416 protein-coding genes, 5 tRNA genes and 1 pseudogene (1 of these 422 only partly in view) are annotated in these 461,373 nt (G+C 32.9%); 203 read left to right on the top strand and 219 right to left on the bottom strand.

Annotation, left to right across the window (positions count from 1 at the left end; genetic code table 11):
- The 4 genes in view from FUA24_RS13220 to FUA24_RS13205 are tightly spaced (at most 10 nt apart) and all read left to right on the top strand, a layout consistent with a single transcriptional unit that may run on beyond the window.
- Positions 1 to 928, top strand: the 3' portion of a protein-coding gene (locus FUA24_RS13220) for an Ig-like domain-containing protein (RefSeq protein ID WP_148543073.1). 3,302 nt of this gene lie to the left of the window's left edge; the window shows 928 of its 4,230 coding nt (coding positions 3,303–4,230); its start codon lies beyond the left edge, outside the window; it ends in the stop codon at positions 926 to 928.
- A gap of 10 nt (positions 929 to 938) precedes the next feature.
- Entirely contained in the window at positions 939 to 1,394 is a 456-nt protein-coding gene (locus FUA24_RS13215; RefSeq protein ID WP_148543071.1) for a hypothetical protein, read from the top strand.
- Positions 1,394 to 2,113 (top strand): hypothetical protein, encoded by a 720-nt coding sequence (locus FUA24_RS13210; RefSeq protein ID WP_148543069.1) that lies wholly within the window; start codon positions 1,394 to 1,396, stop codon positions 2,111 to 2,113. Before FUA24_RS13215 ends, FUA24_RS13210 begins: the two co-directional genes overlap by 1 nt.
- Positions 2,114 to 2,116: 3 nt before the next feature.
- Positions 2,117 to 3,043, top strand: a complete 927-nt coding sequence (locus tag FUA24_RS13205) for an alpha/beta hydrolase family protein (protein WP_148543067.1) — start codon at positions 2,117 to 2,119, stop codon at positions 3,041 to 3,043.
- Positions 3,044 to 3,084: 41 nt separating this feature from the next.
- Here FUA24_RS13205 and eno read toward each other — a convergent pair whose 3' ends face one another.
- The 3 genes from eno to FUA24_RS13190 form a co-directional block, all read right to left on the bottom strand.
- Positions 3,085 to 4,389 (bottom strand): phosphopyruvate hydratase, encoded by a 1,305-nt coding sequence (eno, locus tag FUA24_RS13200; protein ID WP_148543065.1) that lies wholly within the window; start codon positions 4,387 to 4,389, stop codon positions 3,085 to 3,087.
- Positions 4,390 to 4,471: 82 nt separating this feature from the next.
- Positions 4,472 to 5,467, bottom strand: a complete 996-nt coding sequence (locus tag FUA24_RS13195; protein WP_148543063.1) for a phosphotransferase family protein — start codon at positions 5,465 to 5,467, stop codon at positions 4,472 to 4,474.
- Between the two features lie 18 nt (positions 5,468 to 5,485).
- Positions 5,486 to 6,979 (bottom strand): aldehyde dehydrogenase family protein, encoded by a 1,494-nt coding sequence (locus tag FUA24_RS13190; protein WP_148543060.1) that lies wholly within the window; start codon positions 6,977 to 6,979, stop codon positions 5,486 to 5,488.
- Between the two features lie 595 nt (positions 6,980 to 7,574).
- Here FUA24_RS13190 and FUA24_RS13185 point away from each other — a divergent pair.
- On the top strand, positions 7,575 to 9,176 hold the full coding sequence (locus FUA24_RS13185; RefSeq protein ID WP_148543058.1) for a phytoene desaturase family protein: 1,602 nt from the start codon (positions 7,575 to 7,577) through the stop codon (positions 9,174 to 9,176).
- Between the two features lie 103 nt (positions 9,177 to 9,279).
- Here the strand turns inward: FUA24_RS13185 and FUA24_RS13180 are convergent.
- A tRNA-Ala gene (locus FUA24_RS13180) sits at positions 9,280 to 9,353 on the bottom strand.
- 121 nt (positions 9,354 to 9,474) lie between these two features.
- Here FUA24_RS13180 and FUA24_RS13175 point away from each other — a divergent pair.
- The 4 genes from FUA24_RS13175 to FUA24_RS13160 all read left to right on the top strand — a co-directional run bounded on the left by FUA24_RS13175 (position 9,475) and on the right by FUA24_RS13160 (position 14,490).
- Positions 9,475 to 11,316, top strand: coding sequence for a sulfatase-like hydrolase/transferase (locus tag FUA24_RS13175; RefSeq protein WP_148543056.1), 1,842 nt, complete (start codon positions 9,475 to 9,477; stop codon positions 11,314 to 11,316).
- Positions 11,317 to 11,372: 56 nt separating this feature from the next.
- A complete protein-coding gene (locus tag FUA24_RS13170; protein WP_148543054.1) occupies positions 11,373 to 12,203 on the top strand; it encodes a hypothetical protein in 831 nt (276 codons plus the stop codon).
- A 147-nt stretch (positions 12,204 to 12,350) separates the two neighbouring features.
- Positions 12,351 to 14,006 carry a serine hydrolase gene (locus FUA24_RS13165; protein WP_148543052.1) on the top strand — a complete coding sequence of 552 codons (1,656 nt, stop codon included), beginning with the start codon at positions 12,351 to 12,353 and terminating at the stop codon, positions 14,004 to 14,006.
- A gap of 61 nt (positions 14,007 to 14,067) precedes the next feature.
- A complete protein-coding gene (locus FUA24_RS13160) occupies positions 14,068 to 14,490 on the top strand; it encodes a DUF2147 domain-containing protein (RefSeq protein ID WP_148543050.1) in 423 nt (140 codons plus the stop codon).
- Between the two features lie 295 nt (positions 14,491 to 14,785).
- Here FUA24_RS13160 and FUA24_RS13150 read toward each other — a convergent pair whose 3' ends face one another.
- On the bottom strand, positions 14,786 to 15,580 hold the full coding sequence (locus FUA24_RS13150) for a universal stress protein (RefSeq protein WP_148543048.1): 795 nt from the start codon (positions 15,578 to 15,580) through the stop codon (positions 14,786 to 14,788).
- A 73-nt stretch (positions 15,581 to 15,653) separates the two neighbouring features.
- Between FUA24_RS13150 and FUA24_RS13145 the strand changes: the two genes are divergently transcribed.
- The 5 genes from FUA24_RS13145 (at position 15,654) to FUA24_RS25465 (ending at position 19,502) form a co-directional block, all read left to right on the top strand.
- A complete protein-coding gene (locus FUA24_RS13145) occupies positions 15,654 to 16,988 on the top strand; it encodes an MATE family efflux transporter (protein ID WP_148543046.1) in 1,335 nt (444 codons plus the stop codon).
- 26 nt (positions 16,989 to 17,014) lie between these two features.
- Positions 17,015 to 17,191: a hypothetical protein gene (locus FUA24_RS25225; RefSeq protein WP_187388278.1), complete on the top strand. Its 177-nt coding sequence runs from the start codon at positions 17,015 to 17,017 to the stop codon at positions 17,189 to 17,191.
- 111 nt (positions 17,192 to 17,302) lie between these two features.
- Positions 17,303 to 17,758 carry a 6-pyruvoyl trahydropterin synthase family protein gene (locus tag FUA24_RS13140; RefSeq protein WP_148543044.1) on the top strand — a complete coding sequence of 152 codons (456 nt, stop codon included), beginning with the start codon at positions 17,303 to 17,305 and terminating at the stop codon, positions 17,756 to 17,758.
- A gap of 180 nt (positions 17,759 to 17,938) precedes the next feature.
- A complete protein-coding gene (locus tag FUA24_RS13135; RefSeq protein ID WP_148543042.1) occupies positions 17,939 to 18,697 on the top strand; it encodes a UDP-2,3-diacylglucosamine diphosphatase in 759 nt (252 codons plus the stop codon).
- A gap of 10 nt (positions 18,698 to 18,707) precedes the next feature.
- Positions 18,708 to 19,502: a TonB-dependent receptor plug domain-containing protein gene (locus FUA24_RS25465; RefSeq protein ID WP_222861360.1), complete on the top strand. Its 795-nt coding sequence runs from the start codon at positions 18,708 to 18,710 to the stop codon at positions 19,500 to 19,502.
- Here FUA24_RS25465 and FUA24_RS13125 read toward each other — a convergent pair.
- From FUA24_RS13125 to FUA24_RS13115, 3 genes are all read right to left on the bottom strand, one after another.
- Positions 19,499 to 20,776, bottom strand: coding sequence for an MFS transporter (locus FUA24_RS13125; RefSeq protein WP_148543040.1), 1,278 nt, complete (start codon positions 20,774 to 20,776; stop codon positions 19,499 to 19,501). The two genes, FUA24_RS25465 and FUA24_RS13125, sit on opposite strands and share 4 nt — an antisense overlap.
- Positions 20,777 to 21,059: 283 nt before the next feature.
- Positions 21,060 to 22,751, bottom strand: coding sequence for a single-stranded-DNA-specific exonuclease RecJ (gene recJ, locus FUA24_RS13120; RefSeq protein ID WP_148543037.1), 1,692 nt, complete (start codon positions 22,749 to 22,751; stop codon positions 21,060 to 21,062).
- Between the two features lie 113 nt (positions 22,752 to 22,864).
- A complete protein-coding gene (locus FUA24_RS13115; RefSeq protein WP_148543035.1) occupies positions 22,865 to 23,293 on the bottom strand; it encodes an OsmC family protein in 429 nt (142 codons plus the stop codon).
- Between the two features lie 56 nt (positions 23,294 to 23,349).
- Here FUA24_RS13115 and FUA24_RS13110 point away from each other — a divergent pair, with 56 nt between their 5' ends.
- Together FUA24_RS13110 and FUA24_RS13105 are read left to right on the top strand one after the other, a co-directional pair.
- A complete protein-coding gene (locus FUA24_RS13110; RefSeq protein WP_148543033.1) occupies positions 23,350 to 23,940 on the top strand; it encodes a carboxymuconolactone decarboxylase family protein in 591 nt (196 codons plus the stop codon).
- An 18-nt stretch (positions 23,941 to 23,958) separates the two neighbouring features.
- Complete coding sequence (locus FUA24_RS13105; protein WP_148543031.1) at positions 23,959 to 24,864, top strand: hypothetical protein; 906 nt, start codon at positions 23,959 to 23,961, stop codon at positions 24,862 to 24,864.
- On the opposite strand, the gene FUA24_RS13100 is transcribed toward FUA24_RS13105, so the two are convergent.
- The 4 genes from FUA24_RS13100 to FUA24_RS13085 all read right to left on the bottom strand — a co-directional run bounded on the left by FUA24_RS13100 (position 24,857) and on the right by FUA24_RS13085 (position 27,469).
- On the bottom strand, positions 24,857 to 25,426 hold the full coding sequence (locus FUA24_RS13100; protein ID WP_148543029.1) for a uracil-DNA glycosylase family protein: 570 nt from the start codon (positions 25,424 to 25,426) through the stop codon (positions 24,857 to 24,859). The genes FUA24_RS13105 and FUA24_RS13100 overlap by 8 nt on opposite strands.
- A gap of 89 nt (positions 25,427 to 25,515) precedes the next feature.
- Positions 25,516 to 25,860, bottom strand: coding sequence for a HopJ type III effector protein (locus FUA24_RS13095; protein ID WP_148543027.1), 345 nt, complete (start codon positions 25,858 to 25,860; stop codon positions 25,516 to 25,518).
- A gap of 77 nt (positions 25,861 to 25,937) precedes the next feature.
- Entirely contained in the window at positions 25,938 to 26,612 is a 675-nt protein-coding gene (gene rsmI, locus FUA24_RS13090) for a 16S rRNA (cytidine(1402)-2'-O)-methyltransferase (protein ID WP_148543025.1), read from the bottom strand.
- A gap of 113 nt (positions 26,613 to 26,725) precedes the next feature.
- A complete protein-coding gene (locus FUA24_RS13085) occupies positions 26,726 to 27,469 on the bottom strand; it encodes a hypothetical protein (protein ID WP_148543023.1) in 744 nt (247 codons plus the stop codon).
- Positions 27,470 to 27,739: 270 nt separating this feature from the next.
- On the opposite strand from FUA24_RS13085, the gene FUA24_RS13080 reads away from it, so the two are divergent.
- From FUA24_RS13080 to FUA24_RS13065, 4 genes are all read left to right on the top strand, one after another.
- A complete protein-coding gene (locus FUA24_RS13080) occupies positions 27,740 to 28,387 on the top strand; it encodes a thymidine kinase (RefSeq protein ID WP_148543021.1) in 648 nt (215 codons plus the stop codon).
- Positions 28,380 to 29,483: an alanine racemase gene (gene alr, locus FUA24_RS13075; RefSeq protein ID WP_148543019.1), complete on the top strand. Its 1,104-nt coding sequence runs from the start codon at positions 28,380 to 28,382 to the stop codon at positions 29,481 to 29,483. Before FUA24_RS13080 ends, alr begins: the two co-directional genes overlap by 8 nt.
- Before the next feature lie 81 nt (positions 29,484 to 29,564).
- Positions 29,565 to 29,972 (top strand): large-conductance mechanosensitive channel protein MscL, encoded by a 408-nt coding sequence (gene mscL / locus FUA24_RS13070; RefSeq protein ID WP_148543017.1) that lies wholly within the window; start codon positions 29,565 to 29,567, stop codon positions 29,970 to 29,972.
- A 142-nt stretch (positions 29,973 to 30,114) separates the two neighbouring features.
- Positions 30,115 to 31,104: an aspartate-semialdehyde dehydrogenase gene (locus tag FUA24_RS13065; protein ID WP_148543015.1), complete on the top strand. Its 990-nt coding sequence runs from the start codon at positions 30,115 to 30,117 to the stop codon at positions 31,102 to 31,104.
- Between the two features lie 107 nt (positions 31,105 to 31,211).
- Here the strand turns inward: FUA24_RS13065 and FUA24_RS13060 are convergent, their stop codons facing one another.
- A complete protein-coding gene (locus FUA24_RS13060) occupies positions 31,212 to 32,747 on the bottom strand; it encodes a sulfatase family protein (RefSeq protein WP_148543013.1) in 1,536 nt (511 codons plus the stop codon).
- Positions 32,748 to 33,032: 285 nt separating this feature from the next.
- Between FUA24_RS13060 and FUA24_RS13055 the strand changes: the two genes are divergently transcribed.
- Positions 33,033 to 35,186: a prolyl oligopeptidase family serine peptidase gene (locus FUA24_RS13055; protein WP_148543011.1), complete on the top strand. Its 2,154-nt coding sequence runs from the start codon at positions 33,033 to 33,035 to the stop codon at positions 35,184 to 35,186.
- A gap of 211 nt (positions 35,187 to 35,397) precedes the next feature.
- Positions 35,398 to 36,312, top strand: a complete 915-nt coding sequence (locus tag FUA24_RS13050; protein WP_148543009.1) for an ABC transporter ATP-binding protein — start codon at positions 35,398 to 35,400, stop codon at positions 36,310 to 36,312.
- Here FUA24_RS13050 and FUA24_RS13045 read toward each other — a convergent pair.
- From FUA24_RS13045 to pdxA, 9 genes are all read right to left on the bottom strand, one after another.
- Positions 36,305 to 36,808 (bottom strand): hypothetical protein, encoded by a 504-nt coding sequence (locus tag FUA24_RS13045; protein ID WP_148543006.1) that lies wholly within the window; start codon positions 36,806 to 36,808, stop codon positions 36,305 to 36,307. The genes FUA24_RS13050 and FUA24_RS13045 overlap by 8 nt on opposite strands.
- A 5-nt stretch (positions 36,809 to 36,813) precedes the next feature.
- Positions 36,814 to 37,263, bottom strand: a complete 450-nt coding sequence (locus FUA24_RS13040) for a 3-oxoacyl-ACP synthase (protein ID WP_148543004.1) — start codon at positions 37,261 to 37,263, stop codon at positions 36,814 to 36,816.
- On the bottom strand, positions 37,264 to 38,367 hold the full coding sequence (locus tag FUA24_RS13035; RefSeq protein WP_148543002.1) for an NAD(P)/FAD-dependent oxidoreductase: 1,104 nt from the start codon (positions 38,365 to 38,367) through the stop codon (positions 37,264 to 37,266).
- Between the two features lie 86 nt (positions 38,368 to 38,453).
- Positions 38,454 to 39,806, bottom strand: coding sequence for an acetyl-CoA carboxylase biotin carboxylase subunit (gene accC / locus FUA24_RS13030; protein WP_148543000.1), 1,353 nt, complete (start codon positions 39,804 to 39,806; stop codon positions 38,454 to 38,456).
- An 85-nt stretch (positions 39,807 to 39,891) separates the two neighbouring features.
- Positions 39,892 to 40,383: an acetyl-CoA carboxylase biotin carboxyl carrier protein gene (gene accB, locus FUA24_RS13025; RefSeq protein WP_148542998.1), complete on the bottom strand. Its 492-nt coding sequence runs from the start codon at positions 40,381 to 40,383 to the stop codon at positions 39,892 to 39,894.
- 22 nt (positions 40,384 to 40,405) lie between these two features.
- The gene (locus FUA24_RS13020; RefSeq protein ID WP_148542997.1) at positions 40,406 to 41,407 is read right to left on the bottom strand and encodes a beta-ketoacyl-ACP synthase III; all 1,002 of its coding nucleotides are present in this window, start codon (positions 41,405 to 41,407) and stop codon (positions 40,406 to 40,408) included.
- A gap of 180 nt (positions 41,408 to 41,587) precedes the next feature.
- Positions 41,588 to 41,788, bottom strand: coding sequence for a 50S ribosomal protein L32 (gene rpmF / locus FUA24_RS13015; protein WP_148542995.1), 201 nt, complete (start codon positions 41,786 to 41,788; stop codon positions 41,588 to 41,590).
- An 8-nt stretch (positions 41,789 to 41,796) separates the two neighbouring features.
- Positions 41,797 to 42,339: a YceD family protein gene (locus tag FUA24_RS13010; protein ID WP_148542993.1), complete on the bottom strand. Its 543-nt coding sequence runs from the start codon at positions 42,337 to 42,339 to the stop codon at positions 41,797 to 41,799.
- 80 nt (positions 42,340 to 42,419) lie between these two features.
- Complete coding sequence (gene pdxA, locus FUA24_RS13005; protein WP_148542991.1) at positions 42,420 to 43,460, bottom strand: 4-hydroxythreonine-4-phosphate dehydrogenase PdxA; 1,041 nt, start codon at positions 43,458 to 43,460, stop codon at positions 42,420 to 42,422.
- A 64-nt stretch (positions 43,461 to 43,524) separates the two neighbouring features.
- Between pdxA and FUA24_RS13000 the strand changes: the two genes are divergently transcribed.
- Positions 43,525 to 44,112: a riboflavin synthase gene (locus FUA24_RS13000; protein ID WP_148542989.1), complete on the top strand. Its 588-nt coding sequence runs from the start codon at positions 43,525 to 43,527 to the stop codon at positions 44,110 to 44,112.
- A gap of 21 nt (positions 44,113 to 44,133) precedes the next feature.
- Here FUA24_RS13000 and FUA24_RS12995 read toward each other — a convergent pair whose 3' ends face one another.
- The 3 genes from FUA24_RS12995 to FUA24_RS12985 all read right to left on the bottom strand — a co-directional run bounded on the left by FUA24_RS12995 (position 44,134) and on the right by FUA24_RS12985 (position 48,994).
- Entirely contained in the window at positions 44,134 to 44,358 is a 225-nt protein-coding gene (locus FUA24_RS12995; RefSeq protein WP_148542987.1) for a hypothetical protein, read from the bottom strand.
- Positions 44,359 to 44,638: 280 nt separating this feature from the next.
- Entirely contained in the window at positions 44,639 to 47,557 is a 2,919-nt protein-coding gene (locus FUA24_RS12990; RefSeq protein WP_148542984.1) for an FAD-binding and (Fe-S)-binding domain-containing protein, read from the bottom strand.
- 57 nt (positions 47,558 to 47,614) lie between these two features.
- Entirely contained in the window at positions 47,615 to 48,994 is a 1,380-nt protein-coding gene (locus FUA24_RS12985; RefSeq protein ID WP_148542983.1) for a tetratricopeptide repeat protein, read from the bottom strand.
- A 158-nt stretch (positions 48,995 to 49,152) separates the two neighbouring features.
- Between FUA24_RS12985 and FUA24_RS12980 the strand changes: the two genes are divergently transcribed.
- The 3 genes from FUA24_RS12980 (at position 49,153) to FUA24_RS12970 (ending at position 54,210) form a co-directional block, all read left to right on the top strand.
- Positions 49,153 to 50,235 carry a toxin-antitoxin system YwqK family antitoxin gene (locus FUA24_RS12980; protein WP_148542981.1) on the top strand — a complete coding sequence of 361 codons (1,083 nt, stop codon included), beginning with the start codon at positions 49,153 to 49,155 and terminating at the stop codon, positions 50,233 to 50,235.
- A 573-nt stretch (positions 50,236 to 50,808) separates the two neighbouring features.
- Complete coding sequence (locus tag FUA24_RS12975; protein ID WP_148542979.1) at positions 50,809 to 52,689, top strand: KAP family P-loop NTPase fold protein; 1,881 nt, start codon at positions 50,809 to 50,811, stop codon at positions 52,687 to 52,689.
- Positions 52,690 to 52,692: 3 nt separating this feature from the next.
- Positions 52,693 to 54,210 carry a hypothetical protein gene (locus FUA24_RS12970; protein ID WP_148542977.1) on the top strand — a complete coding sequence of 506 codons (1,518 nt, stop codon included), beginning with the start codon at positions 52,693 to 52,695 and terminating at the stop codon, positions 54,208 to 54,210.
- 333 nt (positions 54,211 to 54,543) lie between these two features.
- Here FUA24_RS12970 and FUA24_RS12965 read toward each other — a convergent pair whose 3' ends face one another.
- The 7 genes from FUA24_RS12965 to FUA24_RS12935 all read right to left on the bottom strand — a co-directional run bounded on the left by FUA24_RS12965 (position 54,544) and on the right by FUA24_RS12935 (position 60,404).
- Positions 54,544 to 55,212, bottom strand: coding sequence for an NUMOD1 domain-containing DNA-binding protein (locus FUA24_RS12965; protein ID WP_148542976.1), 669 nt, complete (start codon positions 55,210 to 55,212; stop codon positions 54,544 to 54,546).
- On the bottom strand, positions 55,209 to 56,585 hold the full coding sequence (locus FUA24_RS12960; protein WP_148542974.1) for a hypothetical protein: 1,377 nt from the start codon (positions 56,583 to 56,585) through the stop codon (positions 55,209 to 55,211). The genes FUA24_RS12965 and FUA24_RS12960 overlap by 4 nt, the downstream gene beginning before the upstream one ends.
- A gap of 151 nt (positions 56,586 to 56,736) precedes the next feature.
- Complete coding sequence (locus tag FUA24_RS12955) at positions 56,737 to 57,519, bottom strand: hypothetical protein (RefSeq protein ID WP_148542972.1); 783 nt, start codon at positions 57,517 to 57,519, stop codon at positions 56,737 to 56,739.
- Between the two features lie 172 nt (positions 57,520 to 57,691).
- On the bottom strand, positions 57,692 to 57,946 hold the full coding sequence (locus FUA24_RS12950) for a hypothetical protein (RefSeq protein WP_148542970.1): 255 nt from the start codon (positions 57,944 to 57,946) through the stop codon (positions 57,692 to 57,694).
- Positions 57,947 to 58,144: 198 nt separating this feature from the next.
- A complete protein-coding gene (locus tag FUA24_RS12945) occupies positions 58,145 to 59,041 on the bottom strand; it encodes an AAA family ATPase (protein ID WP_148542968.1) in 897 nt (298 codons plus the stop codon).
- Between the two features lie 99 nt (positions 59,042 to 59,140).
- A complete protein-coding gene (locus FUA24_RS12940) occupies positions 59,141 to 59,485 on the bottom strand; it encodes a hypothetical protein (RefSeq protein ID WP_148542966.1) in 345 nt (114 codons plus the stop codon).
- A 448-nt stretch (positions 59,486 to 59,933) separates the two neighbouring features.
- Positions 59,934 to 60,404, bottom strand: coding sequence for a hypothetical protein (locus tag FUA24_RS12935; RefSeq protein ID WP_148542964.1), 471 nt, complete (start codon positions 60,402 to 60,404; stop codon positions 59,934 to 59,936).
- Between the two features lie 83 nt (positions 60,405 to 60,487).
- Here FUA24_RS12935 and FUA24_RS12930 point away from each other — a divergent pair, with 83 nt between their 5' ends.
- Positions 60,488 to 60,724 (top strand): helix-turn-helix domain-containing protein, encoded by a 237-nt coding sequence (locus FUA24_RS12930; RefSeq protein ID WP_222861359.1) that lies wholly within the window; start codon positions 60,488 to 60,490, stop codon positions 60,722 to 60,724.
- Between the two features lie 404 nt (positions 60,725 to 61,128).
- Here FUA24_RS12930 and FUA24_RS12925 read toward each other — a convergent pair whose 3' ends face one another.
- From FUA24_RS12925 to FUA24_RS12905, 5 genes are all read right to left on the bottom strand, one after another.
- Positions 61,129 to 61,443 (bottom strand): Pepco domain-containing protein, encoded by a 315-nt coding sequence (locus FUA24_RS12925; RefSeq protein WP_148542962.1) that lies wholly within the window; start codon positions 61,441 to 61,443, stop codon positions 61,129 to 61,131.
- Positions 61,444 to 61,457: 14 nt separating this feature from the next.
- On the bottom strand, positions 61,458 to 62,636 hold the full coding sequence (locus tag FUA24_RS12920) for a CHAT domain-containing protein (RefSeq protein ID WP_148542960.1): 1,179 nt from the start codon (positions 62,634 to 62,636) through the stop codon (positions 61,458 to 61,460).
- On the bottom strand, positions 62,637 to 63,440 hold the full coding sequence (locus FUA24_RS12915) for a hypothetical protein (RefSeq protein ID WP_148542958.1): 804 nt from the start codon (positions 63,438 to 63,440) through the stop codon (positions 62,637 to 62,639).
- Positions 63,418 to 65,982 carry a GAF domain-containing protein gene (locus FUA24_RS12910; RefSeq protein WP_187388276.1) on the bottom strand — a complete coding sequence of 855 codons (2,565 nt, stop codon included), beginning with the start codon at positions 65,980 to 65,982 and terminating at the stop codon, positions 63,418 to 63,420. Before FUA24_RS12910 ends, FUA24_RS12915 begins: the two co-directional genes overlap by 23 nt.
- Before the next feature lie 983 nt (positions 65,983 to 66,965).
- Entirely contained in the window at positions 66,966 to 67,238 is a 273-nt protein-coding gene (locus tag FUA24_RS12905; RefSeq protein WP_148542949.1) for a hypothetical protein, read from the bottom strand.
- Between the two features lie 156 nt (positions 67,239 to 67,394).
- Here FUA24_RS12905 and FUA24_RS12900 point away from each other — a divergent pair, with 156 nt between their 5' ends.
- Both FUA24_RS12900 and FUA24_RS25220 read left to right on the top strand, forming a co-directional pair.
- Entirely contained in the window at positions 67,395 to 67,688 is a 294-nt protein-coding gene (locus FUA24_RS12900; RefSeq protein ID WP_148542947.1) for a hypothetical protein, read from the top strand.
- 75 nt (positions 67,689 to 67,763) lie between these two features.
- A complete protein-coding gene (locus FUA24_RS25220) occupies positions 67,764 to 67,937 on the top strand; it encodes a hypothetical protein (protein WP_187388275.1) in 174 nt (57 codons plus the stop codon).
- Here FUA24_RS25220 and FUA24_RS12895 read toward each other — a convergent pair.
- The 4 genes from FUA24_RS12895 to mce form a co-directional block, all read right to left on the bottom strand.
- A complete protein-coding gene (locus FUA24_RS12895; RefSeq protein WP_317131960.1) occupies positions 67,934 to 69,124 on the bottom strand; it encodes a site-specific integrase in 1,191 nt (396 codons plus the stop codon). The two genes, FUA24_RS25220 and FUA24_RS12895, sit on opposite strands and share 4 nt — an antisense overlap.
- 185 nt (positions 69,125 to 69,309) lie before the next feature.
- Positions 69,310 to 69,383: transfer RNA gene (locus FUA24_RS12890), tRNA-Ile, on the bottom strand.
- Complete coding sequence (locus FUA24_RS12885; protein ID WP_317131959.1) at positions 69,361 to 69,678, bottom strand: GIY-YIG nuclease family protein; 318 nt, start codon at positions 69,676 to 69,678, stop codon at positions 69,361 to 69,363. The genes FUA24_RS12890 and FUA24_RS12885 overlap by 23 nt, the downstream gene beginning before the upstream one ends.
- A 69-nt stretch (positions 69,679 to 69,747) precedes the next feature.
- Positions 69,748 to 70,149 carry a methylmalonyl-CoA epimerase gene (mce, locus tag FUA24_RS12880; RefSeq protein WP_148542945.1) on the bottom strand — a complete coding sequence of 134 codons (402 nt, stop codon included), beginning with the start codon at positions 70,147 to 70,149 and terminating at the stop codon, positions 69,748 to 69,750.
- Positions 70,150 to 70,267: 118 nt separating this feature from the next.
- Here mce and rbfA point away from each other — a divergent pair, with 118 nt between their 5' ends.
- Both rbfA and FUA24_RS12870 read left to right on the top strand, forming a co-directional pair.
- Positions 70,268 to 70,663 (top strand): 30S ribosome-binding factor RbfA, encoded by a 396-nt coding sequence (gene rbfA, locus FUA24_RS12875; protein ID WP_148542943.1) that lies wholly within the window; start codon positions 70,268 to 70,270, stop codon positions 70,661 to 70,663.
- Between the two features lie 59 nt (positions 70,664 to 70,722).
- A complete protein-coding gene (locus FUA24_RS12870; protein ID WP_148542930.1) occupies positions 70,723 to 71,937 on the top strand; it encodes an ABC transporter permease in 1,215 nt (404 codons plus the stop codon).
- Positions 71,938 to 71,956: 19 nt separating this feature from the next.
- Here the strand turns inward: FUA24_RS12870 and FUA24_RS12865 are convergent, their stop codons facing one another.
- From FUA24_RS12865 to FUA24_RS12855, 3 genes are all read right to left on the bottom strand, one after another.
- Entirely contained in the window at positions 71,957 to 73,081 is a 1,125-nt protein-coding gene (locus FUA24_RS12865) for a C1 family peptidase (RefSeq protein WP_148542928.1), read from the bottom strand.
- Between the two features lie 69 nt (positions 73,082 to 73,150).
- Positions 73,151 to 74,146, bottom strand: coding sequence for a tRNA dihydrouridine synthase DusB (dusB, locus tag FUA24_RS12860; RefSeq protein ID WP_148542926.1), 996 nt, complete (start codon positions 74,144 to 74,146; stop codon positions 73,151 to 73,153).
- 22 nt (positions 74,147 to 74,168) lie between these two features.
- A complete protein-coding gene (locus FUA24_RS12855; RefSeq protein WP_148542924.1) occupies positions 74,169 to 74,555 on the bottom strand; it encodes a DUF4345 domain-containing protein in 387 nt (128 codons plus the stop codon).
- Between the two features lie 78 nt (positions 74,556 to 74,633).
- On the opposite strand from FUA24_RS12855, the gene FUA24_RS12850 reads away from it, so the two are divergent.
- Complete coding sequence (locus FUA24_RS12850; RefSeq protein WP_148542922.1) at positions 74,634 to 75,416, top strand: class I SAM-dependent methyltransferase; 783 nt, start codon at positions 74,634 to 74,636, stop codon at positions 75,414 to 75,416.
- Positions 75,417 to 75,499: 83 nt separating this feature from the next.
- Positions 75,500 to 77,296, top strand: a complete 1,797-nt coding sequence (gene lepA, locus FUA24_RS12845; protein ID WP_148542920.1) for a translation elongation factor 4 — start codon at positions 75,500 to 75,502, stop codon at positions 77,294 to 77,296.
- Between the two features lie 12 nt (positions 77,297 to 77,308).
- On the opposite strand, the gene FUA24_RS12840 is transcribed toward lepA, so the two are convergent.
- Genes FUA24_RS12840 through FUA24_RS12825 form a run of 4 tightly spaced genes read right to left on the bottom strand, consistent with a single transcriptional unit; the run spans position 77,309 to position 81,770 of the window.
- Positions 77,309 to 77,584 carry a hypothetical protein gene (locus FUA24_RS12840; RefSeq protein WP_148542918.1) on the bottom strand — a complete coding sequence of 92 codons (276 nt, stop codon included), beginning with the start codon at positions 77,582 to 77,584 and terminating at the stop codon, positions 77,309 to 77,311.
- Between the two features lie 10 nt (positions 77,585 to 77,594).
- The gene (locus FUA24_RS12835; protein ID WP_148542916.1) at positions 77,595 to 78,359 is read right to left on the bottom strand and encodes a LytR/AlgR family response regulator transcription factor; all 765 of its coding nucleotides are present in this window, start codon (positions 78,357 to 78,359) and stop codon (positions 77,595 to 77,597) included.
- A 15-nt stretch (positions 78,360 to 78,374) separates the two neighbouring features.
- Positions 78,375 to 79,385 carry a sensor histidine kinase gene (locus tag FUA24_RS12830; RefSeq protein ID WP_148542913.1) on the bottom strand — a complete coding sequence of 337 codons (1,011 nt, stop codon included), beginning with the start codon at positions 79,383 to 79,385 and terminating at the stop codon, positions 78,375 to 78,377.
- A 15-nt stretch (positions 79,386 to 79,400) separates the two neighbouring features.
- Positions 79,401 to 81,770 (bottom strand): outer membrane beta-barrel protein, encoded by a 2,370-nt coding sequence (locus tag FUA24_RS12825; RefSeq protein WP_148542911.1) that lies wholly within the window; start codon positions 81,768 to 81,770, stop codon positions 79,401 to 79,403.
- A 404-nt stretch (positions 81,771 to 82,174) separates the two neighbouring features.
- Here FUA24_RS12825 and FUA24_RS12820 point away from each other — a divergent pair, with 404 nt between their 5' ends.
- The 7 genes from FUA24_RS12820 to FUA24_RS12790 all read left to right on the top strand — a co-directional run bounded on the left by FUA24_RS12820 (position 82,175) and on the right by FUA24_RS12790 (position 93,971).
- Positions 82,175 to 83,596 carry a glycogen synthase gene (locus FUA24_RS12820; RefSeq protein ID WP_148542909.1) on the top strand — a complete coding sequence of 474 codons (1,422 nt, stop codon included), beginning with the start codon at positions 82,175 to 82,177 and terminating at the stop codon, positions 83,594 to 83,596.
- Positions 83,589 to 84,854, top strand: a complete 1,266-nt coding sequence (locus FUA24_RS12815; RefSeq protein WP_148542907.1) for a glucose-1-phosphate adenylyltransferase — start codon at positions 83,589 to 83,591, stop codon at positions 84,852 to 84,854. Before FUA24_RS12820 ends, FUA24_RS12815 begins: the two co-directional genes overlap by 8 nt.
- Positions 84,855 to 84,857: 3 nt before the next feature.
- The gene (gene glgB / locus FUA24_RS12810; protein WP_148542905.1) at positions 84,858 to 86,765 is read left to right on the top strand and encodes a 1,4-alpha-glucan branching protein GlgB; all 1,908 of its coding nucleotides are present in this window, start codon (positions 84,858 to 84,860) and stop codon (positions 86,763 to 86,765) included.
- 143 nt (positions 86,766 to 86,908) lie between these two features.
- The gene (locus tag FUA24_RS12805) at positions 86,909 to 89,308 is read left to right on the top strand and encodes a glycoside hydrolase family 31 protein (protein WP_148542903.1); all 2,400 of its coding nucleotides are present in this window, start codon (positions 86,909 to 86,911) and stop codon (positions 89,306 to 89,308) included.
- A 145-nt stretch (positions 89,309 to 89,453) separates the two neighbouring features.
- Positions 89,454 to 91,334 carry a sensor histidine kinase gene (locus FUA24_RS12800; protein ID WP_148542901.1) on the top strand — a complete coding sequence of 627 codons (1,881 nt, stop codon included), beginning with the start codon at positions 89,454 to 89,456 and terminating at the stop codon, positions 91,332 to 91,334.
- An 8-nt stretch (positions 91,335 to 91,342) separates the two neighbouring features.
- Positions 91,343 to 92,104, top strand: a complete 762-nt coding sequence (locus tag FUA24_RS12795) for a LytR/AlgR family response regulator transcription factor (RefSeq protein ID WP_148542899.1) — start codon at positions 91,343 to 91,345, stop codon at positions 92,102 to 92,104.
- 4 nt (positions 92,105 to 92,108) lie between these two features.
- Positions 92,109 to 93,971 carry a hypothetical protein gene (locus tag FUA24_RS12790; RefSeq protein WP_148542897.1) on the top strand — a complete coding sequence of 621 codons (1,863 nt, stop codon included), beginning with the start codon at positions 92,109 to 92,111 and terminating at the stop codon, positions 93,969 to 93,971.
- A 42-nt stretch (positions 93,972 to 94,013) separates the two neighbouring features.
- Here FUA24_RS12790 and FUA24_RS12785 read toward each other — a convergent pair whose 3' ends face one another.
- The 4 genes from FUA24_RS12785 to FUA24_RS12770 form a co-directional block, all read right to left on the bottom strand.
- Complete coding sequence (locus FUA24_RS12785; protein WP_148542895.1) at positions 94,014 to 95,837, bottom strand: cation:proton antiporter; 1,824 nt, start codon at positions 95,835 to 95,837, stop codon at positions 94,014 to 94,016.
- A 331-nt stretch (positions 95,838 to 96,168) separates the two neighbouring features.
- The gene (locus tag FUA24_RS12780) at positions 96,169 to 97,416 is read right to left on the bottom strand and encodes a PepSY-associated TM helix domain-containing protein (protein ID WP_148542892.1); all 1,248 of its coding nucleotides are present in this window, start codon (positions 97,414 to 97,416) and stop codon (positions 96,169 to 96,171) included.
- A 2-nt stretch (positions 97,417 to 97,418) separates the two neighbouring features.
- Positions 97,419 to 99,758, bottom strand: a complete 2,340-nt coding sequence (locus tag FUA24_RS12775) for a TonB-dependent receptor (RefSeq protein WP_148542890.1) — start codon at positions 99,756 to 99,758, stop codon at positions 97,419 to 97,421.
- 136 nt (positions 99,759 to 99,894) lie between these two features.
- A complete protein-coding gene (locus FUA24_RS12770) occupies positions 99,895 to 100,272 on the bottom strand; it encodes a hypothetical protein (protein WP_148542888.1) in 378 nt (125 codons plus the stop codon).
- A gap of 138 nt (positions 100,273 to 100,410) precedes the next feature.
- On the opposite strand from FUA24_RS12770, the gene FUA24_RS12765 reads away from it, so the two are divergent.
- From FUA24_RS12765 to FUA24_RS12725, 9 genes are all read left to right on the top strand, one after another.
- Positions 100,411 to 101,271: an MBL fold metallo-hydrolase gene (locus FUA24_RS12765; RefSeq protein WP_148542886.1), complete on the top strand. Its 861-nt coding sequence runs from the start codon at positions 100,411 to 100,413 to the stop codon at positions 101,269 to 101,271.
- A gap of 11 nt (positions 101,272 to 101,282) precedes the next feature.
- Positions 101,283 to 102,890 (top strand): S8 family peptidase, encoded by a 1,608-nt coding sequence (locus FUA24_RS12760; RefSeq protein ID WP_148542884.1) that lies wholly within the window; start codon positions 101,283 to 101,285, stop codon positions 102,888 to 102,890.
- A gap of 70 nt (positions 102,891 to 102,960) precedes the next feature.
- Positions 102,961 to 104,781, top strand: a complete 1,821-nt coding sequence (locus tag FUA24_RS12755) for a M1 family metallopeptidase (protein ID WP_148542882.1) — start codon at positions 102,961 to 102,963, stop codon at positions 104,779 to 104,781.
- Positions 104,782 to 105,154: 373 nt separating this feature from the next.
- Positions 105,155 to 105,997: a metallophosphoesterase gene (locus FUA24_RS12750; protein WP_148542880.1), complete on the top strand. Its 843-nt coding sequence runs from the start codon at positions 105,155 to 105,157 to the stop codon at positions 105,995 to 105,997.
- Between the two features lie 6 nt (positions 105,998 to 106,003).
- Positions 106,004 to 106,372 carry a DUF2200 domain-containing protein gene (locus FUA24_RS12745; RefSeq protein ID WP_148542878.1) on the top strand — a complete coding sequence of 123 codons (369 nt, stop codon included), beginning with the start codon at positions 106,004 to 106,006 and terminating at the stop codon, positions 106,370 to 106,372.
- A gap of 133 nt (positions 106,373 to 106,505) precedes the next feature.
- A complete protein-coding gene (locus tag FUA24_RS12740; protein WP_148542876.1) occupies positions 106,506 to 108,041 on the top strand; it encodes a nucleoside hydrolase-like domain-containing protein in 1,536 nt (511 codons plus the stop codon).
- A gap of 28 nt (positions 108,042 to 108,069) precedes the next feature.
- Positions 108,070 to 108,642 carry an LOG family protein gene (locus FUA24_RS12735; protein WP_148542874.1) on the top strand — a complete coding sequence of 191 codons (573 nt, stop codon included), beginning with the start codon at positions 108,070 to 108,072 and terminating at the stop codon, positions 108,640 to 108,642.
- 82 nt (positions 108,643 to 108,724) lie between these two features.
- Positions 108,725 to 110,821 (top strand): MORN repeat-containing protein, encoded by a 2,097-nt coding sequence (locus tag FUA24_RS12730; protein WP_148542872.1) that lies wholly within the window; start codon positions 108,725 to 108,727, stop codon positions 110,819 to 110,821.
- Between the two features lie 25 nt (positions 110,822 to 110,846).
- The gene (locus FUA24_RS12725) at positions 110,847 to 111,458 is read left to right on the top strand and encodes a hypothetical protein (RefSeq protein ID WP_148542870.1); all 612 of its coding nucleotides are present in this window, start codon (positions 110,847 to 110,849) and stop codon (positions 111,456 to 111,458) included.
- A gap of 25 nt (positions 111,459 to 111,483) precedes the next feature.
- On the opposite strand, the gene FUA24_RS12720 is transcribed toward FUA24_RS12725, so the two are convergent.
- The 3 genes from FUA24_RS12720 to FUA24_RS12710 are packed head-to-tail and all read right to left on the bottom strand — an operon-like array spanning position 111,484 to position 115,313.
- Entirely contained in the window at positions 111,484 to 112,239 is a 756-nt protein-coding gene (locus FUA24_RS12720) for a GNAT family N-acetyltransferase (protein ID WP_148542868.1), read from the bottom strand.
- Between the two features lie 5 nt (positions 112,240 to 112,244).
- Positions 112,245 to 113,438, bottom strand: coding sequence for a succinylglutamate desuccinylase/aspartoacylase family protein (locus tag FUA24_RS12715; protein ID WP_148542866.1), 1,194 nt, complete (start codon positions 113,436 to 113,438; stop codon positions 112,245 to 112,247).
- A 3-nt stretch (positions 113,439 to 113,441) separates the two neighbouring features.
- The gene (locus FUA24_RS12710; protein WP_246147046.1) at positions 113,442 to 115,313 is read right to left on the bottom strand and encodes a CBS domain-containing protein; all 1,872 of its coding nucleotides are present in this window, start codon (positions 115,311 to 115,313) and stop codon (positions 113,442 to 113,444) included.
- 268 nt (positions 115,314 to 115,581) lie between these two features.
- Between FUA24_RS12710 and rnpA the strand changes: the two genes are divergently transcribed.
- The 4 genes from rnpA to FUA24_RS12690 all read left to right on the top strand — a co-directional run bounded on the left by rnpA (position 115,582) and on the right by FUA24_RS12690 (position 119,991).
- Positions 115,582 to 115,971, top strand: coding sequence for a ribonuclease P protein component (rnpA, locus tag FUA24_RS12705; protein WP_148542864.1), 390 nt, complete (start codon positions 115,582 to 115,584; stop codon positions 115,969 to 115,971).
- The gene (locus FUA24_RS12700; protein ID WP_148542862.1) at positions 115,955 to 117,589 is read left to right on the top strand and encodes a S41 family peptidase; all 1,635 of its coding nucleotides are present in this window, start codon (positions 115,955 to 115,957) and stop codon (positions 117,587 to 117,589) included. The genes rnpA and FUA24_RS12700 overlap by 17 nt, the downstream gene beginning before the upstream one ends.
- 114 nt (positions 117,590 to 117,703) lie before the next feature.
- Positions 117,704 to 118,555, top strand: coding sequence for an OmpA family protein (locus FUA24_RS12695; protein ID WP_148542860.1), 852 nt, complete (start codon positions 117,704 to 117,706; stop codon positions 118,553 to 118,555).
- Positions 118,555 to 119,991, top strand: coding sequence for a T9SS type B sorting domain-containing protein (locus FUA24_RS12690; protein ID WP_148542858.1), 1,437 nt, complete (start codon positions 118,555 to 118,557; stop codon positions 119,989 to 119,991). The genes FUA24_RS12695 and FUA24_RS12690 overlap by 1 nt, the downstream gene beginning before the upstream one ends.
- Here FUA24_RS12690 and FUA24_RS12685 read toward each other — a convergent pair.
- The 3 genes from FUA24_RS12685 to rpiB form a co-directional block, all read right to left on the bottom strand.
- Complete coding sequence (locus FUA24_RS12685) at positions 119,988 to 120,431, bottom strand: GNAT family N-acetyltransferase (RefSeq protein ID WP_148542855.1); 444 nt, start codon at positions 120,429 to 120,431, stop codon at positions 119,988 to 119,990. The genes FUA24_RS12690 and FUA24_RS12685 overlap by 4 nt on opposite strands.
- A 62-nt stretch (positions 120,432 to 120,493) precedes the next feature.
- The gene (locus FUA24_RS12680) at positions 120,494 to 121,411 is read right to left on the bottom strand and encodes a cation diffusion facilitator family transporter (protein ID WP_148542853.1); all 918 of its coding nucleotides are present in this window, start codon (positions 121,409 to 121,411) and stop codon (positions 120,494 to 120,496) included.
- The gene (gene rpiB, locus FUA24_RS12675; RefSeq protein WP_148542851.1) at positions 121,411 to 121,845 is read right to left on the bottom strand and encodes a ribose 5-phosphate isomerase B; all 435 of its coding nucleotides are present in this window, start codon (positions 121,843 to 121,845) and stop codon (positions 121,411 to 121,413) included. The genes FUA24_RS12680 and rpiB overlap by 1 nt, the downstream gene beginning before the upstream one ends.
- A gap of 672 nt (positions 121,846 to 122,517) precedes the next feature.
- Between rpiB and rnr the strand changes: the two genes are divergently transcribed.
- The 4 genes from rnr to FUA24_RS12655 all read left to right on the top strand — a co-directional run bounded on the left by rnr (position 122,518) and on the right by FUA24_RS12655 (position 126,612).
- Complete coding sequence (gene rnr, locus FUA24_RS12670; protein WP_148542849.1) at positions 122,518 to 124,707, top strand: ribonuclease R; 2,190 nt, start codon at positions 122,518 to 122,520, stop codon at positions 124,705 to 124,707.
- Between the two features lie 26 nt (positions 124,708 to 124,733).
- A complete protein-coding gene (locus FUA24_RS12665; RefSeq protein ID WP_148542847.1) occupies positions 124,734 to 125,036 on the top strand; it encodes a YbjQ family protein in 303 nt (100 codons plus the stop codon).
- 76 nt (positions 125,037 to 125,112) lie between these two features.
- Positions 125,113 to 125,784 carry a head GIN domain-containing protein gene (locus FUA24_RS12660; protein WP_148542845.1) on the top strand — a complete coding sequence of 224 codons (672 nt, stop codon included), beginning with the start codon at positions 125,113 to 125,115 and terminating at the stop codon, positions 125,782 to 125,784.
- Between the two features lie 129 nt (positions 125,785 to 125,913).
- Complete coding sequence (locus tag FUA24_RS12655) at positions 125,914 to 126,612, top strand: LysE family translocator (RefSeq protein ID WP_148542843.1); 699 nt, start codon at positions 125,914 to 125,916, stop codon at positions 126,610 to 126,612.
- 19 nt (positions 126,613 to 126,631) lie between these two features.
- Here FUA24_RS12655 and FUA24_RS12650 read toward each other — a convergent pair.
- From FUA24_RS12650 to folB, 3 genes are all read right to left on the bottom strand, one after another.
- A tRNA-Cys gene (locus FUA24_RS12650) sits at positions 126,632 to 126,701 on the bottom strand.
- Positions 126,702 to 126,769: 68 nt separating this feature from the next.
- Positions 126,770 to 126,841 (bottom strand) — tRNA-Cys (locus FUA24_RS12645).
- Positions 126,842 to 126,939: 98 nt separating this feature from the next.
- Complete coding sequence (folB, locus tag FUA24_RS12640) at positions 126,940 to 127,302, bottom strand: dihydroneopterin aldolase (protein ID WP_148542841.1); 363 nt, start codon at positions 127,300 to 127,302, stop codon at positions 126,940 to 126,942.
- Between the two features lie 90 nt (positions 127,303 to 127,392).
- Between folB and FUA24_RS12635 the strand changes: the two genes are divergently transcribed.
- From FUA24_RS12635 to FUA24_RS12620, 4 genes are all read left to right on the top strand, one after another.
- Positions 127,393 to 129,393: a glutamine--tRNA ligase/YqeY domain fusion protein gene (locus tag FUA24_RS12635; protein ID WP_148542839.1), complete on the top strand. Its 2,001-nt coding sequence runs from the start codon at positions 127,393 to 127,395 to the stop codon at positions 129,391 to 129,393.
- 90 nt (positions 129,394 to 129,483) lie between these two features.
- Positions 129,484 to 129,966: a DUF1761 domain-containing protein gene (locus tag FUA24_RS12630; protein WP_148542837.1), complete on the top strand. Its 483-nt coding sequence runs from the start codon at positions 129,484 to 129,486 to the stop codon at positions 129,964 to 129,966.
- A 66-nt stretch (positions 129,967 to 130,032) separates the two neighbouring features.
- Positions 130,033 to 131,190, top strand: coding sequence for a GNAT family N-acetyltransferase (locus tag FUA24_RS12625; RefSeq protein ID WP_148542835.1), 1,158 nt, complete (start codon positions 130,033 to 130,035; stop codon positions 131,188 to 131,190).
- A 12-nt stretch (positions 131,191 to 131,202) separates the two neighbouring features.
- Entirely contained in the window at positions 131,203 to 131,703 is a 501-nt protein-coding gene (locus tag FUA24_RS12620; protein ID WP_246147044.1) for a hypothetical protein, read from the top strand.
- 46 nt (positions 131,704 to 131,749) lie between these two features.
- Here FUA24_RS12620 and FUA24_RS12615 read toward each other — a convergent pair whose 3' ends face one another.
- Positions 131,750 to 132,685, bottom strand: coding sequence for an SPFH domain-containing protein (locus FUA24_RS12615; protein WP_148542833.1), 936 nt, complete (start codon positions 132,683 to 132,685; stop codon positions 131,750 to 131,752).
- A 71-nt stretch (positions 132,686 to 132,756) separates the two neighbouring features.
- Here FUA24_RS12615 and FUA24_RS12610 point away from each other — a divergent pair, with 71 nt between their 5' ends.
- The gene (locus FUA24_RS12610; RefSeq protein ID WP_148542831.1) at positions 132,757 to 133,440 is read left to right on the top strand and encodes a hypothetical protein; all 684 of its coding nucleotides are present in this window, start codon (positions 132,757 to 132,759) and stop codon (positions 133,438 to 133,440) included.
- A 29-nt stretch (positions 133,441 to 133,469) separates the two neighbouring features.
- On the opposite strand, the gene FUA24_RS12605 is transcribed toward FUA24_RS12610, so the two are convergent.
- From FUA24_RS12605 to gltX, 3 genes are read right to left on the bottom strand one after another with little or no spacing between them, the layout of a single operon-like run.
- Positions 133,470 to 134,420, bottom strand: coding sequence for an SGNH/GDSL hydrolase family protein (locus tag FUA24_RS12605; protein WP_148542829.1), 951 nt, complete (start codon positions 134,418 to 134,420; stop codon positions 133,470 to 133,472).
- Between the two features lies 1 nt (position 134,421).
- Positions 134,422 to 135,141, bottom strand: a complete 720-nt coding sequence (locus FUA24_RS12600; protein WP_148542827.1) for a phytanoyl-CoA dioxygenase family protein — start codon at positions 135,139 to 135,141, stop codon at positions 134,422 to 134,424.
- Positions 135,142 to 136,653, bottom strand: a complete 1,512-nt coding sequence (gltX, locus tag FUA24_RS12595; RefSeq protein ID WP_148542825.1) for a glutamate--tRNA ligase — start codon at positions 136,651 to 136,653, stop codon at positions 135,142 to 135,144.
- Between the two features lie 81 nt (positions 136,654 to 136,734).
- On the opposite strand from gltX, the gene FUA24_RS12590 reads away from it, so the two are divergent.
- The 14 genes from FUA24_RS12590 (at position 136,735) to FUA24_RS12525 (ending at position 153,108) form a co-directional block, all read left to right on the top strand.
- Positions 136,735 to 140,133 carry a DUF4175 family protein gene (locus FUA24_RS12590; protein WP_148542823.1) on the top strand — a complete coding sequence of 1,133 codons (3,399 nt, stop codon included), beginning with the start codon at positions 136,735 to 136,737 and terminating at the stop codon, positions 140,131 to 140,133.
- Positions 140,126 to 140,539 (top strand): rRNA maturation RNase YbeY, encoded by a 414-nt coding sequence (gene ybeY / locus FUA24_RS12585; RefSeq protein WP_148542821.1) that lies wholly within the window; start codon positions 140,126 to 140,128, stop codon positions 140,537 to 140,539. The genes FUA24_RS12590 and ybeY overlap by 8 nt, the downstream gene beginning before the upstream one ends.
- A 128-nt stretch (positions 140,540 to 140,667) precedes the next feature.
- Positions 140,668 to 142,539, top strand: a complete 1,872-nt coding sequence (gene mnmG / locus FUA24_RS12580; protein WP_148542819.1) for a tRNA uridine-5-carboxymethylaminomethyl(34) synthesis enzyme MnmG — start codon at positions 140,668 to 140,670, stop codon at positions 142,537 to 142,539.
- A gap of 89 nt (positions 142,540 to 142,628) precedes the next feature.
- Positions 142,629 to 143,189, top strand: coding sequence for a hypothetical protein (locus FUA24_RS12575; RefSeq protein WP_148542817.1), 561 nt, complete (start codon positions 142,629 to 142,631; stop codon positions 143,187 to 143,189).
- 49 nt (positions 143,190 to 143,238) lie between these two features.
- A complete protein-coding gene (locus FUA24_RS12570; protein ID WP_148542815.1) occupies positions 143,239 to 144,084 on the top strand; it encodes a class I SAM-dependent methyltransferase in 846 nt (281 codons plus the stop codon).
- Between the two features lie 231 nt (positions 144,085 to 144,315).
- Positions 144,316 to 144,831: an OmpH family outer membrane protein gene (locus tag FUA24_RS12565; RefSeq protein ID WP_148542813.1), complete on the top strand. Its 516-nt coding sequence runs from the start codon at positions 144,316 to 144,318 to the stop codon at positions 144,829 to 144,831.
- 120 nt (positions 144,832 to 144,951) lie between these two features.
- Positions 144,952 to 145,842, top strand: a complete 891-nt coding sequence (locus FUA24_RS12560; RefSeq protein WP_148542811.1) for a LytTR family DNA-binding domain-containing protein — start codon at positions 144,952 to 144,954, stop codon at positions 145,840 to 145,842.
- Positions 145,843 to 146,000: 158 nt separating this feature from the next.
- Positions 146,001 to 148,373, top strand: a complete 2,373-nt coding sequence (locus FUA24_RS12555) for a TonB-dependent receptor (protein ID WP_148542809.1) — start codon at positions 146,001 to 146,003, stop codon at positions 148,371 to 148,373.
- Between the two features lie 4 nt (positions 148,374 to 148,377).
- Positions 148,378 to 149,223, top strand: coding sequence for a DUF4249 domain-containing protein (locus tag FUA24_RS12550; protein WP_148542807.1), 846 nt, complete (start codon positions 148,378 to 148,380; stop codon positions 149,221 to 149,223).
- 244 nt (positions 149,224 to 149,467) lie between these two features.
- Complete coding sequence (locus FUA24_RS12545; RefSeq protein ID WP_148542805.1) at positions 149,468 to 150,121, top strand: head GIN domain-containing protein; 654 nt, start codon at positions 149,468 to 149,470, stop codon at positions 150,119 to 150,121.
- A gap of 141 nt (positions 150,122 to 150,262) precedes the next feature.
- Entirely contained in the window at positions 150,263 to 150,808 is a 546-nt protein-coding gene (locus tag FUA24_RS12540) for an RNA polymerase sigma factor (protein WP_246147043.1), read from the top strand.
- A complete protein-coding gene (locus FUA24_RS12535) occupies positions 150,805 to 151,353 on the top strand; it encodes a hypothetical protein (protein ID WP_148542803.1) in 549 nt (182 codons plus the stop codon). The genes FUA24_RS12540 and FUA24_RS12535 overlap by 4 nt, the downstream gene beginning before the upstream one ends.
- The gene (locus FUA24_RS12530) at positions 151,334 to 152,419 is read left to right on the top strand and encodes a DUF4097 domain-containing protein (protein WP_148542801.1); all 1,086 of its coding nucleotides are present in this window, start codon (positions 151,334 to 151,336) and stop codon (positions 152,417 to 152,419) included. Before FUA24_RS12535 ends, FUA24_RS12530 begins: the two co-directional genes overlap by 20 nt.
- 14 nt (positions 152,420 to 152,433) lie before the next feature.
- Positions 152,434 to 153,108 carry a hypothetical protein gene (locus FUA24_RS12525; RefSeq protein ID WP_148542799.1) on the top strand — a complete coding sequence of 225 codons (675 nt, stop codon included), beginning with the start codon at positions 152,434 to 152,436 and terminating at the stop codon, positions 153,106 to 153,108.
- Between the two features lie 28 nt (positions 153,109 to 153,136).
- On the opposite strand, the gene FUA24_RS12520 is transcribed toward FUA24_RS12525, so the two are convergent.
- The 4 genes from FUA24_RS12520 to FUA24_RS12505 form a co-directional block, all read right to left on the bottom strand.
- A complete protein-coding gene (locus FUA24_RS12520) occupies positions 153,137 to 153,928 on the bottom strand; it encodes a 3-keto-disaccharide hydrolase (RefSeq protein WP_187388274.1) in 792 nt (263 codons plus the stop codon).
- A gap of 67 nt (positions 153,929 to 153,995) precedes the next feature.
- Positions 153,996 to 155,276, bottom strand: coding sequence for a glycoside hydrolase family 117 protein (locus FUA24_RS12515; protein ID WP_148542795.1), 1,281 nt, complete (start codon positions 155,274 to 155,276; stop codon positions 153,996 to 153,998).
- A 14-nt stretch (positions 155,277 to 155,290) separates the two neighbouring features.
- Positions 155,291 to 157,558: a family 43 glycosylhydrolase gene (locus FUA24_RS12510; RefSeq protein ID WP_148542793.1), complete on the bottom strand. Its 2,268-nt coding sequence runs from the start codon at positions 157,556 to 157,558 to the stop codon at positions 155,291 to 155,293.
- Between the two features lie 5 nt (positions 157,559 to 157,563).
- A complete protein-coding gene (locus FUA24_RS12505; protein WP_148542792.1) occupies positions 157,564 to 159,345 on the bottom strand; it encodes an arylsulfatase in 1,782 nt (593 codons plus the stop codon).
- Between the two features lie 164 nt (positions 159,346 to 159,509).
- On the opposite strand from FUA24_RS12505, the gene FUA24_RS12500 reads away from it, so the two are divergent.
- Positions 159,510 to 161,132 (top strand): hypothetical protein, encoded by a 1,623-nt coding sequence (locus FUA24_RS12500; RefSeq protein ID WP_148542790.1) that lies wholly within the window; start codon positions 159,510 to 159,512, stop codon positions 161,130 to 161,132.
- A 171-nt stretch (positions 161,133 to 161,303) separates the two neighbouring features.
- On the opposite strand, the gene FUA24_RS12495 is transcribed toward FUA24_RS12500, so the two are convergent.
- Both FUA24_RS12495 and FUA24_RS12490 read right to left on the bottom strand, forming a co-directional pair.
- Positions 161,304 to 162,875, bottom strand: coding sequence for a RagB/SusD family nutrient uptake outer membrane protein (locus FUA24_RS12495; RefSeq protein ID WP_246147042.1), 1,572 nt, complete (start codon positions 162,873 to 162,875; stop codon positions 161,304 to 161,306).
- Positions 162,876 to 162,890: 15 nt separating this feature from the next.
- Positions 162,891 to 166,217 carry a SusC/RagA family TonB-linked outer membrane protein gene (locus FUA24_RS12490; RefSeq protein WP_246147041.1) on the bottom strand — a complete coding sequence of 1,109 codons (3,327 nt, stop codon included), beginning with the start codon at positions 166,215 to 166,217 and terminating at the stop codon, positions 162,891 to 162,893.
- Positions 166,218 to 166,768: 551 nt separating this feature from the next.
- On the opposite strand from FUA24_RS12490, the gene FUA24_RS12485 reads away from it, so the two are divergent.
- Entirely contained in the window at positions 166,769 to 168,397 is a 1,629-nt protein-coding gene (locus FUA24_RS12485; RefSeq protein WP_222861358.1) for a tol-pal system YbgF family protein, read from the top strand.
- Here the strand turns inward: FUA24_RS12485 and FUA24_RS12480 are convergent.
- Together FUA24_RS12480 and FUA24_RS12475 are read right to left on the bottom strand one after the other, a co-directional pair.
- The gene (locus tag FUA24_RS12480; protein ID WP_148542785.1) at positions 168,387 to 170,789 is read right to left on the bottom strand and encodes a hypothetical protein; all 2,403 of its coding nucleotides are present in this window, start codon (positions 170,787 to 170,789) and stop codon (positions 168,387 to 168,389) included. The genes FUA24_RS12485 and FUA24_RS12480 overlap by 11 nt on opposite strands.
- Positions 170,790 to 170,924: 135 nt before the next feature.
- Positions 170,925 to 172,079 (bottom strand): DNA polymerase III subunit, encoded by a 1,155-nt coding sequence (locus FUA24_RS12475; protein ID WP_148542783.1) that lies wholly within the window; start codon positions 172,077 to 172,079, stop codon positions 170,925 to 170,927.
- 134 nt (positions 172,080 to 172,213) lie between these two features.
- Between FUA24_RS12475 and FUA24_RS12470 the strand changes: the two genes are divergently transcribed.
- The 5 genes from FUA24_RS12470 to FUA24_RS12450 all read left to right on the top strand — a co-directional run bounded on the left by FUA24_RS12470 (position 172,214) and on the right by FUA24_RS12450 (position 178,143).
- On the top strand, positions 172,214 to 173,260 hold the full coding sequence (locus FUA24_RS12470; protein WP_148542781.1) for a DUF2652 domain-containing protein: 1,047 nt from the start codon (positions 172,214 to 172,216) through the stop codon (positions 173,258 to 173,260).
- Positions 173,261 to 173,438: 178 nt separating this feature from the next.
- Positions 173,439 to 174,128, top strand: a complete 690-nt coding sequence (locus tag FUA24_RS12465) for a hypothetical protein (RefSeq protein WP_187388273.1) — start codon at positions 173,439 to 173,441, stop codon at positions 174,126 to 174,128.
- 97 nt (positions 174,129 to 174,225) lie between these two features.
- Positions 174,226 to 175,413 (top strand): phosphoglycerate kinase, encoded by a 1,188-nt coding sequence (locus FUA24_RS12460; RefSeq protein ID WP_148542779.1) that lies wholly within the window; start codon positions 174,226 to 174,228, stop codon positions 175,411 to 175,413.
- A 134-nt stretch (positions 175,414 to 175,547) separates the two neighbouring features.
- A complete protein-coding gene (locus FUA24_RS12455; RefSeq protein ID WP_148542777.1) occupies positions 175,548 to 177,107 on the top strand; it encodes a LysM peptidoglycan-binding domain-containing protein in 1,560 nt (519 codons plus the stop codon).
- A 25-nt stretch (positions 177,108 to 177,132) separates the two neighbouring features.
- Positions 177,133 to 178,143 carry a DUF4837 family protein gene (locus FUA24_RS12450; RefSeq protein ID WP_148542775.1) on the top strand — a complete coding sequence of 337 codons (1,011 nt, stop codon included), beginning with the start codon at positions 177,133 to 177,135 and terminating at the stop codon, positions 178,141 to 178,143.
- Positions 178,144 to 178,210: 67 nt separating this feature from the next.
- Here the strand turns inward: FUA24_RS12450 and FUA24_RS12445 are convergent, their stop codons facing one another.
- Positions 178,211 to 178,402 carry a Sec-independent protein translocase subunit TatA/TatB gene (locus FUA24_RS12445; RefSeq protein ID WP_148542773.1) on the bottom strand — a complete coding sequence of 64 codons (192 nt, stop codon included), beginning with the start codon at positions 178,400 to 178,402 and terminating at the stop codon, positions 178,211 to 178,213.
- A gap of 114 nt (positions 178,403 to 178,516) precedes the next feature.
- On the opposite strand from FUA24_RS12445, the gene FUA24_RS12440 reads away from it, so the two are divergent.
- The 26 genes from FUA24_RS12440 to FUA24_RS12315 all read left to right on the top strand — a co-directional run bounded on the left by FUA24_RS12440 (position 178,517) and on the right by FUA24_RS12315 (position 205,510).
- Positions 178,517 to 179,383 (top strand): M23 family metallopeptidase, encoded by an 867-nt coding sequence (locus FUA24_RS12440; protein WP_148542771.1) that lies wholly within the window; start codon positions 178,517 to 178,519, stop codon positions 179,381 to 179,383.
- Complete coding sequence (locus FUA24_RS12435; RefSeq protein WP_148542769.1) at positions 179,383 to 180,876, top strand: GH3 auxin-responsive promoter family protein; 1,494 nt, start codon at positions 179,383 to 179,385, stop codon at positions 180,874 to 180,876. The genes FUA24_RS12440 and FUA24_RS12435 overlap by 1 nt, the downstream gene beginning before the upstream one ends.
- 38 nt (positions 180,877 to 180,914) lie before the next feature.
- Complete coding sequence (locus tag FUA24_RS12430) at positions 180,915 to 182,612, top strand: DUF6909 family protein (RefSeq protein ID WP_148542766.1); 1,698 nt, start codon at positions 180,915 to 180,917, stop codon at positions 182,610 to 182,612.
- Positions 182,613 to 182,619: 7 nt separating this feature from the next.
- Positions 182,620 to 183,693, top strand: a complete 1,074-nt coding sequence (locus FUA24_RS12425; RefSeq protein WP_148542765.1) for a hypothetical protein — start codon at positions 182,620 to 182,622, stop codon at positions 183,691 to 183,693.
- Positions 183,694 to 183,695: 2 nt separating this feature from the next.
- Positions 183,696 to 184,703 (top strand): dTDP-glucose 4,6-dehydratase, encoded by a 1,008-nt coding sequence (gene rfbB, locus FUA24_RS12420; protein WP_148542762.1) that lies wholly within the window; start codon positions 183,696 to 183,698, stop codon positions 184,701 to 184,703.
- A 45-nt stretch (positions 184,704 to 184,748) separates the two neighbouring features.
- On the top strand, positions 184,749 to 185,612 hold the full coding sequence (rfbA, locus tag FUA24_RS12415) for a glucose-1-phosphate thymidylyltransferase RfbA (RefSeq protein WP_148542760.1): 864 nt from the start codon (positions 184,749 to 184,751) through the stop codon (positions 185,610 to 185,612).
- A complete protein-coding gene (rfbC, locus tag FUA24_RS12410) occupies positions 185,612 to 186,160 on the top strand; it encodes a dTDP-4-dehydrorhamnose 3,5-epimerase (RefSeq protein WP_148542758.1) in 549 nt (182 codons plus the stop codon). The genes rfbA and rfbC overlap by 1 nt, the downstream gene beginning before the upstream one ends.
- A complete protein-coding gene (rfbD, locus tag FUA24_RS12405; protein ID WP_148542756.1) occupies positions 186,157 to 186,939 on the top strand; it encodes a dTDP-4-dehydrorhamnose reductase in 783 nt (260 codons plus the stop codon). Before rfbC ends, rfbD begins: the two co-directional genes overlap by 4 nt.
- Before the next feature lie 15 nt (positions 186,940 to 186,954).
- Positions 186,955 to 188,073, top strand: coding sequence for a GDP-mannose 4,6-dehydratase (gene gmd, locus FUA24_RS12400; RefSeq protein WP_148542753.1), 1,119 nt, complete (start codon positions 186,955 to 186,957; stop codon positions 188,071 to 188,073).
- 4 nt (positions 188,074 to 188,077) lie between these two features.
- Positions 188,078 to 189,130, top strand: coding sequence for a GDP-L-fucose synthase family protein (locus FUA24_RS12395; protein ID WP_148542751.1), 1,053 nt, complete (start codon positions 188,078 to 188,080; stop codon positions 189,128 to 189,130).
- Between the two features lie 19 nt (positions 189,131 to 189,149).
- On the top strand, positions 189,150 to 190,139 hold the full coding sequence (locus tag FUA24_RS12390) for a 2Fe-2S iron-sulfur cluster-binding protein (RefSeq protein WP_148542749.1): 990 nt from the start codon (positions 189,150 to 189,152) through the stop codon (positions 190,137 to 190,139).
- A gap of 6 nt (positions 190,140 to 190,145) precedes the next feature.
- Entirely contained in the window at positions 190,146 to 190,922 is a 777-nt protein-coding gene (rfbF, locus tag FUA24_RS12385; protein ID WP_148542748.1) for a glucose-1-phosphate cytidylyltransferase, read from the top strand.
- Entirely contained in the window at positions 190,901 to 191,983 is a 1,083-nt protein-coding gene (gene rfbG / locus FUA24_RS12380) for a CDP-glucose 4,6-dehydratase (RefSeq protein ID WP_246147040.1), read from the top strand. The genes rfbF and rfbG overlap by 22 nt, the downstream gene beginning before the upstream one ends.
- A gap of 2 nt (positions 191,984 to 191,985) precedes the next feature.
- Entirely contained in the window at positions 191,986 to 193,311 is a 1,326-nt protein-coding gene (gene rfbH, locus FUA24_RS12375) for a lipopolysaccharide biosynthesis protein RfbH (RefSeq protein ID WP_148542746.1), read from the top strand.
- A gap of 11 nt (positions 193,312 to 193,322) precedes the next feature.
- Entirely contained in the window at positions 193,323 to 193,865 is a 543-nt protein-coding gene (locus FUA24_RS12370) for a dTDP-4-dehydrorhamnose 3,5-epimerase family protein (protein WP_148542744.1), read from the top strand.
- A gap of 2 nt (positions 193,866 to 193,867) precedes the next feature.
- On the top strand, positions 193,868 to 194,767 hold the full coding sequence (locus tag FUA24_RS12365) for an NAD-dependent epimerase/dehydratase family protein (RefSeq protein WP_148542742.1): 900 nt from the start codon (positions 193,868 to 193,870) through the stop codon (positions 194,765 to 194,767).
- A gap of 179 nt (positions 194,768 to 194,946) precedes the next feature.
- A complete protein-coding gene (locus tag FUA24_RS12360) occupies positions 194,947 to 195,996 on the top strand; it encodes a glycosyltransferase family protein (RefSeq protein ID WP_148542739.1) in 1,050 nt (349 codons plus the stop codon).
- Positions 195,974 to 197,188, top strand: coding sequence for an MATE family efflux transporter (locus FUA24_RS12355; protein ID WP_148542737.1), 1,215 nt, complete (start codon positions 195,974 to 195,976; stop codon positions 197,186 to 197,188). Before FUA24_RS12360 ends, FUA24_RS12355 begins: the two co-directional genes overlap by 23 nt.
- Before the next feature lies 1 nt (position 197,189).
- A complete protein-coding gene (locus FUA24_RS12350; protein WP_148542735.1) occupies positions 197,190 to 198,107 on the top strand; it encodes a glycosyltransferase family 2 protein in 918 nt (305 codons plus the stop codon).
- Positions 198,108 to 198,110: 3 nt separating this feature from the next.
- Positions 198,111 to 199,382 carry an O-antigen polymerase gene (locus FUA24_RS12345; RefSeq protein ID WP_148542733.1) on the top strand — a complete coding sequence of 424 codons (1,272 nt, stop codon included), beginning with the start codon at positions 198,111 to 198,113 and terminating at the stop codon, positions 199,380 to 199,382.
- Positions 199,379 to 200,428: a glycosyltransferase family 4 protein gene (locus FUA24_RS12340; RefSeq protein ID WP_148542731.1), complete on the top strand. Its 1,050-nt coding sequence runs from the start codon at positions 199,379 to 199,381 to the stop codon at positions 200,426 to 200,428. Before FUA24_RS12345 ends, FUA24_RS12340 begins: the two co-directional genes overlap by 4 nt.
- Positions 200,425 to 200,964 (top strand): WcaF family extracellular polysaccharide biosynthesis acetyltransferase, encoded by a 540-nt coding sequence (locus FUA24_RS12335; protein WP_148542729.1) that lies wholly within the window; start codon positions 200,425 to 200,427, stop codon positions 200,962 to 200,964. The genes FUA24_RS12340 and FUA24_RS12335 overlap by 4 nt, the downstream gene beginning before the upstream one ends.
- A 5-nt stretch (positions 200,965 to 200,969) precedes the next feature.
- The gene (locus FUA24_RS12330; RefSeq protein WP_148542727.1) at positions 200,970 to 202,187 is read left to right on the top strand and encodes an O-antigen ligase family protein; all 1,218 of its coding nucleotides are present in this window, start codon (positions 200,970 to 200,972) and stop codon (positions 202,185 to 202,187) included.
- Positions 202,138 to 203,352 carry a WcaI family glycosyltransferase gene (locus FUA24_RS12325; RefSeq protein WP_148542725.1) on the top strand — a complete coding sequence of 405 codons (1,215 nt, stop codon included), beginning with the start codon at positions 202,138 to 202,140 and terminating at the stop codon, positions 203,350 to 203,352. The genes FUA24_RS12330 and FUA24_RS12325 overlap by 50 nt, the downstream gene beginning before the upstream one ends.
- Before the next feature lie 23 nt (positions 203,353 to 203,375).
- Positions 203,376 to 204,731 carry an undecaprenyl-phosphate glucose phosphotransferase gene (locus FUA24_RS12320; protein ID WP_148542723.1) on the top strand — a complete coding sequence of 452 codons (1,356 nt, stop codon included), beginning with the start codon at positions 203,376 to 203,378 and terminating at the stop codon, positions 204,729 to 204,731.
- Between the two features lie 2 nt (positions 204,732 to 204,733).
- Positions 204,734 to 205,510, top strand: coding sequence for a glycosyltransferase family 2 protein (locus FUA24_RS12315; protein WP_148542721.1), 777 nt, complete (start codon positions 204,734 to 204,736; stop codon positions 205,508 to 205,510).
- Here the strand turns inward: FUA24_RS12315 and FUA24_RS12310 are convergent.
- Positions 205,497 to 206,861 carry a phenylacetate--CoA ligase family protein gene (locus tag FUA24_RS12310; protein ID WP_246147039.1) on the bottom strand — a complete coding sequence of 455 codons (1,365 nt, stop codon included), beginning with the start codon at positions 206,859 to 206,861 and terminating at the stop codon, positions 205,497 to 205,499. The genes FUA24_RS12315 and FUA24_RS12310 overlap by 14 nt on opposite strands.
- A 70-nt stretch (positions 206,862 to 206,931) precedes the next feature.
- On the opposite strand from FUA24_RS12310, the gene purD reads away from it, so the two are divergent.
- Entirely contained in the window at positions 206,932 to 208,203 is a 1,272-nt protein-coding gene (purD, locus tag FUA24_RS12305; RefSeq protein WP_148542719.1) for a phosphoribosylamine--glycine ligase, read from the top strand.
- On the opposite strand, the gene FUA24_RS12300 is transcribed toward purD, so the two are convergent.
- Complete coding sequence (locus FUA24_RS12300; RefSeq protein ID WP_148542717.1) at positions 208,198 to 208,425, bottom strand: DUF6341 family protein; 228 nt, start codon at positions 208,423 to 208,425, stop codon at positions 208,198 to 208,200. The two genes, purD and FUA24_RS12300, sit on opposite strands and share 6 nt — an antisense overlap.
- 70 nt (positions 208,426 to 208,495) lie before the next feature.
- Here FUA24_RS12300 and FUA24_RS25460 point away from each other — a divergent pair, with 70 nt between their 5' ends.
- Positions 208,496 to 209,419, top strand: a complete 924-nt coding sequence (locus tag FUA24_RS25460; protein WP_222861357.1) for a DUF6427 family protein — start codon at positions 208,496 to 208,498, stop codon at positions 209,417 to 209,419.
- On the opposite strand, the gene upp is transcribed toward FUA24_RS25460, so the two are convergent.
- The gene (gene upp / locus FUA24_RS12290; RefSeq protein ID WP_148542713.1) at positions 209,408 to 210,067 is read right to left on the bottom strand and encodes a uracil phosphoribosyltransferase; all 660 of its coding nucleotides are present in this window, start codon (positions 210,065 to 210,067) and stop codon (positions 209,408 to 209,410) included. The genes FUA24_RS25460 and upp overlap by 12 nt on opposite strands.
- 69 nt (positions 210,068 to 210,136) lie before the next feature.
- Between upp and FUA24_RS12285 the strand changes: the two genes are divergently transcribed.
- From FUA24_RS12285 to FUA24_RS12275, 3 genes are all read left to right on the top strand, one after another.
- On the top strand, positions 210,137 to 210,742 hold the full coding sequence (locus tag FUA24_RS12285) for a DUF4254 domain-containing protein (RefSeq protein WP_148542711.1): 606 nt from the start codon (positions 210,137 to 210,139) through the stop codon (positions 210,740 to 210,742).
- Between the two features lie 78 nt (positions 210,743 to 210,820).
- Positions 210,821 to 211,837: a glycosyltransferase family 9 protein gene (locus tag FUA24_RS12280; protein ID WP_246147038.1), complete on the top strand. Its 1,017-nt coding sequence runs from the start codon at positions 210,821 to 210,823 to the stop codon at positions 211,835 to 211,837.
- Positions 211,838 to 211,847: 10 nt separating this feature from the next.
- Positions 211,848 to 212,432: a transglycosylase domain-containing protein gene (locus FUA24_RS12275; protein WP_148542709.1), complete on the top strand. Its 585-nt coding sequence runs from the start codon at positions 211,848 to 211,850 to the stop codon at positions 212,430 to 212,432.
- Positions 212,433 to 212,434: 2 nt separating this feature from the next.
- Here FUA24_RS12275 and FUA24_RS12270 read toward each other — a convergent pair whose 3' ends face one another.
- From FUA24_RS12270 to FUA24_RS12245, 7 genes are all read right to left on the bottom strand, one after another.
- On the bottom strand, positions 212,435 to 215,716 hold the full coding sequence (locus tag FUA24_RS12270; protein ID WP_246147037.1) for a VCBS repeat-containing protein: 3,282 nt from the start codon (positions 215,714 to 215,716) through the stop codon (positions 212,435 to 212,437).
- Between the two features lie 221 nt (positions 215,717 to 215,937).
- Entirely contained in the window at positions 215,938 to 217,539 is a 1,602-nt protein-coding gene (locus FUA24_RS12265; RefSeq protein WP_148542705.1) for a RagB/SusD family nutrient uptake outer membrane protein, read from the bottom strand.
- Positions 217,540 to 217,550: 11 nt separating this feature from the next.
- Positions 217,551 to 220,886, bottom strand: coding sequence for a SusC/RagA family TonB-linked outer membrane protein (locus tag FUA24_RS12260; RefSeq protein ID WP_148542703.1), 3,336 nt, complete (start codon positions 220,884 to 220,886; stop codon positions 217,551 to 217,553).
- Between the two features lie 148 nt (positions 220,887 to 221,034).
- Entirely contained in the window at positions 221,035 to 222,216 is a 1,182-nt protein-coding gene (locus FUA24_RS12255) for a FecR family protein (RefSeq protein ID WP_148542701.1), read from the bottom strand.
- A gap of 143 nt (positions 222,217 to 222,359) precedes the next feature.
- On the bottom strand, positions 222,360 to 222,908 hold the full coding sequence (locus tag FUA24_RS12250) for an RNA polymerase sigma-70 factor (protein WP_246147036.1): 549 nt from the start codon (positions 222,906 to 222,908) through the stop codon (positions 222,360 to 222,362).
- 501 nt (positions 222,909 to 223,409) lie between these two features.
- Positions 223,410 to 223,568, bottom strand: coding sequence for a hypothetical protein (locus tag FUA24_RS25215; RefSeq protein ID WP_187388272.1), 159 nt, complete (start codon positions 223,566 to 223,568; stop codon positions 223,410 to 223,412).
- Positions 223,558 to 224,613 (bottom strand): ferredoxin--NADP reductase, encoded by a 1,056-nt coding sequence (locus tag FUA24_RS12245; protein WP_148542699.1) that lies wholly within the window; start codon positions 224,611 to 224,613, stop codon positions 223,558 to 223,560. Before FUA24_RS12245 ends, FUA24_RS25215 begins: the two co-directional genes overlap by 11 nt.
- A 129-nt stretch (positions 224,614 to 224,742) precedes the next feature.
- Between FUA24_RS12245 and FUA24_RS12240 the strand changes: the two genes are divergently transcribed.
- From FUA24_RS12240 to FUA24_RS12125, 24 genes are all read left to right on the top strand, one after another.
- Entirely contained in the window at positions 224,743 to 226,215 is a 1,473-nt protein-coding gene (locus FUA24_RS12240; RefSeq protein ID WP_148542697.1) for a DUF5687 family protein, read from the top strand.
- A 5-nt stretch (positions 226,216 to 226,220) separates the two neighbouring features.
- Positions 226,221 to 226,916: an ABC transporter ATP-binding protein gene (locus FUA24_RS12235; RefSeq protein ID WP_148542695.1), complete on the top strand. Its 696-nt coding sequence runs from the start codon at positions 226,221 to 226,223 to the stop codon at positions 226,914 to 226,916.
- 95 nt (positions 226,917 to 227,011) lie between these two features.
- Positions 227,012 to 229,582 carry a type IX secretion system periplasmic lipoprotein PorW/SprE gene (gene porW, locus FUA24_RS12230; RefSeq protein WP_148542693.1) on the top strand — a complete coding sequence of 857 codons (2,571 nt, stop codon included), beginning with the start codon at positions 227,012 to 227,014 and terminating at the stop codon, positions 229,580 to 229,582.
- A gap of 24 nt (positions 229,583 to 229,606) precedes the next feature.
- Positions 229,607 to 230,020 carry a bactofilin family protein gene (locus tag FUA24_RS12225; protein WP_148542691.1) on the top strand — a complete coding sequence of 138 codons (414 nt, stop codon included), beginning with the start codon at positions 229,607 to 229,609 and terminating at the stop codon, positions 230,018 to 230,020.
- The gene (locus tag FUA24_RS12220) at positions 229,983 to 230,210 is read left to right on the top strand and encodes an AtpZ/AtpI family protein (protein ID WP_246147035.1); all 228 of its coding nucleotides are present in this window, start codon (positions 229,983 to 229,985) and stop codon (positions 230,208 to 230,210) included. Before FUA24_RS12225 ends, FUA24_RS12220 begins: the two co-directional genes overlap by 38 nt.
- Positions 230,207 to 230,605 (top strand): DUF6168 family protein, encoded by a 399-nt coding sequence (locus FUA24_RS12215; protein WP_148542689.1) that lies wholly within the window; start codon positions 230,207 to 230,209, stop codon positions 230,603 to 230,605. The genes FUA24_RS12220 and FUA24_RS12215 overlap by 4 nt, the downstream gene beginning before the upstream one ends.
- 158 nt (positions 230,606 to 230,763) lie before the next feature.
- A complete protein-coding gene (gene atpB, locus FUA24_RS12210) occupies positions 230,764 to 231,783 on the top strand; it encodes a F0F1 ATP synthase subunit A (protein ID WP_246147034.1) in 1,020 nt (339 codons plus the stop codon).
- A gap of 34 nt (positions 231,784 to 231,817) precedes the next feature.
- Entirely contained in the window at positions 231,818 to 232,009 is a 192-nt protein-coding gene (gene atpE, locus FUA24_RS12205) for an ATP synthase F0 subunit C (RefSeq protein ID WP_187388271.1), read from the top strand.
- Positions 232,010 to 232,087: 78 nt separating this feature from the next.
- Positions 232,088 to 232,588, top strand: a complete 501-nt coding sequence (locus FUA24_RS12200) for a F0F1 ATP synthase subunit B (RefSeq protein WP_148542683.1) — start codon at positions 232,088 to 232,090, stop codon at positions 232,586 to 232,588.
- Positions 232,589 to 232,594: 6 nt separating this feature from the next.
- Positions 232,595 to 233,125, top strand: a complete 531-nt coding sequence (gene atpH / locus FUA24_RS12195) for an ATP synthase F1 subunit delta (RefSeq protein WP_148542681.1) — start codon at positions 232,595 to 232,597, stop codon at positions 233,123 to 233,125.
- A gap of 28 nt (positions 233,126 to 233,153) precedes the next feature.
- The gene (gene atpA / locus FUA24_RS12190; RefSeq protein ID WP_148542679.1) at positions 233,154 to 234,734 is read left to right on the top strand and encodes a F0F1 ATP synthase subunit alpha; all 1,581 of its coding nucleotides are present in this window, start codon (positions 233,154 to 233,156) and stop codon (positions 234,732 to 234,734) included.
- Positions 234,735 to 234,834: 100 nt separating this feature from the next.
- Positions 234,835 to 235,695, top strand: coding sequence for an ATP synthase F1 subunit gamma (atpG, locus tag FUA24_RS12185; RefSeq protein ID WP_148542678.1), 861 nt, complete (start codon positions 234,835 to 234,837; stop codon positions 235,693 to 235,695).
- 140 nt (positions 235,696 to 235,835) lie between these two features.
- Complete coding sequence (locus tag FUA24_RS12180; RefSeq protein WP_148542676.1) at positions 235,836 to 236,678, top strand: alpha/beta fold hydrolase; 843 nt, start codon at positions 235,836 to 235,838, stop codon at positions 236,676 to 236,678.
- Between the two features lie 6 nt (positions 236,679 to 236,684).
- Positions 236,685 to 237,170 (top strand): RNA polymerase sigma factor, encoded by a 486-nt coding sequence (locus FUA24_RS12175; protein WP_148542673.1) that lies wholly within the window; start codon positions 236,685 to 236,687, stop codon positions 237,168 to 237,170.
- Positions 237,167 to 237,727, top strand: coding sequence for a hypothetical protein (locus FUA24_RS12170; RefSeq protein WP_148542671.1), 561 nt, complete (start codon positions 237,167 to 237,169; stop codon positions 237,725 to 237,727). The genes FUA24_RS12175 and FUA24_RS12170 overlap by 4 nt, the downstream gene beginning before the upstream one ends.
- A 56-nt stretch (positions 237,728 to 237,783) precedes the next feature.
- Positions 237,784 to 238,287 (top strand): hypothetical protein, encoded by a 504-nt coding sequence (locus tag FUA24_RS12165; RefSeq protein ID WP_148542670.1) that lies wholly within the window; start codon positions 237,784 to 237,786, stop codon positions 238,285 to 238,287.
- Between the two features lie 63 nt (positions 238,288 to 238,350).
- Positions 238,351 to 239,811 carry a lipopolysaccharide biosynthesis protein gene (locus FUA24_RS12160; RefSeq protein ID WP_148542667.1) on the top strand — a complete coding sequence of 487 codons (1,461 nt, stop codon included), beginning with the start codon at positions 238,351 to 238,353 and terminating at the stop codon, positions 239,809 to 239,811.
- 1 nt (position 239,812) lies between these two features.
- Complete coding sequence (dut, locus tag FUA24_RS12155) at positions 239,813 to 240,247, top strand: dUTP diphosphatase (RefSeq protein WP_148542665.1); 435 nt, start codon at positions 239,813 to 239,815, stop codon at positions 240,245 to 240,247.
- A gap of 35 nt (positions 240,248 to 240,282) precedes the next feature.
- Positions 240,283 to 240,597, top strand: a complete 315-nt coding sequence (locus FUA24_RS12150) for a GIY-YIG nuclease family protein (protein WP_148542663.1) — start codon at positions 240,283 to 240,285, stop codon at positions 240,595 to 240,597.
- 42 nt (positions 240,598 to 240,639) lie between these two features.
- Complete coding sequence (locus FUA24_RS12145) at positions 240,640 to 241,659, top strand: sugar nucleotidyltransferase (RefSeq protein ID WP_148542661.1); 1,020 nt, start codon at positions 240,640 to 240,642, stop codon at positions 241,657 to 241,659.
- A gap of 10 nt (positions 241,660 to 241,669) precedes the next feature.
- Positions 241,670 to 241,984 (top strand): antibiotic biosynthesis monooxygenase family protein, encoded by a 315-nt coding sequence (locus FUA24_RS12140; protein WP_148542659.1) that lies wholly within the window; start codon positions 241,670 to 241,672, stop codon positions 241,982 to 241,984.
- Positions 241,977 to 243,341: a tetratricopeptide repeat protein gene (locus tag FUA24_RS12135; RefSeq protein WP_187388270.1), complete on the top strand. Its 1,365-nt coding sequence runs from the start codon at positions 241,977 to 241,979 to the stop codon at positions 243,339 to 243,341. Before FUA24_RS12140 ends, FUA24_RS12135 begins: the two co-directional genes overlap by 8 nt.
- A complete protein-coding gene (locus FUA24_RS12130; RefSeq protein ID WP_148542657.1) occupies positions 243,341 to 244,108 on the top strand; it encodes a DUF4292 domain-containing protein in 768 nt (255 codons plus the stop codon). Before FUA24_RS12135 ends, FUA24_RS12130 begins: the two co-directional genes overlap by 1 nt.
- Complete coding sequence (locus FUA24_RS12125) at positions 244,108 to 245,343, top strand: murein hydrolase activator EnvC family protein (protein WP_148542655.1); 1,236 nt, start codon at positions 244,108 to 244,110, stop codon at positions 245,341 to 245,343. Before FUA24_RS12130 ends, FUA24_RS12125 begins: the two co-directional genes overlap by 1 nt.
- 2 nt (positions 245,344 to 245,345) lie before the next feature.
- On the opposite strand, the gene FUA24_RS12120 is transcribed toward FUA24_RS12125, so the two are convergent.
- From FUA24_RS12120 to FUA24_RS12110, 3 genes are all read right to left on the bottom strand, one after another.
- Entirely contained in the window at positions 245,346 to 245,564 is a 219-nt protein-coding gene (locus tag FUA24_RS12120) for a hypothetical protein (RefSeq protein ID WP_148542653.1), read from the bottom strand.
- Positions 245,565 to 245,772: 208 nt separating this feature from the next.
- Entirely contained in the window at positions 245,773 to 246,285 is a 513-nt protein-coding gene (locus FUA24_RS12115) for an acyl-CoA thioesterase (protein WP_148542651.1), read from the bottom strand.
- A gap of 98 nt (positions 246,286 to 246,383) precedes the next feature.
- A complete protein-coding gene (locus FUA24_RS12110; protein WP_148542648.1) occupies positions 246,384 to 247,706 on the bottom strand; it encodes an HU domain-containing protein in 1,323 nt (440 codons plus the stop codon).
- Positions 247,707 to 247,809: 103 nt separating this feature from the next.
- Between FUA24_RS12110 and dprA the strand changes: the two genes are divergently transcribed.
- Positions 247,810 to 248,916: a DNA-processing protein DprA gene (gene dprA, locus FUA24_RS12105; protein ID WP_148542646.1), complete on the top strand. Its 1,107-nt coding sequence runs from the start codon at positions 247,810 to 247,812 to the stop codon at positions 248,914 to 248,916.
- Here the strand turns inward: dprA and trpS are convergent.
- Positions 248,913 to 249,922: pseudogene (trpS, locus tag FUA24_RS12100) on the bottom strand (tryptophan--tRNA ligase). The gene dprA and the pseudogene trpS overlap by 4 nt on opposite strands.
- 75 nt (positions 249,923 to 249,997) lie before the next feature.
- On the opposite strand from trpS, the gene FUA24_RS12095 reads away from it, so the two are divergent.
- Positions 249,998 to 250,735, top strand: a complete 738-nt coding sequence (locus FUA24_RS12095; protein WP_148542643.1) for a lysophospholipid acyltransferase family protein — start codon at positions 249,998 to 250,000, stop codon at positions 250,733 to 250,735.
- Positions 250,736 to 250,814: 79 nt separating this feature from the next.
- On the opposite strand, the gene FUA24_RS12090 is transcribed toward FUA24_RS12095, so the two are convergent.
- The 4 genes from FUA24_RS12090 to recA form a co-directional block, all read right to left on the bottom strand.
- Positions 250,815 to 252,323: a porin family protein gene (locus FUA24_RS12090; protein WP_148542641.1), complete on the bottom strand. Its 1,509-nt coding sequence runs from the start codon at positions 252,321 to 252,323 to the stop codon at positions 250,815 to 250,817.
- Positions 252,324 to 252,866: an RNA polymerase sigma factor gene (locus FUA24_RS12085; RefSeq protein WP_148542638.1), complete on the bottom strand. Its 543-nt coding sequence runs from the start codon at positions 252,864 to 252,866 to the stop codon at positions 252,324 to 252,326.
- A gap of 33 nt (positions 252,867 to 252,899) precedes the next feature.
- A complete protein-coding gene (locus tag FUA24_RS12080) occupies positions 252,900 to 253,310 on the bottom strand; it encodes a hypothetical protein (RefSeq protein ID WP_148542635.1) in 411 nt (136 codons plus the stop codon).
- A gap of 113 nt (positions 253,311 to 253,423) precedes the next feature.
- On the bottom strand, positions 253,424 to 254,422 hold the full coding sequence (recA, locus tag FUA24_RS12075) for a recombinase RecA (protein ID WP_148542633.1): 999 nt from the start codon (positions 254,420 to 254,422) through the stop codon (positions 253,424 to 253,426).
- 115 nt (positions 254,423 to 254,537) lie between these two features.
- On the opposite strand from recA, the gene FUA24_RS12070 reads away from it, so the two are divergent.
- The 7 genes from FUA24_RS12070 to FUA24_RS12040 all read left to right on the top strand — a co-directional run bounded on the left by FUA24_RS12070 (position 254,538) and on the right by FUA24_RS12040 (position 261,879).
- A complete protein-coding gene (locus FUA24_RS12070) occupies positions 254,538 to 254,864 on the top strand; it encodes a hypothetical protein (RefSeq protein ID WP_148542630.1) in 327 nt (108 codons plus the stop codon).
- A 267-nt stretch (positions 254,865 to 255,131) separates the two neighbouring features.
- Positions 255,132 to 256,205, top strand: a complete 1,074-nt coding sequence (gene trhO / locus FUA24_RS12065; RefSeq protein ID WP_148542628.1) for an oxygen-dependent tRNA uridine(34) hydroxylase TrhO — start codon at positions 255,132 to 255,134, stop codon at positions 256,203 to 256,205.
- Between the two features lie 4 nt (positions 256,206 to 256,209).
- A complete protein-coding gene (locus FUA24_RS12060) occupies positions 256,210 to 257,454 on the top strand; it encodes a peptidase U32 family protein (protein ID WP_148542626.1) in 1,245 nt (414 codons plus the stop codon).
- Complete coding sequence (locus tag FUA24_RS12055; RefSeq protein WP_148542624.1) at positions 257,454 to 257,684, top strand: ferredoxin; 231 nt, start codon at positions 257,454 to 257,456, stop codon at positions 257,682 to 257,684. Before FUA24_RS12060 ends, FUA24_RS12055 begins: the two co-directional genes overlap by 1 nt.
- A gap of 120 nt (positions 257,685 to 257,804) precedes the next feature.
- Positions 257,805 to 258,995, top strand: coding sequence for a PSP1 domain-containing protein (locus FUA24_RS12050; RefSeq protein WP_148542622.1), 1,191 nt, complete (start codon positions 257,805 to 257,807; stop codon positions 258,993 to 258,995).
- Positions 258,979 to 259,473 (top strand): gliding motility lipoprotein GldH, encoded by a 495-nt coding sequence (locus FUA24_RS12045; protein WP_148542620.1) that lies wholly within the window; start codon positions 258,979 to 258,981, stop codon positions 259,471 to 259,473. The genes FUA24_RS12050 and FUA24_RS12045 overlap by 17 nt, the downstream gene beginning before the upstream one ends.
- 48 nt (positions 259,474 to 259,521) lie before the next feature.
- Positions 259,522 to 261,879, top strand: coding sequence for a penicillin-binding protein 1A (locus FUA24_RS12040; RefSeq protein ID WP_148542617.1), 2,358 nt, complete (start codon positions 259,522 to 259,524; stop codon positions 261,877 to 261,879).
- Between the two features lie 42 nt (positions 261,880 to 261,921).
- Here FUA24_RS12040 and FUA24_RS12035 read toward each other — a convergent pair whose 3' ends face one another.
- Positions 261,922 to 263,880 carry an acetoacetate--CoA ligase gene (locus tag FUA24_RS12035; RefSeq protein WP_148542614.1) on the bottom strand — a complete coding sequence of 653 codons (1,959 nt, stop codon included), beginning with the start codon at positions 263,878 to 263,880 and terminating at the stop codon, positions 261,922 to 261,924.
- A gap of 149 nt (positions 263,881 to 264,029) precedes the next feature.
- Here FUA24_RS12035 and FUA24_RS25455 point away from each other — a divergent pair, with 149 nt between their 5' ends.
- Entirely contained in the window at positions 264,030 to 264,293 is a 264-nt protein-coding gene (locus FUA24_RS25455; RefSeq protein WP_148542612.1) for a hypothetical protein, read from the top strand.
- Here the strand turns inward: FUA24_RS25455 and FUA24_RS12025 are convergent.
- The 6 genes from FUA24_RS12025 to FUA24_RS12000 form a co-directional block, all read right to left on the bottom strand.
- The gene (locus tag FUA24_RS12025) at positions 264,288 to 265,967 is read right to left on the bottom strand and encodes an ABC transporter ATP-binding protein (RefSeq protein ID WP_148542609.1); all 1,680 of its coding nucleotides are present in this window, start codon (positions 265,965 to 265,967) and stop codon (positions 264,288 to 264,290) included. The two genes, FUA24_RS25455 and FUA24_RS12025, sit on opposite strands and share 6 nt — an antisense overlap.
- On the bottom strand, positions 265,967 to 266,680 hold the full coding sequence (locus FUA24_RS12020; RefSeq protein WP_148542607.1) for a 3'-5' exonuclease: 714 nt from the start codon (positions 266,678 to 266,680) through the stop codon (positions 265,967 to 265,969). Before FUA24_RS12020 ends, FUA24_RS12025 begins: the two co-directional genes overlap by 1 nt.
- The gene (locus tag FUA24_RS12015; protein WP_148542605.1) at positions 266,677 to 267,828 is read right to left on the bottom strand and encodes a serine hydrolase domain-containing protein; all 1,152 of its coding nucleotides are present in this window, start codon (positions 267,826 to 267,828) and stop codon (positions 266,677 to 266,679) included. The genes FUA24_RS12020 and FUA24_RS12015 overlap by 4 nt, the downstream gene beginning before the upstream one ends.
- Before the next feature lie 65 nt (positions 267,829 to 267,893).
- The gene (locus tag FUA24_RS12010; protein WP_148542603.1) at positions 267,894 to 268,415 is read right to left on the bottom strand and encodes a DUF4442 domain-containing protein; all 522 of its coding nucleotides are present in this window, start codon (positions 268,413 to 268,415) and stop codon (positions 267,894 to 267,896) included.
- Positions 268,416 to 268,889, bottom strand: a complete 474-nt coding sequence (locus tag FUA24_RS12005) for a methylated-DNA--[protein]-cysteine S-methyltransferase (protein WP_148542600.1) — start codon at positions 268,887 to 268,889, stop codon at positions 268,416 to 268,418. It abuts the gene before it with no gap.
- Positions 268,889 to 270,001 carry a CNNM domain-containing protein gene (locus FUA24_RS12000; RefSeq protein ID WP_148542598.1) on the bottom strand — a complete coding sequence of 371 codons (1,113 nt, stop codon included), beginning with the start codon at positions 269,999 to 270,001 and terminating at the stop codon, positions 268,889 to 268,891. The genes FUA24_RS12005 and FUA24_RS12000 overlap by 1 nt, the downstream gene beginning before the upstream one ends.
- 129 nt (positions 270,002 to 270,130) lie before the next feature.
- On the opposite strand from FUA24_RS12000, the gene FUA24_RS11995 reads away from it, so the two are divergent.
- Complete coding sequence (locus FUA24_RS11995) at positions 270,131 to 272,914, top strand: hypothetical protein (RefSeq protein WP_148542595.1); 2,784 nt, start codon at positions 270,131 to 270,133, stop codon at positions 272,912 to 272,914.
- Positions 272,915 to 272,978: 64 nt separating this feature from the next.
- Positions 272,979 to 275,708 (top strand): hypothetical protein, encoded by a 2,730-nt coding sequence (locus FUA24_RS11990; RefSeq protein ID WP_187388268.1) that lies wholly within the window; start codon positions 272,979 to 272,981, stop codon positions 275,706 to 275,708.
- Between the two features lie 13 nt (positions 275,709 to 275,721).
- Here the strand turns inward: FUA24_RS11990 and FUA24_RS11985 are convergent, their stop codons facing one another.
- Complete coding sequence (locus FUA24_RS11985; protein WP_148542590.1) at positions 275,722 to 276,120, bottom strand: c-type cytochrome; 399 nt, start codon at positions 276,118 to 276,120, stop codon at positions 275,722 to 275,724.
- A gap of 6 nt (positions 276,121 to 276,126) precedes the next feature.
- Positions 276,127 to 277,113: a porphobilinogen synthase gene (hemB, locus tag FUA24_RS11980; protein ID WP_148542587.1), complete on the bottom strand. Its 987-nt coding sequence runs from the start codon at positions 277,111 to 277,113 to the stop codon at positions 276,127 to 276,129.
- A 52-nt stretch (positions 277,114 to 277,165) separates the two neighbouring features.
- Here hemB and FUA24_RS11975 point away from each other — a divergent pair, with 52 nt between their 5' ends.
- Positions 277,166 to 279,790, top strand: coding sequence for a DEAD/DEAH box helicase family protein (locus FUA24_RS11975; RefSeq protein WP_148542585.1), 2,625 nt, complete (start codon positions 277,166 to 277,168; stop codon positions 279,788 to 279,790).
- 42 nt (positions 279,791 to 279,832) lie between these two features.
- Here FUA24_RS11975 and FUA24_RS11970 read toward each other — a convergent pair whose 3' ends face one another.
- The 10 genes from FUA24_RS11970 to hemA all read right to left on the bottom strand — a co-directional run bounded on the left by FUA24_RS11970 (position 279,833) and on the right by hemA (position 287,807).
- A complete protein-coding gene (locus tag FUA24_RS11970; RefSeq protein WP_246147033.1) occupies positions 279,833 to 280,168 on the bottom strand; it encodes a YchJ family protein in 336 nt (111 codons plus the stop codon).
- A 68-nt stretch (positions 280,169 to 280,236) separates the two neighbouring features.
- Positions 280,237 to 281,139 (bottom strand): oxygen-dependent coproporphyrinogen oxidase, encoded by a 903-nt coding sequence (gene hemF / locus FUA24_RS11965; RefSeq protein ID WP_148544266.1) that lies wholly within the window; start codon positions 281,137 to 281,139, stop codon positions 280,237 to 280,239.
- A 40-nt stretch (positions 281,140 to 281,179) separates the two neighbouring features.
- Positions 281,180 to 281,752, bottom strand: coding sequence for a transposase (locus FUA24_RS11960; RefSeq protein ID WP_148542581.1), 573 nt, complete (start codon positions 281,750 to 281,752; stop codon positions 281,180 to 281,182).
- 62 nt (positions 281,753 to 281,814) lie between these two features.
- Positions 281,815 to 282,354, bottom strand: coding sequence for a GNAT family N-acetyltransferase (locus FUA24_RS11955; RefSeq protein ID WP_148542578.1), 540 nt, complete (start codon positions 282,352 to 282,354; stop codon positions 281,815 to 281,817).
- Positions 282,344 to 283,102 (bottom strand): EI24 domain-containing protein, encoded by a 759-nt coding sequence (locus tag FUA24_RS11950; RefSeq protein ID WP_148542576.1) that lies wholly within the window; start codon positions 283,100 to 283,102, stop codon positions 282,344 to 282,346. Before FUA24_RS11950 ends, FUA24_RS11955 begins: the two co-directional genes overlap by 11 nt.
- A complete protein-coding gene (locus FUA24_RS11945; protein WP_148542574.1) occupies positions 283,095 to 283,649 on the bottom strand; it encodes a GNAT family N-acetyltransferase in 555 nt (184 codons plus the stop codon). The genes FUA24_RS11950 and FUA24_RS11945 overlap by 8 nt, the downstream gene beginning before the upstream one ends.
- A gap of 3 nt (positions 283,650 to 283,652) precedes the next feature.
- Complete coding sequence (gene hemE / locus FUA24_RS11940) at positions 283,653 to 284,678, bottom strand: uroporphyrinogen decarboxylase (RefSeq protein ID WP_148542572.1); 1,026 nt, start codon at positions 284,676 to 284,678, stop codon at positions 283,653 to 283,655.
- On the bottom strand, positions 284,675 to 284,977 hold the full coding sequence (locus FUA24_RS11935) for a DUF1330 domain-containing protein (RefSeq protein ID WP_148542570.1): 303 nt from the start codon (positions 284,975 to 284,977) through the stop codon (positions 284,675 to 284,677). Before FUA24_RS11935 ends, hemE begins: the two co-directional genes overlap by 4 nt.
- A gap of 3 nt (positions 284,978 to 284,980) precedes the next feature.
- Positions 284,981 to 286,555: a hydroxymethylbilane synthase gene (hemC, locus tag FUA24_RS11930; RefSeq protein ID WP_148542567.1), complete on the bottom strand. Its 1,575-nt coding sequence runs from the start codon at positions 286,553 to 286,555 to the stop codon at positions 284,981 to 284,983.
- On the bottom strand, positions 286,548 to 287,807 hold the full coding sequence (gene hemA / locus FUA24_RS11925) for a glutamyl-tRNA reductase (protein WP_148542565.1): 1,260 nt from the start codon (positions 287,805 to 287,807) through the stop codon (positions 286,548 to 286,550). Before hemA ends, hemC begins: the two co-directional genes overlap by 8 nt.
- Before the next feature lie 189 nt (positions 287,808 to 287,996).
- Here hemA and FUA24_RS11920 point away from each other — a divergent pair, with 189 nt between their 5' ends.
- The 6 genes from FUA24_RS11920 to FUA24_RS11900 all read left to right on the top strand — a co-directional run bounded on the left by FUA24_RS11920 (position 287,997) and on the right by FUA24_RS11900 (position 293,223).
- Positions 287,997 to 288,893, top strand: coding sequence for an AraC family transcriptional regulator (locus tag FUA24_RS11920; protein WP_148542563.1), 897 nt, complete (start codon positions 287,997 to 287,999; stop codon positions 288,891 to 288,893).
- Between the two features lie 94 nt (positions 288,894 to 288,987).
- Complete coding sequence (locus FUA24_RS25205; RefSeq protein WP_187388267.1) at positions 288,988 to 289,143, top strand: hypothetical protein; 156 nt, start codon at positions 288,988 to 288,990, stop codon at positions 289,141 to 289,143.
- Between the two features lie 64 nt (positions 289,144 to 289,207).
- Complete coding sequence (gene hemH / locus FUA24_RS11915; RefSeq protein ID WP_148542561.1) at positions 289,208 to 290,227, top strand: ferrochelatase; 1,020 nt, start codon at positions 289,208 to 289,210, stop codon at positions 290,225 to 290,227.
- 5 nt (positions 290,228 to 290,232) lie between these two features.
- Positions 290,233 to 290,781: a CopD family protein gene (locus FUA24_RS11910; protein WP_148542559.1), complete on the top strand. Its 549-nt coding sequence runs from the start codon at positions 290,233 to 290,235 to the stop codon at positions 290,779 to 290,781.
- A 208-nt stretch (positions 290,782 to 290,989) separates the two neighbouring features.
- On the top strand, positions 290,990 to 292,402 hold the full coding sequence (locus FUA24_RS11905; protein ID WP_246147032.1) for a sensor histidine kinase: 1,413 nt from the start codon (positions 290,990 to 290,992) through the stop codon (positions 292,400 to 292,402).
- Positions 292,403 to 292,440: 38 nt separating this feature from the next.
- The gene (locus tag FUA24_RS11900; protein WP_148542555.1) at positions 292,441 to 293,223 is read left to right on the top strand and encodes an enoyl-CoA hydratase/isomerase family protein; all 783 of its coding nucleotides are present in this window, start codon (positions 292,441 to 292,443) and stop codon (positions 293,221 to 293,223) included.
- Here FUA24_RS11900 and FUA24_RS11895 read toward each other — a convergent pair.
- The 5 genes from FUA24_RS11895 to FUA24_RS11875 all read right to left on the bottom strand — a co-directional run bounded on the left by FUA24_RS11895 (position 293,220) and on the right by FUA24_RS11875 (position 301,315).
- The gene (locus FUA24_RS11895) at positions 293,220 to 294,893 is read right to left on the bottom strand and encodes a GDSL-type esterase/lipase family protein (RefSeq protein WP_148542553.1); all 1,674 of its coding nucleotides are present in this window, start codon (positions 294,891 to 294,893) and stop codon (positions 293,220 to 293,222) included. The genes FUA24_RS11900 and FUA24_RS11895 overlap by 4 nt on opposite strands.
- A gap of 72 nt (positions 294,894 to 294,965) precedes the next feature.
- Complete coding sequence (locus tag FUA24_RS11890; RefSeq protein WP_148542551.1) at positions 294,966 to 296,312, bottom strand: sulfatase family protein; 1,347 nt, start codon at positions 296,310 to 296,312, stop codon at positions 294,966 to 294,968.
- A gap of 12 nt (positions 296,313 to 296,324) precedes the next feature.
- On the bottom strand, positions 296,325 to 298,247 hold the full coding sequence (locus tag FUA24_RS11885) for an alpha-amylase family glycosyl hydrolase (RefSeq protein WP_148542549.1): 1,923 nt from the start codon (positions 298,245 to 298,247) through the stop codon (positions 296,325 to 296,327).
- Positions 298,248 to 298,388: 141 nt separating this feature from the next.
- Entirely contained in the window at positions 298,389 to 299,276 is an 888-nt protein-coding gene (locus FUA24_RS11880) for a LytR/AlgR family response regulator transcription factor (protein WP_148542547.1), read from the bottom strand.
- Positions 299,273 to 301,315, bottom strand: coding sequence for a beta-L-arabinofuranosidase domain-containing protein (locus FUA24_RS11875; RefSeq protein ID WP_187388266.1), 2,043 nt, complete (start codon positions 301,313 to 301,315; stop codon positions 299,273 to 299,275). Before FUA24_RS11875 ends, FUA24_RS11880 begins: the two co-directional genes overlap by 4 nt.
- 206 nt (positions 301,316 to 301,521) lie before the next feature.
- On the opposite strand from FUA24_RS11875, the gene FUA24_RS11870 reads away from it, so the two are divergent.
- A complete protein-coding gene (locus tag FUA24_RS11870; RefSeq protein WP_148542543.1) occupies positions 301,522 to 302,364 on the top strand; it encodes an AraC family transcriptional regulator in 843 nt (280 codons plus the stop codon).
- Between the two features lie 58 nt (positions 302,365 to 302,422).
- Here the strand turns inward: FUA24_RS11870 and FUA24_RS11865 are convergent, their stop codons facing one another.
- A complete protein-coding gene (locus tag FUA24_RS11865) occupies positions 302,423 to 302,782 on the bottom strand; it encodes a winged helix-turn-helix transcriptional regulator (protein ID WP_148542541.1) in 360 nt (119 codons plus the stop codon).
- A gap of 108 nt (positions 302,783 to 302,890) precedes the next feature.
- Between FUA24_RS11865 and FUA24_RS11860 the strand changes: the two genes are divergently transcribed.
- Genes FUA24_RS11860 through FUA24_RS11850 form a run of 3 tightly spaced genes read left to right on the top strand, consistent with a single transcriptional unit; the run spans position 302,891 to position 305,219 of the window.
- Positions 302,891 to 303,490: an NAD(P)H-dependent oxidoreductase gene (locus tag FUA24_RS11860; RefSeq protein WP_148542539.1), complete on the top strand. Its 600-nt coding sequence runs from the start codon at positions 302,891 to 302,893 to the stop codon at positions 303,488 to 303,490.
- A complete protein-coding gene (locus FUA24_RS11855) occupies positions 303,487 to 304,134 on the top strand; it encodes a peroxiredoxin-like family protein (protein WP_148542537.1) in 648 nt (215 codons plus the stop codon). The genes FUA24_RS11860 and FUA24_RS11855 overlap by 4 nt, the downstream gene beginning before the upstream one ends.
- Positions 304,135 to 304,136: 2 nt before the next feature.
- Positions 304,137 to 305,219, top strand: coding sequence for a bestrophin family protein (locus FUA24_RS11850; RefSeq protein WP_148542535.1), 1,083 nt, complete (start codon positions 304,137 to 304,139; stop codon positions 305,217 to 305,219).
- A gap of 25 nt (positions 305,220 to 305,244) precedes the next feature.
- On the opposite strand, the gene FUA24_RS11845 is transcribed toward FUA24_RS11850, so the two are convergent.
- The 9 genes from FUA24_RS11845 to FUA24_RS11805 form a co-directional block, all read right to left on the bottom strand.
- Positions 305,245 to 305,685 (bottom strand): SMI1/KNR4 family protein, encoded by a 441-nt coding sequence (locus FUA24_RS11845; protein ID WP_148542532.1) that lies wholly within the window; start codon positions 305,683 to 305,685, stop codon positions 305,245 to 305,247.
- 11 nt (positions 305,686 to 305,696) lie between these two features.
- Positions 305,697 to 306,089 (bottom strand): hypothetical protein, encoded by a 393-nt coding sequence (locus FUA24_RS11840; RefSeq protein WP_148542530.1) that lies wholly within the window; start codon positions 306,087 to 306,089, stop codon positions 305,697 to 305,699.
- A gap of 199 nt (positions 306,090 to 306,288) precedes the next feature.
- Positions 306,289 to 306,912: a JAB domain-containing protein gene (locus FUA24_RS11835; RefSeq protein ID WP_148542528.1), complete on the bottom strand. Its 624-nt coding sequence runs from the start codon at positions 306,910 to 306,912 to the stop codon at positions 306,289 to 306,291.
- A gap of 194 nt (positions 306,913 to 307,106) precedes the next feature.
- Positions 307,107 to 307,523 carry a hypothetical protein gene (locus FUA24_RS11830; protein WP_148542526.1) on the bottom strand — a complete coding sequence of 139 codons (417 nt, stop codon included), beginning with the start codon at positions 307,521 to 307,523 and terminating at the stop codon, positions 307,107 to 307,109.
- Positions 307,524 to 307,685: 162 nt separating this feature from the next.
- Entirely contained in the window at positions 307,686 to 308,132 is a 447-nt protein-coding gene (locus FUA24_RS11825; RefSeq protein WP_148542524.1) for a hypothetical protein, read from the bottom strand.
- A gap of 152 nt (positions 308,133 to 308,284) precedes the next feature.
- Complete coding sequence (locus tag FUA24_RS11820) at positions 308,285 to 308,998, bottom strand: hypothetical protein (RefSeq protein ID WP_148542522.1); 714 nt, start codon at positions 308,996 to 308,998, stop codon at positions 308,285 to 308,287.
- 150 nt (positions 308,999 to 309,148) lie between these two features.
- Entirely contained in the window at positions 309,149 to 310,417 is a 1,269-nt protein-coding gene (locus FUA24_RS11815; protein ID WP_148542520.1) for a hypothetical protein, read from the bottom strand.
- A 148-nt stretch (positions 310,418 to 310,565) separates the two neighbouring features.
- Entirely contained in the window at positions 310,566 to 311,111 is a 546-nt protein-coding gene (locus tag FUA24_RS11810) for a hypothetical protein (RefSeq protein ID WP_148542518.1), read from the bottom strand.
- A 139-nt stretch (positions 311,112 to 311,250) separates the two neighbouring features.
- The gene (locus FUA24_RS11805; protein WP_148542516.1) at positions 311,251 to 311,655 is read right to left on the bottom strand and encodes an SRPBCC family protein; all 405 of its coding nucleotides are present in this window, start codon (positions 311,653 to 311,655) and stop codon (positions 311,251 to 311,253) included.
- A 490-nt stretch (positions 311,656 to 312,145) separates the two neighbouring features.
- On the opposite strand from FUA24_RS11805, the gene FUA24_RS11800 reads away from it, so the two are divergent.
- Entirely contained in the window at positions 312,146 to 313,219 is a 1,074-nt protein-coding gene (locus FUA24_RS11800; protein ID WP_148542514.1) for a PA0069 family radical SAM protein, read from the top strand.
- 77 nt (positions 313,220 to 313,296) lie between these two features.
- Here the strand turns inward: FUA24_RS11800 and FUA24_RS11795 are convergent, their stop codons facing one another.
- Both FUA24_RS11795 and FUA24_RS11790 read right to left on the bottom strand, forming a co-directional pair.
- The gene (locus FUA24_RS11795) at positions 313,297 to 313,893 is read right to left on the bottom strand and encodes a hypothetical protein (RefSeq protein WP_148542512.1); all 597 of its coding nucleotides are present in this window, start codon (positions 313,891 to 313,893) and stop codon (positions 313,297 to 313,299) included.
- A gap of 594 nt (positions 313,894 to 314,487) precedes the next feature.
- Entirely contained in the window at positions 314,488 to 315,081 is a 594-nt protein-coding gene (locus FUA24_RS11790; RefSeq protein ID WP_148542510.1) for a hypothetical protein, read from the bottom strand.
- 520 nt (positions 315,082 to 315,601) lie between these two features.
- Between FUA24_RS11790 and FUA24_RS11785 the strand changes: the two genes are divergently transcribed.
- On the top strand, positions 315,602 to 316,477 hold the full coding sequence (locus FUA24_RS11785) for an AraC family transcriptional regulator (RefSeq protein WP_148542508.1): 876 nt from the start codon (positions 315,602 to 315,604) through the stop codon (positions 316,475 to 316,477).
- Here FUA24_RS11785 and FUA24_RS11780 read toward each other — a convergent pair.
- From FUA24_RS11780 to FUA24_RS11755, 6 genes are all read right to left on the bottom strand, one after another.
- Positions 316,474 to 317,127, bottom strand: a complete 654-nt coding sequence (locus FUA24_RS11780; RefSeq protein WP_148542506.1) for an HD domain-containing protein — start codon at positions 317,125 to 317,127, stop codon at positions 316,474 to 316,476. The two genes, FUA24_RS11785 and FUA24_RS11780, sit on opposite strands and share 4 nt — an antisense overlap.
- Before the next feature lie 3 nt (positions 317,128 to 317,130).
- A complete protein-coding gene (locus tag FUA24_RS11775; protein ID WP_148542503.1) occupies positions 317,131 to 317,469 on the bottom strand; it encodes a n-acetylglutamate synthase in 339 nt (112 codons plus the stop codon).
- Between the two features lie 10 nt (positions 317,470 to 317,479).
- Positions 317,480 to 318,472 carry an acyl-ACP desaturase gene (locus FUA24_RS11770; RefSeq protein ID WP_148542501.1) on the bottom strand — a complete coding sequence of 331 codons (993 nt, stop codon included), beginning with the start codon at positions 318,470 to 318,472 and terminating at the stop codon, positions 317,480 to 317,482.
- A gap of 10 nt (positions 318,473 to 318,482) precedes the next feature.
- Complete coding sequence (locus FUA24_RS11765; protein ID WP_148544265.1) at positions 318,483 to 319,220, bottom strand: lysophospholipid acyltransferase family protein; 738 nt, start codon at positions 319,218 to 319,220, stop codon at positions 318,483 to 318,485.
- 153 nt (positions 319,221 to 319,373) lie between these two features.
- Positions 319,374 to 319,775, bottom strand: coding sequence for a hypothetical protein (locus tag FUA24_RS11760; RefSeq protein WP_148542498.1), 402 nt, complete (start codon positions 319,773 to 319,775; stop codon positions 319,374 to 319,376).
- Between the two features lie 106 nt (positions 319,776 to 319,881).
- Positions 319,882 to 320,292 (bottom strand): BrxA/BrxB family bacilliredoxin, encoded by a 411-nt coding sequence (locus tag FUA24_RS11755; RefSeq protein WP_148542496.1) that lies wholly within the window; start codon positions 320,290 to 320,292, stop codon positions 319,882 to 319,884.
- Positions 320,293 to 320,504: 212 nt separating this feature from the next.
- Here FUA24_RS11755 and FUA24_RS11750 point away from each other — a divergent pair, with 212 nt between their 5' ends.
- A complete protein-coding gene (locus FUA24_RS11750; RefSeq protein ID WP_148542494.1) occupies positions 320,505 to 321,272 on the top strand; it encodes a molecular chaperone DjiA in 768 nt (255 codons plus the stop codon).
- Here FUA24_RS11750 and FUA24_RS11745 read toward each other — a convergent pair.
- A complete protein-coding gene (locus FUA24_RS11745; protein WP_148542491.1) occupies positions 321,269 to 322,126 on the bottom strand; it encodes a winged helix-turn-helix domain-containing protein in 858 nt (285 codons plus the stop codon). The two genes, FUA24_RS11750 and FUA24_RS11745, sit on opposite strands and share 4 nt — an antisense overlap.
- Positions 322,127 to 322,251: 125 nt before the next feature.
- On the opposite strand from FUA24_RS11745, the gene FUA24_RS11740 reads away from it, so the two are divergent.
- Positions 322,252 to 322,839 (top strand): YceI family protein, encoded by a 588-nt coding sequence (locus FUA24_RS11740; protein WP_148542490.1) that lies wholly within the window; start codon positions 322,252 to 322,254, stop codon positions 322,837 to 322,839.
- Positions 322,840 to 322,982: 143 nt separating this feature from the next.
- On the opposite strand, the gene FUA24_RS11735 is transcribed toward FUA24_RS11740, so the two are convergent.
- Positions 322,983 to 324,011, bottom strand: a complete 1,029-nt coding sequence (locus FUA24_RS11735; protein ID WP_246147031.1) for a S66 peptidase family protein — start codon at positions 324,009 to 324,011, stop codon at positions 322,983 to 322,985.
- Between the two features lie 202 nt (positions 324,012 to 324,213).
- Between FUA24_RS11735 and metG the strand changes: the two genes are divergently transcribed.
- The gene (metG, locus tag FUA24_RS11730) at positions 324,214 to 326,298 is read left to right on the top strand and encodes a methionine--tRNA ligase (RefSeq protein WP_148542488.1); all 2,085 of its coding nucleotides are present in this window, start codon (positions 324,214 to 324,216) and stop codon (positions 326,296 to 326,298) included.
- A 3-nt stretch (positions 326,299 to 326,301) separates the two neighbouring features.
- Here metG and FUA24_RS11725 read toward each other — a convergent pair whose 3' ends face one another.
- On the bottom strand, positions 326,302 to 326,625 hold the full coding sequence (locus FUA24_RS11725) for a T9SS type A sorting domain-containing protein (protein ID WP_148542486.1): 324 nt from the start codon (positions 326,623 to 326,625) through the stop codon (positions 326,302 to 326,304).
- Positions 326,626 to 326,773: 148 nt separating this feature from the next.
- Between FUA24_RS11725 and FUA24_RS11720 the strand changes: the two genes are divergently transcribed.
- On the top strand, positions 326,774 to 327,292 hold the full coding sequence (locus tag FUA24_RS11720; RefSeq protein ID WP_148542485.1) for a ferritin: 519 nt from the start codon (positions 326,774 to 326,776) through the stop codon (positions 327,290 to 327,292).
- 84 nt (positions 327,293 to 327,376) lie between these two features.
- Here FUA24_RS11720 and FUA24_RS11715 read toward each other — a convergent pair whose 3' ends face one another.
- The 3 genes from FUA24_RS11715 to FUA24_RS11705 all read right to left on the bottom strand — a co-directional run bounded on the left by FUA24_RS11715 (position 327,377) and on the right by FUA24_RS11705 (position 331,544).
- Positions 327,377 to 329,095 (bottom strand): GH35 family beta-galactosidase, encoded by a 1,719-nt coding sequence (locus FUA24_RS11715; protein WP_148542483.1) that lies wholly within the window; start codon positions 329,093 to 329,095, stop codon positions 327,377 to 327,379.
- A gap of 379 nt (positions 329,096 to 329,474) precedes the next feature.
- Positions 329,475 to 329,945, bottom strand: a complete 471-nt coding sequence (locus FUA24_RS11710) for a nuclear transport factor 2 family protein (protein WP_148542481.1) — start codon at positions 329,943 to 329,945, stop codon at positions 329,475 to 329,477.
- 78 nt (positions 329,946 to 330,023) lie between these two features.
- Positions 330,024 to 331,544 carry an alpha-L-fucosidase gene (locus FUA24_RS11705; protein ID WP_148542479.1) on the bottom strand — a complete coding sequence of 507 codons (1,521 nt, stop codon included), beginning with the start codon at positions 331,542 to 331,544 and terminating at the stop codon, positions 330,024 to 330,026.
- 273 nt (positions 331,545 to 331,817) lie between these two features.
- Here FUA24_RS11705 and FUA24_RS11700 point away from each other — a divergent pair, with 273 nt between their 5' ends.
- The 15 genes from FUA24_RS11700 to FUA24_RS11635 all read left to right on the top strand — a co-directional run bounded on the left by FUA24_RS11700 (position 331,818) and on the right by FUA24_RS11635 (position 349,620).
- Positions 331,818 to 333,947, top strand: coding sequence for a Tex family protein (locus FUA24_RS11700; RefSeq protein WP_148542477.1), 2,130 nt, complete (start codon positions 331,818 to 331,820; stop codon positions 333,945 to 333,947).
- Between the two features lie 30 nt (positions 333,948 to 333,977).
- Complete coding sequence (locus FUA24_RS11695; protein ID WP_148542475.1) at positions 333,978 to 334,820, top strand: helix-turn-helix domain-containing protein; 843 nt, start codon at positions 333,978 to 333,980, stop codon at positions 334,818 to 334,820.
- A 91-nt stretch (positions 334,821 to 334,911) separates the two neighbouring features.
- Entirely contained in the window at positions 334,912 to 335,079 is a 168-nt protein-coding gene (locus FUA24_RS25200; RefSeq protein WP_187388265.1) for a hypothetical protein, read from the top strand.
- 111 nt (positions 335,080 to 335,190) lie between these two features.
- On the top strand, positions 335,191 to 335,739 hold the full coding sequence (locus FUA24_RS11690; RefSeq protein WP_148542474.1) for a carboxymuconolactone decarboxylase family protein: 549 nt from the start codon (positions 335,191 to 335,193) through the stop codon (positions 335,737 to 335,739).
- Between the two features lie 33 nt (positions 335,740 to 335,772).
- Entirely contained in the window at positions 335,773 to 336,141 is a 369-nt protein-coding gene (locus tag FUA24_RS11685) for a cupredoxin domain-containing protein (RefSeq protein WP_148542472.1), read from the top strand.
- Positions 336,142 to 336,259: 118 nt separating this feature from the next.
- Positions 336,260 to 336,973, top strand: a complete 714-nt coding sequence (locus FUA24_RS11680; RefSeq protein ID WP_187388264.1) for a carboxypeptidase-like regulatory domain-containing protein — start codon at positions 336,260 to 336,262, stop codon at positions 336,971 to 336,973.
- A 127-nt stretch (positions 336,974 to 337,100) separates the two neighbouring features.
- Positions 337,101 to 337,697 carry a TetR/AcrR family transcriptional regulator gene (locus tag FUA24_RS11675; protein ID WP_148542468.1) on the top strand — a complete coding sequence of 199 codons (597 nt, stop codon included), beginning with the start codon at positions 337,101 to 337,103 and terminating at the stop codon, positions 337,695 to 337,697.
- 151 nt (positions 337,698 to 337,848) lie between these two features.
- Positions 337,849 to 340,221 carry an efflux RND transporter permease subunit gene (locus FUA24_RS11670; protein ID WP_148542466.1) on the top strand — a complete coding sequence of 791 codons (2,373 nt, stop codon included), beginning with the start codon at positions 337,849 to 337,851 and terminating at the stop codon, positions 340,219 to 340,221.
- A 28-nt stretch (positions 340,222 to 340,249) separates the two neighbouring features.
- Positions 340,250 to 341,023, top strand: coding sequence for an outer membrane lipoprotein-sorting protein (locus tag FUA24_RS11665; protein ID WP_148542464.1), 774 nt, complete (start codon positions 340,250 to 340,252; stop codon positions 341,021 to 341,023).
- 86 nt (positions 341,024 to 341,109) lie between these two features.
- Positions 341,110 to 342,309, top strand: a complete 1,200-nt coding sequence (locus FUA24_RS11660; RefSeq protein WP_148542462.1) for a hypothetical protein — start codon at positions 341,110 to 341,112, stop codon at positions 342,307 to 342,309.
- Between the two features lie 10 nt (positions 342,310 to 342,319).
- Positions 342,320 to 342,553, top strand: a complete 234-nt coding sequence (locus tag FUA24_RS11655; protein ID WP_148542460.1) for a TetR family transcriptional regulator C-terminal domain-containing protein — start codon at positions 342,320 to 342,322, stop codon at positions 342,551 to 342,553.
- Between the two features lie 172 nt (positions 342,554 to 342,725).
- Positions 342,726 to 343,292, top strand: coding sequence for an RNA polymerase sigma factor (locus FUA24_RS11650; RefSeq protein WP_148542458.1), 567 nt, complete (start codon positions 342,726 to 342,728; stop codon positions 343,290 to 343,292).
- A gap of 136 nt (positions 343,293 to 343,428) precedes the next feature.
- Positions 343,429 to 344,538, top strand: a complete 1,110-nt coding sequence (locus FUA24_RS11645; protein WP_148542456.1) for a FecR family protein — start codon at positions 343,429 to 343,431, stop codon at positions 344,536 to 344,538.
- Between the two features lie 215 nt (positions 344,539 to 344,753).
- The gene (locus tag FUA24_RS11640; protein WP_187388263.1) at positions 344,754 to 348,104 is read left to right on the top strand and encodes a SusC/RagA family TonB-linked outer membrane protein; all 3,351 of its coding nucleotides are present in this window, start codon (positions 344,754 to 344,756) and stop codon (positions 348,102 to 348,104) included.
- A gap of 19 nt (positions 348,105 to 348,123) precedes the next feature.
- Positions 348,124 to 349,620: a RagB/SusD family nutrient uptake outer membrane protein gene (locus FUA24_RS11635; protein WP_148542451.1), complete on the top strand. Its 1,497-nt coding sequence runs from the start codon at positions 348,124 to 348,126 to the stop codon at positions 349,618 to 349,620.
- A gap of 137 nt (positions 349,621 to 349,757) precedes the next feature.
- On the opposite strand, the gene FUA24_RS26070 is transcribed toward FUA24_RS11635, so the two are convergent.
- From FUA24_RS26070 to FUA24_RS11615, 4 genes are all read right to left on the bottom strand, one after another.
- Positions 349,758 to 350,264, bottom strand: coding sequence for a LytR/AlgR family response regulator transcription factor (locus FUA24_RS26070; RefSeq protein ID WP_148542449.1), 507 nt, complete (start codon positions 350,262 to 350,264; stop codon positions 349,758 to 349,760).
- A 935-nt stretch (positions 350,265 to 351,199) separates the two neighbouring features.
- A complete protein-coding gene (locus FUA24_RS11625) occupies positions 351,200 to 352,300 on the bottom strand; it encodes a slipin family protein (protein WP_148542447.1) in 1,101 nt (366 codons plus the stop codon).
- 1,173 nt (positions 352,301 to 353,473) lie between these two features.
- Entirely contained in the window at positions 353,474 to 354,016 is a 543-nt protein-coding gene (locus tag FUA24_RS11620; protein WP_148542445.1) for a hypothetical protein, read from the bottom strand.
- A 619-nt stretch (positions 354,017 to 354,635) separates the two neighbouring features.
- On the bottom strand, positions 354,636 to 355,067 hold the full coding sequence (locus tag FUA24_RS11615) for a tellurite resistance TerB family protein (RefSeq protein ID WP_148542443.1): 432 nt from the start codon (positions 355,065 to 355,067) through the stop codon (positions 354,636 to 354,638).
- A gap of 144 nt (positions 355,068 to 355,211) precedes the next feature.
- Here FUA24_RS11615 and mfd point away from each other — a divergent pair, with 144 nt between their 5' ends.
- Together mfd and FUA24_RS11605 are read left to right on the top strand one after the other, a co-directional pair.
- Entirely contained in the window at positions 355,212 to 358,646 is a 3,435-nt protein-coding gene (gene mfd, locus FUA24_RS11610; protein WP_148542441.1) for a transcription-repair coupling factor, read from the top strand.
- Positions 358,647 to 358,666: 20 nt separating this feature from the next.
- On the top strand, positions 358,667 to 359,992 hold the full coding sequence (locus FUA24_RS11605; protein WP_148542439.1) for a TlpA family protein disulfide reductase: 1,326 nt from the start codon (positions 358,667 to 358,669) through the stop codon (positions 359,990 to 359,992).
- A gap of 103 nt (positions 359,993 to 360,095) precedes the next feature.
- On the opposite strand, the gene FUA24_RS11600 is transcribed toward FUA24_RS11605, so the two are convergent.
- The 7 genes from FUA24_RS11600 to FUA24_RS11570 form a co-directional block, all read right to left on the bottom strand.
- A complete protein-coding gene (locus tag FUA24_RS11600) occupies positions 360,096 to 360,455 on the bottom strand; it encodes a YraN family protein (RefSeq protein ID WP_148542437.1) in 360 nt (119 codons plus the stop codon).
- A 301-nt stretch (positions 360,456 to 360,756) separates the two neighbouring features.
- Positions 360,757 to 361,917 (bottom strand): metal ABC transporter permease, encoded by a 1,161-nt coding sequence (locus tag FUA24_RS11595; RefSeq protein WP_148542435.1) that lies wholly within the window; start codon positions 361,915 to 361,917, stop codon positions 360,757 to 360,759.
- Positions 361,910 to 363,034, bottom strand: a complete 1,125-nt coding sequence (locus tag FUA24_RS11590; RefSeq protein ID WP_148542434.1) for a metal ABC transporter permease — start codon at positions 363,032 to 363,034, stop codon at positions 361,910 to 361,912. Before FUA24_RS11590 ends, FUA24_RS11595 begins: the two co-directional genes overlap by 8 nt.
- Positions 363,035 to 363,143: 109 nt before the next feature.
- Positions 363,144 to 363,881, bottom strand: coding sequence for a metal ABC transporter ATP-binding protein (locus FUA24_RS11585; protein ID WP_148542432.1), 738 nt, complete (start codon positions 363,879 to 363,881; stop codon positions 363,144 to 363,146).
- Between the two features lie 297 nt (positions 363,882 to 364,178).
- Complete coding sequence (locus FUA24_RS11580) at positions 364,179 to 365,105, bottom strand: metal ABC transporter solute-binding protein, Zn/Mn family (protein WP_148542430.1); 927 nt, start codon at positions 365,103 to 365,105, stop codon at positions 364,179 to 364,181.
- A gap of 5 nt (positions 365,106 to 365,110) precedes the next feature.
- The gene (locus FUA24_RS11575) at positions 365,111 to 365,548 is read right to left on the bottom strand and encodes a thioredoxin family protein (protein WP_246147030.1); all 438 of its coding nucleotides are present in this window, start codon (positions 365,546 to 365,548) and stop codon (positions 365,111 to 365,113) included.
- Between the two features lie 32 nt (positions 365,549 to 365,580).
- Positions 365,581 to 367,938, bottom strand: coding sequence for a TonB-dependent receptor (locus FUA24_RS11570; protein ID WP_148542426.1), 2,358 nt, complete (start codon positions 367,936 to 367,938; stop codon positions 365,581 to 365,583).
- 100 nt (positions 367,939 to 368,038) lie between these two features.
- On the opposite strand from FUA24_RS11570, the gene FUA24_RS11565 reads away from it, so the two are divergent.
- On the top strand, positions 368,039 to 368,695 hold the full coding sequence (locus FUA24_RS11565; protein ID WP_148542424.1) for a metal-dependent transcriptional regulator: 657 nt from the start codon (positions 368,039 to 368,041) through the stop codon (positions 368,693 to 368,695).
- Positions 368,696 to 368,706: 11 nt separating this feature from the next.
- On the opposite strand, the gene FUA24_RS11560 is transcribed toward FUA24_RS11565, so the two are convergent.
- The 6 genes from FUA24_RS11560 to FUA24_RS11535 form a co-directional block, all read right to left on the bottom strand.
- Positions 368,707 to 369,009, bottom strand: a complete 303-nt coding sequence (locus FUA24_RS11560; RefSeq protein WP_148542422.1) for a carboxypeptidase-like regulatory domain-containing protein — start codon at positions 369,007 to 369,009, stop codon at positions 368,707 to 368,709.
- A gap of 319 nt (positions 369,010 to 369,328) precedes the next feature.
- Entirely contained in the window at positions 369,329 to 370,201 is an 873-nt protein-coding gene (locus tag FUA24_RS11555) for a 3-keto-disaccharide hydrolase (protein ID WP_222861356.1), read from the bottom strand.
- Positions 370,202 to 370,272: 71 nt separating this feature from the next.
- Complete coding sequence (locus FUA24_RS11550; protein WP_148542421.1) at positions 370,273 to 370,410, bottom strand: FeoB-associated Cys-rich membrane protein; 138 nt, start codon at positions 370,408 to 370,410, stop codon at positions 370,273 to 370,275.
- Positions 370,411 to 370,437: 27 nt separating this feature from the next.
- Positions 370,438 to 372,540: a ferrous iron transport protein B gene (feoB, locus tag FUA24_RS11545; protein WP_148542418.1), complete on the bottom strand. Its 2,103-nt coding sequence runs from the start codon at positions 372,538 to 372,540 to the stop codon at positions 370,438 to 370,440.
- Positions 372,533 to 372,766 (bottom strand): FeoA family protein, encoded by a 234-nt coding sequence (locus tag FUA24_RS11540; protein ID WP_148542416.1) that lies wholly within the window; start codon positions 372,764 to 372,766, stop codon positions 372,533 to 372,535. Before FUA24_RS11540 ends, feoB begins: the two co-directional genes overlap by 8 nt.
- Before the next feature lie 94 nt (positions 372,767 to 372,860).
- A complete protein-coding gene (locus FUA24_RS11535; protein ID WP_148542414.1) occupies positions 372,861 to 373,535 on the bottom strand; it encodes an SCO family protein in 675 nt (224 codons plus the stop codon).
- Positions 373,536 to 373,704: 169 nt separating this feature from the next.
- On the opposite strand from FUA24_RS11535, the gene rseP reads away from it, so the two are divergent.
- Both rseP and FUA24_RS11525 read left to right on the top strand, forming a co-directional pair.
- The gene (gene rseP, locus FUA24_RS11530) at positions 373,705 to 375,051 is read left to right on the top strand and encodes an RIP metalloprotease RseP (RefSeq protein WP_148542412.1); all 1,347 of its coding nucleotides are present in this window, start codon (positions 373,705 to 373,707) and stop codon (positions 375,049 to 375,051) included.
- Between the two features lie 74 nt (positions 375,052 to 375,125).
- Positions 375,126 to 375,199 (top strand) — tRNA-Asn (locus FUA24_RS11525).
- A 289-nt stretch (positions 375,200 to 375,488) separates the two neighbouring features.
- Here FUA24_RS11525 and FUA24_RS11520 read toward each other — a convergent pair.
- Positions 375,489 to 376,862, bottom strand: coding sequence for an MFS transporter (locus tag FUA24_RS11520; RefSeq protein ID WP_148542410.1), 1,374 nt, complete (start codon positions 376,860 to 376,862; stop codon positions 375,489 to 375,491).
- A 402-nt stretch (positions 376,863 to 377,264) separates the two neighbouring features.
- Here FUA24_RS11520 and FUA24_RS11515 point away from each other — a divergent pair, with 402 nt between their 5' ends.
- Positions 377,265 to 379,871: a glycoside hydrolase family 3 C-terminal domain-containing protein gene (locus FUA24_RS11515; protein WP_148542408.1), complete on the top strand. Its 2,607-nt coding sequence runs from the start codon at positions 377,265 to 377,267 to the stop codon at positions 379,869 to 379,871.
- A 156-nt stretch (positions 379,872 to 380,027) separates the two neighbouring features.
- Here the strand turns inward: FUA24_RS11515 and FUA24_RS11510 are convergent, their stop codons facing one another.
- Genes FUA24_RS11510 through FUA24_RS11345 form a run of 34 tightly spaced genes read right to left on the bottom strand, consistent with a single transcriptional unit; the run spans position 380,028 to position 412,750 of the window.
- Positions 380,028 to 381,509, bottom strand: a complete 1,482-nt coding sequence (locus FUA24_RS11510; RefSeq protein ID WP_148542406.1) for a tetratricopeptide repeat protein — start codon at positions 381,507 to 381,509, stop codon at positions 380,028 to 380,030.
- A 37-nt stretch (positions 381,510 to 381,546) separates the two neighbouring features.
- Positions 381,547 to 382,833: a phenylacetate--CoA ligase family protein gene (locus FUA24_RS11505; RefSeq protein WP_148542404.1), complete on the bottom strand. Its 1,287-nt coding sequence runs from the start codon at positions 382,831 to 382,833 to the stop codon at positions 381,547 to 381,549.
- The gene (locus tag FUA24_RS11500) at positions 382,833 to 384,506 is read right to left on the bottom strand and encodes a C45 family autoproteolytic acyltransferase/hydolase (protein WP_148542402.1); all 1,674 of its coding nucleotides are present in this window, start codon (positions 384,504 to 384,506) and stop codon (positions 382,833 to 382,835) included. Before FUA24_RS11500 ends, FUA24_RS11505 begins: the two co-directional genes overlap by 1 nt.
- A complete protein-coding gene (locus FUA24_RS11495) occupies positions 384,503 to 385,378 on the bottom strand; it encodes a cupin-like domain-containing protein (RefSeq protein ID WP_148542400.1) in 876 nt (291 codons plus the stop codon). Before FUA24_RS11495 ends, FUA24_RS11500 begins: the two co-directional genes overlap by 4 nt.
- A gap of 6 nt (positions 385,379 to 385,384) precedes the next feature.
- Positions 385,385 to 386,917, bottom strand: coding sequence for a phytoene desaturase family protein (locus FUA24_RS11490; protein WP_394344205.1), 1,533 nt, complete (start codon positions 386,915 to 386,917; stop codon positions 385,385 to 385,387).
- A complete protein-coding gene (locus FUA24_RS11485) occupies positions 386,907 to 390,536 on the bottom strand; it encodes a 1-acyl-sn-glycerol-3-phosphate acyltransferase (protein ID WP_246147029.1) in 3,630 nt (1,209 codons plus the stop codon). Before FUA24_RS11485 ends, FUA24_RS11490 begins: the two co-directional genes overlap by 11 nt.
- A 52-nt stretch (positions 390,537 to 390,588) precedes the next feature.
- Positions 390,589 to 391,791, bottom strand: a complete 1,203-nt coding sequence (locus FUA24_RS11480) for a DUF2062 domain-containing protein (RefSeq protein WP_148542396.1) — start codon at positions 391,789 to 391,791, stop codon at positions 390,589 to 390,591.
- A gap of 21 nt (positions 391,792 to 391,812) precedes the next feature.
- On the bottom strand, positions 391,813 to 392,316 hold the full coding sequence (locus tag FUA24_RS11475) for a hypothetical protein (RefSeq protein WP_246147028.1): 504 nt from the start codon (positions 392,314 to 392,316) through the stop codon (positions 391,813 to 391,815).
- Complete coding sequence (locus tag FUA24_RS11470; protein WP_148542394.1) at positions 392,316 to 392,681, bottom strand: hotdog family protein; 366 nt, start codon at positions 392,679 to 392,681, stop codon at positions 392,316 to 392,318. Before FUA24_RS11470 ends, FUA24_RS11475 begins: the two co-directional genes overlap by 1 nt.
- Before the next feature lie 5 nt (positions 392,682 to 392,686).
- Positions 392,687 to 393,289 (bottom strand): porin family protein, encoded by a 603-nt coding sequence (locus FUA24_RS11465; RefSeq protein ID WP_148542392.1) that lies wholly within the window; start codon positions 393,287 to 393,289, stop codon positions 392,687 to 392,689.
- 18 nt (positions 393,290 to 393,307) lie between these two features.
- The gene (locus FUA24_RS11460; RefSeq protein ID WP_148542390.1) at positions 393,308 to 393,883 is read right to left on the bottom strand and encodes a porin family protein; all 576 of its coding nucleotides are present in this window, start codon (positions 393,881 to 393,883) and stop codon (positions 393,308 to 393,310) included.
- A gap of 1 nt (position 393,884) precedes the next feature.
- Positions 393,885 to 394,493 carry a hypothetical protein gene (locus FUA24_RS11455; RefSeq protein WP_148542388.1) on the bottom strand — a complete coding sequence of 203 codons (609 nt, stop codon included), beginning with the start codon at positions 394,491 to 394,493 and terminating at the stop codon, positions 393,885 to 393,887.
- Entirely contained in the window at positions 394,474 to 395,091 is a 618-nt protein-coding gene (locus FUA24_RS11450) for a LolA family protein (RefSeq protein ID WP_148542386.1), read from the bottom strand. Before FUA24_RS11450 ends, FUA24_RS11455 begins: the two co-directional genes overlap by 20 nt.
- A complete protein-coding gene (locus FUA24_RS11445) occupies positions 395,084 to 395,860 on the bottom strand; it encodes a polysaccharide deacetylase family protein (RefSeq protein WP_148542384.1) in 777 nt (258 codons plus the stop codon). The genes FUA24_RS11450 and FUA24_RS11445 overlap by 8 nt, the downstream gene beginning before the upstream one ends.
- Complete coding sequence (locus FUA24_RS11440; RefSeq protein WP_148542382.1) at positions 395,854 to 396,918, bottom strand: beta-ketoacyl synthase N-terminal-like domain-containing protein; 1,065 nt, start codon at positions 396,916 to 396,918, stop codon at positions 395,854 to 395,856. The genes FUA24_RS11445 and FUA24_RS11440 overlap by 7 nt, the downstream gene beginning before the upstream one ends.
- The gene (locus FUA24_RS11435) at positions 396,918 to 398,114 is read right to left on the bottom strand and encodes a beta-ketoacyl-[acyl-carrier-protein] synthase family protein (RefSeq protein WP_148542380.1); all 1,197 of its coding nucleotides are present in this window, start codon (positions 398,112 to 398,114) and stop codon (positions 396,918 to 396,920) included. The genes FUA24_RS11440 and FUA24_RS11435 overlap by 1 nt, the downstream gene beginning before the upstream one ends.
- A 16-nt stretch (positions 398,115 to 398,130) precedes the next feature.
- Positions 398,131 to 398,388: a phosphopantetheine-binding protein gene (locus tag FUA24_RS11430; protein ID WP_148542378.1), complete on the bottom strand. Its 258-nt coding sequence runs from the start codon at positions 398,386 to 398,388 to the stop codon at positions 398,131 to 398,133.
- Complete coding sequence (locus FUA24_RS11425; protein WP_148542376.1) at positions 398,363 to 399,004, bottom strand: beta-ketoacyl-[acyl-carrier-protein] synthase family protein; 642 nt, start codon at positions 399,002 to 399,004, stop codon at positions 398,363 to 398,365. Before FUA24_RS11425 ends, FUA24_RS11430 begins: the two co-directional genes overlap by 26 nt.
- A 3-nt stretch (positions 399,005 to 399,007) precedes the next feature.
- Positions 399,008 to 400,156 (bottom strand): beta-ketoacyl-[acyl-carrier-protein] synthase family protein, encoded by a 1,149-nt coding sequence (locus tag FUA24_RS11420; RefSeq protein ID WP_148542374.1) that lies wholly within the window; start codon positions 400,154 to 400,156, stop codon positions 399,008 to 399,010.
- Entirely contained in the window at positions 400,149 to 400,601 is a 453-nt protein-coding gene (locus tag FUA24_RS11415; RefSeq protein ID WP_148542372.1) for an acyl-CoA thioesterase, read from the bottom strand. Before FUA24_RS11415 ends, FUA24_RS11420 begins: the two co-directional genes overlap by 8 nt.
- A complete protein-coding gene (locus FUA24_RS11410) occupies positions 400,579 to 401,853 on the bottom strand; it encodes an ABC transporter permease (RefSeq protein WP_148542370.1) in 1,275 nt (424 codons plus the stop codon). The genes FUA24_RS11415 and FUA24_RS11410 overlap by 23 nt, the downstream gene beginning before the upstream one ends.
- Positions 401,846 to 402,589, bottom strand: a complete 744-nt coding sequence (locus tag FUA24_RS11405; protein WP_148542368.1) for an ABC transporter ATP-binding protein — start codon at positions 402,587 to 402,589, stop codon at positions 401,846 to 401,848. Before FUA24_RS11405 ends, FUA24_RS11410 begins: the two co-directional genes overlap by 8 nt.
- Before the next feature lie 3 nt (positions 402,590 to 402,592).
- On the bottom strand, positions 402,593 to 403,588 hold the full coding sequence (locus FUA24_RS11400) for a BtrH N-terminal domain-containing protein (RefSeq protein WP_148542366.1): 996 nt from the start codon (positions 403,586 to 403,588) through the stop codon (positions 402,593 to 402,595).
- Entirely contained in the window at positions 403,578 to 403,985 is a 408-nt protein-coding gene (locus FUA24_RS11395) for a hypothetical protein (RefSeq protein ID WP_148542364.1), read from the bottom strand. Before FUA24_RS11395 ends, FUA24_RS11400 begins: the two co-directional genes overlap by 11 nt.
- Positions 403,982 to 404,443, bottom strand: coding sequence for an ABC transporter permease (locus FUA24_RS11390; protein WP_148542362.1), 462 nt, complete (start codon positions 404,441 to 404,443; stop codon positions 403,982 to 403,984). The genes FUA24_RS11395 and FUA24_RS11390 overlap by 4 nt, the downstream gene beginning before the upstream one ends.
- 1 nt (position 404,444) lies before the next feature.
- The gene (locus tag FUA24_RS11385; protein WP_148542360.1) at positions 404,445 to 404,873 is read right to left on the bottom strand and encodes a hypothetical protein; all 429 of its coding nucleotides are present in this window, start codon (positions 404,871 to 404,873) and stop codon (positions 404,445 to 404,447) included.
- Positions 404,873 to 406,006, bottom strand: a complete 1,134-nt coding sequence (locus FUA24_RS11380) for a beta-ketoacyl-ACP synthase III (protein ID WP_148542357.1) — start codon at positions 406,004 to 406,006, stop codon at positions 404,873 to 404,875. Before FUA24_RS11380 ends, FUA24_RS11385 begins: the two co-directional genes overlap by 1 nt.
- A 17-nt stretch (positions 406,007 to 406,023) precedes the next feature.
- Complete coding sequence (locus FUA24_RS11375; protein WP_148542355.1) at positions 406,024 to 406,929, bottom strand: dialkylrecorsinol condensing enzyme DarA; 906 nt, start codon at positions 406,927 to 406,929, stop codon at positions 406,024 to 406,026.
- Positions 406,930 to 406,952: 23 nt separating this feature from the next.
- Positions 406,953 to 407,834 carry an LpxL/LpxP family acyltransferase gene (locus FUA24_RS11370; protein WP_148542353.1) on the bottom strand — a complete coding sequence of 294 codons (882 nt, stop codon included), beginning with the start codon at positions 407,832 to 407,834 and terminating at the stop codon, positions 406,953 to 406,955.
- A gap of 6 nt (positions 407,835 to 407,840) precedes the next feature.
- The gene (locus FUA24_RS11365; protein WP_148542351.1) at positions 407,841 to 408,092 is read right to left on the bottom strand and encodes an acyl carrier protein; all 252 of its coding nucleotides are present in this window, start codon (positions 408,090 to 408,092) and stop codon (positions 407,841 to 407,843) included.
- Positions 408,092 to 409,315: a beta-ketoacyl-[acyl-carrier-protein] synthase family protein gene (locus FUA24_RS11360; RefSeq protein WP_148542349.1), complete on the bottom strand. Its 1,224-nt coding sequence runs from the start codon at positions 409,313 to 409,315 to the stop codon at positions 408,092 to 408,094. Before FUA24_RS11360 ends, FUA24_RS11365 begins: the two co-directional genes overlap by 1 nt.
- A gap of 13 nt (positions 409,316 to 409,328) precedes the next feature.
- Positions 409,329 to 410,060, bottom strand: a complete 732-nt coding sequence (gene fabG, locus FUA24_RS11355) for a 3-oxoacyl-ACP reductase FabG (RefSeq protein ID WP_148542347.1) — start codon at positions 410,058 to 410,060, stop codon at positions 409,329 to 409,331.
- 9 nt (positions 410,061 to 410,069) lie between these two features.
- On the bottom strand, positions 410,070 to 411,218 hold the full coding sequence (locus FUA24_RS11350; protein ID WP_148542345.1) for a WG repeat-containing protein: 1,149 nt from the start codon (positions 411,216 to 411,218) through the stop codon (positions 410,070 to 410,072).
- A gap of 11 nt (positions 411,219 to 411,229) precedes the next feature.
- The gene (locus FUA24_RS11345; protein WP_148542343.1) at positions 411,230 to 412,750 is read right to left on the bottom strand and encodes an HAL/PAL/TAL family ammonia-lyase; all 1,521 of its coding nucleotides are present in this window, start codon (positions 412,748 to 412,750) and stop codon (positions 411,230 to 411,232) included.
- Between the two features lie 104 nt (positions 412,751 to 412,854).
- Between FUA24_RS11345 and FUA24_RS11340 the strand changes: the two genes are divergently transcribed.
- A complete protein-coding gene (locus tag FUA24_RS11340; protein WP_148542341.1) occupies positions 412,855 to 414,102 on the top strand; it encodes an NAD(P)/FAD-dependent oxidoreductase in 1,248 nt (415 codons plus the stop codon).
- 34 nt (positions 414,103 to 414,136) lie between these two features.
- Here FUA24_RS11340 and FUA24_RS11335 read toward each other — a convergent pair whose 3' ends face one another.
- The 8 genes from FUA24_RS11335 to FUA24_RS11300 form a co-directional block, all read right to left on the bottom strand.
- Complete coding sequence (locus FUA24_RS11335; RefSeq protein WP_148542339.1) at positions 414,137 to 414,739, bottom strand: hypothetical protein; 603 nt, start codon at positions 414,737 to 414,739, stop codon at positions 414,137 to 414,139.
- A gap of 194 nt (positions 414,740 to 414,933) precedes the next feature.
- Positions 414,934 to 415,380: a LexA family protein gene (locus FUA24_RS11330; protein ID WP_148542337.1), complete on the bottom strand. Its 447-nt coding sequence runs from the start codon at positions 415,378 to 415,380 to the stop codon at positions 414,934 to 414,936.
- Between the two features lie 38 nt (positions 415,381 to 415,418).
- Positions 415,419 to 415,955: a GNAT family N-acetyltransferase gene (locus FUA24_RS11325; RefSeq protein ID WP_148542335.1), complete on the bottom strand. Its 537-nt coding sequence runs from the start codon at positions 415,953 to 415,955 to the stop codon at positions 415,419 to 415,421.
- 15 nt (positions 415,956 to 415,970) lie between these two features.
- Positions 415,971 to 416,414: a DUF3157 family protein gene (locus FUA24_RS11320; RefSeq protein WP_148542333.1), complete on the bottom strand. Its 444-nt coding sequence runs from the start codon at positions 416,412 to 416,414 to the stop codon at positions 415,971 to 415,973.
- A gap of 36 nt (positions 416,415 to 416,450) precedes the next feature.
- Positions 416,451 to 416,657 carry a helix-turn-helix domain-containing protein gene (locus FUA24_RS11315; RefSeq protein ID WP_148542331.1) on the bottom strand — a complete coding sequence of 69 codons (207 nt, stop codon included), beginning with the start codon at positions 416,655 to 416,657 and terminating at the stop codon, positions 416,451 to 416,453.
- A 5-nt stretch (positions 416,658 to 416,662) separates the two neighbouring features.
- Entirely contained in the window at positions 416,663 to 417,133 is a 471-nt protein-coding gene (locus FUA24_RS11310) for a hypothetical protein (protein ID WP_148542329.1), read from the bottom strand.
- A gap of 39 nt (positions 417,134 to 417,172) precedes the next feature.
- Positions 417,173 to 417,991 carry a CPBP family intramembrane glutamic endopeptidase gene (locus FUA24_RS11305; protein ID WP_148542327.1) on the bottom strand — a complete coding sequence of 273 codons (819 nt, stop codon included), beginning with the start codon at positions 417,989 to 417,991 and terminating at the stop codon, positions 417,173 to 417,175.
- A 12-nt stretch (positions 417,992 to 418,003) separates the two neighbouring features.
- Entirely contained in the window at positions 418,004 to 418,717 is a 714-nt protein-coding gene (locus FUA24_RS11300; protein ID WP_148542325.1) for a CPBP family intramembrane glutamic endopeptidase, read from the bottom strand.
- A 134-nt stretch (positions 418,718 to 418,851) separates the two neighbouring features.
- Here FUA24_RS11300 and FUA24_RS11295 point away from each other — a divergent pair, with 134 nt between their 5' ends.
- The 3 genes from FUA24_RS11295 to bioA are packed head-to-tail and all read left to right on the top strand — an operon-like array spanning position 418,852 to position 421,877.
- Positions 418,852 to 419,988: an aminotransferase class I/II-fold pyridoxal phosphate-dependent enzyme gene (locus tag FUA24_RS11295; protein WP_148542323.1), complete on the top strand. Its 1,137-nt coding sequence runs from the start codon at positions 418,852 to 418,854 to the stop codon at positions 419,986 to 419,988.
- A gap of 9 nt (positions 419,989 to 419,997) precedes the next feature.
- A complete protein-coding gene (gene bioD / locus FUA24_RS11290) occupies positions 419,998 to 420,615 on the top strand; it encodes a dethiobiotin synthase (protein ID WP_148542321.1) in 618 nt (205 codons plus the stop codon).
- A complete protein-coding gene (gene bioA / locus FUA24_RS11285) occupies positions 420,612 to 421,877 on the top strand; it encodes an adenosylmethionine--8-amino-7-oxononanoate transaminase (protein ID WP_148542319.1) in 1,266 nt (421 codons plus the stop codon). The genes bioD and bioA overlap by 4 nt, the downstream gene beginning before the upstream one ends.
- Here bioA and FUA24_RS11280 read toward each other — a convergent pair.
- Positions 421,863 to 422,294 carry a cytochrome c oxidase assembly factor Coa1 family protein gene (locus FUA24_RS11280; protein WP_148542317.1) on the bottom strand — a complete coding sequence of 144 codons (432 nt, stop codon included), beginning with the start codon at positions 422,292 to 422,294 and terminating at the stop codon, positions 421,863 to 421,865. The two genes, bioA and FUA24_RS11280, sit on opposite strands and share 15 nt — an antisense overlap.
- A 143-nt stretch (positions 422,295 to 422,437) precedes the next feature.
- Between FUA24_RS11280 and FUA24_RS11275 the strand changes: the two genes are divergently transcribed.
- The 4 genes from FUA24_RS11275 (at position 422,438) to FUA24_RS11260 (ending at position 426,250) form a co-directional block, all read left to right on the top strand.
- Positions 422,438 to 423,595: a beta-ketoacyl synthase N-terminal-like domain-containing protein gene (locus FUA24_RS11275; RefSeq protein ID WP_148542315.1), complete on the top strand. Its 1,158-nt coding sequence runs from the start codon at positions 422,438 to 422,440 to the stop codon at positions 423,593 to 423,595.
- Between the two features lie 50 nt (positions 423,596 to 423,645).
- Complete coding sequence (bioB, locus tag FUA24_RS11270) at positions 423,646 to 424,740, top strand: biotin synthase BioB (RefSeq protein ID WP_148542313.1); 1,095 nt, start codon at positions 423,646 to 423,648, stop codon at positions 424,738 to 424,740.
- Between the two features lie 61 nt (positions 424,741 to 424,801).
- Positions 424,802 to 425,665: a cupin-like domain-containing protein gene (locus tag FUA24_RS11265; protein ID WP_148542311.1), complete on the top strand. Its 864-nt coding sequence runs from the start codon at positions 424,802 to 424,804 to the stop codon at positions 425,663 to 425,665.
- A 66-nt stretch (positions 425,666 to 425,731) separates the two neighbouring features.
- Positions 425,732 to 426,250 (top strand): DUF6646 family protein, encoded by a 519-nt coding sequence (locus tag FUA24_RS11260; protein ID WP_148542309.1) that lies wholly within the window; start codon positions 425,732 to 425,734, stop codon positions 426,248 to 426,250.
- A gap of 58 nt (positions 426,251 to 426,308) precedes the next feature.
- Here the strand turns inward: FUA24_RS11260 and FUA24_RS11255 are convergent, their stop codons facing one another.
- The gene (locus FUA24_RS11255) at positions 426,309 to 426,806 is read right to left on the bottom strand and encodes a regulatory protein RecX (RefSeq protein ID WP_246147027.1); all 498 of its coding nucleotides are present in this window, start codon (positions 426,804 to 426,806) and stop codon (positions 426,309 to 426,311) included.
- Positions 426,807 to 426,863: 57 nt separating this feature from the next.
- On the opposite strand from FUA24_RS11255, the gene FUA24_RS11250 reads away from it, so the two are divergent.
- The gene (locus tag FUA24_RS11250; RefSeq protein ID WP_148542305.1) at positions 426,864 to 429,248 is read left to right on the top strand and encodes a hypothetical protein; all 2,385 of its coding nucleotides are present in this window, start codon (positions 426,864 to 426,866) and stop codon (positions 429,246 to 429,248) included.
- 18 nt (positions 429,249 to 429,266) lie between these two features.
- Here the strand turns inward: FUA24_RS11250 and FUA24_RS11245 are convergent, their stop codons facing one another.
- The 5 genes from FUA24_RS11245 to gdhA form a co-directional block, all read right to left on the bottom strand.
- Positions 429,267 to 431,678: a TonB-dependent receptor gene (locus FUA24_RS11245; protein ID WP_148542303.1), complete on the bottom strand. Its 2,412-nt coding sequence runs from the start codon at positions 431,676 to 431,678 to the stop codon at positions 429,267 to 429,269.
- Positions 431,679 to 431,681: 3 nt separating this feature from the next.
- Positions 431,682 to 432,401, bottom strand: coding sequence for a DNA repair protein RecO (recO, locus tag FUA24_RS11240; protein WP_187388262.1), 720 nt, complete (start codon positions 432,399 to 432,401; stop codon positions 431,682 to 431,684).
- Positions 432,401 to 434,737: a type IX secretion system anionic LPS delivery protein PorZ gene (gene porZ, locus FUA24_RS11235; RefSeq protein WP_148542299.1), complete on the bottom strand. Its 2,337-nt coding sequence runs from the start codon at positions 434,735 to 434,737 to the stop codon at positions 432,401 to 432,403. The genes recO and porZ overlap by 1 nt, the downstream gene beginning before the upstream one ends.
- 80 nt (positions 434,738 to 434,817) lie before the next feature.
- On the bottom strand, positions 434,818 to 435,855 hold the full coding sequence (locus FUA24_RS11230; protein WP_187388261.1) for an acyltransferase family protein: 1,038 nt from the start codon (positions 435,853 to 435,855) through the stop codon (positions 434,818 to 434,820).
- Between the two features lie 126 nt (positions 435,856 to 435,981).
- Positions 435,982 to 437,325 (bottom strand): NADP-specific glutamate dehydrogenase, encoded by a 1,344-nt coding sequence (gene gdhA / locus FUA24_RS11225; protein ID WP_148542294.1) that lies wholly within the window; start codon positions 437,323 to 437,325, stop codon positions 435,982 to 435,984.
- Positions 437,326 to 437,524: 199 nt separating this feature from the next.
- Between gdhA and FUA24_RS11220 the strand changes: the two genes are divergently transcribed.
- Positions 437,525 to 438,358: a THC0290_0291 family protein gene (locus FUA24_RS11220; RefSeq protein ID WP_148542292.1), complete on the top strand. Its 834-nt coding sequence runs from the start codon at positions 437,525 to 437,527 to the stop codon at positions 438,356 to 438,358.
- Here FUA24_RS11220 and FUA24_RS11215 read toward each other — a convergent pair.
- On the bottom strand, positions 438,355 to 438,813 hold the full coding sequence (locus tag FUA24_RS11215) for a DinB family protein (protein WP_148542290.1): 459 nt from the start codon (positions 438,811 to 438,813) through the stop codon (positions 438,355 to 438,357). The genes FUA24_RS11220 and FUA24_RS11215 overlap by 4 nt on opposite strands.
- A gap of 73 nt (positions 438,814 to 438,886) precedes the next feature.
- Here FUA24_RS11215 and FUA24_RS11210 point away from each other — a divergent pair, with 73 nt between their 5' ends.
- Positions 438,887 to 439,237, top strand: coding sequence for an arsenate reductase family protein (locus FUA24_RS11210; RefSeq protein WP_148542288.1), 351 nt, complete (start codon positions 438,887 to 438,889; stop codon positions 439,235 to 439,237).
- Between the two features lie 2 nt (positions 439,238 to 439,239).
- Here the strand turns inward: FUA24_RS11210 and FUA24_RS11205 are convergent, their stop codons facing one another.
- From FUA24_RS11205 to FUA24_RS11180, 6 genes are all read right to left on the bottom strand, one after another.
- Complete coding sequence (locus FUA24_RS11205; RefSeq protein WP_148542286.1) at positions 439,240 to 440,040, bottom strand: alpha/beta hydrolase; 801 nt, start codon at positions 440,038 to 440,040, stop codon at positions 439,240 to 439,242.
- A gap of 4 nt (positions 440,041 to 440,044) precedes the next feature.
- Positions 440,045 to 442,543 carry a glycoside hydrolase family 2 TIM barrel-domain containing protein gene (locus FUA24_RS11200; protein WP_148542284.1) on the bottom strand — a complete coding sequence of 833 codons (2,499 nt, stop codon included), beginning with the start codon at positions 442,541 to 442,543 and terminating at the stop codon, positions 440,045 to 440,047.
- 110 nt (positions 442,544 to 442,653) lie between these two features.
- Positions 442,654 to 443,778 (bottom strand): zinc-binding dehydrogenase, encoded by a 1,125-nt coding sequence (locus FUA24_RS11195; RefSeq protein WP_148542282.1) that lies wholly within the window; start codon positions 443,776 to 443,778, stop codon positions 442,654 to 442,656.
- A gap of 7 nt (positions 443,779 to 443,785) precedes the next feature.
- Positions 443,786 to 445,033 carry an NAD(P)/FAD-dependent oxidoreductase gene (locus FUA24_RS11190; protein WP_148542280.1) on the bottom strand — a complete coding sequence of 416 codons (1,248 nt, stop codon included), beginning with the start codon at positions 445,031 to 445,033 and terminating at the stop codon, positions 443,786 to 443,788.
- Positions 445,034 to 445,039: 6 nt separating this feature from the next.
- On the bottom strand, positions 445,040 to 445,348 hold the full coding sequence (locus FUA24_RS11185) for a 2Fe-2S iron-sulfur cluster-binding protein (protein ID WP_148542278.1): 309 nt from the start codon (positions 445,346 to 445,348) through the stop codon (positions 445,040 to 445,042).
- Between the two features lie 23 nt (positions 445,349 to 445,371).
- A complete protein-coding gene (locus FUA24_RS11180; protein WP_148542276.1) occupies positions 445,372 to 446,532 on the bottom strand; it encodes a cytochrome P450 in 1,161 nt (386 codons plus the stop codon).
- 192 nt (positions 446,533 to 446,724) lie between these two features.
- Between FUA24_RS11180 and FUA24_RS11175 the strand changes: the two genes are divergently transcribed.
- Both FUA24_RS11175 and FUA24_RS11170 read left to right on the top strand, forming a co-directional pair.
- Positions 446,725 to 447,561: an AraC family transcriptional regulator gene (locus FUA24_RS11175; protein ID WP_148542274.1), complete on the top strand. Its 837-nt coding sequence runs from the start codon at positions 446,725 to 446,727 to the stop codon at positions 447,559 to 447,561.
- 186 nt (positions 447,562 to 447,747) lie between these two features.
- Entirely contained in the window at positions 447,748 to 450,423 is a 2,676-nt protein-coding gene (locus FUA24_RS11170) for a T9SS type A sorting domain-containing protein (RefSeq protein ID WP_148542272.1), read from the top strand.
- Between the two features lie 83 nt (positions 450,424 to 450,506).
- On the opposite strand, the gene FUA24_RS11165 is transcribed toward FUA24_RS11170, so the two are convergent.
- Genes FUA24_RS11165 through FUA24_RS11155 form a run of 3 tightly spaced genes read right to left on the bottom strand, consistent with a single transcriptional unit; the run spans position 450,507 to position 456,934 of the window.
- Positions 450,507 to 452,093 carry a hypothetical protein gene (locus tag FUA24_RS11165; RefSeq protein WP_148542270.1) on the bottom strand — a complete coding sequence of 529 codons (1,587 nt, stop codon included), beginning with the start codon at positions 452,091 to 452,093 and terminating at the stop codon, positions 450,507 to 450,509.
- Positions 452,094 to 452,108: 15 nt separating this feature from the next.
- Positions 452,109 to 453,845 carry a RagB/SusD family nutrient uptake outer membrane protein gene (locus FUA24_RS11160; RefSeq protein ID WP_148542268.1) on the bottom strand — a complete coding sequence of 579 codons (1,737 nt, stop codon included), beginning with the start codon at positions 453,843 to 453,845 and terminating at the stop codon, positions 452,109 to 452,111.
- 17 nt (positions 453,846 to 453,862) lie between these two features.
- Positions 453,863 to 456,934, bottom strand: coding sequence for a SusC/RagA family TonB-linked outer membrane protein (locus tag FUA24_RS11155; protein ID WP_246147026.1), 3,072 nt, complete (start codon positions 456,932 to 456,934; stop codon positions 453,863 to 453,865).
- Positions 456,935 to 457,429: 495 nt separating this feature from the next.
- On the opposite strand from FUA24_RS11155, the gene FUA24_RS11150 reads away from it, so the two are divergent.
- Positions 457,430 to 459,097, top strand: coding sequence for a tetratricopeptide repeat protein (locus FUA24_RS11150; protein WP_148542264.1), 1,668 nt, complete (start codon positions 457,430 to 457,432; stop codon positions 459,095 to 459,097).
- Positions 459,098 to 459,100: 3 nt separating this feature from the next.
- Positions 459,101 to 460,279 (top strand): DUF6786 family protein, encoded by a 1,179-nt coding sequence (locus FUA24_RS11145; protein ID WP_148542262.1) that lies wholly within the window; start codon positions 459,101 to 459,103, stop codon positions 460,277 to 460,279.
- A 191-nt stretch (positions 460,280 to 460,470) separates the two neighbouring features.
- Here the strand turns inward: FUA24_RS11145 and FUA24_RS11140 are convergent, their stop codons facing one another.
- Both FUA24_RS11140 and FUA24_RS11135 read right to left on the bottom strand, forming a co-directional pair.
- Entirely contained in the window at positions 460,471 to 460,746 is a 276-nt protein-coding gene (locus FUA24_RS11140) for a F0F1 ATP synthase subunit epsilon (protein ID WP_148542260.1), read from the bottom strand.
- Positions 460,747 to 460,839: 93 nt separating this feature from the next.
- Positions 460,840 to 461,373, bottom strand: a 534-nt coding sequence (locus FUA24_RS11135) for an ATP synthase beta subunit C-terminal domain-containing protein (protein ID WP_449441431.1), incomplete at its 5' end; no start/stop codon positions are given.

Genomic DNA, 461,373 nt, shown 5'->3' with positions numbered 1-461,373 from the left:
ATTGTCTGAGTATCCTAAAAGTCCTTTTAAAAACAAAAATGGCACCTATTCAAAATCCGCACAAAAGGGACGCCAACATTTTATTGATTTACAATGTTATTCCTGCCATTCCGGATCCACTTTTACCGATAGTGGCTTTAACACCATACACAATATGGGAACACTTAAAGAAACTAGTGGCAAAAGACTAGGCAAAACTATAAAAGGTATAGATACCCCTACCCTTATTGGCCTGTGGCAAAGTGCACCATATTTACATGATGGATCGGCTCAAACACTTAAAGAGGTTTTCACTCAAGGTAACGGATTTGAGTCTCACGAACATAAAAAAGTAACCCAAATGAGTGCTAAGGCACAAAAAGAAATTTTGGCGTTTTTAATGGAATTAGATACAGAAGATGGTATCGCTCCCCAAGAATTAAATTCAAAAAACAGTAAGCCTAAATTTAACAAAAACCAATACAATTTTGAGTTTGTTTATGACCTTCATAAAATGAATTACCCACTTGTAAAAGTTGAAGCTACCGATGTCGATAAAAAACAACAATTAAAATACAAGATCATTCCATCAACACATTCAAATTTGTTTTCAATAGATTCCATCTCAGGACAAATGCATTATGTTTTTGAGGAAATCTATCTTAAAAATATGGCTAACAAAGCTCTAGATTCAGAAAAGAAATTCAAATTAAAAGTCTTGGTAGAAGATAATGGTACCATTGTGAGAAGAGATACCACCTTAGTATCTGTTACCATTAAGTTTCCATATATGGCCATGACTAACAAAGAATTTAAAAGGTTTACCACCTATTTAATAAACATGAATGCAGGAAAAAGCCTTAAAAACGAGCAATTAGAAGATTACGAAGCCCTTAAAAAGAAATCTTTAGGGTATCTAACCAATGAAGAGCGTTGGCAACGCTATTAAAACTTTAATTATGAAACGTAGTAGTATTATCATCCTAATTTGTGCTTTTAGCTCGCAAATGATCCAAGCACAGCAAAAAAGGAAAATTATATTTTCGGCAACTTTTGTAGAGAAAAATTTGAAAGAAGTGGGACTATCTGAAGAACAATGGAAAACGTTTTACAAGCTTACTTATAAACTTACAGATGATATTGTCAAATTGAGAAAGGAAACTGGTATCACAAAAGAACTAATAGAAAAGCGCGACGAGGTATATAAAGACATGAAAAAAGACCCTGATATTAAACCAGAAGAATATATGGCTGAAATGGGTAGACGTTTAGGCTTAACTAAAAAAGAACTTAGAGGGTTTTCTGATCCCGAATTATGGAAAAAACAATTTAACAAAGACATAAATAATCTCTTAACTCAAGAACAAAAAGAGAAATACCAAGCGGTAAAAAAGGCCAAAAAGAAGAAGAAATAATGCATACTCAATTAACTAAATACATAGTGCTAATTGCTATTATTATTCAATCAGCAAGCTTCAAAGCACAAACAAAAAAAATTGAACCAATAAACGCCGAAAAAGGTAAACTTATATTCTCCGATGATTTTGAAAGAACACAACTTGGTAAGGATTGGAAGGTTAGAGATCGTTTTAAAAATGGCGCTTATACCCTAGAAAATGGGGTGCTTAAAGGTAAACAATTAAAAGGTATAAATCATGGCTCTGTTATGAGGGTAAAGTTTGATTACTCCAATATTATTGCAGAATTTGATGTGAAATTTAATGGTGGAGAACGTTTCAATATTGTAATGGATGATAGCACGAATACCACGTCATATTGGGGGCATATTCAAAGAATCTCATTTTCTAAAAACGGATTTAAAATAAAAGATGATAAAACTGGAGCTATGGACTTAAAGATTCAGAAGCAACTAAAAAACAATCCGAAACGCGCCAAGGAACTAAAACCTTTTTTAGATTCGAAAATATCAACTACCAAATTCAATTTTAAAGAAAACACTTGGTATCATGTAATTATCACAAAAAAAGGGGATATATTACAATGCCAAGTTGGAGATACCATAGGTCAATTAAAATCTGAAGGAATTGCTCATCCTATTCTGAACAAATTTGGCCCAACTGTAAACGGGGATCACTTCCTTTTTGATAATTTTAAAATATGGGCCATTAAATAAGTCATGAAAAAAACAGTCCTATTAGGCATTTATTGCTTACTATTCATCCATTTTATCTATGGACAAAATACGCCTGTAACCTCTAAAGATAACCTCCCAAAAGTAAGTGATGAAGTTTATAATGCCATTGCTCAGTTTTATGAATACGACAAAAATGTTCCTCTTAATGCGGTAATTGCCCATAAAAAAAAGAATAAAACAAGCGTAATTGAAAAGATAGTCTTTACCGGACCTTATAATTCAAGAGTACCTTCGTACTTAATAATTCCTAAAAAAAGCCTAGACAAATATCCAATTGTTTTAATTGCAGATGGCATTTATGGTTCTAAGGATCGCTGGTTTGAAGAAAAGAGCTGGCCAAAGGGAAAACAACTTATAGATGCATTACTTAATGAAGGCATTGCTGTAATGCTATTAGACGCTGTATACCATGGAGAAAGAGCTGCGGATTATGATTACAAAAAACCACCATGGTTACTTTCGCAGCCCTATGAAGGCATTAAAATGGTATCTCAAACAGCTATAGAATATAGACGAGCCATGGATTATTTAAGTACACGGCCAGAAATAAACATTTCAAAAATAGGGATGTTAGGTTTAAGCATGGGAGGTATTATTGCATACCAGGTTATGGCTTTAGACGAGCGTATTGAAACCGTTGTAATTGGAGTAGCGCCTTCATTAAAGGACTACCCTAAATTGCAGCCCATTGCACCTACCACATTTGCAAGTCGTTCAAAAGTAAGATCTTTTATGAATTTTATGGGAACTAAAGATGGACTTTATACAATTCCAGAAGCCAAAATGTTATTTAACAGGGTTCCAACTACCAATAAAACCTTCATTGAATTTAACGCCGGACACGAGCCTCCAATAGACTATATAGAAATGGCTAAGAATTGGTTTGTTAAAACTCTAAATGAAGAATAAAAACTGACTAACCCTAAATAAATAAGGGTTAGTCAGAACTCTTATTTAGCCTCGGCTAATTCTTTCGTTAATATTTGGTCATAAATCTTCCCGCCTATAAAGGTTGCTTTTTCTCCCAAGCTTCTTTGAATACGAATGTTTTCATTCCATTTTACCATGCGCTCACTTCTAGCAAAGGAACCAACTTTTAATTGCCCAGCATTAGTAGCAACCGCTAAATGAGAAATAAAGGCGTCTTCAGTCTCTCCAGATCGGGCAGAAACAACTGGTAGCCATCCAGCACTTTGTGTGAGCTTTATGGCCTGAATTGTTTCAGTTACCGAACCTATTTGATTCAATTTAATCAATACTGAGTTTGCCAAGTTATTAGCAATCCCCTCTTTGATACGCTCAATATTAGTTGTAAATAAATCGTCTCCAATAACTTGAACTTTATCACCACAAACATCCATAAAACGTTTCCAACTATCAAAATCGGTATCAGCAAATGGGTCTTCAATTGATATGATAGGATACTTTTCACACCACGCAATCATAAGATCACAAAATTCCTCTGGTGTGAATTCTTTATTATCTAATCTGAACTTATACTTTTCACCATCAAACAAATCACTAGCTGCAATATCTAATGAAATAGCCACATCTTTTCCCGCTTCATATCCCGCTTTTTCAACAGCTTCAAGAAAAACATCAAAAGGTTCTTCATTAGTTTCATAATCTGGCCACCAACCACCTTCATCGGCAATACCAACGCATTTTCCTCTAGCTTTCATCACCTCTCCAGCAGCATGGTAAATATTATGCGTCATTTCAAGGGTTTCTTCATAGGTTTTTGCCCCAATTGCAATTACCAAATAATCCTGAATATCTGTAGCCCAAGCAGCATGAGCCCCACCTCCTAAAATCTGAATTTCATTAAGTGGAATTACATGACCTTCGCCTTTACCCAAATATTCATAAAGTGGAATACCCATGGCATTTGCTGCTGCATTTGCTACTGCCATAGACACACCAAGCACGGCATTTGCGCCTAAATTGGATTTGTTTTTTGTACCGTCTAAGGCAATCATAGTACTGTCAATTTTTTCCTGCTCAAAAACAGAAACACCCTTTAACGTATTGGCTATTTTTGTCTTCACATTATCAATGGCTTTAAAAACCGATTTTCCGCGGAAAACCTCTTTATCACCATCTCTTAATTCTAAAGCCTCAAACTGTCCAGTTGATGCTCCAGATGGCACCAAACCATACCCTTTTACTCCATTTTCTAAGGTAACCTCAACTTCCAATGTTGGAAACCCTCTTGAATCATAAATTTGATACGCATCTATATCTTGTATTTTCATCTGTAAATTTTTATTGTTTTTCATAGGTCAGATGTAATTCGCCATTAAACAATGTAACACACGTTGGCTATATTGCTTTGGCTCATTTCATAGTTATTTTATTTAACCAATTCGTTTTAAATTCTTCCAAGTTTTTAGAGCCCTCTGGAATTTCTTCGTAAGCAAAAGCTCTTATAATTTGTTGTTGTTTATAGTTTAAATACTCTACTGGAGATTTTCCATCTACCCTTGCCAACATTAACATAGCAAGCAAATGAGTTAATCGTTGTTCAAATTCAGAATCAATTAATTTGTTTGCTTCATTTTTATAAGCATTCCAAATCTTCATGAATAAATCGAGAACCTTTTCAGCCTCCTCAGCATGCAATATTGCTTTTAAAGCAAAATGATTTAGGAAAAAAGCAAGATCGAAAATTGGGTCACCATACCAAGCCACTTCACAATCTAAAATGACTAATCTATCTGAATTTACCAGAATGTTTTTCGGGCTAAAATCACCATGTACTAAACACCGTTTTACCGATGCTAATCTCAGAGCTTCCGCATTAAAATACGCTTGTAATTCTGGGTGACGTTCTCCTGTTTTTAATAAATAGGGTTCAATTCTTAGTTGTTTAAAGCTTTCAAGTGTATTAAAGAGCTTTTCTGCCCCAGAATCTCCTGTAGATGTAGCGTGGATTTTACCCAATAAGCTACCTGCCTCCTTTGCATATGCTTTGTCAAATTGCTTATTTAATAATAATGTTTTCCAGTTTTCTAAACCGTTTTCCAACATTTCCATACAGAAAAAATGCTGCTCGGTATCCTTATATAAGATCTTTGGCACCGATTCGGGGAGAAACGCACCAACATAGCTTAAAAAGCGCTGTTCTGTGGTATTACGTTCAATATCGGCAAACCAATCGTCTTTTACTTTTAGCTTTTCTAAAGCTCGTTTTAAAACAAATCGGTTCTCTCCATCATCAACTAATACAATCTCACAAGACACACCTCCTTTTAAGGGTGTTATGCTCGCTTCGGTTGAAACGAGCATTCCTCCTTTATCATTCAAATATGCTATTAATTCATTAACGCTCATAAGAGGTTTATCATCATATTAAACTAATTCCTCTACTACTACTGGTTGCGCTATTGAAAGCCCTCTAGTATAATCAAAAAGTGTTTCAATACTATTAACACCTCCACCATTACCACTTCCGTTTACTCCACCATAAGGCAGTCCATAAGCAAATACATTATGTGCGTTTATCCAACTATTACCTGCTACCATTTCTTTTGCTACTCGTTCTGCTCTAACGGCATCTTCTGTCCAAACACTATTAGCCAACCCATAGTCTAAACTATTTACTTGACGGATAGCATCTTCTTCATCGGTAAACGTGGTGATATAAGCTACAGGTCCAAAAATTTCTTCTTTAAAACAGATGTTATCTTCCGTTCCTTTTAGCAAGGTTGGAGCCATGTAATAGCCCGAAACACCATCAACCTCAACTCGGTTACCACCAAAAATAACTTCAGCTCCCTCTTCTTTTCCTTTTTTAATGTACTCGAAAATACTATTCAGTTGTTTTTCACTTACCACTGGCCCCATTTCACTAGCCTCATCCATTCCTGGGGCAATATGAGTTTTTGCAAGTTCGGTTTTAACCTTTTCAACAAAAGTTTCCAATGCGTTTTCTTGTATAATCCAGCGTGTTGCTGTACAACAAACTTGCCCGGTATTTAATGTGATTGCTCCTGCTAAACCGGTAGCTGCATTATTTAAATCTGCATCATCAAAAACTACAGCAGCACCTTTTCCTCCTAGTTCCAATTTCACTGGCTTTAAATTGAATCCGCAATTTTGGCCAATTGTTTTTCCTACTTGAGACGAACCAGTAAACGATAGGCATTTTACTTTCGGATGCTTGGTTAAGACTTCTCCAGCCTCAGCTCCACTAGCTGGCACAACATTAAATACGCCATCTGGAAAACCAGCTTCTTGTGCTAAGGCAGCTAAATATAAAGTACTTAATGGAGTTTGTGCTGCAGGTTTAACAACAACCGTGTTTCCTGCTGCCAAAGCTGGTCCAATACCCCACATACATAATGTTAGTGGGAAGTTCCAAGGAAATATAAATGCAACAACTCCAAATGGTAAACGCACAGACTTTCCAGCTACCCCATCTAAGTTTAAAACCTGTTCAAAGTCCTTATTTTCTATTAGATTGGCGTAGTAGCGTAACGATTCTATTCCAAAAGGCACATCAAAACCTCTTGCGTTATTTACTGATTTCCCAACATCGAGAGCTTCTAATTGAGCTAATTCTTCTGCGTCTCTTTCACATAAATCTGCTAATTTATGAAGTAATCTAGCACGTTCTTTTGCACTTGTTTTTCGCCATGACTTAAAAGCTTCATCTGCTTGTTCAACAGCTTTTTCGGTATCACTACCAGATGCTTTACTTACTTTACCTAATAGGTTTTTTGTTGAAGGATCTTCTACGTCAAAAACTTGGTTATTAGAACTCTGTAACCAAGAACCTCCAATTAAAAAAGGAATTGGGTCTTGATTTAAAAACGACTTTACTTTAGTTGAATACGTAATCATGTTTAAATTTAGTTTGGTTTATAATTTAAAAGGTTTGCCTTTATGGTTCATATAGTACATAATTTGAACGAACTTCAAATGAATACATTCTCTGTAAAAAGAGCCTAAAATCAATCAAAAACCACCTAAATCGGAAGTTTTTCATTAACAAAAAGTCTCTAAGAATCTATACTACAATACTTTGTGTATCAAAATTATCAAAAGAAAATGCTAGGATTAAATCCTATTTTTTTCAATTTGTATACTATTTTGATTTTTAAATAAGTTTCGATCTAAGATTAGAATAACATAGTACATCACCCTAATTTTTTACGAGAAGAAATTTAGATTAAAGCCCAGATAAAGACGAGTACAAAATGCCCAAAAACCAGTTAATCAATGTCATAAATCTTAAACCAGCCTAATTTAGTTGCTTTGAAAAGCGAAATAAAGTCATAAATAAGGGTTAAAGGTGAATCAATCTCTTAATGGTACTTCCTTTAAAACCTATTAAATATTTCTTTTATTCGGTTTTACATTTCTTCAACCAATATTTCCGTACTACCTTTACTCAGTAAGCTTATATGAATATTTAAAATAGTTACCCTTACTTTACATGACCAAAAAAAATTATACCCAATTTTCTTCAGACATTGATTTTTCTGGTTATGACCATATTGTTATTGGTTCTGGAATTGGAGGGTTAACAGCCGCTACTTGGCTTGCTAAAGCCGGAAAAAAAATTGCGATTCTAGAACGTCATTATGTCCCTGGCGGATTTACACATTCTTTTAAAAGAAAACAAGGTTTTCAATGGGATGTAGGTGTGCACTACATGGGTAATTTGAATAAAAAGGGAGCACTACTTGGTATGTTCAACTTTATCACAAATCGAAAATTGAAGTGGGAATTTATGGGCGAAGTGTATGATGTTGTACATATTGGAAACAAAAAATACGAATTTAGAGCTGGGAGGGACAACTTTAAAAAGCAATTAATTCAATATTTTCCTGAGGAAAGACAAGCAATTAACAGTTATTTAGAATTAATCGATAAGGCAAACAAACGCGGCGCCTTATTTTTTTTAGAAAAGGTATTTGAACCATGGTTAAGTAAATCTTTAGGACGGATTATACGAAAGCGATACTCAAAGTATTGCCATAGAACAACATGGGACGTGCTCAATGAAATTACGGATAACAAATTGTTAATAGCTGTACTTTGCGGTCAATGTGGTAACTATGGTTTATCTCCAAAACATAGTAGTTTTGGAGCTCATGCAATGGTTGTTTCTCACTTTATGGATGGAGGCTATTATCCTATTGGCGGTGCTAGTCAAATTAGTAATACGGTAATAGATGTATTAAATGACTTGGGTAGCAAGGTGTTCATTAATGCGGACGTTCAGGAAATAATAACTAAAAACAACAGAGTAGTTGGTATAAAGGTTCAAAACAACATAATACCATGTAAAAATGTTATTAGCAATGTTGGTGTACATAATACATTTAACCATTTACTATCTAATAAAGCAAAACAACATTGTAAATTTCATATAAGAGGTGTAAAGCCTTCAACTGGGCATATTTGTTTATACATTGGGCTTAATAAATCTAGTTCTACCTTAGATCTACCCAAACATAATGTTTGGTATTATGCCAATGAAAACACAGATGAAATAATTGAAAAATCCAGTCTTTCTGAGGCTCCAAAGAACTTCGCATATATTTCATTTCCATCTGCAAAAGACCCAGATTGGGATAATAAAAACAGTAATAAAGCTACTATTCAGGCTATTTCAGTGGGACACTATAATTGGTTTTCTGATTTTGAAAATCAACCATGGATGAAACGCGAAGCAGCATATAAAAAGTTAAAAAGCGACTTTGAAAAAAGTATGCTAGAAAGGCTATACTCCTTGTTTCCTCAACTTAAAGGTTGCGTGATTGAAACTGAAGTCTCAACACCCCTTTCTACTAAACATTTCTCTAACTACAAGCATGGAGAAATTTATGGTTTAGAGCACACTCCCAATAGGTTTAAACTTCCTTTTTTAAGGCCAAAAACAAAAATTAAAGGATTAAAATTAGTAGGGCAGGATATTACTTTGGTAGGGGTTTCTGGAGCAATGATTTCAGGAATATTATGCGCAACAACGATATTAAAAATGCAATCCAGACATTTATTTAAAGATTTGAAGAACTTTCAAAATCACTAGAAAAGAATATCTAAAATCTATTAAACCTAAACCTGAAATTCTTTTCTAGTTTGAAAGTAACCCTTAACACAAATAACTTACAATAAGTTTTTTTGTGATTTTGTGGAGAAGACGGGATTCGAACCCGTGACCTCTTGACTGCCAGTCAAGCACTCTAGCCAACTGAGCTACATCCCCATGATGTCAAAACTACGCAAAAGTATACAATTTCTATACATTACAACAATACTATTTATTAGTACTGCCAATAAAAGGTAAAAAACACTAATTTAGGAAGCTGTCAAACACTTATGAAATCATGAAAAAAACCCTTCTTTCTGTTTTATTTCTTTTTATTGCTGCATGCTACGCCTCTGCCCAGAATAAACCTAATATCCTTTGGATAATTACAGATGATCATAGAGCAGATGCTTTAGAATGTTACAATCAAGCAACCACTGGTAAAAATGAAAGTGCGCTCGGATTTGTATCATCGCCCAATATTAACAAATTGGCTAAAGAAGGCGTTTTGTTTGTAAATGCGTTTACAAATTCTCCTGTTTGCGGTCCTTCAAGAGGATCTATGTTAAGTGGTCGTTATCCGTTTAGAAATGGCCATTATCAGTTTGAACAAACACATCAAGAACCAGATTTTGTAAAACCATCTATACCACAAACTTTAAGAAAAAATGGTTATACAACCACCTCTTTTGGAAAAGAAGGTGCTTACATTTTTGATTGGGAAGGAAAACAAACATTTAAAGATCCTGGACATTACGATTATAAAGTTAGTTTTAAACACGATTTACAAAAAAACGATATTGGTGATTACTGGAACCAACCAGCATATGCTGAAGGAACAGCATGGAAGAATATTGGAACTGAGGAAAAAGTAAGAACTCCAGATGGAAAAGTTGTAAGATACTTGTTTAAAGCCAAGAAAGGTCAGTCAGAGGTAACCAAAGAAGATCTTAGGCTAAGAAAAGAAATGGAACAGAAATACGAAATCTTACGTTCCTATACGCGCGCTGGTAATAAAGATTTAATTATTGGCGGGGAAAATCCAATGCCTGCCGGACAAACTATTGATGGTAAGATTGTAGAAGAATTTAAACTATTTTTAGAACATCAAAATTCTACTTTTACGAACACTTATGGTAAAACTAAAAAAGGCGTAAATAGCAACAAGCCATTAATGACGTATTTAGGATTTCATTTACCGCATACTCCTGTTTTACCTCCTAAATCATTTAGAGACAAGTTTAAAACCAAAACATATAAAATACCCGCGTTTAATGAAGCTGAAAAAGCAACATTTACACCACAGCTTGCCAAACTGCATAAGATTTTGAACTTTACAAATATGACTCCAAAAGAAAAGCAGCAAGCCATTCAGGACTACTATGCGTTCTGCGCCTATGGTGATGCTTTAATTGGTGAATCTGTTGAAGCGTTTAAGCGTTACTGCAAGAAAAACAACCAAGAGTATTTAATTGTTTTTGTGGTTGGCGACCACGGATGGCATTTAGGAGAGCAAGGTATTGAAGCAAAATTTACAGGATGGAAACAATCCACTCATGGGGCTATGATTGTAGTCTCTTCTGATAAAACCGAAATTCCAGAGGGTAAGGTAAATACAGACTTGGTAGAATATGTTGATGCCTCAGCAACAATTTTAGAGTCTGCAGGAGTTCCTACTAACAACAAAGAATATCATTATATTGATGGAACTGATTTACATAAATTTATTAATGGAAAAGCTAATAAACGCGATTATATAGTTGGAGAAACTAATGTTATTGTTGGCCATAGAGCATATTTAAGATCTAAAGATTTTGCCTTTTCAATGAAAACCAGACCATCTAACTGGAAAAACTTAGTTCCAAATAAGAACGTAAAATGGGCCTTAAATTGCCCTGTTGAAGACGCAGAATTGGCATTATATGATTTACGAAACGATCCTTTAGAAAGAAAAAACGTAGCCGATAATAAGAAGTATAAAAAATTGGCAAATTGGTTTAGAACTAAACTAGGAAATATAGTATTGGGAGATGGACGTGTTGAATGCGACTGGTCTAAAGAGAACATTTACAACATTAGTAATTTTGCTAAAGGCGCGCATAATGGAAAACTAGAAATCCCTGAACATATAATTCCGTAACTCAAAAAATACTGAAAAACAGCCATTTAACGTAAATATTTTTTTACTTTTAAAGCATGGCTACTACCTTAAACATTAAACTAATAACCAAAAGATTAGTATTAGTCTTTATTTTTACGAGTATTTGGTGTTGCAATAATGAACCAGTAGATTTTTTTGGAAAAACTCAAAAAGACGAGCCCATTAAACTACTAAAGAAAATCACTTTGCCTGATGGCAAAAGTATCATTTTCACTTACAATCCTAATGGCACGCTTAAGTCATATTCTTATTTCTTGCCCAACGATAACCAATCTATTTTTAGTACTAATATTACTTATGAAAATGGTTTGCCAAAATTTACACAATCCTTCAACCAAAATAACCAACTTGAGTTTGAAGAAGAATATCTTTATTCTAATGACAAGCTTGTTCAAATTAATGGGATTAATTATGTACCAGATATAAACCTTAAGAATGACCCAATTATAATAAAACTAGACTACATAAATGATCAGATAACTAAAGTTAATTATGACGGTGCGGGAGTTATATATGAAGAGACCTATAGCTATGATGAAAAAGGAAACATTCAAACGTCTGTGCGCTCATGGTTTTCAGAGAATAACACCTTACTAGCGTCTGAACAAACAGACTTCACATATGACACTAAACACAGTTATTCAAAAAGCATTAACCCGGTGGTAATTCATTCAAAATTTGCAGATTTTAAAATCGAAACAAACATCAATAATGTTTCAAATTCCATAAAAAAACATTTAAATGGTGGTCTTTCCGATATAGAAATAATGGCAAATTACATATACAATGAGGATAACTATCCTATAGAAAAAAATGAAATTACACCATGGGGAAACAGGCAATACAAATATGAGTATGCAGACTAAATGAACGCAACACCAATATCTTCATAGCCTTAGTTTATTGATTCCAACCCATACGTTTGAAAATCTTAGCCTCTTTTCTGTAACCAAAATATTTAAATAGCGTCATACTTATAATTTTCAACACATTTAATTATAAGCAACTACACCATGCATTTATCATCATTATCAAAAAACTTAGTTCTTTCCTTAGTATCCATTTTATTTACTGGACTATTATTTTCTCAAAGTCTAGAATCTAAAATAGACGCCTTAATATCTAAACAGTTTAAATCTAATACAACAGGACTTTCTGTTCTTGTTGCTAAAGATGGTCAACCTATTTATCAAAAAGCATTTGGTTTGGCTAATGTGGAAGAAGACAAACCAATGACCACTAATCATGTTTTTGAAATAGGGTCTATTACCAAACAGTTTACCGCTGTTGCTATTTTAATGTTAGAAGAACGCGGTAAACTTAAAGTTACAGATACCATTACAAAGTACATACCAGATTACCCCATGGGATCTCAGCCCATTACAATACATCATTTATTAAACCACACCTCTGGTATAAAAAGCTATACTTCTATTCCAACACTTAGGCATATTATTAAAAATGAGACTTCAACGACAGACCTAATAGATTTCTTTAAAAATCAACCAACCGATTTTTTACCAGGCGAAAAATATAAATACAACAACTCTGGGTATATCTTATTAGGGTATATCATAGAAGTAGTAAGTAAACAATCTTATGAAGATTTTATAGAAAAAGAGATTTTCGAGAAGTTAAATATGACGTCTTCCTATTACGGACATAGATCTGAAAACATTACCCTAAGAGCGAAAGCATACAAACAAAGAAATGGGGAATACCAAGACGCCGATTTTATTCATATGAGTATTCCTTATGCAGCGGGCGCCTTAATGTCTACCACTTCAGATATGCTAATTTGGAATGAAGCTCTTATCAACAATAAATTAATATCTAAAAGCAGTTATGACAAAGCTACCAACGGTTCTTACTTAAATGATGGCAAGCACATTGGCTATGGTTATGGGTTGCAAAAAAAGACTCTAAACGGTTCTCCCAGTATTGAACATGGCGGTAGTATTCCTGGTTATAAATCTATGGGTGTTTATCTTCCAGAGGAAAACGTTTATGCTATTGCTTTAAGTAATTGCGGATGTAAAAGTCCGACGTTATTAACTAGAAAAATAGCTGCTATTGCTATTGATAAACCATTTCTGGAAGTAGAAGACGCTATTTCCTTAAACAATGAACAATTACAAAAATGGACAGGAGCCTATGAGTTTGATAAGAAGGTAGTACGCCACGTTATAGCTGAAGGAAATAAAATATTTATTCAAAAAGAAGGCAAAGGTAAAATGAGAATATTCCCTTTAACAGAAAATACATTCTTTTATAAAGCTGGCTTTCCTAAATGTGAGTTTTCAACAAATGAAAAAGGAGAAAAAACGATCAATATTATTAACGAAGGGAAAAACAATATTGGAACAGAAATAGACAAAGCGCCGCCTACTGAGAAAAAGGAAGTAACCGTAGATACCGCAATTCTAAAACAATATGTTGGTGTTTACCAGTTAGCTCCAAATTTTACAATAACCATAACTTTAGAAGATGCTAAACTATTTGCTCAGGCAACAAATCAGTCAAAATTTAGACTATTTGCAAAAAATAAAAACACCTTTTTCTTAAAAGTTGTTGAAGCAAACGTCGTTTTTAACTCTAACGAAAACAATGAGGTAGAAAGCCTTACTTTAAATCAAAATGGGGCTCATTTGGGTAAGAAAATAAAATAGACGTACAACTATTTTTTATTGATTTAGTAAGACTTATCTTTAACTAAAATACCTAAAAACTATGAAAAAAATTATCCTACTACTTATCGCAGGCCTAACATTAGTATCATTTACTTCAACTAAAACAACAGACTTTAGTATAGTAGGTAAGTGGAAAGGTGAGGACCAGAAAGAAGTAGGATACTTTATTTTTCAAGAAGACGGATATGCCTTTATGGAAGTTCGTGGAATGAAATTAGGAGGTAAAGATTTTGAAGTTAAGGGTAAAAAGGGATCAATGTCTTATACCATTGATTATAACACAACTCCTATACCCTTAGATTTAATTATTACACTTACGGAAGAAAACGAAAGCCGAAGCCAAAAGTTTATTATTGAATTTATTGACAATAACACTATTAAAATGGCAATGGGTACACCAGATACACGGCCAACTTCTTTTGAAGACGTAGATAGTTTAGTCTTTCATAGGGTAGAAGATTAAACTAATAACCAGCATAGTTAATCTCAAAAGTTCAAACGGACAATTAAACCGATTCTACTACGGATTTCAACCTAAATAACCTGAGTTCGATATATTACAAATTGGCAATTAATAATTTACACACAATAATCACATTAACAGTGTCATTCCGAACGAGGTACGAGGAGGAATCTCATTCTTATGAGATATCTCGTCGCTCAAACTTCGCTCTGTCGACATGACAAAGCATTATTTTTCAGTATTATAGGGGTAATTTGTATTATATCGAACTCACGTTAAATAGAAAGATTCCATCTTACTTCAGCCCACTTAACACCAATACAGGTATAGAACTATGAAAATCCTTCTTAAGAATGGTATTCTTTTCCCATTTCTTTGCAAAGAAACCACGTTTACGTCTAACAACACATAACATATCTGGGTTATGAGATTGAAAATGTTCTAAAACACCTTGAAACGTAGTAGCGTTTTCTGTAGTCGTTGTATTAGAGATAATAGCTCCTAACTCTTCCTTAAGATCAAAATCTCCATCTTTATGATACGGTGTTTTTACTAATAACAAATTTACAGTTGCGTTAAACGTACTCTTTACAGCCTGTAAAGGATTCAATACATTCTTTTTCTTAATAACAGCAGACTTAATAGCCATTAAAATATTGGTAACCGGCTTAAACGTATAACCCTCTGGCACTATTAAAGCAGGGATATCCGTTTGCTTTATTATTTTCCCCGAAGTCTTTCCAAGGTAAACAGATTCCTTTATAGAAGTTGTTCTTGGTTCAACCAATATTAAGTCAATATCGGCGGCTTTACATGCCAATTCTAAAGTATCAACTAAGTTTCCTTTTATACTTTTAATCGTTACATCTACGGTTTTAGTATCAACTTTAGATACTAATTCTTTTAGATACTCTAAACTCTCCTTTTCAATAATCTTCTCTACGTTCATCATGGTTCCCGCCTTGGTATACACGTTATAAATCTGCACCACAAACAATTTAGCACCAAAGGCTTGTGCAAAATCTACGGCGTATTGTAAATGGCTTTGAGCGTGTTCGGTTGAACCAATAGGAACTAGAATATTCTTCATTTTATGAAAGTTTGGTAGTTAAATTTACAATAAATTTGCTGCAAAATTACATATAAAACCTAATTAACCAACTTTGAAAAATGCTATTAACCTTAAATTAATAAATAAGCTGGCCATACCTGCTTTAATTTCAGGTATATCTGAGCCTATTTTATCTATAACAGATACAGCTATAATTGGTAATGTTCAAGTTAATGCGGTTGAATCTTTAGGAGCAGTAGGTATTGTTGGCGCATTTATGTCTATGCTTATTTGGGTTTTTGGTCAGACAAGAAGTGCTATTTCATCTATTGTATCGCAATATGTTGGTGCTAATAATTTAGAAGCTGTAAAAAACTTACCTTCTCAAGCCATATTTATAGTTACCAGTATTAGTTTACTCATTATTCTAACAACCTATCCACTAGCCTCAGAAATATTTAAACTTTATAATGCATCAGACTTAATTCTAGATTACAGTGTAATGTATTATAAAATTCGTGTTTTCGGATTTCCTTTCACCTTATTTACAATTGCAGTATTTGGAACATTTAGAGGCTTGCAAAACACATTTTATCCAATGATTATTGCAATTATAGGAGCTCTAGCTAATATAATCTTAGATTATATTTTAGTTTATGGTATTCAAGATTACATTGAACCCATGCATATTAAAGGTGCCGCATACGCAAGTGTTATTGCACAAATTATAATGGCAATCTTATCTGCTATTTATCTGCTAACCAAAACCTCTATTCCTTTAATGGTTAGCTTTCCGTTTAATAAAGAAATAAAACGTTTTGGTATAATGGTAGCCAACCTTTTTGTAAGAACAGTTGCCTTAAATGTTACCTTGTATTTTGCCACAAGATTTGCTACGGGATACGGTAAAAATTTCATTGCCGCTTATACTATAGCCATAAATTTATGGTTTTTAGGTGCTTTTATAATTGATGGTTATTCTAGCGCAGGAAATATTTTATCAGGCAAATTTTATGGCGCAAAAGATTATAAATCCTTGGTAACTTTAAATCAAAAACTCATTAAAATTGGAATTATAGTTGGCGTTGTTTTAGCTCTTATAGGCTTTATTATTTACAAACCCACCGGGCTACTTTTCACCAAGGAAGCCCCGGTCTTAGAAAAGTTTTATAACGTTTTCTGGATTGTACTCTTAATGCAGCCTATATGTTCCATTGCTTTTATTTTCGACGGTGTGTTTAAAGGACTAGGTAAAACCGAGGTTCTTAGAAACCTACTCCTGGTTTCTACCTTTATAGTATTTGTTCCGTTGGTTTATACATTAGACTATTTTGGCTTTAAACTCAATGGTATTTTTATTGCCTTAACTTTTTGGATGATTGCCCGAAGTGTGCCTCTATTAATTTATTTCAGGAAACAATTCCTTCAACTTGCCAAAAACACTTAAATTTGCATCTAATTTAAAATGCGACCATGCTATTTTTAAGTGCTCTTTTTCAGCAAGTAAATATTGAAGAGAAAATAAAGAACGCTCCTGATAAAGGTTATGAAATTGGGGTGTTTATTGGCGCTATGTTACCTATGGTGGTGCTTGCTTTAATAGCATATGCCATTTACAAGTACAATAAAAAAAGAATGAACAAAGAATAATGACGACATGGATATATTAAGTTTTTTAACTGGTAACGGTTTGTTTCTAATACTAGCCGTAGTTTTAGTAGTAGTTTATATAGTAAATAGAAATAGAGGAAGACGAAGATAATGGGAAACAAAATTCGCATAACGAAACAATTTTCTTTTGAGGCAGGACATGCTTTATATGGATACGACGGAAAATGTAAAAATCTACACGGACATAGTTATCACCTAAATGTGACTGTGATAGGTGAACCAATTTCTGATAATTCTAATGTTAAATACGGAATGGTTTTGGACTTTGGTGATCTTAAAAAAATTGTGAACGAAGAAATTGTTGATGTTTTTGATCACTCTATGGTATTTAACAAAAATACACCTCATCTAGACCTTGCTGAAGACTTAAAGGAACGCGGCCACTATGTTATAATGGTAGATTATCAACCAACCACAGAGATGATGATTCTTGATTTTGCAGAGAAAATTAAAAACAGGTTACCAAAACATATAAAATTACATTCTCTTAGACTTCAAGAAACTGCCACAAGTTTTGCTGAGTGGTTTGCAAGTGACCAAGGTTAATATTTTGGGCATTAAGAGTCGCGTTTAGGACAAAAGTTTTTCTGAGCAAAGTCGAAGGGCTCCCTCCTTTCGTCATGGAGCTTCATCAAATGCCTCAATCACTAACGCATTCTAGTTAACGGTCACAGTTTTCAGCTAACTACAAGAGAACTTCTGACTTAAAAAAACTATATTTATAGCATGCAAATTCCCAAAGGAAAAAAAATATATTTTGCTTCAGATAATCACCTGGGTGCTCCAACTAAAGAAGCTTCTCTTCCTAGAGAAAAAAAGTTCGTAGCTTGGTTAGATGAGATAAAAGAAGACGCCGCAGTGATTTTTCTTTTAGGAGATTTGTTTGACTTCTGGATGGATTACAAATATGTTGTTCCTAAAGGTTTTACAAGAACTCTTGGTAAGCTAGCAGAAATTAGTGATTCTGGTATTCCTATTCATTATTTTGTGGGTAATCACGATTTATGGATGAACGGCTATTTTGAAGAAGAACTCAATATTCCTGTATACCACAAACCGAAGGAATTCACGTTTAACAATACAACTTTTTTCTTGGGTCATGGCGACGGATTGGGTCCAGGAGACAAAGGTTATAAACGCATGAAAAAGGTGTTTACCAACCCAGTATGCAAATGGTTATTTCGTTGGTTACATCCAGATTTAGGGGTAAGATTAGCCCAACATTTATCTGTTAAAAACAAACTTATTTCTGGTGATGAAGATGCCAAGTTTTTAGGAGAAGATAATGAGTGGTTAGTACAATATTGCAAGCGTAAATTAGAACAAGAACATAGAGATTACTTTATTTTTGGTCATAGACATTTACCAATGGAAATTGAACTTAACAGCAACTCAAAATATGTTAATCTTGGTGACTGGATTCAGTATTACACCTATGGTGTTTTTGATGGAGAACGCTTAGAATTGAAGAACTATAAAAAATAAAAAGTTTTAAATGATAAATCTTTTTAATACGAATTACCTAAGACATTTAAGTATTGTAATTCTATTCGTTTTTGTTTCTAATTATCAAAGTTACGCTCAAGATATAGAACAGTGTGTTATAAAACCTTCCAAAGAAAAATTAAACCTTATTGGAACAAAAGAAGGGAAAAAGCCATTATATTTTATTAATGGTAATGAAGTTGTAGAAAAATATGTCTTAGGTTTAGACTGCGTAGCAATAGACTCGGTTGAAGTTATACGTTCTAAAGAAGCCGAAATTAAGTACGGTAAAAAAGGCAGATATGGTGCAATCCTAATCAAGACTTATAAAAATTGGAAAGCAAGTAAAGTTTTTAAAGCAAATTCTAAGACCTCGATTTACGCTTTTCTAAAAACGCATAAAAATAGACCAGGAATGGCCATAAATATTGATAAAGCGCTGATGGTAGTAGATGACAAAATTGCTAACAAAAAAACCATTGATTCTATACCCTTCAAACAGCTTGTAGGATTAAAATTTTTAAAAGCAGATGATGAAAAGGCTTTAAAATATGGAAATGCCGCAAAAAACGGAGTTGTCCTTATCCAAACGAATAAGCCCTTTTTAGATTTCTTAAAAAAGAACAAATCTCTTTTATTTGTGCTAGATGGGAGACCTGTAAGTTCTCAGGTCATTGCTAATATTCACCCTTCGAAAATTAAATCAGTTGATATTTTAAAAGAAAAGGCTTCCACCGCTATATATGGCAGTCGTGGTGCCAATGGAGCAGTTTTAATAACATTGAAGAAAACTAAAAAGAATTAAGCTTCTTCTTCTTTCACTTCATGCCCCACAATATCCTCTGTTAAATCTAAATTTCTAAGCGCAGGGTTTTTAAATCCCATTGTTATTACTGTAATAAGTGTAGCGCATCCACCCAACATAACTGCTAACGGAGCACCAAATATTTTAGCAGCTATTCCGCTTTCTAGAGCTCCTAATTCGTTTGAAGAACCTACAAACATTGAATTTACTGCACCAACTCTTCCGCGCATCTCATCTGGTGTTTTTAATTGAAGAATTGTTTGTCTTATCACCATAGAAACACCATCAAATATTCCAGCAATAAATAGTGCCGTTATACTTAACCAAAACAATTTAGAACCACCAAAAACTATCATGGCTAGACCAAATCCGAAGACTGCAACAAGCAGTTTCTTTCCTGTATTTTTAGTAATTGGCAAATACGTTGTAGCCAACATTGTTAGAATACTTCCTAAAGAAAGGGAAGCATTTAATATGCCTAAGCCTTTTGAACCAGCATCTAAAACATCTGTAGCAAAAACTGCAAAAATAGCAACCGCACCACCAAATAATACGGCAATCATATCTAAAGTTAAAGCTCCTAATATTACTTTATCACTAAACACAAAGAGAAGTCCTACTTTTAAACTCTCTTTTACAGATTCGTTTGTTTTGGTATTTAAGACTGGTTTCTTTTTAATTAAAAACACCAACAACAACGCAAGAATTACAAGTAAAAATATGATACCTAAGGTCTGATGCACACCAATCCAGGCAATTAAAAACCCTCCTACTAAGGCTCCTGTTACAGAAGCACCTTTCCAAGTGCTACTGCTCCAAGTTGCGGCATTTGGATAAATACTTTTAGGAACCAATAAAGCTATTAAAGAAAATATTGTTGGTCCGAAAAAAGCTCTTAAGATACCTCCAAAGAAAACAAGACAATAAATACCTATTACAATACTATCTGTACTCCAGGAGGATTCTATGGCTTCAGAGGTTAGCCAAAATATTCCAAAACTAATCAAGGAAAACAAAGCAATGATTAAAGCAAAGAGATTCCTCTTTTCTTTTTTGTCTACAATGTGTCCCGCAAATGGCGCCATAAAAAAAGCTGGAATAAACTCGCAAGCTCCAATAATACCTAAACTTAATTCGTCATTTGTAAGTGCATAGACATGCCATTCAATAACCACAAACTGCATTGACCATCCAAAAACAAGAGCAAATCTTAGTAATAAGAAAATATTAAATTCTTTTATCCGGAGTGCAGCATATGGGTCATTATTAGTCATAATCAACTTCCTGTGAAAACAGGTATCTTATTGGTTAGTTTATTTCCTAGTTAAACATAAATCTTGAATATGTCACTTCGAGTGAAATTCTGGAAGAATTTTGTATCGAGAAGCTCTTTAAAGCCTAAAATTTATTTGTTTTCGATACAATTTTTTGCAAAAATCACTCAAACTGACATAAATTTTCTTATCCGAGATTCATGTTGTTTTAAAATTCTCTTCAAATTTAAAATAAGCAAGCACACTATTTTAGTTTTTTGATAAAATCTAAAATAAGCCTGTTTTATGCCTTTATATCTCTTAACCTCAACTGTAGCGAGACGTTTCCTTGCCATTCATTTTCATCTATAGAATAGACGGCCTTAAATGGCTTATTATCTTTAATGAGTTCGTATTTATCGCCCATACTAAAACCAATACAAACAATTGGATTTGCATCTGTTTGCGAAGCCGTTAACCTTAAATGCGTTTTATCTTCACCCACACATTTTCCAAATCCAGTATCAACTAAATTTTCAGTCATGAAAACTGGTGTCATATTACTAGGGCCAAAAGGCGCTAATTGTTTCAAAATTCTGTAAAATTTAGGAGTTACTTCACTTAAAGCAATAGTGGAATCTACAAGCACTTCAGGCGTTAACAAATTTTTATCAATAGTTTTAGCAACCACATCTTCAAAAGCTTGTTTAAACGCCTCATAATTCTCAGGCTTTAAAGTTAAACCCGCTGCATATTTATGTCCTCCAAACTGCTCAAGATGTTCTTTACATGCTTCCAGTGCATTATATACATCAAATCCCTTTACAGATCTTGCCGAAGCAGCCAATTTATCGCCGCTTTTAGTGAAGACTAAAGTAGGCCTATAATAGGTTTCTGTTAGTCTAGAAGCCACAATACCAATAACACCTTTATGCCAAGTTTCATGGTAAACAACAGTAGTAAAGCGTTCCTGTTCTTTTTGTTCTTCAATTTGTTGTAAAGCTTCTGCTGTAACTTGTTTATCTGTTTCTTTTCTATCATGATTATAAGCTTCAATATCTTTAGCTCTTTCTATTGCCATGTCGTAGTCATCTTCAGCAAGAAGACCCACTGCATAATTACCATGTTTCATTCTTCCTGCGGCATTAATTCTTGGCGCTATGGTAAATACAACATCTGTAATTGTTAACTCTGATTTTTTTAACTGATCTAAAATAGCCTTAAATCCAGGTCTGGGGTTTGCATTTATGACTTGCAAACCGTAATAAGCTAGCACTCTGTTCTCTTCGGTAATGGGTACAATATCGGCTCCAATGGCTGTGGCTACCAAATCTAAATAGGGTAGTAAATCTTCTGTGGTTAATCCGTCTTTTTCAGCAAGTGCCTGAATTAATTTAAAACCAACACCGCAACCACATAATTCTTTATAAGGATACTCACAGTCTGAACGCTTAGGATCTAAAACCGCAACCGCATCGGGAATTTCACTTCCAGGCCTGTGGTGATCACAAATAATAAAATCGATACCTTGTTCTTTTGCATATGCCACTTTTTCAATGGCTTTTATACCACAGTCTAAAGCAATAATTAAAGTAAAATCATTTTCTAAAGCAAAGTTGATGCCTTTATAAGACACGCCATAACCTTCGTCATATCTATTGGGTACATAGGTATAAACTAACTCGTGCTTGGTTTTTAAATAGGTAGACATTAAAGCCACTGCTGTAGTACCATCTACATCATAATCGCCATAAACCAAAATGTTTTCATTATTTGCAATAGCAAGTTCTATTCTTGCAACTGCTTTATCCATATCTTTCATGAGATATGGGTTATGCAAATGGCTTAAACTTGGTCTAAAAAAATCTTTAGCGTCCTCATAGGTCTCAATACCGCGTTGTACCAACAAGGCAGCAATGGGCTCACTTACTTGTAAAGACTCTTGTAAGTGTTTAACTTTTGATAATTCTGGTTTAGGCTTAAGCGTCCAACGCATTTAATAAGTTTTAAATTAGTAGATAAGTGCACTAAAATTAAAAAGTACTTAAAATGCCTTAAGTTAAAACTTCAAATACTTTAGGCACTTACAACTTTAGACACTATCTGGCATTAGGCACTTTTCTTATGGAAGACGGTCTCAACGTTTACTTCTGCAAACTGACGAAACATTTCCATAACACCACAATATTTTTCTATAGAAAGGTCTACAGCGCGTTGTAATTTTTTTTCATTTAAATCGCTGCCATAAAAGTTAAACGTCATAGTTACCTTATCATAATATTTTGGGTGTTCTTCTGTAAGATTTGCATCAATATCAATAGAAAAATCGTCAACATCTAGCTTCATCTTTTTTATCAAAGCAGCTACATCTAACCCAGAACAACCTGCTAGACCTGACAACATTAACGCTTTTGGACGGTATCCTTCGCTGTTACCTCCGTTCTCTGGTCCTGCATCAATAAACAAGTTATGTCCTGAGGGATTAGTACTTTCAAACTTCATATTACCTAACCACTTTGTTGTGATATGATTTGCCATATTCTATAAAATTTTTGTTACTTGTAGTAGTCAAAAATACTATATAAAAATTACATATGCCTTTAGTAACACCTTTATCTGCCGATCATGATTTGGAAACCAAAGAATTAGCAGAATTCTTTAATGAAACACTAGGGTTTTGCCCTAATTCTGTATTAACAATGCAACGTAGGCCTGCTATTAGTAAAGCCTTTATTAATTTAAATAAAGCGGTAATGGCTAATGAGGGTAGAGTAACTTCTGCTTTAAAACGTATGATTGCCTGGGTTAGCAGTAACTCTACCGGATGCCGATATTGTCAGGCACATGCTATTAGAGCCGCAGAACGTTACGGTGCAGAGCAGGAGCAACTAGATAATATTTGGGAATACAGAACGCACCCTGCTTTTAGTGATGCTGAACGTGCCGCATTAGATTTTAGTTTGGCAGCTTCACAAGTACCAAATGCCGTAGACGAAGACATTAAAAAACGTTTATACGAACATTGGGATGAAGGCGAAATTGTTGAAATGCTAGGTGTTATTTCTTTATTTGGATACCTAAACCGTTGGAACGATTCCATGGGAACTAGTATTGAAGATGGTGCGGTTGAAAGTGGCGAGCAATATTTAGGGAAACATGGTTGGGAGAAAGGGAAGCATGTTTAATAAATCTCTTCTCTTTGTATGTACCCAAATATCGAGCTAATAATTCAAAGAGCTAATTCTTTTTTAAAGTCGTTAAAACCCTTTAGTGATAGTGATGATAAAGAATATGTTGTTGACCCAAAAACTATTATAGAACACAAATATTGTTATGCATTTGACTGGTGTGATAAGAATTTATTATGGATGTCTCAAAAACAGAGACCAGGAAGATTGGGAGTAGGCTATTTGTTAGCTGATAAAAATGGAATACTTTTTGATTTAATTGGGCATTGCTGGTCTATGCAAGAGTTTGAAGTACTAATTCATGGACATGAATTATCATCAATAAATATTAATTGTAATAATGAGATTACTTTCAATGAGATTTTAGAAGTTGTTAATAGCATATACTTAAATAACATTACCAAAACTGAACTTTCATCTAGATGGAAACAAAATAAAATAGTTTTTGATAAAACTGATATCCTCAACTATTTCTCAACCACTCCCTTTAATCTTATAGAAGAAATTCAAGAGAATGAATTTTTAAATGTAGGGTTAATTTACAGAGAAATATCAAGCCCTAATTATCCATTGTTTGCGGTAGATAATAACCGTTCTGTTTATATTTTAAAAAGTGACGCAGAAAACTATAAATTATTAGATGTTGTTATACCTCAAAAAGTTTCTGGTCATGTAGTTGGCTGGAATAAAGATGGGTTATATCACAACAAAAGTTATTTAAATGATGGAGAATTAGTGTCTCATTGGTTGTTAAGGCGCAAAGGAGAAGATTTAGATCATATTAAATCTTTATTGAGATCCAAAAGTCCATATGCTTCAAAAGAAAAAAATGAGAGTTACAGAACTTCAATTACATCTTTTGAAAGCATTAATGAAATTGTCGATTTTTTAACTCAAAACGATTTAGAATTTCTTAAATAACTATACTTATCCGCCTCCTCAACTCGGGCAACACCTCAACCTCAAACCAAGGATTCTTAGTCAACCAAAATCTATTACGTGGCGAAGGATGTGGTAATGGCAAAAACTTAGGTAAATAGTCTTGAAAATTATCTACAGTTTCCGTTAAAGTTTTTTTTGCAGCTTTTCCTAAATAATACTTCTGAGCGTACATGCCTATTAAAATAACGAGCTCTACGTTTTTTAACTCATCAAATAATGGTTTATGCCATTGGGGTGCACACTCTGGCCTTGGTGGTAAATCGCCTGTTTTTCCTTTTCCTGGATAACAAAACCCCATAGGAATGATGGCAAATTTGGTCTCATCATAAAACGTTTCATTAGAAACTCCCAACCATTTTCTAAGTTGTTTGCCACTGGCATCATCCCAGGGTATACCAGAGGTATGTACTTTAGTTCCTGGTGCTTGACCTATAATTACAATTTTAGAATCTGGATGTGCAGAAACAACAGGTCTTGGTCCTAACACTAAATGTTCTTTGCAGATAGTGCATTGTGCTATGTCGTGCAGGAGTTGTTTCATATTTTTTTTGTCATTCTGAACGCAGTGAAGAATCTCCTTCCATTTAGATTCTTCCGTCTCGACTCTTGTCTCAACGTCTTAATAACAATCTATTTCTTTTTTAAAGGCTCCCCATCAAAAGACAGCCCTTCAAAACCAGTATTCATAAAGTTTCTAATGTTTTGGTGCCCCGTTCCGTTTGGGTCTTTTAAAACGTCATCGAAATAATACTGTCCGAAACAAGCTAAAGTTTCTTCTTGGTTTAACTCTATAGCTTTTGCAAAGGCAAAGAGTTTACAAGAGCCAGAATTTTGTCCTTCAGCATTTTCTAAACTACCATTTTTAAATGCAGTGGGCGTAAATTCGTAATTTGATTCTACCACTGCCATAGTTTCAGAAAAGTCTATATTCTCTGGATTATTCTTAAGCTTGTTTTTAAATTCTTGTATGTTCATTTAATATAATTGTATATTACTAGAAACTGAATTAATGAAATAAATTCAGAACTAGCCAGTTCAGTTTTTCAAAATTATTATTTACTTTTCCCACCAACAACAATAACTATCTCTCCTTTTGGAGGTTTAATAGTGTAATGTTCTAAAACCTCTTTAGCAGTTCCGCGCACCGTTTCTTCAAATAGTTTAGTGAGCTCACGAGAAACAGATACCTGCCTATCTTCCCCAAAATACTCGCAAAAATGCCCTAAGGTTTTTACTAGTTTATGCGGACTTTCGTAAAATATCATAGTTCGGGTTTCTTCAGCTAGTAATAAAAGTCGGGTTTGGCGACCTTTCTTTACGGGTAAAAATCCCTCGAATACAAATTTGTCATTTGGTAAGCCAGAATTTACCAAGGCAGGAACAAAAGCGGTTGCTCCAGGCAAGCAGTCTACTTCTATATGATGCTCAATGCATGCTCTAGACAATAGAAACCCTGGATCTGAAATTGCAGGAGTTCCGGCATCACTTACTAAGGCAATGGTGGTTCCTGCTTTTAACTTCTGAATAATGCCATCAACCGTTTTATGCTCATTATGCATATGATGCGATTGCATTGGTGTACTAATTTCAAAATGCTTAAGTAGTTTACCTGAAGTTCGAGTGTCTTCGGCTAAAATTAAATCGGCTTCTTTTAGAACCTCAATAGCTCTTAAGGTTATGTCTTTTAAATTCCCAATAGGTGTTGGGACTATGTAGAGTTTACTCATCTGATATTGATTACAATCCCTTAAAGAGATGCTGAAACCAGTTCAGCATGACAAAGATATTACATTAAACTCCTTGAAATGTTATTAAAGTTAACAAATACAAACTCAAAATATTATTGAAATTTAGCCTCTATAATTTCTAAGAAACGTTCTTCAAATTCTTCCTTGCCAACCCAATCTTGGTAATCTGGCTTTACAATATCATTTATAAAACGCTTAGCATCTGCTAAAGAAACAGCGGTATTTATTTGCGAGATTACACGATCGTAATCTTCAGGCTTGCCATCAAACAAATGTTTAATAAATGCTAGTTTGTCGTTAAGTCCTATTTTAAGTCCGCCACTTTTTAATTTATCATTTAAAGATTTTTTCTCATTGCCAACACCATTTTGCGATGCCGGAGCAGGCTCAAAAACTGGCATATCCTTAAAACCTTCGGTTATCTTCTCAAAATCATCCCTTTCAGCAATCTCTTCTGGAATTGCTTCTTCAAAAACGGCTTCTACCCTAGGTGTTTCCTCAGGCATGTGCGCCACCATATCTTTTATTGTAGAAATACCACGCTCCATAATTGCCTCGTCTTCCACATCATCTAGATTAATATAAATCTTATCTTCTACTTCTATATTATCACTCACTTTATTATTAAAAGCCGTATCTAGCATTCCAAAAAAAGACGAGTTATTTCCTATTACAGGAATGTCATCTTCAAAATTTTCATGGGCAAATTTTAAAACTGATAAAGCCTCATATAGTGCAGAAACCTCAGCATGCATTTTTATAACATCTTCTTTCCCTTTTAGTTTTAAAATTCTGTGGGCTATACTTACTAACTCAGATTCTAACTTCTTCTTCATCAATTTTAAATTTTTATGGTTTAATCTACCTCAGGTTTTTGTTATTTAAAAAATTTACGCCACCTTTATACAAACGAAAAACTCATTCGTTTAATGAACTAATTTAAACTTTAATTATTGGCTAAAAATTGCCCTTTTGCATCATTTTTTTGTCTTTTTTTCGTTCCTTAGCACTGCTATGAAACTCAAAAAAGCCTTTAACTAACTACAAAATGGCTAATTTTTGCTTCAAGATAAAAGTTAAAACAAGTTCAATGTTAAAATTACAAAATGTTTCTTGAAAATACTGTAAATCATAAAGAACAATTTGGTTGGATTGAAGTTATATGCGGATCTATGTTTTCTGGTAAAACCGAAGAACTGATTCGTAGGTTAAAACGCGCCCAATTTGCCAGACAAAAAGTTGAAATTTTTAAACCAGCTATTGATGTAAGGTATGATGAAGATATGGTAGTATCTCATGATGCTAATGAGATTAGATCTACGCCTGTTCCCGCTGCTGCAAATATTCCAATTTTAGCCGATGGTTGCGATGTTGTTGGTATAGATGAAGCTCAGTTCTTTGACGATGAAATAGTACGTGTTTGCAATGATCTTGCTAACAAAGGCATTAGAGTAATTGTAGCTGGATTAGATATGGATTTTAAAGGTAATCCGTTTGGACCAATGCCTAATCTAATGGCTACCGCAGAATATGTTACCAAAGTGCATGCTGTATGTACGCGTACAGGAAACTTGGCGCAATACAGTTACAGAAAAGCGAAAGATGAAAGTCTAGTGCTTTTGGGTGAAGTTGATGAATATGAGCCTTTAAGTAGAGCCGCATTTTATAAAGCCATGCTGCGTGAAAAGGTAAAGAAGATGAATGTTAATGATGCTCAAGAAGTCTCTCCAAAATCTAAAGATAAGAATGCCTAAAGCGGAAGAAACCGTACTACAAATAGATTTAAAAGCGCTAAAACACAATTACACGCATTTAAGATCAAAACTTAAGGACAACACCAAATTTATGGCTGTTGTTAAGGCCTTTGGTTATGGCAGTGATGCCGTAGAAATTGCAAAATACTTGCAAGATTTAAATACCGATTACTTTGCAGTAGCTTATGCGAGTGAAGGCGTAGAATTGCGCAAAGCAGGAATTACTGCTCCAATTCTGGTATTGCACCCTATTCCATCGAATTTTAAAACTATTATTGAAAATTGCTTAGAGCCAAATTTATATAATGCCAAGGTTTTAAATGAGTTTATTGAAATGGCTTCTGCCGAAAATCAAAAAGACTATCCGGTACATGTAAAATTCAATACAGGTTTAAACCGATTAGGGTTCTGGGAAAATGATGTAGACTATGTTGTCTCCAAATTGAAAGCTACAAATGCTGTAAAAGTAGTCTCTTTGTTTTCGCATTTAGCAGCAAGTGAAGATTTAAACGAAAAAGAATTTACCGATAGTCAAATTAAATCTTTTAAAACCATAGCCGAAAATTTTATTAATGCCATTGGCTATAAACCCATGTTACATATTTGTAACACCTCTGGTATTTTAAATTACCCCGAAGCTCACTTTAATATGGTAAGAAGCGGCATAGGTTTGTATGGTTTTGGTAATTCAGATAAAGAGAACAAACATCTAAAACCAATTGCAGTGCTAAAAACCATTATTTCACAGATTCATAAGATTGAAAAAGGCGAATCTGTTGGCTATAACAGAGCTTTTATAAGTGATGGGTTCTATAAAACTGCAACTTTGCCAATAGGTCATGCCGATGGAATTGGAAGACAATATGGCAACGGAAAAGGCTATGTTATCATTAACGGAAAAGAGGCACCTATTATTGGCAATGTTTGCATGGACATGATTATGGTAAACATTACCGATATTGATTGTAAAGAGGGTGATGAAGTTATAATTTTTAATGACAACACCACTGCCGAAGCATTAGCCTCAAAAGCAAATACTATTTCTTATGAGCTTATAACCTCTGTTTCTCAGAGAGTTAAGAGAGAATTCATATAGTATTTTAAGGTTTTACTTTTTTAAAATGTGACTTTTTTACCTATATTGGTCATAATAATACTAACCTTATAATTTCATATTATGCTTAAAGAATTTAAAGAATTTGCAATGAAGGGTAACCTTGTAGACATTGCAGTTGGTTTTGTAATGGGTGCTGCTTTTAAACAAGTGGTTACGTCTTTTACAGGAGGCATTGTTTCGCCTTTAATTGGTTTAATATTTAATGCTGATTTCAAATCTTTAAAAATTGAATTAAAAGAAGCTGTGACTAATGCAGCTGGAGAAGTTACAACAGAAGCTGTTTATTTAGAGTATGGTACGTTTTTAACTCATGTAATAGACTTTATTATTGTTGCTTTTGTAATGTTTATGATGGTAAAAGGTATTAATAAAATGAAGAAGAAAGAAGAAGAGCCAGCTCCAGAAGAACCAGCAGGACCAAGTCAAGAAGAATTACTTGCTGAAATTAGAGATTTACTCAAAAAATAACTAAATGTTAAATAAATAACACTCTGTTATTTGTTGTTAAAAAGACCTCATTTTCAAAAATTTGAGGTCTTTTTTTTAGTTTAAACCTATAATTAATGCCTAATTTTGTTCGCTCAAAGTTGAAATGTAAAAAATTTATAAAATGAAAGTAGCTGTAGTTGGAGCCACTGGAATGGTAGGCGAAGTGATGTTAAAAGTTCTTGCAGAACGTAATTTTCCAATAACTGAATTGATTCCTGTAGCGTCAGAACGCTCAGTAGGTAAAAAATTGCCTTACAAAGGAAATGATTACACCGTTGTTGGTTTAGAAACCGCTGTGTCTATGAAACCAGACATTGCCTTATTTTCTGCAGGTGGTGGCACCTCTTTAGAATGGGCTCCTAAATTTGCTGAAGTTGGCACAACTGTGGTTGATAACTCTTCTGCTTGGAGAATGGATCCGACTAAAAAATTAGTTGTTCCAGAAATTAACGCTAATGAGTTAACGGCTGAGGATAAAATTATCGCTAACCCTAACTGTTCAACTATTCAGCTAGTAATGGCTTTAAACCCGTTACACGATAAATATAAAATGAAACGTGTTGTTGTTTCTACATACCAATCTGTTTCTGGAACTGGTGTTAAAGCTGTACAACAATTAGAAAACGAAATTGCTGGTATAGAAGGTGAAATGGCATATCCTTATCCTATTGGTAGAAACGCATTACCACATTGTGATGTGTTTTTAGAAAATGGATACACTAAAGAGGAAATGAAATTAGCTAGAGAACCGCAAAAAATCATGAACGATAAGACATTTTCTGTATCGGCTACAGCTGTTAGAATTCCAACTGCTGGCGGGCATAGTGAATCTGTAAACGTTGAATTTGAAAATGATTTTGACTTGGCTGAAGTACGTCAAATACTTAGCGAAACTCCAGGGGTTGTGGTTCAAGACGATTTAGAAAACAACTCTTATCCAATGCCAATTTATGCACATGATAAAGATGAAGTTTTTGTTGGTCGTATTCGTAGAGACGAAACTCAACCAAACACATTAAATATGTGGATTGTTGCCGATAACTTACGTAAAGGTGCTGCTACGAACACCATTCAAATAGCAGAGTATCTTGTTGAAAACAATTTAGTGTAATTACAATACAATATTATATAAATTGGAAAAGGCTTTGATTAAAAAATCAAAGCCTTTTTTAGTACCAATTTAGATCCTACTGGTCCAATAACTTTATCTATTAAAATTTAATAATTCATCCAGCTCAACTCATCCCAATATTCTGGCCCAGTATTTTTTTGCGAAACTCCAGGCGTACTTCTCCCATTTAACACATAAGTCTTTAACAGTGCTTTCAAGTCATTAACTTTATCTGGGTATTTCGAGTAGAGATTGGTTTGTTCTCCCGGGTCCTCCTTCAAATTATATAATTGAAACTTTGGTAACCCTTTAAGTTCTTTTTCGGTTTTTGGATAACTCCATCCTCCGGAACCTCCCCATAAAATCAACTTCCAATCCCCTTGTCTTATGGCAAACCTCCCATCACTAGAATGAAAAACAGTTGCTTCTCTTAAAGGGGTTTTATAGTCTTCTCCTAAAATTACTGGTAGCATACTATAGCTATCCTCACCTGAGTTATCCAGAAGTTTATCGTTTAATATGTTCGCCACCGTTGCCATAATATCAACAGTTGAAACAGTTTCTTCTGAAACACTTCCTTTTTTAACCTTTTTTGGCCAACTCATAATAAATGGCACACGATGCCCACCTTCAAATATATCAAACTTCATTCCTCTATAAATGTAACTTCCATTATGACCAGCTTTAGATAATTCCTTACCATCAAAATCTGCTCTTGGAGATTGGCCATTATCACTAATAAAAATAACAAGCGTATTTTCATAAGCTTCACTTCTCTTTATAGAATTCATAATTTGCCCAACTACGTGGTCTACCATTAATACAAAATCACCGTAAGCATTAGTATTACTTTTACCAATAAATTCTGTTGTTGGAATTATAGGCGCATGAGGTGCAGTCAACGCACAATATAAAAAGAATGGATCTTCTTTTTTAGATGCCTTATTAATATAATCTACAGAACGTTGCATTAAGTTCTCTAAAACTTCAGCATGTTTAAAATCAGGTCCTACAGGCCCTTTTCTCCAAAAAGCTTTTTCATCATAGTTTACAGATGTTTTCTGAGGTACAGACGTAGGAAGATTATTTTCTACGTAAACAAAAGGTGGTGAAGACAACGATGCTCCAAGCCCGAAGAAATAATCAAAACCACAATCTAACGGACCATTTTTAATAGGCCTACTAAAATCAATCTCCACAGTATTCTTAAAATGCCAATCCCAGCCCAAATGCCATTTTCCTATCATAGCGGTTTGGTAACCGTTATTTTTGAAAAGATTAGCAAGAGTCGTTCTATTTTTTTCTATTAGAGGTTTAGAATCTCCTTTAAAACCATGTCTTTTGAGTCTAGACCTCCAATTATACCTACCGGTTAGAAGCCCATATCGAGTAGGTGTGCAAATAGACGCGCTAGTATGTCCATCTACAAACAGCATTCCTTCTTGAGCTAAATTATCAATATTTCTAGTAGAGAAAGCGGCGTTTTTATTGTATGCCGACACATCACCATATCCTAAATCATCCGCAAGTATTACTACAACGTTTGGGCGGTCTTTTGGCTGTTGCGCCCAACTCAATTTCACAACAGCGCACGAAACTAAAATGAAAAAGAAAAAATATGTAGTGTTTATTTTTAATATCATGAGGCACGCATTAAGAAAATGAAAAATTATCTATTCTATTATTTCAAACAATGTTTAGTCTGGTCTGTAACAAAAAACGTTGTTTTTTTTGAATTCAACAAACACTATTAGGGAAGCTAAAATTTTCCTATCACATGTACAAATCCCTTACATTTAAACTTACAAAAAGTGCTATTTATATTATTTTTAATTACAATTTTTATGATTAAAACTTAAAACATTAACATAATATAAATAGGATTACATGTTTTTAGCAATTATTTTTGTGAAATCAATTTTTTAAACATGAAAAATATAACTCTTCTATTATTACTTTTTATTACTATTGTAAGTTGTAAAAAAAGCCAAGAAAAAACTATTATTGAAGTGAATTACCCTAAAACTAAGACCGTAGATACCGTAGACACGTATTTTGGTGTTGATGTAAAAGATCCTTACCGCTGGTTAGAGGACGATATGAGTGAGGAGACCGCTGCTTGGGTAAAGTCGCAAAACGAAGTTACTTTTGGTTACCTAGATAGCATTCCGTTTAGAAAAGATCTAAAAGATCGTCTTGAAAAACTATGGAATTATGAGAAGGTTGGCGCTCCATTTAAAGAGGGCAAGTCTACTTACTTCTATAAAAACGACGGCTTACAGAATCAAAGTGTCCTTTATAAAACAAAAGAAGATGGTTCTGAAGATGTTTTTTTAGACCCTAATACATTTTCTAAAGATGGTACCGTTTCTCTTGGAGGTGTAAGCTTCTCTAAAGATGGAAGTATCGTAGCGTATTCTATTTCAGAAGGCGGAAGTGATTGGAGAAAGATAATCATCATGAACGCCGAAACTAGAGAAATCATAGAAGACACTTTGGTAGACATAAAGTTTTCTCAAATCTCTTGGTATAAAAATGAAGGTTTCTACTATTCTAGTTATGATAAACCAAAAGGTAGTGAGTTATCTGCTAAAACAGATCAACATAAAATATACTATCACAAATTAGGTACACCTCAAAAAAGTGATGTACTGGTATATGGTGGAACTCCAGAAGAAAAGCATCGCTATATCTATGGTCTTGTTACTGAAGATGACAAATATCTCGTAATATCACCTCGCATTTCTACAACTGGAAATAAACTTTATGTAAAAGATTTATCTATTGAAAATAGTCCCTTAGTCACAGTTCTAGATGATACTAAGACTACTACATACGTTATAGACAATGTTGGTAGTACCTTGTATTTAGTTACTAATCTTAATGCTCCTAATAAACGTATTGTAAAAGTTGATGTTTCTAATCCTACCCCAGAAAACTGGGTAGATGTTATTCCAGAAACAGATAATGTTCTTTTACCTTCTACCTCTGGGAAATACTTCATAGCCGAATATATGGTCGATGCTATTTCTAAGGTAAAACAATTTGATTATGATGGTAATTTAATTAGAGATATTAAACTTCCTGGGGTTGGTAATGCAGGTGGTTTTGGTAGTAAAAAAGATGAAAACATAGATTATTTCTCTTTCACAAATTACAGTACACCCTCTAGCGTTTACACTTTAAATTTAGAAACAGGTGAAACAAAACTGCATTGGAAACCATCTACAGAATTTGATAGTGATAGTTATGAAAGTAATCAAGTATTCTACACTTCTAAAGATGGTACAAAAGTGCCAATGATTATCACTCATAAAAAAGGGCTTGAGCTTAACGGAAAAAATCCAACCATTCTTTACGGTTATGGTGGTTTCAATATAAGCTTAAATCCGTCGTTTAGCATTGGTATGGCAGTCTGGATGGAGCAAGGTGGTATTTACGCTGTTCCTAATCTAAGAGGTGGTGGTGAATATGGTAAAAAATGGCATGATGCTGGTACCAAATTGCAAAAGCAAAATGTGTTTGACGATTTTATTGCCGCTGGAGAGTACTTAATTGAAAACAACTATACCTCTTCAGACTACCTAGCAATTCGTGGAGGCTCTAATGGAGGTCTTTTGGTTGGAGCAACGATGACTCAAAGACCCGATTTAGCAAAAGTAGCCTTGCCTGCTGTTGGTGTTTTAGATATGTTACGATACCATACGTTCACTGCTGGTGCAGGGTGGGCATACGACTATGGTACTGCAGAAGATAATAAAGAAATGTTTGAATACTTAAAAGCTTATTCTCCTGTACATAATGTTAAAATAGGCACTGAGTATCCTGCAACTATGGTAACTACCGGAGACCATGATGATCGCGTTGTGCCGGCCCATAGTTTTAAATTTGCTGCGGAATTGCAGCGTAAACAAATGGGTTCTAACCCTACTTTAATTAGAATTGAAACAGATGCCGGACATGGTGCCGGAACACCTGTTAGTAAGGTAATTGAACAATATGCTGATATTTTCGGGTTTACACTTTATAACATGGGATATGAAGTTCTGCCTAGTAAAACACAGGAAGACATAAAAGGGTAAATTAAATTCATAATTTCTTCAGACCAGCAAGGTTTTAAAACCTTGCTGGTCTTTTTTTTGCCATTTAGAGCGTAGCGAAGAAATCTATAAATATAAAAGATGCTTCAGTGGTTACTCCTTCTGAATGACAACACAATGTCATGCAGAACGATAGTGAAGCATCTACAAATAACACTTAAATTATTGCTACTTTTACAACTTTACAAAAAAGATGCTACAGGTAAAAGACATATCGTTTGGCTACGGCAAGGACATTGTTGTAAAAGACATCAGCTTTTCTGTAAAAGCTGGTGAACATCTATCTATCATTGGAGAAAGCGGATCGGGTAAAAGCACACTCCTAAAAGTGCTTTATGGGGAGTATGATTTAAATAAAGGGAGCATCTTCTGGAAGGACACCCAAATTTTAGGACCTGCTTTTAATCTTGTTGTGGGCTATGACTTTATGAAGTATGTAGCACAAGAATTTGATCTAATGCCATATACCACTGTAGCAGAAAATATTGGTGAATTTCTATCAAATTTTTATCCCGAAGAAAAACAAGAGCGCGTTAATGAACTCCTAAAAGTTGTAGAATTAACGCATTTGGCAAAGACCAAAGTAAAACTGTTAAGTGGCGGGCAAAAACAACGTGTTGCCCTTGCAAGAGCTATTGCAAAACAACCAGAAATTATCTTATTAGACGAACCATTTAGTCATATTGATAATTTTAAAAAGCAGTCTTTAAGGCGGAATCTTTTTAAATACCTTAAAGAAAAAAACATTGCATGTATTGTGGCTACTCATGATAAAAATGATGTACTCTCATTTGCTGATAAAATGATCGTTTTAGATCATAACAAAATTATAGCAAGTGATACGCCCAAAAGTCTCTATAACAATCCTCAAACGCCTCTTATAGCTTCATTTTTTGGAGAGTTTAACATTATTAAGGACTATGGTTATGTATACGCGCATCAAATTAAAATAGTTGATCAGTCTGATTTAAAAGCAACCATAAAACGTTCTTATTATAACGGAAACCATTATTTAATTGAAGCTGATTTGGATGGAGAAGTTGTGTTGTTTGAGCACCAGTCGGAATTGACTAATGATACCGAAGTTTATTTAAAGGTGACTAAATAGCTAAGGCATAACCCACCTTAAAAAAAAAGTTATCCACTTTTGGTCTCTTTTCATATTTAAAAGTATGCTCCATTGCTTCAGATAATATGGCTTGTACTTCCTTTTCTGAAAGTTCAATTAAATTCTTTGGAAATTTCAAAGCAACAGAATAAGTTTTATCTCCCGTATGATCAATAACATAATAGATATAAAACAGAGTTTTTCTACTTCTATTTTTCTTTAAGTAGTCGTAATTTTCTTTGGATAAAACAGATTTATAAAATGCTGTGTTAAAACCGTTCTCAGATCGCCAAACTGCCTTTGTATAAGATTCACTAATCTTTCTTTTATCCCAATAATCCATGTCTTTTATCTTCTGTATCATTTCGTCATACCCCGACGCTTTGTATAGAATATACCTTTCTTGGGTTTCTATTTTAATGGGAATAACACTGCTTTGAGCTACTAGTAAATTCAGATTCAAAACAAAGAGGAATAAAAAATAGCTAGGCTTCATTGCTTCTACAAAATTTTCTCGACAACGAATTTTTGGTTTCTAAATACTATTTCGTCATCAATAACCTTACCAATTAACAATTGCCCAATGGGGGTACCAACGGAAACAGCATAAAAAGTCTCATTTCCTACCTTTAATTCTCCAGCACTTATAGCTATAAAATAGTTAAGATTAGAGGTATAAACAATGCTTCCAAGACTTACAGTATTTGTAGATTTTCCAACATCAATCTTAGATAAAACTGTTTTAATAGTTTGAATTTCGGCCAATTGACTACCCGTCTTTTCGCGTTCTAATTGCAACATGGCTCTACCCGTTTCATGCTTATCTCCAGCTGTACTTTTTGTTTCTGTAGTTAGAGATTCCTGGATTTCCTCAATAGTCTTTTGAATAGTCTCAAATCTGTTTGATATAAAGACGTCACACTGTTTGTATAATTCTTCTTTTAAATTCATTTAAACTAAATTAGCCAACTCCTTACCAATTAAACTTCCAATAGCAACACCCATACCACCAAGTCTTACACCACAAAACACATTATTACCTAATTGCTTCACAATAGCTTCCTTTTTGTTACCTACGCCCATTATGCCACTCCAACGATGGTCTATTTCATAATCCTTATTTGGTAAAATAACAGTTTTTAGCAATTCTTCTAGCCTGTTTTGAATATCTTGGGTCTGACCAAATTTAGTAGTTGTTTCTCCTTTAATATCCATATTTCTGCCACCACCTAACAAAATCCTATTGTCTATATTCCTAAAATAATAGTATCCCCTATCTAAATGAAACGTTCCTTTAATTTTTAAATTCTTTATTGGCTTTGTAACTAGAACTTGTGCTCTTGCTGGACTAACTTTTTCATTTATTAATTCTGATGCAAAACCGTTGGTAGTTATTAATAATTTAGAAGTTACAAAGTCAAGTTTATTGGTCTTTATCATAACTGAATTGAAATCTTCAGAAAAGGAGTCCACAGAAATATTATTCAAGATTTTAACACCCTTTTTTTGGGCCAATTGCAACAATGAAACCATCATTTTACCCGTATCAATCTGTCCCTCAAATGGGTTAAAAAAACATTGCTTATTGATATTTTTAAATTCATTATACTTTAAATTAAAAACATCTGAATTAAAAACAGGTCTTAAAAGATTGTTTATACGATCTCTTTCAGCAATACATTGCTCCAATAAATCGTCACTTTCAAAGAATAATTCGTAACCACCGTTTTGTTGAAAATCTATATTTGAATCTCCTAAAGTATGTCTTAATAGCTTTAAACCATCCACTCGCTTCTTAACAAGATTAATGACTTCTTGTTCGGTGTGGGTTGATAAATCGTCAACTAATTCACTTAAGCTCCCAAAGCATGCAAAACCTGCATTTTTAGTACTCGCGCCTTGAGGTAGCATACCCTTTTCAAGCACTAAAACATTAGACTTTGGGAAACGTTCTTTTAACTGAATAGCACAATTGAGTCCAACAATACCGCTACCAATAATAGTGAAATCAATATTCGATAGCCAGGTTTTTATTTCCCAATAAGAAAAGTTCATGCTACTAATTTAGCACTTTTGTTCTAAGCCAAAATAAAACTAAATCATAAAAAAACTCCGAAATTGCTTTCGGAGTTTTTTTATATTTAATCTTCTGATATTTGCTTTATCTTAAAGTCTTCCATGAATTTAGTAGTGTAATTACCTTCTAAATAATCTGGATGCTCCATAAGTTGTCTGTGGAAAGGTATAGTCGTTTTTATCCCTTCTATAACGAACTCATCTAAAGCGCGCTTCATCTTGTTAATTGCTTCTTCTCTAGTTTGCGCCGTAGTAATCAACTTAGCAATCATAGAATCATAGTTTGGTGGAATAGAATAACCAGCATATACATGCGTGTCTAATCTTACGCCATGGCCTCCTGGTGCATGAAGCACGGTAATTTTACCTGGAGAAGGTCTAAAATCGTTAAATGGATCTTCAGCGTTAATTCTACATTCTATAGAGTGTAATTTTGGCTCGTAATGTTTACCTGAAATTGGCACTCCAGCAGCAACTAATATTTGCTCACGTATTAAATCGAAATCAATTACTTGCTCCGTAATTGGGTGTTCTACTTGAATACGCGTATTCATTTCCATGAAGTAGAAGTTTCTGTGTTTATCAACTAAAAACTCAACTGTTCCAGCGCCTTCATACTTTATATATTCTGCAGCTCTCACAGCAGCTTCTCCCATTTTTTGACGCAGTTCATCTGTCATGAATGGCGAAGGTACTTCTTCTGTTAATTTCTGGTGACGACGTTGCACAGAACAATCTCTTTCTGATAAATGACATGCCTTACCAGTAGAATCGCCTACAACTTGTATTTCAATATGTCTTGGCTCTTCAATAAGCTTTTCCATGTACATATCATCATTTCCAAAAGCTGCTTTACTTTCTTGTCTAGCAGAGTCCCAAGCATCTTTAAGATCTTCTTTCTTGAAAACCCCTCGCATACCTTTACCTCCACCTCCGGCAGAAGCCTTTAGCATTACAGGATAACCTACTTCTTCCGCCAGTTTTTCACACTCTTCATAAGACGCAATAACACCTTCACTTCCTGGAACACAAGGTACACCAGCAGCTTTCATGGTCGCTTTGGCATTTGCCTTGTCTCCCATTTTATCAATCATTTCGGCAGAGGCTCCAATGAATTTAATACCGTGTTCTGTACATATTTTTGAAAACTTTGCGTTTTCTGAAAGGAATCCATATCCTGGATGAATAGCATCTGCATTTGTAATTTCTGCAGCGGCTATGATATTAGACATTTTTAAATAAGACTCACTACTTGGAGCAGGTCCTATACAAACAGCTTCATCGGCAAACTTTACATGTAAACTCTCTTCATCTGCTTTTGAGTATACCGCAACTGTTTTAATGCCCATTTCTTTACAGGTTCTAATAACACGTAGTGCTATCTCACCTCTATTGGCTACTAATATTTTTTTAAACATAACGTTTTATTTAAAAATTCAATTTCCAAGCACCAAATTCCAAATAATTGGGGTTTTGGATTTGTAGATTGGAATTTTTAATTGGTTATGAAGGATCTACTAAAAATAAAGGTTGATCAAATTCTACTGGAGAAGAATCATCAACTAAAATCTTAACTACTTTACCTGAAACTTCAGATTCAATTTCATTGAAAAGCTTCATAGCTTCAATGATACAAAGTACATCTCCTTCTGCTATTGTTTGACCTACCTCTACAAATAATGGCTTGTCTGGAGAAGGTTTTCTATAGAAAGTTCCAATGATTGGAGATTTTATTGTGATGTATTTTGATTCATCATTAGCTGGTGCTGCAGGTTCTTTAGGAGCTTCTGCAGGTGCTGGCGCAGCAGCAACAGGAGCAGGCGCAGCAACTTGAGTTATCTGTGGAACAGCAGCTGGTACTTGGTGTACAATAGTTGCTTCTTGATCTGATCCAGTTTTGATGGTGATTTTGATATCATCCATCTCCAATTTAACCTCACTTGCCCCAGATTTGGCAACAAACTTGATTAAGTTTTGAATCTCTTTAATATCCATAATTTTACTAATTAGTTTTTGGTTAGTTATCTGAATTATATGCCCATTTTAAGTAAATGGACCCCCAATTGAATCCGCCACCAAAAGCAGCGAAAATTATATTATCTCCCTTTTTAAGTTGGGATTCGTAATCATGTAATAATAACGGTAAAGTAGCAGAGGTCGTATTACCATATTTTTGAATGTTCATCATAACCTTCTCTGGTTCTAAATCCATTCGTTCTGCAGTAGCATCAATAATTCGTTTATTAGCTTGATGTGCTGCTAACCACGCAACATTTTCTTTAGTTAAATTATTACGCTCTAGAATTTTCATGGTTGCATCTGCCATATTAAAAACTGCATTTTTAAATACGGTTCTTCCTTCTTGGAATGCGTACTGTAAACCTTTGTCTAAAGCTTCATGTGTTAAAGGACTAACAGAACCACCTGCTGGGGCTTGTAAAAACTCCCTTCCGCTTCCGTCACTTCTTAAGTACTCATCTTGAAGACCAAGACCTTCTTCATTTGGTTCAAACAAAACGGCACCTGCACCATCTCCAAAAATGATACATGTAGCTCTATCTTTGTAATTAATTATAGAAGACATTTTATCTGCTCCAATTAAAAGAACTTTGCTGTATCTACCAGATTCTATATAACCAGCAGCTACAGACATACCATATAAAAAGCTTGAACAAGCAGCATCCATATCAAAAGTAAAAGCATTAACTGCTCCTATTTCTGAAGCGGTATAAGAGGCTGTAGAAGCTGCTTTCATGTCTGGTGTTGCCGTTGCAACAATAACCAAATCTATGTCTTTAGGGTCTAAACCCTTTTTGCTTATTAAATCTTGAGCGGCTTTAATTGCTAAAAAAGACGTGCCTTTGCCTTCTTCTTTTAAAATTCTTCGCTCTTTAATTCCTGTACGAGTAGTTATCCACTCGTCATTTGTATCAACCATAGTCTCAAGAATTTGATTGGTTAATACGTATTCTGGCACATAGGCGCCAACAGCTGTAATAGCCGCAGAAATTTTACTCATAACTTGATAGTTGAATTGACTAAAAATTCATTAAACTTTAACAAAAACACTCAAAATTTGGTGAAAACTACTAAATTTTGAATTAAAAACACATAAAATGCGCGTTTTTGTATTTAGAAAAAGGGTCACATAAAAAAAAACGCTCACTAGTGAGCGTTTTATATTATGCGCGCATATAAGTTATGCTAAGTTTTCTTCTTCAGAATTGTCAATTAATACTTGACCTCTGTAATATAATTTACCTTCGTGCCAATGTGCTCTATGATATAAATGAGCCTCACCTGTTGTAGGACAAGTAGCTATCTGTGGCACAGATGCTTTATAATGTGTTCTTCTCTTATCTCTTCTGGTTTTAGAGATTTTTCTCTTAGGATGTGCCATTTTTTATATTATTTATTATCCGTTAATAGTTTTTTTAATGTATTCCAACGAGGATCTATGTCCTCTTCTTCCTCTTTTTCATCATTAAGCTTTGGGCTTAATTGTTCTAATTTATCAAGTATCTCTGAACCTAATGTACCATCTTCAACACCTGGGTGCACTCTTTTAATTGGAACTGCCAATACAATTAATTCATATATATATTGTGCAATTTCAATTTCATAAGTACCGTGAGGAATTATTAAAATATCAATGTGTTCATCATTAAATTCATCTCCAAATTTAACTACCAACTCAAACTCATTTTCAATAGTCTGATCGTAAGGTTCATTGGTTAAATCACAATTAACATTTACAAATCCTGATGCTTTAAAATGTAGTTCTAGTAAAGTTGATTTCTTTTCTAGCTCTACTTCTACATCTACCCTTGCATTATTAAATTCATTATACTCAAAATGATCAAAGAACGCCTGCTCAATTTTATACTCAAAAAGATGCTTTCCTACTTTTAAACCTACAAACTGAATTATGAATTCTTTCAATGGCTTCATTCTCACATCTATTTTGAGCCTGCAAATATATGAATTTTTATATTATGCAACATTACTTATAAACATTTTTTTGTTTATATCTATTGTTGCTTTTTTTTCAAAGCATTGGCCGTAAGTTGTTCGTAATCAAATCGGTTCTTGTAAATTTGAATTGCTGCATAAAGCGCTTCTTTGAAAGAACCTGCATCTGCTTGTCCTTTTCCAGCTATTTCATATGCAGTACCATGATCTGGAGAAGTTCTAACCTTACTTAAACCTGCAGTATAATTAACTCCTTGACCAAATGATAATGTTTTAAATGGAATTAAACCTTGATCGTGATACGTAGCAATGATAGCATCAAAATTGGTATAATTGCTAGACCCAAAAAAACTATCTGCTGCATACGGTCCAAAAACTAGCTTTCCATTTTCTTTTAGTTTTTTTAGTGTTGGCCTTAGCACCTCATCATCTTCTTTTCCAATAACACCATTATCTCCCGTATGCGGATTAATACCTAAAACGGCTATTTTTGGTTTAGATATTCTAAAATCCTTTTTAAGAGATTCATAAATTGTATTTACCTTTTTAACTATAAGCTCTTCAGTAACATGATTCACAATGTCCTTTACAGGAACATGGTCTGTAAAGAGTCCAACCCTAAGTGTTTCAGTAATCATGAACATTAAACTTTCTCCATCTAATTCTTGGGCTAAAAAGTCTGTATGCCCGGGAAATTTAAAATCTTTAGATTGAATATTAGATTTATTTATAGGTGCTGTTACAAGGGCATTTATCTCTCCTTTCTTCAAAGCATTTGTAGCTGCTCTTAAAGATTTTATTGCAAATTCACCTATTTTCTGGTCTTCTTTTCCAAACTCAATTTTAACTGGCTCATTCCAGCAATTAAAAACATTAACCTTACCATGAGCTAATTGCCCAAAATTATTAAGGTTATGAAAGTTTATTTTAGATTTAAAATGGTTTTTTAAAAAGCTCATGGTTTTAGCTGAAGCAAAAACAACTGGTGTACAAAACTCTAAAACTCTATTATCTTCAAATGTTTTTAGTATGATTTCTCCCCCAATTCCATTTAAATCACCAATGGATATTCCTACTACTATATTTTCTTCATTCTTCATTAAAATGACGCGTTTTGTTCGTAATTTTGATTCTGCAAATTTAACCAATTAAACAGATAATAATATGTTTACAGGAATTATTGAAGATTTAGGTATAATAACTGATTTAAAACAAGAAAATACTAACCTTCACATTACAGTAAAAAGCAATATTACTTCCGAGTTAAAAATAGATCAAAGTGTAGCGCATAATGGGGTTTGTTTAACTGTGGTTAACATTGATAATGATTATTATACAGTAACAGCTATTAAGGAAACACTTGACAAAACTAATTTAAACAGCTTGGAAATTAACGATAAAGTTAACTTAGAACGGGCAATGAAATTAGGCGATAGATTAGATGGACACATTGTTCAAGGACATGTAGACCAAACTGGAATATGCACAAATGTTAAAGAAGAAAATGGTAGCTGGGTATTTTCATTTGAGTACGATGCTTCTTTAAACAACTTAACCATTGAAAAAGGGTCCATTACGGTTAACGGCACGAGTTTAACCGTGGTAAATTCTGGAAAAAACACGTTTAACGTTGCTATAATACCATACACTTACCAGCATACTAATTTCAATACGTTTAAAAAGGGAACTGTTGTTAACTTGGAGTTTGATGTATTGGGAAAATACGTTACAAAACTTACCAATCTTAATTAACTGTAAGGTTCAATAAAAAAATTACTTATTAGGATTTTGGAAAAGAAGCTTTTTAGCTCCATAGCATAGTGCAAAAATAACACCTAGAATAACACCACCATCTATTGGGAAACCCGGAGGGCCTACAGGACCACCTGGCGTACCAGGTACCGGTGGTAATTTTTCCCCACCCGTTTGGGAAAAACATACAAAACTTATTAATACAAATAAGATTGAGGCAAATATTCTTCTATTTTGTACTGTCATTTGATAGCAAATGTATAAAAAAAACTAAGCTGTAAAAACAATTTTTAGCTTTTTTACTTAAAAAATCATCTACAAAATACACTAATCACCGATTAAATGCATTTTTATGTGTTGAACATTAAAGATTGTCTAAGCAAAAAAATATCCCTACTCAAAAATTGACAACTCAACTTTTATTTCGGCTACAAATATATACATTATTTGTTTTGAAAAAACACATAACTTTTTAATTTGATTATCAGGGTATTAAATTTTAATGAAAACAAAAAAATACTACTAATTACTTTATTGCTCTTCTTAAAATACTAATAGGGTGTAATGATATCTTTTCTGTACCATCTAAAATTTGATGCCTACAACTTGTTCCCGAAGCGGCGATTACTACTGAAGCCTCACTATGTCGTATTTTAGGAAACAACGTGTCTTCTCCAACCTGCATACTAACTTTATAATGTTCTTTTTCGTAACCAAAAGATCCTGCCATACCGCAACAACCAGTACTTAAAACACTTACCTTATAATTCTTTGGTAAATTAAGCATGCTAAATGTGGCTTCTATAGTACTTAAGGCTTTTTGATGGCAATGACCATGAATTTTAATTACCTTTTCTTCTTCAGAAAATTGTTTTTCAGAAATATTCCCTTTTAGTATTTCATTTTTAATAAACTCTTCAATTGTAAACGTAGATTGCGATAATCTTATTGCAGCTGCTTTGTTTTCTGCTAAACGCAAATACTCATCTCTAAAGGTCAAAACAGCTGATGGTTCAATACCTACTAAAGGAGATGCTTTAGAAATCACTTTAGAAAATATTTCGATGTTTTTATTGGCTACTTTTTTCGCTTCATCTAAAAAACCTTTAGAAATAAAGCTTCTGCCGCTTTCTTCATGCGCTATAATATTAACTTTGTAGCCAAGTTTTAAAAGTAATTCAAAAGCATCTTTTCCAATTTCAACATCATAGTAATTGGTAAACTCATCAACGAACAAATAAAGTTCACCTTTATCATCAGTTTTTGAAATAGTTACTTTTTGTTTTTTATACCAATTTCTAAACGTAGCTTTCGCCAATTTAGGTACACTTCTTTCTTGAGCAATACCTAAGATTCTTTTTGAAGTTGCTGTATTTAATATGGCATTCGTTAACCTTGGTAATTTGCTTCCAAGTTTACTGTACTTTACATTATTAGCCATCATTTTTGCTCCGAATGATGGGGGATTTTCTTTTTGATACTGGTATAAAAACTCGGCTTTAAAACTTGCGACATCTACATTACTTGGACACTCACTTGCACAAGCCTTACAACTTAAACATAAATCGAAAACTTTTTTTAATTCCTTGTTATTAAAGCGATTTGACTTCTCTGAATTTGTTAAAAACTCACGCAACGCATTAGCACGTGCTCTTGTGGTATCTTTTTCGTTTTTAGTTGCTCTGTAACTAGGACACATTGTTCCACCAGCGGAAACCGATTTTCGACAATCACCCGAACCATTGCATTTTTCGGCAGCTTTTAAAAGTCCCTCAGAATCCGAAAAATCTAATAAAGTTTCTATGTTTGGTTCTTTTCTGTCAACTTGATAACGTAGCGATTTATCCATAGGAAATGCATCAACAATTTTTCCTTTGTTAAACACATTATTAGGATCAAAACTCTTTTTAATACGTCTTAATAATTCATAGTTTTTATCACCAATCATTAATGGTAAAAATTCGGCTCTAACAATACCATCACCATGTTCCCCACTAAAAGAACCTTTATATTTTTTTACCAGTTTTGCAGTATTGGTAGTGATGTCTCTAAAAAGTTGCACATCTTCAGAGTCTTTTAGGTTAAGAATAGGCCTTAAATGAATTTCTCCGGCACCAGCGTGCGCGTAGTACACCGATTTTTGGTTGTATCCATCCATCATTTTGGTAAATTCTGCAATATAATTTGGCAAATCCTGTAAATCTACAGCCGTATCTTCAATACATGCTACTGCTTTAGCATCTCCAACCATATTTCCCAGTAAACCTAAACCTGCCTTTCTAAGCTCTAAAGCTTTTTTAATATTTTCATTATATAGTTCGGGAAAAGCATATCCAAAACCAGCGTCTTTTAGATCCTTAATCAAGCTAGAAGTTTGTTTCTTAACTTCTTCTTTAGAATCTCCTCGTACTTCTAACATTAAAACGGCCTCTGGATCACCTTCTATAAAGAATCTGTTTTTAAGCTGTTCTCTGTTGTTTTTTGTGCAATCTAAAATAGTTTTATCAAGCAATTCACATGCAAACAAATTATGTTTCATGGCAATTACAGTGGCTTCTAAACTTTCTTGAACACTGTTAAAATGCGGAACAATTAAGGCTTCTTCAGTGGGGGGTAAATCGTCTAATTGTAAAGTAATTGCTGTTGTAAACGCTAATGTGCCTTCGCTACCACAAAGTAGTTTTGACAGGTTAAAGTTCTCAACTAAGCCATCTTTAGTATTACTGTCTAACAAGGCATCAACGGCATATCCTGTATTTCTTCTATGAATAGTCTTGCTAGGGAATTCTTTATGAATATGTTCTTGATTATCCGTGTTAGAAAGTTCTTGAACTAAGGTCTTATAAATTCTATTCTCTAAAGTTTCTCCACTTAGTTTTTCTTTTAAGGTGTTTTTATTTTGAGTATTAAACGTAGCTTCAGAACCATCGGATAGAATAGTTTCCAGTGCTAATACCTTATCTCTAGTAACACCATATTTAATTGAGGTTGAACCAGATGAATTGTTGCCAACCATTCCACCGATCATGCATCTATTACTGGTTGACGTATTTGGTGAAAAGAACAAACCATGCGGTTTTAAAAACCTATTAAGATCATCTCTAATAATACCTGGTTGAACAACAATAGTCTTTTTGATTTCGTTTAGCTCTATAATCTTAGTAAAGTGCTTTGATACATCTACCACAACACCATCTCCAACACATTGTCCTGCCAAGGAAGTTCCAGCAGTTCTGGGAATTAAAGTGGTTTGATGTTCTAATGCAAAAGCAATTAATTTTTTTAAATCGCTTTTATCTTTTGGAAAAGCAACTGCTATTGGAATTTTTCTGTATACCGAGGCATCTGTAGCGTAAATGCTTTTATGCAAATCATCAAAAAACAACTCACCTTGTAACGTACTGGACAGGTGTTCTAATTGAGTTTTAAGATGTTCTTTTGGCATGTGACTATTTTAAGCGAATATAATTCATTCGCAAAAAAAAGCCTAAGACTAAACATCTTAAATAGCTGGTACAATAATGGAATCCGCTATCCAACAAGAAAAATCAATTTTAGTCCCAGAACAACTACAAATAAAAACCATTTGCTTGCTTGGAGCTAAAGCCTCATAACGGGTAACAAATTTTTCAGAATCTCTTCTTAGAGTTGGATCTACTCTAGAGGCTTTTTTAGCCTCCTTTGCTGCCAACCAATACACAGCTCTTTTATTAAATTCAGTATCACCACAATTATTGGCGCTTTTAGCATACATATCTGCAATAGCCAAATGAGGTTTTCCATTTGAAGGATTTAATTTTAGTGCTCTCCTAAAATAAACTCTTGCTTTAGAGTAGCTTTTGCGTTTTTTTAAAATTTGACCAATTTTATAAGCTAATTTTGATTTCTTAAAGGCATCTGTTTCTAAATCATAAGCTTCCGATAAGTACTTTTCTGCCTCATTTATTTTTCCTTTCTTCATTAAAAGATAAGCTATGTAGAATTTAGTGTCTGCAGATGGCGCCACCTCATCATAGGCTATTACTAAAGTTTCATACAACGGATCTTCAGAACACTCTTTCTGGTGCATTTTACTAACGGCTCTTTTTAACCAAACGGCATCAGATTTATGGTTTTCAAAGTCTTTGGTGTAAAACGGAATTAAATTTACACAATCGGCTCTATCATCTAGCTTTTTTGAAATGCTAGACTTTATAACATCATAGTTTTTTAAGTAGCTTTCATATGAGGTTTTACGAGATTTTTCGTTTCTAGTTAGCTCCTTGTTTTCGTCAACTTTGGCGATTAACTCATTAAGTTTAGTAGAATAATTGGCAACCTCTTCTTCTATTTTCTCATTGACATCATCATATTTATTAAAGACTTCTTTTAAGGTCTTTTTTCCTTCGTCTTGTAAATCGACTACCAAAGAAAAGTAGGTATACAAACTCTTTGGGTGGGTAAAATTCTTCTTATCTGTTTGAAAAGCCATGTCAAAACCTTCATATAACTCACTATTAGAATTTTGTAATAGCTTTTTATTATCATACTTAAGTTGATACGTCTTTGCAATGTAAACTCCCTTGGGTGTTTTATTAGGATAGTAAACAGCCCTTTTTTTCCAAACCTCTAGCAATTCGTTTAAATATTCTTTTTTCACACCGCCTTGAGACGTTTTGATTTTATGCCTCAAAATCTTTTCGCCATCTGCATATATTGCAATGCTTAATGCTGGACAACTATCTTTAACAAATTTCCAGTTATCGTAAGCTTTGTCAAAGTTTTTCACATTTACTTCTTGATGAAAAAGGGATAGTTTAGTTTTACACTCTAAATCGTTTTGTGCATAGCTGAAGGTGATAGTAAAGAGGAAAACAATGAAAATTCTAATCTTGAGCTTCATAAGGCATTAGGTTTTGTTAGTGCTTAATTTTCAAGTCATAAGCCACAAAATATGTGCCGAAGATTTGCGAAAAATTCGTATAGAGCTGTATTTGATCAAATTATCATTTGAACTTTTTTTAATTTATCTTTGTAAGACATTTAAACCAAAGCTATTTCTTGAAATCAATTTGCTTTTTACTTCTTACGGTTTTACTATTCTCTTGTAAAGACGATATCTCAAACAAAAGATATAGGAATGAAAACTATGTTTTTTATCAAGAAAATGGAAAGGAAGGAGAATGGCTGAAAATAAATCCAGATTTAAAAATTCAGCTTCCAAAATCTTTCTCAACATACTTCTTCCCAAATGGAAATAAATATGCAGAAGTTGAAGTAATAGATAGTTTTCCCAATAGAATAGTTAAATGTTATGATTTGTCAAATAGGTTAACTCATATCAATATTTATGAACTTGACTCACTCATAAAATCAACGCATGAAGATGGTTACTTTTATAGTTATCACTCTAACCACGGTTTACTCAAATCTGAAGGTCAATATGAAAACAATATGCAGCAAGGGAAATGGATGTTTTACAGAGAAGATGGTATAACCATTAAACAAATTGTTGAATATATTGATGATACTTTGCATGGTGTTAGAGAGGACTATTGGGAAAATGGAAACATAAAAAGTAAGACCTTCAACATAAAGGGAAAACAGAATGGTACAACCTATCATTATCATCAAAATGGGGGGCTTCAGGAAACCCTTTTTTTAAAAGATAACCTTGCTCATGGTAAATCAACAAGGTTTTATGAGAATGGTAACTTACAAGCTGAATGCCAATATTGGAATGATATACCAAAAGACACATGCAAGTTTTACTTTGATGATAAAACTCTAAAAGGAATTCAAATTACTAACTTAGATACTGCAACATCTAAATATTCCCAAACTATTTATAATTATCATAAAAATGGGCAATTAAAACAATCTTTCAAAAAAGTAAACGAGCATTATGATGGCTCTATTAAAGTTTATTATGAAAACGGAAACCTATCTCATGACATTACTTTTATAAATGGCAAAAGAGAGGGATACGGTTATGAGTATTTTGAAAATGGTAATATTAAATTCAAAGCTTTTTATGTGAATGATTTAATTGAAGGAGAGATGCAGGAATTTGATGAAAAAGGTAAATTAATTAAGACTCATATAGCTGAAAATGGCGAGGAAGTTGACATTATAATCCATTAAAATAAACTGCAACCTTTTTATTTTCAATTGCAACCTTATGTGCAACCTTTTTCTATCAAATAACTTGGTAACTTGCCATTTAAACTGAAAATGCAATCAATGCATACAATGCAGTCATACCAAAGAGTAAGACACAAAAAAAGCCCAAACTACATTTGTAATTTAGGCTTCTAAGGTGGTCCCACCTGGGCTCGAACCAGGGAAGCTAACCATCTAATATTCTTTGATTTGAAAACTTTACAACTTTTAAACAACCTTTTTATGTATTAATGTTATGATATTCATTAAAAAACAATTCCAATAATCTTGAACCCAAGATGGAATTTTACTTACTCTCCAAAAACAATATAATTATCTTAGATTCACCTCATCAGGCGACGGCTATACGTCATCCAATGCCATAAAATTATGTAAGATATGCCTTCGTTTTACTTACAAAATTGATGTATATTTACAGCTCTCCCAAGAAATAATTTTAGTATTAGTTATATTATTAAGCATTGCATTACAAAATAGGCTGTTTAGTAGATTGAAATGGAGTTAAAAGATAAATTTAAAAAGTGTTTATAAAAATTGAAAAACAAAAAAGAAAATCTTCAAGAATTTCAATTCATATCAGAAAGCCCTCTAACAGGACATGATGAGAATCCATTACAATTTGGGCATGACGAAATAGTTAGGACATTAAAAAAAATAGTAAAGAAAAGTCCAGAATCTTTTACGATTGGACTTTATGGAGATTGGGGGTCTGGTAAAAGCACAATTGCATTAACCTTAAGGGATGAATTGGAAAAAGATTCTATTCCACTTGTATTGTTTGATGTATGGAAGCATGAAGGGGATGCTTTAAGACGGACATTTTTATGTGAAACTCATTACTTTTTTAAGGAAAGCAAAGCTTGGAAAAATAAGTACAAGGGAGAAGATTCTATATTAGATGAGTTAACTAAATCGAAAAAAAGCACCAGAAGAATTCCTCTAACAATTTGGCAGATAATCAAAGCTTCTATTGTATTACCTCTATCTTTTTTGGCTCTGTTCTTTTTTGTATGGCTAATTTTTGATTTGGGATTTGGCGTTATTGATTTCAAGAAAACAGATATACCTAACTCCATTGCTGTTTTTCTTGGACTTTTCCCAATAAGTTTCTTGTTCAAGTTTGTCCAAAAATTAATTGAAAATATAAAAGGAGAAAAAGAAGAATATTATCAAGGAAAGATAGAAGACCCTACTGAGTTTGAAAGTAAGTTTAAAGAAATTATAAACAAGCTTAATAGCGACATTAAGAAAGTAGTATTTGTTTTTGATAACCTAGACCGAGTGAGTGGTGAAAAAGCAGTTCAAATAATGGCTACTATTAAAACCTTTCTCGACCCAATAGATAGATTAATTAAAGATAAAAACATTGTTTTTCTAATTCCTTGTGATGAATCTGCAATTAAGAGACATTTAAAGAAAACCTTGAATTATTCAGATGAATTTAATGGGTATGATTATTATCAATATGCTGGAGAATATCTAAGAAAATTTTTTAATACAATATTATGGATTCCTGAATTTTACACTAATGAATTAGAGGAATTAGCGAAGGAAAAATTAAAAGAAACAAAAATTAAAGATTTCAATAATGAAGAGTTATCTGCTCTAATAGTATTAGTTTTTGATAAAAACCCAAGACAAATAATTCAGTTCATTAATATACTTATATCCAACTATTTATTAATAAAAGAAAGACCTATTGAGGGCTTTTCATTAAAAAATGATATTGCTAAACTAGCTAAGTTTTTACTATTAATTCAAAAGTTTCCAGAAATAATGGATGTTTATAAAGAAACATTGAATTATGACCTAAATGAGCTACCTGGAATACTTAAAGACAAAGGAGGGGATTCAAATTATAGAATTTTTGATTTTCAGAACTTTTTGAGATTAACTGAGCATGTTAAAATTGAATCATTGGATTTATTTTTTAAGTTACGAAGAAGTAAGTTCGAAAGTAAGATAGACAATAGTGTTAAATTAATCAAGTTAATTGAAACCGACAGAATAAGTGATGTAGTTAATTATAAAAACGAAAATGCAACAGATAAATCATTGGAAGATGATTTCAATTATATCGACAACTTAAACCTTAAAAATAAACTAAAAATATTTAGCCAAATTATAGACGAGAAATTATTAACCATAAATAATTCTGTTCTCTTGGCGAAATTTATTGATGGACTATTAACTTTTACTAAATTCAAGGAGATTACTTTGGAAAGTAAAACATATAGAACCATATATCATAAGTTAAATGTATATAACAATCATTTAAGCACTATTAATCCTATTAATTTGATAAAAGAATTATATGATAAAATGCCTAATAATCGAGAAAAGCCTAAATTAAAGAAGCTAATAGTTAAAAAGCAAAGCGATGATTTTGCTGAAAGTTATAATAAAAAAGAATAGAATATGGCTGATTTAGATGAAAAACAAAGAAGCAGGCTATTAGATAATTTTTTATCAAATGTTGATTTTTATGAAAAAGGTGAATTCGATAGAGTCAAAAGAGTTATTGCTTCAAAGTATTATAATGATTTTAATATTATTGAAAGAATAAGTGAGACCGAAAAGAGCAGAACGCTTTTTAGTTCAAAAGAGCTTCTATATAAAATAATTGTAGAAATCCAATCAGAAAGGTTTAAGTTTAGAAATACTAATGACAAATTAGAAGACTTCTTTCTTGTATTTAGATTTTTAAATAAACATGAAAGCAAATATATTAATAATACTATCTTAATTTCCTCATTAGACTTTTTAATTAATACTTTGGATTTATTAAATAATGATATTGTTAAAGAAAATAAAACAGAAGAAAAAGAGCAAGAAATAAATATTGTATTTGATTTTTTTAAGAGAGTAATTGAGAAGGTATCTATTCCGAATCAATACCACACGAATTATCTTAATTTGTTTAATGAAGTGAAGTCTTTATTTCAAGCGGATAGTTATAAATATGCGGACACTTGGTTAAGATTCTTCATGTTTTATGAAGGAAAGAATAAGTTTGCTAACGCTATTGAAAATGAAATAGTAAGCATCCCCAGAAATTACATTAGAAGTAATCAGGATGCAAAAGGTTTATTAAAAGCCTTATCTAGTTTTTCAGATGTCAAAAAGTTTATGAATACCCATTCTAATTTTCTGAATGAAGTTTTTTCAAAAAGTTCAAGTGATTCAAAATTTGCATATGAATTTTATGAGTATTTTCCAGATAACAAGAAGCAACAATTATTAGAAAGCTGGGTTCCAGTAAATGGTAATAAATTAATGTCTCACTTAAAGCAGATACTTGTAAAAGCCAAAGACAACATTCCGAATAAATTGAATCTAGGAAATAAAGTATTAGGTTCTACTCGAAATAGACATTACGCACAAGAGAAAAGGGAATCATTTGATTTATTTACATCGCTAAATTTAACCGAGGAAGAAGTTTCTACAACAGATTATTCAAGCCAAGTAATAGATTTAATATGTAATACTTCTATAGATATGCACCGAGTTGGAATATCAGAATTAAAGGCTAATAAAAAGTACATCAAAAGCCCTGATTTAAAATTAGCTGTAGAGAACTTTTTGAGTACATGTTTTCAAAATGTCCAAGCTTACCACCCACATGTAGAATCAATATTTACTAATAAAACAGGAGTAGATAGAAGGTTTGTAGATAAATTGATTAACAATAATATAAATTATCAAAATCAAATATATAGTTTCTTAATCAGTAGAGGAGATTCAAATTTTTACCGAATACTTTCCACTAAAATTAGTGATTCAACCAATAAATCAATTTGTGAAAAATTTATTAATGAAATAAACTATCAAGCCAAATATAAATCTTTAATTGAATCAATTTATAAAAGAAGACTTGAACTAAGTTTAGAAGAAAATGTTATTTCTAAATTAGATGAATTTTCAAAAAATTTTTAAATAAACTAGAAAAAAGGTGTGTATCTCCTTCTTAATATTTTGATATGGAGTGACTACTTTTTGATTAATCAAGAACAGAAACTGCAAATTAATTTTACCTTTACTTTAATGAAAATACGTTCTTTAAAATAACATCATTGATTAAATAGTTAGGTGAAAACAAAAAAGTAAGGTAAAGCACTTTTTTGGTCACAGGGTTCTACTCATTTGGAATTAAATATAAAGTAAAATTGAAAGGCTTAAATATTTGATTGTAGTGAATTCTTTAATTCTTTAACTCCTTACTAAAGAGGCTGCCTTGGCCTTTTAGACAACCTCTTTTTGATCAGTTTACTATTTATATCTCCATATAAAGCCACCTGAATGTTCTCGTTCATTTCTACAAACTCGGCTTATGCAGGTTTTTGAAATTCCTGTTTCTCTACTAGCTTCCGCTACGGATTTATAAACAGTTATTAAATTTCCAGAAAGGGAAAATTGCTCAACCACTTTCTTCCTTAAATCCTTTAATGGATTAAATTTTTCTGGTAATTCATAACTCCAATAGTAACCTTTACAGGTTTTAGTTTGCCCTAAACAAGCATTACTTATAGAAGTTTTAGATGCTCCAACAGCAAATGCGGCTTCCTTTAAACTATTATAATGATTAATCATTGCACCTGTATTAGCATCATACTGAAATACAGTTTTCTTAATTCCTCCTCCTTTATTAGCATTGAACCCTCCATTATTGGCATTGAGTTTTTCAATATACTCTACTTCCTTTCTGGCAAGTTCATCTAAACTTTCTGCTGTATCAACTTGCTTCCAATGGAAAGCATCTGAACCATAAGTAGCTATAGCCTGAGCGAAAAAGTGTGTCTCTCCTCGATTTGCTCTTTCTTCATGGTCTAATTTACGCTGGTGTAATGAATCAGTCGTAGCTCCTACATAATACTGCCCGGTAATCTTGCATTCCACGGTGTATATTATACCTGCTTTTTGGTTATTGTCCTTCTTCATTTCGAACCCCCCTTTCCTGATTTTAAAATAAAAGAGTAAACGCCTCCTGATGATTTATCAGAATACTTGAGACTATTTTGTCTACTATATTCTTTAATCCATTTAGTAAACAAATGTGAAGACGTGTCTTTCAAATGAGGGTACTCTACAATAAAAAGCCCTAATATCTTACGCTTATCCATCCATTCATTTACTTTGAATATCTTCTGTGAAAATTCTTCAAACTCAATACAAGTAGCATTAATAAGTCTATGTTGTTTTAAGTTAATTGGTTGCGCCTCAATTAATCCCCGAGTTAAAAAAGTCTGTAAACAATGATGCATAAAATTATCGAACCTCTCCCACTCTGTTGAATCCCATTCATCAAACAGTAAATTTCCGTAAACATTTTTAGGTGAATTAAACACAAAATAATCGGACAACTCAAATTCATATCGTCTTCTTTCATCTGAAGACCCACCAGGTCCCTTAACAATATAATTAGATGAAATCAAATACTTTGGGGCATCCTTTGCGCTAATATGTATCTCATCTTTTCTCTTCCTTTCTACTACAATTCCAGATGTTAACTCGGAAAAAATTGTTTCAATAGAAAAATCCTTACCTACATCATCATAAGCTATTAAATCGGTCGTCATCTCAATTCTTTGATTTTTAAACCAAGAGCCTGTTTTTAAATTTTTACCTTCTATAAAAAGTACATTTTGCATGTATGATAAAGCCTTAGATATCAAACTTTTTCCAGTACCCCCATTAGCCTGTCCGCTAAAACTAATTTTTTCATCTACAAGTATAACTACTTTACAAAGGCTTGGGTTATTATATCTATGAAGAAGATAACCAAGTGCTGATTTCAAAGCTAAAAATCTGTTCAAATCCGATTTTGACAACTTAAAGCAAAAATCTTCAAACTGTCCCTTTTTACTAAGGTTATATTTAAAGTTTCGATCAACAATTCTTTCATTCCAAATTTTATGTGGTAGTTGCCCATAAGGTATTATTTCTATTTTTTTGGAACACACTCTAACAGCTACATTTTGATAATAAAAATATCCTTGACCCTTGCTGTCTTTATCCGAAAACCCATTTAATTCAGGTAACAAATCATACTTTCTTCCGTTAACATAACCACTAAGTCCTTTTGTAAATTTTTCAAGTACATTGCTCAGTTTTAATTTAACCAAATAGTCCTGAATGCACTTTACAATATCAGATTCAACAACCTCATGAATAATGTTGTTTTCTACTTTAACTAATATTTTTCCCTTTCCGGGAAAACCCATAATAGCAAAACCATTATTTGCTAAAAACTCAATAAGTTTATAATGCAATATTGTTACATTTCCCTTATTATCAATTTCAAAAAAATTCATTTTAATTACTCTTAAAAAATTAAACTAAACCCACTAATGAGCACAATGCAGTGGTTCGTTGACATTATGCACATTCACATTACAAAGGTTTGGGTTTTGAGTTTTTTTAAAGAATAAATTAGGTGCAGAAAGTTGCACCTAATTAAACAATTCAATTATTAAAGAGTTTATTAAAGCGTATTGATAGTTTTGCTTTTTTAGTTTCTGATATTTTATCCACTTTTGCATACCTATTAATCAAATTTCTTAAACTTCTTGTTACTTTTTGATTTTTTGTATGAAGAAAATATTTGCTCATTAATTCAGCCAATTCAGGAGGGTTTAGTCCAGTTATGATTCCATTAGATAGCATTCTGCCAAATACAACAGCCATTTCATCTCTAGATAAAGTAAAAGGTATTTTTTTAAATTCAATAGAACTAAAGTTGTTTATTTTTTCATTAAGAACGTCTAGTATATCTTGAATTCCCTCAATAGCCAGCTGTCTTTCATTAGCACCTAGATATTTGGCTTTTTTTATAGAATCAAAACTAGCTAAGCACTCTTCTTTCACCTGTTCATAATATCCAACCTTATCATTCTTGGAATACTTTAATTCCTTTAACCTCCTTAATTCAATATTCCCAATATACTGTTGCTTCAAATTCTTAAGTGCAGGCAATAAATAATCCTTTTCAAATTCAAGAACCACAATATTCGTTTCAAATATCATTTCATTTGATGGAACTCCATATAGCTTAATAGAGTTTAGTACTGGTTTTGAACTAATATATTTTAGGTTTTCATATTCAATTTTGAAGTCCAAAAAAGTAGGCTTTTCTCCTCTTTTAACTCTATGGTCTTCCATTAAAAAACCACGTTTAAATTGATAGTATGCATTTGCATCTTTTAGAATATCTAATGTTAGGGAAGGAATTTTTATAGAAATAATCATTTTAGTCTACTTTACAAATTTGGTCTATTGATAAAAACAATTCTTTTTCAGTGGTTTTCTTTAAGGACTAAACCGTCTCAAAAGAATGGTAATTTCTGTTTTATTTTTAGAAATTTCAAACAAAATACAGCATAAAGTCCAATCTATAGATTTTATGATATAGCCATGATTATTATAAATGTGTTAAAATGTCAAAATAATGGTAATGGTAAGCTTGATTTTCAATCATGAATACTGATTTTCCAGAAGTGGAAAGTAGTATCTCATCTACCTTGACATAGTCTCCAATTGACAACTTGCCAACTTTTACTTTAACTATTACTGTAATAGGGCAATGAAGAATTTTTAGTTTTCCATACCATGTTACTACAAAAATAGATTTAGGTGAACAATATTTGAATAATTCGGCATACTTGTCATTCTTCATATATTAAAAAAATAATGTCCAAGTTATTAACTCGGACATGTTATAGCTATTATATTTAATTCAGATACCAATAAAGGTTGATTGTTTTCAACCAAAGTGGATGCAATCGTATATGTTCAAATACACTTAAACTCTCTAGTAAAAAAGTTATTTCAACACTAATAATAAATAAACTTCTCCACTTCTGGCATTATATTACTATTCCCTTGTTGGAATATCATTGTTTTCTGAATTTTGATTGTTAACGATTTCTGAACTTGGTACAATTTTGAGCTTTGCACTTTCAATAAGAGTTTTTCTATTTATAACATCAGCCTTTAAATCATTTTGATAATTTGGATACTTATCATAAATATGCTTTAATCCTTCAATAGTTTCACAGACTTGAATCTCTTCTTTTGCTTGCTCAAGACCTTTATCATTGTTACTCCAATTCACAAGTCTTTTACCAATTGCAGCATTGATTTTGAATTCAGGTTTGTTCATAAATAGTCCTGTTCTATCTTTTGAAGCTTTACATAAATGGTTCTCACCCAAAAGTTGAAAATTTACAGTTAACTCATATTCAAAACCTTCTCGAGTAATCTCTTTTGTGCCAAGTTTGACAACTTTTACACGTCCATTCTGCATGGTGTTTAATGAATATCCAACCTTCCTTCTTGCAGTTGTAATGATATGGCAATTAGATCGCAGAATTTTATCAATAAATGACTGATGCCTTGGAGTTACTTTTGCCCAATCCTGAAACCTTCCTCCAAGTTTATGATGTATCTCAAGACATCCACCAGTACCTATCCACTCATGAGAAATTGAATCTATTATTACTACCTCCATATTTGCCTTTTCGCAAGTCTCAATAGCTTTGATATATTTTTCAGGCGTATATGGTGCATCTAAATTTAAGGCTTTATAATTTCCCAAATGTGAATATAAGCTTGCCGAATTATTTTCAGTGTCTACTATTGCTATTTTAGAGTAATCATTGGCTATTCCATATGCCAATAATATCGCAGAATAAGTCTTCCCGGAGCCTGACGCTCCACTGAGACCAATACGAAGTTTAACCTTTTCTCTTTTGGCTTGTTTTAATTCCATAATTATGTTTTTATTTTTTGTATAACAGGTAGATTGTTAAGGATATAACCATAAAAAAAGAGCCTCTACAGGCTCTTTAATAACTGCTAGTTATGTGATTTACATCACTTCCGCATCCTCAATAATGTTTTCAGTAGCTGTTTGTAAAGTTTCATCTTGATACTCCCAACGATGTTCTAATCTAATGACTTCACCTGATTCGGGAAGAGTATATTCATATGGTTCTGTATTGACCTTTACAATTTCCCCTGGAAAGGATTGTCCTATGATTTGTTTACAAGTTTCTTCATCAAAGGTGCTTGCAACAGTACAAGTCTTAGTCGTGAAATAAGTACGGTTTGTTTCTTTACTTTTAACAGGTACAACAGACCCTTGAAGTACCAAAACAAAGAACTCATCACCTGATTTTGTTTCTCTTTTTTTAAAATCTTTAATCGTTACCATGATATTATATTATTTAATTAAACAAAGGGGGGGGGTATTGCCCCATCTCAAATTAAGGGAGGGGTGATGCTTAAATTATATATCAATCATGAGCACAGAAAACTTTCTGAAAAAATTAAATTTTTTTTTTGGTAAGAAGATTGTAACCAAAAATTGGATACTAATTCCAGAAGGAAGAGAGAGAGTTACTATATAGCTTCATTCATGGTAACCCACCATAAAGTAATGCCCTTCTTCCTCCTTTCTGGAATGAAAAGCTCTTTTGATTGTTCACAATTATCATTTACCATAATTTCTAACCCAAACTATTATAGCCAAAACAATAAGCACGGGTACCCATAATGGAACAAATATTAAACACCTTACAACTAGAAAGATTAAAAACAGAATTATTTTGTAATAAGCTTGTATGAATTCATTATTTCTAAAAAATTAATATGATTTAGATTTAAAAAGTTTCCTTCATTTTACCACCATATAGTTTAACGAGATGTCTAAAAGCCTTTCTAATTCTGTATGTTAAATCTTCACCTACGAAGTTTTTATGCAAAAAAATATCTGTATCATCTCTATATTTAGGCATACCAACCTCAGAACCTGTTTTGTTTATTAATACTCTTGAAATTGAGTTTTCTTTACCAACCAAAACGAGAACAACTTCTTCTTTTCCTGAATAAATGTGCATATTAATCACTGCATTTATAGGTACTCTTGTAATATTTGGAATCATAAAACTGTCCTCTATCACAAAACTCACCTCACCTTTTTTATTCTCTACAAACTTTAATTCATATCTATTTGAATCAACATTGCCGTATTGGGTTAATTTAGATATAATCCAATCTTGGGTTTCTTGTTTCGATTGGGAAGTAACGGTAATTGATAATAATACTAGAACAGCGAATAGTAGATTTTTCATGTTTTATTAGTTTGAATTCAATAATTTCAAATATAGGCATATTTGCCTACCTTATAATAATTATACTGCACGAATTTTATTGCGTGGAGTATTTAAAAAATTCTGAGTTTTTACTTGAATTTGGGAGAAACCTTAAAAAGATTAGAAAATCTAAAGGGTTTACTCAGGCTGAATTGGCCAATGATATTGGAATAGAAATTTCTCAAATTAGTAGAATTGAAAGAGGTATTATAAATACTTCAATCAGTACTTCTTATGAAATTTCTAAAGCCTTAAAAATTGATATTGGAGAACTATTCAATTTTCAACAAAAAAGTTGACGAGTTGACTACCGAACGGGTTATATTAGGTCAATATTATAGGGTTTTTACCAAAATGAATTCCTGATCTAAAGCTTCTTATTTCAATTACTTCATTTACCTCCCCCTATTATAAAACCAATTCTACGTAGAACTTATTTACAATAGACTCATCTTGTGTCACCAGTTCCTTAATTATATAAGAAAAGAGGTTAGGACACGTGACAATTGTAGAGGTAATGAATCTTAGGTATCTGTAACTAATAATTAAAGCGGAATAATGTTTGGAAAATTATACTTTCTTTTTTTCATAGAAAGCATTCTCCTCTATAATTTACTCCAAAGCTAAAAACACTCAACCCAATTAAAAGTGGCAAAAAAAGCAACTCATTAATGATTACTTTAACCCTTAATAGTAAGAAATATTAGGGGTTATTTCTTTTAAATTTAAATTTGATTCCGGCATCGCCTTTCAATTCAACACCATTTCCAATAATTACAATGGAACCTGTTGCCGAAAAACTAGCATTCATTTCAATTTCCTCCAAAGTGAATGCCTCAGATTTAGCTTCCAAATTATTTAGTACGGTAGTAATTGTTTCTGCAAACTTCTTGACATTATCTTCTACTGTTGTTAAAGGAACTGCCGCTAAATTCTTTGTTTTTTTAAACCATCCTCTATATTCATCATCCTTGTCATTTTCATCATCAATTGGCCCAAAAATTAGTAAGTCTTCCATAGTTATAAATATTATTAATTAACTGATTCTAGAACTAATGATTCTCTTCCAAAAAGAGAATAGAATATCACCTGAACATCTGCAATCTCATTCAACTGATTAATCATTTGGGTCTTAGTAACATTTAAGGCTTTTCCTAAACTTAAATCTTGTGTGATGAAATTTTCATAAAAATTTATCGCAAAATTGACCGCCACACTCGATTTAACTGAAGAATCAAGACATACAAAACTACTATTTGTAGCAACTTTCCTAAATGATTTGATATAACCAAACGTCTGATTTGGTTCCCTATAACCAGTGGAACAGGCATTTAGGAAAACAATCTTAGATTTTATTTTTACCATTGGGTCTGAAAACAAATAGGATATATTATACAAAAAGTCTCCTAACCTAATGTTGTACTTATAATAATCTAGATAACCAACAGATGTTTCCTCAATTTTATCTCCTTCAATCTCCGTGTGACAAGCTAAATGAAGAATATCAAAATCCTTATTCAAAAAAATATTCATTTCTTTAATCTTTTCAACCTCTCTACTTGCACTAATCCGAAAAACATATAAATCAATCAATCCCTCATTCTCTTTTTCTCTAAACCAAGACAATTCTTGTTTAGCGAAATGCAGAGCTTCATCATAAATAAATCCAATGCTTATTTTGCCCTTAATCTTTGCGCACCTTCCTCCTGCTAAAGCTCTTGATTGATCATTTACAAACAATACCTTATTCATTGACCAAAAATTACTTAAAATATCAGGAAGAGAACATCCATTATCTGGTATTTCAGAATCATATAATAGACCCCAAGGAATCTCTATTGGTTCCCCACCTACCTCAACTATTGGTTTTTCATTTAAGCATGATAATCTATTATTGATATTTTTTCCTAAATCTGAGCCATTAAACAAAAAATTATACAAAAGTCTCCCTTGAAACACCAATCCTTCAGGTTTAGATAAAAAGCTCTTTAATTCAGGTAGTAGAATCCCATCCCTAAGTTTAAGAATTAACTTTTCGGAAGACGAATGAATTTGATTACCTATTGGGGAATCTGGTTCAATAGGAATATCGAATATCTCACCATCAAAAAGTATAACAAAACGTTCAGGGTTCTGCTTTCTTACAACATATAAATGAATATCACTAGAACTCTCGAGTTCTTTTGAATAAATTACCGAACTACTACTCATCTAAACACTCAAACGCACATTAAATATTGATTCCCTCAATAAATGATTATTATGATAAAACAATACTCTAATATCACTTGAGGAAGCTAATACTTTTTTATTCAATTCACTAATTAAAACTTTAAGCTTATTTGACCTTCGTTTTAACCTAATAATTCCTTTTGGTTTATCAACTTTCCCGACATCCGTAAATATGTAATACATAAATGGAGTATTAATGATATTCTCATCATCACTAATACTTTTTAAATTAAGTTCCAACTCAATTGTATCAGAATCACTGTAGCTATAATAATCCGTTTCCACTTTCTTAGTTCTATTCAGCTTTACATCCAATTCACATAGCTCCCTATTTTCATTCTTAACTGTTAAATATCTGTCCTTGATTTCATCAAATACATCTCTTAATCTTTTTTCATAGCTCCCTCCTAATTTTGATATAACATATTTTATTCCACACTCTTTAAGGAATTTATGGTCTTGATTATTCATAAAACCACTCAAAACTATTATCTCAATATTATTTTGAATTAGGAGTGGGGCTTGCTGTTTTAAAAAGGAAAGTGTATCATCCTTTGACCTTAAAGGATACTTAAGTCTAAGGTCAAAACAAAGAATTAATTCTTTAGATTCGTAACTAAGTAACCTTTCTACCGAAGTATTGTCCAAGGAAGTAAAATACTGGTACCCTAAATTCTTCTCTTCGCATATATCAGATACTATTTCCCTCCAATCATCTTCATTTTCATAATGCAAAATCCTTTGTTGGGTACTATCGTTATTAATAAGATTCTTTACTTCCAATATTGTTAATTCTATTATTTAAATCTTCACTAAAAGTTGACGGAATATTTATAGTAAACACTGTATTTTGACCTTCTTCGGATACAAATTTTATAGAACCGCCATAAGACTCTAAAAAATAAAATGTCCAACCTAGCCCCAAACCAAAACTTTTTTTACTCATATTTGGGGTTTTCATTTCAAATAAACCCGCCTGTTTTTCCCTAGGGATTCCGTAGCCATTATCTTCAATATCTACGCTAATATAAGAATTTGATTTAATATTTGTTTTTTTTATCTTAATCCAAATAGTACCATCTCCTTCCAAAGCCTTTATAGCATTATGAATTACAACTCGAAATACCTGTATTATCTGCCTTCTGTACCCATTCACGATAAAATTATCATCTTTGTGCGGATTTTTGATTATAACTCCCTTCGTTTTAGCCATTCCCGAAATTACTTGATCAAGCACCTTTGCAATATTAAATATTACTGGCACAGGAGGTTTAATGTTACTAATATTTGCCTCAAGAATATCCAAAAAACCTTTAATATTTGTGGATATTCTATTTATCCTATCCAATTGTTTTTTGTCAAAATTTTCTGAGGTTTTTATTAAGTAATCCGAAAAAGTTTTTGCAGCGCTTAATTTGTTTGCTGAATAATGTATATCTTCACCGTATAGTAGTCCTCGAATAGCTAACGCTTCCGCTTCCTCCAAATCTTCTATATGCCCCTTTCTTTCCTTCAACAATCGGTTATTCTCCATTACTTGAGATAAAAAGGTACCATAAGAGGTTAATACACCCAAAATAAAATCATTATGACGAAATTGTTCGAAAAAATCCAATGTAATTAATCCGATAGGGGTGTTCCTCGCTATTATAGGAATACATATCCATGATTTGACCTTACTAGTAAAATTAGTTGAAACCCAGTCATGATCTTTCAGAACATCCTCTATAAAATACGTTTTTTGCCCATTAAAAACTTTTTGAAGCAAATGATCATCTTCAATTTGTCTCAATAAATAATCCGAATATTCATCTTTCTTGCAACCATGCGTGTCAACCAAAACCCTATTCCTATTTCGTTCAATTAATTGAAGGCTTCCTCTATCAAAATCAATAATATTTTTTAAATTCTCAAGAACGTCTTGATCAAATCCCTCAAAATCAATTTGTGTATTTAACTTTATGAACGTTTCAGATAAAGCCGTCATGGTGACAGACCTAGTAGTTAATTTATCTTTTAACTTCAATTCATACAAAGAGCGAGCCAATGAAAAGGAATATAAGGAAAGATACTTCTTTTCATTTTTTGTAAACCGATGTTTAGTCCTAAAACTTAGAAAGAATACCCCCTGTATTTGTTGATTAAAAATTAATCTCGTTGCAAAAGCTGACTCAACTTTCTCCCTCCTGTTAAAGGAACTTTTAAATATAGGAGAGTTTAGCACATCTTCAGAAAATATTGGTTTCTTAGCCTTCAAAACCCTGTAAGGTACAGATGATTTTGTCATTGGTTCTTCCTCCCTAATTCTTTTTACATCATTAACGCCGGTCATGGAAAATGGAAATACAAATTCATTATTATAAATATGAATTGTAACAATATCACACCCAAATGCCTCACAAATAATATTTAAAATTTCAGCTTCAACCTCCCTATAACTTACCGCTTTAGTGATAGTTTCATTAATATTGACTAAACCTTCACTCAAACGAATAAACCTACGATTGGAAAGCTTTTTGTTGACAGCAACTTCAGCAAAATGTCCAATTGTTTTTACATTTTGCACATCCGAATTATTAAAGTAATTTCCTTCGGGATGAGAAATACTTAAAACACCAATTATTTCATCTCGTGATTTTAATGGTACGGCTATCATCGATCTTGCATCCAAACCTTCAATGCTAATGCAGTCCTCACAATCATAAGTATTACTCACAACCTGTATTTCTCCAGTTTTCGCAGCCTTACCAATAACCCCAATTTTGGAGTCTCCCGTAATATTTACTTCTTTTATCTGGTTCAAAACTGCCCTTTTCGCCTCATCAGGAAAAATTGTATGTAGTTTTAGAAGGTTTTTTTCTAAAATAGCTATACAACAAAACACGTTTTCCATTGAATAATCATTTGCAAAAATCTCAACAACTTGTTTGGCAATTTCAAACAATAAATTGTCATTGTTATCTGAGTGCTGACCAAAAATTATTTTCCATGCCTCAATTAATTTTTCATTCTTAGAAACGTTTTGGTTATAAAAAAATCCAACTGAATCACCTAAATCATTAAGCATTAATGCATCCAAATTAATCGATTTTAATTTTCCCTGTTTTGTTTTAAGTTTTGTTCTATAGTTATCAATAGGGCCTTCAATTTTCAACTTTTCCTTTACCTTCTTTGCTTCCTCATAATTTTGATAAATTTCCGTAATTTTTTTAGTTGCCAATTCTTCAATTGAAAACCCCAAAAACTTAGCCGCTATTTCATTTATTGAAGTTATGTTACCATAGTTATCAACTGCAATAATTGCTTTCTTAGATTTATTTAACAATGTATTCTTTAATTTAATATTTATCCTATTCTTAAAATTGAACAGAATAAATGCTAGGGCTATAAACGAAATAAAAAACATTCTAACAATAATATTCCTGGCTATGTATAAATAATGGAAATTCTTATAATCAAACTTATAAAGCATAAGTAACGACAACCCGAGGTATATTGTTAAAATACAACTTAAAACTAAAATTGATTCTCTTATCCTAGAGTTATCAAGAAAAACTATCACGGGTAAATAAAGAAAAAGATAAATATCTGAATTAATATCATGGGTTAAATATATTGCAACATATAGCACTATAATATCAAGAAAGAGAGAATACTTATGAGCAAACCATTTTATTCCGAACAATGTAATAGCTGTTAAAAGAAAAATAGTAAATATTATTATACCCCATATACCCTGATTATCGATCATATAGATGTTAGTCTTATCAACGAAAAACCTAATTACTAATGCTATGGTTATAATAACTCGGCTTGTTACGAGAAAAAAGGAATTTCGATTAATGTTCTTTTTTAAGTTTCGGAGCATAATCAGTTAAGAAAAAGTTGACACTATAAAGATAACTATTATTTCAATACTTAAATTTCACTGCTCATTTAAATAATAATTTATCTAAATGTTTCTGTTTTTCTAAAATGAATACTAATTATTGATTTACAGGTAATTCCGTGTTACCTAATACTAGAGAGTCTTAATAATTCACTTACAGTTTCAATTGGCACATCGTTGAATAACAGTACAGCTGAAGCTAAAGTTCTCCTAGCAATGTGAGTCGTAAACTTTTTATCAATTCCAGTTATGACCATTGTTGATTTACAGAATAAAACACCTAGAGAACAAAAGATTTATTTAGTTGATATTTATAAAGTCTTTACCTTTAATAAAAAGGGAGGCTTATGCCGAATGGACAGATAATGGATTCATTTTGTTGAGAACAGATTATTTAATAATGAATATATCCAAAGTTACTACGATGAATAGGAGTCTGAAACTAATTTTTGTAACAACTCATTAGGCTCAAGTCCTTTTATTAAATCATTTAATTTCTCTCCGTATTTGGCTATCTCTACATCATATTTATAAAAATCACTAGTATCCTTTGCTTTAATTTTAAAGTTGTTTAGACCATTTATACTTCCTTCCAAATGCACAATATTCATGAATATGGTAAAACAATCATTGCTTAAAGAAGGAACTCCTTGATTCCTAATTACTCCACCAAAATGCCTCGTGTACTTCATTTACATCAGAACAATTAATATGTTTATCAAAGTTTAAATATAGAAAGTAAATCTAAACACCTAGTGATTCTTAAATAATATTTGTTGCTTAAACATTATCCACCATCTGAAAAAATTTTTCCTACATTTGAAAATGAACCTTAACTAATCAAATAAATGGACACACAAACTATTACTTTTGTAGAATTTGAAAACTTCCCTAACCATCCCAATTGTGAAAATGGATGGAGTGAAGATTATGCAAAATTATTAATAAATAAAGCTTTAGAAGAAATTGAGCATCATAGTGATATAACTAACGTGGTCATTACTAAATATGTTTGCAGAGCAATTGATGAAACAAACTTATCTACTGAAGTATGTTATGTAGAAACAGAACAACCTGGTTTTTTTTATATTATGCGGGATATGGTGGCAAGTGTTAATGTTGTATATAATAGATGGGATTAAATGATTAAAAAAATTTGGGCTTATTTCATACGCTTACTGGGATTTTTTTTCATTCTAAGTATAATTGGCAATGTTATGGGATTACTTAGTGGAAAATTAATTGGAACAAGTAGAGTTGAAAAGTTTGAATATTTAACAGCACTATTATTAGCATGCCTTCTTACCTATTTATGTTTTAGATATTCTAATAGATTACTTAGAAAAAAACCTAAAGATGAAATTGATAATATAGGAAAAGAGGGAAGCTAAGCTCTTCCCTTTAATTTATTTATTTCCAAACTAATCCTTTTTTCCACTACTTTTCCGTAACTGTCCTGTGTTATCTTCAAACTTGAATGTCCCAATAGCTCGCTTACTATCTCCATTGGTACATTATTAAACAACAACACGGTTGAAGCAAAAGTTCTCCTTGCCATATGAGTTGTCAATTTTTTATCGATTCCAACTATTGCTCCAACTTCCTTTAGGTATGAATTATACTTTTGATTTGTAATTCTAGGAAATATAAAGCCATCTTTATTATACCCTTCTATAATTTTTAAAGCTTTTGGCAACAATGGAATTGACAGTGGTTTAGCTGTTTTCTGTCTGTCTATCTTTATCCATCTATTTCCATCAAATCCATTAATAATATGCTTAGATTCAAGTAGCATTAACTCATTATATGGCAACCCTGTATAACAACAGAAAATAAACAGGTCCTGTACAAACTTTAATCTAGACTGTGAGAAGTTATGCTTTTCAAGTTTTTCCAACTCTTCTGGAGAAAGAAACACTATACTATTTTTAGTCCTTTTTGCCTTATACAACATAAAGGGGTCTTTATCCAAATAACCTTCAGCTACAGCAATCCTAACAGGCTTTCTAAAACGTTGTATCATTTTATTTATGGTAGCTTGACCCAAAACTTTCTCCGTTTTTAAATAGTACTCAAAATCAACTATAAACTGTTGTTTCAATTTATTTAATGGATAATCGTTGCGTTTATATTTATGCTTGATAAAATCTTTTACATGCTTATATGAGTAATCAAATTTTATCCATGTCGCTCTTTTTATATCAATGCCTATAAGCTTTTTTAAAGATTCCAAATAACGTTTGAAAGCTTCAAGTGTTCCTTGCTCTTTTTGAGTTTTTTCTCCTTTATATTGAAGATAAATGTCTTCTACGGCAAAGCTTTCTTGCTTAACTTGAAGCATTAAAAAAGCCTGACTAAGTTTTGTCTTAATCAGGCTTAATTGTGTGTTAATGAGTTTAGCATCAGGTTCAAGTGGTTTGACCAGTTGTTGTTTGCTATTCCAGTTATCTGGATTTATAAATTGTCCACTAGAGAATTGATGTCTTTGTTTATCATATGTTATCCTACATCTTATAGGACACAAACCTTTTTTGTTAAGCTTAGTTTTCCTAACTAAGAACAGTATATTTAATTTCATAATCTTAATATTTAAAATGGGGTACCTGAAAATCCTTTTGGGGCACCTAGTGGGGTGCTTTTTTACTAAAAAACTTGGCAAGTTGACCTCTAGAAGGGAAATGCAATTAATGCACGCAATGCAGCTATACCAAGGAATAAGACACAAAAAAACCCAAACTAAAAATTAGCTTGGGTTTTAAGAGGTGGTCCCACCTGGGCTCGAACCAGGGACTTTCTGATTATGAGTCAGATACTCTAACCAACTGAGTTATAGGACCTGTTATATTTTTCTTTTATCCATTGTTTTCCGTATCCAGATTTTAAATACTTCTCTCGCTTCCTAGCTTCTAATCTAGTATCAAATCTTTCAAAGAAAAACAATTTCCACGGACGGTATCCTTTTGTACTTTTTGTTCTTCCTTTATTATGTTCTTCTAGCCTTCTTTCTATATTAGAAGTCATTCCAACATAAAAACGTCCATCTTTTTCACTTCTAAGAACGTAAACCAACATCATTATAAGCCTTTCTTCAGATACTCCCTGCCTGCTAACCGCAGGTAGGCAGGTAACCAACTGAGTTATAGGACCTGAAATTGGAGTGCAATATTACTACTATTTTTAATATACTGCAAGCTTTTTTGCTTACTTTATTTCTTGGCACAACTCTATTAACACGCCATTAGAACTTTTTGGATGCAAAAAGGCCACTAGCTTATTATCTGCCCCTCTTTTAGGTATTTCATTTAATACTATAAAACCTTCATTTGTAAGCCTTTTTATTTCCGCTCTTATGTCATCAACATCAAAAGCTATGTGGTGAATACCTTCTCCTTTTTTTTCAATAAACTTTGCAATTGGGCTATCATCTGTAGTAGCCTCTAACAATTCTATTTTATTGGTTCCTACATTAAAAAACGAGGTCTTTACGCCTTCGCCTTCAACATCTTCAATTTTATAATGAGGTTGTCCAAACAATTTTGAAAATAGTTCGTTAGAAGCTTCAATATTCTTAACGGCTATTCCAATATGCTCAATTTTATTCATTTACATTACTTTTAAGGAAAAATACAAAATTTGCTTATCAAAAAGTAATAATCTTTAAATATCCTTTACTTTTGCAAAACCATTGTCTCATAATGAGGTATTTAAAAGTTAAATAAACGTGGAAGAGAGTCAAAGACAAAAAAAAATAGCATCTGTACTGCAAAAAGATTTAGTTGATGTTTTACAAAGAGCAGCAACGGAGGGCGGATTAAAAGGTGTTTTAATATCGGTTACCAAAGTTTCGGTTACTGTAGATTTATCTATAGCTAAGGTTTACTTAAGCATTTTTCCAAATGATAAAGCCAAAGAATTAGTAGAAGGCATAAAAGAAAACACCCCTTTTATACGCCATGAATTGGCACAACGCACAAAGAATCAATTACGAAGAATGCCAGAATTAGCTTTTTTTATTGATGATTCTTTAGAATATATTGACGGTATAGAGCGTTCTTTAAAAGGGTTAGACAACCCTATAGAAGATCCAGATTTACTTGATAAAAGAAAAAAATCATAGTCGGGTTTTAAAAAATCTTCATTAATTTGTTATTGCATGAAGCTTATTTCTTTTAATTTTTGAATTTCCCGCTTTACATAGCAAAACGTTACCTGCGCTCTAAGAGCTCAAACAACGCTATTAATTTTATTACCAATATTGCACTTATTGGTATTATTCTAGGGTCTGCTTCTTTGTTTGTTGTATTATCAGGATTTGCAGGTCTTAAAGATTTTACCTTAGAATTTACTAATGAGATTGACCCTGACTTAAAAGCACTACCGGCTAATGGAAAGTCTTTTATTCTATCCGAAGATGAGATTGCTAACCTTAATGCATTAGATGAAATAGCTTCTTTCTCCAAAATTATTGAAGAACGCACTATAGTGTCTTCTCAAGACAAAAAAGGGTTGGCTATTATTAAGGGTGTTGATGGAAATTTTCACAATGTAGTTAATATTGGACCTCAAATTGACCATGGCAGTTGGCTAGAGCAAAACTCAAATCAAATTGTTACTGGGTTAGGAATTGCTAGCAATTTATCCTTAGGAATTTTGGATTTCACTACTCCTGTTAATCTCTATGTGCCTAAACCCGGAAAAAAACAAATAAGTAGTATTAAAGGTGCTTTCAATACTGTAAAAGCCGCTAATGTTGGCGTATTTTTTATTAATGAAAAACTAAGTGATAATTACATTTATGCCCCTATTTCCTTAGTAAGGCAGCTATTAAACTACGAGCAAAACCAAGTATCTGCTGTAGAATTTAAGCTGCAGCCCAATACCGATGAAAGCATTGCTTTACAGCGTATTCAATCTGTTTTAGGAGATAAAATTATTATTAAAAACAGAGTACAATTAAATGATGCGCTTTATAAAATGTTAAATAGTGAATACCTAGCTGTATATCTCATTTTTACTCTAATTTTAATTATTGCCTTTTTTAATGTTATTGGGTCACTTATTATGATGATGTTAGACAAAAAACAAAGTCTAAACACCTTATTTAACATGGGCGTTTCTATAAAAGATATAAGGAAAGTATTCTTTTACCAGGGCAGTTTAATGAGTATTGTAGGTGGTTTTATTGGCGTTACAATTGGATTGATACTTATTCTTAATCAACTTTACGGTCCAGATTTTTTAAAAATTTATATTACTCCAGACTTGGTCTATCCTACTAAAATAAAACTAACTAACATTGTTTTAATATTTGTTACCATTTCTGCTTTGGGCATTCTAGCTTCCAAAATTGCTTCGGCAAGAATTACTAAAAAGTTGGTGAAGAATATCTAGTCCCCTTCTAATTAGGTACTTATTCTATAAACAATTCTGTAGCTATCTTTTTGGGAATAGCTTGTTTATGAAGTGTTACGCTAATAGCCTTTAATCTCATGTAACTCTCACTAAAATATACATAGCCTCCGTTAGCATTTCTATTTGGGTCTGTTCCCCAACTATTCTTAACCTTATAATAGGTTGTTCCATTCTGATCCTTTAAAACTCCTGTAATATGCATTAAATGGTCATCTGTAGTCGTGAAATTCTCAAATTCGTCTTGGCGATACTTTTGAGTTATCTGTTTTTCTGGATAAATACCTTCTAAAGCCTTTTTATTGTTTTCTGAAAATGTAGGAACAACTGCTAAACCCGCTTTTGAAGAGAATGTAGATTCACTAACATCACAATCTAATTCTACAGTAAAACCTTTTTCTAAGGCATAATTTATAGTTGCAATCATGTCATTAAGAGGAACATTATAAAAACTACCATTACTCCAATTATCAGGAATATTCAATACAAATTTTGAATAAAATGGTTCATGTGTAAACGATGTAATACTCACATAATCCTTTGGATTTAGAGTTGTCATTTCAAGAAAAGATGCCGACGTATATTGCTTTCCATCATATTCAAAGGTTGTTGGGTTACCTCCAATATAAGCTGTTAATACACCATCTATTGCTGCTCTCCATTTTTTGCTTAATTTTCCATTAGGGTTTTTCACGTACGTTTCCACCATACTTCTTAAAATGGCTACTAATTCAGAAAGATTGTGTCTATTTTCATCTTGCAACAATCCATTAAACGCAGAATTAGGAACTATACCATATTTTTCTACGGCATTTAAAACATCGTGAGCTAAACCACCTTCACTAAACTGGGCTTTACCTTGGCGCATAATATAATTTTCAGCCTTCATTGGATAGGTATTACGAACCGTAAACATTTCCGAAAGATCTATTTGCTTTCCTGTTAATCTTATAATTTCAGATTCTAAAAAAGAAGTACTGGAAAAACTCCAACAAGTACCAGTATTACCCTGACTTATAACAGGAGTTGCTTCGAGATTAATAACTTCATTGAATTTATAAGGCTCTTGAGCGTTTGCCAATACAGCAAAAACAACCACAAATATTGAAAGAATTACTTTTTTCATTTTAAAACAATTAATGTTTTAAAAATACTGAAATAGTCTGATTAAAAAGAAGTTCGAATAAACGAAATTTTAAGATATAAACTGAAAGTCTCCAAACTTCTCCAGCACCTCATCAAACGTAGCGAATACATCTTCTGGTTTATCACTTGTTACCATTTTGGTGCGGTAATCTTTAAAATGAGGAATACCTTTAAAGTAGTTGGTATAATGTCTACGTGTCTCAAACACCCCTAAAATAGGTCCTTTCCAGTCTATAGACATTTGAAGGTGACGTCTGGCTGCTTCAACACGTTCTACCATAGAAATTGGAGGTAAGTGTTCTCCTGTTTCAAAAAAGTGTTTTACTTGTTTAAAAAACCAAGGATTTCCAATACTTGCACGACCAATCATTGCACCGTCTAGTCCGTAACTATCGCGCATTTCAGCAGCTCTTTCTGGCGAGTCTACATCACCATTTCCAAATACTGGAATATGCATTCTTGGGTTATTTTTTACAGCTGCAATAGGTTTCCAATCGGCATTACCCTTATACATTTGCGCTCTTGTACGCCCATGAATAGAAATGGCTTTACAACCTACATCTTGTAATCTTTCAGCAACCTCAACAATTTTAATAGACTCATGATCCCAACCTAAACGGGTTTTAACCGTAATAGGTAAGCTAGAACGCTTCACCATTTCTTCCGTAAGCTTCACCATTAAATCAATGTCTTTCAAAATACCGGCACCAGCGCCTTTACTTACTACCTTTTTTACTGGGCAGCCAAAGTTAATATCTATGATGTCTGGTTTAGACCTTTCAACAATATCAATGGTTTGCAACATGCTATCAAGGTTAGCTCCAAAAATTTGAATACCTACAGGTCTTTCTTTCTCATAGATATCTAACTTCATAACACTTTTAGCAGCGTTTCTAATCAACCCTTCACTAGATACAAATTCGGTATATACAACATCTGCTCCCTGTTCTTTACACAATGCACGAAAAGGAGGGTCGCTAACATCTTCCATTGGTGCTAAAAGCAACGGAAAATCAGGAAGTTCTATGTTGTCTATTTTTACCATTGTATTATTTTGGTTTGCAAAATTAATGCTTTTTTCCGGTTAATACCCAAATACCGTAAAATCCTAAAACTAATTCGCCCGCAGTACCATAAATATAGGCCAGGGAAGGAAGACCATCAACAAGTAAACTAATTACCCTTCCAAAACCCAAACCTAGCATAAAAATCATATTACTCCATAAGGCAAGTTTTAAAAACTCGGGCTTAAAAACACCTAAAATCCACAGAATAGAAAACCCGATATAAATACCCATAACGGCTTTAAAAAAATTAAATTCATCTATGGTGTTGGGTTCTATTTTTATTTGAGATTCAATATTAAAGCCATAGATAATAGAAACAACCAGTACCACCACACTAGAAATTACTAAGTGTATTTTAGTTATGACTTCCTGGTTATTAATTTTCATTAGCTCCTTTTAAGAACTAAATTTACTTGTTTTTTATTGAAACACTTACTTTTATGTAAAAATCTAATTTCCAAAAGAATGAGCACTAAGTACAACACCATTGGCAAAGGTTATAACAATACCAGAAAACCAGATCCTTATTTGGTTGAGCGTATGCTGTTTCATTTACAACCACAAACGGCACTTAGGTATTTAGATATTGGCTGTGGTACTGGAAACTACACCAACGAATTCCAAAAAAAAGGGTATCACTTTATTGGTATTGATCCTTCTGAAAAAATGCTCAATAAAGCTAAAAGCAAAAATACGCAAGTGGACTATCACCTCGGAACTGCAGAAAATACCAATCTAAATTCTGAGTCTGTTAACGGAATCATAGGCAGTTTAACCATTCATCATTGGTTCAGTTTAACCAAAGCTTTTACAGAGCTTTATAGGGTTTTGAAACCTAAAGGGCGCTTGGTAATATTTACCTCAACACCCAAACAAATGCAAGGGTATTGGTTAAATCATTATTTTCCAAAAATGTTGCAGGATTCTATCGTACAAATGCCTTCTTTTGAAGTTGTAAAGGAAGCAATGGAACAAGCTAATTTTACTATTAAAAAAACCGACCCGTATTTTATTCAACCCGATTTACAAGATAAGTTTTTATACTGCGGAAAGGAAAACCCAGAATTGTACTTTGATGAAAACATACGAAACGGCATTTCTTCTTTTTCCCATTTAGCAAACATGGCAGAGGTTGAAAAGGGTCTTCTTGCTCTTAGAACCGATATTGATAATGGAACCGTTAAAAAAGTTATGGAATCTTATGAAAATAACTTGGGAGATTATCTGTATATTGTTGCTGAGAAATAAGAGCAACTAAGGATAATAAAAACTCCCTTTTATCTTTAATTAAATAGAGTATCTTTGCGCCTCTATTGACGTAAGAAACAGAAATGAAGAATATTAGAAACTTTTGTATTATAGCACATATAGACCATGGTAAAAGTACCTTGGCAGACCGTTTATTAGATTATACTGGTTCTGTTACAGCAAGGGAAAAACAAGACCAGTTACTTGATAATATGGATCTAGAGCGTGAACGTGGTATTACCATTAAATCTCACGCTATTCAAATGGATTATGAATACAAAGGTGAAAAGTTTGTATTAAACCTAATTGACACGCCTGGTCACGTAGATTTTAGTTATGAAGTATCTAGATCTATTGCCGCCTGTGAAGGTGCACTTTTAATTGTTGACGCTGCACAAAGCATTCAAGCTCAAACTATTTCTAATCTTTATTTAGCTTTAGAAAACGATTTAGAAATTATTCCTGTTCTTAATAAAGTAGATTTACCCAGTGCCAACCCTGAAGAAGTTACCGATGATATTGTTGACTTATTAGGTTGTGACCCAGAAGAAGTCATTCATGCAAGTGGTAAAACAGGTTTTGGAGTAGATAATATTTTAGCTGCTATTATAGATAGGATTCCAGCACCAGAAGGTGACCCAGATGCTCCGTTACAAGCTTTAATTTTTGATTCGGTTTACAATACGTTTAGAGGTATTGAAACCTATTTTAGAGTTTTTAATGGTGAAATTAAAAAAGGCCAACATATTAAGTTTGTTGCAACAGATAAAGACTATTATGCAGATGAAGTTGGTACTTTAATGCTTAATCAAGTTGCAAAACAAAGCGTAAAAACTGGTGATGTAGGTTACCTAATTACTGGAATAAAAACGGCTAAAGAAGTAAAGGTTGGAGATACTATTACAGATTTTGCTAAACCTACTACCAATATAGTTGAAGGATTTGAAGACGTAAAACCAATGGTTTTTGCTGGTATTTACCCTGTAGATACCGAAGATTATGAAGAGCTTAGAGCTTCTATGGAGAAACTTCAACTTAATGACGCTTCTTTGGTATTTCAACCAGAGAGTTCTGCCGCTTTAGGTTTTGGTTTCCGTTGTGGGTTCTTGGGTATGCTTCATATGGAAATTATTCAAGAGCGATTAGAGCGAGAGTTTGATATGACTGTTATTACTACGGTTCCTAACGTATCTTACCACGCCTATACCAATAAAGAACCAGACGAAGTTATTATTGTAAATAACCCATCAGACTTACCTGAACCTTCTACTATAAATCGTGTTGAAGAGCCATTTATTAAAGCTACTATAATTACAAAAGCTGATTTTGTAGGTAATGTAATGAGCTTGTGTATAGAGAAAAGAGGTTTAATAACAAATCAAACATACTTAACCACAGAGCGCGTTGAGCTAACTTTTGAAATGCCTCTAGCAGAAATAGTCTTTGATTTTTATGATAGATTAAAAACAGTCTCAAAAGGTTATGCTTCTTTTGATTACCATCCAATAGGAATGAAAGTTTCTAAATTGGTAAGACTAGACATTCTTTTAAATTCACAATCTGTTGATGCACTTTCTGCCTTAATTCATGCAGATAATGCACAATCAATAGGACGTAAAATGTGTGAAAAGTTAAGAGAATTAATTCCGCGTCAGCAATTTGATATTCCTATTCAGGCTGCTATTGGAGCTAAAATCGTTTCTAGAGAAACTATTAAAGCCTTACGTAAAGATGTAACTGCTAAATGTTATGGTGGAGATATTTCACGTAAACGTAAACTTTTAGAAAAGCAGAAAAAAGGTAAAAAACGTATGCGACAAGTAGGTAATGTAGAAATACCGCAGCAAGCGTTTATGGCAGTTTTAAAGTTAAATGATTAGATTGTTATCCAACTAAAAAGGGTTTCTATCAAATTTTAAATTCTCTGGAAGACTCAAATCTTCCAGTTCATCCTTGTTAACATATGGGATATCTTCAGTAATTTTCATTCGTGAGATATGAACTGCATTTAGGGTATTAACATTCCAAACTATCATATACCCCATCATCTCTTCCGTTACTTTAACAACATAGAAATCATATCTGTTTTCATTTATATCTATAGGCTTAAATTTTCCTTTAGTAGTGCGAATTTCATTTAAAACTGTTATCCAATTGTCTTTTCCCATCTCTATTAATTTAACCCTCTAACCATTTTCTGAATTCTGAAGTTATAGCAGTACTTGTCATAACCTTATCTTTAACCCCGCTTAAGGAAATAAGAAGTCTGTTTTTAAAATGATTTTCTATGTTTTCTATATGATCTATACTAACTATTTGACTCCTATTAATTTTAAAGAACTTAATTGGGTTTAATTGCTTATAAATTGCTCCAAGGGTATCAGATATAATATGTTTCTTTCCTTTAGGATCAAAAGCCAAACAGAAGTCTCCGGAGGCTTCTACCATAACAATATCTTCTGTATTTAAAAGTTGAATTCCCTTGTTCTTTTTTATCACAAACCGTTTTTTAAACACCATGGTTTCTTCTGTTAAAGCGCTTTTAAGGTTTGATAATATATTATGATTCAATTGGCCGTATTTACCTTGTTGAAATAGGTTTTCATACTTTTTTATAGCATCATCAAAAGCATTTTTAGAATACGGTTTTAAAATATATGCAATACCGTTAGTACTAAATGCTTTAAATAAATAATCGTCATGCGCTGAACAAAAAATAATAGGACAATCCACCTGTATACTATCAAACAAATCGAAAGAGATACCATCTAACAACTGTATATCGGATAAAATATAATTATACTTAGTATTAGAAAGCAAAGCTCTTGCATCTGCATTAGACCGAGACCAATTATGCTCTATTTCATAACCATAATAGCTATTTAATGAATCTAATAACTTTTTGTAAGCTGGTATTTCATCTTCAATAATTAGAACCTTCATCTGTCAACTACTTTATTATTCTTCAGTTAATTTAATTATAGGAATGGTAACTTTAAAACTATCTTGTTTATTAATTACCATTACTTCATCATCGGTTAACAATTGGTATCTACTTTTCAAATTGTTTAATCCTGTGCCTAAACTTTTGTTAGACTGTAAAAACTCTTGTTTAGAGTTTTCAACTTTAAGAAAATGTTCTTCTATAGTAATATCAGCCTTAACAGTGCCTTTATTTAAAGGTTTGTTGTGCTTAACTACATTTTCCAACAATGCTTGTAATGCGCCTGTGGGTATGAATTTGTCTTCAATAGTTGTATTTAAAACAATATTAAAACTATAGTCATCTTCAAACCTTGTTTTCATTAAGAAAATATAATTTTCTGCAAACTGTAGCTCTTTAGATAACTCCATGACCTCGGCATCTTTGGTCTGAATTAGATATCTATAAATTAAAGACAATCTGTTAATGTACTCCTTTGCTTTGTCTGAATCTCTATCTATTAAACTATCTAAAGTGTTCAAATTATTAAATAAAAAATGAGGATCAATTTGAGATCTTAATAGCTTTAGTTCATTTTCTTTTTGCTGCTCTTTTATTTTAGAAATTTGAGATTGAGATTCATAGAATTTCTTAGTGAGCAAAATGCCCAAAGGAAAACCTACGGCATCGGCACCGTTAAATATAGAATATAATATTAGGTTGTATGCATTTGGAAATTCTTCCCAATCTGAGCCGTTAGTTAAAAAACCTGTGACGCGCTCTGTAACACCAATTAAAAGAACTACTAAAACAGCATATAAAGTAAACTTTACATAGTTTTTCCTTTCAATTAGAAACCTTGGTATTATATAATACATAAACACTAACAACCCAATAAAAGAGGCTATTGAAAACATCGGGATGTCTATTAAATATTCAATTAAGGTTTCGTCTTGATCATAGTAATCAAAAACATTTAAAATTGAACTTATTACATAGAAAATACCAAGTATTAATAAGTCTGATTTATTGAGTTTTGTTGTCATTTTTAAGTCCTCAAATTAGTTAGTATCTCTAATTCTATCTTCTTCGGCATTATTAGAATTTCTACTAGATTTTTTCTTTCCGAATTTAGATCCAAAACTATAGGTTAACCTTAATTGAACATTCTGTCTAGAACCATTACTTTCTACATCTGCAATACCATTACCATAATCTATGTTACCAACAAAACCTCTATTAAGCATTTTATTAAAACCTAAATTTACTCGTAATTTTTCATCCATGAATTTTTTTCCGAACGAAAAATCCAATTCTGCCAACCAATCTACATCTATTTGCCCTTCTAAAGCACCTGTACCATAATTACCGCTTAACTCAAAGTCAATACCCCAAGGTAATTCATAAGAGGCCTGCACAAACCAATATAAATTCCACTTGTTTAAGTCTAAGTTATAGGTTGACGATTGAAAATCTGTATTGGTAACAATCACACCCGTATAACCTTCTAAGCCATCTACAAAACTTAATGGAGCAAAGAGTCTAAAATTCCAGTTAGCATTATTTTCTACATTTACCTCTTGCTGTCTAATCTGTGCCGTTTCATTATTCTGTCTAATTAATTGAAATATGACATCTTCGGTTTTACTATAACCAATTGTAAAAAACGGCTGCCCTTCATAAGTTAAGTTAAACTGGTAGTTATTAGTATATGCAGGTGTTAAATTAGGGTTTCCTTCACCAGCTGAAAACGGATCTAAAAATGTAGCAAAAGAGTTTAAACTATTATACGATGGCCTTTGAATTCTATAACTATAAGATAAACTAGCGCCTAAAACATCATTTATTTTTCGACTAATAGAAGCACTCGGAAACAGTTTTTTAATTGGTCTTTCTTGAATTTGAGTTACAAGGTTTCCGTTTTCCATGAATATAGATGTACCATCTGTATTACTATCTTCATACCGCAAACCTGCCGAAAGCGACCATTTTCCAAAATTGGCATTAACCTTAGAATATGCTGCAAAAATAGTTTCGTTTATTAGAAATCTACTACTTTCTTCTTCAACACTATCAAAACCACCATTGTTTTCTATAAGAGATTGTAAATCATTATCTGTATCTACATCAGCATAACGAGACCCTACACTTAGCTTTAAATTATCGGTAAAATTTTTGGTATAATCTAATCTGTATGTTTTTATTGTATATGCACCATCTTGAATATACCTTCTATCTGTAAAAGGCACTGTACTCCCCGCTATGTCTCTTAAAGAGTTTACATTATCATTTACAAAATCAACATAATTAAAATCTAAAATTAACTTATCTGTCTCTGTCTTAAACTCGTAATATGGATTGATGTTAAAATTGGTTCTTTGTCTGTTATAATCATTCTCAGAAAAGAGGGTATTAGAGCTATTTTCATCACTAATAATGGTTGTACTAGATACAATTCTCTTGGAATCTCTGCTGCTAAATCGACTTCCTATACCTATAGAATGTTTATCATTAATATAGTAATCTACATTTCCTCTTATAGAATAATTCACAGGATCATAAGGTTCTCTAGTAACTTGATCATAGGTTTCATCTCCAACAGTTCTAACTAAAAAGAGATCTTCTCGCCACGTTGGTTGCGAATGATTTACACCTGCTTGCCAGTTTAACTTGTTCTTATAACTGGCAATAGAAAATCCTGTACCATACTCAAAGCCTTCATCTTCACCTACCCATACATTGGCGCTTCCATGTGTTCCTAGTTTTACGTTTTTCTTTAATAGAATATTAATTATAGCTCCAGAACCAGAGGCTTCGTACTCCGCTCCTGGTTGTTCTACGACTTCTATTTTGGCAATATTATCTGCTGGAAAATCTCTAAGCAGTGTTTGGATGTCCATGTACTCTGTAGTTTTTCCATTTATTAAGATTCTCACCCCTCTATTTCCTGCAATTGAAATACCATTATTGGTTACTAAAACTCCAGGAACTTTGCGCATAACATCTTGCAAACTGGTGTTAATCATTTCAGATTTTTCTAAATCTACTACCAGCTTTTCTGCGGTTTGTTTTATTACCGGTCTTTTGCTTTTAACTACAACGGCATCTAAGCTCTCAGCTTCAACTTTTAACTGAATAGTTAGTTCCTTATTTGCTTCTAAGGCAAACTCAACTTTTTCATTTTTGTAACCTAAACTTATAACTTCAATAATATAATTTCCTTTTTGGATGTCTTCGAATAGATAGGTTCCCTCGTCATTAGAAATAACACCTTGAGGGCTTTCCTTAGTTTCTTCTGTATACAACAATACGTTAGCATATGGCAAAGGTTCCTTATTCTCATCAAGAATTTTTCCTGAAATAGAATTTTGCGATTGCCCAGTTGCAAATACTAATAATAAAACATAAAATAATAATGATTGAAACTTCATAACTGCGTTTTTTGATTGATGGCGCTAAATTGCAGTTATTCTTCTTTATTTAAAAAGAGAAACTGATGAATTGGGATAAAAAAGGGTTTATTTGGGATATAATCCGGAGTTAAAAAATTGAGATTTAAAATAATTGTATTGCTTAATGCTACATAAGCGCCACTTGGATTTTGCAATACTTCGCTTTTTTTTATATGTTTTTTGCCCTTAAAACCCTAACAGTCCCTACTAGAAGACCTCATTGTTTTTTATTGAAAATTAGAATTAAAAAAAGGGTTTTAGTATTTTTTTTTAGCGATAATTTTGATTATTCGTAATAATGCTATTTTTTCTTTAAAAATTGTCCTACAACACTTTTATATACAATATTTTTGTATGTTTATAACAAACACACAGAATGTAGTATGACAATAATACATATAAGTGCAGAATGTTATCCTGTAGCCAAAGTAGGTGGTTTAGCAGATGTTGTAGGAGCCTTACCGAAGTACCAAAGTACCGATGAAATTTCTTCAAAAGTTATCATGCCTTTTTATGATAACAAATTTACCAAGACTCATAGTTTTCACAAGTTCTACTCTTCAAATATTAAGCTTGGAAGTGACATAATAGAATTTAATGTGTTAACTCTAAATGATAATAATTTAGGTTTTGACATTTTCTTTGTTGATGTACCATCATTACTATTTAAAGACTATGTGTATTCTAGTGAAGATACAGAGCGTTTTCTAGCATTTCAAATTGCAACCTTAGATTGGCTATCTACTTGGAATGATATACCAGATATTGTTCATTGTCATGATCATCATACAGGTTTAACGCCATTTATGATGAGAGAATGTTTAAAGTATGAAAGATTTAGAGAGATTCCTTCAATATTTACCATTCATAATGCGCAATATCAAGGTTGGTTTTCGCATGATAAGGTAGGCCTTATCCCTGAGTTTAATTTTGATAATGTTGGGCTTTTAGATTGGGGTGGAACTATTAACCCTCTTGCTGCAGCAATAAAATGTGCTTGGAGAGTTACAACCGTATCTCCAAGTTATATGGAAGAGCTTAAAACTGCCGCCAATGGATTGGAAGGCCTGTTAAGCAGTGAAGCAGACAAATGTGTAGGCGTACTTAACGGAATAGACACTGCTGTTTGGAATACAGAAACTGACCCGTTTATTGATACAAACTACAGTTTAAAAAACCTTGTTAAGGGTAAAACTGCAAACAAAGCATATTTATGTAAAAGATTTAATCTAGATCCCAAAAAACCACTATTTGCTTTTATAGGTAGGTTGGTTTTAGAAAAAGGGGCAGATTTGTTTCCAGAAGCGTTTAAAACTATTATTAAAGATAAAAAAGCTTCTATCTTATTACTCGGTTCTGGTAACCCTGAAATACAAAATCCTTTAGAAGAATTACTTGAAGGAAACGAAGGTATTTATAATGCCTTTATTGGTTACGATGAGGCACTTTCTCATAACATTTATGCCGGTGCAGATTTCTTGTTAATGCCTTCTAGAGTAGAACCTTGTGGTTTAAATCAGATGTACTCATTACGATATGGTACTGTTCCTATTGTTAGAAGTATTGGAGGTTTAAAAGATACTGTTACCGATATTTCAGATGCAAATGGGTTTGGTATTTGTCACCAAGAAATAACAGCAGCCAGTATGGTTAACGCTGTAAATAGAGCCATAGAACTGTACAATGATAAAGCCAGATATCGGAAAATACAAAGACGAATAATGGCAATAGACCATTCTTGGAATAAATCAGCAGAAACTTACATAAACTTATACGAATTAATAAAACATCCAATCAATGATTAACGACAAAGCACTAGCCATAATTCTAGGTGGCGGCCAAGGATCAAGACTTTACCCCCTAACAAAAGACAGATCTAAGCCAGCAGTACCAATTGCAGGGAAATATAGATTAGTTGATATCCCAATTTCAAACTGTATAAACTCAGACCTTAAACGTATCTTCGTTTTAACACAGTTTAATTCGGCTTCACTAAACAAGCATATTAAAAACACCTATCACTTTAGTTTTTTCAGTAGTGCTTTTGTAGATGTTTTAGCAGCTGAACAAACACCTGAAAATAAAACTTGGTTTCAAGGTACGGCAGATGCGGTAAGGCAAAGCATGCATCATTTTTTACAACATGATTGCGAGTATTTCTTAATCCTTTCTGGAGATCAATTATATCAAATGGATTATGATGAAATGATTAGAGCTCACGAAGCAAGTGGAGCTGAAATATCTATTGCCACTATACCTGTGAATGCTAAGGATGCCCCAGGATTTGGTATAATGAAAGCTAATGATGAAAATGTTGTTACCTCATTTATTGAGAAACCAGATCCTGATTTACTTCCTGATTGGACATCAGATGTAAGTGATGAGATGAAAAGTCAAGGTAGAAATTACTTGGCATCAATGGGTATTTATATTTTTAACAGAGACCTTATGGTTGAGTTAATGAAAAACCCGGATACCATTGATTTTGGAAAAGAAATTATTCCACAAAGTATTGAAAAGCATAAAACGGTAAGCTATCAATATGAAGGTTACTGGACCGATATAGGAACTATAGAATCGTTCTTTGAGGCTAATATAGGTTTAACCGATGATATTCCTGCCTTTGATTTATATGACAAAAGCAGACGTATTTACACAAGAGCGCGTATGCTCCCTACAACAAAATTAGCTGGAACAACACTTGAAAAAGCTGTTATAGCAGAAGGATGTATTATTAGTGCAGCAAAAATTGAACGCTCTGTAGTTGGTATTCGTTCTAGAATTGGTAAAGATTCTACTATTATTAATACCTATATGATGGGATCTGATTATTATGAAACTCTTGAAAAAATAGAAGAAGAACACATAGACGTACTTCTTGGAATAGGAGAACGATGCTACATAAAGAATGCTATTATTGATATTAACTGCCGTATTGGAGATGACGTGAGAATTAATGGTGGACCTCATTTAAAAGATGTTGAAACCGATACTTATGTTGTAAGAGATGGTATAGTAGTTATTAAAAAGGGAGTAACAATCCCTAAAGGATTTACACTTTAATTTATGGCACATGTAAAAGCTTATAGTCTATTTACAGATTTTGATATTGATTTATTTAAATCCGGAAAGCACTACAGACTTTATGAAAAATTTGGTTCTCATTTAGCTACTGTTGATGGTATTGAAGGTACCTATTTTGCAGTTTGGGCACCTAGTGCAAAAGAAGTTTCTGTAATTGGCGATTTTAATTTTTGGAACGGAGAAGAGCACAAACTTAATGTAAGATGGGATTCTAGTGGTATCTGGGAAGGTTTTATACCTTTTGTTGGCAAAGGTAATTTATACAAGTATAAAATTCATAGCCATCATAATGGTGTAGTAACAGAAAAAGCAGACCCTTATGCAAGACGATGTGAGCATCCTCCAAAAACGGCATCCGTAATTTGGGAAGATGATTATAAATGGAAAGATAGTTCTTGGTTAAAAAAACGAAAGCATCACAATGCCTTAGATGCCCCGTATTCCGTTTATGAAGTTCATATTGGATCTTGGAGAAAAAATGCCGAAGAAAATCGTTCGCTATCTTATTTCGAGCTAGCTGATGAGCTAGTAAATTATGTGAAAGATATGGGCTTTACTCATGTAGAGTTTATGCCTATCATGGAATACCCTTTTGACCCTTCTTGGGGATATCAGTTAACGGGTTACTTTGCGCCTACTTCTAGATATGGCTATCCCGAAGAATTTAAATATTTAGTAGATAAGCTACATCAAAATGATATTGGTATTATTTTAGACTGGGTGCCATCTCATTTTCCAGAAGATGCACATGGTCTTGGTTTCTTTGATGGATCACATCTTTATGAACACCCAGATAGAAGAAAAGGGTATCATCCAGATTGGAAAAGTTTAATCTTTAATTACGAAAGAAACGAAGTAAGATCGTTTCTAATTAGTAATGCTATATTCTGGCTAGACCAATACCATGCTGATGGCTTAAGAGTTGATGCCGTAGCTTCAATGTTGTTCTTAGATTATTCACGTGAAGATGGCGAATGGGAGCCTAACATTTTTGGTGGTAGAGAAAACCTTGCCGTAATAGATTTCCTAAAAGAGCTCAATCTGGAGGTATATAAATCATTCCCAGATGTTCAAACTATTGCAGAAGAGTCTACAGCCTTTCCAATGGTTTCTAAACCAGTATTTACAGGCGGCTTAGGCTTTGGTATGAAATGGATGATGGGCTGGATGCATGACACCTTAGAGTACTTTGGTAAAGACCCAGTTTACAGAAAATATCATCATAACGAAATTACATTTAGTTTAGCCTATGCGTTTACCGAAAACTTTATGCTACCACTATCTCATGATGAAGTAGTATACGGAAAGAACTCTATTTTAGGAAGAATGCCAGGTGATGAGTGGCAACGTTTTGCTAACTTAAGATTACTTTATGGTTATATGTTTACCCACCCAGGAACTAAGTTATTATTTATGGGTGGTGAATTTGGACAATATAACGAATGGAATTTCCAAGAAAGTTTAGACTGGAACTTGTTAGACTTTAAACCTCATCAAGAAACACAGGCCTATTTTAAAGCCTTAAATCATTTCTATAGAGATACACCAGCATTGTTTGAAAAAGCCTTTGATCATGAAGGTTTTGAATGGATTAGCTATGACGATCATGAAAATTCTGTGATATCCTATATGAGAAAAGGGAAGAATGAAGCTGATAATGTTATTGTGGTTTGTAACCTAACGCCTACCGTTAGAAAAAAACATAGAATAGGTATTCCTGTAAAAGGAAAACTTGTTGAAGCCTTTAATTCTGATGCTCCTGAGTTTGGAGGTGGTGGTGTTGGAAATAAAAGAGGTATTAATGCCAAAGAAAAAGAATGGAATGGTAAAAACTATTCCGCAGAAATAACTATTCCTCCTCTTGGAATGGTTGTATTTAAAATCCAATAAAATATTAACTTATATAATATTTAATTTACCCATTAAATATTTAATGTTTACTTAATAAAAGCGTGGTTTTTTTAAAGAATTACCACGCTTTGAATTATACGATTTTTTTACCTTAGCCCATTCATAACTAACTGATTTTATTTATGATACTTAATACAGAATTAGAATACAAAGGAGATTTGTTTCCGTCTACAATTGTAGATTACAATAAAGATGTTGATGTATTAAATTTTACAACTGCCAATAATGTTCTTTTACAACTTACTGTTTTAAGAGACAGTGTTTTAAGATTTAGATATTCTACTGTTGGAAAATTTAATAACGATTTCTCTTATGCCATTGATAGTAATGCCAGTAGAGGTTTTAACCACCTTGAAATTACTGATGATGAAGAAAAATATATTATCACAACGGCAAAATTAATTTGCCATATATATAAAGTTGATTTAAGAACTTCTATTCTCGATGCAAAAGATGGAAAAGTTGTTTGTCAAGACGAATTAGGATTCCATTGGGAAGAAAGCTACGAATTAGGTGGCGATATCGTGAAAATGAGTAAGGTTGCTCAGAATGGAGAAAGTTACTATGGTTTAGGAGATAAACCAGAACACATTAACCTAAAAGGACGCAGATTCGAAAATTGGGCAACAGACTCGTATGCTTTCGGAAAGTACACAGATCCTATCTATAAAGCTATACCGTTTTACACTGGTTTACATAACGGTAAATCCTATGGTATCTTCTTTGACAACTCTTTTAGGTCTTATTTCGATTTTTGTCAAGAAAGACGTAACGTAACGAGCTTTTGGGCTTCAGGTGGAGAAATGAATTATTATTTCTTTTACGGTCCAGACATGCAAGACGTAGTTGTAAGTTATACAGACTTAACTGGAACTCCAGAATTACCGCCTTTATGGGCATTAGGGTATCACCAATGTAAATGGAGTTACTATCCAGAGTCTAACGTTAAAGAAATCACTAAAAAGTTTAGAGATTTAAAAATACCATGTGATGCTATCTATTTAGATATCGACTATATGGAAGGCTTCCGCTGTTTTACATGGAGTAAGGAATATTTCCCTGAACCCAAACGAATGGTTAAGGAATTAGCCGATGATGGGTTTAAAACTGTGGTTATCATTGACCCAGGAATTAAAATTGATATGGAATATGATGTGTTCCGTGAAGGTTTAGAAAAAGATTACTTCTGTAAACGTGCAGATGGTCCTTATATGAAAGGTAAAGTATGGCCAGGAGAATGTTACTTCCCAGACTATACAAGACCAGAAGTTCGTGAGTGGTGGGCAGGTTTGTTTAAAGAATTGGTGTCCGAAATAGGTGTTAAAGGTGTTTGGAATGATATGAACGAACCAGCTGTAATGGACGTTCCGGGTAAATCATTCCCTCCAGATGTTAGACATGATTATGATGGTAATCCTTGTTCGCACCAAAAGGCTCACAATATTTATGGTATGCAAATGGCAAGAGCCACTTACCATGGTTTAAAACGTTTTAATTATCCTAAACGTCCGTTTGTAATTACACGTTCTGCGTATTCCGGAACACAGCGTTATACGTCTACTTGGATGGGTGATAATGTTGCTACTTGGGAACACTTACAAATAGCCAATATTCAAGCCCAACGTTTAGCGCATTCAGGATTCTCATTTGCGGGATCTGACATAGGAGGTTTCGCAGAACAACCTAACGGTGAGTTATATGCGAGATGGATTCAATTAGGTGTATTCCATGCCTTTTGTAGAACCCACTCTTCTGGAGATCATGGAGACCAAGAACCTTGGACTTTTGATGAAGAGATTACAGATGTGGTAAGAAAGTTTATTGAACTAAGATATCAGTTATTACCATACTTATACACCACTTTCTATCAATACCACCAAAATAACATTCCAATGTTAAAATCATTGGTGTTATTCGATCAGGAAGATACACAAACACATTATAGAACTGATGAGTTTATCTTTGGAAATCAGATTTTAGTATGTCCAATAAATGAACCTAACTCCAAAGGAAGACGTATGTATATTCCAAGAGGAGAATGGTATAACTACTGGACTAATGATATGGTTACTGGAGGTAAAGAGACTTGGGTAGATGCAGATTTAGATTCTATGCCGTTATTTGTTAAAGCAGGAGCCATTATTCCTAAATACCCTGTGCAACAATATGTTGGCGAGATAGACATTGATCAAGTAACTTTAGATGTTTATTTTAAGGATGGAAAAGAAGACTCTAGGTTATACGAAGACGCTGATGATGGTTACGATTATACCAAAGGACGTTACAGCTGGAAAAAGTTTAATTTAGAAGGTAAGGACGATAGACTTACAATAAGAATCCATAAAACTGGTCAGTACATAACGTCTTATGATACTTATAAAATTAACGTTATTGGGCTGCCTTTCGAAGTAAAAGCTATAAAGGTAGATAACGAATACGTAGATTTTGCCGATGTACAGTTTGAAAACAATACGTTAGTTGTAGATAAAGGCTTTACTAATTTACAGTTAAGAGCAAAATAGTTTAACTATTATTACTTTTAAAAGGCTATCTGATATCAGGTAGCCTTTTTTATTTTATTTAAAAATACTACTCAAAATGACGTTCGTCGGAAAAACGTTTTAAGAATACATGTAATACAGTTTCTTTGTTACCTTAATAAGCTTTATGAAGAAAATAGCATTAATCTTAATCTTATTACTTCCTCTTCTACCTTTAATTAGAGTTACCTCAAAAAATTCGCTATTGGTTGAAATTGAAGAGAACGGGTATTCCAAAAAAGAAAAGGATCAACGCTGGGAGTACATAAAAGATAAACTGTTTGAGGGTAAAATAGATAGAAATTTTACATCGCCTCAAAAAATTAATGGCCCAATACTATTTGCTCTTAATAACGCAAGCCGTCAAGATAGTTTAGCTGTAAATGAGATAATACAAGGCTTAAAAAAAATAATACCTACAAAACCCATTGCTTTTTTTTCGCATTTTACTTGTTCTAAGCTATCAGAGTTTAATGAGAAAAGTAACCATGTCATTGAATGGAAGGGTTACTCAAAACAAGATATTGTATCATCTACACTTAAGATCTATTTTGAAAAGGAAGAATACAAAAATAAAAGAGGTGCCAATCAAAACAAGAAAGCGCTTTATTTTAGCTTTAAAAAAGAAACCTCTTTAAATGAACGCACAAAAACAATTCAATTTGAAGTTTTAAAAACCATCTGTTTTCTCAACAAAACGAACCACGAAAACTGGTTTTTAGACCTGTCTTACCCACCAGAGGCTATCTTTAATGAACCAACCTATAACATACTAGATAAAGAGTTTACAGAGATAGACCAATTTTTAGTAAAAAAGCTATATGAAGACAGTTTTAATAAGCAGTTCTCAAATTACATGTATGACACCTACCCTTGGCGCTACGCAAGTCTTTTTTTAAACAAAAACAAAACAATACTAAAAGTAAATAGTCTTATTGGGTTTTTGGCCTTACTAATTTTTGTGCTTTCTTTTAGTCTATTCAATAATAGAAAAACATCCTACCTACAATACGCCTTTCCTATGTTTATTACCCTGTTCGGGTTAACTAATTTACACTATCTACATAGTCATCTTATTGAAATAGGAACCCCTAATATTTCCCTAAAGTCAGCCGCCTATATTTTCGCTTACGTAGTCTGTTCTACAGTGAGCATTTCCGGTATACTTTGGTTATTAGAGCAAAAAATTGTTACCCATTTCAACTTTACTTATAAGTATATAATGAAATTGGTGCTAACATTTAGCGCCCTGAGCGTATCGGTCTTATTAGCTGTGTTTGTATCTAATGACTTAGAAATATATACCAAGATATACTATCAACTCTTTATTGTATTTGCTATACTAACATTAGGAAGAGGGTTGTTAATTTACCTAAATCATTTTACAGATTCTGAAATCAAAAAGAAAGAGCTAGAATTAATTAAATTAAGAGAAGTAAATGCCAAAAACGAACTTAAATCTCTCCATGCACATATTAATCCTCACTTCTTATACAATGCCTTAAACTCAATAGTTAGTTTAATGCATGAGAGCACAAATAAAGCGGAAGAAATGATTATATCTCTATCCGATTTGTTCCGTTATTCAATAAATAGAAGAGAGAAAAAAATGAGTACAATTGAAGATGAAGTAGAAATGGTAAAAAACTATCTAAAAATTGAAAAAATACGGTTTGGGGAACGTTTAGAGTTTAGTATTGATGTTGATAAAACCACCTTAAGCAAAGAAATACCAATGTATATACTGCAACCTTTAATAGAAAACGCCGTAAAACATGGTGTCTCTAAACTAGAAAGCAAAGGGTTTATTTCATTACGTATAACTGAAAAAGAATCTAATTTAATAATTAATGTAAGTGATAATGGTCCGCATTTTCAAAAACAGGTTTATAGCGGTTATGGATTACAATCTATTTATGACCTTTTAAGACTATGTTACGGTGATAAAGCAAGCTTAACTTGGACAAACACACCCAAAAAGGAAACCACAATTACAATTCCTTCTTAAGTTCAATTATGAAAAAACCTTATTCAGTTTTAATTATAGATGACGAGCGGTTAGCAAGAATACGCCTTAAAAATTTGCTTGAAACGTTTTCGGAATCGTTTGAAGTTTCTGGAGAAGCAGAAAATGGTTATGAAGCGTTAAGTATGATTAAGAAATTAAAGCCCGAAATCATTTTTTTAGATATAGAAATGCCAGGAATGTCTGGTTTTGAAGTATTAAAAAGACTTAATACTATGCCTTTGGTTATTTTCTGTACTGCCTTTGAAGATTACTCATTAAAAGCTTTTGAAACAAATAGTTTAGACTATTTAATTAAACCTGTAAAGAAAGAAAGGTTGCAACAAACCGTTCAAAAGATTGAACAATTAAAAGCAAATTTTTCTAAGGATCTGGTTGTTAATGCTATAAATTCAATTAGTGAAATCAAGGAAAAAAAGCGAATAACATCTATAACGGTTAAGAAAGGCGATAAAATAGTTTTTGTTAAGCTTAATAACATTAGCCATTTTGAAGCAACCGAAAAATACGTAACACTCTACACTAATAGTTCAAGTGAAATTATAGAACAATCTTTAACTCAACTTGAGAAAAAATTACCAGATAACTTTTTAAGGGTACATAGAAGTTTCTTAGTGAATACTGACTACGTAACGGAGTTTCAAAAATATTTTAACAATAGATACATCATAAATCTAAACAATTCGAATAGAACAGTTATTACCTCAGGAAGAACCTATAAGGAAGCTATAAAAACCTATTTAAACCAATAAACAAATGAAACACCTTTTATCAATCGCCTTTATTGCAATCACATCATTCATGTGTAACGCAAATAATTACTATGAACATTGTAATACTCCAGAAAAAAAGGATATCAATGAAATTCCAAAACATGTAGAAAAATGGTTAAAATCAGAATTAGCCAATACAAGTACTACAGTTTTAAATAGCTTTGAAACTCCTGCATTTTTCACAAAAAGGAATGCTAAAATAATTGGGTATATTAAGGGGTATGACCAAAATTTAGGAGCAAAAACTGGTATTTTTTATTATAGGAATCAGTTAACGCGAGAAAACAAGCCTAAAGTCTTAGAAATTCATAAAGATGGGCGTTTTGAGTTAGAACTCCCATTAGCATATCCTACACAAAACTACATTGTAATAGAAAACCAAGGCATAAACTTTTATTTAGAACCAGGTCAAAACTTGTCCGTTATTCTCAATTGGGAAGATCTAAAAGCAAAACGAACAACCCGTGTTTTAAAAAACGTTACCTATCAAGGTCCCTTAAAACAAATAAACTCAGATTTGCTTCATTACCAACTGGACTATCCATCTGGAGGTTTCCAAAAAAAAGAGGCAACAATGCAACCTAAAGCTTTCAAAGCGTATATGCTTAATTTTAAAACTAACGCTCTTAATAAGATTAAGGCTTACGAAGAAAGCAAAGCAATTGATAAAAAGACAAGCGAACTATTAAAAAATGAAATAATACTTGAGACGTATCACTTTTTATTCGATTATTATTTTCATCGGCATTGGGGAGCACGTCAAAGAAAGAAAAACAATATAGACGACACACTTCCAGAAGATTATTACGACTTTATAAAAGACCTGCCATTACATAAGCAGTCTATATTAGTAAATCACAACTTTGCAAGTTTTATAAATAGATTGGAATATGCTGAACCGCTACAAGCACCATCAAAAAACCAAAGAATAGAAACTGGAATTGCCACAGACGATTTCTTAAAGTATTTGGAAAGTAAAAATGTAACGGTAAGCTTAAAAGAAAAAGAGTTATATACTAAGTATCAAAAAGAATTATCTAATTGGACCGCACAAAATGGACTTAAGAACCCAGAACTACCAAAAGATTTAATGAACGGTATAAGTGCTTTTATCAAAAAACATGAATCTTTTAGAAAAGACTACCTTGAAATGCGTAAAGAGCGTATGGAAAATCTAAAAAAAGAAAAATTCATCAAAGAATTGAAACAACAGGATTCCATTGCTGCTGGTTTAGGAATTAAAAATAACTTGATTTACGAAATTATTAAATCGAGAAAACTATATTTCTATTTGGAATATTCTAAAACTCCAAAAGAAAAAGAATGGTACTGGACAGCACTAAAAAAAGGCATTACCAGTCCGCATGTAATCAAAGTTGGAGATGTATTATTCAATGAAAAAGTATCTGAACCAGAAACCTACATTTTACCTAAAAATGAGCACGGAACCACTATTTTTAAAAACCTTATTGCACCGTATAAAGGAAAGCTTATTGTGGTTCAGTTTTGGCACCCGCATTCCTACTATAGAGGAAAGAATTTAGAGGATATTAAAAAAAGAAGAAATAAATTTAAAAACAATAAGGACATTGTGTTCTTAAACATTACCAATAGCGCTAGGTCTTCTTTAGAAATGTACGAGTCTAGCGTTAAAAACAATGGCTTTACTAACTCTGTAAGAATACCTCAAGACGACTACAATTACTTAAGACAATTGTTTAAGTTTAACGCTTCGGTACATGACGTTTTGGTAAAACAAGATGGAGAAACTGTATATAATAAATTTAAAGCGTGGGATTTAGAATATTTCTTATATAATAAATTCAATATTTTGCCCGCTGAATAAGATAGAACTAAGAAGAGCTTCGTTTTGAAGCTCTTCTTAGTTCTATTCCATTTCTTTTCCTAAATATATCAAACGAAAGCCTTTTTCTATTTTATTAATAGACTTACTGTAAGACGAAATAATTTCAAAAATTCCCTTGTGGTCTTTTACCAATAAAGGCACCATATTTTCATCTTTAGTAGTTTTTTCAATTAACGCATCAAAATGATCTCTATCATCTATTTCAATTTCGTTTATTTCAGGGTATCTAAGCGCTATTTCGGTTAAGGAATTGTAATCATCTGTATTAGAAAATAAGCCTTCTTTAGGAATGGTATCTGGATCATTCATTTCTTCAGCAGAAATTAGTCTAAAGGTTCCGTTTTCTCCAAATTGTTCGCTAAACTTATTAATAGCAAAATCATTTATAGCCGCACTTCCGGTAAGTGCCATAAGAAAACCAACATCGTTCAACTCTATGTTATCTTCTAGAGTAACAGAATATATATCTGTATTTATAGCCTCTAGCCCCATTGCCTTAGCTTGCTCAACATTTTTTTGGTTACTATCAATAAACACCACATGCCTATTGTTATCTACTAAATACTTTCCTATTAACCTTGATACTGGAGATGCTCCTACAATTAAAATACCATAAGAATTCTTTAAAAATACCCCAATAACTTTGGCAAATAACCGTGCTGTAGTTGCATTTAATAAAACCGTACCCAGCACAACCATAAACACTAATGGTGTAATATATTCGGCACCCTCAACACCTTCTTTTACAAGTTTACCCCCAAATAACGACGCAATACCCGCAGCAACAATACCCCTAGGGCCTACCCAACTTATAAATAGCTTTTCGTTAAATCTTAATTTAGAGCCATACGTACTTGCAAAAACAGCTATTGGTCTCACAAGAAAAACAACACAAGCAAATAGAATTGCAGTTTTCCAAGTGTAAAGTAATCTCATGTCTTCTATACTAATATTTGCTGCCAGTAGAATAAATAATATAGAAATAAGCAATACACTTAAAGACTCCTTAAAATAAAGCAGTTCTTTAATATTGTTAAGCTTTCCGTTACCTAGCACCATACCCATAACAACTACCGCCAGTAACCCAGATTCATGTGCAAAAACTTCAGACTCTACAAAAACTAAAAGTACAGTAGATAAAGACACTACATTTAATAAGTAATGCGGTACAAATTTCTTATTAATTGCGAAGGCCAAGGCGTGAGCAAAAGTAAAACCAAAGGTAGTACCAAAGAGCAAAATTTTCCCAAACTCAATAAGCGCCGTTTTAGTAAAACCACTATCGCCACCAACACTAATAAACTCAAAAACTAATACGGCAACCAGAGCACCAATTGGGTCTATTAAAATACCCTCCCATTTTAATACCGTAGAAATATCTTTTTTAAGTGGTATGTTTCTTAATATTGGCGTAATTACGGTAGGTCCTGTTACAATAATTAAACCCGAAAACAATAGAGACATTTCCCAGCTTAAATCAAAAATAAAATAGGCTAAAGCTCCTGCGCCAAAAAAGGTAATGGCAGAACCTAGGGTAATAAGTTTAGTAATTACAGGCCCTACATTTTTTATCTCGGATCGTTTAAGAGTTAATCCGCCTTCAAATAAAATAATACTAATGGCTAAAGACACAAAATAATAAAGTCCTTCTCCTGGAAACAACCCCTTTTTCCCGTTCCAAATTGGTTCTATCCATTTTGATCCATCGTCACTTAGATATTCGGCAGCAACCGGACCAACAAACAAACCAATTAAGATTAAAGGTAAGATAGCAGGAATCTTAAATTTCCAAGCAGACCATTGTGCTAAGATTCCTAGAATAATAATTCCTGCAAGTTCTAACATAGAAAGCTAATTTTTTCGAAAATACTAATATAAATAAAACCATCGATTATATGTTTTAAAACTTAATATATAATCGATGGTTTCGTTTAACGCTAGTTCAATATTTGGATATCTAACAATATCTGCGCTTGTCATTCAGACACTATCAAAAACAAAATACAATTTGTTTGAAGATATAAACTAAAGATTTTGAGTAAGGATCTCCAAATCACGAGATTTCTCGTCACTCGTGCCTCGTTTTGTCGAAATGACAACAAAATTGTTTTAACTTTTGAACCTAATTCAAAACTAGGCTTTTTGAAAATTAAGAGGTCTATAAAACTGCTAATTCTCAGGTTATTAATAAACGTTGTTTTTTCCTAAAGAATTCTATAATAAGAATTAGTATTACACTTATTCCAAATAAGGGAAACAAAACTCCAAGAATGCCAATTAAAACCAGTATGCCATAACCAGCCTTAAAACTTTTAGGCACCTTTGGTACACCCCATTTTCCTGAAGGTTTCCGCTTAAAATAGGATATTAAAGCCGCTAAAGAAATAAACGTTAATAATATGGCAACACCAATCATAAGTAGCCAATTCCAAGTGCCAAATTGCCCTTGATGAAAGGCCATAAACCACATACGCCCTCTCATTAAGATACCTACATCTTCCCAATTATGGTTTACAAGTTGCTTTCCTGTAAACTGATCAAAATGAAATCGCTTTTGAGCGCCTAAGTCAAACGTAGTATTGTAAATGCTATAAACCCCTTTTTTACCTACAGGTAAGCCAATATTAACTTCGCCTTTTAAATTCATGGATTGCGCTTGTTTTACCATATCGTCCAGAGCTATTGCTACACCAGAATTATTTGATTTTAACCCTCTAGCAGTCCATGTTTTTGGGTAACCCGTATTGGTTACTTTTTGGACCCATTTAAAACTATCGCCAAAAACATCTGTCCAAGGCATCCCTCCTGCCAAAGTCATAAGTAACAAAATAGAAATCCAAAACCCTAAAACCGAATGTAAATCCCTAAAAAGAGTGCGCTTACCTTGTTTAAACCTAATGGTAAAAAAGCCTTTCAGCCCTTGTTTTTTAGATGGCCAAAAAACGTAAATACCAGTTATAATCAAAACAAACATCCAACTTGCAATAAGCTCTACTATTTTGGTTCCAAACGTCCCTAAAAGTAACTCGCCATGCAGTTTTCTAACTTTATACATGTCGGAGTCCTTAGGACTAATTTTGCCCGCAACTTTACCTTCATAAGGGTCTATATAAACGCTATTTTTATGACTAAACATACCCGAAGTAAATTGTGTGGCCTGATTAGGTTTTGTTGGCACAACCATAGTAAAAGGTGGTTTATGCAATAGTGGTTTTGCTAAATCCCACTGTTCTTGGTAGGATTTAGCATTTCCATTTACCTCAACAACCTTAATATGTTCTTGTCTTGGTGCATCATAGGCATCTTTAAATAAATAGATGCCGCCTGTAATGGCTAAAAGGATAACAAATGGTAAGGAAATAAGCCCCGCAATAAAGTGCCATTTCCATAACCATTGGTTAAGTTTTTGATTCTTTTTTAACATAACTAGAACTTGTATTTTATCCCAACATGCAAGGCTCTTGGGTTACCAATAGTATAGCTGTTTTCTCCCCTAAACCTGTTGTAACTTGCTCTAGCAGCATATAAATCATCAAAAATATTTAAGCCATGTGCCCAAAACTCAAATTCTTTGGTACTATATGAAAGCAATACATTAAATACATTATGCCCATCATAAGTAGACGTGCCAAAAGTACCATTGCCATTATCTACTTGTCCTTCAAAACTCGTATTGTACTTTCCAACCAATTCGTGCGTAACATTTAATAAAAGACCGTTAATAGCTTTAGGTTTAAAGGTTATTTTTGAAGTACCTAAAAGCTTAGGTGCCGTTTCTCTATCAGTGTCTGAGTAATCTACTCCCCTATCAAAGAAACTAACATATCTATGCTTTGCATAACTACCATTATGGCTAATTGATAGGGTTTCAAAAGGCTTATACGTTATGCCATATTCTATACCATAAGAACGTGTTTTACCAGCATTTGCATTAAAAAACTCATCGTTTTCATCTCTTAGCGTTATTAGCGTGTTTTTTCCTTCTAATAAATACAGTGCTACATCGGCTTTTAAAGCATTATTTACTTTAAAATAGGTTCCTAATTCAAAGTTATCGTAGGTACTTGGTTTTAAATCAAAAACGTCTCCTCCTACACCAACAAAACTATTTCTATACAAAGTTGATGTCTGTGGTGGCGTAAACCCATTAGAGTAATTTGTGTAGATTCCAGCATTTGACGAAACATTATAATTCAGTCCTACTTTTGGCGAAACATTGTTGTAACTATTTTTAGAATCTTTAGGTCCTGCAATACCATCTACCATGTTATCATAATCATATTCAAAACCATCATAACGTAATGCAGCTGTTAACTTTACATTTTCAATCGGGTCTATTTCAAATTGAAAATAACCTGCATAATTAAAAATACTAGCATCATAATTAAGAATATAATCTCCAGAATTTAGCGTATAAGCCACATTCTGTCCTGTATTTGTATTAACAGAAACACTAATTCTTTCTGCTTCATAATCCTGAGGAGAATAATCTAAAGAGGTTCCAACAATTAATGACGCATTGTTAAAATTAAAATCTACTTTATGCTGAATTAACCCAACAAAACTGCTAAAAGCATTTTCGTTTATTTCACCACTTCCAAAACCAGTTAGTTGACCACTGTTTCTAAACTGCCTAACTCTATACGAAGGTATCTGCCCCATCACATTGTTTCTGTAAATAAAATTGGCCGTTGTTTTATTCCTATCATTCCAGATTTTATCTAATGTACTTCTAAATCTGAATGCAAAAGCATCCCTTTCTGTAAAGGTTTGATCGCTCTCGTAGTTTCCACCAGAATAATCAGATTCACTTAAAGATCCCGCCATATCAGAGCGAAAATCTATAATATCAAAAACGTTAGTCCATTTTAAATTAGGAGATAAGTGGTTAACGTTTTTAAAGGTTAAAGCAAACTTTTCATAATCACTATGTTGAACAGGTCCGTCTTTACGCTGTATATATTGCGCTCCAATATAAAAACCAACGTTATCTCCTGCATATTTAGAAAACTCTAAATCGTATCGGGTTAGCCCCATATCATTAATTTGAAAACCAACACCTCCGGAAAGTTCTCTTGTTGGGTCTTTTGTAATAAAGTTAAAACTCCCCCCTATGGCTTCACTACCATAAATACTTGATGCTGGTCCTTTGAGTACCTCTACTCTACTAAAAGCCACATCATTCATTTCTAATAAAGCGTTATGATTAAAAACTGCCGTAGGTCTTATTGGTAAACCATCTTCTACATACAAAAACAATGATTTTGTACTTATAGGAGATCTAACAGCCATAAAATGCTGTTCATTACTAGCCACTCTTGAAGTAGACATTAGAACTCCAGGAACATCATTTACTAATTGATCTATCCCTAAAGCTTTTGTTTCTGCTATCTCACTTGCAGATATAACAGAGATAGAAGCAGGAACGTGTTTTCTCTGCTGTGTTTCTCGACTTGCGGAAATTACCACCTCATCTAAAATAGCTTCTGACTCTTTTAAGATGATACTATTCTCTCCTTTTTTTAGTGTTTTTACAATTGTAGTATAGCCTATGTATTTAACGATAACCTTGGTACTTCTTTTAAGTGTAATAGAAAATTTTCCTTCTCTATTCGTAACTACCGCGTTTTGTAAATCGTCTTCTGCCTGAATTGTTGCTTGTTCTAAAGGTTTATTGTGAACATCTACAACTTTTCCTTTATATGTGTTTTGTGCGTATACGCCTATACCTGCTAATAGCATAGCAAGTGTTAATATATGTTTCATTTCTAAATTTCGTATGAAATAATATGCGCACCCAGTTACAAACTAGGGCGTAATTTGTTTTTATTTGATTATTTTAAATAGAAGTTTGTTCCAGAAACTATCTGGAAAACATCATTATGGTAACTGAAATAGCAATTTATACCCTTGGAGGAGGCGTAATTTTATCGAAGTTTAGAGAAGTAAATAGCTTGGTATACCCCCAATTATTTTCAGTAAAGAAATCTGATAATTTTAAACATTTATGCAGCTCATACTCATGATAGTATACAGGCACAAAGGCCTCAAAAATAGAAGTAAGTGCAGAAGGTTCTTCTTTATTTGTGTTTAAACTACCACTTAACTTACTAGCTAAGTGACACTTACCATTACATTTTAATTCTGGCTCTTCTTTATTAACACAATACGTCTCAATGATATAATCAATATTTAACTCATAATAAGCTAAATAACCGACGTTATACATTGGTCTAAACGCAAAAGCCAAGAATAATATGAAGGTAAAAAAACCTTTCAATTAGAATATCTTTTTTTATTGAATGGCAAAATTAAGAACTAAAACTCATAGAATTAAGAATAATTAATAATTATTTTAATCTTAATAAATTCTTAACAAAACACGGTTTTTGTTACGATTTTTTTAATTTTACAAACTATGACATTATACCCTATAAACGCTGGAAATTTTAAGTTAGACGGCGGTGCTATGTTTGGTGTGGTTCCAAGAACTTTATGGCAAAGGACTAATCCTGCAGATGCTAATAACATGATTGATTTAACTGCAAGGTGCCTGCTTATTGAAGATGGCAACAGACTTATTCTCATAGATAATGGCATGGGTAACAAACAATCTGAGAAATTCTTTGGGTATTATCATTTATGGGGAGACGCCTCTTTAGAGTCTTCTTTAAAAAAATATGGTTTTCATAAAGATGATATTACCGATGTATTTTTAACACACCTTCATTTTGACCATTGTGGTGGTGGTATTGAATGGAATAAAGATAAAACTGGGTATCAACCTGCATTTAAAAATGCAACATTTTGGAGCAATAAAGAGCATTGGCAATGGGCTACACAACCTAACAGACGTGAACGTGCTTCTTTTTTGAAAGAAAATATTCTTCCTATGGAGGAAAGTGGGCAATTAAAATTTACGGCTATTCCCAATAATGCTATTTTAAAGAATTCAGAATTAGGATTCGATATCTTTTTTGCAGATGGTCATACAGACAAGCAAATGATTCCTATGATTAATTACAAAGGAAAAACTATTTGTTTTATGGCAGACCTCTTACCTACTGCAGGTCATCTACCATTGCCTTACGTAATGGGTTATGATACTAGGCCGCTATTAACATTAGATGAGAAAGAAAAGTTTCTAAATTTAGCTGCCGAGAATGCGTATTATTTATTCTTAGAACACGATGCGCACAACGAAATAATTACAGTAAAAAAGACCGAAAAAGGAGTACGGTTAAAAGACATTCACTCCGCACAGGATATATTTAATTAAATAAAACACAAATGAGAACATTAAAAGTTTTAACTATTACAGCATTTTCAGCTGCGTTAATGACAGGCTGTGGTTCTACAGCTCCTATTATCTCTACGCCAGTTGAAAATATTGACAACACACCTTTAAAGATTTCAGAATTAACTAAAGCAGAAAAAGAAAACTGGGGACACTTAGATTTAGTTAAGGATACAATACCAGGTATGAGTGTTGATAAAGCTTATGCAGAAATCATAAAAAATAAAAAGGGTAAAAAAGTTATTGTTGCTGTAATTGACTCGGGAATTGACATAGATCATGAAGATTTAGATGATGTTATTTGGGTAAACAAAGGAGAAAAGCCAAATAACGGTAAAGACGATGATAAAAATGGTTATGTAGATGATGTTAACGGATGGAACTTTTTAGGAGATGGTTATAATGAACAATTAGAATTTGTTAGAATTCTGGCAAGCGGCGATAAATCTAATCCAGATTACGAAAGAGCTCAGGCAGAATATGATGCCGAATATCCTAAATGGGTAGAGCGCAAAACACGTTATGAGCAAATATTAACACAAGTTAAAGGTGCTCATGAAACGTTTAAAGCTCATTTTGGAAAAGAGGACTATACAAAGGCAGAAGTTAATGCTGTTAAGACCGAAGACCAAGCTTTACAACAAGCTGTTCAATTAGCAAAATTTATGTATAGTAATGATTTAGAATCTTTGCCAGAAGCTATTAAAGAACTTACTGATGGTTTAGAGAGCATTACAGAACGTTTAAATTACAACTTAAACAAAGATTTTAATGGTCGTGTTAACGGCGATGATCCAAACAATTTTTCAACTAAAGGTTATGGTAACGGTAATGTAAAACCAGTAAAGAAAAGTGAAAGCCACGGTACACACGTAGCTGGAATTATAGCAGCCGAAAGAAATAATGGTAAAGGTGCTAATGGTGTGGCTAATAATGTTGAAATTATGAGTATTAGAGCTGTTCCAAATGGTGATGAATACGATAAAGACGTGGCATTAGCCATTAGATATGCGGTAGATAATGGCGCTAAAGTAATTAACGGAAGCTTTGGTAAAAGCTTTTCTCCGCACAGTGCTTATGTAAGAGAAGCTATTGCATATGCAAGTGAAAAAGATGTTGTTTTTGTACATGCTGCAGGAAATGATAGTAAAGATGTTGATACAGAACCTAACTTTCCTGATGATAACGTAGACTATAACGAAATTTCAAATACCTACATTAGAGTTGGTGCACTAGCTCCAAAATATGGTTCTAACTTATTAGCAGGTTTTTCAAACTATGGTAAGAAAAACGTAGATGTATTTGCACCTGGTGCAAAAGTATACTCTACTACTCCAGAAAACGAATACGATACTAAAGGAGGTACGTCTATGGCAGCTCCTGCAGTTGCTGGTGTAGCCGCTTTAATTCGTTCTTATTACCCAAGTTTAAGCGCTGCTCAAGTAAAACAAATAATTATGGATTCTGGCTTACCTATTCATACCAAAGTAATAGTTGGTGGTAATAGCGAAGATGTAAGACCTTATGAAGATATTGTAAAATCAGGAAAAATAGTTAATGCCTATAATGCCTTAATTATGGCGTCTAAAATGGCTAAGTAATAAACTACCTCAATGCCTCCAAACAAGGAGGCATTTGTTAAAAATAAATTTTAAACTAAAGTGTAAATCAATGAACAGATTAATTATAGCTTTTTTAAGTGTAATTACTTTTAGTGCTTGCGGAACGACTAAAACTGTAGTGCCTGCATCACCAAAGACGCCTGCACCTCCTTATGTATTAAACGGAAAGAGCACTTCTTCCTCCTACTGGCAACAGCATGTAGATTATAAAATGGAGATTGATATGGATGTTAACACCTATCAATATAAAGGAAAGCAAACATTGGTTTACACTAATAACTCTCCGGATGTTTTAAATAAAGTATTTTATCATTTGTACTTTAATGCATTTCAACCAGGAAGTGAAATGGATGTTCGTTCAAGAACGATTTCAGATCCGGATCCAAGAGTAGGCAATCGTATAAGCGAATTAAAACCTAATGAAATTGGCTATATTAAAGTGCATTCCTTGAAGCAAAATGGAGCTGTTTTAAAACATGAAACCGTTGGTACTGTTTTAGAGGTTGATTTAGCTAAACCTATTCAACCAGGCGAAAAAGTTACTTTCGATATGATTTTTGATGCTCAAGTACCTGCTCAGATTAGACGTTCAGGACGCAATAACAAAGAAGGCGTTGCTTTATCTATGACACAATGGTACCCTAAACTTGCGGAATATGACATAGAAGGTTGGCATGCAGACCCATACATTGGACGAGAATTTCATGGTGTTTGGGGTGATTTTGATATTAAGCTAACCATAGATGAGAAGTATATAGTAGGTGGTTCTGGTTATCTTCAAAGTGAATCTAAAGCTAAAAATGGTAAAAAAACGCTTCACTATATAGCACCTAAAGTACACGACTTTTCTTGGGCAGCAGATCCAGACTATATTCATGATGTATATGAAATACCAAATGGACCAACACTTAATTTCTATTACAAAAAAGACCTTTCTAAAGACTATTTAGATAATTGGAAAAAACTTCAGCCAAAAACAGCAGCGCTTATGAAGTTTTTTAACGAACATATTGGACCATATCCATATAAACAATACACCGTTATTCAAGGTGGCGATGGTGGTATGGAATATGCCATGTGTACACTAATTACTGGTCAGCGTAAATTTGGTAGTTTAGTTGGGGTTACCGCTCATGAACTAGCACATTCTTGGTTCCAGTTTGTATTAGCTTTTAACGAAGCAAAACATGCTTGGATGGATGAAGGGTTTACCACCTATATTTCAACACTTGCCGAGAATGAGTTGTCCAATAATCCTAAAGATAATCCATTGTCAAGGCTTTATTCAAGTTATATTGGTTTTGCTTCAACAGAGCTTGAACAACCCATGACAACCCATTCAGATAGGTATGCCTATAACAGTGCATACAGTGTAGCAACCTATGTAAAAGGAGCAGTGTTTATAGCACAATTGGGCTATGTAATTGGTGAAGACAATTTAGACCTAACTATTAAGAAATTTTTTGATGATTATAAATTCACACACCCAAAACCTCTAGATATCATTAGAACAGCTGAATTAGTTTCTGGTTTAGAACTAGACTGGTATTTAACAGATTTTACGCAAACCATAAATACCATAGATTACGGTGTGAAATCTATTGAAGGCAATACCATTACTTTAGAACGTGTCGGTTTAATGCCAATGCCCATAGATTTACAGGTAACTTATAAAGATGGCTCTAAGGAAGATTTCTATATTCCTTTACAAATGATGCGTGGTGAAAAACCAACCTCAGCTACAATTATTAAAGATTGGGCTTGGGCATATCCTGAGTATACATTTAAAACATCAAAAGAGGTTCAAAGTGTTCAAATTGATCCTACAAATATGATGGCCGATGTAAACAAAAGGAATAATAAAAAATAAGGTTTCCTTAAAATATATATTAAAAGCACTTCTAGATTTAGAAGTGCTTTTCTTTTTTAAATACCTCTAAAATAGTACATAGCCATTGTCTTAAAAGTAGAAAAAGGGGGGATGATATTAGGGGGTTCAAACCGTTATATGATACATAGAAAATGGGCATGGCCATACTCTAAAAGAAGCAAGAGAAAAATGAGATCATTTAAATTCTAAATGGTCTAGTCTAAAAGCCTTTAGTATGACTGACATTTACAACAGTGATGATACTTACCAAAATAAGATTAACTAGTTCTTAATAATCTATTTAGCAAAATTATTAAATTTGTATTTCCTAAATTTAGGATTACAAATCTTACACTCAAAAAAGAGCAACTAAATGAAAAGAAGAAAGTTCTTAAAAAAAGGACTATGGGGTTTATTAGGTACCAGTATTTTAACTGGGCTTTATACTTGGCAAATTGAACCATTTTGGTTAGAGTTTGTTAAGCGTAAAATGCCTATTACCAATCTTCCAGATCATTTAGTTGGTAAAACACTCATGCAAATTAGTGATATGCATGTTGGTAATAGGTTTGATTATAATTTCATTATTGAATCTTTTCAAAAGGCTCAAGAGTTTAATCCCGATTATGTTGTTTATACAGGAGATTTTATCAATTACGAAGACAACATTCAATACGGCCAATTAAATGAAGTTTTACAACATGCCGTAAAGGGTAACATTGCAACTGTTGGGGTTTTAGGTAATCATGATTACGGAAAAGATTGGTCTGAAAAACATGTAGCTGCTCAAATCACCGAACAATTAGAAGACAACGGTATTTCTATTTTAAAAAATACTCAAGAAACTTTTGATGGCCTAAACATTATTGGATTTGATGATTATTGGTCGCCAAATTTTTCTCCAGAAGATGTTATGGTGTATTACGATGCTTCAATTGCTAATATTCTTTTATGCCATAATCCAGATGTATGCGATTTAGATGTTTGGAATGGCTACCAAGGCTGGATTCTTTCTGGTCATACTCATGGCGGTCAGTGTAAACCTCCTTTTTTAAGAGCTCCTATACTTCCTATTAGAAATAAAAATTACGCTCAGGGAGAAGTTGATTTAAAAGATGGCAGAATGCTTTATGTAAATAGAGCTCTTGGCCATTTATTTCAAGTAAGATTTAATGTGAGGCCAGAAATTACTGTTTTTGAGCTTCAAAAAGCCTAAAAAACTATGAAAACTACTCCAGAACATAATGAACGCATAGCAAATATGAAATTCTTCTCTGTTTTTCCGCATTATGTTACTAAAATAGAAAAGAAGGGTAGAACTAAAGAAGAGCTATTCACTGTTATAGAGTGGCTTACAGGCTTTAATGAAGAAAAACTTAATGAACTTATAGAAGAAAAGGTAACCTTTAAAACCTTTTTTGAACGTGCAGATTTAAACCCCAATGCCCATTTGATAAAAGGGGTTATCTGTGGTTATAGAATTGAAGAAATAGATAACGAACTAACCAAAAAAGCACGTTATTTAGATAAAGTCATAGATGAGTTGGCTAAAGGAAGAAAGTTAGAGAAGATAATGCGAGAGCCTAAATAAATTCTATTTAATTTACTTAGCAACCAACTTTACATAAGTGTAAAAATAACATAATAAACCATTGAAATTCAATGGTTTTTTTATTAATAATTACCTTAGTAGTTCCTTACAACTAAACATTTAAATGCATTTTATGATGAAAAAAATATTCCTGCTAACTTTTCTAGTTTTAAGTATTACTAATAGTTATACTCAGACAGATGAAAGAGTTCGTTTAATAATTCTTGCCGATATGGGAAATGAACCCGATGAAGTACAACAAATGGTTCATATGATGCTTTGTTCTAATGAGTTTTATCCAGAAGGACTTATAGCAGTTACTGGAAAATATTTACGTCCTGAATCTAATGAAGTATATCGCAGAGTAACTCACCCTGAACTATTTCACAATATTATTGATGCTTATGAGAAGGTATTAGACAACTTAAAAAAACACGATACGGGTTGGCATTCTGCAGCGTATTTGCATTCAATTGTTTGTAGTGGGCAAACTGGATATGGGATTGAAGATGTTGGTGAAGGAAAACAATCTAAAGGATCAGAATTGATAATTAAATCTTTAGAAAAAGAAGACGATACCCCCATTTGGGTAGTTGTTAACGCAGGTTCTAATACACTCGCTCAAGCACTTTTAGATTTTGAAAATAAACATAATACATCTGCACTGAAACAAGCCATTTCAAAATTACGTGTTTTTGAAAATGGAGCCCAGGATAATGCTGGTGCTTGGATTTGTAGCCGTTATCCAAACATCCACTGGATTAGAAGTAACTATCAAACCTATGCCTATGGTGGACCTGGAGGAAAAGATGGTGATTTAACGGTTAATTTAGGCCCTCATTTTTGGGGAAATTATGCCTATAATGTTAGTGGGCAAAATGAATGGCTAAAAGAACATGCTATGAATAATCATGGCCCTCTTGGTAAAGTATATCCCGAGAGACGCTATCATGGATTTAGAGATGGTGGTTTAGGCTTTATGGAAGGCGGTGGTACAATTCCTTGGATAGGATTAGTAAATCATGGCTTATTTGATATTAACCATCCGTCTTGGGGTGGTTGGGGCGGAAGATTTTCTATTGAAAAGGCTCCCGATTTTTGGTCCCGACATCTTGATATTTATAAAGACGAAAAAAGTAATTCGCCATTTTATACCTATAGAGAAGTTAGCGATGTTTGGTATAATGAAAAAGATAAAAAATTCTATCATGGAAACTATGTTCCGGTATGGCGGTGGCGAGAGGCCATGTATAACAACTTTAAATGTAGAATGGATTGGTGTGTAAAACCATATAATGAAGCCAACCACCAGCCCATTGCTGCATTTGGTGATGATACAAGTAATTCAATTATAGAAATGAACGTAATGCCAGAAGATATTTTAGATTTAGACGCTTCAAATTCATCAGATCCAGATAAAGATTCGCTTAAATATAAGTGGTGGATATACAATGAAGCTGGAACCTACCCTGGAGCCGTTTTTATCGAAAATCCTAATGACATCAAAACAAAATTGCATGTTCCATCTGGTGCTGCTGGAAAACAACTTCATGTAATTTTAGAAGTAAAAGACACGAATTCTATAGGAAGTTTGTTCGACTATAGAAGAATTGTCTTAAATGTTTCAAACTTATATAATCACGTTAATATATCTCAGCAAAAAGATTAAATTAGAATAAATTTTTTAATCTATTTAAATGCATAATATTACTGTTTTCTGTGGTTCGAGTTTTGGTAATGATCCTGAATTTGAATTACATGCCAAAATGTTAGGAGAAACATTGGCGGAACAAAATATTACTCTAGTATACGGAGGTGCAAATGTTGGCTTAATGGGTGCAATAGCCAACGGAGCGCTATCAAAAAAAGGAAAAGTAATAGGTGTTTTGCCAAAGTTCTTAGCCTCAAAAGAATTGGCTCATAAAGGCATTTCAGAATTAATACTTGTTGAAACTATGCACGAACGTAAAACTAAAATGAATGAGTTATGCGATGGTGTTATTGCTTTACCTGGTGGCTTTGGGACTTTAGAAGAGTTATTCGAAATGCTTACTTGGGGACAATTAGGCTTACATAAAAAACCTATTGGTATTTTAAACGTTAATGGCTATTATGATGATCTTGTTAACCTGTTAAATACTATGGTTGAAAAAGGACTATTAAAAAGCATTAATAGGCAAATGCTATTGGTTAGCGATAATGTAAATGAGTTAATTGATAAAATGAAGAATTATCAAGCTCCAGAAGTGGGTAAATGGATTAATAAATAAGAAATTAATCTATTAAAAATACGCAATTCTTCGTATAGCCTATTTTGGTAACGTGGGTTAGTTTTAGGGTTAAAATTAACTCATGAAAGTTTACAGTTTTATCATATGTGTTTTCTTGGCTGTTGTTGTTCACGGACAAAAATCTCAAAACGAAATTTTAGGATATCCAGAAATTAGCCTTACTAAGGATTATGGTTTCTTTATACTTGGAGGTGTAGCGCCAGTAGAAGTTCTTATAAATCAATATGATCAGCGTCAAAGTTCGTCTTCAAAAGAAATTAATACTTCCCTACAAAGAACTATAAACCTAAAATTCAATACGTCAAGAAATATTAAAACTAAGACTGTTCTTTATCAAAATAAACGTTCAGAATACACTTATACATACAATTCTAAGAGAGAACTAATTGAACACAAGAATCCATATAATCTCTTAAAAATAGCCATTAACAAAGATGTCTTTGTGATTAAAACAATTTACCCCAATTCTACCTTAGAAAACTCAAAAACATATACAAAATATAAAGATGGTTACTTAATAGACAATGGTTTTAACAAAGATTATTACCAACTAAATAGCCGACTTGTAACCAAATCGTATTTAAAATATAAAGACGAAAACACCAAACCCAGCTATTTATACACTTATGATAATAACCGCCGTTTAATTAGCTATAAAAGTACAGATGGTTCCATAAAATCTAAATACAGTTATAACAAAAATGGGGACGTGGCTACAGCTGTAGAAGAAACCAATTATTCAAGACAAAAAATACGAACAAATAACTACGCCTATCATTACGACACATATGGTAATTGGATTGTAAAAGTAGATTTACTAAACCTAAGTTATGCTATGGGCATCCCAAGCTTTCCAAACCCAACTATTAGAAAAATAACCTATAGCAATGGCGATATTACCGGATATAAAGACATTACAAGTGAGGTAGAAAACATTTTAAAAACACTACGTTTAAAGGTAAAAACACAAGAACAAAGCAATGCTTCAACATCAAAATATACTTGGAAAAAGATTAACGGAGGTAAGTCCTTTTGGCTATATGAAGATGGTAAAAGTATTGCTAATGAGTGTATAAACTTTTATATAAAAGACCACTTAATTTGCTTTAATACAAAAACAAAAGCGCTATACGAACTTACAAACTTTGTAACCAAAGAAGAAAATAAGAACCATATTGCAAAACTTCGCTATAGCAATTGCAAAAATGGGTTTTGGTACAAAACCGAGAAGAACACGTTTTATGCCTACAACGATAACGGCAAATTAATAACTAAATTAAAATTTAGTAAGTGGTCTAAAGATGGTAAAGATTTTATAATTCAAGGTGAAAATCAGAAATATAGTGTGTCCCTCAATGGCTTTAAAACAGCAATACCTTTTAAAATTTATAAAGCCGAACACAGCAGTGAGTATGTAAAAAGGCTTTTAAGCTCAGTAAAAGAAAGTAAAAAGCGCCTAGATGAATCTATGGCCAAAGTGTTAAAGGGAGAACTTATAAAAGGTAATAATACCAATGGCTACGGCGAGGTTAAACTAATTCATAATCAGATATATGAAGGCTTTTTTAAAGATGGAAAACCTCAAGGAGCTGGTTTACTCTACAATACATCTAAACAAGTATATACCTTAAGAGATTTTAACGGATTATATAATGACAAAAACTATAGGTTCTTGTATCAAAGAGACAATAATGGAGAAATGTTAATTGATGCTTATCGAAAAGAAGGCTATTATTTTAACAGTAAGGAAAACATCATATATCGCTTAGTAGTAGACAGCAACATGAAAATTACTAAGAAAACCCAAATGACGAGTACAGGAAAATCAACTGGCTGTATTTTGGGTAATTGTTATAATGGCTTAGGGGTTTATATTTATAACGATAAAAGTTCCTATACTGGTTTCTTTTCAAACAATAAAAGACATAGTTGTGGTAAACTTAGTTTTTCTAACGGCGATCTCTATTTAGGTGAATTTCAAAATGGGAAAAAAACTGGAACGGGCGAGTACGACTGGAAAGATGGAAAATATTACAGGGGAGAATGGAAAAATGATCTTTACCATGGCGAAGGAGTTATGTTCTTTTCTAACGATAAATACCAGTCTGGTATATGGGAAAACGGTAAATTTACAGGATCCTATAAATCATCTTATTGATAACTAACAATCAAAAAAAACCAGCATGAAAAAACCAATTTTAGTTTTGCTCCTGTTCATTTCAGCTTTATCATTTTCACAAGAAGTTAAAACCATTGAAATTACCTCAGAATTAACTCAAAAAACCAAGGCATTCTTTACATCATACTTTGCCGAAATTAAAGCAGGTAATTGGTCTGCAATAATTGATCATATGCCAGAAGGTTTTACAAATTTAATGAGTAAAGATATGTTAGTAGGGCAAATGAAAAAAGCGTTTAACAACGAAGCTTTTACAACAACATTTAATAAAATGACTTATAAAGATATTCCTATGGCATTTTCATATGAAGATGTTACTTACGCCAATGTAAATTACGAAAGCTCTTTTACCTTTCATTTTATACAAAATGAAACTCAAAAAGATGATGAGTTTAACGTTTATGTGGATTTTATGACCAGTACATTTAAAAACCAATTTAAAGGTCAGAATGTAGAACGTAAGGGTAAAGATATCACCATTAGTGGAGATAAAGTTATTTTAATAATAGATGATCCAAAAGCTGGTGCCTTAAAAATGCTTGAGTTTGATAAAAATATGGCAGAATTTTATAAAACATTTATCCCAGAAGCGGTTATTAATACCTTGTTGAAATAAGAAGCGGTATGCATAACTGCCAAGCTTACAAAGCAAGTTCTTTTTTTAAAATATTCTTAAATCGTGTAGCGCTTATGTAGTGATCTTCTAATAGTTTTCCATCGCGTAAAAGATTAAAAACTCCAAATCCAGAAGGTGCCGCTTTAGCCTCTTTAACAGAGCTAATTTTTGTTACGGTTATATGTATACCGTAATCCATAGCAACATTTAATATAGCCGCTACAGATTTTTCATTCCACGGACATTGATCTGCATATAATAAATGCCAACCTTGATACTTTTTTTGTTGCTTACTCCAGTCATAAAACTTTGGCGTCTTAGCGTCTACGCCCCATGTTTTTGATAATAGGTCGAACCTATCCTTGGTTTCAATATGCCGGAATCCGTTGTTTTCAAAAATAGTTTTATCCGCCAACCAAGCCCCCTTGCTAGTCATAACACATAATCCATCCATTCCATTGGCTTTAGCCTCTGTTTCTGCATCTTCAATTAGCATAGAACCGTATCCTTTACTTCTATCTTTTTTAGAGTAAATGTAAGTGCAATGAATAAACATAAAATTGTCTGCATCAATTGGTCTCCAAGCATAATTAGCAGGGGTATACTCCATAAAACCAATCATTTTTTTGGCTTCATCTTTAAGTATTTTTATTCTTAAACCTTCTTTATAGCGCTTCTCAAACCACTTCAATTTATCTTTAAAGCCATGCCTCTTTTTATCTTTAATACAAAAGAATGTTTCCTTTAAAACGTTATCTGGTGTTACCTCAACAATCGTCATAATACCTAATTATACCAAGCTTGGTTTTTATACATATAGGTTTTTGCAACCCGTTCTCTATTGTTTAATCTTAAATGTGTTTTGTCTGTAAATCTACTTCGGTATCCAAGCAAATGAAAAAGAGATTTTGCAAAATACTTAGCCACATTTAAATTGACTTTTAAGGTGCCTTCAAGCTTGTTAAACCATGAAATACCTGGAAGCGCCACCAATAATCTATCAAATTTAATTCGTCTTAAAAACGTTGATAATCTAAGATAAAATGGTTCAATAACTCTGGCTATAAAAAACCCTTCAGAACCTTGTTTTTGATACAAAGGCATAAATATGAGTCCGTTATATTTTGAAAACACATTTAAACCGTTGCTTACAGCCAAAGGCACATCTTTTTTTATAGCCTGAAAACTTTTAAAACCGTTTAACATTTTAAATCGTTCTCCGGCTTTAATTTTATGCAAATGAATAATCTCTAAAAAGTACTGAATATTATTTGCCCTTGCCCTTAATGAATTATAATAATGTTCAAAATTAGGTACTGAAGTTTCTTCTAATACTCCAGAATATACTAAAGCCAGGTTTAAAAAAGACACATTGTTAATGATAGTATTTATATCGTCATGTTGGCCAGATTCAAAACCCAAAGACACATAACCTAATTGATTAATATAACTCAACAATGGCCCAGATAAATACTCTTCTATACCCAACACAATTGGTACAGGAAATTGTTTTGAGAACTTTCGGTTTATAAGCGCATCATTAATGGTAATAAATGGCAAAGTTCTACTAGAAGTAGAGTGCAAGTCTATAAAGTAAAATGGAGGCTCATTAATTGTTAAAAGATCATTTAACAAATCTAAAAGAAGTATAAGCTCCTTCTCGTCGGTATTTGTGTTTGTTTTCTTTTGAATAGCGGCAATATTTTCTGGAGTCCAAAGCCGATTAAGGTCTTGGTCTACATACCTTTGGTGTGCATTTAAAGCCTCTAAATTGCCTGCAATAGCAAAGACATTACCGTTTACATTTTCAGGATTTAAAGTGTTTAAAACCTCGGTTAAGGCAAAGATGCCAGAGGTTTCGTTACCGTGAATACCTGCAAAAACAACAAAGGTAGGTCCTGGGTTATTACCAGTAACCTTGCCTATAATTCTTTCTACATGAACGGTTTTATTTAAAGCCTTGTTGTAAACGGCCGCCATATGCTAAACATCATTTGAGGTGATTAAGCCAATTAATTTATCTTGGCTAACCACGGGTAAACTATTAATTTTATGTTCTTTCATTAGGGTTTTGGCTTCGGTAATTGGTGTGTATTCATCAACAGTGATAATCTCGGTTTTCATGATGCTTTTAACACTTTCATCTAACTTTTCAGGATGATCTAAATACGCTTTTACATCATTCCAACTTAACAAACCAATAAGTTCAACATCCTGATTAATCACAGGCATATGATGAATGTTTTTCCAAAGCATCATATTTAATACTAATGCTACACTATCATTTTTTCTAACCGAAAAAATATCTGAATTCATAATATGTTTAACTACGCGCTTGTCTTTAAAAGCATCACCCAAATTAGTATTTATAAGCCCCCAAGTAGAAACCTGATAGCCCTTTTCTTGCTTCTCATACATATTTGCGGTAAGAATTTGCATAGCCTCATAAGGCTTGTAGTCTTTAAGCAAACTACGGTAGTTACTTGTTAACCATTCTGACCCGCTGGTAGTGTGCACTCTATTTTTAATAATTTTTAAGTAATGCTCTGCATCATGTGGAGAAATACCAAATTTATACAAGCCTTTATAAGCCATTGGTAAAAGCTCATTTACAATTAAATCATGACTAGAAATGTCCTTCCCATTCCATTTAAACAACGTAGCTTTACCATATCTAGCCGCGTTAAAGAAGTTGCGTTTAACATCTTTAAAACTCCATTTTTCATTTACATTCTCGTATTCCTTAGGCTTGCCTAACATTACGCCTACCCAAAACATAAAGTTGGCAATTTCATCTTTAGTTGAAGGGCCAGAAGGTATGTACCTATTTTCTATTCTTAGGTTGGGTTTACCATCTAAAACACCATAACAAACGCGATTCCAAGGATAAATTGTACCGTTGTGTAAGCCTAATGCTCTTAATCGTGGTGTTTCACCATCATTAAGCATATCTACACTATTTTTTGTGAAATTTGTGGTTAAAAAACTTCTAAATCTAGAAATATTGTCTTTGAAAATATCGGTAATAGTGCCACGTTGCCAATCGTTACCAAAACTTACTCTAGATTGTTTTTCGTTTAGTAAATAAGAATTGGCACGGGTATCGACACTTTGTGTAAACAGGGCTATTCTGGTTTCGCTCCACAATTCTTTACCAAACAATAATGGTGAATTTGTACAAGCACTTAAAATAGGGCCCGCAATGGCTTGTGCCCAGTTGTAATTATCTACAAAGTCTTTTGTGCCTAATTGTAAATGCATTTGAAAACTGGTATTACAACCCTCTAGCATAACAGAATCATGCATTAAGTTAAGCTCATCTACGCCTTTTATGTGAATATCGAAATTTTGACGTCTTGAGCTTTTTATAGCGTCGTTAATAAGCGCGTAACGCTCCACTTCGGTCATGTTTTGTTCATCGGAATTCTTAACCGTTAGCGATGGTAAAATACCGGTTAAAACAATTTTAATACCTTTTTTAGCAGCTGCTTTTCTTGCTTTATCTAGTAGGGCTTCTAATTGTTCATATAATTTAGAAAAGCAAGTATTACCTAATTGAAAGGTATCAAGGTTTATCTCTAAGTTATAGTTACTAATTTCGGTGGTAAAATGGTCATCGTTAATGTCCTTAAGAAGTTCCAGAGATTTATTTTCTGGTAAAAAGTCTTGGTTTACTAAGCAAAATTCTTGTTCTGCTCCAATTCTAAGTGGGCCTTCATCTATCATGCCCTTTTCTATCATAAGTTCTAGGGCTTTTATATCATTTAGTAAATGATGAATGTAATTGGCTCTATCTTTTTTGGTTTTTAACTGTGTAACTTCTAGTTCTCCCATAACACTGTGATTTTTTTGCATTAACAGTGCTAAATTAGAGGTGTTTAAAGGCTTAAACAATGATTTATATCATGGTACAAATATTGGTTCTTTAAACAAAACATTATTGATTTTGTAAAAAATTTCAGCTAACTTCGTTTAAAAACTGACAATGTTCACATGCGCTAAACTTGTTTCAGTATTGAAACAGAACTTTATCTTTGCATTATAACGAACCATCCTCAAAATATATATCCTAACCCAACCATCCTTTTATTTTCCTACCTTTGACTATTCTAAAATATCCTACTTGAATTTCACTTACGGTAAAAAAGAAAAATTAAAAAGCAAAAAGCTAATAGAACAATTGTTTTCAGAAGGGCAATCGATATCTGCTTTTCCATTGCGTTTGGTCTTTCTAGAAACCAATTTAGAAGACGATTCTATAGTAGCCAAAACAGGTGTTTCTGTGAGTAAACGCCATTTTAAGACTGCTGTAGATAGAAATAGAATAAAACGCTTAATGCGTGAGGCTTACAGACTTAATAAAGCCACATATTTTAACAACATTACAACACAATATGCGTTTATGATTTTGTACATTGGTAAAGAAAAACCAACGTTTATAGAGGTTGAAAAACGCATGCATAAACTTTTCACAAAGTTTTTAAATAAAATAGAAGATGAAAAAATTGGTTAAAAATAAATTTGTACTCTTAACTTTAGCTACTACCATTTTTTTAAGCACCACGGCTTTTAAAAACGACTTCTTTGAAATTGCTAAACAAATTGAAATTTTCACTACGCTTTTTAAAGAACTCAACATGAATTATGTTGATGAAACCAACCCAGGTGATTTAATGGATACTGCCATTAAAAGCATGTTGGCCGATTTAGATCCGTACACAAACTTCTTAAATGAGCAAGATGTAGAAGCGGCAAGAATTAACAATACTGGTGATTATACAGGTATTGGGGCTAGAGTAAAAACCTTTAAAGACAAGCTAGTTATTTTAGAACCTTATAAAGATTATCCAGCGGATAAAGCAGGCCTAAAAGCCGGTGATGAAATTATAAAAGTGGGTAATACCTTAGTAGAAAATTATGATGATACCAGCGGCGATTTATTAAAAGGTACAGCTGGTTCATCTGTAGAAGTAACTTATAAACGTCAAGGTAAAACAGCTACCGCTACAATAGAACGTGCCGAGGTAGAAATTAAAGCGGTACCGCATTTTTCTATGATTGGAGATAACACTGGTTATATTGTTTTGAGTAGATTTAATAGAAAAGCCCATGCAGAAACTAATTACGCCTTACGTGATTTAAAAGCCCAAGGTGCTAAACGCATTATTTTAGATTTACGCGGTAACCCTGGTGGTTTATTGAACGAAGCCATTAAAATTGTGAATTTATTTGTTCCAAAAGGGCAGTTGGTAGTTACCACAAAATCTAAGGTTAAAAAATATAATAAAACCTATTATACACCAGCAGAACCAATTGATACAGAAATACCTCTTGTGGTATTAATAGATGGTAATAGTGCTTCTGCTAGTGAGATTGTTTCAGGTTCTTTACAAGATTTAGATAGAGCCGTTATTGTAGGCTCTAGAAGTTTTGGTAAAGGTTTAGTACAACGCCCTAAACCACTTACTTACGGAACTCAAGTAAAAATTACCATATCTAGATATTACACACCTTCAGGTAGATGTATTCAATCTTTAGACTATTGGAATAGAAACGAAAAAGGTGAAGCTGTTCGTGTAAAACAAGAAAATTATAACGAGTTTAAAACTCGTAACGGCCGTAAAGTTTTTGATGGTGGTGGTGTATTCCCTGATGTTGTTTTTAACGCCTCCAAGAATGCCACAATTACTAATGCTATTTTAAAAGATGATTTGGTATTCAATTTTGCAACGGAATATTACTATAACAACAAACTTAACGATGTTAATACCTTAAAATTAAATGATTCTGACTTTTCAGATTTTAAAAAGTATTTAAAGACCAATAACTTTTCATTTAAAACTGAAACTGAAAAAGCACTTTTTAAAGCCTTTGAAACAGCAACTAAAGAAGAGTTAAATGATAACATAGAAAACGACTTTAATACCTTAATGGCCAACTTAAATGCTTCTAAAAATGATGTTATAAATGAAAATAAATCGTATTTATTGGAGTTATTAACAGAAGAGATCGTAAAACGTTATGCATACCGAGAAGGTTTGTATGAGTATTATAAAATTCACGATCCAAAAATTAAAAAAGCTACAGAGATTCTTGGTAGTACATCTACATATTCAGGGTATTTAAAATAGTGGGATATTGTTTTTTAACCTTTAGTATTTGTAATTTATCATAAAAACCGCTGTATTTAAGGGCTAATTCCCTAAAAATATTATATTTATATCCCAGATGATTTTGAACCTACAATGAATAAGCTTCAAATTTTAATAGTATCCCTAATAATTTCATTCAAGGTTAGTTACTCTCAAAAACTAACGCATGAAGTCTATTTTGATACAGATAAATATGTAGTTCCTTCAACAGAAACTAGTAGATTATTATTATTTATTTCATCATTATCTGATTTAGATATTGAATCTATTTCTATCTACGGATTCTGTGATGATAGGGGAGCAGATACCTATAATTTAAAGCTATCGCAACAGCGTGCAGATGCTATTAAAACCTTATTTTCTGAAAACGAAATAAGCGAAGATCTAATAACCAATGTAGATGGTAAAGGAGAAATTCTACTTAAAATTGTAGATGAAACCAACATTATAAAAATAAGAGGTTTAAACAGAAAAGTTGAAATAATTGTTAAACCTAAGCCACCAAAACCAAAAGAAGTTGTAAAGGAAGTTGTAGTGAAAAAAGAAACTACATCCGATAAAATTAAAGGTGATATTAAGGTTGGCGATAAAATAATTTTTGAAAATATTCTATTTAAAACTGGATATGCTAGAGTTAATCCAGAATCTAAAAAAACTTTAGAATCTATAGCCAAAGCTTTGGTTGAACGTAATAATGTTTACTTCACTATTCAAGGCCACGTATGCTGTACTAAATACACTAGAGATGCAGTTGATAGAAAGACTAAAAAACGTAATTTATCTGAAGCAAGGGCAAAATATGTTTATGAATATTTTGCTAAAAAAGGTGTAGATAAAAGGCGTATGCGATACATGGGTATGCGACGCAAATTTCCGCTTGGTGGCGATCCAAAATTTGACAGACGTGTAGAAATACTTATTACTTACGTTGGAAAAAACCAGTAATGTTTTATAAAACTTCTTTATTATTTGTTCTTATAAGCTTTTTTAGTTTCTCTCAAAACACTTCTGTTCCAGACGATAATTTTGAGATGTATTTAGAAACTCATGATGCAAACCTAGCTCTTGTTACTATTGGAGACCCTAATAGTTTAGGAGATGGTCTAATGAATGATATTGTGCCTACTTCTAAAATAAATACTTTACAAAATTTAGACATTGAAAATCTTAATATTTCTGACTTAAGCGGAATAGAAGATTTTATTGAACTTCAAATATTTAATTGTAAAGAGAATCAATTAACAAATGTAGATTTATCGAATAACGTTAAACTTATTCACCTTTACATAGAAGGTAATCAGCTCTTAGATTTAGATATAAGTAATAGTCCAGATTTGTTAATACTTTGGTGTTTTAATAACCAATTAACAAATTTAGATCTTACGCAAAACATAAGCCTTTTATCATTAAGATGTGATAATAATAACCTAACTAACTTAGACGTTTCGTTCAATGTAAATTTGAACGACTTTACATGTAGATTTAATCAAATTAGTACTTTAAACATTGGAAATAACACAAATTTAGGAGAGTTTCATTGCGGTAATAATTTATTAACTGCTTTAGATTTGAGCCTAAACTCTAATTTAACTGCAGTTCATTGTGAGTCTAACCAAATAACAAGTTTAGATCTTTCACAAAACTCAGAACTCAGAAAATTAATTTGTTATGACAACCAACTCACAGAATTAGATTTAAGTAATAATGGATTACTAATAAATTTAGACTGTAGTAATAATAACTTATGTTCCTTAAACATAAGAAATGGTAATAATACTGGTATACAGAACATAAATTTTTCTTCTAATCCAGATTTAACTTGTGTTATTGTTGATAATCCAAGTGGAAATCATTCTACTTGGTTGCCTTTATCTTTTACCAACTATGTGAATTCTCCAAACGATTGTAGCAGTCAAGTTTTAGTTGATGATTTAGATGATTTTATTGGTACTTCATATACATTACCAACACTTGTTAATGGAAATTATTACACAGAATCTAATGGCAATGGTATCCTACTTTTTCCAGGTGAAATCATAATTTCATCTCAAACAATTTACATTTATAATAGTACACAGTGTTATTCTAATGAATCTAGTTTTAATGTTATTGTATCTAACACCGAATATAGGATTCCTAGCTTTTTTACGCCTAACAATGATGGTACAAATGATACATGGAGAGTAATTGATAATACAAATACTTTTACCTCTATTTATATTTATGATAGGTACGGAAAATTATTAAAATCGCTTTTACCTAATAACTTTGAATGGAATGGAACATTTAATGGTAACTTAATGAATACAGATGATTATTGGTTTGTTATTAACACCAATTCTGGTATACCAATAAAAGGACATTTTACATTAAAACGTTAGTTTTTTATCATGGCAATATGAGGAATGTTATCTTCCAAATAGTCCTCTCCAATAGCCTTAAAACCTAAGTCTGAATAGAATTTTTTTAAATAAAGCTGAGCCGAAATTTTTATTTTACTCAAGTTAAATTCGTCTTCAACACCTTTAATAGAAGCTTGCATAATTAACTTTCCATAAGCTTTATCTCGTTTATTTTTAGCAACAACAACTCTGCCAATACTGGCATCTTCAAAATAATCCCCTGGTTTGAAAATTCGTGTATATGCAACTAAAGAATTATCCTCAAAACCTAAAACATGTATGGCTTTTTGGTCCTTTCCATCTATATCTTGATAAACACAATCTTGTTCTACCACAAAAACTTCACTTCGTAATTGAAGTACATCATACAATTCTTGTGTTGTTAATTCTTTAAAATACTTTAATTGTATATCTAACATTATAATTCCTGTAAGTTCTCTAAATTAACTTGATTTATATTTTAATTTCAACATTAAATGTATCAATCTTGCACAATAATATCTTTGGCATCCTCTTTACCAAATTCTGGTTGAATGTTCACATGATTTATATGGTATTTCTCAAAAACCATTGCTTCAATTTTATGTAAAATCTCATCGAACTCAGAAAGCGTGATGTCCTTATAAAAATCAATGTGTGCTTCTAAATGCGTTTCTTCTTCATTTAATTGCCATATATGAACATGATGTATATTTTTTATAGAAGGAAGGGTATTTATTTCTTCAACAATTTTACTAACAGGGATATCATCTGGTGTAAATAGCATTAATACTTTTGTTGATTGTTTTAGTAAATCCCAACCCATCCATATGAGATACAAGGCTATCATAAATGTTAATAAACTATCAACCCAAAAAACTTTATAAAATTGCATTAATAAACCGCCTATTAACACCGCAACGCTTGCCATCATGTCTGTTAATAAATGTAGATAGGCACTCTTCATGTTCATATTGGTTTCAGAGTCTTTGCGTAAAAGTAAAACACTAAAACCATTGCCTAAGATTGCTACAACAGATAGCCAAATAACGAGGTTAGATTCAATTTCCTTAGGATTGTTAAATCTGTTAATAGCTTCAATAATTAATAATATAGCAATAACAATAAGAGAAGCTGCGTTAATGAAAGCAGCTAAAATTTCGGCACGTTTATATCCAAAAGTTTTATGTAACGAAGCCTTTTTTCTAACTAACTTATTTGCAATATAACTTACTATAAGCGAAACTACATCGCTAAAATTATGAAGCGCATCACTTAAGAGCGATAAGCTTCCAGAAAGTAAACCTCCAATAACTTGAGCAGCAGTTATTAAAATATTTAGAAAAATTGAAACAACAAGATTTCTACCTTTTAAATCGGTATGTGTATGTGAATGTTTATGGTCATGAGAATGACCCATTAGCAAGAAATAGGTATCTTATCTATTCTATTTTGATGACGCCCACCTTCAAATTCAGTATTTAAAAATGTTTCTACCATTTTAATTGCTTGAGCAATTGCAGTAAACCTCGCAGGAATACATAATATATTAGCGTTATTATGCTGACGAATAAGCTCTACTATTTCCTTATTCCAACATAAACCAGCACGTATTTTTTGATGTTTATTCGCTGTCATAGCAACACCATTTGCACTTCCACAAATAAGAATACCGTACTTAGATTTTTCATTTTCAACATCTTCTGCAACAGGATGAACAAAATCTGCATAATCTACACTGTCATTTTTATCTGTGCCATGATTAATAACTGTTATACCTTGAGATTCTAAAAACTCTATAATTGCGAATTTATAATCTGTACCTGCGTGATCGTTTCCTATAGAAATAGTCATATTAAGATTTTGAGTAATTATTTTTGCTGTAAAGTTACTAAATCAAAAACTGTTAACTACACTTTTAATGAGTTGTTAATATCTATTAATTGTTTTGGAAAAAATAAACTTGGAAAAATGAGATTTTTTTACAATCCGTAACATTTAGATAACATGCAAAAGAGTTTATGTAAATTTCTTGTTAAGTTATTAGCACTAAAAAGTAGATTACTAACCAATGTTAAGGCAAAGTTTTATCAAAAATTACATGTTGAATAAGGTTATAAACAATTGTTAATATAAATAACAATACGCTTCTTTTTTAAATAGTTAGCATTGTCATAAGGTGTTAATTTCATATCAACAAAATTAAATAAGATACTTTTCAAAGTAAATGTTATGAAAGTTATACCAGTTATTAACAGACTATAATAACCATCATTTATTTTTTAAAATTTAAAAGAAGAAATATGAATATTATATAAAGTGTTCATAACATTAATTTCTACTTTTCGTTTTATATTACAGAAAAGTCAATAATTCTATTAATTGAGTAAAATATTATTATATAAAGAAACCTTTTCTTATTTATTTTAAAGTGTTTTTATATGTTTGTTAATTAAAACAGTAGTTTTGAACTTAACATATGTTATAACTTAATACCTTTAGCAAAATATATTGCTATGAAAATCTATGGCTAAGAAAAAAAAGAGGAAATCTAGAAAAGGAATTCCTAACTTAACTAATGCTATTTTAAGTATTCTAAAAAAGAATCGTAATAGTTCTTTTAATTATAAGCAAATAGCTGCAAAGTTAGGAGTAAATGATGCCAGCAGTCGAAACCAAATTATAAAAACACTTGCTAAACTAGCTGCTAAGCAAGAAATAGAACAAGTAGATAGAGGAAAATTTAAAGCCATTATTAATACAGAATACCATTCTGGTGTTGTTGATATGTCTGCTAAAGGTTCAGGTTATATAATTTGTGATGCCTTTGACGAAGACGTATTTGTAGCCTCCAATAATATGAACAAAGCACTTCATGGAGATGAAGTGGAATTCTATTTATACAAAAGACGTAAAAGAGGTAAGTTAGAAGGTGAAATTACTAACATATTAAAAAGAGAGAAAAATGAATATGTTGGCGTTATTCAAATTCATGAGAGATATGCATTTGTAGTTCCCGATAATGCCAAAATGTATAAAGATATTTTTATTCCTATTAACAAAACTTTTAAAGCTGAAGAAGGCGATAAAGTTTTAGTTAGAATTGAAGATTGGCCTGATAATGCAGACTCACCTTTTGGAAAAGTTATCAAAGTTTTAGGTAAACCTGGGGAACATAATACAGAAATTCATGCTATTTTATCCGATTACGGATTACCTTATGAATTTCCATATGAAGTAGAAGATTACGCGAATACCTTAGATACATCTATTACAGACAGTGAAATTGCTAAACGAAGAGATATGCGTAAAGATTTAACCTTTACCATAGACCCTAAAGATGCTAAAGATTTTGACGATGCATTGTCTTTTACTGTTTTAGAAAATGGACTTTATGAAATTGGTATTCACATTGCAGATGTGTCTCATTATGTAAAAGAAGGCACTGTTTTAGATGATGAAGCCTTCAGCAGAGCAACCTCTGTATATTTGGTAGATAGAGTAGTACCAATGCTGCCAGAAGTACTGTCTAACAATGCTTGTTCTTTAAGACCTCATGAAGAAAAGTATACTTTTTCCGCAGTATTTAAATTAAACGATAAAGCAGAGGTAAAAGATAAATGGTTTGGTAGAACAGTTACTTATAGTGATGCTAGATTTGCTTATGAGGAAGCTCAAGCAATTATAGAATCTAAAACAAATACTATTCCTCAAGAAGTTTCTTTAACGGGAGAAGCATATAAAACAGATCAGGCTCTTGCCGATGCTGTTTTAAAACTAGATGAACTAGCTAAAATTATGCGTAAAAAACGCATGAGTAGCGGTGCTATTTCTTTTGATAAAGTTGAAGTTAAATTCAATTTAGACGAAGATAACAATCCGGAAGGTGTATATTTTAAAACCAGCAAAGATGCCAATAAGTTAATAGAAGAATTTATGCTATTAGCTAATAGAAAAGTTGCTGAATTTATTGGTAAACAAAATCCAAAGAAAACATTTGTTTATAGGGTTCATGATGAACCAGATGATAGTAAATTGGCAGCTTTACAGAATGTAGTGGGGAGATTTGGTTACAAGTTAAATTTTCAGGATAGAAAAAGTGTAACTGCTTCTTTAAACAATTTATTAAAAGAAGTTGTTGGAAAAAAAGAACAGAATTTGGTAGATACACTTGCTATTAGGAGTATGAGTAAAGCAGAATATACAACTCATAATATTGGTCATTATGGTTTGGCTTTTGACTATTATTCGCATTTTACTTCACCTATTAGAAGGTATCCAGATGTGATGGCACATAGATTGTTACAACATTATTTAGATGGTGGGAAATCTGCAAGCGAAGAAGATTTTGAAGAGAAGTGCCAGCATTCTAGCAACATGGAAAATCTTGCCACAAAAGCGGAACGAGATTCTATAAAATATATGCAAATACGTTTTATGGAAGACCATAAGGATCAGGAATTTTTGGGTGTAATCTCAGGAGTTACAGATTGGGGTATTTATGTAGAAATTATTTCTAATAAATGTGAAGGTATGGTAAGTATTAGAGATATTAAAGACGATCAATATGCTTTTGATGAAAGTCAATATGCCTTAGTTGGAAGAGAGACTAAAAACATATATCAATTAGGAGAAGAAGTTATTGTAAAGGTTAAGAACACAGATTTAATTAAAAAACATCTGGACTTTTACTTAGTTGGAAAAAATGAAGATTAATTAAATTAATAATTAAAGATAGTTTAATGGTTTTATCAACAACAGATACTATTGAAGGACATAAGATTGAAAATTATTTAGGTATCGTAACTGGGGTAAGCGTTAATATTCCTAAAGTTTCCCTAAGTTTTAATATGAAGAAATATTATCAATCCTTCGAAAAGCGTATAAATGAAATAAAAGAAGAAGCATTTCAGAATTTAAAAACGAATGCTCAAAAATTAAATGCTAATGCGGTTGTTGGTATTAGTATAGATATTGAAACTTCAGATGCTTCTGGTGTAATTTTTGTTTCTATAACTGGAACTGCGGTTAAGGTGACGATTTAATCAAAAAATTTTCTTAAAGTTAATTTACTTCGGAATAATTCTTGATAATTTTGCGTTAATAATAAAAATATTAAAGATGAAACATTTATCAATACTACTTCTATTATTCACTTCATCGTTGGTGTTTGCTCAAAATACAATTGAAAAGGAAATAGGAGAATTCAATAAATTAAAGGTTTATGATTTAATTGATGTTGAATTAATAGAAGCTGAGCACAACAAAGTTGTTATATCTGGATTTAACGCACAAAATGTACTTGTTAATAACAAGAATGGCACATTAAAGATTAAAATGAAATTAAAGGAAATCTTTGATGGTAACACAGTTAAAGTTAAGTTATACTATTCCAAGGTGGATGTAATAGATGTAAATGAAGGTGCAAGAGTGCATTCTAAAGATAAAATAAAACAATTTGAAATTGATTTAAGAGCACAAGAAGGAGGAAAAATTGATGTAGATTTAGATGTTTCCTATGCTAACATTAAGTCAGTATCAGGTGGAACTGTTATAGCTATAGGGAATGCTAAAAATCAAGATATTTCCTTATTAACTGGTGGTATTTACGAAGGAAAAGAATTGGTTACTGCCAAAACTAAAGTAGCGGTTAAAGCTGCAGGAGAAGCTCATGTTAATGCCAAAGATGTTGTAGACGTAAGTATTAGAGCAGGAGGGAATGTCTATATTTACGGAGATCCAAAAACTGTTAATGAAAGTAAATTTGCTGGTGGAAAGATAAAACGTATGTAACTTAAGTTTAAATTCATTATAATAAATAAAGCCACTAATTATTAGTGGCTTTTCTTTTTAAATAACAGGACAAAACAATCAGAAAAATCATAAAATATTTAGTTACTTTGTAGTAAGCTTTTTATGGTTATGTTTGATGATATTTTAACAGCTATTCCTTTTGGTATTGTACTTGCCTTTACAATTGGTCCTGTGTTTTTTGTTCTATTAGAAACAGGAGCTACTAAGGGTTTTAAAAGTGCGTTAATATTTGATTTAGGAGTTATTTTAGCTGATATCATTTTTATTTTAGTAGCCTTTTTTAGTACTAAAAAATTATTGGTAAGGGTAAAAGACGATCCTAACTTTTTAATTTTTGGAGGTGTTTTGTTAGTAGTATACGGTATAATTTCATTTGTAAAAACATCCAAATCTTTTAGAGAAATAGTTAGAGAATACCATACTGTTGAGTTAAAGAAAGGTTATGGTAAATTGTTTTTAAAAGGATTCCTTTTAAACTTTATTAATATTGGAGTGTTGTTAGGTTGGGTTGTTTTTATTGCTTTAGCTAATACTCTAACCACATCTAAACATGGTGTAATTATATTTTTAAGTACTATTCTCTTAACCTATTTGTTAGTTGATTTATTAAAAATTATAGTAGCAAAAAGATTAAAAAGCAGACTTACACCAAGGCTAATTTTTAAAACAAAAAAGATAGTAGCTTTAGTTATTTTAGGTTTTGGTGTGTTATTATTGATTCAAGGATTATTTCCAGAAACAATCCAAAAAAATAAAGATAGGATAGAAGAACATATTAAACCTATAAAAGAAAAGCTTCCAGTTTAATTCTGGAAGCTTTTTTTAGAGGCGCCGAATGGATTCGAACCATTGTACCAAGTTTTGCGAACTTGGGCCTACCACTCGGCCACAACGCCTTATAAATGCTTACTAATTAAAGTCCTTGTTTTAGGGAGATAAGAACAAATAGCAAATTAAAATTTTGAGGCGTCAAGCGGATTCGAACCGCTGTAGCAGGTTTTGCAGACCTGTGCCTAAGCCACTCGGCCATGACGCCTTATTCTATTTATTGTTTTTTGCTATTTAAAGTTCTTGTAAGGGAATCAAGAATATGCTGCAAATGTAAAAAAAAATATTACTTTTCATTACTTAATTTTACTTTTTACGTCTATCAGTCATTTTTATCGTTACGTACTCAACATCTCCACCAATAGGAGGGTTAATTTTGCTAACCCAAACCGTTGCTTTTTTTACTAAATTATCTTCATTAAAAATTCTATCTAGTATACGTTTAGCTACTGTTTCTAAAAGCTTGGACGGAATTGCCATTTCTTCTTTTATTATTTTATTTAAAAGAACATAATCTACAGTATCACTAAGTTCATCTGTTTTTGCAGAAGTTTTTAAATCTGCTTTTACTTCTAAATCAACTCTGTATTCACTACCTATTTGCGTTTCTTCTTTTAAGCACCCATGGTAGGCATAAACTCTAATATTTTCAACTTTAATTATACCCATTTTTGTTTTAAATAAACTGAATAGTTATTGGGCTAAAATAGGTTGATTTTCCGTAATTTTACCCCTTATTTGATAGAAATACGATTTAAAATGTCTGAGGAAAGAAAACCACTCAATTTTATCGAGCAAATTATAGAAGAAGATTTAGCTAATGGAATGTCTAGAGATAGTCTGCGTTTTAGGTTTCCACCAGAACCAAACGGCTACTTACATATAGGGCATACAAAGGCTATTGGTATTAGTTTTGGTTTGGGTGAAAAGTATAATGCACCTGTAAATTTAAGATTTGATGATACTAACCCGGCTAAAGAAGAACAAGAATATGTAGATGCTATAAAACGTGATGTAGCGTGGTTAGGTTATCAATGGGATAAAGAACTATATTCTTCAGATTATTTTCAGCAATTATACGACTGGACTATTCAGCTTATAAAGGATGGTAAAGCCTATGTAGATTCACAAACAAGTGAAGCTATGGCAGAACAAAAGGGTACACCAACACAACCGGGAGTTGATAGCCCATTTAGAAATAGAACAGTAGAAGAGAATCTAGACTTGTTCGATAGAATGAAAAAGGGCGAATTTGATGAAGGAGAACATATTCTTAGAGCTAAAATAGATATGAAACATACCAATATGTTGATGCGTGACCCTATTATGTATAGGGTATTAAAAAAGCATCATCATAGAACAGCTAATGATTGGTGTATTTATCCAATGTATGATTGGACTCATGGTGAAAGTGATTATATTGAACAGATTTCTCATTCGTTATGTTCTTTAGAATTTAAACCGCATAGAGAACTATATGATTGGTTCTTAGACCAAGTTGTAGATGCTAATAAACTTAGACCAAAACAACGTGAGTTCGCCCGCCTAAACTTAAGCTACACGATTATGAGTAAGCGTAAGTTATTGCGATTGGTTAACGAAGGGGTTGTTACTGGTTGGGATGATCCGCGTATGCCCACAATTTCTGGATTACGCAGAAGAGGTTATACACCAAATGCTTTAAGAAAATTTGTTGAAACCGCGGGGGTTGCCAAACGAGATAATGTAATAGACGTATCACTACTGGAGTTTTGTATTCGCGAAGATTTAAATAAAACAGCCCCAAGAGTAATGGCTGTTTTAAATCCCGTTAAGTTAGTTATTACCAATTATCCCGAAGATAAAGTGGAATGGTTAGAGGCTGAAAACAATCAAGAAGATGCTTCTGCTGGTTTTAGAAAAGTACCTTTTTCAAGAGAATTATATATTGAAAAAGAGGATTTTAAAGAAGAGGCTAGTAATAAGTTTTTTAGATTAAAACTAGGTGGTGAAGTTAGGCTAAAGAATGCTTACATCATTAAAGCTAACGATGTTGTTAAAGATACTCAAGGGAATATTACTGAAATTCATTGTACCTATTCTGAAGATACATCAAAAAAGGTGAAAGGAACATTACATTGGGTATCTATAGAACACGCTATAAAAGCTCAGGTTAGAGAATATGATAGGTTGTTTATGGATGAAGCACCAGATGGTCATCAGGATAAAGACTTTATGGAATTCATTAACCCTAATTCTTTAAAATTAATTGAAGCTTTTGTAGAACCTAGTTTAAAAGATGCAAAGATTGGTGAAAGATTTCAATTTCAACGTTTAGGTTATTTTAATGTTGATGATGATTCCAGTTTAGATAATATAATCTTTAATAAAACTGTTGGTTTAAGAGACACTTGGGCAAAAAAGAAACCGCAGGTTCAAGCAAATAATCAACATAAACCAAAACCGCAACAACAGCAATCGCAACGCAAACCTATAGATGTAATTAAGCAACTTGGAAAAAAATATACCAATCTTCCAGAGGCTAAACAAGAAAAGTCTAAAGCTGAAATTTTAAAGTTAGCAGAAGAGGTGCGTTATGAAGATTTAGAACCTTTATTTGCAACTGCTGCCAAAAAAGTTGGAACACGTATTGCAACAGCTATTACTTTAGGTGTTTTACTTAAGAATGGTTTAGATAAAAATGAAGTTATAGATGCTTTTATTGCTAAAGCCTTGGAAGATAAAAACGAGTTATTGGTTGCAGAAGCACAAATGCTATAAGATGTTTTAAAGTGGTTATTAAGCTTTAAATCAATTATCTGTAATATTTTTTTGATTATATTTAAGTTCTAACTATAAACTAAAATTATTATGGAATTTAATTTTTTAGCAATTGCGGCGGCAGCTGTATCAGCATTAGTTGTTGGTTTTATTTGGTATAATCCTAAAGTTTTTGGTACTGCCTGGATGAAGGCAGCAGACATGACAGAAGATAAAATGAAAGGGGCTAATATGGGTAAAATTTTTGCCATGGCTTTCATTTTTGCCATTTTACTTGCCTTAGGCATGCATACTTTAACTATTCACCAAATAGGTGCAATGGGTATGGTAGGTGGAGATCTTGAAAATGCATTACCTTCTTATGCTGCGTTTATGTCTGATTATGGAACAGCTCATAGAAGTTTTGGGCATGGAGCATTACATGGTTTTTTTGCTGGAATTTTTGTTGGACTCCCAATTTTAGGAACTAATGCCCTGTTTGAAAGAAAGGGTGCAAAATATATACTTATAAATGCAGGTTATTGGGCAGTAACAATGGCAGTTATGGGAGCAATTATTTGTGGTTGGCATTAAAGATTTTGTAATTTTATAACATAAATAAAGACTGAAGTGTTTTAACTTCGGTCTTTTTATTTTTAGTTGATTAGTTTTAAAATATATAATTCTGTATCCAGTATCCCCGAAGCTTGGGATAACTTACCTGTTAAGGATATTTTTCTTAAAACATCATTTTTAAAAGGCTTGGAGGAATCCACACCAAGTAATATTTCCTCTTATTTTGTTGGGGTATTTAAAGGGGAGTCTTTGGCTGGTATAGCTATTATTCAGCGTGTGGAAATGTATTTAGATGATGTTTTTAGAGACGCTTCAAATTCTTTTGTAAAACAAATAGGGAGGCAGTTGGTTTCTAAATTTGTTAGAGGTAATGGATTAGTTGTTGGCAATTTAATGCATACGGGTCAGCATGGAATTTGGTATAATTCTGAAGTAATTTCTCAAATAGTATTTTTAAATACGGTTAAGAATGCTATTAACGAGCTTTCAGTTTATATTAAAAAAACTTTCAATAAGAAAGTTAGAATCATTGTCTTTAAAGATTATTTTGAAGATGAGGAAATTCACAATGATGCAAGTTTTTTTAAAAAAGAAAATTTATACAAAGTACAAGTACAACCCAATATGTTGTTTAATGTAAATGGTTCTTGGACCTGTTCTGAAGATTATGTTAAAGCATTTAATAAGAAGTATAAAAGACGGTATAAAACTGCCAAAAAGAAATGTACCGATTTAATATGTAAGGAATTGGATTTAGACTTCATTAAAACGCATTCTAATGAACTTTTTGAACTTTACGCAACAGTATCAGATAATGCTAGAGTAAACTCCTTTAAACTAGCTAAAAATCATTTTGTGAGCTTAAAAGAACATTTAAAGGATAACTTTAAAGTTTTTGGTTATTTCTTAAATACAGAATTGGTTGGTTTTTATTCTTTAATTAAAAATTACGATACGTTAGAGACTTACTTTCTTGGTTATAATAAAACGTTGCAACGTAAACATCAAATGTATTTAAACATGCTTTTTAACATGGCATGTTTTGGTATAGAGAATAATTTTAAAACCATTGTATATGCAAGAACAGCTATGGAAATAAAGAGTTCCATTGGTGCCAAACCTTATGCTATGAGTGTTTACTTAAAACATACCAATCATGTTATTGCTAATACTGTATTAAAATGCGTTGTAAAATATATGAATCCTATTAGAACGTGGGAAGAGAGGCATCCGTTTAAATAATAAAATAAGGCTATGAAAAAATTTGTTTTAATCTTTTGTTTGTTACCTGGTTTTATGCTTTCGCAGAACATGACCAATGAGAAGCTTCAAGAAATTTATACTGAGGTAAGTGATTCTATTGTTGGTAACTTAGGAAGCTGGCAGTTTTATATTAAAAAGGTTCCTATTGTTTGCATTACAGATAGCACGCATAATAGAATGCGCATTATTTCTCCAATTGCCGATTCAGAAACTTTAAATAATGAGTTAATTAGAGCATGTTTAGTAGCTAATTTTCATACGGCTTTAGATGTTAAGTACGCTGTATCTGAAGGTGTTTTGTGGTCTGTCTTCATTCACCCATTAAAAGAACTTTCAGAACATCAGGTAAAAGATGCGGTAAGTCAAGTGTATCAGGCCAATTTAAATTTTGGAACTACATTTTCTAGTACGAGCTTAACATTTCCAGGAAGAAAGAATGATAAAAGAGAAGTGGAGAAAGAGAAGAAAAAACCTAAACTAAGAAAGTTATAATTAAAAAGCCCTCTAATTCTAGAGGGCTTTTGTTTTAGGAGTTTAATTATTCTTCTTCTTTTTTCTTGTTCTTTTCTGCTTTTTTCATGGCTTCACCAATTTGATTACTAGCAGTAAAACTTGCTACCATATTGTTAAGCATATCGCTTCCTGCTTGTGGTGAATTAGGTAATAAAATTAAATTACTATTAGTTTCTTCACCTATAGACTGAAGCGTATCATAGTGCTGCGTTACTACAATAAGTGCCGAAGCTTCTTGACTGTTAATACCAACACGGTTAAGAACTTCCACAGACTCTTCTAAACCACGAGCAATCTCTCTACGTTGGTCTGCAATACCTTGACCTTGTAAACGTTTACTTTCTGCTTCAGCTTTTGCTTTTTCAACAATTAAAATACGTTGTGCATCACCTTCATACTGTGCAGCAATTTTTTCACGTTCTGAAGCATTAATTCTATTCATTGCAGCTTTTACTTGAGCGTCTGGATCAATATCAGTTACAAGTGTTTTAATAATGTCATAACCATATTCCATCATTGCATCGTTTAATTCAGATTTTACAGCAATTGCAATATCATCTTTTTTAACAAAGACATCGTCTAATTTCATTTTTGGTACTTCTGCACGCACCACATCAAATACATAAGATGTAATTTGATCATGTGGATAATCTAGTTTATAGAATGCCTCGTATACTTTCTCTCTTATTACTTTGTATTGAACAGATACTTTTAAACGTACAAATACATCATCTAAAGTTTTAGTTTCAACAATTACATCTAACTGTTGAATTTTTAAACTTAATTTACCTGCAATTCTATCTACAATTGGAATTTTTAGTTGAAGACCAGAATGACGAATGCTTTGAAACTTACCAAAACGTTCAATTATAGCTGCTGTTTGTTGCTTAACAATAAAGAACGCAGAGATAAAAATAATAAGCCCGAAAAAAATAATTGGATAAATAAGATAGGATCCCATAACGATAAATTAAATGGTTAAAATAATGTGTTACTAATTTAAGTTATATTTACGCTTTAACCCAAAAGACTATGAAAAAAATACAACTTTTCTTATTAGTAGCAATTTCTATAAGTTTTGTTACAAAAAGTTTTTCTCAACGCGGTAGATATAGGATTTCTAATGGTATTGCAATTACCGGAGGAATAACTCAGTTTAATATTTCTACAGACAATTTTGTGACAGAGCAAGGTAGTGGTTTTTCAGGAGGCTTTTTTTCAACAGTAGATATACCTCATCAATGGTATAATATTTCTTTTGGTTTTCAGTTTGCCGAAAATAATTTTGGAATTTCTGCCAGACCAACTATGACTGATACTACTAACGAATTCCTAGATTATAAAATAATGATGGCACAAGCGGCTTTGTTAATGAACATAAAGGTTATAGATGATTATTTTACAATTGATGTTGGACCAATGCTGCAGTATGGAGGAAAGTTAGAACTTAAAGAGGAATCTAAAGCTAATTACTACATTAATAATTATTCTAATATAACAGCCGATGCTATATCTAATATTTCCAGATTTAATATTAATGGGGCAGTGGGGGCTTCGGTAGGAATTAGAAACTTTAAACTTAGAGCACAATACGTTTATGGTTTCACCAATATTTTGAAAAAACTCGAAGATGAAAGTTTAGATACCTCTGGAGGAAATGATAGATTTAAAGGAAATCAAAATATGCTATTTTTAGGAGCAATGATTTCGTTTTAATTTAGGTAACATCTGGAATTTCTAGGATCTTAGTTTTTATTTAATAGCGCACTAATTCGCACATCAAAGTCAGTAACATGTTTTTGTGTAGGAGCTATATCATCTAATGTAACGGTGTCTTTTTTTACATAACCAATATAGCGCAACCAACCATTAGATCGTATTGCTCTTCGTTTACTTACCAAATTAAAAAGTGTATCATTTTTTAAATCACCCAGTTCGGTTTTAGCATCTTTAATAGTTATCTCTGGGTATAGGTCGTTTAATATCTGCTTTGCCATATAAAAATGACCAATTTTGTTAGGATGAATACCATCAGGAATAAAGGTAGAATCAGGATAATTAGATTTTAGCTTTTCTAGTTCGGTACCCATGAATTTATGAAGGTTAATAGTTTGGACACCCTTAATAGTAGTTAACCAATTGGCGTAAGTTTTAAGTACATTATTATAATGTGCATAAGGTTGTTTATAAGAGTAATTCGTACTGTTTTCAGTGACTTTTTTTCTACTAGCATCAAATGGCGTAGGTGTGATTAATACGAACTCGGAACCTGTTGCTTCTACCTTCTTTTTTAATTTAAGAATACCGTTTTTATAATTATGGAATCTTATACTGTCTAGTTCAGAATATATACCATCGTTCATACCGTAGCAAGCTAAAACTAAATCTGGTTTAGTTGTTTCTAATGCTTTATCTAATCGAGTATGAATGCATGGTCTTGGAAAAGCATGGTCAACTTCAGAATCTCCAGAAGCGGTCTCACTAGATAAACCAATACTAATTATATTTAAGGTATCCTTTGGATAACTTTTTCTAAGATAGTATTCTAAAAAATCTACATAAGTTCCGTTTTGTGTTATACTGTTTCCTAAGATTAAAACCTTTTTATTGTGAAGGGTTAGATTTAATTCACTTGGTTTAGATTGGTTACAAGAAAGGATTAGTACTATTGAAATTAATAATATAAAGTGTTTCATATTAAATTATTTTTAATTTTTCTGACCAATTTAATGGTTTACTTAATTCTTGATGGTTAAACTCCAAATGAATTACACGCCTTTGTTCTTTGTTAGTAGTTTTATTGGAGGCATGTAAAATTAAAGGTTTCATTAGCATAACACCACCTTTTTTAACTGAACATATTTGGGGTTGTTGTGTATGCCAATGTTTGGAATCTTTTCTAATTACTCCATTTAGGTGCGATTTTGGAATTACATTTAAAGCACCATTATGAGCATTGGTATGATCTAAATGTATGCGCAATGTTATAGTATCTTCTAGAATTTTAGTTGGAGGTTGTACACCATATTGCTCTTTTTTGAAAGTCCAGTTAATGTAGTTTTCTACTTCAGCTTTCTTATCAACAGAGATACTTAAATCTTGATGATAGGGAACAAACCAATTTGAATTTTCAGGTTTGTCGAAATAAATAGCTTTGGTTAGAAAATAAGTTGAGTCGAATAAATAGTTTAATAAGCCTAAAAGGTTGTTATTAAACAGGAGAGGATACAACTGCGGAATAGTTCTAAGGAGTTGCCTTATAGCGTATACATCTTGGTTGTGTTGTACTGAATGCGAATTAAGAGAAACGTTATCTATACAATTGGAAATGGAATTTAACTCATGTTCTGAATATACATTAGCCAAAATAGAATAGCCTATTTCATTGACTTCTATTTTGGCTTTTTCTAAATTCATTTATAAGGATGCTATAACAGCATTAATACGTTTAACAGTTTCATTTTTGCCAATCATGTAAATAATATCAAAAACATCTGGTCCTTGTAACGCACCTACTAAGGCTAGTCTAAGCGGCATCATAACTTTACCAAATCCAATGTCGTTATTGGTTATCCAACCCTTAATGGTGTTTTGAAGATTTTCTACTGTAAAGTCTTCAGTATTGTTTACAAGTTCAGCAACTGTTGTTAAAATGTCTTTTGTACCTTCTTTGAATGCCTTTTTAGAGGCTTTTTCATCATAACTTGCTGGAGCTTCAAAAAAGAAACTACTCAATTCCCAAAGGTCACTTACAAAAGAAGCACGTTCTTTTATTAAACTAACCACCATTTCGATATAGTTTACATCTATATCTTTTAACTCAGGTTGAGATTGCTTATAACGTTCCGCAATTAACGCATCGTTTTGCTGTTGCATATAATGATGGTTAAACCATTTAATCTTATCTGGATCAAATCTGGCACCTGCCTTATTTACTTTCTCTAAATCGAATGCCTGTGTTAGTTCTTCTAAGCTAAATAGTTCTTGTTCTGTACCAGGATTCCATCCTAGGAATGCTAAGAAATTTACTACTGATTCAGAAAAGTAGCCATCTTCTTTATAACCCCTTGATACTTCATTAGATTTTGGATCGGTCCACTCTAAAGGAAACACAGGGAACCCTAATTTATCACCATCACGTTTGCTTAATTTCCCTTTTCCTGTTGGTTTTAATATTAGTGGTAAATGTGCAAATTGTGGAGCTTCCCATCCTAAAGCATCGTACAATTGGTAATGTAATGCTAATGAAGGTAACCATTCTTCTCCACGGATTACATGAGTGATTTCCATTAAATGATCATCAACAATATTAGCTAGGTGATAGGTAGGCATACCATCGGCCTTAAACAAAACTTTATCATCAAGAATGTTTGTATCAATTTTTATGTCACCTCTAACAATGTCTTTTAAATGCAAGGTTTCATCTTGTGGCGATTTAAAACGAATAACATAATCTTCGCCGGAGTCAATTTTAGCTTTTACCTCATCCGAAGAAAGAGCTAAAGAGTTACTTAGTTTTTGTCTATTATGCCAGTTGTAAATAAATGTTTTTCCATTAGCTTCATGATCTTTTCTATGAGCATCTAATTCTTCAGCTGTATCAAAAGCATAATAAGCGTTGCCACTTTCAATAAGTTGTAGAGCATATTGTTTGTACAGCGCTTTGCGTTCACTTTGTCTATATGGACCAAATTTTTCGTTTTTATTAGGGCCTTCATCAAACGGCATTCCACACCAATTTAGGGCATCAATTATATATTGTTCGGCGCCTTCAACATATCTGTTTTGATCTGTATCTTCAATACGTAAAATAAAATCACCACCATGTTTTTTGGCAAATAAATAGTTGAATAAAGCAGTTCTAACACCGCCAATATGTAAAGGTCCAGTAGGGCTTGGTGCGAAACGCACGCGAACGTTTTTGGTCATACTAAGTTTTAAATTTACCGCAAAGATACAATTAACACATTATTATAAACACTGTTATAAATAAAATTGTAGTTTAGTGTTATGCAAAGTTTTAAAGCCATACAAGGTAAGTTAGAAGCGTTTATAAGACGCTATTATATTAACGAATTACTTAAGGGAAGCATTTTATTTTTCGCCATAGGATTGCTATATTTTTTATTCACACTTTTTATTGAATATGTGCTATGGTTAGGAACAGGATCTAGAACCATTTTGTTTTGGCTTTTTGTTGTTGTAGAACTGTTTCTATTGGGTAAGTTTATTGTGTTACCAATTGCTAAGTTGTTAAAGCTTAAACAAGGTATTAATTACTTAGATGCGTCTAGAATTATTGGAAATCATTTTCCAGAGGTAAAAGATAAGTTACTTAATATCCTACAACTAAATAGCAGTGATGAACAATCTGAATTGTTACTTGCAAGTATAGAGCAAAAGTCTGTAGAATTAAAACCAATTCCTTTTAGGTTGGCAGTTAATTTCAAAGAAAATGTTAAGTACTTAAAATATGCCGCAATACCTATTCTAATTTTACTGGTTACTTTTTTGACTGATAATCTAAATTGGTTTAGTAAAAGTTATGATAGAGTAGTGCATTATAAAACCTTTTATGAGCAACCAGCGCCTTTCCAATTTTTAGTGGTTAATGAGGTTTTACAAACTGTAGAAAATAAGGATTATAAATTGCTCGTAAAGACTACAGGTGATGTTTATCCAGAAAACGTTCAAGTAAAGTATGATGGGGAAACTTATTTTTTAAAACAAACAGAATTAGGTGGATTTGAGTATGATTTTATCCAACCTAAATCATCTTTAGAGTTCCAACTGGTGGCCAATGAGGTTACTTCTAAGTTCTATAATTTGGAGGTTATTAAGGCACCTTCAATTCTTAATTTCGAAATGGTTTTGGATTATCCTGGTTATACGAATAAAAGAGACGAAGTTTTAAAAGGAACGGGAAACACTATTGTTCCTGAAGGCACAAAAGTTACATGGAATTTAAATACCAATGCAACAGATTATGTAAACTTATTTGCCAAAGATACAGTTAGATTTGATAAACATGAAAATGGACGTTATACTACGTTCAAGAATGTAAAAAATGCGCTGGATTATAAAATTAGTACAAACAATAAAGATTTAACGAACTATGAAAATCTTTCGTTTAGAATAGATGTTGTAAAGGATAGATATCCTGAGATAGATGTCGAAGTAAAAGTAGATAGTTTAGATAATCAGACACTTTACTTTTTTGGTCAAGCTAATGATGATTATGGTTTTAGTAAGTTACAATTGGTGTATTATCCAGTAGAAGATGAAGCCAATAAAAGCATTAAAGAAATAACGTTTAATAATTCTAATGTAACAGAGTTCTTAAGTGCATTTCCAGATGATATAAATGTGCTAGAAGGGGTTGCTTATAATCTTTATTTTCAAGTTAGAGATAATGACTATTTAAACGGTTATAAGAGTGCAAAAAGTAAAGTATTTAGTTATAGAAAAAGGACTAAGGCAGAAGAGGAAAGGAAACAACTAAATGATCAAAGTAATACCATAAATCAACTTAATAAATCTTTAGATAAGTTTAAATCTCAGGAGAAGACCTTAAAGGAAATTACACAGACACAAAAGGAAAAACCTAATTTAAATTTTAATGATAAAAAGAAGTTTGAATCTTTTTTACGTAGGCAGCAGGAACAGGATGAAATGATGAAAAACTTCAATAAGAAACTGAAGGATAATTTAAAGGAATTTCAAAAGGATAGGGAAGATGATGCATTTAAGAAGGATTTACAAAAACGGCTTGAAGAGAATGAAAAACAACTGACAAAAGACGAAAAACTTTTAAAGGAACTTGAGAAGATTCAAGACAAAATTAACAAGGAGCAGCTTGTAAAAAAATTAGAAGAATTAGCTAAGCAAAATAAAAACAAAAAAAGAAGTCTGCAGCAACTTTTGGAATTAACTAAGAGGTATTACGTTGAGAAGAAGCTGGAAAAATTAAAAGACGATTTGCAAAAAATGGCCTCAGATCAAGAGAAGTTGTCGAATGAAGAGGAAGAGAATACTTCTGAAAAGCAGGATGAACTTAACAAAGCATTTGAAGATTTTAAAAATGATTTAGAGGAGTTAAAGAAAGAGAATAAAGATCTTAAAAAACCTTTTGAAATACCACAGGATAAACTGGAGGAAAATGAAATTCAAAAGGAACAGAATAAGGCATCAGAGGAGTTGAAGAATTCAGAACGAGAAACATTACCAGAGGGTGCTCCAGAAGATGCAAAAGAAAAGCAAAAACAACATAAGAAAAGTGCTCAGAAAAGTCAAAAGAATGCTGCCAAGAAAATGAAACAAATGAGCCAACAAATGCAGTCTAGTATGCAATCTAATTCTGGTGAGCAAATGCAAGAGGATATGGATATGTTAAGACAGATTTTGGATAACCTTGTTTTATTTTCTTTTGATGAAGAAGCGCTTATGAATAGTTTCAAATCTATAGATGTTAATCATAGTAAGTTCGCCTCGCACTTAAGAAAGCAACATAATTTAAAAGAGCATTTTGAACATATTGATGATAGCTTATTTGCATTGTCTTTACGCCAACCTAAGTTATCCGAGAAGGTGAATAAGGAGATTACAGAGGTGTATTTTAATATAGATAAGGCTATAGATTTGTTAGCAGAGAACCAATTATATCAAGGTGTAGCAAACCAACAATTTGCGGTTACAGCTACAAATAATCTTGCTGATTTTCTAAGTGATATTTTGGATAATATGCAAGAGAATATGAATATGTCGGCTGGTAAGGGTAAGGGAGATGAACAATTGCCAGACATCATTATGAGTCAAGAACAGTTGAATCAAATGATGAAAGATGCAGCAAATAAATCAAAACAAAAGGGAAAGAAAAAAGAAGGGGAAAGTGAAGGAGAGTCTAAAGAAGGAAACAAGAAGGATGGAACGGATGGAGAAAAGAAACCTGGTGAAAAGGGGAGTGAAGGCGAAGGTGAATCCGATCAATTTAACGAAGACTTAAATGGTGAACTTTTTGAAATTTATCAAAGGCAACAGGAGTTACGAGAGTCGTTGCAAAAGGAAATAGAAAAGCAAGGTTTGGGTTCAAAAGGAAATAGATTAATTAAGCAAATGGAGGATGTAGAGTTAGATCTTTTAAATAAAGGATTTACGAATCAAACCTTACAAAAAATGCTTAATCTTAAACATGAATTAATGAAATTAGAAAATGCGGTTTTAGAACAAGGAAAGGATGATAAAAGAGAATCTAAAACTAATAAGGACACCTATAATTCTAATTCAAAAAATGCTATTCCAAAGGCTAAGGAATATTTCAAGACTATTGAAATATTAGATAAACAAGCTGTACCTTTGCGGGGAATTTACAAAAAGAAAGTACAGGAGTATTTTAATAAAACAAATGATTAATTTTAATTACGAAACAGAGTTTAAACTTCAGGAAGAGGACAATTTAAGGATTTGGATAGCGGGGTTAATTAAGGCTGAAGGTTTCAAATTAGAAGAAATTAATTATGTGTTTTGTGATGATATTTACCTGCACAAACTTAACGTTGAGTTTCTTAACCACGACACCCTTACTGATATTATTAGCTTCGACTATACTGTTGGAAAACTCATACAGGGTGATATATTTATTTCTGTTGAACGGGTAAGGGATAACGCTAATGATTTTAACACGGACTTTATGAATGAGCTACACAGGGTTATGGCGCATGGGGTATTGCATTATTGCGGTTATAAGGACAAAACAAAAGATGAGAAGTCTACTATGAGAGCTAAAGAAAACGAATACTTAGCTGCTCTTAAATCTTAATTATTTTCACAGTATATTTGCACTGATTTTATGAGGTGTGTTCCACGTGGAACATAAGGAGTCTATTCAATTGAATTTATGTAATATGTAATATGTTCCACGTGGAACGTATGATAATGTATTGAGTTATGTTTAACGAAGTTTACGATGTAATAGTAGTTGGAGGTGGGCACGCAGGAAGTGAAGCTGCTGCGGCAGCGGCTAATATGGGAAGTAAGACATTGTTGGTTACAATGAACTTACAGAACATTGCACAAATGTCTTGTAATCCAGCCATGGGTGGAATAGCAAAAGGTCAAATTGTTAGAGAGATTGATGCCCTTGGTGGTTATAGCGGAATTGTTTCTGATACCTCAGCTATTCAATTTAAAATGCTGAACAAGTCTAAAGGTCCAGCTATGTGGAGTCCTAGAGTGCAGAGTGATAGAATGCGTTTTGCAGAAGATTGGCGAATGCTTTTAGAGCAAACAGAAAACCTAGATTTTTATCAAGAGATGGTGTCTGGATTGCTTATTGAAGGCGATAGGGTTGTAGGTGTAAAAACATCACTTGGTGTAGAGGTAAAAGCTAAATCTGTAGTGCTTACTAATGGTACTTTTTTAAATGGCTTAATACATATAGGTGATAAGAATTTTGGTGGTGGTAGAGCAGGTGAAAAAGCTGCTACAGGAATTACAGAACAGCTTGTTGATTTAGGTTTTGATTCGGGCAGAATGAAAACGGGAACACCTCCAAGAGTTGATGGTAGGTCATTAGATTTTTCTAAAATGATAGAACAACCGGGAGATGATAATCCTGAGAAATTCTCTTATTTAGATATTACAAAATCTTTAGACAAGCAACGATCTTGTCACATGTCTTACACAAGTCCTTTGGTGCACGATTTACTTCGTGAAGGTTTTGATAGATCACCTATGTTCAACGGAAGAATTAAAAGTTTAGGACCAAGATACTGTCCGTCTATAGAAGATAAAATAAATCGTTTTGCAGATAAAGATAGACATCAATTGTTTGTTGAACCGGAGGGATGGAATACCGTTGAATATTATATTAACGGGTTTTCTACATCGCTACCCGAGGATGTTCAATTTAAAGCATTACGTTCGGTGGCAGGATTTGAAAACGTAAAGTTCTTTAGACCTGGATACGCAATTGAGTATGATTATTTCCCTCCAACACAATTAAAGCATACTTTAGAAACAAAGTTGGTTAATGGGTTGTATTTCGCTGGACAAATTAATGGAACTACAGGTTACGAGGAAGCCGCTTCTCAAGGTTTAATGGCCGGTATCAATGCAAGTTTAAAAGTTCAAGAAAAAGAAGCGTTTACTTTAAAAAGAGACGAGGCTTATATTGGTGTTTTAATAGATGATTTAATTACTAAAGGAACTGAAGAACCATATAGAATGTTTACATCAAGGGCTGAGTATAGAACATTGCTTAGACAAGATAATGCCGATTTAAGATTAACACCAAAGGGTTATGAATTAGGTTTGGCTTCTGAAAAGCGTTTAAAACGTATGGAAGAAAAGCATGAAGCTGCAAAACAATTTGTGTCATTTTTTGAAACCACTAGTGTAAAGCCAGAAGAGATTAATCCAATTTTAGAAAGTAAAAATTCTTCGCCTGTTAAACAGTCCGGGAAATTGTTTAAGGTATTTGCTAGACCTAATATTGAAATGGAGGATATTAGAAAAGTAAATAGTGTTGAGCGTTATATTGAGGAATACAATTTGGATAGGGAAGTGATAGAGCAAACAGAAATTCAGGTTAAATATTCTGGATATATAGCTAAGGAAAAGAATAATGCTGATAAGTTAAATAGGTTGGAGTATGTAAAAATCCCAGCTAATTTTGATTATTCTCAGATTAAATCTATGAGTTTTGAGGCTCGTGAAAAATTAAAGAAGATTCAACCTACAACCGTTTCTCAAGCTTCACGAATTAGTGGGGTATCTCCAAATGATATTTCTGTGTTACTGGTTTATATGGGGAGATAAATTCGCGAAAAGTTTTGAACTTTTTGAAATTATTTAAAAAACATCACCTAATGTTCCACGTGGAACAATAAAAAATAATTTAGTATTTAATGAAAAACTTAACCTTAGTTTTGTGCTTTTGCTTTGCAATCTTAATCTCCTGTAAAGCAGAAAAGGATAGCCTTAACTTAGCTAAAGTGTATTATGATGTTTTAAATACTAAAACCTTTTCTAAAATACCAAGCCTTATTGGAGACAGTATAGTAACAAAAGAACTAAGCTATACAAAAGTGTTTTCTCAAGAAGATTATATAGAATTATTAAAATGGGATTCTGTATTTAATTCAGAATATGAAATTCTAAAAATCGAAAAAGAACAAGACTATATTAAAGCTCAAGTTTCACAAAAGGATAGAAGAATACTTTTTTTAAATGAAACGCCAATTGTAACCAATCAGATTTTAAGATTTAAAAACAGTAAAATTTCTAATGTTGAAATCGTAGAATATATAGTTTTTAATGATTCCATTTTTAGTAACAATAGAACTAAACTTTTAAATTGGGTTGAAAGCAATCATCCAGAACTTAATGGGTTTATATTTGATCAAACAAAACTAGGTGCTATAAAATATGTAAAGGCAATTGATCTTTATTTGCAATCAAACAAATAGGAAGTTATATGTCGTTTTTATTAAATAAAAAATAGAGACTAAATAAGATATGTACTTAAAAGTAAAAGACCATTCCGTTTCTGGAGAAGTATTCGAATTAATAGAAAACCCAGAATACGGTTTCTTAGAAACACGTCCGCAACCTTCAAAAGAAAAACTTCCAGAATATTACGAGAGCGAAGATTACATTTCTCATACAGACACTAAACGCAATCTTTTTGAGAATGTTTACCATTTGGTAAGAAGCTTTACCTTAAACAAGAAAGTAAAACTTATTAATTCATTTATTGAAAAACCTTCAAGTGAAAAAAGATTATTGGACATTGGTTGTGGTACAGGAGACTTTTTACATGCAGCTCAAAAAAATGGGTGGATAGTTTCCGGAATTGAACCAAATGATGATGCAAGAGCTATAGCCAATAAAAAAACAAATAACTCAGTTTTTAATATTGAACAGCTTTTGGAATTTCATGAGCATTCTTATGATGTAATTACACTTTGGCATGTTTTAGAACATTTACCAAACCTTGAAGAGCAAGTAAACCTTTTAAAGAAATTATTAAAACCTGGTGGACGACTTATAATTGCGGTACCAAATTATAAAAGTTATGACGCCCAACTTTACAAAGAATTTTGGGCGGCCTATGATGTTCCAAGACATCTTTGGCATTTTAATAAAACATCAATTTCAGGTTTGTTTTCTAAAATTTCTATGAATGTTGAAAAAATAAAACCAATGTGGTTTGATGCGTTTTATGTTTGTCTGTTATCAGAAAAATACAAAACCGGAAAAATGAATTTTATAAAAGCCTTTTTTAACGGATTCGTTTCAAATTTTAAAGCTTTGTCCACAAAAGAGGTCTCTTCTCTCATTTATATTATAAAAAACAGCTAATTTTTATTTTAATATGCTCCTTTTGTGTTTTTATACTGTGCAAAAGGTATTTGTGTTGTCAATTTTTAAAAGTGCCTTAAATCGCTTTATTTGGGTTTGTTTTTTATAAGTATTTCCAATGTTTTAAATTTATAATGATAAATTTTGCTTATAGTTAGAAATTTTTACTTTTTACAGTTTCTAAACTTTAGTTTTTTACATTTGTCTGGATCTAAAAAAAATCAAATCATCATGAAAAAAATAGTTTACCTTCTTTTAGTAGCTTTAGTTTTTACATCTTGTCAAAAACAAAAAAAAATTGGGTTTGTAGATAATGGAACTTTAATTAATGATTACCAAGAGAAAAAAGACTTAGAAGAAAAATTTAAAGGGTTAGAGGATACCTTTAAGAAAAAAACGGATAGTATGAGTCAAGCATTCCAATTGGAAGTACAACAGACACAATTAAAGGCTCAGAAATCTTCTAGGAAAAAAGCTCAGGAATTAATGGGTGGATTACAGCAAAAACAATCTTTATTACAACAACAAATTCAATTTGAGCAAAATCAAATAGCGCAATCTTTTCAAACGGAGATAGACTCTTTAATTATAAAAGTAAAAGACTTTGTTAAAGATTATGGTAAAGCTAATCAATATGACTTTATTTTAGGAACTAGTGAAGGCGCTGCATCTGTTCTTTATGGTAAAGATGAAACAGATTTAACACAAAGCATTTTGGATGCTTTAAATGCTGAGTACAAAAAATAAACTCAGTTAAATATCTGATAATCAATATTTTAAACCCTGTTGAACTAAAATTTAACAGGGTTTTTTATTTACAATAAGTACTTTGTTTTGTCGTTTACAAAATGTAACTAACCAAAAGAAATGAAGATTAGAACTTTTTTAGACCAGCCTTTTTCATTTTTTAATACAAACAAAAGGAAGTGGTTGTATATTTTAAGTTCTACAATTTTTGCCCTAGTATTCTTAGTATTATTTCAACCCTACGGACTCTCTGAGGAAATTGCCAATCCGGTAAATTCCAAATCTAGTATCCTTCTTTTTTTTCTATCTATTTCGGTTACAACATTTATTGGATTATCATTCTCTCAGTTTTTTGGAAGAAAATGGTTGGGTTATGAGTATGTAAGTATTAGAAAATACATTGGATGGTTCTTTATAGAAGCACTAGGAATGACTTTCTTAAGTTTCCTTTTTTCCTTTGTTATACCAGATTTAGGTAATGATTTTGAAAAAGAACTGAACATCATTTTTCAAATTAAAGTCTATTTCAAGGCCTTTTTCATCTTACTTTTTCCTTTTTTTGGATGCATTCTTTATATAATTATAAAGGATTTGAATTATGAAATAAATGAACTAGAGGAACAACTAAACCGATTCAAAAATAGCTACAATGAACACCAAAAGGATGAGTTGGTAATATTTAAAGACGAAAACAATAACGTTGATTTTTCGGTTGATTTAAGAAACTTTCTTTTTGTTGAATCTAGTAATCAGTACATACTTGCTTATTATGTGTTAGATGGTATGGTAAAAAAACATATCATAAGAAATAGAATGAAAACCTTCTTATCTCAAGTAGAAAAATTACCTATCATTCAATGCCATAGATCGTATTCTGTAAACCTTTTAAATGTTAAACATAAGGTTAGAAGAGAGGGAAAACAATTCCTTTCCATCAATGTTTCTGAACCATTATTAGTACCTATTTCTAAATCTTATACGGAGGTCATCAATAAAGCCTTGTCTAAATAGACATCATTTCACTCCAAAAAAAATAATTTCACTCCAAAACCCTTCTGTTTACAGTGTTTTTGAAAATATTCGCAAAAAATTTGTGTTGAACATGCAACCATTAAAGTAATGGGTTGTCTTTAAAAATGTCAATCAATTGTAATCAAAAAACGAACAGAATGAAACAATCGCTTTTAGGCTTTTGCCTATTATTTACATGTTTATTAACCGCTCAAAACTTCACAGTAAGAGGTAAGGTTAAAGATGCTAAAAACGGAGAAACCCTTATGGGAGCCACCGTATTTTTAAAAGGAACAACTAACGGTGCAATTACCAATAATTATGGCTTTTATTCGCTTACTGCGGCAAACGGTAATTACACCTTGGTTGTATCCTATATGGGCTATCAAGAGATTAAGAAGGATATTAACCTTAATGAAAACTTAGAATTAAATTTTGAATTAAATGAGCTGTCAGAGACGCTAGACGAAGTTGTAATTACAGCAGATGAGCCAGAGCGCATTAGTATTAAAAAACCTCAGATGAGTGTCTCTAAACTTAAAGCATCTACTATAAAACAAATGCCCGCTGTTTTAGGAGAAGTAGATGTCATTAAATCTATTCAAATGTTGCCTGGTGTAACTAACAATGGCGAAGGCTCCCCCGGGTTTAACGTTAGAGGTGGAGCGGTAGATCAAAACTTAGTACTGCTAGATGAAGCCATTATCTATAACACATCTCACTTTTTCGGGTTTTTCTCCGTGTTTAATAACGATGCTATTAAAGATGTTAAGCTTTATAAAGGCGATATTCCAGCCAATTTTGGTGGTAGAATTTCTTCTGTATTAGACATACATCAAAAGGATGGTAATAGTAAGAATTTTGAACTTAATGGAGGCATTGGTTTAATATCTAGTAGGTTAACTGCAGAAGCCCCATTATTTAAAGATAAAGGGTCTTTTTTAATAGCTGGTCGCTCTTCTTACGCGCACCTCTTTATGAAAGCCTCTGAGGAGTTAAAAAACGATAAAATTTCGTTCTATGACTTAAATCTAAAAACCAATTATAGTATAAACAAAAACAACAAACTATACCTATCTGGGTATTTTGGAAGAGACGTTTTTGCCATAGATAAGATTATGGAAAACAATTATGGAAATGCCTCAGGTAACCTACGTTGGAACCATATTTTTAATGATAAGTTATTTTCTAATCTATCTTTAATTTACAGTAAATATGATTATCAAATAGTATTAGACTTTGTGGAGTTGGATTGGATTGCAGATATAGTTAACTACAATCTTAAGTACGATTTCAAATACTATTTAAACAACAAAATAAAGCTAGATTTTGGACTAAGCAGTATTTACTATAATCTAAATCCTGGTGAAGTAAAACCAACCTCGCCAACCTCTCCTATTAACTATTTAAAACTAGATCAAAAAAGAGCTTTAGAAAGTGGTGCTTATATAAGTGCTGAACATAAAATTTCTGATAAGTTAACAGCCCAATATGGACTTAGATTAAGTAGATTTAGTCGTTTAGGAGGGCAACCGATGACTAATTATGTAAACGGAACACCTGTAGTTTACAACAGTACTTTTGGGATTTACGAAGAAGGACAAGCTATTGATGAAACAGATTTTAAGAAAAGCGAAAGCATTAAAACATACAATAACTTAGAGCCAAGGTTTGGATTATCATATCAACTAAACCCAGAATCCTCTATAAAAGCTAGTTATACTAGGTCTGCACAATATTTACATTTATTATCTAACACGTCTTCTGTAACACCTGTTGATGTGTGGACGCCAAGTGGAAAGTTTATTAAACCTCAATTATCAAATCAGTATGCCGCAGGGTATTACAAAAATTTTAAAGACAAAAAATATTCTTTAGAATTAGAGGCGTATTACAAAAATGTTGATAACAGAATTGATTATATAGATGGTTCTAACCTTATAGGAAATAATAATATTGAAACCGAAATTTTAAACGGAGAGGCTAGATCTTACGGTTTGGAGTTTTTATTAAGAAAGAACACAGGGAAATTAACGGGGTGGTTAGCCTATACTTTATCTAAATCTGAACAAAGAACATTGGGAGGAAAGGCTGGTGGTCCCGGTATAAATGAAGGTAACTGGTACAACACCCCTTATGATAGAACACATGATGTGTCTCTAACAGGTGTTTATAAATTTAACGACAGATGGAGTTTTAGCGCTAACGCAGTATTTCAAACAGGAAGACCTGTTACCTATCCAAGTGCACAGTATGAGTATGAAGGTCTATCCATAGCAAGTTTTAGCGATAGAAACGAGAGTAGGTTACCGGCTTATCATAGACTAGATTTATCGGCAACGTATAAGCCAAAGAAAAATTTAAATAGAAGACTACAAGGTGAATGGGTATTTGGTATTTATAATGCTTATAACCGTAGAAATGCGGCTTCTATTTCCTTCCTTCAAAATCAAGATACAGGCGTTAATGAAGCCTCAAGATTATCGATTTTCGGAATCATACCATCAATAACGTATAACTTTAAATTTTAATTAAATGAAAACCTATATAAAATCACTAGTTGTATTACTTTTTATAACTATTACTGCCTGTGAAGATGTTGTAGATGTAACTGTCCCAACAGCAACACCAAGATTAGTAATAGAAGCTTCTTTAGATTGGCAAAAAGGCACAACAGGAAACGAACAGATCGTAAAATTAAGCACGTCTACACCTTACTTTGATAGTAATAGAAATAACCCCGTTACCAATGCTACGGTTACTGTTACCAATGTAAATAGCGGTGTTATGTACAACTTCGTAAATCAGAATAATGGAACTTACAGTATAAATAATTTCGAGCCAGTTTTAGGCAATACCTATAATCTAGAAATAGTATATAATAATGAAACATATACAGCTTCAGAAACACTTGTTTCGGTGTCACCTATAAAAAGAGTAGAACAATCTATAGACGGTGGTTTTGATGATGAGGTATTAGACGTTTCTATTTTTTGGGATGACCCAGTAGATGAAGAGAATTATTATTTATTGAGGTTTTATGAGCAAGGCGATATTGTTCCTGTGCTAGAGACACAACAGGATGAATTTGTAAACGGAAATGAATTAGATGAATTCTTTGAAAAAGAAAGTGACGATTCAGATGAATTTGAGGAGTTTAATCCGGGTGATGTTGTTGAAATGAGTTTATACGGCATTTCCAAGCAATATGATCATTATATAAACATACTTATAGAACAATATGATGCCGCTGGAGATCCTTTTAGTACTATTCCTGGTAAATTAAAGGGTAATTGTATTAATCAAACCAATCCAGAAAATTTCGCTTTTGGGTATTTCAGGCTTTCAGAATTTGATACTGTAACGTATACATTTCAATAAATTGGGTAATTAGGTAAAGATACACTGGTTTATATTTTTTGAGCTTTTTGATACGTACTGGTTGGTTGAGAAACCAGTGTATCGGTTACCCGTAATACGCCAATTTTATAAGGAATAAGTGTTATTCTGAATACATACAGTAAACAAATATTCCCGCTTAATAATAAACTTAAACTATTAAACATATGTAGAAATTCAAGCACTTCATAATCAAACTAAATCATCAATCAAAAACATCACAATCATGAAAACAATTCACATTTTTTATTTACTTGGCGCATTAGTATTATTACTATCATCATGCTCCATAGACCTTATTAAAGCTTCTTCAGACATTACTTCAGAAGAACGTGTGGTAACCAGCTTCAATGCTGTAAAAGCCTCAAATGACATCGAAGTCGTTATTAAAAAAGGGAACACACATACTGTAGAAGTTACAACCAGTCATAATCTTCAAGAACACGTAAAAACCTCTGTAAAAAATGGAGTTTTATACCTAGAATTAGACAAAATAGTTAGAAAGCTTAAAGAACTACGTGTTGATATAACGATGCCTGAGATTTCAAAAATAACCTTATCCTCAGATGCATTCGGAAACGTTACAGGCTTTGAAAACATGGATTCTTTTAATGTAACTGTATCAAGTGATGCCTTTCTACTGCTTTCTGGATCTTCAAATAATATGAACATAAAAGCAAGTAGTGATGCTAGAATAGAGGCGTTCGATTTTAAAACGCAAAATTGCAACGTTGCATGTTCCTCAGACGCTAGTGTATCAATTACATGTTTAAATGCCTTAAACGGCTCTGTAAGCAGCGATGGGTCATTGTACTATAAAGGTACTCCTAGCATAAATGTTCAAACCAATAGCGATGGGGTTTTAATTAATGCCAATTAAAATTTATTTTTCTTTCTCGTGCAACCCTTTTAATTTTAGCTTGTCTATATAAATGAATCAAGACTAGAAGTATTGAATTTATCCTGGTAAAACAGGGAATAACCACATCTCGATTATCGAGTTAGCCATTACAACTTTATAGTGAGTAACGCCATATTATTTACACATAAAGATCTCATTGAACGCAGTAAGCAAGGAGATGCCAAAACACAATATAAGCTCTATGCATTATACGTAGATGCTATGTTTAATGTGTGTATGCGTATGGTTAAAATTCGAGAAGATGCAGAAGATGTGCTTCAAGAAAGTTTTATTGAGGCCTTTAAAAAACTAGAAAGTTTTAGATATGAGAGCACTTTTGGTTCCTGGCTAAAACGTATTGTAATTAATAGAAGTATTAATCATCTTAAGTCAAAAAAAATGCCACTAATTGCTATTGAAGATAATGATTATTGGATTCAAAATAATGACGAGGAAAACAAAGAGAATATAGATTTAGATATCAGTAAAATTAAGCGAGGTATTGAGTCTTTACCCCAAGGCTACCAAACCATAATTAATTTATATCTAATAGAAGGTTATGATCATGTAGAGATAGGTGAAATTTTGGGTATTAATGTATCCACATCTAAATCGCAGTATCACAGAGCAAAAAAGAAGTTAACAGAAATTATGCAGGACATATGAGAGATGAATTTGAAAAATATGTTGAAAGTCAAAAGTCAGAATTTGATGTTCACAGTATAGATGAGAGCGATAAGTTAAGGCTTTGGAGCAATATAGTTACAGAAGTTGCCAAGCCAGAGCCAAAGGTTATTCCGCTTTGGAAAAAGCCAGCATTTAAAGTGGCCGCTAGTATTATATTGCTATTAGGTATAACCTTATTTTTTGCTAACCCTATAGACTCTGCAAATGAAAGTAGTTTTGCCAACCAAGAACTAAATGATATTGATAATCATTATAAGCTTTTAGTGAACAACCAGATAGAATTAATTAAAAATAACAATTACCTATCTGAAAAAGATAGAGCCGATTTTTTAACACTTATAGACGATTTAGATAGCGAATACGAAACCCTTAAAAAAGAGCTTAAACTTGGTATTAACAACCAAAAAATTATTGAAGCTATTATCAATAACTATAGAAAGAAAATTAAACTCATGGAAGACTTGTTGAACAGATCATATCCTCCTACTAATAATACCCTAGACGATGAAGCAATTATTCTATAAAACAACTATTAATACCCTTTTGGTATTAATGACCTGTGTTGCTTTTGGGCAAAACAAGGTCAGTAAAGAAATTAAAGAAACAGCAAGACTTTCCAACAATGGTCAATTGTTCATTGAAAACAAATATGGCGATGTCTTTATTGATGGGTGGACTAGAGAAACTATTGAAATAACCGTTGAGATTGAGGCTAAAGGAAGAAACCTGGAAAAAGCCAAAGAGCTTCTTAATAGAATTAATCCCGAGATTGAAACTTCTGGAAATGTTGTTATGGTAAAATCTCATATTTCAGAAAGAGAACAAGGCTTTTTTAGTCGCTATATCAAAAAGGTAGATGCTTTTAATGCAGAAAAAACAAACACCAATATTAACTATAGAATTTATTTGCCAAAACGAGCAGAGATTGAAGTCATAAATAAATATGGCGATGTGGTTATTACAAATTGGGAAGGTACTTTAAAAGCCGATGTAGAACATGGCGATTTAAGAATAACAGATGCCATTTCTAACGCAAATATTTCTATAAAATATGGGCACTTAAAAGCAAGTAGTTTAAGTAATGTGTCAATAAATGCTAAATCTGGTACTTTAACAATTGATGCTTCAGATAGAATGAAATTAGAATCCGACGGTTCCGAAATTCGCTTTGAAGATATTAAGAACCTAGAGTTGTATTCAAATAAAGACAATATTGATGTAACTAAGGTGGGTAAAATCTCTGGAGATATTAAATATTCAACCGTGGCATTAGATAGTTTGGTATCTAAAGCAAATTTAGAATTACATTTGGCAGAATTAAGAGTACGCCAGTGTAGTGAAGTGCCAACACTTAATATTAACCAGAATACATCCGAAGTGTATGTTAATATTGCCAATTCTAATTTCGACTTTACAGCAAAGTTAGAGCAGGGGGTACTTAGAATCCCTAAAACTATGAAGAATATAGTGAGCAAGGTTATTGATGAAAAGAATAAGGTAAGGAATGTTAAAGCCAATTATGGTACTGCTAATCAAGGTATTATTGATGTTGTTGGGTACAAAGGCTTAATTATTTTAAAAGAACTATAAAATCAATCAACAAAATGAATAGAATAATTACTTTTTTAATTTTAGTACTGGTTATTTCACCGGCGTTTAGTCAAAGAAAGAAAGACAAGGACTATGTAGAATTTGATGACAGAAAAAATGTAGTTCATGGGGTGTATTTCGGATTTAATTTTCATTATGGTCAAATAGACAATAGAGATACAGCTTTTGGAAATATAAAACTGGCCTATGTTGCAAATAGAAAGATGGAAGTTGGACTTGGTGGAACGGTCTTTTTTAATGAACGAGACAATGACAGACCCGATTTATTTAACGGTGATAAAATAGCCATGATAGGGGGTTATGGTGGTTTACACTTAGAGCCCATTCTTTTTGGAAGAAAATTTATAAGTGTGTCTTTTCCAGTCTTAGTTGGAGGGGGCGCTATAGGGTATTTTGGAAATAACTTCTCTGATGATTACGAAGGTGTAGACGAAGATATAGATGACGAAGACTTTGATACCTTTTTTATTGTAGAACCTGGTATTAATATTCTTTACAATTTCTCTAGATATACACAATTAGAAACTGGTATAAGATATAGAATAACCAGTGATTACGAACAACCACTTTATAAAAAAGGAAATATTAACGGGTTTTCGGTAGGAGTAGGTTTAAAAGTAGGTATTTTTAATATGGGAAGGAAAAAGAAGATTAAAGATAATTTTTAACCTTCTTTTAAACTTTACTGATCTAAAATTAGTTAAGGAAATGGTCCATTGGAATATTTTCCTCAAACACCTTTATTTTTATATTTCTATAAAGTATTTCTGCAGTTTCGGCCTGAAATCCAATTAAACCTTCTTTATTCGGCAGGTTAGTGGCCATATTTACAATGTCACCATTAAGTTTATGAATTACATAAGTATTGCCCATTACAATAATTTCGCATTGGTTCCACTCATTATTAAGAGCTTGGTAATTCTCAAAGTTTTTTAGGCCTAAGTGTTCTCCTGGTTTTACAAGTAGTTTTCCGCCTTTTTCCTTAGGTGTATATGTTTTTCCGTCTAATGAGTACCAATCTATTTTTGGCGCCCAAAAATCGCCTGTATGATTGCGATTGGTAATATGATTGTACCTTACTTGATACTCAATTCCTTTAGGCCAAATTTTGTCATCAACAACATGATAGTAAACGCCAGCATCATATTGATATTTATCAAAATTATTGGCTATACCCTTGCCCCATTTGTACTCAAATTTTAATATAAACTTGCTATACTTGTCTTTAGTATACAGCATACCATGAGTGTTATTTTCACCGGTATTTAATTCATATGCTTCAGGAAAATCTTTATAAACATGAATAGCCTCATTGTGTACGGAAAATACTTTGTTGGCTAGAGCTGCATCGTTACTTCTAATTTTAGCATACCAACCATCTAAATTAGTACCGTTAAATAAACTAACATAATCATCATTAGTTTTGGAACAGTCCGTAATTAAGAATAGTACAACAACACATAGTGATGGAAAAAGTACTTTTTTCATTCGAGTTAAATGACAATAAAGGTTGAATCTCATATTTAATTTCTATTGTTAGTTTAAAGCGTATATCTTATTGTTTAGTTAAGGCCTCATTCTGTTTTGCTATGCGTTCCTTTTGTGCTTTACTTAAACCTTGGCGGTAATACACATCTGGTTTGTGCTTAACACGATGTTCTTTCATTTCAGGATCATGTACATCTCTACTCAAGTCACAGTCAAAACGAACAAGTTTAGAGCAGAATTTACTCCAGTCTCCAGTGGCATTTATAAAGTGCGCTGTTCCCCAAGTAATTCCCCTTCCGTCAGTTGTATTGGTAAATGCATCTGGAACATATGGAGCAGCAGCGTAAGGCATTAACTCTGTTATAGAAGCTATCTCAAAGTTTACCCAATCTTTAGCATATTGAATGGTATTATGTTCGGGTCCGTCTTTGTAAACTAAAGCCGCTACACCTTCTTTAAATGGAAATAAAGAAGTTTCATGGCCAGAGGTAATCAATGGGTTTAATGGATGCTTTTTAAACGGCCCTAGAGGGTTGTCTGCAATTGCTAAACCCTGCATTCTAACTAAATCTGGTCTTTCACCAAAGTCTGATTTGTAATAAATATAAACTTTCCCATCATGAACAAGAGGATAGGGGTCATGAATAGAATATTGATCCCATTCGCCTTCGGCGCCATTTGGTATAACGATTTTGTTATATGGCGTCCAAGGGCCTTCAGGAGAATCTGCGTAAGAGACAGCAACAGGACAATCATCACCACGTTTTCCACTAGCTTCCATAAATCCTTGATAGTACAAATAGAATTTACCTTCCCATTCTAGAATATCTGTTGTTGTAACCGAACGCCAACCTACTGTTGGTTTTTCTGGACGTTTTACAGCTACACCTTGCTCTTCCCAATTAAAACCATCTGTTGAGGTAGCATACCAAATATCAGCTAAATCCCAATCTGATGAAGGAATGGTATCATTACATTTTTTAGCACCTTGAGGTGGTGTAGGCGTATTTCTGTAGGTATACCAAATATAGTATTTCCCGTTGTGGAGCAACACTTTTGAAGGGTCTCTTCGTGATATCGTACCGTCATAATCATTATAGTCAAAGCCTTTCATTTCTGTGTATTTGAACTGACTAAAAAGCTCATTGTTTTGTGGTTGAGGTGCTGCATAATCCGTGTAGATACGCTCCATTGCAGCACTCATTTGTCGGTTTGGTTTTTCATCTGGAAGTACAAAAGGAAAGCCTCCTTGGTTTTCTGGTTGCTCAATGATTGCTGTTTCTTTTGCGCTTTGTTGACAAGCAACTAGCATTAATGCTCCAACAATAGCTAAAAGTTTTAGTTTCATATTTTATTGTTTAGTTATTCGATAATTATTTCGTCTATTTCCCAAGTACCGTTGTACGTGTTCACGGCCGGCTGAATTGCTAATTGCATCAACTTCTCGTTAACTTCTTTAAATTTTGATAATGGGATGGTGTAGGTTTTAAATTCGTTGTCATTTGAAGAAATAGGTAGGGTTACCCAATCTTGGGTGTTCCAGTCTACAACTGTAGCAGCATCTCTCCAAAAGTTTTTATTATTGGTTTTGTTTATTGAGAACAAAGCAATTCTTAATAAACTGGCATGGCTATTATTCTTTATTTTGATGGTAACCTTAGAGGCACCTTTTGTATTTGTAAATAGAGAAGGAGAACTTTGAACTATAGCCTTTGGCTCATTTATGTTTCCGCCCAAAGAACCATTACTCATGTAAATGTTTGTACCATTTATTGCCTTCCAACCCATGGTGCTATTTTCAAATTTGAATGGACGTCCTGGACCTGGATACCAGCGATCACTTTTTGGAATTTTAACAGTACCATCTTCATTAAAAAACACGGGTTTTAAACTTGCACCTCTGTAAAAGGCACTAATGTCGTGGTTTTCTTGAAGCACATATTTTTGACCATGCCAATCAAAAAAGCTGGTGTGTCCACCATCTAAGAATTTGCCTTTAAAATGGTATGGCCCATAAAGGTCATCTGACATGGCATAGCGCGACCCGAAAACCAGATAATACTGTCCGTTTCGTTTAAACAATGTGGGTTTGTCTTCGGCGTGAAACGACTTCCCGTTTTCATCTAAAAGTTGCAATACTTTTGGTTCCGTTTTAAGGGATTTCATGTCCTCGGCAAGAGTAGCTATATAATAAATACCAGCCCCAAAAATGATATGGTAATCGCCGTCTTCAGCTTCAAAAATTTCCGGATCGTAAGGGTGTCCTGGAATGATGTCTTTGGGTAATAACGGTTTGCCTAAAAGGTCTTTGTAATTGCCATTAATTTTATCTGCAACCGCTACACCTGTGTTTATGTTTCTATTAGAAAAGAACCAATAATACGTTCCGTTTCGTTTTGTAATATCTCCTGCCCAGCAGTTTGGTTTATCTCCGATATAAAGGTCTTTTGGATAAATGCTATTATGGTATTTAAATGTTCTAAGATCTGTTGAGGACCAAATTTCCCAACGATCCATTGGGAAGGAACCTTCGGGCTCCCAACTTTTGTCATGACCAGCTATGAACCATAGGGTATCATTTTCTACCCAAGCATGTGGATCTGCCATACCATGCTCTGGAACCATTATATCTACTTTTATGGCATTAGGATTATACCCAGCAGCTGCATTAGAACGCCTTAGCAGTTCATTACGCATATCTTTAGCACGAAGCGCAAATGCTTTTTCGTTTTTTTCTTCGGTTTCTGGAAAGTTAAGTCCGTTGTCTGCTAAATCAGTTAAGGCCACACCATAATTTCCCAATAAAGCCCAATAGCAGGCACTATCTGAATCGTCAACGCGGTTTTTATTGAATTTACCCTCTCTGAAAATTGTACCTAAATTACTTTCATAAAATTGGTTGAAATAGGCCTTTCCTTTTTGGCCGCCTTCAACAATACCATATTGCCCTATTCCCCCACATTCATAGAATTTGAAATCGCCATTAAGAGCCATTTTCTTTATATAATCACAGGCAATAGGATCTCCAAAACAATTGTGAGTGTGTTCTGGGTTTTTAAGGGTTCCAACATGGAAGTTAGAACTTGTCCAGTGACTAATAAACCTTATTTTACGCAATAGATCTATTCGCCCTAAACGTTTGCAATAACTCACTAAAATAGCTTGTTCTGTTAATGGCCCATAACACAAGATGTTTAAGGTGCCCTTGGTTTTTTCTAATTCTTTATAGAGCGCAAGAATACTTGGGTAGTCTTTTAGATTGTAGTTTTTCTGCCACTGAAAATTTTCACCCATTCCCTTAACAGAAGATTCCATAAATCGGAAGCTGTTTTGATAACCACCAATATATTTGTTAAGGTTTGGAAGGTCTTTAGCATAGGCCTTTCCATAAGTTTCCTGTGCCCATTTACCTTGATTTGGTGTGTTTTTGTTCCATGGGTGAACCATACTAGCCATAACAATTGCACGGGTATCAAAATGATTAGACATTAAGATATAACTTGCTACTGCAGAAATGTCATCTGGATCGTTTATGTTATTACCTCCATCACTTATGAGCCATACTTTTGGTTTTTGTGAAAAAGCAAGTGTTATACTGAAGATGAAAAGAAATGTTGTTAATTGTTTCATCTGCCTTAGTTTTTTGAAATTGGAGTTATGTACGTGTAATAAACACCATACTTCTTTTTACCTTCTATAAAATCATTCACTAATAGAGTTTTTCCTTTAGGAAGATTTACTGTAAAAACAACAGCTTCGTCTTGGGTTGTAACTGCTTTTTCGTGAATTTGATTTGCAATACTGATGCGCACTTTTTGTGGCTTTATAGTTTCATAAGTGTAGAAGTTCTTAGGATTTTTTTCTGGTACGCCCCAAATGGTTCCTGGACACTCTTTAGGCCATCTTCTGCATTCAATTTTGTACACGCCTTCTTTATCAATTTCAAGGGCATGCGTATTGTTTAAGCTTTTCTTGCCTGCTGCTACATGTTCTGCTTTCCAAATACCTGCGCTTTCTCCAATGGCATGTTGGATAGTTAGTGTTGTTTCTTTTTGATCCTTATTTCCAGCAATGCTCACGGGAAACTCGGAATATTCAGGGTTAGTTTTGGATACTTTTAAGAATTGAGAATTATGTTCTAGCAGTTCTTTTACAACTTCAGGATACTTTGCAGACAAATCATTTTGTTGCATACGGTCTTTTTCAATATTGTAAAGTTCTTTGCCATCAATTAAACGCCAATCATCTTTAATGATACAGGTTTTATCTACATCTGTTGGTGGTCGCCAATCCTGACGGTTGTGAACAAAAATAGTTCGCTCTTCTAGTCTTTTCTTCTTTTTTGTTAGTAATTCAGAAAAGTCAATACCATCTAATTTCTTTTCTTCTGGAATAGTAATTCTGCAAAGGGAAGCTAGCGTTGGAATAAGATCTACATGGGCCGTTTCAGCATGAATATCTTTTCCTCCAGAAATTTTACCATCTTTCCATCTAATAAAAAATGGTACTCGGTGACTGCCTTCTTGTTTACCACCTTTTCTACCTCTAAAACCATGATTATAACCTAGTTTTCCATCGGCACTATAGCCATGATGAGTACCATTATCGGTCATAAAAATTAAGATAGTATTGTTGGCTAACTTTGATGTTTTAAGGAATTTTTCCAGTTTTCCGAAATTTTCATCAATATTGGTTATCATACCGTAGAATTCTGCATTCATGATTTCCGTTCCAACTAAAGGTTTATATGGGTCGGCATATTTCTCTTCTACATAGTGTGGTCCATGTGGTGCATTAGTGGGTAGGTATACAAAGAATGGTTTGTCCTTATTGTTTTGTATGAATTTAATAGTTTCTTCGAACCAAACGTCAGTACAATACCCTTTGAATTGTTGAGGTTTGTTGTTAACGTAATATATATCATCAAAATACGTGTTTCCCCAGTGGTCCGAAAGTTCTCCAACACCACCGGCTTTATGATGAATGGCAACATCAAAACCACAATCTGTAGGCCTCACAGGATAGTTATCGCCTAAATGCCATTTACCAAATAAACCGGTTACATAACCATTGGCTTTAAAGATATCGGCCATAGTTGTGGCATTACCAGATAGGGCATCTCTTCCCTTGTAAGTTGCCCATGCACCATTATTTATGGGATACCTACCAGTCATGATGGCTCCACGTGTTGGTGTGCATACAGAGCTTACATGAAAATCGGTCATTCTAACCGAACCTTTGTAGAACTTATCTAAATTTGGCGTTTGAATCCATGGATTGCCGTGGCACCCAATATCGCCTATACCTTGGTCATCAGTTAAAATTAATATAACATTAGGCCTATCTTGTTTTTGAGCTGCTACAGAACCAATAAAAAAATAGGATATCGAAAAAATCAATAAAAGGCTTTTACGCATTTTAGCTTAGTTTGGTTTTTCCAAAAATAGATAAAGTCCTAATGCTCATCAAACAAGAAAACTACACAAAAATTATATAGTGTCTATTTTTTGTTTCTATTTTTTGTTGAATACTATGTATTTTAGATATTTTAGCAAACTATCACCAAAAACTAAACAATTCATTGAAAACCAGATTATTAATTACAGCTATACTTTTCTTTTCGGTTGTATTCTATTCAAATGCATTAATACAAAATGTTATACCAGATTCAACAACCTATTATACAAACCAGGTTAATAAGGCGCTTTGGCAACATAAAACATTTCCTTATAAATCGTATCAGGTTTTAAAAAAAAGTCGTTCTTATTTCCAAAGAAGTAAGGATACCACTATGGTTATTAAATGTCTTATGCATATGTCTGAAATGCGCATGCAAAGAGGCAAATATAGTTTAGCTTTTGATCATGCTTGGGAAGGGTTGTATTTGGCCAATAAATCTCAGAAAGGGGAGGAAATGGCCAGGACACATATTCAACTTGCTCGCTTGTATGATATGTTTAGTATGGATGATGAGGTTTATTCTCATTTAAGGGAAGCTTTAAAGATTGCAAAAGAGCTTTATTTTCAAGATAATGAAAAAGTGGGCCCTTTAATTTCAAGCTATATGAATCTAGCAGTAAAGGAGCGAAAGTCTGGCAACTTTAAGGTGGCATTAAAGCATTTAGATTCCTGTCTTGTAAATGAAAAGGTCATTGAACGTAAGCAAGTTGAAATGCCTTTTATGGATGCAGAACGAGGTTACATTATGTTGAAACTTGGCAATTATGAGGAATCCAGTAAATATTTACATTCATCCAATAAACATACACTAAATAAGGCGGTAGATTATAAAACTAATATCGCAATGTATTTGGGCGAGCTAAAAGACGCTTTAAATCAATCGGATAGTGCGTTGTTCTATTACAAGAGAAGTCTAAACTATATTAATAGGAAAAATTACAGAGCCGATTTAAAACCTGAGGTACTATACAAACTTTCCGAAATTTATTATAAGAAGAAACAAAGTATTAAAGCTTATAACTATTTGGAGCAATCTCATAAGGCTGCTGATAGCATGCAGCAATTAAGAAATAAAACCAATGGAGAGCTTTTTGAAATAAAAGACAGTTACTTGCAGTCTATTTATGAAAAGAATGAACAGCTGGCTAAACGAGATTTGGTAATTGCACAGAATGAACAAGTTCAATTTAGGCTAAAAGCCATTTTGGCATTTGTTGTGTTGCTCATTGCCGTTATTCTTGTTATTTACAGAATGCGCATTAAGTTAAAACGCACCCTAATGGATAAGCGTGAGTCTGAACTTCAATCTAAACTTAAAGAGGAGCAAATTAATGCTAAAATTGAATCTAAAAGCAAAGAATTAACGTCTTATGCTTTACAGTTAATAGATAAGGAAAAAGATATTGAAGAGTTATTGGATGTTTTGAAGAAGGAATCTCCGCAGTCTTATAAAGCGTTGAGCTATAAATACACCAAGGGCTCAAAAGATTTGTGGGATACCTTTAATTTGCGTTTTACGGAAGTAAATTCTAAGTTTTATGAAAAACTTAAAACCAAACATCCAGATTTAAGCGTTACAGAACGTAAACATTGTGCTCTTATTAAGTTGAATTTTGGCACTAAAGAGATGGCTAGAATTTTAAATATTGAGCCACATAGTGTTCATATTTCCAGATCAAGAATTAGGAAAAAAATAGGTTTGGAACGTGCCGAGAAGTTAGAAAATTACATCTCTGGTTTCTAAAAAAAACCTGCTCTTAGAAAGAGCAGGCATTCAAAACTAACTACTAAAGTACGACTAAACTAATGTACTTTCTTTTCAATGTTTTGTGCTACGCGATTTAATGCACCTAGCTTAAATTATAATTGTGAAAAAAGGAGCGTGCTTTAAGACACTCCTTTTTTGAATTGTTTTTTAATATCCAGGATTTTGATTTAGAAGTGGATTTAAATCAAGTTCTCTTTGAGGAATTGGCCAACGAATTTCATGATCTTCAAAATCATCTTGAGGATTTCCTGGATTTACACCTCTTTGATCCACAAAAATGGCATTTCTGTAAAATTCTACACCACGCCTTGTTAAATCTGTACGTCTCCATCCTTCCCAACCTAATTCTAGGGCTCTTTCATGTAAAATTTCGGCATCATTGGCTTCTTGTGTGCCTAAAACCATATCTGGTAACGCGTCTGGAGTTCTTCTAGCTCTAGCTCTAATGGCATTTACAGTCATGTCTAAGTCTGCCTGTGTTAATTCACCAAGATTATTTAGTGCTTCGGCATATAGTAATAGAACATCTGCATAGCGTATGTATGGATAGTCAAAAGGGGTATCACCTGTATAAGCATTTGGGCTTTCTGCATGCCATTTCCAAGGTCTCCAAGAAAGAGGATTACCTAACTGACCAGGAGTAGTTTCCTGTTCAAAAGCTTCTTCTGGAGTGGCTCTGTTTGCTCTATGTCTTGCAACGTTGTTTTTAAAACGCCAATCGCCATCTTGATCATAGGTGGTAATAAAGTTTAGATTAAAGAAACTTGTAGGGAAACCTCCTCCTAAGTTACGAGGCCCTATAGGCCCAAATTGACTTCCCATATTTCCTCCATTAAGAAGACCAGGTCCATCAAAACTAATGGCAAACACCATTTCATTTGATTGCTCATTGTCTAATTGGAATATCTCATGATAATCTGGAAATAATTCGTAGATACCACTATCAATAACTTCTTTAAGTACGTTTTTTGCATCAGTTAATCTAGAGGTTTGATTAAGAGGAAAACCAGACATTTGCAGATAAACTTTTCCTAGTAAGGCTTGGGCAGATCCTTTTGTTGCTCTACCACCGCCTTGACTTGGTTCAAGAGTGGAAATGGCATATTGTAAATCTTCTATGATGAAGTCATAAACTTCTTCTGGTGATGATGCTGCAATTTCTAGGTTGTTTAAATCTGCCGTTTCGTTCTTCTTTAAAGGAATATTTTCCCAAGCTACAACTAAGCCAAAATACAACATAGCTCTTAGGTATCTAGCTTCTGCAACAAAGGTATTTTTAACGTCAGTATCTATTTGATCTTCTGTCATTGCTCCTATACGATCTATGGCACTGTTAACTCTATTGACAGCTCGATACATGTCTCTCCATAAAAATTCTATATTTGGTGTTGATGGAGATGCTTGATGTAAGTAGATGAATCTTCTAGAATCCCAACGAGGCGAAACAGAAAGGTCATTAGCTAAAATCCCCCAAAGAAACTGCATACCTTGTTGGCCTCTACCACCAAAAGACATAACATGTTGTATGGCGTCATATGCGCCAAATAAATAAATTTGTGCGCCATCTTGATCTACTAATAAGGCATTTGGATCTAAAAAGGCGTTAGGTTTTTCTTTTAAAAAAGAACTATTTTCAACTTCGCAAGATGTTCCCAACAATGCGATAGCAAATAGTATTATTGTTTTTAAAAACTTATAATTTTTCATAATTAATTTCATTTCTTGTTTTTTATTCTAGAAACCAACATTTAGACCAACTCTAAATGTTCTTGCTCTTGGATAAGAATCTACATCTAATCCTGGTGTTAACTGATTTCTGGCAACACTTACCTCTGGATCATATCCAGAATAATTAGTCCAAACAAATACGTTATCTACTGCCCCGTATAGTCTAAAAGTTTTTACGCCTAAATTGTCTTTTAACCTTTTAGGTAGTTCATAACCTAAAGTGATGTTACTAATTCTTAAAAATGAACCATCTTCAACGTAATCTGAGTACAAAGAACCAGGAATAGCACCGTTTTGATATCCTAAAATTGAAGCTACTTTAGTGTTTGGAGATTCAGGTTCCCAACGGTTTCTTATGATGCCGTATTTGTTAGAAAAAGGAACAGTTTGGCTATAACCTTTATGTAGGTTTTTATTGTTTATTTCATTACCATAAGACCATTGGGTAACAACTGATAAATCAACATTTTTGAACTTGAAGTTATTGGTAAACCCTCCAAAATGATCTGGAAGCGCATTACCTAAAATAGTTCTATCGTCTGCATTAACAATACCATCACCAGCATCAGGAATACCATCGCCATCGGTGTCAATTGTGTGTTGATCTACGAATTTTGGCATACCAGGACGGTAGCGTGTTCTATCAGATTGTCCAGATGTATGAATACCATCTTTTAGTTCATATTCTAGTTCGTACCATTGAATACCTTGGTCTTCAGCATCTTGTCGTAATTGAGCAGCTGCCTCAGCATCAGATAAACCATCAAAGGCGTCAAAATCGCTATAGTTGTACACACCTTCTACCTCAATACCATAGAACGACCCTAAGGCTTCACCAACTCTTACGATATAATCATTTGTAACTTGATTTCCAGCACCAATTGCTGTTACAATGAATTCGTTAGCATCTCCTAAATCTAAAACCTTATTTCTGTTAAAGCTGATATTAAAGTTAGTAGTCCATTCAAAGTTCTTTGTGTCAACATTAATTGTGTTTAGAGCAAGCTCAAATCCTTTATTCTCTACAGCTCCTAAGTTTTTAAAGACACTATTAAAACCACTTGATGCCGCTAAAGGCACTTCTAAAAGCAAATCTTCAGTTTCCTTCTCGTAATAATCGGCTTCAATACTAATTCTGTTATTGAATAAACCTATTGACACACCAGCATCTAATTGCTTGGTGGTTTCCCAGGTAAGGTCTGGATTAGCTAACTGACTAACAGCGGCACCAGCAAATTGTTGATTCCCGTTAAGAATTATACTTGCAAATTGCGCTTGAGCAAACGACCTATAAGAACCAATAGATGTGTTGCCTGTTTCACCATAACTTGCTTTAAGCTTCAGGTTATTTATGGTCCTACTTCCTTTTAAGAAGTTTTCGTTAGCTACATTCCAAGCAAGACCAGCAGATGGGAAGAAACCCCATTTTGCGCCTTCTGCAAAACGAGAGGAACCGTCGTATCTTGCACTGGCATTTAAGATATACTTTCCTTTATAATTGTATTGTAAACGCCCTAAGTAAGATTGGAGTGAAGTTCTCACAAAATTGGAACTATTTTGCAATGTCTCCCCAGCCACTCCTAAATTACCTAAGTTAACACCAGGTAAATTAAAGTCTAAAGCTTCAGATCTAATAAATTCGTTAGTATCTTCTTGTCTTTCAAAAACAGCCGTTATATTTAAGTTATGTCCGCCGTTAAAACGTTTCTTATAATTTAAATTTTGCTCTGTAATAATACTTGAAGTTAATCTACTATTAACTATTGCTCTACCATTAGTTAATCTACCATAACCCAATTCTTCACTAAAATATTGTTCAGATTTGTTGTTGGCAACAGACCCCCTTAAGGACGACTTAAAGGTAAGGTTGTCTGTTATTTCATATTGCACAAAAACACTACCTAAAACTCTAGAATTTCGCCTATTGTTATAATCCGTTTCTAACCTTAGAACAGGGTTAACAAACTCTCCATTTCTTAAGCTCACTAAGTTGCCTTCATCGTCAAAAATAGCATCCCCATTATCTAACCTTCTTCCAATAAGTGGTCTAAACAATGTTGAATTGGTTAAAAGACCACTTCGTCCTTGTAAACCAGCATTTGCAGCGGCAATAATTCCTGAGTTTTTAGTAATACCTAAATTAATGTTTATACCAGAAGATAATTTATCGGTAATATTCTGTCTTATGTTAATATTCCCATTGTAACGTTCATAATTATTCGTTTTTACAATACCTTCTTGGTTTAAATATGAAAAAGAAGCAGAATAGGAGTTTTTGTCACTACCACCCCTCATGGAAAGTCTATAATTATGAGTTACTGCGTTACGCGTAACTTCTTCTTGCCAATCGTAAGTACGCATTAATGGATCGGAAAATGGAATAGGCGTTCCGTCATCTTCTTTAAAAATAAATGCGTTTCTATCATTAGGGTCTGTAGGGTCTGCTCCTTCAGTTGGGAAATATTCATTCCACCATTCCACGTATTCTTCACCACTTAACAAATCAATTGGTCTAACCATTGAAGAAAATCCTGTAAAGGTTTCAAAGTTTAAAGAAGTACGTCCTTTTTTTCCTTTTTTAGTGGTAATTATAATTACACCATTGGCACCTCTTGATCCATAAATAGCTGTAGCTGAAGCGTCTTTCAACACCTCAATAGACTCTATAGAACTTGGATCAAGTGATTCTAATGGACTTGTTGAAGAGTTGCCTAAGCCACTGCCTCCAGTTCCTGATGCTTCAGATGATCCACTAAGAGCAAATCCGTCTATAACGTAAAGAGGGTCGTTACTAGCATTAATAGAAGAACCACCTCTTACACGAATTTGAAAACCAGATCCAGGCTCACCACTAGATTGAACCACTTGAACCCCAGCCGCTCTAGCCGCTAGGCCGCCTTCAAATGTAACTGGCTTTACTTGGTCTATTTGCTCACTTTTAACAGAAACAATAGAACCCGTTAAGTCTTTTTTGCTTGCCGTTCCGTATCCAATGACAACAACTTCATCTAATTTGGAAACATCTTCTGTAAGCTGCACATTAATTTGGTTGCTATCTTTTACGGTAATTTCTTTCGTTTGATATCCTATAAAACTGAACACTAAGACATCATTTGGTTTAGCCTTAATAGTGTAATTTCCATCAAAGTCTGATGCTGTTCCAGTATTTGTTCCTTTTAGAATAACACTTACCCCAGGTAAAGGCAAACCGTTAGAACTTATTTGACCAGTTATGGTTTTTGTCTGGGCACTTATGTTCATGCTTATGGCCAGAACAAATGCTGTTAGAAACGTCTTAAATAGCCGTTTTTCTTTTTTTAGATTGTTTTTCATATGTAATTATTTAGTTAATTTTTAGATAGTTGTTTTAAGTTGGTTGTGTATTTAAGTAAGCTCCAAATACTATGGGTTTAAGCTATATTCGTTTGGTCACATTGGAATTCCATCTTGAGTTTCTGGAAATCAAAAGTTTTAGAAATATGGATTTAGGAGTGCCTTAGTTTTAGTTGATGCAGGCAATTTTAATAGCTTGGATAAAAATGCTTGAAGCAATTGTTGCGAGAGATTAAAAAAATACATTTCCATTATTAGTTTAGTTCTTTTGTTGAGCGTTAATCAACGGATGTTTATCTAGTTTTTGGCAGATTTTTCTTGTATAGAAATTATTTAGAACTTTGAGTTGGTTTAAGCTTATCTAAATTGAGTAACTGCCAGTTTAATTGGGGATTAGCCCATTTTAAAAGAGGAGACAAACTTATGTTTTAGGTGCTCTGCAGTCAAAAAACTGAACTACATAAACTATACATAAGGGCTTTTTTGAGCTTACATAAATGCTACGTAATTGAATAATTTTATACTTTGGTAGAAATTGAAATATGCCAGTTATGAAGCTGTTTTATAGGTTTTTATGTTTTTTAACATTTATACTGTTTTCAAACTTTAGTCTTAGTGCTCAAGTAGAAGAGAGTATACTAGACTCAGTATCATATTATACAAAGAGGATGCAAAGGGCTAGGGGAGTATCAAAAAAAAACCCACAAAGGTCACTTAAAATTGCAAGAACGTGTTTAGAGTATTTTGAAGCTAAGAATGACACGGCTATGATATCTAAATGCTTAATGGATATGTCTGAAACCCAAAAAGTAATAGGTAAATATAGTTTGGCTTTCGACAATTTATGGGAAGCACAATACTTATCTAATTTTACCAATTACGATAATACAAAACAGGAAGTTCATATAAGACTTGCTAAGCTCTACGCCTTATTTAATATGGATAAAGAATCTATGGAGCATTTTCAGGCGTCATTAGCAATTTCAAAAGATTTATATTTTGAAGACGAAAGTAATACGAGACCTTTGGTGTCATCTTATATGAATCTTGCGTTAAGAGAGCGACTTCAGGGTAATTATTTTGAAGCTTTAAAATATTTAGATTCTTGTTTAATTAATGACGAAATAGTTGAAAACAAACATGTAGACATGCCTTTTTTAGATGCCGAAAGAGGTTATGTTATGTTGAAACTTGATAGATTGAATGAAGCATCAAAGTACTTACATTCTTCTTTTAAACATACAAAAGACGTTGATGTACCCTACAGAACAAATATTAATATGTTTTTAGGGGAGTTATATGAACGGAAAGGTGAGTTAGATAGTGCTGTTTTTTATTTTAATAAGAGCTTAAACTTAATTGAACTAAGAAATTATAGAAGCGATTTAAAAGCTGATGTACTATTTAAGTTATCAAATGTTTTTTTTAAGAAGAATTTAGATACCAAGGCCTATTTATACTCTGTTAAATCTCAGGTTGTTTCGGATAGTTTAATGGATATAAAGAATCAAACGAATAGTGAACTTTTTGAAATAAAAAATACTTACCTAAAATCAATTTCTGAGAAGAATGCGCAATTAGCAAAACAACAGAATGAAATAGCCGAAAATAAAGAAATACAATGGCGACTTAAGATGATTTCAGCTTTTGCTATTTTACTCGTTATTGTACTTTCTATTATTTATAGAATGCGTATGAAATTAAAACGCACTTTAATGGCTAAAAGAGAAGCTGAAATTACATCTGAACTTAAAGAAGAACAAAATAGAACTGAAATTGCTGCCAAAAGTAAAGAGCTTACTTCCTATGCATTGCAGCTTATAGATAAAGAGAAGGATATTGATGAACTGTTAGATGTCTTAAAGAAAGAATCACCTTCTAATTATAAATCTATGAGTTATAGATATAAAAAGGGAGCCAAAGATTTATGGGACTCGTTTAACTTAAGATTTACAGAAGTGAATGACGAGTTCTATACTAAACTGAAGGAAAAACACCCAGATTTAAGCATTACAGAGCGTAAACATTGTGCTTTAATCAAGCTGAAATTTGGGACAAAAGAGATGGCAAGAATTTTAAATATTGTACCACACAGTATACACATATCTAGATCTAGAATTAGAAAAAAAATTGGATTGCAGCGTAATGATAGTTTAGAGGATTATATTGCTAATCTTTAATTTCTCTTTTAGGCAATAAAGCAAATCCAATTAAAAGTTTTCCTTGTTTAGTGCTACCAAGAAGTTTTCCTGTAAAGTTAGATTCAGAAATTCTGTTTTGACTTCCATCGAACATTAAAATAAGCTTGTCACCTTTTTTCTTGGTTTTTAATAATTTACAACCATTACCATAATCTACCTCTTCTGGAGCTCCAAACCTTACTGTTTCGAAGTCTATATCGGTAAGTGGATTGAAGTTTACTTCAGGGTTTATTAGAACCTTAATGATTTTTGTTTCAGAATTAATAGGTTTAGAATTAAGAATTTCTAAGCGTTTGTGAACGGTTAATGGTATAATGATATTTTTAGAGTTATGCTTGTCTTTTGCTAAGTCATCCCTTTTCGGAACATCTATAACGGCCACCGATAAATGTGTTGCTCTTCCAAATGTATCGGTTAATACGTGGGGTCTTTCCAGTTTATACCAATGTGTTTGAGTTCCGTCTTCATAACTTGTGTTATTAGGTGTATAGGCAGTTCCCGGATTAAATTTCCAGTGAATTCCATCTAGCGATCTTAAATAAATAGCCCGATAATCTAAAAAGGCATTTATCATCATGTGATATTGTACGTCATCTTTCCAAAGTACGGGGTCTTCGAAATTGGAGGTTCTGTATTTTTCTGGTATAATAGGATTGCCTTGTAACGGTCCTGTTAATATTTTATATGGTCCCAATGGGTTTGTATCTTCACTCATCATCATTCCTCCCCCTTTAGTAACAAATAAGAACTTGCCATTATTCATATGAACTCCAGACAAGTTTCTTTTAAACCTGTAAAACAGTTTAGGTTTTTCTAGAGTTGTGTTTTCATCAATTTGCATGATACCAATATGTTTCCAGGGGCCATTCATTGATTTCGAAGTGAATAAATGAGGCTCCCAGTTAATTAAGGAGTATAACATAAATGTACCATCATTTAGGAGAATGATATCTGGATTATGTCCCAATCCGTTAGCGAAATTATAAGCAAGATCTTTTTGCACTTTATACGGCCCCGTAGGTTTAGCTGCAACCACATGGGCCACAGTAGATCTCGGCCATTCCCAATGCCCTTTGGTGGCGTTTGCTGGCCATCTAGTAACTAACATATGGTATTTACCATCGGTTTTATCGTAAACAGGTCTTCCTCCCCAATAGCTCCATTCTGGATCTTCAATTCCATTGTCTATATCTCTTGGTAAAACACCTGCTGCTCCCCAAGTGTTTGTAGAAAGTTTATTGTGGATAGGCATGGGCAGGATTAAATCACTAAAGGATGCGCCTTTTACCATTTTAACTTTTGCTTTTATAGGTTTTGACTTTTCACTTGTATTACCGCTAAAGTCATGAGCAACGACAACATAGGTATTTTGAATAGCTTTGGTAGGCGTAAAATCTAAGAAAGTAGTTTTTGTTAATTTGTGTGCTATTTCTTTGAAGTTTTCACCGTTTGCGTTACCTCTAAAAACAGAATAATATTTTATATCATTACTAGTGCTTTTAGTCCAATGTAACCGTATTTCTGAATCAAAAATATCTGCTTTAAGTTCTGTTGGAGGCTTAGGAGCTATTTTATCAATTTTTGCAATTGTAACCTTATTTGAAGCGCCAGATTCTATACCATTAAACCGTGTAACAACATAAGTGTAGTTTACACCATTTATTAGATTATTATCAATAAAGTTTAATGCTGAGGTCTCACCTATTTTTATATAATCGTCTTTTTCACTGAACTGGCGGTATATTTTAAATGTGCTGTTAGCATCGGCTCTATAGTCTTCCCAAATTAATTTTAGACCGTCTTTAGTAACTTCTGCCTTCAAATCTGGACCCCTAGTTTTTGCATTCACTACACTTAAATTAACATAATGTAGAAAGACCTTAATTTCATCTTCAGAATAGAATGTAGCCCTTACAAAAGGGGGTCCTTCTTTAGCATCTTCTTCAGTTAAGGTATAAGTACCTTTAAAGTGTTCAATTATTTTATCAGACCCCTTTAGTTTAACTTTATTGGCAACAATGCGCTCGTGTTTACCAAATACTAAGCTTAATGAAATACTACCTTTACTTATGTATTCTAAATCCGCGCCAAAACTCCATTTAAGTATATCTCCAGCTTTTGGCTTTTTATAATTAGGATTGGTATTTAAAACTACAGATTCAGCTATGCCAACATTGTTTATGCTAAACATGCTTCCGTGGTGTATACCCATTTTATACTCTCCCAAACCACTTACATTATGAGTTTTCCAAAAAGGCGACTGTTTTGATTGCCGCCAATAGCCTTTTACCATTTCAAAATCGCCATCATTCACGTTTTTGTAAGGTGCATTATCACCTAGTAAAACTATTTGAGCATTTAGAATACTCACTGAGAAAAAAAGAAAATAAAAATTGAAAAGTGCCTCACAGTTTAATTGTTAAGTTGGACACTAAAATTAAAAATAAGAGTGGTTGATTTTAAAAAGAAACCATTAAAAATGAGAGTGATATGGTTTCAATAGGTTTTATTCGGCCTTTTTGTGTAACAATCTGGTCAGTTTAATTGATAGATCGGTTAAAATAATTTTAGAGTTACCGTTGCGTTCTATATGATAAATGGCATTTTGAAGTTCATCGCTTATTTCTAAAATATTACCACCATGAATAAAAGGCGCAAAGTTTTCAAGTCTAAATTTTTCGGTTTTTGGTTCCAAAAAAACTAACTCTGTGGCATTATAGTTAAGTAGAAGTGCTTGTCTAAAAAAGTCAATACAAAAATTAAGAAATTGTTTTTGGGTTTCACGCCCTGTTTTGGCAATGTTTTCGCTCCATGAAATTAAATCATGAATTGCAGCTTTGTTACCTTTGGCTTTAAAGGCACTACGTACCCAAAATATAAACCATTCCTCAAATTGAATGTCTTCTGAATCATGATAGACTAAATCACAAGCTTTGTTATAGTTGCCATTAGACTGATGGGCAATTTTAGTAGCCACAGCTTCATCTAATTGGTAATTTTTAAGAAGGGCTTCTTTTATGACATCTTCAGCTAAAGGAGGAAAATGCAATATTTGACAACGCGAACGAATGGTATTTATAATTTGTTCTTCGTCTTCCGCAATTAAAAGGAAAATTGTTTTATTTGGTGGCTCTTCAATAAGCTTAAGAAGTTTATTTGCACAGGCAATGTTCATTTTTTCAGCCATCCAAATAAGCATAACCTTGTAACCGCCTTCATAAGATTTTAAAGAAAGCGCCTTTACAATATCTTGAGCCTCGTCTACACCTATTTGCCCTTGTTTATTATCTACTCCAAGTAGTTTATACCAATCAAAAAGATTACCATAGGGCTGTTCTTTTATTAATTGGCGCCATTCTTCTAAATAATGACTAGACACGGGATGACTTTTGGCTTTATCTGTTGTAGTTACAGGAAAAGCAAAGTGCAAATCTGGATGTGAAATATTGCTGAATTTTAGATTACAAGCTTCATTTCCAGAGGTGTTTTCTCCATCACTATTTTTACATAAGAGATACTGTGCATATGCTATAGCCATTGGTAAGGTGCCCGAACCTTCAGGCCCAACAAATAGTTGTGCATGTGGAATCCTTCCGTTATCAGCACTTTTGGTAAGGTGACTTTTAATATGTTCTTGCCCTAAAATATCTGAGAATAGCATCAAACAAAAGTAAACGAATTTTTTTATGATTAGAAGTTTAAAGTAACATATGTAGCTTTAACAAATCTTTGTAATAAACTAAACAGAAAGAGTTTTATTTTTATACTTCTGAAAATCAATTAACCAGTTTTTCAATGCAGAAAGCATTACTTTTTATTCCAGACATTTCGGGCTTTACTGAGTTTGTGCACCACACCTCAATAACACACAGTAGACATATTATTGCTGAGTTGTTGGAGTTGCTCATTGACACAAATCCTATGCATTTAGAATTGGCTGAAATTGAAGGAGACGCATTGTTCTTATATAAACTTCAGGATAAGGTAGATATTAAGCTGATAGAAAAGCAAGTAGAAGAAATGTACTTAGCCTTTCACACGCATTTAAAACGCTACGAATACCAACGTATTTGTCAATGTGGCGCCTGTACCTCTGCCTATAACCTTCAGCTCAAATTTGTAATTCATTACGGCGAAATTGAGTTCATCAAGATAAAAGATTCTGAAAAGCCTTATGGAAGCAATGTAATTCAAATTCATAGGTTGCTTAAAAATGAGGTGCCCGTGAATGAATATGCATTATTTACGGAAAGTGTTAATTCTACCCAAGGAAAGGATGAAATAACCGCGCATTATGATTTTGGAAGTATAAATTATACCTATACTGCACTAAATTATCTAAAAGAAAGGCTTCCTGAAATAAAGCTTATTCCCGATAATGTTCCAAAGCATAAACTATTTCATGAAACCGAAATTATTAAGATTCCTATGAATGATTTATACGAGGTGATTAGTAATTTTGACTATAGATTGCTTTGGACGAAGGGCATTGATAAACTGGAATATGAAAAGAACAAAATAAACCGTGTTGGAGAAAAACACAGGTGCTTAGTTAACAATAAAGAAGTAGAACAGGTTACGGTTACCAAACAAGTTGAAAATAATCAGCTGGTTTACGGTGAGTCTACTAACTTAGTGCCTTTTACAAAAAAATTTAACAACTATTTTGTTTTAGAAGAAGTGAAAGATGGGCATACCAAATTAACCGTCGAAATATTTGTTGATTTCAAACCCTTTGGGATTATTATGAAACCTTTAATGAAAAAGAACCTCAAGAAAATTATTTCGGAAAACATTAAAGAGTTGGTAGTGCTTATAGATTCTGGATTTACACTAAACTAAGGACAAACTTTCTTTGGTGTGAATTTATAATATTTACATGTATTTATCTTGAAGTTTAGTTTGTTTCCAATGTTAAGTTTTTAGTAAAATGTAAGATTTAACATTGGAAAATAGGATTTTTATGTAGTTTTGTTAACATTAAATTTACATTGAGTTAACAATAAACAAACTTTAAGTTATGGCAAAAGCAGCAGTTGAAAAGAAAAAACTGAGTAAAAAGGACAAGAAAAAAGCGGAAAAGCTTGCGAAAGAACTAAAATTAGCGGCTAAGAAAAAAGCCAAAGCAGACAAGGCCAAAGCAAAGAAGAAAGCGAAAGCAAAAGCTAAAAAAGAAAAGGAGCTTAAAAAGGCCAAAGCTAAGGCAGCTAAATTAGCAGCAAAAAAGAAAGCTGCAGAGAAGAAGGCCAAAGCAAAAGCAAAGAAGAAAGCTAAAGAGGCCAAAGCAAAGGCTAAGAAAAAGGCGATGGCGAAGGCTAAAAAATTAGCTGCTAAGAAAAAAGCAGCGGCTAAAGCCAGAGCAAAAGCCATTAAGAAAGCAAAATTGGCTAAAGCTAAGGCTAAAAAGAAGGCAAAAGCAAAAGCTAAAAAGATTGCTGCTAAGAAAAAAGCACAATTAAAAAAGGCAAAATTAGCTGCTAAGAAGAAGGCAAAGTCTGCAAAAGCAAAAGCAAAGAAAAAAGTAAGTAAGCCTATTGCCAAGAAAAAGGTAGATAAGAAACCTGCCGAATTAAAAAAGAAAAAAAATAAGGTGGTCGCTTCTAAGAAGAAGACAAAACCTACTAAAAAAGACCCAAAACTAGAACTTGTTAAGTCAAAGAAGAAGACTTCAAAATCAAAATCTAAACCTAAGCTAAAGAAAGCTTCGTAAAATAATTGCTGCCTACATCGTTTTCGTTAAAAAACACATTTTTTAGTGCTAATTAATTGGTTACTTTTGTAAACATTAATTAGTAAACACTATAAAAATGAAGACTCTTAACGACTTTAATTTTGAGAATAAAAAAGCATTAATTCGTGTAGATTTTAATGTACCTTTAAATGAAAATTTTGAGGTAACAGATGCTACTAGAATTATATCCGCTAAACCAACAATCATTAAAATATTAGAAGATGGTGGAAGCTGTATTCTAATGTCGCACTTAGGGCGTCCAAAAGGATTTCAAGATGAGTTTTCATTAAAGCATATTGTAGAAAAAGTTCAAGATGTTTTAGGTGTTGAGGTAAAGTTTGTTTCAGATTGTATAGGAGAAGATGTTGAAGCTGCTGCTGCAAGTTTAGAACCTGGTCAAATTTTATTACTAGAAAACCTTCGTTATTATAAAGAAGAGACTGCTGGAGATAAAGCATTTGCTGAAAAATTAGCTAAGTTAGGAGATGTATATGTTAATGACGCCTTTGGAACTGCTCACAGAGCTCATGCATCAACAACCATTGTTGCTGAATTTTTCCCAGAAGATAAATGTTTTGGTAGCCTATTAGCTCAAGAAATTGAGAGTATTAAAAAAGTAATGGAAACTGGGGAAAAACCTGTGCTTGCTATTCTTGGTGGAGCAAAAGTGTCTTCAAAAATTACAATTATAGAAAACATTCTTGATAAAGTAGATCACTTAATTATTGGTGGTGGTATGGCGTTTACGTTTGTTAAAGCTCAAGGAGGAAAGATTGGTAACTCTATCTGTGAAGATGATAAAATGGAATTAGCTTTAGATATATTAAAGCAGGCAAAAGAAAAGAATGTACAAGTGCACATTCCTGTAGATACCATTGCTGCAGATGATTTTAGTAATGACGCCAACACTCAAATTTGCGATATCAATGAAATTCCTGATGGTTGGGAAGGTGTAGATGCTGGTCCAAAATCCAGAGAAGCATTCCACAATGTTGTTATGGAGTCTAAAACTATTCTTTGGAATGGGCCATTAGGTGTTTTTGAAATGGAAAGTTTTGCTGGTGGTACTATTGCTTTAGGAGATTCTATTGCAGAGGCAACTAAAAACGGAGCGTTTTCATTAGTAGGTGGTGGAGATTCTGTTGCCGCAGTTAAGCAATTTGGTTTCCAAGATAAAGTAAGCTATGTAAGTACTGGTGGTGGTGCAATGTTAGAAAGCTTAGAAGGTAAAACACTTCCTGGAATTGCCGCTATATTAGATTAATTGATATTTCCAGCTTAAGCTGTGGAATCATTAAATATAAAAGACCTGTAGAATAAAACTCTACAGGTCTTATTTTTTATTTAACATAAAAAACACGAATTTAGCCGTATTATCGTTCAAGGTAGAGAGAGATTATGACTTTTCGTTTTTATATATTATTATTTGTTTTTGCTTCATCATTTGGTTTTTCACAAACTCAAGATAGTACATCTCCTGTTAAGGTTAAGGACTCGGTAATTGATGGCAATGCTCCTCAAATAAAACCTATTGAAGCTGTGCAAGATTCGGCTTCTGTAAAAAAGCTTGAGGATAATGCGCTGGCTTCAAGTATTGATGAAAAATGGCAAGAAGAGTTATACAGCAATAGTTTATTTGACACCATCTATAAATCTGTAACAGAGTTAACTTTTGATGAGGTTGAGTATCCAGAACTTCCAACAGATACGTTAAAAGCAAGATTAGAATTGCTTAATGCCAGAACACCGTTTAATGTAGAGTACAACCCAGCATTAGAAAGTGTTATAAAAATGTATTTAAAACACAGACGGAAGTCGTTACAAAAACTGATGTCTTTAAGTCATTTTTACTTTCCTTTATTTGAAGAGGAATTAGATAAACATAACATTCCATTAGAAATAAAATATCTTTCTATAGTAGAATCTGCTTTGAGACCTAGAGCAAAATCACCTGTAGGAGCTACAGGGTTGTGGCAGTTTATGTTTAGTACAGGTAAAATGTATGGTTTAGATGTAAGTAGTTATGTAGATGAACGTAGTGACCCTGTAAAGTCTACTGAGGCTGCATCTAAATACTTGGCTAAGCTTTATGAAATATTTGGCGATTGGGATTTAGCTCTTGCGGCATACAATTCTGGTCCAGGAAATGTTACAAAGGCCATTAGAAGGTCCGGAGGTTATAAAAATTATTGGAACATTAGGCATAATTTACCTAGAGAAACCGCTGGGTACTTACCCGCTTTTTTGGCTAATATGTACATTTTTGAGTATGCCGAAGAACATGGTTTTAAAACTGTAAAACCAGAATTTGTGCTTAAAGAAACTGATACGGTTTTAGTTAAAAACATGATTACTTTAGATCAGGTTGCAGAAGTTACAGGAACACCTGTTGAAGAGCTTCAGTTTTTAAACCCTTCCTATAAATTAGACATTATTCCAGTAATAAAAAACGAGAATTATTACTTGCGTTTACCTAGAGAAGTGGTAGGTACTTTTGTGAATAATGAAGAAAAAATATATGCTTTTGTAAAAGAGGAGTTTGCCAAAAGAGAAAAACCTTTGCCTCAGTTTTTTAATGCAACCGATAGGGTAAGATATAAAGTAAGATCTGGTGACTATTTAGGTAAAATTGCAAGGCGTTATGGTGTTAGAGTTAGTCAAATAAAACGATGGAATGGGTTACGTTCTAACAATTTAAGTATTGGTCAGCGTTTAACTATTTACCCTAGAAAGCCTTATACACCTTCAACTACTAAAACCGCTTCTACCACTAAAAAGAAAGTTATTCCGAAACCAATTTCAGGTGATGTAATTATATATACAGTTAAAGATGGAGACTCATTATGGAGTATTTCTCAAAAATTTTCTGGAGTTTCTATCCAAAATATTCGAGATTGGAACGGTATTAGTGGGAGTAATTTAAAGCCAGGTATGAAGCTTAAAATTTCAAAAGGGTGATGCCTTTAATTAAAACATATATCAGATGAAAAAAATTCTTTTATCAACTTTAGTATTACTTCTTGTGTTTTCCTGTAAAGATAACAAGGGAAAAGCTCCCGCAAAGTTTCTTCAGGATTCTTCTGGTAATATAAATCATGTATCTGTTATTTTAGAGAATGATTTATGGAACGGACGTATTGGAGACGCCATTAGAGATGTTTTAACAAAACCTATCTATGGGCTGCCTCAAGATGAACCCATGTTTACTTTAAGTCAGATTCCGCCACAAGTGTTTTCGGGTTTTGTCACTAAAAACAGAACAATCCTTAAAATTGAAATGGGCAAAGATGCTAATATAGAGTTTAAGGAAGATCAATATGCAAAACCACAAAAGGTAGTTGTGTTATCTGGAAAATCAAGAGAGGATATTATTGGTTTAATTAAAGAGAATGCAGATAAAATAACAGAGATTTTTAGAAATACTGAAATAGCTGAAAGACAACGCCAAATGGCTAAATCGCCTCATAAATTTGAACAGATCAAAGAGAAGCTAGGACTTACAATGGCATTTTCTTCAATTTACGAAATTGCAAAAGAACGTGATAACTTCTTTTGGTTTAGAAAAAATATAACCACTGGTCATTCTCATTTTATGATATACGATTTGCCTTATGATGCAATTAAGAGAAATGATAGTACTATTGTTCAAATCATTAAAATAAGAGATTCGCTTGGTAAACAATATTTTAAAGGCCGATTAGATGGTAATGTTAATGCAGATGGCACTAAAATTAGTTCCTATATGATTACGGAAGACGCTTATACCCCGTTTCATGGAGAGACTATTATAGACAATAAACCTGCATTTGAAACGAAAGGTATTTGGGAATTAACAAACGACTTTATGGGAGGTGCCTTTGTTAATTACACCATAGAAGATAAGGTAAACAAACGTTGGGTAGGTGTAGAAGGTTTTGTGTTTGCACCTTCGGTAGAAAAGAGAAATTACATGTTAGAACTAGAAGCTATTATTAAGTCCATTAAAATTGACTAAAGACATAAGTTAGAACAAAAAAAGACCAACTGAAAAGTTGGTCTTTTTTTATGTATTTAAAAGGGTCTTATTCTTTTTTGTCAGCTTCAGTAGCATTTCCTTCTTCGTCTTTGCTCGCATCTTTAAACTCTTTAATACCGCTTCCCAAACCTCTCATTAATTCAGGTATTTTCTTTCCTCCAAATAGTAATAAAACAACTACTATAATTAAAGTAATTTGTAAAGGTCCAATAGCTAATGGTAACATAAGTAAGCTCATAATTATTAATTTAAAAAACAAAGTTAATAATTAAAGTTTAATAATGTCGTTTTAAGCTTAACTTTAGCACTCACAAAACCGCTTGTGACATAATTTTATTTAATTTTGCGTCCGATGAAAAGAAAAAAGGAGCCAAAGAAAATCAAAAAAAAGCTGCTCGATAAGTATAGATTAGTAATACTTAACGAGAATACCTTTGAAGAGCGTTTGTCTTTTAAGTTAACTAGACTAAACGTTTTTGTGGTTTGTTCGGTTTCTGCAATTCTTCTCATAGCCATTACATTTATTTTCATTGCGTTTACACCTCTTAGAGAATATATTCCAGGATACTCCTCGACAAAATTAAAAAAGAGAGCTACAGAACTTAATTTTAAAACAGATTCTTTACAACGTGTAATAACCATGAATGAGATTTATTACAGCTCTATTAAAAAGGTGTTAAAAGGAGATGTAAGCAGTGCAGATCTAAATAAAGATTCTATTGTTGCAGCTGTTAAACTAGAGGCCAGTGAAGTAGATTTTACGCCAATTGCTGAGGATTCTATTCTTAGGGAAAAAGTAGATAAAGAGGATAAGTATAATTTATTTGAATCTGCTACTACAGCTACAAATTTTGTGTTGTTTCCTCCTGTTAATGGTACTATTAGTGAAGACTATAATGTAGAAGAAAAGCATTATGCAGTTGATATTGTGGTTCCTAAAGATACACCAGTTAAAGCAACAGCAGACGGGATTGTTATTTTTGCAGAATGGACTGCTAGTACGGGTTATGTTATTATTTTGGAACATAGTTACGGACTAATCTCTGTTTATAAGCATAACGCCCAATTAAATAAATCTCAAGGAGAGCTGGTTAAAGCAGGAGAAGTTATTGCAACCGCTGGAAACACTGGAGAACTCTCTACCGGACCTCATTTACATTTTGAACTTTGGAACGATGGTTACCCAATCAATCCAACAAATTTTATAGATTTTAAATAATGCTATCACTAAAATCTGCCCTAGCAAGACCCTTTGCTAAACGTGTTTACAAGAAAATCAAGAAATGGTCCAATAATCCAGAAAAAACACAACAAAAGGTATTTGAAGCGTTAATATCAAATGGTGCCAGCACTGCATTTGGTAAAGATCATGACTTTGTTAGTATTAACTCCCACCAAGATTTTGTAAAGCGTGTACCTGTTAGGGACTATGAAGCACTAAGGCCTTATGTTGATAGAATGGTTGCTGGAGAAGAAAATATCCTCTGGAAAGGAAAGCCTCTTTACTATGCAAAGACATCTGGAACAACCTCTGGAGCTAAATATATTCCTATTACGAAGGAAAGCATGCCAAGTCATGTAGAGGCAGCAAGAAATGCCATTCTTATGTATATACATGAGACGGGCAACACTAAATTTGTGGATGGTAAAATGATTTTCCTTCAAGGTAGCCCAATACTAAATGACAAAAACGGTGTTAAATTGGGAAGGTTATCTGGTATTGTGGCTCATTATGTGCCAAAATACCTCCAGAAAAACAGATTGCCCTCTTGGGAAACCAATTGTATTGATGACTGGGAAACAAAAGTTGATGCTATAGTTGAAGAAACTTTACCAGAGAACATGACTATTATTTCAGGAATTCCGTCTTGGGTACAAATGTATTTTGAAAAGCTGATTCAAAAAACTGGGAAACCCGTAGGTGAGATTTTTAAGAATTTTAATTTATTCATTTTTGGGGGTGTTAATTATGAGCCTTACAAAACAAAATTTGAAAACTTAATAGGAAGGTCTGTAGATAGTATTGAATTGTATCCCGCTAGCGAAGGTTTTTTTGCATTTCAAGATAGACAGAATGAAAAGGGCATGCTACTTCAATTAAACTCAGGCATTTTTTATGAGTTTATAAAAGCAGATGAATTTTTTACTGAAAACCCAGAACGTATAACCATTAAAGATGTTGAGGTTGGTATTAATTATGTAATGATAATTTCAACTAATGCTGGTTTGTGGGCATATAACATTGGAGATACGGTACAGTTTACGTCAACAAAACCTTACCGGGTTATAGTTTCTGGTAGAATAAAGCACTTTATTTCTGCTTTTGGTGAGCATGTTATTGGTAAAGAAGTAGAGCAGGCTCTACAAGATGCTGTAGAAGGAACAGATATAACCGTAACAGAATTTACTGTGGCGCCTCAGATTAACCCAAAGGAAGGATTGCCATATCATGAATGGTATATAGAGTTTGAAAATGAGCCTGAAGATTTAAAGGCCTTTGCCGAAAGAATAGATGAATCTCTTCAAAAACAAAATGTATATTATTTCGATTTAATTGAAGGCAATGTGCTTCAAACTTTAAAAATAACCAAGGTTGAAAAAGAAGGATTTAAAAACTACATGAAATCTATTGGTAAATTAGGAGGGCAGAATAAGTTACCAAGACTTTCGAATGACAGAAAAATAGTTGATAATTTTCCTTACATCATTTAAACTAAATAGTATTATCTTTGAAACGTAAAAAAAGCCCCATGAGTAATATTAAACATCACGAAAGAACTAGAGCTCAAGAGAGCTCTAATGCTATAGAAAGGATGTATATTACTATGCGTCACTTATTCATAAGAGGGTTCTACAAACCAATGGGTGTTTCTGGAGAAATGCTTAGAAACTCCTTACTACTTTTACGTCCAGAAATCTATGGTTCTATTGGCGAAGAAAAAGCTGAATTAGAAGGGTTACTTTATGTAATCGACAGGCTACCTGAAGGGATAGAAGAATGCACATTTATTAATCTTACTAGTGACGAAGGTTATTCCAATTCACATTTTAAAACCATAATTCCTGAAAAAAGAAGAAGAAACTGCTATCGAATAGATGATGAGCAAATGAATATCGAAATAACACGTGGACGTTCGGAGATTTATGATATTCTAACGCATCTTACGTTTCTTTTTGTAGAGTCTCATAAAATCAGTAACAGAGTTTTAGTAGACGAGGAAGAAGGGTTAACAACTAGAGATTGGGAGAAGCTTGAGAAATCTGTTCTTTCAAAAAAGGAGTTGACTAATGAAGAACGAGAAGTAGCAATTACCCATACCGCCAATATTTTAGGAAGAACATTTGATGAGTTAAGAGCTGTTTATAATGATTTTGCAACACCTAAGCAACCTGAACGATTACTTCATATTGTATACTGGTTGGGTAAATTAGCTTTAGAAGAGCAGGTTAATAACAATAAGAGAACCATTACATTTACTCCAGTTTTAAGAGAACGTATTGGGCATCATATTCATGGTGAAATATGGGCTAATAACATAAAGGAAATTCTATATAAAAATAGTTTATTAAATCGTCCTATCCATGTTATTAGTGCTAATATGCATAGTGTTATGAATACACTTTTTGCCCCTGCTGCTTTGAAAACTTTGGCTTCGAAAAAGGATGTTTTTGAAGTTTATGAAGCATTAAGCAATAATGATAATAAGGCACTAAGAGACAAAGTTAATGCAGAAGCCTTACGAAAAGGAATGCTTTACATAAAAGATACATCTGGTGCAAACATAGATGTTCAGTTGTTCGATACCAGTAAAATAGACATTTCAAAAATTGATATAAAGGCTAAGGAGGAAATTTTACATGAGAAGAAGCCTGTTATATTAGTAATGGATTATGCATTTGGAGAGCAAGCATATGAAACCATTGATGAGCTTTTAAAACCGTATCAAAAAAATGGTGAAAAGATTCATTTAAATGTTGAGTCTTTATCAATAATGGGTAAGGCTGGTATTTTGGAAGGAGGAAAAGGTGATATTATGATACCTTCTGCGCATATCTTTGAAGGAACTGCTGATAATTACCCGTTTAAAAACGAATTAAAAAAAGAAGATTTAGAAGGTCAAGGAGTTGAAGTGTATGAAGGATCAATGATAACTGTGTTAGGAACTTCGCTTCAGAACAAAGATATTCTTAAGTTCTTCCATGACTCTACTTGGCAAGTTATTGGCTTAGAAATGGAGGGAGCGCATTACCAGAAAGCAATTCAAGCAGCGTCAAAAGTTAGAGGAAGTATTGGCAATGATGTAAAGGTAAGATATGCCTATTATGCCAGTGACAACCCCTTAGAAACTGGAGCTACATTAGCCTCAGGAGGATTGGGAACAACTGGTGTAAGACCTACGTATTTAATTACAAGAACAATTTTAGAACAAATATTTAATTCAATTTAATATAGTTATGAGCAAAGAGTTGCCGCAACCACAACAATCTGAAGAAGTAGATTTAGGGCAGTTATTTAAACTTATTGGAAATATGTTTGATAGACTTTTTAAGTTTATTGGTGGTATTTTTAATAAAATATTTTTGGCATTTGTTTGGTTCGTTTTTTTTGTAAAGAAACATTTTTTAAAACTGGTTATTTCTGGTGTTATTGGAATTGTACTTGGATATGCACTTCAAAAATCTTCAGACCCAGTTTACAAGTCTTATATTACCATAAAACAAAATTATAATACAGGTGAAAATATGTATAACTCTATATCTTATTATAATGATTTGGTAAAACAAAAAGATTTTGGCACGCTTAGTTCTATATTGGGGCTGGAAGAAGACCAAGCAAAATCCATATTAGGATTTGAAATAGAATCTGTAATAACGGAAAATCAAAAGATTAAGGAATTTGATAGGTATTTAAAAACCCTAGATACTACAGTTGCAAAAACAATTACGTATGAAGGGTATAGTGAAAATTTAAAAGATTATAATCATCAATACCAACAGATTGATATAAAGTCTAAAGAGAGGAATAATTTTAAGACTGTTTTTACGAAACTAATTCAAGGGGTTAACAATAACCCTTATTTTAAGAGGGAACAGGAAAAGGATTTGAAAGAACTGTCTAATAGAGAATTGGCTTTAAAAGAAGCTTTAATGAGGTCAGATTCTTTACAGAAAACTTATAGAAAAGTTTTAGAAAGTGGGTTGAAATCTAAGAACGGTTCTGAAATAGGGATTACTTTTGAAGGGTCTAATGTTACAGATAAAACAAAAGAATATGATTTATACAAAAACGACTTACAGTTAAGGGATGAATTGGTTTTAATAAATCGTAGAAAAGCTGATATTGAAAATATAATTGAAGTTTTATCAAGTAAACAGGATTCTGGATCTATTGATGATAAAAAAGAAGTTTTTGGTTTTAAAATTGGACAGAAATTGTTTTATGGATTGTTATTTAGCATAGCTACCTTTATGGTATTATTAGGGTTGCAATTTGTTAAGTTTTTAGAACAGCATAAGAATAAGATTTAAAAATGAATATCTTAATTACCGGAGGAGCAGGTTTTATAGGTTCTAATTTTATAGTTTATTTTTTGCAAATGCACCCAAAAATTAATGTAGTTAATTTAGATAAATTAACTTATGCAGGTAGCTTAAATAATCTAATTGAGATAGAGGATAATGATAGGTATACTTTTGTTGAAGGAGATATTTACAATAGAGATTTAATTCAAGATTTATTTGATAAGTATAATTTTCAAGGGGTTATCCATTTCGCTGCAGAATCCCATGTAGATAATTCAATAAAAAACCCATCTGCATTCATTGATACCAATATAACGGGAACATTTAATCTTTTAGATGTAGCTAAAAATCATTGGATGGAAGCTCCTTTTGAAGTTAAGAAAGAATATGAAAACTCTAGATTTCATCATATTTCCACTGATGAGGTATATGGTACTTTAGGAGAAACCGGATTATTTACCGAAAAAACTGCATATGCACCCAATAGTCCTTATAGTGCTTCAAAAGCTTCTTCAGACTTTATTATAAGAAGTTATTATCATACTTATGGGATGAATGTGGTAACAACCAATTGCTCTAATAATTATGGGCCGAAACAGCATGATGAAAAACTGATTCCAACAATAATAAGGAAGGCATTAAAAGGAGAAAAGATTCCTATTTACGGAGATGGTAAAAATATTAGAGATTGGTTATACGTTAAGGATCACTGTTTAGGAATTGAATTGGTCTATAAGAATGGTAAATCTGGAGAGACATATAATATTGGGGGAAAAAATGAAAGAGATAATCTATATATTGCTAACTATATTTGTGAAGTTTTAGATAAAATCAAGCCAAAGGAAAATTCGTATAAAGAACAGATTTCTTTTGTCAATGATAGGCCAGGACACGATTTTAGATATGCTATTGATGCTTCAAAAATTGAAAAAAAATTAGGTTGGAATGCTGTTGAGAACTTTGAGTCTGGTATACTAAAAACAGTTGAATGGTACGTTAAAAAATATAGTATTTAATTTAAAAGATTTTCACTTTCGTGGAAATGAAAAATAGAATCTTTAATGAAAGGAATAATTTTGGCAGGAGGATCTGGTACAAGGCTTCACCCACTAACAAAAGTAGTGAGTAAGCAACTTATGCCAGTTTATGATAAGCCTATGATTTACTATCCTTTAACTACTCTTATGTCTGCTGGAATTAATGAAATTTTAATTATTACAACACCTACGGATAATCAAAAATTCAAAGAGCTTTTAGGAAATGGAAAAGATTATGGCTGTAGTTTTGAATATGCTGTACAAGATGAGCCTAAAGGCTTAGCAGAAGCTTTTATTATTGGTGAAAGTTTTATTGGAAATGATAACGTAGCACTCGTTTTAGGTGATAATATATTTTATGGGTCAGGTTTAAGTAAAACTTTAAAAAATGCTATAAAACCAAAAGGAGGAACAATTTTTGCATATCATGTACAAGACCCTCAAAGATATGGTGTTGTAGAGTTTAGTGAAAATGGAAAGGTAATATCTATAGAGGAAAAACCAACTAAACCTAAATCAAATTACGCCGTCCCTGGTATTTATTTTTATGATAATTTGGTTATTGAGATAGCAAAAAATATTAAGCCTAGTAAGAGAGGTGAGTTAGAGATAACTGATGTTAATAAGGCGTATTTAGAAAATGGAAGCCTTAATGTGGAAGTTTTAGATAAAGGAACGGCATGGTTAGATACGGGTACATTTTCTTCATTAATGCAGGCTTCTCAGTTTGTTCAAGTTATAGAAGAAAGGCAAGGACAAAAAATTGGATGTATAGAAGAAGAAGCTTATAAAATGGGTTATATAGATAAAAACCAACTAAATAGATTAGCTGAACCATTACTTAAAAGTGGTTATGGCAAATACCTTCAACATTTAATAAAAGACTAATGAAAGTTGAGGAAACTAATTTAGAAGGGTGTTTTGTAATTACACCAAGTGTTTTTGAAGATAGTAGAGGATTTTTTTATGAAAGTTTTAATCATAAGAAATTCAACGAATTTACGGGTGCTGATGTTCATTTTGTTCAAGATAATGTGTCAAAATCAACTAAAGGAGTACTAAGAGGTTTACATTTTCAAATAGACGAACATGCACAGGCAAAACTTGTAAAAGTGTTGAGTGGAAAAGTTCTTGATGTGGCAGTTGATCTAAGACCCAATTCCAAAACTTTTGGCAAACATTTTTCTATAATTTTAGATGCTTATAAGCACCAGCATCTTTTTATTCCAAGGGGATTTGCTCATGGTTTTCATGTCTTGGAGGATAATACTATTTTCTCCTATAAATGTGATAATTATTATTGTAAACCTGCTGAACGTGGGGTTTTTTATAATGATGAACAGCTAAAAATTGACTGGAAAATACAAGAGAATATTATTTTATCTAGTAAAGATAAGGAGCTTCCAACTTTGAAAAAATTTCTTCTGGAAATATGAAAAAGAAGGTATTAGTTACAGGGGCTAATGGACAGTTGGGAAAAACCATTGCAGAATTATATTCTGAAAATGAGGTCGAATTGGATTTTATTTTTGCTTCAAAAGAAATACTTGATATAACAGATAAAGGAATACTTGATGTTTTTTTTAAGGATAATAAATTAGACTATTGCATTAATTGTGCAGCCTATACAAATGTTGAAGAAGCTGAAAAAACTCCAGAAATAGCATATAAAATTAATGCAGAAGGTGTTAAAAATTTGGCAGAAGCTTGTAAAATATATGACGTTGGTTTGGTTCATATTTCCACAGATTATGTTTTTGACGGTAAAAAAGAAGAGCCTTATACAATTTTAGATAAACCAAATCCGATTAATGAATATGGAAAATCTAAACTTCTAGGAGAAAAATACGTTCAAGAAATTTTAAAAAATTACTTCATAGTTAGAACCTCTTGGTTATATAGTAAAAAATACGGACATAATTTTTACAAAAGTGTAGTTAAGTGGGCTAAGGAAGGAAAAGATTTAAAAATAACTACTGAGCAAATAGGGTGCCCAACAGATACGGTTAATTTAAGTAGTTTTATTGTTAATTTGATTAGAAAAAGAGATGACAACTTTGGTATATATCACTATTCTTGCAAAGATGTTATGACATGGTATGATTTTGCTCGAAAGGTGTTGATAGAAAAAGAACTTTTAGGTAAGACAAAGCTTGAAAAGGTTAAGAAATATAATACTTTTGCACTAAGACCTAAAAACTCTGTTTTAAAATAAAAAAATATAAAATAAATGGCTAAAAAAATAGCATTGATAACAGGTGTAACAGGACAGGATGGAGCATATTTAAGTGAATTCTTACTTAAAAAGGGGTATGAGGTTCATGGAATAAAAAGAAGATCTTCATTATTTAATACAGATAGAATAGATCATTTATATCAAGATCCTCATATTGAAAATAGAAACTTCTTTTTGCACTATGGGGATTTAACGGATAGTACGAATCTAACACGAATTATTCAAGAGGTTCAACCTGATGAAATATACAATCTAGCGGCAATGAGTCATGTACATGTGTCTTTTGAAATGCCGGAATATACAGCGAATGCCGATGGAATTGGCACTTTAAGACTTTTGGAGGCTATTAGATTCTTAGGTCTGGAAAAAAAGACACGAATATATCAAGCTTCTACATCAGAATTATATGGCAAAGTACAAGAAGTACCGCAAACCGAAACAACTCCGTTTTATCCAAGAAGTCCTTATGCTGTTGCTAAAATGTATGCCTACTGGATTACTGTAAATTATAGGGAAGCTTATGGAATGTATGCTTGCAACGGCATATTATTTAATCATGAGTCACCTATTAGAGGAGAAACGTTCGTTACAAGAAAGATAACCAGAGCCGCATCCAGAATTTCATTAGGACTTCAAGATAAAATGTACCTAGGTAATTTAGATGCAAAAAGAGATTGGGGGCATGCTAAGGATTATGTGAGAATGATGTGGTTAATACTTCAAGCAGATGATGCTGAAGATTGGGTGATTGCAACCAATAAAACGACTACTGTTAGAGATTTTGTAAAAATGAGTTTTGCTCATGTTGGTATTGAATTAGAGTTTAAAGGAACTGCTGAAGAAGAAAAAGGATATATTAAGTCGTGTTCTAACCCAGATTACCAATTAGAAATAGGTAGAGAAATAATTGCTGTAGATCCGAAATACTATAGACCAACAGAAGTCGATTTATTAATAGGAGATGCTACAAAGGCAAAAGAAAAATTAGGTTGGGTACCAAAGTATGATCTAGAGGCCTTAGTAGAAGATATGATGGTTAGTGATTTAAAACTAATGAAGAAAGATCAATATCTTAAAGAAGGTGGTTATAGAATTAATAACTACTTTGAATAAAGTTATGAATAAAAACTCTAAAATTTATATAGCAGGACATAGAGGTTTAGTTGGTAGCGCTATATTAGATAATTTAAAAAATAAAGGTTATAATAATATTTTAACCAAAACACATAAAGAATTAGATTTAACAAATCAATTGAATGTTGCTAATTTTTTTGAAATTGAAAAACCTGAGTATGTTTTTTTAGCTGCAGCTAAAGTTGGGGGAATAGTTGCCAATAATACTTATAGAGCTGATTTTATTTATGATAATATGATGATTCAAAATAATGTAATTCATCAAAGTTATCTTCATAATGTAAAAAAACTATTGTTTTTGGGTAGCACATGTATTTATCCTAAAAAAGCCACTCAGCCAATGAAAGAAGAGTATCTTTTAACAGATGTTTTAGAATATACGAATGAACCTTATGCTATAGCTAAAATATCAGGTATTAAGATGTGCGAAAGTTATAATATACAATATGGTACAAACTTTATTTCGGTAATGCCAACAAATTTATATGGCCCTAATGATAATTTTGATTTAGAAAAATCTCATGTTTTACCAGCTTTAATTCGTAAAATACATTTGGCTAAGCTACTTTCAGAAGAAGATGAGGGTGCTGTGGTTGCTGATTTAAAGGTAGATTCCTTTGAAAAAGCTAAAGCATATTTAAAAGAATTTGGAGTAACATCAAATAGTGTTGAAATTTGGGGAACTGGAGAACCCAAAAGAGAATTTTTATGGAGCCAAGACATGGCCGACGCTTGCGTATTCATAATGGAGAGTAGAAACTTTTCAGATATGTTTAAAGATGGGAATACTGAAATTAGAAATACACATATTAATATTGGCACAGGAGAGGATATTTCTATAAAAGAATTGGCTGAGTTAATAAAGAAAATAGTAGGTTTTAAAGGGGATTTAGTGTTTAATGAAACTAAACCCGATGGAACCATGAGAAAGTTAACAGATGTTACCAAACTTAATGATTTAGGATGGAAACATAAAGTTGAATTAGAAGTGGGAGTAAACAGAATCTATAACTGGTATTTAAACAATTCGCATTAATTAAAAATTACTAATTGCCATGTATGAGATTAGTTTAAAAAATAATAAAAAGTTCAGCTGTGATGATCAAACAACAATTTTACAAGCAGCAAAAAATAATGGCGTTTATTTAGAACATAGTTGCCTTTCTGCAAGATGTAGAAGTTGTGTTGTTAAGGTTTTACAAGGAAAAACGGTAAATATGCAAGACGAGTTGGTGTTAAGCGAGGCCGAAATAAGAGAAAATTATACACTATCTTGTAATGCTAAACCTGTTTCGGATTTAGTTTTAGATATTGAAGGTTTAGAGGGAATAACTTTATATGAAAAAAGAATTTTTCCAAGTAAAATAGATCAAATAACTAAGTTAACAAATGATATTATAAAGTTAACATTAAGATTTCCTCCTTCAGCAAATTTTAAGTTTAATTCGGGGCAATACGTTAATTTAATTAAGGGTAACATAAAAAGAAGCTATTCAATTGCTAACAGAGCGGTTCATAATTCTAAACTAAGTTTTTTCATTAAAAATTATGAAAATGGAGAAATGAGTAAGTTCTGGTTCGAAGATGCAAAGGAAAATGATTTGATTAGGGTAGAAGGTCCTTTAGGAGGTTTTTTTTACAGGGAATCTGAACATAAGAATATTGTTTTTTTAGCTACTGGTACAGGTGTTGCTCCTGTAAAAGCAATTATAGAAGAAATTAATTGTTCGCCAGAGGATTTTTCGACCAAAACCCTTTTTGTTATTGTTGGAGCTCGATATGAAAAAGATTTGTTTTGGGAACCGGAGATAAGGAGTAATATAAGATTAAAATATGTACCTGTTTTATCAAGACCAGATGAAAATTGGAATGGTGCTAAGGGGTATGTACAAGATGTCTTGTTAGAGCAAAACATAGATTTATCTAAAACTCAGGTATACGCCTGTGGATCAAATGACATGATTGAATCTGCAAGGAGACTTTTAATAGAAAAAAAATTACCAGAAAATCAATTTTATTCGGATGCATTCGTTTGCTCAAATTAATAAACTATGAAAGCAGTAATATTAGCAGGAGGTTTAGGCACTCGCTTAAGTGAAGAGACCGTGACAAAACCAAAACCAATGGTTCAAATTGGAGGCAAACCCATTTTATGGCACATAATGAAAACATACTCATTGCACGGAATAAACGATTTTATAATTTGTTGTGGTTATAAAGGGTATGTAATAAAAGAATATTTTGCCAATTATTTCAAGCATCAGTCGGATATAACTTTTAATATGAAAGATAATGAAATGATTGTGCATGAAAAAAGAGCTGAACCATGGACTGTTACTTTAGTTGATACAGGAGATGATTCTATGACAGGAGGAAGATTAAAGAGAGTCTACCCGTATTTAAAAGGTGAACGAGCATTTTGTTTTACATACGGAGATGGTGTTGCAGATATCAATATTCAAGATTTAGTAAATTTTCATTATTCTCATGGAAAAGAAGCTACTTTAACAGCTACATATCCTCCTGGTAGATTTGGAGCTTTAAATATAGAAGGTAATCAAGTAAGAAGATTTGAGGAGAAACCAAAAGGTGACGGAGCCTTAATTAATGGAGGTTATTTTGTTTTATCCCCAAAAGTTATAGAGCGAATTGAAGGAGATGAAACTATTTGGGAACAAGAACCACTAAAAGGTTTGGCTGAAGATAATCAATTAATGGCTTTTAAACATGAAGGTTTTTGGCAACCAATGGACACCCTAAGAGATAAAATGTATTTGGAAAAACTATTAACAACTAATAAAGCCCCATGGAGATTATGGGAGAAATGAAGGGAAAAGTGAATCCAAGTTTTTGGAATGGTAAAAGAGTATATTTAACTGGTCATACAGGCTTTAAAGGGAGCTGGCTTTCTTTATGGCTTAATTCTATGGGAGCAATTGTAAAAGGGTTTGCGTTAGAACCTAGTACTACTCCGTCCTTGTTTAATGAAGCTAAAATATTTGATGTTATAGAGTCTGAAATTGGAGATATAAGAAATCTAACCCAATTATCCTCAAGTATTAAATTGTTTAATCCTGATATCTTAATTCACATGGCCGCTCAACCTTTAGTAAGGTTGTCTTATTCAGAACCAGTTGATACATATGCTGTAAATGTCATGGGAACCGTTAATGTACTTGAATCAGCAAGAGCATGTACAAACCTAAAGGCTATTGTATCCGTTACAACAGATAAGTGTTATGAAAACAATGAATGGGAATGGGGTTATAGAGAAAATGAGCCAATGGGAGGGCATGACCCTTATAGTAGTAGTAAAGGTTGTGCAGAATTGGTAACGTCTGCATACAGACGTTCTTTTTTTAGTACTTCTAATACGGCAGCTCTAGCTTCAGCAAGAGCAGGAAATGTTATAGGTGGAGGTGATTGGGCTGAAGATAGATTAATTCCAGACATTTTAAGGGCTTTTGAAAAAGGAAAACCAGTTGTTGTTAGAAATCCACTTTCAACAAGGCCTTGGCAACATGTCTTAGAGCCTTTATCTGGGTATTTAGTTCTTGCTCAGGAGCTTTATGAAAATGGTGACATATTTGCGGAGGGTTGGAATTTTGGACCTAAGGATGAAGGTTGTAAACCTGTAGAATGGATTTTGAGTAGAATGGTTAATAGTTGGGGAGAAGGAGCAAGTTGGGAATTGGATGAGAAAAGTAATCCTCATGAAGCAGGCTTTTTAAAACTAGACTGTTCTAAAGCTGCAAATAGGTTGCAATGGCAACCAAAATGGAATTTAGAAGAAACCCTTGAATTAATAATAAACTGGCATCAAAATTTTATTAAAGGAAATGATGTAAAGAGAGAGTGTTTAAAAGAAATAAAAAAATATTCGTTATAAAAATGGAGTCACAAGAGAAGTTAGATGGCTTAAGAAATGAGATTATAAATCTTGTTGAGCAATATGCAAAGGTCAAATATGAGTCAAAAGAATTTATACCAGGAGAAACAGTTATACCTCCTTCTGGAAAACTACTAGGGGCAGAAGAATTACAAAACATGGTAGAAGCTTCTATAGATGGTTGGTTAACTACGGGAAGATTTAATAAACAATTTGAGGAGAAATTAGCTGCTTTTTTAGGGGTAAATTATTGTCTGTCTGTTAATTCTGGTTCATCAGCTAATTTGGTAGCTTTTAGTGCCCTAACGTCTCCTAAACTAGGAGAAAGAGCTATAAAGAAAGGAGATGAAGTAATTGGCGTTGCCGCAGGCTTTCCTACAACTGTTAATCCAATAGCTCAGTTTGGAGCCATTCCTGTTTTTGTGGATGTTGATATTAAAACTCATAACGTAAATGCTGATTTAATTGAGGCTGCAATTACTCCAAAGACAAAAGCAATTATGCTGGCACATGCTTTAGGAAATCCGTTTAATTTAGGAAAGGTTGTAGAACTTTGTAAAAAATATAATCTTTGGTTAATTGAAGATACTTGTGATGCACTTGGAGCTGAATACAATGGTCAAAAAGTAGGTACATTTGGTGATATTGGAACGTTAAGTTTTTATCCAGCCCATCATATGACAATGGGTGAAGGAGGTGCTGTTTTTATGAACAGTCCAGAGCTGAAAGCAATTGCGGAATCCTATAGAGATTGGGGTAGAGATTGTTACTGCCCTCCTGGATGTGATAATACATGTGGTTGCAGATTTGAGCAGCAACATGGAGATTTACCTTTTGGTTATGATCATAAATATGTTTATTCTCACATGGGGTATAATCTTAAAATTTCTGACATGCAAGCAGCATGTGGTTTGGCTCAATTAGATAAGTTAGATTACTTTATTGAAAAAAGAAGAAGCAATTTTCAATATTTACATGATAGATTGCAAAGTTTAACGGATTTTTTACAATTACCAGAAGCAACACCAAATAGTAACCCTTCTTGGTTTGGTTTTCCTATCACATTAAAAGAAGAGGCAGGGGTATTACGAGTAGATGTAACTAAATTTTTAGACTCTCATAAAATCGGATCAAGGTTATTGTTTGCTGGCAATTTACTAAAGCAGCCATATTTTAAAGATGTCGAATACAGAGTTGTAGGTGATTTAGTTAACACAGACAAAACTATGAATGATACTTTTTGGATTGGAGTTCAGCCTTCTTTATCTGAAGAACATTTAGATTTTGTTTGCGATAAGTTAGAAGAATTTTTTGGTTTGAATTTTTAAATTTTTTTGGTTTGGAAATAGTAAAAACAAGTTTGTCCGGAGTTTATATAATCAATAACTTTAATGCTCAAGATAGTAGGGGAACTTTTGTGAAAATGTTCAATAAAGAAAGCTTTTTACAAGAGAATCTGGACTTTGATATTAGAGAATCGTATTATTCTATTTCAAAAAAAAATGTAATTAGAGGAATGCACTTCCAAACTCCACCCCACGATCATGAAAAACTTGTATACGTACCTCAAGGAAAAATTTTAGATCTTATTGTTGACTTAAGACCTAATTCTAAAACCTATAAAAATTATATATCTGTTGAGATATCTGGAGAAAATAAAAAATCTGTAATTATTCCAAAAGGATTAGCACATGGATTTAGATCATTGGAAAACGATACAATAACAGTTTATAATGTTTCTACAGAATATAATCCTAATTTTGATTATGGAATTAGTTATAATTCGTTTGGGTTTAATTGGGAAATTGAACAGCCTATTCTTTCGAAGAGAGATGCTCAGTTTATTAGTTTAGAAGATTTTTGTGTCAAAAACCCTTTTTAGTAATGTGTCAAAGAATTTTAATTACAGGTTCAACAGGTTTTGTGGGAAGAAGTCTTATTCCTAGATTAATATCCCAAAATAATAAAGTTTTAGAGTTAACCCGAGACAAAAAGAAGAGTGAAAGTTATTTTGGGAATTCTACAAATAAATTTGAGTTGAATAGTAACCAAAATGATTTAATTGAGGCTGTTTTCAAGTTTCAACCAGATATATGTATTCACTTAGCTTCTTATCTTACATCAAGTGATCAATATGAAGACGCTGAAAAATTGATAGAATCTAATATAAAATATTTAATATCAATTTTAGACTGTTTAAAAAAATCGCCTCCTAAATTATTTATTAATACAGGTACTTTTGCAGAGTATTTCAAGCCAAATTCACTTTCTCCAGCATATTTGTATGCAGCAACTAAAACAGCTAGTAGATATTTTTTAGAATATTATAGTGAAACCTATAATTTTAATCAAATAACCATAGTTCCTTATACTATTTATGGCAAAAAAGATAACAACAAAAAAATAATTGATATTATATATGATTCTTTAGAAAGTGAAAAAAAATTAGATTTGACTCTTGGGAATCAGATATTAGATTTTATTCATATAGATGATGTAGTTAATTTTTATATAGAAATTGTAAAAAAAGTAGAAATTATTCCTAATAAGAAAATTTATCATTTAGGAACTGGAAGGGGCACAACCTTAAAAGAGCTATCAAATATAATTGAAAAAAAATCAGGAAAAAAAGCAAAAATTAATTGGGGAGCAAAGTCTTATAGAATTAGAGATATCATGTATGCTGTAGCTAACATCAATGATGTAAATGAAATTCTGCCAACAAAAATGATAGAACTAGAGGAAGGTGTAGAAAGATATTTAAATCTTAAAATTTCCAAGTAAAAAACATTAAATAAATGCTTAAACCTAGAAAATTAAACTATTATTAGAATAGTTAAGTACTCAAATGATTTTACCAATTTATTGAAAATTGGTAAAACTTCTATCAAGGAAGTCTACCCATTTGATTTACTGTTTTTATGAATTTTATAATTTAGGTGTGTTTTTAAATAAAAATTGAAATGAAATACAAAAAAATAGCTTTTTCAAGCCATATGGTTTCTAATGCTATAATTTATAAAAGAAGAATTAAGCCATTATTAGATGAGGCTAGAAAGTATAATATTGAAATTGTAAATTTCCATGAGGATAAAGAAAAAATAGATGTATTAATAATTCAAAAATTACCAGAAAGTGTTAAAGAGTTAAAAGAAATATTAAGAAATAATTCTTTTTTGATATATGATAATCCTAATTACTTGGGGAAGATCCTTAATAAAAATTTCCCCCAAAAAACTTATAATTTTTTTAAGCGAATATTACTTACTATAATTAGAAGAAAATGGCATCCATATATTCTTTTAGAAAAGCTAGTAGAAAAAGCAGATTTAATTACTACTGGGAGTAAAAAGCAAGCAGAATTTTTTGAAAAAGGTTTTAGTAAAAAAACATTTAATATTGTTGATCCTATAAATAATATAGAGTTTTCTGGAAAAAAAAAGGAGCATAAAGATACAGAAGAAATAAAAATTCTATGGGAGGGAACAGAATCGAGTTTTTTACAACTAGAAGATATATTACCTCCTCTTATTAATTTAAGTAAAAAGTATCAATTTGAGTTAATTCTTTTTACTGATATAATTGAAGAAAAATCGATTGAACTATTTTCAAAATTCAAAAATAATCTAAATGTAAAACACATTATATGGGATAAAAACAAGATTGATGAAGTCATTTTATCCGTGGATATAGCAATTGCGCCTATAGACGTTAAAGATGTATTTAACTATTCTAAACCGTTTAATAAATTACTTATTTATTGGGGTTATGGACTTCCAATAGTTTGTTCTGATATTCCCTCTTACAGTTTCGCTACACAAGCCGGAGATAAAGGTTTTTCGTGTAATTCAAGCCTAGAATGGGAAAAAAGTTTAACAAAACTTATAAAAAGTACAGAATTAAGAAAAAAACTTGGTGAAAATGGTTATAATTTTTCATGGAATGAATACTCCCAAGAGAGATATGCAGAAAGGTTTTTTAATAAAATAAATGAATTTTATAAAGATAAATAATTATAAGCCATTAATTTTTCAATCAATAGGAAGACTTTCTGCTCAAGGTTTAGGCTTTTTGCTAGGTGTTGTTATCGTTAGAGTTTCGGGATTGGAAATAATGGGGCAGTTTGCGAAATACAATGCATTAATCAATATTAGTTTTGGAGTTTTTGCTTCTGGATTGTATACAAATTATTTAAGAAGTAATGATTTAAAATTACTTGGTCAAACTGTATCGGCTATCACTATCTTTTTTCTTTTTTTTCTTTCTTTTTTTTCTCCTTTATATATTTTTTTTACTGGTGATAAAATAACCAATGTTATTTTAATTTTATTAAGTATTTATTTCATGAAATTGAGTGAAGTATACGTTGTTACTTCAAGGTTTTTAAATTCTGATCACAATTCTGTTTTACCTAGAGTCATTCCTTATTTAATTGTTATTGGCTTATGCTTAATATTTAAACCAGATAATGTGTTTTTCTTACTATGTTTACTTTCTTTTAGTTGGCTATCTATTATATTTTTTTATTTCAAAATAAGAGAAAAAATAAAACTAAAAAGGTCAGAGTTGAAACAGGTTTTTTGTTCATCATTTTTATTGTCATTAACTACTTTAGCAACTCAGATTTATGCCAATTTTGATCAATTAATGATTGTAGAAATATTAAAAGATTATAATAAACTAGGCTCATACAAAATAGGGGTTTCATTTTCTAATCTTGCTATGCCTTTAATAGGAGTTTTTTCATTCATGTATATATCTGAAATAAAACAACTTATAAAAAATTCTACAATTGCAATCCTAAAAAAGAAGTTTTACAATCAATTAAAAATTAATTTATTGGTTAGTTTTTCTTTTTTAGTTTTTTGTATTTGTTTACTTAGATTAATTATTAGTATTATTTATAATATTGATGATGCATCTGCCTCAAATGCGGGAATAATTTTATCTATTGGTGTAATTTTTAATGTTTTATCTATGGTTTTTTCATATTCATTATTAGCTATTAATAAGGATAAGGAAATTTTAGTAATTACTCTTTTTGGAGCTCTTATAAACATAGTTTTAAATTATATATTTATTTTAAAATTTGGCATTTTAGGAGCAGCATTTACAAGCGCTCTAACTCAATTAATTGTGCTCCTCATCTATATTTACGTATTTTATAAAAAGGTTGAATTTTTTAATGTTTTAAATATTAAGTAGTATGGTTTCGGTTATAATGAGTATTTATAATGAGCCAGAAAATTGGTTAAGAGAAGCAATTGATTCAATTTTAAATCAATCTTTTAAAGATTTTGAGTTTATAATAATCAACGATAACCCAAATAGAATGATAAATGATGAAATTTTAGAATTCTATAAGGGCAAAGATTCTAGAATTCTTTCTATAAAGAATGAAAATAATATAGGACTTACTAAATCATTGAATAAAGCATTGAAAATGGCGAAAGGGAAATATGTAGCAAGAATGGATGCCGATGACATTTCTTTAAGACATAGATTTAAAGAGCAAGTAGAGTTTTTAGAAAAAAATAAACACCTATTAGCTTGTGGAACAGATATTATTCTTATTAATGAAAATAATAAGGAATTAAACAAGAAACTGAAAACACATTTTACTTTTGACGCCATAAAGAATGTTTTTCCTTTATTTAATCCTATTTATCACCCAACTTTATTTATACGGAATAAATTTATAACGGAAAATGGTATTAGATATAATGAAAACTTTAAATACGCACAGGATTATGAGTTAGTAAAAGAAATAATACTAAAAGGAGAAATAGTAAACTTAGAAAGTAAGTTATTAAAGTATAGGATAAGTAGTTCGCAAATTTCTAACTCAAAAATAAAGGAACAAAATGAATATGCACGTTCAACAAAACTGAGTTTTTTAAAAAACACTTATAACCTTAACGAAAATGACTTTTATAAAATATATTTTATTTTAAAAAGACTAAGAGAAAAGAATAGCAGAAATGATGTTGCATTAGATAATTCTATAATATCTTTGCTTTTGAGTTTTCCATTTACTAGAAAAACAATACTTAATGAATTAATTAGAACGAGAATCTCTTTAAAACTTAGAGTCAAGTTGTTTTTGAAAATATTAAATATTTAATAGGTGTTTTTATCTTTTTTATTTGTTTTTATCTTTTATTTCATTCTTTCAAAAAATGTAAAGTTTTATCTTTTAAGTCCTGTTCACCTTTATTCCCTTTTTACCATTACATCACTGTGCCTTTCTTGTTGGTATTTCTATAATTATAGTAATAAATTTAATTTATATTATTTAGATTCGGTTAAGGAAAGAGAGTTTTTAACGATTATAAATTTTTATGCATTTTCACTCATATTTTTCTTTTTTGGCGTTCTTTTGTATAAGTGTTTTTCAAGCAAAAAGAAGAGGCTTTTATTAAAGGAATCATTTTCCAAGGTGCTTTTTTTCAAATTAAACTATCCTCCATTTTTAATTCCTCTTTCTAAATTTATCTTTTCTTTCGTTATTGCTTTATATCTGTTTACATATGGCTTGGGAATATTTGAAAGAGATTCTTACTTACCTGATCACTCCAAGGCACTACAATTATTGATTAAAATTTTTACATTAATGTTAGTAATTGCATTAGGCTTAATTTATAAAGAACGAAAAGTTCAAAGCTATATAATGTTTGCAATAGCTATGGTTCTATCTTTAGGAACTGGTTCGCGTATTACAGTTATTTATTTATTAATTTTTTACGTTTTATTATTTCAAAGTAGAGGGAATATTCTACTAAATAAAATTAGACTCTTTTCCAATTTAATAATAATTCTAGTAGTTTTTTCATTTTTGATAAGTTTTAGACGTTTTGATACTCATGGTGTTTTTCCTTATTTTTCTGGGGTGTTTCAGAATGAAGATAATGTTTTAAACGAATTTTCTAAGAACTTTATGTTTAACATATATTACTCTTTTATTTTTGGGGTTTTTGTGACTATAAGAACAATTAAAGAATCTATTCCTGATTGGAATGTAATTTTAGTAAGTTTAAATCCATTACCTGGATCAATAGCTGGTTTTTACAAATACGTGCCTGATTTTATGATAAATCCATACGCCCCGTTTTCATCTCATGGACAAGTTTTTGTGATGGGTAAATTTTTTACAGCTTTTTTTTATTTGACGATTGGATGGTTGTTTACGGATTTAGAATATCGAATAAGAGTGCTATTTAACAAGAACAAAAAAGTAATAGCACTTATTCTGATTTTTTTCTCCTTACTTTATATTATGTATTCATTTGAGTATTTATTAAGATCATCAACAAGATACTTGTATTATTCCTATGGTTTTATATTTGCTATTTGGTTTTTCAAAAAAATATATAATCTTCTACCAAAAAAAACTAAATGAAAGTATTAATAATTGGTCCCTTGAAAGAACCTATTACTGGGGTATCGGTATCAAATGATTTGATTCAGAAAAAATTAAATACAGATTTTATAAATACTTCCCTGCCTTTTTTTGAAGAAAATGTAGGGAGATTTTCTTTAAATAAAATATTTTTAAATATTTCTTTTTATTTAAGATCGCATAAAATTCTTAGAACAGATATCCTATATGTAACTCCAGGTCAGAGTTTTTTTGGAGTGGTTAAATATTTGCCATATATTTTATTGGGTAAAATATTGAAAAAACAAATAGTGCTTCATCTTCACGGAAATGCTTTGTTAAAAACGTATTCTTTATTAAGAGGTTTTAAAAAAAACATCTTTGAGTATACATTAAAAAAATGTTCTAAGGGAATTGTTTTGTCTAAGTCATTAAAGAAGAATTTAATACCGTTTCTTCTTCCTGAGAATATTTTTTCAATATCAAATTTTGTGGAGTCCAAATTTGTTTTATCCCATGAAGAATTAGAAGATAAGCCTAAAAATGAATTAAATATTCTTTATCTAAGTAATTTAATGACTGAAAAAGGTATTTTTGTGTTTTTAAAAGCAATTTCTAACCTTAGGAGCAAAGGTGTTGATTATAAATGCAAACTAGGAGGAGACATTGATGATAGTATAAGGGACAAAGTTTTAAAAGAAATTGAAAAAGATGAAAGTATGGAGTACATGGGTGTGGTAAGAAATAAAGAGAAAAGAGCTTTATTGAAATGGGGAAAAGTATTCGTATTTCCCTCAATACAAACAGAAGGACTTCCAATTTCAATTTTGGAAGCTATGGGTGCTGGAAACCATGTTATTAGTACGAGACAAGATGCCTTGTTAGACTTATTTAGCGAGCACCAAATTAGCTATGTTAATAAACAATCTCCAGAAGAGATTTCTAATCTTATTATATCAAATAGTTTTGATGATTGTAGGGTCTTTGAAAATCATAGTTTAATTTCTGAAAAGTTTACCGAGACGGAATTTGTAAACCAAATTTTAAATGTTTTTAAAAAGAATTGAAACAAGATCTTAGTTTATATAAAACGCCAAAAGCCTTTAGAGGTAGATCAAAACTTATTGTACAAGTTTGGTGGCTTGTTCAAAATTCTTTGTTTAAAATGTCTCCACAAGTTTGTTATGGTTGGAGGCGCTTTTTATTAAGAACCTTTGGAGCACAAATTGGTAAGAAGGTGATTATAAGGCCTAATGTAAGGATAACATACCCATGGAAAGTCAAAATTGGTGATAATAGTTGGATTGGTGACGATGTTGTTCTTTATTCATTAGGAGAAATAGAAATCGGGTGTAATACAGTAATTTCTCAGAAGAGTTATATCTGTACAGGAACGCATGACTATACAAAAAAAGACTTCCCCATAAAAAATAACAAGATTATTGTAAAAGATGAATGTTGGATAGCAACAGATGTTTTTGTTGGGCCTGGAGTTGTTATTGAAAGTAAAACTGTAGTAGGTGCAAGGAGTAGTGTTTTTGATAATCTTAATGCCGAATCTGTATACATAGGATCTCCGGCAAAGTTTGTTAAGAAAAGGTAATACCATTGAAGAATATTTTTAAAACTCAAGAAGGAGTAGTTGCTTTTACTGGATTACTTATAGTAGTGCCAAATAAACTTCAATGGCTTTTAATATTAGTTCTGGGTATTAACTTTTTCTATCATGTTTTTTTTAGAAACCATCGCATCTCTATTAGAACTCTAGCCGTCTTTTCCATACCATTCCTGATTTTTGCGATTGGATTAACTCATTTAAATCCTAATGATTTAAAATTCTTGCAAAGAGCACTTCCTTTTTTTATATATTCTTTATTCCTAACCCCTTTTATTAATTATAAAGCTAGTCATAAAAGTATTCTAAGGGAAAAATTCTTTATGTTTTTTGTTTTTTCTAGCCTTGCTTTTATCGTAATCGCATATTTAAATTTTCTTTTTAATAAAAAAGAATGGTGGGGAGATTTTTATGATTCGGAAACATTAAGGAATTCAATTAGATACATCCCAGATATTGAATTAGATCCTATATATGTATCTTTTTATTTTAGTGTGGCATTAATTTTCACTTTAGAGCTTTATTTTACGAAACGAAAAGTAATTTATCTTTTTTCAGCATTCTTGTTTACTGTTTTTATTTTAATTCTGTCTAACAAAATGGCGATTTTTTCTCTACTAATTATTTCTATTTTGGTTTTGTTAAAAAGAATTAGACTTAAGAAACGATTTTATATACTAATTCTTATTCCTTTTCTACTTTTTACTTTAAATAATAGAAGATTTAAAGAATTAATTACCAATGATACTTATTCGGGAATTCTTAATAGCAATAATTCTACAAGTATAAGATTGGCTCTTTTGAAGTCTAGTTTAGCCACGGTTCCTGAGAATTACTTATTTGGGTGCGGATTTGCCGCTACCAAGCAGAAGGTGTCCTATGTATTTATTCATAGATTTAATGGAGACCGAGAATATAACACTCATAATCAGTTTATGGGTATTTTAATAGCAACAGGTGTTTTAGGACTTCTTTTATTTATCTATTACTTTTGGTTTGTTTTAAAAATAGCTAATTCATCAAAAGACCATGTTTTTATGTATGTTGTGATTATTATAATTATGAATTTGATAACAGAAAACATGTTAGAAAGACAATTTGGAGTATATTTAATTTCTCATTTAGTAACTTTTTTGGGATACTTAAACTTGGCAAAAATTAATGAAAAAGAAAATATTGATAATAGGAATAAATTACTATCCCGAGGATAGTGCTATTGGTCTTTATTCCACGCAAAAGGCTGAGTACCTTGTGTCTAAAGGGTTTGATGTAAGTGTTATAACAGGTTTTCCATATTACCCTCAGTGGAAAATAAGTGAGGGTTATATGCAAAAGCCTTACTTTTTTAAGGAAAAGATTAACGGGGTTAAAGTTTACAGAAGTAAACAATATGTTCCTAATAATCCAACTTTTGTTAAACGAATACTGCATTTAACTAGTTTTACTTTTGGTAATTTTTTCAACCTATTTAGAATTAAAAAACCTGATATTGTAGTTTCGATAGTTCCGTTTACAACTTCTGGATTATTAGGTTGGTTTTTAAAATTAATATACGGAAGCAAAAATTGGATTCATATTCAGGATTTTGAGTTTGATGCCGCCATTGACTCAGGATTATTAAGTGGTAAAAAGAAAAAGCTAATCGGGGTTTTACAAAAAATTGAAGAATTTGTTTTGGATAGAGCAGACATAGTTTCTACAATTAGCTATGGGATGATGTCTAAATTGAAAACAAAAACAAAAACGGAATCTTTTTATTTAACGAATTGGATTGATTGTAGAAATTTTAATGAAAGAGACTTAAGTACTCATGAATATTTACAGTCAGATAAATTTAAAATTTTATATTCTGGTAATATAGGAGCCAAACAAGACTGGGATTTCTTTTTCGAGTTTTTAGAATACCTAAAAGCCTTAATGGATATAGAAGTCATTGTTGTCGGTGAAGGCGCAGAAAAAGATAAAGTTTTAAAAGGAATATGTAAATATGATTTCGTAAAACATTTTAATTTAGTTCCTTATAACGAACTATCCTCTCTTTTGTCAAGTGCGGATATACATATTTTGTTTCAAAAACCGGAGGTTATAGATACGGTTATGCCTTCAAAAATTTTAGGCATGATGGCAAGTGGTAAACCCTCCGTGGTAACAGGGAACGTAAAGAGTGAAGTTTTGCAAGTCTTTAAAGATTCTAATGGAGGTTTTTATTTTGATGGAAAATCAATAGTTGAAATAATTGATTGTATAAAACAACTTATGGCAAATAGAGGGCTTTGTTATCAGTTGGGGTTGAATGCTAATAAATATGTTACTGAAAAATTTTCGAAGGAAAAAATTCTTGATAATTTTATTGGTGCTTTAAAAAATCTTAATTAAGGATTTAAATTGTAAAGAAGATTTTGAATAAGTTTAAAAAAGGACGATTTTCTGGTTTAATTAGGCCGCTATCTTATTTAGTTGATTTGTCTATAATAAACGGTGTTATTTACTTGTTTGAAGTAAACCTAGTTAGTACGCTTTTATTTCATTCATACATTACCATACTGTGGTTGGTTTTATCATTTTACAATAAGTTTTATAATGTTTATAGGTATACAAGAATAATTCAGGTTATAACGCTAATAATTAAACAAATAATTGTCTTTACGGTAATAGTTTATGCCTTCATTGGTTTTTTTAAGAAGCCAATTATCAGTCGCTTAAACTTGGGTAATTATTTATTGTTAACTTTTGTTTTATTGAGCTTTTTCAAATTTTTGATTTTTTTCTTGCTCAGTAAATACCGCAGTATCTTAGGGGGTAATTTTCGTAATTTTATTGTAATTGGAAATAACGAAAAAACTAGACAACTTATTCAGACATTCAATTCTCGTTTGGATTTTGGGTATAAGTTTAAATATCAGTTCGATGTTAAAGATGATAGCTTCTCATTAGGAAAGTGCTTCAATTATATTATTGATAATGATATTCATGAAATCTATTTTTCTGTAGCAGAATTATCCAACAAACAAATAAATAAAATCATTGATTTTGCCGATAATAACCTAAGAGAATTAAAGTTCATTCCGGATAATAAGGAAATTTTTTCTAAGAAGCTGAAGTATGAATATTATGATTATATTCCAGTTTTATCTTTAAGAAATATACCTTTACAAGAACCAATTAATAAATTTGCTAAGCGTTTGTTTGATATTTTATTGGCTTCATTTGTAATTGTTTTTATCCTGTCTTGGCTTACGCCTTTGTTAGCTATTATAATTAAGCTAGAATCAAAAGGCCCCGTATTTTTCAAACAAACAAGAAACGGTTTTAATTATCAAGAATTTGATTGTTATAAATTCAGATCAATGACCCCTAACAAAAGTGCACATTTACATCAAGCTACAAAAGGAGATCATAGAATAACAAAAGTTGGAGCTTTTATTAGAAAAACTAGTATTGATGAACTCCCTCAGTTTTTTAATGTTCTTTTTGGAGATATGTCTGTAGTTGGTCCAAGACCTCATATGGTTAGTCACACTAATAAATATGCTAGAAGTGTAGATAAATTTATGGTAAGGCATTTTGTAAAACCAGGAATAACCGGTTTGGCTCAGGTAAGCGGATATCGAGGAGAGATTGAAAAGGATAAAGATATTATCAACAGAGTTAAATACGATATTTTTTATGTCGAGAACTGGTCTATTCTTCTAGATTTAAAGGTTATTTTTCAAACGTTTTTTAATGCACTAAAAGGGGAGGAAAAAGCATACTAGTTATGATTATTCCCAAAGTTTCAATAATTACACCCACCTTCAATTCAAAAGATTTTATTGAACATACCATAAGAAGTGTAATCGATCAGACCTATCAAAATTGGGAGTTAATTATTGTAGATGACGCTTCAAAGGATAATACAATCGAAATTATTAATGAGTTTGTTTCAGTTTATCCGAATATTAGGTTACTTCAAAACAAAGAGAATAATGGGGCAGCTATTTCTAGAAACAAAGCTATAGAAGCGGCAAAAGGTGACTATATTGCGTTTTTGGATGCAGACGATTTGTGGAAACCAGAAAAGCTTGAAAAACAAATTGCATTTATGGAGGAAAATAAATGTGATGTCTGTTTTTCTAGTTATGAGTTAATGAATGAAAAAGGAGAATTGTTACATCAAGAGATAAGAGCTTTGACTTCGCTGAGCTATAAAAAACTTGTAAAAAGTAATTACGTTGGAAATTTGACTGGTATTTTTAATGCAAGAACATTAGGTAAGATAACTTCGGTTAACCTTAGAAAAAGACAAGATTGGTTAATTTGGTTAGAAGCTATTAAAAAATCAGGAAAACCTGCATTAGGAATACAGGAGCCTTTAGCTATTTACAGGGTAAGAGAAAGTTCTATTTCTTCTAACAAATTAAACTTAGTAAAATATAATTATTGGGTTTACAAAAAGGGGTTAGGTTTTTCAACTTTGAAATCTATGTATAGTTTAGTTATCTTTCTATTTGAACACTTTTTTGTGAAGTCTAAGCAAAAGGTTAATTTAAACTAGAAGTAAACTGTTTTAACTTACCTGCTTTAGTCCTTTTAAGAGTTTCTCTTCGCTCAAAAAGAATTTTTAATCCGGATTCTAGATATTTTTCAATGGCATCATTAATAGCTCTTATTTTGCTTTGAGAAAGCTTCTCTGTACTTGTATAGATAATTTTAAAAGTATCGGTCTGTATTTGTTCAATTATAAACTCTTTTACATTACCATTATCCTCAATAACCGTTTTAGTTACATAGTAAAAGGTTAGACCAGCAGCCTTTTTTCCACTAGGTAAAATAGCAAAATCATTAGTTCGCCCTAATAAATTTTTAAGAATAGGTTTTTTTAAAGAACTGTTTTCAGATAAAGATCCATAATCACCTATTTCGTAACGTATAAATGGATGTGCTTTATTGTAAAGAGATGTTACAACTATTTTTCCTCGTTTTCCGTAAGGTAATGGTTGGTTATTTTCATCTAAAATTTCAACAAATAAATCTTCAGTGTTTAATATCCACTTCCCATTTGGTGCATTGAATGCTATAAGGCCTAATTCAGCAGAGCCATATTCATTTACTATAGGAATTCCTAACTGCATTTTCAATAATTCTTTATCGCTTTCAAAAAGCATTTCAGCAGTAACAATGCATACATTTAGAGAGTGGCATACATCTTTCAGAACGATGTTTTTCTTCTCAAGAAATTTCGCAAACTGTACAATGGCACTCGTATAGCCGTTAATATAATTGAATTTAGTACTACGAAATTTTTTCAAGACGATTTCAAGGGCTTCATCACTCATATCAAATACTGAGAATCGAAATCTATTTCCTAAAAAATCTTTGAATCGTTCTTTATAATACCCCGTTTTATTCAATGGAATTCCATAAAAACGTGCTTGTTTAGACGTATTTAAATCAACATTAAACCAATTGTATCGGTCAATAAAAGTTGCCCAAGTTAGGGCGTGACAAAACTTATCTTTAGCAAAAATAAAAGGTGTCCCTGATGATCCAGATGTTTTATGAATATGAATATTTTTCATATTAAAATTTCCAGAAAGTCTATTCATTAAAGGCTGCTGTAAATCCCTCTTAGTAATAATGGGGACAGAATTCCAATCGTCTATATCTATATTTTTTCCGAATTCTTTGTAAAAGGAATTGTTTTCCAAATGGTAAGAGACAATCTCCTTTTTGCGGTTTTCTATATATTCAGAATAAGCAGATTCATCAATATTTTGAATATCAGTTAAATGTTCTTTTGCTTTTTCTAATGGAAAGCCTTTAAATTTTAAGGAAAAACTAAATAAGTTCACTTCTTGCGTAAATAATGGTAAAGTAACTAAAAAATATTCGTGTATTAGAGTCATTAATTCTATTTTTGCCCATTGAAACAATAATAGTGTCATTCCCATTAAGGTGGGAGCAAAATTTAATACAATGAATATCTTAGTTTTAGGATCTGGAGGAAGAGAACATACATTTGCTTGGAAAATAGCTCAAAGTTCTTTGTGTAATGAATTATATGTAGCACCAGGTAATTCAGGTACTGCTGAAGTTGCAACCAATGTAAATATTGGTGTCACAGATTTTGAAGCTATTAAAGATCTTGCTATAGATAAGCAAATAGATATGGTAGTTGTGGGTCCGGAAGATCCTTTGGTAAAGGGTGTTCATGATTTTTTCTTAAATGATGAAGCAATTAAGCATATTCCAGTTATTGGTCCTCAAAAGGAAGCAGCCGAGTTAGAAGGTAGTAAGGAGTTTGCAAAGGAATTCATGTCTCGTCATAATATTCCAACTGCAGCTTACGAAAGTTTTACAAAAGAAACTGTTGAGAAAGGATATGCATTTCTTGAAACTTTGAATCCGCCTTATGTATTAAAAGCAGATGGTTTAGCAGCTGGTAAAGGTGTTGTTATTTTAAATGATTTGGAAGAAGCTAAGGCTGAGTTAAAAAGCATGTTAGTTGATGCAAAATTTGGAGAAGCTAGTACCAAAGTGGTTATTGAAGAATTTCTTGACGGTATTGAATTAAGTTGTTTTGTGTTAACCGATGGAAAGAATTACAAAATTCTTCCTACAGCGAAGGATTATAAGCGTATAGGAGAAGGAGACACTGGTTTAAATACTGGAGGAATGGGAGCAGTGTCTCCTGTGCCTTTTGCAACAGAAGAGTTTTTAAATAAAATTGAAGAACGTATAGTAAAACCAACTATTGACGGGTTTAAGAAAGATAATTTGCCTTATGTTGGTTTCGTCTTTATAGGATTAATTAAAGTAGGGGATGATCCTAAAGTAATTGAATATAATGTAAGAATGGGGGACCCAGAGACTGAGGTTGTGTTCCCGAGACTTAAAAATGATTTGGTTGAGGTGCTTAACGCCATGGGTAATGGTTCCTTAGATACAATTGATATAGAAATTGATGAAAGAGCTGCTACCACCATTATGGTTGTATCTGGTGGATATCCAGAAGCTTATGAAAAAGGTAAAGAAATTACGGGAATTGATACAATTGAGGAATCTATACCATTTCATGCAGGTGCGCAATTAAATGATGGTAAAGTAGTAACCTCTGGAGGAAGAGTAATTTCTATAACGTCTTATGGAGACACTTACCAAGAGGCCATAAAAAAATCTTACCAAAGTATAGATAAACTAAACTTTGATAAGATGTATTTTAGAAAGGATATAGGTTTCGACTTATAAAAATGAGTGCGAAGAAATGCTTTTATCCTCTTCGTTATTATCGTTAAATATTTTAAGTTGCTTAATCCAGTAAACTATAGCAACCATACAGATTATCATAAAAATCCAAGATATAGTATTGGCAGCCCACCAGTTTTCTAATTCTAAATCCTTTAATGCATCATAAGGAGCAAAAAGAACATTAACAAATAAATCTTGAATTGCGTAAAAGAAATCTTTCATAGCTTTTATAATTGTTTTCTAACGGTATTATAGTTAGTATATTTACGGGGCAAAAATACAAAAACAGTTAATGATTACAAGTATTTTTAGTAAATCTAAATCAATAAATTTTATTGTTGTTTTTCTGGTTACACTTTTAGCCTTTTTAAAAGCAAGGTTTAATGAAAGTATGCAACCGATTACGGTAATTTTTATTGCCCAACAGTTGCTTTTTTTAGTATTGTGTTATGCTACTATCTTTCTTTTAAATTTTATAGTTTCAAAAAATAGTTTGACTAAGTTAAATAGCTATGAGATTTTGTTATTCAGCTTATTTCTGCTTCTAATACCATCCTCTACCTTAAGTCCAAATATTTTATTATCTAATTTTTTTGTGCTTTTAGGTTTAAGACGAATAATGAGTCTGAGAACAGAAAGAAATGAAAAAAAGAAACTGTTTGATGCCGCCTTTTGGATAGCAATAGCTTCGTTATTTTTCTTTTGGTCTATTCTCTTTTTTACACTTATTCTTTTGGCGCTAGCCTTGTATGCTAATAAGAATATTAGATTTTGGATTATTCCCTTTGTTGGAGTGGCAACTGTATATGTAATTTCATTTGGTGTTTCTGTAATTATGTATGATAACTTTAATCATTTTGTAAACTTTGCTCCACCATTTAGCTATGATTTTAGCAGTTATAATTCAGTTCGTTTTGTTACTGCTATTACAGTTTTATTATCCTTTGGAACGTGGTCAGCCATTTTTTATTTACAGAACATAAAAAAGCAAAAAATGGCGTACAGAACATCATTTAAGATTGTTATTCTTGCTTGGGTTATTGCCTTCTTTGTGGTTTTTCAAGCGCCAAACAAAAACGGCAGTGAGTTTCTCTTTTTATTTGCCCCTTTAGCGATTATTATAACCAATTACATAGAAACGATCAAAGAGACTTGGTTTAAAGAAATATTTTTATCAGTCTTATTAGTCGTGCCTTTAGTTTTACTATTGTTGTAGTTTTTGCCCAAAGGCTAAATCTCCGGCATCACCAAGGCCTGGGATGATATAACCCTTTTCATTTAGTTTTTCATCAATAGTTGCTATCCACAAATGGGTGTCTTTATCAAAGTTATTGTTTACGAAATCCACACCTTCTTGAGCGCCAATAACACTTACTAAATGAATCTCTTTTGGTGTTCCAAAAGGTTTTAAAGCTTCGTAAGTGGCTAACATAGATTGTCCCGTGGCTAACATAGGGTCTGCTAAGATTAGCGTTTTACCCTCTAAGTTAGGACATGCCAAATATTCTACTATTATTTCAAAACTCTCTGGGTTATGTTTATGGTGTCGGTAGGCTGAAATGAAGGCATTTTCAGCTTTGTCAAAATAGTTCAATAATCCATTGTGTAATGGTACTCCTGCTCTTAAAATTGAACATAAAACAATTTCATTAGTTGGCAAATTAACATTGCAATTATCTAAAGGCGTTTTAATTATTTGGGAACTGTAGTTTAGAGATTTACTCAACTCGTAGCCTAAAATTTCGCCAATACGTTCAATGTTTCTTCTAAATCGCATTGGGTCTTTTTGAATGGTTATATCTCTTATTTCAGAAAGGAATGAATTCAGTATAGAATCTTGGTTAGAAATGTTATGAATAAGCATAAAACAAGGGTTTATTTCATAAGTAAAGTTATTAAATTAAAGTATATTTGTTCATTAAATTATTACACTATGTTTACAAGTAGAGCCAATAAGATTTTTCAAGATGTTATTGAGGAATATCATAAAATAGATACGGTAGATCAACCATTTAGTAACCCTTATTCTAAGGACGATTTATTAGAGCATTTACTATATAGAAAATGTTGGATTGATACCGTTCAATGGCATTACGAAGACATTATTCGAGATCCTCAAATAGAACCAGTTGCAGCTCTAAAGCTTAAAAGACAGATTGATGCCTCAAATCAGGATAGAACTGATATGGTAGAGTATATAGATAGTTATTTTTTAGAGAAATACAAAGACGTTTCTGCTAAGGATGATGCAACAATTAATACAGAAAGTCCTGCATGGGGTGTAGACAGATTGTCTATTTTGGCCTTAAAAATTTATCATATGAATGAAGAAGCTACTAGAGAAGATGCTTCTGATACTCATAGAGAAGCTTGCCAAAAGAAGCTTGATGTTTTACTAGAACAAAGAGTAGATTTATCTACTGCTATTGATACACTTTTAAGTGATATTGAAAAGGGTGACAAATACATGAAAGTGTACAAACAAATGAAGATGTACAATGACGATGAATTAAACCCAGTATTACGTTCTCAAAAATAATAGTGTCATTCAAAGCTAAGCGAAGAATCTTATTTATTAAAGATAGTTTGATTACGTTAAATATGACATAAAATATTGATGCCTAATCTACCCAAACATATTCTTGTTATACGTCTTTCGGCTATGGGAGATGTGGCAATGACCATTCCTGTTATAAGAGCATTTACCCAGCAGTATCCGGAAATCAAAGTCACGGTACTAACTAGAGCTTTTTTTGTACCCTTTTTTAGAGATTTAAATAATGTTGAGGTATTTCCCGTGGAAGTAAAGGGAAAACATAAAGGTTTTTTGGGGCTTTACAAACTTTCAAAAGAGTTAAGAAAAATAGATGTTCAGGCTGTTGCTGACTTACATAATGTATTAAGAAGTAATATTCTAAAACTATTTTTGTTTGGAAAACCTTTTATCCAAATTGATAAGGGAAGAAAAGAAAAAAAAGCCCTTGTTTCGGGTGAACGATTTGAACAACTTAGGACAACGCATCAGAGATATGCAGAAGTTTTTAACGAACTCGGTTTTAAATTAGATTTGAGTAGTCCTACTTTCCCAAAAAAGGTTGCTTTGAAAAAGCATTTAAACGTGCTTTTAAGCGATTCTAGAAAAAACATTGGTATTGCACCTTTTGCAGCTCATAAAAGTAAAATGTACCCTTTAGACTTAATGCTAAAGGTAATAGATCAACTTTCAGAGAATTATAAAGTTATTTTATTTGGAGGAGGTAGAAAAGAGATTGAAATTTTAAATGGAGTGGAAAGTAAGTTTGATAATGTAATTAATGCCGCTGGAAAATTGTCTTTAAATGAGGAGTTAGATGTAATTTCTAATTTAGATGTTATGTTATCAATGGATTCAGGGAATGCACATATAGCAGCTATGTTGGGTGTTAAAGTGGTTACCATTTGGGGAGTCACGCATCCTTTTGCTGGTTTCACACCATTTAATCAACCAAAAGATTACACATTAATGGCAGATAGAAGTCAATATCCTAAAATCCCAACCTCTGTTTACGGCAACAAATACCCAGAGGGTTATGAAAAAGCAGCGTCTTCTATTGAGCCAAAAACTATAGTGGATAGAATTAAAAGTATTATTTAAACTAGTTACAATGAAGGTATTTAAGAAGTTATTAAAAGTTGTAGTTTGGATTTTGATAATTGGAGTGTTTTGCTCTGTTGTAAGTTATTTTTATTTAAAGAGTACTTGGAAGGAAGTCATTTCTGAGGAGGAATTAACAGAGTTGGTAGATAGAATTGAATTTGCAGATGAACTTCCCGATAGATTTTATGATTTATATAATGAAGCTTATCCTGAGGTTCTTGAGACTAATTTAAATAAGCAGGTTGTTAAAAGTTTCTTTTCTAAAGATTTTGTAAAAAGCCCAAGTGTTTTAGCCTCAATGATTTCTAAACACTCTAGGGTAGATGGAGATAGCACTAAAATTTCAGACAAGAAAGCCTATGTTTTAGCTTGGAAATTAGAAGATGCGACTACCCAAAAACAATGTTTAAATTGGGTATTAGATAACTACCAATTTTCGGTACAGTTTAAAGGCATAAAAGATATTGCTAGATATTATTTTGTTAAAGAGGTACACGCCTTAACCGATGAAGAAATTAAGGCTGTTATTAAATTAATGAAAACACCTAGTTTGGTTAGCATACCTAAAACAAAAGGGTTAGGCACATATTAGGTTTATTTATTTAATATAAACAAGTTATGTGCATCATTGTTGTTAACCACTAATAAGTATGTTTTATCCTTTCCTTTTACCAGGGTTGTCCCTCTAACGTCCTTATCTGCAAAAAAGCCAGATGTGGTGTGATCAATTCTTTTAAACGCTCCTTCACCATTTCCAAGCAGTATATTACCCGTTCCTGCATCGGCTTTTGTAGTTTCAACCTCAGATTGGTAGTTGTTTCCTGCTAAAATTAAATCTTTATTACCATCACCATTTATGTCTTCGAAAAGCATACTATTAATAGGTGCTGATTGCACATAATTCGTAAAAGGGCTAAAGGTAAAGCCTTTGGAGTCGTTTATAAAAATTCCAGATCTAAATTCAGTAGCTTTATAATGAAGAGAAGATTTTAATCTATTACCCAAAATCCCTTCCAAATTTCTACTTGCAAAATCATTATAATCGGGTATTTTTTTTGCTAGGTGTGGCATTTGCTGAGTCATACAGGTCTTACCTCTAATTGGGACCTCTTGCCCATTGTAATTCTTGGCAAGCACAATGTCTTGTACATTATCAAAGTCAAAATCGTTTGTGTAAATAAGAAAAGGTTTTTCTTTTGAAGCATGAAACTTATAATTTAAACCTAAATTTCCCGCTACAATATCATTATCACCGTCATTATCAATATCGGCTATAAGTAACTTATTCCACCAACCTTTGGCATTGTTTAGAGCTTGGTATGTTTCACTACGAGTAAAAGTATTATCGTCATTAATAAATACTTCTATCCCCATCCATTCGCCTGTGATTATCAAATCAGGTTTATTGTCACCGTTTATATCATTCCAAACAGCATCTGTAACCATTCCAATATGTTCTAGTTCTGGCGCAATGGATTTAGTAATATTTGTAAATTTTCCCGAGTTGTTCTCTAGAATATAACTTTCTGGTGCAAAAGGATATTTACCAGGTATTAACCTTCCACCAACAAATAAGTCAATATCTCCATCGTTATCATAATCAAAAGGTGTAACAGTGGCTGTAGATGAATTTATTTTAGGGAGAGCATTTTTAGCTAGGCTAAATATGCCTTTTCCATCATTAAGATATAGCATGTCTTGAAGCGCACTTGGATACCCTAAGAATTCATAACTTCCATGAGCAACATATAAATCTTGATCACCATCATTATCTGCATCAAAGAAGGCAGCACCAATGTCTTCATATTTTTTATCATCTATTAGAGCTGTATTATTTAAGATTTTAAAGCCACCAGATTGTTGTCCAACTAGAAGTTGACCTGGTGAACCGTTGGCCCCTCCTATGAATACATCTTCAATACCATCATTATTAATATCGGCTTTTGCCAACGCAGGACCAAGCTGTGATAGTTTATGAGGAAGCAAAATTTGAAGATTATAGTCGTTAAAATACGGATCTATATGCTTGAATTCAGAATTAACTTTTGTGAAAAATTGGTCTTCAGTAGTTTGAAGCTTTCTTAAAGGAATATTATCTTCTTCATTGTATACAACCTCAATAGTTTTATTAACGTTAATATCATTTATTTCCTGTTTTCTACCATCTGGCCATGTAACGGTAATTTTATCTATTGAATCATTTTCAGATAAACCAAAGTGAATTAAATTAGGAACAGAGGAAAGAAAGCCTCTTGTATTGATTAACTGGCGACTAATAACGGTATTGTCTTTAAGCTTTAGTTCTGCGGTAGCACCTATTCCCATAATATTGGTTTTTGGTCCTTTAAACTTAACTTTTAAGTAATTGCCTATGCCTTCTTCTATTGCGTTGTTTTTAAGAAGCGTAACATTATCATTAATATTATTAGTAATAATGTCCAGATCACCATCATTGTCTAAATCTGCGTAGGTAGCACCATTGGAAAAGGTTGGTATTGAATCTGCCCATTTGTAGGAGGTGTTTTCAAAAGTTAAATCACCATTATTCTTGAAAAAATAGTTATTTAACTTCTGTTGAGGCATCATTTTAGAAAAAGTGAGAAAATCTTCTTTTGTTGGTTTTCTGTTGTTTTCTTGTAGTGTTTTTATCGTTTTATTGTGAACGTCTCTATCTAGAACATCTCTAAAAACACCATTTGTAATATAGAAATCGTTAAACCCATCAAGATCAAAGTCCGCTGATAAGACAGACCAACTCCAATCTGTATTAGCAATTCCAGACATCTTTGAAATTTCACTGTAAGTTCCATTACCATTATTAAGCTGAAGCATATTATGCATGTACTGATAGTGGTAATCATTTTCCACCATTTCCTCAAATTCTTTAACAGAGGTCATGGACATGGTGGTTTTGGATCTTACGTAATCTTCAGGATTCATGTCTAGCGTTACTAGGTCTAATAAACCATCATTGTTTATATCTGCGAAATCGCTACCCATACTATTATAGGAAATGTGTTTAAACATAGAATTTCTTGATTCCGTAAATGTGCCATTTTTATTATTGATATAGACAAGATCTGGATAGTCAAAATCGTTACAAACATAAATATCCATCCATCCATCATTATTTAAGTCGGCAACCTGAGGATTTAACCCGAATCCTAAATCTAACTGAAGATTAGCTTTTTCAGAAACATCTTTAAAATGACCAGTGCCATCATTTTCATATAACTTATCGCATCCCTTTAATGCTTCGTTTTGCGCATTAGAATATGTTAATCGTAAATCTTGAATTTTACTTTTGCCTTGAATATCTGGAGTATTAGATATGTATACATCAAGGTCATTATCATTATCGTAATCAAAAAAAGTAGCTTGTATTGTTCTATTAGAATCGTTTAACCCTAATTCTTTTGCCTTTTCTGTAAATGTATTATCGCCATTATTTACGTAAAGCAGGTTCGCAAATTTGTTATTGTCATCTAACCAGCCTCCTCTTGAGACATAAATATCTAAAAAGCCATCGTTATTAATATCTACCATAGTAACACCTGTATTAAAACCTTCCAGTTGTTTAATACCTGCTTTTAATGTGATATCTTCAAATTTAAAATCCCCTTTATTTAGATATAGTTTATCTTCCGCTTGATTTGAAGTAAAATACAAATCAATTAAGCCATCATTGTTTATATCTCCAGCAGAAACCCCACCGCCTATATAAGTATACAAATATTGGTAGTAGTTAGACTCAAGTGTTTCCTCTAGTTGGTTAACAAAATGAATTCCTGAGCTATCAGCTGATATTTTAGAGAATAACTTTATGTTTTTTGATGTATTATTTTCCAATGTAGTACTGTCCTCCTTGCAAGACAATGTTATAAGTAAAAAAATAGTAAGGAATGAAGCTGTAAATGGTTTTAGCCTAGTGAAGTGCATGAGTTTTAATAGGGTATAAATAATGGAAAATGAACTGTAGCTAATTTACAAAATTGAGTAGTGATTTTATAATATATACTAGCTAAAAAGAGGTTTGCATATTAAGAAAAACGGCAAGGTGTAACCCTTGCCGTTTAAAAGTTTATGCTAGTAAAATATTAATTTCCTAAACCAGGAAGTAAATCTATTTCAGCAATTGGAATTGGAGCAAAATAGTTATCTGTTCCAGTGGATCCTATTACGTCATTTTGAACAGCAATAATACCACCATTAACTACATCTGGAGTAACTTGAGGATCTCTGTTTGCAAATGCGTCTGCAACAAGCTCTAAACGAACTAAGTCATTCCATCTAATCCACTCTCCAGCAAGTTCCCATTTACGTTCTTGAACTGCTAAATCGGCTAAATCGCCACTAGACACATCTTGGTACATTAAAGATGGGTGATCTTCCCAAGCAGATTCATCTGCATTTCTAACACGTTGTGAAACAGCAGAACCATAGGCTGTCATATAATCTAAACCAGCAGCTCTTCTTCTTACCATGTTAAGCGCTTCCCAAGCATCTGCAGAAGAACTACCAGAACGTGCTGAAGCCTCAGCATATATTAATAATACTTCTGGATATCTCATGTAGTAATCACTTCTATCTGTAAAGTGGAAACCAACAGCAACGTTATCTTCGTTTGCTGGACCTACAATTTTTCTAAATACAGGAGTTACTTGATCACTAAAGTTAACCCAATCTGCATCCATTCTGTAAGTAGCATTTTTTCTTGCTCCTTCTGGGAAATCCTCAAAATATCTAATTTCAGCAAAGGTTTCTCCCCAACCTCTATTATCAGATGGCCAACCTAATCTTGCAAATTTACCATTTCTAGTACCACAAGACACGCAATAAGGAATTGTCCAAACAGATTCTTTAGTAAATCTTCCGGCTAAACTCCAAATTTTACCAGGATCTTCTTCTAATTCAAAACCGTGTGCTGCGGCATTGTCAATAACCTCTTTAGCAGTACTGGCTGCTAAAGCATATTTAGAGTTGTCTTTAACAGGGAAACCTGCCCAATCCATATATAATCTTGCAAGCATAGCTTTTGCAGAACCAGAGTTTGGTCTAGGAGCACCATCTTGAACACCTGGATAAAGGTCTGGTAATAACTCTGCAGCTTTTAAGAAATCTGCTTCAATTTGCTGAAGTACTTCTAACTCTGAGCTTAAAGTAATTTCAAAATCAATGTCTGGAGTTGTTAGTAAAGCTATTCTACCATGTACACGATATAAATGGAAGAACATAGCACCTCTTAAGAAATAAGTTTCCCCTAAAAGTGCGTTTTGTTCATCTTCCTGACCAACGAATACAGTTTCACCTATGTTTTTTAGTACTGTGTTGGCATTAAAAATCATACCATATATATTTCTCCAGTTACTAACAGTTCTGTTATTCTCGTTAGTAATGGCTCTTTGGTCATGTTCCCTAAAGTCAGCTTTATTACTCGCCTTGTGTGTAGTAATGTCATCTCCAGACCAACCGTTTACATAAAAAGTAGACCACTGAGATGCATTCCTTAAACTTGCATAAATACCTGTAACACCTAAGCTTAACTCAGAAATATCTGTGTAAGCTCCTGGAGCTAATTGAACTTCTCCTGGATTTTCATCTAATGGCACACAGCCTTGAAATCCTATTGATAAAACCAATCCAGTTACTATTAAAGAAAATAGACCTTTAAGGTTTTTTAAATTTGTGTGTTTTTTCATAATCTATTTTTTTAATTTTTTAATCTAAACTTTACTCCAACAGTATAAACACGTGGGTTAGGATATGCTCCCGTATCAATACTTGGAGCATCATCTACTGTACCTCCATTATTTGCAGCTCTAGAAGTAATTTCAGGGTCATAACCTTCGTAATCAGAAATTACGAACAGATTCTGTCCACCAGCATAAACTTTAATAGATTCAAAACCTTTAACATCTGTAAATGTATATCCTAAATTAAGGTTAGCTAATCTTACGAAACCACCATTTTCAATGTATCGTGTAGAACCAAAGTCATTAGCTCCCCCTGCAGGAATTTCAGTTTCATTTTGAGGAGTCCATTGGTTTAGCTGCATTGGATGGTTAAAACTTCTTTGGTTACCAGTAGCACCAACTATTTGACCTTTAAGTGCATTTAATATTTCATTACCATGAGATCCTTGGAAGAAGAAGTTTAAGTCCCAATTTTTGTATGTTAAAGTGTTATTAAGACCCCAAACTGCTGTTGGTGTACCATTACCAATAACTCTAACAACACGATCTCCGTTAGAATCTCTTAAATATTTTGCATCACCAGGAACACGTCCATAAGTTGCTGCCTCAGCAGCCTCTGAAGTTTTCCAAGTTCCTAAGAAAACAGTTCCTTGAATTTGCCCTAAAGGTTCATTTAAGTTAAAAACGTTCCATGTTCTACCTTGTCCGTCTATACTATTAAACGTTCCCTCTAATGATTCAATTGTGTTACCGTTAGTATCGGTACCTAAATCAACAATTTTGTTTTTTATGAAAGAGATACTGAAGTTAGAATCCCAACTAAAATCGTCTGTATTCACTAAAGAAGCACCTATAGTTAAATCGATACCTGTATTTTCTGTTTCACCAACATTTTGAATTTGAGATTGACCTGGTCCTACTAAAGTTGCAGGAATTGGTACAGCTAGTAATAAATCTGTAGTATTCTTTTTGTACCAGTCTACACTAACGTTAAACTTACCATCAAATAATCCAAAATCAACACCTACGTTTGTTTGTGTAGTGGTTTCCCAAGTAGTATCAGCGTTACCAATTGTTCCAACAGTAGAACCAACTTCTCTGGTAACACCATCAAAAGCAAATACTCTATTTAAACTAACAGAATCAAATGTACTGTAAATACCAATGTTTTGGTTACCTACTTGTCCCCAACCAGCTCTAAGTTTTAATGCACTAAAGAAATTGCTGTCTTGAATAAAATCCAAATTAGAGAAGTTATAAGAACCAGCAAAAGAGTAGAAAGTACCCCATTTGTTATCTCCTTGGAATCTTGAAGAACCATCACGACGAACTGTACCTGTTAAGAATAATTCTTCGTTTAGGTTATATTCTAAACGTGCCATAACAGACTCAATAGAACTTTCTGTTTTATTATTGTTAAAGTTGAATCCAGCATTAAGTTCAGCTAAATAATAGCTTAAAGGACCTTGTAAGTTATCTACATTAACGTTAATTGCTTTTCCAATTCCTTCTTGGAACTCATATAAACCTGTTAATTTGAAATTGTGTTTTCCAAAAGATTTATTGTAAGTTAAAATGTTACTTACCTGATGGTTTCTAGATTGGTTTCCATTATAAGCAGCATCAGTTTCACCATAATCTCTTAGCGTTCTTTCTTGACTTCTGTTAAATGTGCTAGCACCTGCTACTAATGTGTAATTTAAGCTTTCAGAGATGTCATAACTTACATTAGCTGTAGCGTTTAATCTGTCTTGAGTATCTTGAATATTACTTTGGTTTAATCTAGCAATTGGGTTATAGTTTAACGAAGCTAAAGATCTAGTAGAACCTTCATTCCAGTTACCATCTGCGTCTCTTAATGGCGTTAAAGGATCCCAGTTTACTGCATGAGCAACTAAACTTCCTTGAAAACGGCTAAAGTTATTGATGTCGTTAGTAGATGTTCCTCTACTAGCAAAAACATTAACTCCAATTTTAAGTTTATCAGTAATGTTAGAATTTACATTAGCTCTTATGGAGTATCTTTCGTATTCAGTTGTAATAACTGTACCTTCTTGATTAACATAGTTACCAGAGATAAAGTAATTTACATCATCAGTACCACCACTATATGATAATTGTAGATTACTTGTTAAACCAGTTTGAAAAATTTCGTCTTGGTAATCAACCCCTCCAGTAATAGCTAAAGCGTCAATTTCACTTTGAGGAATAAACTCGTTACCTCTTCTTATGTTTTCAATTCTTGCAAAGTCTGCAGCTCTACTTCCTTGTAAGGTTGGGAGCCTTTTTGGAACTTCAGAGAAAGATGTAAACATGTCTACATCTAGTTTTCCTTTACCAGAACCTTTTTTAGTCGTAATTAAGATTACACCATTTGCACCTCGAGAACCGTAAATAGCAGTTGCCGAAGCATCCTTTAAGACATCCATTGTTGCAATGTCATTAGGGTTTAATGTTCTTAAGTCTCCACCAATAATTCCGTCAATAACCACTAAAGGATCGTTGTTACCAGTAATAGAGTTTGTACCACGAATACGAATTTTTACAGGAGCACCAGGAGCACCAGAGTTTCTTGCAACAGTTACACCAGCAGCTCTACCTTGTAATGCATCTTCAACCCTTGACATTGGTTGATCTTCAAAAGATTTTGAAGATACACGAGATACAGAACCAGTTAAATCACTCTTTTTTGCAGTACCATATCCAATTACTACAACCTCATCAAGTTGGGCTGCATCTTCAACTAGTGTAATGGTAATAGAAGAATCGTCTCCTACAGTTACACTTTGTGTAATAAAACCTAAGTAGGATACCTCTAAAACATCTCCAGAAGAGGCAGATAAGCTAAAGTTTCCGTCAAAATCTGTAACGGTACCTTTTGTTGTTCCTTTAACAATTACGTTGGCTCCTGCAACAGGAACTCCAGCTTCATCTACTACGGTTCCGGAGATAGTTTGTTGGAGAGTAGCGTCATTAACTGACGTTTGGTGCTTACTTCTGTCTAACACCAATATTATTTGCTTGTTTAATACTTCAAAATTTATTTTAGTATCACTAAAAATGTGATTTAGTATTTTGTTGATTTTAGTTTTTTTGAAGTTTACTGTAACACGTTTTTTATAATCAACTTCTTTGTCGTTATATAAAAACTTGAACTCAGATTTACTTTCAATTGTGCGCAACACGTTTTCTATGCTAACATCATTTAATTCGATAGAAATCTTAGTATTCTGCGAATATGAATTAGCATGAATCTGAAAAAGTGATATCAAAAATAGATAAACGGTAAGTTTCATTTTCAAATCAAACTTAAAATTGGGAATAGACTTCCCAAGCATAAATAGAATTTTCATACTTTTGTTAATAGTTTAGTGGTTTAATAAAATGTTTTAAATTACTAGTAGTCAATCGGGGAATGTTGCAGCATTTCCCGATTTTTTTGTTTAAGCGGAGTTGTTTTTCATGTCATAGTTTAGTCTCATTTTTAGTTATTGTTTAGTTTTAGTTAATGGTTATTTGATCTTGCTTTATCTCATAAGTAAATTCATAGTTTTTACTAAATGATAATAAAACCTGATCAATAGATTCTATATCAAAACTTGCGGTAAATGTTTCATTTGCAAGTTCTGTATTGGTGTTTGTAATAGAAACGTTATAGTGTCTTTCCAGTTTTTTAAGTATGTTTTTAAAAACCATATGTTCAAAAACAACTTTGCCGTCAATCCAGGCGGTATATATTCGCGTGTCTACGTTGTTAACAACAACATTACCGTTTTCCTTTTTCCAATCTGCTTTATGACCTGGTTTAAGTAGGGTTTTGTTTTCGTTTTCAGTAGAGTTTATAGTAACGGCACCTTCAACAAGAACAGTGTTAACAGAAGGGTCTTCTGGGTAAGAAGAAACATTAAATTTGGTTCCAAGAACTTCAACATTCATATTGTTTGTATGAACAATAAAAGGTTGTTCTTTATTCTCGGTAACATCAAAAAAGGCTTCCCCTTCTAAAAAGACATCTCTATTTTCTCCTTTTATGAATTTTACGGGATATCTTATGGAACTTCCTGCGTTTAGGTGCACAATTGTGTTATCCGATAAAGTAATCTGAAAAACTTTGCCGTAAGGAATGGTTAGCTTATTATAAACAAGTTTTTCAGGTTCTTTTTCTAAAGCATTTTCTTTATAGTTAAGATTCGCTCCTTTCTGAACACCTACAACTTTGCCACTTTCATCAACAATATTTCTCGTGCCATCTGCAGTAATAATCTCTTTTTTTCCATTTCCCAACTCTAATACTATATGATCTTGAGCTTTGGTATCGGTTGTAGAAATACTAGAACTAGGGTTAGTTATTAATTTAGAATTATCGGTAATTGAGAAATAGTATGCTAAACCAAAACATAACACTATAGCCGCAGCTATTCTTGTAAAAAACGTAGTAAAACTTTTAGATTCCTTTTGATAAGGGCTTACTTTGTTCCAGTCTTGATTCTTAGTCTTATTAATGGATTTTATTTGAAGATCGCGTTCTTTTCTATAATCATCATTGGTAAGTTTTTCGAGAATTTCTGAGGTATCAGTATCCGAAAAGTTGTTGCTAATATCAGAAGAATCAATTGGCTCCTCATGTATAATATTTAAAGCAACACTTTTAGATATTTTAATAATTCTCTTAATGATATTCATTAAAAAGAGGCGTTTTAGTTTAGTTAGGCTATAACTATAACGATATAGTTTTGAATAGGGGTGAAAAAAAAATCACTTTTTTTTAAAAAATGATAAAATTGCACTCCTAAAAATGCTTAAATGACAAAAAATTAACTATTTACTTAGAAAAATAAATTTATAAGCAATAGGTAGGCTCCTTTTAGTAATGGACGTAATTTTTGATAAGCAATACGTTTTTGAGTTTTAACGGTATTCAGAGAAATACTAAGTTCTTCTGATATTTGCTTATTTTCAAGTCCTTTTAAGCTTAAATTGATGATTCTTTTACATTTGTAAGGCAATGTACTGATGGCCTCATTTACCAGTCTTGAGGTTTCTTCAATTAAAACTTGTTTTTCAAAATAACTTTGCGAAGTAAGTTCATTTAGGGTTTCTGGTTGTAGGCTAGTTTTTGCTTTAAATTCCTTGGTTTTAATAAAATCTAAAGATTTATTTTTAACAGCTGTATAAAGAAAGGCTTTAACATTGTCATCATCGTTTAACAGTAGTTTATCATTCCAGATTTTGATAAAAATCTCTTGTACAATGTCTTTAGATGATTCCAGATTGTTTGTGTATTTACTTGAGAATACACATAGAGAGGGATAAAAAGTATCAAATAACTTTTTATAAACGTCTAGCCTTGTATTATTTTTTTCAATTAATTTCAAAATTCAACTATCAAAAAATATAGTAGGTTGTTTAACAACAATGGGTTAAATATGGCGGAAACTAATAATAAAAACTAAATCAATCTGGCCAAAAATAACAATTTAATACAACTAACAAAGATTTATTTAGATAAAAATAAAATTTCACTTGTTTTTTTACATAATTAACAGTGTTAAATTATATTTTTTGAATTATCTAAATAGTTTCAAATTGGGAACAAATTCCAATAATAAATTAGGTTAGTTCAAATTAAATTAAGAGCTCTTTTAAAATATACTCTATTTTATCATAGAGATAAACTATTTTAACATTATTTAGTTTGAATTTAAGATTTTTTCTTGAAAACAAAAATTTTTGGATTCAGTTTAAAAAATTGAAGTAAAAAGAAAGGTTATAAAATGTGTTCTAAATAGGCTTAAAAAAAGAAAGTATTTGGTGCGTTATAAAAAACCCAGAACGAAATGCTCTGGGTTTTAATTTTATAAGAACTGTTTTACAAATTAGTCTGTTCCGTTTAAGTTCGGATTTAAAACAGTATTACCTGCAGGAATTGTTGTCCACCAAAGTGACTTATCTGCAAGGTTTCTATTAGCATTAACCTGGACAACCGATATCTGATTTAAATTAAGACATCTGTTCCAGAATTCATTAAATATCATCAAAATCAACAACTATTTTAGGAGTTGTTGGGTGTGCTTGACAAGTAAGAATTAATCCTTCAGCTACTTCATTATCGGTTAGAATATTATTTTGTCTCATAGTAGCTTCACCTTCTTTTATTCTGGCTAAACAACTACTACAAATGCCTCCTTGGCATGAATAAGGAGCGTCTAAATCTTCGTCTAATGCTGCTTCTAAAACTGTTTGTTTTTGAGACATTTCAAAAGTAGATGTTTCATCATCAACTATTACTGTGATTTTAGTAGAACCCGTGGAAACAGTTTCTTCGGGTATTTCCGCTGGTTTTGCTGCTTTAAATAATTCGAAGTGAATTCGGCTTTCATCAATCCCGTTTTCAGTTAACACATCTTTTACCGTGTGAATCATGGCCTCTGGCCCACATAAATAAAAAGCATCCACGGTAATGTCTTTATGCTTATTTTTCATAACATAGTTTACCGTGCTTTTTTCTATTCTACCAAAAAGAGCGTTGTCTTCATCTTTTTGACTAAAAACAAACTGAATTGAAAATCGATCTTTATACTCATGTTGAAGTTCCAACAATTCTTTTAAGAACATTGTGTCTTGTGTAGTTTTATTACCATATACAAGGATAACTTTGCTATAAATTTCTTCTTCTAGAGCGCATTTTATAATACTTAGAATAGGTGTAATACCACTTCCTGCTGCAAAAAGAGCAATGTTTTTAGTTTTGCTATCGTTGGGCTCAAATGTAAATCTACCGTTTGGAGCAGCTACCTCCAACGTGTCACCGGCTTGTAGTTTATTGTTGGCATAAGCAGAAAAAGTGCCATCAACCACTTCTTTAATAGCTACCTTTAATTCATCACTTTTAGGAGAAACACATAAGGAATAGTCTCTTCTTACCTCATTACCATTTATGGTAGTTTTTAAAGTGATGTATTGTCCTGCTTTAAAAGAAAAGGTGTCTTTTAAATTTTCAGGAACATTAAAACTAATACTAACAGCTTTATCGGTTTCTCTATTTATATGTTTTATACTAAGTGTATGAAATGAAGACATGCTAATTATTTTTCTGCAAAAATAACTAAGTATACTTGTTATTTCTATTTATAGTTGTAACATTTACTAAAAATTAATTACTAACGTATTGTGTTTTAAAAACAATAACCCTTTTTTAAAGAAAAAACTATGGTTAAACGTTTTATAAGTTTGGAATGGAAGGCCTTTTTTAGATCGCCTTCTTTTAAGATGAATTTATTCTTAAAAATCCTATTAGGATTTAGTGCACTTTGTATGATAGTGTCCTTCTTAAGTATGGGTGTTGGGATCTTTTTTGTATTGAAGAAAAAATTAAATGTAGATCCATTAGTTTTTATAAATCAGTATCTCATATTCTATGTGATAATGGATTTAGTTATGAGGTACTTTCTTCAAAACATGCCTATTATAAATATTAGACCACTGTTGTATTTGCCCATAAAAAAGGGGAAGGTTGTGCATTTTGCTTTAAACAAAACGGTGTGGTCCTTTTTTAATATTGTACATGCCTTCTTTTTTATTCCTTTTTCTGTTGTTTTAGTTGCTCAGGGTTATCCGCTATTAAATGTAATGGGGTGGCATTTAGCTATAATGGCACTTATTTTTTCCAACAATTTTATTAATGTTTTTGTAAATAGTAAAGACTCTGTTTTTTATTCCGTTCTTGGAGTTATAATTGTTTTTGCATTGCTTAAATATTACGAAGTGTTTGATGTAACATCATTTACAGCTCCGGTTTTTCAAGCATTTTATGATATGCCGTATCTGGCAGTTATACCTATAATCTTATTGGTTGTGCTTTATAAAATGGCCTATAATTATTTTAAGAAGAACTTTTTCTTAGATGCAGGTTTGGCAAAAAAGGTTGAAATAGTTAAAAGTGAAGATTTTGCATGGTTAAACAGATTTGGAAGTGTGTCTACCTTTTTAAAGAATGATATTAGATTATTAAAGCGAAACAAACGTTCAAAAACAACATTGTTAATGAGTGGTATGTTCTTGTTTTACGGGTTGTTATTTTTCACGGGAGCAGTTGAAGCATACAAAGGCCCTTTCTGGAGAATTTTTGCTGGAATATTTGTTTCTGGTGGTTTCCTGTTTAGTTTTGGGCAATTTGTGCCTAGTTGGGACAGCGCTTACTACCCTTTAATGATGAGTCAAAACATTACCTATAAGGAGTATATTTCTTCAAAATGGTACTTAATGGTAATGGCAACGGTAGTTTCTACTATTTTATCTGTATTCTATTTGTATTTTGGGTGGCAAGCATATGCAGCTGTTGTTGTTGGTGCTATTTATAATATAGGTGTTAATTCTCATATGGTGCTTTGGGGTGGTGCTTACGTTAAAACACCAATAGATCTAACCTCTAATCAAAAGGCTTTCGGAGATAAAAAGTCTTTTAATGCAAAAACTTTATTGCTTACTATTCCTAAGTTGGTATTACCAATGGTTATTTATGCTGTTGGCCATTTTACCTTAGGAGAAACTTTTGGTTTTACTATAGTTGCTTTATCTGGAGTAGCTGGACTTCTATTTAAAAATAAAGTATTCGATATCATAGAAAAAGTATATAAATCTGAAAAGTACAAGACGCTTGCAGCTTACAAACAAAACGATTAAACATTATGATTACTACATCAAACCTTTCAAAAACATATAATACCAATCAAGTTTTAAATATTGAAGCATTAGAAATTCCTAAAGGCCAAAGTTTTGGCTTAGTTGGAAATAATGGTGCAGGTAAGACTACTTATTTTAGTTTGTTGCTAGATTTAATTCAACCTACAACGGGTCACATAATCAATAATAATGTACAAGTAGATAAGAGTGAGGATTGGAAACCTTTTACTTCGGCATTTATAGATGAAAGCTTTTTAATTGGGTATTTAACACCAGAAGAGTACTTCTATTTTATTGGGGAATTACGTGGGCAAAATAAAGCCGATGTTGATGCCCTTGTTGCTGAATACGAAGACTTTTTTCATGGTGAAATTTTAGGCCAGAAAAAGTATTTAAGAGATTTAAGTAAGGGAAATCAGAAGAAAGCAGGTATCGTTGCTGCATTAATTGGAAATCCCGAAGTAATTATTTTAGATGAACCTTTTGCAAATTTAGATCCAACTACCCAAATTCGTTTAAAAGGTATTGTTAAAGATTTAGCAGAAAAACAAGGTGTAACAGTTCTAATTTCCAGTCATGATTTATTGCATGTTACAGATGTCTGTGAACGTATTGTGGTGCTAGAAAAAGGAGAAATTATTAAAGACTTGGTTACCAGTGCAGCTACTTTAAAAGAGCTTGAAAACCACTTTGCTGGCTAGAACGTATTGTATTTTAGAAAAGATGTTTATTTTTACGTCTAGATATAATAATAACTATACTTTAGTAGTTATGTATTAGACTAAAAAAACCAACGGTGAACACATCTTTTAAAGCAATACTTACCTTAGTTTTTTCTACTTTATTAATAGCAGGTTGTTCTAGAAAAAAGGATAATTTTCTTAGTAGAAATTACCATGCCGTAACAGCAGAATTTAATGCCCTTTATAATGGTTATAATGCTTTAGAGCTAGGTAGAGAAAATTTAAATCAAAGCTATTTTGATGATTATTGGAATGTCTTGCCAATAGAACGTATGCAGATTTCTGATGAGGTGGTACTTCCTGGACAGTCCAAAAACGAAGATTTTACAAGAGCAGAAGAAAAAGCAGTAAAGGCTATTCAAAAGCATAGTATGAACATTGAGGAGAAAGAAAAAAATCCTCAAATGGATGAAGCCTATTTGCTTTTAGGTAAGGCTAGATATTTTGATCAACGTTTTATTCCGGCTGTAGAAGCTTTCAATTATATTCTTTATAAATACCCTGCAAGCGATAAGATAAATCAAGCAAAAGTTTGGCGAGAGAAGACTAACATTCGTCTAGATAACAATGAGCTTGCCATAACAAATCTAAAACGTTTGCTATATCAAGAAGATTTAGAGGGACAGGATCTCGCTGATGCCACATCAATGTTGGCTCAAGCATACATAAACATAAAATCTTTAGATAGTGCTATAACGCAGTTAGAAATTGCTTCTAATGCCACTAAAAGTAATGATGAAAGAGGACGTTACCGCTTTATTCAAGGTCAGCTTTACAATGAATTAGGTTATAAAGATAGTGCTAACATGTCTTTTGATAGAGTTATTGAGCTTAACCGAAGGACACCAAGAATCTATATGATTTCTGCGCATTTGGAAAAGGTTAAAAACTTCGATTTTGAAAATGGCAATAAATTAGAGACTTCTGAATTATTAGCAGATTTAGAAGAAAACAGAGAAAACCGCCCATTTTTGGATAAAATATACCATCAAATTGCTGTTTTTAATTTAAAAAATGGTTCAGACTCTATAGCAACAGCCTATTTCAATAAATCTTTAAAAGAAAGGTCTCCAGATAAAACGTTAACAGCAAAGAATTATGAAATTCTTGGTGATATGAATTTCGATAAATCTTTATATCGTGATGCTGGTTTGTATTATGACAGTACAATGGGTAGTTTGGTAAAAGATTCTAAACCTTTTAGGATAATAAAGCGAAAACGAGATAATCTAGAGGATGTTATTTATTATGAAGGTATTGCTCAGGTTAACGATAGCGTTTTACATTTAGTGAATTTATCTGAAGCTGATAGAGTTGCACATTTTGAAGCTTTTGTTCAAAAACTTAAGGAAAAAGCAGAGGCAGAGAAAGAAGAAAAGGAAAGACAGGAGGCTCTAAAACGAAACAACGGATTAGTAACTGTAAATAACAAGACTGGTAACCCAAATATTCCTGGAGGTTTGCCTAGGCAAGGAGCAACATTTTATTTTTACAATCCTACTACAGTAGCTTTTGGTAAAAATGAATTCATTAAAATTTGGGGAGACAGAGCCTTAGAAGACAACTGGCGTTGGTCTAGTAGAAGTTCTGGAGGTGTTTCAAACACTGGTGCAGAAACAGTCGATTTAGTTGCTACGGCCTCAGAAGAAGAGAAATTCAACCCCGAATTTTATATTTCCAAAATTCCTTCAGATAAAAAAGTGGTGGATAGTATTTATAAAGAAAGAAATTATGCTTACTACCAATTAGGACTCATTTATAAGGAAAAGTTTAAAGAGTTTGAGTTGGCAAAAGACAAGTTTCAAGAGCTGTTAAAAAGTAACCCTGAAGAACGCTTAATATTACCAACAAAATACAATCTTTACAAGATTTACGAAGCTTTAGGAGAGAATGATGAGGCTTCTATTGCTAAAGATGAGATTATAAAGAATTATCCCGAATCTAGATATGCCACTATTTTAAGTAATCCAGAATTGCTCTCTGGTAAAGATGAAAATAGTCCAGAAAGTTTGTATGAAGCCCTTTACGAGCAGCATGAAAATCAAAATTATGCTGAGGTTATTTCTAAATGCGAAGAATATATTAATCTTTATGATGGTGAAGCTATAGTACCTAAATTTGAACTCTTAAAAGCAACAGCCTTAGGAAGGTTAAATGGCTATGAGTCTTATCAAAATGCCATAAATTATGTGGCTGTAACTTATGCTAACACCCCCGAAGGTTTGCACGCACAAGATATGGCTAATAAAGTATTACCAAAATTGGCTAATAAGGAGTTTATTGATGAAAGTACAAATCTAACAGGTCATTATAAAGTGATTTTTTCTTTTGATAATAATGAGAAAGACAAAATGTTAGAGTTTAAAAAGAAGTTAGATGAAGTGCTTAAAGAAATAAAATATTATGACTTAACATCTTCTATAGATTTATACAATAAAGATACTACCTTTGTTGTTGTACATGGTTTAAAAAGCGGTCAGGTAGCAAAAACCTTTAATCAGCTTTTAAATGACGAGCAACAAAAAACAATTCAAGAACCCTATTTTGCAGTAGCGTCTTCGAATTATCAAATTATTCAAATTCATAAGAACTTGGAAGCCTTTTTAAACGTATATAATAATTAATAGCCCAAATAATAATTTAATAACATGTTTTCCGAAAATAAAAAACACAAAATGGTAGAGAACTCATCAAGTCAGAACATTATCGCTCAAGGAACTAAAATTGTTGGAGATTTAAATAGTGAAGGAGATTTTAGAATAGATGGAACAATAGAAGGTAATGTTATAACTAAAGGTAAAGTAGTTGTAGGTAAAGCAGGCTTTATTAAAGGTACTTTACAAGGGACTGATGCTTATTTTGAAGGAAAGTTTTCTGGAAACTTATCGCTTTCAGGAACCTTAACTTTAAAATCTTCTGCAGAAATAGAAGGAGAAGTTGTTGCAGGAAAACTTGCTGTAGAACCAGGAGCTACCTTTAATGTTACTTGTGTAATGAAAGGAGGTTCGCAACACTTAAACAAAGTTGGAAAACAAAGACAAGGAGCCGAAAAAACAGCTTAAACAAATAGCTGCCTTATCTGGAATTGCTATTCAGATGGGATTAACCATTTACCTATTTGTTATGTTAGGGAAATGGTTGGATGCTACCTATAACAATTCCGGAAAAGCTTTTCTAATTATATGCACATTAGTTGGTGTTGCAATAGCTCTTTATGCAGTGCTTAAACAAATTAATAGGTTAAATCCGTGACACTCAAACAGGTTGTTTTAAAGTCTCTAGTTCTTTTTTTTATTGCCGCCGTTATTTTCTTAATACACTTTGGATTAAATAGTGTTTTTGGTAGTCCAGTTGATTTTTACGAACTGGTTTATGCTTATTGCATGAATCTTTTAATGGCCTATATTGTTATTTACTTACTTTTCTTTTTAAAAAATAAACTTAAAGACCAATTAGGATTTATATTTATGGTAGCCAGTTTACTTAAGTTTGGTGCCTTTTTTATTCTTTTTTATCCCACATATAATTCTGATGGTGATTTAAGCAGATTAGAGTTTTTAACTTTCTTTATTCCTTATGCGGTTTGCCTTGTTGTTGAATGCGTTATACTATCTAAGATTCTGGCTAGTTTAGATGCTTATAAATAGTTAAACTACAGTAAAGTAAATAATATTAAAATTTGTTTTTTGCTTTTGATATAAAAGCATACCTTTGCACCGATTTTTAAGCCACTATTTAAACGAGTGATATGCGAAATAGTTTTTCTTTGAAAACAATTTGTTTGTTTTTTTTGTTTGTTACCACAATGTCTTTTGCAAAAGAAGAGACTAAAAAAGGAGGAGAAGGTGACATTAAAACTGAAATAAAGGAATATATAAATCACCACTTATTAGACTCATATGATTTTAGTTTAACATCATATACTACTGAGTCTGGAGAACATAAATACATTGGTTTTCCTTTACCAGTTATTTTATGGGACAATGGTTTAAAAGTGTTCTCATCATCTAAATTGCATCATGGAGAATCTGTAGCAGAAGTAGATGGGAATTACTACAAGTCTTTTCACGGTAAAATTTATAAAACAGATGCCTCTGGGACTATAAATTATGATGACCACCATCATGCAACAAACGAGAAGCCTTTAGATTTTTCAATTACTAAAAATGTATTTACAATATTCTTGGTTGCATTGCTTATGTTCTTTATGTTTAGCAGAATGGCTAAGAAGTATAAAAAGGGAGCGCTTCCTAAAGGAATGGGTAGGTTCTTAGAGCCAATTATTCTTTACATTAGAGATGATATTGCTATCCCGAATATTGGAAAGAAGAAATACAAAAGATACATGCCGTATCTATTAACTGTATTCTTCTTTATATGGATTATAAACTTATTAGGTTTAACACCGCTTGGTGTAAACGTTACAAATAACATAGCTGTAACTTTAGCATTAGCTTTAATAACTTACTTTTTAACCACATTTACAGCTAATAAAAATTACTGGGGTCACATTTTCTGGATGCCAGGTGTTCCTACTCCAATGAAAATAATTTTAGCACCTATAGAATTGTTAGGTACTATTATTAAACCTTTCTCATTAATGATTCGTTTGTATGCAAACATTACGGCTGGTCATATTGTATTAATGAGCATTATAGGTTTAATGTTTATTTTCAAAAACTGGATAGGTAGTTCTTTGTCATTTGGTTTGGCTTTCGCTTTATCATTATTAGAACTTTTAGTAGCAGCATTACAAGCGTATATTTTTACAATGTTATCTGCTTTATATTTTGGGTCGGCTGTAGAAGAACACCACGACCACTAAAAATTTGAATGTTTAATTTTAATATATATACATTATGACAATTCCAAACATTATCGGAGCTGGTTTAATCGTTATCGGAGCTGGTTTAGGTATCGGTAAAATTGGTGGATCTGCAATGGATGCTATTGCACGTCAACCAGAAGCTTCTGGAAAAATCCAAACTGCAATGCTTATCGCAGCTGCACTTATTGAAGGTATTGGATTTGCTGCTTTATTTGCAGCTTAAGAAATGTAAAAACAGCTTTAACGGTTGGTTAAAGCTGTTTTTTAAAAATTAATATTTATTAAAAACATAGATATATAAATGGAAAAGTTAATTAATGAGTTTTCAATTGGTTTATTCTTTTGGCAATTAGTTTTATTTGTTGGTTTAGTACTTTTATTAAGAAAGTTTGCTTGGAAACCAATACTTGAGGCTGTTGAAAAAAGAGAGGAAGGTATCCAAAATGCATTAGATTCTGCTGAGAATGCTAAAAAGGAAATGGAAAATCTTCAAGCTGATAATCAAAGGTTATTAAACGAAGCAAGAGCTGAAAGAGATGAGATGCTTAAAGAAGCTCGTGAGATGAAGAACAAAATGATTGAGGATGCTAAGGAAGAAGCAAATTCAGCTGCTGCAAAACTAATGGAGCAAGCTCAAGCTGCTATTGAAACTGAAAAGAAAGCTGCGATATCAGAATTAAAATCTCAAGTTGCTAACTTATCTATTGAGATTGCAGAAAAAGTAGTAAGAGAAGAATTATCTAATAAAGACAAACAAGTAAAATTAGTAGAGTCTATGTTAGGTGAAGCAACTTTAAATTAATAAAGAATGGCTAGAGCAGCAATACGTTACGCAAAAGCAGCGCTTAGTTTAGCAAGTGATCAAAAGGCAGCAGAAGCTGTAAATAATGATATGATTGCTATAGCTAAAACTATTGCTGAAAATGACGAGTTAGATCAAGTACTAAAGAGTTCTGTTATTAAGGCAGAAGTTAAAAGTGCAGCGCTTTCTCAAATTTTTCCAAAGATTAATAAAATAAGTTCTGAATTATTCAATCTATTAATAGCTAATAAAAGAATAGATGTTTTAGGTGATGTAGCTCAAAAATACTCTGTATTATTTGATGAGCTTAACGGTAAAGAAGTAGCTAAAGTTACAACTGCTGTGCCAATGACTAAAGATCTTGAAATAAAAGTATTAGCTAAGATTAAAGAACTTACAAATAAAGCTGTAGAAGTAGAGAATATTGTAGACGAGAATATTATAGGAGGCTTTATTTTACGTATAGGAGACAAGCAGTTTAATGCTAGTGTTCTAAACAAATTAAACAATTTAAAAAGAGAATTTTCATTAAACTAGGGATAGTTTTATCTAAACAAATAAAAAGATGGCAGAAGTAAAACCAGCTGAAGTATCAGCAATCTTAAAGCAACAACTGGCAGGATTTGAAGCATCCGCTTCGTTAGAAGAAGTGGGAACTGTGTTAACTGTTGGTGATGGTATTGCACGTGTTTATGGATTATCTAATGCGCAGTATGGCGAGTTAGTTGAGTTTGAAAACGGTCTTGAAGGTATTGTATTAAACCTTGAAGAAGATAACGTTGGTGTAGTATTATTAGGTCCTTCTAAAGAGATTAAAGAAGGTGCAACAGTTAAGCGTACAGAAAGAATTGCTTCTATTAAAGTAGGAGAAGAGATGGTTGGACGTGTTGTTGATACACTTGGTAACCCGATTGATGGTAAAGGACCTATTGGTGGAGACCTTTACGAAATGCCATTAGAGCGTAAAGCTCCTGGTGTTATTTACCGTCAACCAGTTGATGAGCCAATGCAAACAGGAATTAAGTCTATTGACGCTATGATTCCAGTAGGTAGAGGGCAACGTGAGTTGGTAATTGGAGATAGACAAACTGGTAAAACTACAGTTTGTATTGATACCATCTTAAATCAAAAAGAATTTTATGATGCAGGTGAGCCTGTATTCTGTGTATATGTTGCCGTAGGTCAAAAAGCATCTACAGTAGCAGGTATTGCAAAAACATTAGAAGAAAAAGGAGCTTTAGCGTATACAGTAATTGTTGCGGCTAATGCATCAGATCCTGCTCCAATGCAGGTATACGCTCCATTTGCAGGTGCTGCAATTGGTGAGTATTTTAGAGATACTGGTAGACCAGCTTTAATTGTTTATGATGATTTATCTAAACAAGCTGTTGCTTACCGTGAGGTATCTTTATTATTACGTCGTCCACCGGGACGTGAGGCGTATCCTGGAGACGTTTTCTACTTACACTCAAGATTATTAGAGCGTGCGGCAAAAGTGATTGCAGATGATGATATTGCTAAGAATATGAACGATCTTCCTGAGTCTTTAAAACCAATCGTAAAAGGTGGAGGTTCTTTAACAGCCTTACCAATTATTGAGACTCAAGCTGGTGACGTATCTGCTTATATCCCAACAAACGTAATCTCTATTACAGATGGTCAGATTTTCTTAGAATCGGATTTATTTAACTCAGGTGTTCGTCCTGCAATTAACGTAGGTATCTCGGTATCTCGTGTAGGTGGTTCGGCTCAGATTAAATCAATGAAGAAAGTTGCAGGTACATTAAAGTTAGATCAAGCTCAATTCCGTGAGTTAGAGGCTTTTGCTAAGTTTGGTTCAGACTTAGATGCTGCTACACTTAATGTAATTGAGAAAGGTAAACGTAACGTAGAAATCTTAAAGCAAGCTCAGAACGATCCGTTTACTGTAGAAGATCAGGTAGCAATTATTTATGCTGGATCTAAGAATTTATTAAAAGATGTTCCTGTAGAGAAAGTAAAAGAATTTGAAACTGAATTTATCGAATTCTTAAATGCTAAACACAGAGATGTTTTAGATACACTTAAATCAGGAAAATTAACTGATGAAGTTACAGATACTTTAACTAGCGTTTGTAAAGACTTATCAGCAAAATATAGTGCATAATCCCCTCTTAATCTCCCCACGGGGGAGAAATTTAAAAGAGGTTAATTTTATATTTTAACTAATCAATCCCTCTCCTTTGGAGAGGTTAGGAGAGGAAAATATGGCGAATCTAAAAGAAATACGTAACAGAATATCATCGGTGTCTTCTACAATGCAGATAACCAGTGCCATGAAAATGGTATCGGCTGCAAAGTTAAAGAAGGCTCAAGATGCTATTACAGCAATGCGTCCTTACTCAGATAAGTTAACTGAACTTTTACAAAGTTTAAGTGCAACTTTAGACGGAGATTCTGGAAGCAAATTTGCTGCACAACGTGATGTTAAAAAGGTACTAATCGTAGCCATTACTTCTAATAGAGGTTTATGTGGTGCTTTTAACTCTAACATTATTAAAGAAGTTACTAGATTAACTAATGAAACATATGCTAACCAAGAGGTGGCGTATGTAACCATTGGTAAAAAAGCTAATGACGGATTTAAAAAATCAAATCAAATCATTGCCAATCATAGTGATGTTTTTGATGATTTAACTTTTGATAATGTTGCAGCAATTGCTCAAGCATTAATGGATAAGTTTGTTGCTGGTGAGTTCGATAAAATTGAGCTTGTTTATAACAGATTCAAAAATGCAGCGACTCAAATAGTCACTACAGAACAATTTTTACCTATAGTACCTGTTGAAGGTGAAGGTAACAGTAATGCTGATTATATTTTTGAGCCTTCAAAAGTTGAAATCGTTGAGCAACTAATTCCTAAATCTTTAAAAACACAATTGTTTAAGGGTATTAGAGATTCTTTTGCCAGTGAACATGGTGCACGTATGACTGCAATGCATAAAGCTACAGACAACGCTACAGAGTTAAGAGATCAATTAAAATTAACTTATAACAAAGCACGTCAAGCTGCTATTACCAATGAAATTTTAGAAATTGTTGGTGGTGCAGAAGCTTTAAATAATTAGGTATAGCGCTAACTCGTTTTTAGCACATTAATATATACTAGCCTTACTTGAAAAAGTAAGGCTTTTTTATTTTTTTAAATTTTTCATGTAACATTTTTTCCGATTTGTATCTAAAGGGAAATTAGTTAAAAATAAATAACATGAAAACAATTAGAAGAACACTTGTAGTAGCTATTATTTTATTAAATACAACATTATATGCTCAAACAACAAAAGCGTTTGAAGTAAAAGTAGTTGGAAAAGGAGAACCTGTATTATTATTTCCTGGGTTTACGTGTACGGGAGATGTTTGGAATGCATTGGTAGAAGAGTTGTCAAAAACGAAAGAATGCCACATTTTTACATTGGCCGGTTTTGGAGGTGTGCCCGCAATTGAAAAACCTTGGTTGCCAAAAGTTAAAGAAGGGATAAGTAATTATATTTCTGAAAATAAATTAGAAAGTAGTACGCTAATTGGCCATAGTTTGGGAGGATCAATAGCGCTATGGTTAGCCACCGAGAATAATACTTTTAAGAAGATAATTGTGGTGGATGCTTTACCATCTGTTGGAGCCTTAATGATGCCCAATTTTAATAAAGATCATATTGTTTATGATAATCCATACAATAAACAATTACTGGAAATGAATGAAACACAATTTGATGCAATGGCCAATCAATTTGCAACAGCTATGAGTTTAAATAAACAAAAACAGCCGCAGATAAAACAATGGATATTAGACGCAGATAGAGAAACATATGTTTATGGTTATACAGACTTACTTAAATTAGATTTAAGAGAGGCTATTTCAAAAATAGAGGTACCCGTGTTAGTGTTAGCTGCAACACATCCTTACGGAGAAAATACGGTGAAAAACACATATGGAGCGCAATATAAAAACCTAAAAAACTACAAAATTACATTTGCTAAGGATGCCGCACATTTTATTATGTTTGATCAACCAGAATGGTTTTTAAATACAATTAAAACAGAAATGCTATAGGTCTATATGAAAAACATAGAATCTAAATTTGAAGACCTTTACAATGCTAACTACAACAAAGTTTTGCGACTTTGTTTAGGTTATTCGAACGGAGACAGCATGTTGGCAAAAGATTTGGCTCAAGATGTCTTTATTAAAGTTTGGGAGAACTTAAAATCCTTTAGAAGTGAGTCTAACATCTCTACATGGATTTATAGAATAGCTGTAAATACATGTTTGCTTAATCTAAGAAAGAAAAAAACGTTAAAGGTTTTAGGAGAGGTTAAAGACTTAGAAATTGATAATGATTCTAGTGCGGAAAAGGAATTTAAATTAAAGCAATTGTATGAATGCATTAGTTTCTTAAACAAAGAGAGTAAGAGTATAATTTTATTAGAACTTGAAGGAATACCTCAAAAAGAAATAGCTGAAATAATGGGTATAAGTCACCAAGCTATTAGAGTAAGGATACACAGAATTAAAAATGAATTAACTAAATGCGTAAAAAAATGATAAATTTTGAAGATTTAAAATCGCAATGGAGCGAACAACCACAAGGTACTATACCACATAATGGAGCTTCAGAAATTATAAAAACTGCTACTCTTTTGAAGAAAAAAAGGCAGATTACCATCCTGATTTTAACTATTACTGCGGTAATACTTATGGGTTTCTTTTTTTACATAGCAGCCTACAGGAATAATACAGTAATTACAGCACTAATATTAATGGTAGGTGCTTTATTGAGTAGAGTTTTTATAGAAACATTAAGTGTTTTTAAATTGAATAAGATAAAAGCAACCATTAATTCTAAAACTTTCAAAGAGAACGTTGTTACCCATTATAGAAATAGAATAAAAACGCATTACATAGCAACACCTGTTATATTTGTTCTGTACACTTTTGGGTTTTTTATGCTACTGCCGCTTTTTAAACAAGAACTTTCTTATGGTTTTTACTTGTATGTAGTAGTATCAGGAATTATTGTTCTGGTTGTTTTGGCATTTTTCATAGGAAAACAAATTCTTAAAGAACTTAGCATTATAAAAGAGTTAAGTAAAGTTGATTAATTTAAAATATGGCATCCATTTTGTATTTACTATCTTTAAACAACACAATTTAAATTATGCTAAAAGTAAAACAACTACTATTTTTCGCTTTAATGTTATTAGTTATGATGAGTTTTTCGCAATGTGGAAGTGTAAAAAAGGGGCTTGAAAGTGAAGCACCAGTTGATATTAAAGAAGCTTATTATAAAGAATGGTCTAACCCTGCAAGGGGAATGGGTTCTGGACTTAATTTGTTTTTGGTATTAAATTCTAAAACTAATGCTATAGTTCTTGATAGCGTTTATTTTAGAGGTAAGCAGGCTAAACTAACATTAAAGGACGGTAATACTTTCTTTGGGAAGTTTAAAACGGATAAAAATACAATGCAAAAAGATATTGTTATGAGTTCTGACTCTACACAAGAGTACAATAACACTATGCCCAAAATAACTAGAATACCGTTTGAGCTGGAAAGGAATGAATGTGTAGTAAGTTATAAAGATGGAAATAAGACAAAATACTTCAAAATTTCTAACATTTCTAAAAGAGCATCGAATAATTCATTAGATGTTCCTATGTAGCAAGAGCTTATCTTTGTTTAATATGATGTAAAAGAGTTATTTTAGCGAGATAAAAAGAACTAGTTGGGCGGACTAAAAACATTATTTAAACAGACTTTTATCTATGGATTAGCAACTGTGCTTCCTAGAATGTTAAGTTTTCTTTTAGTGAGATTGCACACTGGCAAAGGTGTCTTAAAATCTGTTGCAGATTATGGTGATGTTTCTTTAATTTATTCCTATTTCGTTTTATTTAATGTAATTCTTGCTTATGGTATGGAAACCGCTTTTTTTAGGTTTTTCAATAAGGAAGAAGATAAATCTGAGGTTGTTGGAACATCAGCGATATCATTAATCATAACGTCCATTTTATTTTTCTTTTTGGCTATTGTTTTTCAGGAACAAATTGCTGATTTGGTAGCTGTTAAAGCTGAATATATTAATCTGGTTATTTGGATTTTGTTATTGGATGCTCTTGTAATCATCCCTTTTGCTTGGTTAAGAGCTAATGCTAAACCTATCAGATATGCAGTCATTAAAATTTTAAATGTTGTAATTAATCTTGGCCTAAACCTGTTTTTACTACTTTGGTTAAAAGAATTAGCTTTAGGGAATTCAATCTTTGATAGCATTTATAGACCAAACTTTGAAGTAAATTATATATTCATAGCTAATTTAATTGCTAGTGCGGTTACATTAGTTTTCATGTTGCCTTTCTATTTTAAAATTAGGTATACTTTCAATATATCTCTTTGGAAACAAATGATTAGATACGCATTACCTGTTTTGATTGCTGGTGTTGCTTTTTCAATTAATGAAACATTTGATCGTATTTTATTAAATAAGTTACTGCCAGTAGGAGTTGCTAAAACTCAAATAGGAATGTATTCTGCATGTTATAAACTAGCGTTGTTTATGACACTATTTGCAACTGCATATAGATTAGGGATTGAACCGTTCTTTTTTAGTCATGCTAAAGCAGAAAATCCACAAAAAAATTATGCAAAGATTTTAGAGTTTTTTGTTGCTTTGGGATCTTTAATTTTATTAGGCGTTGTGGTTTTTGCAGATATTTTAAAAATAATATTTATTGGAGATTCAGCTTACTGGGAAGCTATGTGGATAGTACCAATTCTTCTTGTAGCTAGTTTTTGCTTGGGCATTTATCACAACTTATCAGTTTGGTATAAAATAACCGATAGAACTAAATTTGGAGCGTATATTTCAATTATTGGAGCTATAATAACTCTTGTATTAAATGTTGTTTTTATTCCAAAGTACGGTTATAAGGCTTCGGCGGTAGCTACTTTAGCTGCTTACGCTATTATGATGCTACTCTCATTTTACTTCGGAAGAAAATATTATCCGATACCATACAACCTAAAAAAAATCGGATTGTATCTTATGCTATCCACTATATTTTCAGCAATATCCTTCTATCAATTTAGAGCCAATTATATAGTGGGAATTTCGCTGTTAATTGTATTTTTGGGTGTTCTTTGGTTTTCAGAAAAAAATCAGATAAAACAATTATTAAAAAGATAACATGCAGATAAAAATTATTAATAAATCAAGTCATAATTTGCCGCATTATGAGACTATTGCTTCAGCAGGAATGGATCTTAGAGCAAATATTGATGAAGCCTTTACATTAAAACCTTTAGAAAGAACAATTATAAAAACAGGATTGTTTATTGAGTTACCCATTGGATTTGAGGCTCAGGTACGCCCTAGAAGCGGTTTAGCAGCTAAAAAAGGTATTACAGTACTAAATGCTCCAGGAACCGTAGATGCCGATTATAGAGGCGAAATAGGCGTTATTTTAGTGAATCTTTCTAATGAAGATTTTACAATTGAAAATGGAGAGCGTATTGCGCAATTGGTAATAGCCAAACATGAACGTGCTGAATGGTTAGAAGTGGAAGAATTATCTTCTACAGATAGAGGATCAGGAGGTTTTGGAAGCACGGGTGTTAAATAAATTCCTGTGAAAACAGGAATCTCTTAGCAGAAAGCATGAAACACTGGTATGTATATATCATGACAAATAGACCTAACGGCGTTTTATATATTGGAGTTACAGATAGTATTGATGAAAGAGTTAAAGAACATAAGTTAAAAGTTTATCCAAAGGCTTTTACAGCAAGATATAATTGTGATAAACTTGTTTATTTTGAAGAATTTGAAAATGGAAGTGAAGCTGAAATTAGAGAAAGACAGTTTAAAAAATGGAAAAGAGATTGGAAAATTGATCTAATAGAAGACATGAACCCCAATTGGATAGACTTAACTGAAAATTGGAATCTGAATTTTAATAAATTAAGAATATAAATATTAACCTAAAAAAGATACCTGCTTTCGCAGGCATATATCATGAAAATTATAGTCCCAATGGCGGGTCGTGGCTCCCGATTAAGACCACATAGTTTAACTGTTCCAAAACCATTAATACCGGTTGCTGGTCAGCCTATTGTTCACCGTTTAGTAAAAGATATTGCTAAAGTTTTAAAACAACCTATTGAGGAGGTAGCCTTTGTTTTAGGTGATCCTGCTTGGTTTGGAGATGATGTTGTTAAAAGCTTAGAAGCGCTAGCAGAAGGTTTAGGAGCTAAAGCCTCAATTTATAGGCAAGATAAACCTCTTGGTACAGGGCATGCAATTATGTGCGCTAAACCATCATTATCTGGACCAGCTGTAATAGCCTATGCAGATACTTTAATTCGTGCGGAATTTGACTTAGACGCAGAAGCGGATAGTGTAATCTGGACAAAGCAAGTAGAAAACCCTGAGGCTTATGGTGTAGTAAAGCTTAATGATAATAATGAAATTGTTGAGTTAGTTGAAAAACCAGAAACTTTTGTAAGCGACCAAGCTGTCATAGGCATTTATTACTTCAAAGATGTTGCCGTTTTAAAAGACAAACTTCAAGAAGTTTTAGATGAAAATGTTATGAACGGTGGTGAATATCAAATAAATGATGGTATTAAACGTATGATGGCAGAAGGTAAAATATTTAAAACTGGAACAGTTGATGAATGGATGGATTGTGGAAATAAAGCTATTACAGTTGAAACCAATGGTAAGATGCTTAATTTTTTAAAGGCAGATGGTGAAGAACAATTGGTTGCCTCTTCCGTAAAACTAGAGAATTCTAATATCATAGAACCTTGTTTTATTGGTGAAAACGTAGTAATATCAAATAGTGAAATAGGTCCTAATGTATCAATTGGGAATGGCACTGTTATTGAGGACTCTAGTGTTAAAAACAGCTTAATTCAAACTAATACCTCAATTAAAAATGCTAATTTAGATAATGCTATGATTGGCAATAATGTAAAGTACAACGGCAACTTTACTAGTATTAGTATTGGAGATTATTCCGTTTTAGAATAGAATTTTTTATATGTATGTAGTTATGTACGCTTTTAAAGTAAAGTCTAATGAAGAGTCGTCTTTTTTAGAATCTTGGCGTGCATTAACTAAATTAATATATCAGTATGAAGGAAGTTTAGGCTCTAGATTGCATAAAAAAGAGCCTTTACTTTTCATTGCTTATGCGCAATGGCCTAGTAAGAAAACCTTTGAAAACGCAGGAAAAAATCTTCCCTTAGAAGCTAATACGTATAGGGACGCTATGAGAAATGCATGTGAAAGTATCGAAGTTCTAGAAAAATTTGAAGTAACTGCAGACCTGTTAATGAAAAAAGTTTATGATTAGTAGATTTAAACATATTGTCATCATTCTTTTTGGAGTCTTTGTTATCCCGAATTTTTCAATGGCTCAGGTTGACTTCAATAAAAAACCAGATGACGATTTGGGTAACTTTGAAGATGAGTTTCAGGAGAATTTCTACGAAGGTATGAAGCAGAAGGGTATTGAAAATTTTGATAGAGCGGTAGAATCATTTCGTAAATGTATTGAGTTAGACGGAGCTGTGCCTGTGTTGTATTTTGAATTGGGTAAGTGCTATTTTAAACTTAAAAATTTTGGAGAAGCAGAAGATGCTTTTAAAAAGGCAATAGATAAAGACCCTGAAAATGAATGGTTTTTAGATGAGCTTTATGGCTTTTACGTATCTCAAAATGATTATGACAATGCTCTAAAAACAGTTAAGCAATTAGTGCAGTATCATCCAGATTATAAAGAGGATTTAGCCTCACTTTATGTTAGGATGAAAAAATACAATGATGCTTTAAAGATATTAGACGAGCTAGATGATAAACATGGTATCTCTATGTCTAGAGATAGATTGAGAAATAGAGTATACGCGCTAACCGGACGGAAAAAGGATCAAATCAAAAATTTAGAAGATCGGTTAGATACCAATCCAGATAAAGAGTCTAATTACCTTGCTCTCATTTACAGGTATAGCGAAAACAATCAAAAAAAGAAAGCTTTTGAAACTGCCAAGGAGTTATTGAGGGTAAATCCTAAATCGGAGTTGGTTCATTTAGCCTTATACAAGTTTTATTTAGACGATAATGATGCTGAAAAGGCCATATCATCTATGAAAACTGTTATTAAGAGTACAAAAATAAAACCTGATGCAAAATTAAAGGTATTGGCAGATTTTATCAGTTTTGTAGGCAAGAATCCAAAGTATGAAGAAGATTTAATGGAAGCTACAGCCTTAGTTGAAAGTGTAAATAATAGCAAAACTTTAATAGAGTTAGGACAATATTACTTAGCCAAGCAAAACAAAGCAAAGGCCTTAGAAAACTTTGAGGCAGCATTGAATTTAGAGCCAAATAACTTTGGCGTTTTAAAAAATGTATTGCTTTTGCATATTGATTTAGAGAATTTTGAATTAGCTAATTCTAAAAGTAGTAAAGCTTTAGAAAATTACCCATCACAGCCTCTATTGTATTTAATAAATGGTGTGTCTTATAATAAGTTAAACCAGCCACAAAGTGCCATAGATACTTTAGAAATTGGGTTAGATTATATTATTGATGATTCCAAAATGGAATCGGATTTTTACTTTCAATTAAGCACGGCATATACCCTATTAAACAATACAAATAAAGCAAAAACGTTTAGTGATAAGGCTAAGCAATTACAAAATACAAATTAATGCAATTACGTACCCCAATCTTTCTTTTACTATTTTCAATACTATTGTTTAGTTGTAAGTCTGCAAAAACAGTTACTGCTGGAGATGCAAATTACAATTTGTCATCTAGACAATTAATTAAAGAAAATTCAAAGCAAAGCCCAGAGTTTAAGACGCTAAAATCTACATTAAAAATAAATTATAGTGCAGATGGTAAATCTCAAAGCCATTCAGTAAGTTTTAGAGCTAAAAAAGATGAGGCCCTTTGGATAAGCGCTCCTTTTTCAATTGTAAAAGCACTTGTAACTCCAGATAAGGTTAGTTTTTATAATAAATTAGATAAAACGTATTTTGAAGGAGACTATGCTTATTTAAGTGGTTTGTTAGGTACAGAATTAGACTTTTATAAAGTTCAAAATCTACTAATGGGCGATGCTATATTTAATTTAAAAGATGATAATTACAAGGTGTCTTTAGAGGACAGTTTATATATACTTCAACCAAAAAAGCAACGTGAATTATTCGAGATTTTCTTTTTATTAGACCCAGCACTTTTTAAGGTGAAATCTCAACAGATATCGCAGCCAAAAGAGTTTAGGCATTTACAAATAGATTACGAAGCACATCAAAAGGTAGAAGATCAAATTTTGCCGCAAAAAGTAAAAGTTATTGCAGTAGAAAAAAATGAAGAACTAATTGTGGGCTTAGAGTTTAAAAATGTTACTTTAAATGAAGAATTAAGATTCCCTTTTAAAATTCCTTCAGGCTATAAAGAGATTAAACTTTAATGATTAAACACATAAATTCACATAAATCTTTAATTTTAATAATTGCGTTGTTATGCAGTTCAATGGTTTTTGCTCAAAATGGTAATAAGCGAAAGGAGTTAGAAACTAGGCGCAAGGAGATCCTAAGAGAAATACAAGAAATAAACAAGCTTAGATCTGAAAACAAGTCTAAGGAAAAGTCAGAGTTATCTCAAATTGAAGAATATAGTTATAAGATTAGTGTTCTAGATAATTTAATAAAAATCACTAATCAGCAAGCTAATTTGATTAATAGAGAAATTAATAACAACCAAAAGAAGATAACGGGGCTTAGAGATGAATTAAGGCAACTTAAAGAGGATTATGCGGCAATGGTGGTTAAATCTTATAAAAGTAAAAACCAGCATAGTAGAATCATGTTTTTGCTATCATCTAACGACTTTAAACAGGCGTATAAGAGATTGCAATACATAAAGCAGTATGCAAATCATCAAAAGGAACAAGGCGAGGCTATAAAAAATAAGACCTTAGAACTACAAGCTCTAAATAAAGATTTACTTAAGCAGCAAGAAGAGAAAAAAGTGCTGGTAGCAGAGAATAGAAGCAATCAAAAATCGTTACAAGCAGAGCGAAAGTTACATGAAGAATTAATGATTTCTATTAGGAAAGATTTTTCTAAATACACAGCCCAAATTCGAAAAAAACAGCGTGAGGCAGAACGTATAGATCGGGAAATAGACAAAATTATTAGCGCAGCTATTGCAAATTCTAATAAAGGAAAGGCATCTTCAACATCTTCAAAGAGTTTTTCTTTAACTCCAGAGGACAAGGCTCTTGCTTCGAATTTTTTATCGAACAAAGGAAAACTTCCCTGGCCAGTAGACAAAAAAATGTATATAAAAACACGATTTGGAACTCAACCATCATCTATTGATAGAAATGTTACCATAAAAAGTAGTGGTGTGCGTATTGCTGTGCCTAAAGGAGCAAAGGCAAGATCTGTTTTTGATGGAGAGGTAATCGCAGTTTTTAAAACCAAGAACTCATCTCCCGGAGTAATTGTTCGCCATGGTAGTTACGTTACCACATATAAGAATTTATCTAAAATTTATGTGAAACAGGGAGATAAAGTAAAAACAAAACAAGCCTTAGGAGAAGTGTTTACCAATACTTCAAATGGAGAAACACTTCTTTGGTTTAGAATATCAAAAGGTGTTGCCAAGGAAAATCCTGCCAACTGGATATATAAAATGTAAATCTAAACTCTAGTAATTACATAACCTTTTCTTGTTTTTCTATAGTGGTTACCATTCCAGAAGTAATAGCGCTTACCTCTTACCTTAACAATTTTGTAATGTCTTGGTGGTGTTTTTATAATAGTAACTTTAGTAGCAGCAGGTCTTGCCTTTACATGCGTTGCGCAAGATGTTAAATTGAATACTAAAAATGCCGAAATTAAAATAACAAAAGTTTTCATCTGTTTAAGTTTATTGTTCTTGAATTGCCAGATGTAATTCGCCATGAAACATGTTGAGGTATATCTCAATTAGTTGTTAGGGCTCATTTCATAGCAATATGCGTTGGGGTTTATAATGCTATTAAGACTTGCGCAATGAGAAAAGGTTTAATTCTAGCTGTCAATACTTAGAAAGGCTTACCTATAATATGGAATAAAATGGCAACGTTTAATCAACGAATAAAGCCTTCAATTCGGTAGCTTCATTTGGTTTCATTTTACCAGCTAACAATAGACTTAATTGCTTTCTTCTAAGTGCCGCATCAAAGCGTTCTTTTTCAAGTTTTGTTTCTGGTGTAAGTTCTGGAATGGCCACAGGCCTTCCTGTTTCATCTACAGCAACAAAAGTGTAAATGGCTTCGTTAGCCTTTGTTTTCTCACCAGACTCTCTATCTTCGGTCCATACGTCAATATAGATTTCCATAGAAGATCTAAACGCTCTAGAAACTTTAGCTTCAACAGTAACTACACTTCCTAAAGGAATTGCTCTATTAAATGCCACATGATTAACAGAAGCTGTAACCACAATACGTCTACTATGACGTCTTGCTGCAATACTAGCAGCTCTATCCATTCGGGCTAATAATTCACCACCAAAAAGATTATTTAATGGGTTAGTTTCACTTGGTAAAACCAAATCTGTAAGTACCGTTTTTGACTGTTCTGGTGTTTTTGATTCCATAGAAAAAATTTGTGCAAAGGTACTATTAAAGATAAAGAAATGGCATAAAAATATAGACAAGCTATATTCTACTTATAAATTAATTGAAAAAGGAGAAATTAATTTTCAACCTTAACAATAGCAACCTTTAGGTCTTTATAAAGTGCTTTGTTTAATTCTATAGACGCTTTGGCAGCTAAAATATCATCGAAATCTTTATGGTAGATAAAATACTTGCCAGTATTAGAATCTAAGAAGAAATTGGCATTAATACCTTTAGATGCTAGAAAGGATATAAACTCATCTCTCTTTTCTATAGTCGGATAAGATGCCAAGACATTATAAAAGCCATCTTCTACGGTAGTAACACCTTTAAGAATTTGAATAATATTAGGGCTTTCATTATATGTGAATTCATTCTCATTCAATAGCTCACGAACTTCAAGAGTCTCTGTATTCACTTTAGAGCTATTGCCAGCATTATATTTTGGTTTGTTGGCATTAGAATTGCTATGATAATCAACTTTTAACCACGCATCCTTATTGTGTGATTTTTTTATTGAAGCCAAGGCTCTATTTGCTTCCAATCTTGTCTCATAGCTGCCGTAAGCAACTTCATGTAAGCCATATTTGTTTACACCAATTTTTCTGGCTTTAAACCCGCTCTCTTTAAGTTGTTTAATTTTTTTATTACAATTATCCTCAACTCTAAATGCCCCAGCAATAATGTGATAATTACCAGTTTGTTTACTTACATTTAAGGTAATAGCTGGTAAGGGATTTAAATTAAAAGTAGCTTGTTGAATTTTATTTTCTAAAATATCATCTGCTTGCTCTTGAGCTAGTTTATTATGGTTTTCAATACTGTCTATATAGTACTTAGATCCACCTAATCCACCAACCGTAAGAGCAATTAAAGCTATTGCCGCATATTTTAAATAAGGCCTTGATTTACGCTTTTCTGCAGTTACAGTAATAGGCACTACCTTTTCAATAGCTTCAACGTCTTTTTTATACACCTCTCTAGTTATAACTGGTGAAGCAAACTGAGATAACCCAAATGAATCTGTTAGATAATTTAACTGATAGGTAGGTTCAAAAACTATCTTACCTTCATTATTTAAAGTAATATCACCAATGTTTTTGAAAGTAAGCGTTTCGCCTTGTATTAAATAAGATTTTAAAAGCTTTACGCGTTTATCTATCTTTTTATTAGCAACCTCAAAAGGAATTTTCTCTACATCTGCGATATAGTGAGCCAACAACCCGTCATTTTTCTGTATTTGCTCATTAAAAGAAATACTCTTACTTGGGGCTTTAAATGTATTAGTAGAATTATCTATTGTGGCAGACGCACGTTGTGTTAAAAAAGCTCCAAATTCTGGAATTGTAACACACTCGTATCTGTAAAGTAAATCGCTTATGTAGGTCTCTAGTTGCATAAAGCAAATTTAAAAAAAAATGATACCGAGAAACATTAGTTATTAACTATTTATTAACATTGCAGAAATTCTTTTATTTCAAATTCATAATCAATAAGATAGAATGACCGAAAAAGACCTACTTTATCGTTTAGCCCTACAACATGTACCTAATATTGGAGATATAACCGCTAAAAAATTGATTGCAGTTTGCGGTTCTGCAGAAGCGGTCTTAAAAGAAAAAAAGCAAAATTTACTTAAAATTGATGGTGTTGGTGAAGTTACAATTACTGGAATTCACGATTCTAATCATTTAAAATTAGCCGAAGAAGAAATTAAGTTCATTAAAGAAAATAACATTAAAGTTTCGTTTTTTAGAGATGATAACTACCCCGAAAAACTAAAACACTGTATAGATGCGCCTATTTTGTTATTTGAAACAGGGACCATTGATTTAAGAAACAAGCATATTATAAGTATTGTAGGAACCAGGAAAATCACAACAAGTGGTATTGCATTTTGTGAAAGTTTGGTGGAGCAGTTGGCGCACTACAATCCAGTTATTGTTTCTGGTTTTGCCTATGGCACCGATATTACTGCGCATAAAGCAGCAATTAAACATAATTTACAAACCATAGGGTGCTTAGCTCATGGACTAAATCAAATCTACCCTAAAACACATAAAAAGTACATGGTAGATGTTGAGGGAAATGGAGGTTTCTTCTCGGACTTTTGGAGTTCTGATGCTTTTGACAGAAATAACTTTTTAAAACGAAATAGAGTTATTGCCGGTGTTAGTGAAGCCACAATTGTAATAGAATCTGCAGAAAAAGGAGGTAGTTTAGTAACAGCAGATATTGCTAATTCTTATAATAGGGATGTTTTTGCAGTACCAGGAAGAGTAACCGATTCTCAAAGTATAGGTTGTAATAATTTAATTAAGCATCAAAATGCACACATGCTTACGAACCCATTAGATATTCCTTATCTGTTAAATTGGCAATTGGAAGAAGAAAAACAAATGCCGTCTATACAGAAGCAATTGTTTGTTGAATTAGATGATACCGAAAAATTAATCTATAACTTTTTAAAAGGAAACAACAAAGAGCTACTGGATAGTATAGCTTTAAACTGTAATCTCCCTATTTTTAAAGTATCAAGTACCTTATTGAATATGGAATTAAAAGGTGTAGTTCGTCCTTTACCAGGAAAATTGTTTGAGATAGTTTAATACCCTACTTTTTCCCTAACTCTATTTAAAACATCATTAGCCACTAGCTTAGCCTTTTCTGCGCCAACAGAAAGCGCTTTATCAAGCTCATCGAGATTACTCATGTAGTGATTGTATTTTTCGTAAGCTCATCGAGATTACTCATGTAGTGATTGTATTTTTCGCGTTGCGTAGCAAATTTTTCAATAATTAATTCAAATAAAGCTTGTTTCGCATGTCCATATCCAAAACCGCCTTTTTCGTAGTTGGCTTTCATGTCCTCAATTTGTGCTTCTGAAGCCAACAAACTATAAATAGCAAAGCAGTTACAAGTACTCCAATCTTTAGGTTCTTCTAAAGGTGTGCTATCAGTTTGAATAGACATTATTTGCTTGCGTAGTTTTTTATCAGTTAAAAATATATTAATGGTATTGTTTCTACTTTTACTCATTTTTTCACCATCGATACCAGGAATAAGTTTGGTTTGCTCCTGTATTTTTCCTTCGGGTAAAACAAATACATCACCTACTTTAGAATGAAATCTAGAGGCTACGTCTCTAGTCATTTCAATATGCTGTAACTGGTCTTTACCAACTGGAATAATTTCGGCATCATATAATAAAATATCGGCGGCCATTAGCATTGGGTACGTAAACAGTCCGGTGTTTACATCTTCCAATCGGTCTGCTTTATCTTTAAAACTGTGCGCTAATGTTAAACGTTGGTAAGGAAAAAAGCAACTTAAATACCATGATAATTCCGTTACTTGTGGTATATCGCTTTGTCTGTAAAATACTGTTTTTTCAATATCTAAACCAAAAGCTAACCAAGTGGCGGCAACAGAGTAGGTGTTGGTACGTAGTTCCTCTGCATCCTTAATTTGTGTTAAAGTATGCAGGTTTGCAATAAACAAATAAGAATCATTTTCTGGCTTAGATGCCATTTCTATTGCAGGCATTATTGCGCCTAAAATGTTTCCTAAATGTGGTGTTCCTGTACTTTGTATTCCGGTAAGTATTCTTGCCATAATTTGCTTTTGTGAAGCGACAAAGGTAATTTTTTTAATAGAATTGCTCAATACAATTATGTACTTTTGAAAGCAATGAAAGTTTTTAAATACATTTTCTGGATTCTATATCGTATTTGGTTTTATATTTTGGTGGCCTTTCCCATTCTCTTAATGTTTCCGGTGCTATTAATATCTATTTCCAAAGAATCATGGTACCCCTTCTTTTTTAAATTGGCAAGATTTTGGGCAAAATTTATTTTGGTAGGAATGGGGTTCAGGACATCTTTTAAAAGAGAACAGATTCCAGAAAAAGGAAAGAGTTATATGTTTATTGCAAATCATACCTCTATGGCCGATATAATGTTAATGTTAGTCTCGGTTAAAAATCCTTTTGTGTTTGTTGGAAAGAAAGAGCTAGCCAAAATACCTTTATTCGGATTTTTCTATAAACGAACTTGTATTTTGGTTGATAGAAGTTCTGCAAAAAGTAGGAAAGCGGTTTTTTTAAGAGCACAAAGGCGTTTAAAATCAGGTTTAAGCATTTGTATTTTTCCTGAAGGAGGTGTGCCAGAAGAACATATTGAACTAGATGATTTTAAAGACGGCGCTTTTAGATTGGCTATTAACCATGAAATTCCAATTGTGCCTTTAACTTTTGCCGATAATAAAAAGCGTTTTTCCTATACCTTTTTTAGCGGCGGGCCTGGTAAAATGCGTGTAAAAGTCCATAAGTTTTTAGAAACAAAAGGATTAACAATAGACGATACAAGGGCATTAAATACTAAAGCAAGAGCAATCATTTTAAACCAATTAGAGGTATTTAACTCATAAAAAAACTGCTTCATTTAAGAAGCAGCTTTTTGGTAATAGTTTGAGCTTATAAAACCATTACCCAGATCTAACCAAAAACCTAGAATTTAATGGCGAATCCAGTATAAACACCAATGATAAACGGTGTAAAATTACCGGAAGTATTGTTGAATGTGTTTATTTGATATTTAAACATGGGCTCTAAGTTTAAATCAATTTTTTCCGTAAACTTATAGTTAAAACCTAAACCAAAGTTTGCACTGTAACTTATTTTATTAAGGTTGCTAGCTTCTCCTAAAAAGGTTCTTGTACCAGTTTCAGATTCTGAAAAGATAGAATTGTTATTCAAGAAGAAGGAACTAAAACCTCCAATTACATTTACTCCAAATTTACGGGTAGATATGGCATACTGTAGTTCAACAGGTACTTCAATATAACCAAAAGCTTGATTAAGAGTTGTGCTCGTAGAATTTAATGATTCTGGTACATTGCTCAAGTTAGCACCACTTACAATGGAGACATTACCATCTGATGCTATATTGTCATTATTAGATTCAACAGATACCCCATCTAAGTTACTAAAGGAACTTCTATTTGCACTAAAACCAGCTGTTCTTAATTCAATTACGTTATTAGTATTATAACCTAAATTTACTCTGTTAACACCAGATCTAATTTTTAGTTTATGGCTTAAAGCATAAGTTGCCGCTAAACCATAACTCATATTTACTTCACCGCTTTTCGAGTTATTCACAAATCCAGGTCCTAATGAAGAGCCTTGATCTAAGGTGTTAAAATATACTGGAGCTGCATTGGCAGCTAAAGTCCATCGTTTAAGTTTCTTTGTATTTTCAATTAGTTCTTTGTTATTCTCTAAAGCTTCTTCAATAGTTAAATCTTTGTTCTCTTCTGTTTTTGTCTTAGCAACCTCTTCAACTTTATTTTCTAAAAATGTATTGTTTTGAGGCTTACCATTATTATTCGCTAAAGTATTTGAAGAATCTTCATTCTGCTTTTGTTTAGTTACATTATTTGCAACAAGACCCTTACTGGGTTCATTAGGAGTCTTATCAAATTCTTTAGAAGTCTTATTAACTATAGCAGCATTATTTTTATTAAGGTTTGCATCTTCATGAGTCTTGCTTTCATTTTTAGTTGTTGAAGTTGAAGACGATGAATTAGTAGTAACCAAAGTTGAACCATTGGACTTAGCATAGGTTGGCTTTTCTTCAGGTTCTATTTCGTTAGTCTCATTTATATGGTCTTGTTCTTCCTGAGCGTTTGAGACAACATTTTTTGTGCTGGTATTTAATTTATCAGGCGTTTCAGAAGCTGCATTATTGGTACTATTAGAAGGTTGATTTTCAGTATCTACAACCTCAATAGGCTTTTGGCCGTCATTACCATTAAAAACACCTCCAACTGTTAGTAAAAGCAATAATAAAGCAGCTACTCCCGCATAGCGCCACCAAATTGGGATAACGCGTCTTTTCTTTTTCTTATTATTTAGGTTAGCTTCAATATTCTTCCAAACAGCATCACTTGGTGCAGCTTCAAAGTCTTTAAAGCGTTCCTGAAACAATCTATCTATATGTTTCTTATCACTCATTTATAATGATTGTAAACTTTGGGACAATTTATAATCTTCTATATTTTTTTTTAAAATCTGTCTAGCTCTGGCTAAATTAGATTTTGATGTGCCTACATTTATATCTAACATGTCGGCAATATCTTTATGTGAGTAGCCATCCAAGACATATAGGTTGAACACCAATCTATACCTATCTGGTAACTCTTGTATGATTTGTAAAAGATAATCTATGGAGAAGTTGTCCTCTTCAATATCAACTTCAACCTCTTCAATAGAATTTTCATTTACAATATCAAATACTTTTTCATTTCTGTAACGCTGCAAAACAGTGTTTACAGTAATTCGTTTCATCCAACCCTCAAAAGAACCTTTGTGTTTATATTGTTCTACTTTGTTGAAAATTGTAAGGAATGCATCTTGCAAGTTGTCTTCGGCTTCTGCATAGTTGCGCGAATACTTTAAGCAAATTGAGAAAAGTTTACTTGAAAAAAGCTTATATAATTCTCCCTGAGCTTTAGTATCATTAATTTTACAATTTTCTATGAGTTGGTTTAAACTCAAACTTAAAACATGTATTAATTAATACTTAGTTGCTTATTCTACAACAGGAACTTCAATTGTTAAAAACTGACTTTCGCCATCGTTGTCTTCACCTTGCCAAAATTTAAAAGTATAAGAACCATTACTGGTAACTATAAAATTAAATGTCTGTTCTACAAGTACATTGTCTAATGTCTCACAGTCATCACGATCAAAAACATAATTTATTGGAGCTACGGTGCGTTCATTAAGTTCTTTTAAATAATAGAAATCGTTAAATGCGTAGCAAGTTGAAGGTCTAAAATAAGAAATAGTAATAGGATATACTTCACCAAGCGTAAATTCGGTTGGTATATCTACACTTTCAACGGGTAAAATTTCGTAACTAAAATTTACATTATCATCATCAACACTACATGAAGCAAAACAAACAAATGCCAAACATAGCATAATAACTCTTTTCATAGCAATATTTTTTTAGGGTTAAATACATGTTTACACCCTCTAGATGTTATAAGAGTAGAAAGGTTGCGTGAAGAAACAAAAAATCCCGAATTAATCGGGATTTTATAAAATTTTTAAGGAGCTACAATTTCTCTAACTTTAGCTTCTAATTCATCCATAAGTTCTGGATTGTCTTTTATTAAGGCTTTTACGGCATCTCTACCTTGTCCTAATTTAGTGTCTTGATAACTAAACCAAGACCCACTTTTCTTTATAATTTCGTTGTCAACGGCTATATCTAAAATTTCGCCTACTTTACTAACACCTTCACCATACATAATATCAAATTCAGCCATTTTAAAAGGTGGGGCAACTTTATTTTTAACAACTTTTACTCTGGTTTTGTTACCAGAAACATCTCCACTACTATTTTTAATTTGAGTAGAACGTCTAATATCTAAGCGTACAGACGCGTAGAATTTTAAAGCGTTACCACCAGTAGTTGTTTCTGGGTTGCCAAACATCACTCCAATTTTTTCACGTAATTGGTTAATGAAAATAACGGTACAGTTGGTTTTACTAATGGAAGCAGTTAACTTTCTAAGAGCTTGAGACATTAATCTTGCATGAAGTCCCATTTTAGAGTCTCCCATTTCGCCTTCAATTTCGCTCTTTGGTGTTAAGGCGGCTACCGAGTCTATAACCACAATGTCAATAGCGCCAGAACGAATTAAATTATCCGCAATTTCTAATGCTTGCTCTCCATTGTCTGGTTGAGAAATGATTAAGTTATCTATATCTACATTTAACTTTTCAGCATAAAATCTATCAAAAGCATGTTCCGCATCTATAAAAGCTGCAATCCCACCACTTTTTTGAGCTTCTGCAATGGCATGCAGAGTTAAGGTTGTTTTACCAGAAGATTCCGGTCCATAAATCTCAATAATACGTCCTCTTGGATAACCACCTACGCCTAAGGCAATATCCAATCCTAAAGAACCAGATGAAATGGCATCTACATCTTGTACTGCGGCATCGCTCATTTTCATTACGGTACCTTTTCCGTAAGCTTTATCTAATTTATCTAGTGTAAGTTTTAATGCTTTTAATTTAGCTTCTTTTTCGCTGCTCATCTATCTATTTTTTGTGAAGTTTGCTTGCTAAAATACTACATCTTTTTGCACAATACAATATTATTACGCAACCTTTTAAAAAAAACAGCATCCTATTAATAGGATCAATAAAAATATGAAACTTCTTACTAAAACCTATAGCTTATTAATACTTTTAATTGTTCTCTTATTAGCTTGTGAATCTGATGATAATGGGGAGCAAGATATAACTGGAATTGTTCAGAACACAACATCTTGTGGTGGTGCTCCGGAACCTGTTTTCATAATAAAAGTAAGTGAAACAGATTTGATAATGACTGGCACGCTTCCCAAAGAATTTCAAGAAACTAATAAGAAAATTAGATTTAAAACAAAGGATCCAGAAGTTTTTGTTTATTGCACTCACGATAAGATTTATCCGCAACAATTTGATGTTTTCGATGTTGTTTTAATTGAGGATTAAAAGGGTTTTATGGTTGCATTTATTTTTACCACGCAACCTTTTTATCCTTTTTGTATCTATAAATTAAAGTGGGAAAAAATATGCTATGAAAAAGGGCCTGCTTTAAAACAATAAAACTAACTCAATTCTAACTAAAAGCACTTTATGCCCCTAAAGTGCTTTTTTATGGCATAAGTAATTGATTTTCCTTAAAAAACGTACCTTTGCACCTTATTTAAAATCTTTATACCGCAACGTGCGGCTTTAACCTTAAAAAATTAGTATAGCATGCAACTGTACAATAAATTAAGTGCTAAAGAAAGAGCTGCGTTAATTGAAGAAGCTGGCAAAGACCGCTTAACGCTTTCTTTCTATCAATATGCCAAAATTGAGAATCCTCAAGAATTTAGAGATCAACTTTTTATAGTTTGGGATAAACTAGATGTTTTAGGTAGAATTTATATTGCAAACGAAGGTATTAATGGACAATTATCTCTACCTGCAGATAGATTCAATGCGTTTAAAACGCATCTGGACACAATAGACTTTTTAAAAGACATTAGATTGAACATCGCAGTAGAGCAAGACAACATGTCTTTTTTAAAGCTAAAGGTTAAAGTTCGTAAAAAGATTGTTGCCGATGGATTAAACGACGAAACCTTTGATGTTACAAACAAAGGGGTTCACGTTGGTGCTGAGAAATTCAATGAACTTATTGAAGACGACAATACGGTTTTAGTTGATATGCGTAATCATTATGAAAGTGAGATCGGTCATTTTAAGAATGCTGTAACTCCCGATGTAGATACTTTTAGAGAATCTTTAGATATTATTGAAGACGATCTAAAGGAACACAAAGAAGATAAAAACTTAGTGATGTATTGTACTGGAGGTATTCGTTGTGAAAAAGCCAGTGCCTATTTTAAACATAAAGGATTTAAAAATGTCTTTCAATTAGAAGGTGGAATTATTGAATATACACGTCAAGTAAAAGAGCAGGACTTAGAAAATAAATTCATAGGAAAGAATTTTGTATTTGATGAGCGTAGGGCTGAAAAAATAAGTGATGATGTTATTGCCCAATGCCATCAATGTGGAGCACCTTGCGATGTGCATACTAACTGTGCCAATGATGCCTGTCATTTATTATTTATTCAATGTGATAAATGTAAAGCAGAAATGGACAACTGTTGTTCCTCAACTTGTAAAGAAATAATAGCGCTGCCTTATGAAGAGCAAAAAGCTTTGCGAAAAGGACAAGGTAATAGCAATGATATTTTTAAGAAAGGACGTTCAGAAAACTTACCCTTTAAAAAAGATTTAAGAAACATTAGCGATAATTTTAAATCTAATAAAGCTTAGCATAATGCAAAAGATTGAATTAATGGCGCCTGCTGGAAATTTTGAATCACTTCAGGCGGCTTTAGATAATGGAGCAGATTCAGTATATTTTGGTGTAGAACAATTAAACATGCGTGCAAGAGCATCTATTAACTTTACTTTAGATGATCTTGAAGAAATTTCAAGACGATGTAAAGAGAAAAATGTGCGTTCTTACCTTACGCTTAATACAATTGTTTATGATCATGATTTGTCTATTGTAAAGACCTTAATAAAAAGAGCAAAAGAAGCAGATATTACAGCTGTTATTGCTATGGATCAGGCGGTTATTGGTATGGCAAGACAGGAAGGTATGGAAGTACATATTTCTACTCAAATTAATATTACTAATATTGAAACCGTAAGATTTTATGCCATGTTTGCTGATACCATGGTATTGAGTAGAGAATTGAGTTTACGCCAGGTTAAAAAAATAACCGAGCAAATCGAAAAAGAAGAAATCAAAGGACCTTCAGGTAACTTGGTAGAAATAGAAATTTTTGGTCATGGTGCGCTTTGTATGGCGGTTTCTGGTAAATGTTATATGAGCTTACATTCTCATAATTCTTCTGCTAATAGAGGTGCCTGTAAGCAAAACTGTAGAAAAAAATACACGGTTATAGATCAAGAAACTGGTTTTGAAATGGAACTAGACAATGAGTACATTATGTCTCCAAAAGATTTGTGTACTATCGATTTTTTAGATCAAGTGGTAGATGCAGGTATTAAAGTCTTAAAGATTGAGGGAAGGGGAAGAGCTCCAGAATATGTTGCCAAAGTCATTAAATGTTATCGAGAAGCTATTGATGCTATTCAAGAAGGAACTTATAGTAAAGAAGAGGTTGTTTCTTGGATGCAAACCTTAGAGACTGTTTATAATAGAGGTTTTTGGAGTGGCTACTATTTAGGTCAGAAATTAGGAGAGTGGAGCAAAGGTTCTGGTTCTCATGCCACACAAAAGAAAGTGTATATTGGTAAAGGCATGCATTATTTCTCTAAACCAAAGATTGGAGAGTTTAAGATTGAAGCTTTTGATTTAACTGTAGGTGATACCATTTTAGTAACGGGGCCAACAACGGGCGTAGAGGAATTAAAAGTAGAGGAAATGTTGGTAAATGATGAAAAGCTGTCCTCTGCAAAAAAAGGAGATTCTGTAACTATTCCGTTAGGTTTTAGAATTAGACCTTCGGATAAATTGTATAAAATTGTTGAAAATAAAGTAGAGGCTTAATGGTAGTAATTACGTTGCAACGCGATAAATGTATTGGCTGTAATTATTGTGTTGAATTGGCACCGAATCAGTTTCAAATGTCAAAAAAAGATGGAAAAAGTGTATTGCTCCATTCTAAAGAAAAGAAAGGATTTTACACATACAAGTCTCAAGATGAATTTATTTTTGAAGCATCCGATAATGCAGCAAAAGCATGTCCGGTTAAAATAATAAGCGTGAAAAACGTATAATAAGCTAAATTATTAAGGCAATTTTTAAGTAAGTATAATAATCTTATCTTTACAAATCGAATAATTATTAATCTATCATTCGTAATAATTTAATTATTAGCGAATTCAATATATAAATCTATGGCTTGTGCAAGCTGTTCTACTAAAGACGGCCAACCTAAAGGCTGCAAAAATAATGGTACTTGTGGTACAGATAGTTGTAACAAACTAACTGTTTTTGATTGGTTATCAAACATGTCGCTTCCTAGTGGAGAAAAACCCTTTAATTGGGTTGAGGTACGATATAAAAACGGACGAAAAGAGTACTATTACAATCCAGATAACCTTACTTTAAGCATTGGAGATATTGTGGCAACACAGGCTAAAGCCGGTCATGATATTGGTATGGTTACCCTTGCAGGAGAATTGGTACGTGTGCAAATGAAGCGCAAAAACATTGCTCAAGACACCAAAGAAGGTCTTAAGATTTATAGAAAAGCTACCCAGAAAGATATAGACATTTGGCAAAAAGCTCGAGATAGAGAAGAGCCAATGAAGGTTAAAGCGCGTCAATTTGCGATAGACTTAAATCTTTCTATGAAAATTTCTGATATTGAATTTCAAGGAGATGCTAGTAAAGCCACATTTTATTATACTGCTGAAGAACGTGTGGACTTTAGAGAGCTTATAAAAGTGTTTGCCAGAGAGTTTAGAACGCGTATTGAAATGAAACAAGTTGGTTTCCGCCAAGAAGCATCTAGATTAGGAGGAATTGGTTCTTGCGGACGTGAGCTTTGTTGCTCTACTTGGTTAACAGATTTTAGGTCTGTAAGCACATCTGCTGCCAGATATCAGCAGTTGTCTTTAAACCCTCAAAAATTAGCGGGACAATGTGGGAAATTAAAATGTTGTCTAAATTATGAACTAGACACGTATTTAGATGCATTAAAGGACTTTCCTAAATCCGATACAAAATTGTATACCGAAAAAGGAACAGCTGTTTGTCAAAAGACAGATATCTTTAAAAGACATATGTGGTTTGCTTATGAAGGTGAGTGGGCCACTTGGCATAAGTTAACAACAGATCAAGTTCTTGAAATTATTGATATTAATAAGAATAAAGAAAAGATTGCAAGTCTTGAAGATTATGCTTCTGAGTTAGCTGAAGATACTAAAGCAGAGTTTGAGAACGTTGTAGGACAAGACAGTTTAACTCGTTTTGATAGTCCAAAACCTAAAAGAAAACGTAAAAATAATAGGAACAAAAAGAATAACAATCGAAACAGGAATAAAAGAAAACCTCAAAACAATAAAAATGCAGCAAAAAAATAATTGGCTACTTTTTTTAATAATTGCTTTGGTAATAGTTTCTTGCGATTCAAATCGCGTTTTCGATACTTACAAATCTGTTCCCGATGCATGGCATAAAGATTCCATAGTGTCTTTTCAGGTTAACCCACCAGATTCAATACATGCCTATAACTTATTTGTTAATCTAAGAAATACTAACCAATACAAATACAATAATTTACATCTAATTGTAGAAATGGTTTTTCCACATGGCAAAACAATAAAAGATACATTAGAATACAGAATGGCAGATCCAAGTGGTAAATTACTTGGAACTGGATATACAGATGTTAAAGAAAATAAACTTTGGTATAAGGAAAAAGTTGTTTTCAAAGAAACAGGAACCTATACTGTAAATATTCAACAAGCAATGCGCGAAAATGGAAAAGTAAATGGTGTTGCAGAACTTACAGGCATAACAGATGTTGGTTTTAGAATTGAAAAACCTGAGACAAAGTAGATAATTTTTTAAAAGCTTAAGCCCCTAACCTTAAGAAACTTGAACTATATGGCAGCAAAAAAAGAAAAACAGACTACAGATCAAGATTATTCAAAATATGTGCGTTGGTTTTGGATATTGTTTTCTGGTGGAATTTTATCAGTGGTTTTGGTATTTTTATTAGCCTCTTGGGGGATTTTTGGAGATATGCCAGATCATACCCAATTAGAAAACCCTAGAACAAATTTAGCTTCTGAAATTATTTCATCTGATGGTAAGACATTAGGAAAATTTTATTTTGATGCCAATAGAACGCCGATAAGTTATAATGACCTTCCTAAGCATTTAGTAGATGCTTTGATAGCTACCGAAGATCAGCGATACCAAAGTCATTCGGGAATTGATGCTATGAGTTTGCTAAGAGCTATTGCAAAGCTTGGTAAAGGAGGAGGAGCAAGTACTATTTCTCAACAATTGGCTAAACAGTTGTTTCATGGAGAAGGATCTAAGAATACTATTGGAAGGCTCTTTCAGAAAGCTAAGGAGTGGATCATAGCTATTCGCCTCGAAAAACAGTATACAAAGGAAGAAATTATTGCACAGTATTTTAATATCTATGATTTTGGAAATTATGCCGATGGTATTAGAAGTGCTGCCGCTATCTACTTTGATAAAGAACCAAAAGATTTATCATTAAAAGAGTCTGCAATGTTAGTGGGTATGTTTAAAAACTCATCGCTTTATAATCCAAGATCTCATAGAAATCCTGTTGGGACTAAGAATAGACGAAATGTTGTTTTAGCTCAAATGTATAAGTATGACTATATAGAAAAAAGTGTTAAAGATTCGCTTCAAAGTACGGAGTTAGATTTAAAATATTCACCGCAATCGCATAGGCATGGCATTGCAACTTATTTTAGAGAGTATTTGAAAGGTTTCATGAAAGAATGGGCTAAAAAGGAGGGAAACAGAAAACCAGATGGCACTAAATACAATATAAATAGTGATGGTTTAAAGATTTATACCACCATAGACTCTAGAATGCAAAGGTATGCTGAAAATGCAGTTCAGCAGCATATGCCACGGTTACAAGCGGAGTTCTTTCATCAAAATACACCGAAAAGAAATCCTACTGCGCCATTTTTGGAATTAGATAAAGATGAGATTAAAAGTTTGATGAGGCGAAGAATGCGTCAAGGGGAGCGTTGGAGAATATTGAAGCAAAAAGGTAAAACGGATAAAGAAATTGAAGCTTCTTTTCATAAGCCAACAAAAATGACGGTTTTTAAATGGCAAGATGGTAAACCCTCTGAGGTGGATACCATAATGAAGCCATGGGACTCTATGCGTTATTACAAATCGTTTTTAAAACCTGGTATGATGTCTATGAATCCTCAAACTGGTCATGTTAAGGCATGGGTAGGAGGTATGGATTATAGACATTTTCAATATGACATGGTAAAACAAGGTAAGCGTCAAATAGGATCAACCTTTAAGCCTTTAGTGTATACCGCTGCCATAGATCAATTACATTATTCGCCTTGTGACGAATTTCCAGATACACCCTATTGTATAGAAGCCAATAAACATGGAAACCCAGAAGAGTGGTGCCCTAGGAATTCTGGTGGTGAAAATGATTATGGTGGTACTAGAACCTTACAAAATGCCTTGGCTAATTCTGTAAATACAATTACTGCCAGATTAATAGATCAAGTAGGGCCACAACCTGTAGTAGATTTAGCTAGAAAATTGGGGATAGAATCAGATATACTTCCTACTCCTGCAATAGCTTTAGGAACACCAGATATTAGTGTTTATGAGATGGTAGGAGCATATTCTGCTTTTGCCAATAAAGGTGTTTATACCAAACCGGTTATGGTAACTACTATAGAAGATAAAAATGGAACCATTTTATATCAATTTAAGCCAGAGACAAGAGATGTATTAAGCGAAGAAACAGCTTATGTTGCCATTAAACTAATGGAAGGTGTAACGCAACATGGTTCTGGAGCTAGGTTAAGACATACTGGAGCTACCAGTTCAGAATATAAAGAAATAATTACTGGGTATCCTTATGGGTTTAAAAACCCAATTGCAGGAAAAACAGGAACTACACAAAATCAAAGTGATGGTTGGTTTATGGGCATGGTACCAAATTTAGTAACAGGTGTTTGGGTAGGTGCAGAAGATAGAGCTGCTCATTTTGCTAGTATAAAATATGGACAAGGAGCTGCTGTAGCATTGCCTATTTGGGGTATATATATGAAAAGTTGTTATGAAGATGAAACATTAAACATATCTAAAGAGGCCTTTGAGGAACCTAAAGAATTGTCGATAATAGTAGACTGTTCTAAAATAAAGGATGATACTCAAGATCTAAACAATGATTTAGATGAGGATGTTCCCGATGAGTTTGATAATTTTTAAAACTTAAATAAAAAACCGCTCTTAAACAGAGCGGTTTTTTATTTATATTTTTTTTGCAAATTCTATAAAAAATGCAACAGATTCTGGATTTCGCATGGCATCTATATTTATGGATTTTTCTATTGGCATCTTAAGTAAAATCTTTTTAATAGGTGCTTCCATTTTTTTACCACTTATGGTGTATGGAATATCTGCTACTTCAATTATTTCATCTGGAACATGACGTGGTGAATAGTCACTTTTTAACTGATTATTAATCGCTTGTTTTACCTCTTCAGTTAGTACATTATTAGTTTTTAGTTTAACAAACAAAGGCATATAATGCTTTCCACCTTCTAACTCTAGATTAAGAATTAAAGCGTCTTCAATAGCTTCAATTTTATTTACGGCTCGGTAAATTTCACTAGTCCCAATTCTAATACCATGCCTGTTTAGCGTAGCATCAGAACGGCCGTGAATAACTAATCCTTTGGTTTCGGAATTAATTTGAATGAAATCGCCATGACGCCACTTACCCGGGTAATCTTCAAAATAACTGGCTTTATATCTGGCATTATCTTTATCATTCCAAAAGAAAATGGGCATTGAAGGCATTGGTTTATCAATAACCATTTCGCCTAAATCATCTTCAATAGGGCTGCCTAAATCATCTAAGGCATATAAAGAAACTCCTAATGCTCTACATTGTATTTCGCCGGAATGAACATCATAGAAAGGAACGCCACCTACAAAAGCGGTACAAACATCTGTTCCACCTGCCATTGAACATAACCAAACATCTTCTTTAATGTTATTGTAAACGTAGTCAAACGCTTCCAACGGTAAAGGTGCGCCAGTTGAACTTATAGATCTTATAGTATTGAGTTTATGATTGCTTTTTATATCCAGTTGTTTTTTCATATTGGCAACCAAGTAAGGAGCACTTGTTCCAAAATGGTTAATACCAATATCATCTGAAAGTTTCCAAAGGAATTCAAAACTAGGATGGGTTGGTGAACCATCATATAATACAATTGAAGCTCCCATAAGTAATGCAGATTGTAAAAAGTTCCACATCATCCAACCTGTAGTTGTAAACCAGAAAAAGCGTTCGCCCTCATGCACATCGTTATGAAATGCCATATACTTATAATGTTCTAAAAGTATACCGCCATGAGAATGTACTATGGCTTTTGGCAACCCAGTAGTGCCAGAGGAGTACAATACCCAAATAGGATGATTAAAGTCTACAGGTTCAAAATGAAGAGTGCCACCATCCATTTCAAAAATGGTATTGGTAGTAATTATATCTTTTGAAAAGTTGTCTGAGGCATTTTCATTTAAGTAAGGTAATACTATAACTTTTTCTAAAGTTGGTAGAGATGAAATAATCTCTTTAACGGTTTCGGTCTTATCAAAGGGTTTATTGTTATAACGATAACCATCAACAGCGATCAAAACCTTTGGTTGTATCTGGGCAAACCTGTTTACAACGCTTTCTGTACCAAAATCTGGTGAGGTACTAGACCATATTGCGCCTAAGGCATTCACTGCTAAAAAAGCTATAGTTGCTTCAGGGACATTAGGTAAATAGGCCACAACGCAATCGCCTTTTTGTACACCTAAAGATTTAAGGTAAAAAGCCATTGATGCTACTTTGCGCTCTAATTCATTCCAAGATATCTCTAGGTTTATACCACTTTCATTACTAAAGTAGATGGCAGTATCATTCCCTTTTGATTGTCTAAAGATATGTTCAGCATAGTTTAAGGTAGCTCCATTAAACCATTTGCATTCGGGCATAGTTGGAGACGATAAAACTTGAGTATACGATGTATATGATTTAATATTGAAGTATTCCCATATACTCACCCAAAAATCTTCTGTTTTATTTACAGACCATTGCCAAAGTTCATCATAACTATCAAAGCTTAAGTTTTTGGCGTCTTTTAACCATGATTTATAATGCGTAAGATGACTATTTTTTATGAATTCGCTAGATGGAGTCCAAAGTTTTTGCATGTAATTAGTTTAATCTGTTTAGTTTTAGTTTGTATTCAAATATACGTATTTAGGCAGTAGTAATTTGATCCTTGAAAAGGGGTGCTTTAGTTAAATTGTAGTGGATAATCTACAAAATGCACATTAATTTTGCATTTCATCGAAAAAATATGGTTTTAAACTATGTTTTTGAAAATTTATTTGATATTAGCAGAACCAAATCAACCGAATTATTAATATTAGATTGTTCCAAATCTACCATGAACTTAACCTACAAAATTATGGAACCTAATTTACCCGAATTACCTACAATTGGGATGAATGAACCAGATTCATCCTCATTCCATGAAAGTAAGATAAAAGAAACACTTCAAGACAACTTAAGTTTTTTTAAGGGTTTGTTTTATTTAACTAAAAAAGTTTTCATGCTATAGCCCTTTGGGTATAGCATGAATTAGCTTTTTAGTATACTCCTTTTGCGGATTGCTGTATATAATATCAGCATCATTTAATTCTTCAATTTTACCTTTGTTCATCACCAATAATTGGTCGGACATGTATTTTACTACGGCTAGATCGTGAGATATAAAAATATAGGTAAAACCAAATGTCTGTTTGAGTTCATTTAGCAGATTGAGAACTTGCGCTTGAACGGAAATATCTAATGCCGATACAGATTCATCACAAACAATGAGTTTAGGTTGAAGAGCAATTGTTCTTGCTATACCTATACGCTGTCTTTGTCCACCAGAGAACTCATGAGGATATCTATTAAAATGTTCTTCGGACAATCCAACTTTATTTAGAATTTCAATAACCTTTGCTTTTCGTTCTTTATCAGAAGAATAGAGTTTATGAACACGCATTGGCTCTAAAATTGCCTGCCCAACTGGAATTCTTGGATTTAATGAAGAATAAGGGTCTTGAAATATAATTTGAATTTCTTTTCTAAGGGATACAACCTCCGATGTGGACAGTTTAGTTATGTCCGTACCTTTATAAATAATTTGTCCCGCCGTAGCCTTGTCTAGTTGCAATATGGCATTGCCAAGTGTAGATTTGCCACAACCAGATTCCCCAACCAACCCTAAAGTTTCTCCTTCGTATAATTTAAAACTTATATCATTTACTGCTTTAAAAGTATTTCCTTTAGAAAACCACCCAGATTTTGATACATATTCTTTTTCAACATTTATAACCTCTAAAAGTGGAGGTTTGCTATATATGCTTTCATGTTCAAGTTTGCGCTGGTTTGCTGTAACAACCTCATTAGAAATGGCATTGTTTAAGTAATCTTGGATGGTGGGTAGTTTCTTTAACCTTGCATCTAGTGACGGACGTGAATTAATTAGCGCCTTGGTATAATTATGTTGAGGTGATTTAAAAATGGTAGATGCCTTGCCTTCTTCAACAATATTACCTTTGTACATTACCAGAACACGATTGGCTATTTCAGAGATGAGTGCCAAATCATGTGTAATGAAAATAACGCTCATTTTAGTTTCCTCTTGAAGTACTTTAAGAAGGTTTATAATATCTTTTTGAACAGTTACATCTAAGGCTGTTGTTGGCTCATCTGCAATCAAAATATCTGGTTTACAAGCAATAGCCATAGCAATCATTACGCGCTGCTTTTGTCCTCCAGAAATTTCATGTGGATAAGACTTATAAACACGTTCTGGTGTTGGTAGTTTTACCTTTTCAAAAAGTGAAATGACTTCGTTTTTTACATCAACTTTCGAAAGTTTAGAATGCTGGAACAAAATTTCTTCTACCTGCTTTCCACAAGTCATAGAAGGGTTTAAAGAACTCATCGGTTCCTGAAAAATCATAGCAATTTTATTACCTCTAATACTTTGAAAAGCTTTTGTACTTAGTGTTGTTAACTCTTGTTGGTTGAACAGAATTTCACCAGAATTAATTTTAGAAATCTTTTTTGGCAATAACCCCAGAATAGCTAATGAAGACACAGATTTTCCAGAACCAGATTCACCTACAATACCCAAAATCTCGTTTTCATACAAATCATATGAAATGTTATGAATTACTTTATTATTTCCAAAGGAAATGGATAAGTCTTTAACAGATAAAACGGGTTGTTGCTTCATTAAATATGAATAATTTCGTCGTCGTTTAAAATCTCTTCGCCCTGAAACCTTAAGAAAATTTGTGCCACTGCAATGGTATCTTTTTCACAGTAAGTGATAATTCTATCAATATCATTTTCTTCATAATAAACACTGCGCACTTCACTTCCGTCTATGTCATCTTTTGGTGACGGAATACCTAAAACATTAGTCAACAACTTTAAAGAAGTATACGTCTTATAGTCTCCAAACTTCCATAATTCAAGGGTGTCTAAATGCGGAACTTCCCAGGGTTTTTTACCAAACAAATTAAGTTTATAAGGTAACTCAATGTTGTTTATAATCATTCGCCTTGCAATGTAAGGAAAGTCAAATTCTTTTCCATTATGTGCACAGAGTAAATGTTTGGTTTGACTAAAATGAGAAGTAAGGAGATTTTTGAAATCTTGTAATAGTTGAATTTCATCACCGTAAAAGGAAGTTACTCTAAATTTTCTAAGGTCGCCTTGAAAGTTAAAGTAACCTACGGAAATACATACTATTTTACCAAATTCTGCCCAAATTCCAGCCCGTTCGTAGAATTCTTCGGCGGTAAAATCGTCTTTTCTTTGGTATTTAGATTTACTATCCCATAGCGCTTGTTTTTCTTCATCTAAATCTGAGAAATATTGCTGTTCGGGTACGGTTTCAATATCTAGAAATAGGATGTTTTCTAGGTTTAATTTTGAGATCATTCAGCTAACATTTTATAAGCTTCTTGAATATAGGTATCAATATCTGAAGTAAATTGACCTACTTTATTATTATTCCCCTTAGAGTGCCCTAATCTTACAATAATTACATTATCGTTTGGTTCAACAATAACATATTGCCCTAAATGACCGCGCATCATGAAAAAGTCTTTATCGCCAATAGTTTTTAACCACCAACCATAGCCATACATTTCACCATCTGGATACACCGGTTTTAAAGATTTGGCTATAAAAGTTGAATCTAAAACTTGCTTGCCATTCCATTTACCATGGTCTTTGTAAAGTTTACCAAAACGCGCAAAATCTTTTGCATTACTGGCTATACAGCAGTAAGCTTTTACTAAATCATGATCTTTACTATCTACTTGCCATAATGTAGGATTTTCGCAGCCTAATGGTTTCCAGAAACTTTCGGTTAAATAATCATATATTTTTTTTCCAGTAGCCTTTTCAATAACCATAGCTAACATCTGGGTGTCGCCACTAGAGTATTTAAAACTTTTACCAGGCTCCGTCTCCATAGTTAGCCCTAGCATTACCTTTTCTAAATCGTCATCAAAATAGGCGCGGGTTACTATAGAAAGCGGCGAGTAATAACGCTCATCCCAAGTGGTACCCGAAGCCATACTAGATAAGTGACCAACAGTCATTTTAGCTGCTAAACCTTCATTAAATGTTGGTAAGAAATCACTAACGGGCTGATCTAAACTCTTTATATAGCCTTCTTCAATGGCCTTACCCATTAAACCAGAGACGTAACTTTTGGCCATAGAAAAGGAGTTAGACTGAGAATTTTCATTAAAACCATCATAGTAATTCTCAAACCAAATGCTATCGTTTTTAATTATCACATAAGCAATAGTGCCATTGGCTTCGTTAATTTGGTTTAGGGCTTCAGTTTCTTTAACGGAGTTATAATCTTTATGATTAGGCCAAGGTTGCGGAGTACTGTTGGCTATTTCTTGGTTATCAAATTTCTTGTAGTCTTCTAAATAGGCTGTTGTATGTCCAGTAAGATAAATTGTTCTAACTGCTTTTAAGAGGTAGTCCGTATCTGTGGCATAAAGCACAATTACTAACAACCCGAATAGAATGACAAGCCATTTAATTAGTCTTTTTAGAAATTTCATGATCTATTTAAATTTAGTTTTTGTTGAAACTAAAGATACTAAAAATTATGCATGCATAATAAAACCTATTGGTTTTGAAGTTTCTGTTTACGCTTTTCTTTGTAATACGCTTTGTTTGCAACGTATATTGTTTTTTCTAATTCTGATATAACGGTTCCATCGTTAGAAACAATATTTAGCTTTTTAATAATGTCTATTTCATTCTTTTCAGCAACATCATTTTTTATAAGTTCAATTTCTTCTTTAGAGAAAATAAACTCTGCAAAAACGTCTTGTTTAGCAGGCCTTTTATATTTTATTGTAGCTGCTTTATCCCAAACCACATATTCATCGCCCAGAATATTTAACAACTGTATCATGTAAAGCGGATCTGTTGCAGAAAACAAACTACCGCCAAAAATGGAACCTACGTAATTTCGGTTTTTAAAACTAATAGGGATTTTAATTTTCACAAAATGTAAATCTTCCGAAACCTCAATAACTTTTCCTGTAGAACGGCGATACATAGAGGACCAGTTGAATCCGTATTTGTAAATTTGAGCGTCAGAAAAAAAGCGCTTAAGTAACTTGGTTAGTTTTTGATACATTTAAAAGAGTGATTGTTGTTTGTAAGGACTTTCATGGTTTAACAACCATTGTTTTCTGTGCAAACCTCCTGCATACCCTGTTAAACTGCCATCTGTTCCAATAACCCGATGACAAGGTACTATAATCCAAATTGGGTTTTTTCCATTGGCATTTGCTACTGCTCTAATAGCCTTTACATCTCCCAATTGTTTAGAAAGTTCTAGGTAAGACATTGTTTTGCCATAGGGAATTTGCGCTAAGGCTTTCCACACTTTTTTTTGAAAATCTGTTCCTTGAGGATTAAGCTTTAAGCTAAATTCTTTACGCTCCCCAGAAAAATACTCCTTTAATTGTATGGCACAATCTTCTAGAATTTCCGGAATTATATCTGTAATTTTTTCTTCAGAATTAAGTACTGAGATCGAAGAAATACCATCAACATCACCAACAATTTTAGTGAAACCTAGTGGGGAGTTGATGATGCACTCTTCCATTAATCTTCGTCTTTAAGAATACCTAGTTTTTTAGCTCTAGCCTCCCAGCTTTTTCTAGCTTGAACTTGTAAGTCAGATACATTATCGCTTTCGTCCATAATTTCCAGCCCTAACAATGTTTCAATAACATCTTCCATAGTAACTAAGCCACTCACAGTACCGTATTCATCAACAACCAAAGCCATATGATTTCTAGTTTCTACAAGATGCTCAAATAACTTTGGAATGGCCATATCACGATCAACTATAATAATGTCTCTTTTAATTTCAGAAAGTACTTTATCTCCATTCTTTAAGGCCATTTCTTTAAATACTTCGTCCTTAAGAACGAGCCCTTTAATATTGTCTTCGTTATCTGTATAAATTGGAATTCTTGAAAAACGTAGGTTTAAGTTTTTATTAAAAAATTCTTCAACCGTTGTTGTTTCATTTTCAATTTTCATAACGGTTCTTGGGGTCATTACATCTTTAGCTTTTACCTCTTTAAATGTTAAGAGGTTTTTAATGACTTTGCTTTCAGATTCTTGAAAAACACCTTCTTCTTGTGCCATATCTGCCATGGCATGAAAGTCTTCTCTACTTAAAACACTACCATGATGTCCTTTACCTCCAATTAGTTTTGTTGTGAGCTGTAACAACCATAAAATACCTGTCCATTTTAAAGGAAATATTAAGACCTTTAAAGCTTTGGCAGTAAAATTTGATAGACCTTTCCAGTATGTGGCACCAATGGTTTTTGGTATAATTTCAGAAGCAACAAGAATCAAAATTGTCATTATTGAGGACACTACACCAACCATTAATTCTTCAGTAAATTCTATACCGAAAATAGAAGTTGTTTTACTTCCGTACATCTCTACATAAGCCACTTTAGCTTGTACACCAACTAAAATAGCACCCACAGTGTGAGCAATAGTATTAAGTGTTAAGATGGCAATTAAAGGACGGTCTACATCCTTTTTTAAAGCTTCCAGCTCTAGAGCATAAACTTTGCCTTCTTTCTTTTTTACATTAATAAAAGTAGGTGTTACACTTAAGAGAACAGCTTCTAAAATAGAGCATAAGAAAGAAAAGAAAATGGATATAACGCCGTAGAAAATAAGTAAGGCCATTGAGCGATTTTTTGTTTAGAGGCTAATTTACGAAATGAAATTTATTATCCATTTTTTCAAAACTTTAATTATCTTGTAGAGGCATTTTATTTTTATTAAATTCATGATTATCAGTATAATTAAACAGGAATGTTAAAAAAACAATTTTCCAATCTTAACCTCGGGATTTTATTGTTTCTATCTGTTATTGGCATTAATGCCCAACAGAATTCCAAACTTCTTATTACTTCTAAAGAGGCTTATGCCGAAAAAATTTATCTACAACTAAGTAAAAATGTATTTACAACGGAGGAAATAATTTGGATTAAAGCTGTAGTTACAGATGCTGTAAATCATGCACCAACAAAACTAAGCGAGGTACTTTATGTTGAATTGATAGATTTTGATGAGCGCGTTATTGATAACAAAGTTTTAAAGCTAGATTCTGGAATTTCAAGTACGTTTTTTCAATTAGACGAAACCATTGCTCCTGGAAGATATCTTATAAGAGCCTATACAGAATGGAATAAGAATTTTGGAGATACCTTTATTAGTAAGCAGTATGTTAATATTTATAAGTCGGACATTCCAGATAAGAATGAAAGCGCTATTAGAAATGTAATACTAACAGAAACACAGGATAATCAACTTAAACTCTCTGCACAGTTATTTCCTAAAGTTATTAATCCTAAATACAGAGGTAAATTAAAAGTACTATTAGATTTAGGTGAAAATACAGATAGTGTTGAATTGAGAAAAGATAAAGCCGGTTTTTATCAATTAGATTATGTATTACCTCAAGATATTGTTAAAGCCAAGTTAGAATTAAAGCTGGACTCTATAAAGGTTAAGAACTTTGATTTTGATTTTGTGAATACTTATAGTAAATGGATAGTAGTTAATAAGGACTACACGGATTTACAATTTTTTCCTGAAGGTGGAAAACTAATAGATGGATTGCCAACAAAATTGGCTTTTAAAGCCTTAGATTATGATGGCAAAGGGAAATTTGTTCAAGGAACTATTATAGACCAATTGGGAAATGAAATTAAGCGATTTCGGAGTAACAAATTAGGAATGGGAGCTATTCTCCTTTTGCCCAATAAGAATAAGACATATTTTGCTCAAATTATGGATAATAAAGGCGTTACATACAAATATCCCATACCAGAAATCCATGAAAAAGGGCATGTTCTTAGTGTTAGACAATTGGAGGCGTATGTAGCCATTAGGATACTTTCAAATTACAAACCATCCGATAGTTTAATCTTAAAAACCTCTTCTAGAGGGGTTGTGTATCATAAGGAGACCCTAATACTAAAAAATGGGAAGCTCGATGTGGCTTTAAATAAACAAGCTTTACCAGAAGGTATTATAAAAATTTCTTTATTCAATCAACTCGAAGAGCCCATATTAGAAAGACTTTTTTTCAATGTAAATGATAGTAAAAGACTTAAATTGGATGTACAAACCAATTTGTCTACATATAGCCAACGAGATAAGGTAAACATCGAAATAGCAGCTGTAGAGAAAAATAGTGATACCATTGCAGCTGCAAATTATTCTGTTTTAGTACTTAATAAAAAGGTTTTAGGAGATACTTTTAATGGAAGGAATAACATATATTCTTATTTCTTATTAGATTCTGAACTTAAAGGGGTAATAGAAAGCCCCATGCGGTATTTTAATAAAGAAAACACCAAGAGAAACAGGGACTTAGATGTATTAATGCTTACCCAAGGTTGGCGTAATTATATTTTTGAACCTAAAGATTCAGATATTAGTTTTAGTTATAGGCCCGAAAAAGGAATTCATGTTTCGGGAAATGTAAGATCTTCTCTAAACCCGAAAAAAAAGCCTAAAAAGCCTCTAGAACTAACGCTAATGACGTTTGGAAAACCAGAAGGAAACGTTTTTACCCAAAGTATAGACAGTACAGGTAGTTTTACATTTAATGTTGGAGAGGTGTATTCAGACGATTTGAAGATTTTATTACAAACCAGAAATCATAAGGGTAAGAATAAAGACTTTGTGATTAATTTAGATAAAAAAGCGCTTCCAGAAATTAATTTTGAAGAAAAGGAAAAAGTGCAGTTAGCAGATAGTGTTAATGCCTTTGTTGAAAAAAGTGCAGAACGAAAGCAAATTGAAGATGCCTTTAATGTATCCAGTAATACCATTGCTCTAGATGAGGTAAATATTACTGGCTATAAAATGACTCCTGAGCGTGAAAGGATGATGGATTTACATGGGCCTCCAGATGTTGTAATTGAAGATAAAGAGTTGCACAAAAAAGTTAAAAATTGGTCTTATGGTTTGTTTAGTGTGCTCTTGTTTAATTATCCCGAAGATATCAATGTTAGACGTGTTGGTAGAAATGGAGGTTTTTTAATTGCTGAAGTTTTTGGAGCTGACTTCACATGTATTTTAATAGATGGCATACCGGTTCGAATTCGGGATTATCCGCTAATCGGAGATTTACCAACTGAAGAGATAAAAAGTGTAGAAATAATAGAAAGTCCTAAATCACCGAAAAAATATGCATTCGATATTTTCGGAAGAACTGAGGCTCTAGATAGGGCTCTTGTAGTTTCTTTTATTAATATTTATACCTATTCAAAAAAGGGGCTTTTTGGTGTAAGTCGTACACCTGGAATGACCAAAGCTACAATTTCTGGACTTTCGCCCAAATTGGAATTTTACACACCAAAACATGAAAATCTTACTGCAGAGGATTGGAGAGTTCCTGATTTGCGTTCAGTAATACATTGGAATCCAGAGGTAAAAGCAAATAGCAAGGGTAAAGCTGAAGTAGAATTTTTTAACTCTGATGACATTGGTGATATGCTTGTAATAGTAGAGGGAATTACAAAGGATGGCAAAATAGGTTATTTTGAAACAAATTATTCAGTAGAAGAAAAATTAGAGAAGTAATAATGAAACAAATTAAATAATTTAAGTTTTGAGAAAGGTATTCTGCGTTATAACTACATTTTTTGTGCTAACTGTAAATGCTCAAAAGGAAAACTTAAATAGTAATTATGATAAAAATGCCTACGGAGAAAAAGTATATATTCAGCTTAATAACACGTTTTTTAACAACCAAGAGACTATTTGGTTTAAGGTCATTGTAACCAGTACTTTTAATCATTCTTTAACAGATTTGAGTGGAATAGCTTATGTTGAGCTCATTGATTTTGATAAGAAACTAATATCAAAGAAAAAGATTAAGTTAAACAATGGTATTGGTGAGGGTTTTTTTAGTTTAACCGAGACCTTACCCGAGGGACGTTATCTTATAAGAGCCTATACAAAATGGGACTTAAACTTTGACGAAGATTTTATCTTTAAGCAATATATTAATATCTACGGTTCAAGATTAAAGGAAAAGAAAGAGGCCATTAGAGACATTTCAATTTCCCAAACACCTTTAGAAGATTTACACATTTCTGCTAACATTTTTCCTAGAGTATTAAAAGCAGATTATAAGCGCGCCATAACGGTGTTTTTATACACCAAGGAACGTATAGATTCGGTTGAAATAAAACCTAAAAAAGGAAATTACAAACTGAATTATACGCTTTCTGAAGACGCCACAAATGTGAAATTAAAAGTTAAACTAAAGGATACTAAATTAAAGAATTATAATACTAAAGAAGAAAGTACATTTTCAAAAACTATAGCTTTAAATAAGGAGTTTTTAGATCTTCAGTTTTTCCCAGAAGGAGGAAAATTAATAACAGGATTGCGCAGTAAAGTAGGTTTTAAATCTATAAACTATACAGGGCAAGGTCAAAAAGTAAGTGGGATAATAGTAGATAATAATGATGAGTTAATAACGTCTTTTAGCTCAAATAAATTGGGGATGGGATACATGTTTCTCAAGCCAAGTCATGAAAAACAATATTATGGAAAAGTAATTGGAAAAGACAATGTGGTTTACAAATATCCTTTACCGAAGGTAGAATTAAAAGGGTTTGTGTTAAATGTAGTTGAAAATAATAGTTTTTTAAGACTAGATGTTTCATCGAATGTAGAGAATGCCGATAGCTTATCTCTAAAAGTAAAAAGTAGAGGTAGGTTATTACATGGCCATACATTTAAGTTGCAACATAAAAGTTACAAAGTATTAATTGAAAAAAGTAGACTACCAAGTGGTATTTTAAAAATAACGTTAAACCATAAAGGGGTTCCCGCTTGCGAACGTCTTTTTTTCAATAGTGTTAGCAATGATTTTCTTAGGGTTTCAGCAGAGACAGATTATACATCTTACAATCCACGCAATAAAACCAATTTGACTATCTCTGTAACAGATGCCAAAGGACAACCTGTGAAAGCTTCCCTATCAGCGTTAATAAAAGAAAAACAGTACGAGTCATCGCAATCAAATATTTTGTCTTACTTCCTTTTAAATTCAGAACTAAGAGGGGCTGTTGAGAAGCCTAACCATTATTTTAATGATACTAATATATACGCCCGAAGAGATTTGGAAGCCTTAATGCTCACTCAAGGATGGCGAAACTACATCTATCATAAAAATGAAACTAAGTATGCTTTTAATATTAAACCCGAAACAGATTTATTGGTCTCAGGAGCAATTCGCAGAAGAATTAACGATAAGAAGATACCTAATAAGCCTGTAGATTTAACGATGTTAACTTTTGGTAAGCCAAAAAGTGTGCACACAAATACAACGGATAGTTTGGGTAGATTTAGCTTTAATTTAAGTAATCAGTATGCAGATAAATTAAATTTTGTTATCCAAACAACAGATAAAAAGGGAATTGCAAAAGATTATAACATCATTCTAGATAAGACATTTAAGGCTCCAGAAATTGTTTATGAGGAAATGGAAAATATTCAGTTACCAGATAGTATAATTAAACCAATTCTAGATAAAATAACTGAAAAAGAAAGAACAGAAAATGCTTTTAACTTATCTAACAACACTATTGAACTGGATGAAGTAGAACTCACGGGCTATAATTTAACGCCTGTTAGAGAAAAAGTCATGAAACTTTATGGAAAGCCCGATGTGGTTATTGATGGTAAGGAAATGGAGGAAAAGGAGGAAGGATGGATGTATGGAATTTATTCAATTTTAAGGTTTAGATATCCTGATGATATTGAAATTAAGTCAGTCTTTTCTAGTAGCTTAGGTAGTTTCGACATAGCCAAGGTAAAAGAAATATACGGTTTTACTTTTATACTAATTGATGGTATTCCTGTAAAGTTTCATGATTACCCATCTATTCCAAATATTGCTCCAGATCAAATAAAGTCATTTGAGATTATTAAAAGTACAAAGCGAGCATGTGCTTTATCTCAAGAGGTATTTGGTGACTGTCCACCTCCTTGCCCTCCTAGAAAAAACCCATGTACTCATGCTGTAATTAATATTATTACATATTCAGGGAAGGGTTTTTATGGGTTAACTAGTTCTAAAGGCATATTTAAAGGTGTTTTAGAGGGGTTTTCTACTAAGCGAGAGTTTTATGCTCCAAAATACGATAAGATAAAAGATGAAGACTGGGAGGTTCCCGATGTACGTTCAACGGTCTATTGGTCGCCTTTATTGCATACTGATACAACTGGAAAATCTAATATAGAGTTTTACAATGGCGATAATATAGGAGATATGAAAGTTATAATTGAAGCCATAACACCTGATGGTAAGTTGGGATACTTTGAAACCAAATATACTGTAGAAGAAAACCTGGAGAAATAAGGCGTTGGTTGGTTTATTCTGAGTTTATACTATGGTCTAAATACTTATAAATATAGTCTATTTTTTGGTGGCTTAGGTTTGGAAATTGCATGCACTCCACATTTTTAAATAGGTTTTCTCTTTTTCGCTCCTCGTTATATAAAAATTTTTGAAACGTCTCAAGGGTATAGTTTTTAAAATTATTTTGGAGTAAAGGAGGGTCTACATTGCCGCTTAATCTATGGCACATGGCGCAATTTATATTAAACTGCCTTTTACCTTCTAAAATATCATCGTCTAATTCACTTTTAGTTCCACAAACAAATTCTGTTTTTTGGAGGTTGGCTGTTGGGTTTGGTCTACGATTTATAAAATAAAGAGCAACAAGACCAAAAAATATAACTAAACCAAATATGAATTGAATACCTTTCAAATACTACTATAATAGCTTCACAATATCCTTTGCAAAATAGCTTGCAATAATATCAGCACCAGAACGCTTAAATGCCATAGTGGTCTCCATCATAATTTGATCGTGGTCTAACCAACCTTTTTCAGCAGCCGCTTTAATCATGGCGTATTCTCCAGAAACTTGATATACAGCAATAGGAACATCAACTTCTTCCTTAATGTCTCTAACAATATCTAAGTAAGAGATGCCTGGTTTTACCATTACAATGTCTGCACCCTCATCAATGTCCATTTCGGTTTCTCTAATGGCTTCAAATCTATTGGCGTAATCCATTTGATAGGTCTTTTTATCCTTTGGAATATCAACGATATCAACAGGGGCAGAATCTAAAGCATCTCTAAAAGGGCCGTAAAAAGCCGAAGCATACTTTGCAGAATAACTCATAATCCCTGTGTTTATGAAACCCTCGTCTTCTAACGCCTCTCTTATTGTAAGAATTCGGCCGTCCATCATGTCACTTGGTGCCACAAAATCAGCCCCAGCTTGTGCATGAGATATACTCATTTCTGCAAGAACCTCAGCAGTTTCGTCGTTTATAATTTGACCATTTTCAATAATACCATCATGTCCATAAGCCGAAAAAGGATCTAATGCAACATCGGTCATAACTAACATGTCCGGGCAGGCGTTTTTCACAGTCTTAATAGCGCGTTGCATTAACCCGTTAGGATTTAAAGCTTCAGTGCCTTTATTATCTTTTAAATTGTCTGAAACCTTAACAAAAAGTAAAACCGATTTTAAACCCAGTTTCCAAAGTTCTTTGACCTCGTTTTCAAGTAAATCTAAACTATAACGAAAGTAATTAGGCATGGATGGAATTTCATCTTTAATGCCTTTGCCTTCAACTACAAAAAGTGGTACTAAAAAATCGTTTGGAGTTATTACAGTTTCACGTACCAGAGCACGTATAGCTTCATTGCTTCTTAGTCTTCTATTTCTTCTTAATGGAAACATACTTTTTCTTACTTTTATGAAGTACAAAGTTAATCATTAAAACCCACTTAGATTGCGTAATTACTGTGATTCCTTTGAATTTAAATTTCAATGGAGAAGTTATCAAGATAAATTATTAAAAAGCTTTGATAATCATATATCTGATGATCATTTTCATGTCATTGCACCTCCAGGGTCTGGTAAAACCATTCTAGGTATTGAAATAGTTAGAAGGTTAGGAAAGAAAGCCCTTGTTTTTGCACCAACTTTAGCTATTAGAAACCAATGGAAACAGAGAATTGATACGTTTTTTCTAAAAGATAAAACGTATAACTATTTTTCGTTTGATGTAAAGGAACCCGCCGACATAACCTTTATAACATATCAGTCGTTATTTTCTTTTTACAAATCTTTTGACGACAAAGAAAAATACCATGCTTTTTTTAAGGAGCACCAAATTGAAACATTGGTTTTAGATGAGGCGCATCATTTAAAAAATGAGTGGTGGAATTGCTTAATAAGCCTTAAAAATAGCAGTGAATTTTATGTGGTTGCGTTAACAGCAACACCACCTTATGATAGTAGTAAAACTGAGCTTTCTAAATATTTTGAACTTTGTGGAGAGATTGATGATGAAATTGCTGTACCCAACCTTGTTAAAGAAACAGATTTAAGTCCGCATCAAGACTTTGTGTATTTTTCAAAACCAGAAGATGTTGCAATTAATTTTATAGTTGAATTTAGATCTAAAATTGCCAATTTTAAGGATCAGTTATTGGCTGATGATACCTTTATTTCAATTTTAAAACAACATCGGTTTTATAAAAATCCTGAAATGTATTTTGAAGAGTTGTATAGCAATACTAAGTATTTTTCTTCCATTGTTATTTTTCTAAATGCTTGTGGAATATTAATTGAATCTGAAAAATTAGAAGTCTTAGGATTTAATAAGAATGAAAAAATAACTTTTCCATCCTTAGAATTAGAATGGTTAGAAATTCTTCTTCAAAATATATTAGTTGAAGATAGAGAACAACTATTGGAACATGAAGACTATTTGTTAAATCTAGAGAAGCAGTTAAGAAAACTGAATGTTTTTGAGAAAAAAAGAGTCAATTTTATTGGAAATGAATTGCTCTATAAATCTTTAGCAGGAAGCCCTAGTAAGCTAAAAAGTATAGTTGATGTAGTTAATTATGAGCTTGAGAATTTAAAAGAAAATTTAAGCTGTGTTATATTAACTGACTATATACGAAAAGAGTTTTTAAATATTGAAGATGATAAAGTAACTACAATTAATAAAATCGGAGCAGTACCCATATTCCATTATTTAAGAACATCAATTCCTAATGTTTCTGGTTTGGCGTTGCTTACTGGAAGTATTGTGGTTGTTCATAAGTCTGTAACCAATTTAGTTAAGGAAAACGGTTTTTCATTTACACCGCTTAAAAATTCTAGTGAATTTTTATTGGTTTCGGCTAAAAGTAAATCAACTAAAAGTACAGTTGCCTTAGTAACAGAACTTTTTGAAGAAGGTGTTATAAAGATATTGATTGGCACAAAATCTCTTTTAGGAGAAGGGTGGGATGCACCATCTATTAACACTTTGATTTTAGCATCTTTTGTTGGGTCCTTTGTATCTTCAAATCAGATGAGGGGAAGAGCAATAAGAAAAGATCCTGATAAGCCTAATAAAACAGGAAATATTTGGCACTTAGTGTCTTTAGATACTTCAGACGTCAATGGAGGTAGAGATATTGAAATTTTAAAACGAAGATTTGATGCTTTTGTTGGGGTTTCTAATACTGAAAACACTTATATAGAAACAGGATTTGAACGGTTGTACTTACCTGAACAAATTGGTACTAAGAAGATTGAATCTATTAATTACAATACTTTTAAAAGGGCTAAAGACAGAACTAAAACTAAGGAAGACTGGAATAAAGCAATAATAAAGGGAGGCGAATTAGTAAAACAAACACGATACTTTTACCAAGGAAAAAAGTCATTTAAAAAACAAAGGCAATTATACGTTTTTGATGTAGTTCGGTACTTTGTAGTTGAATTACTTCTTGGTATGCTTATGTTCTATATTGAGTTCTTTTTGCAAAGTATAAATATGCTTTTTAATAAAGGGATTACCTATCTACTGTATGCATTTATAGCAGCCTTTATTTTTAAGTTTGGCAGGAACCTTTACAAAGCTTTAGTACTATACATTAAACATGGATATTTAGATAAGAAGATTAATAAAATGGGGTTGGTTATTTTGGATACAATGTATGAATTAGGCCTTATGACTACTAATGAATTTCTTGTGTATGTTGAATCGGAACGCTTTGATAATGGAGATGTAATGTGTGATCTTAAAGGGGCAACTCTATTTGAAAATGCCTTGTTTTCGAATGCATTAGCCCAACTTTTAGATCCAGTAGAATCGCCTAGATATTTAATTGTAAAGACAAACCCTTTTAGAAAGAATCTGGATATTGAAAACTTTTACCCAATACCAGATATTTTTGGAGATAAAAAGAAACATGCTCTTGTATTTCAACAGTATTGGGAGCATTATTTAGGAAAGAATAGGCTAATTTATACACGAACAAAGGTAGGTAGGAAGCTATTGCTAAAGGCGCGACTGTTTCATGTACATAATGCCTTTAAAAAGACAACTAAAAAAGTGGTTGCCTGGAGATAGTACTAAATGCTTGGTTTTGTGTCTTTAAAAATGAGACATAATTTATTGAGATAAACCTAAGTAGGTCCAGCAATTATTCTCTTTTACAAATTTAGATTTTTCATGGATAACGTCTACTTTTCCTTTTTCATAAAAATAGGCTTTAAAGGTTACTGTGCCTTCGGTGTCATGCAGAGTACCTCGAGTTGTTTCTAGTACTTCTAGTTTTATCCATTCAACAGATTTTGCCCATTTTACTATAGCTTTCTTTTCCTTAACTGGTCTGGTAGTACTATGGTGACTTTTCATTAAATAATCGCCATTTGCAAGTACAAAAGCAGAATATCTGGATCTCATAAGTTGCTCTGCAGTTTTAGCCTCAGCGATATTCTTATGCACTTTTTCACAGCAGTCAGAATATTGTTTTGAACTTCCGCAATAACAGTCTATAGCTTATAAAATTGAATTTATACCCAGTTAACAGGATGTTTTAATACTTGGATTAACTTTTCTTCTTCACTTCCTGTTTCAGGATGATGGTCATAAACCCATTGCACATGAGGTGGTAAACTCATTAAGATACTTTCTATACGTCCGTTGGTTTTTAATCCGAATAACGTGCCTTTATCATGAACTAAATTGAATTCTACGTAACGTCCGCGTCGTATTTCTTGCCAGTTTCTATGGGCATCCGTATATGGCAAATCTTTTCGCTTTTCAATAATAGGTACATAAGCATCTAGGAAGCTGTTACCAATTTCGGTTACAAAATTATACCAGTTTTCCATGGTCATATCTTCAGAAGCTTTGCAGTAATCAAAGAATAGACCACCTACACCTCTTGCTTCATTTCTATGCGCATTATGGAAATATTCATCACATCGTTCCTTGTATTTAGGGTAAAATTCTGGATTGTGCTTGTCACATGCAGTTTTACATGTTTGATGAAAGTGTTTTGCATCTTCTTCAAAAAGATAATATGGTGTAAGGTCTTGTCCGCCACCAAACCATTGGTCTACGATAGAGCCATCTTCATCATACATTTCGAAGTAGCGCCAATTGGCATGTACTGTGGGTACCATTGGACTTTTTGGGTGAATAACTAAACTTAATCCACAGGCAAAAAAATCTACATCGCCCACGTTAAAATAAGTTTGCATAGACTTTGGTAGTTTACCATGAACACCAGAAATATTTACACCGCCCTTTTCAAATACATTTCCCTCTTGGATAACTCTAGTGCGGCCACCACCACCTTCTGGCCGTTTCCATATGTCTTCTTGAAATGTTGCTTTACCATCAATAGTTTCTAACTTAGATGTAATACTATCTTGTAAATCTTGTATGTATTGATAAAATTTGTCTTTCATTGAAACTTTCATATTTGTGCTTTACAAAGTCATTAAGGTCTTATGGTATAGACGTATTTGTTGTGTGTGTTTCTTGTCCTGCAAGGTTTTCAAAACCTTGTAGGTCTTTTTCGTGAGCAAATTTAAAGTTTTCAATATTTTCAAATAGACTCACAACATAATTTTTTTCAGGTGAAGAAGAGGTTAAGTAAGAATTAAAGGATGTAAACTTATAGTTCCTAAAATCATTAATCACTTTATGGTTTTGAGGATTTTTATGAACATAAAGGATTAGGTTTTTTAAATATTCTTCATTTAGAATTTTTTTTCTTTTGAAGTGTTTTTCAAATAAGCTACCAGTTCTATTTTGCTGTTTATTGAAAGCTTTGGCATATGCATTAAAAAGATTAGAAAGGGATTGTGTTGCTATGGGTCCTTCTGTGTTAACTTTGGTAATTAGATGAAAATGATTATTCATTAAACAATAAGCAATAACTTCTATTTTTTCTTTAAGGTGTTTGTCTATTAATTTTAAAAAATAGTCCATATTATCATCAGACATAAAAATATTAGAACTGTTTATTCCTCTATTGTAGATGTGGTAATAATGGTCTTTTTCTAATTTTTCTAACATGGCCTTTTGTTTAATACCTACAAGGTTTTGAAAACTTTGCAGGATGAAAATTTGTCTTTCATTTAATTCTCTTTATAAAGCTCATATAGTTCCATATCCAAAGGGGTTTCGTTTGGAGGTGTATAACCTTTTTCTAAGGTCTTTACCCAACTAAAATTACATTTTTTTGCCACAGTTACACTTGGTAAATTGTCCTTGTAAACTATAATTTGAAGTGTTTTTAGTCCTAATTCATTAAAAGCGTAATCTGATAAAAAAGTAACCGATGAGGTCATGATACCCTTGCCTTCAAAGTCATAACTAATAGCATAAGCAAACTCTCCTTGCTTTGTTGTCCAGTCTAATTCTTTTATGTAGACTAAGCCAATGACTCTTTTTGAATCTTTTGGTTTTAGAGTAAATAAAAATTCCTCTTTATTATGGTATTCTTTCTCTTTTTTTGATGCAAAAATATGAGATAATTCTGGTGTTAAATTTTGTTTTAATGTTAGCGGGAAGAAACGTTGTAACCTGTCTTCATTGGCTACGGCAAAATCGCATATGCTCCAGGCATCTTTTTGGCTTACAGGGTTAATTTCAAAAAGGTCCGTACTAAACAACATGTTGCAGTTTATTATTTACATTTAAAGCTTTAATTGTTGTTACAGAAGCTGCAGTTACAGATAGCGGTAGCACCAAAACAAATCCAATAATAGGGATTAATAAAATTAGTAAAAATATGATGCCGTTTCCTATAGCCAATCCCCTATTTTTTCTAACAAATTGTAAACTATCTTTATATTGAAAATGACGTTCTAAAGTATAATCCATATTACCAAATCCGGCATAATAAGCTTGCATTAAGAAGAGTATTACCGTTGAAAATATATTAATAATAGGAATGAATTTTAATAGTAAAATAGGAAGGGTTAATAGTAATTCCATTCCTAGGTTTCTAAGGTTAATTCTAATACCTCTAGCTAGCTGTTGCGAAAATGTTGTGTTTCTGTGGTAGTGTGTCTCCTTACCTGTTAAGTAGGCTTCTATTTTTTCCGAAACAGGACTCATAAATGGGGCGGACAAGGCCATTATGATATGTTTAAAAAGGATTAAACCAATAACTAGTACAATTAAACCACCTATAAAAGAACTAATAGCGCTAAAGGTTTCATGACCCCAATCCCAAATCCAGATTCTTGAAATAAAACCACCAATATTGTCCGAAAGACCATAAGCAGAACCAAAAATAACTATAGCTGTTACAAAGCTTATTAGCATTGGAATAGCAAAGAATTTCCAAAGTTTAAGCTTGGAAATTAAACCAAAAGCACCAAAATATGCTTTAATACCAGAAGAAATGTTTTTAATCATTTTGAAGGTTTAAATATTCAGATTTAAGCATTCCAAAGTATACAAGGTCTTCGTATTTATTGTTATAACCCAAATATTCTTCACGTAATATACCCTCTTGCTTAAATTTTAGTTTAAGTGCTACTTTTTGACTTCCAATATTTTCTGGAGAAATTCTTAGAAGCACTTTATTCATTTGTAAACTTTCAAAACAAAATGTTACAACCTGTTTAGTTAAGCCAGTAACAATTCCTTTGCCAGTAGCTTGTTGCGAAATAAAATAGCCTAACTCACACTTTTTTACTTCATTGTTGACATTTTGGATGTTAACTAAACCAACTAAGTTATTGGTTTCAACATACTTAATGAAAAACGAATAGGTATTCCCTTTGTTTTCTTCTGAAATCCATTCATCAAAGAGTTCTTTGGCGCCTTCTTTGGTGGCACATCTTCTCACGGTACCCGCAAACCCTTTTTCTATATACGATTCGTTTAGTTTTATTAAGTTGAAGAAATCTTCAAAAGTAATAGTGTTAATTCGAACAAGTATATAGTCTTCTGTATTCAAGTTTTAGCTTTTATATTCTTTTACGGCATCAATAAATGCCTTAGCATTATCTAATGGAATATTTGGTAAAATACCATGCCCTAAATTAACAATGTATTTGTCCTTTCCAAAATCATTAATCATTTGGGTTACCATCTTTTTAATTTCTGAAGGTGGCGATAATAATCTTGATGGATCAAAGTTACCTTGAAGCGTAATATTTCCACCTGTTAAGTAACGCGCATTTTGAGCAGAACAGGTCCAGTCTACTCCTAAAGCGGATGCATTACTTTTTGCCATGTCTCCAAGCGCAAACCAACATCCTTTACCAAAAGCAATCACAGGAGCGTCATCTTTTAAGGCTTCAATAATTTGGTTAATGTATTGCCAAGAAAATTCTTGATAATCTGTTGGTGATAACATACCTCCCCAAGAATCGAAAACCTGCACGGCATTTACACCTGCTTTTACTTTTTCCTTAAGGTAGGCAATTGTAGTGTCTGTTATTTTTTGAAGCATTTGATGAGCTGCAACTGGGTTTGTGAAACAAAACTCTTTAGCCTTGTCAAATGTCTTACTGCCTTGACCTTGTACGCAGTAGCAAAGAATGGTCCAAGGTGAACCAGCAAAACCAATTAAAGGAATGTCATCATTCAGTAATTCTTTAGTTGCTTTTATAGCTTGGTATACATAGTCTAATTCAATAGTTACGTCTGGAACGATTACATTGTCAACATCTTTTTGAGTGCGAACAGGATTTGGTAAATAAGGACCAAAATTAGGTTTCATTTGCACCTCAATATTCATGGCTTGAGGAATTACCAAAATATCACTAAATAAAATAGCAGCATCCATGCCATATCTACGAATAGGTTGCACAGTAATTTCACTAGCTAATTCTGGTGTTCTACAACGTGTAAAAAAGTCGTATTTCTCACGGATAGCCATGAATTCTGGTAAATAACGCCCTGCTTGGCGCATCATCCAAACAGGTGGTCTATCTACTGTTTCACCTTTTAATGCTCTTAAAAATAAATCGTTCTTTATCATAATTTTTCTCCTTTAACTATAAAAGATGTCTTTATAGATTGCGCTTTTAAATTGTTAAAACTTAGACGTTTTGTATTATTTAAATACCCATTAAATCCGGCTTCGTTTTCAAACGATATAAAATGGATTTCATATGGTTTTTCTTCTTCAGCATTTATGTAATCTGCATCGCTCGGCTTAATTCTGTAAATGAGTTTCCCATTATAAATTTCTAATAACGGAAGCACTTCAGATTCATATTGATTATACAAATCCTCTTTGTCATCATTTATAAAAAGAAAAGCCGTAATGTAAATCATTAGTTATACATAATGATCGTTTACCAATTCTATAACACTTTCCACAGTTGGTACTTTGGCAATCTTAACCTCTTTAAAATGTTTTTTCGCTTCTTTAGCGGTAGTTTCACCTATACAAAAAGCAATAACATCTTTATCATTTTTCTGTTTGTAACTCTGTACTGTTGATGGACTATAGAACATCACACTATCTACCGAGTCATCTAATTCAATAGCATCGTATTTTGTTTGGTAAGCTTCAACTTCATTAACTTTTATATGATTGCTTTCAAGAATATTAGGTAAATCATCTAATCTCAAATTACTACAGAAATAAGTAACCTCGGTACCTTCTATATACTCAACCAAATACTCGGCTAAAGCTTTCGCGTTTTTTTCTGAATGGGTAACCTTTCCAATTTTGTTCTCCACTAAACGTTTGGTTCGTCTACCAACACAGTAAATGTTTTTAAACTGTAATTCTTCTGGTGAAAAATTCATTAACAAGGCGTCAACGGCATTTTTACTAGTAATAATTACATTATCTATAGTGTCTTTTACTACATGTTTATGAATTCTATTTGGATTGGTTTTAATGAAATCCGAACTTTTTGGTGTTACTTTTTCATTAAATAGTAAACGTTGTTCTTCGCTTAAAGACTTTGTTGAATATACATTGGTCTTTTTACCTTCATTTTTAATATCATCCATTAAACGTTTTCCACCACGTTCAATGATATAATTTGAGGCGTAAGCAGCTATGTCTTGATGTTTTCCAAGTTTTTCGGTTCTCGTAACTTCAATTTTCTTGCTACCATCTTTACTTAATAGAACACCTTTAAAAGACACCTCACCATCCTTAATTCTAGCTAAAGCGCCTATTGGTGCCGTACAGCCTCCTTCTAATTTATTTAAAAATTCACGCTCTATGGTGGTGCAAATTTCCGTCTCCTCATGATTTAAATAAGAACAAGCCTCTATAACATCAAGGTTGTCCTGATGAGCAGCAATCATAATGGCACCTTGCGCTGGTGCAGGAATCATCCAACTTAGATTAATAGATTCCTCTGGTCTAATGCCAATTCTGCCAATACCAGCTGCGGCAAAAATAGCGCCGTTCCAATCGTTGTTCTTTAATTTTTCTAGTCTAGAGTTTACATTGCCACGTAAGTCTGTAATAGTGTGTGTTGGGTATCTATTTAACCACTGTGCGCGTCTGCGTAAACTACCTGTGGCAATCACCGCTTCTTTAGATCCTAAAAACTCTTCATTGTTTTTGAAAACCAAGGTATCATTCACATTACCGCGTTTTAAAACAGCAACTTGTCTAATGCTTTTAGGTAAAATTGTAGGAACATCTTTTAGAGAATGTACAGCAATATCAATATCGTGATTTAGCAAAGCAATATCTAAAGTTTTTGTAAAAATACCGGTGATTCCAAGCTCGTAAAGAGGCTTGTCTAAAACAATATCTCCAGTAGATTTTACAGGAACTAGTTCAGATTTATATCCTAAATTTTCAAGTAGTTGTTGTACAGTTTTAGCTTGCCATAGCGCCAATTCACTATCGCGAGTACCAATTTTTATGATTTTAGACATTGTGGGATTGTTCTAACTGAAACACCTTTTTAATAAGTTCTAAACTGTCGTCTGTAGAACTATTGCCATCTCTAAGGTGGTGTGCAAAATGATTCGTTATTTTTTGAATGATGTTGTTGCTAATTAATGTGGCCTGCTCTTCGTTAAAATCTGACAACTTTTTGCGTTGCGTATCCATTTCAGCAGTAGCAAAATCAGCAAGTTTATGTTTTAAAGCCTTAATGGTAGGCGCAAACTTTCTTGTTTCTAACCAAGCACCAAATTCGGTGTTTATCTCAGAGATGATGTTTTCAGCTTGCGGAATATACGCCTTACGTTTTTCTAGAGTTTCATCCGTCATTTGCGATAAATAATCCAGATGAACCAACGTAACATTATCTAGTTCCTTAACGTTTTCATCTACATTTTTAGGAATAGACAAATCAAGAATTAGTAAAGGTTTTTTAGACTGAATAATATGTTTATCAATTGTAGGTCTATGTGCTCCAGTAGCTACAATTAAAATATCGGTATTTGTAAGTTCTTCTTGAAGATTGGCATAGTCTTTAACTAATAAATTAAACTTACCCGCAATTCTTTCGGCTTTGTCTTTAGTTCTGTTAATTAAAGTAATATGCTCGTTCTTGGTATGTTTTACTAAGTTTTCACAAGTGTTTCTACCAATTTTACCCGTTCCAAATAGTAAAATGTTTTTATTAGAAACATCTTCAATATTTTTTAGAATATATTGAACCGAAGCAAAAGAAACGGAAGTAGCACCAGAGGATAATTCAGTTTCTGTTTTAATACGCTTACTTGCTTGTATTACAGCATTTATTAGGCGCTCTAAAAAAGGATTTAGTAAACTGTGCTTTTTAGAAAGTACAGCACTAGATTTTATTTGACTAATAATTTCAAAATCACCTAAAATCTGACTATCTAAACCAGAACCTACTCGGAACATATGATTGATAGCCTCTTTGTTTTTATAAACGTAAGCTACTTTTTGAAACTCATCTACAGTACCTTGTGTATTATCACAAAGTAATTTTATAAGTTGAAAAGGATGTTCTGCAAAACCGTAAATCTCAGTTCTGTTGCACGTAGAAGTTACAACTAAACTTTCAATATGATTGTTTTTAGCTTGTTCAAGCAAACATAATCTCGCATCATCACTTAGACTAAAGTGACCTCGTATTACGGCATCGGCTTTTTTGTAACTAAGACCAATGGCGTAAAAATTTTTGCTTCTTGAAATGTTATAGTTTTGCATATTACCTGACTGTGCGGAGCAAAAATAGAATCATAGCTTAAAAAAAAATAACGCTCAAAGAACTTTTAATAACGATATCGGTTTTTTGGCGTAATTTTATATTAAAATATGATAAATGTCATATTTTTGTAGTGAAAACGGCAGTTTTCATGACACTAATGTAGAACGATTCTAAATAATATTTGAATTATGAATACCGATACACCTAAAAAAAATGTCGCTGTAGGTACTTTTGATGAAACTAAAGTTGACGAAAATGTTTTGGTCCTAACTTTTAAGAATGATGAAAGTGTCGCTCAAAGTGCTGTAAAAGAGATAAATAACTCTTTTATTCAATTTCATTTCTGTGTAAAGGGTAGTGCAAAGTTTATGTTTAATCAAGGACGCTATGCTTTAGATATTCACGAAGAGAATTCACTTTTACTTTATAACCCTCAAAGGGAGTTACCCATAAATCTTCAAATTGAACCAAATTCTTGGATGGTATCTATACTTATTTCTATTCAAAAGTTTCATGGATTGTTTTCTCAAGAGGCCGACTATATTTCATTTTTAAATGAAGAGAATAAGGACAAGAAATATTATAAGGATGGCGCTATTTCTCCATCTATGGCTATTGTTTTGAATCAGCTAATTAACTATAATTTAAATAGTTCTATTAAGAACATTTATTTTAAAGGAAAGGCTTACGAGTTGTTGAGCTTATACTTTAATAGAAGTGAAGATGCCGATATAGAACAATGTCCGTTTTTAGTAGATGAAGCCAACGTTATAAAAATAAGAAAGGCCAAGGATATTGTTGTGTCTAGAATGGCAGAACCTCCAAGCTTACAAGAATTGGCAGATGAAATCGGTTTAAATATTAAAAAATTAAAAGAAGGTTTTAAACAAATTTATGGCGACTCCGTGTTTAGCTTTTTGTTTGATTACAAAATGGAAGTAGCCAGAAAGTTACTAGAGTCTGGCGAAAACAATGTTAATGAGGTTGGCCTTAAAGTAGGGTATAGCACCTCAAGCCATTTTATAGCAGCATTTAAAAAGAAATACGGCACTACACCGAAAAAATACATTATGTCTTTAAATTAATGATTACAATATGTAATCATATATGTTTTGTTTGGGGTATTTTTTGTAGTTTTGAATAGTATTAGTAAAAATATATCATTTAAAACCCCAAATAATGAAATTTTTATCACCTGAAATCGAAGCTTTATACAAGCGTTACAACGGCACTACAAATGACAAGTCTTTGGTAAGACAAAGTAAATCTTGTGGTATTTTTCAAGATTGTTATGATGATACAAGAAAACCGTATTCATATAACAAACAAAACTAAAATACATCATTTAAATCTCCACTTCCAGAGATATTATTAAATATTTGTGTTGTATTTTTACAACATGAAAAAGGGAGTTTTACTTGTAAACTTAGGCTCACCAGATAGCCCAGAGCCAAAGGATGTTAAAAAATATTTGGGCGAATTTTTAATGGATGGTCGCGTTATTGACTTACCGTATACTGCAAGAGCATTACTTGTTAGGGGTATTATATTAAAAACCAGACCGAAAGCTTCGGCTGCAGCCTATAAAAAAATATGGTGGGAAGAAGGATCGCCATTAATTGTACTTTCAGAAAGACTACAATCTAAAATCCAGAAACAAGTTGAGGTGCCTGTTGCTTTGGCAATGAGATACGGGAGCATGACCATTCTAAAAGGTTTGCAAGAACTAGTAGATCAAGGGGTAGATGAGGTATTACTTTTTCCGCTTTACCCGCAATTTGCAATGGCAACAACCGAAACTATTTTGGTAAAGGCCGAGGAACTTAGAAAAATGCATTTTCCAGAATTAAAAATAGAATCGGTTCCGGCGTTTTATAATAAGACAGACTATATTGAGGTGTTGTCAAATTCTATTAGCAGTCACCTTGAAGGAAAGCCATATGAACACCTGTTATTTTCCTATCATGGTGTCCCAGAACGACATATTAGAAAAAGTGATGTTACCAAATCACATTGTAAAATAGATGGTAGTTGTTGTGCTACACCAAGTAAGGCACATGAGTTTTGTTACAGGCATCAATGTTTAGAGGTTACAAGATTGGTTGCAGAGAAATTACAATTGAAAGAAGGTAGTTATTCAACCTCATTTCAGTCACGTTTAGGGTTCGATCCATGGTTACAACCATATACAGATAGAACCATTGAGCGTTTAGGTAAAGAAGGTATTAAAAACATGGCCATTGTAACTCCTGCATTTGTTAGCGACTGTTTAGAAACTCTTGAGGAAATAGCCATGGAAGGAGAAGAAATTTTTCATGAAATGGGAGGTGAAGCATTCACTACTATACCGTGTTTAAATGACGATGATGCCTTTGTAAACTTGCTTTCCAATTGGATACAAGATTGGTCTAAAAACTAATACCTATGGAATACTATAATTACATTAAATCTTTTCACTTAATCTTTGTAGTAACTTGGTTTGCGGGCTTGTTTTACATACCAAGATTATTTGTTTATCAAATAGAAGCTTTTCATAAACCTTCGCCAGAAAAAGAAATATTAGGTAAACAATTAAAGTTAATGGCAAAACGATTATGGTATATCATTACGTGGCCTTCGGCAATTTTGTGTACAATTTTTGCGGTATGGTTGCTTATAATTAATCCCGCATGGTTACAACAACCATGGATGCATGTTAAGCTTGCCTTTGTAGTGTTGCTATTCATATACCATTTGCTAACACATAAGTATTACAAACAATTGCAAAATGATGTGGTAAAGAAAACTTCTAGCTTTATGCGTATATGGAATGAAGGTGCTACTTTTATTCTTTTTGCAGTAATATTTCTTGTTATTCTAAAGAGCAGTATTAATTGGATTTGGGGTATTATCGGTATGTTGGTGCTTGGCGTTTTAATTATGCTAGGATTTAAAATCTATAAGCGTATTCGCGAAAAGAACCCAGAAGCTTAGATTCTAATTAACAAAACAGGATATTGTAATACAGAATGTGTTTAAGTATCTTTAAATAAGCTTGCCAATTCCTAATTTTATAGGTTTGCAAGATTTAAATTTTAAATCTCCTTTTGAGCGCTTTGGTGCGATAATTGTTATATTTATTGCAACGTAATTGTACATGAACTTAAAAAAGCTATCCCTACGTACTCGCATCTTTTTAGCAATGATACTTTTAGTATTGTTGGCCTCTGTACTTATTTCTGCCGTAGCTATAATTCAATATAAAGAACAGAGTTCCGATTATCATAAAGGGCGTTTAGAACGTAAAGAAAGCAGTATCCAAAAGAATCTTAAGACCTTTTTAAATGGAAGGCATCACAGTTGGGAAATAAAAACGGAAAATATCCCACTTATATTTAAAGAAGAGATTTATAGCATTGCCAATATTCACGGACTTCAAATTAATATTTATGACCTTGAGGGTAACCTACTGTTATCATCAAAAAGGGGTATACAAAATAATATAGCTGCGCAATGTTTAGATTCTGAAATACTAAATGCAATTTTTAATACGGCTGAGCATAGATACTTAGACATTCATAAGGAGAATGGGGAAACGTTTCAATCCTCTTATACCTTCATAACTAATAAAAGCTCTAAGCCAATTGCAATTTTAAACTTGCCATATTTAGAGAATAATGATTTTTTATCTAAGGAGTTGCAAGAGTTTTTAAGACGTATTGGTTTTGCGTTTATGTTGGTATTGTTAACGGCAATTGGTATTGCCTTTTTGCTGTCTAAATTTATTACCAAATCACTAAAAACTATTAGTGATAAAATTAACTCTACAAGGCTTGAAAAACGGAACAAGAAGATTGAGGTAGATGATACTAGTGAAGAGATTTCTATTTTGGTAAACTCCTATAATAGTATGATTGATGAGTTAGAAGAAAGTGCAGTACAATTGGCAAGAAGTGAGCGTGAACAGGCATGGAGAGAAATGGCTAAACAAGTAGCTCATGAAATTAAGAACCCATTAACGCCAATGCGACTTACGGTGCAGAATTTTCAAAGAAAATTTGATCCCGAGGATGAAAGTATTCATTCTAAGTTAGATGAATATACAAAGACCATCATTCAGCAAATTGATACAATGAGCTCTATAGCCTCGGCGTTTTCGAATTTTGCTAATATGCCTGCGCAACAAAATGAAACACTCAATGTGGTTAAAATTGTAAAACTGGCATTAGATATTTTTAATGAAGATTACATTGAATTTACATCTGGATCCGATGAAATTATAGCTAAATTTGACCGTACACAATTAATAAGAGTGGTTACCAATCTGGTTAAAAATAGTATTCAGGCTATACCAGAAGGCAGAACACCCAATATTGTCATAGATGTATCTGTAGTAGATAAAAATATTGTTTTAACTGTGGCCGACAATGGTTCTGGTGTTGCTGAAGAAAACAAAGACAAAGTCTTTGAACCTAAATTTACCACTAAATCTAGTGGTATGGGGCTTGGTTTGGCTATGGTAAAAAACATTGTTGAAACTTACAAAGGTTCCATTAGTTTTGAGTCTGAAAAAGATAAAGGAACCACATTTAAAGTTACTTTTCCAAGAGAATAATTGTTCTGTTTAACCAACAGAAACTAAAATATATATTAATGAACTTCAATAACATACTAACCGAAACTAAAAACAGCATTACAACGATTACTATTAATAGACCGAAGAAGTTAAATGCATTAAATCAAGACACTATAAATGAACTACATCATGCATTTAAAGATGCAGATTTAGATGGAGATACTAAAGTTATTATTGTAACCGGAAGCGGTGAAAAAGCGTTTGTTGCTGGAGCCGATATTAGTGAGTTTGCTGATTATACAGTTGAAGAAGGGGAGCATTTAGCTGCAAACGGACAAAAAATACTATTTGATTTTGTTGAAAACCTATCTACTCCTGTTATTGCTGCTGTAAATGGTTTTGCTTTAGGTGGCGGATTAGAATTGGCTATGTCTTGTCATTTTAGAGTGGCAAGTAATAATGCTAAAATGGGCTTGCCAGAAGTATCTTTGGGTGTAATTCCTGGGTACGGAGGTACACAACGTTTAACGCAATTAGTTGGTAAAGGTCGCGCTATGGAACTTATAATGACGGCGGGTATGATAGATGCTACCAAAGCACTTGGCTTTGGTTTAGTGAATCATGTAACTACTCAAGAAGAGTTATTACCGCTTTGTGAAAAAATAGCAGGAAAAATAACTAAAAACTCTTCTGTAGCTATTGCAGAAGCTATTAAAGCTGTAAATGCAAGTTCAAAAGATGGTGTTAACGGTTTTGAAGTCGAAATTAAAGCCTTTGGCAAATGTTTCGGAACAGAAGATTTTGCAGAAGGTACTACTGCTTTTTTAGAAAAACGTAAAGCTGATTTTCCAGGAAACTAATTTAAATCCACCTCAGATTTTATGGTCTCTACCCAAAGTTTATAACCCAATTCATTTAGGTGTGTACCATCTGAAGTAAGATGTGGTTTAATTAAGCCATTATCTCCAACAAAAGCCTCAAATAAGTTTATTAATTGGTAATTGGCGTCTTTTTCTCGGGCTTTTATTAAGGCGTTGACTTTATTTATGTTTTCGGCCATATAATCAGCTGATGTAGGCAGTATGGTTTGTAAGTATATTTGGGTTTCTGGAGACGACTCATGTATCACCTCGGTAATTTTAATGATGTTATTAGCAACATATTCAGGAGAAGGTATTTCTTTAAGGTAATGGAGATTAAACAGATCGTTGATTCCTATTAATAAAAAAACCGCTTTAGGTTTATAATAGGTTATTTCATCAATGCGTTTTAAAACACCATCCGTTACATCGCCAGCTATACCTCGGTTTCGAGCATTTTTTACACCTAATTTTTCTCCCCAGTTACCACCTTGTTCTGTTATGCTATTTCCAACAAATACAATGTCTCCAAAATTTAAAGGCGATTTTTTAAAGGTTGCTATTCGGTGATTGTAATTAACCCTTGTCCAGTCTACATGATACTTAATGTTAGTTGAAGAATTCGGATAAAGACTATCTATAGTTTTAATTTCACGGAATGAACTTTGAAAACTAACAGGCATACTTTGCTCAGGTGGCAATTCTACAAAATCACCTTTATTATTTTTTATCCAAACGGCAATGTCTTTTGAAGGGTTGAAAACAGAATCATCAGTATATGACAACGCTTTAATGGCATTTAGATAATCAACCAGTTCAATGGTTTTGGCGTACCATATCTCTTTTTTATTTCCTAGTAGATTACATAAGGAATCGGCCAATTTCCAGTTGTTATGAAACTCATAACTATGCCCCCAAATATTTAATAATTGCATGTCTTTGGGTTCATCGTAAACAAAATAAGAACCGTAATTAGCTGCGTCAAAAATATGGCATGTAGGGTTTAAGGCTAAAAAATTAGATGCGGGTAATTCGAAATTCTTAGTAGATGTAGTGGTTCTGGCATATTCTACACCTAAGGCTTTCAAGGTTTTCAAAGTTTGATTATCATAAGCTCCAAAAGGATAAGATAATCCTTTAACTGGAACATGATGCGTTCCCGCTATCAATGCATTAAGTTTATCGATGTCCAACCCAATTTCGTCTCTAATTACAGAATCGTTTTGGTCATTTAATCCACTATGATTTACACCATGACTCGAAACTTCGTGCCCCTTATAAATGGTACCTATTTCGGTTTCTGTTACAAAATGTACATCATAACCTAATTCTGAACTTAACCATTCGGCCCTTTTGCCCAATCTGCCAGAATTAAAATGAAAGGTTCCTATTATGTTTGCTTTATTTAGCTTTTCTAGTAATATACGGTCATGCTCGGGGCCATCGTCAAAGCTTATGACCAAGCACTTTAATTTCCCATTCGGGAAGGAAAAGTTTTGTGTATTTATAGTGGTATTCGTTTTAGGGATTTGTGGTTCAACGGCTAGCGCATTCAAATTATTTTTAGAATCCTTTACAGAAGTATTGCAAGAAACCATGAATAAAATAGAAAGCAAACTACTTAGTTTTATAAATAAATACCCTAGTTTCATTTTTCCGATTTCATTCATGGTTTCCTTGTTTCAAATACTATTTGGCTTAGGTTCACTAATTTAAGTGAAAAGTTTTAAAGCAGAATTAAACTAGCCTCTTTCCTTTTTCCAATCTTCAATTTTAGCCTTAAAGTCTGCAATCATGTCTGGATGTGTTTCAGCTAAATTGGTATTGTTTTGAGGGTCTGTATTCATATCGTACAAGCCAATGGTTTTTGTGGTTAGGTTCCATTGGAAAAACCACTCATTGGTTCTTGCCCAATACGCTTCAATTTTTTTACCCATAAAATCTTCTTCAGAGCGCATTTGGGTGACTTTCCCAATAATAATATCCCTATCGGTTTTAGTGTTATCCTCAATTAAGGCTTTATATGATTTTCCGAAGTAGTCCTTAGGAACTTCAATATCTAAATAGTCTAAAATTGTGGCTGGAATATCTGCACTGTGTATCAAAGCTTTAGATCTGGAATTAGAACTAATTTTATCCTTCCAGGAAAAAATAATTGGGGTTCTAAAAGACTGATCGTATACCGATAATTTCCCTTTATCCCCGCCATTATGCCAGCGTAAAGAATCATGTCTAAACTCCTGGTGTGGCTCTTGTTCCCAACCATTATCATTCACATAAACGAATAATGTATTGTCAAATTGTTTTTTAGATTTTAGGTAGTTTACCAATTCACCAACACCTTCATCAAACCAAGTACAATTAGCATAGTAACGCTTTGCAGATTCTGTCATGTCCTTATCCTTATAGATATTGTAATACTTATCCGGTGCGTTTAAAGGGTAGTGTGGGAGCTCTGGAGCAAACCAAATAAACTTTGGTGCTTCAGGGTACTTATCAATAAAATCATAAACTGGTTGCATGGTCTTTCTAACCAGCTCTGTACCATCTCCTCCCATAAATTTTAAAAACCAATCGTCTTTTTTCTTGTCCTCTTCCGTCCAACCTTTAGTCATCCCTTCATCAAAGCCGCCATTTTGATAATTAAACTCCCACCATTTACCGCCTTGGAAGCTTTTATATCCTGATTTTGCTAAGATTTTAGGTAAAGTATTGAAGTGTTTCATGGCATGGAATCTAAAATTGGCCTTTGCACTATCAGGAACTGATTTTTCTTCAATTAAACGTTCTACGCTACTGGCGTAATCAATGGGAAGAGTACCCGTCATTAAGGTTTGTAAAGACGGTTTACAATGGGCTTGAGGCACATAGCCATTTGTGAACAAGGTACCACTGGTAGCAAGTTCATCCATATGTGGCGTTTGTACATAATCTGCACCATTAAATCCGAAGTACGGATATCCATGATCATCACCAACTAACATCACGATGTTTGGTTTTTCAACAGGTGTTTCAATAATTTCTTTTTTAGTTTCGGTTTTGCAACTCGACACTATAAATAGTATTAGTATGTACTTAAGAGTTTTCATTTTGCAATAGTTTTATGAGTTGGTATGTTTTAAAATTCTAGCCGCTTTAGGTTCTATTTCTATTTCCATTGTATTGTTTTTCTCAGGGTAACTAGAATGTTTTAATACGTCTTTGTAGTTACCTGTTAATTTTGTTGGAATATTTAGAGTGACTTTATCATCCGTTGGATTAATGATGATAATAAATTCATGTTTTTCATCAAATCTGGAATAGGCTAATATTTCAGAATTAAGATCCAAAAATTGAATAGCGCCTCTTGATAGTACAGGGTTCTCCTTTCTCATGCGTATGAGCTTTTGGTAGTAGGCTAACAAGTCTTTATTCAAAGCAATTTTGTCAATGGGTTTGTTGGCACCTAAAGGATGTACTTTTTCGTCATCAAACGTAAATTCTGGCCATAATAATGGTTTTCTGGTTGAAGGATCATCGGCACCCCACATGCCCATTTCGTCACCAGCCCAAATATGCGGCGCGCCAATATACGTATACTGATGCGCTAATAAGAGCCTTAACTTTTGGAAGGTAGCTTCATCGGGTTTATGAATCTTATAATTTGCGTCTTCAGATACTTTGCAGTAATATTTGTATTTGTTTTTATTGAAGAAAGAAGTAAGTACCCTTGGCGTATCAAAGCCGCCATTAAGGTTCATCATAACGTAGTTATTCTCTTTTTTAATGGTTGAACTAAACAATTGAAGACTATCCTTTAATTGAGATGCGCTAACATCATACGGAGAGGCCCCTAAAAACTGACGCGATGCTCTATACCATCTGTAGTTCATTACAGCGTCAAAAATATCACCCTTTAAAAAGGGTTCAGGGTCTAGGAGTTTATCAGGCCATTCTTCCCACCAAATTTCACCTAATAAATAGGCTTCTGGGTTAATAGCGCGAACATGTTTTCTAAAATCTCTCCAAAACCCTAAAGGTGTTTCGGCTGCTACGTCTAATCTGTAACCATCAATACCATCAGAAGGATCGCCATCACCATTTGGATCTAACCACCTTTTAGTTAGGTTGAAAATATGTTGCTTAACAGCATCACTGTAAATGTTGCCTTCAAACTTTTGAACACTTTTAGATAAATCTTGTTTCTGCGTTTCTTTAATTTCAGGTAGTTCATGAACGCCTGCCCAACCATGATATTTAAATTCATTGACCTCTGTTGCAGGATCATCAAAATGATCTATCCAGTACCAATCTTTGTATTTAGATTTTTCCTGATGCTCTAAAATATCTTGCCATGCCCAAAATGATTTCCCGGTATGATTAAAAGAATAATCTAGAATTACGCGAATGTCTCTTTTATGGAATTCTTCAATAACCTTTATAAAGAGTTTGTCGGCCTCGGTCCATTGCCAGGTGTTAGGATCATCGGGTGTTTCGGCAGCTATAGTGGCTTTGTCTTTACTTGGGTTGGGGCCAAAGTTTCTGTCTATATGCCTCCAGTTTCTGGCATCGTATTTATGTAATGAAGGTGCATCGTTTAACGGACGGAAATAGATAGCTGTAACCCCCAATGAATCTATATAAGCCATTTTATCTAAAACACCTTGTAAATCGCCCCCGTAACGTCTCAACTGAGCTTTAGAGCCAAAATTGTTCAATACGTTGCCGTAAAAGTCTTTATGCGTGCCTAGATTTTTAAAATAGGCATCCTCTTCGTACCAATCTTGCGTCCAAGGCGTGGTGGTCCAGCCTTTAGGTACAAATCCCGGATAGGTATCTACAATATCATCGGCGGTTTGGTCATTAGAAATGTCGCCGTTGTAAAAACGTTCCACAGCAATTTCATACCAGATCACATCTTGTGCCCATTCTGGTGGAGAATTAAAATGGGTGGTGCTTTTAGTTTCTTTTTGTTTTATGTCTTCTTGCTCTTTACAGGAAGAAAAACACAGTACACTTAAAAAAATATAAGGTAGTAGTTTCATTGTCAAATTTTAGTTTTGGTTGCTTTTCCTTATTAGACAGACCGCATATGAACGGTTTGTAGAACAGGTTAAAATTATAATACAATTCCCTAATTTTACAGGACATTATACGAACAACAGCCTATACGGTTTATAAAACCATTAGTAGTTTAAGTGTGTCTTTACTGCTTCTTTGTATTTCCTGCCAACAGGTATGGTTACATTATTAAGAATAACTTTGGTTGGAGAATAAGAGCTAATATGTTCGGTAGATACAATAAAGGATCGGTGCACTCTTAAGAACATGTTTTTGGGAAGCATGTCTTCTAAAGCGGATAGGCTTTTATAAATAGTGAGTTCGTTCTCTAAGGTGGTGATCTTTACGTAGTTTTTTAGACTTTCAATAAAGAGAATGTCTTTTACGGCTATTTTATGTCTCTGATTCCCTTCTTTAAGGTGAATTACATGTTCTTCTTGTGCTTTACTAAGTTTTAAATTCTCTTGTGCTAGAGCTTGACTTTTTTCTTTAGAAGCGTTCCACTTTTTAACAAAGACATAAACTAGCGGAATAATAAGTGCATTGTTTACATCTAAAATGGTATTCATTAGTTCTGTAATTCTAAAAAAGGTTTCGCTTTTATAGGGTAGGTAATGCCCTTGTACCATAAAAACCATGATGGAACGTTGCACAACAACCCCCGAAATAATGAGTAGGCCTACAAATCCTATAAAGAATTCGAGATACTTTTCTTTTAAAAAGAATCTGGGGATGAGGAATAAAATGGTGCCATAGACCAAGATTAACCTTGCGGGCAAGGAATAAAGTTGCACCATAAAGTTTCTTAAATAATCATGGTCATAACTTCCCCAAATAAAAGTAAAAAAGAGAACCAGGGCCAGCCAGTAAATAAGATGAAGCTTTATAGTTTTTAGTTGGAATGCCATGGTATTTAATTCCCTAAGGTGTTTACTCAAATTTAAAAAAGTATCACCAAATACAATAGCATTTGCTACAACTTTAAAGTCTGTTTTTAATGCTTTTATTATCATTTCTTCTGAAAAGTTACTTTACGCAATACTGTTTTTCCCATTGGGATTAGCGTCACAGGTTCTTCTTTTTTTGTAGTTGAATTAAAAAGGGCACCTTTTAAATAGACATTAGATTCATAAAAGTTTGTAGCCGTTTTATCTTCGATTTTACGGAATGTACTATCTTTTAAAATTTGCAGACTTTTGAAATCATCAGCCAGCGGGAAGCAATAGTAATCTTTAAAGTGAGTGCCCTCATAAGACTTTATAGTTTCCTCTCTATGTGGAATTTCATAAGCATAAACCAAAGGACCGTGTTGAAGATATAGGTCTTTGTTTCGAGCTTCTTTGAATTCCAGTTTGTTTTCAAAAGTAAGTGTAAGGGTGTCTCCATCTTGCCATGTTTTGGTTATGGCATAAAACCCATTACCCAAATCATCAAATTCTTGTGAAGAGATGATATGCGTTGTCCACTCAGGTTTTCTAAAACTAAAAGTAAAAGCTTTAGCTGTTTCCATCTTAAATCTGAAGGTAACTTCATTAGAAAGCGGATAATTTGTGATTTGTGTAATAGCTACTTTACTTCCATTAATGCTGGTTGCTAACTCCGAAGGCCCATACATTATTGCGGCAACACCGGTATTAGTTTTCATCCACATTTGTTCTAAGAAATAAGTGAAGTTTCTTCCGTAGTTGGGCACACAGCATACAGCAGGTTCGGAGTGTGTTGGTGAGTATTTATATCTTGGGTCTGGCCGTTTTTCATCATGTTCATGATGATGACCATCTAGTACATGGCAATTATCGGTTTTACCATAGGTGATCGCAGTACCTTCTTTATTTCTAAAGCCCAACATAGCGTTATAGGTAAGTTTTTCGGCCGCATCGGCAAAAGCTACGTCCCCCGTTTTTTGAATAAGACTACCATAAGAATTTCGCAATTCGAGCATGGTGCAATACTCGGCACCTGTATGTTCTGGATGTGCTTCCATTTGCAATATCCATTCATTACCGTGACCAGCTCCACTGGGTAGGAGGCAAGGTTCTAGTTTAGACAACATATTGTTGTAGGCCTCTTGTAATTCTGGATAACCTGTGTTGTAATAGGCGTTTACCATGGTACGGATATGCTCATAAGTATGTACGCCATGACCTTGGAACAGCGAATCTTTTTCCATTAAAAAGGGATACCTTAAATCGTTAAAAGAACGGTTAATGGAATAGGTTGAAAATGCTTTGTAAAGGTAGGTAGCATAATTCTGGTAGGCCTTATTCCCTGTGATTCTATAAAGGGTTTCGCAAACATCGGTAAGCATTAGACCATGGGTAACCCCACCGAAGGCGTTCTTAAGGAAAAACGGATGGTTAGCATCCCAACCATAGCGTTTCATAGTAAGTTTCATGGCTTTTTCAACAGCTGTTAAAACTTCTGGATTTTGGGTAAACTCGTGATAGGCTAACATGGTTCTAAAAGCTGTAGTTTGAGCCCATAGTTCGCCGTTAGAACCTTTATGTTGGTATCTTAAGTTAGGTTTATAGATTCCAATATAGCCGTCTTCATCCTGTGATTTCAAAAGGTTATCTATAATTTGATGGGATTGCGCAATGGCATCTGTGTTATTAGTTAAAAAAGCATGACGAACAAAACCGTCCCACCAATTACCAATGGTTTCTGAGTTCCACCACATTATGGAGGTCTCCCACGCTGCACCTGTTAAAACTAAATCGCCCATTTCTGGGATGTCTTCCATACCTCCGCGCCTTGCAGTGTTGTAGATATCATCAGATTTAATACCTGGATACAATTCATCTAAAGCCCCAACCACGCCGTTTTGTAGGTCTTGAGTCATCATGTCTAAAATCCAGCCTTTTGGTTTAACACTGCCTGTTGGGAATTGTTCAAATTTTGGTTGAATAGGTTGTTTGGGGTTGTTAAAAAAACGCAGTTTTTCACTATCATCAATGAGTGTAATGGCTACCTTATTTACATTGTTGGTAAAGTTTTCGCCTTGCGAATTTTTTTCTTGTTCCTTGCAAGACATTAAAGTTAAAATAATCATAGTTAGATAAATACGATGCATTTTTAAAGCAATATTTTGTTTGTAGTTTATACCTGAAAAGACTCAGGTTATGGCTCTTAATGGGAATCTTAAATACAAAGCTATAAGCTTTTATGGGGTTGTAGAACACGTTTTTAAACCAAAACTATGCGTATTTAAACTTATTTTTAGTTAATTACGTATTTTAGTGTTATAATGAGATAATAATGAAGCCTTTATTAGAGAAGATAGCTTTAAGCCAGGAACAGAGATCCTTTAAATACTTTAATGTTGCGGTGGAACGTTTTGAGCCCTATTGGCATTACCATCCGGAAATTGAACTGACCTTAATAATAAAGGGTTCTGGAACGCGCTTTGTTGGCGATTCTATATTGCCTTTTGAGGCATTAGACTTGGTGTTAATTGGAGAAAATGTACCTCATCATTGGATAAGTGTATCTGAAGATGAAGCCAAGTCTCATAATGCTTTGGTGATTCAATTTGATAAAGCCATTTTTAAAGCGTTTCCTGAGTGTGCCGATTTTAACCTCCTTTTTGATAAAGCCAAAAGGGGCATTCATTTTTTTAAACCAAGTGACGCATTAGTTTCTAAAATTATAAATTTTGAAAGTCTGTCGGCAACTGAACAATTAAGTGAACTACTGCTCATTTTAGATTATTTATGTAATGATAGGTTTCAGAAAACCTTGTCCTCTAAAGTAAAACAGGTATCCTCTAAAAATGGTACAACACAAAATAAGATGTCTAAAACCACAAACTACATTCTGGCTAACCTAGATAAAAAGTTAACGGTACAGCATATGGCCGATTTTACACATATGGTACCGCAGTCGTTTTGTAGATGGTTTAAATCTAATTCTGGGCATTCTTTTATTAGCTTTTTAAACATTACCAGAATTGAACAAGCTTGTCATTTTCTGTTAACCACTAATTTGAGTGTTCAGAATATTGCATATTCTTGTGGTTTTGAGAGTATCAGCCATTTTAATAGAACCTTTTTAAAACTTAAAGAAGTAAGTCCTAGGGTGTATAGGAAGAGGATTCATTGAGTTCCAATTTTTGAAGTTAAAATCGTCAAATCTCAAGACGTTCTAAAAATTAAATGGTTTATAAAGTAATGATTTTACACTGTTCAAAGCCAACCTCATCATAGGCTTCAAAAGTCCAATCACTTAGAGCTTTTAGAACTGGTAGTAATGCTTTTCCTTTTTCAGATAAAGAATACTCTACCCTTGGTGGGATTTCAGCGTACTTTTTTCTTATGATTAAACCGTCTTCCTCTAGTTCTTTTAATTGTTGGGTAAGTACTTTTTTTGAGATAGTTGGAGTAAACAAAAGAAGCTTACCAAAGCGTAAACTACCATTAGCCAATAGGTAAATTAATATTGGTTTCCATTTACCTCCAATAATATTCATAGCATGCACTAAAGAGCACAAATTAGGATTGTCAATTACTTTTCTTCCCATGAGTTACCTTTTGGTTACCACTTTTTGAAGGCTATTTAGGTTCAATAGTATCAAAAATAAACTATTATTGGTTTCTTTGTGAAACAAATGTAAAAATAAAATACGAACGTGAAAAAAGTATTTATAATAAACGGTCACCAATATTATCCTTTTGCTGAGGGGAAATTGAATAAATCACTTATAGAAAAGGCAACTCAAATTCTAGGTAAAAATGATTTTGAAATTAGAACTACTACAACAGAGGGAGACTATTCTGTGGAAGAAGAAATAGAAAAGTTTTTATGGGCAGATATTGTTTTTCTACAAACACCCTTAAACTGGATGGGAGTAACATGGAGTTTTAAAAAATACATAGATGAGGTTCTTACCGCAGGAATGATGGGAAAATTATCTAAAGGAGATGGTAGAACCGCTGAGGCGCCTAAAAAGAACTATGGATTGGGTGGTTTGTTAAAAGGAAAATATATGATTTCGGTTACTGCTAATGCGCCAAAGGAAGCCTTTAATGATCCAAACGAGATATTCTTTAATGGTATAAGTGAAGACGATTTATTACTACCAATGCATATGAATTTTAAATGGTTTGGTTTAAAGCCTTTAAAGACATTTTTTGCCTATGATGTTATGAAGAACCCAGATATTGAGAACGATTTTATAAGATTTGAAAGGCATATTAAAGAGGAATTGATAGAAAAAGTATACTCATGATATTACAAGATAGCTTAGACAAACTTAGGGAAAAAATAGAAGGAAGATTACCAAAGAGCCAAGTTGATATTATGCATCAAGCCACTAGGGAATTGGAGACTTCGGGTATAGGAATGAGTGTCCTAAAAGTAGGGAGTAAGGCTCCAGAATTCGGCCTGAATAATCAAGAAGGAACCCCAATTTTAAGTACTGATTTGCTAAATGAAGCTCCTTTGGTGGTAACTTTTTATAGAGGTATTTGGTGTCCTTATTGCAACACCGATTTAGCATATTTAAAGCGTTACAAATCTAATGTTGAAGGTCTTGGAGGTAATATGTTGAGTATATCTCCTCAGGTTCCCAAGTTCAATAAAAAAATATTGGAACAGCAACGTTTAAATTTTGATTTATTAAGCGATAGGCAAAATGAGGTGGCAGCAAAATTTGGATTGCGGTGGGAAATGGTAAACCCTTTAAAATCACTTTATAAAGACGATTTTAAAATTAGTCTTCCTATGTATAACGGAGATGATTCATGGACATTACCTATTCCAGCTAGGTTTATTATTGATACGGATGGCATCATAAAGTATGCCGAGTATTCCATTGACTATACAAAAAGGCCAAACCCAGAAGTGTTAATTCAAGCACTTAAAAAATTATAGTTATGTACACAAAGAGAAATTATTCAATAAAAATTATGTTATCCTGGACGCGCAGAAATATTTACAAGTTTGTAATTATTTCTGCTATCCCAACAATTTTATATGTAGTGCTAGATTGGAAGTTTATTCACCTGCCTTGGTTGCCAATTGCTTTGGTAGGTAGTGCTTTAGCATTTATTGTTAGTTTTAAAAATAATGCATCATATGGCCGCTTGTGGGAGGCTCGAAAAGTTTGGGGAGGTATTGTAAATACTTCTAGATCTTTTACAATTATGATTAATGATTTTATTACCAATCAACATGCCAATGAAAAACTATCTGACAAAGAGTTCTTTAGTGTTCGAAAGGAATTGGTAATGCGTCATATAGCTTGGATGACATCCTTAAGGCATGCATTAAGAGCGCCTAAGCCTTGGGAAATGTCTAGTGTAAATAGTTCTGATAGAGAATACATGAATGACGTAGAAATTAATGAACGAAAGTTTTCCCTAGACGAAGAGTTAGAAGGGTATTTATCGGCTGAAGAAAAGCAATACGTATTAAGTAAAGCCAATAAGCAAACAGCCTGTTTAAACCTTCAGTCAAAACATTTAAGGAGACTTAAAGAACAAGGATATATTTGGGAGTTCTCTTTTTTAGAAATGGAAAATTTGATTGTTGAACTATTTACACTTCAAGGCAAGTTAGAACGTATTAAAAACTTTCCTTATCCAAGGCAATTTGCAACATTAAATTTATTCTTTGTTTGGATTTTTATTATGCTTTTGCCTTTTGGAATCATTAATGTTTTTGACGAAATCGGATTGAAAATTTTAAATGCTTACGAAAACCCGTCTTGGTTTATGGAAATCATTGGTAATGGATTTGTGTGGCTGTCTATCCCCTTTAGTGTAATAGTTTCATGGATTTTTCATACTATGGAACGTATTGGTGAAGTTTCTGAGAATCCTTTTGAGGGTATAGCCAATGACGTGCCAATTACTACTATGTCTAGAGGAATAGAAATAGATATTAGACAAATGATAGAAGATGAACCTAGTTCAATTCCTAAAGGGATATCAGAACAAAAGGGAATTCAGATGTAGTTGAATAAAGCAGATTGAATTTGTTTTATCGATTAAATTTCGCCTTTATTTTATTCCAAAATGAGCTTTTTTCAATGTAAAGTTTTTTAATAGATTCAGCTATTTTTTCAACCTGCTTCGTCTCGTGATTCCAGAAATATAGTGTTTCAGTTAAGTTGCCATTTCCGTTATGGGTTAGTATTAGTTGATTTCCAAATCCATCTGCACCAATTGCAATTCCATTCTCAGGAAATCCATTCCATTTATGAGCATTTTTTGTTTCAAGTCCAATATGATTACAGGTCCTACTTATTCGTTTTCGATCAGATTTGTCAAAGAAGGGATACAATTCAAATTCAAAATTGCCAGAAATCAATAGGTCTCCACCGTTTGATTTAATCATGCGGTTTTTGAATTCAGATGGGAATTTTACGCCCAATTCCAATTCTGTTTCTAGTATATATTTTTCTTCTAAAGGAAATGGCATTTTGGTGTTTTTTATTCTGTTACTACTCCAATGAACATCAAATACTCAATTTCGGCATCATATATTTCGAGTAAATCCTCTTTTCTTAATTCCACTTTTTCCTCATTTAGAGCATATTCCACCATTTGGTTAATGTCCAATTCAGCATTCGATTCAGATTCACTTTTGGGATTCGGGTTTTCTGTAGTTAGTCCTATTTTGCTTATATAGTTTTCCTCTGCAATTAGAGCACTGCGAATCAATTTCAAGTCGAATTTTTTCTTGTTTAGTTTTAAAGCAATGAAACAAGTCGACTCGTCCAAATCATAGATTTCTTTTCCAGCGTTATTTTCATTTACAGTACAGATAGGTTCGTTTTTACAACCAAAAAAAGAAAGTAATGTCAAAGTGAATATTCTTTTCACGTTTTTGTTTGGTTAAATTAAGCACAACGCGGTTACACGTGCCAGAGGCAATTACATACCAACGGTTATGTATAAGAATAGTTGAGAGTTTGTATGCAAGGATTTTTCAAAGGAAAAATTGAAAGCTAGTAAACAAGCAACTCACATTGGTTAAGCCTAAAAAAGTGATTTTTTAGATACTTTGTTAGGCATTGGCTTTTTATTTTTTTCGTACTCTCAATTTTTCAACTTCCTCAATTGAAAGTCCTGTTGATAATGCAATCGTTTCGTTATCAACTCCGTTTCTTTTAAGTTCTTTTACTATTTCAATGGTCTTCTTTTTATTGGCAATTTCGGTTGCCTCTTTTTTAAATCTTTGTTCTAGCACATATTTAGGGACGTATTTGGTACTTTTTTTCAATTCGTCCAAAAGTCCAGTATCATTAAAACTTAAATAGCTTTTATTGGATATTATTAAATGGTCGATAACTTCTGTGTCTACAATAATTCCGACTTGAATTAATCTATCCGTTATATCCTTATCAGCCTCAGAAGGTTTTAGTTCTCCGCTAGGGTGGTTATGACATAAAATGATTTTAACTGCCCTTTTTTGCAAAGCAAGACTAAAGACCTCCATAGGCTCCGCTAGAGCTTTATTTACGGTTCCTAAGCTAATGAGTTCAATAAAAAGAATTCGATTATTAGTCTCAAGTCCGATAACCCAAAAATGTTCCCTGTTTTGGTCAATTTTATCTTCCCGAAGTAGAATCTTTTGCATAATTCCGTAAATATCATCGGAATTCAAGATTTTAATTCTTTCTTCTTCTGTCAGTTTAATGTCCATAAGGTAAATGTAAGACTTTTTTAAAATGTAAGAGGTGGTTTTTAGCTTCTGCTTAGCAATTATGCGCTTTGTTAAGAATTAGATTTTACTTTCCAAACTAATATTTCTGTTTTGGAAATTAAGTTATATTTAAATTCAATTTCATTCCATAATTCTTGAAAGTAAATCATAGCGTTTTAGTTTGGTCTTTTTAATCAATTATTTTCTTTAAGTTTTCCATATTCAGACATTGTCAGTTTATGATTTTTTTCAAGTTCGAATGGTTGAAGGCTTAATTTCAAAAGCTTCATGTCATTATGTAATTGACGAAAGTAAGCCAATAGCATTGTATCTAATCCTTCAGGAATTCCTTGCCGTTTAGAATACATTTTGGCAATGTTAATTGCAAACTCCAATAATGTCATTTTACCCTCAGCTGCAAGATAAATTTGTTGAAACCAAGGATCCATTGTTATCCACTTTGCTGTAGAAGGGTCGAATACATGAATCATTTCTTCATTTAACCAATCCCACGGCTTAGCCCTTCCAAAATATTTATTTCCAAATTCCGAAGTTCTAATTTCCTCAAATTTTGGTAACTCCTGTGGTTTCCTTTTAAATAATCCGAACATTTTTTTTGATGGTTTAATTGTGTCTAAAGGTTACGTATAACCATTAGTTACAGGTTAAAAGTTATTGTGTTTTGGTTTAGAACTTTTGTTAGCAATTACGAGTAGATTCGGACGTAGTCGAATCCGCCGTAATTGCGGTTATACATTGTTGGCAACTGGCTTCTATTCAGTCGCAATATCACCCTTGCCTGGTGGTACTATTACAAATCCATATTCCACGTCATCTGGTACATTATACTTTTCCCAAAATTTGCCACCAATTCCAGCTAATTGTCCTTCTTTGTCATCAGTTTCAAGTCCATATTCTCCGAAATAAATTTCAGGTCCGATGTTAAATAAAATTGAATCCGTATCCACAAATACGAATGTTTTCTCTTCATTGGGACTCAAGGTAAACCTGTCCTTTATGATTATGGATTTGTTAGTTTCATTCCGCAAGAAGATTTTATATGAAGTTCCTGTTTTTTCATATTCTGCAGGAATTATGGACATTTTACCACCCTTTTCAATTATAATATTACCATGCTTGTCCGTATATCTAGTCTCTTTTTTACATCCAAATAAGAATGATAAAATTCCAATAGCTAATATTATTCTTTTTAATTTCATTTCTCTGCTTGTTGTCAACGGTCTCGTATAACCGTCAGTTACGGGTTAATATACGTTAATTTTCGGTTTAGCACAGACGTTAGCAATTCCGAGTGGATTCGGACGCAGTCGAATCCGCCGTAATTGCGGTTATACATTGTTGTGCAACGTTTTTATATTAATAAACTTCGTTCAAATTTATCTAAATTCGGCTTTAGAGATTTTAACGATTTGTTTCCTAAATCAATAATTTCCAACCAATTTTTGTCATTCAAAACTGCTCGATTGTCATAGTCATCATTATTTGGTGGTTCATATTCAGAAAGCAATTTGTGCCAATCGGAAATAGTTTCATATTCAGCTTTTGTTACCAATTCAGATTCGATATGCTTTTCATATCCATCTGATAAATCCAAATCGTCAAAGTATGAGCACATAAATTCTATAAATGAATAATATGGATTCGTATTTTTCGAGTTGAGCCAAGTCTTTTTTTGATATTCTAAATTGGTTAAATCTTTAATCATAAAAATCCAATTCCTTCTCCAAGTTTCTTTGTCCATTTTTATATTCTCTATCGTTATATTTTTTGGAACTTTTTTTCTTGGAAGAAACCCCCAAAGCTTGTCGTCAGGTGTTTTGCTTTTATATCTGAATTTAATATAAGGTCTAGCTCCATCTGTTGGCTCAAATTTCTCTTTTAAATATCCTCTTTCTTCTCTCGTTAATTCTCTTACGCTACCATCTTCTTCAACGTGAACATACTCAAAACTCGAATCTGGTTTTACCTCAATGACAAATTCCGTTTCAGATTTTTCAATTACATTTTCCGATTGTTTGTCATTCAAACTTTCTGATTTTTTCTTAAAAAATTCGAATATTTTCATTTTTGGTCAAATGTTGCACAACGGTCTCGGCTATGAGTAGTTGCGTGGGTTAGTATTTAACTTCGCAAGTATACACCAAGCTGAAAATCCGCGAGGATTTTCAGATGTAGGCGAGAATAAGCAATTACTTATAGCCATTGTTGTAAAACGTTATTTAAGCATTCCACTATCTTTATAAGATTTGTAAATTACTTTTAAATTATTTTCAGTTAAAACTTCTTGAATTGTTTCTGTGACTCCATAAACACAACCTTGACAAGTGTTTAATTGAATATTAGATTTACTCAATTCTGCCATTTTTAATAATTCAGGCGGTTTTATTTCGATTCCTTTTTTTCTTAAAAAATCAAGTCCAATATATCCATAAGTTGCTATTTCTGGATTCATTGAGTTTAGTCGTCTTGCAAGTTTGTAATATTTTCGTTCATTGACTAAATCAATCATAATTTGTGACTCATTAGGTGGTGTTCCTGCAAATCCGCAAAATGTGCCATAAACATAAGTATCAGTAGGAAAATCAATAGCGCTTTTTGTGTCGATTGGAATATTTGTTTTTTTCTGATGCTTTTTGAGTAATATGTCAATTTGTTCGTCAGAATATCTTTCAACTAAAATCTCATTCTCGGACGAGAGCTTTAAATAAACCAAGTCATTATTACACTTTAAAACGTTAAGTTCAAAAACACTACCATAAATTCTAATTTCATTATTAAGTTGAGTCAAATCGAATTCAAGTTCTCTTTTGAAATTCTCTTGCTTTTTTAACGGAAAAGGTTTGGTATCATTCTTTTTTTGAATTTCCCAGAAATCATCAAATTTTTTAAAGGTAAAATCATCTTCTTTTAAAAGATTAACCATTTCTCGTATTCGCTCTTCTTTTTGTTCTTTGTCAAATTCAAAATTGATTCGAGAAGGCATTCCAAAATCGTTTTTATTGTGGATTTCGATTTTATATATTTTCTTATCACTGTCATATCCTTTTGTTGTAGAATCTTTTTTGATGAAAAAAGAAATACCTTTTTGTGAATACCAAGCATATGTTTTAGAAGTAAAACAGCCTTTGTCAGAATAGGTTTTCCATACTTCTTTCATTGAAGTTTTATTTAGTTCTATACCATTCTTTAATTTGGCTTGAAATGGACTTTCCAAAAATATGGAACGAATAATTTTATTTTTATCAGCTGTGTCATATTGAAAAGCCAAACCAATTTTTGGATATGTATATCTCGTGAAAGATTGGTTAGCATTCAAATCAAATTCATTTCCGTAAAGTTTCTCAACAACTGAAATATTAGTTGTGTCAATTTTTATAGAAATACCATCAATTCCATTTTTAGGTGTAATCATATTGCTTTGGGCAAAAGCTGTTGCAAATGATAAAATGAAAAGTATGATATTAAGATTACGGATTTTTCTCAAAATGTTTTACAACGGTCAAGTATAACCGTCAGTTATGGGTTAAAATACGTAGACTTTTCGGTTTAGCACAGACGTTAGCAATTCCGAGTGGATTCGGACGTAGTCGAATCCGCCGTAATTGCGGTTATACATTGTTGTAACACGTTTTTTATATTCCACCAAAAATTTCATTCAATTTAATTTCTCGTTTTTCAATTCCTTCCGTTTTTTCAATGCTTTTTGAGAATAATTTTTGGAAAAAGTTTCTATTGGTAAAATCATACCTACTTATATATTGAGGCTCGCCATAAGTATCAACAATGGATTTTAATATTTTTCCATTCAAAACATACTGTATTTCTGTTCCTGCTAAACCATTTTTTAAAATATTAATGACTCCATTTTTGTTAGAATCTATAAATTCCAAACCAGGATTTCCATAACTCTTTCCATTTTCATTAAAATCGTGTTCGTGAAAATAATCTCCTTCAACAAACTTATTATATCCGACAATTTTTGGATTGAAGACTTGTAAGTAGATTAAAAGGTCTTCTTCTAAATATCCAACTCTAATTTCAGTCAGAGAGTTTTGGTCAGTCGATTTAAATGTTTCGATTTCGGTTTGATTTATCAATTCAGAAGTTGAGTTTTCAAATTGTCCACTGTCAATTAAAACTTGGTTAATAAGCTCTTTCCAATTTCTGAATTCCTGCATTTTCTTGATTTGGTCAAATGTGTTACAACGTTTTGTGTAAGGATAGTTGCGTGTTTAAGCAACTAACTTAACAAAAAAGGAACGAACCAGAGGAAAATCCTGCGGATTTTTCGAATAGGCTAAAACCAAGCAATTATTTTTACACGTTGTTGGCTATTGCCATTTCTTTTATCCTGTTTAATATTATTTCCCAGTTATTCTCAGTGTTTTTTCGTTTTTCTTCATTTTCGAAACCTTCTTGAGTTACTTTTAAAATAGTATTTTCATTACTGTGAGAGAATTGATAAGTCACAATTGAGACTAAACCATCTAATCCTAAAGAGCTACTGAATTTAAGTGTTTTGTCAGTTTCTATTTCAAGAAATGAACCGCTATGGCTTTCTTCAATGGGAAAAGGTATCTGGCTATTTGTTTTCCATTTAGAAACTTTATCAATTTCAAATAAATATTTTTTAACGTTTTTTGGGTCAGTTACTGTTTCCCAAACTTGAGATAATTTAGCATTAATTTCAATTTTCTTTATTAATTTATCTCTATTTTTCATAAAATAAGCTTATCAGTAGGTTCTGCTGGTTGTAGCCAACGTGGGTATATGATTACTAAGGTAATCATATATCTACTATAGAAATACTAAAATAGTAAATATTTTATGTCAGAAAAATTATTAAGAGCTGCATGAGTGTATATTTTTGCGAGTTTTGCTAACATTAGACCTAAAAGTTGCTTTATATAACTTATATCTACACCATTTTCTAATAAATGCATAGCAGCCATACCTAAACCTATTTGGCCTTAAACGTTCTTTAATATTTGCTTTTTTAGCTGCATTAACCACAATGCAAAGACAAAGTTCCGTTTCAATACAGAACAAGTTTAGTAAAGGGGAAGTTTATTAATTGTTAAACAGAGGGAACTTAAAATTGCTACAAAATCAATATTGTTAATAACCCATTTTCGTTTTAACATTTTTGGGTTCAAATTCTAAGTAATTTTATGGAATAAGGTATTCCCTCAACGTTTTTAAATTATCCATTATGAACCCCAAGTCTGTTATAAAAGGACGCGGCGCACAGCTGAACGTCCCTAATCGTTTTTTCGAATTTAGTCACGAAACCCGTGATGATTTCCTTGAATATTGTCAAAAAGAAGGCGAAAAAGCCGATAAAAATAAAACCAAGTATTTAGAGGTTTTTCCAAAAACCATAATTAATAAAGTAGAGAGTCCAGATGTTGGTATGCTATATTCTATGAATGCTTACCAAGGTTGCGAGCATGGTTGTATTTACTGTTATGCACGCAACACACACGAGTATTGGGGGTATAGTCCAGGCTTAGATTTTGAACGGCGTATTTTGGTTAAAAAGGGTGCTCCAAAACTGTTAGAAGAAAGACTAAAAAAGAAAAGCTGGAAGGCGCAAACCATTGTAATGTCTGGTAATACAGATTGTTACCAACCTGCAGAACAACGTTATAAAATTACGAGGCAATGTTTAGAGGTGTTTTTAAGGTATAAGCATCCGGTGGGTATTATCACTAAAAATGCTCTGATTTTACGTGATTTAGATATCCTTAAAGCGCTGGCAAGAGATAATTTAATTGCTGTTAATGTATCCATTACGTCATTATCTGAAAAGACGAGACAGATTCTAGAGCCCAGAACTGCAACAATAAAGCGCAGATTAGAAACTGTTAAAACACTAACCGATAATGGTGTGCCAGTAAATGTAATGATGGCGCCTATAATTCCATCTATAAATAGTCATGAGATTTTATCTTTAGCCAAAGCGGCTTCGGATCATGGTGCATATGCTATAGCACATACCGTTGTTAGGTTAAATGGTGCCATTGGTGAAATTTTTACGGATTGGATTAAAAAAACAATGCCAGATAGGGCAGACAAAGTGCTACACCAAATAGAAGATTGCCATGGTGGTGCTTTAAATGATAGCAGGTTTAAAACACGAATGCGTGGCGAGGGCAAAATAGCCGAACAAATACACAGTTTGGTAAGATTGGCTAGAGCTAAGTACTTTAAAGATAAAGCTGTGCCCAAGCTAAATACAAGCTTGCATGAGACTTATAAAGACGGACAACTTAAATTGTTTTAAACAAAAAAAGCGGGTCTGGAGAGACCCGCTTTCAGCAAAACTAAACTAAACTAAATAAGAATTAAATTTACTTATTATTAATTGTTGATATACTTTGTAACTTCTTTGTTGTTAAAGTTGAAAACTAATTTGTAATTTCCATCTTCTAATTTGTATACGCGCTCAATGTTTTGAGTGTCTTCAATAGTTTCAGAGTATAATAACTCAGAACTAGAATCGTATACACCGTATACGCTTACCTTTAAAGGTTCAGACTTTGGCGCCAATTTAGTAACAAAAACTAGGTCTCCTTCTTTTCTAACAAAAGGCTTAAAAATAGTAGTCTCTTCTTCTTTTTTGAATGCTACTACGCTTTCGTTTACTGTAAAAGGAATAGTTTGAATTTCTAAATCTTTCTCTAATTCAAAGAAATAATCACCATCAGGTAAATCTGTAAGATCAAAACCTTTTGAGTATACACCCGATTGTTCAATTACTTCCTTATATAGAGTGATTCCGTAATTATCTTTAATAGATAACTGGTTGCCTTCTTTTACATTATCAATTGTTAATGCAGTTCCTCTTAAATCTTTACCAAATTTGATTAGAGAAATCTCGTTAGCGTAACCCATAACCGTAGCCAACATTGCTACCATTAAGATTACTTTTTTGGAGTTTGTTAATACGTTTTTCATGATTTGGATTGTTTAACGTTTACACTGCAAATATATGTTGCATATTAACCTTGTAAAACATTGATTTTGACTAATTTATATGCTAAATTATCTGTTAAATTATGGTTAAGTTAACATAGTATAAGAACAGGTTAATTAGCTATATATTTCGGTGTTTTTATGATTTCAGTTTTTTAACATAAATAATAGTCATTATTTAAATAAGAAGACGATATATTAGTTTTTGTGAAAGTTTTTATTAAAACACATTAAAAAGTGTTAAAATGTAAGTGCGTAATTTTAGCCTAAATTTGAAGGTGTAATTAGCGTGGAATTTTCCTTTAGAAAAATTTAATTAACCCATACATAATATATAGATGTTTGGTTGGAGTTTTAATGAAGTGAATTATAACTTATAGTAGGATCAAATTATTCTGGAATGAGAAACCTAAACTTATAATGAGAAGACATACATCGAAAAAGGCACTAAGACTATTGTTGGAAATTTGATTTGCAGCTTGAAACAGAAAAACGAAAGACTACATAAAAATAGGGCAAAAAAAAAGTGGGCCACCACAGCCCACTTCTACCAACTAAACTAAATAAGACATTAAACTAATTATTAATGAATTTTGTAAAATCTTTATTATCTGAATTAAAGACTATTTTATAATTACCAGCCTCAAGCTTAAAAGCTCTTTCTATTGCTTGAGTACCTTCTATAGTTTCCGTGTATAATAACTCTTCAGCGCTAGAGGCTTCAACACTGTAAAAGCTAATTTTTAATGGCTCACCTTTAGGAGCAAGCTTAGTAACATATACTAAACCTTCTTTAAGAACAGCAACAGGTTTGTTATAAACTGTTTCGTCTTCTTTATTAAATACTACTTTTTTGTCTATAACAGAAAAAGGGATTGTTCTTATTTCAACATCTTTATCTAATTCAAAAGAGTATTCTCCGTTTGGTAAAGCAGTTAGGTCAAAACCTTTAGTATATATTCCTGTCTGCTCAATAGTTTCATTATACAAAACAACACCATTAACATCTTTTATAGAAAGTAAATTACCTTTCTTTACGTTACTTAATGTAATTGATGTTCTTTTAGCATCTTTAATAATTGAAGTTCTTTCTGATGCGTAACCTATTACCGTAGCCATCATTGCTACCGTTAAGATTCCTTTTCTAATGTTTAATAATACATTTTTCATAATACGTAATACTTTAACGTTTACACTGCAAAGTTATGGCAGGTTTGAGAGGTGAAAAACATGAATTTTGACTAATTTATATGCTAAATTACCTGTTAATTTAATGTTAGATTTGTGTTAAGTTAATATAGCATATGTTTGAGTTAATACTACACATCTAAAACGTTTTAGTTGATGCTATTTGAATATGGTGCTATTTTCAGTTTAAAGCAAAAAAAAAGTGGGCCACCACAGCCCACTTCTACCAACTAAACTAAATAAGACATTAAACTAATTATTAATGTATTTTATATGAATTTTTAATTCTTTTTTTCTTGATTTGAACGTTTGTCTTATCGACACTACAAAGATATGTTAGATGTAGGTGCTGAAAAACATCAATTTTTGCTAATTTATATGCTATTTTAACCGTTAACGATATGTTAAATCCGTGTTAAGTTAATTTTGTATATATTTGAGGTAATAAAATATATAATGTATGCATAATATGTTTTAATTTTGCATATAAAAGCATCCCACTATGATAACAAAGAAACCTACATTTAAAAAGCTTTCGCCCTCGTTTGGTACATCTATACTGGTGAAGCAACATAACGATAAGCAAGATAGAAGTGAAATGTTTTGGCATTTTCACCCAGAATTGGAACTTATATATGTAAACAGAGGGCAGGGAAAGACACATATTGGAAATCACTTGTCTTATTTTAACAATAGCCAGCTTATATTAATTGGTTCTAATCTGCCGCATAATGGATTTACAGATAGATTAACCGCTGCTGGTATTGAAACGACCATACAATTTAGACCAGACTTTTTAGGTGAAAACTTTTTTAATAGAGTACCAGAAGCTAATGCTATAAAGACCTTGTTTGAAAAGGCTAAAGGTGGTATTTTATTTAATAGGGCCACAAAGGATTACGTTGGGCCAAAAATTGAAGATTTAGAGAACTACACTGGTTTTGACCGTATATTAAAGCTTCTTGAGATTTTACAATACTTGGCTACAACAGATGATTATACCATTTTAAATGCCGACGGATTTGTATTTGAGGCAGAACCGCAAGACACCGATAAGATTAAAACTATTTACAAATATGTAAATGCCAATTTTAAAGATCATATTGCCTTAGAAGATATTGCCGATAAGGTAAGTATGACGGTACCTGCATTTTGTAGATATTTTAAAAAGACAACCGGAAAAACGTTTACACAGGTAGTAAATGAGATTAGAATAGTACACGCTACCAAGTTGCTAAATGAAAGCCAAATGAGTATTGCAGATATTTGTTTTGAATGCGGCTTTAACAACTTCTCTCATTTTAATAAACAGTTTAATGAGATTATTGGTAAAAGTGCTTCAAACTATAGAAAAGAGATTAAGCAAATTATAGGTTAGACTTTACCGTTCCATTCGTTAAAGAACTGCTTTAGGTATAGTTCCATAAACTCATGTCTTTCAGTAGCTAACCTTTTTCCTGTTTTGGTATTCATACGGTCTTTAAGCAGCAGTAATTTTTCGTAAAAATGATTTATTGTTGGTGCCGTAGATGCCTTATAGGCTTCTTTTGTCATGTTTAGATTTGGTGCAATGTCTGGATTATACAATTGCCTGTTTTTAAATCCGCCATAATTAAATGTACGGGCAATACCAATGGCACCAATAGCATCTAATCTATCAGCATCTTGAATAACATCTAACTCGGGCGACTTAAACTCTTGTTCAATATTACCGCCTTTAAATGATATGTTTTCAATAATGTTTACTACATGTTCAATAACCACAGAATCTACATTATGATTAAACAAGAACTCTCTGGCTACTTTAGGGCCAATGGTTTCATCTCCGTTATGAAACTTGCTATCTGCAATATCATGTAATAGGGCACCTAAAGACACTATAAAAAGATCTACAGGTTCATTTTTAGCTATTAATAAGGCATTATTAAATACTCTTTGTATATGAAACCAATCATGGCCACCCTCGGCTCCAGAAAGCGTTTCTTTAACAAAAGCTTTCGTTTTATTTATAATGTCTTCTGAGTTCATAGGTTATAGTTCTTCTAAGATAGATTGTCCTTTAGAGTTATCACCAGAAGTCCATTGCCAATCTTCATGAAGTCGTATTTTTCCATTGTCTAAGATTTCTGGAGTAGATTTACAGATACCAGTCATTAATTCGCCTTTAAGGTTAATTTGATGATAACGCATATCGATTTGTCCGTTAGCATTTACCAACCCAATGAGATGGCCTTCTAAAATACTATTGCCATTGTAACTACACGTTAAAACATTTCCTTTTTGCTTGTAATGAAAAACAGTTTTAGAATCAGTTTCACTATTTTCCGAATACGAGAGCGGTCTAAATTTTTTATCGTGGTAATTAATCAATTGAAAAAAGTTATTTTACAGATGCTGGTTCAACCCATTTAAATTGAAAAGAGTTATCTGGAATCTTCATTCGTTCTGCTAAACGGTACATTCTATCTGGCAGCCTCATTAAATAATCTCTGGCCTTTTCAGCTTCATCTGTAAGGTTGGTAATCTTATCAATTTCCCAACGGTCTATTAACTTTTTAAGTATGTCTACATAATCTGTAGAGGTATACACGCCTATACGCTGTGCCGTATTAGAAAACTCTTCGAAAGCAGTGCTTATTTTGTCTCCAGATTCTCTTAAAAAGTGAGCTGGCATTGTAATTTTCTGTTTCATCATATAATGAAACGCCATCATCATTTGGCTAGGATCTACCTTAAAAATACGCTCTACAAATTCTGAGTACGCATTATGATGTCTCATTTCATCGCCAGAAACCATTTGACACATTCTTGCCAATCTTTTATTACCATACTGCTTAGCAATTTTGGCAACTCTATTATGTGATATGTAAGTGGCCAACTCTTGGAAACTTGTATAAACAAAGTTTTTATAAGGGTCTCTATCTGTACCAATATCAAATCCATCAGAAATTAAGTGCTGTGTAGTGACTTCTATTTCGCGCATGTTTACTCTACCAGATAAATACAAGTACTTGTTTAAAACATCACCATGCCTGTTTTCTTCTCCTGTCCAGTGCTTTACCCATCTAGACCATCCGTTAGGATTGTTTACCTGATCTACACCTTCAACATCCATTAACCAAGACTCGTATGTTGGTAAGGCTTCTTCAGTAATCATATCACCCACTAAAACCACCCAAAAATCATAAGGTAGTTCTTTAGAAAGTTCTCTTATTTCTTTTATTTCTTCAAAGAAATTATCACTTTCAGAATCAGGAAGAAAATCTGTTGGTTGCCAAATTTTATCTATTGGAATTAAATACTTTTGAATAAGTGCGTCTACATCTTTTTCCAAAAACTGCATGACTTCTAATCGCACATTTTTTAATGACATTTATTTATAATTAAGGGTGAATATGTTCTTTTATTTTACGTTCTACTATAGTGATGAGCTCCTCTTTATTGGCATAATCAGATAGCTTTAAAGGTTCATGAACCTTAAATTTTATATGCGTACCTAAACCCATAGGAAATTTGCCGTATTTAACCATTTTCCAGGAATTATTAATAGAAACTGGAACAACTAAGGCCGATGGTATTTTTTTAAATAAAATCTGTAATCCTTTTGTTTGAAATGGCTTAGGCACACCATTTTTACTTCTGGTACCTTCAGGAAAAATAACTGCAGCGCGTTTATTGGCTTCAATATATTCACCAAACTTCATAATTGCAGGTAGGGATTGCCTTGGGTTTTTTCGATCTATTAAAACAGAGCCACCATGACGTAAATTATATGAAACACTTGGAATACCCTTTCCAAGTTCAATTTTACTTATAAATTTTGCATGATGCTTACGCATGTACCACATTATAGGTGAGATATCATACATACTTTGATGATTCGCTACAATAATTAAAGGTACATTGGTTGGAATATCATGAGTATTATTAAAGGAAATTCTTGTTCCTAAAACATGCTGACACTTAATTAGGAAAAATTGCAGTGCATCTACACTCAACTTATGCGCCTTATAACCAAATACATTAAAGCAAAACCATTGAATAGGATGAAAGAACACCAGTGTTAATAAAAAACACAGGTAATATAATATGGTTAGTGGGTATGATAAAATTTTCATCATGCCCAAAAGTACATGAATTTTTTTCATTTAAAAATTTGTAAAAACTAAATGAAAAAATTTATGTACTGATATCATGATTCCTGAAGTGTATCTAAATTTTGTACTATTAAAACAAAATTTAGATTTACAGAAGAAAAGTAACTAAACTACAAGTTAATACACAGCCACACATTCATTATTTTCACAAATAATATCAACTGGCGGGTTAGCTACAGCGCAATCTGACAGAACACCCCATTTTGCATTAAAAATAGCTTCTAACTGATTGTATTGTCCTACTTTAGTTTCAAGTTCTTGAGTGTCAATAGATGTAGAATAAATAAGATAGCTCCAAGGACCGCCACAAGGTTTGCTCCCAAAGGCTATAGATTTACATTCCGTACTTTCATTACAAACCGAAGTTGCTACAAGGGCTTCAATATCTGCCTTTAAGGTTTGCAAGGTTTGAACTTCATTTTCGTATGAATCAGAATCGTTACCATCATCAGAAAGACATGCTGTTACTGTTAAAGCAATTAAAACAAAAATTGAAAGGTACTTAAGGCTATTTTTCATTATATTTCTTTTATTGATAAGATGAGTGTAACTCTAAAAGGTTGCGTTTGGGCATAAAAAAACCACGACTATTTCGTGGTTTAAATGTTATCTTTAGACTAAGAAATTAGCAGTGCTCGTTGTAAGCGTCTACTAAATTTTCAGCAATAAGTTCTGCTGGTCTACCTTCAATATGATGACGCTCTAACATATGCACTAATTCACCATTCTTAAACAAGGCCATACTAGGAGAACTAGGAGGGAAAGGAATCATATATTCTCTTGCCTTAGTTACAGCTTCTTTATCTACACCTGCAAAAACGGTTACAATGTTATCAGGTTTTTTATCGTTTTGTAAGCTCATTTTAGCTCCCGGACGCGCGTTAGCGGCAGCACACCCACATACAGAATTTACTACTACTAAAGTAGTGCCTTCTTTGGCTAAAGCAGCGTCTACTGCTTCAACAGTTTGTAATTCTTCAAAACCAACGTTTGTAAGGTCTTCGCGCATTGGTTTTACTAATTCTGCTGGATACATATTTTTAAATTTAAATAATTAACAATTTTTTAGCGTTGCAAAGATACCAATTGTGTAACAATATCGTCTTGCAATCAACTAACTATATTATATTTACTCAGATTTTTAACATTTCATTAAATAGGTCTGAGTGAACCTACAAAAATTACAGTCTACTTTTTTAGATTATTATTTTATATGTAGGTTTGACGATAAATAAAATTTATAATTACATGAGTGTATCAAAATGGATAGGAGGTGCCTTAGGTTGGTCTTTTGGCGGACCAATAGGTGCTATAATAGGTGTGGCTTTAGGAAGTATTGTAGATGCTGTGTCTAACGGAGGAGGTGATGTTTTATTAGGTGAAGGAAAAAAGCAAAAAAGAAGAACATACAGCAGTAGAACACAGAGACCGCAAACACAATCTGGCGATTTTGAAGTGAGCCTCTTGATTTTAGCTTCAATAGTTATTAAAGCCGATGGAAAACAAGACCAAAGGGAGCTTGATTATGTGCGAAATCAATTTTCTAGCATGTATGGCAAGGAACGTGCTAATCATGCATTTCAGTTATTTAAAGGTATAAGCAAACAGAAGATTTCTAAGAGACAGGTATGTTTGCAGATTAAGCAGATGATGGATCATGCATCTCGTTTACAATTAATGCACTTTTTATTTGGAATAGCTAAAGCCGATGGATTAGTTACCAGTGATGAGGAAAGAGAAATACAAATAATGGCTGGGTATTTGGGTATTAATGCCAGAGATTATGAAAGTATAAAAGCCATGTTTTATAGCAGTAGCGATAATGCTTACACGGTTTTAGAACTTGAAAAAGGGGCCTCTGTAGATGAAATTAAAAAAGCTTACAGGAAGATGGCTAAAAAATACCATCCGGACAGAGTTATACATCTTGGAAAAGAACATCAAAAAGGCGCTGAAGAAAAGTTCAGACAAGTACAAGATGCTTATGAGCACCTACAAAAGGAGTTAGGGTTTTAACCAACCTCCAATTTATAGCCTACACCATGAACATTTACAATGTTTATGGTGTTATCATCTTTAAACTTTTTACGTAATTTAGAAATAAAGGTATCTAAGCTTCTGCCCACAAAAACGCCATTATCTTCCCAAATGTGTTTTATTAAGGTTTCCCGTTTTATAATTTCGTTTTGATGTGCACTAAACATTTGCATTAGCTCACATTCTTTGGTAGACAATTTAATTTCGGTAGTATCTCTAATCAATTTGTTTTGATCCTTATAAAACTTATAAGCTCCTATTTTAACAAAATTATTGGGCTCAATTTCTGTGGTTTGAGGCCTTTTCTTTTTCAATAGAAATATGAGAACTAATAGCGTAAAAATAGTTACTAAGATTGGAAATGCCGCGGAATCAAAAAAGGAAGTTTTTTCCAAGAAAAACACATGAATTATATAGCAATCAGCAGGGAGGTTTCGTCCTAAACAGGGTACAATGTCTTTTTCCGAAAAGGCACTTATTTTAAAACTATAGGATACTTCGTTATTAGAGCAATTAACTACTTCAACAATATACCGTTTAGGTAATTTGGCTTTTTTTAAACTTGCATTAGCAATAGTTACTAAACTATCCGGAGTAATTGCTAGCTGCTTTTGGAATTCTAATTTATAGTGGTTCTCTTTTACCTTTTTTACTGGTAGAATTAGTGATGTAGAATCTTTACTTGCCAAAAGCAATTTATTGCCAATGGCTCTAAGGGTGACTTTAACAGTTTGGTCAAAACTATCTTTGCTATCGTCTTTTTGAAAGCTTAAAAAGATGAAAACAGCTAATAGTAGAACTGGTAGTATTAGTAAAAAAGACCTTTTTTTCATAACTATTATCAAAGTAGCTAATAAACTTAAAATCTACAAGTTTTACAGGGGTTTTGCACTTCTTTTACACTTTTTTGACATTATCTAGAGGTACCATTTATAGTTTTATCAAAAACTTTTTACCAATGAAAACATTATTATTTATCACTACATTATGTCTGAGTGTTTTAACAAATGCTCAAGAAAAAGAATTTAGAATTAGTACCTCAAAAAGTTATGTGGAGTGGGAAGGCTCTAAAACTTTTGAAATGGGAAAACACTCAGGAACGGTTAATATAAAATCTGGCGCCATGAAGTTAAAAGAGTTTAAGATTGTTGGTGGCGAATTTATTATTGACATGAATACTATTGAAAATACCGATGGTAGATATAACGCAATGCTAGTAGATCATTTAAAGAACGATGATTTTTTTAGCGTTGCTAAATTTCCTGAGGCAAAACTTAGTATTACGCAAGTTTATTATAAAGATAACGTAAATGTTGAGGTGTTTGCGGACTTAACTATAAAAGGAATAACCAATCCCATTAAATTTAAGGGGAAACTAGATTTTAGAAAAGATGGTATAAAACTCCATACAGAATTTAGTATTGATAGAACCTTATGGGGCGTTGATTATAAATCTAAAGGGCTGTTTGGGGCTGTTAAAGATGGTATTATTTCGGATGCTATAAAGTTTAAAGTTGCCATTATTTGGTTTCAAGATATGTGTTAAAATAGTCTTTAAAAGGAAGGAGTGTCAACCTGAACTTGTTTCAGGTTCTCCTTTACTAAAGTCCGTTAATTTGAGCTTCTGAAACACTGAAAATACATTCAGTACAAGGCGTTAAGAAGAACAGTTTACAGAATTTTAAGTTTTTACTTAAACACCAAGGTAGATTGGTTTTTGCTAACATTTAATACAGCAGTTTTACCAAGTATCAAAGCCCTATTATCTTTTTCGTGTCCAGCGGGCATGTTAAAGGCAATTGGGAAATTATATTCGGAGAGAACATCTAAAATAAGTTGTTCAATTGAAGAGCCCCAAGGCGTTGTATTCTTCTTTATTTTGGTCATATCACCAATAATTACACCTTTACAGTTATTAAAGTATCCTGCACGTTTTAGGCTTTGAAGCATTCTGTCTATATGATATTTATATTCCCCAATTTCTTCAATGAAGAGAATTTTTCCAGAAGTATCAATACTAGTTTCAGACCCTAACATGGTATGTAAAATGGTTAAGTTTCCTCCAACAATGGGCGCAGATACCGAACCTGATTTATTATAAGTAGACCCCTGTAAAGTATACTTTAAAGACGCCCCAAAAAGTGCCGTTTTAAACGTATCAATAGTTTCTTTTATGGTTGCAGGTTCATCTTGCAAACTTGTACACATCATGGCATGTAAAGATTGAATACCAAAATTATGTACCTGATTGTGAAAAGCGGTAATGTCACTATAACCGATTATCCATTTTGGATTTTCTTTAAATGCAGTCCAGTCTAATTTATCTAAAATCCTAACGGAACCATAACCACCTCTAGCGCACCAAATAGCTTTTATTTTCGGATCATTTAGAGCTTTTTGGAAGTCTTCGCAGCGTTCATCATCTGTACCAGCAAAATGGCGCCCTTGATTAAAAACATGAGTGCCAACCTCAACATGCAGCCCCCATCGTTTTAATAAAGCTTTGGCATGTTCAATTTCAGCTTTTCTGTTTTTAAGAATTCCTGCTGGGGCAACAATGGCTACTGTGTCTCCTGCTTTTAAATATGGCGGTTGTTTCAAATTTAATTCTTGTTTTAATGGTTCATTTTGAGCAATAGTGGTATGCTTTCCAAAGAAAAAAGAAGCACAAAACACACATAAAATGAGTAGGTTTCTAGACATATTGTAAATGTACATTTTTTTAGTGAAACTTAATTTTAAAGCGCTTTTGTGGCGAATTTAAAATTGTTTATTGAACTAATCCCGCAGAAATACGGTATCTACTAAGTTGACAAAGTTTTATACAGGCTTTTGATATTGATTTATTAGTCACTTTTTTTCGAAAAAAGCCCTCAAAATGTGTACTTTTGCGGCTTAGTTAAGATATATAAAAGGAATTATGAGTCAACCAAAACGATATACAATCACAACTGCATTACCTTATACTAATGGCCCCATTCATATTGGGCACTTAGCTGGAGTGTATGTGCCTGCAGATATTTATGTGCGTTATTTGCGTTTAACAGGAAATGATGTAGCATTTATTGGTGGAAGTGATGAACATGGTGTTCCTATTACTATTAAAGCTAAAAACGAAGGTGTTACTCCTCAAGATATTGTTGATAAGTATCATGCAATCATAAAACAATCTTTTGAAGACTTTGGGATTAGTTATGACAATTATTCCAGAACCTCAGCGTCTATTCATCATAAAACGGCGTCCGATTTTTTCAAAACGCTATATGATAAGGGCGAATTTATAGAAGAAACTACAGAACAATTATACGATGAGCAGGCTAACCAGTTCTTAGCAGATAGATTTGTTGTTGGTACTTGTCCTAAATGTGGTTATGAAGAAAGTTATGGAGATCAATGTGAAAACTGTGGTACGAGTCATAATGCAACAGATTTAATTAATCCTAAATCTGCAATTACAGGAAACACACCTACTTTAAAGCAAACAAAACACTGGTTTTTACCACTAGATAAACATGAAGACTTTTTAAAAGAATGGATTTTAAAAGGGCATAAAAAAGATTGGAAGCCTAATGTATACGGACAAGTAAAATCATGGATAGACGATGGTTTACGTCCAAGAGCCGTTACACGCGATTTAGATTGGGGAATTCCAGTGCCAGTTGAAGGCGGAGAGGGAAAAGTGCTCTATGTTTGGTTTGATGCCCCTATTGGTTACATCTCTTCAACTATTGAATGGGCAGAACGTGAAGGAAAAGATTGGGAACCTTACTGGAAAGATGAAGAGACAAAACTCGTTCACTTTATTGGTAAAGATAATATAGTGTTTCACTGTATCATTTTCCCATCCATGTTAAAAGCAGAAGGCAGCTATATTTTACCTGAAAATGTCCCTGCTAATGAGTTTTTAAATTTAGAAGGCAATAAACTATCCACCTCTAAAAATTGGGCAGTTTGGTTACCAGAATACTTAAAAGATTTTCCCGGGCAGCAAGATGTCTTACGTTATGCTTTAAATGCTAATGCGCCGGAAACAAAGGATAACGATTTTACTTGGAAAGATTTTCAAGCAAGAAATAACAATGAGTTAGTTGCCATTTTCGGAAACTTCATTAACCGTGTGGTGGTATTAACTAATAAATACTATGAAGGTGTTGTGCCATCGCCAAGTGCCTTTACGCAAGTTGATGAAGAAACTTTGGCTGCTGTAAAAGCTTATCCTAGTGTAATTGCGAGTTCTATTGAACGTTATAGATTTAGAGAAGCAGGGCAAGAATTAATGAATTTGGCACGCCTAGGGAATAAGTACTTGGCAGATGAAGAACCTTGGAAGAAAATAAAAGAAGACGAAGCAAGAACACAAACCATAATGTATGTGGCGTTACAAATAGCTAGTGCCCTAGCTACTTTATGCGAACCTTTTTTACCGTTTACTTCGGAGAAGTTAAAGAACATTCTAAATGTAAGTTCGAGTGATTCGGCGAAGGAGAATAGTATTGAGAACCATTGGAATGATATTCCAAATAAAGATGTTTTACTACCTGCAGGTCATCAAATAGGGAAGGGAGAATTGTTATTCTCTAAAATTGAAGATAAAACCATCCAAGAGCAGTTAGATAAGCTAGAAGCCAGCAAAAAGGCTAATGAGGCTGCCAACAAAAAAGTAGAACCTCAAAAGGACACGATTACTTTCGAAGATTTTACTAAGTTAGATATTAGAGTCGGTACCATATTAGAAGCTGAAAAAATGCCTAAAACCAAAAAATTGTTGAAGTTAAAGGTAGATACAGGTATTGATACTAGGACTATTGTGTCTGGAATTGCAGAAAGCTTTTCCGCTGAGGAAGTCATTGGCAAAAGAGTTACCGTTTTAGTGAATTTAGCACCAAGAGCTTTAAGAGGTGTTGAAAGTCAAGGAATGATTTTAATGACAGAAACGCCAGATGGTAAATTGGTATTTGTTAATCCTGATGATGCGTCAGTAGCTAATGGATTGCAAATAAGTTAGGGTTTACTTAACAACCAATTTCTTTGTTTCAACCTTATTGTTTTCATCAATAACTTGTAAAAGGTAGATACCGCTTTTTAAGTAAGATACATCTAGTTTAATGATGCTCTTATTAAAAAGGTAAATGGCAGCTCGTTTCCCTAAAACATCAATGAATTCTACACTTTTAATTTTGTGAGTACCTACAATAAATAGATCATTTTCAACTGGATTTGGGTGGCATTTAAACACGGATTTTGTCTCAATATCTCGATTGGGATCATTGGATTGAGATACTGCTGTGTGACATGTAGCTAGTAGAAAGAATATTAAAAATAGGGTTTTCATGGTGTTTTTTTTAGGTATAAGGTTATATACTAACGGGTTACAAGGCAATTAAATTATGTTTTAGAGTAAATAAGAATCAAATTGACATCAAATTTTATAAATTGAAATATCTAAGGGAAATAATTAACTTTACTAAAAAGAAAAAATCATGGTATCAAAAACTATAGAAGACGCATTAAATAATCAAATAAAAATAGAGGCAGAATCATCTCAAATCTATTTAGCTATGGCATGTTGGGCAGAGGTAAAAGGGCTAGAAGGTGTTGCCAATTTCATGTATGCACAATCCGATGAAGAACGTGAGCATATGTTAAAACTGGTTAAGTTTGTGAATGAGCGTGGAGGTCATGCTAAAGTATCTGCTTTAAAGGCTCCAGATGTTACCTTTGGGTCGTTTAAGGAGATGTTTGAGTTGTTATTAAAGCACGAAATGTTTGTATCTCAAAGCATCAATGAGTTAGTGCATATAACACTTCAGGAGAAAGATTACGCTACACATAACTTTTTACAGTGGTATGTATCAGAACAAATAGAAGAAGAAGCAGTAGCGCGCACTATTTTAGATAAAATAAACCTAATAGGTGACGATAAAGGTGGTTTATATTTATTTGACAGAGATATTCAAAATCTAACAGTTACTACGGCGTCAACAGTTGCGCCAGAATAGATTAGTAATAATTATAACAAAATATGTAAAACGGGTATTGTAAATTATAGTTTACTATGCCCGTTTTTAATACACTGTTACAGGTTATTTATATTTATAGACAATAACATCTTGGATGCCTAACCCTTCCACTGGTAAAAATACACCTTGTCCTCTGTTGGTTTCATCACCACCAAGTCGTCGCCCTTTTTGCCATTTTTGGTTAACATAAATATATTCGTTTACAGGTCCAATGCCTGCTTTTTCTTTTCCGTTTTTAGGATTAAAACTCACAACAGCCTTACTGCCAACTATTATAAATTTATCTTCATCCGTTTTTATAATAATACCATGTGCGTCATCTACTCTATAGGTACCGCGTCTTTTGTATAAACTTGCTTTTACCATGTAATTATCCATTTCTAGCGTTATGGTTGGCGTATCTTTATTTAAAAGAAATGCTTGCATTTTGTTTTTGTTGCCTTGGTATTCTAAAATCTGCGGAGATAAGAACGAAACGGCCCTATACATTTCTCTAAGAGGTTGGTATTCTTCTGGTTCTAATCGGTCTATACCAAAAGGAGCAACGCCTAGTGTATTATAATTTCCAAACGCATAGAGCATGTAAGTAACATATTTTGGTTTATTCCACCACGTTTCTGGAACAAATAATGGATCACCTTGTCTGGTGTATAAATCGCACCATTCTTTAAAATTTGAACCGTAAATATCGGGACTCATAAAATCGATATCTGGTGCAGCAGCTTTCCATATATCCATAACTCTCGGTAGGGGACCACCTGTTGGAAAATTACCTGGTTGCGCATCGTCTCCATATTCTAACCATGCATTAACAAACATTGGTAAATTATAAACAGATTTACCTTCTTTGGCCACGTGATTCATGTAGTTGGCATATTGCCATGAGGTGAACGTAAGTTCAGTCCAAACACTTTCACCAAAAACCTCAGACCAAGTTCCGGAGGTTCTGTAATTGCTAGATTTCCAAAGTTTATCCAATTCAGGTGTAAGTCTACCTTTGTTTTTAATTAGGTAGTGCATTAAGGCTTTTGGAACCTCACTTTTATAAGCTTTATCAGCTCTTTTAGATCTGTCTCTAGAATCTTTATGAATGCCAACTTCGTTTTCAACTTGAACCATGATTACGGTATGATGCGCACTGTCAATTTTTTTAATATGTGCCATAAGCGCCTTAAAAGCTTTGGCATCTGCTTTAAGAGATGCTTCACTGAATGTAGATAAGGTTTCGATACTACCTTCATTTTGTATTTGAGTTCTAGGAAAACGTTTGTAATCTTGTTTTACCCAAAGCGGAACATAGCTAGACATGCCATTTTTCCATGATCCAAACCAAAGCGGAATGAGTTTTAAATCTTTCTCTCGTGCACCTTGAACCATGGCGTCTACAATTGAAAAGTCAAATTTGCCTTCTTCTGGTTCAATCATTTCCCAAGATACCGCTGCTAAAACGGTGTTAACATTTAGGTCTACCATTTGTTGCCAAACGGATCCCTTGTAGGTCATGTTTTGGCTGCTGTCATTACCCAAACTACCATTAATCATGGCATATTTTTTTCTAGGAATGGGGTTTTCTCTATTTTCCATATGAGCAATACTACCACTAATGGAATTAGAGAGCTCTCCTCCCATTATTAAAAAAGGTTTATCATGTACGATTAACTGCACTTTATTATTATCTTTTTTTAAGTACGGAAGCGTTTGGGCATTAAAAAACGAAGTGAAAACAAATAGAAAAAGGAAGAAATGTCTAATAGGATGTGGAGATGAAATAAGTGGTTTCATGTCTAATTTTTAAGTTTAGTCTTTTTAAAAATATTGACTTTTTTGTACAAATATGAAACCGCATCGCATTATGAGAGCAATTGATTAGTTTTTATCCAGTTTTGAAATCTTAAGACTTTTAGTCTTGCGGTGTTGAAAGTATAAATTTTAACATTTAATCTTATTTAGATTAATTAAAAATAAATTATATTTGCGCAGAATTTGTAATTCATAATCTTGTTTTGGGTAAGAAAGAACAAAAAAAAGCAGTTAAAAAATTAAAGGAACTAGGTATTATTACTTCAGATAAAGTAAAGTCTAGCTGCTGCAAAAAGTTCAAAAAGGGCGAAAATAAGCGTTGTAAAAAATGCCCTTGTTTTGATTTATACAAGAAAGTAGCTTAATGCTGGTTTACATAAGTTGAATGCATTAGTTCTAACTTCCAAATACTATCTTGTTTTACGGCTACAATGCTTTCTAGCCATTGCGCTTTACTGGTAATAGTATCTTTCTTAAAGGTTGCGTAATTATGATAAGCCATCCATATTTTGTTGCCTTCTCTTTTAGCTTTAAAAAAATCAAAACTATTTGTACGCTTCATACCTTGGTCTCTAACTTTAGCACGTTTACACCAATTAGCTATGGTATCGTTTGTCCAGACTTCTCCGTGTTCTAAAAGAATAAAATCATCGGTATGATAGGTGCTTAAAAGCTCAGATTTTTTGTCACTCCATACATCATCAAAAACACCTTGAACAACATGTTCTACTGCTTTAAAATCTTTAGTGTTGTCATTAGAATTGGTTTCAGGTTGTTTACAGCCTAAAATAAAAAGGAGAGTCGTACTAAGTAATATGTTAAAGAATTTCATAAGAGCTTAAAATTAAAAAAACCTTTATTGAAGCAAATTGCCTCAATAAAGGTTCTAATTTAATTAAATAAGATAATATTACTCTAACTCCATTTTAAAAACATTTGCTAATCCGCTTAATTCAATGCCCTCAGGAATGACAAATGAATGCGAACGCTCTGTTCTTTCCCATTCAACTTCTTTACCAGATTTTAACTCAACTACACGTTTTACTGGCGTAGCTGGTCCATATCCAATATTGTTTAATTTACCTAAATTAATTTTAGTACCTGGTTTTGGTTTACCAAGTAAGAAAACATAAAGGGATTTTTTATCTTTTGACGTCGTGAAACGAATGTCGTCTTCAGTATATTTAACTTTTGCAGATTGTCCTCCGTGTGCACCGTCTGCCGCTTTTGCATGTCCGAAACCATAAATATGAAATGGTCTTGTACCGTATACAGCTTCTCCATAAGTGTCTAACCAAGATCCTACACCAGTTAATAACTCTCTTTGTTCTTTATTAATTGTACCATCAGCCATTGGAGAGATATTTAATAATACCACACCGTTTTTACTCCATACATCAATCATATTTCTTAATAACAACTCAGGAGATTTATAAACCTGACCATGGGTGTAACACCAGCTTCCTTTATCACTAACGGTAATATCGGTCATCCAAACGTCTTGAGAGACGTCTTTTTTACCGCCTTGCTCAATATCTAAAACACTCATGTTTTTAGGTAAGTCATCATGCTTTGCAATTAAAACAGGCTCTTGACCAGTTTCTAACCCATGATTTAAGAAGTGAGCAGCCATTTCTTCGATTTTGTCTTCGGCAACATGGTTTAACCATACATCATACCATAACATGTCTGGAGAATACTTATCTACAACTTCATTTACCTGATCTAACCAATACTGGTCAAATTCTTTTTGAGGCATATTACCATAAAACTTTTTAAGATCTGCGTCATCTGAAGATGTTGGATAATCTGGATGATAAGCAAAATGGCTGTTATAAGTATCCCACTTTGCCGAATCTCCATCATGGCGTTGTCTTAGTCTAGCATGGTGAAAAGACGTCATGGTTTTTAAACCACGTTTCTTTAATGCTGTTAATATTTCACCTGTAATATCTTTTTTAGGTCCCATATCTGCAGAGTTCCATGGATTTAGCTCACTATCCCACATGGCAAAACCATCATGATGTTGTGCTACAGGTCCTGCAAATTTTGCTCCAGCTGCTTTAAATAAATCTGCCCAGTTTTCAGCGTCAAACTTCTCAGCTTTAAACATTGGGATAAAATCATGATATCCAAATTCTTCTAGTTTACCATAGTTCTTTTCATGATATTCTTTATAGTCTGGGTAAACATCTGTTCTGTATAATCTGTAAGGGTACCACTCAGAACCGTAAGCAGGTACACTATAAACACCCCAGTGAAAATAGATACCTAGTTTAGAATCGTGAAACCATTCTGGATCCGCTTTGTGTTTTGCCAAAGACTCCCAATTTGGCTCGTATTTTTTCGAGTCAGTCTCGCTAGCCATTGCAATTTTCTCCTCTTGTTTACAAGAAACGATCAGAAGCGCAATAGCTAAAATTTTGAACATATTTTTCATCTCTTAAGTTTATTATAGGTTTGATTAGAATGCTGAACAAATTAAATTAATCTAGAGCTATTTTATGGCAACATTCGTTTTTTATAGTACAACGAATGGTTATTTTGCCAACAATTGGTCTGGATTTACCTTTTTAGGGTATCCCAAATAACTTTGAATATCAGTGAGTAAAGTAAATGTCAAGTTAAAAACTAGACTTAACTAGCGGAATATGTTCTAAAAACAAGATTCTTTTTAAATTGCAGTCTTTTCAAAACGAAATTAATGCAGATTTTAGACTATATAATAAGGCACACTCAGCTAAATAAAACTTCGGTTAAAAACACTTTAGAACTATTAAATGAGGATTGTACTGTCCCATTTATTTCTCGTTACAGGAAGGAAAGAACAGGAAATTTAGACGAAGTTCAAATTGGAGCTATTGTAAAATTTAAGGAACAATTTGAAGCTTTAGAAAAACGTAAAAAAGCCATATTAAAGGCTTTAGAAGAACAGGATGTTTTAAGTTCAGAACTACAAAATAAAATTGCAGCTGCCCAAGATTTAACAACTTTAGAAGATATTTACTTACCATACAAAAAGAGCAGAAAAACAAAAGCTGAAAAGGCAAGACAGTTAGGTTTGGAACCTTTGGCAAAAATTATAATGAGCCAGAATGCCAGTGATATAGAATCTGTTGCCTTTAGGTATGTAAAAGGAGAGATTGCATCTGAAGACCAGGCTTTAGAAGGTGCACGACATATTATTGCAGAGTGGATAAATGAACGAACAGATATAAGAGGTAATATTCGTTACCAACTAGAACGGTTTGCGCTGATTTCAACAAAGGTTGTAAAAGCTAAAGAAAATGAAGACGCCGCTCAAAAGTTTAAAGATTACTTTGATTGGGAGGAATCTTTAAGTAGAATTCCTTCACACAGATTGTTGGCTATTTTAAGAGCTGAAAAGGAAGGGTATGTAAAACTAAAAATTTCTATTGATGACGACAGAGCTCTTGCCAAAATTGAACAGCGCATTATAAGGTCTAATAACTACTGTGCAGATCAAATTGAAATTGCTATAAAAGATGCATACAAACGCTTGTTGTTACCTTCTTTAAGTAATGAAGCTTTGCAAATTGCAAGAGAAAAAGCCGATGATTCTGCAATTGCAGTTTTTGCAAAAAACCTAAAACAATTACTATTAGGATCACCTCTGGGTGAAAAACGCGTATTGGCTATAGATCCTGGTTTTAGAACAGGCTGTAAAGTAGTATGCTTAGATGCACAAGGCCAATTACTTTATAATGAAACCATATATCCACATGCTCCAAAAAACGACAGTATAGGAGCTATGAAGAAGATAAGTTCTTTGGCAGATGCCTATAAAACTGAAGCTATTGCCATAGGAAATGGTACTGCATCTAGAGAAACTGAGGCTTTAATAAGAAAAATTAGATTTAAAAACGATATACAAGTCTTTGTTGTTAGTGAAGCAGGAGCAAGTATTTATTCTGCTTCAAAAATTGCTCGAGAAGAATTTCCGAATTATGATGTAACAGTAAGAGGTGCTATATCTATTGGCAGGCGTTTACAAGATCCTTTGGCCGAATTAGTAAAGATTGATGCCAAATCTATTGGTGTTGGGCAATATCAGCATGATGTAGACCAATCTAAACTTCAAAAGTCCTTAGAAAGCGTTGTAGAAAATTGTGTAAATGCTGTTGGTGTAAATATTAATACTGCCAGTAAGTCTTTATTAAGTTATGTATCTGGCATTGGCCCAAAACTTGCCGAAAATGTATTTAATTATAGAAATGAAAATGGTGCTTTTACATCTAGAAAAGATTTAAAAAATGTGCCAAGGTTGGGAGGCAAGGCTTTTGAGCAAAGTGCGGCTTTTATGAGAATCAAAGATGCTAAAAATCCCTTAGATGATTCTTCAGTGCATCCAGAGCGTTATCAGATTGTTACAAAAATGGCGAAAGATTTAGGGCAATCTGTAAATACACTAATTGGTAAACCCGAAACACTCAAGAACATAAACCTTAAAGACTATTGTTCGGATACTGTTGGTTTACCAACTTTAGAAGATATTATAAAAGAACTAGAAAAACCTGGTTTAGACATTAGGGAACAAGCTAAAGTTTTTGCCTTTAATCAAAATATAAAAACAATTAATGATTTAAGGGAGGGGCAGTTATTACCTGGTATAGTAAATAATATTACAAATTTTGGATGCTTTGTTGATGTTGGTATCAAAGAAAGTGGACTAATTCATGTTTCTAATCTCTCTGATAGCTTTGTAAAAGATGTAAATGAACATGTGCACTTACACCAACAAATTGTGGTGCAAGTTTTAGATATAGATTTGAATAGAAAGCGTATTCAATTAAAACTTCATAAGAAAATGTAATGATATAGGAACAAAGTAGACATAGTTTACATGATATATTCTTTTTCTGAGTTTTCTACAGACGCCATATTAAAAGTGGGTAACGAATCTCTACTCGAGCCCTTTAAAGAATCTAAACAATTAGATATTTTTGCCTTTATTAGAACAGGAGAAGAAAAAGCTGAAGTTGTAGTAGATAGCATACCATTAACTTTAGAACCACATAGTGTGGTGTCTCTTACAAATGTTCAATATTTTCAATACGTATCCGGATCTAATTTAAAGGTATATTTCTTTAACCGTGAGTTCTATTGTATTAAAGATCATGATAAAGAAGTAGGTTGTGCTGGTTTATTGTTTTTTGGAAGCGAGCAAAATCCTATAATACATCTAAATGAAAGTGAGCAAATTAAATTTAATATGCTTCATGATATTTTAGTAGATGAAATTGAAACTAAAGATACCATTCAAGCAGAAATGCTCCGAATGCTTATGGCACGATTCATTATTAAAATAACTAGATTACTTAAGGAAAAAGAGCAAATAGAAACCAATAAGAAAGATACCAAAACTGAATTGTTAAGAGCCTTTAATGTTTTGGTTGAAACACACTTTAGAAATGAACATAGTGTTCAGTTTTATGCAGATCAGCTTTTTAAATCGCCCAAAACACTCTCTAACTCTTTTGCTAAATTTAATAAGAGTCCTTTAAAACTTATTCATGAACGTATCGTCTTAGAAGCCAAACGTTTGTTAATCTATACCAACAAAACAGCGAAAGAAATAGCCTTTGATTTAGGCTTTGAAGATGCCTCACATTTAAGCAGGTTATTTAAAAAACATACCTCATTTTCTCCTTCAGACTTTAAAAAACAACTAAAAAACGCTTCTTAGGGAAAAATTGACATTTACTTAGGAATTTCTTCTATTCTATCCCTTCAATTTAAAATTCATCTTTGTACTGTAATTATAAAACAACAAAGTCATGAATTTAAAACATATATCTATTTTCAATTTAATTGAAATTTTCAGGGGAAGTAATAAGTCTGCATTAGTTAATACAATAAGTCCAAAAACACATTGTGAACAAAAACATCATCATGATTTCTATTGTGATACAGAAAGACCTTTTGTTGATGTTAAAAACATGTAAAGGAAAAATTGACAACTACAAAGGTGGTATTTACATGGTGTAGCACCTGTTCATATTGCAATTTTGTACTAAGAATTTTAAACAAATAAATAACAAATAAAAATTATAATTATGAGCACATTTAATGTTCTAAAAAGAGAAGAAGTAAGCGAAAACAATCAAGCAATTTTTGATAACCTAGAAAAAGCAGTAGGGTTTGTACCTAACTTGTATGCAACATACGCACACAGTAACACCGCTTTAGAAAACTATTTAAACTTTGCTAACGCAAAGACATCTCTTTCGGCTAAAGAAAAAGAAGTTGTAAACTTAGCTGTAAGCGAAGTAAATAAATGTATTTATTGTTTATCTGCACACACTGCAATAGGTAAGATGAACGGATTTACAGATGAGCAAATTCTTGAATTACGTGCAGGAAGAGCATCTTTTGATACTAAACTTAATGCCTTAGCTCAATTTGCTAAAAATGTTACAGAAAATAGAGGTAAAACAGATGCATCAGTTTTAGAAAACTTCCTAAACGCAGGGTATTCTAAAGGAAGTGTTATAGACGTAATCTCTTTAGTTGGAGACAAAACGATTTCTAATTACGTTCATAGTACAACTCAAGTACCAGTAGATTTTCCAGTGGCTCAGCCATTAGAAGAAGTAGCTATTTAAGAATAATTAATAACCAAAATAAATATAAAAGAAATGAAACAGTTAATTTCAACATTAGTAATCGCCTTAGCATTTGTTTTTAACATCAATGCTCAAGAAACAAAGACAATTGCTCTAGAGCAAACAAAAGGAGAGTTCACTCAAAAATCTGTAACAGTAAGCGAAGGAACTTATGTGTTTGCAGTAGCTAACAATAACGTAGGTAAAGATGTAGGTTTAGTATTAGTGCGCAAAGGTAAAGACGCTAGTGATCCTAAAAACCACATACAAACTGCATATGTAACTCAGGTGGTAAAAGATGGAAAGGTAGAAAAATCTAAAGCAACAAAACTTTCAAAAGGAGAGTATGTGTATTTCTGTCCTTTAAACCCAACACCACAATATACACTTACAGTTAAGTAATTTTAGATTTAATTTTTTTGTAAAGAGCTACCGCATTTGTGTGGTAGCTTTTTTTTATATTTTATTGATAATCAGATTTAAAAAGTGTAACTTTATGGTTAATTTATTTTTTGGAATCATGAAACACTTTATTCAACGTTTAACACTCTTATGTCTTTTAGTTACAATTTCTGGCTTTGCGCAGACTCATACCGTATCGGGAAAGGTAGTTGCCTTTAAAAGGTATGCGTTAAATAAGGTGAAAATTAGCGCAAAAAAGGCTAATACTGTAGTTTATACCGATACCGAAGGTAATTTTACAATTACTTGTAATAAGAAAGATCATTTAGTGTTCAATGCCGCTGGATTTCATAACCAAAAATTTAAATTGAAAGGCGAAAAAGAATTGGATGTAAATTTAATTGCCGTCTTAGAGGAGTCTGCTTACCGCGATGTGGTTAGATTTGAGCACTTATCTAAAGAAAAACTTCAATATGGTTTAGATAATTTTTTGGAAGACAATAATAATTTTGATCAATTGGCTACCATATATGACGTTATTCAATTTGTATATCCTCAAGCAAAGGTAGTAGATCTTGATACTACAGATTCTGCTGAACCAGGAGCTTTTGGAGCTACTGGCCCACAAATTATTTTAGACTCTAGAGGGGTTAATTCTATTAATTCTAGTCTATATGCCTTATTAGTTGTAGATGGAATTGTAATTAATGATATCTCTGGTGTACACCCTATTGAAGTCAAAACTTGTAAGGTATTAATGGGAAATGAAGCTGGACATTGGGGAATGAGAGGTGGTAATGGTGTGGTTGAAATTACTACGAAGTACCAATAGAGATTCTTTCTTTTTAAAATACAACGGTATGTAAACCCTTATATTCACTGGGGTTTATGAAATTTTAACATTTATTATTTGGATAAGCTAGACGAGTGGTCATATTTTTGTCTGGAATTTGAGAGTTATGGGTAAGACGGCTAAACATGATGCTAAGGCAGATTATCTCTTAGAGAAGGGGATGGAGATTTTATGGTTTAAAGGGTACAACGCAACAAGTGTTAATGATATTGTTAAAGCGGCTGAGGTACCCAAAGGTTCTTTTTATTTCTATTTTGAATCTAAAGAAGATTTTGTAGTTAAAGCTATAGATAAATACTTCGGAATGATGTTTACCCCTGCTAATGAAATTTTACAGGATAAAACAAAATCTCCAAAAGAGCGTTTATTGGCTTTTAATGCCTATAGAATTGCTGAGCTAAAGGAACAACTTAATTGTAAAATGGGTTGTATGGTGTGTAATATTAGTAACGAGATGTCTGAGCATAGTGAAAATATTAGAAGAGCCATAGTTGTTAAAATGGACTATATGATTGCAACCATTGCGCAAATTGTGCAGGAAGCGAAAGATTTAGGAGAGATTACAAACCCAATGTCTGCCGAAGATATTGCAGCGTTTATAGAAGATGCCGGAAGAGGCGCTATGGTAAGAATGAAGGAGATGAAAAGTGGAGAGCCAATAGATAATGCTATGTACGTTATAGAGAACATGTTATTGAAATAATGTTTTCTTAACAATAAATAGTCGACTGGTCAACTGTTAAATTTTTAATATTGTTGTCCCCTTTTGAATTAATAAAACGTCTAACTAATATAAAACAGAAAATAAATCCGGAAAACACATAATCGACCGGTCAATTAATTTAACCAAAATTATGAATGCAATAAAAAAAGCAAAAAATGTAAGTAACAAATTTGCCACGAATTGGGCAAAATTTGTGATTAAAAGAAAATGGCTAGTCCTACTACTAACACTATTTCTGGCGTTAGGACTTGCATCTAAAGGAAACATGGAATTTGATGGAGATTACCATGTGTTTTTTAGTGAGTCTAACCCAGAGTTAGAAGCGTTTGACGCGCTTCAGGAAAAGTTCACTAAAGATGATAATGTGGTTTTAGTACTAACACCTTCTAATAAGAATGTGTTTACTAAAGAAAATTTAGTGGCCATTGAAGAATTAACTGCAGAGGCTTGGAATACGCCCTATTCATCAAGAGTAGACGCTATTACCAACTTTCAGTATACTAGAGCCGAAGGTGATGATCTCTATGTAGATGATCTATCTTATGAATCTTCGTTAAAATCTCCAGAAGAGATCGCTAAGATTAAAGAAGTGGCTTTAAAAGAACCCTTGCTAGTAGATAGAATAATAAATCCAGAAGGTAGCGTTACTGCTATTAATATAACGGTAAAACTACCCGGAGAAAGTATTGAAGAAATCCCAGGAGAAGTAACACCATTTGTTAGAAAGATGATTGCCGATTTTAAAGAGAAACACCCCAATTTTGAGGTGCATTCTTCGGGCTTAATTCCTATGAATACAGCGTTTTTTGAGGCATCAATGAAAGATATGGCACTTACAGCCATTATGATATTAATTGTAATCATTACCACATTAATTTTAACCCGAAACTTTTTTAGTACGGTTTCTACATTAATTGTTGTGGCCTTTTCAATATTAAGTGCGGTTGGTTTTATTGGTTTAACAGGAATTAAATTAACACCACCTTCTTCGGTGTTTATGACCATGATACTTACACTAGCAGTGGCCGATAGTATCCATATTTTGGTAACCATGCTCCAAAAAATGCGTAAAGATGGTTTAAGTAAAATAGACGCTTTAATTGAGTCAATGAGACTTAACTTCATGCCAGTGTTTATTACCAGTTTAACTACCGTTATAGGTTTTCTTACTATGAATTTTGGTGATGTGCCACCATTTTGGGATTTAGGAAATATCACCGCTTTTGGAATGATGATGGCTTTCATTTATTCAACCACAACCTTACCTGCTTTAATGGCTATTTTTCCTATTAAAGCGTCTAAAAAGCAAAAAGAAAGAGAAGAGAAGAAAACAGGTCTGTACACTAAACTTGGAAATTTTGTAGTTAAACAACCAGCTAAGTTATTAGTGGCTTCTTTAGTGGTTATTGGTGGATTAACCTATTTAGCAAATCAAAATGTATTTAATGATGAGTTTATTAACTACTTTGATGAAAGTGTTGAATTTAGGCAAAGCACCGACTACATAAGTGAAAATCTTACCGGTATTTATAATGTTGAATATGCCATAGGAAGTGGAGAAAGTGGCGGTATTAATAATCCAGAATATCTTAAAAATTTAAATGCTTTTGAAGATTGGTTAAAGGCACAGCCCGAAGTAATTCACGTTAATGCGTTTAGTGAGGTTGCCAGAAGAGTAAATCGTTCTATGCATGGTGATGATGAAGCATTTTATAGAGTGCCAGACAATAGAGAAGAAGCGGCGCAATATCTGTTGCTTTATGAATTGTCCTTACCATTTGGATTAGACTTAAACAATCAAATTAATGTAGATAAATCTGAAACTAGAGTTACTGCAACTTTAAAAAACATCTCTAGTGCAGAAATGATAGCATTTTCTAAACGCGGTGAAAAATGGCTACGAGATAATACTCCCGAACCCATGCATGCCATAGGCGTTAGTCCAACTTTAATGTTTTCTAAACTAGGGTTCCGTCAAGCAGATAGTATGTTTAACGGAAATGTTATAGCGCTAATTCTTATTTCAATTGTACTTATGATTGCCTTAAAGAATTTCAAATTAGGATTATTAAGTATTATTCCAAATGTAACTCCGGTATTAGTAGGTTTCGGAATTTGGTTCCTGTATAAAGGACAAATTAATACTGGAATGGTAGTGGTTTTCGGAATGACGCTTGGAATTATTGTTGACGATACAGTTCACTTTATGAGCAAATTTTTAAGAGCAAGAAGAGAACTAGGGTATGATGCTAAACAGGCAGTAATTTACGCCTTCCAAACAGTTGGAAAAGCATTGGTAACTACAACTATTGTACTTATTGCTGGTTTTGCCGTATTGTCTACATCCTCTTTTGCCTTAAACAGTTATATGGCCAGAATTACCGTGATTATTATTATTGCAGCATTAATCATTGACTTTATTTTACTACCTGCATTATTAATTCTTACAGCTAAAAAAGAAGTAGTAACAGCTACAAATCCAAAAGTAGCATTAGACAAATAAACAAGAACATAAATTTTATAAAGAAAAGATGAAAAAAATAATAGTATTACTTGGTTTAACATTAAGTATCTCATTCTTAAATGGACAATCTGCGGAAGCTCGTGGATTAGAAATTGCTAAGGCTGCAGAAAAGGCCGATTTAGGGTTTGGTAGCTCTATCGTTGATTTAAAAATGACCTTAAAAAATAAAAATGGTCAGACGAGTGAGCGTTCTTTAACAACAAAAACATTAGAACTAACAGAAGATGGGGATAAATCTTTAATTGTATTTAATAGCCCTAAAGATGTAAAAGGTACTTCTACGTTAACCTTTACACATAAAGTTGGTTCTGACGATCAATGGTTGTTTTTGCCTTCAATAAAAAGAGTAAAAAGAATTTCTTCTAATAACAAATCAGGACCTTTTGTAGGTAGTGAGTTTGCATATGAGGATTTATCATCTCAGGAGGTTGAGAAGTATACCTATAAGTTTCTAGAAGAAAAAGGCGATTTATTATTTGTAGAACAAGATCCTGTAGATCCTAAGTCTGGGTACACAAGACGTGTAATTACCTATAACAAGAACAAAGGTTATAGAATTGAAAAAGCTGAATTCTACGATAGAAAAAATGCCTTATTGAAAACCTTAACGTACACAGAGTATAAATTGTACAAGAATAAGTTTTGGAGAGCAGGAAAGTTCCATATGGTGAATCACCAAACCAATAAAGAAACAATTCTAAACTTCAATAATTACAATTTTGAAGCGAATTTAAGTGATGATGATTTCACTCAAGCTGCTTTACAAAGAGCAGGAAAATAAATAAAAGTTGGTGACTAACTTAGTTTGATTAATGGCTGGAAATCGAGGCAATTTCAATATGTCTCGATTTCCTTTAATTATTAGCAATGAGATTTATTAAAAATATAGTTTTAGGTCTTTTAACATTGACGGTTTTCAATTCTTATGGACAAGAAAAAAAAGTAACGCACGATTTTGAGTTGGAGTTAGGACTAGAATACCGTTACTTTTTGGATGAAGGACAGTTTAATGGACAAAAACAACATTTTCCATCATTTTCAATTCAACCAGAATATGCAATAGATTGGAATGGAGGCGAAGAAAGTATAAATGCAGTTGGCTTTTTTAGATTAGATGTCGATGATCCAAGAACTCACTGGGATATTAGAGAATTATATTATCAGAAATCTAAGAACAACTGGGAGTTTAATGTGGGATTAAAAAAAGTGTATTGGGGCGTTATTGAAAGTAACCATTTAGTAGATATTATAAACCAAACCGATGCAGTAGAGTCTTTTGATGGTGAACAAAAATTGGGGCAGCCAATGGCGCAGTTTGTTTTAACCACAAACAAGATTGGAACCTTCAACTTTTTCTATTTACCGTATCACAGAAAAAGAACATTTTCTGGAGAAAAAGGACGGTTTAGATTTCCAGTGGTTTTAGATAAAGATGATATTGGTTATGAAAGTGATGCTGAAGAATGGCACCAAGATTTTGCCTTTAGATGGTCACATTATTTTGGAGCTTTTGATGTAGGCTTATCTCATTTTTATGGTACAGGTAGAGAACCACTTTTTACCTTTAACAATACTGGAAACATTAATGCGTTTTATCCTATAATAAATCAAAGTGGATTAGACCTTCAGGTTACGCATAATGCGTTTTTATGGAAGCTAGAATCTATTTATAGAAGTGCCGATGCTCAAGACTTTTTTGCCTTAGCTGCCGGAGTAGAATTTACATTTAGCAATATTGATGGTAATGGACTAGACATTGGTTTACTTGGAGAGTATCTGTATGACGAACGTGATGAATTAGCATTGAATGCATTGCAAAATGATGTGTTTTTTGGAAGCCGAATAGCATTTAATGACACCCAAGACACTTCAATTTTATTTGGAGGAATTGCAGACTTAGATAATAGCAGTAAAATTTTTAGTGTTGAAGCATCTCGGAGATTTGGTAGTAATTGGACGGCAGAAATAGAAGCTAGAATATTCAGTAATATTCATGAAAGTGAATTTATACTTTCAAACTTTAGAGATGATAGTTTTTTTAGGTTAAGCATATCGAGATTTTTTTAAACATTTAAATATGAGTTTACCATATCCAGGACAGCAAGAATTTAATAGTTTTCAATCTATTTTTAATGAATGTTTAATGGAGGTTGAAAATGAAAGTGATGTAACGATTCAATTCGATGTAGATGTGGTAAGTCAATTTTTAATCTTTAGTTGGTTAGGTGCTTTTTTTAGATTAGAAACTAATCAAAGCACTTCCCCTAAAGAAGATTTTAAGGCGTTTATTTTACAACAGCTTATGAATTAGTTTATAAGTACTAGGCCTTATGGAATTTAGATTTTCGTAAAATTTCAAGGTGTTTTTTGCGAATTGATGGTAAATTTGAGTCAAAAGGTTATACTTTTTGAGCAAAAATTGCTATTCCCTTGAATTAACATTGATTTAATTCTATCTTGTTTTGCACTTTAGTTGGGGTAAAATGCCATTAGAAAAGAACCAAAACAAGCTATTACTATTACAGTTATCTGAGGATAACACCAAGGTTTTTGGTAAACTTTTTGACCTGTATTGGGAAGAAATGTTTATCAAGGCCAAAACTATTTTGGGTCATGAAACCGTGGCAAAAGATATAGTTCAAGAGACTTGGATTAAGATTTGGGAAAAAAGAAAAACAAGTCAAATTGAAGATTTTGAGGCCTATATTTTTACAGCTTTAAGAAATAACTGTTATAAATATTTTAGAGATAGAAAATTTAGTGTAAATCAGTTAAATGTCATCGATACCCTGCACTTAGCTACAGAACCAGAAATTAAAAAACACTACGATTTAGATCATACGCTTAATCAGATTTTAGAAGCAATGAATGGCTTGCCTTTAAGAAGTAAACAGGTTTTTGAGCTAAGCAGATTTAAACACTATAGTAATGACGAAATTGCCAAAGAATTAGGTATTTCAAAAAGATCTGTAGAAAATCAAATATCTCTAGCCATTAAGTCTCTTAGACATAGTTTTACTGTACTTCTTATTTTTTTACTAACCTTATAATTGATATTAGCATTAGGGCTTTTGGAGTTAATGGACTTCGTTTTTCTTGCTTTAAAATGTTAAAAAAATGTTAAAACCTAAATTTTAATGTGAGTTCGATTAAGTATTTGAATCATACTTATGTTCAACACACATTATGAAAGAAGAAGAGTTTAGAAAACTACTAGAAAAAGCCATAAAAGGGAATTTAACAGAGGAAGAAAGCCAGATACTTCAAAGATTTGAAGAACGGCTTGAAAAGACGGATACACCTTTTTTTGAGAATGAAACCTCTAAAACGCAATTGAAGGGTTCTATTTGGCATAATATTCTAGCTGAAATTAAAAGAAAATCGAAACTAAAACGCTGGAGGAGGTTTTCTGCCTCGGCAGCACTTGTTGTTGGGTTACTTTCTGGAGGGTATTTTTACCTTCAGAAAACAAGAAGCGTATCTAATGCCACATTAGAAAACGTTATTACCTTAGAATTAGAAGATGGTACTATAAAGGTATTGGAAGAGACCCAAAAAACCAATCTTACCAACACATCTGGTGAAGTTGTTGGCCAACAAAACAAAAATCAATTAGTCTATAAAGAAACTACACAAAGACCACAAAAGTTGGTCTATAATACGTTAACGATACCTTATGGAAAAACGTTCCAAATAGTATTATCAGATGGCACTAGAGCCCATTTAAATGCAGGTTCTTCTTTAAAGTATCCTGTTCAATTTTTGCAAAATCAAACCAGGCAAGTTTTTGTAAAAGGAGAGGTGTTTCTTGATGTAGCAAAAGATAAAGCACGGGCTTTTGTGGTAAATGCAGACAATTTAAATGTTGAGGTTTATGGAACCCAATTTAATGTATACTCCTATCCCGAAGATGAATTAGCAGAAGTGGTTTTAGTAGAAGGCTCGGTTGGTTTGTATACGGAGTCTAAAGATTCTGCTCAACCATTAGAACCAGGTTTTAAAGCTAGCTTTAACAAGGCTAATCATGAAATTACCAAAACTAAGGTAATTACAAATATCTATACATCATGGATGAAGGGAGAGCTGGTCTTTAGAAATATGACCTTTAATAACATTTTAAAGAAACTAGAACGTAAATATGATGTGGTTATAAAAAATAACAACACCAATATTTCAAATGAGAAGTTTAATGCAAGTCTGGGGGTTAACCCTTCAATTAATGAAGTACTAGAAGAACTTAAGTTAAACTACAACTTAGATTATAAGATTGAACAAAACATAATAACTATTAACTAACAAAAAAGAAGCGCCTATGTAAAACGTAAAGACATTAAACTAATTAAGTCACGGTTTTAAATAAAAAAATCGGAAAATGGTGCAACATCTTCCGATTATAGCATGTGACTAAACTAAAAAAAGAATAACCACAATTAATACACTACAAAAGTATGAAAAAACAGCCATCTAAACTAGAGAGGCGGTTTATGCCGTCTTTAAAATTAGACCTAAAAATGAAACTCAGTATTTTGTTATTTTTTGTATCTCTGCTTACGTTGCAAGCCAATGAAACGTATTCGCAGCAGACTAAGGTAACAATAGACGTAAATAATGTAACAGTAAACCAATTTCTAGATGAAATTGAAAGTAATACAGATTTTAGATTTATATATAAAATAGTAGACATAGATCTAAATCGTACAATAAGCGTAACTGCAAAAAAAGAAGCCATCTCCTCTGTTTTAAATCGTGTTTTTAATGAAACAATGACACGATATAATATCATTAAAAACAGAATCTATTTAACTAAAAAAGAAAAAAGAAAGAAGCAAGAGGAAGACGAAAGTTTAAATACAGTTATAGAACAGAAAGTAACCGTAAGTGGAACTGTTAAAGATGAAAATGGCGTGCCTTTACCTGGTGCTAATATCATTGAGAAAGGAACTTCAAATGGATCGCAAACAGATTTTGATGGGAATTTTTCGGTAGATGTTTCCAGCGGTAGTGCCATCTTAGTGGTATCCTATATTGGTTATGTAACCAAAGAAGTGCCAGTAAACAATCAATCTACCCTTAACATTGTAATGGCCGAAGACTCTGCGAAATTAGATGAAGTGGTTGTAGTAGGTTATGGTACGCAAAGAGCAAAAGATGTAACAGGTTCTGTTGTTCAGGTAACGTCTAAAGACTTTGTAAAGGGAGCAAATACTAATGCACTTCAGTTATTAGACGGAAAAGCTTCTGGTGTGCAAATTAGTCAGGCAAGTAGTGCTCCCGGTGGTAGAGTAGATATTAAAGTAAGAGGGGTAAGTTCTATTAATGGAGGTAATGGTATTTTAGTTGTTGTAGATGGGGTGCCAAATGGTAATGTAGATGCCTTGGGTCCAGATGATATAGAATCTATTAATATTCTAAAAGATGCTTCTGCTTCAGCTATTTATGGTGCAAGAGCAGCCAATGGTGTTGTTCTTATTACTACAAAAAGAGGTAGAAAAGGAGCTTTAGAAGTATCGTACAGCAATTATGTTGCTTTTCAAGATGTAGCAAAGCGTATTGATATGCTTAATGGGCGTGAATATATGGAAACCTTAAACGCACTGGATTTTGAATCAGATCCGAACAATGCAACAGACCCAAACTATGAACCACTATATTCCGATACTCAAATTCAAGCCGTTGGTGAAGGATTCAACTGGCAAGACCAGATTTTTAGAAGCGGATTAATTCATAATCACCAGTTGTCATTATCTGGAGGAGGAGAGAAGGCAACATATTATGCTTCAGTAAACTACTTAGACAACAAAGGAGTGTTAAGAAATACTGGAGAGAAACGATATAATGCTAGAGTTAATGTTAATGTAACGCCAACAGATAAGTTAGATATTAAACTTAACTTAAATGTAAATAGAACAAATACAGACTTAATGCCTTTAGGCACAAATAGTATTAGTGGAAGTGTTGCAGCAGCATTACTTTTTGATCCAACTTTAGATGCTCAGTTAAATGATCAAGGAAGATATAAACTTAATCCGTTTATTCAGGTAGAAAACCCTGAAGCTATTATGCAAGGGTTTGATCAAAATAGAGCAAGAACCGAAATTTTAGGTAATGCAAGAATTCAATATGAAATCTTAGACGGTTTAAAAGCTGGCCTACATTTAGGAACAAGAATTACAGCAAGAAAGTTCGATTCTTATCAAAATAGATGGACGCAACAAGGATTAGGTTCAGAAGGAATAGGGCGCGTACAAAACAACGATAACACTTATGGTATTGCTGAATATACCCTGGCTTATGAAAAGGAGTTTGGAGATCATGAGATAAAAGCACTTGGAGGTATTACTTATGAGAAATTTGTTAATGAAGAAGTAGATGCAGAAGCTTCAGGATTTTTGTCTGATGTTAATGGTGTAGACTTTTTTGAAGCTGCGAATCCAGAAAGATTTAATACAGAAACAGATAAGACGCAAAGAACATTCCGTTCATATTTAGCTAGACTTAACTACACCTATAAGGATAAATACCTTTTAACCGTTAACTATAGAGCAGATGGTGCTAGTGTTTTCTCAGAAACTAATAAAACTTCGGTTTTCCCATCAGTATCTCTTGGGTGGCAAATAGCTTCAGAACCTTTTATGGAAAGTCAAAACCTCTTTAACGAACTTAAGTTTAGAGCAGGTTACGGAGAAATTGGAAATTCAGCCATCAACAATTTTGAGACACTTTCAACTTTCGAGGTAGGTTCAAATGCCGTTTTAGGAGAGCAAGTATTAACAGGAGCTATTCCTAGTAGAATTCCTAACCAGAATCTGGTTTGGGAAACTACCAAAGAGGTAAACTTAGGTCTTGATTTTACATTATTAGACTATAGATTATCAGGTAGTATTGAATATTATGTTAGAAATACAGAAGACCAGTTGTTTCAAAGACCAGTTCCTAGATCTTCAGGATTTGGAAGTTTTAGACAAAACTTTGGTAATGTGCGTAACAAAGGTCTTGAACTATCATTGAGTAGCCAAAATATCGTTAAAGATGACTTTTCTTGGCAGACGGATATAACATTTTCAACACTTAAAAATGAAGTTACTGAAGTTCCTGATTTTATCGGGGGACAGGTTACTGGAGGCGGTGGTTTCGCATTTGCTGGAGATTTTTGGGTTGTTAAAGAAGGAGAAGCTATGGCTTCGTTTTTTGGATATCAAATAGATGGTATTTATAGTACGCAAGCAGAAGTAGATGCTGCTAACGCTACGTTTACCGATGGAAGCGCTAGAGCTGGATTAGGTCACCCAATTGTAGCAGATATTAATGGCGATAATAGAATTGATGAAGATGATAGAGTTGTACTTGGTAAGCCGTTCCCAGATTATAACTTTGGTATAAACAACAGATTTCAATACAAAAATTTCACTTTAGATGTTTACGTTGTTGGTGTACAGGGTATAGATGCCTTTAATAACTTAATTGCAGAATCTTTTTATCCTATTGATCCAGATAGAAATAAACTAGCTAGTTATTATTTAAACAGATGGACACCAGATAATCCTAATGCTCCGTATCCATCAATGGTTGAGCCAGGTAGATATCAAGATGGTAGAAAAGTAAATAAGTGGACCGTTCAAGATGCTTCATATATAAGATTAAAGAATGTAACTCTTGGTTATGACACTTCAATAAAATCTTTAGGTATTGATTCCGCAAGTTTCTTTATATCCTTAGAGAACTTTTTAACCATTACAGATTTTGATGGTTTTGACCCAGATGCTAACTCTTCTAGTAATTCAGCATCTACAGCCAGGAGAGGAACTTATGGAGACTATCCGCTAGCTAAAACAGTTAGAATTGGTGCTAGATTTAACTTATAATCAAAAAAAATTAAAGAAAATGAAAAGTACTATATACAGAATTGCTTTGTTTGCATTTCTTGCTTTGGGAATGTCTTGCAATAATTTCTTAGAAGAAGAAGTATTCACAGAATTTGATGCCGATGACTTTGTAGCAACGGAAGAAGGAATAGAGGCCATTTTAATATCGGCTTATGGAAGGTCTAACCCTGTAATACGTGAAAGGTTCCATACCTTTGCCGCTTACCCTTGTGACGATGAGGTTGAAGCTGGAGGTGGATACCGTGGTAGGGTAGTTCCTTTTGAGGAATACACAGTTGATGCCGGAAATGCTGATTTAACAGCTACATGGAATCAAATTTATGAAGCTATTAGAAACTGTAATGCGTTGTTAGACCACATTGATAATGTAACCACCTTGCCAGCAGATAAAGTAGCCGCATTTAAAGCCGAAGCCACTTTTTTAAGAGCATGGAACTATTCTGAACTCTATGATCTTTGGGGGCCTGTGCCTCTTGTAACTACTACACTAGATTTAGGTTTTGAATATCCAAGAGCTTCTGACGATGAAATTAAATCATTTATAGAATCTGAATACCGTTCCGCAATAACCTCATTACCAGTAACTCAAGATGCAAAGGGTAAAGCAACAAAAGGTGCCGCTCAAGCTATGTTAGGCCGCTTTTTAATGAATACGAGACAATGGCAGGCTGCAGCAGATATATTACAAGATGTTATAAGTTCTAACACTTATAGTTTACTTCCAGATGTAACTACAATGTTTTCACATGAGAATGAAGGAAACAGTGAAATGATTTTTGTTTTTGAAAATAATGCAGTGCTTTCAAACAATTCCATAATGGCGCATAATTTCCCTCCTGGATATCAAACGGCGTTTAGAAATTGGGGAGCGCAATTACAAATGCAAAGAGATTTTGTGGCTACCTATCATCCAGATGATCAAAGAGCCTTACCATGGGATCCAAGAGGAGAATTTGGACCAGTTTCTTTCGGATGGATTTGTTATGAATATATAGATAAAGGCGGTAATTACATTGACTTAATTAACGGACCAAACGCAGGGAATAGATTTCATCCTAGGTCTTTTAAATATACACCTACTGAGGATCCTACCCAAGTAAGTGGTAATGGTGGAAATTGGCCAAATGACACGTGTTACATGAGGTATGCTGATGTTTTATTGTTACGTTCTGAAGCACTTGCTATGATTGCTGGTTCTCCAACACAAGAGGCCGTTGATTTACTCAATGAAATTAGAACCAGAGCTGGTGTGCCAACTTATACTTTAGCTGATTTTCCAGACTTAGATTCTTTTGTTGATGCAATGTTAGATGAAAGAGGTTGGGAGTTTGTAACAGAAGGTCATAGAAGAAGAGATTTAATTCGTCAAAACAGATTAATTTCTGATGCACAGGCAAGAGGAAAAAGTAATGCGCAACCACATCATGTGTTGTTTCCAATTCCGTTGTCTGAGATAGACTCTAATCCGCTAGTAGAGCAGAATCCAGGATACTAGTAATCCTGGATAAGCTCACTAAATACCAAAAGCATATAAGCGGGCTTTTGGGTTTTAGTTTGAGAAATGCACCGAATTATTTTCGGTGCATTTCATAAACTATATGACTATTTCAATATGGTTTCAAACCTAATAGTTCATTTAAAATAAGACATTAAGTTCACTCTTTTTGTAGCCGATACCGCTATTTCTTTACCATTACTCAGCAAAACACTACCAGTTTTTCCTTTACGGTAATATTTAACAATATCGTTTACGTTAACTAAGAAAGACTTATGAATTCTAACAAAGTTTTCGGAACCTAAAATATCTTCAAAGTATTTTAGAGTTTTACTTACTAAGTATTTTTCGCCATTTCTTAAATATAGTTCTGTATAATTATCATCTGCTTCGCAGTAAACTATACTGGCTTTATTTATTACTTCAAATCCATCTTGTAGTGGAATTAAAATTTTACCTTTTAACCCTTGGTTTTGAGGTGTTTTTATGACGTTTTGTTTTTCTTTAGAGTTAACTACTACGAGGTAGAATATCTCATTGTTTTTATCTGTTGAGGCACCATTTAGCGCCTGTATTATATCTTCAAGATTAAATGAATTAACATCTAATACCCGAAGCGTATTTGTATTTTGTAAATTATTCATAGATGCTTATTCACTTGGTTAATATTCATTAAAGGGTTTCTAGACTAATTATATTATTAGTCTCAAAAACATATTTGAATTGGTGTAGTTATTAGAATAAAACAATTCTTGTAGTATTAATTTTTACGAATTGTTTATATAATTTTAATTACGGAAAAACCCAAGGTTTAGTTTTTAAGTTCATCTTACGTCTTGAGTTGTTATAACCAAATAGATTAGGTAAATACTTCATTAGTTTAAATTTTTAGTGTTGTAAATAAGTATTACTAGTGCACATTCTAAATGTTCTGTTGAACCTGGTACGTCTACGAGATTTACATTACTTCAGAATTAAAACCTAAATAATAGGAGTATCATAACAGAGAACCTGTTATATCTTTTTCAAGAGCAGAGTTTTCTAATATCCCTCAAAAAAAGTGCCGTTTTTAGGTTTGGGGCTCAAAAACAAGCGTTTCAATAGCTTTTACTGTTGCAGCAACACAAATTAATATCCATAATATTTATATTGAGAATAAGAATTTAGAGTTACCATTTTCGTAATCATGATTGTTCTATATTAGTAGCTTTTTATTATAAATTGTTACAGTTATTTCAAATAAAAATTGTCATTTTATTCTCAGTGGTTAAAAACTGAATTAATTTTAACTATTTGTTTTACAGCGTTTTGTGAAATTTAAAGCCAAAATAATTCGAATAGCCTTTCGTTATTTTCCTAATTTTTAAAGTTTATAAAGCATTTGGGTAAAACTGCAAAGTATTACCAAAGAGCCAAAAACAAAATTTAGATAAAACCAACGATTTAATTTCATGTTTTTTTGTTTAGTAATTCACTATTAAAGCTAAATAGACAATCATTTTATGACGATTTATTGATTTATGGTTTTAGTAAGTGTTTAACTTGAGCTTAGTAAAAATATACCAAGCCCAAGAAAACACTATTTATTTCCAGAGAAAATCTCTTTTAACTGCGTGACTATGCCGCCATTCCCAGAAACGGTAATTTCGCCAATTTTATCAGCTATTTTTTCAACATACTCCATTTCTTTTAGCTTGTACAACATCTCATTTTCCTCCATTAATTTTGCAGTGTTTAACAAGCTTCTGGTAGAAGCAGTCTCTTCACGTCTTGTAATAATGTTGGCCTGCGCTTGCTTTTGAGCTACCAATACTTGATTCATAATCTCTTTCATGTCTCCAGTTAAGATTACGTCTCTAATACCGCAGTTCAATATGCTTACACCTAGTTTTTTTGCAGTTGTTTTTACATCTTCAAACACAGCGGTTGCAATGTTATCTTTACGTTCTAACAATTCATCTAAAGTATAAGACCCAATATAGGCACGCAATACCAATTGCATAGCAATGTATAATTGCTTTTCGTAATCTTTGTTCTCTAATAAAGCTTTTTCAATATCGGTAACTTTATACTGTGTATAAAAGTTGATACGAATAGCCGCTTTATCTTTAGTTAACAATTCCTGACCCGCAATTTCCATTTGTAACTGACGCAAATCCACCTTTGCAATTTTAATAGAGGTATCATTTCTCCAGAATCTATACACGCCACCCGTTAAGGTTTTGGTATGCACATCATCTACCAAAAGCACTGCTTTTTCATAAGCAGCTACCTCAAAAGTTCTAATATACTTGCTCAATTCATAATTACTAAATAATGCTTTGTCTAGCTTTTCGGTAATATAAATTTTGCTTAAATCTAAACGTGTGTACTCACGTTTAATTAAACCCTTCCAGTATATATGACGTCCAGCTGATAGTATGGTTTTAAAGTTTCCTTTTTCATAAACTAAAACCAATTGGTTATCATTTACTTTAATAACGTCTAACATTGCAGCAAGTGTTTCGTCTTTTAGTAAGATTTCTAGCGCTATTGGAGCTGTAAAGCTGTTCTCTAAACTATATACAATGGCATGTTCATTAAAACCTAACCAGTGTTTCCCTTGAGTGATTACTTTTAAATAATCTCCTTTCTTGAAAACCAAACCTACTTTTCCTGCATTAATTCTTACGTGTTTCATTTTACATTTATTTAAATTAAACATTCACTTTTGCCCAATATGGGCGATGGCAATTCCTGTAACGGAGGGTTTACCAATTTTAATCTCCAATGCTTATTGCTGGGATTAAAACTTTATTTTGGGCGTAACCTTTGTTCTGAACTTTACTCAGAATCTCAGGTTGGGCTTTTCGCTATATCTTTTTGCAGTTCATCAACCAAATGCCATTAGCAACCTTAGTACAGCAATCTCCCAATCTAAAAAGATTGCTTTGTAGTACCTCCTTGTAATGATGGTATATTTACTAGCACACAAAAGGATGTCGCTTCAATCCTTAACGCTATAATTTGTCATAAAAAACAGTAGATTGAAAATCATCTGTCCAATACGGATATACTCATATCAATAGTCTTAAGTAATAGTGTTATGTATTGGGTTATAAAAAGGAAACACTACTAAATTAATGCTCGGTTTTTACTTCTAAATACAAAACAGTAGTTACTGCCAACTATTAAAAATCAGTATGTCTAAGTACCTTCAAGATTGCTTTCGGTTCCTGCAAGACAGGAATAAAGCCGATTAACAATCTCACTGTTTTTACCTTTTTTGATAGGCAGAAAAGCTAACTGCCTTATTATCAGTTTTACAAGATGATAAGCTTTTAACCTACATTATGAGTGTAGTGCTCTGACCGACTGAGCTACGAAACCTAAATGGTGGCCTCGACAGGATTCGAACCTGTGCATTTAAATAGACATCTGTATAGGATGCCAGTTCGCTAGAGCCGAAATCTAGTGCGTTTACCATTTCCGCCATATCCTAAAAAGGGATAGTGGGACTCGAACCCACAGAACTTTGGGGGATTTTTTGGATAAAACCCAAACCTTCAAGTCTAGTTGCATATAAAACCGTAATACATAAATGCAACGGTTTATACAATAGTGCTATACCGAAACACCCAACAAGACCAGCTTGATATTATTTCCTGCCTTAGCAGGGATATTTTTCAATGAACCTTTGATTTCATGTTATAAATACATAACACCGCAAAGGTTTTTATCAACTACGCAATTATTATGCGTAGTTGTTTTTTTTAGAACAAACAGAAATAGAACCTCTTAAGTAAAATATATCAGTTTTACTGACAGACTCATATTTCCAACGCTGATGAATTCCCTTTTAATCGGCAAAGGGCTACTTTGCCGATTTTCCTCCTTTTCGTTTCTTTCCATCCTTTTTGTTCTTCTTCTTTTTAGGTTTAATTTTATGCTTCACTCTGTTTACTTCACCTTCTATAGAATTGATAAAACAATTACTAGTAGATGTTTTTAAAGCCATTTTATATGTTTTTAAAGCTTCTTTAAGAAAACCTTGTTCCTCTAAAACTATACCTCTGAATACATGTAAAAGCGATTTGTTAACCCCTTTAATACTAAAAGCAAACCCTATTAGTTTTTCGGCTTCTTTATAATCTTCATTCCATAGTAATGTCTGAATATAGAATTCGTAGGTATTAGGCATTTCCATGTTATTAGCTATAGCTTCTGCATAATATTGTTTTGCGGTTACGTAATCATGCAATTGTTCGGCATGAATACGTCCCATTAAACACAGTGCTTGAGCATCTTTGCCATCATACGAAAGCGCATAGTTTAATGCTTCTAAAGTTTCTTCCAATTCATATGGATAAGCGTCTAAAGCTTTAAACAAATAGGTGTTATTTAAATTATTTTCCATTTTTTAAATTTTGAGCATAGCGTTCCACCCCAATGATGAATACTACATTGATTTATGGCCAATTCAGGCTTGTTTTAAATGCACACAAAATGTGGGCTATTAAAACCGATTCAGATTTTGAATTTTAAATGTTGGATACAAAAAATCCGAAACAGTTTGTTTGCTTCGGATTCTTTTCAGGAAAGTAATCTACTGAAAATACCGAAGCCCTAAAAGTGATTCGCAATCACTTACTATATTCCTAAAAGGAATGTTATGTTTTAACATGGCTTCTTATTTTTTATTCTGAACGTGTTTCAGAAATTAATTAATTTTTATTGCAATTGCTTTTTCAGAATTGCGGTGCAAATATTAGAACTATTTTTCAAAAAACAAAACACTATTAAAAATTAATTTACTGATAATCAATTGTTTATGGTTGTTTTAAGACAGTAGTTATCCTGTCCGCCTGTTTGCAGATTATTGAGTTTATAGCAATGGTTTGTTTCTCAGTTGCTTATACTCCAAAGTGTTCTATTTTAGTTTTTAAAATCTTTATTCAATTAATTTTAATTTTTTTCATAAAAAAAAGCGCCCAATATAAATTGGACGCTTTAACTATGATAGTTTTTTATGATTTCTATCTATTCATGTTTTTTATTGCATCCACAAAAGTGTCTAAATCAGCTTCATTATGAATTAAAGTTGATGCTTTATCTGTAATGTATTTTACGTTTACCGCATGAAATCCTAAACCAACAGCAATTTTATGCAATAAAAGCATTTCTTCTTCACCTTGAATATCATCAACATGTACCATGCGTACTAAATCATATAAACGCTCTAAACGTTTATCATAAGATACTGGTGGATTAATAGGGTGAGAATTATAGTCTTTTAAAATAGCCTTGTAATCTACCTCACTTATATCTAATCTCTTAGATAATCTATCTAAAAACGCCTTTTCTGCATCGGTTATGATACCATCCGCCATTGCCACTCTAACTATAGAAGCAAAATGACTTTCGTTACGTTTTTTAAAACCACTATCAAATAAATTTGAAAACGACATATATTTCTGTTTTTTAGTGCTGCAAACCTACATATTATTTTTCATTTTTTGAAATAAATACAACGTTATTAAAATCAATATTTTGTGAATTTTAAAATGAAAAAAATCCTTTACTTTTGCAATCGTTAAAATCCATTACATCTAGTGAGCTCTTCAAACCTCTCGCAAGTATATTCACGGACTTTGCAAGTGCAAAATCTGCAGAATGCTATTGCCCAAACTGGGGTAAAAACACATTTAAAAGGACTAGTTGGTTCTTCGTTTTCATATGTTATTTCAAGTATTTTTAAAGATGCAGAAAAGCCATTTTTACTTGTTTTTAATGATAAAGAAGAGGCCGCACATTACTTAAATGATTTAGAACAATTAATTAATGATAAAGATGTATTGTTCTATCCAGGGAGTTACCGCAGACCTTATCAAATTGAGGAAACAGATAATGCAAATGTGTTATTGCGTGCTGAGGTATTAAACCGAATAAATTCAAGAAAAAAGCCTGCAATAATTGTTACCTATCCTGATGCACTTTTTGAAAAAGTGGTTACTAGAAGAGAGTTAGAACGTAATACCTTAAAGGTATCGGTTGGTGATAATATTTCTATTGATTTTGTTAATGAGGTACTTTTTGAATACCAGTTTAAACGTGTTGACTTTGTTACTGAACCCGGAGAGTTTTCGGTACGTGGAGGTATTGTAGATGTATTTTCGTTTTCACATGATGAACCTTACCGTATTGAGTTTTTTGGAGATGAGGTAGACAGTATAAGAACGTTTGATGTTGAGTCTCAGTTGTCTGTAGACCAGATTAAGAAAATAAACATCATTCCTAATGTCGCTAATAAGTTTTTAGAAGAAAGTCGTCAAAGTTTTCTAAAATATATTGCTCAGAAAACAGTGGTGTGTTTAAAAAATGCTGATTTATTCTTCTCAAGAATCGACGATTTCTTCGGAAGGGCAGAGGAAGCCTTCGCAAGTTTGTCCTCAGAATTAAAACATGATAAACCAGAAGAGTTATTTTGTAATTCGGCATTATTGAAGAAACAGTTATTAGATTTTTCAATTATAGAATTTGGGACATCGTCTTTTTTCAATAGTAATGTCATTGGGAATGAAATGAAGCAATCTCTTGCAAAGAATGAGATTTCCACATCGCAAGCTCCTCATAATGACAGTATATTTGAGTTTCATACCACACCACAACCTTCTTTCAACAAACAATTCAATCTATTAATTGAAGATTTAATCGCAAATCATAATAAAGGTTATATAAATCATATTGCCTGCGTTAGCGAACAACAAGCTAAACGTTTTCATGATATTTTTGAAGATGCCGATAAAGACGGCAACCCAAATTTTGAGGAACGTGTTTACTATAAAACCATAGTGCAATCACTGCACCAAGGTTTTATAGACCATGAAAACAAAATAGTCTGTTACACAGATCATCAAATATTTGAGCGTTATCATAAGTTTCAGTTAAAAAACGGATATGCCAAGAAGCAGGCTATTACCTTAAAAGAACTCACCAATTTAGATGTTGGTGATTATGTTACCCATATAGACCATGGTATTGGTCGTTTTGGTGGATTAAAAAAAATTGATGTAGAAGGTAAAAAACAAGAGGCCATAAAACTTATTTACGGAGAACGCGATGTCCTCTATTTAAGTATTCATTCGCTTCATAAAATCACCAAGTACAACGGTAAAGATGGTAAACCTCCAAAAGTTTACAAACTAGGAAGTAATGCTTGGAAAACTCTCAAGCAAAAAACCAAAGCAAGAGTTAAACATATTGCCTTTAACCTTATTAAATTATACGCAAAGCGAAAAACGCAGAAAGGCTATCAATACAATCCCGATAGCTATATGCAGCATGAGTTAGAAGCCTCATTTATTTACGAAGATACACCAGATCAAAGTAAAGCCACCGCCGATATTAAAGCAGATATGGAAAGCGAACGCCCAATGGATCGTTTAATTTGTGGCGATGTTGGTTTTGGTAAGACCGAAGTGGCCATTCGTGCTGCATTTAAAGCAGTAGATAATGGTAAGCAAGTAGCCGTATTGGTGCCCACTACAATTTTGGCATATCAGCATGCAAGAACCTTTAGAAAGCGTTTACAAGATTTCCCTGTGGTGGTAGATTATCTTAACAGGTTTAGAACGGCTAAGGAAAAACGAGTAACGCAAGAAGCTTTGGCTGATGGAAAAGTAGATATCATTATTGGCACACACCAGTTAGTGAATAAAAATGTGAGCTTTAAAAACCTAGGGCTGCTTATTGTTGATGAAGAGCAAAAATTTGGTGTGGCAGTTAAAGAGAAATTAAAAACTTTAAAAGAAAATGTTGATGTTTTAACGCTTACAGCAACACCTATTCCAAGAACGCTACAGTTTAGCCTTATGGCAGCAAGAGATTTATCGGTTATAACAACACCACCGCCAAACAGATACCCAATAGAAAGTCATGTTATTCGCTTTAATGAGGAGTCCATAAGAGATGCGGTGAGTTATGAAATTCAACGAGGCGGACAGGTCTTCTTTATTCATAATCGTATTGAAAATATTAAAGAAGTAGCAGGCATGATTCAGCGTTTAGTACCCGATGCCAAAATAGCTATTGGTCATGGACAAATGGATGGTAAAAAATTGGAAGAACTCATGCTGGCTTTTATTAATGGTGAATTTGATGTGTTAGTCAGTACAACTATTGTTGAAAGTGGGTTAGATGTACCTAATGCAAATACAATTTTCATTAATAATGCAAATAACTTCGGACTAAGTGACCTTCATCAAATGCGCGGTCGTGTTGGTAGAAGTAATAAGAAAGCCTTTTGTTATTTTATTACACCCGAATATTCTGCAATGACCGAAGATGCACGAAAACGTATTTCAGCGCTTGAACAGTTTACTGAACTAGGTAGCGGATTTAATATTGCAATGAAGGATTTAGAAATTCGTGGTGCAGGAGACCTATTAGGTGGTGAACAAAGCGGATTTATTAACGAAATTGGGTTTGATACGTATCAAAAGATTTTAAACGAAGCCATTGAAGAACTCAAAGAAAACGAGTTTAAGGAATTATACAATGAACCAGAAGAGGATAAAACCTATGTGAAAGATGTTACTATCGATACGGATTTTGAGTTACTCTTTCCAGATAGCTATATAAATAACATAGCAGAACGATTAAGTCTTTATACTAAGCTCAATGAGTTAAAGACCGAAGAAGAATTAACCAAGTTTCAGAAAGATTTAATAGATAGATTTGGTGAGTTGCCAGAACAAGTGACCGATTTGTTAAATAGTGTCCAAATAAAGTGGATTGCCACTAAAATAGGATTTGAAAAAATCATAATGAAACAGAATAAATTTGTTGGTTATTTTATTAGCGATCAGCAAAGCAGCTTCTACCAAAGTTCAAGTTTTGCAAAGGTGTTAAGTTATGTACAATCTAATTCTGGAGTTTGTAAAATGAAAGAGAAACAAACACGCCAAGGCTTAAGATTATTACTTACATTTGAAGGAGTTAATTCGGTAGAAAAAGCTTTAACATTATTAAAACCTATTGTGGCTTAATTATTGCCTTATTTAATTAAATGAAACAGATTTTTAAATACCTACTTATTTTGTTGCCAGCGCTACTTTTGGCACAACACTCTATAAAAGGCACTTTTACTCCTGCCGAAGATTACAAAATTGCATTGCTATATAAAGTTACACCAACAATTTCTGTGTATGTTGCAAATGCTAATATAAATGATGACGGCACTTTTGAGCTAAAGCTAGATTCAACAGCAGTTAAAGGAACTTACCGATTGGTGTATGCGGTGCCACAAGAGGACTATAATTTTGATATTATTTATAATGGAACTGAAGATATTGAACTCGAATTTAACTCCGAAACAGGTGTTAAGTTTTTATCTTCAGTAGAAAATACGCTGTTAACATCCTATACAAACAGCATGTCTAATATTACGCATAGTATTGGTAACTACTTTAACTCTCAAGATCAGGATACATTGGCATTGTCTAAAATTTTTAAAATTCAAAGAGAAACACAGGCCAATTATGAAGAGGCTGCAAAAGATTTTATGGTATTAGATTTTATAAAAGCTAACAAGCCATACATTCCTAATGGATATGAGGATGTGATGACTTATGTAAATAATTTAAAGACACACTATTTTGATTTTGTAGATTTTACCAATCCTGTTTTACAGAGTTCTAATTTTTTAGAGGAGAAGATGGTAAGTTATGTCTTTGGAATGACAACAGGTTCTGAAGATGATACGCAGAATTTCAAAACTAATATTGATGTAGTAGGAAAGATGATGGAGAGTGCGCCAAACGATGTAAAACGCATTCTTTTAGTAAGCCTTTGGCAACAAATGGCCGATTTAAAACATGAGCGTGTAGCAAACTATATTTCTCAAAATTATTTAATGGATGTTCTTGTTGCATTAAACGATCAGGAGTTAATAAACTCACTATTAGTTTTTGAAAATGTATCATTAGGTAAAGTTGCACCAGATTTTGACGTTGAGGTTACTCAAGACGATAAAAAAGTAACAAAAAAACTAACGGCATTAGATGGTTTTGAAAGATATGTTATAGTATTTTGGAGTAGCACGTGTTCACATTGTTTAGATGAAATTCCGCAGTTACAAACCTTTATGAAATCCTATCCTAATACCAAAGTAATTGCTGTTGGTTTAGAAGATGAACCTTATAAATGGAAAAACTTAACCTATGAATATCCAGATTTCATTCATGTTTATGGTGAAGGTAAATGGGATAACGAAATAGGAGATAATTATGCAGTTTCTGAAACACCAACTTATTTTATTCTAGACAAGGATAAAAAAATTATTGCAAAGCCTCAAGATTTTGAGGGTTTCAAAAAGTTTTTTGAGGTGGAGTAGGTTTTGTGGTGCTAAATTTGTTTTGGCTTAACTATGAAATTTTTAAAGTAAGGTTTGTCATTCAGAAGGAGGCACGACTGAAGTATCTATTCAAAATAATAGGTTAAAAATGATAAAAGGCGTCTTCTAAATGCTCTATTCTAAAGCCCTTGTTTTCTTTTACAATAGCTATAATATCAAAACGTACTTCAACGTCTAAAGCATTAACATTTACATATTCATCAACCGCTTTTACTAAGTTTTTTATCTGCTTGGGCTTTACAAAATCTTGTGGGTTTCCAAAATCTGTAGTTGATCTTGTTTTAACTTCAACAATAGCTAAGGTGTCTTCTTTTTGAGCAATAATGTCAACTTCTGCTTTATTGAATCTGTAATTACGTTCAATAATATCGTAGTTGTTTTTAATTAGAAAATCTACGGCTAGTTGTTCCCCTTTTTTACCTAATTCGTTGTGTTTGGCCATAAGACTAAAATAAACAAAAGTTTGTTATCCAATTAATGAGATTCTTCGACTTCGAATATATTCGAAATGCTCTGAATAAGGGACATCTGCTTTTAAAAAGTAGTGCTTGTAATAATAATGATGCTTGTCATTCAGAAGGAGGAAAGATCGAGAATCTATTTTTTGTTCATGGGATTCTTCACTGCGTTCAGAATGACATTGGGCTTTATCACTAAAGTAACGTTTGTCATTCAGAAGGAGGAACGACTGAAGAATCTTTTTTTTGAGTTAAGAGATTCTTCACTATGTTCAGAACAACAAATTACCCTCTAAACAAAAAGAAATCCTCCTTCATGTGTTCAATCTTAGCATCTTCATTTGTGATAATATAATCTATGGCCTGAGAGGTAAAATCATTACCTTTTTCGGTTAAAGACACAATGTTATTTTCAATAAGAATCATATTGTTTTTTAAGGCTAATTCAAGAACCGTTTTGCTACGCACTTTTTGCCAATTAATATGCTCGTTGAGGTGATTTACATGGCGCTCCTCTTTTTCATTATGGTTTTTAAGATGCAGAAGAAATGTTAGCAGAGATACCTCGGTACGCTGTTGCTTTTCTCTATAAAGTACAGCAATAATACCTCTTTGGGGAGCAAATAGATAAACTAGCAAGAATATGAGTCCTAGCATGGTTGTTATGGAACCTGAAATGGAAGCATCTAACCAATGCGCCACCCAATACCCCGAAATAGCACTAAAAACACCAAAGATTATAGCGTAAATAAGCATTCGTTTTAAATCATTTGTTAGGAGGTAAGCAGTAGCCGCTGGAGCAATCATTAAAGCTACTACTAAAATAGCACCTACAGCATCAAAAGCGCCTACTGTTGTTACAGATGAAATACTCATAAGACCATAATGTATTATGGCTGGAGAAAACCCTAGGGAAGCTGCTAAACCAGCATCGAATGTGCAAACTTTTAGTTCTTTAAAAAAAGCAAATAGTAGTCCTATAGTAACAATTAATATACTTCCAATTACCCATAATGATTTTGGTCCTAAATCTAGGTCGGAAACCATAAATCTATCAAAAGGAGCAAAGGCTAATTCTCCCAAAAGAACGGCATCTACATCTAAATGTACATCGTTAGCGTTTTTGGCAATCATTATAACGCCAATACTAAAGAGAGCGGGAAAGACTAAACCAATTGCGGTATCTTCCTTTACTAAACCTGTTTTTTGTATGTATTCAACCAAAATTACGGTAATAATACCAGTAACAGCTGCTAAGAGAATTAACAATGGCGAATTAAGATCTTGAGTTATAAAAAAACCGATAACAATTCCTGGTAAAATAGAATGACTAATGGCATCACTAATCATGGCCATTTTTCTTAGAACTAAGAAAGTGCCTGGAATAGCGCAAGCAATTGCAGCTAAACACGCAATAAGTTGTATTTCTATTTGAGCACTACTCATCTTCTTCTTGTTGGTTGTATAAATTCGAAGCAGCTTTAAACCCTTCTGACGTTAAACTCCACATATTACCCTCTAGTTTAACATAGTTTTTATGAACTAACTTTTGAAGAGTTGCTTTCGTAAAACCTTGAAAGTTGTTTAAGATTTTAGTGGTATGCGGGTGCGATATGTTTTCGTGTGTTTCAGCAATGTGATACATAAACGCTAATGTTTTATGTAATTTTAAATCACGACGGTTTTTAATAAAACGTATTTGTTTAAATAATAAACCTCTGCTTGGTGAGAATATAAAAGAGATCAAAACAAAAACACTGGCAATAATAACGATCACTGGCCCTGTAGATAGGTTGTTTTGAGTTGCGCTTATCGCAGTTCCAAAAACACCAGACAAGGCCCCAAATATAGCGGCCAAAAACACCATTTTGCCAAGGCTGTTAGTCCATTGTCTTGCGGCTGCAGCGGGAGCTAATAACATAGCACTCATTAGTACAACACCAACTGTTTGAAGACCTAAAACAATGGCTAGCACAATAAAACTTGTAATTAAGATATCTATTGTTTTTGTATTAAAACCTAAGGTTTTGGTAAAATCAGCATCAAATAAAAGGATTTTAAACTCTTTCCAGAATAACAATAGAATTATTAGGCAAATACCTGTAACGATAGCCATCATCCAAACATCACTTTCTACCAAAGTAGCTGCTTGTCCGAATAAATACTTGTCTAATCCTGCCTGATTAGCATTTGGACGTTTTTGAATGAAGGTTAACAATAACATTCCGAAGCCAAAAAATAAGGATAGAATTAATCCGAGTGCAGTATCTGATTTTAAATGCGTTTTGGTAATAATACCTCTAATCCAAAAGGTGCCAATTAACCCACTTATTAGAGCGCCTAACAATAATACATTACTATCCTTTGTTCCCGTAATTAAAAAGGCAATTGCTATACCAGGCAATGCAGCATGAGAAATGGCATCACCTAGTAAGCTTTGCTTTCTAAGTACTGCAAAACTACCAAGCATGCCTGTAACAGCACCCAGGATGGCCGTTCCCAAGGTTATTGTTCTTAAGGTGTAGTCTGTAAAGACCAATTCTATGTATTCTAAGATATCCATTTGCCATTACCGCGAAGGCCGAAATCTCTTCCTTTGTTCGCGAATATTTTATTTTTTATTCTTTTGAGTAAGTACTGCTTACTGAGACTGATGACTGTAAACTGATTTTTTACTCCTGAATACTCACTTTATAATTAATACCATAGGTTTTTGTTAGGTTATTATCATTGAAAATATCTTTAACTGGGCCAGTGGCTATTTTCTTTACATTTAAGAATGTAACCCAATCGAAATATTCGGGAACAGTCTGTAAATCGTGGTGGACAACTATAACTGTTTTTCCTGCTTTTCTAAGTTCTTTTAAGATGTTTATAATTGCTATTTCTGTTGTGGCATCAACGCCTTGGAAGGGTTCATCCATAAAATAAATAGAAGCATTTTGCACTAAGGCTCTAGCCAGAAATATGCGCTGCTGTTGGCCTCCTGATAATTGACTTATTTGTCTGTTTTTAAAGGGGAGCATACCCACTTTTTCAAGAGCTTCTAAAGCCAATTTCTTCTCTTTTTGTTTTGGACGTTTTATCCAGCCTAAACTACCATAAGTACCCATCATAACTACGTCTAATGCTGTGGTTGGAAAATCCCAATCAACACTACCTTTTTGAGGAACATATGCTACCAATTGTCTTTGTTTATCATAGGGCTTTCCATAGATGCTAACACTTCCTGCAATTGGTTTTAAAATACCTAAAATTGATTTGATTAAAGTTGATTTTCCTGCGCCGTTTGGCCCAACAATTGCCATAAGAACACCCTCTGGTATTTCTAGGTCTATATCCCAAAGTACTGGTTTGTAGTTATAGGCAACAGTTAAATCGTCTACTTTTACGGCAATATTTTGTTTCATCTATTTTTATTTAATTGTTCATTTTGCCTTGATGCAAAACGAACCAAAAAATTAAATCAATTTGAGGAAATTCCTTCGAAACGTTCATTCTCAAAACTTCATGCTTGAAGCTGCGCTTCGCAGTTTCATTTTTTACTCACTATTTCTGCAAATTGATGATTCCGATTGCATCGGAACTTGGTACTTGACTTTCTGCCATTTTATCTAAACTAAATTGATTCGTTTTCAATTTCTAAATTTTAAACTTATTACACAAGAGTAAGCTTTTCCTCCCCTTCGGGGATGTTAGGAGGGGCTTTATTTTAGAGCATTAACAATAGTATTCACATTGTACTTATACATTCCAATATAGGTTCCCTCAACTGTTCCGGCATCACCTAAGGCATCGGAATAAAGAGTTCCGCCAATAGTAACTTCATGGTCTTTGGATTTCACAGCTGCTTGTAGTGCTTCTATTGTGCGTTTTGGAACAGAGCTCTCTACAAAAATAGCCTTTACTTTCTTTTCAATAATAAATGTGGCTAGTTTTTGAACATCTTGAACACCCGCTTCTGTAGCTGTTGAAAGCCCTTGTAAACCTACTACTTCAAAGTCAAATGATTTTCCGAAATAATTAAAGGCGTCATGGGCTGTTACTAGAATGCGATCTTCTTTTGGTAAAGTTGAAATAGATGCATTTATTTCTTTACTTAAAACATCAAGTTTTTGTAAATAGGCTTTTCCATTGGTTATAAATGTTTCTTTTTGTTCAGGCGAAGCTTCCGAAAGTGTAGTTACAACGTGTTGCGTAATTTGCTTCCAATAATCAACATTAAACCAAATATGCGGGTCATAGTTAGAAGCAAAATAATCGGAACCAATTAAAGTATTTTTATCTAAAACACTTGAAACGGCAACTGTTTTTTTATTTTTCATTTTTTCAAATACTTCAACAAGTTTTCCTTCAAGATGAAGGCCATTGTAAAAAATGATATCCGCATTTACGAGTTTGCTAACATCACCTTCACTGGCTTTATATAAGTGCGGGTCTACACCACTTCCCATTAAACCTTCTACATTTACTAATGTATCTCCTATGTTTTTAACCAAATCAGTAATCATAGTTGTAGTGGTAACAACGTTAAGTTTACCATTAGCTTTTTTTTCTTCTTTACAACTAACGATGACCAACCCTAAAAGAGAAAGTAAAGCAGTCTTTTTTATGACCTTAGTGAGTTTATCCATATAAATCATAACTTATTTAATAATTGTTTAGAGGTATAATATTCAAAAATACGCGCTTTTATTTGGAAATTCTCGTCAAATATTAGGGTTGCTGGCAATGAAAATGACTTGTTTTTACGACTAGCGAGAAGCAGTGGTAATTGATGAATACTGTTACGTTTAGTTTCAGCGTTTATAAAAGAAACACCATCAAAAACAATGGTGTCTTTGTATTCTACATCCATTTCCACAGCATAATAGTCCTTATTAATGCGTTTTATAATAGGTTCTTTAGTGAAAACGTTTCGTTTTATCTTTTTGCAGTACTCACACCAATCGGCATGAAAGTATATGAAAACAGGTTTTGGTTGTTCTTTTAAAGCTCTATCTAGTTGTTCCCAAGACATCCAATTAATTCGTGCGTTACTTTGAGAGAAAGAAGCACTAACTGAACTGAATATCAATAAGAATAAGATATGTTTAGCCTTAAATATCATTATAAATCACCAAATTTTAATCCTACAAAGAGCGTTCTTGGTCTGTTTGGACCATAAATATAGTCGGAATCTCTCCCTGGTCCTGTATCAAAATCGCTTTGATAACTATTAAAAAGGTTTTGTGCCCCTCCGCTTAGTTCTACATGAAATGTATCTTTCAAATCGAAATGATAGGTAAGTTTCGTCGTGATATCAAAAAATGATTCAGACTTTTCCAGAGTGATAAACCCTGAATCGCTTATAACATGAGGAACAGTCATAGTACCCGTATAGCTTCCTGTTACATCAAATTTAAAAGCTTTACTCATTTGCCAATAAGAGTTTACGAATCCATATACATTTGGAGCGCGTACAAACTCATCTATAATAACATTGGTTTCACCTGGAGTACTACCATCTGCTTCAAATAGTACTTGGTCTTCTTTATAGATAGATTTTTGAATTGTGGCGCCAACCTGAAAAAACAAATCTGGATTGGGAGATATACTCATTTCTATGTTTGCCCCCGCTACATAGGCTCCAGAGCCATTTCGAGATTCTTCGAGTATAGAACCATTTGGCAAAGAACTTCCTGTACTAACAATAGTGAACGGGTTTTTTAAAGAGGTGTAAAAACCTTCTACTAATAAATTGGTTTGGGTTTTATTAAAATCTTTGGTAAAATCTAAAGACGCTGTATAGGCGTTAGAGAATTCACTTTCTAAGTCATTAGATAAAATTACAAATTGTTGTTCTCCACCAACAGAGGAAATATGAAGGTCTTCGTTAAAAGCCTGAGGTGCTCTAAACCCTCTGGCATAACCACCTCTAAACTGAAGTGATTTTGTAAAGTTGTAAAGTATTGTTAGACGTGGACTTAAGACTGTTTCTGAAACATCAGAAGTACGTGCTATATCTTGAATGGTGTAGAAGCCGTCAACTTTTACATTATCCAAACGTGCACCAATAAGTGCCGAAAATTTATCAGAAGGTTTCCATTCGTACTGGCTATAGAGCCCGAAACTGTTTACTTTTTGATCCACAACACGGTTATAACCAATTATAGCATCATCGGTATCATTTACTTGGTATTCTATACCTGAGGTAATAATATCTTTATTTGAAAATTCATGACTGAATTTTGCTCCGGCTACAAAAGCAACATCTTTTGTTTTTCCAAAGGCACTATTTGCAGCTATAGAATCTGCAGGTGTTCTGCCCCCACCAAGACCACCGTAGTAACTATCTCTGTCTGTATGTTGTATGGATGTGTATACACTTAAATTGTTTGTTCGTTCGTCATTAAACAAATTATAATCTAAACCTGAAAAGATAGTATTATGGTCTAATTCTTCAGTTATATCAGTGAATTGAGGTGCTAAATCTAATTTGTTGCCTCCGCGCCTATACTCGCGAATTCCTGTAAAGTCAAAACCTATTTTACTGTTGTCATTAGGTCTTAAAAATGCCTTTGCCCCTAATGAATTATTTTTTAATACTGTTATTTCTGAAAATCCGTCATTATTGGCATCAAAAGCATCACGGTCACGAAAAATACCATAAACTGTAATACCAGTAGATAAATCTTCACTTACAACCGAGGCATTAATATTGACATTACGGTCTGCAGTTGAACCGTCAATAAGTGCTAGAGTAGAGTTTACCTCCCACCCGCTATTTATTGGCTCTTTTGTTATTACATTAATGGTTCCAGCAATAGCATTAGATCCGAATAGAGCAGAACCTCCACTACGTACTACCTCTACACGATCTATGAGACTTACTGGAATTTGTTCCAATCCATAAACACCATTTAGAGCACTGAATACGGGTCTACTATTTACTAAAATCTGAGTATACTGGCCTTCAAGACCATTTAAACGAACCTGTGTAAAACCACAATTCTGGCAGTTGGTTTCTACGCGAACCCCTGGTTGGTAATTTAGACCATCGGCTAAGGAAAGTGACTGTGTAGCTTTGAATAATTTAGGACTTAAGACTTTTACGATTACTGGGGCTTCTTTTTTTCGTATTCGATTTCTAGTAGCACTAATAACGATTTGGTTTAGTCCAAGAGCGTCTTCAACAAGAGAAAAGTTAACAATTTGATTTTGGCCTTTGGTAAGTTTAACGCTTTGTTCTGAAGAACGATACCCTTGGGATTGGGCAATTAATATAATCTTGCCAGGAGAAAGGGACATTTCGTAGTGTCCATTTTCGTCTGTACTTACACCTGTAGCACCACCTTTAACATAAATACTTGCAAAAGCAACTGGAATACCATTGGCAGATACTTTTCCAGAGATTTTAATAGTAGTGTTTTGTGCATTAAAATTAAAGCATAAAATGCTAAAAATTAATAGTATTAGGTGTTTCATTATAAAACTTTTTTGCAAATATAAATATTAATTTAGATTAATCTAAAAATGATTTTAAGATTTTAATTATACTATATTTGTAGTATTGAAAAAAGTTAAGATGATAACCCTTACTGAGGAAAATTATATTAAGGCAATTTACCATTTAGGTGATCAAGGCGTTAATGTTGTAAGTACAAACGCAATTGCGAAAGAGATGGCTACCAAGGCGTCTTCTGTAACAGATATGGTTAAAAAACTATCTGAGAAAGGATATGCCTATTATAAAAAATACCAAGGTGTTTCGCTAACAGAAGCAGGTAAAGAAATAGCTATTAATATTGTTAGGAAGCATAGGCTTTGGGAAGTGTTTTTAGTTGAAAAGTTAAATTTTTCTTGGGATGAAATTCATGATGTAGCGGAGCAATTAGAACATATTAAGTCTAAAAAATTAATTACCCAATTGGATGCTTTTTTGGGTTTTCCAACGTATGATCCCCATGGAGATCCCATTCCTGATGAAACAGGTAATATTAAAAAAATTGATAAGATTTTGTTGTCTGAGGCTAAGGTGAATGACAATTGTATCTGCGTAGGCGTTCAGGATTCTTCAACCCAATTTTTGCAATATTTAGATAAAAACAATATTGCTTTAGGAGTACACTTAAGGATTATTCAAAGAGAGCCTTTTGATAATTCTGTTACAATAGAAATAGCAGGTAAAGAATTAGTTATTTCAAGTATCATAGCCAATAATCTTTATGTAAGACTAGCTTAATTAATATCCGATTATGACTCATCTTCTTTTAGTACTAGTCTAATAATAGTTACATGGCCTTCAACGGTAATTTCTTTCTCAACATTTTTATAACCATCATAGGAAGCCACAATGGTATAGGTTCCGGGTTCTACATTCTCAATTGTAAATAGGCCAGATTTATCAGTAGTACTTTCTTTTGCAGTTCCTTTTAAATATACCTTTACTGCATGAAGTCCTTTTTTTGATGAAGAGACTTTTCCAGTAATTTTTTGTGCATGTAAATAACTATTCCCAACAAAAAATAGTAATAATAATAATTTTATAGTTTTCATTTTTTTAAATAATACTCTTGTGACCTGATTCAATAGTGTACGAGAGGTGTCAGGATGGTGCCAACAATAAGTCAGCTCAAAATTTTTCAAATGTAATTAAAAATCTCTTGTACCAAAGGCAACAAGAGATTTTTATTGAAAATTTAAGTAAGAAATTAATAAAAAAAGAAATTCAATTAGCAGTTTTAAGAATAACTCAAAAGAAAGCTCTTATACATCGACTAATTCCTGTTATTTTAAAACGAGTTCAAAGCTTAGGTACAAAACAATACCGATTGAAAGTCTTGTGTCTTTGATTATTAATTAAATGAATATATGTTTATTTAAACCTCACTTCTTTTCTAATTTTCTTCGGAAACTTTTTAATAGAAGTTAATGTTAAATCTTTGTAGTAACACTCGGCAGCTTCAGACTGAATTTGAATTTGTCCGCTAGTAAGAGGAGCTCCAGTTTCTGGATTTGTAGCATTTTCAACAACCATTACAATTTCACCATTAACTAAATGAACTGCGTCATTTCCGATGACATAAATCTCTAAATGATTCCATTCGCCATGTGGAGCGTCTGGCTCTTTATAGGCATCGGTATATCCTATTTTTTTTAGATAGGTGTCGGAATTAGGATCGTATTTACCCTTTTTTTCTCCTCTAGTTCCTCTAATCTCAACTTTTGGCCCAGGAACTTTAGGTTCTGCTGTGTTACCTCCTAAGGGAATAAAATCGCCTAAATCTGTTTCTTGTACTTGGTATTCTAAACAGGTTTTCCATGTTTTCCAAAAGCGTCCGTGGTCACCATAACAATGGTAAAGAATACCACTATCTCTTTTTACATTTAATCGTGGAGGCCACTTTTTATCTCCCCATTTAAAGTATACACTTAAATGATAGTTTTCATAAGAAGCTTTAGTGGTTAATCCGCCATAAATTTCGCCTGTAATTTTTAAAACGAGTTCACCATCTTCTGTAATCATGGTAAATACGTTTTTAATATCATTATTAAGACCCAAAGGTGTTCCTGCATGAACATTGTCTGATTGATACGTGCCTTCGGGCAACCCTTGTATCGTAGTGTGTGGTACACCATTCCATTTCTCAAAATGGCTTAAGGTTTCATCAAATAGCTTAAAAGATTTTTGTGCATAGGTGTTAAGGCTTAAAATAAAAGCCGAAACCATTAATAGCTTGTAACTCATTAGTGTTTAGTTTGTTTTTAGACGATATAAATGTAAACACTAGGGTTAACTAATCAAAGTATTAATGAAAGTTAATGACAAGAACAGTCGGTTCCTGTTCCGCAACCTTTTTGAGGTTTAGATTTTTTAGGAAGGTATTTTTTAACCAAAAAGACTACTGCTAAAAAAGCAGTTGTTATTACAAGTATGTTCTGAATAATGTCATTCATATGTCTTTGGTCGAATTTAAATACGTATCATTTCAAAAACTGATAGGCCAACAATGCAAAGATATAAGCTATTGTTGACATAAAAACTAATTGAAGCACTGGCCATTTCCAACTGTTGGTTTCTCTTTTTACTATTGCTAAAGTACTCATACATTGCATTGCAAAAGCATAGAATAATAATAGTGAAATTCCAGTTGCCAAAGTGAAAACTTTTGTGCCATTAGGATGAACCTCTGCCGCCATTTTGCTTTTAATAGTGTCTTCGTCTTCGCTATCGTTTGCACTGCCAACACTGTAAATGGTGGCAAGAGTGCCTACAAAAACTTCACGTGCCGCAAAAGATGTGACTAACCCAATACCAATTTTCCAGTCATAACCTAAGGGTTTGATGATTGGCTCAATTGTTTTTCCAACAATGCCAATATAGCTATGTTCTAATTTATGCGCTGCAATTTTGTCTTCTAAGTCAACATCAGAAAGTGTTGGGTTTTCATTTTTTATAATGTCTTCGGCTTTGTTAAAATTATCACCTGGACCATAAGAGGCCAAAACCCATAAAATAATTGAAATTGCAAGAATTATTCTTCCGGCTTCAAAAATAAAGGTCTTGGTTTTTTCAAGAACTGTTATCGCCACGTTTTTAAACATAGGTACTTTGTAACTTGGCATTTCAATAACAAAGTAGGACTTGCTTTTAATTTTTAATATTTTGTTTAAAATATATGCCGAAAAAATTGCCGCTAAAAATCCAATTGCATAAAGTCCCATTAAAGTGAGGGCTTTATAGCTCATACCCAGAAATGTTCCTTCAGGAATAACTAAAGCAATAATGATAACATATACTGGTAACCTTGCAGAACATGTTGTAAACGGCGTAACTAAAATTGTAATTAGGCGTTCTTTCCAATTTTCAATATTTCTAGCCGCCATAACTGCGGGAACAGCACAGGCATTACCAGAAATTAGAGGTACTACACTTTTTCCGCTTAGTCCGAAACGGCGCATAACCCTGTCCATTAAAAATACAACACGGCTCATATAACCGCTTTCTTCTAATAGGGCAATAAACAGGAATAGAAATGCAATGGGCGGAATGAATACCATAATACCACCAATACCTGCAATAATTCCATCGGAAAGCAGGTTTGTAAAGGCACCTTCAGGTAAGTTGTTTTTAACCCAATCTGCTAATGAGGCAAAACCTTCATCAATTAAATCCGTAGGATAGGTAGCCCAATCATAGACAGCCTGAAACATTAGAAACAGTACAATGAAAAAGATAATATAACCCCATATTTTATGAGTTAAAATTCTATCTAACTTTATTCTTAAATCTGTAGCCTGTGATAGGTCTATAGTTTGCCCTTTTTTTAGAACGTTATTAATTAATTGGTAACGTTTTATGGTCTCTTTTTGCTGTAGGCGTTTTAAATCGGCGTTACTCTTAGTTTTAAAATTAGCAACGGCATCAATTTCTTTTCTGTTGGTTTTCCCAAAGTTTACATCTTGGGTTATAACCAACCAAAGTTTATATAATAATTGGTTCGGAAACGCTTTTTTAAGATTACTGAAGTAGGCTTCATCTATAGCAGTGGTTTCTAAACAAGGTGTTGTAGAAAGTGTTCTGTAGTTTGAAATAAGTTCCTTTAAATTATCAATACCTTGATTTTTACGAGTACTTACCAATGCAATTTTAGTATTGAGTTCTTTCTCAAGCGCATCTATGTCCAAAGAAATCCCTTTTTTAGGCATTCTGTCAGCCATATTAATGACAAGAAGCGTTGGGATTTCTAGATCTTTAATTTGTGTAAAAATTAAAAGATTACGTTTTAAGTTTTCCACATCGGTAACAACCACTGCAACATCAGGAAAGTCTTTATCGTTTTTATTTAAAAGCAGCTCAATAACTACATTTTCGTCTAAAGATGAGGCATTTAAACTATAAGTTCCAGGTAAATCGAGAATATGAGCTTTAACCCCTCTGGGTAATTTGCAAACGCCTTCTTTTTTATCTACGGTAATACCTGGGTAATTCCCTACTTTTTGGTTTAAACCAGTTAAAGCGTTGAATACCGAAGTCTTTCCCGTATTGGGGTTCCCTATTAAAGCGACATTAATTTGCTTACTCATCTACCTTTTCAATTAAAATATGGACTGCAGTTTCTTTTCTAATGGCTAAATGAGAGCCACTAATTTTTAAATACATAGGATCAGCAAAATGTACTGCTTGTACAAGCTCTACCTCATTACCAGGCAAACAGCCCATTTCTAGAAGTTTAAGAGGGATTTCTGAAGAAGAAACATCAGTTATAATGCCCTTTTCTCCACGTTTTAAATTTGCTAAAGTATCCTGCAAGCTTATTTAGATTGATTTTAAAGAGGCAAAAGTAAACTAAAAGTTTAAAAGTATAAAGGTTTAAAGGTTTAAAGTTTATTTAAAGTAGGCAGCCCTAATTATTATACTCTTTTTTTAAGTGAGAAATATCCTTTAGTAGTTTTTCTATATCCTCAGGATTGGTGCCATCATAAAACCCTCTAATCTGTCTTTTTTTATCTATTAACATGAAGTTTTCCGTATGTACCATATCAAAAGGTCCGCCATCACCATCATCCTTAACAGCTAAGTAACTTTTTCTTGCCATTTTATAGATTTCCTTTTTATCTCCAGTCACGAGATTCCATTTAGAATCATTTACGCCTTTTTTAATAGCGTATCGTTTTAATTGGGCAACGGTATCTATTTCAGGTGTAACGGAATGTGAGAGTAGCATCACTTCAGTGTCATTAATAATCTCTTTTTGGATCTCCACCATATTTTTGGTCATGATTGGGCATATTGTTGGACACGTGGTAAAAAAGAAATCTGCAACATAAATCTTGTTTTCATAATCCTTTTGGGTAATGGTTTTTCCATTTTGATTCGTAAAAGCGAAATCTGCTATTTTATGATACTTCTTTTTATACTGTATGGTGCTATCTACTAGCTCGGTACTTACCATAGATGGCTGGTAAATTGGTAAGGGTTGATAAACATTTAAGGTATTGTATATAAGTGCAATTATAATTATGGAAATAGCGGCAAATACAATGGCAAAAACTTTATAGCCTTTAAAAAATTTAAGCATAAGAATTAAGAAAAAATGTTGGTGCAAAAATACGATGAAATTAAAACAACTTAGGTAATATGAGTTACTTAAATTAGTGTTAAATAGGTGTACAAAGCATAAATGACTTTTTATACTTGGTTTAAAAGTTTACTTTTGTGCGGTTATCAAAATATTTGATTGAAGACATATGGAGTTCGTTATAAAAATATCTCAGTTTTTATTGAGTTTATCACTATTAATAGTTTTACACGAGTTAGGCCATTTTCTACCAGCTAAAGCTTTTAAAACTAGGGTAGAAAAGTTTTACCTATTTTTTGATGTAAAATTTTCACTTTTTAAAAAGAAGATAGGAGAAACAGTATACGGTATAGGTTGGTTACCACTTGGAGGGTATGTAAAAATCTCGGGAATGATTGATGAGAGTATGGATACCGAACAAATGGCACAAGAACCGCAGCCGTGGGAGTTTAGATCTAAACCGGCATGGCAACGTTTAATTATTATGCTTGGTGGGGTTACTGTTAATTTTATATTGGCTATTCTTATTTATATTGGGATGAGCTACTTCTATGGCGATAAATTTTTACCTGTTGAAAATATAAAAGACGGATTGTTGGTAGATAATGTTGTTGCTAATGAAGCTGGGCTTTTAACAGGAGACAAAATAATTGCTGTAGATGGCGAAAAAATAAAGCACTTTTCTGAGATATCTGAAAAAGTCCTATTTGGTAAAGAAATAACAATAGAACGAGACGGAAAGCAATCTACTGTAACTTTTCCCGAAGATTTTCTTGCTCAATTAATAGATTCTAAAGAACGAAAGTTTATAGAACTTAGGCAACCTTTTGTTGTAGTTGAGGTTCCAGATACGTCTTTTAATGTTGGAAGTGGACTAATGAAAGGTGATATCATTGCTGGTTTTAACAATGAGAAGATGAAATATGCAGATCAAGTAAAAGTTGGTTTGGATAAATTTAAGGGGCAGAATGTTTCAGCTAGGATTATTAGAGATAAAAAAGAAATTGAACTTCCTTTAGAGATTAATACTGAGGGTAAATTAGGAATAGTTTATGCTCCGTCTTCTACAACTGAAACTTTGGAGGCTTTAGGCTATTATGATTTTGATATTAAGGAATACGGTTTTTTTGAATCCTTTCCAGTGGGATTAAATAAGGCAAAGGATAAGTTGGTCTCATATTGGGATCAATTGGGAGCTATTTTTACGCCAAGTACTGGAGCTTATAAAGGAGTGGGTGGTTTTAAAGCTATTTACGATATTTTTCCAAACATTTGGAGTTGGCAGGCCTTTTGGAGTATTACCGCCTTTTTATCTATAATGTTAGGGGTTTTAAATCTTTTACCAATACCAGCATTAGATGGCGGTCATGTTATGTTTTTACTGTATGAAATGATCTCAGGAAGAAAGCCTGGAGATAAGTTTATGGAGTATGCACAAATGGTCGGATTCTTTATTTTAATTGCCTTAGTTCTGTTTGCAAATGGTAACGATATTTACAAAGCACTTTTTGGATAAAATTTTTTTAAAAATAGCTTGTAACAATTAAAAAATAGTATATATTTGCACTCGCAAAAGCGAAAAAGTAACCTTCCTCAGTAGCTCAGTTGGTTAGAGCATCTGACTGTTAATCAGAGGGTCGTTGGTTCGAGCCCAACCTGAGGAGCAAAAAAAGTCTAGCAGAAATGTTAGACTTTTTTGTTTTATAACATATACTTTCCTGAGTCTCTTCCCAAAATTTAAATAGCATAAGTTAAGCCTTTTAATCATTCCGAAAACTTGTTAGCATTAAGGAACGAGTCTTTATGTTTCCTTTTTAAGAGTTAAAATAGAAGTTATACTTAAGATCTTGACATACTAATAGGGCATAAAAAAACCAGTGAGCATAAGTTCACTGGTTTTTTATTATTGAAGCAATTAACCCCTAATATGTAGGGTAATTATTTTAAATATGTTTACGCCATGGCTGCAGTTGTTGTGTTTTCGGCAGCATCAACTTCTTTTTGTAAATCTTCTAGTTTCTTTTGTTCATCTCTAGCTGCTTGTTCTTCTTGTGGTGAGAATTTAAGTAGGAAACCTAAGAACCCCACAATAGCCACCACAAAACCGAAAGCGAAAAACGCTTCTTGAAGACTAGAGCCACTTCTCAATAAGTATTGTGCGTAAAGTACAGCACCCACATTACCACCAGCACCTACTATACCCGAAACAGCACCTAAAGCTTTTCTATTAATAAATGGTACTACAGAATAGGTAGCACCTTCTGCCATTTGTACGAATAACGAGAAGAAAACCATTGAAGTAACTGCTAGACTTAATGAATTCATTTGCGAAAATAGCAATAATGCAAGACCTTCTGCAATTACAACATACACTAATATTTTAACCCTTCCGTTTAATCCTGAGTTTTTACCGAACTTATCAGCTATCCAACCACCTGTAGAACGCGCAAATAAGTTCATAGCACCAAAGAAAAGCACTATAAATCCGGCAGCTTCTTGACTTAAACTAAATTTTTCTTGGTAATAAGTAGAAGCTTTTCCTGTTACAAATAACTCCATACCAAAACAACCTGCATACATTAGGAATAGAATCCAAACGCGTTTGTCTGAGGCAGCAGTTAAGAATAAGCCTTTCTCTCCTTTTTTAGTTTGTGGTCTTTCATCTGGTAAGTCTGCATAATTTCCTTTAGGGCAATCCGTAGTATACTTCCAATATAAGAAAGCTACTAGCAACATAATTGCGGCAGGCACCCACATTGCAATTCTCCAAGATTCTGTAGCTTCAGCTAAACCAAATGCAGCAACACCAGAAGCTATTAAAGGCATAGTGGCATTTGTTACACCACCTCCTAGGTTACCCCAACCGGCTGTAGTAGCGTTTGCAATTCCAATGACGTTAGGAGCAAACATAACAGAGGTATGATATTGCGTAATTACAAATGATGCACCAATAACACCTATGGCTAATCTTGAAATTAAGTATGTTTCCCAAGTGTTAGCAAAAGAAGATCCTGCTACGGCAAAAGCTCCAAAAACTAATAAGTATACATAACTCTTTCTAGGTCCTATTTTATCACATAAAGAACCAATTAATAGACGAGCAAAAATTGTTACACCAACAGAAGCTATAAATGCTAAAGTTGTTTGCGCTTTTGTAAGAGCAAGGTCTGGTGCAATTGTGGACTTCATTAATGGTGCATGAGAGAACCATCCGAAGAAACATAAAAAGAATGCGATCCAACTAAGGTGGAACGTTCGCATTTGAATCGTTTTAAAATCTGTAAGGTTAATTTTGGTTGCCTTACTGGTACTTAGTTTATTATTCATGACTATCGTATTTTTTGACTATTTTTAAGTATAAATACTTATATTAATACTTAGATTCGGCAAACATACGTGTTTTTTTGTAGTCAAACAGGTGTTTTTACACAGGTTATTTTATGTTTTTTCGCAGGTTTTTACTGTAAGTAATTGATTTTGAATAGTATAAAATATATACGTATTTTAAGAAGCATTAAAAGGATCAGAAAAAATGCTAAATTTTAGGGATATTTAAAATACTTCTTTGCTATCCGGTTTTAATTGATAGCCTTTTTTTCTTTATAAAGGTTTTGCTCATTTAGTTTTTTGGGTTTTAAGGTAATTGTCCTATTAATGTCCATATCCTTTTTTTAGATGTCGTATGGTTAACATTTAATTTTGAGAATAATCAATTAAACACATTATTCTATGAGATTTTTTAAAATGGCATTTTGCATGTTGTTTTTCCTAGTGGGGGTGCTAACATCGGGAGGGCAAACATGGAAAAACCCTAATGCCGAAGTTAATGATAGGGTTGAAGACTTATTGTCTAAAATGACCTTAGATGAAAAAATTAGTTATTGCGGTTCTGCTATTGAGGGTATAGAACGATTAGATATTCCTTCTTTTATGTGGTACGGAGAGGCGTTGCATGGGCTTAAGGCTTGGAATTGTACACAGTTTCCTCAAAATAATGCCATGGGTTCTACCTGGAACCCCGATTTAATGTTTGATGTAGCTACTGCTATTTCTAATGAGGCAAGAGCACTTAAAAACGCTGGAAAGAAAGAAGTAATGATGTTTTCTCCAACTGTAAACATGGCAAGAGATCCAAGATGGGGGAGAAACGAGGAATGTTACAGTGAAGATCCTCATTTAATGTCTGAAATGGCCCGTATGTATATAAGGGGTATGCAAGGAAACGACCCCAAATATGTAAAAACAGTAACTACCGTTAAACATTACGTAGCTAATAATATTGATAGCCGAAGAGAATTTAGCCATTCTTTGGTAAGACGTAAAGATTTGTATGAGTATTATTTCCCAGCATATAAGACGTGTATTGTAGATGAAGAAGCAACTGGTATTATGACCGCCTTAAATGGTGTAAATGGTGTTCCATGCTCTGCTAATGAGTGGCTAGTAAACGGTGTATTGAGAGGTGAATGGGGATTTGAAGGTTATGTTATAGCAGATTGGGCGGCTATTCAAGGAGTTGAAAAGCGAATGCGATTTGCACAAACCCAAGAAGAGGCTGCTGCAATGGCTATAAAAGCAGGTTTAGATCAAGAGTGTTTTAGGCATAAAACTAGAAAAGCTCCTTTTGTAAAGGCTTTAAAACCGGCAATAGAACAAGGTTTGTTAACCGAAGAGGAGCTAAATGTATCCGTTAGGAGGTTATTGAGATTACGTTTTAAGACAGGTGATTTTGATGATCCTTCACTTAATCCATATTCTAAAATCCCAACCAGTGTCCTAGAATGTGATACACATAAACAATTAGCACTTAAGGCTGCAGAACAGTCCATTGTACTTTTAAAGAATGATAATAACATTCTTCCCCTTAAGAATGACGATAGCAAATTGGCAGTAATAGGCCCATTTGCAAATCGTTGTTGGTTAGGTATTTATTCGGGTAACCCTAAAACTAAAGTATCGCCCTTAGAAGGTATTAAAAAAAGAGCTAAAGGTGAGGTAAGTTTTGCTGAAGGGTGTTCTGTAACCGGAGATGCTCAAGATGAACAAAAGATTAATGAGGCAGTGGCTTTAGCCAAAAAGTCAGATTATGTAGTTTTGGTAGTTGGTAACGACGAGTCAACAGCAACAGAAACTAGAGATCGTATGTCATTGAGTTTGCCAGGGAAGCAACATAAACTTATTAAGGCTGTTAAAGCTGTAAATAAGAATGTTATTTTGGTAGTTATACCAAGTGGTTCTACTTCTATTGGATGGGAACAAGAAAATCTTCCTGGTATTATTTGCGCTTGGGCTAACGGACAGGAACAGGGTACTGCTTTGGCAAAGGTGTTATTTGGAGACATAAACCCAGGAGGAAAGTTAAATACGTCTTGGGTAAGATCTGAGAAAGATTTACCTCATATGACCGATTACAATGTACAAACATGGAAAGATGATTACGGACCTGAAGTTGGTAGAACCTATATGTACTCCAAAAAGAAGCCTTTATATCCTTTTGGTTTTGGTTTAAGTTACACCAAGTTTGAAATTTCAGATTTGAAGGTGAGTAAAAGTCGTGTAAAACCCAATACAAGTATCGAAGTTACAGCTGAAGTTGCTAATGTGGGCAAAAGAGATGGTGATGAAATTGTACAGGTGTATGTTCGTGATGTAAAATCTTCTGAAGTAACACCCATAAAAGCGCTTAAAGGTTTTAAGCGATTAAGTATTCCGGCTGGTAAGAACAGAAAAGTTTCAATTAAATTACCATATGAGGCCTTTTCATATTATAACGTGAAATCGAAGCAATTTGAAGTTGAAGGAGGTGATTTTGAAATTATGATAGGACAGTCTAGTGAGACGATTGTTGCTACAAAAATGATTTCTGTTGAAGGAGGTACAATTCCTAAAATTAAAGTAGGGCAAAAGAGTGGTTATTATAATGCAGATGATGCTAATCGTTCAAAGTCATGGGATTACTTATACAAAGCAGGAACTTTTAATTCTACCAATGGCGATAAGGATAAAAATGAATCTTCAAATTGGATTGAATATGAGATTACATTTATAGATCCAGGAGTTTATGTAAATACTTGGGATGCAGAACTATCTTTTAAATCTACTACTAAGAATGCCGTAATTGAAGCTTCTATGCTTGGAATTAAGATTGATACATATGATGTAGCTCAGAAAAAAGCGCAAGCAATAAAAATACCTATTCCACCAGAATATGGAAAACCGGTAAGGTTAAGAATTAAAACTTTAACTGGCCATGTAGAACATGAAGCTATAAAAATCATTCCTCCTGGAGGGAAAAAGCCATTTATAATTTCAAAGGTTGTTAATAGGTCTGAGTAAAACAATAAATAAATGAAATGAGGCTATCTAAATTATGTCGGTAACTGTCATTCTGAACTTGTTTCAGAATCTTATATTAATCGTTGTTGTGTTTTTATGAGAACCTGAAATAAATTCAGGTTGACAAGACGTTGTTTAGATAGTCTTATGTTATACTTAAATTGAGTTTATATAAGTAACAAGATTATCATCTCTATGAAGGCCAAGTTTTTTTCTTAATCTATAACGAGCTTTATTTACACTATCGGCAGATACTCCAAGAAGTTCAGCCATTTCTTTTGTCGAAAAGTTTAACTTAACTAGCGCACATAGCTTTAACTCATTTCTGCTGAGGTTCGTATGCTTTTTTCCCAATGATTCGTAAAAGGAGTTGTTAACTTGAACAAATCTTGCCTCGAATTCTTCCCATGTTTTGGCAGCATTAATCTTTATAGTGCTTTTAATTTGTTCAACAGATTTATCATCTTCTTGGGTTTTTACAGCTTCAAGTCCTCTTTTTATTTCTTCAAGTAATTTATCTTTTTCCATCAACTGAAGTGCCGTAACAGCTAATTCTTTTTTCTTTATCTCTACTTCAGCATTAGCTCTTTCGGTGGCTAGTTTCTTTTCTACAGTGTGTTTTTTTCGAATCAACCTAACACCAAAAAAAGTGACTGTTACGGTAACAAGAAACAGTACAACTGAAAATAGAAGTTGTAAATTCAGTTTTTCTTTTTGAGCTTTAATGTGTTGCAATTCCTGCTCTCTTTTTAGTCTGTTGTTTTCTATTATAGATGTTCTGTAAGAGTCCTTAATTTCAAATAACTTTTTGTTTCGTTGACTTTGGCTGCCAAATAGGCTATCTCCTAAAGTTTTCGAAGCTGCCATCTGCTGATAGGCCAACTCATAATTTCCTTGCTCTTTATTTAAGTTAGATATTTTTTCTAACAATTCAACTTTAAGACCAATCCTTATATTCTTTTCGGAAATAATATTAAGGCATTTATTAAAAAATTCCAGAGCTTTTGTTGGTTCGCCTTTTTCAATATATAAATCTCCTAGCATAGAGTAAATGATAGACGCATAATCATGACTATCTGAGATATGTTTTATAATTTTTGTTAAGATCTCTTCAGAAGCTTTATAATTACCTGTTAGGGTGTAAAGGTGTGCCTTTTCTGCTATTACGTAAAGTTTTTGATCTAAAGAACTATTTACCGAATCTAAAATGTGTTCACTAATATCTAGATACTTTTTGGCCAAGTCATAGTCTTTATTCATTCTGTAGGTATGTGCAGCCGTATAGTTTAAATTAGACCGTTCCATAACAGTCATAGGTGTATCTAATTTTTTTGCATAAACAAACATTGAATCTATAGATGAAAGGGCTTTTTCTTTGCTGTAGAATATGGAATATAGTAGGGTAAGGCTCTTATAAGCTTCAAATTTTCCCTTTGGATTGTTTATGGAATCTGAAATAATAAGTGCATTCCAGACTTTATCGTAAGCTTCGGGATAATAGGCTGTTGATATAAGGGTTTTAGCTGTTTCTAGATCCTGTTCAACATTAGATATAAGACTGTTATTTTTTACAGTTTGCCCCAATGAATTAAAATAAAGAAGACCAGTAAAAATAGCTAATGATACTTTTTTTAACATATCTATTTCTGTATTAAAATCCTCTTAAGTTTAGTTTCTAGCGCCTATCGATTATATTTATTGGCTTTCTACTCATAATGGGAAATCTTAAAGTTTCGATATCCTTTTTCGTATGATATTCAATTTTAGGAGTTACCCTTAGTTTGGCTCTAAAATGGTCTTTTAGTTTTTGTAATAACTTTGTTGACTCATCTTTTGTTGCTATTTTAATTAATATTTCATCTGTACCAATATCATTGTGAAATATTTCAATTACATAACTTTCAATTTCATTAAAGTCATGAAGAATGTTATTCATCATTGGAGGATAAAGCGTGGTTCCTTTATACTTTATCATTTGTTTTTTTCTTCCAACTATAGGGCCTAATCTTATTGTATTTCTTCCACATTCGCAGGGGTCATCATGAGCTACTACCATATCTCCTGTTTTAAAACGAAGCAACGGCATGCCTTCAATTCCGAGAGTTGTAATGGTTAATTCACCTTCCACACCATTTGGCAAAGGGTTGTTGTGTTCATCTAAAATTTCTACAATGATTAGTTCAGGATGATGGTGTCCTCCTTGTTGATGCTCACATTCGGTAAAAGCTGTATTCATTTCTGTTGAAGCATAGGTAGAATATAATTTAATATCCCATTCTGCAGTAATCTTGGAAGCTAAGGTGTTCAATGAAAAATCTTGATTCCTGAGTGGTTCTCCAATACAAATTACACCTTTTACACTACAATTATCTAAATCTATGTTATTGCGTTTGGCATAGGCAATAAGCTTAAGTAAAAATGAAGGTACCGCAATTAAATAGGTCGGTTTAAATTTTAAAATTGAATCCCATTGCAATTCCGGAATTCCAGCACCTACTCTAATAATTCCAGCACCAATTTTTCTAACACCCAAAAAATAGGCTAGTCCAGCCATAAATCGTCTATCTATGGTGGTCATAAGTTGAACTGTGTCGTCTTTAGTAACACCTGCACATGCAAACGAAATAGCTTCATTATAGGCCAAACGATCTAGGTCGTTATCTGTCAATGCAAAGGTAACAGGGTCTCCTAAGGTTCCAGATGTTGTTACATAATCTATAATTTCTCTTTTAGAGACACATAAGAAATCGTCGTTATACTTTTGAAGCTCGTCTTTAGTGGTAACAGGTATTTTAGCCAAGTCTTCAATAGTTTTAATGTTGCTAATATCTATTGAATGTTTTTGAAACAATCGCTTATAATACGGCGATTTTTTATCTAAATACGCTAATAATGTTCTTAACTTTTCTTCTTGAAATGCCTTAATTTCAAGTTTAGATGCTTTCTCTATTTCAGGAATCATTAGTTTAATTTCCTTTTTATTTTTTTAATATACGCTTTTATTGCAACTTCATCTGGTACCGTTGTAACCTCTTTGCTTAAAGCCTCTTTAAACTCAATTAATGCTGCTTTATAATAGTTTTTTTGATAGTAATATTTGCCTATTAGATAGTTGGCCTTCCAGTAATCTGGATTTTTAAGTTTTAGAGCTTTTAATTTATCTGTAGGCAATTGTTTTTTAGTATTAATGGCAGCTTCTATTGCTCTTTCTAGTACTCTATAATCTTCATAATTTTGATAAGCTTCTGTTTTTAAAAAGGGATCTGCTTCTACTAAAAGTTGATGTTCTGAAAGGGATGTGCTGTAATCTGGATTACCAAAAATTTTATTCAAGTCGTAAGCCACAAATTCACCCAGTTGATAAGGGCTAGATGATATCCAAACTAATTTGTCTTTTGGTTTAAAGACAATGCCATGGTGGGCCAAAAGTTGATTTAATGATTTTTCATTTCCGTAACCAATAGCTTTATTGTTTAAGCCTTTTCTGTTTCTTAAAATTTCGATAGCCTTTTCGGGGGTGATTTTTTCTGAATCTTCCAATAGTTCCTGCATTCGGTCAAATCTATATTTTGAGTGACTCTCTTTAATGTGTTTTGTATTATTTTCATCATCCTTATATGATGCACTCTGAAAATGATTTGCGCAAATTAATTGAGAAGAATTTTCTATTTCATATACACCAAAATTGTCTGGAGATACTTCAATAAGTATGGCCTTATTATCTTTTGCGCTACCAACCATTATAGATTCTGAGACAAAAACCTCTTTAGTTTTGGCAATGGCGATGGCTTCTTCAATATTTGTGGCATATTGCAATATTTCTCTAGTTAAAATTGATATTGGTGTTTTTGCAACTAGCGGTATTTTAGATTTTCCTGCATTAATAGTTACTGTTAAACCATGTTCGTTCATTCCAGACACTACTCCAATCATTCCTGCCCAGGTTATAGACATAAACTTATGACCTTGATTAGGGTTTACAAAGGCAATAATCTTATTCTTTGCAAATTCATCACCAGCATAAAAGTCAAAGTTTCTGCCAAGTATTATATCTCCATCTTCGGTTTTATTGTTCCAAACAGCAAAAGAAGAGCAGCCAACTAAAGCCAAATCTTGTAATGCGTGCCCAATATCATGAGCCCCGTGTAAATAAAGTACTCTTAAGTAATTCTCGGCTACATAGTCATAGCGGTCTGAAGCGTATTTTGAAAGTCCGAAAATTTCAGCTTTATAGTCATTAGGTATGTTTAAGTACATTTTTCTATTGTACCAGGCCAAGAATTTTTGCAACAACTTTTGTTTGAATTTCGAAGGAACTATCTGTTCCACTTTACTTAAAAAAGCATCTTCTTGTTTTTCAAAAAGTTCTTGAGTTAAAAGACCGGTATTTAGTCCTAACTGGTAGGGGTTACCTTCAACATAGAGCTCCCAAAGCCCATATTGGTTTTTTGTTAAAAAGTTGTTACCTGCATAGAAAGTGCTGTCGTTTACCTTTACTCTTTCGTGGTTGTGTACAGGGAACTGTGTAATATCTGGAATATCATGTATTGATTTCGAAACACCACAAGAATAGAGTAGTGTAATGAAGACAAAACACCATAAAAATCTGAATACATTTTTGTTTATAGTTATCATGATGCTTTTGCTAAAGCTCTGTGGGTGTTTTTTATAGCTTTCTTGTCTTTGAAGTTAAGCCATTTTTGACCAAAGGTTTTTCGCATTAAATTTTCAAAGTGCCTCATAAACAAGAGGTTGTACAGCATGTTAAGAAAAACCAGCGGATTTTTTGAAAACGCTCTTAAGGTCATTGAAAAACCACCGTTTAAATACTTAATATAATGCCAATAACTACTTGGAATGTAAAGTGCGTCTCCATGTTTCATTTCTGCAGTGATACCATGTACTTTTTTAAGAGCTGGGTAGGTTTCAAAATCGGGGTTGTCCATATCTATAGTTTCCAGGTTATGAACAGAAAAAGGAACTCTATACAGGTATTTGGTTTGTTCTGGATTAAATAATAAAACGCTTTTAGTACCATGAAAATGTACATGAATTAAATCTGCCAAATCCATATCATAATGTACCAGAACATTAGAACCTGTGCTCCCAAAAAACATTACTGGTAGCCGTTTAAAGAATTTAAGACCTATATCTGGAAAACTGAAATCCTTAGCTAACTCAGGCATTTTCTTCATAAGGTCGAAAAAAAAGATTCTTAAATCGGTGGGCTTAGATTTAATGATATCTATATATTCAGACATTTTCATAGTCATAGCAGGTTCTGCAGATTTTTGCTTTCCTTTTGTAACTTGGTTATTATACAAAGGCACTTCTTGATCTCCTGCTAATTGTTTAATATAGTCTAAATTCCATTTTTGGTAAGCATCCCAACTTTTGGTAAGATCTTCAATTAACACGGGCTTTTGAGGTTTATAGTATTTTTCAATAAACTCTTCCTTTGTTAAACTTTTTACACGTTCTATTGGGGTAGTTTTAAATGCTCCCATGGTAACTTAATTATTGATTTTGTTTAATATTTTATTTATCAAATATTCTTTTCCTACAATTTCAGAACAGGTAATAATTGCACTTATGGTTACACCAAGAATACCATGCATGCTTAAACATTGTCCAGTTAAATACAAATTACTCAATTTTGTTCTTGCAGATAAATGAGATTGCATAGGTTTATCTACATCTTTTACATAACCATACATAGACCCTTTGTTACATCCAATATAATCTCTAAAGGATAAAGGTGTTGACGTATACGTGCTTTGTATAGAAGCTCTAATGTTAGGGTACTTTTTCTCTAATTCGGTTATAAGTTGTTCCGTTTTTCTGGTTTTAAACTCCTCATAGGTTTCACCTCTATCATTTTTATGCACAACGGTGTTAAATGTGTGCTCCCAAGGCTTTACTTCATCATATCGCATATAAGTCATTACAGTAATATTGTCTGCAAACTCACAATCAGCTTCTTTTAGTCCCATTGAAACCATATAGCCTTCTGGCCAGCTTTCATCTGTGTAATTATTGGTTATCCATATATCATTATAATCTTTAAAATGGTAGTAATTTTTATTATGATACTTTATGGAATTAGGTTTTAAAACAATGTGAAGCGAAAATGCCGAAGTGGTACTTTTAATATTACTTATTCTATTTACATAAGATTTTCTAAAGGCATCTTTACCCACTTTCTCTAAAGTTACTTTTGGGTCAATATTTGAAATAAAGAGATCGGCGAAAATCTCGGTACCATTAGATAATTCCAAAGAGGTTACTTTTTTATCTACTACATTAAATTTTACAACTTCACTTTTTTTATAAGCCTCTCCGTTATGTAGCTTAAGTTGTTTAATGAGTGCTTTTGTAATTTGACTTCCTCCTTTAATGCACCTGTAAGCACTTTCTATATATGAATTAACAGATAATGCATGAACGTAAAATGGTGTAGCATAGGCTTCACCAGCGTATAAATAATTGGTTCCAGCTAAAACAGCTTGTAGTTTTTTATTAGCGGTTAAAGAATTTATAAATTCACTTGCCGAAGTTTCAAACAGTTTGGTGTCTTCATAAATGGGAACACCAGATTGTAAGGAATACAAGGGGAATTTATTGCAGGTGTCTTGAAGCGCTTTACAATAAAGGCTAATAGCTTCTTTTTCCTCTGGAAAATCATTCAGCAATTGCTTTTTAAAGTTGTCATAGCCTTGGGCGTGTTTATACGACTTATTATCGTTGTCAAAACTTATAATGTCGAATCCGTCTTCATCTAACTTTTTAAGTTCTAAGTCATCAATAATGCCTATATATTTGAAGTACTCATATAGGTTTTGCCCTTTGCTTAATCCACCAATATAATGAACTCCAGTATCAAAAATTGTTTTCTCTCTTACAAAGGTTTGAAGGTTGCCCCCATATTGATTATTTTTTTCTAAAACACACACTTTATAGCCTTCTTTGGCAAGAATTATAGCCGAAACTAATCCGCCTAAACCACTTCCAGCAACTACCACATCATAATGTTGTTTAATTTTCAATCGTATTGTGTTTTAAAATTATAATATCTTCTTTTTTGGTTGTCAAAATATAGTTTAAATTTTCGACTTCAGAACTTAAATTACAAGCTTCTTTAATTAAAATTACTGAGGTGAAATGCTGCTTTTGTAGAGCTTCTAAAACTATTTCTAAAGCATTGTAATCTACTATCAAGACATTGGGATTGTAGCTTATAGCCTTATGTAAGTTTTGGGTGAAATTTAGCTTGTAATCATGATTGGTTATAAAGCTATTTTCTAGAATCGGGATGATATCATTATTTCGAAGTACCGATATAACTTTTCTGTCTGGCTGGTCTAAGGCCAACAAAAAAGATAACTGGCCATAGTCTTTAGAAATATGTGTAATGGTTTCACGTTGAGGTAAAACCGCTACTATATGTTTATATAGTTTAGCATGTTTTGACAGATCTTTTTTGACAGTTTTGTATACATCATAGCCTTTATACCTGTAATCCTCCAAAATAATTCTGTGGAAATAAGTAGCATCTTCTATCTCATTTCTTAAGTCTTGAAATGCCGATTTAAAATGTTTGCTTATAAGCTTGGTTTTATCCTTGTAAGTTTTGCCAAAACTTTGATCTTCGAACGTAATTCGCTCTAAAATTTTAAGTGTTATACTGCCATCTTTTATAACAAAGCTGCCTTTTGGAAGTACTTCTGAGTTGCCATGAATAAGTACTGGAACAATGTCTAGATTAAATTCTTCAGCTAGAAAAAAGGCACCTTTATGAAAGCGCTTAATTTTATTGGTTGTAGATCTTGTTCCTTCTGGGAAAGCCATTAGGGTATATCCTTGCTCTATTTTTGTTTTTAAATGGCCTATACTTTTGTCTATTCCTCTTGAAACAGGGTAAAATCCTGCTAGTTTAACCGCTTTTCCAAAAATTGGTGAGTTGTAAACCCAGTCGTTTACTAGAAAAATGATTTTTGGATGTAACATACCAATAGCTAAAATATCTAAGAATGAGGTGTGATTTGCTATTATTATAGATTGTTTTTCAAAGGCCTCTTTAAAAGGGTTAAGAGTTGTCTTCTTTACGAACCAATTGCTATATAATACGGATTTTTTAAATTTTGAAATGATGATATGAAACCATTTCATTTTTACTTTTTTACTAAACGGAAGTATTTTAATGAGTGCTACACCCACCAAGGAAAGTAATAAACCTCCAAGACCAAAGTATCCGAATGAAATTATTGAGTGTATAAAATACCTGAAGCTTATGGGGCTTTTTTTGCTACTTCCAATAAACAAACTGAACAATAATGGTTGCAGACAAAATGATACGATAATGGCAGATAAAATGCCAATTACAGATACGAGAGCAATACTAAACAGAGCAGGATGCTTAGCAAAAATTAATGTGCCTACACCAAGAATAGTAGTAATTACTGAAAGCAATATTGAGGTTTTGTAGGTAGGTAATACATTGCCGCCATACTTTAGGTTGTGCAACAAGCCGTTGGTTACGAAAATGCAATAATCTACTCCCAATCCAAATATAAAGGTGGAGATTATAATATTAAAAATATTGAATTCTACATTTAGAAGTCCCATTATACCAACAGTAATTAACCAGGTTAATAAGATGGGAATAATAGTTACTAATGTTAAAGAAAAGCTGCGGTAAAAAATGAGCAGGATTAATAAAACAACTATAAAAGAATACAGTACCAAACGATTAAAATCGTTTTTAAGATTTCCTAAGAACGTCTCGTTAGTTTTTTGTCTATCAATTACAACCACATTGGCCGTGTTACTAAACGTTTCAAACAGTTCATCAACTTTATCATTTTCTGTTTTTACAAGCGTTGATACCGTAACAAAATCCGTTGTTTTAGAAATATAATCTTCAATAGTAATAAAGCTCAAAACTTCGTAATCTTTAGAAGAAAGTGAAGAAAAAGATTTATCTAAATGCGAATAAAATTGCTTGTATGCATTTGGTTTAAACCCTAAGTTTTGGCTTTCTTTTTCTATTACATTTCTTAAAGTCTCTTTTCTTTGAGGATTCCAGAAGTTGTTCCACTGTTCAATTTTACGATTTTGAATTGCTTTCGCCTTAACCAGAGCCCCAATGGAACTAAACTGAATGATGTTGTTGTTTTGTTCTAACCTTTTTAGTGTGTTAAATACTTCTTCATTAGCGTTTAAAGCTTCTTCCTCTGTTGTTCCATAGGTAGAAATGTACACAGATTTGGAAGTGCTATTAACTAAATTATCTAGATTAATATTGGCATTTACTAAATTTTCGGGTTGATAGTTTAGGCTATTTAAATCCTTATTAAAATTAACTTTGTTATATGTAAATAAACTTAAGCAAATGAGAATGCTTAGGCCTATTATTATTGCTTTGGCTTTGTGAAATTTAAAAGAAGCAAACTTATCTATTATTGTACTATTTTGTTTGCTAATGGTTTTGTTTTTATAAACCTGAGGAATGATTATTAAGGCAAAGACTGAAGCACTTAGTACACTTATAGCGGCAAAAATTCCTAAATCTTGCAGCGCTTGTGATTGTAAGAACAACAAACAAAGAAATGCTAAAGCAGTTGTTAAGCTGCTCATTAAAATGGGTTTAGTTATCTCCTTGTATAGGCTCTTAGCATTATTGTTGCTTCTTAAATGGGTTAATACATGTAATGCATAATCTAAGGTGACTCCTAATAATACAGAACCAATTCCTAAAGATATGGCCGAAATGCTCTCTCTTAGTAAATACAGAACAACAACGGCAAACAATGCTCCCAGAATTGTTGGGATAAATAGTATAACAGGTAATAATAGTTTTCTATAGAATAGGATTAAGATTATTAATAAAATACTAAGAGCAATACTTAGTGTAAGTTGTATGTCGTTTTTTATTTGAGATGCGTTTGCAACAGCAACTAAGGCTCCTCCGAAACTTTCGCCATATACTTTAGAAGTAAAAGTAGAATTTAGTTTGTGGTGCGTTTTGTATATAAGTTCAGATAGTTTGGTGTTTTTGTCCGTTTCGCTGGATTTGTGTTTTGGCGTTAAAAACAATAAAATATGGTTTCTATCTTTACTTATTAAGTAATCGTTATGCACATTAAAATCGTCACCAAAACTTAAGGATTGCAACTGTTTTAAACCCATAAAAGTTAAACCCAAAGGATCTCTTAGTATATTCTTTTTTGCAACAATTCCTGAAGGAGATATAAGTGTTTTGTAATTGCCATGAGCTATTTTAGCAATACTATCTGGGTAGAGCTTTTTGGCAATGGAAGTATAGTCTTCTTGGGTTAGTAAGAGGGGTAAGTTGTTATAGGCAAAATCTAATGTTTCAGACATGGTTTCACCTGTAATTTTACCTTGTATATTAGAGATAAGTCCTAAAGAATCTTTACTTATTTCTTCTAAAAAGGCATCTGCATAGGCAACTAAATCATCTTCTGTACCTTCTGAATCTTTTTTAAGGTTTACAATGATTTTGTCTGCAAAATTAACTTGTTTTAATACTTTTTGAAGTTGTGAAGACTGCTCGTTTACAGGAATAAGCTTCGAAATATCTTCTTCAAACTTAAGTTTAGAAGCAAAAAAAGCCAAGAAGAAAACAAGGCTTATTAAAATCAAGAGGCTTAGAAACTTGTTTGCTCTTATTTTATCATGTGTGTATGTAAAAAAATTATGCATTACTTACCAATGAGTTCTTTTTGCTTAAAACGGAAAATAATAAAAAGCTAATAAAACCAAGAACAATTGATGCTACTATAGCAAAGGTAAAGCTCCCAATAATATATACTTTTAGGTGTTTTACAACTTCGAAATTTTGTGTCATTTCTTCAATAGAGTAGGTGTAGTTTGTTCCTAATACAAACTGTCCTACTTTAAAACTTGTTAGTACTACAAATGGAATAAAAGGAGGTAAACTAACATTTGAGAATGTAAATGCTATTACCTTGTTTAATCTAAAAAGTACAGCTAGGGAGATGACAATAAGTGTGTGGAATCCCCAAAATGGAGATAGACCAATAAGAACACCCAAGGCTACGGAAAGCGCTTTTTTTGTTGGTGAGTCTGTACTGCCTAAAAAGTCTTCAATTATGAAGCGTTTAATTCCTTTTTTTTTTAGACGTCTAAAAAGATTTCTAGGGGTAATATAGAAAATGGTAATAAAAACCAAGCATGTGTTTAAGATGCTTATTCTCGTAAAATCCTTAAATGGCCTAAAGTGAGAAACACGTTCACTCTCGTCATATAATACTTTAACCGGTACATTCTTTACTTCAACATCTTTCCAAGCAGCTTTTACAATAACTTCTATTTCAAATTCAAACTTATTAGTAATTAAACGAATATCATTTATTGTATTTAAGGGATATAAGCGGTATCCAGATTGTGTGTCGCTTAACTTAATACCCGTTTCAAACCAAAACCAAAAGTTGGAGAATTTGTTACCAAAGCTACTTTTTCCCGGTACACCATCTTGAGACATGTCTCGGGCACCAATAAGGAGCAAGTTTTTGTTTTTGGAGGTTTCAAGGGTCTTTAAAAAGACTTCTATATCATCAGGAAAATGTTGACCATCGGAATCTATGGTTATAGCATATGCATAACCTTTAGCGTAAGCTTCTTTAAAGCCTCTTCTTAATGCATTACCTTTTCCTTTATTTTCTGGTAAATGAATTTGTTGTAGTGAGGCGTAATTACTTAATATTTGTCCTGTTGTATCAGTAGAACCATCATTAACAATAATAATGTCTTGGGTGTAGTTTAAAACACCATCAATAACTCTTTTAAGAGTATTTTCATTATTGTATGTTGGAATTAAAACACAAATATTTAATGCTTTAAGTCTTTGGTTTATAGATTCTAATGTTTTGCTCACAAATAAATCAACTAGTTTCTTCTAAGACTTCAAAATTAGGGCTTTTTCTTCTTCACTAAAAGTGTTAGCGTTTAAAATGTAATCTTTAATAATGAATTGAAGTGATTTTGACTTAATTTTTAAATATTGCTTAAGTAGAAAGGATTTGTCTTCTGTAATATTAGATTTGTATTTTAACAATTTCGGAGAGTTCTGTTGTATGGTTAGCCTAATAAATCTGGGCTCAACAGTATTAGGATGCTCTGTAATAATTGCTTCTAAAATAGTAACCCCTTCTATAAACCCCTCCTTTTTTGCTTTTATGGTTTTGGCATATCTAGACTTTAGCGCAATTGAAGCTCCTTTGTAAGCATTTAATGAAATACCATCTTTCTTGTCTACCTTAGACAACATCTCATAAAACGATGCAACCTTAGATTTATCCTGTGCTGCATCTTTGTAAAGGGCTCTTACCTCTGAAATTTTAAGTGTCTGACTCTGCAGAGATAATACACTAAAACATAATATGAAGATTCGTAAACACATTATTTAGTTATATAATTTGCCGAAAGTTTAAGCGCTATTGTATCTTGAAAAGAGGTTGTGTTTTTAATTTTAAAGCCACTTTCGGTCTCATTAATATCTATTTCAATATTTAAATCTGGGTTTTCTTCTGGGTTAATAATAGCCATAAATTTCACATTATTAACAGAACTCATAAAAAGAGATTTTCCCGTAACGTCTTCGGTAATTTCTTTAATAATTTGCATCATGCAAACGCCTGGGGTTACGGGGTTACCCGGAAAGTGTCCTTTAAAAACCTCATGATCTTTGTTTATAGTAACATTTGCAGAAATCTTATTATCTACGCTTTCTATGCTATTTGTTTTGTAAAACTCTTTAAGTAACATGTATCCTATTTTTTAAATCTGTAAGATATCCCTATTTGGAATACCGAATTAAATTGTGTTTCGTTCTCATAGCGCTCTACTTCAAAATCATGAAAAGACCCTGAGTAAACATCAATTAATCCTCTTTTATATCTAGCTTCTATAGCTAAATTATTATTAACTCTATACCCAAGCCCAATTCCGAGAGCTAAATCTACAAATGTAGCATCATTTCCTTCTTCCCACTCATTATCATTTACTATACCTATAAAGGAATCATCTACATCTAAATCAATACTGGGAACAATGCTAAGGTATAATTTGCCATCTCTATTTACAAAAAAGTTATTGGCCACTCCAATAGAGAAATATTCTATGGTTACTGTTTGGTCGTTATTAATATCTAGTTTACCACCTTGATTCGAATATAAAATCTCAGGTTGCATCTCATATAAGTCTGAGAATGCTACATTTAGAAATACCCCAGCGTAGCCATTTAGTTTAGAATCTAAATTAGAATTGGTTAAGGATGCAATGTTTAAGCCACCTTTAAGTCCAAAACTGACTTTTTTTTGTGCAAAAGTGTTAATACTTAGAACGGCGAATAGAATTAAAATGATCTTTTTCATATGTATTTGTTTTTTGTTCTAGCTTCCAAAATTGAAAGTGTAAGATAAGCCTAATTGTATAACTTTATTTAGAAGTATTTCATCCACGGGTGTTTCATTGTTTATATTAGAACCGAATAGATCTACCAATCCTAAATTATATCTGGCTTCAATGGTTAAACCCATAGGTAATTCATAGCCTATACCTCCCATTAATCCAAAATCAAATCCTTCAATATCATCAAAACCGTCATAATTATCACCTGTCTTAAAGTTAATAACTGGCCCAACGGCAATTTGCAATCCAGAGTTTCTAATAGGAGAAAACTTATTTGCTAATGTTAGTCCTAAATAGTTTATTTCTAGGTTGTTTGTGTTGGATATATCGGATTTTCCTCCTTGTTTGCTATAATTTATTTCGGGTTGCAATCTATAAAAATCTGCAAATTTAATAGTGGCAAAAGCGCCAATATAAAAATCTGTTTTATTATCAAATTCTGTGTTAGTAATATTTGCAAAATTAGCTCCTATTCTTGCACCAGGCCTTATGGTAGTTTGAGAAAATGATACCATAGAAATAAATACTAGGGCTAAGGTTAAAATTACGTTCTTCATATTAATTTATCGATTTAAGATTGATGTTAAGTTTTATGTTATTATGTTTAATTAAGATTTTATTTGAGTGGTTATTTTTAACATCGTCAAATGTAATGATTACTTTTTCTTTTCCGTTACCTTCTCTTACAATACTGTTTAGGGTATTGGTCTCATAGTAATAATATTTGTTACCATAAATGGTAGTTTTATATAGGGTTCTATTTTCCTTAGAAAATTGTTCAATAACGGTATTATTTTCTTTAATTAAAGCTCGGAAATCTTTTCTTAATATGTTTATTAAAATTTTTTTGTTTAGTTTTTTTAGACAGTAGTTTACTTTAAAGTCATCGTTGATATATGAGAAATCAAATAGTTTATTTCCCATTTCTGTAGTGAAAACAACTCTTGTATGGGCGTTATCAATCTTTTTAATGATTAACAAGCCTCCAAAATTGTTATTATATACATTAATACTGGCTTTATATACATAATCCTTTTTTTGATTAGAAAAGTAGGGGTTTATTACCGTGCTTTTGGTTACAGGTAGCGCATTAAAGTCTTGTTTTTTTGGATAACTTCCACATGAAAAGAGTAGAAGGGCAAAGCAACTAATTAGCAAAAAACGCATCGGGAATAGGCTTGTTTAATTGTCTGTTCTTAAACACAATCTTTGTGAAATCATCAGATTGTTCAATCATCTTAACTTCCTCTACATCGCCTTCCTCACTAAACGTAATATGAAAGGCTTTTAAATACTCCAAGTATTGTTCATTTTTAAAGATAAAATGAACTTGTATTTGCTTTTTTTCTTTAAAGTAAGAGATGTTAAACATGCTATCATCAAACATGTCGCCCTTCACACTTTTTACAATCAATTGGTTAAGTTGTTTAAACATTTTACTGGAACCAATATTCACTTCATTTTTTTTCCCGTCATCATTTATGTAAAGTGTTTCGCCTTTAAAAATTACGTAGTAGCTAAAAGGGTCTGTATATTCCCATTTTACCATATTAGGCGATTTAAAGGTTAATTGTCCTTTAGTAATGATATCATTAGACAAAAAGTCTAAATGTTTGTATTGTGTAAAGTTGCTCGAAATAGTAGTTGTTTGGGTAGCTTTAGTTTTAACTTTAGCCTTAAATTTTGCTGCTTCCTCAGAATTTAAAGGTGTTTGGGCCCAAATAATATTAGAAAATAAGAATACCCAATATACTAGTTTACGCATAAGCTTTTATATTGAAAAGCGTATCTACCGATACTGATTTCATGTTTTGTTGGTGTAAAAATAACAATAACTGTTCCAAAACTTCAATTGTTTTATGACTTGTATCGTGTAATAAAATAACATCACCAGGCTTTAGGTTTGATGTCACCCTTTTTAAAACTTTAGATGTGTCTAGTTTTGTAGTGTCTAAAGATCGTTTGTTCCAACCTATAGATATGAGGCCAATAGCCTTTATGGCTTTTTTAATATTAGGATTAGTAACGCCAAATGCTGGTCTATATAAACTCATTTTAAGTCCAAATAATTTTTGCACAACGTAATTGGTTTGCTGTAATTCTTGTTTTACTCTCTGCGTACCAAAAAAACCAAAAAAGTTGGAATGAGAGTATGTATGATTCCCAATAGTATGCCCCTCTTCTAAAATCTTTGACACTATTTCGGGATGCTTTTCAATATGTTTGCCAATACAAAAAAAAGTTGCCTTTGCATTGTGTGTTTTTAATACCTCTAATGCTTGTAATGTGTATTCAGGATTGGGCCCATCATCAAAAGTAATGGCTACCCGATTTTGAGTTTCACTATTGGATTTATTTAATGACGTAATGTGATAGTTCCAACCAATTAATGCGGATCCTAAACTCGTTATGATAAACCATAAAAGCCCTGCGATTATAAAAAACCAAAATGATAAATTGTATATAAATGTTAAAACGAGTAATAGAATTACTATAAACGCGAATAGTATATTTATACTTTTAAATTTTAGCATTTACGAAGTATCGTAAAGCTGTGATTTTCTCCACGATACTGATTGTATAGCAATATAGTCTTTATTGGTTTAACTTCTAATGTGTTTAGTTTAGTTACTTCAGGAACAACCTGCTTTTTAAGTATTTTACACCCTAACCATACTCCAAATGAGGATGCAGAATAATACTCTCCTATTAGATGTTTGTAATAGAGTTGAAGAGCCTTAGGAAATGCTGTTTTAATAGTATCATAATAACTATCATATTCCATATCTCCATTGTAACCTAAAACTAAGCCGTCAATATCATCAACTTCAAGAGCATTACTTTTTAGGAAGTCCAATACCGAAAGCAGTAATTTTTCCTTATTCAAAGTATTGTTTAAACTTATAGATACAACCTCGGCATATGTGTTTTCACTTTTGTTATTGGAAACCACAAAAAAGTTAGCCCCTTCGCTAAAAACCGCTCCTTTAGTTCCTGAGTTAAGGAGATTAGTAGAATTAACAGGTTCTTTTTTAATATGCTCTATTACCTTATGAATTTCAATGGTATGTGCACCTATTTCATCTACTCCTCCTATTAGAATATTGTCCTCTTCGTTATTCTCTAATTGAAGTTTTGCATCTAACAACGCCGACTCAAACGAATTACTGCCATGAACGTAGGTGAAATTATAACCTTTGCATTGAAGTTCTAATGCAATTTGTCCAGCCACTGTATTGTGAGTAGATTGAATAAAAGGTGTAGGTGTTAAAAATTGTTCATCATGGTTTATAATTGTGCTAACAAACTTCTCAGAATCTCTTACACAACCTAAACCAGTACCAGTAATAATGGCATCTGGCGTTTCAAGATTAGCATCTTTCAATGCTAATTTAGAAGCCACAATCCCCATTTTGATGCCTTTAGCCATTCTACGGGCTGAGGCTGGGGGTATAAACTCTTTATAATTGGGGTCCACAGTTTTTAAAACGGTATCCGAATGTTTGATAATCTCATCTAAAAACACATTATTATCAAAGGTATTTTGAGCAGAAATTGAGCAGAGGCCATTAATATATACTTTTCTGGACACTATTTAGATAATATTAAGGTTGAACAATTTCCTCCAAATCCAAATGAATTAGACATTACCGTATTTAGTTCTTTGGATTTTAATGTTGTTTGAGGGGTTAAACTAAACTCTTTCATTTGAGTTTTAAAGTTTAAATTTGGATAAATTACATTGTTTTGAAGGGCCAATACGGCATATACTGCTTCAATAGCTCCAGCCGCTGCCAATGTATGGCCGGTGAATGCTTTTGTTGAGCTAAATTCTGGAGCGTCTTCGCCAAAAACTCTAACTATTGCTCTTCCTTCAGATAGATCATTGTTAGATGTTGCTGTTCCATGCGCATTTATGTAATCAATATCTTGGGGTTTTAAACCAGATATTTTTAGTGCTTTTTCCATTGCTAATGTTGCACCATCTCCATTTTCTGAAGAAGCCGTTTGATGATAGGCATCATTTGCATTGCCGTATCCACTTACATATGCCAAAACATCTTTGTTTTCTGCTTTAATCACTGCCTCCGATTCCAGTACTAAAAAAGCTGCTGCTTCACCTAGATTTAATCCCTTTCTGTTTTCATCAAAAGGCGTGTTATAAGTATCTGATAAAATCATTAACGTCTTAAAACCGTTGATGGTGAATTTCGATAAGCAATCTGCACCGCCTACAATAACTGTATCTAATTGACCAGATTTAATTAATCTGGCACCGAGCATTATGGCGTTGGCTGCGGAAGAACATGCCGTACTTATTGTGGTTACAAGACTTTCTTCAATACCAAGTTGCTCAGCAATTTTTTGAGTGGAATCGCCAGCATGATGACTCTCTATGTATTTTTGTGAATCTGCATTAGTTAAGTAATCATAATAGTACTTTTCAGTCATATCCATACCACCAACACTAGTGGATGAAATAAGACCTGTTTTGTACGCATTGATATTGCTTATTTTGGCTTGGGAGATAGCTTCTTTTGCTGCAATAGCCCCAAGTAATGCAGTTCTAGAATAGTTGTTATCGGCAGTTAAATTTAAATGTTGCTCTAAGGCTTCATTGGTTAGCTCTATTTCTCCAACTTTTATATCATTTTCATGAATAGTTTTTATTTTGGAGATTTTAGAAATTCCCTTTTTACCAGATATTAAGGCGTTGTAATTTTCTTCGACATTATTTCCTATTGCCGAAATTACTCCCATACCTGTTATAGCAACACGTTTACTCATTAAGGCAAGACTTAATTTATTTGGTTCTATTTTCAGAAATATAAGCCGCCATAGTGTTTATAGATTCAAAAATGGCACGTCCTTGTTTAGGATCGGTAAGCTTTATACCATAATCTCTATCTAACATTACTATTAGTTCTAAGGCATCTATAGAGTCTAGTGCAAGACCATCTCCAAACAACATATCATCATCGGCAATATCCGCTACTGCAATATCTTCTAAATTTAATTGCTCTACTATTCGCTCCTTAAGTTCCTGTTTTAATGACTCCATTTTTATTTTCGTATAGTTTTATTATTGTTTCTAAATTGTGGTCCATATGTTTATTAGACCCTACTAAATATATAAAAGCTTCGTAGCTATCTTTATCAAAATTAACCCATCCGCAAAGTACTTTATCTGCTTTTTTTTCGCTCAACAGACTATTGGAATAATGGTATAAATGCTTTGCGTTAAAGCTGTCAAAGATAAAAAAACTATTTTCAGAATAAAGCTTATGTTTAATACTAATCTCTCCGATGCATATGTTGGGCAATGTATAAACAAATACTGCAGGGCTAGGAAAGTAGTTATTTTTATCCTGAATTGTTTCTTGGTGGGCTCTATCTGTATCTAAACTAGATGCGTTATTAGAAAAAACTATAGCTATGTTATTGTCTTCTTCTGGATCTAAGCCTTCGTTTTTAAGGATTACATCTGCTGCGAGAAAGGATAATTTACTCAGATTATCCATTTTAAAAAACTTCGGGTACTTAGTTTCTAAAGTGTTATAAGCAGATTTTATAAATTCTTGAAAGTTTTCAGGATTATTATGTTCAAAAAGTAACGCGCCATTAAGGGTTACTTGGTTTTGTTTTATATGACAATATGAGATGATACCAGAATTCATTAGTTATTCTACTTTTCTAAATAGTAATGCCGTGTTGCACCCACCAAAACCTGAAGCTGTTTTTAAAAATGTATTTAGTGGTTGTTTTCTTGTGCGCGTTATAACGTTTATTGGTTGGGTTACACCTAGGGTTTCAAAACCTAAGGAAGTGTATAACGTGTTATTTTTCAATGAATGCATTCCAACTATAGTTTCTAAAAGACCTGATGCTCCAAGGGTATGTCCAAAATAGCCTTTTAGACTATTAACAGGCGTATCTTGTAATTGCATTCTATTAAATGCTATAGCCTCCATTTCATCATTATACACTGTTGCCGTGCCATGTGCCGAAATATAATCTACTTCATTTGGGTCTATTTTTGCCTGTTTAAAAGCAGAAATCATACTTCTGTACAAGCCTTCTCCTGTTCTTGATGGCCCCGAAATATGATTAGCATCATTACAAGAGCCTTCTCCTAAAATTTCAACAGCTTCTTTTGATAAATTCTCATTAGAATTAGTAATCAGAACACTTGCTGCCACTTCACCAATATTGATTCCTTTTCTGTCGGTATCGTAAGGTTTACATAGATCATCACTTAAAGCCTGAAATGAGCTAAAACCAGATAATGTAAAAGGAGATACTAAGTCTCCCGAGGTAATAAAAACATGATCATAAAGCCCTTGAGTAATGTAACGTTTTGCAATAGCTATTGCCAACGCACCAGAAACACAAGCGTTTGAAACTACGATGGCTTCATTTTTAAAGTTAAAGAAAGAGGATATTGCTTTTCCAAGTTCACTTAAATAAGCTCGTTTTTCATCAAATCCATTTTGGGCGTCTAGGGCATCAATATTACCTTTTGTGGTAGAAATAATAAGCCCAACTCTTTCTGTTAATTTAAGGTCTGATGATTTTATGACATCATGAAGTGAGCTAATCATCATTTGCTCCAGAGGTGTATAGGCTATGTCTTGAGATGTTAATTTCCGAAATTGGCTATGAAGCTTTTCTTTGTCTATTAAAGAGGAATAAAATGTCTGGTTGGTAACAGACTTGTCATCAATTGCTTTTAGACCAGTAACCTCATTATTTATACAGTCAACAACTTCTGTAGAATTAAAACCTAGTGCAGAAACAATATTATTATGTGAAACGAATGTTTTAGTCATCTAGTAAACCTACTTTCTTTTTCCATTTAACAAAAAAGTCTGGAGGTGTTAAAGATAACTCTCCGTTTCCTATATCGTCTACAAAAACCTGAACAGTTTCTCCTGTGCAAACCAACTCTTCGTTTTGGTTGTAAATTTCATATCTAAAAATCATTTTTGCAGCTGGACTATCAACAAAGATTGTTTTTACCGTTGCTACATCTCCATACTTTAAAGGAAGTTTATGATCTGTAGATGATTTTACTATTGGTGTAGCATAATTGTGGGTTTTTTGATCAAGGTAGGAGATGCCATGATGTCTGCCGAATGCTTCCCTTCCATCTTCAAAATACTGAATGTAATTACCATGCCAAACAATACCTAATGGGTCTGTTTCCACAAATCTTACCCTAACCTTACTAAGGTGTTCAATTTCTTTTCCTTTAAACGGCATTCTTTTTTTCATTGTATAAGATTGCTATAAACATAGTGATTAAAAAAAACAATAACAGTAAACTTATTTCAGGTAGAATGTCTAAGAAAGAACCATTTCTTAAAAAGACATCATAAAATGCATTTAGCGCCCAGTTCATCGGTGAAATATTAGATAATACTTGCATAAACTTAGGCATAATAAATACTGGAACCCAAACCCCGCCAACTGCGGCTAAAATTACAACAAATGTAGCTCCGAATGGCGCCGATTGCTCTTGCGTTTTAGCAATAGTTCCTAATAACAGTCCAAGTCCTATTGCGGCAAGTCCTGCAAAAATAGCAACTATAAAAAGTAATGGTAATTTTCCAGATACATCTAGTCGGGGTAACCCTATAGCAGGTAAAAGATAGATGCCAACCAAAAGCATAAGGATAAATTGAATAATGCAAACACCTAAATATAGCATTGTTTTGCCTCCCAAAACTGTAAAATAAGATACCGGGTTAGTTCTGAGCCTAACAAATGTACCTTGGCTTTTTTCTTTAACAATATTGATAGATAATGGCACAATAATGAAGAATATTGCAAAGAGTGTCCAAGCAGGCACATTATGTTGTACAGAATTTGGTATAATCTCTTTGTTATCTTTAACTGGCATTATTTCTTTGAACGTAATAAAGTTTTCTGTTTCGAATATAACTTCTGAAGGATCATCTGTTATTTGCTCTTGAAATGCTTTGTAAATGGACTGAGTTTCTATTTTAGAAATCATTTGGTCAATGCCATTTTTTACAGAAGTTTTAAAGGAAACTTGGGTGGCAGGGTCAAAGTATAATTTTACTTCTTTTTGCACCTTTGGTCTTTTATCTGGCGTTTCTTCTGCTAGGTTTTCCTCTAATCCGAATTTTTCTAAAATATGTTCTACGTTCGAATTAACTTTTTCTTTTAAGTCTTTAGATAAGTCTTTGGGGATAATGATGGCTAATTGGTAAGCTCCTGAAAAAACTTTTTCTTTTGCTATATTTTCTTCTTTTTCGAAAATAACCTCAAAACTTTGAGAGTCTTTGAGTCCGTTTTTTATGGTTTTGGAAACATCGCCATTATCATTATCAACAACCAGTATTGGAATCTTTACATCATTAACAGTTTTGAATGTACTGTCCTGAATTAACGTTATTGTAATAACTAGTACCAAGGGCATTATAAATAGTATTGCTAAGCCTCCGATATCTCTTGATAATAACAAGAGTTCTTTATGTACTGAAGCCCAAAATTTATGCATAATCTCTCAGTGCTTTTCCTGTTATACTTAAAAACACATCTTCTAAATTATGTGCGCCATCATTATTGGCTATTAAGGTTTTTGGTTGACCTTCTACAATTAGCTTTCCATGATCTACAATGGCAACTCTGGTACAAAAAGATTCTGCTTCATTGAGGTGATGTGATGTGTAAATGATTGTTGTGCCTTGTGCGTTAAGCTGTTTGAGATACTCAATAATTACGTTTTTAGATTGTACATCAACGCCAACGGTGGGTTCATCTAAAAACAGAACTCTAGGTTCATGTAAAATACTAGCAATTAGGTTTACTCGTCTTTTCATTCCACCAGAAAAAGTATCAATTTTTTTATTTGCGAATTGCAATAACCCTAAATGATCTAATGCATCATTTATTTTGGTTTTTAGGTCTTTGCCATGTAAATCATACATGCTTCCGAAATACTTAAGGTTTTCGTAGGCCGTTAATGAAGGGTAAAGTGCATATTCTTGAGGTACAATGCCTATTTGCTTTTTTAGCGTTTTTCTATTCTTTTTGTAGGTAAGTCCGTTTATAGAAAATGTTCCCGAGGTTGGCTTTATTAAAGAGCACAGGATTGAAATTAAAGTTGTTTTTCCAGCGCCGTTGGGTCCTAGTAATCCAAAGATTTCTCGCTCTTTAATATTTAAATCGAGCTTAGAAAGCGAAAAACTTTCAGCGCCTTTATATTGTTTAGATATTTGCTCGATTTTAATCATTTATTAAATCGCTTTTCTTAATGCTTTAAAGAATACCTTTTCTTTTTCTGCTATACTATCTAATTGATCTGCTATAGCGTTATACCCATCTGCTTTAGCACTTCTATTTTTATAAATTCTTGAAGCGTTTAGAGCAAAATCTCTCCATAAATCTCCAATTTGAGTCATTTCTTTAGATAACTCTAATAACTTTTCGTTTTTTAAAATAGCACTAGCTTCTTGTAAAAAAGCTGCGAAGATATACCTAAATCCACCGCCTCCGGTTCCAATCTCTTCCTGCATTCTTACGATTTGACCCAAGTAGTGGTTGGCCACTTTTACACCTTTTTTCTTTGGCCATTTCCTAATAAGTTTAGCTATTGTTTTAATGCCTTTTACACCAACAACAGGGACTGGAGCAAGCATATCTCTACAAGTTTGTTTTATTCCTTTAATAATAGCTTTATCTAGTACAAGTTCTTTTGGTAATTGAGTAGGGTAATACATGTGTCCCTTTGGCGCAAAAGCACCTTTAGAAAAACGAACTTTTTCTAGTTCTTTTGCTGTTAATGTGGTTACGCCTTCCATTACAGGATCGCTAATAAGATAGGTGTCTTCTTCTTTACCGTACACTACTAAATTATGAGCATTAAAGTGAAAGCGATACTCCTCGGGAAAATATACCAGATTATAAACACCAACTTGTAAACCAACGGGGTTGTTTTTTTCTAGGTTTTCGTCTAAGCGTTCTTTTGCCTTTTGAGGGTTTTTGAATTTTTCGCGTTTTATCTTTATACCTACACGTTTTGCAAATCGTTTAAAAATGAATCCAGGCATTGACCGGTAGGTAATTGCAGGAGCGTGGTTGACTTTTAAAAAAGGGATATAGCAAAATAATAAACCTGATCCAATTCCAAAAACCATAGGTTCACTTATGTTAAAACCATTATGTTTCATCATATTGGATACTACACCATTTTCGCAATGTGCAGATTGATGGTGTACAAAATTAATTTGCATGCTCTATTTCTTTTAGTTGTTTAATAGTAATCTCAAAAACATCGGCATATTTTTGTAATGTTTTTTTAGATAATTTGTTAAAAACTTTGGGTTTAAAATGTCGTTTTACACGCCATTTCCAAAACCCAACATAACTTGCTAAAATTGTTAAGTCCATTTTATGAAGTTCCATGTAATATTCTAATGGACTCGTTTGGTTATTTAATACGTTTTGCCTGGCTTTTTCTACCCTTTCATTTATTTCTGCAATGGCATTATCTAAAGCAATGGTCTTTGGTGTCCATCCGGTGCTTTTGGCGGTTGTGTAATTACCGTTTTCATCCACTGCATAACAGAGCTCCTTAAAATTTAAAGAGTCGAGGTTACTATTGTCTTGAGGTACTTCACTCTTTTTCATGACTCTTTTTTAAGTTCTTGAATAAATAAGTTCATAACGCCAGATAGTAATTGTTTACCTTCTAGAATTATTTTGCATTCTAATGTAGATATACTGTAAGTATCTGTGTCGAATCTAGAAACTAAGTTTGCTATGGTTTCTATAGTGGTTCCTTGAGCAGGTAACTCACTAATTGTTACTTTCTTTATAGCACTTATAAAGCCTATAAGTTTGTTACCTTCTCCTTTTGTGTCATCCTCGTCAAAATAGCTTTTTCCAACTATAGATGAACAGGTTTGAGCGGCATTTTCAATTAAGCCAGCTTCATTCAAAAGTCCTTCTTCTAAAAAAATACAATTTTCCGGTATAGTAAACTCGGTTTTAACATGATCATCTGATATTGAAATAACATTATCTACCATTAGAAAGGGGATTCTATGGGGTAAGAAGTTAGTTATGTCAATAGGCTTTAATTCCATATTAATTTGCAATGACCGTTTTCATTTGGGCGGTTGCAATGATATTATTGTTTGCATTGAATACTTCTACAGCAACCATGGTAACACCCATAAACTCATGAAGTATTTTAGCTTTAGTTATAATCGTTTCTCCTACTTTTGGAAGGACTAGTACCTCCGATTTTTTTATAGAGCCTATATATCCTGTTGGTGCTTTTTCATTTTTTTGGTTATAGTCATAACCAGTATGTAAAGCAACAGTTTGTGCCATGTTTTCAATAAGCCCTGGTTCTTGAAATTCATCTTCTTCAACTAAAATATTATCTGATTTTATTTGAAATGAAGCTGTAATTTCTTCAGCAGAAAAAGATACTAGCGTATCTACCATAACGAATGGTCTTTTCTGCGGAATTAAATGTTCTATATTATGTATTGGAAAAGTTTTGTTCATTAATGTACAGTCAATAAAGCAATAGCATACGAAAATCGGGCACTTTCAGGAACCGAAAGTAATATTTTGTCCCCTTTTTTTAATTGTCCAGAATTCACCAATTCTTCTAACATTAAGTAAATTGAGCCTGCTCCTACGTTGCCAACTTCACTAAGGTTCATAAACCAATTATCCCAAGGAATTTCAATATCATTGTCTTTCATTTCATCATAAAGGTTTTCCTTAAAATAATATGATGAAATATGGGGTAAATAATAGTCTATATCTTGGGCATTAAGATTATGTTTTTCTAATGCATTCTTTAAACTTTCAACTCCTTTAGACAAAATGTTTTTGCCAAGAAGTTTTACGTCTTGCTTTATAGCAAATAACGATTGCTTACTCCATTGATCGGAGTTGTATTCGCTCCAAGGCTTTAAAAACCCATTTTCTAATTTATCTCCTCCGGCATACATACAGGCTTCTATTTCATGTGCATATGAGTAGCCTTCCATCCATTCAATTTTCAGAGGGGTAGTTCCTTTTGGTTCGTTTTCTAGAAGAAAAGCTCCTGCGCCATCAGATAACATCCACCTTAAGAAATCTTTATTGAACGCAAGTATAGGATTCTCTTCTATTGTTTTTAAATGCTGTACTTCATCTTCAAAAATAGAAGATTGCATCCAAGAAGAAGCTCTTTCAGATCCTGTGCAAACTGCATTATTTACCTGATTGCTTTTTACAGCCATGTAGGCATATTTAAGGGCATTCATGCCCGAACAACAAGCTCCTGAAGGCGAGTTAATTTCAACATTTCCATTTTGAAGAAAGCCATGAACCATAGCCGCATGAGAAGGTAAAATTTGATCCGGACTTCCTGTTCCACAGGATAGTAACTCTATGTCATGTTTACTAAAACTCTCATCGCATAGTCCTTCTACAGCTTCTTTAGTCAATTGGGCATTATTATGAGTAATATTTCCTTCTTCATCAATAGCGTAATACCTTGTCTTAATTTTATTTTGCCTAAGAACAATGCGCCTTCCTTTAGAAGTTTTTCCATTAATCTCACCAAGTCTATCTTCCATAGTATCATTAGCTACAGGCTTATTGGGTAAAAACTTTGACACTCTAGTGATGTAAACGTTCTTCATTCTATTCTTCTATATAGTTATGATACTGATGAATAATACTTTTTGTCTTTCTTAATCTTATTTATTCTTAATAAATAGGTTGCCAAAAATAAGATAAAAACTACAGGTGAAATAACCCAAATGGCAAATATTAGGTAATAATTAAAAAGTTTTAACAAAAATGTACGGTTTTTAGTATTACTGCCTATTAAAGTAGCCCATTTTGAAAAAATACGGTTTGCTTTTTTATCTGTGGTTATTAGAAAAGGTTTTATTTTTACAGCTTCTTTTTTTAAAAGCTGAGGTTGTAATGTGTTGTAATTATCTTGTTTTAAGTGATTTAGTATAATGGGGCCGAATTTTTTTGATTCATCTATGTCCTTTTGTGAAACACCCGGTTTTGGAAAAATATTTAAGTACTTATATTTTTTACCAGAGAACATCCATTTAGTAATTGTAATAACACTTATGTGGTTTATATGCCTATCTGCTAAAACTATGTTACCTACTAATTCGGCATTAAAGTCTTTTAACCTACGCTTCAATTTTTCATGTGCCATAATCCACATGTTCCTACAGCCAATAACAGTAATTACTTTTTTGTTAGAAAGCAGTTTTTGTGCGTCTGGAGAAGCTAAAAAAGATGTCGTTGGTAATGAAGGTGTTAAGTACCAGATAGTATATCCAAAAATAATTAAATCATAGTTTTTCTCAAGTATTTCTTTTGGTATTGCTTTAATTGGCTGTGGTTTCTGAAGAAACGTCTCTGGAAATACTCCAAAAAATTCTTTTTTTGTCCATGGAAACGGAAACGGACTTTCCATTTCTATGGCTAGATGGTCAATTTCAACATCCGATTCAGAATTAATAGGAGCAAGGATATTATCTAATATCTCTGTTAACTGTCCAGATTGAGAATAATGTATAACTAATACTTTTTTCAACTAAAATTGTTTTGGTAGTGAATTTAATGTAATTGTTCCCAAAAATCAAAATAATTGAACCACTGTAAGGGGTATTTCTCTAACATCCAGCTAACACTTTCGGTATAATCTTTCAATACTTGCTTTTGGTCTCTGTGTTTAGCCGAAGATTGTCTTGCATATAAATGATAGTGTTTATTTGTTTCTTTCATCACATAAACAAATAAAACAGGTACTTTAAGTCTAGAGGCTAACAAAAACGGCCCCTGTGGAAATTTGGCTTTTAAACCTAGTAACTCTTCTTCTACATACTTTGTGCCTTCAACATATCTGTCTCCAGTAATACAAACAAGTTGATTTTTAGCAAGAGCTGCATTAATTTCAAAAATATGAGATAAATCTTCCTTTATGAAAATGAAGTTTATATTAGATTTTTTTGTTACACTTTCGAGATACTCTTTTATTGCAGTATGTTCTAACTCTGTAGTAAGTAGACAAATAGAGGTGTCTTCTGAAAGATCTCCTAAAAAGTGCTCAGCTATTTCAAAATTTCCAACATGTGCGCTAATAAGCACACCGCCTTTTTTATTTTTTAAAGCTTGCTTAATAAGTTCAATACCGTCAAACTCATAGGTAAACTTATGTCTTAAACCTGATGAGATTGCTACTTTATCTATAATAGTTTGTCCGAAGACAAAATAGCTTCTATAGACACTGAAGAGGCTCTTAAGTTTGGAGTATTTAAGACGTTTGTTAAAGTAATAATAAATTGCTTTGGCATTTTGTTTCGAAAAAAAACAAAAATAAGCCGCTACAAAATAAAGTATGAAATAAGCCGCTTTAATACCTAATTTTTTCATTGCGAATACAAAAATCTTGTATCCCAAAACGGTACCTCTGGATTTACCTTTCCATTGAGCAGCCATTATGTTTTATGCGGTTTGGCTAATTTTATTTTCTATTAAATCATAGAAATCTTGCAGTGTCGATACGTTTACAAAATCTTCACCAACAAGTTTAACTCCAAAGTTAGATTCTACGGCAACAACTAAATCAACAAAATCTAAACTATCTAATTCTAGCGTTTCTTTTAAGTTTGCCTCAGGAGCGATATCCTCTTGCTCTACCTCAAATTCATCAATGAGAAAATCATTTATTTTTTCAACAATAACATTTTTATCCATTATTCATCAAGCTTTTTTATTATTAGTGCTGAGTTTGTTCCTCCGAACCCGAAAGAATTGGACAAAAATACATTTATTTTTTCGTCTTTTGTTTGTGTTACCAAATTTAATTTGGAGGCGTTTTCATCTGGATTTTCTAAGTTTATATTGGGAGCAATGAAATTATTCTGCATCATTAGTACGGAGTAAATAATTTCGCTGGCACCAGCCATCCAGCATTCATGACCTGTCATAGATTTAGTAGAACTTACATACGGACCATTATCACCAAAGACTTCATAGATTGCTTTTGCTTCGTTTGCATCGCCAACTGGTGTTGAGGTTGCATGAGCGTTAACATAGTTTATTTCATTAGGACTAATGTTTGCCTGCTCTAAAGCCATTTTCATAGCTTTTGTAGGGCCATCTACGTTTGGAGTAGAAATATGGTCTCCGTTGGATGAAAATCCATACCCTAAAATTTCACCTAAAATAGTAGCTCCTCTTTTTTTTGCAGATTCATAAGATTCTACGATAAGGGTTGCGGCACCACCACTTGGCACTAGACCATCTCTATTTGCATCAAAAGGTCTTGAAGCTTTAGTAGGATCTGCAATATTTTTAGAAAAGACGCCTAAACCATCAAAACTACCCATTACAAACTTGTTTATTTCTTGAGCGCCTCCACAAATAACACATTCTTGCAATCCGCTTTTTATAAGTTGATATGCCATTCCTATAGAATGAGAGCCACTTGCGCAAGCTGCGCTTATTGTGAAATTCACTCCTTTAAGTTTAAATATGGTGGAAAGATTCATGGTTACAGTAGAATTCATAGCCTGAAATATAGCGCCTGAACCTACAAGTGTAGTATCCTTTTTGTCTCTTATTTTATCAACCGATTCAATTACAGATTTAGAAGTACTATCATTACCATAAAGAATACCAACGTCATTATTGTCTAAAAAATCTTGATCTATTTTAGCATGTTTAAAGGCTTCAACAGTGGCTACATAGGCATATTCACCTTCTTGTCCAAGGCTAATTCTTTGTCTTCTGGTTAAGCTTTTTTTTAGGTTGGGCTTTTCTACCATTCCCGTTAATGGAGATCTATATCCAAAAGGGATTCTTTCTTCGTCTATAGAGATACCAGATTTTCCTTTATATAAAGAATCCTTAACTTCATCTAAATTTTTTCCTATACAGGAATAAATTCCCATTCCTGTTATCACTACTCTTCTCATGGTACTACTTCGGTTAAGAATAGATTCCTCCGTTAATATTAATTACTTCTCCTGTTATGTACGAAGCTTTTTTGGATACTAAAAAAGATACAACATGCGCAACTTCTTCTGCTTCTCCAAATCTATTAAGAGGAATTAATTTTTTTAGTTCTTTTTCATCTAATTCTGCTGTCATGTCAGACTTTATAAAACCTGGTGCAACAGCATTTACTGTTATTTTTCTTTTGGCTACTTCTTGGGCTAAGGCCTTTGTAGCGGCTACTAATGCTCCTTTGGCAGCTGAATAATTAGTTTGCCCAGGAGTTCCTTTTACTCCAGAAACAGATGCAATATTTACAATTCTTCCGTATCTGTTTCTAAGTAATTTTTGAATTATAGTATTGGTTACATTAAAGAAACCGTTTAGCGAGGTATTTATAACACTTTGCCAATCGTCTTGAGGCATCCACATGAATAACCCATCTTTAGTAATTCCTGCATTGTTTACCAATACTTCAATTATGGCATCTTCGTTGTTTTCTTGCCAAGCGTCTAATTTGCTTTTTACTTCATCGGCTTCAGAAACATTAAACTGAATTATTTCACCGGTATTTCCTTCGGCTTTTACAGCTTCTAAAGTTTCTAATGCTGCTGCCTCATTACTGTTATAATTTATTATAATATGATAATCTGAATCTTTGGCTAATTGAATACAAATAGCTTTTCCTATACCTCTAGAACCTCCTGTTACAAGAACACATTTCATAAATTACTATTATTTAAAAATCTCTAAATGCTTATATTTTTTGTTATTTAACACTTTTCCTTCTGTGTTAATATAAACCCATTCTTTTTTATCTTTTACTCTAGCAAGACCATCAATAAATCCTTTTTGGTTATTTTTTTGGAATATTGAAAATCCACCAGCTGTAATGGCATATTTATCTTCAATGACTAAATCTCCTTTAGAATTAACAAATCCCCATAATTTATTAATTTTTACTGGAGCTAATCCATCGGTGCTAAAAATTTCAGCATCTTTAAATTTGAGTGGAATTATTTCTTCTCCTTTAAGATTAATGTAACCCCATTTTTTGTTTTTGGCTACTGGAGCTAATCCGTTTTTAAAGGCTCTTACCTTGTCATATTTAGGTTCTACAATCCAATTTCCTTTGTTGTCAATAAATCCCCATAAATCATCTTTCTTTGCGTAGGTGTAATCTTTGTTAACCGAAAAATCCCAGATTTTTTGTGCGCCAGAAATTGCTTGAAACTTACCTTCAATTATTATTCCGTGAGTTTCTCCTTTACTAGCTATTACATTGCCGTTATATACGTTGCTAATTTTATCATATTCTGGTTTAACAAAGTAATTTCCTTTAGTATCTATAAGTCCCCATTTATCACCTTCTCTTATTTTTGAATAACCATTAATGAAATTAAATACTTTAGTAAACTTAGGCTCTATTACGATGTCTCCAGAGGTATTCATAAAACCAACAAAATCTCCTTGTCTTATAATTGAAAACCCTTCTTTAAAATCATAAATTTTATCTGAGTTTACGTTGGTAAGTATTTTTTCTCCTTTTGTATTAATAAAAAACCATTGTTTATCTTTTAATACTACTGCAATATCAGAATTAAAGGCTTTTGTCTTATCAAATTGAGGTTCTATGACCCATTCTCCTTTTCTATTGATGAAACCCCAATCGTCTCCATTAATTGTGGCCTCTGCAAGGTTACATTCTGAAGAAAAGTTTTTAGCTACTTTAAATTGAGGTTCTATGACCCATGTACCTTCTTTGTTTATGTATCCAAATTTTCCATTTTCATTGGCTAAGGCCATTTTTTGAGAAAAAGAAAAACCAATGGCGAATACCGAAAATAGAAAAACAAGTGCGATTTTTTTACGAGTAGCTTTCATGATTGATTGTTTTAATTATTGATAATGAATTCTTTAACTTTATTAACATAGGGATACATAACAATGTCTTCAGTAAATTTAGGTACTATATTTCTAAGGTCATTGTACATTTCTTTGGTTTTACTAGAGGTCTTATCTTGAACTCCTAAATATTCAATGGCTTGAATTATAGTGATTAATTCAATAGCAATTACTTCAAATGCGTTTTCAATAACTTTCTTGGTAATCAATGCAGCATTAGTTCCCATACTTACAATGTCTTGGTTATCGTTGTTATTTGGAATACTATGCACATACATTGGATTAGAAAGTGTTTGACTTTCTGCTGTCGTAGATGTGGCCGTAAACTGTACACCTTGCATACCAAAGTTTAATCCCAGTGTGCCTAAATTAACAAAAGGAGGTAAAATATCGTTCAATCTAGAGTTTAATAAATAGTTAAGTTGTCTTTCGGCAAGCATCGTCATTTTTGTAACAACTATTTTTAACTTATCCATTTCTAAAGATACATAATCACCATGAAAATTTCCACCATGATAGACGTGTTCTTTTTCAACATCAACAATAGGGTTATCGTTAGCAGAATTAACTTCTTCTATTAAAATTCTTTCAATGTTATTTAATGTATCCAGAACAGGTCCTAGAATTTGGGGAACACATCTCAAAGAGTAATACTCTTGTACTTTTTCCTTAAAAACCACTACGTCATTATTGCCATTGTATAAATGATGCTCTCTTTTTTTAGTTAAAGAACTATCTGAAAGATGAGATCGCATTTGTTCTGCTATAGCCCGTTGTCCAATATGTTTTTTAGTATTATTCAACTCAAATGAAAGGTGGTCATCGTAAGCTTGCACAATTTCATTAATTGCAGCAGAGGCTTTTGTCATCCAATCTAGTAATCTTCTGGTGTATATAGTATTAACTATACCAATTCCAGTCATTACAGATGTTCCGTTCATTAAACCAAGCCCTTCTCTTAACTCAACAGAAATTGGTTGTAAACCTTCTTTTTCGAAAACATCTTTAGTGTTTAAACGTTCTCCTTTATAAAATACTTCTCCTTCTCCTATTAAAACCAAAGCTAAATGTGCTAACTGCACTAAATCTCCACTTGCGCCAACACCACCATGCTCATAAATTAATGGGGTTATTTCTCTATTAATAAGTTCTGTCATCAATTTAATTACAGAACTATGAACACCAGAATATCCTAAAGATAATGTGTTCATTCTAGCCAACATTGCGGCTTTTACATACATTGGTGGAATTGGTTGTCCGGTTCCAGATGCATGACTTCTAATTAAATTGTATTGAAGTTTAATACGGTCGGCATTTTTAATCTTGTACTGAGCCATTGGACCAAAGCCAGTATTTACGCCATATATTACCTTGTTTTGTGAGAACGTCTTTAAAAAATTAAAACTTTTTTCAATCTTGTTAATTACTTCATCATCTATTTCAACATTTTGGTTTTTAAAAATTACTTTTTTAAAATCCTCAATTCCTAAAGTTCCATTAAATAATAACATTCAAATATTTTGATTATAATTAAAAAAAAAGGTAATAACTAACTATAAAGTAGCTATTTTTGGATGGCTAAATTAAAATATTTAATTCAATACTTATAAATAATATGGTGACAAATGTTGAAGTACTAATAATAGGTGCTGGTCCTTCTGGTTGTGTTGCAGCTGCTCATTTAATAAATGAGGGGGTTAATGTTAAGATTATTGAGAAAAATAAATTTCCACGATTTGTTATTGGAGAGAGTCTTTTACCAAGGTGTATGGACCATTTTGAAGAAGTTGGATTACTGGAACCTTTGCAAAAGATTGGTTTTGAAATTAAAAGAGGTGCAAGGTTTCTTAAAAACGACGTGGTATGTAATTTTGATTTCAGCAAGAAGTTTACAGAAGGGTGGGATTGGACTTGGCAGGTACCAAGGGCAGATTTTGATTCTGTTTTAGTAAATGAAATTATAAAAAAAGGAGCCGATGTTCAATTTGAACAAGAGGTTATTGATGTAAAAATAAACTCTAATGGTAAGTCCGTAATTGATGTTAAAGATAAATCTGGAGAAGTTTATACTATTAATGCCAATTTTATTATTGATTCTAGTGGTTACGGTAGAGTATTACCACGCATTTTAGGTTTAGATAAGCCATCTGAATTACCGAAACATTCTTCAATTTTCACCCATGTTAAAGACATAAATCGTCCGGAAGGAGAAGAAGGTACGCTTATTACCTTTGATGTTTTAGATACCAACACTTGGTTTTGGGTAATACCATTTTCTAATGGAAACACTAGTATTGGATTTGTGAGTACTACTGAGTATATAGATTCTTTTAAAGGAAATAATACCGAACGTCTAAAAGAGATGCTTAAGCTTTCCAAGTATTACTATAATCGATTTAAAGATGTAGAGTTTTCTTTTGAGCCTAAGTGTATAAAGAATTATTCTAAATCTGTATCTCAGATTTATGGTAAGGGGTATGCACTAACAGGTAATAGTGCCGAATTTTTGGATCCTGTGTTTTCATCTGGGGTAACTTTTGCAACCGAATCTGCTTTGGCTGCTGCCAAACTTGTTGTTAAAGAGGTTAATGGCGAAACGGCTGACTGGGAGAAGGATTACGATAGTTATATTAAGGAGGGTGTTGGTGTATTTTCTAGTTATGTAAAGGAATGGTATACAGGAAATTTACAGACGCTCTTTTTCCATAGACCAGAAAACCCAGAGGTAAAACGTCAAATCTGTGCTGTTTTGGCTGGCTATGTTTGGGACAAAACAAACCCTTTTGTTAAAAAACACAATAGAGCAATTAGTACTCTAGCCCATATGTTAAATATGATGGAAAATGAAAAAGCGAACTTATAAAGTCCGCTTTTTTAATTTTTGAATGTTTAGGTATTTATTTTGCCTTTTTCTTTAAATGAGCCGCAAAGGTTTTTGCTAATTTGGCGTAAGATTCAGAAATTCTGTATCCTGAATTATAATCGTTACCAAACGCTCCGTTTCCTTGAGCTTCAATATATTTTACGGAAAAAAGAATGTTACTTGGATCATCGTTTTTGTAAACAGTTAATACCGCATCAATTTTAGCATTTTGCCTCCAAACACCCACGTTATAGTCAGCATACATTAGTGTTGTATGTACTTTTAACGTATAGTTAGCTGCATCAAAGTTTTTATTTACTTTTATTTCACCTTCCTTAAATCTTTTATTGAAAGATTCTATAAACTTTGGCTCGTATCTGTCTTCTCTATCGGCAAACCAAGATTTTTTAAATCGTTCACCTGCTCCAGCTTCTTTTTCCTCTCGCATTTGCATTTTATCTTTTAGAAACTCTTCTTCGTTATCGTATTTAGGAATCTCTAGATTAGAATAATCGAACACAAGATTATACTTGGTAATATCCTTAAGGTTTTTCCATTTACCTTCTTGAATTTTGGCTTTTTGGGCAAATGCAATTGTTGCGCAAAGTAAAATAGCTACGTGTAATAATTTTTTCATGGTGTAAGTTAAATTTAGCACTAAAATAGCATATGTATTTTCTTTACAAAAGAATTATACAAATATCTTTTTTAAAGCATTTCTTAATTAACATTACTAGTTAGAAATATAAAAATAAATTGATGTAGGGAGTATGTTATTGGCGTTTGATAATGTGGTAGTTAAAAGGTAGGAAAAGACGAATTTATTATGTTCTATATCTTTTTAATTACGTTGGTTACTATGCCCCATATAACAAAGTGGTTTTCTGCAGTAACTTTAATAATCGGATAATCTGGGTTTTCTGGTTTCAGCCAAACTTCATCTTTATCTACTCTTAACCTTTTTACGGTAAACTCACCATCTAGAAAGCAAACCGCTATTTTGTTGTTTTCTGGTTCTAAACTTCTATCAATAACCAATAAATCATTATCATCTAATCCTGCTCCAATCATTGATTGACCACTAACTCGGGCAAAAAAGGTAGTGTCCTTATTTTTAACAAGTTCGTCATCTAACGATAAACGTTGTTGTTCACTAAAATCTTCTGTAGGTGAAGGAAAGCCAGCAGAAATTCCAGTATCAAAAAATAAGGCTCCTAAAGAATCATTGACTTCCTCAGGTTTATAAAAGGTTAATTTTTTTGTAGCAGGTAGAATCATTGATAAGGACTTACCTTGTAAAGATACAAGAAATACAGCTAAATATCTAAAATTACTAAGTTCAGACTTTTATCGCCTTGAGAAAAGTTTTTTAAAAGCTGAAATCCTACAGAATTATGGGCATTTATTGAGCGCACGTTCTTTACATCTATTAAGGTAATTATAGCATCAAATTGATGTTGAAGTTCTTTTTTCATGTGATTGTAAAGGCCTCTAAAAACACCTTTGCCTCTAAAGTTTTTATCCACACAAATTTGCCCCATGACAATATATTCCAGATTTTTATCTGTAACAAAATCAATATGATGAAACATAGGTTTCAAAATCTCTACATCCTCTCTAAACGCTTTAGGCATTGAGAGGGCATATCCAACTACCTTATCATTATACTTAGCAATTATATGTGCACAAGAGTTGTTCATGGCTTCTAGTACTTCAAAGGTATGGTGAACAGTAACAAAACCTTCTTTTTGCTTTTCTGCTTCAGAAACGAAAGAAATTAAGTTTGTTCTTTGAAGTTCAAGAATTTGGTCTAATTCCTCATTAGTAGATGCTCTATGGTATGTAACAACCATTAGTAATTTGGGAATTTAGATTTTTAATTTTTTAGCTACTACGTGCCCTGTTCGTTTATAAGTGGTTCTCTTACCGTTAGCGCAAAAATTATAGGTAGCTGTTTTTAAAGTTTCTTTCACCCATATTAATGTAACCTGATCTACGTCACAGCTATACTCTTTGGCTACTTTTTTCTTAACATGCGCTATAGTTGCACGTCCCTTTTTTAATTGAGATTGTATTTTTTTGTTGAGCTTAGGTTCTTCAAAATCATCTGATAAATTACAAGCGTTACTTCCAGATAATAGAGGCTTCTCTTCTGTAACTTCTTTATTGGGTAATACCAGATCAATATATTCCCAAGTAAAATCAGCTTTTAATAAAACACGTCTTCCATCGTCGGTTTTAACAATGTGATTGTTTTGAGACAATGCTGAAAATGAAATAAAAAATACGGCAACAATTAACAAGGACTTCATAAAAAAGTGTTTCTTAGGTTAGCCTCAAAGTTACAATTATTCATCAACAAACTCCAAAATATCTGCGGGTTGACAATCTAAAGCTTTACAAATAGCTTCGAGTGTAGAGAATCTAATAGCTTTTGCCTTTCCTGACTTTAAAATGGATAAATTTGCCGTGGTTATTCCAATAATTTCTGCCAAATCTTTGCTCTTCATTTTTCGCTTTGCAAGCATTACATCTAGGTTTACTACAATTGGCATACGGATTAGATAGTTAAATCGTTTTCTTCTTTTAAAATACCACCACTTTTAATAAAGTCTGCTAATATAAAAAGTCCAAGACCTACAAGGATGACAAAAATAGATTCTATAAAGTTTGTGATAAAAATATTTAATTCTAGTTCTTGTTTGGTAATAATATTGAAAATAATTCCTGTAATGCCAAAAAGGACTAAAAATAAGCCGCCTCTTTTAAATTTTAGTTCACTAATGGTATTGTAAAATCCATTTCTAATTATGGCCATTAAGCCTTGTTGCGTTTTAAAAAGCCCTACCAATAAAAGCAAACCACGTAAAAAAATTATCAAATGATTGTAAGTGCCTAATGCCTTGTCGGTATAGGCTTTTTGAAAGATTAAATCCGGAATAACTAAAAGCCCCAAAATCACAAACAGAAGTACAATTAATGCTATGTTTATAATAGCTAAAAATCTGTGTAATAATCTTATTTTTTTCATCAAGTAGATTCTTTAAATGTAAATATAAGGATTGTAAGGCTAACCAAAAGGTGTACCTATGACATGAAAAACAATGTCGAAAACAAAATGAGCTATCATGGCATTTAGGAGGCCCCATTTCCAAAATATATAACCAAAAACAGTCCCCGTTATTAGGTTCCCAATCATTGTAATGGATACGGTTAAAACCGTTAATTCAGCAAAATTATTCGTCATTGGTATATGTATTAACCCAAACAATAGGCTTGAAACAATAATGGCAAACCAATAAGTACCATTTGTTGGTACTTGAGACTCTCTTAGATATCTAATTACTGCCACAATTGCCGACATAATTCCTAAACGGAATAAAATCTCTTCACTTACAGCTGCAACAAATGAACCTAAAATATAAAACAATTTGGAAGGACGCTCATGTTTAGAAGTAATGGGATAGAATTCCTTTTGAATTTCGAGGAGCCCTAGTAAAACTAATGCCGCTATTATAGCAATGATTATGCTTGTAAACGTAATTCGCTTATTTAAATATAGGTTTAATTTGGAGCTATTAAACATACTGGTTACTCCAGGAGCTCCTAAGTATGATTTTCCAGAAAGAATTAGGCCTAAAAAGATAAATACGATACCAAAAATTGCACTTGTAACAGTAACATTTAAGATAGTATCAAAGATTGGTTCAGTTAATTTGGGGTCTATTGGGCCGGATTGTGATTGAATTCTTCTTATTTCATTTGAAAAAGGAATGTTCACAACGGCACTAAAGATAAATAGTAGTAATAGGGTAAGAGCTACTTTCCATTTATGTTCCTCTAAATTTTCTATATTTCTTGGGATGGGAGATGGAATTGATATTTTCATTTTAATTAATTTTTAAATTACACGATCTAGCATTGAGAATGAATTGAGAACACAATGCGCAATAATTAAAGCCCATAAATTTCTACCACAGTATACATAAGCTAAGCCCATAATAAAACCTAGTATCCCAACCGTTATTGATCTTTCGGATAAATCATATGAATGCCTGTAACCAAACAATGCAGCCTGTACTGTAATTGCTAAAAACGCCGGAAAGGGTGTTTTCGAGAATAGGCGTTCAAGCCAATTCATTAAAAAACCTCGGTCTATAAGCTCCTCTAGTGCAGATTCAACCCATATAAAAAATATGATTGAAAAGAATAGCGCATAATTCCCTTTTAAGTTTCCAAACCTAGGACCTTTATGTTTTCTATTAAGATTTACGGATTCCCAACTAAACATATTTGGAAATATTTCCTTTAATATCTCAATGAGTATAATAGATAGCACACATGTAAGGATAATTAAAAGAGCAATTACTATAGTTCTTTTCCAACTTTTGGGTTTTTTAAGGCCTAAATCTATCCAGGAAATATGATGTGTTTTCATTCTCCAAGTGGCTATTCCTAGAGCAATGAATGAACCAATAAGAACGCTGGCAATAAGGCCTAAAGACTCTATATAAATTTCTCTGGCTAAAAATAAAATGCTCAGATAAATGATTAAGTCTAAAAAACAAGCACTTAAACTAATTTGTTTATTATTAAGAATGTTTTCGTTTTTCATGATAAAATTATTGTTTTTCAATAACAAAACTATATAAAATTATTGTAAAACAATAATAAATTATTTAAAAAAGATATTTTTTATGTCTGTAGATGGGTTTTTTTAACCAGTCTGGACTTCGTAATTTTGAAATAATGTTTCCAAAAAAGTTATTACATAAGTTAGACCAACGCAAAGCGGTTAACGCCTTACGGACACTAAAGAACCAAACTAGTTTAATTGACCTCTCGTCTAATGATTATTTAGGGTTTTCTAAGAACAAGGATATTTTTGAAGATGCTCACCTTTATTTAACACGTAATAGCTATTTGGAAAATGGAGCCACAGGTTCTAGGTTATTATCAGGCAACCACAAGTTATATGGCACTTTAGAAGATGCTTTACAGAGTTTCCATAACGCCAAAGCAGCTCTGGTCTTTAATTCGGGCTATGATGCTAATGTGGGCTTTTTTTCATCTGTTCCTCAAAGAGGGGATATTATTTTATATGATGAATATAGTCATGCCTCTATTCGGGATGGTATCCAAATGAGCAATGCCAAGGCATATAAGTTCAAGCATAATAATTTAGAAGATTTAGAAGAAAAAATACGCCGCTTAGCTTCCAATGACCAAGATATATTTGTAGTAACCGAATCTGTATTTTCTATGGATGGTGATTCACCAGATTTAAAGTTGCTATCAGACGTATGTAAAACCAATAAGGCCTATTTAATTGTAGATGAAGCGCATTCCGTTGGTGTTTTTGGAAATTCTGGTGAAGGGTTAATACAAGAATTAAATATTGAAGATTTAGTTTTTGCAAGAATAATAACTTTTGGAAAAGCTATGGGGTGTCATGGAGCTGCTATTTTAGGAAGTGAGAAATTAAAGCAATATCTAGTAAACTTTTGCCGAAGTTTTATATACACAACCGCGTTGTCTCCCCATGCTTTAAGCACTATTCTGTCCAGTTACAAGGAATTAATGATAAGTTCTAATGTAACTGCTTTGCGTGAAAATATTCTAAGGTTTAAAAAAGAAGTTGGTGTTCAAAAATTGAGACCTCTTTTTATTGAAAGTAATTCTGCTATTCACTGCTGCGTAATTCCTGGGAATACTAATGTAAAAACCATAGCTGAAAAGCTTGAGGAAAAAGGCTTTGATGTAAAACCAATATTATCTCCCACGGTTCCTAATGGAGAAGAACGACTTCGTTTTTGTTTACACGCGTATAATTCTGAAAAAGAAATTTCGGAAGTCTTAGCCTTACTTACTACTTTTGTGAGCTAGATAAAATTTATGAAAACATATTTTATTACCGGTATTTCAACTGAGGTTGGTAAAACAGTTGCATCTTCAATTGTAACTGAAGCTTTGCAGGCAGATTATTGGAAACCAGTTCAGGCAGGAGATTTAGATAATTGCGATACTCAAAAAGTACAACGACTGGTGGCTAATTCGAAGTCGAAATTTCACCCCAATGCTTTTGCACTAAATACGCCAATGAGTCCCCATGCAGCAGCAGAAATTGATAAGGTAAAAGTTGAGGTTTCAAAGATTGAACGTCCCAAAACATCTAATAATTTGGTTATTGAAGGAGCAGGTGGCTTATTAGTTCCAATTAATGATAGTGAAACTATTTTTGATTTAATTAAGCCACAAGACAAAGTTATTGTTGTATCAAGACACTATTTAGGAAGTATTAATCATACCTTATTAACTATAAATGCTTTAAAAGAAAAAGGGCTTGAATCTGCTGTTATTTTTAGCGGAAATGAACACCCAACTACTGAAAGCATTATTAAAAAGATGACTGGAGTAACTATTGTTGGAAGAATTAATGAAGAACCCTATTTTGACCAAAATGTTGTTAAAGAGTATGCTGGGTTATTTAGAGAAAAATTGGAAAAGTTATGACATTACAAGAACGTGATAAAAAACACCTTTGGCATCCTTTAAAACAACATCAACTAAGCCCAGATAGTGTAGCTATAGTTAAAGCCAAAGACTGTATTTTAACTGATGAAGCAGGGAATGAATATATTGATGCTATTGCCTCATGGTATACTTGTATGTATGGTCATTGCAATGACCATATAACGAGCAAGGTTTATCAACAAATGCAGCAATTAGATCATGTAATGTTTAGTGATTTTACCCATGAACCTGCTGTTAAATTGTCTGAAGAGTTAATTAAAATTCTTCCTGATAATCAAGATAAAATTTATTTCAATGATAATGGCTCCACAGCGGTAGAGGCGGGCATTAAAATGGCACTTCAGTATTACTTTAACAAGGGTGAAAAACGTTCAACATTTATAGCTTTTGAAGATGGCTTTCATGGAGATACCTTTGGAGCCATGAGTGTTTCTGGACTATCAGTGTATAATGGGCCTTTTGAAGATTTTCTCATTAAAATTAAACGTATACCAACACCTAATGGTTCTAACCATAAAGAAATATTAGCTTCTTTAGCTGAAATAACTGAAAATCAGCAAGTTGCTGGTTTTATCTATGAGCCCTTAATACAGGGAGCTGCAGGAATGAGAATTCACAATGCTGAAGGTCTTAATCATATTCTGAGTTTTTTTAAGGCAAATGATATTTTATGCATTGCCGATGAGGTCATGACTGGTTTTGGAAAAACCGGAAAATATTTTGCTTCGGACTATATGGAAACCAAACCAGATATCATCTGTTTAAGTAAAGCACTTACTGCTGGCTTGTTGCCTATGGCCATTACCTCTTGTACAAAAGATATTTACGATGGTTTTTTGAGTGATGATATTAGTAAAGGTTTTTTTCACTGTCATACCTATTCTGCTAATCCCGTGGCGTGTGTAGCTGCTATAGCTGGTATTGAATTGTTAACATCTACGGAAATTCAAGAGAATATAAAACGCATTTCGGAAGCGCATGTTCAATTTGGCAAAACCATAGAAAATCATGCGAAGGTTAAAGCTACAAGGCAAATAGGGGTTATTTTCGCCTTAGACTTAAACACAACAATGCAACGTTATGGCGATTTAAGAGATAAGCTTCTAAAGTTCTTTATGGAAAGAGGTGTGTTCTTACGTCCTCTTGGGAATACACTATATATTCAAACACCTTATACCATATCTAACCAGCAATTAAATAAAGTGTATAATGTTATAGAAGCCGCATTAGATACTGTCTAGTTGTTTTTCCAGTAAATTAATTTGTTCTTTAGATGCTTTGATGGTTACATAGAGTTCCTCGTAACTCCAATCGCCATCAGTTTTTTTGGCTTTGATTACAATGTTTGCTTTTCCTTTTGGGCCAGCAATTGGTATAGAAAAGTCGGCATCACCATCGTTGTCGCTTAATGATATATTTCCATTAATAATACCATCTGTTTCAATAGGTTCTCCAATTAGCCTTACAACATTTTCATTTACGGAAGCTTGCTCAAAGGCATAAGTATAGGGTTCCGAGGACTTAAACATTTTTGTAACTCCAAAAATTAATGAACCAAGGCCTAAGATACCTAAAACAATTAGGGTTAGGCATTCACCAATTGGTACAGCCCATTTCCAGTTTCTACCAAACCAGTTTTTTCTTTGTAATTCTTCCATAAGAAATAGTTATATACTTTTATAAAAGTAAGTAGAATTGAAGCGCGAAATGTTACGAATTTGAAAAAATAAATTTCATCTTAACTCAACATTTATGTGATATAATTACAATATACTGTACTTTTGGCAAAATTTTAATTTTAGTGCAAAAGCCAATTTCAATTACAGCCGTTTCGTCTATTTCTTCAATAGGAAAGAATGCCGATGAAGTTTGGAACAATTATCTTAAAGACAGGTCTTTTGTTTCTGAAAGCCAATTTCAAAATACCTCAGTTTATGTAGCAGCCATTCCAGATGATGCGAAAGTAGAAATTGAAAAACTAAGAGTATCGGATAACAAATATAAATCACTAGATGATACCGTTTTATTTGCAATGTATACGTCAAGGCAAGCTATGCAACAGGCAGGATGGGATGGAAGTGATAACTTTGGGATTAATATAGGATCTTCGCGTGGAGCAACAGCATTGTTTGAGCAATATCATAAGGGATTTTTAGAAAAGAATAAAACTGAAACGTTATCCTCTCCAACAACTACTCTTGGAAATATTGCATCTTGGGTTGCTCATGATTTACAAACCAAAGGCCCAGAAATAAGTCATTCAATTACCTGTTCTACAGCATTACATTCGTTTTTAAACGGTGTGGCATGGATTAGCTCGGGCATGTGTAACAAATTTTTAGTGGGAGGAAGTGAAGCGCCGTTAACGCCATTTACCATTGCGCAAATGCAAGCACTCAAAATTTATTCTAGAAGAAAGGATGAATTTCCTTGTCAGGCTCTGAACCTTGAGAAAACTGAAAATACTATGGTTTTAGGAGAGGGTGCGTCAATGATTTGTTTAGAAGAGGGAGAAAAAGATAATGCTCTAGCTTTTGTAAAAGGCTACGGCTATGCAACAGAGATTTTAAAGCATAATATTTCTATTTCTAGTGATGCGGTGTGTTTTCAACGTTCTATGAAAATGGCGCTCGGAGAAACGCCATTTAATGAAGTAGATGTGGTAGTAATGCATGCTCCCGGAACCATAAAAGGAGATATGTCTGAGGTAAATGCTATAGTAAAAGTTTTTGGTGAAAATATACCCGCTTTAACAACAAATAAATGGAAAATAGGCCACACTTTTGGTGCTTCTGGAGCCTTAAGTTTAGAATTGGCAATTCAGATGATGCATCATCAAAAATTTATTGATGTGCCTTTTATTGAAACTAAAAAGACTCCAAAAAAAATAGAAAATGTACTTGTTAATGCGGTAGGTTTTGGTGGGAATGCGGTGAGTATATTATTAAGTAAAAACTAAATTTAAGTGCTATTTAATTAGTATTTTTGACCTCTATAAATTAACTGACTATGAGTGAGACTAGACACAATTGGACCAAAGAAGAGATACTAGATATATACAATAAACCATTCATGGAGTTGCTTTATGAAGCAGCTACAGTTCATAGAAAAAATCACGACCCTAACGTGGTGCAAGTAAGCACATTATTATCAATAAAAACAGGAGGATGTAGCGAAGATTGTGGGTACTGTCCCCAAGCAGCAAGATATCATACCGATATTGAGGGTAATGACTTAATGAGTGTTCAGCAAGTAAAAGCGCAAGCATTAAGAGCTAAATCTGGTGGAAGTTCTCGTGTATGTATGGGAGCGGCATGGAGAAATGTAAAAGATGGAGAGGAATTTGATGAGGTTTTAGAAATGGTACGTACTATAAACAAGCTAGATATGGAGGTGTGTTGTACACTTGGTATGCTAACCGAAAATCAAGCTAAGCGTTTGGCCGAAGCTGGTCTATATGCTTATAACCACAATTTAGATTCATCAGAAGAATATTATAAAGAAGTTATTTCAACTAGAGGTTATCAAGATCGATTAGATACTATTGATAATGTTAGAAAAACCAACGTTACCGTTTGTAGCGGTGGTATTATTGGTATGGGAGAAGATTTAGAGGATAGAGCGGGAATGTTGGTTGCTTTATCAACTTTAAATCCGCAGCCTGAATCTACACCAATTAACGCATTAGTTGCAGTAGAAGGTACACCTTTGGAGGATCAAAAACCCGTATCTATATGGGAAATGGTGCGCATGGTAGCAACCACCAGAATTGTAATGCCAGAAACGCAAGTACGTTTAAGTGCTGGTAGAACTCAAATGAGTAGAGAAGGACAAGCTATGTGTTTCTTTGCCGGCGCTAATTCAATTTTTGCCGGCGATAAACTACTAACTACACCTAACCCAGATGTTAGTGAAGACATGGAAATGTTTGCTTTATTAGGTTTGGAGCCGCAAAAACCATTCACTAAAAAGGTGCAACCTAAATCTGTTGAAGCTCAAGATTCTCAATATGAAAGTTTGGGAGAAAAACCAAAATGGACACGTCCTGAACATAAAATTGAGCGTAATGAAGCTGCTAAGGAAAAAGCAAAGGCTGCTAAGTAATTTTATAATATTTTAAGTCTCTTAACGTTTTCTTAACTTTGGAAATCTAACTTGTTGAATTTTGAAATTAAATCTACAGGAAATTCCTAGGGTTGAAACTATAACAAAAGAGGATTTTTTAAAGCATTACTTTAAGCCTCAAAGACCAGTTGTTATAGAAAAGTGTATTGAAGATTGGCCTGCTTATAAGAAGTGGAATTTAGATTATATAAAAGAAATAGCTGGTGATAAAATAGTGCCGCTTTATGATGACAGACCGGTGGCCTATGAAGAGGGTTTTAATGAGCCTCATGCCACAATGAAAATGAGCACTTACATTGATCTTCTCAAAAAAGAACCTACAAAGTATAGAATTTTTCTGTGGAATGTCTTAAAAGAAATTCCCAAACTGCAAGAAGATTTTAAATTTCCAGATTTTGGTTTAAGATTAATGAAAGGGTTGCCAATGCTTTTTTTTGGCGGACGCGATTCTTATACTTTTATGCATTATGATATTGATTTAGCCAATATATTTCATTTTCATTTTAATGGCGAAAAAGAATGTATTTTATTCGATCAGAAGCAGACAAAATACCTTTATAAAGTACCACACTCCTTAATTTCTAGGGAAGATATAGATTTTAAAAATCCCGATTTTAATAAATGGCCAGCATTAAAAAATGCAAAGGGTTACATAACCAAGTTAAACCATGGAGATGTGCTTTACATGCCAGAGGGATATTGGCATTATATGAGATATATTACACCTGGTTTTTCTATGAGTTTAAGAGCAATGGCCAGAAATCCTAAAAACTTTAGTAGAGCAGTCTATAATGTATTTATTATGCGTTATTTCGATAATTTTATGAGACGTATAAAGGGCCAGAAGTGGATAGAGTGGAAAAATAATCAGGCTATTGTAAGAACTCATAAATCTTTATCCTAAATTTTGTGACCATTAAATGTATTTGGGTGTCTTAACTCCTAATAATCACAAAATTTTAATCTTACAATGAAAAAATTAATTTTAATAGCTGCATTGATAAACGTCTCATTGGTTTCGGGACAAGCTTTTACAGGGAATGGAGACAAGAAGTTTCAAGTGGGAGCCAACATTCAAAATAATGGTACTGGAATAAGTGCTACGTATGATTTTGGAGCTGGTGAAAATATTTCTTTTGGGCTCTCTTCAATCTATCTTTTAAGTGTTAATTCAGCCCTTCAAAATAATGATGGTAATGATGACTTAAATGCCGATATTACGGATAGATTTGATTTGAGGGCAAGATTTAATGCAAACCTTGGTAGTGTTATAAATATTGATGATAATTTGGATGTTTATCCAGGGCTAAGTTTAGGATTAAAGAATTTTGGAGGGCATTTAGGAGTGCGCTATTTCTTCTCAGACGGATTTGGAGTCTATTCTGAATTAAATACACCATTTGCTAAATACAAAAACGACAACTTAACACCTGCGGAAAAATTAAATAACCAGTTCTCCGTAAGTTTTGGTGCAAGTTTTAACATCTGATAGGATAAGAAGGTATAAAGTATGGGCAAAATAATATTATATTTTGCCTTTTTTTATCTTAACTAACTATGTCATTGACTTTTTCATAAACTAAATGAGATTCCCATCCTCTATACAATAGATAGTTTATTAACTTTTTGCGTTTTTTCAATTTATTAGACTCTGTAATAGAATTGGCTTTTTTTTCGGCTAACGCATTAAAAGTTTCGATGTAATCTATTTCTTCAATTTCTGTAAGAGCTTTATTTATGTTAAATTTGCTTACGTCTTTTTTCTGTAGTTCTTGAGCTATTTTTCGACGTCCCCATTTCTTTATTTTCAACTTACCATGTGCGTATGTTTTGGCAAAACGTTCTTCGTTAAGAAAATTATGCTCTATAAGGTGTACAATGATTACATCTATGGCTTCAGGAATCATATGCATTCCCTTTAGCTTTTGCTTAACTTCTTGATGGCACCGTTCCTGATAGGCACAATAATACTCAAGTTTTTTTGTGGCTTCTTGTACGGTAAATGTTTTTTTGGGTTGTTGCATGTGTTCAAAAATAACAAACATAACTTAAGATTTGAGAATATTACTAAAGCAAATATTATACAATAAAATCACTTAAGAATGAAAAGAATTATGTACACAATAGCAATAATACTGACCTTTAAAACGGGGTACGGGCAAACTATTTTAACAGAAGGGGATATTGCAATAACAGGAGTTAATCTAGATGATAACGATCAATTTTCTTTCGTTTTATTAAAAGACATTACCGCTGGCACAGAAATTCATTTTGCCGACACAGGATGGAATATATTTGGTGAATTTGAAGGATATAATGCTGTTACTGGAGAAGTTAGTGAGGGTGTAATTACTTGGAGTGCCACCACAGATTTATTATGTGGTGCCGTTGTAGTAATCGAAAAGGTTGGTGCATCAAATACTTTAATTGTTAGTTCAGGAACTGCTTCGGTAACCGATAATGGGTTTGGTTTATCTAAAGTGGGGGATCAAGTCATAGCTTTTCAAGGTTCTACAGATGAACCTACATTCCTTTATGCTGTCCATTTAGGTAATACCACTGGTTGGACTGATGCTACCAATACAAATTCTAGTGCAGTTCCAGCGGGTTTAACCGAAGGTGTAAATGCAATTTATATAGGTAGCTTAGATAATCAGGTTTATAATTGTGCTGTATCAGTTGGTCGAACAGAAATACTTGCTTCTGTTGCTAATACAACTAACTGGTCTGGCTCTAGTTCTGTAAGGCAATCTTTGGGGACTTGTATGTATACATGTAATACTTTGGGGTCCTGTTCTGAAACCGTTACATACAATGGCACTTGGAGTAACGGTAAAGGACCTGACCTAACTTCCGAAGTTATTATTGCGGCAAATTATGACACAAGTGGAGGCAACGAATTTAGTGCCTGTAGTTTAACGGTAAATGAGGATGTAACTTTAACTATTGGAGAAAACAGTTATGTAGAAGTTGAAAATAATGTTGAAGTAAATGGTACTCTAACGGTTTTATCATCTGGTAATTTTGTACAAAATAGTGCTAATGGGCTTTTTACTCTTAATGGCAGTGCATCTGTTGTTAAACATACTCCAGCAAAAGCAAAATGGTATTACTACACATATTGGAGTTCTCCAGTAGTTAGTGAAACTATAGAGGAAGCTTTCCCGAATACTCCAGAGAGCAGACGATTTTATTTCGATGCAGCCGGTTACTTAGATGCTAATAACGATGGTGTAGAAGATAATGGTACTGCGTGGCGTATAGCTGCTGGAACCATGACTCCTGGTACAGGATATATAGCAACAGAGTCTACCTTTCATTTATCAGGAGCAACGGGTACCGCAAATTTTGAAGGTCAGTTTAACACGGGTGATATAACTACGAATATAGTGCACAATGCAGCTAATGTTGGAGGTAGCTGGAATCTAATTGGGAATCCTTATCCTTCGGCAATAGATTTTATTGCATTTCAACAAGCTAACGCATCGGTTATTGATGGAGTAGCCTACTTTTGGTCACAAGCCAGTCCTCCGGAAAAGACTAATCCGGGAACGGCTGTGTATAACTTTAATACTAATGATTATGCTACTTTTACTGTTGGTAGTGGAGGAGCAGCGGGAACAAGTGGAGTTACACCAACAAAATATGTTCCGTCTGCCCAAAGTTTTTTTGTAGTGGGATTAGCTAATGATCATGCTACTTTTACCAATGCCATGAGAATGGCAGATGGAATTAGTAACTCACAGTTTTTCAAGAATTCGCATACAAAACGTAAAGTTGAAAAACTTGATAATAAGCTTTGGGTAAATTTAACATCCGATAATGGTGTATTTAATCAGGTTCTTGTGGCATATGTAAATGGAGCTACAAATACTGATGATGGTCTTTATTTCGATGCTCCTAAGCTTATAGTAAATGAGGCCGCTATTCTGTATTCTAAAATTGAAAATTCTAATAAGAGTTTTATGATTCAAGGTAGGGCAGCAAATAGTTTAGAAGAAGATAATGAAGCTGTTAAACTTGGTTTTAAGACTAATATTGAAGTTGCAACCTTATATAAATTATCTCTTGCAGATATACAAGGAGAGTTCTTAACAAATAGTCGCATTTATTTAAAAGATAATTTATTACACAAAATACATGATCTTTCGGGTTCCGATTATACCTTTACTTCGGAAGTGGGTGAGTTTAATGATAGATTTGAAATCACATATAAAAATACTTTGTTGTCTACTCCAAATAATTTTGAATCTAGTAAGAGTTTAAAGATAATCTCATTGGAAGATGATAGTGTCCAGTTTTCAGTTTCGAACAATTTAGAAATTACTTCAATTGAAATTTACGATGTTTTTGGAAGAAGCCTTTGTAAGTTTAAAGGTAAGCGCAATGTTGAAACCTTCAGATTATCTAATTTAAGAACGTCTGTTTTTGTTGCTAAGGTTGAATTATCAAACGGAATAGTAATACATAAGAAAGCGCTTAAATAGTAAATCAGCTAAGCTTTCTTATAAACTATATTTTAAGGAGATTATAAAGTTTCTTCCAGGAGCTGTAATACCCGAAGAATACGGTCTGTAACGTTGATTAGAAATGTTTTCTAAACCAGCGGTAAGCGTAGTAGAATTACTTAATTTGTATAAGGTTCTTAAGTTTATAGTGTACCAAGAAGGACTATACGGGTTTCCGTTGGCGTCTAGAGCATATAGGAAGTCTTTTTCTATCTCAGATGGTGCTAATTGATTAAAAGACAATTCACTGTTATAAATTGCAAAAGCATCAATTTTAAAATTATTATTAGTCCATGTTATGTGTAAGTTTCCAAAATTAGGAGAAACATGTCTTATTGGAACCTCAATGGCACCTTCTTCTTCGGTTCCGGCAATAATACTATATTGAGAACTTAATAATAGCTCATTAGTAATTGCAAATTGTAAACCAGCCTCAAACCCATAAATCCATGCTTTAGAAGCATTTTGAATAGCTTGGACATTGCTAAGTTCACCGTCATAAATAATTTGAGATTGTCCGTTTAGAGAATAATCCCTGCGCACTAAAGCATTGTCTAAATAGGTATAGTAAGAACTTAAATCAATAATAAGTTTTTTATCAAAGTCAAGTTTTAGGCCTAATTCAGCCCCATAAGCGTATTCGGGTTTTAAGTTTTCATTGGGAACCACTACAGAACCAGGTTCAGAATCAAATACTTTACCTATATCATCTATATTAGGAGCTCTAAATGCAGATGAGGCATTTAACTTCCATTGCATTATTTCATTAGGAAACCATGTTATTCCGGCGGTTCCTGTTAAAGCACCAGCTTTATTGTTAGATGAATTAAAAGGCAGATTTAAGTATGCGTTATTTTCTTCAAAATTAGCCTTAGAGATAATGTGATTAAATCTTAGACCAGATTGAAATACAAACTTAGGATTAGGCTTATATTTTATACTTGTATAAATAGCAGCCGACTGCCATGAAGCTTTATTTGGGTATCTAGATACAGAGGGGGTAAATGTATTGGCAATTATGTTTTGCTCTTTTCCTTTAGAAAAAACTTTATTGTAAACATATTCTAAACCATAAAAGAATTGCGTTTTTATATTTAGTCTCTTTTCTAAATCTAGATTGAAAGAATAAGCATCAACGGTCTCTTCTCTTATGTTTCTTAGGTTTGAATTAAAATTTCTGTCCGTTCTACTTTCTTGGAAGTTTTGATATGCAATGGTTGTTTTTATTTTGTCATATAAGTTTGAGGAACTACTTAATTTAGTTACTTGAAAGTTTGCCATAAACCACTGCTGCGGGCCGTAATTCCATTCGGCAGACTTTAGATTATTACCACTATATCGAATTAATCGGTCATAACGAGGAATGTCAGAAGTCGTAGTATAGTGTAAGCCCAAATCGAAACTTAAGTTTTCATAAGGTTCAAACTTAACTTTTTGCATTAGGTTAAGTTGATCGTATCCAGTATACTTTTGAAGTTGCGAATCACTATTTTGAATAACCTGATCTATATTATTTGAAGTGGTTACAAACTCAGGTCTTAAATACTCTTTTGGACCATGAGCTCCCATTTTTAAATCGCCGAATTTGGTATAACTAATATTCGTTAAAAGCCCCCATTTTTTATACCCAAGATTTAAATCTAAATGCCCCGTATTTTCATTATTTGCAGTGGCATACCTAAGTGCTAAATTAGATTTTACCAAAAGAGAATCATTATAGGAAAGTTGAGGTTGCTTTGTATAAAAGCTCATAACGCCACCTATGGCATCACTTCCATAAATTACCGAACCAGCACCTAAGGTAACTTCGGTATTTTGAATTGAAAATGGATCTATAGAAATAACATTGTGCAAATTGCCTCCTCTAAAAATGGCATTATTCATTCTAACCCCATCTACAGTAATTAAAAGTCTATTTGTGGAAAAGCCCCTAATCATTGGGCTACCACCTCCCATTTGACTTTTTTGAACAAATACCTGCCCCGTTGACTCTAACAAATCTGCACTGGTTTGTGGATTAGCAAACTGGATGCTTTCCTTGTTTAAACTTACTATAGTTTGAGGTATATCTTTTCTGTTTTGATGAAATTTGGATGCAGAAATAACAATTTCATCAAGTCCACGAGTATTAGATTCAAGAAAAATAGTAGTACCATTTACTAAGTCACTTTTGGTTATTTTTTTTAAAACATGAGACACATGTTTTAAAAAAATAAATTCAGTATCGTTAAACTGACTTATATCTGCTTCACCTCTAAAATTTGTAACCGTACTTTTAGATTTATCCACGTTATAAATGGCAACAGCAAAAATAGGCTCTTTACTAATGTTATTTAAAACCTTAATATTTTGAGCCTTTATATTGGTAATTGCCAGTAGTAAGAAGAAAAATGTGTATAAAACCTTCATCTATTAGTTAAAAACCTGATTAAATATTTCCAGGGATTTAGGGCGTTTAAAATTCCCCAAATGTAATTCAAAATATAGCAAAATCATATTTAAAAATGATTGTCTTTGTTTTGAATTTATTTTTACCAAAGAAAGGTCATCAAATGTTGTGCCTAACAACTGTTTAAGTAGTGTTAAATTATCTCCCGATATGCAGTTTTTATTGGTTTTGGTGGCAACAAAGCTTCCATCAAGTAAGCTAAAAAAACCACACTCAATATTTGAAGTGTCTGGATAAAAACCTAAATATTTTGTGAGATTAAGTAAGAACAATAAATGAAAATTGGAGTAATTTGAATGTTCATCAAGCCAAAGTAAAGTAGCTTCCATATAACTATACAAAGTTTGGTTATGTTCTTCTTCTTGTAATGTACTAGACAAAACTTCAGATAAGAACATAACAATTGCACTTTTTAGAACATTACTATGTAAGCTTGAATAATGGTGTTCTAGTTTAACTTCTTTAATAGACTGCAATGACCTGTTATTTTTGTACTGAAGAACCAAAGATAACTGGGATAACAATTGGAAATAGGCGACTTTAGTCCCTCTTTTCTTGCTTTTTAGTACACCTTTAAGAATAAAACTTATTATGCCAAACTGTTCCGTGTAACACTTTATAATAAGATCATAATCTTTGTACTTTACCTTAGATAAAACAATGGCTTTAGTGTTAACATGCATTATCTAACAACCATTAGTTTAATAACATTAGTTTCAAAAGTATCCAAATCTGAAAGCATAATTAAATAGACTCCAGAAGCAACTAAATTATTGGCTAAATTTTTTCCATTCCAGTAGGCAGTACCACCATCAATTTCTAAGTTATAGCCACGAAACCTTTGATTAACTCTAGATTGTGCTTCAGCAACAAGATTCCCTTCAATATCTGTAATTTTAATATTTACGTTTTCGGAGATATCTTTTATTTTAATTTTTTCGTCAACCATATTAAAACCAGGTCTCACAGGGTTTGGATAGGCGTAGGCGTTAGTTAAATCTTCAAATGGACTTGAACTCCCCGAATTAAAGGATACAAGTCCTCTACTGGTGGCTATATAAACAACACCATTGCTACCATCAATAGATATGTCGTTTATAGTGTTTGAAGGGAGGGGAGAATTGCTTTTTGTAAAATGGTGAATAGTGTTCTGTCCGTCTGAAGAAAAATAAAATATACCAGAATCTGCAGTCCCGACCCATTTATTGTTGGAGCCATCCACTTTTATCGTTGAAATGAGTTGCTGAAACAGTAGTTCTTTGGCAATACCATCTTCTTCAATAATAATCTCCTCAACAACAACATTATCTTCCTCAAAAAAGCTAGATGAATTATAAAGCACTCTAATCCCTCTGTCGGTTCCAATCCAAAGCTGATTTCTGTTGTCTAAGGCACATGAAGTCACGTTGTTGGAAGGCATATTGTTGTCTTCGCCCATTATACTTTTCAAGATTTGATTGCCGCCATTTTCACTAAAACCAATTATTCCAAAGTCAAAACTTCCAAAAAAGAGATTATTATTAGAATCAATCTCAATGTTGGAGAAACCTATGTTGTTAAACCTGTTTCCAATTAACGATGTAAAGTCAAATGATTCCCAATTACCATTTGAAAATTTGTTTAGAGGCCTATCTACCCTTCCGTTGGTAACCCATAGGTTGCCATCGTTATCATAATTAGAAGTTAATGTTAAGTGAAAATTATTTACAAAAGGAGATAAAGTACTGTTGTTTTGGTTGTAAATTAACGAAAAAACACCATCGTTAATCTCAATTAAGCCTGAGTAATAAGAGCTTATATATACTTGTTTAGAGTCATTAGGGTTAATTGCAATATGTGATAAGAAAAGTGGATCTGAAATTTCAGAGCTTATTGAATTAAAGTTAATATTACTCCAATTATTCTCACTTAAAAGACTAATTCCAGTCCTACTTTTACCTCCGTTCCAATTATAAGTAGCACTATACCCGCCATATACTACCCATAAATTTCCATTTTCATATTTAATTGAAAATGGAGTATTTAACAGGGGGCCATCTGGACGAATCTCTTCGAAAACAGGGGTGTTAGAGGTTATACTTTCTAAAACTCCGAAATGTTTTGATCCAATATAAGTGTTGTTTCCATCAACAATTGCAGATAAATAGTCGGTGTCAAAATTAGGGTCAATTGGAATTTGTGAGCTTAAAGCTAAAGTCTCATTGTAAACATAAACATTATTGGTAGTGGTAATAACTAGACTGGAACTGGAAGTTTTAATGTCATTTACAGAATCTGTAAATAGAGCCAATTCTAATAAATTATCATTTATAATTTCGTAAAGTCTCCTATTTTCTCCTATTGCAAATAACCTGTTATTAAAGTTTTGAATAAACAGATAATTTCCAGTAGAAATTGTATCCCAGTTTTGATAATTAATCAAATTTGGATTGGTCAATGCTCCCTTTTTTATTGCATTACTATTAGAACAGGAAGCATAAATGTTATTGTTAAAAATAGTGGTTTGATTTACTTTTACTTGACTTCCATTTGCTCCTATAAAAAAGGTGTCGCCAAATTCTAATCTTTGTAGATTAAAAACAGATATTCCAAAATTAGTTGAAATGTATAGGTTGTCTTCGTATTCATTAAAGTGATTAATTCTTTTATCGTTTGGTTGAATAGTTGTTTTTTCGAGTATATCAACTACGGATAGAACGTCGTCATCATTATTGAAAACAACTTCTATAAGACCATTTATATATCCTACAATTAGTAAATCATGTATTTCACTATAATAAATAGTAGAAATTGTTTCTCCCGATAATCCATTAACGGTATTGAATTCTTCAATTTCATTAGTCTGCAAATCGAAACTAAAAACAGCATTATTAGATGCCGCATAAATTTTGTTTTGTGTCTTTATAACTTCTGTAATTTCATAATAGGAAAAATGACCTTGCCATTGATTGGAATAGTCTTGGGCACTTTTTTTTAAGGGAATTAGAAATATTACAACTAATAAGACTCTTTTAAACATGTATTTTTAGTTTTATCTTAATGGTAAACTATTAACTAACGAATTAAGTAAGCAAATAATATTTTTTATAGCCAAAATAACTAAATTTTACCAAGTAAATTTTCATGTCTTTTTCTTCTACTTTCGGGCAAATTTGGTAATTCAATATGTTTCCATGATAAAATGGATAGCAAAATTATTACAAAGAAAGTTAAAATTCCAATGATTAAGGGGTTATACTTTGTGTAGAGTTCAAAATGAACAAATGTTTGAATTACGGGGAAATGATAAATGTATATGCCGTATGTGAAATCTCCATACTTGCCGAAATTATTTAGAAACTCAAAACCGTAGGCTAAATAGAAGACCATAAAACCATAAGAAAATGGTTTGAGAACCTGAGTGTTTAAAATAAAGTGTTCCAATATGAATATAATTAAGCATGGTACTATTAAATAATGTTTAAGTTTAATGAAAATGGAGAAATTGTTATAAAGTAATATACCAGTAACAAAAAAAGACATTGCACCCGGGAGTTGCTTTGCAATTCTATATTTATCTACATGAACAAAATAATTAAAGAAAATAATGGAGGATAAATAAATAATAAATGTTAAAAAATAAATGTTCCATTTCTTTTTATTTACTAACCAATAAAAAACAGGTAGTATTAAGTAAAATGCCTCTTCAATTTTAATGGTCCATAACGCACCATTAACAGCATTTATGTTGTTTTTTTCAAAAACTCCAGGTAAACAAGGTTCAATATAATTTTGAAAACTTAAATTGGCAATTAGGTATTTCCAAAATTGTTTGTTTATAAAGTAGGATTGAAAATCTTTTGAAGAAATGAAATATAGAAAAATTGCACAACATATAATTAAAATAGTGTATGCAGGTACAATTCTCTTTATTCGGCGAATTATATAGTCTTTTATTGAGCTACTTTTATTATAACTTTTTGCAATTAAAAATCCACTTATTATAAAGAATCCATCAATGGCTAATCTTGTGCTGAATAAAGGTGAAAGATGTTGAATTGTTTTAACTCCACTTAACTCAATGAAATGTGAAATGGCCACTGTAAGGGCAAAAATAACTCTTAGAAAGTCAAAATTATTTGTATTTATTTGGTTCAAGTTTAGTAAGATGTTATTCTTCAAATATATCTATTAGTTGTTAGTTATGTTTCAAAATATCATAATTATATAAAAAAAGCTTCTCAGGAAAGAGAAGCTTTTGAATAATCAGGTTAGGGATGTTATTTATACAATACCTTGAGCTAACATAGCATCGGCTACTTTTACAAAACCTGCAATATTGGCTCCTTTTACATAATCTATATATCCATCATCATCTTTACCATATTCAATACATGAATCATGAATATTACTCATTATTTCTTTAAGTTTTAGATCTACTTCTTCTCTTGTCCAATTAAATCTTAAAGAGTTTTGAGTCATTTCAAGACCAGAAGTGGCAACGCCACCGGCATTAGAGGCCTTACCTGGAGCAAACAATATTTTGGCCTTATGAAAAGCTTCAATTGCACCTTTTGTTGAAGGCATATTTGCACCTTCACTAACACAGATACATCCATTTTCTAGTAATGCATTTGCATCATTTTCGGTTAGTTCATTCTGAGTGGCGCAGGGTAGTGCAATATCACATTTTACACCCCAAGGTGTTTTACCTTTTATAAATTCGGCATTCGGATATGTTTCAAGGTACTCGCTAATTCTTCCCCTTTTTACATTTTTCAGATGCATTACAAATTCTAGTTTTTCTCTGTCAATGCCATCTTTATCATAAATATAACCAGAGGAATCAGATAAGGTTAGTACCTTTCCGCCAAGTTGAATTACTTTTTCTGCGGCAAATTGTGCCACATTACCTGAACCCGAAATAACTACGTTTTTACCTTCTAAATTATCGCCCTTGGTTTTAAGCATGTTTTCTGCGAAATAAACAGTACCATAACCTGTTGCTTCAGGTCTAATTAGGGAGCCTCCCCAAGACATGCCTTTCCCAGTTAAAACTCCTGTGAAACCATTACTTATTTTTTTATACATTCCAAACAAGAAACCAATTTCTCGTGCTCCTACGCCAATGTCTCCAGCGGGTACATCTGTATTATGACCAATATGTCTGAAAAGTTCACTCATAAATGCATGACAAAAACGCATAATTTCGTTGTCGCTTTTACCTTTAGGATCAAAATCGCTACCTCCTTTACCACCTCCCATAGGCAGTGTTGTTAAGCTATTTTTAAATACTTGTTCAAAGGCTAAGAACTTAAGGATACTCATGTTTACGGTAGGATGAAAGCGCAGTCCACCTTTATAGGGGCCAATTGCAGAATTCATCTGAATTCTATAACCTCTGTTTACCTGAATTTCACCAGCATCATCTACCCAACATACTCTAAATGTTATTACACGTTCGGGTTCTACCATTCTTAGTAAAATATTCTTGCCGTAATATATATCATGTTTTACTATATAGGGAATTACAGTTTCAGCTACTTCTTCAACCGCTTGTAAAAACTCTGGCTCGTTTCCATTACGTTGTTTAACGAGGTCTAAAAATTCTTTTATAATACTTTTCATACGCTCAAATTAAATGTGATTTGAAAAAAATACAATTTATTGCGGCAAATATACGTTATCTGTAAAATTTTATCGTGTTTTTTTTGAAATTCGCAACAACTTATTTTTTAGTGATTATCCAAAAATCTAAATATTTGGATGTTGAATGAGTTTTTATATATTTGTTTATTATAATGCCCTCTAAAAATGAAGCCTTATTATGCTTAACTTAAAACATTTAGTTTCAATATTTTGCTTGTTTTTTCTTGTTAATTCTGTAAGTGCTCAATTAGGGTTTTCCCATGAAATTGGAGTAGTTGCGGGTCCTTTGCAGTTTAGATCTGATTTTGGTAGTCGAAATGATTCTAAAACTAATTTTGGAAACTCTGGTATAGGTGTTGGTATCGTTCATTATATAAATTTTGCTTATAGAGCTGATTGTAACTGTTACACGACTGATACCTATTTTAATGACCATTTTAAACTAAGAAATGAGATTTCTTGGAATAGAACTAAGCTAGAGCATTATGGGAAATGGGTTGGAAACAGAACTAATCCTGATGGTACTACCGAGTTAAGGAATACGCCAGAGGCTAATCAGTTAAGAGGACATACAGGAGTAGCGCAAAACTTTGATATTGGAACTCAGTTAGAGTTTTTCCCATTAAGTATTAGGTCCTTTCAATCTTTTGGAACTAGGTTTGCCCCATACATCAGTTTGGGTGTTCATTATACATCTTATACACCAGAGGTTAAAACAACGTATGATAGCCCATTACCAGATGTTGAATTAGGAGATGTTACAGATTCTAGAAACTTTTATTCTGCATGGGCTCCGGGTTCTGTAAATGCTAATCCAGGTAGCACATGGTCTGTTGTTTCTAGTGTAGGTGTAAGATATAAAGTTGGTAGATTAGCCGATGTTGTTTTAGATATGAGATGGCAATACTACTTTAGCGATTGGGTAGATGGACTTAACCATAATCTAGAGTATAACAAAAATAATGACTGGCTAGTTTGGGTAAATTTTGGGTATATAATTTATCTTAACTAAACCAATTTTTTCAAAGACATTATTATTCCCATATGCATACCTTCATGGAATAATATGAATTCTAAAGCATCTTCAATATTTTTTAAGGTATTACCGGTTGTAGATACGGTATATTCTTTAAAATTGACAAACGCGCCCTTAGCGTAGTCTTTGACAGTTTTCTCTATAGTTGGCTCTAGGAGGTTTTTAATGTCATCCACCTCATTTTGAGAAACATCTCCTGCTGGAGCAGTTCCTTTTTTATATTTTTCAATAATTTCTTCGCTTACCATTGTTGGTAAGCCAGATAATCTATAGGCTAAAAGTTGCTCTGTTACTAAAACATGGCCTATATTCCAGATAATGTTATTCTTATGCCCTTCAGGAGTTTTGTTTAACTGCTCTAAAGACAAAGTCTCTAAGGTTTTTTTAAGAGATTTACGAGTGTTTTTCAATACTTCTAAAGGAAAGGACATAATTTATATTTTTTGGGTAAATATAGTTTTAAATCCTATTATTGCTTTTATTTTTGTTGTTAAAGTTGTTTAAATGAAAAAAGTATATTACCTAAAAACGTGCAATACTTGTACTAGAATATTAAAAGAGCTTAATCTTTCATCGGAATTTGTACTGCAAGATATAAAGGCAGAACCTATTACAGTAAAACAATTGGAAGAAATGCATGTGCTTTCTGGAAGCTATGAAAGCCTTTTTAGCAAGCGTTCTAAATTATACAAGGAAATGGGTTTAAAAGACCAAAAACTTGAAGAAAGAGACTTTAAGCACTATATCTTAGAGCACTATACTTTTCTAAGTAGACCAGTTTTTGTGTTTAACGACCAGATTTTCATTGGGAATTCTAAAAAAAATATTGAGGCAGTAAAAGAAGCTCTTGGTTAAGGTTATTTATATGCATTAAAGAACTTCAATGTTTTTTCTACGTGCTTAATCCAATAAGGCCATTCATGACCGCCATCAAATTCTTCATAAATATGATCAATATTTAATGCTTTGAGTTCCTTATGAAGTAATCTGTTTGGTTCAATTAGCTCATCTTTTATACCGCAGTCAAATCTTAATTTAGGTAGTTTATCTTTATTTAACTTAATACAGTCAATAACATCTGGTAAGTTGTTGTTATCTAGATATTCATTTAAAGGCTCTTCAACAAAAAGAGCCATTTGTTCTAATTTGGTAATTGAACTGTGTCCTGAAATGGCCTTGAATTTTTCAGGGAATTTAGCCCCAAGACTTAGTGCACCATAGCCGCCCATAGAAAGTCCACCAATACAAGTAGCAATTGAATTTTTAGCTTGTGGGATATTTTCCTTTATGGCTGTTACAACATCATTGACTATCCAATTATCAAAACTTTTCGAATGATGTGAAAAGTATGCAGACCCGTCTCCCCAAAGGCCATCGGATGGCATTGCTATTATTGCGGGGTCTATTGTATTAGTGTTCATTAGCTTTTCAGCGGCTTTATGAGCACCACCTTTCATAGCCCAAATCCATGCACTGCCATAAACGCCATGTAAAAGTATGTAAATAGGAAGATCATCTACGGCCTCTTTGACATCTGGAACGTACAAACAAATATCGCCTCTTCCTTGTAGGTGCGGTGTTTTTATTGTTAAAAAACGAAGGCCTTGAGATTCAAAAGGCGTATCTGATAATTCTACGGTTTTAAAACTTGATGCCATAGCTTTATTTTACGATTAACGATGAGTTAGATTTACTAAGATTTTTAGATTGCACGGCTATATTGATAACTCCTTCTGCATTTGATTTTGCATAGATAACGGCTTGCCCATTAAAAAATCTTCTTTCAGGTTTTGACAGGTTTTGGACATTGGTTGGGTTCCCATTTCCCGAAGCTAGGAACTCGGCAGCACCATCTACATTAATCTTCATATTTTCATTGTATCTAACACACAGATTACCATTCTTATCTAATACCGATACAACATAAACTGCAACTTCGCCTTTACTGAGAGAGGTTACCTCATTTTTAATTTCGATGCTCGCAGGCTTTTGAGAAGTAACTCTAGAAACTTCGTCTACTTTTTTACCCTTTTTGTTATAGGCTACAACCTTTACTTCCCCAGGCTCATAAGACACGTTATCCCAAACAATAGCATAAGCTTTTAATTGTGCCATAGTTGTGCCTCCAGATGCTTCTCTTTGAATCTTTTTTGCTAAAAATTCTGGAGTTTCCGGCTTTTGTTTAGTTTTAATACCGTAGCTTTTTCCATTTACAAATAGTTCCGCTTTATCATAAGTTGTATAACAAACAACAGGTAAGGTCTTGTTTTCCATTTCTGGTAAAGTCCAATGCGGAAAAACATGAAGTGTTTCTTTGTTGTCATTCCATTCACTTTGATATAAATAGAACTTATCTTTTTCAAGACCAACCATATCAACAGGAGCAAAGTAGGAACTTCTAGATTTTGCTGTGTGGTATGGAGAAGGTTCACCTAAGTAATCATAACCAGTCCAAACAAATTCACCATATACAAAATCGTTATAGTCTTGAGCAGCAAACTCTTTGAAAGGGGCATATCCCCAAGGAACGTTTGTGTTTTCATAATTTCCTGGTTGCCCATCTTTATAAAGTTTTACGTTAGCCGAGGCGCCTCTTGCATTTCTAACAGTATCAAATACTACAGGGAATTTGTAAGAGTTTCGTGTGCTTAAAGCTCCGCCAGTTTCACTTGCGTAGAATTTTAAATTAGGGTAGTGTTCTTTAATTTTATGATAAATACCTGGTTTATAATTAAAGCCAGTAACATCAACAGTTGATGCCATACCACTTTCTAAAGCGTTATTTGCCGAGTTAAATCCTGCTGTTGTGGCTCTTGTAGTATCTAAAGATTTAACAATATCATTTAAGTATTTAGTTATGCCATTAGGATCTCTTCTGTATTGTTCCATAATTTCATTACCAATACTCCACATTATAATGCTAGGGTGGTTTCGGTCTCTTAAAATCATATCGGTAAGGTCTTTTTTAGACCATAAATCAAATTGCTTTGAATACCCATTAAGCGTTTTTCCAATTTGCCATTCATCAAAAGCCTCATCGATAGCCAAAATTCCCATTTTATCACAAATGTCTAAAGCTTCTGGAGCTGGAGGGTTGTGAGAGAAACGAATGGCATTTACACCCATTTCTTTCATCTTTTTCATTTGACGTACAAAAAGTTCTGGATAGAAAGCAGCACCCACTGGACCAAAATCATGATGCATGTTAACACCTTTAAGCTTTACCTTCTTATCATTTAAGTAAAAACCATCTATCTCAAAACGAATACTTCTTATACCAAAAGTAGTTTTATAGCTGTCTATTGCTTTTCCTTCAGCTAAAACAGTCGTTTTTAGAGTATACAAATTTGGAGTTTCAATACTCCAAAGTTTTGGTTTTGAGATTTGAAAATTATGGTTAAGTGTTTTTGCATCTTTTATTACGATTACTTCATTTTCTTGGGTAATTAGTTTTCCGTTGGGATCATAAATTTCATTTTTAACCGTAAAATCTCCGCTACCAAGTAATTCTACTTTGGCGTTAACTAGGGCTTTTTTCTTTGATATTTCTGGCGTTGTAACAAAGGTCCCCCAAGTTTTAACATGTGTAGTGTTAGTTTTTATTATCGAAACTTTTCTGTATAAACCAGCACCAGGATACCAGCGCGATTGACTATCAAAATTTTCTAGTCTTACAGCAATTGAATTCGTTCCAGGTTTTAAAAACTTAGTGATATCAAAGTAAAAAGAGATATATCCAAATGGACGTTCGCCAACATATTTACCATTTACGTAAACTTTGGCGTTACTCATGGCACCATCAAATAATAATTGGACTTTTTGTTTTAGCTCCTCAGAAGATACATCGTATTTAGTTCTATACCATCCAATACCCACATATGGTAAGGCGCCTGTTCTACCTGTTCTATATCTTGGTTGCGTTTCTCCATCCTGAATAACCATGGTTAATTGAATATCATGAGTAAAATCAAAATCTTCTTTAACTGCCCAGTCGTGTGGTATGGTAATGTCTTTCCAGTTGTTATCGTCAAAATGTTCTTGAAAGGCTGCACCAAAATCGTAATTTGTGAATTTCCAATTTTCTAGTAATTCTGTGCTTCTTTGAGCAGAAATGCATTGACAGATAATTAGAGCGGATAGAAGAAAAAGATTTTTTTTCATTTTAAAATTAAGGGTTAAATAGTATTGGAATATATGGTCTTTACGATGGTATATTATGCATACGGCTTCTAAGTAAATTGAAGCCGTATGTGATTAGTTTTTTATTTGATTTAATCAAAAACAATTACGCCTTTGGCATTTCGGCCTGCAAGCATATCATCAAATCCTTGTTGCAAATCCTCAAGCTTATAAGTCCGTGTAATCATTTCTTCTAATATTAGATCTCCCTTTTCATATAAGGCTTCGAATTTGGGGAAGTCAATATCGGGTTTTGCACCACCATATAATGGATTAATATATATTTTATCCCATTCAAATAGACGCATATCTACGGTGATTTCTTCTTCAATACCACTTACTTGTACAGCCGTACCTGCATTGCGTATCATGGCTAAAGGAGCAACACCCAAAGCAGGAACTGCAGTACATTCAAAAGCATAATCTGCACCTCTGCCATTGGTCATGCCTTTTACTATTTCGGCTGCATTTAATAAACCTTTGTCATCTTTGTCTGCAAGTATAATATCTGTTGCACCAAATTGTTTAGCCATCTCAAGACGTTGCTCGTTAATATCAACTGCAATAATTTTAGCCGCCCCAGAAATTCTTGCGGCTTGTACTACGTTTAGGCCAACGCCTCCTGTTCCTAGCACTACCACAGAACTTCCCCATTCAGGCTTAGCCGTATTAAATACAGAACCACATCCTGTCATTACGCCACAACTAATTGTTGATGCAGCTTCAAAAGATAATTTTTTGGAATTTTTCTTTACTACACCCGAGGATCTTACTAAAGCATATTCAGAGAATGTACCTAAATTGAATGAGCGCTCTATAGGTTCTTGGTTCAATGTGGTCGATTCAAAAGTAGGGTGTCCTCCTGAAATTTTACCTGCATGGCTTGCCATAACAGGAGAATTACATTCACAGATGTTTTGGTTACCTATTTGAGATTGAAAACTATCGTATTTTGGAGTTGCCCAGTTTAAAATTACTTCATCACCAATGGCGACTTTTGTAACATCTGGTCCGATTGCTTCTACAATTCCAGCACCTTCATGTCCCATTACAATCGGCATTCCCCATGTTAGTGAATCATGATCTGTATGACATATAGCAGCAGCTTTTATTTTTACCAATACTTCATCTTTTTGTGGTGGATGAATTTCAGTCTCTACAATGGAGAATGTTCCATCTCCCGGGGCAACAGCTGCTTTAGATTTTATTGTGCTCATAAATATCTTATATAAAATTATTTGGTTTAAAGGGGATTGATATATCTTCTAATTTGGCTTTATCTAGTTTTTGTCCTGATTTGATAAATTTTGTACCCAACATATAGGCCTTAGGAAAATTAACCGCATCAACAGCCAATAACTCATCGTCTTTAAAATACCATGTTGAAAAACTATTTTTAGTATCTTCTTTTCGTGTAACTATTTGATTATAACCATTTGAAAGTCCAACCATCTGAAGTTTTACATTAAATTGATCTGACCAAAACCAAGGAATACTATCATAAATAATATCTTCTTGCCCACATATTGCTTTTGCTGCAGTTTTAGCTTGGTCTACAGCGTTCTGTACAGATTCTAATCTTAGATTGGTTTTGTAGTGAGGGTTGTAATGATAAGTACAGTCTCCAACGGCGTATATGTCATCATCATTGGTCTTTGCCGTTTCATTAACTTTTATACCATTTTCAATTGTTAAACCAGCCTTTTCAGCTAATTCTGTGTTTACTCTAATGCCAACACCAACAACTATAACATCTGCTTCATATTTTGAGTTGTCGTCACAAACAATAGTATTAACCCCATCGTTAGTTTCAATTGAAACAACATTTTTATTCGTTGAGATTTCAACATTATTACTTTGGTGTAATTCTGTAAAAAACTCAGACATTACCGGAGCTGTTACACGGGCTAAAACACGCTCTTCGCGCTCCAAAACAACAACTTGAGCTCCTAGTTTTTTTAGAGAGGCTGCAGTTTCTAAACCAATATAACCTCCACCAATAACTACGACACGTTTTTTTTCTGAAGCATTGAAAGCTTTTCTAATATTAACCGAATCCTCTGCGGTTCTCATTGGGAAAAGGTTGTTAGCTGTGTCAATACCATTAATTGGAGGCATAAACGGTCTAGCGCCTGTAGCAATTACCAATTTATCGTAAGACTGAACCAAACCATCACTTAAAGTTACTGATTTGTTTTCTCTATTAATGTTATTTACAGCAATACCAAGTTTTAAAGAAACATTATCGGTTTGGTAATTTTCTTTTGGAAATAGTAAGCTATGTTCTGTCCCTTCTTCACTTGTTAAGTATGCTTTTGATAATGGTGGACGATGATATGGAAATTCTTTATCAATATCATATACTATAATTTCGCCTTCCCACCCTTCTCTTCGAAGGTTAAAAGCAAAGTTTACACCAGCATGACTAGCACCAATAACAACACACACCTGACCCTTAGTTGTTGTGCTCATGTTAATTTATTTAGCAACGGTTAATTCTAAACCATCTAGCTCTTCTGTAACTTTAATTTGACATGATAATCGACTATACTCGCTAACGTTATCATCAAACTCTAACATATCATTTTCAAGTTCATCTGGTGCACCTGTTAAATCCCAATGTTCTGGTTTAACATGTACATGACAAGTAGCACACGAACAAACGCCACCACAATCGCCGTCAATTCCTTTAATTCTATTCTGAACTGCCAGTTCCATAATGTTTCCAGAAGTTCCCTCTACTGTAGTAGATTTTCCATCGCTAGTTATGAATGTTATTTTTGCCATTTTATCTTCTTTTATTGTATTATTTATAGTTTGTTGAATTTTACTTGAATGCTATCAAATCCTACTTTACGTTTAAACTCATCTAAATCTTCAATGTTTTCCTTGCAATCTATAATTTCCATAGATTCTACTTTTTGAGTAAGTGTTGTAAGCAAGATTTTCATGATTTGACGCGCGTGTGTTGCACCTAAACAATTATGTGTTCCGAAACCAAATGCCACATGCGGATTTACTTTACGGTCCAGAATAACTTCATTGGCATTTTCAAAAACGCGTTCATCTCTGTTAGCAGAAGCCCAACACATAGATATTCTGCTTTGAGCTTTCACAGCGTGTTCGCAAACTTGGGTGTCTTGTGTTGCTACTCGTCCCATCTGAGTTAAAGGTGAGAAATAACGAATTAATTCTTCAATAGCAGTATTCATTATTTCAGGTTCATCACGTAAACGCTTTAGAGATTCCGGATGATCAGCAAAATAGGCAATAGAGTTAGTTACCGCATTAATGACCGTGTCTCTACCTCCTGCAAATGTTAAAATAAGGACGCCTTTAACTTCTTCTTTGGTCATTTTTTTACCATCTACCTCAGAGCCAAGTAAAACAGAATATAAATCTTCACCTGGATTTTCTATGGCCTTGTCTATTTGCGCATCAATGTAATCATAAAGTATATTGGCTTTATCTCCATCTAACGCGGTGTCTTCGCTTCTAAAGACGTGAGTTCCCCAAGATATCCATAAATCAGACTCTTCAAAAGGAATATTAAGTAAAAGTGTTAAAGCTCTAGATTGCAATTTCAAAGAGAATTCTTCAACAACCTCCAAGTTCCCTTTTTCTATTGCTTCATCAACAACACCATCAATTATTTTAGTTAACGCTTCTTGATAAGCCTCTTCTAAAGGACGTTTAAACCAAGGGTCTAATAAATCTCTAAACCCCTTATGTTCTGGCGGGTCCACTTCGAAAGGAATTTGACGGGTATCTCTAATATGAACTTCAGATGGTACCACAATTCTTCCAACTTCATCACCGCCCGACTGAAATGTCTTCCAATTGTGAGCACATCTTCTAACATCTTTATGACCTAAGACCATTTTTACAGGATCATTTTGGTCATTCATTTCTCCAATACCTTTGCCTTGTCTTGCTTCTTTAAACGGATCAGGAAGTGTGCTTTTTTTCATTTTTAATATGTTTTTAACTATTTGTTTTTAAGAAGGTTATGTGTTTTGTTTTGGGAAAAATTAGAAAATGGGATTCTTCTAGAATACAAATATTGCCATTAAATACATATGATAATTATCTTATTTTGTTGAATAAGTAAACTATTTTGCGTAATTTTTATTAATTTGGTTAAAATTACGACATAATAGGGTATGAAACCTGTACTTGAACAAATAAAACTTGGTGAAAAACGGTCTATTTTGGCTTACAGATATGAAGGTGAGGATTTTGATGCACCATGGCATTTTCATCCGCAGCATGAACTCACCTTTATAAGAAAGAGTAAAGGGACAAAATTTATAGGTGATTATGTAGGGTCTTATGAGCCAGGAGAACTAGTGCTATTACGGTCTTACTTACCTCATTGCTGGAAGAATTTTCAAGAAGACGGGGAAGCTCCAGAATCTATTGTTTTGCAATGGAATAAAGGTATCTATTCCAGAGTGCCAGAGCTAAATGGGTTATTCGATATGTTAAGGGCTGCATCTCGAGGAATTATATTTGATGCCGAAGATGTAGAGCTCTTAAGACCTAATATTGAAGAGTTATTACTAATAGAAGGTCACGATTTGTATGTGAAATTATTGGAATTGTTGTTAAAGCTGGCTAATTGTAAATTTAGGTATTTGTCTAATGCCAGTTTTGAAGATGATATCCCTTCGGAATATGGCAGTAGGATGACCAAAATACATGATTTTATTGAAGCTAATTACCAACGAAAGATATTTTTAAGAGAGTTGGCAGATTTGGTGAACATGTCGGAACACTCTTTTTCGCGCTTTTTTAGTAAAATGATGGGTAGACCATTTTTCACCTTTTTAAATGAGTACCGAATTAACATTGCGGCAAGAATGTTAATTGATACTGATTGGTCTGTAGCTCAAATCGGTTTTGCTTGCGGTTACGAATCATTAACCTTCTTTCATAAACAGTTTAAAAAGGTAAAGGATATTACTCCTAAAAAGTATAGAAGCAAATATTTAAAGTAGATTTGAAGTTTTTTGTTTTACTATTCGAATTAAGGATTTTATATTCAGATAGTTGATTTGTTCTACAAAAAAAAAGTTATGTTCTACATATCACTTTTCTGTGTAGTATATGTCAAGTTAGTTCTTTCAATGTAAATGCAGTTTTAAGTTAATTTAGTAGGTACTAAACTAACTAAAACAAAAACTATGAAAGGAACACGTATTAAGATCTTTCCAATCCTTTTTTTTATTTCTCAGTTTGCTTTAAGTCAAACAACTATAGATGTTAATTTAAACGTTAAACATGCTGTAGGTGGTGTTGATACTTTTGATCGCCATAAGTTTGTTAATTTTCACAGTACTGTAAACCAAAATAATTGGAATACCGACAATAAATTTAATAATGTAATTGGAGATCTTTTAGGTAACAAAGATGTATATATTGGAAGGAATACTGGTACAATTTCATGGCATCTAAGAAATAATATAGACGAAGATCCAAGTAGACCAGGTTTTGCGAATCCCGCCAGTATAGCGCTTTACGGGCAACAAAATAGAAATAGTTATGCGGGTAGAACATGGGCGCATCAATATGAAGATAAAGATGACCAGATTCTTTGTACACAAATTCATCCTTTCTATCCTGATGGAAAAACTACTAATAAGGGCTGGAGCTTTTCTCAAACGAACACAGCTTCGGAACCAATTGGTACTGCTTCAGGAGAATTCTTAGCACTTTATATCAAAGAATTTTATGGAACAGGTGGGGTCACAGGAAAACCTAAACCAAATTTTGTGGAGATTACAAATGAACCTTTGTGGGATTTAGTGACCACCGCAGATACACCACACGATTTAACTGAGGTATTTACGTTTCATAAAACGGTTGCAGAGGAAATTCATAAGGTTCATAATGATGTTCAAGTAGGTGGTTATTGTGCTGCTTTTCCTGATTTTGACAAGAACAATTTTCAACGTTGGCATGATAGAGATAAACATTTTATGGACATAGCGGGTGAAGAGATGGATTTCTGGACTATACACTTATATGATTTCCCTTCAATTGGAGGAAAAAGTAAATATCGAAAAGGAAGCAATATGGAGGCTACAATGGATATGTTGGAGCAATATAGTATGCTGAAATTTGATAAGGTAAAACCTCTAATGGTTTCAGAATATAATGCCCAAACTCATGATTATAATGGTAACGGGCACTCACCTTACACGTATTGGCTCAAGTTGAAATCATCAGTTTCTATGATGATGCAGTTTATGGAGCGAGCAGATAAAATTAATTATGCAATGCCTTTCTTTATGCTTAAGGCTGAATGGCAATATAACGCTGGCGTAGGGCCAACATCAGTTCATGGGTCAAGAATGATGCGTAGAGAAAATGAACCTAACAGTTACACCGGTGACTTCATTTATACGGAGGCCATTTTACTTTACGATCTATTGGCAGATGTTAAGGGAACACGAGTAGATTCCTTTTCTGATAATTTAGATATCATGGTTGATGCTTATGTTCAAGATAATAAGGCATATGTTTTGGTAAATAATTTAGATTTTGTTTCTCATGAATTGAACTTAAATCTTTTTGGGAACTTAAGTAATGCAACTAATATTGAAGTGCGTCACTTACGTTTAAATGGTACTAGTGATAGTTCTCCTCCTATATTAGACGTTAATAATTATTCAACTTTTAATAATGACTTAACAATTGCGCCAGAAGGAACTTATGTAATAGAGTTTACTTTCCCTTCGAATATTGAAATTGATGAATTATCTGAAGAAACCAAGTATTACTCCGATGCATATTTAAAGCAGATATCTGCAAATGCTTCGGAAATATTTAATATTAATGGTGTTAATCTTGCTGATAATGGTGAAGCTGTACTAAGAGTTGGGGTTGGACGTAACCATGGATTGTCATTAACGCCAAATATTATGCTTAATGGTTCTTCTATTGCAATTCCAGATAATATACGAGGAGATGATCAAGAAGATCGAGACAATTTTTTTGGCGTGTTAGAAATTCCAATTCCTTATGATTTAATTCAGGAGAATAATGAAATTGAAGTTTCATTTTCCGATAATGGAGGGCATATAAGTACAGTAACCTTACAGGTATTTAACTTTAGCAGTAATATTAGGGAATTTGATCCATCAAAATTGCCAGCCAGTAATTATAAGATCAAAGGTATTGGAGCTACCTGCGTAGGTGAGAATAATGGTGTCATTGATATAGTTACTACTTTTCCGCATAATTATAAGGTAAATGTTTCAGGACCTAATAGCTATAATGAAAACTTCGATTTTAATAATTCATTAAATATTCAGGATTTAGAAGTTGGAACATATACTGTAACTATTACTATTACAGAATATCCTGATTATAGTATACAATTTGTGATTGAAATTGGGGAGCCAGAACCTTTAAGTGTTACTTCAAAAATTTCAGATTCTAAAGATTCTATAACACTTAATCTCGGAGGAAGTACTAAGTATTATATAGAACTTAATGGAAAGGAAATTCAAACGAGTGCTAATGTCATTAGATTAGATTTAAAAAACGGAACCAATACTATAGCAGTAAGAACGGATAAAGAGTGTCAAGGCACTTATGAAGAAACTTTTTTTATTGATAAGTCTTTCTTTTTATTTCCGAACCCGGTAAGAGATGAGCTTAATGTAGTGGTTTCTGAAAATTTAATGCACTCTAAGATGAAGATTTATAGCGTTGTTGGAAATTTGGTGAAGAAAATGGACATTACTAGATCTAGATTTAATATATCGGTAGACCATTTAAAACAAGGTGTATATTTCATCTCCTTTGAGAAAAATGAGGAGCGTGTTGGTTATTCAAAGTTTGTTGTGAAGTAGAGTCTTTCTATTTGATATAAAAAAAGCTTCCCTAAAGTTTCTTCTTTAGGGAAGCCTAAACAATTTAAACTAAACTAATATTCTTAGGGTCTAAATGGTACTTCAGATAAAATAAAATCATCTAAATAGAATTTAATAGGCGCATTATTAAATTCGTTATATCCCCTAATTAACCATGTAACATCACCAGTAAATGTTGCAGTAAATGTTTGTTTTTGATACACCCATTTACCAGTTGGGAAATCTTCATTAAATGTTGTTGGAATTAATTCAAAGGCCCAGTTAGATGGATAGAATCTAATGTCTGAATTCCACATGTTACCATATAAATCCCAACCTAAATCTTCAACATAAATGTAATATCCGAACTCATAAGATTTGCCATTTTCAACACTAAAGTTAAGGTCATTACCATCACCATCTCTATGGCTAATAATCATTCCTCCTCTAGCGTTGTATTCTACCTCAAGACTGTAGTTGCCGCTTCTTGGATTATCAAGGTTTACGCTATGGGTAAATTCTCCCCAATGTCCGCCCCACCAAAGGTATGGCCAGTTAGAGGTGTCTGTACCTTCAAAACCATAATCGAAATCGGTATCTGGTAAAATATTAACTAAGTTGGTAAATTCTGTTAACAAGGCGTCTGTAAAGGCTTCAGAATCTACTAGATCTAAAGTTCTAAGACTTCCAGGAGTGTAGGATATAAATATTTGATCATCGTTGTATAATTGCTCATTTTCTAGTTCCAATAAAACAATATTACCTTCTTCACTATCTATAACAGCTGAACTTACTGCTGGATTTAAAGTAGTGCCTCCATTTTCAATTCTTACCGTAAAGTTGTTTCTATTTAAACTTTCAGGATCCATTTCCCTACTAAACTCTAAAGCAATTTTACCTTCTTTTTCAAAAACTCTATCTAAATCTACAGGTTCTGTAGAGGGTAAAACCTTAATAAAGTTTTTAATGAAAATTGTGTCTGCATCGGTAGGTCTCGTTCTTGAGGCAATGTATTGTAGATCCCAACTACCTAATTTGCCAAATCTCATATCTACTTCAACACCATCTGATGTTTCAAGAGAAGTAGGTTTCCCTCCTGCAGAAGACCAAACGATCTCCTCAGGTTCTCCTACAGCTGAATATGTTAATCGAACATATTTACTAGCTATAATTTCGTTTTCAGCATTATCAGATAAATCTAATTCATCACCAGTAGAGCCGTCGTCATTAACGTAATATGCTTTTAAGTTAGATTCTACCCAGTCTAATACGGTTACTACAATAGTTGTATCTAACTCTCTGTTGGTACTAGGTACCGTGCTATCTTCATTTGGGTAAACATCTCCTTTAAAGGTTTGGTTTAATGTAACATTATAAACTCCAGGTTGATAAAAAAGTCCTTTAATTAGGTTTTTTGATGAGGTATTTCCGTCTTCGCCAGCAATTTGAGTATTTGCTTCTGGAAAGGTCCACGTTCTAGTTGTAACCCCTCTAGATAAATCACCAAAATCAATATGCCCACCAGGGTTAATAGTATTTTCAAAATTCATTTCTGAAGTTACAATTACTCTATGGTTAGGTTCTACTGTATCGATAGTATCGTCTTCAAAACAGCTTACAAAAAACGTTGCTGTTAGAATTAATACCATTAAAATTTTTATTTTTTTCATAATTCAAACAATTTTTTAGTTAGATAAACCTTCGTTAGTTTGTACCTCTCCACTAGGAATCGGGAAATAATCATGCTGTGAAGCATTATAATTTTGAGACGCAAGGTTAAAATCTGGTCTAATTCTTTCCAGTATAAATAAAGGAGCAATACCGCCATCGTTAACCTGAAGTACACCATCTTTATTAGCTTCTCTCCATTGCTCGTCTGCATTTAGCTCATCAAACACTTCTTTTACAATACCCCAACGAACTAAGTCTTTCCATCTATGACCTTCAAAACAAAGTTCCAGGGTTCTTTCAACTCTTTGAATATGTGTTAATACATTTTCTGCATTTGCAGGTACCATTGGATGTGCTCCATGAACCTGTCTACTTACATGAAATTGCGGGAACATACCACCATTCATATCCATATATTGTTGAAGTGTATAAACACCTGCACGTCTTCTTACCATGTCTACATATTCTATGGCAGTTGTAAAATCTCCACTAGCATTTATTATTGCTTCAGCATACATTAGTAAGACGTCTGCATAGCGCATATGTCTGAAGTTAATACCAGATCTACTTTGCGCAGGTTCGGCAGGCAAGTGGTACCAGTTAGAGTGTTTCTTTACATAAGCACTTTGTCCGAATGCCCAGCCTCCTTTAGTACCATAGGGTACACCATAGTAAAGACCTTCTCCATTTCTAGGAGCAATTGTAGCATTCATTCTTCTAGATTCTTGATTCCCGTCATTAATTGGGTTATCTGGATCCACTTCATCATAAACTAACATTTCGTGAAGTATGTATGATGGTAAAATCGTATTAAATGCCCCAAAGTTTAATTGGCCTACAGCCGTTGCTAAGGCAGAAGATTCTGCACCAGATTCGTTAGCATTATCATCTACAGCGGCTCCAGGTACACCAGGTGCTATATCAAAAGAATAGTTTACTTCAAATATAGATTCTTCATTGAACTCATTTTCATGCCAAAAGTTATCTGTTATATCTCTAGTTAAGCTGTATACACCAGAGTCTATGACTTCCTTAAATAAACCAGCTGCCATACTCCAGTTTTCATCATATAAATAGACTTTTCCTAAAAGTGTTGTTGCAGCACCCCAAGTTGCACGACCTGTATCATCATCGTCACTCCAAACCTGAGGCAGATTATCAATAGCAAATTCTAAATCAGGAATGATCATTTGTGTTGTAATCGCTTCGATAGAAGAAAAAGGCTTATTGAAATCTTCAAGACCTTCAGCTACTTTATCATGAATTACACCACCACCATAGGTATGCGCTACTTGAAAGTAGAAAAATGCTCTTAAAAAACGTGCCTGAGCTTCAATTTCGGCCTTGGAGTTACCGTTAAATACAGTAGGGTCCGCTTCTTGAATGAACTGCACTACTTGATTAGCTCTAAAGATTCCAACATATAACTCGTTCCATTTATCTGTAACATGATAGATACCGTCGTTATACGTTAAGTTTCTAAATGCATTAGGACGATACCATGATTCTGTACCACAAATATCTCCCAAAACAAACTCATATTGTAGCTCACCACCACTTACGCTTTGAAACTGAAGCGCACCATAAACAGTGGTTAATGCACTGTTAAACTGTTTTTCAGATTGCCAAAACGTTTCCGTTGTTATGGCATTGGGATTAATTTCCTCTAGGAAATGACTTTCATCACAACTTACAAAAGCAACAAGGCTTAAGAAGACTACGATTAAAATTTTATTTTTAAATATTTTCATAATAGTTTTTTTATTTTTTAGAAACCTAACTGAACACCTAACATGAACTGGCGTGTTACAGGATAGCTACCACTATCTACACCTCTTGTAAATATTCCATCACCACCTACTTCTGGATCGTAACCCGTATAGCTAGTAAATGTAAATGGGTTAGTAGACGTTAAAAACACTCTAGCTCTATCTAATCCCATTTCTTCAATGTTTGGAATAGAGTATCCAAGCGTTAAGGTTCTAATTCTTAAATAAGAACCATCTTCTAAGAAATAGTCTGATGCTGCTCTGAAATTACTGTGGAAAGCGTCTTGCCTAAATGTTGGAATGTTAGATGTTGGATTTTGAGGGCTCCACATATCCAGTAAATCTTTGTGTCTTCCAGCACCGTAAGCATATAATTTAGCGCCGTTATAAATTTCGGTACCACCAACGTAATAGGCCTGAACATCAAAATCAAAACCTTTGTATTTTAAGTTAAGGTTTAAACCTGCTTCAAATTCTGGTTGCCCAGAACCAGAGTACACCCTGTCATTGTCATCAATAATTCCATCGCCGTTAGCATCTTTATACCTCATGTCACCAGGTCTTGGTGTACTTAAATTTCTAGTGTCTACACTGCTTGTGTACTCATCTACCTCTGCTTGTGATTTAAGAATTCCATCTGTTTGGAATAGGAAGAATGCACCAGCCTCATAGCCTTCAGCAAGGAATGTTGTAAACTCTACATTCGTTCCTCTAGATTGAATTGGTCTACCGTTTGCATAGCCTCTTTCAACACCATTTAAATCTGTAACTTTATTGGTGTTTTTTGTGAATGTACCAGCAATGTTAAATTTTAAATCGCCAAAGTTATTCTTATAACTTGCCGCAATCTCAACACCTTTATTGTACATGTTACCAGCGTTAATATTGATAAAGTTAAATTGTGCTGCTGCTCTAGGTTGATAAGTACCAGATGATGGTGCTATACGTTGTTGCAGAAGCATGTCTTTTTTATCATTTTGGTAGTAATCTGCAGTAATGTTAAGTCTGTTTTTAAACATAGATAACTCAATACCGATGTTTTTTGAAACCGTTGTTTCCCAGAAAATATCTGAAGCATAACGTCTTTGAACAGATCCAAACTGCAAATCTTCATCAAAACCAAATGGATAGTTAATTCCTGTTTCAATTACTGGTTGGTAGGAGTAATCGGAAACACCTTCATATCCTAATTCTGCCCAGCTTCCTCTAATTTTTAAAGAGTTTACTGAAGGAATATTAAACCAGTTTTCTTCGTGAACGTTCCAACCAGCTGAAAAACCGTAGAAATCTCCGTATTTGTTATCACTTGAGAATTTTGAAGACCCATCACGTCTGTAACTAGCAGAGAATAAGTATTTTGAATTGTAGTTGTACTGTACCCTTGCTAATTTACCAGCTAGCGTTCTGTTTATGTTATATGAGTTAGGTTTAATACCTTCTGCGCCAGCGCCTAATGTTTGAATGTCATTACTTGCGTTTTCATCAAAAACAACACCTACACCAACCGTTCTTGACTTAAACCTTTCATAAGACATTACACCTAAAAGATTCAGATTATGTAAACCGAAACTCTTTGAGTAATTAAGAATATGCTCTATAGTTTCTCTTTTTGTGAAAATATAGTCTTCGTCTAAAAGCGCTTGTGGGCGTGATGCTGTTGCATTTAACTCACCATTTCTATCAAGTGCTAAGTATTGTGGTTGAAAGAATTTTCTAAAATAGTTCCACTCATTTCTACCCAAGTTTAATTTATATTTTAAACCGTCTAGTACTTCGTATTCTAGGTTTAAAGCAATGTTATTAGATTTGGTTTCTCTTTCATCAGTGTTGTCTAATTGTCTTGATAAGAAACTATAGAAAATCTCGTTTCCAACATCCAGTTCTACAGTATTTTGCCCAACACTAGGAATGTCACTTAAAGGTCTACTCCATGGAGATTGTCCTATGGCATATTCGTATAAAGACCAAGGTTCTTGAGTCCTATTTTCTGTAGTAATACCTATAGTTGCAAAAGCTTTAAATTTCCCTTTACTGAATTGACCTGTAATTCTGTTAGATAAACGATTGAAACCAGAATTAATTAGCACACCATCTTGCTTAAAATAGTTGGTTGCAAAGTTGAATGTTAAATCTTGAAGACCTCCAGAAATGTTTAGGTTAGCATTTTGAACTATAGCATTGTCATTTTGAACATCGTTAACAAAGTCTGTGTCATAATCTAATGCATCTGGTTGAAACCAGAATGTTAGAGGTTCGTCACCCAATTGCTCCGTAGTTACCTCTAAGGCGTAAAGTTGTTCTGCGGTATTCATTAAAGGTGTCCCTGATGTTATATTTTGAATACCAGTGTATGTGGACATATCTACCTTCATATTACCTGACTTACCTTTTTTAGTAGTAATAAGAATTACACCTCCAGTTGCTCTAATACCATAAATTGCTGCAGATGCACCATCTTTTAAGATATCAATGGATTCAATTTGTTCTGGCGGAATGTTCGGATTACCTTCTTGAGGAATATTATCTACAATGTAAAGCGGCTGTCCACCATTTACAGATGCTAAACCACGAATTTGTACATTAGAAGATTCTCCTGGTCTACCACTGGCAGCCTGAATGTTAACACCGGCAACTTTACCTTGAATGGCCGCTCCTAAATCTGCTACAGGGGCTTTAACAATTTCGTCTGCGCTTACCTTGGCAACAGCTCCTGTAACTTCTTTCTTTTTCTGAGTACCATAACCTACAACAACAACTTCTTCTAGTTGCGATAAGTTTTCATCTAAAGTAACATTAAGAGTAGAACTCTCACCTACAGTTACTTCTTTCGTTGTGTAACCAATAAAACTGAAAACAAGTACATCATTGGTGTTTGCCGCTATTTCGTAATTTCCATCGAAGTCTGAAGCCGTTCCTGTTGTAGTTCCTTTTAAAAGAACAGTAACTCCCGGCAAAGGAAATCCGTCACTAGCTTTAACTACACCTTTGATAGTTTTGTTTTGAGCATAAACGCTGCTACAAACAAGAATAAACAAAGCCGAAAAGAGAATAGACCTCGTGCTTTGTTTCAAACAAAAGTTTAATTTCATCATATATTTAGTTTAGTTAATAAGGCCGAAAATTAGGGAGAGAAAAGAGGTAATCATTTGAGATTTACTTCATTCTTACTTGACAGGTAATTATTTTTGATTCCAAAAAACTTGATTTAATCTAAATTTTAACACTTTTAAATTATTGAAAACCAAACAGTTAAATGTTGTATGTTTTTTGTTCAGCTTTCAGTTTGTGATAATAAAACTAAATTTGTGTAGTTATTTTCTTTTAATCTCTGTGGATTTCGGATTTTAGATTGTCAATTTTAAAAATGAAGCTAGTGTTAGTGTTATTTTGTTTTACTGTTTATGTAATAAATTGATTGTCAGGTTGTTGAATTTTATTTAAGCTTTTTTAGATAAGGTCAAAAAGTCTTCGTTTTCTTATTTTGTACAGTTTATATCAAGTTATTTTTGACTATATTAAAGTTGGTTTAGGCTATTTTAGCTTTTACCACTTAAACTAAGAACGAAATGAATTTAGTAGTCAAAACAATAAATCAATTATTCAGATTTAACTTTAATAAAGTATTCTTTCTGTTTGTTTCAACTCAGTTTTTTGGATTAACACCAGATTCATTACAAACCGTGCCAGTTAATCCTAAAGCCTTAAAACTAAGAGATCAGGCCAATGAACTTAGGTTTAAGGATCCTGATAGCTCTCTAGTTTTACTTCAATTAAGTTTTGAGGAGTTTTTAAAGGCTGGAGATACAATTGCCGCAGCTAATGATTTATTAACTAAGGCTAACATTATTGAAAATCAAGCTAATTACTCTAAGGCTTATGATGCATATTGGAGTGCTTTGATACTTACTGATAATTCTAATAACCTAAACATAAAGTCATTAATTTATCATAGATTAGGTAGGATATACAGCTATTATAAAAGGGAGGAAGAATCTTTAAAGTATCTTAATAAAGCATTGGAAATTCAAAAGGTTCTGGTAAAGGAAGATAGTATAGTAGAAGAGGGAGCTCTTATACCTTATTATTATTTTATAGCTAGTACGTATAGAGAGTTAAATAACCCTGAAATTGCTGAGGTGTATTTAGATAGTTGTTATCGCCTTAAACCAGATCCTAATTCTACTTTTCCAATAGCTTTGGTTGATTTTGAAAAGTCTTTTGTTTTATCACAAAGCAATAAGCAAGAGGAAGCTTTGGCGTTAATGGATACTATTTACCCTTGGTTTGAGTCTAATAATAAACCCTATTTGGTCTTGTTTTATAAACAATGGGGAGATATTTATCTAGATATGGACGACTTAAAGAAGAGTGAATCTTATTATATGAAGTCTTTGGAAATATCAAAAAAGTACACCTCTCATATTGATTTTACACCATTGGTACATGAAAAGTTAACTGAATTGTTTTTAAAGCGGAATGATTATGTTAGTGCCTTTTCGCACCTTAAGTCGGCCAAGGAATTAGATAGGCAGTTTTTTGATACAAGGAGTTCTAATAATCAATCTTTAATGGAGATTAAGGATACGTATAGAATTGAAAAACTAAAGCAGGAACAGCAGATTAAAGAGCAATACTTAAAACAATTGGAGCAGGAGGAGGAGATTGGCAAGCTAGAGCGGATAATTTTACTTGTTTCTATAATTTCTGTTGTAATTATTGGTCTTATCTATGTTAAACATTTACGAGAGAGACATAAAGCTGAGAAGGCATTAATAAGAAGAAACCAAGAGCTCGAGAACAAGAAAACTCAGGAATTATTAGAGTTGAAGAATAAAGAATTGGCGGCTTCGGCACTTCAACTAATAGAGAAAGAAGAGTTCCTAAAAACATTAAAATCTAAAGTAAGGGTAAAGGACGAAAAGATTAAGGTGCATGAGGTTAATAAAGTTTTGCGTTCAATTTCTGTGAGTAATAATCAGAATTGGGAAGAATTTAAACTACGTTTTATTGATGTGAACAAAGATTTTTATAAGAAGATGTTTGAAAAATATCCAAAACTAAGTCAGGGTGACCAAAAAATATGTGCATTAATAAAACTTAACTTTTCTAGTAAGGAAATGTCAAGGCTTCTTGGTATTTCTGTAGAATCTGTTCATACATCAAGGCATAGAATTAGAAAGAAAATGAATTTAGATAGAAGTGTTAACTTAGAGGATTATATAAACTCTTTATAAAGAATGAAACTACATCTAAATCAAATCATAATTCTCTTAATATGTGCTCTCATATATTCATGTAATAAGGACAAAAGTATTAAAACATTTGCAGAAGATTTAAAGAGGCTTCAACCTATAGAGGGCATTGAGGTTTTAAGGTCTGGAGAATCGTTGGTAGCGGTTTCGGGGGTATATCAGGGAAGAGTTTTTACGAGTTCTTCTAAGGGAATGAAAGGAAAGAGTTATGGTTATTTCAATACCAAGCTCATTGAGAATGGTACTCATGTTTCAAATATGGCTGCATTAGGAGGAGAAAGTAGAGTTTGGTTTGCGCCTCAATTTGGCAAATATGCGTTGTTTTTTGACGAAGGGGTTGCTCAAACAGACGACAACATTAAAACGCCAATTGATCTTGATAAGGTTAAGTTTATTGAAAAGGAAAGAACAGATCATTCCATTACTTATTTTGGTAAGATGAAGGTGGTTAATGATCATAATTATACATTTTCTGTTGACTTAGATAGACAGATTTCTATCCTTAATAAAGAACAAATAGAAAACGACTTGAATATAGATTTGAATGCATTGTCTTATGTTGGTTTTAGTACAAGAACTACTATGGTAAATATTGGTGAAACACAATGGAATAAAGCTTCGGGCTTAATTTCTCTATGGGAGTTGGGCTGTATGGATACAACAGCAGATAATAGAGTTATTATCCCATTGACTAAAGACACCGATTCTATAACGGAGTATTTCACAAAAACAACTGCAGATAGAATGCAAATAGAAAATGGTATCGTATTTTATAAAGCAGATGCTTTAGGACTAAATAAAATAGGAACCCTGCCTCAGCACACTAAGAATGTTATGGGAAGTTATTCTGAGGAAAACAATTTGTTAAACATTGTTACTTTTAGTTTTCCAAATGATGGTGTTTTTGTAAACTCATTACCGGAAAATAAAGCACCTTATTGTGGTGATGTCATAAATATTTTTAATGGTAATGTAGATGAAGCTTTAGGTCATAATTGGCCATTTTATGAGTTTGAATCATCTTCTGCAGCCAAGGAGTTAAAACCAGGAGAAAAAATAACGCATACACAGTCAACATATCATTTTGAGGGGGACTATGCCTCATTAAATGAAATTTCGAAAGAGGTGCTAGGGGTTGACTTAAGCAAAATTCCTCAGTTCTAATCTATGTAGGCTATTTGGAAAAAGAATTAAAATCTTTCATTTTTAGGTTCTAATTGAAAGCAGCTAAATGAATTTGCCTGATAGACATTCTATTGAAACGTATTTTAGATTTGTATAAAAAGCATACTTAAATAAAAAAGCCTTACTTGAAGAAGTAAGGCTTTTTTAAATATTGTTTTTAAACCTAAAGTCTAGTCTGCTAAAACTATCACTTTATTGTCTTTCATTTCTATAGTCCCAGAATTTATTGCCAACCAAAACCCATTATCAGATTTGGTGAATTTTGATTCAACCTCTTCGTTTAATGATATATTTCCAACAATTTTTACGTTTCCTTCTTTAAGAATGGAAACAATCGGGGCGTGATCTTTAAGCATTTGGAACTCGCCATTCACACCTGGTACAGCAACAGATTCTACATCTCCACTAAACAATGTGGCTTCTGGTGATACAATTTCTAAATACATGTTAAACTTGTTTAACAATCCTGAACTTGTTTCAGGATATTATTAGTTATTAGTTATATACGATGCTGAATTAAGCTCAGCACTTGCTTCGGTTTAAGCCTCAGCAAGCATTTTCTCACCAGCTTCCATAGCTTCCTCGATAGTACCTTTAAGGTTAAATGCTGCTTCTGGTAAATGATCTAATTCACCATCCATAATCATGTTAAATCCTTTAATGGTATCTTTAATATCTACTAAAACACCTGGGATACCTGTAAACTGTTCAGCTACGTGGAAAGGTTGAGATAAGAAACGTTGAACTCTACGTGCACGAGATACAGCTAATTTATCTTCTTCAGAAAGCTCTTCCATACCTAAGATAGCAATAATATCTTGTAGCTCTTTATAACGTTGTAATAACTCTTTTACTCTTTGTGCACAAGCGTAATGCTCGTTTCCTAAAATTTCTGGAGTTAAGATTCTTGATGTAGAATCTAATGGGTCTACCGCAGGATAAATACCTAACTCAGCAATTTTACGAGATAATACTGTAGTAGCATCTAAGTGAGCAAAGGTAGTAGCAGGAGCAGGGTCAGTTAAATCATCCGCAGGTACGTAAACCGCTTGTACAGATGTAATAGAACCTTT

The organism is Seonamhaeicola marinus (assembly GCF_008085455.1).
This window is presented reverse-complemented; position numbering and strand designations above follow the sequence as displayed.

Excerpts from the sequence above, each read along its gene's own strand:
- FUA24_RS13215 (WP_148543071.1), top strand. The coding sequence starts at position 939 with ATGAAACGTAGTAGTATTATCATCCTAATTTGTGCTTTTAGCTCGCAA.
- FUA24_RS13210 (WP_148543069.1), top strand. The coding sequence starts at position 1,394 with ATGCATACTCAATTAACTAAATACATAGTGCTAATTGCTATTATTATT.
- FUA24_RS13205 (WP_148543067.1), top strand. The coding sequence starts at position 2,117 with ATGAAAAAAACAGTCCTATTAGGCATTTATTGCTTACTATTCATCCAT.
- eno (WP_148543065.1), bottom strand. The coding sequence starts at position 4,389 with ATGAAAATACAAGATATAGATGCGTATCAAATTTATGATTCAAGAGGG.
- FUA24_RS13195 (WP_148543063.1), bottom strand. The coding sequence starts at position 5,467 with ATGAGCGTTAATGAATTAATAGCATATTTGAATGATAAAGGAGGAATG.
- FUA24_RS13190 (WP_148543060.1), bottom strand. The coding sequence starts at position 6,979 with ATGATTACGTATTCAACTAAAGTAAAGTCGTTTTTAAATCAAGACCCA.
- FUA24_RS13185 (WP_148543058.1), top strand. The coding sequence starts at position 7,575 with ATGACCAAAAAAAATTATACCCAATTTTCTTCAGACATTGATTTTTCT.
- FUA24_RS13175 (WP_148543056.1), top strand. The coding sequence starts at position 9,475 with ATGAAAAAAACCCTTCTTTCTGTTTTATTTCTTTTTATTGCTGCATGC.
- FUA24_RS13170 (WP_148543054.1), top strand. The coding sequence starts at position 11,373 with ATGGCTACTACCTTAAACATTAAACTAATAACCAAAAGATTAGTATTA.
- FUA24_RS13165 (WP_148543052.1), top strand. The coding sequence starts at position 12,351 with ATGCATTTATCATCATTATCAAAAAACTTAGTTCTTTCCTTAGTATCC.
- FUA24_RS13160 (WP_148543050.1), top strand. The coding sequence starts at position 14,068 with ATGAAAAAAATTATCCTACTACTTATCGCAGGCCTAACATTAGTATCA.
- FUA24_RS13150 (WP_148543048.1), bottom strand. The coding sequence starts at position 15,580 with ATGAAGAATATTCTAGTTCCTATTGGTTCAACCGAACACGCTCAAAGC.
- FUA24_RS25225 (WP_187388278.1), top strand. The coding sequence starts at position 17,015 with ATGCTATTTTTAAGTGCTCTTTTTCAGCAAGTAAATATTGAAGAGAAA.
- FUA24_RS13140 (WP_148543044.1), top strand. The coding sequence starts at position 17,303 with ATGGGAAACAAAATTCGCATAACGAAACAATTTTCTTTTGAGGCAGGA.
- FUA24_RS13135 (WP_148543042.1), top strand. The coding sequence starts at position 17,939 with ATGCAAATTCCCAAAGGAAAAAAAATATATTTTGCTTCAGATAATCAC.
- FUA24_RS25465 (WP_222861360.1), top strand. The coding sequence starts at position 18,708 with ATGATAAATCTTTTTAATACGAATTACCTAAGACATTTAAGTATTGTA.
- FUA24_RS13125 (WP_148543040.1), bottom strand. The coding sequence starts at position 20,776 with ATGACTAATAATGACCCATATGCTGCACTCCGGATAAAAGAATTTAAT.
- recJ (WP_148543037.1), bottom strand. The coding sequence starts at position 22,751 with ATGCGTTGGACGCTTAAGCCTAAACCAGAATTATCAAAAGTTAAACAC.
- FUA24_RS13115 (WP_148543035.1), bottom strand. The coding sequence starts at position 23,293 with ATGGCAAATCATATCACAACAAAGTGGTTAGGTAATATGAAGTTTGAA.
- FUA24_RS13110 (WP_148543033.1), top strand. The coding sequence starts at position 23,350 with ATGCCTTTAGTAACACCTTTATCTGCCGATCATGATTTGGAAACCAAA.
- FUA24_RS13105 (WP_148543031.1), top strand. The coding sequence starts at position 23,959 with ATGTACCCAAATATCGAGCTAATAATTCAAAGAGCTAATTCTTTTTTA.
- FUA24_RS13100 (WP_148543029.1), bottom strand. The coding sequence starts at position 25,426 with ATGAAACAACTCCTGCACGACATAGCACAATGCACTATCTGCAAAGAA.
- FUA24_RS13095 (WP_148543027.1), bottom strand. The coding sequence starts at position 25,860 with ATGAACATACAAGAATTTAAAAACAAGCTTAAGAATAATCCAGAGAAT.
- rsmI (WP_148543025.1), bottom strand. The coding sequence starts at position 26,612 with ATGAGTAAACTCTACATAGTCCCAACACCTATTGGGAATTTAAAAGAC.
- FUA24_RS13085 (WP_148543023.1), bottom strand. The coding sequence starts at position 27,469 with ATGAAGAAGAAGTTAGAATCTGAGTTAGTAAGTATAGCCCACAGAATT.
- FUA24_RS13080 (WP_148543021.1), top strand. The coding sequence starts at position 27,740 with ATGTTTCTTGAAAATACTGTAAATCATAAAGAACAATTTGGTTGGATT.
- alr (WP_148543019.1), top strand. The coding sequence starts at position 28,380 with ATGCCTAAAGCGGAAGAAACCGTACTACAAATAGATTTAAAAGCGCTA.
- mscL (WP_148543017.1), top strand. The coding sequence starts at position 29,565 with ATGCTTAAAGAATTTAAAGAATTTGCAATGAAGGGTAACCTTGTAGAC.
- FUA24_RS13065 (WP_148543015.1), top strand. The coding sequence starts at position 30,115 with ATGAAAGTAGCTGTAGTTGGAGCCACTGGAATGGTAGGCGAAGTGATG.
- FUA24_RS13060 (WP_148543013.1), bottom strand. The coding sequence starts at position 32,747 with ATGATATTAAAAATAAACACTACATATTTTTTCTTTTTCATTTTAGTT.
- FUA24_RS13055 (WP_148543011.1), top strand. The coding sequence starts at position 33,033 with ATGAAAAATATAACTCTTCTATTATTACTTTTTATTACTATTGTAAGT.
- FUA24_RS13050 (WP_148543009.1), top strand. The coding sequence starts at position 35,398 with ATGCTACAGGTAAAAGACATATCGTTTGGCTACGGCAAGGACATTGTT.
- FUA24_RS13045 (WP_148543006.1), bottom strand. The coding sequence starts at position 36,808 with ATGAAGCCTAGCTATTTTTTATTCCTCTTTGTTTTGAATCTGAATTTA.
- FUA24_RS13040 (WP_148543004.1), bottom strand. The coding sequence starts at position 37,263 with ATGAATTTAAAAGAAGAATTATACAAACAGTGTGACGTCTTTATATCA.
- FUA24_RS13035 (WP_148543002.1), bottom strand. The coding sequence starts at position 38,367 with ATGAACTTTTCTTATTGGGAAATAAAAACCTGGCTATCGAATATTGAT.
- accC (WP_148543000.1), bottom strand. The coding sequence starts at position 39,806 with ATGTTTAAAAAAATATTAGTAGCCAATAGAGGTGAGATAGCACTACGT.
- accB (WP_148542998.1), bottom strand. The coding sequence starts at position 40,383 with ATGGATATTAAAGAGATTCAAAACTTAATCAAGTTTGTTGCCAAATCT.
- FUA24_RS13020 (WP_148542997.1), bottom strand. The coding sequence starts at position 41,407 with ATGAGTAAAATTTCTGCGGCTATTACAGCTGTTGGCGCCTATGTGCCA.
- rpmF (WP_148542995.1), bottom strand. The coding sequence starts at position 41,788 with ATGGCACATCCTAAGAGAAAAATCTCTAAAACCAGAAGAGATAAGAGA.
- FUA24_RS13010 (WP_148542993.1), bottom strand. The coding sequence starts at position 42,339 with ATGAAGCCATTGAAAGAATTCATAATTCAGTTTGTAGGTTTAAAAGTA.
- pdxA (WP_148542991.1), bottom strand. The coding sequence starts at position 43,460 with ATGAAGAATGAAGAAAATATAGTAGTAGGAATATCCATTGGTGATTTA.
- FUA24_RS13000 (WP_148542989.1), top strand. The coding sequence starts at position 43,525 with ATGTTTACAGGAATTATTGAAGATTTAGGTATAATAACTGATTTAAAA.
- FUA24_RS12995 (WP_148542987.1), bottom strand. The coding sequence starts at position 44,358 with ATGACAGTACAAAATAGAAGAATATTTGCCTCAATCTTATTTGTATTA.
- FUA24_RS12990 (WP_148542984.1), bottom strand. The coding sequence starts at position 47,557 with ATGCCAAAAGAACATCTTAAAACTCAATTAGAACACCTGTCCAGTACG.
- FUA24_RS12985 (WP_148542983.1), bottom strand. The coding sequence starts at position 48,994 with ATGAAGCTCAAGATTAGAATTTTCATTGTTTTCCTCTTTACTATCACC.
- FUA24_RS12970 (WP_148542977.1), top strand. The coding sequence starts at position 52,693 with ATGGCTGATTTAGATGAAAAACAAAGAAGCAGGCTATTAGATAATTTT.
- FUA24_RS12965 (WP_148542976.1), bottom strand. The coding sequence starts at position 55,212 with ATGAAGAAGGACAATAACCAAAAAGCAGGTATAATATACACCGTGGAA.
- FUA24_RS12960 (WP_148542974.1), bottom strand. The coding sequence starts at position 56,585 with ATGAATTTTTTTGAAATTGATAATAAGGGAAATGTAACAATATTGCAT.
- FUA24_RS12955 (WP_148542972.1), bottom strand. The coding sequence starts at position 57,519 with ATGATTATTTCTATAAAAATTCCTTCCCTAACATTAGATATTCTAAAA.
- FUA24_RS12950 (WP_148542970.1), bottom strand. The coding sequence starts at position 57,946 with ATGAAGAATGACAAGTATGCCGAATTATTCAAATATTGTTCACCTAAA.
- FUA24_RS12945 (WP_148542968.1), bottom strand. The coding sequence starts at position 59,041 with ATGGAATTAAAACAAGCCAAAAGAGAAAAGGTTAAACTTCGTATTGGT.
- FUA24_RS12940 (WP_148542966.1), bottom strand. The coding sequence starts at position 59,485 with ATGGTAACGATTAAAGATTTTAAAAAAAGAGAAACAAAATCAGGTGAT.
- FUA24_RS12935 (WP_148542964.1), bottom strand. The coding sequence starts at position 60,404 with ATGAAAAATCTACTATTCGCTGTTCTAGTATTATTATCAATTACCGTT.
- FUA24_RS12925 (WP_148542962.1), bottom strand. The coding sequence starts at position 61,443 with ATGGAAGACTTACTAATTTTTGGGCCAATTGATGATGAAAATGACAAG.
- FUA24_RS12920 (WP_148542960.1), bottom strand. The coding sequence starts at position 62,636 with ATGAGTAGTAGTTCGGTAATTTATTCAAAAGAACTCGAGAGTTCTAGT.
- FUA24_RS12905 (WP_148542949.1), bottom strand. The coding sequence starts at position 67,238 with ATGAAGTACACGAGGCATTTTGGTGGAGTAATTAGGAATCAAGGAGTT.
- FUA24_RS12900 (WP_148542947.1), top strand. The coding sequence starts at position 67,395 with ATGGACACACAAACTATTACTTTTGTAGAATTTGAAAACTTCCCTAAC.
- FUA24_RS25220 (WP_187388275.1), top strand. The coding sequence starts at position 67,764 with ATGGGATTACTTAGTGGAAAATTAATTGGAACAAGTAGAGTTGAAAAG.
- FUA24_RS12895 (WP_317131960.1), bottom strand. The coding sequence starts at position 69,124 with ATGAAATTAAATATACTGTTCTTAGTTAGGAAAACTAAGCTTAACAAA.
- mce (WP_148542945.1), bottom strand. The coding sequence starts at position 70,149 with ATGAATAAAATTGAGCATATTGGAATAGCCGTTAAGAATATTGAAGCT.
- FUA24_RS12865 (WP_148542928.1), bottom strand. The coding sequence starts at position 73,081 with ATGAAAAAAGTAATTCTTTCAATATTTGTGGTTGTTTTTGCTGTATTG.
- dusB (WP_148542926.1), bottom strand. The coding sequence starts at position 74,146 with ATGGTAAAAATAGACAACATAGAACTTCCTGATTTTCCGTTGCTTTTA.
- FUA24_RS12855 (WP_148542924.1), bottom strand. The coding sequence starts at position 74,555 with ATGAAAATTAATAACCAGGAAGTCATAACTAAAATACACTTAGTAATT.
- FUA24_RS12850 (WP_148542922.1), top strand. The coding sequence starts at position 74,634 with ATGAGCACTAAGTACAACACCATTGGCAAAGGTTATAACAATACCAGA.
- lepA (WP_148542920.1), top strand. The coding sequence starts at position 75,500 with ATGAAGAATATTAGAAACTTTTGTATTATAGCACATATAGACCATGGT.
- FUA24_RS12840 (WP_148542918.1), bottom strand. The coding sequence starts at position 77,584 with ATGGGAAAAGACAATTGGATAACAGTTTTAAATGAAATTCGCACTACT.
- FUA24_RS12835 (WP_148542916.1), bottom strand. The coding sequence starts at position 78,359 with ATGAAGGTTCTAATTATTGAAGATGAAATACCAGCTTACAAAAAGTTA.
- FUA24_RS12830 (WP_148542913.1), bottom strand. The coding sequence starts at position 79,385 with ATGACAACAAAACTCAATAAATCAGACTTATTAATACTTGGTATTTTC.
- FUA24_RS12825 (WP_148542911.1), bottom strand. The coding sequence starts at position 81,770 with ATGAAGTTTCAATCATTATTATTTTATGTTTTATTATTAGTATTTGCA.
- FUA24_RS12820 (WP_148542909.1), top strand. The coding sequence starts at position 82,175 with ATGACAATAATACATATAAGTGCAGAATGTTATCCTGTAGCCAAAGTA.
- FUA24_RS12815 (WP_148542907.1), top strand. The coding sequence starts at position 83,589 with ATGATTAACGACAAAGCACTAGCCATAATTCTAGGTGGCGGCCAAGGA.
- glgB (WP_148542905.1), top strand. The coding sequence starts at position 84,858 with ATGGCACATGTAAAAGCTTATAGTCTATTTACAGATTTTGATATTGAT.
- FUA24_RS12805 (WP_148542903.1), top strand. The coding sequence starts at position 86,909 with ATGATACTTAATACAGAATTAGAATACAAAGGAGATTTGTTTCCGTCT.
- FUA24_RS12800 (WP_148542901.1), top strand. The coding sequence starts at position 89,454 with ATGAAGAAAATAGCATTAATCTTAATCTTATTACTTCCTCTTCTACCT.
- FUA24_RS12795 (WP_148542899.1), top strand. The coding sequence starts at position 91,343 with ATGAAAAAACCTTATTCAGTTTTAATTATAGATGACGAGCGGTTAGCA.
- FUA24_RS12790 (WP_148542897.1), top strand. The coding sequence starts at position 92,109 with ATGAAACACCTTTTATCAATCGCCTTTATTGCAATCACATCATTCATG.
- FUA24_RS12785 (WP_148542895.1), bottom strand. The coding sequence starts at position 95,837 with ATGTTAGAACTTGCAGGAATTATTATTCTAGGAATCTTAGCACAATGG.
- FUA24_RS12780 (WP_148542892.1), bottom strand. The coding sequence starts at position 97,416 with ATGTTAAAAAAGAATCAAAAACTTAACCAATGGTTATGGAAATGGCAC.
- FUA24_RS12775 (WP_148542890.1), bottom strand. The coding sequence starts at position 99,758 with ATGAAACATATATTAACACTTGCTATGCTATTAGCAGGTATAGGCGTA.
- FUA24_RS12765 (WP_148542886.1), top strand. The coding sequence starts at position 100,411 with ATGACATTATACCCTATAAACGCTGGAAATTTTAAGTTAGACGGCGGT.
- FUA24_RS12760 (WP_148542884.1), top strand. The coding sequence starts at position 101,283 with ATGAGAACATTAAAAGTTTTAACTATTACAGCATTTTCAGCTGCGTTA.
- FUA24_RS12755 (WP_148542882.1), top strand. The coding sequence starts at position 102,961 with ATGAACAGATTAATTATAGCTTTTTTAAGTGTAATTACTTTTAGTGCT.
- FUA24_RS12750 (WP_148542880.1), top strand. The coding sequence starts at position 105,155 with ATGAAAAGAAGAAAGTTCTTAAAAAAAGGACTATGGGGTTTATTAGGT.
- FUA24_RS12745 (WP_148542878.1), top strand. The coding sequence starts at position 106,004 with ATGAAAACTACTCCAGAACATAATGAACGCATAGCAAATATGAAATTC.
- FUA24_RS12740 (WP_148542876.1), top strand. The coding sequence starts at position 106,506 with ATGATGAAAAAAATATTCCTGCTAACTTTTCTAGTTTTAAGTATTACT.
- FUA24_RS12735 (WP_148542874.1), top strand. The coding sequence starts at position 108,070 with ATGCATAATATTACTGTTTTCTGTGGTTCGAGTTTTGGTAATGATCCT.
- FUA24_RS12730 (WP_148542872.1), top strand. The coding sequence starts at position 108,725 with ATGAAAGTTTACAGTTTTATCATATGTGTTTTCTTGGCTGTTGTTGTT.
- FUA24_RS12725 (WP_148542870.1), top strand. The coding sequence starts at position 110,847 with ATGAAAAAACCAATTTTAGTTTTGCTCCTGTTCATTTCAGCTTTATCA.
- FUA24_RS12720 (WP_148542868.1), bottom strand. The coding sequence starts at position 112,239 with ATGACGATTGTTGAGGTAACACCAGATAACGTTTTAAAGGAAACATTC.
- FUA24_RS12715 (WP_148542866.1), bottom strand. The coding sequence starts at position 113,438 with ATGGCGGCCGTTTACAACAAGGCTTTAAATAAAACCGTTCATGTAGAA.
- FUA24_RS12710 (WP_246147046.1), bottom strand. The coding sequence starts at position 115,313 with ATGCAAAAAAATCACAGTGTTATGGGAGAACTAGAAGTTACACAGTTA.
- FUA24_RS12700 (WP_148542862.1), top strand. The coding sequence starts at position 115,955 with ATGAAAAAATTGGTTAAAAATAAATTTGTACTCTTAACTTTAGCTACT.
- FUA24_RS12695 (WP_148542860.1), top strand. The coding sequence starts at position 117,704 with ATGAATAAGCTTCAAATTTTAATAGTATCCCTAATAATTTCATTCAAG.
- FUA24_RS12690 (WP_148542858.1), top strand. The coding sequence starts at position 118,555 with ATGTTTTATAAAACTTCTTTATTATTTGTTCTTATAAGCTTTTTTAGT.
- FUA24_RS12685 (WP_148542855.1), bottom strand. The coding sequence starts at position 120,431 with ATGTTAGATATACAATTAAAGTATTTTAAAGAATTAACAACACAAGAA.
- FUA24_RS12680 (WP_148542853.1), bottom strand. The coding sequence starts at position 121,411 with ATGGGTCATTCTCATGACCATAAACATTCACATACACATACCGATTTA.
- rpiB (WP_148542851.1), bottom strand. The coding sequence starts at position 121,845 with ATGACTATTTCTATAGGAAACGATCACGCAGGTACAGATTATAAATTC.
- rnr (WP_148542849.1), top strand. The coding sequence starts at position 122,518 with ATGGCTAAGAAAAAAAAGAGGAAATCTAGAAAAGGAATTCCTAACTTA.
- FUA24_RS12665 (WP_148542847.1), top strand. The coding sequence starts at position 124,734 with ATGGTTTTATCAACAACAGATACTATTGAAGGACATAAGATTGAAAAT.
- FUA24_RS12660 (WP_148542845.1), top strand. The coding sequence starts at position 125,113 with ATGAAACATTTATCAATACTACTTCTATTATTCACTTCATCGTTGGTG.
- FUA24_RS12655 (WP_148542843.1), top strand. The coding sequence starts at position 125,914 with ATGTTTGATGATATTTTAACAGCTATTCCTTTTGGTATTGTACTTGCC.
- folB (WP_148542841.1), bottom strand. The coding sequence starts at position 127,302 with ATGGGTATAATTAAAGTTGAAAATATTAGAGTTTATGCCTACCATGGG.
- FUA24_RS12635 (WP_148542839.1), top strand. The coding sequence starts at position 127,393 with ATGTCTGAGGAAAGAAAACCACTCAATTTTATCGAGCAAATTATAGAA.
- FUA24_RS12630 (WP_148542837.1), top strand. The coding sequence starts at position 129,484 with ATGGAATTTAATTTTTTAGCAATTGCGGCGGCAGCTGTATCAGCATTA.
- FUA24_RS12620 (WP_246147044.1), top strand. The coding sequence starts at position 131,203 with ATGAAAAAATTTGTTTTAATCTTTTGTTTGTTACCTGGTTTTATGCTT.
- FUA24_RS12615 (WP_148542833.1), bottom strand. The coding sequence starts at position 132,685 with ATGGGATCCTATCTTATTTATCCAATTATTTTTTTCGGGCTTATTATT.
- FUA24_RS12610 (WP_148542831.1), top strand. The coding sequence starts at position 132,757 with ATGAAAAAAATACAACTTTTCTTATTAGTAGCAATTTCTATAAGTTTT.
- FUA24_RS12605 (WP_148542829.1), bottom strand. The coding sequence starts at position 134,420 with ATGAAACACTTTATATTATTAATTTCAATAGTACTAATCCTTTCTTGT.
- FUA24_RS12600 (WP_148542827.1), bottom strand. The coding sequence starts at position 135,141 with ATGAATTTAGAAAAAGCCAAAATAGAAGTCAATGAAATAGGCTATTCT.
- gltX (WP_148542825.1), bottom strand. The coding sequence starts at position 136,653 with ATGACCAAAAACGTTCGCGTGCGTTTCGCACCAAGCCCTACTGGACCT.
- FUA24_RS12590 (WP_148542823.1), top strand. The coding sequence starts at position 136,735 with ATGCAAAGTTTTAAAGCCATACAAGGTAAGTTAGAAGCGTTTATAAGA.
- ybeY (WP_148542821.1), top strand. The coding sequence starts at position 140,126 with ATGATTAATTTTAATTACGAAACAGAGTTTAAACTTCAGGAAGAGGAC.
- mnmG (WP_148542819.1), top strand. The coding sequence starts at position 140,668 with ATGTTTAACGAAGTTTACGATGTAATAGTAGTTGGAGGTGGGCACGCA.
- FUA24_RS12575 (WP_148542817.1), top strand. The coding sequence starts at position 142,629 with ATGAAAAACTTAACCTTAGTTTTGTGCTTTTGCTTTGCAATCTTAATC.
- FUA24_RS12570 (WP_148542815.1), top strand. The coding sequence starts at position 143,239 with ATGTACTTAAAAGTAAAAGACCATTCCGTTTCTGGAGAAGTATTCGAA.
- FUA24_RS12565 (WP_148542813.1), top strand. The coding sequence starts at position 144,316 with ATGAAAAAAATAGTTTACCTTCTTTTAGTAGCTTTAGTTTTTACATCT.
- FUA24_RS12560 (WP_148542811.1), top strand. The coding sequence starts at position 144,952 with ATGAAGATTAGAACTTTTTTAGACCAGCCTTTTTCATTTTTTAATACA.
- FUA24_RS12555 (WP_148542809.1), top strand. The coding sequence starts at position 146,001 with ATGAAACAATCGCTTTTAGGCTTTTGCCTATTATTTACATGTTTATTA.
- FUA24_RS12550 (WP_148542807.1), top strand. The coding sequence starts at position 148,378 with ATGAAAACCTATATAAAATCACTAGTTGTATTACTTTTTATAACTATT.
- FUA24_RS12545 (WP_148542805.1), top strand. The coding sequence starts at position 149,468 with ATGAAAACAATTCACATTTTTTATTTACTTGGCGCATTAGTATTATTA.
- FUA24_RS12535 (WP_148542803.1), top strand. The coding sequence starts at position 150,805 with ATGAGAGATGAATTTGAAAAATATGTTGAAAGTCAAAAGTCAGAATTT.
- FUA24_RS12530 (WP_148542801.1), top strand. The coding sequence starts at position 151,334 with ATGAAGCAATTATTCTATAAAACAACTATTAATACCCTTTTGGTATTA.
- FUA24_RS12525 (WP_148542799.1), top strand. The coding sequence starts at position 152,434 with ATGAATAGAATAATTACTTTTTTAATTTTAGTACTGGTTATTTCACCG.
- FUA24_RS12520 (WP_187388274.1), bottom strand. The coding sequence starts at position 153,928 with ATGAAAAAAGTACTTTTTCCATCACTATGTGTTGTTGTACTATTCTTA.
- FUA24_RS12515 (WP_148542795.1), bottom strand. The coding sequence starts at position 155,276 with ATGAAACTAAAACTTTTAGCTATTGTTGGAGCATTAATGCTAGTTGCT.
- FUA24_RS12510 (WP_148542793.1), bottom strand. The coding sequence starts at position 157,558 with ATGAAACAATTAACAACATTTCTTTTCATCTTCAGTATAACACTTGCT.
- FUA24_RS12505 (WP_148542792.1), bottom strand. The coding sequence starts at position 159,345 with ATGCGTAAAAGCCTTTTATTGATTTTTTCGATATCCTATTTTTTTATT.
- FUA24_RS12495 (WP_246147042.1), bottom strand. The coding sequence starts at position 162,875 with ATGAAATTAATTATGAAAAATTATAAGTTTTTAAAAACAATAATACTA.
- FUA24_RS12490 (WP_246147041.1), bottom strand. The coding sequence starts at position 166,217 with ATGAAAAACAATCTAAAAAAAGAAAAACGGCTATTTAAGACGTTTCTA.
- FUA24_RS12485 (WP_222861358.1), top strand. The coding sequence starts at position 166,769 with ATGAAGCTGTTTTATAGGTTTTTATGTTTTTTAACATTTATACTGTTT.
- FUA24_RS12475 (WP_148542783.1), bottom strand. The coding sequence starts at position 172,079 with ATGCTATTCTCAGATATTTTAGGGCAAGAACATATTAAAAGTCACCTT.
- FUA24_RS12470 (WP_148542781.1), top strand. The coding sequence starts at position 172,214 with ATGCAGAAAGCATTACTTTTTATTCCAGACATTTCGGGCTTTACTGAG.
- FUA24_RS12465 (WP_187388273.1), top strand. The coding sequence starts at position 173,439 with ATGGCAAAAGCAGCAGTTGAAAAGAAAAAACTGAGTAAAAAGGACAAG.
- FUA24_RS12460 (WP_148542779.1), top strand. The coding sequence starts at position 174,226 with ATGAAGACTCTTAACGACTTTAATTTTGAGAATAAAAAAGCATTAATT.
- FUA24_RS12455 (WP_148542777.1), top strand. The coding sequence starts at position 175,548 with ATGACTTTTCGTTTTTATATATTATTATTTGTTTTTGCTTCATCATTT.
- FUA24_RS12450 (WP_148542775.1), top strand. The coding sequence starts at position 177,133 with ATGAAAAAAATTCTTTTATCAACTTTAGTATTACTTCTTGTGTTTTCC.
- FUA24_RS12445 (WP_148542773.1), bottom strand. The coding sequence starts at position 178,402 with ATGAGCTTACTTATGTTACCATTAGCTATTGGACCTTTACAAATTACT.
- FUA24_RS12440 (WP_148542771.1), top strand. The coding sequence starts at position 178,517 with ATGAAAAGAAAAAAGGAGCCAAAGAAAATCAAAAAAAAGCTGCTCGAT.
- FUA24_RS12435 (WP_148542769.1), top strand. The coding sequence starts at position 179,383 with ATGCTATCACTAAAATCTGCCCTAGCAAGACCCTTTGCTAAACGTGTT.
- FUA24_RS12430 (WP_148542766.1), top strand. The coding sequence starts at position 180,915 with ATGAGTAATATTAAACATCACGAAAGAACTAGAGCTCAAGAGAGCTCT.
- FUA24_RS12425 (WP_148542765.1), top strand. The coding sequence starts at position 182,620 with ATGAGCAAAGAGTTGCCGCAACCACAACAATCTGAAGAAGTAGATTTA.
- rfbB (WP_148542762.1), top strand. The coding sequence starts at position 183,696 with ATGAATATCTTAATTACCGGAGGAGCAGGTTTTATAGGTTCTAATTTT.
- rfbA (WP_148542760.1), top strand. The coding sequence starts at position 184,749 with ATGAAAGGAATAATTTTGGCAGGAGGATCTGGTACAAGGCTTCACCCA.
- rfbC (WP_148542758.1), top strand. The coding sequence starts at position 185,612 with ATGAAAGTTGAGGAAACTAATTTAGAAGGGTGTTTTGTAATTACACCA.
- rfbD (WP_148542756.1), top strand. The coding sequence starts at position 186,157 with ATGAAAAAGAAGGTATTAGTTACAGGGGCTAATGGACAGTTGGGAAAA.
- gmd (WP_148542753.1), top strand. The coding sequence starts at position 186,955 with ATGGCTAAAAAAATAGCATTGATAACAGGTGTAACAGGACAGGATGGA.
- FUA24_RS12395 (WP_148542751.1), top strand. The coding sequence starts at position 188,078 with ATGAATAAAAACTCTAAAATTTATATAGCAGGACATAGAGGTTTAGTT.
- FUA24_RS12390 (WP_148542749.1), top strand. The coding sequence starts at position 189,150 with ATGTATGAGATTAGTTTAAAAAATAATAAAAAGTTCAGCTGTGATGAT.
- rfbF (WP_148542748.1), top strand. The coding sequence starts at position 190,146 with ATGAAAGCAGTAATATTAGCAGGAGGTTTAGGCACTCGCTTAAGTGAA.
- rfbG (WP_246147040.1), top strand. The coding sequence starts at position 190,901 with ATGGAGATTATGGGAGAAATGAAGGGAAAAGTGAATCCAAGTTTTTGG.
- rfbH (WP_148542746.1), top strand. The coding sequence starts at position 191,986 with ATGGAGTCACAAGAGAAGTTAGATGGCTTAAGAAATGAGATTATAAAT.
- FUA24_RS12365 (WP_148542742.1), top strand. The coding sequence starts at position 193,868 with ATGTGTCAAAGAATTTTAATTACAGGTTCAACAGGTTTTGTGGGAAGA.
- FUA24_RS12360 (WP_148542739.1), top strand. The coding sequence starts at position 194,947 with ATGAAATACAAAAAAATAGCTTTTTCAAGCCATATGGTTTCTAATGCT.
- FUA24_RS12355 (WP_148542737.1), top strand. The coding sequence starts at position 195,974 with ATGAATTTTATAAAGATAAATAATTATAAGCCATTAATTTTTCAATCA.
- FUA24_RS12350 (WP_148542735.1), top strand. The coding sequence starts at position 197,190 with ATGGTTTCGGTTATAATGAGTATTTATAATGAGCCAGAAAATTGGTTA.
- FUA24_RS12340 (WP_148542731.1), top strand. The coding sequence starts at position 199,379 with ATGAAAGTATTAATAATTGGTCCCTTGAAAGAACCTATTACTGGGGTA.
- FUA24_RS12325 (WP_148542725.1), top strand. The coding sequence starts at position 202,138 with ATGAAAAAGAAAATATTGATAATAGGAATAAATTACTATCCCGAGGAT.
- FUA24_RS12315 (WP_148542721.1), top strand. The coding sequence starts at position 204,734 with ATGATTATTCCCAAAGTTTCAATAATTACACCCACCTTCAATTCAAAA.
- FUA24_RS12310 (WP_246147039.1), bottom strand. The coding sequence starts at position 206,861 with ATGACTCTAATACACGAATATTTTTTAGTTACTTTACCATTATTTACG.
- purD (WP_148542719.1), top strand. The coding sequence starts at position 206,932 with ATGAATATCTTAGTTTTAGGATCTGGAGGAAGAGAACATACATTTGCT.
- FUA24_RS12300 (WP_148542717.1), bottom strand. The coding sequence starts at position 208,425 with ATGAAAGATTTCTTTTACGCAATTCAAGATTTATTTGTTAATGTTCTT.
- FUA24_RS25460 (WP_222861357.1), top strand. The coding sequence starts at position 208,496 with ATGATTACAAGTATTTTTAGTAAATCTAAATCAATAAATTTTATTGTT.
- upp (WP_148542713.1), bottom strand. The coding sequence starts at position 210,067 with ATGCTTATTCATAACATTTCTAACCAAGATTCTATACTGAATTCATTC.
- FUA24_RS12285 (WP_148542711.1), top strand. The coding sequence starts at position 210,137 with ATGTTTACAAGTAGAGCCAATAAGATTTTTCAAGATGTTATTGAGGAA.
- FUA24_RS12280 (WP_246147038.1), top strand. The coding sequence starts at position 210,821 with ATGCCTAATCTACCCAAACATATTCTTGTTATACGTCTTTCGGCTATG.
- FUA24_RS12275 (WP_148542709.1), top strand. The coding sequence starts at position 211,848 with ATGAAGGTATTTAAGAAGTTATTAAAAGTTGTAGTTTGGATTTTGATA.
- FUA24_RS12265 (WP_148542705.1), bottom strand. The coding sequence starts at position 217,539 with ATGAAAAAACACACAAATTTAAAAAACCTTAAAGGTCTATTTTCTTTA.
- FUA24_RS12260 (WP_148542703.1), bottom strand. The coding sequence starts at position 220,886 with ATGAAAATTCTATTTATGCTTGGGAAGTCTATTCCCAATTTTAAGTTT.
- FUA24_RS12255 (WP_148542701.1), bottom strand. The coding sequence starts at position 222,216 with ATGAATATCATTAAGAGAATTATTAAAATATCTAAAAGTGTTGCTTTA.
- FUA24_RS25215 (WP_187388272.1), bottom strand. The coding sequence starts at position 223,568 with ATGATATTTAATGAATTCTGGAACAGATGTCTTAATTTAAATCAGATA.
- FUA24_RS12245 (WP_148542699.1), bottom strand. The coding sequence starts at position 224,613 with ATGTCTTCATTTCATACACTTAGTATAAAACATATAAATAGAGAAACC.
- FUA24_RS12240 (WP_148542697.1), top strand. The coding sequence starts at position 224,743 with ATGGTTAAACGTTTTATAAGTTTGGAATGGAAGGCCTTTTTTAGATCG.
- FUA24_RS12235 (WP_148542695.1), top strand. The coding sequence starts at position 226,221 with ATGATTACTACATCAAACCTTTCAAAAACATATAATACCAATCAAGTT.
- FUA24_RS12225 (WP_148542691.1), top strand. The coding sequence starts at position 229,607 with ATGTTTTCCGAAAATAAAAAACACAAAATGGTAGAGAACTCATCAAGT.
- atpB (WP_246147034.1), top strand. The coding sequence starts at position 230,764 with ATGTCTTTTGCAAAAGAAGAGACTAAAAAAGGAGGAGAAGGTGACATT.
- atpE (WP_187388271.1), top strand. The coding sequence starts at position 231,818 with ATGACAATTCCAAACATTATCGGAGCTGGTTTAATCGTTATCGGAGCT.
- FUA24_RS12200 (WP_148542683.1), top strand. The coding sequence starts at position 232,088 with ATGGAAAAGTTAATTAATGAGTTTTCAATTGGTTTATTCTTTTGGCAA.
- atpH (WP_148542681.1), top strand. The coding sequence starts at position 232,595 with ATGGCTAGAGCAGCAATACGTTACGCAAAAGCAGCGCTTAGTTTAGCA.
- atpA (WP_148542679.1), top strand. The coding sequence starts at position 233,154 with ATGGCAGAAGTAAAACCAGCTGAAGTATCAGCAATCTTAAAGCAACAA.
- atpG (WP_148542678.1), top strand. The coding sequence starts at position 234,835 with ATGGCGAATCTAAAAGAAATACGTAACAGAATATCATCGGTGTCTTCT.
- FUA24_RS12180 (WP_148542676.1), top strand. The coding sequence starts at position 235,836 with ATGAAAACAATTAGAAGAACACTTGTAGTAGCTATTATTTTATTAAAT.
- FUA24_RS12175 (WP_148542673.1), top strand. The coding sequence starts at position 236,685 with ATGAAAAACATAGAATCTAAATTTGAAGACCTTTACAATGCTAACTAC.
- FUA24_RS12170 (WP_148542671.1), top strand. The coding sequence starts at position 237,167 with ATGATAAATTTTGAAGATTTAAAATCGCAATGGAGCGAACAACCACAA.
- FUA24_RS12165 (WP_148542670.1), top strand. The coding sequence starts at position 237,784 with ATGCTAAAAGTAAAACAACTACTATTTTTCGCTTTAATGTTATTAGTT.
- dut (WP_148542665.1), top strand. The coding sequence starts at position 239,813 with ATGCAGATAAAAATTATTAATAAATCAAGTCATAATTTGCCGCATTAT.
- FUA24_RS12150 (WP_148542663.1), top strand. The coding sequence starts at position 240,283 with ATGAAACACTGGTATGTATATATCATGACAAATAGACCTAACGGCGTT.
- FUA24_RS12145 (WP_148542661.1), top strand. The coding sequence starts at position 240,640 with ATGAAAATTATAGTCCCAATGGCGGGTCGTGGCTCCCGATTAAGACCA.
- FUA24_RS12140 (WP_148542659.1), top strand. The coding sequence starts at position 241,670 with ATGTATGTAGTTATGTACGCTTTTAAAGTAAAGTCTAATGAAGAGTCG.
- FUA24_RS12135 (WP_187388270.1), top strand. The coding sequence starts at position 241,977 with ATGATTAGTAGATTTAAACATATTGTCATCATTCTTTTTGGAGTCTTT.
- FUA24_RS12130 (WP_148542657.1), top strand. The coding sequence starts at position 243,341 with ATGCAATTACGTACCCCAATCTTTCTTTTACTATTTTCAATACTATTG.
- FUA24_RS12125 (WP_148542655.1), top strand. The coding sequence starts at position 244,108 with ATGATTAAACACATAAATTCACATAAATCTTTAATTTTAATAATTGCG.
- FUA24_RS12120 (WP_148542653.1), bottom strand. The coding sequence starts at position 245,564 with ATGAAAACTTTTGTTATTTTAATTTCGGCATTTTTAGTATTCAATTTA.
- FUA24_RS12115 (WP_148542651.1), bottom strand. The coding sequence starts at position 246,285 with ATGGAATCAAAAACACCAGAACAGTCAAAAACGGTACTTACAGATTTG.
- FUA24_RS12110 (WP_148542648.1), bottom strand. The coding sequence starts at position 247,706 with ATGCAACTAGAGACCTACATAAGCGATTTACTTTACAGATACGAGTGT.
- dprA (WP_148542646.1), top strand. The coding sequence starts at position 247,810 with ATGACCGAAAAAGACCTACTTTATCGTTTAGCCCTACAACATGTACCT.
- FUA24_RS12095 (WP_148542643.1), top strand. The coding sequence starts at position 249,998 with ATGAAAGTTTTTAAATACATTTTCTGGATTCTATATCGTATTTGGTTT.
- FUA24_RS12090 (WP_148542641.1), bottom strand. The coding sequence starts at position 252,323 with ATGAGTGATAAGAAACATATAGATAGATTGTTTCAGGAACGCTTTAAA.
- FUA24_RS12080 (WP_148542635.1), bottom strand. The coding sequence starts at position 253,310 with ATGAAAAGAGTTATTATGCTATGTTTGGCATTTGTTTGTTTTGCTTCA.
- recA (WP_148542633.1), bottom strand. The coding sequence starts at position 254,422 with ATGAGCAGCGAAAAAGAAGCTAAATTAAAAGCATTAAAACTTACACTA.
- FUA24_RS12070 (WP_148542630.1), top strand. The coding sequence starts at position 254,538 with ATGAAACTTCTTACTAAAACCTATAGCTTATTAATACTTTTAATTGTT.
- trhO (WP_148542628.1), top strand. The coding sequence starts at position 255,132 with ATGCAACTGTACAATAAATTAAGTGCTAAAGAAAGAGCTGCGTTAATT.
- FUA24_RS12060 (WP_148542626.1), top strand. The coding sequence starts at position 256,210 with ATGCAAAAGATTGAATTAATGGCGCCTGCTGGAAATTTTGAATCACTT.
- FUA24_RS12055 (WP_148542624.1), top strand. The coding sequence starts at position 257,454 with ATGGTAGTAATTACGTTGCAACGCGATAAATGTATTGGCTGTAATTAT.
- FUA24_RS12050 (WP_148542622.1), top strand. The coding sequence starts at position 257,805 with ATGGCTTGTGCAAGCTGTTCTACTAAAGACGGCCAACCTAAAGGCTGC.
- FUA24_RS12045 (WP_148542620.1), top strand. The coding sequence starts at position 258,979 with ATGCAGCAAAAAAATAATTGGCTACTTTTTTTAATAATTGCTTTGGTA.
- FUA24_RS12040 (WP_148542617.1), top strand. The coding sequence starts at position 259,522 with ATGGCAGCAAAAAAAGAAAAACAGACTACAGATCAAGATTATTCAAAA.
- FUA24_RS12035 (WP_148542614.1), bottom strand. The coding sequence starts at position 263,880 with ATGCAAAAACTTTGGACTCCATCTAGCGAATTCATAAAAAATAGTCAT.
- FUA24_RS25455 (WP_148542612.1), top strand. The coding sequence starts at position 264,030 with ATGGTTTTAAACTATGTTTTTGAAAATTTATTTGATATTAGCAGAACC.
- FUA24_RS12025 (WP_148542609.1), bottom strand. The coding sequence starts at position 265,967 with ATGAAGCAACAACCCGTTTTATCTGTTAAAGACTTATCCATTTCCTTT.
- FUA24_RS12020 (WP_148542607.1), bottom strand. The coding sequence starts at position 266,680 with ATGATCTCAAAATTAAACCTAGAAAACATCCTATTTCTAGATATTGAA.
- FUA24_RS12015 (WP_148542605.1), bottom strand. The coding sequence starts at position 267,828 with ATGAAATTTCTAAAAAGACTAATTAAATGGCTTGTCATTCTATTCGGG.
- FUA24_RS12010 (WP_148542603.1), bottom strand. The coding sequence starts at position 268,415 with ATGTATCAAAAACTAACCAAGTTACTTAAGCGCTTTTTTTCTGACGCT.
- FUA24_RS12005 (WP_148542600.1), bottom strand. The coding sequence starts at position 268,889 with ATGGAAGAGTGCATCATCAACTCCCCACTAGGTTTCACTAAAATTGTT.
- FUA24_RS12000 (WP_148542598.1), bottom strand. The coding sequence starts at position 270,001 with ATGGCCTTACTTATTTTCTACGGCGTTATATCCATTTTCTTTTCTTTC.
- FUA24_RS11995 (WP_148542595.1), top strand. The coding sequence starts at position 270,131 with ATGTTAAAAAAACAATTTTCCAATCTTAACCTCGGGATTTTATTGTTT.
- hemB (WP_148542587.1), bottom strand. The coding sequence starts at position 277,113 with ATGTTTCCATTAAGAAGAAATAGAAGACTAAGAAGCAATGAAGCTATA.
- hemF (WP_148544266.1), bottom strand. The coding sequence starts at position 281,139 with ATGAAAGACAAATTTTATCAATACATACAAGATTTACAAGATAGTATT.
- FUA24_RS11960 (WP_148542581.1), bottom strand. The coding sequence starts at position 281,752 with ATGTTAGAAAAATTAGAAAAAGACCATTATTACCACATCTACAATAGA.
- FUA24_RS11955 (WP_148542578.1), bottom strand. The coding sequence starts at position 282,354 with ATGTTGTTTAGTACGGACCTTTTTGAAATTAACCCTGTAAGCCAAAAA.
- FUA24_RS11950 (WP_148542576.1), bottom strand. The coding sequence starts at position 283,102 with ATGATTAAAAACATTTCTTCTGGTATTAAAGCATATTTTGGTGCTTTT.
- hemE (WP_148542572.1), bottom strand. The coding sequence starts at position 284,678 with ATGATAAAGAACGATTTATTTTTAAGAGCATTAAAAGGTGAAACAGTA.
- FUA24_RS11935 (WP_148542570.1), bottom strand. The coding sequence starts at position 284,977 with ATGATTTACATTACGGCTTTTCTTTTTATAAATGATGACAAAGAGGAT.
- hemC (WP_148542567.1), bottom strand. The coding sequence starts at position 286,555 with ATGTCTAAAATCATAAAAATTGGTACTCGCGATAGTGAATTGGCGCTA.
- hemA (WP_148542565.1), bottom strand. The coding sequence starts at position 287,807 with ATGCAAAACTATAACATTTCAAGAAGCAAAAATTTTTACGCCATTGGT.
- FUA24_RS11920 (WP_148542563.1), top strand. The coding sequence starts at position 287,997 with ATGAATACCGATACACCTAAAAAAAATGTCGCTGTAGGTACTTTTGAT.
- FUA24_RS25205 (WP_187388267.1), top strand. The coding sequence starts at position 288,988 with ATGAAATTTTTATCACCTGAAATCGAAGCTTTATACAAGCGTTACAAC.
- hemH (WP_148542561.1), top strand. The coding sequence starts at position 289,208 with ATGAAAAAGGGAGTTTTACTTGTAAACTTAGGCTCACCAGATAGCCCA.
- FUA24_RS11910 (WP_148542559.1), top strand. The coding sequence starts at position 290,233 with ATGGAATACTATAATTACATTAAATCTTTTCACTTAATCTTTGTAGTA.
- FUA24_RS11905 (WP_246147032.1), top strand. The coding sequence starts at position 290,990 with ATGATACTTTTAGTATTGTTGGCCTCTGTACTTATTTCTGCCGTAGCT.
- FUA24_RS11900 (WP_148542555.1), top strand. The coding sequence starts at position 292,441 with ATGAACTTCAATAACATACTAACCGAAACTAAAAACAGCATTACAACG.
- FUA24_RS11895 (WP_148542553.1), bottom strand. The coding sequence starts at position 294,893 with ATGAATGAAATCGGAAAAATGAAACTAGGGTATTTATTTATAAAACTA.
- FUA24_RS11890 (WP_148542551.1), bottom strand. The coding sequence starts at position 296,312 with ATGAAAACTCTTAAGTACATACTAATACTATTTATAGTGTCGAGTTGC.
- FUA24_RS11885 (WP_148542549.1), bottom strand. The coding sequence starts at position 298,247 with ATGAAACTACTACCTTATATTTTTTTAAGTGTACTGTGTTTTTCTTCC.
- FUA24_RS11880 (WP_148542547.1), bottom strand. The coding sequence starts at position 299,276 with ATGATAATAAAAGCATTAAAAACAGACTTTAAAGTTGTAGCAAATGCT.
- FUA24_RS11875 (WP_187388266.1), bottom strand. The coding sequence starts at position 301,315 with ATGATTATTTTAACTTTAATGTCTTGCAAGGAACAAGAAAAAAATTCG.
- FUA24_RS11870 (WP_148542543.1), top strand. The coding sequence starts at position 301,522 with ATGAAGCCTTTATTAGAGAAGATAGCTTTAAGCCAGGAACAGAGATCC.
- FUA24_RS11865 (WP_148542541.1), bottom strand. The coding sequence starts at position 302,782 with ATGGGAAGAAAAGTAATTGACAATCCTAATTTGTGCTCTTTAGTGCAT.
- FUA24_RS11855 (WP_148542537.1), top strand. The coding sequence starts at position 303,487 with ATGATATTACAAGATAGCTTAGACAAACTTAGGGAAAAAATAGAAGGA.
- FUA24_RS11850 (WP_148542535.1), top strand. The coding sequence starts at position 304,137 with ATGTACACAAAGAGAAATTATTCAATAAAAATTATGTTATCCTGGACG.
- FUA24_RS11845 (WP_148542532.1), bottom strand. The coding sequence starts at position 305,685 with ATGCCATTTCCTTTAGAAGAAAAATATATACTAGAAACAGAATTGGAA.
- FUA24_RS11835 (WP_148542528.1), bottom strand. The coding sequence starts at position 306,912 with ATGGACATTAAACTGACAGAAGAAGAAAGAATTAAAATCTTGAATTCC.
- FUA24_RS11830 (WP_148542526.1), bottom strand. The coding sequence starts at position 307,523 with ATGTTCGGATTATTTAAAAGGAAACCACAGGAGTTACCAAAATTTGAG.
- FUA24_RS11825 (WP_148542524.1), bottom strand. The coding sequence starts at position 308,132 with ATGAAATTAAAAAGAATAATATTAGCTATTGGAATTTTATCATTCTTA.
- FUA24_RS11820 (WP_148542522.1), bottom strand. The coding sequence starts at position 308,998 with ATGAAAATATTCGAATTTTTTAAGAAAAAATCAGAAAGTTTGAATGAC.
- FUA24_RS11810 (WP_148542518.1), bottom strand. The coding sequence starts at position 311,111 with ATGCAGGAATTCAGAAATTGGAAAGAGCTTATTAACCAAGTTTTAATT.
- FUA24_RS11805 (WP_148542516.1), bottom strand. The coding sequence starts at position 311,655 with ATGAAAAATAGAGATAAATTAATAAAGAAAATTGAAATTAATGCTAAA.
- FUA24_RS11800 (WP_148542514.1), top strand. The coding sequence starts at position 312,146 with ATGAACCCCAAGTCTGTTATAAAAGGACGCGGCGCACAGCTGAACGTC.
- FUA24_RS11795 (WP_148542512.1), bottom strand. The coding sequence starts at position 313,893 with ATGAAAAACGTATTAACAAACTCCAAAAAAGTAATCTTAATGGTAGCA.
- FUA24_RS11790 (WP_148542510.1), bottom strand. The coding sequence starts at position 315,081 with ATGAAAAATGTATTATTAAACATTAGAAAAGGAATCTTAACGGTAGCA.
- FUA24_RS11785 (WP_148542508.1), top strand. The coding sequence starts at position 315,602 with ATGATAACAAAGAAACCTACATTTAAAAAGCTTTCGCCCTCGTTTGGT.
- FUA24_RS11780 (WP_148542506.1), bottom strand. The coding sequence starts at position 317,127 with ATGAACTCAGAAGACATTATAAATAAAACGAAAGCTTTTGTTAAAGAA.
- FUA24_RS11770 (WP_148542501.1), bottom strand. The coding sequence starts at position 318,472 with ATGTCATTAAAAAATGTGCGATTAGAAGTCATGCAGTTTTTGGAAAAA.
- FUA24_RS11765 (WP_148544265.1), bottom strand. The coding sequence starts at position 319,220 with ATGATGAAAATTTTATCATACCCACTAACCATATTATATTACCTGTGT.
- FUA24_RS11760 (WP_148542498.1), bottom strand. The coding sequence starts at position 319,775 with ATGAAAAATAGCCTTAAGTACCTTTCAATTTTTGTTTTAATTGCTTTA.
- FUA24_RS11755 (WP_148542496.1), bottom strand. The coding sequence starts at position 320,292 with ATGTATCCAGCAGAATTAGTAAAACCAATGCGCGAAGACCTTACAAAC.
- FUA24_RS11750 (WP_148542494.1), top strand. The coding sequence starts at position 320,505 with ATGAGTGTATCAAAATGGATAGGAGGTGCCTTAGGTTGGTCTTTTGGC.
- FUA24_RS11745 (WP_148542491.1), bottom strand. The coding sequence starts at position 322,126 with ATGAAAAAAAGGTCTTTTTTACTAATACTACCAGTTCTACTATTAGCT.
- FUA24_RS11740 (WP_148542490.1), top strand. The coding sequence starts at position 322,252 with ATGAAAACATTATTATTTATCACTACATTATGTCTGAGTGTTTTAACA.
- FUA24_RS11735 (WP_246147031.1), bottom strand. The coding sequence starts at position 324,011 with ATGTACATTTACAATATGTCTAGAAACCTACTCATTTTATGTGTGTTT.
- metG (WP_148542488.1), top strand. The coding sequence starts at position 324,214 with ATGAGTCAACCAAAACGATATACAATCACAACTGCATTACCTTATACT.
- FUA24_RS11725 (WP_148542486.1), bottom strand. The coding sequence starts at position 326,625 with ATGAAAACCCTATTTTTAATATTCTTTCTACTAGCTACATGTCACACA.
- FUA24_RS11720 (WP_148542485.1), top strand. The coding sequence starts at position 326,774 with ATGGTATCAAAAACTATAGAAGACGCATTAAATAATCAAATAAAAATA.
- FUA24_RS11715 (WP_148542483.1), bottom strand. The coding sequence starts at position 329,095 with ATGAAACCACTTATTTCATCTCCACATCCTATTAGACATTTCTTCCTT.
- FUA24_RS11710 (WP_148542481.1), bottom strand. The coding sequence starts at position 329,945 with ATGAAATTCTTTAACATATTACTTAGTACGACTCTCCTTTTTATTTTA.
- FUA24_RS11705 (WP_148542479.1), bottom strand. The coding sequence starts at position 331,544 with ATGTTCAAAATTTTAGCTATTGCGCTTCTGATCGTTTCTTGTAAACAA.
- FUA24_RS11700 (WP_148542477.1), top strand. The coding sequence starts at position 331,818 with ATGCAGATTTTAGACTATATAATAAGGCACACTCAGCTAAATAAAACT.
- FUA24_RS11695 (WP_148542475.1), top strand. The coding sequence starts at position 333,978 with ATGATATATTCTTTTTCTGAGTTTTCTACAGACGCCATATTAAAAGTG.
- FUA24_RS25200 (WP_187388265.1), top strand. The coding sequence starts at position 334,912 with ATGAATTTAAAACATATATCTATTTTCAATTTAATTGAAATTTTCAGG.
- FUA24_RS11690 (WP_148542474.1), top strand. The coding sequence starts at position 335,191 with ATGAGCACATTTAATGTTCTAAAAAGAGAAGAAGTAAGCGAAAACAAT.
- FUA24_RS11685 (WP_148542472.1), top strand. The coding sequence starts at position 335,773 with ATGAAACAGTTAATTTCAACATTAGTAATCGCCTTAGCATTTGTTTTT.
- FUA24_RS11680 (WP_187388264.1), top strand. The coding sequence starts at position 336,260 with ATGAAACACTTTATTCAACGTTTAACACTCTTATGTCTTTTAGTTACA.
- FUA24_RS11675 (WP_148542468.1), top strand. The coding sequence starts at position 337,101 with ATGGGTAAGACGGCTAAACATGATGCTAAGGCAGATTATCTCTTAGAG.
- FUA24_RS11670 (WP_148542466.1), top strand. The coding sequence starts at position 337,849 with ATGAATGCAATAAAAAAAGCAAAAAATGTAAGTAACAAATTTGCCACG.
- FUA24_RS11665 (WP_148542464.1), top strand. The coding sequence starts at position 340,250 with ATGAAAAAAATAATAGTATTACTTGGTTTAACATTAAGTATCTCATTC.
- FUA24_RS11660 (WP_148542462.1), top strand. The coding sequence starts at position 341,110 with ATGAGATTTATTAAAAATATAGTTTTAGGTCTTTTAACATTGACGGTT.
- FUA24_RS11655 (WP_148542460.1), top strand. The coding sequence starts at position 342,320 with ATGAGTTTACCATATCCAGGACAGCAAGAATTTAATAGTTTTCAATCT.
- FUA24_RS11650 (WP_148542458.1), top strand. The coding sequence starts at position 342,726 with ATGCCATTAGAAAAGAACCAAAACAAGCTATTACTATTACAGTTATCT.
- FUA24_RS11645 (WP_148542456.1), top strand. The coding sequence starts at position 343,429 with ATGAAAGAAGAAGAGTTTAGAAAACTACTAGAAAAAGCCATAAAAGGG.
- FUA24_RS11640 (WP_187388263.1), top strand. The coding sequence starts at position 344,754 with ATGAAACTCAGTATTTTGTTATTTTTTGTATCTCTGCTTACGTTGCAA.
- FUA24_RS11635 (WP_148542451.1), top strand. The coding sequence starts at position 348,124 with ATGAAAAGTACTATATACAGAATTGCTTTGTTTGCATTTCTTGCTTTG.
- FUA24_RS26070 (WP_148542449.1), bottom strand. The coding sequence starts at position 350,264 with ATGAATAATTTACAAAATACAAATACGCTTCGGGTATTAGATGTTAAT.
- FUA24_RS11625 (WP_148542447.1), bottom strand. The coding sequence starts at position 352,300 with ATGAAACACGTAAGAATTAATGCAGGAAAAGTAGGTTTGGTTTTCAAG.
- FUA24_RS11620 (WP_148542445.1), bottom strand. The coding sequence starts at position 354,016 with ATGGAAAATAATTTAAATAACACCTATTTGTTTAAAGCTTTAGACGCT.
- FUA24_RS11615 (WP_148542443.1), bottom strand. The coding sequence starts at position 355,067 with ATGTCGTTTTCAAATTTATTTGATAGTGGTTTTAAAAAACGTAACGAA.
- FUA24_RS11605 (WP_148542439.1), top strand. The coding sequence starts at position 358,667 with ATGAAACAGATTTTTAAATACCTACTTATTTTGTTGCCAGCGCTACTT.
- FUA24_RS11600 (WP_148542437.1), bottom strand. The coding sequence starts at position 360,455 with ATGGCCAAACACAACGAATTAGGTAAAAAAGGGGAACAACTAGCCGTA.
- FUA24_RS11595 (WP_148542435.1), bottom strand. The coding sequence starts at position 361,917 with ATGAGTAGTGCTCAAATAGAAATACAACTTATTGCGTGTTTAGCTGCA.
- FUA24_RS11590 (WP_148542434.1), bottom strand. The coding sequence starts at position 363,034 with ATGGATATCTTAGAATACATAGAATTGGTCTTTACAGACTACACCTTA.
- FUA24_RS11585 (WP_148542432.1), bottom strand. The coding sequence starts at position 363,881 with ATGAAACAAAATATTGCCGTAAAAGTAGACGATTTAACTGTTGCCTAT.
- FUA24_RS11580 (WP_148542430.1), bottom strand. The coding sequence starts at position 365,105 with ATGGATAAACTCACTAAGGTCATAAAAAAGACTGCTTTACTTTCTCTT.
- FUA24_RS11570 (WP_148542426.1), bottom strand. The coding sequence starts at position 367,938 with ATGAAACACCTAATACTATTAATTTTTAGCATTTTATGCTTTAATTTT.
- FUA24_RS11565 (WP_148542424.1), top strand. The coding sequence starts at position 368,039 with ATGATAACCCTTACTGAGGAAAATTATATTAAGGCAATTTACCATTTA.
- FUA24_RS11560 (WP_148542422.1), bottom strand. The coding sequence starts at position 369,009 with ATGAAAACTATAAAATTATTATTATTACTATTTTTTGTTGGGAATAGT.
- FUA24_RS11555 (WP_222861356.1), bottom strand. The coding sequence starts at position 370,201 with ATGAGTTACAAGCTATTAATGGTTTCGGCTTTTATTTTAAGCCTTAAC.
- FUA24_RS11550 (WP_148542421.1), bottom strand. The coding sequence starts at position 370,410 with ATGAATGACATTATTCAGAACATACTTGTAATAACAACTGCTTTTTTA.
- feoB (WP_148542418.1), bottom strand. The coding sequence starts at position 372,540 with ATGAGTAAGCAAATTAATGTCGCTTTAATAGGGAACCCCAATACGGGA.
- FUA24_RS11535 (WP_148542414.1), bottom strand. The coding sequence starts at position 373,535 with ATGCTTAAATTTTTTAAAGGCTATAAAGTTTTTGCCATTGTATTTGCC.
- rseP (WP_148542412.1), top strand. The coding sequence starts at position 373,705 with ATGGAGTTCGTTATAAAAATATCTCAGTTTTTATTGAGTTTATCACTA.
- FUA24_RS11520 (WP_148542410.1), bottom strand. The coding sequence starts at position 376,862 with ATGAATAATAAACTAAGTACCAGTAAGGCAACCAAAATTAACCTTACA.
- FUA24_RS11515 (WP_148542408.1), top strand. The coding sequence starts at position 377,265 with ATGAGATTTTTTAAAATGGCATTTTGCATGTTGTTTTTCCTAGTGGGG.
- FUA24_RS11510 (WP_148542406.1), bottom strand. The coding sequence starts at position 381,509 with ATGTTAAAAAAAGTATCATTAGCTATTTTTACTGGTCTTCTTTATTTT.
- FUA24_RS11505 (WP_148542404.1), bottom strand. The coding sequence starts at position 382,833 with ATGATTCCTGAAATAGAGAAAGCATCTAAACTTGAAATTAAGGCATTT.
- FUA24_RS11500 (WP_148542402.1), bottom strand. The coding sequence starts at position 384,506 with ATGATAACTATAAACAAAAATGTATTCAGATTTTTATGGTGTTTTGTC.
- FUA24_RS11495 (WP_148542400.1), bottom strand. The coding sequence starts at position 385,378 with ATGGGAGCATTTAAAACTACCCCAATAGAACGTGTAAAAAGTTTAACA.
- FUA24_RS11475 (WP_246147028.1), bottom strand. The coding sequence starts at position 392,316 with ATGTGTTTACGAATCTTCATATTATGTTTTAGTGTATTATCTCTGCAG.
- FUA24_RS11470 (WP_148542394.1), bottom strand. The coding sequence starts at position 392,681 with ATGTTACTTAAAGAGTTTTACAAAACAAATAGCATAGAAAGCGTAGAT.
- FUA24_RS11465 (WP_148542392.1), bottom strand. The coding sequence starts at position 393,289 with ATGAAAAAGATCATTTTAATTCTATTCGCCGTTCTAAGTATTAACACT.
- FUA24_RS11460 (WP_148542390.1), bottom strand. The coding sequence starts at position 393,883 with ATGAAGAACGTAATTTTAACCTTAGCCCTAGTATTTATTTCTATGGTA.
- FUA24_RS11455 (WP_148542388.1), bottom strand. The coding sequence starts at position 394,493 with ATGCGTTTTTTGCTAATTAGTTGCTTTGCCCTTCTACTCTTTTCATGT.
- FUA24_RS11450 (WP_148542386.1), bottom strand. The coding sequence starts at position 395,091 with ATGCGTAAACTAGTATATTGGGTATTCTTATTTTCTAATATTATTTGG.
- FUA24_RS11445 (WP_148542384.1), bottom strand. The coding sequence starts at position 395,860 with ATGCTAAAATTTAAAAGTATAAATATACTATTCGCGTTTATAGTAATT.
- FUA24_RS11435 (WP_148542380.1), bottom strand. The coding sequence starts at position 398,114 with ATGAGTAAACGTGTTGCTATAACAGGTATGGGAGTAATTTCGGCAATA.
- FUA24_RS11430 (WP_148542378.1), bottom strand. The coding sequence starts at position 398,388 with ATGGAGTCATTAAAACAGGAACTTAAGGAGCGAATAGTAGAGCAATTA.
- FUA24_RS11425 (WP_148542376.1), bottom strand. The coding sequence starts at position 399,004 with ATGAATTCTGGTATCATCTCATATTGTCATATAAAACAAAACCAAGTA.
- FUA24_RS11420 (WP_148542374.1), bottom strand. The coding sequence starts at position 400,156 with ATGACTAAAACATTCGTTTCACATAATAATATTGTTTCTGCACTAGGT.
- FUA24_RS11415 (WP_148542372.1), bottom strand. The coding sequence starts at position 400,601 with ATGAAAAAAAGAATGCCGTTTAAAGGAAAAGAAATTGAACACCTTAGT.
- FUA24_RS11410 (WP_148542370.1), bottom strand. The coding sequence starts at position 401,853 with ATGCATAAATTTTGGGCTTCAGTACATAAAGAACTCTTGTTATTATCA.
- FUA24_RS11405 (WP_148542368.1), bottom strand. The coding sequence starts at position 402,589 with ATGATTAAAATCGAGCAAATATCTAAACAATATAAAGGCGCTGAAAGT.
- FUA24_RS11400 (WP_148542366.1), bottom strand. The coding sequence starts at position 403,588 with ATGCAAATTAATTTTGTACACCATCAATCTGCACATTGCGAAAATGGT.
- FUA24_RS11395 (WP_148542364.1), bottom strand. The coding sequence starts at position 403,985 with ATGAAAAAGAGTGAAGTACCTCAAGACAATAGTAACCTCGACTCTTTA.
- FUA24_RS11390 (WP_148542362.1), bottom strand. The coding sequence starts at position 404,443 with ATGGAATTAAAGCCTATTGACATAACTAACTTCTTACCCCATAGAATC.
- FUA24_RS11385 (WP_148542360.1), bottom strand. The coding sequence starts at position 404,873 with ATGAACAAAACTTTTCCAATACATAATATAGAACATTTAATTCCGCAG.
- FUA24_RS11380 (WP_148542357.1), bottom strand. The coding sequence starts at position 406,006 with ATGAAGAACGTTTACATCACTAGAGTGTCAAAGTTTTTACCCAATAAG.
- FUA24_RS11370 (WP_148542353.1), bottom strand. The coding sequence starts at position 407,834 with ATGGCTGCTCAATGGAAAGGTAAATCCAGAGGTACCGTTTTGGGATAC.
- FUA24_RS11365 (WP_148542351.1), bottom strand. The coding sequence starts at position 408,092 with ATGGATAAAAATGTTATTGTTGAAAAAATAAATGATTTTCTCATTGAT.
- FUA24_RS11360 (WP_148542349.1), bottom strand. The coding sequence starts at position 409,315 with ATGAGAAGAGTAGTGATAACAGGAATGGGAATTTATTCCTGTATAGGA.
- fabG (WP_148542347.1), bottom strand. The coding sequence starts at position 410,060 with ATGAAATGTGTTCTTGTAACAGGAGGTTCTAGAGGTATAGGAAAAGCT.
- FUA24_RS11350 (WP_148542345.1), bottom strand. The coding sequence starts at position 411,218 with ATGAAAGCTACTCGTAAAAAAATCGCACTTGTTTTTCTATTTTCGGTA.
- FUA24_RS11345 (WP_148542343.1), bottom strand. The coding sequence starts at position 412,750 with ATGTTATTATTTAATGGAACTTTAGGAATTGAGGATTTTAAAAAAGTA.
- FUA24_RS11340 (WP_148542341.1), top strand. The coding sequence starts at position 412,855 with ATGGTGACAAATGTTGAAGTACTAATAATAGGTGCTGGTCCTTCTGGT.
- FUA24_RS11335 (WP_148542339.1), bottom strand. The coding sequence starts at position 414,739 with ATGAAAAAATTATTACACGTAGCTATTTTACTTTGCGCAACAATTGCA.
- FUA24_RS11330 (WP_148542337.1), bottom strand. The coding sequence starts at position 415,380 with ATGATTCTACCTGCTACAAAAAAATTAACCTTTTATAAACCTGAGGAA.
- FUA24_RS11325 (WP_148542335.1), bottom strand. The coding sequence starts at position 415,955 with ATGGTTGTTACATACCATAGAGCATCTACTAATGAGGAATTAGACCAA.
- FUA24_RS11320 (WP_148542333.1), bottom strand. The coding sequence starts at position 416,414 with ATGAAGTCCTTGTTAATTGTTGCCGTATTTTTTATTTCATTTTCAGCA.
- FUA24_RS11315 (WP_148542331.1), bottom strand. The coding sequence starts at position 416,657 with ATGCCAATTGTAGTAAACCTAGATGTAATGCTTGCAAAGCGAAAAATG.
- FUA24_RS11310 (WP_148542329.1), bottom strand. The coding sequence starts at position 417,133 with ATGAAAAAAATAAGATTATTACACAGATTTTTAGCTATTATAAACATA.
- FUA24_RS11305 (WP_148542327.1), bottom strand. The coding sequence starts at position 417,991 with ATGAAAATATCAATTCCATCTCCCATCCCAAGAAATATAGAAAATTTA.
- FUA24_RS11300 (WP_148542325.1), bottom strand. The coding sequence starts at position 418,717 with ATGAAAAACGAAAACATTCTTAATAATAAACAAATTAGTTTAAGTGCT.
- FUA24_RS11295 (WP_148542323.1), top strand. The coding sequence starts at position 418,852 with ATGTTTCCAAAAAAGTTATTACATAAGTTAGACCAACGCAAAGCGGTT.
- bioD (WP_148542321.1), top strand. The coding sequence starts at position 419,998 with ATGAAAACATATTTTATTACCGGTATTTCAACTGAGGTTGGTAAAACA.
- bioA (WP_148542319.1), top strand. The coding sequence starts at position 420,612 with ATGACATTACAAGAACGTGATAAAAAACACCTTTGGCATCCTTTAAAA.
- FUA24_RS11280 (WP_148542317.1), bottom strand. The coding sequence starts at position 422,294 with ATGGAAGAATTACAAAGAAAAAACTGGTTTGGTAGAAACTGGAAATGG.
- bioB (WP_148542313.1), top strand. The coding sequence starts at position 423,646 with ATGAGTGAGACTAGACACAATTGGACCAAAGAAGAGATACTAGATATA.
- FUA24_RS11260 (WP_148542309.1), top strand. The coding sequence starts at position 425,732 with ATGAAAAAATTAATTTTAATAGCTGCATTGATAAACGTCTCATTGGTT.
- FUA24_RS11255 (WP_246147027.1), bottom strand. The coding sequence starts at position 426,806 with ATGTTTGTTATTTTTGAACACATGCAACAACCCAAAAAAACATTTACC.
- FUA24_RS11250 (WP_148542305.1), top strand. The coding sequence starts at position 426,864 with ATGAAAAGAATTATGTACACAATAGCAATAATACTGACCTTTAAAACG.
- FUA24_RS11245 (WP_148542303.1), bottom strand. The coding sequence starts at position 431,678 with ATGAAGGTTTTATACACATTTTTCTTCTTACTACTGGCAATTACCAAT.
- recO (WP_187388262.1), bottom strand. The coding sequence starts at position 432,401 with ATGCATGTTAACACTAAAGCCATTGTTTTATCTAAGGTAAAGTACAAA.
- porZ (WP_148542299.1), bottom strand. The coding sequence starts at position 434,737 with ATGTTTAAAAGAGTCTTATTAGTTGTAATATTTCTAATTCCCTTAAAA.
- gdhA (WP_148542294.1), bottom strand. The coding sequence starts at position 437,325 with ATGAAAAGTATTATAAAAGAATTTTTAGACCTCGTTAAACAACGTAAT.
- FUA24_RS11220 (WP_148542292.1), top strand. The coding sequence starts at position 437,525 with ATGCTTAACTTAAAACATTTAGTTTCAATATTTTGCTTGTTTTTTCTT.
- FUA24_RS11215 (WP_148542290.1), bottom strand. The coding sequence starts at position 438,813 with ATGTCCTTTCCTTTAGAAGTATTGAAAAACACTCGTAAATCTCTTAAA.
- FUA24_RS11210 (WP_148542288.1), top strand. The coding sequence starts at position 438,887 with ATGAAAAAAGTATATTACCTAAAAACGTGCAATACTTGTACTAGAATA.
- FUA24_RS11205 (WP_148542286.1), bottom strand. The coding sequence starts at position 440,040 with ATGGCATCAAGTTTTAAAACCGTAGAATTATCAGATACGCCTTTTGAA.
- FUA24_RS11200 (WP_148542284.1), bottom strand. The coding sequence starts at position 442,543 with ATGAAAAAAAATCTTTTTCTTCTATCCGCTCTAATTATCTGTCAATGC.
- FUA24_RS11195 (WP_148542282.1), bottom strand. The coding sequence starts at position 443,778 with ATGAGCACAATAAAATCTAAAGCAGCTGTTGCCCCGGGAGATGGAACA.
- FUA24_RS11190 (WP_148542280.1), bottom strand. The coding sequence starts at position 445,033 with ATGAGCACAACAACTAAGGGTCAGGTGTGTGTTGTTATTGGTGCTAGT.
- FUA24_RS11185 (WP_148542278.1), bottom strand. The coding sequence starts at position 445,348 with ATGGCAAAAATAACATTCATAACTAGCGATGGAAAATCTACTACAGTA.
- FUA24_RS11180 (WP_148542276.1), bottom strand. The coding sequence starts at position 446,532 with ATGAAAAAAAGCACACTTCCTGATCCGTTTAAAGAAGCAAGACAAGGC.
- FUA24_RS11175 (WP_148542274.1), top strand. The coding sequence starts at position 446,725 with ATGAAACCTGTACTTGAACAAATAAAACTTGGTGAAAAACGGTCTATT.
- FUA24_RS11170 (WP_148542272.1), top strand. The coding sequence starts at position 447,748 with ATGAAAGGAACACGTATTAAGATCTTTCCAATCCTTTTTTTTATTTCT.
- FUA24_RS11165 (WP_148542270.1), bottom strand. The coding sequence starts at position 452,093 with ATGAAAAAAATAAAAATTTTAATGGTATTAATTCTAACAGCAACGTTT.
- FUA24_RS11160 (WP_148542268.1), bottom strand. The coding sequence starts at position 453,845 with ATGAAAATATTTAAAAATAAAATTTTAATCGTAGTCTTCTTAAGCCTT.
- FUA24_RS11150 (WP_148542264.1), top strand. The coding sequence starts at position 457,430 with ATGAATTTAGTAGTCAAAACAATAAATCAATTATTCAGATTTAACTTT.
- FUA24_RS11145 (WP_148542262.1), top strand. The coding sequence starts at position 459,101 with ATGAAACTACATCTAAATCAAATCATAATTCTCTTAATATGTGCTCTC.
- FUA24_RS11140 (WP_148542260.1), bottom strand. The coding sequence starts at position 460,746 with ATGTATTTAGAAATTGTATCACCAGAAGCCACATTGTTTAGTGGAGAT.